Annotated in this window: 406 protein-coding genes, 3 pseudogenes and 1 other annotated feature; of the genes and pseudogenes, 329 read left to right on the top strand and 80 right to left on the bottom strand. The window is 43.6% G+C overall.

The window, feature by feature from the left end:
- Window positions 1-63 precede the first annotated feature (63 nt).
- From MHI25_RS19575 to MHI25_RS19455, 25 genes are all read left to right on the top strand, one after another.
- On the top strand, window positions 64-711 hold the full coding sequence (locus MHI25_RS19575; protein ID WP_036688678.1) for an elongation factor G-binding protein: 648 nt from the start codon (window positions 64-66) through the stop codon (window positions 709-711).
- 250 nt (window positions 712-961) lie between these two features.
- Window positions 962-2314, top strand: coding sequence for a sodium-dependent transporter (locus tag MHI25_RS19570; protein WP_340394014.1), 1353 nt, complete (start codon window positions 962-964; stop codon window positions 2312-2314).
- 261 nt (window positions 2315-2575) lie between these two features.
- Window positions 2576-3247: a GntR family transcriptional regulator gene (locus tag MHI25_RS19565; RefSeq protein WP_052097124.1), complete on the top strand. Its 672-nt coding sequence runs from the start codon at window positions 2576-2578 to the stop codon at window positions 3245-3247.
- A 21-nt stretch (window positions 3248-3268) separates the two neighbouring features.
- Window positions 3269-4429, top strand: coding sequence for an amidohydrolase (locus MHI25_RS19560; RefSeq protein WP_280753068.1), 1161 nt, complete (start codon window positions 3269-3271; stop codon window positions 4427-4429).
- A gap of 27 nt (window positions 4430-4456) precedes the next feature.
- On the top strand, window positions 4457-5500 hold the full coding sequence (locus MHI25_RS19555; protein WP_036688670.1) for a methionine ABC transporter ATP-binding protein: 1044 nt from the start codon (window positions 4457-4459) through the stop codon (window positions 5498-5500).
- A complete protein-coding gene (locus MHI25_RS19550; protein ID WP_036688669.1) occupies window positions 5475-6134 on the top strand; it encodes a methionine ABC transporter permease in 660 nt (219 codons plus the stop codon). The genes MHI25_RS19555 and MHI25_RS19550 overlap by 26 nt, the downstream gene beginning before the upstream one ends.
- A gap of 30 nt (window positions 6135-6164) precedes the next feature.
- Entirely contained in the window at window positions 6165-7184 is a 1020-nt protein-coding gene (locus MHI25_RS19545) for a uroporphyrinogen decarboxylase family protein (protein ID WP_076127146.1), read from the top strand.
- An 11-nt stretch (window positions 7185-7195) separates the two neighbouring features.
- On the top strand, window positions 7196-8023 hold the full coding sequence (locus MHI25_RS19540; RefSeq protein ID WP_076141012.1) for a MetQ/NlpA family ABC transporter substrate-binding protein: 828 nt from the start codon (window positions 7196-7198) through the stop codon (window positions 8021-8023).
- Window positions 8008-8847 (top strand): pyrroline-5-carboxylate reductase, encoded by an 840-nt coding sequence (gene proC / locus MHI25_RS19535; RefSeq protein ID WP_340394010.1) that lies wholly within the window; start codon window positions 8008-8010, stop codon window positions 8845-8847. Before MHI25_RS19540 ends, proC begins: the two co-directional genes overlap by 16 nt.
- A 2-nt stretch (window positions 8848-8849) precedes the next feature.
- On the top strand, window positions 8850-9614 hold the full coding sequence (locus tag MHI25_RS19530) for a VOC family protein (protein WP_339243969.1): 765 nt from the start codon (window positions 8850-8852) through the stop codon (window positions 9612-9614).
- A gap of 377 nt (window positions 9615-9991) precedes the next feature.
- Window positions 9992-10636: a Type 1 glutamine amidotransferase-like domain-containing protein gene (locus MHI25_RS19525; protein WP_340394008.1), complete on the top strand. Its 645-nt coding sequence runs from the start codon at window positions 9992-9994 to the stop codon at window positions 10634-10636.
- A 310-nt stretch (window positions 10637-10946) separates the two neighbouring features.
- Window positions 10947-12095, top strand: a complete 1149-nt coding sequence (locus MHI25_RS19520; RefSeq protein ID WP_076304581.1) for a DUF3626 domain-containing protein — start codon at window positions 10947-10949, stop codon at window positions 12093-12095.
- Window positions 12096-12856: 761 nt separating this feature from the next.
- Window positions 12857-13279 carry a recombinase family protein gene (locus MHI25_RS19515; RefSeq protein WP_340010554.1) on the top strand — a complete coding sequence of 141 codons (423 nt, stop codon included), beginning with the start codon at window positions 12857-12859 and terminating at the stop codon, window positions 13277-13279.
- 3 nt (window positions 13280-13282) lie between these two features.
- Window positions 13283-13465, top strand: coding sequence for a hypothetical protein (locus MHI25_RS19510; RefSeq protein ID WP_340033279.1), 183 nt, complete (start codon window positions 13283-13285; stop codon window positions 13463-13465).
- 152 nt (window positions 13466-13617) lie between these two features.
- Window positions 13618-13986, top strand: coding sequence for a hypothetical protein (locus MHI25_RS19505; RefSeq protein WP_340394007.1), 369 nt, complete (start codon window positions 13618-13620; stop codon window positions 13984-13986).
- Between the two features lie 3 nt (window positions 13987-13989).
- Complete coding sequence (locus MHI25_RS19500; RefSeq protein ID WP_340394005.1) at window positions 13990-14184, top strand: hypothetical protein; 195 nt, start codon at window positions 13990-13992, stop codon at window positions 14182-14184.
- A gap of 292 nt (window positions 14185-14476) precedes the next feature.
- Window positions 14477-14614, top strand: coding sequence for a hypothetical protein (locus MHI25_RS19495; RefSeq protein WP_340394003.1), 138 nt, complete (start codon window positions 14477-14479; stop codon window positions 14612-14614).
- Window positions 14615-15179: 565 nt separating this feature from the next.
- On the top strand, window positions 15180-16724 hold the full coding sequence (locus tag MHI25_RS19490) for a TIGR02677 family protein (protein WP_340394001.1): 1545 nt from the start codon (window positions 15180-15182) through the stop codon (window positions 16722-16724).
- Window positions 16696-17889 carry a TIGR02678 family protein gene (locus MHI25_RS19485; RefSeq protein ID WP_340393999.1) on the top strand — a complete coding sequence of 398 codons (1194 nt, stop codon included), beginning with the start codon at window positions 16696-16698 and terminating at the stop codon, window positions 17887-17889. The genes MHI25_RS19490 and MHI25_RS19485 overlap by 29 nt, the downstream gene beginning before the upstream one ends.
- Before the next feature lie 2 nt (window positions 17890-17891).
- The gene (locus tag MHI25_RS19480; RefSeq protein ID WP_340393997.1) at window positions 17892-22079 is read left to right on the top strand and encodes a TIGR02680 family protein; all 4188 of its coding nucleotides are present in this window, start codon (window positions 17892-17894) and stop codon (window positions 22077-22079) included.
- 200 nt (window positions 22080-22279) lie between these two features.
- Entirely contained in the window at window positions 22280-24415 is a 2136-nt protein-coding gene (locus MHI25_RS19475) for a protein kinase (RefSeq protein WP_340393995.1), read from the top strand.
- A gap of 435 nt (window positions 24416-24850) precedes the next feature.
- Complete coding sequence (locus tag MHI25_RS19470; protein ID WP_340393993.1) at window positions 24851-27427, top strand: glycosyl hydrolase; 2577 nt, start codon at window positions 24851-24853, stop codon at window positions 27425-27427.
- 404 nt (window positions 27428-27831) lie between these two features.
- On the top strand, window positions 27832-28881 hold the full coding sequence (locus tag MHI25_RS19465) for an iron-siderophore ABC transporter substrate-binding protein (protein ID WP_076275214.1): 1050 nt from the start codon (window positions 27832-27834) through the stop codon (window positions 28879-28881).
- A 1-nt stretch (window position 28882) separates the two neighbouring features.
- On the top strand, window positions 28883-29659 hold the full coding sequence (locus MHI25_RS19460; RefSeq protein WP_340393992.1) for an IucA/IucC family C-terminal-domain containing protein: 777 nt from the start codon (window positions 28883-28885) through the stop codon (window positions 29657-29659).
- Window positions 29660-29767: 108 nt separating this feature from the next.
- Complete coding sequence (locus MHI25_RS19455) at window positions 29768-31489, top strand: helix-turn-helix domain-containing protein (protein ID WP_339168477.1); 1722 nt, start codon at window positions 29768-29770, stop codon at window positions 31487-31489.
- 93 nt (window positions 31490-31582) lie between these two features.
- Here the strand turns inward: MHI25_RS19455 and MHI25_RS19450 are convergent, their stop codons facing one another.
- Both MHI25_RS19450 and MHI25_RS19445 read right to left on the bottom strand, forming a co-directional pair.
- On the bottom strand, window positions 31583-31804 hold the full coding sequence (locus tag MHI25_RS19450) for a helix-turn-helix transcriptional regulator (RefSeq protein WP_339168475.1): 222 nt from the start codon (window positions 31802-31804) through the stop codon (window positions 31583-31585).
- A 60-nt stretch (window positions 31805-31864) separates the two neighbouring features.
- Window positions 31865-32083: a helix-turn-helix transcriptional regulator gene (locus MHI25_RS19445; protein WP_076100339.1), complete on the bottom strand. Its 219-nt coding sequence runs from the start codon at window positions 32081-32083 to the stop codon at window positions 31865-31867.
- Between the two features lie 105 nt (window positions 32084-32188).
- On the opposite strand from MHI25_RS19445, the gene MHI25_RS19440 reads away from it, so the two are divergent.
- The 4 genes from MHI25_RS19440 to MHI25_RS19425 all read left to right on the top strand — a co-directional run bounded on the left by MHI25_RS19440 (window position 32189) and on the right by MHI25_RS19425 (window position 34770).
- Window positions 32189-32491 (top strand): DUF6809 family protein, encoded by a 303-nt coding sequence (locus MHI25_RS19440; RefSeq protein ID WP_076127124.1) that lies wholly within the window; start codon window positions 32189-32191, stop codon window positions 32489-32491.
- A gap of 77 nt (window positions 32492-32568) precedes the next feature.
- Complete coding sequence (locus MHI25_RS19435) at window positions 32569-32763, top strand: hypothetical protein (protein ID WP_076127122.1); 195 nt, start codon at window positions 32569-32571, stop codon at window positions 32761-32763.
- A 738-nt stretch (window positions 32764-33501) separates the two neighbouring features.
- Window positions 33502-34494, top strand: a complete 993-nt coding sequence (locus MHI25_RS19430) for a hypothetical protein (protein ID WP_339168474.1) — start codon at window positions 33502-33504, stop codon at window positions 34492-34494.
- Window positions 34495-34509: 15 nt separating this feature from the next.
- On the top strand, window positions 34510-34770 hold the full coding sequence (locus tag MHI25_RS19425; protein WP_036688642.1) for a helix-turn-helix domain-containing protein: 261 nt from the start codon (window positions 34510-34512) through the stop codon (window positions 34768-34770).
- A 31-nt stretch (window positions 34771-34801) separates the two neighbouring features.
- On the opposite strand, the gene MHI25_RS19420 is transcribed toward MHI25_RS19425, so the two are convergent.
- Window positions 34802-35635 carry a MurR/RpiR family transcriptional regulator gene (locus MHI25_RS19420; RefSeq protein WP_076127116.1) on the bottom strand — a complete coding sequence of 278 codons (834 nt, stop codon included), beginning with the start codon at window positions 35633-35635 and terminating at the stop codon, window positions 34802-34804.
- 181 nt (window positions 35636-35816) lie between these two features.
- Between MHI25_RS19420 and MHI25_RS19415 the strand changes: the two genes are divergently transcribed.
- Genes MHI25_RS19415 through MHI25_RS19400 form a run of 4 tightly spaced genes read left to right on the top strand, consistent with a single transcriptional unit; the run spans window position 35817 to window position 40079 of the window.
- Window positions 35817-36692 (top strand): cell division protein FtsQ, encoded by an 876-nt coding sequence (locus MHI25_RS19415; RefSeq protein ID WP_340393987.1) that lies wholly within the window; start codon window positions 35817-35819, stop codon window positions 36690-36692.
- Window positions 36685-38427 (top strand): energy-coupling factor transporter ATPase, encoded by a 1743-nt coding sequence (locus MHI25_RS19410; protein ID WP_339168471.1) that lies wholly within the window; start codon window positions 36685-36687, stop codon window positions 38425-38427. Before MHI25_RS19415 ends, MHI25_RS19410 begins: the two co-directional genes overlap by 8 nt.
- On the top strand, window positions 38414-39247 hold the full coding sequence (locus MHI25_RS19405; protein WP_076100351.1) for an energy-coupling factor transporter transmembrane component T: 834 nt from the start codon (window positions 38414-38416) through the stop codon (window positions 39245-39247). Before MHI25_RS19410 ends, MHI25_RS19405 begins: the two co-directional genes overlap by 14 nt.
- Before the next feature lie 34 nt (window positions 39248-39281).
- On the top strand, window positions 39282-40079 hold the full coding sequence (locus tag MHI25_RS19400; RefSeq protein WP_305953529.1) for a PHP domain-containing protein: 798 nt from the start codon (window positions 39282-39284) through the stop codon (window positions 40077-40079).
- Window positions 40080-40387: 308 nt separating this feature from the next.
- Here MHI25_RS19400 and MHI25_RS19395 read toward each other — a convergent pair whose 3' ends face one another.
- A complete protein-coding gene (locus MHI25_RS19395) occupies window positions 40388-40612 on the bottom strand; it encodes a hypothetical protein (protein ID WP_076127110.1) in 225 nt (74 codons plus the stop codon).
- 170 nt (window positions 40613-40782) lie between these two features.
- Between MHI25_RS19395 and MHI25_RS19390 the strand changes: the two genes are divergently transcribed.
- The 7 genes from MHI25_RS19390 (at window position 40783) to MHI25_RS19360 (ending at window position 47043) form a co-directional block, all read left to right on the top strand.
- On the top strand, window positions 40783-41622 hold the full coding sequence (locus MHI25_RS19390) for a DegV family protein (protein WP_036688632.1): 840 nt from the start codon (window positions 40783-40785) through the stop codon (window positions 41620-41622).
- Between the two features lie 155 nt (window positions 41623-41777).
- On the top strand, window positions 41778-42485 hold the full coding sequence (locus tag MHI25_RS19385) for a response regulator transcription factor (RefSeq protein ID WP_170914177.1): 708 nt from the start codon (window positions 41778-41780) through the stop codon (window positions 42483-42485).
- The gene (locus tag MHI25_RS19380) at window positions 42463-43881 is read left to right on the top strand and encodes a HAMP domain-containing sensor histidine kinase (protein ID WP_076182735.1); all 1419 of its coding nucleotides are present in this window, start codon (window positions 42463-42465) and stop codon (window positions 43879-43881) included. Before MHI25_RS19385 ends, MHI25_RS19380 begins: the two co-directional genes overlap by 23 nt.
- A gap of 41 nt (window positions 43882-43922) precedes the next feature.
- Window positions 43923-45029, top strand: a complete 1107-nt coding sequence (locus MHI25_RS19375) for an AI-2E family transporter (RefSeq protein ID WP_036688627.1) — start codon at window positions 43923-43925, stop codon at window positions 45027-45029.
- Between the two features lie 28 nt (window positions 45030-45057).
- Entirely contained in the window at window positions 45058-45408 is a 351-nt protein-coding gene (locus tag MHI25_RS19370) for an Asp23/Gls24 family envelope stress response protein (protein WP_076127105.1), read from the top strand.
- Window positions 45409-45488: 80 nt separating this feature from the next.
- Complete coding sequence (locus MHI25_RS19365) at window positions 45489-45866, top strand: hypothetical protein (protein ID WP_036688624.1); 378 nt, start codon at window positions 45489-45491, stop codon at window positions 45864-45866.
- A 160-nt stretch (window positions 45867-46026) separates the two neighbouring features.
- Window positions 46027-47043, top strand: a complete 1017-nt coding sequence (locus MHI25_RS19360) for a S66 peptidase family protein (RefSeq protein ID WP_340393982.1) — start codon at window positions 46027-46029, stop codon at window positions 47041-47043.
- A 48-nt stretch (window positions 47044-47091) separates the two neighbouring features.
- Here the strand turns inward: MHI25_RS19360 and MHI25_RS19355 are convergent, their stop codons facing one another.
- The 4 genes from MHI25_RS19355 to MHI25_RS19340 all read right to left on the bottom strand — a co-directional run bounded on the left by MHI25_RS19355 (window position 47092) and on the right by MHI25_RS19340 (window position 48907).
- Window positions 47092-47376: a YxcD family protein gene (locus MHI25_RS19355; protein ID WP_036689115.1), complete on the bottom strand. Its 285-nt coding sequence runs from the start codon at window positions 47374-47376 to the stop codon at window positions 47092-47094.
- 8 nt (window positions 47377-47384) lie between these two features.
- Window positions 47385-47825, bottom strand: coding sequence for a hypothetical protein (locus tag MHI25_RS19350; protein WP_076127101.1), 441 nt, complete (start codon window positions 47823-47825; stop codon window positions 47385-47387).
- 165 nt (window positions 47826-47990) lie between these two features.
- Window positions 47991-48551 carry a carbonic anhydrase gene (locus tag MHI25_RS19345; RefSeq protein WP_036688619.1) on the bottom strand — a complete coding sequence of 187 codons (561 nt, stop codon included), beginning with the start codon at window positions 48549-48551 and terminating at the stop codon, window positions 47991-47993.
- Between the two features lie 14 nt (window positions 48552-48565).
- Window positions 48566-48907, bottom strand: a complete 342-nt coding sequence (locus MHI25_RS19340; RefSeq protein WP_076127099.1) for an iron-sulfur cluster biosynthesis family protein — start codon at window positions 48905-48907, stop codon at window positions 48566-48568.
- A gap of 162 nt (window positions 48908-49069) precedes the next feature.
- Between MHI25_RS19340 and MHI25_RS19335 the strand changes: the two genes are divergently transcribed.
- From MHI25_RS19335 to trmD, 8 genes are all read left to right on the top strand, one after another.
- Window positions 49070-50587, top strand: coding sequence for a carboxypeptidase M32 (locus MHI25_RS19335; RefSeq protein WP_036688614.1), 1518 nt, complete (start codon window positions 49070-49072; stop codon window positions 50585-50587).
- Window positions 50588-50643: 56 nt separating this feature from the next.
- Complete coding sequence (locus MHI25_RS19330) at window positions 50644-51291, top strand: hemolysin III family protein (protein ID WP_036688612.1); 648 nt, start codon at window positions 50644-50646, stop codon at window positions 51289-51291.
- Window positions 51292-51440: 149 nt separating this feature from the next.
- Window positions 51441-51797, top strand: a complete 357-nt coding sequence (gene ylxM / locus MHI25_RS19325) for a YlxM family DNA-binding protein (protein WP_036688609.1) — start codon at window positions 51441-51443, stop codon at window positions 51795-51797.
- Window positions 51798-51818: 21 nt separating this feature from the next.
- The gene (gene ffh, locus MHI25_RS19320) at window positions 51819-53207 is read left to right on the top strand and encodes a signal recognition particle protein (protein WP_036688607.1); all 1389 of its coding nucleotides are present in this window, start codon (window positions 51819-51821) and stop codon (window positions 53205-53207) included.
- Between the two features lie 54 nt (window positions 53208-53261).
- Complete coding sequence (gene rpsP / locus MHI25_RS19315; protein WP_036688604.1) at window positions 53262-53534, top strand: 30S ribosomal protein S16; 273 nt, start codon at window positions 53262-53264, stop codon at window positions 53532-53534.
- A gap of 22 nt (window positions 53535-53556) precedes the next feature.
- Window positions 53557-53787, top strand: coding sequence for a KH domain-containing protein (locus MHI25_RS19310; RefSeq protein WP_036688600.1), 231 nt, complete (start codon window positions 53557-53559; stop codon window positions 53785-53787).
- Between the two features lie 89 nt (window positions 53788-53876).
- The gene (gene rimM, locus MHI25_RS19305) at window positions 53877-54401 is read left to right on the top strand and encodes a ribosome maturation factor RimM (protein ID WP_076190860.1); all 525 of its coding nucleotides are present in this window, start codon (window positions 53877-53879) and stop codon (window positions 54399-54401) included.
- A complete protein-coding gene (gene trmD, locus MHI25_RS19300) occupies window positions 54401-55192 on the top strand; it encodes a tRNA (guanosine(37)-N1)-methyltransferase TrmD (protein WP_339174549.1) in 792 nt (263 codons plus the stop codon). Before rimM ends, trmD begins: the two co-directional genes overlap by 1 nt.
- Before the next feature lie 603 nt (window positions 55193-55795).
- On the opposite strand, the gene MHI25_RS19295 is transcribed toward trmD, so the two are convergent.
- Window positions 55796-55972 (bottom strand): hypothetical protein, encoded by a 177-nt coding sequence (locus MHI25_RS19295; RefSeq protein WP_155288145.1) that lies wholly within the window; start codon window positions 55970-55972, stop codon window positions 55796-55798.
- Between the two features lie 205 nt (window positions 55973-56177).
- Here MHI25_RS19295 and MHI25_RS19290 point away from each other — a divergent pair, with 205 nt between their 5' ends.
- Window positions 56178-56408 carry a hypothetical protein gene (locus MHI25_RS19290; protein ID WP_036688596.1) on the top strand — a complete coding sequence of 77 codons (231 nt, stop codon included), beginning with the start codon at window positions 56178-56180 and terminating at the stop codon, window positions 56406-56408.
- A gap of 58 nt (window positions 56409-56466) precedes the next feature.
- Here the strand turns inward: MHI25_RS19290 and MHI25_RS19285 are convergent, their stop codons facing one another.
- Window positions 56467-57417, bottom strand: coding sequence for a hypothetical protein (locus MHI25_RS19285; RefSeq protein WP_076143833.1), 951 nt, complete (start codon window positions 57415-57417; stop codon window positions 56467-56469).
- A gap of 412 nt (window positions 57418-57829) precedes the next feature.
- Between MHI25_RS19285 and MHI25_RS19280 the strand changes: the two genes are divergently transcribed.
- From MHI25_RS19280 to MHI25_RS19230, 11 genes are all read left to right on the top strand, one after another.
- On the top strand, window positions 57830-58120 hold the full coding sequence (locus MHI25_RS19280; RefSeq protein WP_051491579.1) for a hypothetical protein: 291 nt from the start codon (window positions 57830-57832) through the stop codon (window positions 58118-58120).
- Window positions 58121-58267: 147 nt separating this feature from the next.
- Window positions 58268-58612, top strand: coding sequence for a 50S ribosomal protein L19 (gene rplS / locus MHI25_RS19275; protein WP_036688590.1), 345 nt, complete (start codon window positions 58268-58270; stop codon window positions 58610-58612).
- Between the two features lie 298 nt (window positions 58613-58910).
- A complete protein-coding gene (gene lepB / locus MHI25_RS19270; protein ID WP_036688589.1) occupies window positions 58911-59519 on the top strand; it encodes a signal peptidase I in 609 nt (202 codons plus the stop codon).
- 29 nt (window positions 59520-59548) lie between these two features.
- Window positions 59549-60409, top strand: coding sequence for a ribosome biogenesis GTPase YlqF (ylqF, locus tag MHI25_RS19265; protein ID WP_340393976.1), 861 nt, complete (start codon window positions 59549-59551; stop codon window positions 60407-60409).
- Between the two features lie 188 nt (window positions 60410-60597).
- Window positions 60598-61209: a ribonuclease HII gene (locus MHI25_RS19260; protein WP_076100429.1), complete on the top strand. Its 612-nt coding sequence runs from the start codon at window positions 60598-60600 to the stop codon at window positions 61207-61209.
- A gap of 118 nt (window positions 61210-61327) precedes the next feature.
- Entirely contained in the window at window positions 61328-63499 is a 2172-nt protein-coding gene (locus tag MHI25_RS19255; RefSeq protein WP_340393975.1) for a DNA ligase, read from the top strand.
- A complete protein-coding gene (locus MHI25_RS19250; protein ID WP_038571992.1) occupies window positions 63496-63798 on the top strand; it encodes an EscU/YscU/HrcU family type III secretion system export apparatus switch protein in 303 nt (100 codons plus the stop codon). Before MHI25_RS19255 ends, MHI25_RS19250 begins: the two co-directional genes overlap by 4 nt.
- Window positions 63795-64181: a YraN family protein gene (locus tag MHI25_RS19245; RefSeq protein ID WP_340393974.1), complete on the top strand. Its 387-nt coding sequence runs from the start codon at window positions 63795-63797 to the stop codon at window positions 64179-64181. The genes MHI25_RS19250 and MHI25_RS19245 overlap by 4 nt, the downstream gene beginning before the upstream one ends.
- Window positions 64182-64335: 154 nt before the next feature.
- Window positions 64336-64752 carry a hypothetical protein gene (locus tag MHI25_RS19240; protein ID WP_051491578.1) on the top strand — a complete coding sequence of 139 codons (417 nt, stop codon included), beginning with the start codon at window positions 64336-64338 and terminating at the stop codon, window positions 64750-64752.
- Between the two features lie 174 nt (window positions 64753-64926).
- Window positions 64927-65436: a metallophosphoesterase gene (locus MHI25_RS19235; RefSeq protein WP_076127089.1), complete on the top strand. Its 510-nt coding sequence runs from the start codon at window positions 64927-64929 to the stop codon at window positions 65434-65436.
- Window positions 65437-65643: 207 nt separating this feature from the next.
- Complete coding sequence (locus MHI25_RS19230) at window positions 65644-67323, top strand: YifB family Mg chelatase-like AAA ATPase (RefSeq protein ID WP_248548844.1); 1680 nt, start codon at window positions 65644-65646, stop codon at window positions 67321-67323.
- A gap of 369 nt (window positions 67324-67692) precedes the next feature.
- Here MHI25_RS19230 and MHI25_RS19225 read toward each other — a convergent pair whose 3' ends face one another.
- On the bottom strand, window positions 67693-68121 hold the full coding sequence (locus tag MHI25_RS19225; protein WP_036688575.1) for an organic hydroperoxide resistance protein: 429 nt from the start codon (window positions 68119-68121) through the stop codon (window positions 67693-67695).
- 142 nt (window positions 68122-68263) lie between these two features.
- On the opposite strand from MHI25_RS19225, the gene MHI25_RS19220 reads away from it, so the two are divergent.
- From MHI25_RS19220 to MHI25_RS18840, 77 genes are all read left to right on the top strand, one after another.
- The gene (locus MHI25_RS19220; protein WP_235219564.1) at window positions 68264-68752 is read left to right on the top strand and encodes a MarR family transcriptional regulator; all 489 of its coding nucleotides are present in this window, start codon (window positions 68264-68266) and stop codon (window positions 68750-68752) included.
- A 352-nt stretch (window positions 68753-69104) separates the two neighbouring features.
- On the top strand, window positions 69105-70265 hold the full coding sequence (gene sucC / locus MHI25_RS19215) for an ADP-forming succinate--CoA ligase subunit beta (RefSeq protein ID WP_038571984.1): 1161 nt from the start codon (window positions 69105-69107) through the stop codon (window positions 70263-70265).
- 62 nt (window positions 70266-70327) lie between these two features.
- The gene (gene sucD, locus MHI25_RS19210) at window positions 70328-71257 is read left to right on the top strand and encodes a succinate--CoA ligase subunit alpha (RefSeq protein WP_036688571.1); all 930 of its coding nucleotides are present in this window, start codon (window positions 70328-70330) and stop codon (window positions 71255-71257) included.
- 223 nt (window positions 71258-71480) lie between these two features.
- Entirely contained in the window at window positions 71481-72599 is a 1119-nt protein-coding gene (dprA, locus tag MHI25_RS19205) for a DNA-processing protein DprA (RefSeq protein ID WP_340393968.1), read from the top strand.
- Between the two features lie 36 nt (window positions 72600-72635).
- Complete coding sequence (topA, locus tag MHI25_RS19200; protein ID WP_076301628.1) at window positions 72636-74735, top strand: type I DNA topoisomerase; 2100 nt, start codon at window positions 72636-72638, stop codon at window positions 74733-74735.
- Window positions 74736-74743: 8 nt separating this feature from the next.
- A complete protein-coding gene (trmFO, locus tag MHI25_RS19195; protein WP_340393967.1) occupies window positions 74744-76126 on the top strand; it encodes an FADH(2)-oxidizing methylenetetrahydrofolate--tRNA-(uracil(54)-C(5))-methyltransferase TrmFO in 1383 nt (460 codons plus the stop codon).
- A 17-nt stretch (window positions 76127-76143) separates the two neighbouring features.
- The gene (hslV, locus tag MHI25_RS19190) at window positions 76144-76686 is read left to right on the top strand and encodes an ATP-dependent protease subunit HslV (protein WP_036688562.1); all 543 of its coding nucleotides are present in this window, start codon (window positions 76144-76146) and stop codon (window positions 76684-76686) included.
- 33 nt (window positions 76687-76719) lie between these two features.
- Window positions 76720-78120, top strand: a complete 1401-nt coding sequence (gene hslU / locus MHI25_RS19185; protein WP_340393965.1) for an ATP-dependent protease ATPase subunit HslU — start codon at window positions 76720-76722, stop codon at window positions 78118-78120.
- A gap of 388 nt (window positions 78121-78508) precedes the next feature.
- On the top strand, window positions 78509-78916 hold the full coding sequence (flgB, locus tag MHI25_RS19180) for a flagellar basal body rod protein FlgB (RefSeq protein WP_036688558.1): 408 nt from the start codon (window positions 78509-78511) through the stop codon (window positions 78914-78916).
- A 6-nt stretch (window positions 78917-78922) separates the two neighbouring features.
- On the top strand, window positions 78923-79369 hold the full coding sequence (gene flgC / locus MHI25_RS19175; protein WP_036688555.1) for a flagellar basal body rod protein FlgC: 447 nt from the start codon (window positions 78923-78925) through the stop codon (window positions 79367-79369).
- A gap of 33 nt (window positions 79370-79402) precedes the next feature.
- A complete protein-coding gene (gene fliE, locus MHI25_RS19170) occupies window positions 79403-79714 on the top strand; it encodes a flagellar hook-basal body complex protein FliE (protein ID WP_036688553.1) in 312 nt (103 codons plus the stop codon).
- A gap of 34 nt (window positions 79715-79748) precedes the next feature.
- Window positions 79749-81335 (top strand): flagellar basal-body MS-ring/collar protein FliF, encoded by a 1587-nt coding sequence (gene fliF, locus MHI25_RS19165; RefSeq protein WP_076182681.1) that lies wholly within the window; start codon window positions 79749-79751, stop codon window positions 81333-81335.
- 4 nt (window positions 81336-81339) lie between these two features.
- A complete protein-coding gene (fliG, locus tag MHI25_RS19160) occupies window positions 81340-82356 on the top strand; it encodes a flagellar motor switch protein FliG (RefSeq protein WP_036688550.1) in 1017 nt (338 codons plus the stop codon).
- Window positions 82349-83197, top strand: a complete 849-nt coding sequence (locus tag MHI25_RS19155; RefSeq protein WP_036688548.1) for a FliH/SctL family protein — start codon at window positions 82349-82351, stop codon at window positions 83195-83197. Before fliG ends, MHI25_RS19155 begins: the two co-directional genes overlap by 8 nt.
- On the top strand, window positions 83178-84503 hold the full coding sequence (gene fliI, locus MHI25_RS19150) for a flagellar protein export ATPase FliI (protein WP_235219563.1): 1326 nt from the start codon (window positions 83178-83180) through the stop codon (window positions 84501-84503). Before MHI25_RS19155 ends, fliI begins: the two co-directional genes overlap by 20 nt.
- A 9-nt stretch (window positions 84504-84512) precedes the next feature.
- The gene (fliJ, locus tag MHI25_RS19145) at window positions 84513-84956 is read left to right on the top strand and encodes a flagellar export protein FliJ (protein WP_036688544.1); all 444 of its coding nucleotides are present in this window, start codon (window positions 84513-84515) and stop codon (window positions 84954-84956) included.
- A gap of 39 nt (window positions 84957-84995) precedes the next feature.
- Window positions 84996-85913 (top strand): kinesin, encoded by a 918-nt coding sequence (locus tag MHI25_RS19140; RefSeq protein WP_076309800.1) that lies wholly within the window; start codon window positions 84996-84998, stop codon window positions 85911-85913.
- 24 nt (window positions 85914-85937) lie between these two features.
- Window positions 85938-87419 (top strand): flagellar hook-length control protein FliK, encoded by a 1482-nt coding sequence (locus MHI25_RS19135; protein ID WP_340393963.1) that lies wholly within the window; start codon window positions 85938-85940, stop codon window positions 87417-87419.
- A gap of 33 nt (window positions 87420-87452) precedes the next feature.
- Window positions 87453-87950 (top strand): flagellar hook capping FlgD N-terminal domain-containing protein, encoded by a 498-nt coding sequence (locus MHI25_RS19130; RefSeq protein WP_340393961.1) that lies wholly within the window; start codon window positions 87453-87455, stop codon window positions 87948-87950.
- Window positions 87947-88330 (top strand): TIGR02530 family flagellar biosynthesis protein, encoded by a 384-nt coding sequence (locus MHI25_RS19125; RefSeq protein ID WP_036688541.1) that lies wholly within the window; start codon window positions 87947-87949, stop codon window positions 88328-88330. Before MHI25_RS19130 ends, MHI25_RS19125 begins: the two co-directional genes overlap by 4 nt.
- A gap of 104 nt (window positions 88331-88434) precedes the next feature.
- Entirely contained in the window at window positions 88435-89253 is an 819-nt protein-coding gene (gene flgG / locus MHI25_RS19120) for a flagellar basal body rod protein FlgG (protein ID WP_036688538.1), read from the top strand.
- A gap of 89 nt (window positions 89254-89342) precedes the next feature.
- On the top strand, window positions 89343-89567 hold the full coding sequence (locus tag MHI25_RS19115) for a flagellar FlbD family protein (protein WP_036688535.1): 225 nt from the start codon (window positions 89343-89345) through the stop codon (window positions 89565-89567).
- Window positions 89564-90031, top strand: a complete 468-nt coding sequence (locus MHI25_RS19110; protein WP_076100380.1) for a flagellar basal body-associated FliL family protein — start codon at window positions 89564-89566, stop codon at window positions 90029-90031. Before MHI25_RS19115 ends, MHI25_RS19110 begins: the two co-directional genes overlap by 4 nt.
- Before the next feature lie 39 nt (window positions 90032-90070).
- Window positions 90071-91069 carry a flagellar motor switch protein FliM gene (gene fliM, locus MHI25_RS19105; protein WP_036688529.1) on the top strand — a complete coding sequence of 333 codons (999 nt, stop codon included), beginning with the start codon at window positions 90071-90073 and terminating at the stop codon, window positions 91067-91069.
- Window positions 91059-92363: a flagellar motor switch phosphatase FliY gene (gene fliY / locus MHI25_RS19100; RefSeq protein ID WP_076182668.1), complete on the top strand. Its 1305-nt coding sequence runs from the start codon at window positions 91059-91061 to the stop codon at window positions 92361-92363. The genes fliM and fliY overlap by 11 nt, the downstream gene beginning before the upstream one ends.
- Window positions 92364-92389: 26 nt before the next feature.
- Window positions 92390-92755 (top strand): response regulator, encoded by a 366-nt coding sequence (locus MHI25_RS19095; RefSeq protein ID WP_076127811.1) that lies wholly within the window; start codon window positions 92390-92392, stop codon window positions 92753-92755.
- A gap of 9 nt (window positions 92756-92764) precedes the next feature.
- Window positions 92765-93289, top strand: a complete 525-nt coding sequence (locus MHI25_RS19090; protein WP_036688521.1) for a flagellar biosynthetic protein FliO — start codon at window positions 92765-92767, stop codon at window positions 93287-93289.
- Window positions 93286-94047 (top strand): flagellar type III secretion system pore protein FliP, encoded by a 762-nt coding sequence (gene fliP / locus MHI25_RS19085; RefSeq protein WP_036688518.1) that lies wholly within the window; start codon window positions 93286-93288, stop codon window positions 94045-94047. The genes MHI25_RS19090 and fliP overlap by 4 nt, the downstream gene beginning before the upstream one ends.
- Window positions 94048-94068: 21 nt before the next feature.
- On the top strand, window positions 94069-94338 hold the full coding sequence (gene fliQ / locus MHI25_RS19080) for a flagellar biosynthesis protein FliQ (RefSeq protein ID WP_036688516.1): 270 nt from the start codon (window positions 94069-94071) through the stop codon (window positions 94336-94338).
- Window positions 94339-94347: 9 nt separating this feature from the next.
- Window positions 94348-95133, top strand: a complete 786-nt coding sequence (fliR, locus tag MHI25_RS19075; protein WP_036688514.1) for a flagellar biosynthetic protein FliR — start codon at window positions 94348-94350, stop codon at window positions 95131-95133.
- A 22-nt stretch (window positions 95134-95155) separates the two neighbouring features.
- Window positions 95156-96250 carry a flagellar biosynthesis protein FlhB gene (gene flhB, locus MHI25_RS19070; RefSeq protein ID WP_340393956.1) on the top strand — a complete coding sequence of 365 codons (1095 nt, stop codon included), beginning with the start codon at window positions 95156-95158 and terminating at the stop codon, window positions 96248-96250.
- A gap of 18 nt (window positions 96251-96268) precedes the next feature.
- Window positions 96269-98302: a flagellar biosynthesis protein FlhA gene (flhA, locus tag MHI25_RS19065; RefSeq protein WP_036688509.1), complete on the top strand. Its 2034-nt coding sequence runs from the start codon at window positions 96269-96271 to the stop codon at window positions 98300-98302.
- The gene (gene flhF, locus MHI25_RS19060; RefSeq protein WP_076306632.1) at window positions 98299-99684 is read left to right on the top strand and encodes a flagellar biosynthesis protein FlhF; all 1386 of its coding nucleotides are present in this window, start codon (window positions 98299-98301) and stop codon (window positions 99682-99684) included. Before flhA ends, flhF begins: the two co-directional genes overlap by 4 nt.
- Window positions 99681-100562 (top strand): MinD/ParA family protein, encoded by an 882-nt coding sequence (locus MHI25_RS19055; protein ID WP_076190887.1) that lies wholly within the window; start codon window positions 99681-99683, stop codon window positions 100560-100562. Before flhF ends, MHI25_RS19055 begins: the two co-directional genes overlap by 4 nt.
- Before the next feature lie 33 nt (window positions 100563-100595).
- Window positions 100596-101927: a chemotaxis response regulator protein-glutamate methylesterase gene (locus MHI25_RS19050; RefSeq protein WP_076190890.1), complete on the top strand. Its 1332-nt coding sequence runs from the start codon at window positions 100596-100598 to the stop codon at window positions 101925-101927.
- Between the two features lie 34 nt (window positions 101928-101961).
- Entirely contained in the window at window positions 101962-104034 is a 2073-nt protein-coding gene (locus MHI25_RS19045; RefSeq protein ID WP_076182652.1) for a chemotaxis protein CheA, read from the top strand.
- A 27-nt stretch (window positions 104035-104061) separates the two neighbouring features.
- Window positions 104062-104523, top strand: a complete 462-nt coding sequence (locus tag MHI25_RS19040; protein WP_036688501.1) for a chemotaxis protein CheW — start codon at window positions 104062-104064, stop codon at window positions 104521-104523.
- A gap of 3 nt (window positions 104524-104526) precedes the next feature.
- A complete protein-coding gene (locus MHI25_RS19035; RefSeq protein WP_076182646.1) occupies window positions 104527-105153 on the top strand; it encodes a chemotaxis protein CheC in 627 nt (208 codons plus the stop codon).
- Window positions 105146-105643, top strand: a complete 498-nt coding sequence (locus MHI25_RS19030) for a chemotaxis protein CheD (protein ID WP_036688499.1) — start codon at window positions 105146-105148, stop codon at window positions 105641-105643. The genes MHI25_RS19035 and MHI25_RS19030 overlap by 8 nt, the downstream gene beginning before the upstream one ends.
- Window positions 105644-105822: 179 nt before the next feature.
- Window positions 105823-106056, top strand: coding sequence for a hypothetical protein (locus tag MHI25_RS19025; RefSeq protein ID WP_339279333.1), 234 nt, complete (start codon window positions 105823-105825; stop codon window positions 106054-106056).
- A 90-nt stretch (window positions 106057-106146) separates the two neighbouring features.
- A complete protein-coding gene (locus tag MHI25_RS19020) occupies window positions 106147-106935 on the top strand; it encodes a FliA/WhiG family RNA polymerase sigma factor (RefSeq protein ID WP_076127824.1) in 789 nt (262 codons plus the stop codon).
- Between the two features lie 29 nt (window positions 106936-106964).
- A complete protein-coding gene (locus MHI25_RS19015) occupies window positions 106965-108368 on the top strand; it encodes a FapA family protein (RefSeq protein WP_036688497.1) in 1404 nt (467 codons plus the stop codon).
- Between the two features lie 51 nt (window positions 108369-108419).
- Complete coding sequence (locus tag MHI25_RS19010; RefSeq protein ID WP_076127826.1) at window positions 108420-108734, top strand: hypothetical protein; 315 nt, start codon at window positions 108420-108422, stop codon at window positions 108732-108734.
- Window positions 108735-108783: 49 nt separating this feature from the next.
- A complete protein-coding gene (locus MHI25_RS19005) occupies window positions 108784-109362 on the top strand; it encodes a hypothetical protein (RefSeq protein WP_076279614.1) in 579 nt (192 codons plus the stop codon).
- The gene (locus tag MHI25_RS19000) at window positions 109359-110015 is read left to right on the top strand and encodes an endolytic transglycosylase MltG (protein WP_076182641.1); all 657 of its coding nucleotides are present in this window, start codon (window positions 109359-109361) and stop codon (window positions 110013-110015) included. The genes MHI25_RS19005 and MHI25_RS19000 overlap by 4 nt, the downstream gene beginning before the upstream one ends.
- 161 nt (window positions 110016-110176) lie before the next feature.
- Window positions 110177-110878 (top strand): 30S ribosomal protein S2, encoded by a 702-nt coding sequence (gene rpsB, locus MHI25_RS18995; protein ID WP_036688493.1) that lies wholly within the window; start codon window positions 110177-110179, stop codon window positions 110876-110878.
- A 132-nt stretch (window positions 110879-111010) separates the two neighbouring features.
- A complete protein-coding gene (gene tsf, locus MHI25_RS18990) occupies window positions 111011-111661 on the top strand; it encodes a translation elongation factor Ts (RefSeq protein ID WP_036688492.1) in 651 nt (216 codons plus the stop codon).
- Between the two features lie 102 nt (window positions 111662-111763).
- Window positions 111764-112492, top strand: a complete 729-nt coding sequence (pyrH, locus tag MHI25_RS18985) for a UMP kinase (protein ID WP_036688491.1) — start codon at window positions 111764-111766, stop codon at window positions 112490-112492.
- Window positions 112492-113046 (top strand): ribosome recycling factor, encoded by a 555-nt coding sequence (frr, locus tag MHI25_RS18980; RefSeq protein ID WP_076127832.1) that lies wholly within the window; start codon window positions 112492-112494, stop codon window positions 113044-113046. Before pyrH ends, frr begins: the two co-directional genes overlap by 1 nt.
- A gap of 78 nt (window positions 113047-113124) precedes the next feature.
- Window positions 113125-113892 carry an isoprenyl transferase gene (locus MHI25_RS18975; protein WP_076127834.1) on the top strand — a complete coding sequence of 256 codons (768 nt, stop codon included), beginning with the start codon at window positions 113125-113127 and terminating at the stop codon, window positions 113890-113892.
- Between the two features lie 20 nt (window positions 113893-113912).
- Complete coding sequence (locus MHI25_RS18970; protein ID WP_076127836.1) at window positions 113913-114716, top strand: phosphatidate cytidylyltransferase; 804 nt, start codon at window positions 113913-113915, stop codon at window positions 114714-114716.
- Window positions 114717-114739: 23 nt separating this feature from the next.
- Window positions 114740-115879 (top strand): 1-deoxy-D-xylulose-5-phosphate reductoisomerase, encoded by a 1140-nt coding sequence (locus MHI25_RS18965; protein ID WP_340393952.1) that lies wholly within the window; start codon window positions 114740-114742, stop codon window positions 115877-115879.
- Window positions 115880-116126: 247 nt separating this feature from the next.
- Complete coding sequence (gene rseP / locus MHI25_RS18960) at window positions 116127-117401, top strand: RIP metalloprotease RseP (protein WP_076190904.1); 1275 nt, start codon at window positions 116127-116129, stop codon at window positions 117399-117401.
- A gap of 25 nt (window positions 117402-117426) precedes the next feature.
- Window positions 117427-118875: a proline--tRNA ligase gene (proS, locus tag MHI25_RS18955; protein ID WP_036688477.1), complete on the top strand. Its 1449-nt coding sequence runs from the start codon at window positions 117427-117429 to the stop codon at window positions 118873-118875.
- 266 nt (window positions 118876-119141) lie between these two features.
- Window positions 119142-123470 (top strand): PolC-type DNA polymerase III, encoded by a 4329-nt coding sequence (locus MHI25_RS18950; protein WP_340393949.1) that lies wholly within the window; start codon window positions 119142-119144, stop codon window positions 123468-123470.
- Between the two features lie 199 nt (window positions 123471-123669).
- Complete coding sequence (gene rimP / locus MHI25_RS18945; RefSeq protein WP_340393948.1) at window positions 123670-124137, top strand: ribosome maturation factor RimP; 468 nt, start codon at window positions 123670-123672, stop codon at window positions 124135-124137.
- A gap of 26 nt (window positions 124138-124163) precedes the next feature.
- The gene (nusA, locus tag MHI25_RS18940; protein ID WP_076182615.1) at window positions 124164-125261 is read left to right on the top strand and encodes a transcription termination factor NusA; all 1098 of its coding nucleotides are present in this window, start codon (window positions 124164-124166) and stop codon (window positions 125259-125261) included.
- A gap of 28 nt (window positions 125262-125289) precedes the next feature.
- Window positions 125290-125598, top strand: coding sequence for a YlxR family protein (locus tag MHI25_RS18935; RefSeq protein ID WP_036688467.1), 309 nt, complete (start codon window positions 125290-125292; stop codon window positions 125596-125598).
- A complete protein-coding gene (locus MHI25_RS18930; RefSeq protein ID WP_036688466.1) occupies window positions 125591-125914 on the top strand; it encodes a YlxQ family RNA-binding protein in 324 nt (107 codons plus the stop codon). Before MHI25_RS18935 ends, MHI25_RS18930 begins: the two co-directional genes overlap by 8 nt.
- Window positions 125907-128576 carry a translation initiation factor IF-2 gene (gene infB / locus MHI25_RS18925; protein WP_340393946.1) on the top strand — a complete coding sequence of 890 codons (2670 nt, stop codon included), beginning with the start codon at window positions 125907-125909 and terminating at the stop codon, window positions 128574-128576. The genes MHI25_RS18930 and infB overlap by 8 nt, the downstream gene beginning before the upstream one ends.
- Window positions 128577-128594: 18 nt before the next feature.
- Window positions 128595-128942, top strand: coding sequence for a 30S ribosome-binding factor RbfA (rbfA, locus tag MHI25_RS18920; protein WP_076127845.1), 348 nt, complete (start codon window positions 128595-128597; stop codon window positions 128940-128942).
- A 71-nt stretch (window positions 128943-129013) separates the two neighbouring features.
- Window positions 129014-129991 (top strand): bifunctional oligoribonuclease/PAP phosphatase NrnA, encoded by a 978-nt coding sequence (locus MHI25_RS18915; protein WP_076106341.1) that lies wholly within the window; start codon window positions 129014-129016, stop codon window positions 129989-129991.
- Entirely contained in the window at window positions 129988-130902 is a 915-nt protein-coding gene (gene truB / locus MHI25_RS18910) for a tRNA pseudouridine(55) synthase TruB (protein ID WP_076127847.1), read from the top strand. Before MHI25_RS18915 ends, truB begins: the two co-directional genes overlap by 4 nt.
- Before the next feature lie 37 nt (window positions 130903-130939).
- Complete coding sequence (locus MHI25_RS18905) at window positions 130940-131887, top strand: bifunctional riboflavin kinase/FAD synthetase (protein ID WP_076182610.1); 948 nt, start codon at window positions 130940-130942, stop codon at window positions 131885-131887.
- Window positions 131888-132035: 148 nt separating this feature from the next.
- Window positions 132036-132305 (top strand): 30S ribosomal protein S15, encoded by a 270-nt coding sequence (gene rpsO, locus MHI25_RS18900; RefSeq protein ID WP_036656390.1) that lies wholly within the window; start codon window positions 132036-132038, stop codon window positions 132303-132305.
- A 293-nt stretch (window positions 132306-132598) separates the two neighbouring features.
- Entirely contained in the window at window positions 132599-134701 is a 2103-nt protein-coding gene (gene pnp, locus MHI25_RS18895; protein ID WP_076127850.1) for a polyribonucleotide nucleotidyltransferase, read from the top strand.
- 234 nt (window positions 134702-134935) lie between these two features.
- Window positions 134936-135919: a polysaccharide deacetylase family protein gene (locus tag MHI25_RS18890; protein ID WP_340393944.1), complete on the top strand. Its 984-nt coding sequence runs from the start codon at window positions 134936-134938 to the stop codon at window positions 135917-135919.
- A gap of 78 nt (window positions 135920-135997) precedes the next feature.
- Entirely contained in the window at window positions 135998-137266 is a 1269-nt protein-coding gene (locus MHI25_RS18885; RefSeq protein ID WP_036688449.1) for a pitrilysin family protein, read from the top strand.
- Window positions 137241-137687, top strand: a complete 447-nt coding sequence (dut, locus tag MHI25_RS18880) for a dUTP diphosphatase (RefSeq protein WP_172628834.1) — start codon at window positions 137241-137243, stop codon at window positions 137685-137687. The genes MHI25_RS18885 and dut overlap by 26 nt, the downstream gene beginning before the upstream one ends.
- Window positions 137688-138224: 537 nt before the next feature.
- On the top strand, window positions 138225-139121 hold the full coding sequence (gene dpsA, locus MHI25_RS18875) for a dipicolinate synthase subunit DpsA (protein WP_076127855.1): 897 nt from the start codon (window positions 138225-138227) through the stop codon (window positions 139119-139121).
- A gap of 1 nt (window position 139122) precedes the next feature.
- Window positions 139123-139719, top strand: a complete 597-nt coding sequence (locus tag MHI25_RS18870; RefSeq protein WP_036688443.1) for a dipicolinate synthase subunit B — start codon at window positions 139123-139125, stop codon at window positions 139717-139719.
- A 260-nt stretch (window positions 139720-139979) separates the two neighbouring features.
- Window positions 139980-141203, top strand: a complete 1224-nt coding sequence (dapG, locus tag MHI25_RS18865; protein ID WP_036688442.1) for an aspartate kinase — start codon at window positions 139980-139982, stop codon at window positions 141201-141203.
- A 16-nt stretch (window positions 141204-141219) separates the two neighbouring features.
- Window positions 141220-142095, top strand: coding sequence for a 4-hydroxy-tetrahydrodipicolinate synthase (gene dapA, locus MHI25_RS18860; RefSeq protein WP_076127857.1), 876 nt, complete (start codon window positions 141220-141222; stop codon window positions 142093-142095).
- A 510-nt stretch (window positions 142096-142605) separates the two neighbouring features.
- Complete coding sequence (locus MHI25_RS18855) at window positions 142606-144285, top strand: ribonuclease J (protein WP_076127859.1); 1680 nt, start codon at window positions 142606-142608, stop codon at window positions 144283-144285.
- 202 nt (window positions 144286-144487) lie between these two features.
- Window positions 144488-145255 (top strand): ATP-dependent Clp protease proteolytic subunit, encoded by a 768-nt coding sequence (locus MHI25_RS18850; RefSeq protein WP_076136428.1) that lies wholly within the window; start codon window positions 144488-144490, stop codon window positions 145253-145255.
- Window positions 145252-145464 (top strand): YlzJ-like family protein, encoded by a 213-nt coding sequence (locus tag MHI25_RS18845; RefSeq protein WP_340393942.1) that lies wholly within the window; start codon window positions 145252-145254, stop codon window positions 145462-145464. The genes MHI25_RS18850 and MHI25_RS18845 overlap by 4 nt, the downstream gene beginning before the upstream one ends.
- Before the next feature lie 78 nt (window positions 145465-145542).
- Window positions 145543-148203 (top strand): DNA translocase FtsK, encoded by a 2661-nt coding sequence (locus tag MHI25_RS18840; RefSeq protein WP_076301620.1) that lies wholly within the window; start codon window positions 145543-145545, stop codon window positions 148201-148203.
- An 89-nt stretch (window positions 148204-148292) separates the two neighbouring features.
- On the opposite strand, the gene MHI25_RS18835 is transcribed toward MHI25_RS18840, so the two are convergent.
- Window positions 148293-150257 (bottom strand): AraC family transcriptional regulator, encoded by a 1965-nt coding sequence (locus MHI25_RS18835; protein ID WP_340393941.1) that lies wholly within the window; start codon window positions 150255-150257, stop codon window positions 148293-148295.
- A 172-nt stretch (window positions 150258-150429) separates the two neighbouring features.
- Between MHI25_RS18835 and sleB the strand changes: the two genes are divergently transcribed.
- The 19 genes from sleB (at window position 150430) to MHI25_RS18740 (ending at window position 169657) form a co-directional block, all read left to right on the top strand.
- Window positions 150430-151296: a spore cortex-lytic enzyme gene (gene sleB / locus MHI25_RS18830; RefSeq protein ID WP_036688421.1), complete on the top strand. Its 867-nt coding sequence runs from the start codon at window positions 150430-150432 to the stop codon at window positions 151294-151296.
- Window positions 151297-151472: 176 nt separating this feature from the next.
- Window positions 151473-152711, top strand: coding sequence for a pitrilysin family protein (locus MHI25_RS18825; protein WP_256720979.1), 1239 nt, complete (start codon window positions 151473-151475; stop codon window positions 152709-152711).
- 2 nt (window positions 152712-152713) lie between these two features.
- The gene (locus tag MHI25_RS18820) at window positions 152714-153994 is read left to right on the top strand and encodes a pitrilysin family protein (protein WP_076179904.1); all 1281 of its coding nucleotides are present in this window, start codon (window positions 152714-152716) and stop codon (window positions 153992-153994) included.
- Complete coding sequence (fabG, locus tag MHI25_RS18815; RefSeq protein ID WP_036688412.1) at window positions 153995-154762, top strand: 3-oxoacyl-ACP reductase FabG; 768 nt, start codon at window positions 153995-153997, stop codon at window positions 154760-154762.
- A gap of 137 nt (window positions 154763-154899) precedes the next feature.
- Entirely contained in the window at window positions 154900-155163 is a 264-nt protein-coding gene (locus MHI25_RS18810) for a DUF3243 domain-containing protein (protein WP_036688409.1), read from the top strand.
- A gap of 177 nt (window positions 155164-155340) precedes the next feature.
- Window positions 155341-156108: a DUF3388 domain-containing protein gene (locus MHI25_RS18805; RefSeq protein ID WP_036688406.1), complete on the top strand. Its 768-nt coding sequence runs from the start codon at window positions 155341-155343 to the stop codon at window positions 156106-156108.
- A gap of 94 nt (window positions 156109-156202) precedes the next feature.
- Window positions 156203-157129: a RodZ domain-containing protein gene (locus tag MHI25_RS18800; protein WP_340393939.1), complete on the top strand. Its 927-nt coding sequence runs from the start codon at window positions 156203-156205 to the stop codon at window positions 157127-157129.
- Window positions 157130-157208: 79 nt separating this feature from the next.
- The gene (locus MHI25_RS18795) at window positions 157209-157370 is read left to right on the top strand and encodes a hypothetical protein (protein ID WP_169744781.1); all 162 of its coding nucleotides are present in this window, start codon (window positions 157209-157211) and stop codon (window positions 157368-157370) included.
- 210 nt (window positions 157371-157580) lie between these two features.
- A complete protein-coding gene (locus tag MHI25_RS18790; RefSeq protein WP_076127877.1) occupies window positions 157581-158072 on the top strand; it encodes a YajQ family cyclic di-GMP-binding protein in 492 nt (163 codons plus the stop codon).
- 155 nt (window positions 158073-158227) lie between these two features.
- A complete protein-coding gene (gene pgsA / locus MHI25_RS18785) occupies window positions 158228-158815 on the top strand; it encodes a CDP-diacylglycerol--glycerol-3-phosphate 3-phosphatidyltransferase (protein ID WP_036688397.1) in 588 nt (195 codons plus the stop codon).
- Between the two features lie 108 nt (window positions 158816-158923).
- A complete protein-coding gene (locus MHI25_RS18780; RefSeq protein ID WP_036688393.1) occupies window positions 158924-160210 on the top strand; it encodes a competence/damage-inducible protein A in 1287 nt (428 codons plus the stop codon).
- A gap of 300 nt (window positions 160211-160510) precedes the next feature.
- Entirely contained in the window at window positions 160511-161575 is a 1065-nt protein-coding gene (recA, locus tag MHI25_RS18775; RefSeq protein WP_076127879.1) for a recombinase RecA, read from the top strand.
- Between the two features lie 110 nt (window positions 161576-161685).
- On the top strand, window positions 161686-162411 hold the full coding sequence (locus MHI25_RS18770) for a RecX family transcriptional regulator (RefSeq protein WP_076127881.1): 726 nt from the start codon (window positions 161686-161688) through the stop codon (window positions 162409-162411).
- A gap of 319 nt (window positions 162412-162730) precedes the next feature.
- Window positions 162731-164272: a ribonuclease Y gene (gene rny / locus MHI25_RS18765; RefSeq protein WP_036689085.1), complete on the top strand. Its 1542-nt coding sequence runs from the start codon at window positions 162731-162733 to the stop codon at window positions 164270-164272.
- A 211-nt stretch (window positions 164273-164483) separates the two neighbouring features.
- Complete coding sequence (locus MHI25_RS18760) at window positions 164484-165278, top strand: TIGR00282 family metallophosphoesterase (RefSeq protein ID WP_076276224.1); 795 nt, start codon at window positions 164484-164486, stop codon at window positions 165276-165278.
- Between the two features lie 199 nt (window positions 165279-165477).
- A complete protein-coding gene (locus MHI25_RS18755) occupies window positions 165478-165738 on the top strand; it encodes a stage V sporulation protein S (protein WP_019910496.1) in 261 nt (86 codons plus the stop codon).
- Window positions 165739-165859: 121 nt separating this feature from the next.
- Window positions 165860-166825: a dipeptidase gene (locus MHI25_RS18750; protein ID WP_339281130.1), complete on the top strand. Its 966-nt coding sequence runs from the start codon at window positions 165860-165862 to the stop codon at window positions 166823-166825.
- 138 nt (window positions 166826-166963) lie between these two features.
- Window positions 166964-167536: a phosphate propanoyltransferase gene (locus MHI25_RS18745; RefSeq protein WP_036688383.1), complete on the top strand. Its 573-nt coding sequence runs from the start codon at window positions 166964-166966 to the stop codon at window positions 167534-167536.
- A gap of 732 nt (window positions 167537-168268) precedes the next feature.
- A complete protein-coding gene (locus tag MHI25_RS18740) occupies window positions 168269-169657 on the top strand; it encodes a DEAD/DEAH box helicase (RefSeq protein WP_081383205.1) in 1389 nt (462 codons plus the stop codon).
- Window positions 169658-169806: 149 nt separating this feature from the next.
- Here MHI25_RS18740 and dapA (MHI25_RS18735) read toward each other — a convergent pair whose 3' ends face one another.
- The gene (gene dapA / locus MHI25_RS18735; protein WP_340393936.1) at window positions 169807-170703 is read right to left on the bottom strand and encodes a 4-hydroxy-tetrahydrodipicolinate synthase; all 897 of its coding nucleotides are present in this window, start codon (window positions 170701-170703) and stop codon (window positions 169807-169809) included.
- A 121-nt stretch (window positions 170704-170824) separates the two neighbouring features.
- Here dapA (MHI25_RS18735) and MHI25_RS18730 point away from each other — a divergent pair, with 121 nt between their 5' ends.
- Complete coding sequence (locus tag MHI25_RS18730; RefSeq protein ID WP_076127886.1) at window positions 170825-171700, top strand: LysR family transcriptional regulator; 876 nt, start codon at window positions 170825-170827, stop codon at window positions 171698-171700.
- On the opposite strand, the gene MHI25_RS18725 is transcribed toward MHI25_RS18730, so the two are convergent.
- Window positions 171671-172093 (bottom strand): VOC family protein, encoded by a 423-nt coding sequence (locus tag MHI25_RS18725; RefSeq protein WP_076279622.1) that lies wholly within the window; start codon window positions 172091-172093, stop codon window positions 171671-171673. The genes MHI25_RS18730 and MHI25_RS18725 overlap by 30 nt on opposite strands.
- A gap of 280 nt (window positions 172094-172373) precedes the next feature.
- Between MHI25_RS18725 and htpG the strand changes: the two genes are divergently transcribed.
- Window positions 172374-174254, top strand: a complete 1881-nt coding sequence (gene htpG, locus MHI25_RS18720; RefSeq protein ID WP_076127889.1) for a molecular chaperone HtpG — start codon at window positions 172374-172376, stop codon at window positions 174252-174254.
- A 66-nt stretch (window positions 174255-174320) separates the two neighbouring features.
- Here htpG and MHI25_RS18715 read toward each other — a convergent pair whose 3' ends face one another.
- Complete coding sequence (locus MHI25_RS18715) at window positions 174321-174785, bottom strand: DUF4362 domain-containing protein (RefSeq protein ID WP_340393933.1); 465 nt, start codon at window positions 174783-174785, stop codon at window positions 174321-174323.
- A 125-nt stretch (window positions 174786-174910) separates the two neighbouring features.
- Window positions 174911-175172 (top strand) — a binding site (T-box leader).
- Between the two features lie 44 nt (window positions 175173-175216).
- Here MHI25_RS18715 and metG point away from each other — a divergent pair.
- Window positions 175217-176863, top strand: a complete 1647-nt coding sequence (metG, locus tag MHI25_RS18710; protein WP_076190930.1) for a methionine--tRNA ligase — start codon at window positions 175217-175219, stop codon at window positions 176861-176863.
- A gap of 9 nt (window positions 176864-176872) precedes the next feature.
- Here the strand turns inward: metG and MHI25_RS18705 are convergent, their stop codons facing one another.
- Complete coding sequence (locus MHI25_RS18705) at window positions 176873-177742, bottom strand: LysR family transcriptional regulator (RefSeq protein ID WP_340393928.1); 870 nt, start codon at window positions 177740-177742, stop codon at window positions 176873-176875.
- A 150-nt stretch (window positions 177743-177892) separates the two neighbouring features.
- Here MHI25_RS18705 and MHI25_RS18700 point away from each other — a divergent pair, with 150 nt between their 5' ends.
- From MHI25_RS18700 to MHI25_RS18685, 4 genes are all read left to right on the top strand, one after another.
- Entirely contained in the window at window positions 177893-179638 is a 1746-nt protein-coding gene (locus MHI25_RS18700) for an ABC transporter ATP-binding protein (RefSeq protein WP_340395694.1), read from the top strand.
- Entirely contained in the window at window positions 179635-181374 is a 1740-nt protein-coding gene (locus MHI25_RS18695) for an ABC transporter ATP-binding protein (protein WP_340393926.1), read from the top strand. Before MHI25_RS18700 ends, MHI25_RS18695 begins: the two co-directional genes overlap by 4 nt.
- A gap of 1464 nt (window positions 181375-182838) precedes the next feature.
- Complete coding sequence (locus tag MHI25_RS18690) at window positions 182839-183552, top strand: ABC transporter ATP-binding protein (RefSeq protein ID WP_076217841.1); 714 nt, start codon at window positions 182839-182841, stop codon at window positions 183550-183552.
- Window positions 183545-185146 carry a hypothetical protein gene (locus MHI25_RS18685; protein ID WP_340393924.1) on the top strand — a complete coding sequence of 534 codons (1602 nt, stop codon included), beginning with the start codon at window positions 183545-183547 and terminating at the stop codon, window positions 185144-185146. Before MHI25_RS18690 ends, MHI25_RS18685 begins: the two co-directional genes overlap by 8 nt.
- Before the next feature lie 85 nt (window positions 185147-185231).
- Here MHI25_RS18685 and MHI25_RS18680 read toward each other — a convergent pair whose 3' ends face one another.
- Window positions 185232-185927, bottom strand: a complete 696-nt coding sequence (locus MHI25_RS18680) for a TetR/AcrR family transcriptional regulator C-terminal domain-containing protein (protein WP_340393921.1) — start codon at window positions 185925-185927, stop codon at window positions 185232-185234.
- A 230-nt stretch (window positions 185928-186157) separates the two neighbouring features.
- Here MHI25_RS18680 and MHI25_RS18675 point away from each other — a divergent pair, with 230 nt between their 5' ends.
- Window positions 186158-187591, top strand: coding sequence for an MDR family MFS transporter (locus MHI25_RS18675; protein ID WP_340393920.1), 1434 nt, complete (start codon window positions 186158-186160; stop codon window positions 187589-187591).
- Between the two features lie 94 nt (window positions 187592-187685).
- Window positions 187686-189296 carry an S-layer homology domain-containing protein gene (locus MHI25_RS18670; RefSeq protein WP_081387788.1) on the top strand — a complete coding sequence of 537 codons (1611 nt, stop codon included), beginning with the start codon at window positions 187686-187688 and terminating at the stop codon, window positions 189294-189296.
- 100 nt (window positions 189297-189396) lie between these two features.
- Here the strand turns inward: MHI25_RS18670 and MHI25_RS18665 are convergent, their stop codons facing one another.
- The 5 genes from MHI25_RS18665 to MHI25_RS18645 form a co-directional block, all read right to left on the bottom strand.
- On the bottom strand, window positions 189397-190053 hold the full coding sequence (locus MHI25_RS18665) for a glycosyltransferase family A protein (RefSeq protein WP_340393919.1): 657 nt from the start codon (window positions 190051-190053) through the stop codon (window positions 189397-189399).
- 56 nt (window positions 190054-190109) lie between these two features.
- Window positions 190110-190847 (bottom strand): glycosyltransferase, encoded by a 738-nt coding sequence (locus MHI25_RS18660; RefSeq protein WP_339168376.1) that lies wholly within the window; start codon window positions 190845-190847, stop codon window positions 190110-190112.
- A 187-nt stretch (window positions 190848-191034) separates the two neighbouring features.
- The gene (locus MHI25_RS18655) at window positions 191035-192021 is read right to left on the bottom strand and encodes a phosphotransferase (protein WP_340393917.1); all 987 of its coding nucleotides are present in this window, start codon (window positions 192019-192021) and stop codon (window positions 191035-191037) included.
- Between the two features lie 20 nt (window positions 192022-192041).
- Window positions 192042-192914 (bottom strand): glycoside hydrolase family 43 protein, encoded by an 873-nt coding sequence (locus MHI25_RS18650; RefSeq protein WP_340393915.1) that lies wholly within the window; start codon window positions 192912-192914, stop codon window positions 192042-192044.
- A 68-nt stretch (window positions 192915-192982) separates the two neighbouring features.
- Window positions 192983-193888 carry an AraC family transcriptional regulator gene (locus MHI25_RS18645; protein ID WP_254847677.1) on the bottom strand — a complete coding sequence of 302 codons (906 nt, stop codon included), beginning with the start codon at window positions 193886-193888 and terminating at the stop codon, window positions 192983-192985.
- 155 nt (window positions 193889-194043) lie between these two features.
- Between MHI25_RS18645 and MHI25_RS18640 the strand changes: the two genes are divergently transcribed.
- Window positions 194044-196119, top strand: coding sequence for a beta-galactosidase (locus tag MHI25_RS18640; protein ID WP_340393912.1), 2076 nt, complete (start codon window positions 194044-194046; stop codon window positions 196117-196119).
- 49 nt (window positions 196120-196168) lie between these two features.
- On the opposite strand, the gene MHI25_RS18635 is transcribed toward MHI25_RS18640, so the two are convergent.
- Together MHI25_RS18635 and MHI25_RS18630 are read right to left on the bottom strand one after the other, a co-directional pair.
- On the bottom strand, window positions 196169-196714 hold the full coding sequence (locus tag MHI25_RS18635) for a GNAT family N-acetyltransferase (protein WP_076182551.1): 546 nt from the start codon (window positions 196712-196714) through the stop codon (window positions 196169-196171).
- A complete protein-coding gene (locus MHI25_RS18630) occupies window positions 196711-197361 on the bottom strand; it encodes an NUDIX domain-containing protein (RefSeq protein ID WP_340393910.1) in 651 nt (216 codons plus the stop codon). Before MHI25_RS18630 ends, MHI25_RS18635 begins: the two co-directional genes overlap by 4 nt.
- A 142-nt stretch (window positions 197362-197503) precedes the next feature.
- Here MHI25_RS18630 and MHI25_RS18625 point away from each other — a divergent pair, with 142 nt between their 5' ends.
- The gene (locus MHI25_RS18625; protein ID WP_076217831.1) at window positions 197504-198028 is read left to right on the top strand and encodes a hypothetical protein; all 525 of its coding nucleotides are present in this window, start codon (window positions 197504-197506) and stop codon (window positions 198026-198028) included.
- 2 nt (window positions 198029-198030) lie between these two features.
- On the top strand, window positions 198031-198471 hold the full coding sequence (locus tag MHI25_RS18620) for a hypothetical protein (RefSeq protein ID WP_076182543.1): 441 nt from the start codon (window positions 198031-198033) through the stop codon (window positions 198469-198471).
- 311 nt (window positions 198472-198782) lie between these two features.
- Here the strand turns inward: MHI25_RS18620 and kduD are convergent, their stop codons facing one another.
- Genes kduD through kduI form a run of 3 tightly spaced genes read right to left on the bottom strand, consistent with a single transcriptional unit; the run spans window position 198783 to window position 201205 of the window.
- A complete protein-coding gene (gene kduD / locus MHI25_RS18615; RefSeq protein WP_036688326.1) occupies window positions 198783-199538 on the bottom strand; it encodes a 2-dehydro-3-deoxy-D-gluconate 5-dehydrogenase KduD in 756 nt (251 codons plus the stop codon).
- Window positions 199539-199581: 43 nt separating this feature from the next.
- The gene (locus MHI25_RS18610) at window positions 199582-200337 is read right to left on the bottom strand and encodes a DeoR/GlpR family DNA-binding transcription regulator (protein ID WP_076129821.1); all 756 of its coding nucleotides are present in this window, start codon (window positions 200335-200337) and stop codon (window positions 199582-199584) included.
- A gap of 34 nt (window positions 200338-200371) precedes the next feature.
- Window positions 200372-201205, bottom strand: coding sequence for a 5-dehydro-4-deoxy-D-glucuronate isomerase (gene kduI / locus MHI25_RS18605; RefSeq protein ID WP_036688322.1), 834 nt, complete (start codon window positions 201203-201205; stop codon window positions 200372-200374).
- A gap of 229 nt (window positions 201206-201434) precedes the next feature.
- Between kduI and MHI25_RS18600 the strand changes: the two genes are divergently transcribed.
- Window positions 201435-203111, top strand: coding sequence for a hypothetical protein (locus MHI25_RS18600; protein WP_340393907.1), 1677 nt, complete (start codon window positions 201435-201437; stop codon window positions 203109-203111).
- 393 nt (window positions 203112-203504) lie between these two features.
- Window positions 203505-204935 carry an aspartate ammonia-lyase gene (gene aspA, locus MHI25_RS18595; protein WP_094903409.1) on the top strand — a complete coding sequence of 477 codons (1431 nt, stop codon included), beginning with the start codon at window positions 203505-203507 and terminating at the stop codon, window positions 204933-204935.
- A 148-nt stretch (window positions 204936-205083) separates the two neighbouring features.
- Here the strand turns inward: aspA and MHI25_RS18590 are convergent, their stop codons facing one another.
- Both MHI25_RS18590 and MHI25_RS18585 read right to left on the bottom strand, forming a co-directional pair.
- Window positions 205084-205626 carry a MerR family transcriptional regulator gene (locus tag MHI25_RS18590; protein WP_076182537.1) on the bottom strand — a complete coding sequence of 181 codons (543 nt, stop codon included), beginning with the start codon at window positions 205624-205626 and terminating at the stop codon, window positions 205084-205086.
- 23 nt (window positions 205627-205649) lie between these two features.
- On the bottom strand, window positions 205650-205781 hold the full coding sequence (locus MHI25_RS18585) for a hypothetical protein (RefSeq protein ID WP_256716016.1): 132 nt from the start codon (window positions 205779-205781) through the stop codon (window positions 205650-205652).
- 58 nt (window positions 205782-205839) lie between these two features.
- On the opposite strand from MHI25_RS18585, the gene MHI25_RS18580 reads away from it, so the two are divergent.
- From MHI25_RS18580 to ybaK, 5 genes are all read left to right on the top strand, one after another.
- Window positions 205840-206460, top strand: coding sequence for a bifunctional transcriptional activator/DNA repair enzyme AdaA (locus MHI25_RS18580; RefSeq protein ID WP_076217828.1), 621 nt, complete (start codon window positions 205840-205842; stop codon window positions 206458-206460).
- Complete coding sequence (locus tag MHI25_RS18575) at window positions 206450-206983, top strand: methylated-DNA--[protein]-cysteine S-methyltransferase (RefSeq protein WP_340393904.1); 534 nt, start codon at window positions 206450-206452, stop codon at window positions 206981-206983. Before MHI25_RS18580 ends, MHI25_RS18575 begins: the two co-directional genes overlap by 11 nt.
- Complete coding sequence (locus MHI25_RS18570) at window positions 206980-207798, top strand: radical SAM protein (protein ID WP_339168361.1); 819 nt, start codon at window positions 206980-206982, stop codon at window positions 207796-207798. Before MHI25_RS18575 ends, MHI25_RS18570 begins: the two co-directional genes overlap by 4 nt.
- An 85-nt stretch (window positions 207799-207883) precedes the next feature.
- Complete coding sequence (locus tag MHI25_RS18565) at window positions 207884-208135, top strand: YolD-like family protein (protein WP_036688306.1); 252 nt, start codon at window positions 207884-207886, stop codon at window positions 208133-208135.
- Between the two features lie 100 nt (window positions 208136-208235).
- On the top strand, window positions 208236-208709 hold the full coding sequence (gene ybaK, locus MHI25_RS18560) for a Cys-tRNA(Pro) deacylase (protein ID WP_248548814.1): 474 nt from the start codon (window positions 208236-208238) through the stop codon (window positions 208707-208709).
- Here the strand turns inward: ybaK and MHI25_RS18555 are convergent.
- The 3 genes from MHI25_RS18555 to MHI25_RS18545 all read right to left on the bottom strand — a co-directional run bounded on the left by MHI25_RS18555 (window position 208698) and on the right by MHI25_RS18545 (window position 211386).
- Window positions 208698-209450, bottom strand: a complete 753-nt coding sequence (locus tag MHI25_RS18555) for a YdcF family protein (protein WP_340393900.1) — start codon at window positions 209448-209450, stop codon at window positions 208698-208700. The two genes, ybaK and MHI25_RS18555, sit on opposite strands and share 12 nt — an antisense overlap.
- 61 nt (window positions 209451-209511) lie before the next feature.
- Complete coding sequence (locus MHI25_RS18550; RefSeq protein ID WP_340393899.1) at window positions 209512-210747, bottom strand: MFS transporter; 1236 nt, start codon at window positions 210745-210747, stop codon at window positions 209512-209514.
- 156 nt (window positions 210748-210903) lie between these two features.
- A complete protein-coding gene (locus MHI25_RS18545; RefSeq protein WP_340393897.1) occupies window positions 210904-211386 on the bottom strand; it encodes a MarR family transcriptional regulator in 483 nt (160 codons plus the stop codon).
- A 279-nt stretch (window positions 211387-211665) separates the two neighbouring features.
- On the opposite strand from MHI25_RS18545, the gene MHI25_RS18540 reads away from it, so the two are divergent.
- From MHI25_RS18540 to MHI25_RS18520, 5 genes are all read left to right on the top strand, one after another.
- Window positions 211666-213267, top strand: coding sequence for a response regulator (locus MHI25_RS18540; protein WP_339168354.1), 1602 nt, complete (start codon window positions 211666-211668; stop codon window positions 213265-213267).
- A gap of 32 nt (window positions 213268-213299) precedes the next feature.
- Window positions 213300-215081, top strand: coding sequence for a sensor histidine kinase (locus MHI25_RS18535; protein ID WP_340393896.1), 1782 nt, complete (start codon window positions 213300-213302; stop codon window positions 215079-215081).
- Between the two features lie 202 nt (window positions 215082-215283).
- On the top strand, window positions 215284-216633 hold the full coding sequence (locus MHI25_RS18530) for an extracellular solute-binding protein (RefSeq protein ID WP_076190970.1): 1350 nt from the start codon (window positions 215284-215286) through the stop codon (window positions 216631-216633).
- A gap of 83 nt (window positions 216634-216716) precedes the next feature.
- Window positions 216717-217655: a sugar ABC transporter permease gene (locus MHI25_RS18525; RefSeq protein WP_076129834.1), complete on the top strand. Its 939-nt coding sequence runs from the start codon at window positions 216717-216719 to the stop codon at window positions 217653-217655.
- A gap of 1 nt (window position 217656) precedes the next feature.
- The gene (locus MHI25_RS18520; protein ID WP_170914270.1) at window positions 217657-218493 is read left to right on the top strand and encodes a carbohydrate ABC transporter permease; all 837 of its coding nucleotides are present in this window, start codon (window positions 217657-217659) and stop codon (window positions 218491-218493) included.
- A gap of 78 nt (window positions 218494-218571) precedes the next feature.
- Here the strand turns inward: MHI25_RS18520 and MHI25_RS18515 are convergent, their stop codons facing one another.
- The gene (locus MHI25_RS18515) at window positions 218572-219486 is read right to left on the bottom strand and encodes a helix-turn-helix transcriptional regulator (RefSeq protein WP_248548810.1); all 915 of its coding nucleotides are present in this window, start codon (window positions 219484-219486) and stop codon (window positions 218572-218574) included.
- 173 nt (window positions 219487-219659) lie between these two features.
- Here MHI25_RS18515 and MHI25_RS18510 point away from each other — a divergent pair, with 173 nt between their 5' ends.
- The 23 genes from MHI25_RS18510 to MHI25_RS18400 all read left to right on the top strand — a co-directional run bounded on the left by MHI25_RS18510 (window position 219660) and on the right by MHI25_RS18400 (window position 250177).
- Window positions 219660-221771, top strand: coding sequence for a glycoside hydrolase family 52 protein (locus MHI25_RS18510; RefSeq protein ID WP_340393892.1), 2112 nt, complete (start codon window positions 219660-219662; stop codon window positions 221769-221771).
- A 184-nt stretch (window positions 221772-221955) separates the two neighbouring features.
- Window positions 221956-222810 carry an AraC family transcriptional regulator gene (locus MHI25_RS18505; RefSeq protein ID WP_076190973.1) on the top strand — a complete coding sequence of 285 codons (855 nt, stop codon included), beginning with the start codon at window positions 221956-221958 and terminating at the stop codon, window positions 222808-222810.
- A 138-nt stretch (window positions 222811-222948) separates the two neighbouring features.
- Entirely contained in the window at window positions 222949-223836 is an 888-nt protein-coding gene (locus MHI25_RS18500) for a hypothetical protein (RefSeq protein ID WP_076182490.1), read from the top strand.
- Between the two features lie 33 nt (window positions 223837-223869).
- Window positions 223870-225246 (top strand): extracellular solute-binding protein, encoded by a 1377-nt coding sequence (locus MHI25_RS18495; RefSeq protein WP_340393890.1) that lies wholly within the window; start codon window positions 223870-223872, stop codon window positions 225244-225246.
- 104 nt (window positions 225247-225350) lie between these two features.
- Window positions 225351-226241 (top strand): sugar ABC transporter permease, encoded by an 891-nt coding sequence (locus tag MHI25_RS18490; RefSeq protein WP_076129840.1) that lies wholly within the window; start codon window positions 225351-225353, stop codon window positions 226239-226241.
- Window positions 226242-226253: 12 nt separating this feature from the next.
- A complete protein-coding gene (locus tag MHI25_RS18485) occupies window positions 226254-227162 on the top strand; it encodes a carbohydrate ABC transporter permease (RefSeq protein WP_256715843.1) in 909 nt (302 codons plus the stop codon).
- 12 nt (window positions 227163-227174) lie between these two features.
- Window positions 227175-228035: a metallophosphoesterase gene (locus MHI25_RS18480; protein ID WP_076190981.1), complete on the top strand. Its 861-nt coding sequence runs from the start codon at window positions 227175-227177 to the stop codon at window positions 228033-228035.
- A complete protein-coding gene (locus MHI25_RS18475; RefSeq protein WP_076190982.1) occupies window positions 228032-229234 on the top strand; it encodes a Gfo/Idh/MocA family oxidoreductase in 1203 nt (400 codons plus the stop codon). Before MHI25_RS18480 ends, MHI25_RS18475 begins: the two co-directional genes overlap by 4 nt.
- A gap of 2 nt (window positions 229235-229236) precedes the next feature.
- Window positions 229237-229752 carry a GNAT family N-acetyltransferase gene (locus MHI25_RS18470; protein WP_256716521.1) on the top strand — a complete coding sequence of 172 codons (516 nt, stop codon included), beginning with the start codon at window positions 229237-229239 and terminating at the stop codon, window positions 229750-229752.
- Window positions 229753-229938: 186 nt separating this feature from the next.
- A complete protein-coding gene (locus tag MHI25_RS18465) occupies window positions 229939-230976 on the top strand; it encodes an ROK family protein (RefSeq protein ID WP_076190984.1) in 1038 nt (345 codons plus the stop codon).
- 10 nt (window positions 230977-230986) lie between these two features.
- Entirely contained in the window at window positions 230987-232189 is a 1203-nt protein-coding gene (locus MHI25_RS18460; protein WP_340393888.1) for an MFS transporter, read from the top strand.
- Between the two features lie 65 nt (window positions 232190-232254).
- On the top strand, window positions 232255-233346 hold the full coding sequence (locus MHI25_RS18455) for a glycosyltransferase family 2 protein (protein WP_340393887.1): 1092 nt from the start codon (window positions 232255-232257) through the stop codon (window positions 233344-233346).
- A complete protein-coding gene (locus MHI25_RS18450) occupies window positions 233346-233963 on the top strand; it encodes a glycerol-3-phosphate acyltransferase (protein WP_340393886.1) in 618 nt (205 codons plus the stop codon). Before MHI25_RS18455 ends, MHI25_RS18450 begins: the two co-directional genes overlap by 1 nt.
- Before the next feature lie 223 nt (window positions 233964-234186).
- Window positions 234187-236418, top strand: coding sequence for a helix-turn-helix domain-containing protein (locus tag MHI25_RS18445; RefSeq protein WP_076304443.1), 2232 nt, complete (start codon window positions 234187-234189; stop codon window positions 236416-236418).
- 195 nt (window positions 236419-236613) lie between these two features.
- Entirely contained in the window at window positions 236614-237588 is a 975-nt protein-coding gene (locus MHI25_RS18440) for an ABC transporter permease subunit (protein WP_076129849.1), read from the top strand.
- 30 nt (window positions 237589-237618) lie between these two features.
- Window positions 237619-238482, top strand: a complete 864-nt coding sequence (locus tag MHI25_RS18435) for a carbohydrate ABC transporter permease (RefSeq protein ID WP_076129850.1) — start codon at window positions 237619-237621, stop codon at window positions 238480-238482.
- A gap of 87 nt (window positions 238483-238569) precedes the next feature.
- Window positions 238570-240156: an extracellular solute-binding protein gene (locus MHI25_RS18430; RefSeq protein WP_076129851.1), complete on the top strand. Its 1587-nt coding sequence runs from the start codon at window positions 238570-238572 to the stop codon at window positions 240154-240156.
- A 104-nt stretch (window positions 240157-240260) separates the two neighbouring features.
- On the top strand, window positions 240261-241697 hold the full coding sequence (locus MHI25_RS18425; RefSeq protein WP_340393885.1) for a glycosyl hydrolase family 28 protein: 1437 nt from the start codon (window positions 240261-240263) through the stop codon (window positions 241695-241697).
- A gap of 31 nt (window positions 241698-241728) precedes the next feature.
- Complete coding sequence (locus MHI25_RS18420; RefSeq protein WP_340393884.1) at window positions 241729-247248, top strand: discoidin domain-containing protein; 5520 nt, start codon at window positions 241729-241731, stop codon at window positions 247246-247248.
- 213 nt (window positions 247249-247461) lie between these two features.
- Window positions 247462-247884, top strand: coding sequence for an SRPBCC domain-containing protein (locus tag MHI25_RS18415; RefSeq protein ID WP_076129854.1), 423 nt, complete (start codon window positions 247462-247464; stop codon window positions 247882-247884).
- Window position 247885: 1 nt separating this feature from the next.
- Entirely contained in the window at window positions 247886-248218 is a 333-nt protein-coding gene (locus tag MHI25_RS18410; RefSeq protein ID WP_038571799.1) for a metalloregulator ArsR/SmtB family transcription factor, read from the top strand.
- Between the two features lie 109 nt (window positions 248219-248327).
- Window positions 248328-249359, top strand: a complete 1032-nt coding sequence (locus MHI25_RS18405; protein WP_340393882.1) for an ATP-binding cassette domain-containing protein — start codon at window positions 248328-248330, stop codon at window positions 249357-249359.
- A 2-nt stretch (window positions 249360-249361) separates the two neighbouring features.
- Complete coding sequence (locus MHI25_RS18400) at window positions 249362-250177, top strand: ABC transporter permease (RefSeq protein ID WP_076129863.1); 816 nt, start codon at window positions 249362-249364, stop codon at window positions 250175-250177.
- Between the two features lie 138 nt (window positions 250178-250315).
- Here the strand turns inward: MHI25_RS18400 and MHI25_RS18395 are convergent, their stop codons facing one another.
- Window positions 250316-250969, bottom strand: a complete 654-nt coding sequence (locus tag MHI25_RS18395; RefSeq protein ID WP_076129856.1) for a TetR/AcrR family transcriptional regulator — start codon at window positions 250967-250969, stop codon at window positions 250316-250318.
- Window positions 250970-251168: 199 nt separating this feature from the next.
- Here MHI25_RS18395 and MHI25_RS18390 point away from each other — a divergent pair, with 199 nt between their 5' ends.
- The gene (locus MHI25_RS18390) at window positions 251169-251954 is read left to right on the top strand and encodes an SDR family oxidoreductase (protein ID WP_076280118.1); all 786 of its coding nucleotides are present in this window, start codon (window positions 251169-251171) and stop codon (window positions 251952-251954) included.
- Between the two features lie 58 nt (window positions 251955-252012).
- Here MHI25_RS18390 and MHI25_RS18385 read toward each other — a convergent pair whose 3' ends face one another.
- On the bottom strand, window positions 252013-252216 hold the full coding sequence (locus tag MHI25_RS18385) for a hypothetical protein (protein WP_340393881.1): 204 nt from the start codon (window positions 252214-252216) through the stop codon (window positions 252013-252015).
- Between the two features lie 1793 nt (window positions 252217-254009).
- Here MHI25_RS18385 and MHI25_RS18380 point away from each other — a divergent pair.
- The 13 genes from MHI25_RS18380 to MHI25_RS18320 all read left to right on the top strand — a co-directional run bounded on the left by MHI25_RS18380 (window position 254010) and on the right by MHI25_RS18320 (window position 267621).
- A complete protein-coding gene (locus MHI25_RS18380; RefSeq protein ID WP_076129753.1) occupies window positions 254010-254336 on the top strand; it encodes a PadR family transcriptional regulator in 327 nt (108 codons plus the stop codon).
- A 6-nt stretch (window positions 254337-254342) separates the two neighbouring features.
- Window positions 254343-255305: a permease prefix domain 1-containing protein gene (locus tag MHI25_RS18375; protein ID WP_076129752.1), complete on the top strand. Its 963-nt coding sequence runs from the start codon at window positions 254343-254345 to the stop codon at window positions 255303-255305.
- Between the two features lie 251 nt (window positions 255306-255556).
- Window positions 255557-256315 carry a Wzz/FepE/Etk N-terminal domain-containing protein gene (locus MHI25_RS18370; RefSeq protein WP_076194867.1) on the top strand — a complete coding sequence of 253 codons (759 nt, stop codon included), beginning with the start codon at window positions 255557-255559 and terminating at the stop codon, window positions 256313-256315.
- Window positions 256263-256970, top strand: coding sequence for a CpsD/CapB family tyrosine-protein kinase (locus MHI25_RS18365; protein ID WP_076129750.1), 708 nt, complete (start codon window positions 256263-256265; stop codon window positions 256968-256970). Before MHI25_RS18370 ends, MHI25_RS18365 begins: the two co-directional genes overlap by 53 nt.
- A 5-nt stretch (window positions 256971-256975) precedes the next feature.
- Entirely contained in the window at window positions 256976-258211 is a 1236-nt protein-coding gene (locus MHI25_RS18360) for an oligosaccharide flippase family protein (protein ID WP_340393880.1), read from the top strand.
- Window positions 258212-258267: 56 nt separating this feature from the next.
- Window positions 258268-259530, top strand: coding sequence for an O-antigen ligase family protein (locus MHI25_RS18355; RefSeq protein WP_340393878.1), 1263 nt, complete (start codon window positions 258268-258270; stop codon window positions 259528-259530).
- Window positions 259478-260788, top strand: a complete 1311-nt coding sequence (locus MHI25_RS18350) for a glycosyltransferase family 4 protein (RefSeq protein WP_340393877.1) — start codon at window positions 259478-259480, stop codon at window positions 260786-260788. The genes MHI25_RS18355 and MHI25_RS18350 overlap by 53 nt, the downstream gene beginning before the upstream one ends.
- A gap of 66 nt (window positions 260789-260854) precedes the next feature.
- Window positions 260855-262765, top strand: coding sequence for a nucleoside-diphosphate sugar epimerase/dehydratase (locus MHI25_RS18345; protein WP_076280229.1), 1911 nt, complete (start codon window positions 260855-260857; stop codon window positions 262763-262765).
- 27 nt (window positions 262766-262792) lie between these two features.
- Entirely contained in the window at window positions 262793-263887 is a 1095-nt protein-coding gene (locus MHI25_RS18340) for an LCP family protein (RefSeq protein WP_340393875.1), read from the top strand.
- 24 nt (window positions 263888-263911) lie between these two features.
- The gene (locus MHI25_RS18335; RefSeq protein WP_076129746.1) at window positions 263912-264538 is read left to right on the top strand and encodes a sugar transferase; all 627 of its coding nucleotides are present in this window, start codon (window positions 263912-263914) and stop codon (window positions 264536-264538) included.
- Window positions 264535-265332 (top strand): GNAT family N-acetyltransferase, encoded by a 798-nt coding sequence (locus MHI25_RS18330; RefSeq protein ID WP_076214686.1) that lies wholly within the window; start codon window positions 264535-264537, stop codon window positions 265330-265332. The genes MHI25_RS18335 and MHI25_RS18330 overlap by 4 nt, the downstream gene beginning before the upstream one ends.
- The gene (locus MHI25_RS18325) at window positions 265325-266458 is read left to right on the top strand and encodes a GNAT family N-acetyltransferase (protein ID WP_076182393.1); all 1134 of its coding nucleotides are present in this window, start codon (window positions 265325-265327) and stop codon (window positions 266456-266458) included. The genes MHI25_RS18330 and MHI25_RS18325 overlap by 8 nt, the downstream gene beginning before the upstream one ends.
- A complete protein-coding gene (locus MHI25_RS18320; protein ID WP_076194882.1) occupies window positions 266455-267621 on the top strand; it encodes a DegT/DnrJ/EryC1/StrS family aminotransferase in 1167 nt (388 codons plus the stop codon). The genes MHI25_RS18325 and MHI25_RS18320 overlap by 4 nt, the downstream gene beginning before the upstream one ends.
- Window positions 267622-267627: 6 nt before the next feature.
- Here the strand turns inward: MHI25_RS18320 and MHI25_RS18315 are convergent, their stop codons facing one another.
- Window positions 267628-269274: a glycosyl hydrolase family 28-related protein gene (locus MHI25_RS18315; protein WP_339187445.1), complete on the bottom strand. Its 1647-nt coding sequence runs from the start codon at window positions 269272-269274 to the stop codon at window positions 267628-267630.
- A 101-nt stretch (window positions 269275-269375) separates the two neighbouring features.
- On the opposite strand from MHI25_RS18315, the gene MHI25_RS18310 reads away from it, so the two are divergent.
- The 6 genes from MHI25_RS18310 (at window position 269376) to MHI25_RS18285 (ending at window position 276757) form a co-directional block, all read left to right on the top strand.
- The gene (locus MHI25_RS18310) at window positions 269376-270320 is read left to right on the top strand and encodes an NAD-dependent epimerase/dehydratase family protein (RefSeq protein ID WP_340393872.1); all 945 of its coding nucleotides are present in this window, start codon (window positions 269376-269378) and stop codon (window positions 270318-270320) included.
- Window positions 270321-270347: 27 nt separating this feature from the next.
- Window positions 270348-271466: an acyltransferase family protein gene (locus MHI25_RS18305; protein WP_076182385.1), complete on the top strand. Its 1119-nt coding sequence runs from the start codon at window positions 270348-270350 to the stop codon at window positions 271464-271466.
- Between the two features lie 757 nt (window positions 271467-272223).
- Window positions 272224-273279, top strand: coding sequence for an LLM class flavin-dependent oxidoreductase (locus MHI25_RS18300; protein ID WP_038571758.1), 1056 nt, complete (start codon window positions 272224-272226; stop codon window positions 273277-273279).
- Window positions 273280-273361: 82 nt separating this feature from the next.
- Window positions 273362-274045 carry a Crp/Fnr family transcriptional regulator gene (locus tag MHI25_RS18295; RefSeq protein WP_340393868.1) on the top strand — a complete coding sequence of 228 codons (684 nt, stop codon included), beginning with the start codon at window positions 273362-273364 and terminating at the stop codon, window positions 274043-274045.
- A gap of 108 nt (window positions 274046-274153) precedes the next feature.
- Complete coding sequence (locus MHI25_RS18290) at window positions 274154-274966, top strand: DNA alkylation repair protein (protein ID WP_340393867.1); 813 nt, start codon at window positions 274154-274156, stop codon at window positions 274964-274966.
- 240 nt (window positions 274967-275206) lie between these two features.
- Window positions 275207-276757, top strand: coding sequence for an acetamidase/formamidase family protein (locus MHI25_RS18285; protein ID WP_340393865.1), 1551 nt, complete (start codon window positions 275207-275209; stop codon window positions 276755-276757).
- A 77-nt stretch (window positions 276758-276834) separates the two neighbouring features.
- On the opposite strand, the gene MHI25_RS18280 is transcribed toward MHI25_RS18285, so the two are convergent.
- A complete protein-coding gene (locus MHI25_RS18280; RefSeq protein ID WP_038571749.1) occupies window positions 276835-277281 on the bottom strand; it encodes an Lrp/AsnC family transcriptional regulator in 447 nt (148 codons plus the stop codon).
- Between the two features lie 570 nt (window positions 277282-277851).
- Between MHI25_RS18280 and tyrS the strand changes: the two genes are divergently transcribed.
- The 3 genes from tyrS to MHI25_RS18265 all read left to right on the top strand — a co-directional run bounded on the left by tyrS (window position 277852) and on the right by MHI25_RS18265 (window position 281069).
- Complete coding sequence (tyrS, locus tag MHI25_RS18275; protein ID WP_076129736.1) at window positions 277852-279111, top strand: tyrosine--tRNA ligase; 1260 nt, start codon at window positions 277852-277854, stop codon at window positions 279109-279111.
- Between the two features lie 205 nt (window positions 279112-279316).
- Window positions 279317-279604 (top strand): hypothetical protein, encoded by a 288-nt coding sequence (locus MHI25_RS18270; RefSeq protein ID WP_036688213.1) that lies wholly within the window; start codon window positions 279317-279319, stop codon window positions 279602-279604.
- Between the two features lie 220 nt (window positions 279605-279824).
- Window positions 279825-281069 (top strand): anaerobic sulfatase maturase, encoded by a 1245-nt coding sequence (locus MHI25_RS18265; protein WP_340393864.1) that lies wholly within the window; start codon window positions 279825-279827, stop codon window positions 281067-281069.
- 63 nt (window positions 281070-281132) lie between these two features.
- On the opposite strand, the gene MHI25_RS18260 is transcribed toward MHI25_RS18265, so the two are convergent.
- Window positions 281133-282332: an ROK family protein gene (locus MHI25_RS18260; RefSeq protein WP_076194894.1), complete on the bottom strand. Its 1200-nt coding sequence runs from the start codon at window positions 282330-282332 to the stop codon at window positions 281133-281135.
- Window positions 282333-282518: 186 nt separating this feature from the next.
- On the opposite strand from MHI25_RS18260, the gene MHI25_RS18255 reads away from it, so the two are divergent.
- From MHI25_RS18255 to MHI25_RS18235, 5 genes are all read left to right on the top strand, one after another.
- A complete protein-coding gene (locus MHI25_RS18255; protein ID WP_254857000.1) occupies window positions 282519-283181 on the top strand; it encodes a chromate transporter in 663 nt (220 codons plus the stop codon).
- 11 nt (window positions 283182-283192) lie between these two features.
- Window positions 283193-283726, top strand: coding sequence for a chromate transporter (locus MHI25_RS18250; protein ID WP_076214731.1), 534 nt, complete (start codon window positions 283193-283195; stop codon window positions 283724-283726).
- A gap of 35 nt (window positions 283727-283761) precedes the next feature.
- A complete protein-coding gene (locus MHI25_RS18245) occupies window positions 283762-284739 on the top strand; it encodes a formylglycine-generating enzyme family protein (protein ID WP_340393862.1) in 978 nt (325 codons plus the stop codon).
- A 39-nt stretch (window positions 284740-284778) separates the two neighbouring features.
- Window positions 284779-285612 (top strand): AraC family transcriptional regulator, encoded by an 834-nt coding sequence (locus MHI25_RS18240; protein ID WP_340393860.1) that lies wholly within the window; start codon window positions 284779-284781, stop codon window positions 285610-285612.
- A gap of 106 nt (window positions 285613-285718) precedes the next feature.
- Window positions 285719-287107, top strand: a complete 1389-nt coding sequence (locus MHI25_RS18235; protein ID WP_076129730.1) for a sulfatase — start codon at window positions 285719-285721, stop codon at window positions 287105-287107.
- A gap of 81 nt (window positions 287108-287188) precedes the next feature.
- Here the strand turns inward: MHI25_RS18235 and MHI25_RS18230 are convergent, their stop codons facing one another.
- The gene (locus MHI25_RS18230; RefSeq protein WP_036688197.1) at window positions 287189-288967 is read right to left on the bottom strand and encodes a histidine kinase; all 1779 of its coding nucleotides are present in this window, start codon (window positions 288965-288967) and stop codon (window positions 287189-287191) included.
- Entirely contained in the window at window positions 288954-290393 is a 1440-nt protein-coding gene (locus MHI25_RS18225; protein ID WP_339168283.1) for a response regulator, read from the bottom strand. The genes MHI25_RS18230 and MHI25_RS18225 overlap by 14 nt, the downstream gene beginning before the upstream one ends.
- A 249-nt stretch (window positions 290394-290642) precedes the next feature.
- Between MHI25_RS18225 and MHI25_RS18220 the strand changes: the two genes are divergently transcribed.
- From MHI25_RS18220 to MHI25_RS18200, 5 genes and pseudogenes are all read left to right on the top strand, one after another.
- Window positions 290643-291611, top strand: coding sequence for an ABC transporter permease subunit (locus tag MHI25_RS18220; protein WP_076277759.1), 969 nt, complete (start codon window positions 290643-290645; stop codon window positions 291609-291611).
- Between the two features lie 24 nt (window positions 291612-291635).
- Entirely contained in the window at window positions 291636-292535 is a 900-nt protein-coding gene (locus tag MHI25_RS18215) for a carbohydrate ABC transporter permease (RefSeq protein ID WP_076129726.1), read from the top strand.
- 57 nt (window positions 292536-292592) lie between these two features.
- The gene (locus MHI25_RS18210; protein ID WP_076129725.1) at window positions 292593-294224 is read left to right on the top strand and encodes an extracellular solute-binding protein; all 1632 of its coding nucleotides are present in this window, start codon (window positions 292593-292595) and stop codon (window positions 294222-294224) included.
- 121 nt (window positions 294225-294345) lie between these two features.
- Window positions 294346-296241: pseudogene (locus tag MHI25_RS18205) on the top strand (family 20 glycosylhydrolase).
- 15 nt (window positions 296242-296256) lie between these two features.
- Window positions 296257-297768: an arylsulfatase gene (locus MHI25_RS18200; RefSeq protein ID WP_340393858.1), complete on the top strand. Its 1512-nt coding sequence runs from the start codon at window positions 296257-296259 to the stop codon at window positions 297766-297768.
- 61 nt (window positions 297769-297829) lie between these two features.
- Here the strand turns inward: MHI25_RS18200 and MHI25_RS18195 are convergent, their stop codons facing one another.
- On the bottom strand, window positions 297830-299284 hold the full coding sequence (locus MHI25_RS18195; RefSeq protein WP_340393857.1) for a sulfatase-like hydrolase/transferase: 1455 nt from the start codon (window positions 299282-299284) through the stop codon (window positions 297830-297832).
- A 154-nt stretch (window positions 299285-299438) separates the two neighbouring features.
- On the opposite strand from MHI25_RS18195, the gene MHI25_RS18190 reads away from it, so the two are divergent.
- Window positions 299439-301184, top strand: coding sequence for a beta-galactosidase family protein (locus tag MHI25_RS18190; protein ID WP_076303310.1), 1746 nt, complete (start codon window positions 299439-299441; stop codon window positions 301182-301184).
- A gap of 131 nt (window positions 301185-301315) precedes the next feature.
- Window positions 301316-301720: a hypothetical protein gene (locus MHI25_RS18185; protein ID WP_340393856.1), complete on the top strand. Its 405-nt coding sequence runs from the start codon at window positions 301316-301318 to the stop codon at window positions 301718-301720.
- A 69-nt stretch (window positions 301721-301789) separates the two neighbouring features.
- On the opposite strand, the pseudogene MHI25_RS18180 reads toward MHI25_RS18185, so the two are convergent.
- A pseudogene (locus tag MHI25_RS18180) lies at window positions 301790-302814 on the bottom strand (serine hydrolase).
- Between the two features lie 13 nt (window positions 302815-302827).
- Complete coding sequence (locus tag MHI25_RS18175; RefSeq protein ID WP_339168269.1) at window positions 302828-303658, bottom strand: MerR family transcriptional regulator; 831 nt, start codon at window positions 303656-303658, stop codon at window positions 302828-302830.
- Window positions 303659-303831: 173 nt separating this feature from the next.
- Here MHI25_RS18175 and MHI25_RS18170 point away from each other — a divergent pair, with 173 nt between their 5' ends.
- Together MHI25_RS18170 and MHI25_RS18165 are read left to right on the top strand one after the other, a co-directional pair.
- Window positions 303832-304356 (top strand): sigma-70 family RNA polymerase sigma factor, encoded by a 525-nt coding sequence (locus MHI25_RS18170; RefSeq protein ID WP_081386240.1) that lies wholly within the window; start codon window positions 303832-303834, stop codon window positions 304354-304356.
- Complete coding sequence (locus MHI25_RS18165) at window positions 304353-305519, top strand: hypothetical protein (RefSeq protein WP_340393855.1); 1167 nt, start codon at window positions 304353-304355, stop codon at window positions 305517-305519. The genes MHI25_RS18170 and MHI25_RS18165 overlap by 4 nt, the downstream gene beginning before the upstream one ends.
- 247 nt (window positions 305520-305766) lie before the next feature.
- Here the strand turns inward: MHI25_RS18165 and MHI25_RS18160 are convergent, their stop codons facing one another.
- Window positions 305767-307683: a right-handed parallel beta-helix repeat-containing protein gene (locus MHI25_RS18160; RefSeq protein ID WP_340393854.1), complete on the bottom strand. Its 1917-nt coding sequence runs from the start codon at window positions 307681-307683 to the stop codon at window positions 305767-305769.
- Window positions 307684-307803: 120 nt separating this feature from the next.
- On the opposite strand from MHI25_RS18160, the gene MHI25_RS18155 reads away from it, so the two are divergent.
- Window positions 307804-308583, top strand: a complete 780-nt coding sequence (locus MHI25_RS18155; RefSeq protein ID WP_076281666.1) for a helix-turn-helix domain-containing protein — start codon at window positions 307804-307806, stop codon at window positions 308581-308583.
- A gap of 77 nt (window positions 308584-308660) precedes the next feature.
- Here MHI25_RS18155 and MHI25_RS18150 read toward each other — a convergent pair whose 3' ends face one another.
- The 5 genes from MHI25_RS18150 to MHI25_RS18130 all read right to left on the bottom strand — a co-directional run bounded on the left by MHI25_RS18150 (window position 308661) and on the right by MHI25_RS18130 (window position 319722).
- Window positions 308661-314558: a bacterial Ig-like domain-containing protein gene (locus MHI25_RS18150; RefSeq protein WP_340393852.1), complete on the bottom strand. Its 5898-nt coding sequence runs from the start codon at window positions 314556-314558 to the stop codon at window positions 308661-308663.
- A gap of 1586 nt (window positions 314559-316144) precedes the next feature.
- Window positions 316145-317152: an alpha/beta hydrolase gene (locus tag MHI25_RS18145; RefSeq protein ID WP_076195245.1), complete on the bottom strand. Its 1008-nt coding sequence runs from the start codon at window positions 317150-317152 to the stop codon at window positions 316145-316147.
- Window positions 317136-317813 (bottom strand): N-acetyltransferase, encoded by a 678-nt coding sequence (locus MHI25_RS18140; RefSeq protein ID WP_076309318.1) that lies wholly within the window; start codon window positions 317811-317813, stop codon window positions 317136-317138. Before MHI25_RS18140 ends, MHI25_RS18145 begins: the two co-directional genes overlap by 17 nt.
- On the bottom strand, window positions 317810-318598 hold the full coding sequence (locus MHI25_RS18135) for a MerR family transcriptional regulator (protein WP_340393850.1): 789 nt from the start codon (window positions 318596-318598) through the stop codon (window positions 317810-317812). The genes MHI25_RS18140 and MHI25_RS18135 overlap by 4 nt, the downstream gene beginning before the upstream one ends.
- A gap of 476 nt (window positions 318599-319074) precedes the next feature.
- A complete protein-coding gene (locus MHI25_RS18130; protein WP_339168256.1) occupies window positions 319075-319722 on the bottom strand; it encodes a transcriptional regulator in 648 nt (215 codons plus the stop codon).
- Between the two features lie 1090 nt (window positions 319723-320812).
- On the opposite strand from MHI25_RS18130, the gene MHI25_RS18125 reads away from it, so the two are divergent.
- The 5 genes from MHI25_RS18125 (at window position 320813) to MHI25_RS18105 (ending at window position 330723) form a co-directional block, all read left to right on the top strand.
- Complete coding sequence (locus MHI25_RS18125) at window positions 320813-323923, top strand: ATP-binding protein (protein WP_340393848.1); 3111 nt, start codon at window positions 320813-320815, stop codon at window positions 323921-323923.
- 3 nt (window positions 323924-323926) lie between these two features.
- Window positions 323927-325015: a response regulator gene (locus tag MHI25_RS18120; RefSeq protein ID WP_339809982.1), complete on the top strand. Its 1089-nt coding sequence runs from the start codon at window positions 323927-323929 to the stop codon at window positions 325013-325015.
- A gap of 133 nt (window positions 325016-325148) precedes the next feature.
- Window positions 325149-329555 (top strand): Ig-like domain-containing protein, encoded by a 4407-nt coding sequence (locus tag MHI25_RS18115; RefSeq protein ID WP_340393847.1) that lies wholly within the window; start codon window positions 325149-325151, stop codon window positions 329553-329555.
- A gap of 399 nt (window positions 329556-329954) precedes the next feature.
- The gene (locus tag MHI25_RS18110; RefSeq protein ID WP_076128242.1) at window positions 329955-330329 is read left to right on the top strand and encodes a DUF4180 domain-containing protein; all 375 of its coding nucleotides are present in this window, start codon (window positions 329955-329957) and stop codon (window positions 330327-330329) included.
- A 19-nt stretch (window positions 330330-330348) separates the two neighbouring features.
- Complete coding sequence (locus tag MHI25_RS18105; RefSeq protein ID WP_339809986.1) at window positions 330349-330723, top strand: DUF1801 domain-containing protein; 375 nt, start codon at window positions 330349-330351, stop codon at window positions 330721-330723.
- A gap of 127 nt (window positions 330724-330850) precedes the next feature.
- On the opposite strand, the gene MHI25_RS18100 is transcribed toward MHI25_RS18105, so the two are convergent.
- The gene (locus MHI25_RS18100; protein ID WP_254857042.1) at window positions 330851-331783 is read right to left on the bottom strand and encodes a helix-turn-helix domain-containing protein; all 933 of its coding nucleotides are present in this window, start codon (window positions 331781-331783) and stop codon (window positions 330851-330853) included.
- A 143-nt stretch (window positions 331784-331926) separates the two neighbouring features.
- Between MHI25_RS18100 and MHI25_RS18095 the strand changes: the two genes are divergently transcribed.
- Window positions 331927-334680 (top strand): glycoside hydrolase family 2, encoded by a 2754-nt coding sequence (locus MHI25_RS18095; protein WP_076304057.1) that lies wholly within the window; start codon window positions 331927-331929, stop codon window positions 334678-334680.
- Window positions 334681-334756: 76 nt separating this feature from the next.
- Here MHI25_RS18095 and MHI25_RS18090 read toward each other — a convergent pair whose 3' ends face one another.
- Window positions 334757-336451, bottom strand: a complete 1695-nt coding sequence (locus MHI25_RS18090; protein ID WP_076184489.1) for a M3 family oligoendopeptidase — start codon at window positions 336449-336451, stop codon at window positions 334757-334759.
- Between the two features lie 383 nt (window positions 336452-336834).
- Here MHI25_RS18090 and MHI25_RS18085 point away from each other — a divergent pair, with 383 nt between their 5' ends.
- The 7 genes from MHI25_RS18085 (at window position 336835) to MHI25_RS18055 (ending at window position 344915) form a co-directional block, all read left to right on the top strand.
- Window positions 336835-338019, top strand: a complete 1185-nt coding sequence (locus MHI25_RS18085) for a GntR family transcriptional regulator (RefSeq protein ID WP_340393845.1) — start codon at window positions 336835-336837, stop codon at window positions 338017-338019.
- A 246-nt stretch (window positions 338020-338265) separates the two neighbouring features.
- Window positions 338266-339531: a glycoside hydrolase family 125 protein gene (locus MHI25_RS18080; protein ID WP_340393844.1), complete on the top strand. Its 1266-nt coding sequence runs from the start codon at window positions 338266-338268 to the stop codon at window positions 339529-339531.
- A 44-nt stretch (window positions 339532-339575) separates the two neighbouring features.
- Window positions 339576-340880, top strand: a complete 1305-nt coding sequence (locus MHI25_RS18075; RefSeq protein ID WP_340393842.1) for an ABC transporter substrate-binding protein — start codon at window positions 339576-339578, stop codon at window positions 340878-340880.
- A gap of 63 nt (window positions 340881-340943) precedes the next feature.
- On the top strand, window positions 340944-341831 hold the full coding sequence (locus tag MHI25_RS18070; RefSeq protein ID WP_036688088.1) for a sugar ABC transporter permease: 888 nt from the start codon (window positions 340944-340946) through the stop codon (window positions 341829-341831).
- A 33-nt stretch (window positions 341832-341864) separates the two neighbouring features.
- Window positions 341865-342752, top strand: a complete 888-nt coding sequence (locus MHI25_RS18065; protein ID WP_076142466.1) for a carbohydrate ABC transporter permease — start codon at window positions 341865-341867, stop codon at window positions 342750-342752.
- Window positions 342753-342785: 33 nt separating this feature from the next.
- On the top strand, window positions 342786-343841 hold the full coding sequence (locus MHI25_RS18060; RefSeq protein WP_076304058.1) for a glycoside hydrolase family 76 protein: 1056 nt from the start codon (window positions 342786-342788) through the stop codon (window positions 343839-343841).
- A gap of 12 nt (window positions 343842-343853) precedes the next feature.
- Complete coding sequence (locus MHI25_RS18055; protein ID WP_339281107.1) at window positions 343854-344915, top strand: glycoside hydrolase family 76 protein; 1062 nt, start codon at window positions 343854-343856, stop codon at window positions 344913-344915.
- Between the two features lie 64 nt (window positions 344916-344979).
- On the opposite strand, the gene MHI25_RS18050 is transcribed toward MHI25_RS18055, so the two are convergent.
- On the bottom strand, window positions 344980-346086 hold the full coding sequence (locus MHI25_RS18050) for a glycoside hydrolase family 88 protein (RefSeq protein ID WP_339281106.1): 1107 nt from the start codon (window positions 346084-346086) through the stop codon (window positions 344980-344982).
- Window positions 346087-346298: 212 nt separating this feature from the next.
- Between MHI25_RS18050 and MHI25_RS18045 the strand changes: the two genes are divergently transcribed.
- Window positions 346299-347753, top strand: coding sequence for a glycosyl hydrolase family 28 protein (locus MHI25_RS18045; protein WP_340393841.1), 1455 nt, complete (start codon window positions 346299-346301; stop codon window positions 347751-347753).
- A gap of 7 nt (window positions 347754-347760) precedes the next feature.
- On the opposite strand, the gene MHI25_RS18040 is transcribed toward MHI25_RS18045, so the two are convergent.
- Window positions 347761-348618, bottom strand: a complete 858-nt coding sequence (locus MHI25_RS18040) for an AraC family transcriptional regulator (protein ID WP_076128265.1) — start codon at window positions 348616-348618, stop codon at window positions 347761-347763.
- A 121-nt stretch (window positions 348619-348739) separates the two neighbouring features.
- On the opposite strand from MHI25_RS18040, the gene MHI25_RS18035 reads away from it, so the two are divergent.
- The 3 genes from MHI25_RS18035 to MHI25_RS18025 all read left to right on the top strand — a co-directional run bounded on the left by MHI25_RS18035 (window position 348740) and on the right by MHI25_RS18025 (window position 351774).
- Window positions 348740-350323 (top strand): glycoside hydrolase family 43 protein, encoded by a 1584-nt coding sequence (locus tag MHI25_RS18035; protein ID WP_340393839.1) that lies wholly within the window; start codon window positions 348740-348742, stop codon window positions 350321-350323.
- A 92-nt stretch (window positions 350324-350415) separates the two neighbouring features.
- Window positions 350416-351249, top strand: coding sequence for a hypothetical protein (locus tag MHI25_RS18030; RefSeq protein ID WP_340393837.1), 834 nt, complete (start codon window positions 350416-350418; stop codon window positions 351247-351249).
- 162 nt (window positions 351250-351411) lie between these two features.
- Window positions 351412-351774: a DUF1304 domain-containing protein gene (locus tag MHI25_RS18025; protein WP_076128270.1), complete on the top strand. Its 363-nt coding sequence runs from the start codon at window positions 351412-351414 to the stop codon at window positions 351772-351774.
- Window positions 351775-352153: 379 nt separating this feature from the next.
- Here MHI25_RS18025 and MHI25_RS18020 read toward each other — a convergent pair whose 3' ends face one another.
- Window positions 352154-353041: a fructose bisphosphate aldolase gene (locus tag MHI25_RS18020; protein WP_076194668.1), complete on the bottom strand. Its 888-nt coding sequence runs from the start codon at window positions 353039-353041 to the stop codon at window positions 352154-352156.
- Between the two features lie 948 nt (window positions 353042-353989).
- On the opposite strand from MHI25_RS18020, the gene MHI25_RS18015 reads away from it, so the two are divergent.
- The 4 genes from MHI25_RS18015 to MHI25_RS18000 all read left to right on the top strand — a co-directional run bounded on the left by MHI25_RS18015 (window position 353990) and on the right by MHI25_RS18000 (window position 358648).
- Window positions 353990-354172, top strand: coding sequence for a hypothetical protein (locus MHI25_RS18015; RefSeq protein ID WP_340393835.1), 183 nt, complete (start codon window positions 353990-353992; stop codon window positions 354170-354172).
- 1150 nt (window positions 354173-355322) lie between these two features.
- Window positions 355323-356858, top strand: coding sequence for a glucose-6-phosphate dehydrogenase (zwf, locus tag MHI25_RS18010; RefSeq protein WP_339187351.1), 1536 nt, complete (start codon window positions 355323-355325; stop codon window positions 356856-356858).
- Window positions 356859-356929: 71 nt separating this feature from the next.
- Complete coding sequence (gene gnd, locus MHI25_RS18005; RefSeq protein WP_036688068.1) at window positions 356930-357823, top strand: phosphogluconate dehydrogenase (NAD(+)-dependent, decarboxylating); 894 nt, start codon at window positions 356930-356932, stop codon at window positions 357821-357823.
- A gap of 183 nt (window positions 357824-358006) precedes the next feature.
- Window positions 358007-358648, top strand: a complete 642-nt coding sequence (locus MHI25_RS18000) for a methyltransferase (protein ID WP_340393833.1) — start codon at window positions 358007-358009, stop codon at window positions 358646-358648.
- Between the two features lie 84 nt (window positions 358649-358732).
- On the opposite strand, the gene MHI25_RS17995 is transcribed toward MHI25_RS18000, so the two are convergent.
- Window positions 358733-359488, bottom strand: coding sequence for a DeoR/GlpR family DNA-binding transcription regulator (locus tag MHI25_RS17995; protein ID WP_076100077.1), 756 nt, complete (start codon window positions 359486-359488; stop codon window positions 358733-358735).
- Between the two features lie 358 nt (window positions 359489-359846).
- On the opposite strand from MHI25_RS17995, the gene MHI25_RS17990 reads away from it, so the two are divergent.
- The 10 genes from MHI25_RS17990 (at window position 359847) to MHI25_RS17945 (ending at window position 371337) form a co-directional block, all read left to right on the top strand.
- Window positions 359847-360998 carry an iron-containing alcohol dehydrogenase gene (locus tag MHI25_RS17990; protein ID WP_076194676.1) on the top strand — a complete coding sequence of 384 codons (1152 nt, stop codon included), beginning with the start codon at window positions 359847-359849 and terminating at the stop codon, window positions 360996-360998.
- Window positions 360999-361025: 27 nt separating this feature from the next.
- Window positions 361026-362492, top strand: a complete 1467-nt coding sequence (gene rhaB, locus MHI25_RS17985; protein WP_340393832.1) for a rhamnulokinase — start codon at window positions 361026-361028, stop codon at window positions 362490-362492.
- 38 nt (window positions 362493-362530) lie between these two features.
- Window positions 362531-363787, top strand: a complete 1257-nt coding sequence (gene rhaA, locus MHI25_RS17980) for an L-rhamnose isomerase (RefSeq protein ID WP_076194680.1) — start codon at window positions 362531-362533, stop codon at window positions 363785-363787.
- Between the two features lie 43 nt (window positions 363788-363830).
- Complete coding sequence (gene rhaD, locus MHI25_RS17975; protein WP_036688060.1) at window positions 363831-364676, top strand: rhamnulose-1-phosphate aldolase; 846 nt, start codon at window positions 363831-363833, stop codon at window positions 364674-364676.
- A 148-nt stretch (window positions 364677-364824) separates the two neighbouring features.
- Window positions 364825-365919: an NADH:flavin oxidoreductase gene (locus tag MHI25_RS17970; RefSeq protein WP_339243782.1), complete on the top strand. Its 1095-nt coding sequence runs from the start codon at window positions 364825-364827 to the stop codon at window positions 365917-365919.
- Between the two features lie 273 nt (window positions 365920-366192).
- Window positions 366193-367779 carry a tRNA (N6-isopentenyl adenosine(37)-C2)-methylthiotransferase MiaB gene (gene miaB, locus MHI25_RS17965; RefSeq protein WP_038571650.1) on the top strand — a complete coding sequence of 529 codons (1587 nt, stop codon included), beginning with the start codon at window positions 366193-366195 and terminating at the stop codon, window positions 367777-367779.
- 25 nt (window positions 367780-367804) lie between these two features.
- Window positions 367805-368254, top strand: coding sequence for a YlbF family regulator (locus tag MHI25_RS17960; RefSeq protein WP_076128288.1), 450 nt, complete (start codon window positions 367805-367807; stop codon window positions 368252-368254).
- A 240-nt stretch (window positions 368255-368494) separates the two neighbouring features.
- A complete protein-coding gene (locus tag MHI25_RS17955; RefSeq protein WP_036688055.1) occupies window positions 368495-369265 on the top strand; it encodes an NUDIX domain-containing protein in 771 nt (256 codons plus the stop codon).
- 29 nt (window positions 369266-369294) lie between these two features.
- Window positions 369295-369834: an isochorismatase family cysteine hydrolase gene (locus MHI25_RS17950; RefSeq protein ID WP_340393830.1), complete on the top strand. Its 540-nt coding sequence runs from the start codon at window positions 369295-369297 to the stop codon at window positions 369832-369834.
- Between the two features lie 51 nt (window positions 369835-369885).
- The gene (locus MHI25_RS17945) at window positions 369886-371337 is read left to right on the top strand and encodes a nicotinate phosphoribosyltransferase (RefSeq protein ID WP_076128292.1); all 1452 of its coding nucleotides are present in this window, start codon (window positions 369886-369888) and stop codon (window positions 371335-371337) included.
- Window positions 371338-371603: 266 nt separating this feature from the next.
- On the opposite strand, the gene MHI25_RS17940 is transcribed toward MHI25_RS17945, so the two are convergent.
- Together MHI25_RS17940 and MHI25_RS17935 are read right to left on the bottom strand one after the other, a co-directional pair.
- Window positions 371604-371942, bottom strand: coding sequence for a hypothetical protein (locus MHI25_RS17940; RefSeq protein WP_340393829.1), 339 nt, complete (start codon window positions 371940-371942; stop codon window positions 371604-371606).
- A gap of 197 nt (window positions 371943-372139) precedes the next feature.
- Window positions 372140-373483: an amino acid permease gene (locus MHI25_RS17935; protein ID WP_036688050.1), complete on the bottom strand. Its 1344-nt coding sequence runs from the start codon at window positions 373481-373483 to the stop codon at window positions 372140-372142.
- Window positions 373484-373805: 322 nt separating this feature from the next.
- Between MHI25_RS17935 and MHI25_RS17930 the strand changes: the two genes are divergently transcribed.
- Together MHI25_RS17930 and MHI25_RS17925 are read left to right on the top strand one after the other, a co-directional pair.
- Complete coding sequence (locus MHI25_RS17930) at window positions 373806-374816, top strand: 2-oxoacid:acceptor oxidoreductase family protein (RefSeq protein WP_038571642.1); 1011 nt, start codon at window positions 373806-373808, stop codon at window positions 374814-374816.
- 25 nt (window positions 374817-374841) lie between these two features.
- Entirely contained in the window at window positions 374842-377148 is a 2307-nt protein-coding gene (locus MHI25_RS17925; protein ID WP_076128294.1) for a thiamine pyrophosphate-dependent enzyme, read from the top strand.
- 304 nt (window positions 377149-377452) lie between these two features.
- Here the strand turns inward: MHI25_RS17925 and MHI25_RS17920 are convergent, their stop codons facing one another.
- The 6 genes from MHI25_RS17920 to MHI25_RS17895 form a co-directional block, all read right to left on the bottom strand.
- Complete coding sequence (locus MHI25_RS17920) at window positions 377453-378010, bottom strand: ABC transporter permease (RefSeq protein WP_340393828.1); 558 nt, start codon at window positions 378008-378010, stop codon at window positions 377453-377455.
- On the bottom strand, window positions 377968-378270 hold the full coding sequence (locus MHI25_RS17915; RefSeq protein ID WP_340393826.1) for a hypothetical protein: 303 nt from the start codon (window positions 378268-378270) through the stop codon (window positions 377968-377970). Before MHI25_RS17915 ends, MHI25_RS17920 begins: the two co-directional genes overlap by 43 nt.
- The gene (locus MHI25_RS17910; RefSeq protein WP_340395693.1) at window positions 378267-379277 is read right to left on the bottom strand and encodes an ABC transporter ATP-binding protein; all 1011 of its coding nucleotides are present in this window, start codon (window positions 379275-379277) and stop codon (window positions 378267-378269) included. Before MHI25_RS17910 ends, MHI25_RS17915 begins: the two co-directional genes overlap by 4 nt.
- A gap of 30 nt (window positions 379278-379307) precedes the next feature.
- Window positions 379308-380105, bottom strand: a complete 798-nt coding sequence (locus tag MHI25_RS17905; protein WP_340393825.1) for an ABC transporter permease — start codon at window positions 380103-380105, stop codon at window positions 379308-379310.
- A 24-nt stretch (window positions 380106-380129) separates the two neighbouring features.
- The gene (locus tag MHI25_RS17900) at window positions 380130-381167 is read right to left on the bottom strand and encodes a metalloregulator ArsR/SmtB family transcription factor (protein ID WP_340393824.1); all 1038 of its coding nucleotides are present in this window, start codon (window positions 381165-381167) and stop codon (window positions 380130-380132) included.
- A gap of 503 nt (window positions 381168-381670) precedes the next feature.
- A complete protein-coding gene (locus MHI25_RS17895; protein WP_076128304.1) occupies window positions 381671-382189 on the bottom strand; it encodes a molybdenum cofactor biosynthesis protein B in 519 nt (172 codons plus the stop codon).
- Window positions 382190-382354: 165 nt separating this feature from the next.
- Here MHI25_RS17895 and MHI25_RS17890 point away from each other — a divergent pair, with 165 nt between their 5' ends.
- From MHI25_RS17890 to MHI25_RS17840, 11 genes are all read left to right on the top strand, one after another.
- A complete protein-coding gene (locus tag MHI25_RS17890; protein ID WP_076184465.1) occupies window positions 382355-383374 on the top strand; it encodes a GTP-binding protein in 1020 nt (339 codons plus the stop codon).
- A 91-nt stretch (window positions 383375-383465) separates the two neighbouring features.
- The gene (locus MHI25_RS17885) at window positions 383466-383813 is read left to right on the top strand and encodes a four-helix bundle copper-binding protein (RefSeq protein WP_036688030.1); all 348 of its coding nucleotides are present in this window, start codon (window positions 383466-383468) and stop codon (window positions 383811-383813) included.
- 210 nt (window positions 383814-384023) lie between these two features.
- Window positions 384024-385574, top strand: a complete 1551-nt coding sequence (locus MHI25_RS17880; protein WP_340393821.1) for a response regulator — start codon at window positions 384024-384026, stop codon at window positions 385572-385574.
- A 200-nt stretch (window positions 385575-385774) separates the two neighbouring features.
- Complete coding sequence (locus tag MHI25_RS17875; RefSeq protein ID WP_076184463.1) at window positions 385775-386737, top strand: ABC transporter permease subunit; 963 nt, start codon at window positions 385775-385777, stop codon at window positions 386735-386737.
- 18 nt (window positions 386738-386755) lie between these two features.
- Complete coding sequence (locus MHI25_RS17870) at window positions 386756-387625, top strand: carbohydrate ABC transporter permease (protein WP_340393820.1); 870 nt, start codon at window positions 386756-386758, stop codon at window positions 387623-387625.
- 29 nt (window positions 387626-387654) lie between these two features.
- Entirely contained in the window at window positions 387655-389328 is a 1674-nt protein-coding gene (locus MHI25_RS17865; protein ID WP_076184461.1) for an extracellular solute-binding protein, read from the top strand.
- Between the two features lie 75 nt (window positions 389329-389403).
- A complete protein-coding gene (locus MHI25_RS17860) occupies window positions 389404-391146 on the top strand; it encodes a sensor histidine kinase (protein WP_076128319.1) in 1743 nt (580 codons plus the stop codon).
- A gap of 3 nt (window positions 391147-391149) precedes the next feature.
- Entirely contained in the window at window positions 391150-392445 is a 1296-nt protein-coding gene (locus tag MHI25_RS17855; protein ID WP_076128322.1) for an extracellular solute-binding protein, read from the top strand.
- A gap of 142 nt (window positions 392446-392587) precedes the next feature.
- A complete protein-coding gene (locus MHI25_RS17850) occupies window positions 392588-393532 on the top strand; it encodes an ABC transporter ATP-binding protein (RefSeq protein WP_076128324.1) in 945 nt (314 codons plus the stop codon).
- A gap of 14 nt (window positions 393533-393546) precedes the next feature.
- Complete coding sequence (locus tag MHI25_RS17845; protein ID WP_076128327.1) at window positions 393547-394260, top strand: hypothetical protein; 714 nt, start codon at window positions 393547-393549, stop codon at window positions 394258-394260.
- Window positions 394261-394304: 44 nt separating this feature from the next.
- Window positions 394305-394769 (top strand): hypothetical protein, encoded by a 465-nt coding sequence (locus tag MHI25_RS17840; protein WP_038571625.1) that lies wholly within the window; start codon window positions 394305-394307, stop codon window positions 394767-394769.
- On the opposite strand, the gene MHI25_RS17835 is transcribed toward MHI25_RS17840, so the two are convergent.
- From MHI25_RS17835 to MHI25_RS17825, 3 genes are all read right to left on the bottom strand, one after another.
- The gene (locus MHI25_RS17835) at window positions 394761-395999 is read right to left on the bottom strand and encodes a winged helix DNA-binding domain-containing protein (protein WP_076194710.1); all 1239 of its coding nucleotides are present in this window, start codon (window positions 395997-395999) and stop codon (window positions 394761-394763) included. The two genes, MHI25_RS17840 and MHI25_RS17835, sit on opposite strands and share 9 nt — an antisense overlap.
- 108 nt (window positions 396000-396107) lie before the next feature.
- Window positions 396108-398195, bottom strand: coding sequence for an ABC transporter ATP-binding protein (locus MHI25_RS17830; protein WP_076184457.1), 2088 nt, complete (start codon window positions 398193-398195; stop codon window positions 396108-396110).
- Window positions 398196-398253: 58 nt separating this feature from the next.
- Window positions 398254-400002 (bottom strand): ABC transporter transmembrane domain-containing protein, encoded by a 1749-nt coding sequence (locus MHI25_RS17825; RefSeq protein ID WP_076184456.1) that lies wholly within the window; start codon window positions 400000-400002, stop codon window positions 398254-398256.
- A 493-nt stretch (window positions 400003-400495) separates the two neighbouring features.
- On the opposite strand from MHI25_RS17825, the gene MHI25_RS17820 reads away from it, so the two are divergent.
- A complete protein-coding gene (locus tag MHI25_RS17820) occupies window positions 400496-400813 on the top strand; it encodes a HesB/YadR/YfhF family protein (RefSeq protein WP_036688019.1) in 318 nt (105 codons plus the stop codon).
- Between the two features lie 113 nt (window positions 400814-400926).
- On the opposite strand, the gene MHI25_RS17815 is transcribed toward MHI25_RS17820, so the two are convergent.
- Entirely contained in the window at window positions 400927-401442 is a 516-nt protein-coding gene (locus tag MHI25_RS17815) for a hypothetical protein (RefSeq protein WP_036688017.1), read from the bottom strand.
- A 122-nt stretch (window positions 401443-401564) separates the two neighbouring features.
- On the opposite strand from MHI25_RS17815, the gene MHI25_RS17810 reads away from it, so the two are divergent.
- The 3 genes from MHI25_RS17810 to MHI25_RS17800 all read left to right on the top strand — a co-directional run bounded on the left by MHI25_RS17810 (window position 401565) and on the right by MHI25_RS17800 (window position 404950).
- Complete coding sequence (locus MHI25_RS17810) at window positions 401565-403313, top strand: ABC transporter ATP-binding protein (protein WP_340393815.1); 1749 nt, start codon at window positions 401565-401567, stop codon at window positions 403311-403313.
- Window positions 403314-403503: 190 nt separating this feature from the next.
- On the top strand, window positions 403504-404022 hold the full coding sequence (locus tag MHI25_RS17805; protein WP_076128340.1) for a sigma-70 family RNA polymerase sigma factor: 519 nt from the start codon (window positions 403504-403506) through the stop codon (window positions 404020-404022).
- On the top strand, window positions 404015-404950 hold the full coding sequence (locus MHI25_RS17800) for a DUF4179 domain-containing protein (protein WP_076128342.1): 936 nt from the start codon (window positions 404015-404017) through the stop codon (window positions 404948-404950). The genes MHI25_RS17805 and MHI25_RS17800 overlap by 8 nt, the downstream gene beginning before the upstream one ends.
- 71 nt (window positions 404951-405021) lie before the next feature.
- On the opposite strand, the gene MHI25_RS17795 is transcribed toward MHI25_RS17800, so the two are convergent.
- Both MHI25_RS17795 and MHI25_RS17790 read right to left on the bottom strand, forming a co-directional pair.
- Complete coding sequence (locus tag MHI25_RS17795) at window positions 405022-405465, bottom strand: DUF441 domain-containing protein (RefSeq protein WP_036688009.1); 444 nt, start codon at window positions 405463-405465, stop codon at window positions 405022-405024.
- Between the two features lies 1 nt (window position 405466).
- A complete protein-coding gene (locus MHI25_RS17790; protein ID WP_036688007.1) occupies window positions 405467-406471 on the bottom strand; it encodes a YpdA family putative bacillithiol disulfide reductase in 1005 nt (334 codons plus the stop codon).
- Between the two features lie 179 nt (window positions 406472-406650).
- Here MHI25_RS17790 and MHI25_RS17785 point away from each other — a divergent pair, with 179 nt between their 5' ends.
- From MHI25_RS17785 to rsgA, 4 genes are all read left to right on the top strand, one after another.
- Window positions 406651-407247: a metalloregulator ArsR/SmtB family transcription factor gene (locus MHI25_RS17785; RefSeq protein ID WP_036688006.1), complete on the top strand. Its 597-nt coding sequence runs from the start codon at window positions 406651-406653 to the stop codon at window positions 407245-407247.
- A 120-nt stretch (window positions 407248-407367) separates the two neighbouring features.
- On the top strand, window positions 407368-407823 hold the full coding sequence (locus MHI25_RS17780; protein ID WP_036688004.1) for a DUF3939 domain-containing protein: 456 nt from the start codon (window positions 407368-407370) through the stop codon (window positions 407821-407823).
- Between the two features lie 160 nt (window positions 407824-407983).
- A complete protein-coding gene (locus tag MHI25_RS17775; protein ID WP_340393813.1) occupies window positions 407984-408655 on the top strand; it encodes an HAD family hydrolase in 672 nt (223 codons plus the stop codon).
- Between the two features lie 381 nt (window positions 408656-409036).
- Complete coding sequence (gene rsgA / locus MHI25_RS17770; RefSeq protein WP_339168192.1) at window positions 409037-410128, top strand: ribosome small subunit-dependent GTPase A; 1092 nt, start codon at window positions 409037-409039, stop codon at window positions 410126-410128.
- Window positions 410129-410231: 103 nt separating this feature from the next.
- Here the strand turns inward: rsgA and MHI25_RS17765 are convergent, their stop codons facing one another.
- Window positions 410232-410858, bottom strand: coding sequence for an FMN-dependent NADH-azoreductase (locus MHI25_RS17765; protein ID WP_076128352.1), 627 nt, complete (start codon window positions 410856-410858; stop codon window positions 410232-410234).
- A 122-nt stretch (window positions 410859-410980) separates the two neighbouring features.
- On the opposite strand from MHI25_RS17765, the gene MHI25_RS17760 reads away from it, so the two are divergent.
- The gene (locus tag MHI25_RS17760) at window positions 410981-411208 is read left to right on the top strand and encodes a hypothetical protein (protein WP_038571602.1); all 228 of its coding nucleotides are present in this window, start codon (window positions 410981-410983) and stop codon (window positions 411206-411208) included.
- A 1532-nt stretch (window positions 411209-412740) separates the two neighbouring features.
- Window positions 412741-412878 carry a hypothetical protein gene (locus MHI25_RS17755; RefSeq protein WP_340393812.1) on the top strand — a complete coding sequence of 46 codons (138 nt, stop codon included), beginning with the start codon at window positions 412741-412743 and terminating at the stop codon, window positions 412876-412878.
- Between the two features lie 515 nt (window positions 412879-413393).
- Here the strand turns inward: MHI25_RS17755 and MHI25_RS17750 are convergent.
- Window positions 413394-413633, bottom strand: a complete 240-nt coding sequence (locus MHI25_RS17750) for a hypothetical protein (RefSeq protein WP_036687997.1) — start codon at window positions 413631-413633, stop codon at window positions 413394-413396.
- 142 nt (window positions 413634-413775) lie between these two features.
- On the opposite strand from MHI25_RS17750, the gene MHI25_RS17745 reads away from it, so the two are divergent.
- Window positions 413776-414456 carry a hypothetical protein gene (locus MHI25_RS17745; protein ID WP_339168188.1) on the top strand — a complete coding sequence of 227 codons (681 nt, stop codon included), beginning with the start codon at window positions 413776-413778 and terminating at the stop codon, window positions 414454-414456.
- Here MHI25_RS17745 and MHI25_RS17740 read toward each other — a convergent pair.
- Window positions 414443-416146, bottom strand: coding sequence for an alpha-amylase family glycosyl hydrolase (locus MHI25_RS17740; RefSeq protein ID WP_339168186.1), 1704 nt, complete (start codon window positions 416144-416146; stop codon window positions 414443-414445). The two genes, MHI25_RS17745 and MHI25_RS17740, sit on opposite strands and share 14 nt — an antisense overlap.
- Before the next feature lie 271 nt (window positions 416147-416417).
- Here MHI25_RS17740 and MHI25_RS17735 point away from each other — a divergent pair, with 271 nt between their 5' ends.
- From MHI25_RS17735 to MHI25_RS17705, 7 genes are all read left to right on the top strand, one after another.
- Window positions 416418-417440: an ABC transporter substrate-binding protein gene (locus MHI25_RS17735; RefSeq protein WP_038571597.1), complete on the top strand. Its 1023-nt coding sequence runs from the start codon at window positions 416418-416420 to the stop codon at window positions 417438-417440.
- A gap of 50 nt (window positions 417441-417490) precedes the next feature.
- Entirely contained in the window at window positions 417491-418267 is a 777-nt protein-coding gene (locus MHI25_RS17730) for an ABC transporter ATP-binding protein (RefSeq protein WP_076142119.1), read from the top strand.
- Window positions 418267-419103 carry an ABC transporter permease gene (locus MHI25_RS17725; protein ID WP_076128364.1) on the top strand — a complete coding sequence of 279 codons (837 nt, stop codon included), beginning with the start codon at window positions 418267-418269 and terminating at the stop codon, window positions 419101-419103. The genes MHI25_RS17730 and MHI25_RS17725 overlap by 1 nt, the downstream gene beginning before the upstream one ends.
- A 93-nt stretch (window positions 419104-419196) precedes the next feature.
- Window positions 419197-420183, top strand: coding sequence for an aromatic acid exporter family protein (locus MHI25_RS17720; protein ID WP_076128366.1), 987 nt, complete (start codon window positions 419197-419199; stop codon window positions 420181-420183).
- Between the two features lie 164 nt (window positions 420184-420347).
- A complete protein-coding gene (locus MHI25_RS17715) occupies window positions 420348-421370 on the top strand; it encodes an HD-GYP domain-containing protein (RefSeq protein ID WP_051491532.1) in 1023 nt (340 codons plus the stop codon).
- 226 nt (window positions 421371-421596) lie between these two features.
- Window positions 421597-422154 (top strand): outer spore coat protein CotE, encoded by a 558-nt coding sequence (locus MHI25_RS17710; protein WP_036687755.1) that lies wholly within the window; start codon window positions 421597-421599, stop codon window positions 422152-422154.
- Between the two features lie 745 nt (window positions 422155-422899).
- Complete coding sequence (locus MHI25_RS17705) at window positions 422900-423613, top strand: hypothetical protein (protein WP_340395692.1); 714 nt, start codon at window positions 422900-422902, stop codon at window positions 423611-423613.
- 14 nt (window positions 423614-423627) lie between these two features.
- Here MHI25_RS17705 and MHI25_RS17700 read toward each other — a convergent pair whose 3' ends face one another.
- Window positions 423628-424425, bottom strand: a complete 798-nt coding sequence (locus MHI25_RS17700; RefSeq protein ID WP_076184449.1) for a GNAT family N-acetyltransferase — start codon at window positions 424423-424425, stop codon at window positions 423628-423630.
- A 207-nt stretch (window positions 424426-424632) separates the two neighbouring features.
- Between MHI25_RS17700 and mutS the strand changes: the two genes are divergently transcribed.
- The 13 genes from mutS (at window position 424633) to glnA (ending at window position 441620) form a co-directional block, all read left to right on the top strand.
- Window positions 424633-427362: a DNA mismatch repair protein MutS gene (mutS, locus tag MHI25_RS17695; protein ID WP_340393810.1), complete on the top strand. Its 2730-nt coding sequence runs from the start codon at window positions 424633-424635 to the stop codon at window positions 427360-427362.
- A 42-nt stretch (window positions 427363-427404) separates the two neighbouring features.
- Window positions 427405-429390 carry a DNA mismatch repair endonuclease MutL gene (gene mutL, locus MHI25_RS17690; RefSeq protein WP_340393808.1) on the top strand — a complete coding sequence of 662 codons (1986 nt, stop codon included), beginning with the start codon at window positions 427405-427407 and terminating at the stop codon, window positions 429388-429390.
- A 74-nt stretch (window positions 429391-429464) separates the two neighbouring features.
- The gene (locus MHI25_RS17685; protein WP_305954107.1) at window positions 429465-430214 is read left to right on the top strand and encodes a class I SAM-dependent methyltransferase; all 750 of its coding nucleotides are present in this window, start codon (window positions 429465-429467) and stop codon (window positions 430212-430214) included.
- The gene (miaA, locus tag MHI25_RS17680; RefSeq protein WP_175619957.1) at window positions 430204-431184 is read left to right on the top strand and encodes a tRNA (adenosine(37)-N6)-dimethylallyltransferase MiaA; all 981 of its coding nucleotides are present in this window, start codon (window positions 430204-430206) and stop codon (window positions 431182-431184) included. Before MHI25_RS17685 ends, miaA begins: the two co-directional genes overlap by 11 nt.
- Before the next feature lie 19 nt (window positions 431185-431203).
- Window positions 431204-431443, top strand: a complete 240-nt coding sequence (gene hfq / locus MHI25_RS17675) for an RNA chaperone Hfq (RefSeq protein ID WP_036687741.1) — start codon at window positions 431204-431206, stop codon at window positions 431441-431443.
- A gap of 139 nt (window positions 431444-431582) precedes the next feature.
- Window positions 431583-434141 (top strand): PBP1A family penicillin-binding protein, encoded by a 2559-nt coding sequence (locus MHI25_RS17670; RefSeq protein ID WP_076184445.1) that lies wholly within the window; start codon window positions 431583-431585, stop codon window positions 434139-434141.
- Between the two features lie 186 nt (window positions 434142-434327).
- Window positions 434328-434882, top strand: coding sequence for a DUF402 domain-containing protein (locus MHI25_RS17665; RefSeq protein WP_076190185.1), 555 nt, complete (start codon window positions 434328-434330; stop codon window positions 434880-434882).
- 2 nt (window positions 434883-434884) lie between these two features.
- Window positions 434885-435541, top strand: coding sequence for a YdcF family protein (locus MHI25_RS17660; protein WP_076218630.1), 657 nt, complete (start codon window positions 434885-434887; stop codon window positions 435539-435541).
- Window positions 435542-435858: 317 nt separating this feature from the next.
- Entirely contained in the window at window positions 435859-436833 is a 975-nt protein-coding gene (locus MHI25_RS17655; protein WP_076098759.1) for an AAA family ATPase, read from the top strand.
- A 254-nt stretch (window positions 436834-437087) separates the two neighbouring features.
- Window positions 437088-438377, top strand: coding sequence for a GTPase HflX (gene hflX / locus MHI25_RS17650; protein ID WP_340393804.1), 1290 nt, complete (start codon window positions 437088-437090; stop codon window positions 438375-438377).
- A 133-nt stretch (window positions 438378-438510) separates the two neighbouring features.
- Window positions 438511-439785 (top strand): methionine gamma-lyase family protein, encoded by a 1275-nt coding sequence (locus MHI25_RS17645; protein WP_036687732.1) that lies wholly within the window; start codon window positions 438511-438513, stop codon window positions 439783-439785.
- A 62-nt stretch (window positions 439786-439847) separates the two neighbouring features.
- Window positions 439848-440258 (top strand): MerR family transcriptional regulator, encoded by a 411-nt coding sequence (locus MHI25_RS17640; RefSeq protein WP_019910684.1) that lies wholly within the window; start codon window positions 439848-439850, stop codon window positions 440256-440258.
- Between the two features lie 33 nt (window positions 440259-440291).
- Window positions 440292-441620, top strand: a complete 1329-nt coding sequence (glnA, locus tag MHI25_RS17635) for a type I glutamate--ammonia ligase (RefSeq protein ID WP_036687730.1) — start codon at window positions 440292-440294, stop codon at window positions 441618-441620.
- A 114-nt stretch (window positions 441621-441734) separates the two neighbouring features.
- On the opposite strand, the gene MHI25_RS17630 is transcribed toward glnA, so the two are convergent.
- Window positions 441735-442118 carry a tyrosine-type recombinase/integrase gene (locus MHI25_RS17630; RefSeq protein ID WP_340393802.1) on the bottom strand — a complete coding sequence of 128 codons (384 nt, stop codon included), beginning with the start codon at window positions 442116-442118 and terminating at the stop codon, window positions 441735-441737.
- Window positions 442119-442201: 83 nt separating this feature from the next.
- Window positions 442202-442372: pseudogene (locus MHI25_RS17625) on the bottom strand (YHYH domain-containing protein); the annotation flags it as partial.
- Window positions 442373-442558: 186 nt separating this feature from the next.
- Between MHI25_RS17625 and MHI25_RS17620 the strand changes: the two are divergent.
- Entirely contained in the window at window positions 442559-443326 is a 768-nt protein-coding gene (locus tag MHI25_RS17620) for a nucleotidyltransferase (RefSeq protein ID WP_340393801.1), read from the top strand.
- Window positions 443327-443612: 286 nt separating this feature from the next.
- Entirely contained in the window at window positions 443613-444395 is a 783-nt protein-coding gene (locus MHI25_RS17615) for an SDR family oxidoreductase (protein WP_340393799.1), read from the top strand.
- Between the two features lie 2025 nt (window positions 444396-446420).
- Here the strand turns inward: MHI25_RS17615 and MHI25_RS17610 are convergent.
- On the bottom strand, window positions 446421-446897 hold the full coding sequence (locus MHI25_RS17610) for a ferritin-like domain-containing protein (RefSeq protein WP_076281709.1): 477 nt from the start codon (window positions 446895-446897) through the stop codon (window positions 446421-446423).
- 1425 nt (window positions 446898-448322) lie between these two features.
- On the opposite strand from MHI25_RS17610, the gene MHI25_RS17605 reads away from it, so the two are divergent.
- The 4 genes from MHI25_RS17605 (at window position 448323) to MHI25_RS17590 (ending at window position 450949) form a co-directional block, all read left to right on the top strand.
- A complete protein-coding gene (locus MHI25_RS17605) occupies window positions 448323-449012 on the top strand; it encodes a hypothetical protein (RefSeq protein ID WP_340391880.1) in 690 nt (229 codons plus the stop codon).
- A 426-nt stretch (window positions 449013-449438) separates the two neighbouring features.
- Window positions 449439-449642: a DUF5316 domain-containing protein gene (locus MHI25_RS17600; protein WP_076190187.1), complete on the top strand. Its 204-nt coding sequence runs from the start codon at window positions 449439-449441 to the stop codon at window positions 449640-449642.
- A 32-nt stretch (window positions 449643-449674) separates the two neighbouring features.
- Window positions 449675-450166, top strand: coding sequence for a cupin domain-containing protein (locus MHI25_RS17595; protein WP_076184439.1), 492 nt, complete (start codon window positions 449675-449677; stop codon window positions 450164-450166).
- Window positions 450167-450949, top strand: coding sequence for an MBL fold metallo-hydrolase (locus MHI25_RS17590; protein ID WP_340393795.1), 783 nt, complete (start codon window positions 450167-450169; stop codon window positions 450947-450949).
- A 105-nt stretch (window positions 450950-451054) separates the two neighbouring features.
- Here MHI25_RS17590 and MHI25_RS17585 read toward each other — a convergent pair whose 3' ends face one another.
- The 4 genes from MHI25_RS17585 to lexA form a co-directional block, all read right to left on the bottom strand.
- Complete coding sequence (locus MHI25_RS17585; protein WP_076128403.1) at window positions 451055-451633, bottom strand: hypothetical protein; 579 nt, start codon at window positions 451631-451633, stop codon at window positions 451055-451057.
- 222 nt (window positions 451634-451855) lie between these two features.
- Window positions 451856-452236 (bottom strand): hypothetical protein, encoded by a 381-nt coding sequence (locus tag MHI25_RS17580; RefSeq protein WP_139329870.1) that lies wholly within the window; start codon window positions 452234-452236, stop codon window positions 451856-451858.
- A gap of 150 nt (window positions 452237-452386) precedes the next feature.
- A complete protein-coding gene (locus tag MHI25_RS17575) occupies window positions 452387-452725 on the bottom strand; it encodes a L,D-transpeptidase (RefSeq protein ID WP_076128407.1) in 339 nt (112 codons plus the stop codon).
- Window positions 452726-452903: 178 nt separating this feature from the next.
- Window positions 452904-453530 (bottom strand): transcriptional repressor LexA, encoded by a 627-nt coding sequence (lexA, locus tag MHI25_RS17570; protein WP_036687720.1) that lies wholly within the window; start codon window positions 453528-453530, stop codon window positions 452904-452906.
- 251 nt (window positions 453531-453781) lie between these two features.
- Between lexA and MHI25_RS17565 the strand changes: the two genes are divergently transcribed.
- The 7 genes from MHI25_RS17565 to rnz all read left to right on the top strand — a co-directional run bounded on the left by MHI25_RS17565 (window position 453782) and on the right by rnz (window position 461232).
- Entirely contained in the window at window positions 453782-454195 is a 414-nt protein-coding gene (locus tag MHI25_RS17565) for a LysM peptidoglycan-binding domain-containing protein (protein ID WP_076128409.1), read from the top strand.
- A gap of 109 nt (window positions 454196-454304) precedes the next feature.
- Window positions 454305-454514, top strand: coding sequence for a DUF896 domain-containing protein (locus MHI25_RS17560; RefSeq protein ID WP_036687717.1), 210 nt, complete (start codon window positions 454305-454307; stop codon window positions 454512-454514).
- 49 nt (window positions 454515-454563) lie between these two features.
- Window positions 454564-455085: a hypothetical protein gene (locus MHI25_RS17555; RefSeq protein WP_076128411.1), complete on the top strand. Its 522-nt coding sequence runs from the start codon at window positions 454564-454566 to the stop codon at window positions 455083-455085.
- A 34-nt stretch (window positions 455086-455119) separates the two neighbouring features.
- Window positions 455120-455905: an HAD family hydrolase gene (locus MHI25_RS17550; RefSeq protein WP_076304086.1), complete on the top strand. Its 786-nt coding sequence runs from the start codon at window positions 455120-455122 to the stop codon at window positions 455903-455905.
- Between the two features lie 262 nt (window positions 455906-456167).
- Complete coding sequence (locus MHI25_RS17545; protein WP_340393793.1) at window positions 456168-456593, top strand: FixH family protein; 426 nt, start codon at window positions 456168-456170, stop codon at window positions 456591-456593.
- 119 nt (window positions 456594-456712) lie between these two features.
- Complete coding sequence (gene metH, locus MHI25_RS17540; protein ID WP_076128413.1) at window positions 456713-460150, top strand: methionine synthase; 3438 nt, start codon at window positions 456713-456715, stop codon at window positions 460148-460150.
- 143 nt (window positions 460151-460293) lie between these two features.
- Window positions 460294-461232: a ribonuclease Z gene (rnz, locus tag MHI25_RS17535; protein ID WP_340393791.1), complete on the top strand. Its 939-nt coding sequence runs from the start codon at window positions 460294-460296 to the stop codon at window positions 461230-461232.
- Window positions 461233-461373 lie beyond the last annotated feature (141 nt).

Genomic DNA, 461373 nt, shown 5'->3' with positions numbered 1-461373 from the left:
TCGTTTCTATAAATGGGCTTTGCACCTTATGAACTTTTAATATAAATAAGGGGCTGAAAAGCGATGTGTACACCATTTATTAGAAACCATCAATATAACTTAATTAAGAAACAAACGAAATTTGTTCTGCATACCCTGCGAACCGTTGCGGATCGTAGAGTCTTGGAGACTGTAAGATATAGTGCTGCTACGAACATTATTGAGGCATTTCCTTCTCTTACGGAGAATCACAAGCAGATGCTGGAACAAATATCGACCTTCGAAACTGCAGAAGATTTCCAGAGATATCTTAGTGAATTAGAACCATACCTAGAGTCATATCCGACGATTACGCTGAAGCAGATTCAGAAGCTATTCCCTAAGAATAAGAAACTGAAAGTACCTGATCTACAACTCATCGACTATCGCAACATAACGTATTTGAGTTGGATAGATATTGCCAGTAATAAATTATTCATTATCTATCCGTACGAAGGACAGTTCATTGGTATTGAGGGTAGAATCACACCAACGCACAAAAAAGGGTACTGCATGTTCTGCAATCGGCATCAAGAGCTTGCATTCTTTTATGTTAAGACCAAGAATGTGAACGTTTCGCCGGATAATATTTCTGCTGTGGGTCAATACGTATGTCTGGATAATCAGGAATGTAATCGGAGCATAACCGATACAGCTAAGCTTGAGAGGTTCATTCTCTCTGTCCGCAAATAATGTTTAGAAAAGGCTCCCTTAGTGGGAGCCTTTTTTGTTAAAAATATTGTCAGGATTTAGACAATCCGTTTCATTGAAGCAATGAGGCACGACATTAGTGGATATAATGAGATTCAAGAGCTGAATAAATAATATAAGCGTTTACAAACAGAGAATTCGAGTGGTTATAAAAATAGTCAGAAAATTTCCATATGACGTGCTTTGTTACTTAAGCTATAATGAGGTCTAAAAAAGAAAACGGGGCGTTATAATGAATCAAATGAAGGGTAACAAAAATCTTCTCTCGGAGAAGGAGGAACGCTTCTCTTCCGCGGGCTTTATTTTTGCCGCCATCGGCAGCTCGGTTGGGCTAGGGAATATGTGGAAGTTTCCTTATATTACAGGAGAAAATGGGGGGGCAGCTTTTTTCCTGCTTTTCATCGTCTGTTTAGTGCTGATAGGGTTACCGGTGCTGTTGGCAGAACTGGCTATCGGACGCAGCGGGCGTGGTAGCGCGGCGACCTCTTTTATGCGGGCTGGAGGCGGGAAGAGTTGGTTTGCAGCTGGAATGTTGCAGGTACTTGCGCCGTTTCTAATTCTCTCCTTTTATATTATTGTTGCTGGCTGGACGCTGAACTATTCGATGATTGCTTTTAATGGACAACTATTCAGCACTACTGATTATGCAGGCGAATTCAATTCGTTTGTCTCTGGATATATGCCGATCGTTTGGCAGGGGATAGCCATTCTGATTACGGCGGGTGTAGTCATCCTTGGCGTATCAGGCGGGATTGAGAAATTTAACAAAGTATTAATTCCTGGTATGGTCGTACTCCTTGTAGTGTTAATGATTCGCGCAGTAACCTTACCGGGTGCATCCGCAGGGGTATCTTTTTTCCTAAAACCGGACTTTTCAGTGTTGACAGCGGAATCTGCGCTAGTTGCATTGGGACATGCCTTCTTTTCATTATCGCTCGGGATGGGGATTCTCCTGACTTACGGATCTTATGTTGATAAAAAACAATCGCTGGGTACCGCTGCAATCGCAATCGGTGCAGGAGATTTGTTATATGCTTTTATCGCAGGCTTGATTATTTTTCCGACGACGTTCTCATTTGGTATTGCTCCTGATCAGGGGCCTTCGCTGATTTTTATCGCTTTGCCAGCCGCTTTCTCGGCTATGCCTTTTGGTGCGCTTTTCGGCGGTTTGTTCTTTATCTTGCTGGCGATTGCTGCTCTAACCTCAGCTGTATCGCTGCTTGAAGTGCCTGTATCCTTCACAATGGAGCGCTGGAATTGGAGCCGGAAACGTTCGGTTTGGATTTTGACGCTGATCTGTTTCCTTCTTAGTATTCCTTTAGCGATGTCACTGGGGATGTTCCCGGAGCTAACGATTGGTGGCAAATCTCTATTTGATGGGCTGGATTTTATCACCTCTAACATTATGCTGCCGCTTGGAGGTCTGCTGATTACCATCTTCGCCGGTTATTTCTGGAAAGGTGCAGCGGAAGCCGCTGGACTACAGGCGCGCTGGTTCCGTGTTTGGCTGTTTATGCTCCGTTATGTGGCGCCGATCCTAGTGTTCCTAGTGCTACTCCATACCTCGGGGATTATTTACTTCTAATTCTGAAATTTATTTATCCAAAAATAACTCTACAACCCCTGAGGGTTGTAGGGTTTTTTTGTGTTGAAAAGAGGGGATTAAATTGATTTTTAATTCCTACTTGACTAGGTGGAATAATTGGAATATAGTATAAAAAAGCTTGAACGGTATGGAAGGGAATGTAACTAACCAATCCATTCTTAACTAATAATTGTATACAATTATACAAATATATTATTGGGATTCGGACCCCACAGATTATCGATGAGGAGCAGTATAGAAATGGCGATACGATCACGAAGGTTATCAAAGGATAATACCTACTACGAATTAAAACAAAAAATTATTGATAGCGAGTTCGAACCGAATCAACCTGTAAATGAAGAAAATTTGGCGGCCTTGCTCGGGGTCAGCCGCACACCTCTAAGAGAGGCGATACAGAGACTGGAGAACGAGGATTTTCTGGTTCGACAGCCAAATGGAAGACTGCGGGTAGCTTCAGTAACCCTTAAAGAGGTTGAAGAAATATTTCTTATTCGCAGCATGCTTGAAGGCTATATTGCAAGAAGTGCAGCTAAGCATGCCACAGAGAAAGATATTGTGAATTTAACGACGATGATTACAAAAATGAAACACTCGTTCCAGCTTGGTGATAATCAGAATTTTGTTACATATGGATTTGAGTTCCATGATTATTTATCAGAAATCAGCGAACTAAAAACCTTCGAGAAGGTTCTGAATCAATTAAGAGATCATTCGCTTCGTTATTGTCGATTCGTCTCTATGCATGGAGATTGGAACACACAAGCGGATGAAGAACATGATCTTATTTTACAAATGATCGCTGCTAAAAATGAAGATGGTGCTGAAAAAGCCATGCAAGATCATATTTTAAGCAGTCTATCGACTGCGCTTGATCGCATCAAAGGGATTGAAGAAAAGCTGGAAGCATAACGAAAGGGGAGTACGTCACCTATGAAACCACTGACTGAAGTTGAGCAAGCTTTAGCTAATCAATTAATAGAGGTTCGCAGAAACCTGCATCGTGAGCCTGAATTAGCGTATGAAGAGTTTAAAACCACAACAAAATTACGGGAATGGCTGACCCAAGCCAATATTCACATCCTTGACTTGCCTTTACAAACCGGACTCATCGCAGAGATCGGGCAGGGTCACGGACCCATAGTGGCCATTCGTTGTGATATTGATGCACTTCCCATAGAGGAACAAACTGAATTGTCCTTTGCCTCAGAGATCCCAGGAAAGATGCATGCCTGTGGTCACGATTTTCACACGGCTACTATTTTAGGTGCTGCATTATTATTAAAGGCTCGTGAAAATGAACTACCTGGAAAGGTTAGAGTATTGTTTCAACCCGCGGAAGAAACAGGGCATGGGGCGGAAAGCGTCTTAGCCTCGGGAGGACTCCAGGATGTGGCGGCTATATTTGGTCTCCATAATTCACCTGACTTGCCTACGGGAGCTTTTGGAACAAGAACAGGAGCTTTAACAGCCGGTGTTGACCGGTTTGAAATTACAATAAAAGGTGTCGGCGCTCATGCTGCTTATCCTGAAAAAGGTGTGGATACGATTGTAACTGCGGCTCAAATCATTACCGCACTACAAACCATCGTAAGTCGCCAAAACAGCACCACTGAACCAGTAGTGTTAAGTGTTACCCGAATTAATGGAGGCTTCACATGGAATGTATTGCCGGAAAAAGTCGAATTAGAAGGTACAGTAAGAACTTACAATGAAGAGATTCGCCGCAATATTCCAATACAAATGACTCGTCTTATCGAAGGGATTGCTGCGGGAGCTGGGGCAGAGGCCCAGTTACACTGGCATCCAGGTCCACCCGCAACGATAAATCATGGGGAATGGGCGGACTTTACCAAAGAGATCGCCTCAGATTTCGGCTATGAAGTACATGATATTCCTCCACAGATGGGTGGAGAAGATTTCTCTTTTTATTTACAACAGATACCGGGTGCTTTTGTGAATATAGGATCGGGTCCAGCCTATCCCTTACATCACCCTCGTTTCGATGTTGATGAAGCTGCGATATTGCCAGCTGCTAAGTACTTCGCTTTATTGGCAGAACAAGCGCTGGTGAAGCTGCAAGAGGAAGCTTAATCCTAAAGATGATTGAGGGGAATGGAAATGATTGAATTAAAGAATGTTTACAAATCGTTCACTCGGAAAGGGACAACTATTGATGCTCTTAAAGGAATCGATTTAAAGGTCGAGAAAGGCGATATATTCGGGGTTATCGGCTATAGCGGTGCTGGGAAAAGTACATTAATTCGTTTAGTCAATTATTTGGAAAGACCCACCAAAGGACAAGTTATGGTCGCTGGACGTGATTTGGGAACATACAACGATAAAGAGTTGCGTACCGCTAAGAAAAATATCGGAATGATTTTTCAACATTTTAATCTATTAGAATCAAAAAAAGTATTTGATAATGTGGCGATCCCTCTAGTTCTCCTAAAAAAGAATAAAAATGAAATCCGCCAGCGGGTAATGGAGCTGCTAGAGTTTGTTGGATTAAGTGACAAAGCGGGGAGTTACCCGAGTGAGCTATCAGGTGGTCAGAAGCAACGTGTCGGGATTGCCAGAGCGCTTGCCTCGAATCCGTCTATCCTTTTATGTGACGAAGCGACCTCTGCCTTAGATCCACAGACCACACATTCTATCTTACAGCTATTAAAAAAAATCAATGCTGAATACAACATTACCGTGATGATCATTACACATGAAATGTCCGTGATTCAAGAAATTTGTAACAAGGTAGCGGTCATGGAAGAAGGCCGGATTATTGAGCAAGGAAGTGTTCTAGATGTATTCGGAAGTCCAAAACATCTGACCACGCAAAATTTCGTGAAGACGGTTATTCAAAATAGCATGACCTCTAGCGTGCGGAAATCTATCAAAACAGAACCCGGAAGTCAGCTGTACAAGCTTAATTTTGTGGGAGCAAGTGCCTCTGAGCCTATCCTGTTTGAAATGATTCGCTCCTGCGATATAAAGGTCAATATTTTATTTGCGAATACGACGGAGATTCAAGAAACAACACTGGGAACAGTGATCATTCAATTCGATGGTGAGGCAGCAGAGATTAACAATGCATTATCTTTCTTAACAAGAAATGGAGTCGGTGTAGAGGAGGTAGAATCTAATGTTTTCGACCACAGTAACAGGTGATCAATTTCTGCAGGCGATTATAGAAACAATTCAAATGGTAGGGTTCTCCTTGTTTGTTGGTTCCCTGATTGGGATCCCATTTGGGATATTGCTTGTCATCACTCGTCCGGGTGGGGTTTTGGAGAACAAAGCGCTTTACGCCGTACTAAATCCAATTATCAACATCATTCGCTCATTGCCTTTTATTATTTTACTGGTTGCGATTGTGCCTTTCACACGATTGATTGTTCATACTTCAATTGGGACAAGCGCAGCGATCGTACCCTTGATTATCTATATCGCACCTTATATAGGACGGTTGGTAGAGAACTCACTGCTTGAAGTGAATCCGGGAATCCTTGAAGCCGCTGAGGCGATGGGAGCCACTCCTTTTCAAGTCATTTGGTACTTTTTATTGCCAGAGGCGGTTGGATCCTTAATCCTGTCTCTTACTACAGCGACGATTGGTTTGATAGGTGCAACTGCAATGGCTGGAACGGTAGGGGGAGGCGGCGTGGGAGACTTGGCGATCGTATATGGATACCAACGCTTTGACACTGTTGTCGTAGTAGCCACCGTGATTATCCTGATTATTTTAGTGCAAGGTATTCAATCTTTAGGCAACACGCTAGCAAGAAAAATTCGCCGTTACTAGTTACTACATATTCTGGGAGGGACTCGACAGATGAGTGAATGGAGTAAGCAAGATCGTTTTAAAGCATTATTATCTGGAGAACGGGCGGATCGTCCAATCGGAAGTGGTTGGCGCCATTTTATCGACAAAGAACAAACTGCAGATGATTTAGCAGAAACTACGATTTCTTTTACGAAAAAATATGATTGGGATTGGGTCAAGATTAATCCAAGAGCGACTTATCTGGCGGAAGCTTGGGGGAATCAATACGATTTTACGGATTATCAGACCGTATTTCCGAGACAGCAAACGACGGCTATTCCAACAGCGGCTAGTCTGTGGGATATCGACGTCAAAAAGGCAGTCCAGTCAGCCCCTTTGGCAGAGCATTTAGATGCGGTTAGAAAAATTCGTCAAGGGTTACCAGACACCCCGCTAATCCAAACTGTATTTTCACCATTAACAGTATTGCTATTTATTGTAGGGCGTTCTGCTTACGTTACTAAAACGGTGTTTGGTATTGAGCACCCGGTAACTTTGGAATCCTTGTTTAAAGAACATCGAGCGGCAGCACATCATGCGCTACATGCGATTTCCTTAACCTTAGCCGATTATGTACAAGAGTTACAGCAAGCGGGTTCTGACGGTTTGTTCTACGCAGTGACGGGCACAGCTCACCCAGGATTATTTGATGAAGCTATGTTTGACGAACTGTCCAGACCTTATGATTCTATTGTTTTAGAAGCAGCGAGCTATGGAAAAAACATTCTTCATACTTGTGGAGCCTACGCCCAGCCTGAGAAGTTTAACGATTATCGGATTGACGGGATCAGTTGGGATACGATAGCCGAGGGGAATCCAGGGTTAGAGGCAAATCTCAAAGCTACTAAAGTGGGTGGAGTCGATCATGGGTTGTTTGCGGTAAACGATATTGCCCAAATCAAGCAGCAAGCTGAAGATGCATTAAAGTTAATGAAAGACCAGCCGTTTATTCTATCTCCAAATTGCGCAATCCCACTCAATGTGACGGATGAGGCGTTGGCACAATTTAAAAAATCTATATTGGAATAGGGGAAGTAAGCATGAAAAAGTTAATGTTAGTGATGATGATAGGTGTTCTTGCAGTGTTGACGGCTTGTGGCAATAAAGAGGCGGGGGATTCTGGAGATAAGAAAAAGCTTACCGTTGGATTTGGTGTCGGAACCTATGAGGAACAATTCCGCCAATCGATTCTACCGATTCTAGAGAAACAAGGGTATTCCGTTGACATTAAAACCTTCTCGCAAAACATGCAGGTCAATCCAGCAATGAAGGAAGGCTCCATTGACGCAAGCATATTCCAAAGTACAGCTTATATGGAGGCCATTAACGAAGAAATCAATGCAGATATGGTCGGAATTGCTTATGTTCCAGGTGCTCCACAAGGCCTTTATTCTGTAAATCATACCACGCTAGACGATGTTAAAGACGGTACAACCGTAGCTGTTCCGAACGATCCGGTAAACCAAGAGCGTGCACTGCGTATTCTGGAAGAATTGGGTTGGGTCAAAATTAAAGAAGGGGCAGGCGTAGCGGATTTTAATATTAATAGTATGGAACCGGATAAATATAATATTGATATCAAAATATTGGACCCCGCTCAAATCCTTGTCTCCCTTCAAGATGTTGATTATGGCGTTGTAAATGGTAATTATATTGCTAATTCGGACAGAAAGATTACGGATGCTTTGAAAATAGAAAACACACCTATGGAACACAGAATTATCGTATCGGTTAATAAAAAGGATGAAAATTCTCAGTGGGCTAAAGATTTGAAAGCTGCTTATGAATCCAAAGAGTTTGAAGAATATATTCTTGGATTAGAAAAATATGATGGTTTCATTCTACCTGAAGCTTGGGACAACAATTAATTAAGGAAGTGAACGAAGTGACCAAAGAAAAGATTCATTTTATTGGTGGCGGACAGATGGCGGAAGCGATCATCCGCGCATGTATAGCGAATAACACCTTGTCTGTAAATCAAATTAGTGTATCGGATATTAATGAAGCGCGTCTGCAGTTTTTAAATACCAAATACGGTGTAGATACGAAGAGTTCGCAAGAGCATAACCTGTCTACAGCAGATGTGATTGTAGTGGCAGTTCGCCCACAGGATGATTTAACTACCCTTGGTCAAAATGTACAACAATTCGCTACAGCTTCTGCCGCAATCGTATCGATTGTGGCGGGTGTGACGAATGATCAGTTAGCTGGTTATTTTGGAGCTGAACGGCCCATTATCCGGGTTATCCCCAATACTTTAACCGATACAGGATATGGCTATAGTGGTGTAGCGTTAAATGTTTATGCTACTCGTGATCAAGTGGAGCATTTCCTACTCGGCTTTGGAAAAGTACAATATCTGGATGAGGCGTTAATGGATGTTTTCACTGGATTTGGTGTGGCGGGTCCTAACTATATCTATTATTTCATTGAATCTCTCGTAGATGCAGGTGTACTTGCCGGACTGCCGCGTGACCAAGCCTGGAAGGTTGCACTGGAGAATATGATGGGCTCGGTAGCAATGCTGCAACAGACAGGGCTGCATCCACGACAGCTGCTGGATATTAATAATTCACCTGGCGGTGTCGGCATGCATGGCTTGTACGAATTAAACAACAGTGATTTCGCAGCGGGTCTGCAAAGAAGTGTTCTGGCAGCCGTAAAACGTACTACTGAGCTGGGAGTGAAGTAATCATGGCAACGATGAAATGGGATCATTTAGTTCACTATGTCAATGATTTGGCCAAACCGGTTGAGATCTTTGGAGCTCATGGATTGGTTGCTTTTAAGGGAGGCTCTCATAAAGATTGGGGAACCTATAATGCCTTAAGTTACTTTGGGCTAACCTATCTCGAGTTTCTGGGCATTGAGAATCTTGAGCTGGCAAAGGCAACTGAACATAATTTAGTGGTGAAAGATGCAGTAAAACTTCTACCAGAACATGAAGTTCTAAGTAGAGTAGTCATCCGGACGGATGATATTGAAGAAGTAGCGGCTTCCCTGAAAGCAGCAGGCTTATCATTATCTCCAATTATCGATGGTAAGCGTCTAGATAACGAGGGAAGATTAATAGAGTGGCGGATGATGACCATTGCTGGTGACTTTGGGGGACTGGTCTATCCGTTCATCATTCAATGGAGCGGAACGGATACAGAGCGAGTGGAAAGATTAACATCATCTGGAGTCATTAAGCCTCATCCTGCGGGAGAAGTCGAAATCGTGCGTGCTGTATTCCATGTCTCCGATCCTGAAGCTGCAGCCAACCATTGGGGAACCATATTCGGACTGCCTGTTACGAAGTCAGAGGATGATACCTTCAGCCTTAAGATTGGCGATAGATCATTTGCTTTCGTGCAAGGAGACGAGAACCAATTCAAGCAGGTGGTTTTTGAAACGGATTCGTTAGAGCTGAAAGGGAAGACGATTTCGATTGGTGATGGGGAGTATGTTTTCGTTTAAGGGACTAGTATCTTTATAACTTTAGAAATAAAGACTTACTTGAAGGGATCGATACCTCGAGTAAGTCTTTTTGCTATTCACCGAAGGTACTAATGATGCTGGCATTTTTTTGTTTTAATCAATTTGTAAGATTTATTGAATTTCATTATATGGTACGATGTCCATGATATAAAAGGAGGTGAAGATAATCGGTGCAGAACAAAAATACGTGGCCCATTTCCTCGCCGGATAGGCTTAATGTGGATCTAGCGCAGATAAAAAACCTTGATTATGCCTCTAAATTTATATTACTATAGACATTTTTCTCTTGCCTGGCGCTATGAATTTTGATAAACATAATGGATAAATTTAGATATTACATATGGAGGTAATTACGGATGAAAACTCACTATTACTTAGATTGGTTTTATGATAAGGGCTTTTCTGAGAAGCTAGTCAATGTGTTGCATGAGGATATAACAGACAGAAAATCGCTTGTTATGATTAGCGCTGAATCGTCTGATTTTAGTGATGAACAAGTTAATATTGATAGTGTTTTTGAAAGGACATGGTTTAATCAGGCTAACATTTTTTTTGATGAATATCATTTCATTGATGACCGCACGCAGAAGGAAGATGCCCAGCGATTAATTCAAAACGCCTCTGTCGTTTTTTTATGTGGTGGAACCGCTCGGGACCAAAAGCACCTTTTGACGGAATATGAATTATCGGATTTGATTAAAAAAAGCAATGCTGTTGTAATGGGAACAAGTGCTGGTGGGATGAACATGTCTGATGAATATGTGGATGAATGCACTGTTTGTGAAGGTATGGCTCTTAATCACTTTTCTTTTGAAGCTCATTTTGATCATGATAACACCGCGCTAATTGAGGGGCGTTTTCCTTTATCGAATAAAATGGATATTTATGTGGCGGCAGACAAAGATGGTGCTGTACGTGTGAAGGGCAGCAAAATCGACATTATAGGCAATGTATATTTAATTTCCCACTCAAAGATTCAGAAATTGGCTGAGACGCTCTAATTATGGTTGAGTGGTTGTGACACTGACGGTTAACTAAATGGTATTTGTTTTGAGTCCCTATTTGACAGCACCTTACGAGCAAATCGAGTTGATTACTCCTGCGAAAAAGGAAGATTACGCATAACGCGCATACGATGTTCAAGCCATCAACATTCGATCTTGAATTTATATCATTCGAGATCCATGTAAAGTTATCGGAATCTGCGATGGTAAGGATATGAAGTTTTAAGTGAAGAAGCGTTTGATACAGTGAGAGGAGAAATCAAGTCTCTTTTCTTATGTACTGGGTCTAGAAAGGAGTGAATAAGCAATGGAGTGGAAAGGCGATGCAAATGCCAATAAAAAAAGAGAGTCTCAGTTCACTGAGGAACTATCGGAGTCACAATTATCGGCTTTAGAATATGTTACGAATTACGCGCGAACTCGAAAAAGTGAAGCAGTTCAGACCATCCATGAAATTCTTCAAATGTCTAATGTGGATCGGGAAGAGTTTGAAGATGCTGTGGTCAAAATAAAGTCACATGCGAAGATTGCTCTACATTTCCATCCAGATCGACTAGATCCGGTAAAGAAAAGTGTTGCAGAGGCGCTATTGGAGCAAGGCGTGTACAAGAGCCAATTTGAGACCTTGTTATCCAGTGGTAGTGTATCAGCCTATTCTGGCGGTCCACGTGATTTGTGGGAGGAAAGACTATTTGGAGGGGCATACCAACAAGAGGGTGCTTCGAATAGCGAACGCCCTAAATATGGCGCTCTTGATTTGATGCGTCATTCGGATGGGCCAGCTCCGCGCTTTGGCTCCTGCTATTTCCTCCTATCCCCTGAGGTTTCTTATCGCAGTACATACACCTATATGGATTCGCATCAAAACCCTGTACAGAAAGGGACATATGCAGAATTTGATGATATGATGGCGGCATTACTAGAGGAGATTTTCTTAAGAGATTCCGCTCTAGGGGAAAAAAATCTTCGATCACAAAAATTAGTTGACCATCTTCGGGTCAACCTCACAATGCCGTTTACAGACCCTTCAAAGGGTGAAGCTAAACGTAATCTTAACCACTATATTGAGGCGCAAGTTCATGGAAACATCCGTCTAAAGGAAGATGTGGAAATTTTAGTTGCCGATCCTTCATTCAAGGGTACTCCAACAGGGCGAGTCCTGGAGCAAATATGTTTACAGTATGCCATCCAACTCTATTGGCACATGGGATTCGCGATGTGGGTAGACGAAGTGCCTTCAGATTTTAGAGGGCCTTCGATGCCCTCCTTGGCTAAGCGTATTGCTCATCACGGTTATATTGATGCGAGCATGATTGGATCTGCTGCTATGCACTTAAAGCATGATCCTTCAGCATGGCGGGACCGAGGAACCGAAAAAGAAGTACTTCAAGAATTAAAACTCTTATGGCATGTTTTGGTGCGGTACGGAAAGCCGCTCCGAAACTTTAAGTTGTAAGAAGAGTTGGTACGCTTGAAGTTATGGCATTTAAGTAAACAAACAAACAAATTAATAAGCGAATTTCCCTCCGTATGGGATATTTGACTTGTCATTGATGGGATGTTTGGGTGAATCAATTTTTCAAAGAAGCTTTTGCGGCTCAGTGTTGATTAGAAGTTTTTTGCGTTGAATCATGGAAATATCGCGCTACATCTTCTACCATGTTACAGTACAATGGGACTGTGGTTTATAAGACCTAGATTATAAAAATAAAACATTATGTTTAGTAAGATTCTGCACCCGGCCATTATGCAAGTGATTGCGGATGGCTCAGTCGAAAAGCTGAAGATGCTTTGCTCTATGTACCTGTATTCCTTCGAGAATTCGCTAAGGTATCTGAAAAAGTCGAAACGGGAATTCATTCAAAATAGCCTGAAATAGAACAAGTCGGAGCATGGATTTGTCATGTGCTCTGGCTTGTTTTTATTTTGTTAATTTTTCTGACTGTCTTGCGTAGAATGATGCACTTTGGGGAGAGGTATGTCTATCTCGGCCTCGGCTTGGACAGTTTGGCTCAATATCCGGGCCACATGTTCATGAAATTGCCGCAACGCTTTGTCGGATGGCTGATTACTTTCCTTGATTACATATTCACATTTCTTCATGAACTACGCCTCCGAAATTTTACAGTTGTCATATTCGATGATTTGTCATCAAAAATGCTCAACATTCTACTTGAAAGGCAGCAAAAATTTAACAGGTTTGGAGTAGAAACTATTATGGAAAGTAAAACAATTAAACACGTAGCCGTTTATTTAAGAAAATCACGGGATGATGGTGAGTTTGAAGACGTTCTCTCGAAGCATAGGGATACCCTTCTGACCTTGGTCGATAATCGAAATTGGACTTATAGGCTATATGAAAAAGTGGCCTCAGGTGAAAAGATCGAGTCCCGTAAGGAAATGCAGAAGTTTCTTCGACATGTTGAAGACCAGCTCTATGATGGGGTAGTAGTCATGGATATTGACCGTTTAGGGCGTGGAGAAAACAAGGATTGGGCACTCATTAAAGATACATTCTTAAACTCAGAAACGGTCATTATCACACCAAACAAGATATACGATCTAGAAATAGACAATGACGATGTATCCTTTGATTTCATGTCTATTTTTGCCCGAATAGAATACAAAACGATTAAGTGAAGAATGAAGCAGGGCAAGGAGGCCGGAGCGAAGAAAGGCATGTGGACAAACGGAAAGCCACCGTTTCCTTACTACTACGATAAGAACATAAGGTCGGTATTGGTGGATGAAACCAAGCGTCCGATTTATCGAGCGATTGTTGAAAAGTATTTGAATGGAACAAACCTTGGTCATATCGCCATTTGATTGACGGATAACAAGATACCTACGCCATACAACATTAAGCCCGATGGAAAGAACAAGGGATGGTCAAATATTACGGTTCAAAGATTGCTGGCAAGCGAAGTCTATTTGGGTTACATTACTTATGGAAAAAACGTTCCAAGCGTGGTTCACGAATGAGATTCCGAGTAGGTGAGAATAAGAAGCAAGGGCAGCACTGGAGTGCATTGTGCTATCACCAGTATAAAGATGGCAGTAAATGTGAGCAGCGCGGCAAGGTAATGGATGTTGATTTTTTCAATGCTCTCTATGATCGGATTATTCATGTAGACCCGAATATTTTACGGGAGATTGAATTGCATGGAAGTAGGTATAATGATACACAGGTCATTATCGAGGTCAAAGCGCAGGAATTGAAGAAGCAGAAGCGAGCGTTGGACAAGCTGCATGAATCTTATGAAGAGGACATGATAACGAAGCAGGTATTTTTAGAGCGTAAAGCTGTTCAGTCTAGGCAGATACAGAAGCTAGAGGAAGAGTTATAGGATTTGCGGAAAGTGGTAGTAGATGAAGGTAATTATCCGACTGTGGAGCAGATATATGAGCGGATAGGTGAGTTTAGGGAGTTGTGGAGCGCTTCCGTGACGAGTGAAGAGAAGAATCGGGTGTTGAAGAAGTTAGTGGAGCGAATTGTGTACGATCGGGAAGGGAGTCGGGTGGAGTTGACGGTTTGTTATAAGTGATTTGAAATAGGATAAGTCTTTGGATGCTTCTGGAATATATTCCAGAAGTATCTTTCAATATGGTACAATATACCTAAATTAGCTACTATCAGATTTATAATTTCATATAAAGAGGCAGTAAAAAGAGTAAAGAGCTTTATCGATATTAAGGAAAGTAATCTATTATCTCTTGATGTATTAGGACAAATCAGAAATAAAGTAACAATTTATAGAGAAATTGATTTTCATGAAGTTATTGGAACAATAAACAACACAATACAGCTTCTTATTGAAAGTTTATTTTCCTTCTTTCATGAATGATGGAACTGATTATTATAATTTGGATGAGCTATTTATGAAGATTAATGAAGCCATAGAATTGGTTAGGTATCAGGAGAACATATACTGGTCGGGTTATTTCGTAGAAGAGTTTCAGATCTATATAATCTAATTAACGAAGTCAGAAACGACAAGAGTTTCAGGAATTCTTAGAACAGCATAACATGGAGATTTATATTGAACTCGATTGGTATATTGATTCGAGTACGTTTATGATATTTTTCTTTGATGATTACGAGGATAAATCACTAGAGCCCAGCATTGTTGATTATCCTAGTTTTAACATAACTTTTTTTAAGAATAATTAAGAAAGGATAGTTGCTTACATAGACCATTATCATAATTTGCTAAATGACAATGTTAACGCAACATATGAATGCAGTAAAGTAGGTGGCATATCTAAGACAACTTTGATTTCTTGGGCTCGAAGAAGCAGTTTTAAAAAACAATATAGTTCCAATACTTTGAAATCTATCTTGAAAAAGAATCTTGAAAGTTAATCAGTCTGAACTTCAGTTAACCCCCGATTCAAATATCGGGACGTTCACCCCTCGGTTCGGCAAAGGTAATGGGAAGTGAAAGGATTCGGCCGATCTCCAATATTGGTATTGACAAATAAAAAAAGAAACTATATTTTCCTAATTATGTAAAAACTACTTAGAAAAGGGGTGTTTAATTTGGATTTGTCATTGATGCGTGCAATAAAAGAAGCAAGTTATTTGTCAACACAAAAGACGCACCGATATCGTCCAATATTAAGATACATGTATGAGCAACATCGTATATTTAATAATGAAGTTTTGCCAATAGAAATTTTTACGTATCTTAAACAATTTTCTGAATTTGGGGATTATACACTCGAAGAGCAAGATGCTGATTTATCGGTCTTAGTTGAAAACAATAACTTAGTGTTGAACCAAGATAATACAGATGCTGTTACATTGGAAGACCTTATTAGGAATCGAAAAACATATTCACTAACGGAATATACGATTGAATTTGAAAAAATGCTTATTTTTATGGAGAAAAAACTTTATCGTATACGTGGTGGTTCATTGGATAAAAAACTCACTGAGCACCTATATAATGCGCTTGTAAAATTAAACGGATTTTCCATGCAAACCGAGTTGGATTCGTCTTCGCTTGTTCAACTATATGAAGCGTGGGAGGAGCTGTTCGAACGTTTTACAAAGCTTGATAATGATGCTTCGGATTATTTGAATCATATCAGCGGTGATAAATTGGATAGCAAAATGGAAACCGATGCCTTCATTGTATTTAAAAATCAGTTCTGCTCTTATTTAACGGATTTTATGGTTGAACTTAACCGCAATTCGCCTGCGATAATTAATATTATTACACACATTTCGGAGAAGAAAATTCAGAACATCGTAATGCAACTCGTCCGTCATAAAAAAAATATGCCGACCACTACGGTTGTGTCGGATAAAGAGTATTCCGATACCTTTTTTGATGTATGGACAGGTATCCGAAACTGGTTTTTGGCAAGTGATACTAAATCGAGCAAAGCGTTTCAACTTGAAGTTCGTACTCGGGATGCCATCAGTAAAATGTCTAAGCTTGCGCATTTTTATGCAGAGCGACAATTTTTGAAAAAAAGTCGAGTAACAGAATTTTTACGACTTGCAGACATGATACATGAGTCCGGCAACTTGAAAGAAGCCCATCAAGTTTTTTCTTACCTATTCGGATTCGAAGGTATCCAGCATTTCAAAGTCGCACGGAAACCGTCGGAAAAGAATGATGGTACAGTATGGGATTTTGACCCGGATGAGCTAGATGTGACGTATCGTATTCGACCACCATCTGAGAGAACCATAAAACAGAATTTGAAGGTATCGAAAGTGAGCCAGGAGGCACTCGAGCAGCAACGGTTGCTCGCGGAGCGGCTGACATACGAAGAAAGTGTATTAATAGCGATCGTGGAGCAGCCTTACTTAATCTTGAAGGATTTGGAAACGAGAGTTGAGCCGTTTGTTCGAAAGGCATTATTAGTTTGGATAAGTTCGGCGCTGTTGAATCCAGTTGGCTACGGTATCTATGAGGGTACCACAGAATTGGGCGTGAAATTTAAACTTCATAAGGTTAGTAACGATATTATTGAATTGCATTGTTTAGATGGAATCCTCTTTTTGCCCGATTTCCAAATGACATTTACCGAGGTGAAAACGCGTGAAAAAGTTGTCTCAGGAGACTCTTAATTGCATTCATCAACTACTCGATAGTTTTTGGGTTGTGCGCAAGGAGAATCCAGAGCTTTTTTATGAAATTAAGCAAAACGAAGGGTTTCTGCGAGATTACTTTAAGGACTACTTCCGTTTTAAGCTGGTAGTTGGTACAGATTTTGCAAAAGTTGAGAAGTTTCAAGTAACGCCTCAACCGTCAACAGGCATATCAGATTTCAAAGAGGTGAAAGATTACGTCATTTTTTACTGTGTACTTGCGTTTTTGGATGGAAAAGCATCAAAGCAATTTACGTTGTCAGATGTTTGCCAAGCGGTCGTTTCGTACTACCCAAGAAGTTCCAAGAGATCGGTCAATGAAAACCCTCTACCATTAACATGGAAGGGTAACGAAGGCTATAGAAACCGACTATCACTTGTTCGTGTATTGAAAGAAGCTGTTCGACGGTGTCTGATAGAAGTGATTGATAAAAACATAGAAGACTTTCAAGACAGAGAAACGAATGATGCACTGCTGCGTTCAACCGGGCTTGTGAAATATTTTATGCGTAATATTGGTTTTAATATTGAAGGAGAATTGACGTTAAATGATATTATGTTGATTCAAGAAACTCAGGAACGGGAATTAGGTCTAGAAAGAAAGCATTTACTATACCGGAAACTGTTTTTAGAGCCAGCCTTGTATCGGCATGAAGTATCGACGTCAGATTTTGATTACTTAAGACAGTACAGTCGCCACTTAAATGAACATGCCGAAAAATACTACGATATGAATCTGGATGTTTACGGAAGCAATGCTTTTTTAGTAAAAGAAAACGTAAGCACGTTTCGACGGTTCTTTCCAGCAAGTAATGCTGAATCGAACCTACTTGTTCAGTTTGCAACATTGTTAAGACTTAAAATCATCGACGATGATGACAGTCTCGGTGAACAAAAAGATGGGACAGTCGTTTTAACAAATGTTGATTTGGATATTATGTGTCGACAGCTCATAGATGAAAATAGTCACAGATGGACGACGGGCCTAAAAAGTATGAGTAACACTGAAATTAAGAATATAATTAAAAATATGCTATTTGAATGGAAATTAGCGGAGACAACGCAAGAAGGTGATTTAAAACTATATGATGTAATCGGAAGATTTTTTGAAAAACCTAAAGAAGAAAATAATAAAGGAGTATGATGATGACTAATCATACACAGCGTTGGAAGCCTCATCGCTTCATCCTATTTAACTATTGGTATTTTAATTATGAAGAATATTACTTCAAGAACGGAAGACTGTTACTGCGTGGTCATAATGGTGCGGGAAAGTCGATTGCCATGAATACACTTTTTACATTCATGCTAGATGGAAACAAAGATCCTAAGCGGTTGGATCCATTTGAGTCAAGTGACCGCAAGTTTTATGACATCTTGCTTGGAGAAGAGTCGTTAAACAAGGACATTATTGAGCGCATTGGTTATGTTGTGATTGAATATAAGTTGACGAACACGGAGCAGTATATCACGACGGGATTTGGACTACATTCCAAACGGAAAAACAGAAGGTTGGAAGATGCCTGGGGGTTTGTGATTCATGACCGTCATAGGCGTATTGGGCGTGGACCAAATCCGATCTCACTCTATAAGGTAGAAGTACTAGATGATTCACCGGAGCAAATTCCCTTAGATAGAAAACAAATAACGACAGCAATTGGCGAGAGTGGTACTATCGTTGATAGTAAAGATTATGCGGAACTGATTAATAAGAATCTGTTCAAGTTTCCGGATGTAACAGGACTTAAGCTTTTTACCGATGTACTCGTACGGCTTAAGAGCCCTAAGTTAACCAAGGGAGGAGGGCCAGACGATTTAAAAGAAACTTTGAACGAATCATTACCGCCATTATCCGATCATGAATTGTCCGCTTTAACCACTACCGTGGAAGCACAAGACCAAACACAGCGGGAAATTCTAAAAACTCAAAATGACCTTGGTTTTGCAACGAAACTGGATAAAGGTTATGACGATTATGTTTCATACGTATTTGCGGAGAAGGCTAAGTATTATTTGGAAAGCAAAAATACGTGGGATACTATTGCTTTGGAACATCAGAGAGTACAAAGAGATATTGAGACCAAGAGCGTTGACTATGATGAGACAGAGCAAAAACTCCGAAACATTGAACGTGAAATTGAAGGGTTGAAGCAAGCAAGACAGGAATTGGGGCATGATAAAATAGTGGATTTGGATGATACTCTTCAATCTGCCAGACAAGAGCTAGCACGAATATTGAATGAGAAATCAGTCAAAAAGAATCGCTATGAGTTAAATGAAAAATCATTAATAGATGCTAATAGCGAACGGCGTAATATTGAAAATGAATTGTGGGCAATTGATAAAGAACTTAAAGTCGCGTTCGAGAGTCTGGAGGAACTGGGGATAGATTCGGCATTTGAAGACATCTATCTGGTATTTTCTGACCATTTCAAACGGAATGAAAACAATGGGGATTATCTTTTTATAAATTGGGAGTCTGAAATACGAATCAGACTTCAAAGACTTGGGGGACTTCTCAAACGAATTAAAGAGTTGGACCAAAAGAAGCGCGATCTAGATAGTATGAGACAACAAATTGAAGTGAAACAAGGCGCTCTTGAAAACGAAAGAGAAAGGCGCACTTCTCTTGCGAATATCTATGATATGGAACGAAACAACGCTTATATAGAGCTTGAAAACTGGATGAATGAATTAACAGCTCTTGTGCTTAGCGTTAATAGTAGTACGAGTGTGAAACGGATGTTTAATGGATATCTGGAAAGTGTGACTCAGGAGCAATTGATGTTGCCAATCTCGGGTGAGCGCGAAGAACAAGTGTCCCAATGCATTAAGGAGCAAGCATGGCTAGGAGCACAAATTCGATCAAAGGTTGAAGAAAGAGATCTTACTAAAGAAGAAGTCGTTGTTCTTGAGGGAGCTGATGAAATTGAACCTGAACTTCCGATAGCCAAGGAGAACCAGGTGCGGGAGTTCAAAGAAAAAGGGATACCGTACGTACCTTTTTACGCTATGGTTGATTTCAAAAAGAATCTTACTGAGGAGCAGAAGTCAAGTTTGGAATCGGTACTTACCGAAACTGGTATACTAACTTCGCTGATTGTACCCGCTAACCGTTATAACGAAGCGTTGTCTGGAACGGTTCTTAGTACTCATCAGGCTCAGGTACCAAACAATCTAACAAAGTATCTAGATGTTTCGGTTTCGGCTACTAGCGATGTGAGTCATGAGGATGTGCTAGCAGTTCTGAAGGGGATTTCGGTTTCTGATGAGGACGTCCATTTTGTAACGGCTGATGGATCATTTAAAGGTTCTTTTATAGCTGGAACTGCTTCTCAGTATGGTGTAGCCAAATATATTGGAAAGCATGCACGGGAACAAGAGCGGCTTCGTATAATTGCAATGTTAAAAGAAAAGATTGCTGCTCTTAAGCTTGAAATCGATAAGCTTGAAGTACTTTCTAATGAAAGTAAAACGCGACAAAACAAAATTGAAGTTGAGTACCGGTCATGCCCGAAATTTCCGGCTCTAATGGATGCCAAAGAAAAATTTGAAGTCGTTGCAAAACGCATTGCAGAATTGTTGGAGCCTGAGATCTCGTCGTTAAATGAAAAATTCAAGGAACTGAACATCAGAGTGGAGACACAAATCAGGAACCTAAATGTAGAGTTCGAAGATATCACTATCGAGAAAAATGAACAAGCCGTAAATGATGCGTGTGATGGCTTACGAAATTTTGAGCGAGCGTTATCAAATCTGAAGAGTTCTTATCGTTCCAGAGGGGATAAACAAAGTCTTCTAAAGAATCAAGATGACAAGATAAGTACTTTTAAAGATGTTGTGGATGTGGCAAGGGCCGACGTTCTGTCACTTGATGGGCGAATCAAAAGCATAGAAACACGGATAGAAAGCTATGAAAAGCGGTTACAAGATATTGGCGCGGATAATGTTCGTAAGCTTGCCCAAAGTATTAACGATAAACTGGAACAATTTCCAATAGACCAAAGGGCACTGGACAGGGAACTTAGTGAACTGAAAAACGATTTAAATAATCTTCGTGACCGTCTTTCGACTGGTGCTCAGAAAGAACTTTTTATGCAAGAGTTTGTTTTGGCATGGGAAATTGCTTTGTTTCAAGATGTAAAAGAATTCAGTGGAAAATTTGGGCTTGAATTCGAATCAGATACGGAATCACTTGCTCAGATTATCATGTCCAAGTTCGGGCAGCTCCTCTCGAAAAAGGATAGAGTAAAAAATAAAAGCGAGTTAGGCAATGTCTTTTCGGATGCGGACAAGGGTTTACCAGAATACAATTTAACAATGGAGCCGTTAGAATTTGAAGTCGATTTTTCTCATATGGCTATTGAAGATGAAAGTCGTGTGGAAATTCTTAAAATGATAGCCAGACGTGAAAAAATTACACTAGAGTATCAGTCGCGTCGTGTTTCGCCCTCATTTGCCAAAATCAAACTGACCGAGCAAGATAAAACGCTTGCAGAGGTAATGGCTGAAAAGGACCGTGAGATTTACGAAGACATCCTAATTAATCATTTGGGAGAAACCATAAAAAACAAAATTCAAAATTCAAAAGAATGGGTAGCACGTATCAATACAATAATGGAAAAGACGCAGAACTCCAGTGGACTGAAGTTTGATGTTGAGTGGTCACCGAAAAAGACTGACAGTGAACAAGAACTCGATACACTAGAATTAGTTCGATTTCTAGAGAAGGATCCTATGTGGCTTGCGGATCCCGATAGGAAAAGGATAGCCCAGCATTTTCGTTCCAAGGTATATGAGGCGAAACGTAAAGCTGAGTTGAGCGGTACATCGACCTTCATGGAAGATATTAAGTCAGTCTTGGATTATCGAGAATGGTATGAGTTCATTATTTACTACGAAAAAACAGGTGAAAAGCGTAAAGAAATGAAGAAAAGCAATTACAACACATTCTCTGGTGGTGAGCGAGCAATGGCGATGTATACGCCACTTCTAGCAGCTGTTGATGCACGTTTGCAAAATGCTCACTGTGAAGCTCCTCGTATATTTGCATTAGACGAAGCGTTTGCAGGCGTAGATGATAACAATATCAAAGAAGCATTCAAAGTTATTGAGATGTACGACTTTGATTACACATTAAACTCTCAATCTTTATGGGGATGTTTCGATGTAGTGCCTGATCTGTCGATTTATGTTCTGAATCGAATGGGGAATTCAAATCTTGTTAATTCAATTTCATACTCATGGAATGGTATTAAGAAGACACGTGTAGAAGAGCCTTATGAAACAATCGAGGATGTTCGATCTTCGCTTGCTCAGATTACATTGTTTTGAGTTATTTTGGCGTTCACCACTTGTAGCATTTGTGAATGAGATTCTTCATGAAGGCGGCAAATAGGACAAAGTTATGTGGAATAATGTGACAAGATGATGGGGTTTTCTATTACCACTACGTTTTCTTAAAAGACAAAAGAACTTAGCATAATATGCTTGCTAAAAGCTTATAGAAAAACATAACGGAGGAAACTGGATAGATGGAATCATCGTTACAGCAATTAGTCGAGATTTTCCGGAACATCGATGGCTTTAACAGAGTGTTCTTGCTTTTTCGTCAAAAATACAGAAGTTATGGAAGAATTACCAGAAGTACGAAAGTTAATCTTAAAGATCCAACATCTGATGAATTGCGGGTATTAAACGGTTTTTTTGGTGGAGCTTATGGAAATGAGAAGATAATCCCTATTGCCGCTGGCAAAATTGAAAAGGAAATTCGGAATAGTAAGTATCGAGAATTATTCGATGGATATGATCTAAATGATTTATTAAAAATGTACTACGGGGGGGAATTAACTTCAAAAAGTGAAGACAAGCAGCGTTATGATACGGAAAAGAAGAAATTTTTCCAAACACTTTTGAGTGATTATACGATGGAAAGTTCATTCTACCAATTTATTTTATTTATCAAGACTTATAAAAATGCACCATTTATTCATATTATGCACAAAAAGAGGCCGGACTTCTTAAAACATTTGCTCGAATTAATTAATAAAACATTTAATTACCTCCCTTTAAAGAGTAACATCTATTTACCAATGCTTGCTTATGAGCTAACTGGTGATTATGATTACTTCAGTCCTAAATCTGATGGCGGTAAAATGTTGTTGTTTGCATTACAAGTATTAAATCATTTGACATTAGGAACCGAGCTCATTCCAAACCCAAATGAAGAACAGATTGAAGATATTTTAAAAGGGAATAATATTTTATTCTGTGCAGATGCTACTAAAAAAACAAATCGTTTATGGATTTTAGATAATGAAGAGGAAAGAGATTATCAATTAATTCCCTTAAAAAAGATTGGTGAAGGATCCTTTGCAGAAGTATATAGAGTGTTTGATCCTATATTAAAAAAAGAATTAGCAGGTAAAGTTCTTTTCGAAAGATCCCGTATGTTTAAAAATAATGAAGTAGAAGGAGACGATCATTATCTCCGATTCAAAAGAGAAGTAAAGTTTCTAAAAGAGAAAGCTTCTCATAGAAATATAATTGAAATTAGCAAAATGCAACTAGTGAATGAGCCATTCCTTTTCACAATGCCTTTGGCAGAAGCTTCATTAGATGAATGGTTGGGACTGAATTCCAATATATCGGAAGATATAAGAATAAGTATTTTTAAAGATATTTTGAGTGGGATAGCTTATCTTCATGACCGAAAAATTAGCCATCGAGATTTAGCTCCTCATAATATCTTGTTATTTAAAGAGAGTGACGGGACTATAGTAGTAAAAGTTGCTGATTTTGGACTAGCAAAAGATAAGCGATCGCAATCGAAATCAACAGGACTCTTTGTTTATGGTTATGGAAGAGCAGGTTATACCGCACCAGAACAATTAAACAGTTTGAAGAGTGCTGATCATTTATCTGATATTTATTCATTAGGTGCAATGCTCTATTATTTATTAAGTGGGAATTCACCAGAAGAACGATACAGGAAGACAGTAAAATATCAGCTAATTGTTATGAAGGCTATGGAGGAGGAGCGTACTAAACGGTATCAGACAACTAAAGAACTTATTGACGACATTAATCTTATGGATAGAAAAAGTATGAGAAAAGAAAATTTTCCGTTTTATAGTTTGGAAAATTATGAATTTAGAGATTTCTCGGCCGATGTTAATTATGTTTTAAAGTGTATTGCATCAGTTCAAGTTGAGGATTCTGATAGGGTTATTGAAAAGTTTATAGTACCATTCAAATCAATTCCGATAAATGTATTTGTGGAGTGTGCCAAATATGACGCACTAATGATTCCTTTTGTACAGATGACTGAAGAAAATATATCTAATATATCCAATATATCAAATAATAATGAAGCGGACTGGGATCACGTATCTTTACTTATAGATTGTATTTACTATGAGACACAAAATATAGCATTACAAATAAATGTTACAAGGATATTAATGAATATTGCATTAAAATTTAATAATCTTATGGCGCAATCATTACTTGTTGGTGTCCTAGTGTCAATGAATAGTTTTACTTTAATAGCTCAACAAGTAGCATTTATAATTGAAACAAATTATTCGGATTATCGTGATTTGCTGAAATGTTTGTTACAGGAAATTGAATACCCTCATGAGATACAAGGAGTATTGAATGATTACTAGTTGAAAACTTCCAACTCAAGTCCTACCTCACCTTTTTAGCTAAACTGAGCTTAAGCAATACTTTACCCAATAGATTAGCCAAAGAAAAGTTGTCATATTTGCTGCAACATGTAAAAAAATTGGTGAACTGGTTGCCTTGATCCAATTAAGCTTTTGAAATCGCCAAGCGCAAAAACCAGGCCCGTCTTCGTATTATTGAGTATATCTACTTATTGACCCACACGTACCTCTCATTGATGGGATGTTTGTATGAATCAATGTTATTTAACTCCTCCTAATAAATATTGGTTGGAGTTTTTTTGCATGTGGATAATTTCTCGATTTGATAGATTTACAAAATATGGAATATATGCTATCTTATCTATGAAAGCGCATCCAAGAGATGGTATATTTAACTTTTATTTACCATATTTAACATAGGGAGGAAAGGTGGAAATGAAAAATTTGCTCAAGAAGGCAATCACAATGATGCTGGCATTTACTCTGCTACTTGGATTGATGACAGCGCCGCCCGTTCATGCAGACAACGCACTTTTCACAATTGAAAGCGAAAATGCTCAGCTCACCTCCGATCTTCAAGTGACGACCCAAATTTACGGACAGCCCAAACCCGGATACTCTGGAAGCGGATTTGTCTGGATGCAGAATTCCGGTACAATTACCTTCACAGTGACAGTTCCGGAAACCGGCATGTATACGATCTCCACACGTTATATGCAGGAGCTCAGTGCTGACGGCAGGCTTCAATCTTTGGCCGTTAACGGCGTTACGAAGGGGTCGTATATGCTGCCCTATACGACCACGTGGTCGAATTTCGATTTTGGCTATCACAAGCTGAATCAAGGCAGCAACACTATTCAACTGAAGGCTGGCTGGGGTTTCGCTTATTTTGATACCTTCACGGTGGATTATGCCGATCTTGATCCCCTGGATGTGCAACCTGTCCTCAGCGATACTCAAGCCACTCCGGAAACTCAGCTTCTGATGAATTATTTAACGGAGGTTTACGGCAATCATATGATCTCTGGTCAGCAGGAGATTTACGGAGGCGGAAATGACGGCAATTCCGAGCTGGAGTTTGATTGGATTCACAATTTAACGGGAAAGTATCCGGCGATCCGCGGATTTGATCTGATGAACTACAATCCGCTTTACGGCTGGGAGGATGGTACGACCGCCCGGATGATCGATTGGGTGAATAACCGGGGCGGGATCGCGACAAACAGCTGGCATATCACTGTACCCCGAGATTTCACCGCCTATCAGCTCGGGGAATTTGTAGATTGGAAGAAAGCCACCTACAAGCCGACAGAAACCAATTTTAATACAGCCAATGCGGTAGTTCCAGGTACGAAAGAATACCAATATGTACAACTGGCCATTGGGGATTTGGCGGAGCAACTGCAGATTCTGCAAAATAACAATGTGCCGGTTATCTTCAGACCCTTCCATGAGGCGGAGGGCAACGGTGGATTGAATGGAGAAGGTGCATGGTTCTGGTGGGCTTCGGCAGGCTCGGAGGTGTACAAGCAGTTGTGGGACCTGCTCTATACTGAACTTACAGAAACGTACGGTCTGCACAATTTGATCTGGACCTACAACAGCTATGTGTACAGCACTTCTCCCGCATGGTATCCCGGCGATGATCAGGTGGATATTGTAGGCTATGATAAATACAACACGATCTATAACCGCTATGACGGTTTGTCTGGTGTTCCCAATGAGGACGCGATTACCTCGATTTTCTATCAGCTTGTTGATTTAACCGGCGGTAAGAAAATGGTAGCCATGACGGAGAACGACACCGTTCCAAGCGTTCAGAATCTGACAGAGGAAAAATCGGGCTGGCTCTATTTCTTACCGTGGTATGGTGAGCATCTCATGAGTTCCGCCTTTAATTATCCGGCCACCTTAACAACGCTGTACCAAAGCAATTATGTAATCACGCTCGATGAGCTGCCTGATTTGAAGGCTAACAATCCAATTCCAAGTGCGTCTATCACACCTGCAAACGTCGAATTTGATAAAAATGCCTCCAATCAGAATGACAAAGCCATCACCGTGAATTCAAACGGCAATACGTTAACCGCTCTCCGGACAGGCGCCAATGCATTGACAGCGACTCAGGATTATACCTTGAGTGGAAATACGCTGCTGCTCAAAAAAGCATTTCTGGCGACACTGCCGGTTGGCGAGCATTCGATCATCTTTGATTTTAATAAAGGACAAGATCCCGTATTAAAAGTGAAAATTGTCGATTCCACGCCAAGCGCATCCATTGCGCCCGTGAGCGCTGCATTTGATAAAGCAGCGAATCTAGCCCAGGATATTTCCGTAGCCCTTACCTTAAATGGACACCAGCTTGCAAGTATCACAAATGGAAGTTCCACACTTCTATCGGGTCAGGATTATACGGCATCAAGCGCTGCTGTTGTTCTGAAAAAATCCTATCTTTCCACGCTGCCGCTGGGACAGAATACCCTAACCTTTCATTTTAATGGAGGAAATAATGCTGTTCTTACAGTGAACGTAACGGATAGCAGTGTTCCAGTACCCACTGGAGATTTGACGGTCCAAGCTTTTAATGGCAACACAAGTGCCTCCACCAACGGGATTTCACCCAAAATCAAAGTAGTCAATACCGGTGATTCAGCGATTCAACTAAGTGATGTGAAGGTCCGGTATTACTATACGATTGATGGCGAGAAAGATCAGAGTTTCTGGATCGACTGGGCCAGCATCGGAAATGCGAATGTAACCGGCAATTTCGTTAAGCTGGCGACTCCTGTTGCCAGTGCAGATTATGTTTTGGAAATTGGTTTCACGAGTTCGGCTGGAACACTTAATCCAGGTCAGAGCGCAGAAATTCAAACCCGTTTCTCCAAAACCGACTGGTCCAATTACAACCAGGCTAATGATTATTCGTTCAAGGCATCCAGCAGTCAGTTCATCAACAATGAACAGGTCACCGGGTATATGAATGGTCAGCTTGTGTGGGGGATTGAGCCGTAAGCTTTTAATGAAAAAAGGTATCTTTGTGTAATACAAAGATACCTTTTTTCATTTTGGGAAGAAGCAGGGAGTGCAATGGAAGAACCATTTCTGAAGTAGCCAGATTGCTCGATGATCAGTTTCTGGAGAAGGAAAAGCTTGAATTGAGCGAGATTACCATCGACTGTGTTGGCTATTTTCAGAACAGGAGCAAAGAAATTTTTGTTAAAATTAGGGATTTAGGTGCTTCTGTGGAATTTTTGTAGCCAGCCGTGGTTCTCCTGAGTCGTTCCTATGTTGTGCAATGTCGCATTAATCCGGCTGCAATGTCGCAAAAGTACATGGAAATAGAGTGTGAAGATAGATTATACTCGCTTTATTGATCTGATAATGAAAATCATTATCATACGTAAGGGGGAGACAGCATGAAAAGAACAAAGAAGAGGCAAGCAACCGTTAGAAAGGTAGAAGCTGCCCAAAAAGCAGGACTATTAATGATATGGATGATGGCGCTGGTACTTGTGCTAACGGCTTGCGGTACTGGAGGTGGAGCAAATGCGGGCACTGCCGCACTGCCATCTGCTTCAGCCGAGCCGTCACCTACATCTGAGACACAGGCTCAGACTGCAGCCTTCCCGGTTACCATCTCGCATATGAAGGGCGAATATACGCTGACTGAGAAGCCGAAGGTCATCGCCGCGCTTGATGTGAAATTCGTCGATCAATTGTTAGCGATAGGCGAGCATCCGGCAGGCAGCGTTGTGGCTGGAGCGAAAGATGCAAAGTTTCCAGAATATTTAAGTGAACAATTGGGTGATGTGAAGGTCCTGGGCACACGCGATGAGCCCAATCTTGAAGCTATTGTAGCGATGAATCCGGATCTTATATTGATGACGGACTTTCAGGAGCAGGTGTATGACAGCGTCAGTAAAATAGCGCCCACAATAGTACTCGACTTCTATGAAGATTGGCGGGATACATCGGCTACCATCGGTATGATAACGGGCAAGCAGGCGGAGGCGAAGGTAGTGCGTCAAGCCTACGAGGACAAAATCGTCGGACTGCGGGAACAGCTGTCGGCGAAGCTGGGTGACGAAACGGTAGCTCTGATTCGCCCAAGACCGGAAGGTATTCGCGTACACGGTCCCGAACATCGGACCGGAAGCATTCTTTATGAGGATTTGGGATTGAATATCCCTGCATTCGTTCAGGAGATCAAAGATGATACCTCCGTTGAAATTTCGATGGAGACCATCGCTGATATCGGAGCAGATCACTATTTCCTGTTATCGGATGAATTGTTTGCCAAAGAGGCAGAGGCAATGGCGAACAGTCCGGTCTGGAAATCTCATGATGCCGTTAAAAATAACCGCGTATACAATGTGAATTCAACGCTATGGATCGCTTATTATGGGCCAATTGCCCTCAATATTATTGTAGATCAAACCGCGGAAGCGCTGTTGGGATCGCATTAAAATGGACAACTATCTGTCGTCTGCCACCTGGAAGCAAATGGCGGAGGAATACCGTCTGTGGGTAGGTGAACCGCCTGAAGGAAACGTTCGGACAATTGCCCTTAGCCAGTTGCACGAAGAAGCTGCATGCCGCGAATATGTAAGCTGGCTTAAGGGTTATATCGGTGCGCCTGATATGCAGGTTGCCGCTTCCATGCTGGCCAAGCGGATCGGTTATCTGTGGATCGCGCCGATGCTGACCGCTATGACCCTTCATAACCGGGAAGTCTCCATCCCGCTGGAGAACTGCTTCCTCTATCATCCGGCTTCCTCAGCTTTTAAAGGGGATACGCGTTTTCCTTTCCTTGCGCTGAACGGGCTTCGAGCGACGGCGGCACCGGAAGACAGGGAAGCGTGGCGAGAAGAGATCGTAGAGGAAATTTTCGCGGTACGTCTTGCGCCGCTGCTGCATACGCTTGCTGCAATTGGTCCCGTCTCCATGGCAGTACTTTGGGAGAATATTATGGTACGTATTGCTCCGCTGTATTCTCCTAGAACAGGTGAATTAGGGCAAGAAAGGCAACGAATACAAGCAGATTTTGCCTTCCTGACCCGGATAGCTCCCGGACAATTGTTCGGCGCAAGACGCAATCCATTTACCCGGTTCACAGAGAACAATGACCTAGCTCCGGTTGCAAAAAAGAAACGTATCACCTGCTGTTTTTATTACAGGATGTCGGCGGAATATTGCGGGAAATGTCCGAAAATTGACAATGAGAATGAATCTCAATTAAAATGACAACAGCAACGCATTCACTTTTGTTGCGGACGCGCTTTCACTAAAGCATGTAATCCTATTCGAGTGCGCCCGTTTAACAGAGGATGCTATTGTCAGGAGATGAGAGAAATGCCGCTGAAAGAACAGGCAAGTTTATGGAGTGATACAACGATCAAGATGCTTGATGTGCGCAGCGGTACTTTGCCACCCGGCGGCGTTATGAGCGAAACCGGATTAACAGCCAATGTGTTGCTGCTGGCAGGCGGCGGGGAAGGTAGGCTTGTGATGAATGGCGAAATTTGCCATATCCAGGCCTATTTCGCTTGTCACGCAGTCAAGGGATCAGCATTTACTTTGACTGCTGGATCAGAAACCATTCATTATACCGTTATTATGTACAAGGCTTTTCCAATGTTGGGGGCTGCCCATGTTCTGTTTCCGCAGCGCAATCACCCGTTACGCACTTCATTTGTTCACCGTCCTGTGCTCCTGGCTGAACTGCATCAGACTGCGGAACAAATCGAAGCCAAATGGAGCCGGGGCGAAGGGCTGGAGCGTTTCCATGCGAATGCGCTACTGCAAGGAATGCTTTACGAGCTTATTATGGAGTATGAATGTGGTCAGAAAGGCACAGAGGCGGATATGGTGGATGTTGTCGCTGCCTATATAGCGGGGCATTATCGTCAGGAGCTGGAGCTTAAGGAGCTGGCAGCGCTTGCCGGATGCAGTACAAGACAGTTACAGCGGCGATTCAAACAGGAGAAGTTACTAGGACCGATGGAATATGTAATCCAGCTGCGGATGGAGAGTGCCGAGCGGATGTTGCGTCATACGGATGCTCCCATCGGCGAAATTGCAGAAAAAACGGGCTATCGCGACATGTATTACTTTAGCAGGGCATTTAAGAAATATCACGGAGTTCCCCCGCAGATCTACAGGCGCACTGCTGCTTCAGGGATCGGTGCTCTCTCAGCATATTCTGGGCTGCCGGATCGCCTGGCCTCATCGTACCAGTCGCTGCAAGGCCCGGTAATTTGTCATATGCGAGGCGAATATTGCGTCACCGCTTCTCCGAGGCGTATCGCCGTACTCGACGTTCAATATGCAGACCATTTGCTTGCGCTTGGGATATCTCCGGCAGGGAGTGTAGGAACGGGTAGTGCAGCGTTAAAATTCCCCCAATATATCAGGGAAAGGCTTAAGACAACGGAAATGCTCGGAACTTATGAGTACCCGGACCTGCAAGCTGTTGAACGGCTGCGGCCGGATTTGATTGTCTGTACTGAGGTGCATGCTCAGCATTATGAACGGTTAAGCCAGATTGCGCCAACCCTAATGTTTCAACGGAATGAGAGCTGGCAGACGATTCTGGGCCTGTTCGGTGAATTGACGGACAAGCGGACAGAGGTGGAGCGTATTATTGCGGATTACCTGCGCCGAACAGCATTGCTGTCTGAGCAGCTTGCAACGGCGCTGGCGGGTCAGAGCGTGGCCTTGATCCGTCCGCGTGAGTCGCTGGTACGGGTGCATACTGCCTCCCATCGCACAGGTGCCGTGCTGTACCGGGATCTTGGTCTGCCAGCTCCTCTATTTGTCGCAGACACTTCCGACACGGCTTATCATATTACAGTTGATAGACTGCCGGCTGTGCATGCCAGCCATTATTTTTTACTTAGTAACGAGATGATGCAGGAGGGGATATCTGCGACAGAGCAAAGCGTCCGAGGGATGTTGGATTCCGATGAGCGGCCGTATATATACCCGGTAGATGCCGCTACATGGATCGGCTGCTACGGACCGACAGGTATCAATTACATTGTGGATCAGGTAGCCCGTACCTTGCTGGCCTGAGCGTATCTAAGAGAATCCCCTAATTTCAGGCTATTTTTAGCCTAAACGTGAACAGCTCCTGTGATTATCACAGGAGCTTGTTTGTGCTGTGGATTATTTTTTGTTGGGATAGCATTTAGAATTATCTGTCTGACCTAAAATATAGTCGATGCTTACTTTATAGAAATTAGCTAGCGTAATTAAAACGGCGCTCGGAACATCCAAAATTCCATTTTCATAGCGGGAGTAGGTGGCTTGTGTAATATGTAAAAGCTCCTCTATTTGTTGCTGTGTCAGATCTTTGTCTTCGCGTAAATCACAGATTCCTGTGTACAATGCTCATCAGCATAAGAATGAAATCCTTTGAAAACTGCGATATCTACTCATTCTTTAAATTTAACTTTTAGAGTAAGGAGTTTTTTGGTTCGTTCTGTTTAGTAAATAGTCAGTACTCGTCTTATGATAATCTGCTAGCTTAATCAGAATGGCCGTGGGAATATCAACATCACCGCGTTCATAATTACTATAAATCCTCTGGCTGCATTGCAAATACTCTGCCATTTGGGTTTGAGTTAAATCTTTATCCTCGCGCAAATCTCGGATACGTTGATACATACTAAACACCTCCAAGGCAAGCATATCTTAGCGAATTATTCGCTATTGATTTTTAGCGATAAATTCGCTAAGATGATTGAAGAGATGATTTGGGAGGGATGACTGGTGAGTCTTTTGGAGGATTTATATTACGGGAAAATCTGTCCAAGTGAACTTTTGTGTTTACGCGATCCCGAGTATATACAGAACTCCAAGCTAATCTCAGAGTTTATGGACATCCTAAAAGCAAAGTTATCTATAGAAGACTTTACTATGATTGAACAAGCCTTGGATCTGAGTGGCATGCAGAACTCTATCTCATCCGCTTCCGCCTATACTCTCGGATTCAGAATGGGGGCTGCTATGATAATAGAAGTATTAGAACATAAGGATGAACTTATACACTCTAAGGGAGAAGCTATGTCTTGAAAAAATAAAGATAGAGCTATTAGAGGGTAGAAATCGAGAAGAGGAGAACAAAAATTGAACAATATTCCAAACCGCATATGTTGATAGACGAACTTCTTCAGGCAGAAAGTTGGGGCATTATTCAAGCGAAGTTGGTTCCTGCTATTAAGGAAGCTATCGCTATGGGAGAGGTTGAAAAACTCTCTAAACTTAGGACTAAGATTCCATATTCTTTCGAAAATTCATTAAAGCATTTGAAAAAAGCGGAGCGGGAATTCATTCGAAACGGATGACGGAAGTGGGGGAACCTCTTAACATGCGCTGGTTATATGAAAAAGATAATTTGACGATCAGTTTTACCGTAGTGAGAAACTAAGCCAGTCGGAGGCGTAGTTGATATACCGATTAGCTCTCTTTCTTCGCTTAGGACGGATAAAAATATCGGTATCAGAAGCAGTGAAAAGGATATCATTGCAGCTATCCCTGAGGCATCCCGCAGCGAAAAGAAAGTAGATGGTGTTGTTAACTATTGGGTGAACGTTATCAAGCTTGACGAAGGATTCTATCATCCTTCCCTTGCCTTTGTCGTCAAAGAAGACAAGGTTGAAAATCTAGAGTTAACCAAATTACTTATTGATCTGAGTGAATAAAGAAGGCAGGCTCACATGGCCAGCCTTCTTTATTTAGCTTTACAAGGCGACTTCTTTTTTGTGACCAGCTGGATGCTCCAATTGCTTCATTGGCTGCATAAATTCCCGTTAGAACTGATCCTCCTGTTTCTAAGATACCCTGGTTGATTACCGGAAGCAGCTTATAGCCTAGGGTCTTTTTTTTTGGTGCCTGTAAAATCGGGGCTTGACCATTAAGGGCAGGGCCTTCTTTACGTTATTCCAGACCATTGACAATTATTGTAAAGATGGTGTATTGTAAGTGATAAGTAGTAAGTAGTAAGTAGTAAGTTAATCAAACGCTCACCATACGGAATAAATATCATCCTGTAAATACGAATTAATGGATAGGGGTGGATGGTTATGATGGATCTTAAATTAGCACCAAGTTTTTCATTGATCGCGCTTAATGCACAGAGAAGTCTTCAGATGACTACTGTTAAGAAAGTGTCTTTGCGCTGCATGGCAGCAGCGGTTATATTGGAGCTTTACTTAGAGGGATGTTTTACACAATCTGAGAACAAGTTAACTTTGCACAAGGAAGCACTTGATCAATCTCATTCAACACTCTATAGAGAAACTGTTCTACAACCCTTACTTCAAAATAGTGCTGAGGTAACGGGTGACCTAAATTGGTGGTTAAAGAAGGCTTCGAGGAAGTCTAACCATCAATTAAAAAAGTTCGAAACCGCGATTTCAGATTATCTTCAAGCAATGAATTTGCTTGAAGATATACCAAGCCTGATAGGGAGCGACATGTATTTTGATTCTGCTGAAGTTGAAATTAGAGCCTATCGCAGTAATATGGAGGCGTACACGAGCATTACAGAGAATATGCGGGCAGAGATTTTGGAAGAGGGCCCAGTAACAGATCAGGTCATTTGTATGCTATGGCTACTTCGTGAATGTGGATGTATGCATGATTTCTTCTCGCTGAACGAATTAGAAGAGGTGAATATCAAATTACATGATCTATACCAAAGTAACTTATGGGCAAAGGCGCTGTTTCCTATACAAATTCGCCAGGGAGTTGAGTTAGGTATCAAACGTTTTTTAGCATTGAAGACAAAGTTTGCGAAGACTTTTATCGGCAGCAGTCTCAATCTTATCTTTCCTGCCCTTGAGCGATCACGAGCTGTCTTTATAGAAACAGAGTCCTGGTTTGATAATTCTAATCAAAGGTTAGACGCAGTTATTACAAGATTAATGTCCTATGGACATGAAGTTAAGGTGCTGGAGAGAGGATCGATTGCGACTCTTAAAATTGATAATTTGCTCTACGATGCGATCCCACATTTTGTAATGATGAAAGTGCCAATTCAAGGTGTGCGTCTTATTCCGAAGCGCCCGCTGTAAAGGAGTTGGTTATCAATGTCTAGACAACGATCCATGGAGAATATTATGGCGTCAGAATATGTATCGATAGGGGAATTAGTAAGAATCACAAATGCTCGTTATAGTACACTCAAACATTATACAGAAGAAGGCATGCTGCCCTTTGAACAGGCAGAGGAGAATTTAACACGCAGATATAAAAGAGAAGAAACCGTCGCGCGCATTCTTTGGATCAAAGAAATGAAAGCAAACGGTTTATCTATCCCACAAATTAAAGAAGCTTTAGGAATGAATTAAATTCCCCTTATCCTTGCAGTCAAATCTAAACCTAACTCCGCGGGAGCTTCCCCCCATACTGCGCGCGCAATTGCTGCAATTTATCCAGCTTGCTTAGACTACTGTCCCTATTCGCTAATCCCACTCCAAGGATCAGATTCTCAATAATATAGGTGGGGCCAACCATGGAATGGAACTCCCAAACCTCACCTCTCCCCGCATAAAGTACGATATCTGCATCTTGGGATCGCGGGTAGACAAGTCTATCTGTGATCAGGATAACCTGGTAATTTGCTTCACGTGCATGGTTCAGTATGACTTCAATCTCAGGCAGTATTTGTACAAACCCAAACACAAGCAAGACATCTTGTTTGTCAGCATGCATTAAGGTCTCTAGCAGCTCATGGCCGCTGGGGGCCATTTTTTTCATTTGAAGACCAAAACGCGCCATTCGATAGATCATTAGCTCTGCTAATCCGGCGCAAGGTCCAGGGCTGTATACATAAATAATCCGAGCTGTAGATATCGCATCTACTGCACGCTTTAGTACATCGTCGCTTAAATAGCGGCGTGTTTCTTGCAAATGATGTGAACAATTGTCCAGCAGCAGTTGAGGGAGTGAGGTATCGTCTGATCGCTGCATGGCATCACGCATTTTTACAGAAGGTGTGGATTCAAAGCGGAAACGGAGCCGGTTTTTAAAATCTTTGGCATGTTTGTATCCCGCAGCTTTCCAGAACCGTGAAACAGAGGCGATGCTCAAATGCAGCTCGTCTGCCATTTCTTGTTCGGTCATATAGACCACACGTTGCTCATTTTTTTGAATAAAGTCGGCAATTATCCGTTGATTAGGCGAAAAAGCGCGATGGTTCCAATCTTTATACAATCTCTCAATCCTCCTATGATGATGCGATAGATAGAATATAACGTGTGAATATGTTGTAAATATTTTTACAACGTTAAAAATATTGAAAAAAATATTACTCTCATTTAACAAATGAAAAAAGCTGTGATGACATGGCCTTCTTATAATGAAGATAAATTCTTATTGGGAGGCCAAATATTTCATGAGCACGATAAAAACGCGTTACACACTGACTCAGTCACAAAAAATGATGATTTTTGTACTGTCGATGTCGCTTTACGGGTTGTCCAATATGTTTACCGAGCTAGTGCCTGGGATCAAACTGGGCCCGATTGAATTATCCATTGAATATTTCGCCTTCATTCCTTTGACATTATGTATGTTGTTTCACCCCTTATATGCGGCGGTCGGAGCAGCTGTTGGTGAGGTAATCTTCGGGGAATTGATGTTAGGCCAATTTGGAGGTTTAGGGGAGCTAGAGAAATTCATTACCTTCTCACTGGCGATGTATACCGCAGGCCGAATGGTATCTGATCCGAAGAATCGTAGACAGGTTGGAGTGGCTGCGATTACCGGCGTGGCGATTCACCAGTTTTTTAGCTCCGTTATAGATATTGTGAAGGTATGGGTAGGGGTAGAAGAGCTAGAGGCTGTTAAAGGGCTGGCAGAAAGTATCGTTGTAATTGAGGGAGTAGGGTTCTTGAATGATGTCCTCTTCTCCGGTATTTTGTTCGCGCTAATTCCTACTATGTATCTGGTTCCGCGTTTATATGGAAAAATTGAACCATTGCTCGGCATGAAGCCACGTGAGCGGAATATGAAATATGCAACAGGAGCATGGCTATCTCCTAAGCTGGTCATTGCCGGAACCTTTCTAGTGATGGTAGCGGTGGGTTCGGAATTGTTATCGGAATCGGGCTGGAACTTCGGTGATTTTGAGCTTGCAGGCGCGGAATCGAATGAAAAGACCTTGATTTGGCTCAGTATGTTGGTAGCGGCTGTTGTAGCGGCAACGGCGATTATTGCACTGCTTCGGCGTTCGGCACGAAAAAGACAGGCGGGTCAAGCAGATGCGTAATACAATTCTTGAATTGAACAAAATTAACTTTACGTATCCGGGAGCTGAACAACCAGTACTGCAAGACGTAGACTTACGACTGGGAGAAGGGGATTTTATTGCGATCATCGGCAGTAATGGCTCCGGGAAATCTACTCTCTGCAAATGCTTTAACGGCTTAATTCCACATTATTACACTGGTGATTTCAGTGGAGAGGTGACAGTTTGCGGCCAATCTGCGGATGGAAAAAGTGTAGCAGAGCTGTCCAAACGTATCGGTTATGTTTATCAGGATTTCGAGAATCAATTGGTACGACCGACTGTGCTTGATGATGTGTCTTTTACACCTCTGAATTATGGATTTACGGATTACAAGGAACGGGGAGAGCGTGCGCTGGCGTTAACCGGACTTAGTGACTTGAGGCACGAATTTATTTGGCAGTTAAGTGGTGGGCAAAAACATCTGCTCGCTCTGGCCGGAGCACTAGCTATGGATCCGGAAATTCTGGTGATCGACGAACCCGTAGCCCAGCTGGATCCGCAGCATGCCCGTCATATCTATGATATTTTGCAGCGTTTGAATGAGGAGCATGGAAAGACCATTGTAGTGATTGAGCATCATGCGGAATTTATTGCGGATTATTGCAAAAATGTTGTCCTGATGGATCAGGGTAAAATGTGCTGGCAGAAGCCTGTGCGTGAAGCTTTGTCATCTGTACAAGAATTGCTAGAGCTGGGCATATACCCACCGGATGTGACCCGGGCGGCTTGGCTGCTACAGCCTGATGATCAGAAGCCAAAGCTGCTTCCCTTAAATGCTGAGGAAGGCAGTACCCGCATGACGCTTCGTCAGGATGCCAAGGAGACACTTCCAATCGGACGTATGCAAGAGCAGCTCCCCATAGCTGCAAAAGAAGAAAATTCTATCGTTCAGCTGGAGAATGTTCACCTCTCTTACCGTACGATTCATAAGGTGCTGCATCCTGTACTGAATGGAATTCAGCTAGAACTGGGGCAGGAAGAGTCCATTGCTCTTATTGGCAACAACGGAGCAGGTAAATCTTCATTAATGAAGCTGATTGCTGGTATTGTCAGACCTACAGCTGGAACCGTAAAGGTTAAAGAAATGACGGTGAACGGGCTACCGCCTGAACGTCTCTCCGGTACGGTAGCTTACGTATTCCAGAATCCGGAGGAAATGTTTATCGAGGATTCTGTGCGTAAGGAAATTGCTTATTATCTGAAGGCGCGGAAACTACCAGATACGGATGGAAGAGTGGATGAGATGCTAAAGGCATTTCGCTTAAGCGAGCTGGCTGAACGGGATGCCCGACTGTTAAGTGGAGGGCAGCAGCGCCGGGTATCCTTGGCGATTGGTGCCGCGGTTAAACCCGCCATCATGCTGCTTGATGAACCGACAGCTAATCTGGACATTTCGACCAAACAAGAAATGGTACATGTGCTGGAGACGCTTCGTAATCATGTGAAGACGGTCGTCATCGCAACTCATGATATGCAGCTTGTCTCTGAATGGGCCAGCAGAATAATTGTAATGCATCAAGGGCGGATAATTGCGGATGGGACGAAGGATGAAATTTTCGCTGACGGCCTTCTTTTACGGCGTGCGGGTCTGGCCCAGACTCAATTGATGGAGCTAAGTCGTATGCTCGGTCTCCCAAGAATTTGCAGTAGCTTAGAAGAGTTTGTGAGTTTAGTGGAAAAGAAGGAGGTAGCTGCAATCCATGGAAGCCGTTAAACGGGCACTTGACCGTATATCTGTAGAACAAATCAAATTGGAGTTACTCGGGACCGCATATAACAGCAGCAGCACTTTTCTGGGCAGGCTGGATCCGCGAACCCTGCTGCTCTGGTATCTCTTTTTTGCCATCGTGCCTTGGTTTGTACATAACCGGACAATCCTGTTAGGGATGTTCGTGCTTATGGTTTTAACGACCGTCCTCTCCCGGGTCAGCCCTTATATTATTTTTATATTATGTCTCGGCTTAATCAGCCAGATTGGCTGGATGTTTATATTGTCGCTTTTTTTCGGCGGGGGGATTGAATCCTTGCTGCCTATGCTGACACTGACACTTAAGCTTTCGGTGATTTCGCTGGCGAGTATAACGGTTTTCTCTAGTCTTGATCCGGAACGACTTAGTGACGGTTTACTGTCTTTAGGAATCCCTGATACTTTTGCATTCAGCTTATCTTATGGCTATCGTATCTTGCCTACTTTACTGGAGGAATTCCATCAGATCCTACTTTCCTTTAGATTGAGAGGGCAACGACCGCTTCAACATGGAATTTTCTATTGGCGAACAATAACGTATTATTTGCGAATCGTCATTCTGGCATTTTACCCGCTCATGTTGAACACAGCTAAACGTTCTCGAACTACGATTGAAGCACTTGAGACTCGGGGATTTAGCTACGGGCTTAATAATAAGAAAGTGAAGAAGATCAAGTTATCTTATTTGAAAATGAAGCGGTCCGACTGGTACTTTTTATCCGGATCCACTGCTTATGTCATCTTGATATTCTGTATTGGTTATCTCTACCCTGAACTGGTGTATTAACATAACTTATAAGCTCAAAGGAGACGAATTAGACATGATGAATATTGATCTGCATACCCATGGTAAATTATCTAAAAAATCTACGTTTTCCCCCGAATATTTTGCGGAGATGATGTTCGAAGCCAAGGCAAATGGATTACAGGCTGTAGCATTGACCGAGCATTTTAATACTTCTAATTTCTTTGCGATGTATGATGCGCTGGATCAGACTTATCCCTATAACGGGCATTATTACGATGTGAACGGACTTAAACTGTTTCCAGGCATGGAAGTGGATATCGCGGAGACAGGTCATATCCTGTTGATCGGACTGAAGGAGAATGTTCTAGCTGTCCGCGCTTTACTAGATGAGCATACGCAGGAGGGGAATTTCATACCGTTTAAGCAGTTGCTTGATATGGCCGATGAACATAATCTTTGGAAAATCGGAGCCCACCCCTTCCGAACTTCTACGCCTTTACATCAACTGGATCCGGCATTGCTTCAGCGATTAGACGCTTTTGATTTCAACGCTAAGGATATTTACATGCAGGGGGTGGAGACTTATAAGAACCTGATCACGCCCTTTGCTGAGAAGTTGGGTGTGCCTGTGATTGCTGGCAGTGACAGTCATCAGTGTTTGCAATATGGCAGTGTTGTGAATCGTCTGCAAGACTCCTGCTCAACTGTGGAAGAATTGAAGGAAGCTATCAAACAAGGGAACTATGAAATAGAGGTTTCTCCGTGTCTTCATACCAAAGTAAAGGCTTCGGTAATGATGAAAAAACTATTGAAGCAGTTAATTGGCGAAGCCCCCTCCAGAGATGAAGCGGAGTTAGGATATATGGCGTAGAAAATAGAAGAGGGTTGTTCCATAAGCCATGAAATGATGAAATGGCTACTGGGACAACCCTTTTTGTTGTTCGCTGGATTTTATTACTTTTGCATGTACAAAGATAACTATCGGACACAGATGACCTTAAACGCAGTTTTATTCCGCATTTGGGATGCTAACGGACCGTATAGCCACTAATGGCACTAAAGACACCATATATGAACCTCATTCTACGGAATAACGTCTCTGGAGTCCGAAACTCTGCTCAAAAGGCTGGAAATTTGCCAATAACGTCATCTGGGTCCTCAAATCTTAGAATGTATGAATTATCGTTTGTCTTTCGAATCTTTATTGCTGACTCGGGTGGGTCTGGTCACCCAATTCGTGCGATTCATCGGTTTTACGGTATCAATTCTTGAATTGGAAGGTTCATTCGAAGGTTCAGTGGATTCAGTTTCAGTAGAAGCTGCACCCTCTTGATCTCCGGTTTTTTTCCTTGATAGTCCTGTACCATCATGTTTGCCTCTGTTCCATACTCTACCCTTACTCATACATACACTCCATTTCTATACGCTTATTCATAAACCATATCATATAAGGACAAGTTAAGGAAGAAAGACATAACACAGATCGAAGAATTTTTCAAGTTATAAAGGTTACTGGAGATTTCATTTTATGGTGGCTATAATAGTACTGATATTGAAAGGAGAGTACTTATATTATGGCAATCAAGATCATAACAGACAGCGGTTCAGACCTACCCCTTGACTACATGGAGAAGTATAATGTTTCCGTGATCCACCTACCGGTTCATTTTGGGCATGAGTTAATGCCGGCTGATACGGACACGAAAAGCTTTTATGCTCAAATGCGCGAATCCAAGGAGCTGCCTACCACAGCTAGTCCAAGTCCCAACGAATTCCTTGAGAAGTTCAAGCAAGTGGAGGAGGGAACTGACATTATGGTCATTTGTATGTCCTCTAATATTAGTAGCACTTATCAGACGGCTATGATTGCTATGGAAATGTATAAGGATGAAGGACATACCAATGCAATAGAGGTTATAGATTCCAAAAACTTCTCAGGCGGGCTGTCATTGATTGTCGGACTGGCGGCGCAGTGGTCTTTAACTTGTTCAAGCTTGCAAGAGCTCAAGGAAAAGGTACTTCAGCAGATAGAGGAAGTTAACGCTTATTTTACGCTGGACACTCTGGAGAATGTAATGAAAGGCGGACGTCTAAGTCGGCTCTCGGGAGCCGTAGCGTCTGTACTCAATATAAAGTTGCTGCTCAAAATCAGCGAAGAAGGCACTGTCGAAGTAGTGGAGAAGACCCGGGGTCTTCCAAAAGCACTGAATCGTCTGCTAGCGCATTTGGATGAGAAGCAGCATGATTACGAGAAAGCGGTTATCGCTATTGTACACAGTAATTGTGAGAAGCTGGCACTCGAGATTAAAGAACGCATTTTACTAAAGCATCCCTTCAAAGAAGTCTTACTCTCAAGCATGGGTCCGGTTATGGGAACCTATGCTGGGGAAGGCGGAATTGGCGTAGCTTTTTAAAGTAGTGATCCTCACAATCCAGACAAATTACGATCGTACATGGGACGGTTTCCCGTGTGCGATTTTTATTTTATTCCTATGTGATAATTTAGCTATTCTTTAGATTGTGTTTAGGCTCTGTTAATAATCACAGAATATAGTTAGATGGGGGGATTATCATGTATACAATATTGATCGCTGATGATGAAGCAGAAATTGTGGAATTGCTAAGATTATATTTAGAGAAAGAGTACAACATTTTGGAAGCGAACAGTGGTACTGAAGCCTTAACGCAGGTACAGAACCATAAAGTTGATTTGGCAATTCTGGATATTATGATGCCGGGTCTGGATGGATTGCAATTATTGAAAAAGATCCGCGAGGTTCATCATTTTCCAGTGTTATTTTTATCCGCCAAAAGCGAACATCATGACAAAATTCTGGGTCTTGAACTAGGAGCCGACGATTATATTTCCAAACCGTTTAATCCATTAGAAATAGTAGCCCGTGTTGGAGCTTTGCTGCGGCGTGTACATCATTTCGATGCGCAAGTTGTTGAGGAAAAAGAAGCTGAGCAGATTGTATTAGGTGAATTAATGCTGGATCAAAGCCAGTGTCTGCTCTATCGTTCTGGTGAACCTGTGGTGCTTACTTCTACCGAGTACAAAATTTTGGAACTAATGATGAAGCAGCCTGGACGAGTCTTTACACGCAAAAAAATATATGAGGCTGTGTGGGAAGATTTCTATGTGTACGAAGATAATAGTATCATGGTACATATCAGCAATATCCGGGAAAAAATTGAGGAAGATTCCAAAAAGCCAGTATATTTAAAGACTATTAGAGGGCTGGGATACAAAATTGAAGCGCCTATGGAGCAATAGAGATCAACGACCTTTACAATCATCGCTGACGCTGGATTTTTTGTTGTTTATCTGTATTTTGTTTTTTCTCGTGATTGTATATTATTTGTTTATTAATCTTGATGTGACCCATATTTTTGAAAAAAATAAAATCGCTGATCCTGATTTGAAGGTGGAGGCTAGTGCTTATCGAGATAATCTGGAGCATGGGATAGAAACCAAACGTCTTCTGCGGAGCGGGGGATGGATCGAGGTCTTGGATCAAGACATGAAGGTCACCAAGGTTGTTGGAGAAAAAAAAGACGGTGTAACCCAATATACCAGTAACCAGCTTTTAAAAAGTTTGGAAAATGGAGAAGATCAAGCTTACTTTTATTCGTTGACCACGCTAAATGCTCAGAGCGAATCGGAGTGGCTGCTCTTGAAGCTGCCGCGGGAAGCTATCACCATCACCATTAATAGTGATCCCTTCGTGGCCTACTTTAATCATTCGCTTTCATACTACGTCTTTTTGGGTGTGGGAATGATTCTTTTGCTAATTATCGTGTACAGCTATTGGGTAGCGCGGCGAATCAGGAAACCACTGCGTATCATCACGCTTGGATTGAAGCAGATGATTCAGGGGAATTATGATACTCGAATCGCTTTATATGCAGAGAAGGAATTTTCGCAAATTGGAGAGACTTTTAATTATATGGCAGACGTAATTGAAAAGACGACCAAAGAAAAACGCCAGGCAGAGGAAAGTAAGAAACGGATGATGGTTGATCTATCTCATGATCTGAAGACGCCGATAACGAGTATACAGGGCTTTGCCCAGGCGCTTGTAGAGGGTAGAGGCGAGGATGAAGAACGCCAAAAAAGATATTTAAGCTATATTTATAATAAATCCTCACAGGTTACTAAGCTGATTCAGAACATGCTGGAGCTGTTAAAAATAGATTCACCGGATTTCTTGCTACGAATGGAGCATCAAGAACTGGGCGAATTTATTCGTGAAATCATTGCAGATACGTACGGAGAGATTGAACAAAAGAACTTTGTTTTGCATCTAAATGTTCCCGAAGAGGATGTGTTCTTGAACTTTGATGCGGAGCTGCTCTCGAGTGTGGTTCATAATTTGATCTCCAATGCACTGATCTATAATCCTCCAGGTACACATTTGCGTGTGGAGGTGATCCCTTTGGAGAAAGAAGTCACGATTGAAATCGCTGATACTGGTGTGGGTATTCCAGAAGAGCTGTGGTCCACAATGTTTGATCCGTTTGTTCGGGGAGATAAAGCGCGGACAGCTTCGGGAGGAACAGGGCTAGGTCTCTCGATAGCTATGAAAAATACAGAGAAAATGGGGGGGACGCTTCATCTCAGTCGCCGAAAGAAGGAACCTACGGTATTCACCATCCGGATTCCGAAATAACGAGCTGGAAGACATCCAAATCAGAAGACGGGAGAGAAACTATGGCTAAACTGAACAATTTCATCAGAGTTTGTCTAGCGATTCTTTTAGTGTTAGGCATTGTATTTTTAGGCTCACGCGTAGATTTTTTATTCACACCGATCCTGTCTTTGTTCAGTGTCATTATAGTGCCTTTAATGCTGGCGGGTTTCTTTTATTACCTGCTGCGGCCACTGATCGATACCTTGGAGAAATATAAGCTGAATCGTTCTTTGGCGATTATCATCGTATATGTAGTTATTTTAGTGCTTCTGTTTGCTTTTATTATCGGCGTTTGGCCTTCACTTCGCACACAATTAGTTAATTTCGTCGATAATATGCCGAATCTCATTGCCTCCTTGAATCAACAGCTATTGAAACTAGAAGATAATGAATTTCTGTCTGCGTTGATCCCTGCTGATGCGAATCCAGCCTCCACATTGACGGATTATTTGAATAAAGGGTTTACGCTATTAACGAATTACGTATCAGGATTGTTCTCTTTTGTTTCGAATTTCGCGATCATTTTATTCACCTTTCCGATTATGTTATTCTACATGCTTAAGGAAGGTGGGAAATTCGGACGTAAGATTGTAAGTTTCTTTCCAAAGAAGTATCGTGAAGAAGGAACTACAATGATGACTGAAATCGACAGTGCGCTTAGTGGCTTTATCGTGGGCCGGGTGCTTGTTAATTTAGCCTTAGGCGTTCTGATGTATATTGGTTTCCTTATTATCGGCCTGCAATATGCATTGCTGTTGACTGTAATCGCAGTTGTGATGAACTTCGTGCCTTTTATTGGTGCGATACTGTCTAGTATCCCTATTTTCATCATCGGATTCATTCAATCGCCGTCTATAGCCGTCTGGTCCATCATCATTGTTCTGGTAGCGCAGCAGATACAGGATAATTTAATCGCTCCCTACATCTTTGGGAAAAAGCTCGATATTCATCCACTGACAACGATTATCCTGGTATTAGTTGGCGGTGATTTAGGCGGGATCATTGCGATATTGCTGATTATTCCGCTGTATATGATTGTTAAAATCGTCTTGACCAAGGCCTATTATTTGTTTGTCAAGCAACGCCGGGTAGAGATAGAGGTAGAGGAGAGTCCTGATATCTCTTAAGTTAATAAAACACTATGGAGGGATTTCTATGAATGAAGGAACGGAGCAAGGACTAATTCATATTTCAGATGATGTGGTGACTTCGATCGTCGGGCAAGTGGTTCTGGACACACCGGGTATTGCCGGCATGTCAGGAAGCAGTATCTCGGACAACTGGGCTAAACGTCTAAGCGGTAAAAATGTAAAAAAAGGAATGTCCGTTGAAGTAAAAGAAGTGGATGTTGCCATCGATCTTCAGGTCATAGTTAATTACGGATGTGTGATTCAAGAGGTCTGCTATATACTGCAGCAAAATGTAAGAAATGCTGTTGAGAATATGATGGGACTGTCTCTAGTTTCCGTAAATGTTAAGGTTGAGAAGGTCGCTCTGCCATTCTAAGAATAGCCCATTTAATAGGCACCGTAATCTAGGCTTCTGCATAGAATGGAGCAAATCCATTTACGGAGGTCAGAACATCCATGTCGACATTTAACACTGGGCAGCAACAGAATGTGATTTATCAGGCCGATCCTGCTGTGATCCGGCACCTGCACGGTGTCCGCGATTCCCTACATCAATCTTGCAAGCCATACCTTAACCATAAGGTGAACGTACAGACAATAGATGGCTTTGTACATGAAGGCGTTATAGCCGGAGTAGATAATAAACACTTGTATCTGAACGTTGCAGCTAATGGGCAAATGCCCCGCGGGTTTTACAACCCTCATCAGCCGTATCATCCTCATCCGGGCCCGGGACCTGGCCCATATCCAGGACCTTATCCAGGTCCCCCATACAATAATAATGTGATTTTACCGCTTGTGTTGTTTGAACTGCTTGCTATCTCTTTAATCTAGTGCTTGGATTTAATTGAAGAAGGACATGTGCAGGATTTGCGGTCATACGTTGACGCATCCCGCCAGGTCCTTTTTTTGTAGGCGTAAAGTATGTGTTAGAAGAAGGTGTTCTCATTATCACTTTAGGGATATAATGGGTACAAACTCTGGGAGGTGGCATATGATTAGATACCCTTTTTTGAAAAAGAATGCGACGATAGGCGTTACAGCACCTTCATCTGGAGTAGGCATTCAAAATGCAGAACTACTAACACTGGCCTCCAGCCGTTTGAAGTCGCAAGGATTTAATGTCATTATCGGCGAAACGGCATGGAAGCAAGATAAGGCTAAATCTGCACCAGCCAATGTTCGTGGTCATGAGTTTAATGAGATGATCAAAGATGATGGAATCGATGCCCTTATTCCGCCTTGGGGCGGGGAATTGTTAATTGAAGCTCTGGAATTTATTGATTTTGATGCTTTGCAGGACAAATGGATCGTGGGATATTCAGATATAAGCGTCTTGCTGCTTGCGGTCACGCTGACAACCGGGTTGGCTACTGCCCACGGAGCGAATCTCATTGATTTACGGGGAGAGTATTCGGATGATACTACAGCCCTCTGGCAGGCGGTTCTAGAGACACCAGTGGGTGAGTCCATTGTGCAGCATTCATCTCTTAAATATCAGCGGGAATGGCAGCATGATGTGCCTTCGCCATGCGTTTTTCATTTGACAGAGGAGACTTATTGGAAGTCTCTAACTACAGATGCTGTAACGATGAAAGGACGTCTGTTGGGTGGTTGTATAGATGTAATTAGGCATTTGATCGGCACACCTTATGGAAAGCTCCAGCATTTTCAGCAAGAAATGATTCATGACGAACCTATTGTTTGGTATTTGGAAAATTGTGAATTGAACACAGCGGATTTACGCAGATCTTTAGTGCAGATGAAGCTGGCAGGGTGGTTTGAGAATTGTTCGGGGATTATGTTTGGCAGAAGTCCAGCTAATCGGCCTGTGGATAACTATACTGCCGAGGATATCTATGCTGAACTATTTGAAGAGCTTAAGGTACCGATCGTTTATGATATCGATTGTGGTCATGTCCCGCCGCAGGTTACTTTTATTAATGGAGCTTATGCAGAAATTGAAGTGGCAGACGGAGTAGGGACGGTAAAGCAATATTTCTATGAATAGCGTTATATCAAAAAAGGACAACCCCTCGGGTTGTCCCTTTTACTATCATTAGTTCCCTGTATTTACAATCGCTGTGATTTCCTCATCCAGGTCCAGTCTTACATCTTCACGATAGGCGCGAACACCATATTCGCTGAGCATGTAACGCAAGATCGCTTCAATCATATTGGACTCCACTAGAAATTGACTGCGGCCCTGTACCCAAACCTCTGCAGAGTAACCGGTATCTTCTTCCCAGCTCAGTTCTACCTGAACATCCTCTGGACGAACAGCTTTTCGTTCCGCCATGTGCAGACAGAGGGCATTGATGATCTCATCCATGCTTAGAACAATTGTAGACATTAGTAACGACCATCCTGTTCTTCTAAGCGGCGACGTTCTTTTCTACGACGGAAGAAGGACATCACGAGCATAACCAATACATAGATAGCTAGCATATTAACGGCAAAGCCTAGGAAGTCACCAAAAGCTCCCATTCCACCAAACATTCCACCGAATAATAATCCAGCCAAACCACCGATCATCATGCCTTTCATTAAGCTGCCGCCGCTGAAGAAGCCACGTTTTGTATTTGCAGCAGATCCTGCTGTGGAACTTTTAGTGCTGTCACTTTTTTTGATGTTATTTGTTGTTGTTGATTTTTTTGGAGTTGTTGAATAGCTGCGAGTGCCGGATTTGAATCCGCCGCCACCTCGACGTGCATCGGCAAAGTCTGGAGCAACCACTGCAAAAAACAGAGTGAAGGCCATTAGAATCATCATTACGCGTTTCATTGGTTTCATTTAGTACGAAAACCCTCCTGTGAGCATGAATTTTTGTGTATGGTCGGTAATACGCAGACATGTCCCACAAGGTTTCAATTTTATTTATCATAATTTATACTTTTATACACAAAAAAAGCGTGGATCCAGGATCCACGCAAACAGCAGTTAGAGAGTCGTCATTCGTTACTTATACCCATCAGCGACAAGCTCAAGCGCTCCGGTTGCCGGATCGATGATCATGCCATGGATAGGTACATTAGGAGGAAGCAGTGGATGACGTTTAATCAGGTCCACAGTCTGAATTACCCCTTCTTCGACATTGTCAAACCCACGCAGCCATTTTGTAAGTTTGATTCCGGAATTCTCCAGTGTAGACAGCACTTCTTCAGATACTCCACGTTCTTTAATGGAATTGATCATATGGTCCGCATTGAGGGAGGCCATACCGCATTCATAGTGTCCAACCACGATTACTTCTTCAGCATCTAGTTCATATAGAGCTACCATTACACTACGCATAACACTACCAAAAGGTTGAGAAATAACCGCACCAGCATTTTTGATGATTTTGACATCACCATTTTTGAAATTCATGGCTTTCGGCAATAATTCAACGAGTCTAGTGTCCATACAGGTGATGATCAGCATTTTTTTGTCAGGATAACGACTGGTTAAATAAGCTTCATAGTCCTTATTCTCTACAAAACTTTTATTAAAGTTAATAATTTCTGATACGTGGCTCATATTAGCTTCCTCCCTCAAATTCCTTGAATTGTACTTACGTTGCGCATATCTCTTACCATGATATTGTTGCCATAAATCTGAGAATCACTGACCAGCTTATAGGAAGAGAAACGTTCCTCTGCATCGAGTCGCATCTTGTCTTCATAAAAGATTTCCTGTTGCCGGCTTACGATAAAGGGAAGAGAATTCGTCTCTATCCTAGAATCGCCTTGCTCCACTTCTGAAACAATCAGTAACACATTAATTCCGTCACACCCGCAGCCTACCGTATCATAAAAGAGCTTGAAAAATCCTGGCTGATCTCCAAGCCTTTCCTTCAACTTCCTTTCTGCGAGAGGTGTAACTTGAATCATCATAGCCCTGTTCACGCTCCTTGATTTTTGTTCGAAGCATGGTCTGCTTCTTATGTAACTCATTAAATATTTAAAATTAGAGATGTATCTCTGAAGTTGATTATACTCATTCAAAAAAGTATCATCAAGAGGAGTCTGTAAAACAGAGAAAGCAGGTGGAGTAGAATGGAACAACAAGTAAAGGAACGATGGGAACAATTCAGCGAGTTATTAGCAAAAATTAGTGGATATTCAGAGGCCATAGAATTAATGCACTGGGATTTGCGCACAGGTGCACCACGTAAGGGAGTAGAAGTTCGTTCCGGTACGATTGGGATGCTGAGTGGAGAATTGTTCAGACTTGAGATTTCACAGGAGATGGGTGACTTTACAGCATTTTTCAGCCGTCCAGAAGTGTTGAGCCAGCTTACAGCTAATCAACAAAAGATCGTCAACGATTGCCGCAAAGAGTATGAGCGCAGTAAGAGTATTCCTTCCAAAAGATTTGAAGAGTACGCTGTCCTGTCTGCTCATTCCCAAACGATCTGGGAAGAAGCTAAGGAGAACAATGACTTTGCTACATTTGAACCTTATTTGAGTAAAATCGTAGCTCTGAAACAAGAGTTCATCGATTATTGGGGTGTAAATGGCACACGTTACGATACGCTACTAGATATGTATGAGCCTGATCTCACGGTAGAAAAGGTGGATGAAGTGTTCAGTCGCCTCCGCAGCCGCTTGGTTCCGTTAGTGGAAGCTATCGCTGCTTCACCTAATAAACCAGATACCAGCTTCTTGCAGCAGATTTTCCCTAAAGAGCAGCAACAAAAGTTTGGTAACTTTATTCTGAAGCAAATGGGCTATGACTTCGACGCAGGCCGCTTGGATGAGAGTGTGCATCCTTTTGCTACAGGGCTGAATCCAGGTGACGTTCGTATTACGACCGCTTATTTACTTGATAACGTGACTAGCGCCGTCTTCAGCTCACTGCATGAAGGTGGACATGCGCTTTACGAACAAAATATCAGCCAAGATTTAGTGGGAACACCACTGGCTCAAGGCGCTTCGATGGGGATTCATGAATCTCAGTCGAGACTATGGGAGAATATGATCGGCCGCAGCCGTGCGTTCTGGCAACGTTATTACGGTGATCTGCAGCAGCATTTCCCAGAGCAGCTTGCTAATGTAGATGTAGAGGATTTCTACCGGGCTATTAACAGTGTGGAAAATTCATTCATCCGAATTGAAGCAGATGAGCTTACATACAATCTGCACATTATTGTGCGTTACGAGATCGAAAAGCTTATTTTTAATGAAGGACTATCTGTCAAAGATCTGCCTCAGGTATGGAATGCTAAATATCAAGAATATTTAGGTATTACACCGCCTAATGATGCGCTTGGTGTATTGCAGGACGTGCACTGGTCCGGTGGAGACTTCGGATATTTTGCATCCTACTCTCTGGGAAATATGTATGCTGCCCAAATCTTGAATACACTCCGCAAGGAGCTGCCGAACTACGATGAATTGATTGCTGCGGGAAATCTTTTGCCAATTAAAGAATGGTTAACAGAAAAAATCTACCGTTTCGGAAAAAGCCTGACCCCTTCGCAAATTATCGAACAAGTAACAGGTGAGCCGCTCAGTCCAGATTATCTGGCTGATTATTTGGAGGAGAAATACACGGAGATTTACAAACTGTAATCCAGTGAGGTCCGCGTGGTATAATAGAAAGAAAGCTTAGACGGAAGGATATGGATATGGCAAATACTCACACCTACACTCGGAGAGAAGAAGTCGCGAATGCGATTACGCACGGGATCGGAGCTGTATTAAGCGTCGCTGCACTTGTCCTGCTTGTTGTTTTTGCAAGTCTGAAAGGAACGGCATGGCATGTAGTCAGCTTCTCCATTTATGGAACGACAATGCTGCTTCTGTATCTCAATTCAACACTTGTGCATAGTCTCAAAGAGGGCAAGGCGAAGGATTTGTTCGAATTTTTCGATCACTCCTCTATTTATCTGTTTATCGCAGGCACGTATACACCCTTTTTGCTAGTAGCTATTCGGGGAACACTTGGCTGGAGTTTATTTGGTGTTATATGGGGAATCGCAGTATTTGGCGTTTTCTTCAAAGCGTTTTTTGTTAAAAAGTTCTTGTTCATGTCTACGGTGTTCTACATTGCTATGGGTTGGCTGATTGTTATCGCCTGGAATCCTCTTTCAGCAGTGGTAGCGGATGGTGGCATGATTCTGTTGATGGCTGGAGGAGTGCTTTATACTCTAGGTACAGTTTTTTATGTATGGAGAGGGTTTCCGTTCCATCACGCGATCTGGCATGTTTTTGTTCTTGCGGGCAGTGTCACACATTTCTTCGCCATATTGATTTATGTACTGCCAATCCAATAATTTCAAGCGGATTTATCGCGGAAAATATGGATTTTTAATAAAGAAAGAGATGACAAGCAAAAGTGCTTGACATCTCTCTTTCTTTTAGGTATCATAAGGGACGTTGTGAAGGTGTAAAGTGTTTTTCCTTGACGAAGGGGTTGTCCTTAATGAGTCAGGAGAATAGGCTCGAGAAAACGAATCGTATCAATTTGCTTTTTGCCTTCTATGAACGACTGCTTACAGATAAGCAGCAAACGTTTCTTAAATATTATTTTCACGATGATTTTTCCTTGGGAGAGATTGCCGCTGAATTTGAAATCAGCCGCCAAGCTGTTTATGAGCATATTAAGCGCGCTGAGCAAGTCCTTGAGAATTATGAAGAAAAACTTGGACTATTAGTAAAACATGAGAGTCGTACTAAATATTTAGAAGAGCTGCGCAGACTGCCGGAGAATGGGATGCTGCCTGAGCAATATAAACTTCGGTTCGCGGAGATCGTGGATCGCTTGCAGAGGTTAGAGTAGCATGAAGGGAGAAATCTGCATATGGCGTTTGAAGGTTTAACCGGAAGATTGCAGAATGTGTTCAGCAAGCTACGCGGTAAAGGTAAAGTATCCGAAGAAGACGTAAACGAAGCTATGCGTGAAGTGCGGTTAGCCCTTCTGGAAGCCGATGTTAACTTCAAGGTAGTTAAAGAATTCGTGGCTAAGGTGAAAGAAAAGTCCATCGGCAAGGAAGTCATGGACAGCTTTACGCCTGGCATGGTAATTATCGACATCGTCAACAAGGAACTAACCGAGCTGATGGGCGGAAGCCAAGCGAAGCTGGCCAAGTCGAACAAGCCACCGACCGTCATTATGATGGCGGGTCTACAAGGGGCTGGTAAGACAACCACTTCGGGTAAGCTAGCTAAGCTGTTACAGAAGGGCAATCATCGTCCGCTCCTGGTTGCGGGAGATATTTACCGGCCTGCTGCTATCAAGCAGCTGCAAGTGCTGGGAGAACAGATTAAGGTTCCTGTATTCTCGCTTGGTGATCAGACTAGTCCGGTAGAAATTGCCAGACAAGCTGTACAACATGCGAAGGATAACGGACTTGATTATGTTATTATCGATACTGCAGGCCGCCTGCATATTGATGAAGAACTAATGGAAGAACTCAAGCAGATTCACAATGTTGTAAATCCTGATGAAGTACTTCTTGTAGTAGATGCTATGACGGGTCAAGACGCCGTGAATGTAGCCGAGAGCTTTAATAAGCAGCTTGAGCTTACAGGGGTCGTATTGACGAAACTCGACGGCGACAGCCGTGGTGGTGCTGCACTGTCAGTAAAAGCTGTTACCGGTTGCCCGATCAAATTCGCCGCTTTAGGGGAGAAGATCGACGCGCTGGAGCCGTTCCATCCGGAACGTATGGCTTCGCGGATTCTGGGTATGGGCGACATGCTGTCGCTGATTGAGAAAGCCCAGGCGAACATTGATACTGACAAGGCTAAAGAAATGGAACGTAAGATGCGTAATGCAGAGTTTACGTTCGATGATTTCCTTGAGCAAATGGATCAGGTGAAGAAGCTAGGCCCTATCGATCAAATTCTTGATATGCTTCCGGGTATGAACAAAGCCAAGGGCATTAAAGATTTAAAGGTCGACGATAAGCAAATGGGACGCGTTGAAGCCATAGTTCATTCTATGACTAAGGCGGAGAAGCAACAGCCTGAGATCATTAACCATAACCGCCGCAAGCGTATTGCAACCGGCAGCGGAACCTCAGTCGCTGAGGTCAACCGCCTCATCAAACAATTTGATGAGATGCGTAAGATGATGAAGCAATTCTCCGGCATGATGGGCGGAGGCGGCAAAGCCTCCAAGAAAAATGCCATGAAGCAGCTTAAAGGTCTTGGTGGTGGAAAAGGGCTGAAATTCCCTTTTAAATGATCTTGAATGTCTGACCAACTAATGTTGGAAACTATTATAAGGAGGTGATTTTTCGTGGCAGTACGTATTCGTCTAAAAAGAATGGGAGCGCATAAAGCGCCTTTCTATCGTGTAGTGGTTTCCGATTCCCGGTCCCCTCGTGACGGTCGTTTTATCGAGGAAATCGGTTATTATAATCCGATTGAACAACCGGCAGTAGTTAAGATCGATGAGGAAAAAGCTCTTAAATGGCTTCAAACAGGTGCGCAAGCATCTGATACCGTCCGCAACTTGCTTTCCAAAGCAGGCGTGATGAAGAAGTTTCATGAGCTTAAGCAACAGAAATAATGACTGATTGCGAGGGTCCTCTATGGAAGAATTAGTTGGAGTAATTGCTAAGGCTTTAGTGGATCATCCAGAAGATGTGACGGTACGGGCTGTGGAGAAAGAGCATTTGATTGTCTATGAGCTGTCCGTACATCCAGATGATGTAGGAAAGGTCATCGGCAAGCAAGGCAGGATCGCCAAGGCGCTCCGTACAGTAGTCACATCTGCAGCAGTCAAGAGCGATAAACGCGTAACTGTAGATATTTTATCTTAAATAATGCGTACAATGAGGGGCTAGGGATAGTATATCCCGGCTCCTTTTTGTTCAAATATATAGATGAAGCTTGTAGAGGAGAGGGTTATATGACGGAAGAATTAACCGTAGGCCGGCTTGTGAATACACATGGAATTCGCGGGGAGATTAAAGTATTATCCCATACCGATTTTCCTGAGGTTCGTTTCGCTAAAGACAAGAAGCTGTTCGTCATTCCTGCGGATGGCAGTGCAAAATTCGAAGTGACTGTAGAATCCGCTCGAGAGCATAAGGGTATGTTTATCGTTAAGCTTAAGGGATATACCAATATTAACGAAGTGGAAAAGTATAAGGGAAGTTTGCTTAAGGTGCCAAGTAATGATCTGGTTGAACTGCCAGAGAACGAATATTACTTCCACCAAATCGTTGGCTGTGAAGTTTATACGGATGATGCTGGAAGTGAACCGCTTGGCACAATTACGGAAATTTTACAGCCAGGTGCAAATGACGTGTGGGTTGTTAAGCCTGCTAAAGGTCAAGACATCCTTATCCCTGTAATTAACGATGTAGTGCTGAACGTGGACATTGAGGCCAAACGAATTACGGTTCACTTAATGGAAGGACTATTGCCATGATCAGAATTGATGTGCTAACGCTCTTTCCGGAGATGTGCGAAGGCGTATTTAGCACAAGTATTCTTGGTAAGGCACGCGAAAAAGGGATTGTATCTTTGAATGCTGTGAACTTTCGTGATTTCTCAGGAAATAAGCACAACAGTGTGGATGATACACCGTATGGCGGGGGCGGTGGTATGGTACTAAAGCCTGACCCGATCTTTGCAGCGGTAGAACATGTATTGGGGATCGAGGCTATTCCTTTGGAGAATGGATCTGAATCTGCAGTCCCGTCGCCTTCCTCTGTGAAGCCGCGCATCATTCTTATGTGTCCACAAGGAAAGACCTATAATCAGAAGATTGCTGAGGAACTGGCACAAGAGCAGCATCTAATCTTTATATGTGGTCATTATGAGGGCTACGATGAGCGGATACGGGAGCATCTGGTTACAGATGAACTGTCGATTGGCGATTACGTGTTAACGGGTGGAGAACTACCAGCACTGACGGTTATTGATTCAGTAGTTCGGCTACAGCCAGGGGCGCTTGGAAACGAAACCTCTGCGATCACCGATTCGTTCAGTACAGGGCTGTTGGAATATCCTCACTACACTCGACCCGCTGAATTTCGCGGCTGGAAGGTACCAGATATGTTGCTGAGTGGCCATCACGCCAACATCGAAGTATGGCGGAGAGAGCAAGCGTTACAGCGTACACTTGAACGTAGACCTGATTTGCTCGAAAGTGCAGAACTAACATTGAAAGACAAGAAAACACTGGAACGTCTGAAAAATGAAATCAAGCCGGAGTAAAATTTTAATAAAACAGGCATATTTTACGTCTTTTTAACGTATCTTACGTTAAGGAGGCGTTTTTGTTATGTTTACTTAAGTATAAGAAGGGCTATAATCTCGTGTTTTTTTTGCGTAATTTCCAAAACAAATTAGCATAGGTGCGTTGAACTCTTCTATTTGGGGTAATAGATAGAGGTGGCGTAATACTATATGCAGCTTACGATGCAGCAAGCTTAACTATTGAAAGGAATGAACTGAAGTGACTACGAAGACGCGTGAAGAATTCAAGCCTAGCGTGGACACGATCCACAAAGATGCGGAGCCGCTCCGCACCGTGAATGATATTATCGATTATTATACAAATCGCAAATCGTAATTCCCATTCGCCCTTTAAAGCTTGAACATATAAGATTAATAATTAAGTATGAATAAGCAAGTCCAATAAAACCATTAGAGTATAGCGAACGAAAGTTCACTACATCTAATGGTTTTATTGTGCTCTACTAAGAGGTCAAACCCTGTGATTCTGATCAGAATGTAAACGCCCACTCTTCAAGGAGAATTAAAAACTCTTTGGAAAGGGGGCGTTTGGTTAACTATAAAAATTCGTGGAGGCGCATTCTACTCTTTGCGAAAGAGGCGATATACTCCTGTAAGTAGAGCGTAAAGCGCAAAACATACGAGAACAGTAACTGCCCATGCATAGTTGCGAACGGTATAGGTAAGCGATGATAAAATAATAAAGATGGTAATACGCAGTACGCCTTCCTTAATAAACTGTTTACGTGCTACATTCATTCGATTGGCCTCCTTGAATGGATAGGATGGTACGGATAACAAGCCGAAAATATGTCTTTCCTTATATATAACCTTTGGGAATACAAAAAATGCAGAGAACGGAAAGTAAATATCGATCCAAACAAATGACCTATGTAACTTAGCCGTTACCGACCTGTACTCCTCACCATAGAGTATATCATTACGAATGAGGAGGAGTACACTAGTGGAGGCTTATTATAATTGCTTACGTTGTAAGAATAGAAGGGTACGTATCCTGACTACTGATGGCAGACAGCATGAAGGTGTGATTACAGATGTGGACAGATATAATGTTTACTTAAGAACAGGATCCAATGGACCTGTGCAGACTTCTGCATTTTTTGGTTACCCTTATGCTGCTGACAATATTTTAACTCTCAGCTTGTTCACACTGTTGGCTATTGCATTAATCTGATATGATGATGCAAAAACAGACCGTCCGCTAATCCGGACGGTCTGTTTTTAGTGGTTGGTTACTCTACTGTAATTGCACCTATATCAGAGCTTAAGGACAACAAAGGACCTCCTCCGTTAACATCACGTTTGCCACCCTCAACCCCGGTGATCTGGCCTAGATCACTTTTAGCCACCAAGCTACATTTCACGCCATCGGCTAGAACAGCATTGAGGCTACCTACATTTGTTGTCGCTTTAAGACGGCTATCACTCTTCATTCCGGCTATATCCATACGTATGCTTCCTGTATTAGACTCTAGAGTGGACTTACCGGTGATGTTAGCTCCTTCGATATCAATAGCTCCAACGTTGCTGACGATGCGATAATTTCCGTCCAGATTGCGGAGACGAATTTGCCCGACATTATTGGTGATTTGATATTCATCCATACGGGTGGGGATCTCAATGGTATAGTTAATGCTAAAATCTGAATAACCGTATTTGTCTTGAGCCCAAGTCCATAAATCCTTCTTCGGATTTGATTTGGAATTTGTAGATACTTTCAGAGTATCGCCACTAACGTCTATTGAAATCTCAGCGTCATCCAAAATTTTCTGGCGGTCAGCTTTATGAGCGGAGCCGTTATGGGCTAAGATTGTCGCACTCACATTAATTTGATCACCCGTAGTTGATGTAACCTCTATTTCTCCCACTGCATTGTTCATGCTAAGCACTGAAGCAGAGCCGATCTCTTTAGATAAGGATAGTTCTTTGCTAATGCTGTTTGCTTTAACTTCGTCGACCACCTTGGTAGCTGTATCCTGAACGGCCTGCTCCACGCTTGCAGCGGCTTTACCCAGCTCTTGCTTCACAGCCTCACCAATATTTTGCTGCACATCTTCAGTAATATTCTTTCCTAATTCATTATTAGCGGATTGCCTACCCGGTAATTCTGTGCATCCTGCCAGAAGTACGATGGACAAGACGGCTACAGCTGCCATTACGCTAGTTGTATTACTCTTTTTCATTGAATAAAATCCTCCTTATTTTTGGGTATATGTGTTCTTCCCTAAGCGCTACGTTATGTACGTACTTCTGTAAGTATAGCCTATGGGGATTTATTGTAAAAACGGCTGTAGGCGGGTTAATATACTGGACCAAAGACTAGGTATTTAAAAAGTGTTCACTACACTTCAAATTTCAATTGTGCTAAAATGAAATATAGTTCTTACGCTCACATTAAAATGGGTAAGGGTACATATAAAAAGAGCGAAGATGCTCTCATATATAATCTTCAGCAGCTACTGAAAAGCGCTTTTTATAGTGAGATGTGCTAAGGCTAGTTTGCGAATACGATATAGACCGTTGCCTTACTTGCATCACAGGGCGGTCTTTTTATTTTCTTACCTCAAGTAAATCATGAAGAGCGGAGGGAGCCAGATGAAATATGTAGTTATTTTGCTTGTCTTGCTAGCGCTGGGTGTTGGGTATTATATCGTTCAGAAAAAGAAAACAAGCAGCTCAAGCGATCCTTTGCGCACGACTAGCAGTAATGTGATCTCAATGGATAGTCATCGCAAAGCCAAACAGAGTCCAGGGGAGCAACCTTGCTCTTCTTGCAAGAAGAAGAATGGGAAGTTGATCTTCTACGCTCAAGACAATGGAACCGTGGTCGGCTTGTGTAAAGACTGCCAGTCTAAGGCAAAAAAAAGAGATATGTTACCGTTATAAAATAGAAAAATAAGTTGTATTAGCCCGTCCTTTATGATATTATTAACTCTGTTGTGTGGAATACGGTGGTCCGCTGCGGATAATGAGGGAGAGCTCAGATCTCTCCGGAAGAGGCAAGAACACCTGTACGGAAGGAGGAAGTCCTTAATGAATATCCTACAAGCTATTACGCAAGAGCAACTTCGTAAAGATATCCCTAGTTTTCGTCCGGGTGACACTTTGAAGGTGCATGTAAAAGTTATCGAGGGAACTCGTGAGCGTATCCAGTTGTTCGAAGGCGTTGTAATCAAACGTCGTGGCGGTGGAATCAGTGAGACTTTTACGGTTCGTAAAATTTCTTACGGTGTTGGTGTGGAAAGAACATTCCCAATCAACTCGCCTAAACTCGAAAAAATCGAAGTGGCTCGTCGTGGTAAAGTGCGTCGTGCTAAGCTTTATTACCTTCGTGAACTACGTGGTAAAGCAGCGAGAATTAAAGAAATTCGTCGCTAGAATAGTGACAGAGGAGAGGGGCTTGAGTTCAAGCCCCTTTCGCTTTATTTTTTTTTGAAAATATAAGAAAAGCATAAGTTTTACGTTATACATTATTCTTATATTTCTCGCATAAACGCATACCGTCCTTAAAAGGACGCTGAGGGCGTTTTAGCTTGGTATACAATGCGTGTGACATATACGCTTGGGGATAAGCTTCTCCGAAAAGGCCTCCTGAAGGAGTATCTGTGGAGGGGTTTTTGGCAGGAGTTTTTTTGTGTTGTATAGTAAGAGTAGTATTAAGAGAGGACGGTGAACTATGCAGCAGGAACAAAGCGAAACTTTGGAATCAAGCGAGCAGAACCCACGTAAACAGAAAAATGAAGTGCTGGAATGGGTCAAGGCCATTGCGATTGCTTTAGTTCTGGTTATACTGATTCGCTGGCTTTTATTCAAGCCTTTTATTGTAGATGGACCTTCCATGCAGCCTAATTTCCATACGGGAGAACGTGTTATCGTTAATGAAATTTTATACGATATAAGATCTCCGCAGCGGGGTGAGGTTATTGTATTCCACGTGCCATCTGAAGGCAGAGATTTTATTAAACGTGTAATTGGTGTGGCTGGAGATACTGTGAAAGTAGAAGGAGATGTAGTTACAGTTAACGGTGAGGTTGTTAACGAGACTTACATCCAAGGCGCTATTGATGCTGCGCATAGTAACAACGCTCTGTATAATAATAAAGATTTCCCAAATGAAAAATTCACGGATGGTACTGTGCCAGAAGGACATATTTTCGTTATGGGGGATAATCGCTCGGATAGTACAGACAGCCGGATGATTGGCTATGTGCCGCTGGGTGATATTGTGGGTCGTGCAGATTTAATCTTCTGGCCGATAAAAGATATTACACTGATTAACCATTAAGTTGACAGAAGTCAAAGGAGGTGACGGCAATGGCCATTCATTGGTTTCCTGGTCATATGACGAAGGCTAGGCGGCAAATCGAGGATAAGCTGAAGCTGATTGATGTTGTTATAGAGTTGCTCGATTCCCGTCTGCCGCTTTCCAGCCGCAATCCGATGATTGACGATATTTTGCGGGACAAGCCGAGATTAATTATTTTGAACAAAGCGGATCTGGCGGATCCGGAAATTACTCGGAAGTGGCTGGCGTACTTTAAGGAACAAGGGCATGTTGCCCATCCTGTGGACGCATCTACTGGAACAGGCGTTAAGGAGATTCCGGAGCAGGTCAAGCTGCTGTTGAAGGAAAAAATTGATCGGCAGATCGCAAGGGGAATGAACCCACGGGCTATGCGCGCATTGATCGTCGGTATTCCTAACGTCGGTAAATCAACGCTGATTAATCGAATGGCTGGTAAGAGTATCGCTGCTACGGGTGATCGCCCGGGGGTTACTAAGGGCCAGCAGTGGATTAAAACAGGAGGTAATCTGGAGCTTCTGGATACTCCTGGTATCTTATGGCCGAAGTTTGAGGATCAAGACGTGGGTTACCGCTTGGCCGTGACGGGTGCGATCAAAGAAGAAATCCTGAACATTGAGGACATTGCTTTTTATGCAGTGAAGTATTTGGTCAAGGATTATGGTTCCAGATTTCAAGAACGCTTTGGTATTGAGAAGCTTCCTGAGGATCTTGAGAACCCTGATGAGATCGTTGCAGTTATGGAAGCCGTGGGCCGCAAACGCGGTTGTCTGATTAGCGGTGGACATGTTGATCTGGAAAAAGCTTCACGTGCTTTGCTGCATGAGCTGCGGGCAGGTAAGCTTGGTCGTTTTACGCTGGAAACACCTTAAAGGCGTTTAAATGAATGGGTATGGAAGAGCCATCCGGAAATTTTCGGGGGCTCTTTTTTTTGCCGATTTGGATCAAATTGGAGTGGTTATTTGTACATGACCATGTGGGCTTTACTATGGTAAGCTGACTTATGTAGTTTATAGAATAATTTATAATTGGCGGTGACAGATTCGTGAGTACGATAGATATGTTGAGTTATGAAAAAGAGGGCTGGGAACAGTCTTATCGCCGTATAGCCGGCGTAGATGAAGTAGGCAGAGGTTGTTTGTTTGGGGATGTTGTTGCAGCAGCGGTGATTTTGCCGGAAGGGCTTATTATTGATGGCGTCAACGACTCTAAAAAGCTTACAGCGAAAAAAAGAGATGCCTTATTCGAGATTATTATGGAGCAGGCGATAGCTATTGGTGTAGGTTATGTGGATTCCCGCATGATTGATGAAATTAATATTAAACAGGCTTCTCGTCTGGCGATGAAAAAAGCGGTAGAAGGTCTTAGTCATACCCCGGACTATATGTTAATCGATGCTGAAAAAGTTGATCTTCCGTTGCCGCAGCAGGCGATCATAAAAGGGGATGCTAACAGCCAGTCTATTGCGGCAGCTTCGATTATAGCTAAAGTAACAAGAGATAGACTGTGTGAAGGGGTGTGGGAGGAATTATACCCTGATTATGGGATTGCGATACATAAAGGTTATGCGACCAAGCTTCACAGGGAACAAATTACGGCGTTAGGTCCGACACCTATGCATCGGCGCAGCTTTATTGGGAAGATTCTTGCTGAACAGCAAACCCTTTTTTAGAAATATCAGAATATAAAAGACGCCAAAGGCGTTTAAGCTTGGATAAATTCACCGCTCAAAAAAGTCGGATTAATACCGATATAGTAAGAAGAGAGAAAATGGAGGGAGGAGAAACGGTATGAATATCGGAACATTGATCCGTGGATTGCTCGGGGATAATAAACCGGGAGCAGCCAAGTCTTTGGAATTGAAGGAAGGGCAGGTTGTACGTGGTGTTGTATTGTCTGTATCGGATTCGGGAAAAGAAGCCGTTGTGCAGATTCAAGGCACACCTGTTCGTGCGGAGTTGGAAACACCACTACTGCCAGGAGAGACCCTGAACTTACAGGTTGGAGCACCCGGAGAAGGCGGATTGCCCGTATTGAAGCCGGTCTCCCTCGGCGAAACGGTGTTAGCCACCCCGCAAAACATGGGCGAGGCATTGGAATCGCTTGGGCTTACTGACTCCAAAGCGGGTCGGGAAATTGTGTTGGCGATGCAGTCGGGTGGTATTCCGCTTACCAAAGAGACAGCGGCGATTCTGGATGCTGTAATGAGTGCGAAACCTGCGGGCGTGCCGACCTCAGAATGGCTTGATGCAGCTGTCATTTCTGTAAAGCGGGGCTTGCCGGTTACCCCTGAAAGTGTGAAAGGATTGCAGCAGGCGGTTTTTGGTCCGCAGCTTCATCAGCTTTTGTCAGCGCTCGAAGAACAGATTACGATTTGGGCAGGTCAAGTCGCCGGTGAAGAAACAACAACAGCCGAAGCTAAACCTGGAATGGGTACCCCAACCGGAAAGCTGAATGCTCCTGTAACGACAGGTACGGGCGCTGTGATTAACGGGGAAGTGGTATCAGCAGGTGATGCTGATGCGGAAATGGACCAGGTGGCGGTTAAAGGAACTGGACAACCTGTAAGTAAACCTGCTGAAGGTAGTGGTGGTGTTACTACTACAAGCGGAAGTGCTGCTGCAACAGGAGGGGCAACGGGAGTCGGAGTTATTTCTGATGAACCAATAATTCCTTTGAATTCAGTGAAATCAGAAATATCAGGAAGTGTAGCTGCAAGTACAGCTGAAACTCCTGAGAATGAAACCGGTATTGTAACTGCCAAGCCAGTGGTCCCCGAAGAGGCTGGTGAGGTAGTTCAGCTCTCGAAGAGTGGAAATACTGGTGAACCTTTGACTGGGAAAATAACTTCTACGCTTGCTTCAGGAACTCAGAGTAGTGCTGCTAACACGCAAGGGGACGGAATTGTAAGCAATCAAAATAGTTCTAATCAGAGCGAAACTCATGGCAATGAAATGAGTCTAAATAAAGATAGAGCGCAGGGTAGTGTCAGTGGCGCGATTACAAGCGCCACTGGATCAGCAGGTGCAGATAGCCAGGCTGCTGCGGGAAGCCAAGCTGCTGCGCCTAGCGGGGCTGCCCTGCTCGCGAAGCTGCAGGGCGTGCTCACCGAGTTGCGCGGCAGCATGCCGCAGCTCGCGAACGTCCCGCCCGCTGACGCGGCGGGACAAGAACCTGCCCCCGCGCCGGCAGCGCCGCGCGGGGAGACCACGGCTGCTGCGGCTTCGCCGGTGCAGCCAGACACCGCCCCACCCGCGGATGCGGAGTCGTGGGTGGGGCGGGTGTTGAAGCTGCTCGGTGCGGAGCACGAGCAGCAGGCCGTGCGCGGCGGCGCTTTGCCGGCCGCGGAGACGGCGCGAGCGGCAGCGGGGACAGCTGCAGCCGCGCTAGGCAGTGTCGGCGGGGAGCAAGCTGCCGACACGTTGAAGGGCGTGCTGCTGCAGCTTATGAGCAGCAGCGAGGTGCCGCCCGCGGTAAAAGATGCCGCGAGCGGGCTAGTGCAGCAGCTGACAGGCCAACAGCTGCTGCTGAATACAGATCGGACTGCTCCCTTCGCACAGGTTACATTGTTCTTGCCGCTGCAAGGTCCAGATGGGCAGGAAACTGCATCGGTTCATATCCAGTCCAGGCGGGGCCGCAAAGGGGAGTTGGATGCAGCTAACTGTCGATTATGGTTCGATTTGGACATGAAGCAGCTAGGGCAGACATTGGTAGATGTGCAGGTTGTCGATCGAATCGTTAGTCTTAAGCTTCATAATGATCATCCGTGGGTGCTTGAGCTGCTGGAGACGCGGCGTGAAGAAATAAAAACTGCAGTAGAATCCATCGGTTATCAATTATCAGGTTTAAGAACCGAACCCTTGCCAGAATTGAATTTGCCTAAAGAGCTTGCTGGCTCCAATACTAATAAGTTTGTTGATTATGTTCCTGAGGCTTACAAAGGAGTGGATTACCGTATATGAATGAGCCTGTACAGCCAATTTCACAAGGGCTCAAAAAAGCGGTCGCTCTCAAATATAGTCCCGGACAAAACGAGGCTCCTGTCGTAGTAGCCAAGGGACAAGGCGCGATAGCAGACCTTATTCTGCAAAAGGCTAAGGAGAGCGGGGTTGCTGTTCAGGAAGATGCAGCCCTCGTGGAGGTTCTTTCAAAGCTTGATCTGGACCAACAGATTCCGTCTGAGCTCTATCAGCTGGTGGCGGAAATCCTCAGCTTTGTGTATCAGAGCGATCGTTCCGCTGGTGAACGGGGACAAGAATGAAAGAGCCCTATGTAAGAAAGCACTATAACCGCAAAGAGAAAGGAGCTGCTGCAGAGAACGGAGCTGTGCAGTACCTATCTTCTAGCGGGTATATGATATTGGAACGGAATTGGCGTTGTCGTACTGGAGAGCTTGATATCATTGCGGAGCGTGAATACTGTATTGTTGTTGTCGAAGTTCGTAGCCGCAGTGGAGAGCTGCTTCAGGGAACTCCAGAAGAATCGGTGAATGCTCGCAAAATAAACCAGGTTCGGAGTACAACACAGGTTTATTTGCATATGAAGGGTTATGAGGAACGGCGGGTTTCTTTTGATGTAATTAGCGTCTTGTTAAATGACGATCTTAGCCTAGCTTCACTTAGTCATATTCGCGAGGCGTTTTAAGAGTAACTCTATTTTCTCATGCGATTCTTTATGAATTTGCTGCTGTTCTGATAAAAAAGTCTTTACATACCTTCCGCACTGTGGGTCATTTCTCAAAAGAAATGGGTAAACATTAGGAGTAACTTTTTAATGTCATCATGAGGAGGGCTGTCTAGTGAAGAATAAACCTTCTGAAATGCAGGTTAGTTTTACATGCCAATATTGCCAGCAGAAGATTGAAGTGAAATTTAAAGCAGAGCCAATATCTGTCGTCTGTTGCGATAATTGCAATAAGACCTTCACGGTAATGCGGCCCACTATAGCGGAGGAAATATTAATAGATTGGGAAAATGAAGCGTTATTTCAAAAAATCCGGGCTGAAAAGTCGCAAAACAGCAATAGCAGTCTCTTAGCGCTTGTAATTAGAGTTATTGAACTGCTTACATGGCGTGACAAAGGCAATGGACAGGTGGAAGCGATCAAGGAGATGCGTGGCTGGCTCATTGACAATGAGGAGGCGCCTCCTTTAGCTGAACTGATTCAGAGTGATGTTAATAAACGTTCGAGTAAGCGGCGCGACTGGGAAAAGTAACATTAATAATAAAGAGGTATTCCGTCATCGCCTCATGACATAGAATGATACGTATAATTTCGTGAGAAATTAGGCGGAAAAGTCCTCGGGGCTCCGAATTTCCTAGGGTTTATGGGTAGTCGGAGCTTTTTTCATACATACTGTCATTAGAATAGGAACAAAAGGAGGGTGCACATGGCTAAGGTTTTTTTCACATCAGATCATCATTTTGGGCATAAGTTGATCATTGATTTTGAATCCAGACCCTTCAACGATGTAGAGCAAATGAATGAAGTTATGATTGAAAGTTGGAATTCGGTAGTGAATCCGGAAGACAAAGTATTTCATTTGGGAGACTTTTCTTTTCTGAATAAGGAGGCAACTCGTGCGATTGTGGCCAGGCTGCATGGATACAAAATCCTGATTCTTGGCAATCATGATCGCGGCCGCAGCCGAAGTTGGTGGCTTGATGCAGGTTTTGATGAGGTTAGTGAATATCCTTTGATTTATAAGGATTTCTTTTTCCTCTCACATGAGCCTATGTACATGAATAAACATATGCCTTACGTAAATGTGCACGGCCATATTCATGGGCAAAAATATGAGGGAAACAATCATTTTAACATTTGTGTAGAACATTGGAACTATAAACCGTTGACTTTTGAGCAGATTAGGGACTCGGTCGTAGTTAAAGAAGGAGATTGATGTAGGTCTTTAGAGATGTGCTTTCGCTTTTATGTAAAACTTGAATTTCTTATTCTAAAGATAAATTGCTCACAGATTGCGTTAGGACACAACTTCTATAATGTACTTAACAGCTAATATATATTTGGAAAATAAGGAAGCACCTTTTTTCTTGAAGCTATGACACCCCAAATTAGGGTGTAATTCAGGAGATGAGGTGTTTTTATTATGTATGGGAAAATGTTTAGCGCGTGTCTGTATGGGATTGAAGGGGTAATGATTGGTGTGGAAATCGATCTTGCAAATGGACTGCCGCAGACGAATATCATTGGCTTACCAGATTCAGCGATTCGCGAGGCTGTTGAACGAGTTAGGGCTGCCGTTAAAAATTGCGGTTACCGCTATCCACAGCAGCGTATTACGATCAATCTTGCTCCAGCTGACCTGCGTAAAGAAGGTTCCGCTTTTGATCTAGCGATTGCTTTAGGGATACTGATAACTAGTGGCCAGTTGATTATGCCTTCAGCTCAAGAGATGCTTTTGATTGGAGAGCTTGCGCTCGACGGCAGTCTGCGTCCGGTTTCGGGTGTGTTGCCGATGGTTGAAGCAGCGCGTAAAAGCGGGTTTAAAGCCGTTCTGCTCCCGCAAGGCAATGCGGCAGAAGCCGCTTTAATCAGTGGCATAAATGTTTATACCATCGACCATTTGCAAGCGTTAGCGAATGCTGCTGAATCTGTGGCTAGCTTTGGTCCGATTATAGATAAGCTAGTTCCTCTAGAAGAATCTGAAGGATCACTACTTCCTTTTCCTGTATCCGTGAGTATGGGGATGGGGGCAAAAGAACAACCTCCGGTGCTTGTTCTTTCTGTTGAGCATCTCAAATATAACCCTAAATATTCTGATTCTGAGGCTGCTTCTTCCGAAGCGAATGAAATAATGGATGATTACAGTGATGTGCTTGGACAGCAACATGTGAAAAGAGCACTAACTATCGCGGCTGCAGGGATGCATAATATTATGCTCATCGGTCCACCTGGCACAGGCAAAACGATGCTGATCAAACGCCTTCCCAGTATCCTTCCGCAATTGTCGGACAGTGAGGCACTTGAGGTAACCAAAATTTTTAGTGCGGCTGGAAATTTGAAGGATGCACACAACGGTTTGCTGCGAAGTCGTCCATTTCGTTCTCCACACCACACGATATCTTCTGCCGGATTAATTGGAGGGGGCGGTATTCCCAAGCCAGGTGAGGTAAGTCTTGCGCATCGAGGTATTCTGTTTCTGGATGAATTGCCTGAATTCTCCCGGAATGTGCTTGAAGTGTTGCGACAGCCCCTCGAAGATGGGGTGGTTACTATAAGTCGTGCCCGGGCTTCCTTTACTTTTCCTGCCAAATTCATGCTCGCTGCATCGATGAATCCGTGCAGCTGCGGCTTTTTTGGAAGCGGTATCTCCCAGCAAAATTGTACCTGTAGTCCATCAAGGATTGCCCAATATCGAGCCAAAATATCCGGTCCATTATTGGATCGGATCGACTTACAGGTTGATGTTCCCCGCCCGAAGGAATGGAATCGGCAGGGGCATGTTTTATCGTCAGCAGAGATGCGTGCGGAGGTGTTGGCTGCTCAGGCCATCCAAGCTAAACGTTACAAACGACTGGCGATTTCATGGAACAGCGAACTTTCCGGTGCTTCCCTTCGGAAATATGCAAGCCTAAACCGTGAGAGTGCTCAAATACTGTATGACATATTGGAGAATTTAGGTCTAAGCATGCGAGCGCATGATCGGATTATTAAGCTATCCCGTACCATAGCTGATCTGGAGGGTGCACAGGATATTTCTTCTGCACATCTCGCGGAAGCTGTGCAATACCGTAATCTGGATCGACAGGTATTAGTGGAGGAATAAAGATAAAAGAGCAGCGATTCCCGTTAATGAGAATCGCTGCTCTATACAATGGACCGGTAGTGACGAGCACCGCCGAACCATTATTATGCTCTGATGCTTACGGAACGGACCTTGAGGACGTTGTTTGCAAGTTTTTAGCCCTTGGAGCGTAGATTCGGACTCTGGAGACGCTATTCCTTCGGAAGAAGGTTATATTGAGTGGTTTTCATTCCAATAGCTGCTATGAGGTCCGATAGCATCCCAAATATGGGATTAAGTTGCGTTTAAGATCAACTGTGTCCGTTAGCGACTTCGAATGTGAAATGCCACGTATTCAAACGAAGGTTAGATCGTTTAGCAAATTTCACATACATTTTTCTCTATAATTTCTTACAGTACATTCAGTTCTACTTCGATATTGCCACGAGTGGCACGGGAGTAAGGACATGCGCCATGGGCAGCTTCTACCAAAGATGCTGCGGTTTCTCTGTCAACGCCTTTAACCAGCACGTCAAGCTTAACCGCAATGCCGAATCCGCCATCTTCAACTTTACCAAAGCTTACAGTAGCCGTAACTTCACTGCCTTCAATCTTCACTTTTCCAAGACGAGCAACCATGTTCAGAGCACTGTCAAAACAAGCGGAGTAGCCAGCTGCGAATAATTGTTCAGGATTAGTGCCTTCACCACCGGCACCACCCATTTCGCGTGGTGTACTGATCGTAAGGTTGAGTTTAGGGCTTTCTGATTCTATATAACCGTTTCTTCCCCCAACGGCTTTAACTGTGGTTTCATACATCTTTTGTTGAATTGTCATCATAATAAATCTCTCCTATTCACTAATTAGTTTGTGTACAATCTAATTTATCACAATTAATATAAAAGTCAAATTAATTTTTTGCTATTATTATGATATATGAGGGAATTATGATAAAATAAAGAGATAAGGCGGGTGAATAAATATGAAAATGAGTGAAGAAGATATGCAGAAAATGACTACAACCCCAGAGCTGCTGATCGAGAATCAGCTCTGTTTTACCATTTATGCTTGCTCGCGTGAGATTACAAAGCTGTACCAACCGTATTTGGATAAGATCGGTTTAACTTACTCCCAATACTTAGTAATGCTTGTGTTATGGGAACGGCAGCAATGTACAGTGAAAGAGATTGGTGAGGCGTTATTTTTGGATTCAGGAACGCTGACTCCGTTATTGAAACGCTTGCAAGCTGCAGGCCTAATTATACGTGAACGCTCGATGCAGGATGAGCGAAAAGTATTAATCTCACTAACGAAACAAGGCTGGGCACTCCAAAGTGATGCCGTGTGTATTCCCGGCAAAATGATGGAAGAAACGACACTGACAAATAATGAATCCATAGAGCTACTTGATCAGTTTAAAGACTTACTGAATCGTGTTCACGAAGCTAATATCCAAGATAGTAAAAAGTAAGCGTAGTAAGGAGTCAATGCGATCGTTCGCATTCCGGCATGAAATCAAGCGAAAAAATGTGTACAAATCATGAATATATTTAAGGTAAGCGTTTTAAAAACATGTTACACTATTCTGGGTTCCTTTGTATGGCATATAGGTAAATATAAGCTTAGTCTTATAGATTTACACAATGTCTCTTGCAGAAATAATGCCATTCTTTTTACGAGTGGTAGATCAGTTTCTGCTGGTTCCGGAATAGTGCTGCATGTATAACATCAGCCTATCCCTAACCCCGCGGCAATCAAAACGGAAAGCGAGATGACAACAGGCTGCCTGTTTAGTCACCACGCTACTTTAGGAGGCTACCGCTATGAATATCCACGAGTATCAGGGAAAAGAAGTGCTTAAGAAGTACGGTGTAGCCGTACCGAATGGAAAAGTAGCTTATACAGTGGAGGAAGCGGTAGAAGCCGCAGAGTCACTGAGCACACCAGTTGTTGTAGTTAAAGCTCAGATTCACGCAGGTGGACGCGGTAAAGCTGGAGGAGTAAAGGTTGCTAAGAATATCGATGAGGTGCGTAGTTACGCAACTGAGATTCTGGGCAAGACTCTAGTAACTCACCAGACTGGACCGGAGGGTAAGGTAGTAAAAAGACTGCTCATTGAAGAGGGTTGTCAAATTGTTAAGGAGTATTACATTGGTATCGTAGTTGACAGAGGTACTGGCCGAGTGGTCATGATGGCTTCTGAAGAAGGCGGTACTGAGATTGAAGAAGTAGCTGCAACACATCCGGAGAAAATTTTTAAAGAGATCATTGATCCGGCAGTGGGTTTGCAGACTTTCCAGGCGCGTAAGCTGGCTTATAGTATCTCTATTCCTAATGAGCTGGTAGGCAAAACTGTGAAATTCATGCAAGCGCTATATTTAGCTTTCGTGGATAAAGATTGCTCTATTGCCGAAATTAACCCATTGGTAGTGACTGCGGATGGGAATGTGATGGCACTGGATGCCAAACTGAATTTTGATTCCAACGCCTTGTTCCGTCATAAGGATATTCTAGAGCTGCGGGATTTGGATGAAGAGGATTTAAAGGAAATCGAAGCCTCGAAGTATGACCTTAGTTACATTGCACTTGATGGCAATATTGGGTGCATGGTAAACGGTGCAGGTCTCGCGATGGCGACTATGGATATTATTAAGTATTATGGGGGCGAACCCGCCAACTTCCTGGATGTAGGGGGCGGTGCAACGACCGAGAAGGTAACAGAAGCCTTTAAAATCATTTTATCCGATGAAAAGGTGAACGGAATTTTTGTTAACATTTTCGGTGGTATTATGCGCTGTGATGTTATCGCTAACGGTGTTGTAGAAGCGGCTAGTCAACTGGGTTTGACCAAACCGCTGGTTGTGCGTCTTGAGGGAACAAATGTTGGATTGGGCAAGCAGATTTTGGCCGGATCGGGACTTAATATTGTTGCTGCTGATTCTATGGCGGACGGTGCCCGTAAGATTGTGTCTCTTGTGCAATAATGGCCTGATTTAGGAAGCCAGTTATCGTATTTGACAATATAAGTAGGGATGTGACTTAAGGCATGAGCATTCTTGTAGATAAAAATACGAAAGTTATCACGCAGGGAATTACAGGATCAACGGGTTTGTTCCATACTAAAGGTGCGCTGGATTATGGAACACAGATGGTTGGAGGGGTAACACCGGGTAAAGGTGGAACATCTGTCAACATCACGCTTGAAAATGGCAGTGAGGTTAGCCTTCCGGTATTCGATACTGTTGTAGCTGCTAAGGCGGCTACAGGCGCAACCGCTAGTGTAATCTATGTACCGCCAGCATTTGCAGCAGACTCCATAATGGAAGCCGTGGACGCAGAACTCGACCTGGTGATTTGTATTACCGAAGGGATTCCAGTGCTTGATATGGTAAAAGTGTCCCGTTATATGGAGGGGCGCTCTACTGTATTGATCGGACCCAACTGTCCGGGAGTTATCACTCCTGGTGAGTGCAAAATAGGAATTATGCCGGGTTATATTCATATGCCAGGGTATGTAGGTGTTGTCTCGCGCAGCGGAACTCTAACCTATGAGGCTGTTCATCAGCTGACCACGCGTGGAATCGGGCAATCTTCAGCTGTAGGTATTGGCGGAGACCCTGTTAAAGGCTCAGAGTTTATTGATATTCTGAAGCTTTTTAATGAGGATCCGGGTACAAAGGCAGTCATCATGATTGGTGAAATTGGCGGAACCGCAGAGGAAGAAGCAGCAGAGTGGATTCGTGAGCATATGACTAAGCCTGTTGTAGGGTTTATTGGCGGTGCTACTGCCCCTCCTGGCAAACGTATGGGGCATGCGGGTGCTATTATTTCCGGAGGCAAGGGCACAGCGAGTGAGAAAATTGCCGTACTTGAATCGTGCGGAATCAAGGTTGCTCCTACACCTGCCGAAATGGGCTCAACGCTAGTAAGTGTGCTCGAAGAACGCGGTATTCTTAGCGCTTTTACAACGCATTAATTATTTTATTTAATTGAAGGAATTCACTCTACGCGAGTGGGCTTCTTTCGTGTATAATTATTTCAGAGGTAAGCAACCTTTTGTTCCTATCCAAGGGATAAAAGGTTGCTTTTTTGTTTTTTAACATAGAAAAATATTGAATTAAAAGAAAATATTGCATTCCTCTAATTCATGTTACAAAATAGGGAAGGCTAACCCTTCCATTAAAGGAGAGTAAGCTTATATGGAAGAAAAAGATCTGCTGTTTGGTTTTAATGAAGTGGAGGGGATTGGCTGGAAGAGTATCGACAAGATTCGCAGAGCCGGCTTAATGTCAGAACGAGCATTTTCCTGTAGTGCAAAAGATTGGGAAACGATCGGATTGAACGGAAAGCTGTCGAATTATCTTGCTTCCATATATACATTAGAATGGATCGCCAAAAGGCGCTTATTAATGGAAGAATGTGCAGTGAAGATGGTCAGTGTGTTTGATGCGGCTTATCCTGTTTTGTTGAAAGAGACGGCACAGCCACCGTGGATCCTTTATTATCGAGGTCGTTTGGAACTGTTATCAACTCCTAGTGTGGCGATGGTTGGCACTCGTGTGCCAACAGCATATGGACGAAAGGTAGGGGAGATTCTCGCGGAGGAGCTTAGTGCAGCAGGTCTAACGGTGGTTAGCGGACTTGCGAGGGGGATCGATAGCATTTGTCATGAAGCGGCGCTAAGAAGCGGTGGAGGGACCATAGCGGTAGTGGCAACAGGGTTGGACAAAGTCTATCCAACTGAGAATATTGAACTGGAGCGGCGTATTTCTCAGGAAGGGCTTGTCATTACAGAGTATCCTCTTGGAACTAAAAGTCATCCTGGATTATTTCCACAGCGTAATCGGATCATAGCAGGTTTATCACGGGGGACAGTGGTCGTGGAGGCTGACAGTCGCAGTGGATCACTTATTACAGCCGATGCTGCCTTGGAAGCTGGGAGGGATGTCTTCGCCGTTCCCGGACCTATTACATCACCTAAGAGCAGAGGGGCGTTAGAGCTTATCAAGCAGGGGGCAAAGCTGGTAACCAGTGGATTAGATATTATAGAAGAATATACTTCTTATTTGCCGACAAACGTAATAAAAACAGGGAATAATAGCACTACCGAACAGACAGCAGACGACTTTATGATTGAAAAGAAATTGACAAATGAGGAGTCTCACCTATACCATATACTGCATCAAGGCCCTTTTATATTGGACGATCTGCTTGTAAGAACAGGATGGGATTTTGGACATTTGCATTCAGTTCTGTTATCTTTAATCATAAAAAAAGCGGTAACACAATTACCAGGAGCTATTTATAAGGTAATTTAATATAGAGGTGCGAGTGTTAACGAGGAGGAAGAGTCTATGGCAGATGCATTAGTTATTGTCGAGTCGCCTGCAAAAGCGAAGACAATTGGCAAATATCTAGGTAGTAAATATATTGTAAAGGCATCAATGGGACATATTAGAGATCTACCGAAGAGTCAAATTGGTGTTGAGGTGGAGAATGATTTCAGTCCCAAATATATTACTATCCGCGGTAAGGGATCTATATTGAAGGAATTGAAAGACGCTAGTAAAAAAGTTAAAAAAGTTTATCTCGCAGCTGACCCCGACCGCGAAGGGGAAGCAATTGCTTGGCATTTGGCGCATGCGCTGGATTTAGATAATACACAAGAATGCAGAGTTGTTTTTAATGAGATCACCAAACAAGCGGTAAAAGATGCTTTTAAGACACCGCGTAAGATTAATATGGATCTCGTGAATGCACAGCAGGCTAGACGTATTTTGGATCGACTGGTAGGGTACAAGATTAGCCCTCTATTATGGAAGAAAGTCAAAAAAGGTTTATCTGCTGGACGTGTACAATCCGTTGCCGTGAAGATCATTATGGATCGTGAGAATGAAATCTCCGCTTTTGTACCCACCGAATATTGGAGCATAACGGCGAAGCTTGGAATCCGGGATTCCGTCTTTGAAGCTAAGTTTCATAAGCTGAATGGTGTGAAAAAAGAACTGAACCAGGAAAGTGATGTTCAGGAGGTTCTTGAAGCCATTAACAACGCATCTTTTAAGGTGAGTGATGTGAAGGAGAAGGAAAGACAACGTCATCCTTCAGCTCCTTTTACCACCAGCTCCCTACAACAGGAAGCAGCTCGTAAGCTTGGATTCCGTGCCGCTAAGACAATGTCTGTTGCACAGCAGCTATACGAAGGTGTGGAACTCGGTAAAGAAGGTACCGTAGGTTTGATCACTTATATGCGTACTGACTCCACGCGTCTCTCTGTCACCGCTCAGGATGAAGCTAAAGAGCTTATAACAGCTAAGTATGGTGAGAAGTTCTTGCCCGAATCCCCACGGCAGTATTCTAAAAAGGCAGCTGGAGCACAGGAAGCGCATGAAGCGATTCGTCCTACCTCGGCATTACGCGAACCTGAAATGGTCAAAGAGTTCTTGAGCCGTGATCAATTCCGTCTCTACAAGCTAGTGTGGGAGCGGTTCGTATCAAGTCAGATGTCTTCTGCCCTGCTGGATACGCTTTCGGTCGATATTGCTGCAGGTACTGCTACATTCAGAGCTGTTGGTTCGAAGGTTTCATTCCCCGGGTTCATGAAGGTTTACGTAGAAGGCAACGATGACGGAACTACAGATGAAGACAAGTATTTGCCGCCGCTTCAAGCGGGAGATGCTTTAAATAAGCAGGAGATCGAGCCTAAGCAGCACTTTACACAACCGCCTCCACGATATACGGAAGCAAGACTTGTAAAGACGCTTGAGGAGCTGGGTATAGGCCGTCCAAGTACATATGCCCCAACGCTGGAAACCATCCAGAAGCGTGGTTATGTGGCTATTGAAGAGAAAAAATTCATGCCAACCGAACTTGGCGAGCTTGTAATAGAGCAGATGGAGCAATTTTTCCCCGAAATCCTAAACGTTGAATTCACCGCGAACATGGAAGGGGATCTTGACCATGTGGAAGAGGGCTCAGAAGACTGGGTAAAGGTTCTTGCAGAGTTTTACGAATCGTTTGAGAAGCGTTTGGTGTTTGCGGAAGAAGAGATGAAAGAAATTGAGATTGAAGATGAAGTCTCTGATGAGATCTGTGAGAAATGCGGCAAACCTCTCGTGTATAAGCTGGGTCGCTTTGGGAAATTCCTAGCATGCTCTGGCTTTCCGGATTGCCGAAACACGAAACCGATTATCAAGGATATTGGCGTAACTTGCCCTAAATGTCATGAAGGTAAGGTTGTGGAGCGACGCAGTAAAAAAGGGCGTGTTTTCTATGGCTGCGACCAGTACCCTGGTTGTGATTTCGTTTCATGGGATAGACCTTCTATAAAACCATGTCCATCATGTGGATCTTGGATGATTGAGAAACGTAATAAGCAAGGAACCAAGCTACAATGTACGTCTTGTGATCATACAGAGGCGGTTCTAGACAACGAAGAAGAATTAGCAGATTAATAGTCTCTATGGGAGGAAAAAAGACAGTGTCAGATACAGCAAAAGTAACAGTAATTGGAGCGGGTCTCGCAGGAAGCGAAGCCGCTTGGCAAATAGCATCACTAGGAGTTCCGGTAAGATTATATGAGATGAGACCTGTAGTAAAGACGCCAGCCCATCACACGAATCAATTTGCTGAACTGGTATGCAGCAACTCCTTGCGTGCGAATGGATTAGGAAATGCTGTAGGTGTATTGAAGGAAGAAATGCGACGTTTGAACTCTCTTGTATTAGGTGCTGCTGACCGACACGCGGTACCCGCAGGAGGAGCACTTGCCGTAGATCGGGACGGATTCTCAGGTGAGATCACCCATACTTTGCATAATCATCCGCTCGTGGAAGTCATAAATGAAGAACTTACGCATATACCGGAGGAAGGGATTGTTGTTATTGCAACGGGCCCACTAACTTCACCGGCATTATCTGCTGAAATAAAAGGGCTGCTGGGTGAAGAGTATTTCTACTTCTATGATGCAGCAGCACCGATTGTTGAGAAAGACACCATTGATATGAACAAGGTGTATTTGGCTTCCCGTTATGATAAAGGTGAAGCGGCTTATCTGAACTGTCCGATGACAGAAGAGGAGTTCGACGTGTTTTATGATGCGTTGATTTCTGCTGAGACAGCAGCACTCAAAGATTTTGAGAAAGAAATATACTTTGAGGGCTGTATGCCTATCGAAATCATGATGAAACGCGGCAAGCAAACAGCGTTATTTGGCCCAATGAAGCCAGTAGGACTTATCAATCCGCATACAGGTAAACTTCCTTACGCGGTTGTGCAACTCCGTCAGGATAACGCTGCCGGCACACTTTACAATCTTGTTGGTTTTCAGACCCATTTGAAATGGGGCGAGCAAAAGCGTGTATTCTCGCTGATCCCAGGTCTTGAGAATGCTGAATATGTTCGTTATGGTGTGATGCACAGAAATACATTTATTAATTCTCCTAAGCTTTTGCACCCTACCTATCAGATGAAAGGCAAGGAAAGACTCTTTTTTGCTGGACAGATGACAGGTGTAGAAGGTTATGTGGAATCAGCTGCTTCCGGGCTCATAGCTGGTATTAATGCTGCACGGGCAGCACTCGGTCAGGAAGGACTGATCTTCCCGCAGGATACTGTTCTAGGCAGCATGCCAGCTTATATTACTTCTGCCGATCCAGAGCATTTTCAGCCTATGAATGCCAATTTCGGTCTGTTGCCGAAGGTAGAGAAGAAGATCCGCAATAAGAAGGAAAAGAATGAAATGTTAGCTCATCGCGCTCTGGACAGTCTTGCCGAGTATGCCAACCTTACAGGACTCGCTTATTCGGAGCCGGAGGTTGTCGATAGCGAACAAAGCCCATCTTAAGGAGGTAACTTACAATCATGGTACCCAGCTTTCATGCGACTACAATTTGTGCTGTAAGACATAACGGACAGGCAGCTATAGCAGGTGATGGACAGGTTACATTCGGAGAGAGTGTTATTATGAAGACGACGGCCAGAAAAGTCCGTCGCCTGTACAGAGGACAAGTAATAGCAGGCTTTGCGGGATCCGTTGCAGATGCTATTACCCTATTCGAAAAATTCGAGGGCAAGCTGGAGGAGCATCATGGGAACCTGCAGCGGGCTGCAGTTGAATTAGCGAAGGACTGGCGTCAAGATCGTATTCTTCGGAAGCTTGAAGCTTTGATGATTGTTATGGATAAGGAAGGAATGCTCCTGATCTCCGGAAATGGTGAAATTATCGAACCGGATGATGACGTTCTTGCGATTGGTTCCGGTGGTAATTTTGCGCTGGCTTCAGGTCGAGCACTCAAACGTCATGCACCCAATCTTTCCGCTGCGGATATTGCTAGAGAATCGCTTCAGGTAGCTTCTGAAATTTGTGTGTACACTAATTCCAACATTATTGTTGAACAATTATAGACTCAGTGCCATAGAGACAAGGAGGAATTCACGATGGTGAATCAATCGCTTACACCCCGTCAAATTGTAGCCGAATTGGATAAATATATCGTAGGTCAGAAGCAAGCCAAGAAATCGGTAGCCGTTGCGCTTCGTAATCGGTATCGGCGCAGTCTGCTAGCAGAGGAACTGCGTGATGAAGTCGTTCCTAAGAACATCTTGATGATCGGACCTACAGGTGTGGGAAAGACAGAAATCGCCCGGCGTCTAGCAAAGCTTGTTAATGCACCGTTCATCAAAGTGGAGGCCACTAAATTTACTGAAGTCGGTTATGTAGGTCGAGATGTGGAATCTATGGTTCGTGATCTGGTAGAGACTTCTATTCGTATGGTGAAGCTTGAGCGTACGGAGAAGGTTAAGGATCGTGCGGAAGAACTGGCTAATGAGCGGATTGTTTCTATATTAGTCCCTTCCTCTTCCAAAAATAAATCACAAAAGAATCCTTTCGAGATGATTTTTGGAGGGAATTCTGCCCAAGAGGACTCTAAAGAAGACGCTGAGCAGGATGGAAGCCTAAGTGAACGCCGCCGTGGGGTTAGATTTAAGCTGTTAGCTGGTCAGCTGGAAGATGACATCATTGAAATTGATGTTGAGGATACAGCGCCAACTATGCTGGATATGTTTGCAGGTCAAGGAAATGACCAGATGGGTATGAATATGCAAGAGATGTTCGGCAGTTTGCTGCCTAAGCGGACGAAGAAACGTAAGCTTCCTATTCGGGAAGCGCGCAAGGTACTCATTCAGGATGAGGCGGCCAAGCTGATAGATATGGATGATGTGATCCAGGAATCCGTGACTCGGGCTGAACAATCAGGTATTATTTTTATTGATGAAATCGATAAAGTAGCGAGTCAGGGAAAAGGGTCTGGACCGGATGTGTCGCGTGAAGGCGTGCAACGGGATATTTTGCCGATTGTAGAGGGCTCGACCATTATGACGAAATACGGTCCTGTGAAGACAGACTATGTACTCTTTATGGCTGCCGGAGCTTTCCATATTGCTAAGCCTTCAGATTTGATTCCAGAACTTCAAGGTCGTTTTCCGATTCGCGTAGAGCTGAGTAGTCTAACGTTAGAGGATTTCGTTTCTATTTTGACGGAACCAGAGAATGCTTTAACTAAACAATATGTGAATCTGCTTAAAACAGAAAATTTAGAAGTGGAATTCCAGAAGGATGCTATACATGAGATCGCCAAAATAGCGGCTTCAGTGAATCAAAATATGGAGAATATAGGTGCCCGGCGTCTTCATACTATTTTGGAGAAGCTGTTAGAGGATCTTTCTTTTGAAGCACCTGAGCTGACTTTAGAAAAAATGGTTATTACCCCGGAGTATGTGCGCGAGAAATTGGCAAGTATAGCTCAGGATCGTGATTTAAGTCAGTATATTCTTTAAAGCGACAAAAAAACAAAAAATCTATGTATTTTGAATTTGGGCATAACGGATTAGATAAATTACAAATTGGTGTCGTGAAAACGTAAAATTATGTCAAAACATGCAATTAAAAAGAAAAAAATGAGTTGAAAATGTAAATAAATAGTAATAAAGTGCTAAAAGCCCTGTCTTTTCTAAAAAGATAGGGCTTATTTCTTATTGTAATAATATACAAATTAAATGAAAATCAATGTATGTGAAAATGCTAAGTGTTATTCATTGCGACAGCGTTCGACGGAATACCGTAAATTTAGAGTATTTTTTTCTTTATTTGTCGAAAGCAAGCAGGTTTTTTGATGGAAGTTGTGGAATTCTTTTCATTATGATAGCTTTGAAAGGAGGAATTGTCTTGGGATTGCTGAATAGTGTCAGTTTTCAACGATTGCAGGGAGGCATTGATGCTGCCTATAAACGACAAAATGCTCTAGCAAATAATGTGGCTAATCAAGATACGCCCAATTTCAAACGTTCTGATGTTTCATTCGAAAGTATCCTGCAACAACAGGAAAGTGGAATCCAATCTACACTTAGAGCGAAAGTTTCGGATACCCGGCATTATCAATTTGGCAGCAACACAATTGTTCCCGCTGCTGTTGAAAATACTGATGAAACTACCTCTATGAACAATAACGACAACAATGTGGATGTAGATCGCGAAATGGCGTTAAGCGCAGAGAATCAGCTTAGGTATAGTTCTTATGTTGAACAGATTAACAGTCAGATTTCGATGATGCGAGCCGTAATTCAAGGAGGATAAGAGAGTATGAACTTTGGAAGTAGTTTTGGGATCAGCGCATCTGCATTAACGGCTCAACGGTTGCGGATGGATGTAATTTCTTCCAACGTAGCCAATGCTGAAACTACAAGAGCATCCGTGGTGGATGGCAAGGCTGTTCCTTACCGACGTAAGTTGGTTGTTTTGGAAACGAACGAAAGTAATAAATTCTCGAATATACTAAATTCGAAAATGAATAATAGCAATGAAGGGGTTAAGGTGCAGTCGATCATAGAAGACACTTCACCATTGAAGCCGGTATACAATCCGAGCCATCCCGATGCGGATGCTGAAGGATATGTCTATATGCCAAACGTAGACATTACCAAAGAAATGGTTGATATGTTATCTGCATCTCGCTCTTATGATGCCAATGTTACGATGCTTAATGCATCCAAAGCTATGGTAAGCAAGGCACTCGAAATTGGTAGATAAATGAATGTTAATTAACTTAAGGGGGGGAAACAGTTGATACAGAATATATCTAATGGGGTTCAGGCTGTACAGCAGCTTGCAATGAAACCGACATCTTCCGAAGTTTCATCCACTCCTGCTAATTCGATGGAGAGCTTTGGCTCTTATCTTGAGGATGCGCTCAATAAAGTGGCTGATCAGGAACAACAAGCTAAGGATATGAGTAATAAATTTGTATTGGGAGAAGTGAACATTGACGAAGTGATGATTTCTTCCCAACAGGCTCTACTGAGTTTACAGTTGACTACACAAGTCCGGAACAAAGTGATTGAAGCCTATCAAGAAATTATGAGAACTCAAATATAATAAATCCTAGCTTAGTTTCGGATGGGGTGACACTGTGAATGAAAGATTTGCCCAATATCGGGAGAAGGTTCTCTTGTATTGGAACAGATTTAGTGGTAAACAGAAGATTTTATTCTTTTCAACATTGTTTATCATTCTAATAATAATCGTAGTTATGACCATGCAGCTTTCAAAAACAGAATATGAAGTAGCATTTCAAGATTTGGACAGTACGGATTCGGCTGGAGTAATGAAAGCCTTAGATTCAGCAGGTGTTTCATACCGATTAAGTCAAGATGGAAAGAGTATTTCTGTACCAAGTACAGAAGCAGCTCGGGTCAAGGTGGATATCGGTTCTCAGGGGATTGTTCAAGGTGGCTCTATCGGATATAAAGTCTTTGACGAAAATTCGTCAATGATAGGTACAACAGATAGCGAGTTTAACGTGAAGTACAATAATGCATTAAACGGTGAAGTTGAACAGTTAATGAGACGTATGCAAGGGATTAAAGATGCAAAAGTGCTGATTAATTTGCCTAAAGAGACAGTTTTTGCCTCACAGGCTGATCAGGAGCAGGCGTCTGCATCCGTTGTGCTTTCATTTGATCCAGGATTTAGACCTACCCAAGACAATATTGACGGGTATTTCAATCTTGTGAAAACTGCTGTGCCTAATTTACCAATTGACAACATTACCATTGCAAATAATGAAATTGAATTAATGCCAACAGCTAAAGGTGGACAGGCTGGTGTCACAAACCAAGTTGAAGAAAACTTCGCTCTTCAGAAGAAATTCGAAGAAGAAGTAAAGAAAAATGTGAAACAATTCCTTAGCACTCTTACCGGTCCTGATAAAGTGGATGTTCTTGTGTTCTCAAAGTTGAACTTTGACAAGGAAAACCGGAAGGAAGATCTTGTTACCCCTGTGGATACAGAGAACATGAGGGGGATTGAGATCAGTTCACAAATAATTAGTAATTCGTATTCGGGTCAAGGTAACACGACTGGCGGAGTGGCTGGCACTGGTTCTCAAGATGTTACGGGCTATCCTTCTAATGCGGGTGCGGATACTTCTACCTCGGAGGAATCTTCGGAAACGAGGAACTTCGAAGTTAACCGAATTACTAAAGATGTTATTGCTAGTCCGTATACTGTTAAAGACTTAACCATAAATGTTGCAGTTGAACCACCTTCAGGAGAAAAAAGTTTAGATGATGCAACATCAGCTGCAATTCAAAATATTTTGGTGAATATTGTTCGCGCTTCTCTTGCAGATTCAGGTACTACATATACAGACGCTGATTTGACCAAAAAGGTTTCGGTCTACTCGCAACAATTTGGTGGCACCGATGCCAACACCGTTAAAGGTGGTCTCGCTTCTTGGATGATATGGGCTATCGGAGCAGCAGCATTGCTGGTTGGAGCAGGTGGAGGATATCTAATCTACCGGAGTCGTAAACAGACTGTGGAAGAGGAAGATGAAGACATTCCATTGCAGGTTCCTACTGAATTTCCTTCTATTAACTTGGAGAGCGTGACGAATGAAAGTCAAGTTCGTAAGCAATTGGAAAGTTTGGCCAAGAAGAAGCCAGACGAATTCGTAAATCTGCTGCGTACATGGCTTGCAGACGAACAGAGGTGAACTAATGGCAAAGGCTAGCCAGCAGGGACTTAGTGGCCGTCAAAAAGCTGCGATCCTGCTTATCACACTAGGGCCCGAGGTATCGGCGCAAATTTTCAAACATTTAAGAGACGAGGAGATTGAACAGCTGACTCTTGAAATTGCTAATGTTCGCAAAGTGGACAGCGGTGAAAAAGAGTCGATCATGTCTGAATTCCATCAGATATGCCTCGCCCAGGAATATATATCACAAGGCGGTATTAACTACGCTAAAGAAATTCTGGAGAAAGCGCTTGGGTCAACAAAAGCAATGGAGGTCATTAATCGTCTGACTGCAACATTGCAAGTAAGACCTTTCGATTTTGCACGAAAAGCGGATCCTAATCAGATTCTCAACTTTATCCAGAATGAAAATGTACAGACTATTGCACTTGTATTGTCTTATCTGCAATTTGAACAAGCTGCTGCAATCCTTTCCTCGCTTCCTCAAGAGAAGCAGGCAGAGGTGGCTAGAAGAATTGCTGTGATGGACAGTACCTCTCCAGAGGTAATTACGCAAATTGAACGTGTGCTGGAGCAGAAGCTTTCCGCTACAGTAACCCAGGATTATACAAATGCTGGTGGTATCGAATCAATTGTACAAATCTTGAATGGGGTTGACCGGGGGACAGAACGTACGATTCTGGATTCTCTCGAAATTCAAGATCCAGAGCTTGCCGAAGAGATCAAAAAACGGATGTTCGTATTCGAAGATATTGTTAATGTGGACAATCGTTCAATACAGCGCATTGTTCGTGATATCGATAATGCGGATTTACAGCTTGCACTCAAGGTTGCCAGCGAAGAAGTACGGGATGTTATTTTCAGAAATATGTCCAAGCGTATGGCAGAAACGTTCCGAGAAGAAATGGAATACATGGGTCCTGTGCGGCTGCGTGATGTTGAAGAAGCACAGACTCGTATTGTAGGCACGATCCGCAGACTCGAAGAGTCTGGTGAAATTATCATCGCTCGTGGCGGAGGAGATGACATCATTGTCTAAGCTGATCAAACACTCCCAGTATGTTCCGGTTGATGTCTTTAAGAGACTGGAACAGGCCCGGCAATATGCGGGCCTAACTGAGGAGCCCGTTCCCGAGGAGACTTTAAGCGAGACTGACTATCATGATCCCGCACGTGAAGAGGCAGAAGAGACGCGTAAGCAAATGCTTAAGGACGCTCAGGATTTTGCTGAAGAGCAGGTTCGGAATGCATCTCTTGAAGCGGAACAGATTGTAGAGTCCTCGAAAGCGGAGGCTGAAGAGTGGTGGAAACAACGGCGTGAGCAGGATGAACATCTGATCGAAGCTATCAAAGCTGAAGCTCATCAGCAAGGTTATGAGGAAGGTGTTTCTCAGGCTGAGGAAGAGATGAAGCATAAGATCGCAGAGATGATGGAAGAAGCGCGTGCTGTTTTGACTGAGGCGTATAAAGCAAGAGAAGTGATTATTCAGGAAGCAGAGCCTTTTTTAGTAGAGTTAAGCTGTGATATTGCAGAGAAAATTGTGGACAAGCAGTTAACGGTAGAACCACAATTCGCAATGGACTTAATTCGCAAAAATCTGGCTCGTAAGCGAGAACAGGGTTTGATCTCACTTTGTGTATCCCCAGCGCAGTTCGCTTTTGTGAATGCTGCTCGGGAAGAATTATCACTAGCTGTTGATTCACAGGCTGAACTGCAAATCTTGCCCGACTCAACGGTAAAAGACCAAGGATGTGTTATCCGCTCTTCCTTTGGCAGCATTGATGCTCGAATCGACACTCAGCTCGCAGAGATCAAGAAAGAGCTGGTAAGAATTGCGCTGGACACCGATGAGCAGAGAAATGGGGAAGACGATGCTTAATAGCAACCGTTATAAGGAGCAACTTCGTAATCTCGATCCGGTGAGGATCAATGGGAAAGTGACGCAGGTAATCGGTCTAATGGTTGAATCGGAAGGTCCTGACGCAAGTATAGGTGATGTATGCTACATCTACCCTTCTAAAGGAAACAAACCGCTGCAAGCTGAGGTCGTTGGTTTCCGTGATAACAAGGTACTATTGATGCCACTTGGTGAACTGCAGGCGATTGGACCTGGTTGTGATGTAGTGGGCACTGGTAAGCCGCTTAGCGTGCAAGTAGGTTCTGAATTGTTAGGAAAAGTACTGGATGGTCTGGGGCAGCCGCTTGATGGCTCTCTCATTCCAGCACGAATGCCACATAGCTCTACCTTTAATATTCCTTCCAATCCACTTAATAGACCGCGGGTGCAGGAACCCATCAGTATTGGTGTGAGAGCGATTGACGGTTTGCTAACGATTGGCAAGGGACAACGGGTCGGTATTTTTGCTGGCTCGGGGGTCGGCAAGAGTACTTTGATGGGGATGATTGCCCGGAATACATCGGCCGACGTAAATGTTATTGCTCTGATTGGTGAGCGTGGCAGAGAAGTATTGGATTTCATCGAACGTGATTTGGGACCAGAGGGCTTGCAGCGATCCGTAGTAATTGTTGCTACCTCTGACCAACCTGCATTGATTCGCATAAAAGGTGCGCTTATCGCTACAACGATTGCCGAGTATTTCCGCGATCGTGGCCTTAATGTAATGCTGATGATGGATTCGGTCACCCGTTATGCCATGGCCCAACGTGAAGTTGGACTTGCAGTTGGAGAACCGCCAGCCATGCGGGGATATACACCTTCGGTGTTTGCCAGCTTACCCAAACTGCTGGAACGCGCCGGTACAGGTCCTACAGGCTCTATAACAGCCTTCTATACGGTACTGGTTGATGGTGATGACATGAACGAGCCAATCGCAGATGCAGTCCGAGGGATACTTGACGGACATATTGTACTCAATCGAAATATTGCTAACAAAGGACACTTTCCAGCAATAGATGTTCTTTCCAGCATAAGTCGAGTAATGAAGGATATTGCTCCAGAAGAACAGATTGCAGCAGCGGAGAATGTGAAACGCCTTATGGCCGTTTATAAGGATTCAGAGGATTTGATTAATATTGGAGCTTATCAAAGAGGCTCTAATGCTCAAATTGACGAGTCGATGGAATTTATCGACAGTATATGGGATTTCACCAAACAAAAGGTGAATGAAAAAGTTACGCTGGCTGAAGTTCAACAGTCTTTAATTTCACAGTTCTCAAGGAGTTGATTCGGTATTATGAGGTTTCATTATACTTTTCAAAAAGTCGTTGACTTGAAGGGCAATGAGAAGACACAGGCAGAATGGATGCTCTCAAGCGCGCTTGGAGAATTGCAGGCACAGGAAAGAAGCCTGGATGAACTCATCTTTCAGCGGAGTGCTATCATGCTATCCTTACAAAATGCCGCAGAGCAAAAGACACCTATGATTAAGATTCGTGAAATGCAGGAGTATGTGGAATATCTGGATAAATGCATTGCCCGTAAGCATACGGACATTAGCCGTGCACATCAAGAAGTCCAGAAGAAACAAGATCAGTTAAGCACTAAGGTTTTAGATGAAAAAGTATGGTTGAAGGCAAAAGACAAGGCTGAGACACTGTTTCAGCAAAGTATGATTTTACGGGAACAAAACGAACTGGATGAGATGGCAACCGTCCGCTTCGCGATGAAATCCCTCTAACCCGGGAGGTTTCCGCTAGTGGCTAATATTGATAATGATATGGAACTTGAAAACGAAGGGTCAGCGGGGAAATTTGAGCGGTTCTTATTCTTAATGATACCGATTATCTTCACGCTAGTACTGCTTGGAGTACTGTTGACGCTTTTTAATATGGACATTCGTAATAATGTGCTTGAAGTTGCGAATAAAATTCCTATCCTGGAAAAATGGGTTCCTGATCCGCCTGCAGATCCTTCTAAACCGAAGGAAGAAAGCAAAAAGCAGGAAGTGAGCTCAGCGACAACGATAAAGGAGCTTAAAGCTCAGCTCGCCCAGCAGGAAGAAAACCTGAAGAAGGTTACAGATGAAAAAACAGCCCAGGATACCAAGGTTCAGGCGCTAGAGTCACAGATTGAGGGTATGAAGAAGGAAGCTGAAACCGCAGAGGCAAGCACAGAAGAAACTGAAGATCCTTATCAGAAACAGGTTTCTGATTTGGCTAAGCTGTATGCGGGCATGAAAGCTTCGAAGGCTGCACCGATCATGGAGAATTTAACTACAGAAGAAATGGTACAGATCTTCAGTGTCATGAATAAAGCGAGTAAAACTGCGATTTTGGAAAAAATGGATCCGCAAAAGGCTGCAGATGTAACGATTAAGTTAAAAGAAACCACATCTTCGAGTGACATGGCGATCGCAGCCCTTCAATCTAGATTGAAGAAAGATGCCGGCACAACAGCATCAACAACAACCAGTAAGAATTTGGATAAGGAAAAGTTGAATCAGACCTTCAGCTCAATGACTCCTGCTAATGCGGCATCGTTACTAGGAGAAATGTACAAGATTAGCCCTGATAAGGTCGTGACGATTATGAATACCGTAAGTGATAGTGTTCGTTCATCTATTTTGGGAGAAATGACTAAAAATGATAGCGCGCAAACTGCGAAAATTGTTAATCGTCTGATGGGTGCTAAATAGATAGGGAAAGGAGGTGAAAAATAAATGAGTTTAGTCGTTCAATCGCTTGTCAGTGCAAACGCAACTGCAGTAAACGGGAGTTCATCGACTACAACGGGCACAACAACGACGGCTGCACCATTTGCTCAAACCCTGGTACAAACCATGGGAGGCAATACCAACACCCCGTCGACTCCAGCTGAACCCCTATTGGGAAATCTAGCTTCTTTGCTGCAAGGCCTGTTAAAGGAAGTGCAGCCGACTGGAGAAGAGCAAGCAGGGCAAGACACTCAGAAGGGTGAGCTCCTTGAAAAACTTGCTGCTGATGTTGAGAAGCTGGATGAAAGTATCAGTAGTGATCCAGCTCTGTTGGTAGCCTTGCAAGCTTGGATTCTTCAGGTATCTGCACTTCTATCTGGAAGCCATGCTGCAGAGAATGGTACTACTACAACGGAAGCAGAAGTGGCTGGAAGCTTGTCACCATTGGCACAGAATGCTGATACATTAAGATTTGCAGTTCAAGATGACTTGCAAAGTTTAGTTTCTATGATTCAAGAAGCTGCAGTAAGTGGCAATGAGGAAGTTGCAACTAAGGGAATCAGTTTATTGAATAATTTCACATCGCTTTTAGAAGAGTCCTCCTCTAACACTAATAAGGGGAAGGGAAAGACCAGCAATGTGAGTATTAATTCTGATTCTTCCTTACAACAGCCCGTTATTACTGAAAGCAAAAATAACCAAACGGATAAAACAATTCAGAATGTGAGCAGTCGTTCCGGAGAAGCTGTTGTAGTGAAAAATGATACGGTTGTAAGCTCGCCTGTGACATCAGGAACTGTGCAAGAAGCTGAAGCAGAGACTGCGAACACACCGTTAATCAAGACAGGCGTAACCGGGGAAACGAAGACAACAGAATCTGCTCAAGATTCCCCGCTAGGAATTACAGCTAACGAAGGGGATCATGAGGTTGTTACTGCGGGGCAGTTATCTCTGCGCGGAGGAATTACAGCACCGCTGAAGGCTGAAGTGCTAGCAGCGCCTGTTCCGGTTCAGCAATTTGCTCAAGAAATGACAGGTTTCATTACAGGCAAATTAGAGATTGTGCAAAAAGGTGGGATCGCTGAAGCGACTATATCCCTTTTTCCAGAAAATCTCGGACAAGTTGATGTTAAGATCACCATGCAAAATGGTCATTTAGTTGCCCAGTTCATGACTGAACATACCGGCGCTAAAGATATGCTGGAACAACAAATGAACCAGCTTCGCGCTGCATTGCAATCTCAAGGTCTTCAAGTGGAGAAGCTGGAAGTTACGCAAAATAATACCCCACTCAATTCGCAATGGGGGCAGGAAGGACGCCAACCTAATTCCGGAAGTGGACAGCAGGGTAGACGTTCCAAAGAAAGCAGAGAGGAAGCCAGTGATGCTGTTCTAGCCGCAGAGCTGAATGGTGAATGGAAGGACTGGGTTTCAAACGCGGGACAAGAAGATCAGTCCCAAGGTGGATCTTTTTCTGCTAAGGCTTAACTTTAATAACAAAGGAAAGAGAGGTGAGTGGTTATGGCGACAACAGTTCCGGTCTCTACTAAAGATCAGTGGAATTATACAACTCCCAACTCTAGTGCACGCACAACGGGTAATTCTACTTTAGGTAAGGATCAGTTTTTGAAGATTTTGATTACTCAGCTGCAAAATCAAGATCCGATGCAACCGATGGAAGATAAAGAATTTATTGCGCAAATGGCCCAGTTTACATCCGTGGAGCAATTGATGAATATCTCTACTCAGCTTAATGCTATGAATCAGTCCCTTGGATCTGTATCCGGGTTGATTGGTAAAGATATTACTTGGACAGACACCGCCACAAAGCTGCCTAAGACAGGTAATGTTGAATCTATCGTTGTTAGCAATGGTATTCAATATGCGGTTGTGGGAAAAGACAGAATTGCTTTAACCGATATTACACAAATTCAGAATGCCGCAGCAACACCAGAAAGCGGTTCTGGTACAGATAGTAATACTCCGGAGAATAGCGGAGGAAGCGGGGCGAGCATATGAGTGACAGGCTTACTATAGGCCAACTGTATCCTGCGTCCCTGCATTCTACAACGTTACAACGATCTTCGCTGCCTAAGCAGTCTGTGGCGGGGGAAGCTTCTTTTGAGAGTTTACTGCAACAGAAACTATTAAAATTCAGCAATCATGCTGCTAAGCGCCTAGAACAAAGAGGGATAGAGCTTGGAAGCGGTCAGCTGGATCAAATTTCATCTGCTGTGGACAAAGCTGCTGCTAAGGGAAGTAAAGAATCCTTGATATTAATGAAGGATTTAGCGTTTATCGTTAGCGTTCCTAATCGCACAGTAGTTACTGCTATGGATGGTAACTCGATCAAAGATAATGTATTTACACAAATCGATAGTGCAATAGTGATTTCATAATAGGCTGGTCCTAACGGAAAGCCGAGGCGGCCGCTGACCGACTGACGCGGTCCCAATTCACTTGGAAAGTTATTAGGACTCTATAATCTGGGAGGACATTAAACATGTTAAGATCAATGTATTCAGGGGTTTCAGGAATGAGAGGCTTTCAAACTAAGCTTGATGTAATCGGTAATAATATTGCTAACGTAAACACTATCGGGTTTAAATCCGGACGTGTTATGTTCAAGGATATTATGAGCCAAACCGTTTCTGGTGTTACTGCACCGGGTGAGGATGGTCAAGGTGGGGTAAATGCGAAACAAGTTGGACTAGGTGTTAGTATTGCTTCTATAGATACCCTACATTTAGCTGGTAGTGCTCAAACCACCAACAACCCAACAGATTTACGTATCGATGGAGATGGTTTTTTCCTGGTTAAGCTTACTGAGGATCAAGATACTGCATTTTTGACCCGCGCCGGAGATTTCCACATTGACGCTGCGCGTAATCTGGTTACCGCTGACGGACTTCATGTTTTAGATTCCGACGGTGGGATCATTCAATTAGGTGACGATGTAACGGCGTTTTCTATCTCTAATGATGGAACAATTGTTCAGACCATGGAAGATGGAACGACTGGAGCTGGGGTGAAGATTGGTGTAGCCAAGGTTACTAACCCATCTGGTCTGGAGAAAATCGGAGGCAATCTGTATCGTATGACACTTAATGCGAATGCAGAAGGCGAACTAGTTCCGACTACAGCGAACAATACAGAAGATGGCACCGGGGCAATCATCTCTGGACAGCTGGAAATGTCCAATGTGGATCTTACCAATGAATTTACAGAAATGATCGTATCACAGCGTGGATTCCAGGCGAATTCCCGTATCATCACAACTTCTGATGAAGTGCTGCAGGAAGTAGTAAACCTGAAGCGTTAATTTAATCAATAAATTCTATATTTTCTTAAATGGTTCATGCGGAGTCGTGGGGGAGTTACTCCTCCCCCTATTTTGTTAGGAGGCCTGTTATGATATCGGTAACAAGATTAAATGGAACACCGATGTGGATCAATGCCCTACTGGTCGAAATGGTAGAAGAAAGCCCGGATACATATATTACGCTCGTAACCGGAAAAAGACTGATCGTTCTCGAAAAAGCCGATGAGGTTATTACGAAGATCCGGGATTATAACAGGGACATAGGCACATATGCTGCCACCATTAAAATCCAGTCAATGGAGGAGCTAACATGAAAAAGATGATGCCGTGGCTCATCACGATATTACTAGCGATTACTCTGATCGTGGTCGCCGCATTTTTACTAATGGACAGGATCTTTCCGAAAGATACGAACGAGGTAAGTGCTGCTGTTCAAAATGTGGAAACAAAACATTTAACTGCAGATGAAATCGTCGAATTGACGGCAGAGATCATTGATATCAAAACAAATCTTGCTGATCCCGATTTTATCCTTCAAGTAGATTTCGCCTTCCAACTGAGTTCTGCGAAATCAAAGGAAGAATTCGAAAAAATAAAAGAGATCAAAATCAAACCAATAATTATCAAGACGCTTGCAGATACCAAACCTGAGGACCTTAATGGAGCGAATGGAAAAGATCAGCTTAGCAGTAAGCTTATTAATCTGATCAATAAGACATTGACTGAGGGCCAAATTACTCAGATCGAAATCACCAAATTCCTTTTGGCTTCTGTGTAGCTTTATTCCTGATAATTCTTTGATGGGGGGGTGATTGAATTGGTTGATGTACTATCACAAAACGAAATTGATGCTCTACTTGCTGCACTTTCTTCAGGTGAGATGGACGCCGATGAACTTAAAAAGGAAGAAACTCAGAAGAAAATCCGCTCTTATGACTTTAAACGGGCTGTCCGCTTTTCCAAAGATCATATCCGCAGTCTTACACGGATACATGACAATTTCGCCCGTTATCTTACAACGTATTTTTCAGCCCAATTGCGCACCTTCGTTCAGATTAATGTCGTTCAAGTAGAGCAGCTCCCTTATGATGAATTTATTCGCTCCATACCGAAAATGACGATATTGAACATTTTTGAAGCAGAACCTTTAGAGGGCCGCATGGTAATGGAAGTTCATCCTAACATTGCTTTTGCTATGCTGGACAGGTTGCTTGGAGGCTTTGGAACTGCACCTTCTAAGATTAATGCTCTTACTGAGATCGAAACAACAATTATGGAGCGCATCTTTAGTAGATGTTTTGAGAGTCTGCAGGAGGCTTGGAAAACGGTGCTGGATATTCATCCGCGGATGGAAGCTCTTGAGACGAATCCGCAGTTCATGCAGATTGTATCGCCCAATGAGACCATTGCATTAATCTCTCTAAGTACCAAAATTGGAGACACAACAGGCATGATCAATCTTTGTATACCGCATGTCGTTCTAGAGCCTATCATGTCCAGACTTTCTGTTCACCAATGGTTTGTGACAGAGAAGAAGACGCGGGATGAAGATGAGCTTCTGGCCATTAGAGCTAGAGTTCATAAAGCGAAGCTGCCGATTGTTGCTGAACTTGGAGAATCGAGCTTATCCATATCTGAATTCCTAGGGCTTAGCGTCGGTGACGTGATTTCTCTCAATAGAAACGTAGATTCTGGACTGTCGATTAAGGTAGGGGAGAAGCTTAAGTTCATCGGAAGTCCCGGAATGGTTAAAGATCGGGTAGCCGTGCAAATAGACGAAATTGTCAATGAAGGAGTTGAAGAATTTGACGAGTAAAGATTATTTATCCCAAGAAGAAATCGACGCCCTTCTGAGACAATCTGCGGAGGGCTCATTAGCTCCTACGGAGAAAACGGTAGATGACTATCTAACACCGTTTGAACAGGATGCTTTGGGCGAAATTGGTAATATAACGTTTGGCAGTGCAGCAACAGCACTTTCCACTTTACTAGGGAAAAAAGTAGATATTACAACCCCTCAAGTTTCGATCATTACACGCGGGGAGTTTGAAATCGCTTTTCCTAAACCGCATGTAGCTGTTCACGTTCAATATGTGGATGGGTTTCAAGGGATTAACTCACTTGTTATTAAGATTAGGGATGCGCAGGTTATTGCCGATCTGATGCTTGGCGGTGCTGGCGAACCTAAGGATGAAGAGTTGAATGAAATTCATATTAGCGCTGTGCAAGAAGCTATGAATCAAATGATGGGTTCTTCTGCTACATCGATGTCTACGATTTTTAATCGGTTTGTTAATATCTCACCTCCGGGTATCGACATTTTAAATATGTCCAGCGGAGAAGGAGTAGGCAGTCTGCCAGACGATGAGACCCTAATTCGTATTTCGTTCCGGCTTAAAATTGGTGATTTGATAGATTCTACTATTATGCAGCTCTTGCCTGTTCAGTTCGCAAAAGATATGGTATCCATGCTTCTTGGTGATGTTAGTCCTGCAGAGGAGGAGGCAGCGGTCACAATGGCTGAAACACCTGCCGTGACTAATTCTGCTGAGACACCACCTCCAGCACCTCCGGTGCAACAGGCGCCCTCACAGCCCGCAGGAGGAACGCAACCACCATATCCACCGCAGGGTATGCCACCGTATCCAGGGATGCCAGAAGGCGGGTATTATTATCCTCCAGCGGGTATGCCAGCATACGGAATGCCTGGGATGCCACCATACGGTATGCCACCGCAAGGGATGCCATATGGACAGACACCACCGCTTAATTCTGAGGCAAATCGCAATGTAAATGTACAGCCTGTGCAATTTGCAAATCTGAATGGTGGGGCCTTTGGTCATATTGATGAAAATAATTTAAATTTATTGATGGACATACCGCTTAGAGTAACCGTAGAATTAGGAAGGACCCAGAAGCAGATCAAAGATATTTTAGAAATGTCACAAGGCTCAATTATTGAGCTGGACAAGCTCGCAGGTGAGCCTGTAGATATTTTGGTTAACAACAAGCTTATTGCCAAAGGTGAAGTCGTTGTTATCGACGAAAACTTTGGCGTACGCGTTACGGATATCGTCAGCCAGTGGGACCGAATTCAGAAATTACAATAAGCATACTTAGGGAGGATTTTGTAAAAATGGCTAACCGAATTCTAATCGTGGACGATGCAGCATTTATGAGAATGATGATCCGTGACATTTTGTCGAAAAACGGATTTGAAGTAGTGGGCGAAGCTCAGGACGGTTCTCAAGCGATAGAAAAATTCAAGGAACTGCGTCCGGACCTCATCACGATGGATATTACTATGCCTGAGATGGACGGAATCGCCGCCCTGAAAGAAATCAAAAAAGTAGATCCGGCTGCAAAGGTTATTATGTGTTCAGCCATGGGCCAGCAGGCTATGGTTATCGATGCAATCCAAGCAGGAGCTAAAGACTTTATTGTGAAGCCTTTCCAAGCTGACCGGGTTATCGAAGCTATTAACAAAACGTTGGGCGCGTAGGATAAAGTCATGTTATATTCCGAAACGCTCGGAAGCAGTAACACCCTGCTGAATTTGTTTAAAGTTATTATTGTCCTGGCGATAATCATTGTACTTATAGTGGTACTAATTCGTTTTCTTGGACGACGTAATCAGACCTTTATGAGCAACCGTTCCATAAGAACGCTTGGTGCAATAGGGCTTGGACCTAATAAGTCGATGCAGGTTATCGAACTGGGAAGCAGTCTTTACTTAATCGGGATTGGTGAGAATATATCCATTTTGGATAAAGTCACCGATCCGGATGAGGTAGCATTGATCATTGCGGCATTTGAGGATCAGTCCTCTAACCAGAATAATTTCCTCGCACCGCTTATTGCCAAGGTAAAGGTAAAGCTGCGTGGGGAGGTTCCATCTCAGGAAATTGAACTTAGTGAAACATCATCTTTTTACGAGACTCTGCAATCCAAGCTTCGTTCTGCACCAGAGCGTAAAGAGAAAATGGAAGAGCTGCTTCGGGATGATGTTACTAAGGATGAGTCGAGGAATATATGAAAAAGAAGCTAATTCTTGCTATTCTGCTGTTCGGTATTATCAGTGTGGTTATGATGACGCCGATACATGCTGATCCTATACCTAATGTTAATATTCAGGTCGGTAATGAAGGTTCAAGCAGTGGTACCAGTTCCATATCAATTCTTCTTCTTGTTACGGTTCTGAGTATTGCTCCGGCGTTTCTGGTTCTTATGACTAGCTTTACTAGAATTGTAATCGTATTAGGTTTTGTGAGAACCTCGCTGGGTACTCAGGCAATGCCTCCGAATCAGGTGCTGGTAGGACTTGCTCTGTTTTTGACCCTGTTCATTATGTCACCAACGCTGGCCACAGTGAATGAAAATGCGTTGCAGCCGTATATGAAGGGGACAATCACTCAAACTGAGGCTTTTGATAAAGCTGCTGATCCGATGAAAGAATTTATGTTTAAACAGACGAACACCAAAGATCTTCTGTTATTTATGAAATACACCGGTTATACCGGATCTACTAAACCGGCTACATACAGTGATATTCCACTGACGGTGATGGTGCCAGCTTTTGCAATTGGCGAATTGAAAAAAGCTTTTACAATGGGCTTCTTAATTTTCATACCATTCCTGATTATTGATATTGTTGTGGCGAGCACACTGATGGCCATGGGAATGATGATGCTTCCCCCGGTTATGATTTCATTACCTTTTAAAATAATGCTCTTTGTACTGGTAGACGGCTGGTACTTAGTCATTAAATCACTACTTCTTAGTTTTAACACCTGACCTAAAGAGGAGGCATGAGGGATGAGTACGGAGTTTATAATCGGGCTAGCAAGCCAAGCCGTATATTTAGTGCTGGAAGTCAGCGCACCCATGCTGATTCTTGGTCTGGTGGTAGGGCTAATAATCAGTATTTTTCAGGCTACGACACAGATTCAGGAACAGACGCTAGCGTTTGTTCCCAAAATCGTCGCAGTGCTACTGGCTTTATTGCTATTTGGTCCGTGGATCATCACGAAGCTGATTGACTTTACAAGCCAAATTTTGGGTAATCTCTATATGTATATTGGTTAATCAATGAACATGGAGACCATACTGCAAAGTTTACCCGTCTTTTTGCTTATTTTTTGTCGAATAACCGCTTTTTTTGTTGTCGTTCCTGTATTTTCTTCACAAGGGGTCCCGACAACCTTTAAGATTGGCATTTCTTTTTTTGTAGCATTGGTTGTCTTTAGTGCTAACGGAACAGGGCTTACGATCCCGCAGGATTTCAGTTATATTTTGCTGATTGCCAGAGAGGTATTAATAGGATTATTGCTAGGTTTCGTTGGATATTTGATGTTTATGGCGATTCAGACAGCAGGTTCATTTATTGATATTCAGATTGGCTTCGGTATTGCTAATGTTATCGATCCTATGACTGGAACGTCTGCACCAATTCTTGGTAATTTCAAATATATGATAGCCCTGCTAATGTTTCTGAGCATGAATGGTCATCACCATCTGCTAGATGCTATTGTGTACAGTTATAAATGGGTTCCTATGAATAATGATTTATTTCTAGGCATGATTGACGGTAGTTTGTCAGAGTTTCTGGTTCGAACATTTGCTCAGTCCTTTGTACTCGCTTTTCAAATGTCGGCTCCTTTAGTAACTGCGCTGTTTCTGACTGATGTTGGCCTTGCTTTCTTGGCGAGAACGGCTCCGCAATATAATGTATTTGTTATTGGGGTTCCGCTCAAAATCATTATAGGTCTTGCACTGCTTTTAGTGCTGATGCCTGGTCTGGCTGTGCTGTTTCAGAATCTCTTTGATATCATGTTCGAATCCATGGAGAATTTATTGAATCTCATGGGGAAGAGTCCGTAGGTGACCGTAAGGGGAGCGTATTATGCCTAAGACGAAGCGGTATAGACTGGATCTTCAACAATTCGCCGGTGAAAAGACGGAAAAAGCAACCCCGAAGAAACGGCAAGATGCTCGTAAAAAGGGTCAAGTAGCCAAAAGTGCTGAGCTATCCGGTGCAGTTGTATTGTTATCAGCAGTAGTTAGCTTGATGATGTTTGGTGGTTTTATGAAAGAACGCTTCATGAAGCTATATATGGATGTATTTCAGAATCAAATGACACTGGAGGTAACTCCTGAGAATATAACGCTGCTATTTAATAAATATGGACTACAAATACTGATTTTGCTAGCTCCATTACTTGGAATAGTTTTTGTTATGGCGCTGGTAAGCAATCTGGCGCAGGTGGGCTTTATGACCACTGGAGAGGGGATCACCCCTAAATTCAGCAAGCTTAATCCGATAAAAGGGTTCAAAAATATTTTCTCCATGCGTTCGTTTGTCGAGTTCCTGAAATCCATATTTAAGCTTCTAATTATCGCTTATCTGGTATATAGCACTTTATGGGGAGAAAAGAAGAACTTTGCATCCCTGTCGCATATCAGTGCGGAGGGGATTTTTAAATTTGCGGCCAAGCTGACGATGAGTCTTGGCTTGAAAATCGGGGCTGCCCTATTGGCTATGGCTTTTCTGGACTACATGTATCAGAAGTACGAGCATGAAAAAAGCCTGAAAATGTCCAAGCAGGATATCAAGGATGAATACAAAAAAATGGAGGGTGACCCTCTAATCAAAGGTAAGATCAGGGAACGCCAACGTAGAATGGCCATGCAGCGTATGATGCAGGAAGTTCCAAATGCGGATGTAATCATTACGAATCCTACGCACTTTGCTGTTGCGCTTAAATATGACGGTACCAAGATGGAAGCGCCGCAGATTATAGCAAAAGGGCAGGATTATGTAGCACTTCGCATCCGGGAGCTGGCTAAAGAGCACGGCGTCGTGACTATGGAAAACAAACCGCTGGCACGGGCATTATTCCAAAGGGCAGAGATTGGAGATGTCGTTCCAAATGATCTGTTCCAGGCTGTGGCTGAAGTGCTGGCATATGTATATAAGCTTAAAGGTAAGAGGAGATAAGGCGGGGGGGTTAGGACATTGAAAGCTAAAGATTTAACAGTTTTGCTAGGCATCATCGGGATCGTGCTTATGATGATTCTGCCTATCCCGTCCTGGCTATTGGACGTTTTGCTTGTTATTAACATCTCAATCGCATTAATTATCATTCTGGTTGCTATGAATACGAAAAATGCACTCGAATTTTCAATTTTCCCTTCATTGCTCCTAGTAACCACACTGTTTCGTCTGTCACTTAACATCTCGACTACAAAACTGATCCTGACTTATGGAGATGCCGGTTCAGTGGTATCTACTTTCGGTAGCTGGATCGCTGGCGGACAAATTGCTGTTGGATTTATCGTGTTTCTGATCTTGGTAGTAGTTCAGTTTATTGTTATCACCAAAGGTTCAGAGCGCGTAGCTGAGGTAGGCGCTAGATTTACCTTGGATGCGATGCCCGGTAAGCAAATGAGTATTGATGCCGATCTTAACGCAGGCATGATTAACGAAACCCAGGCACGTGAGCGTCGTCGTAACGTAGAACGCGAAGCGGATTTTTTCGGAGCCATGGACGGTGCGAGTAAATTCGTTAAAGGAGACGCGATTGCGAGTATTATCATCTTGCTGATCAATCTCATCGGTGGATTTATCATCGGTATGATGGTTCACGGGATGGACTTTGCTACTGCGTTATCCACTTATTCTGTATTGACCATCGGGGACGGTCTCGTCAGTCAAATTCCAGCTTTGCTGATTTCGACAGCAGCCGGCTTGATTGTTACTAGAGCTTCTTCGGAAGGTAATCTTGCAGAAGAGCTGACAGGACAGTTATTGTCCTATCCGAAATTGTTGTATATTGTCGCAGTTACGGTAGCTTTTCTTGGACTCTTTACACCCATACATATGATTACAACGCTCCCATTGGCCGGTTTGCTGGCTTTTGCAGCCTACCGTATGGGACAAAATTTAAATAAGAAACAGATTGCCGAAGAGCAACTTGTTGAAGAGAAGCAGATTGAAGAGGTACGAAGTCCGGAAAGTGTCATTAATTTGCTGTCAGTTGATCCCATTGAATTCGAGTTTGGTTATGGTCTTATTCCTTTGGCGGATACAGGTCAGGGAGGCGATCTGTTAGATCGTATCATCATGATTCGACGGCAATGTGCCCTGGAAATGGGTCTTGTAGTACCTGTTATTCGCATTCGCGACAATATTCAACTAAAACCGAATGAATATGTCATAAAAATTAAAGGAAATACAGTCGGCGGTGGTGAATTATTACTTAATCATTACCTTGCAATGAGTCCAGGATATGATGATGAATCTATAAACGGTATTGAGACCATCGAACCATCCTTTGGGCTTCCAGCATTATGGATTGATGAATCGGTTAAAGAGCGGGCTGAATTGTCCGGCTATACTGTAGTAGACCCTCCATCTGTTGTCGCAACACATCTGACGGAGTTAATCAAACGTCATGGACATGAGCTGATAGGAAGACAGGAAACTAAGATGCTGGTGGACAACCTTAGGGATAATTATCCAGTGCTCGTCGACGATCTTATTCCTTCTGTATTGGCGATTGGGGATGTGCAGAAGGTGCTTGCTAAGCTGCTTCGTGAAAAGATATCGATCAGAGATTTGGTTACGATTTTTGAAACATTGGCGGATTATGGGACATACACCAAGGATCCGGATATTCTCACTGAATATGTTCGTCAGTCCTTGTCCAGACAGATTACTCAGCAATTCTCACAAGTAGGAGAGACACTGAAAGTCATCACGGTTGGACCTAATCTTGAAAAGAAAATTTCCGAGAGTGTGCAACAATCTGAACAGGGAAGTTATTTGGCCCTTGATCCAACTTCGACACAAACGATCTATCAGCGGTTAAGTGAACAGATCAATCGATTGCTGCAGACAGGGCAACAGCCAATAGTGCTCACATCACCAACCATTCGTATGTATTTGCGGCAGGTGATTGAACGAACGATGCAGGACATTCCTGTACTGTCTTATAGCGAGCTAGAGCCTAACATTGAAATACAAAGCGTCGGAGTGGTGAATTTATGAGAGTGAAGCGTTACGTGGTCGATTCGATGCCTGACGCCATGCTTTCCATTCGCAACGAGCTTGGGAGCGAGGCCGTCATTTTAAGTACAAAGGAAATCAAAATCGGCGGATTTTTAGGGTTATTTAAGAAGAAAAAAATAGAAGTTGTAGCAGCAGTAGAAAAGGCAGAGAAGAATAATGTTCCAAAAAAGCCGGCTGCGCCAGCGATGAACATTCCACGGAGTGCAGTACCACAGGCTTATCAAAAAGCGTCATCTGCTTCAACTACACCTTCTATACCTTCCGTACCTTCTTTTTCATTAGAAAAGCCAGAAGAGTCACGGACGTTTGCGGAGATTGCCGCAGCCTTATCGGAAGCTATCAATGTACAAGAATCGATAGCCAAGCATCCGGAGCCAGTACCTGAGCAAAAACTTCCTGAATTAAATCTGGAAGATGCACCTTCTGTATCAGCGTTGTATGAATCATTAGGATTAGAACAATCGCCAGAGGTTGCCACTGCTCTCGAAAATGATGTTCTACGTGAGATTAGAGATATGAAGCTCTGGATGGAGCGAATTGCCAGACAATCCTCAGGTGGAAGAGAACTGCCAGACAGTCTGCAGGAGCTACGGGATCTTTTATTAGAGCAAGAAATGGATGCTGTGCTTGTTGAGGAATGGATCAGTAACATCTCGGAACGTTGGGTAGATGAAGGGCGTACTTGGGGACCTGAGAAATTTATGGGATCTCTTAAAGAACAGATTGATGGTTTCCTGACGGGACGAATTGCTGATGGAATTGCCCGGGATACTCAAATTGTATATATTGCCGGACCCACTGGAGTTGGAAAGACCACAACCATAGCTAAGCTTGCGGCAGAACAGCTATTTAAGCACGGACGCAAGGTAGGTTTTATCACCTCCGATACGTATAGAATCTCAGCTGTTGAACAGTTGCGAACCTATGCTGCTATCCTCAATGTTCCACTGGAGGTTGTCCAATCGCCAGGAGATTTGCAAAGAGCACTCTTTCGCTTGGAGAGTTGTGATCTAGTATTAATGGATACAGCTGGCCGAAATTATCGCAATGATATGCTAGTAGCAGAACTGCAAAGCTTGCTTGCGAAGGAATTGAGAAGTGAAACCTATCTTGTGCTTAGCCTGACCTCCAAAAGCCGTGATATGAAACTTATTGCAGAGCATTTCGGCAGATATAGACTGGATAAGGTTATTTTCACAAAGCTGGATGAGACGGGGAGTTACGGCCCGCTCTTTAATGTCCTGAATGACTTCCCACTTACCTTGTCTTATATGACTGATGGTCAAAATGTACCTGATGATCTGCTTATGGCTACCAAAGGACAGCTTAGTGAGTTGCTTCTTGGAACAGGTGAAACATGATGGATCAGGCACAATCCTTAAGACAGCTTGTATCCAGTCAGGATTCTAAAGTAGCTGTAAGAGGGGGATCATCCGCCAGGATCATTACGGTGTGTAGTGGTAAAGGGGGCGTTGGTAAGTCGAATTTTACACTTAACTTCGCTCTAACTTTAAAGGCTATGGGCAAACGGGTTTTGCTGTTCGATGCAGATATCGGCATGGCTAATATAGATGTGTTGATGGGCGTATCGGCGAGATATAATCTTTATCATTTGTTAAAAAGAGAAGCGGATATCGAGCAGATTATTCAATACGGTCCGAATTCGCTCCCTTTTATAGCTGGTGGCTCTGGAATGGATGAGCTATTTACTCTTTCAGAGTCTGATCTTGATTATTTCACAAATCAGATAGCACTTATCGCGGACAGCATGGATTATATTTTGTTCGATACAGGTGCTGGATTATCTAAGGAAACGATGAAGTTTATAACTTCTGCCGACGATTGCTTAGTCGTTACTACACCAGAACCAACAGCTATCACAGATGCATACGCATTAATGAAGGTTGTGAATCGTACCTATCCTGAGACTTCCTTTAAATTGATTGTGAACCAGGCAGGTGATGAAAGGGAAGCTATATCGACAAGCGACAAGATCCGAATGGCCGCCAGTCGTTTTTTGCAATTAGATATTTCTTATCTTGGTCATATAAGCTCAGATGCCCATGTAGTGCAGGCTGTCAAAAGGCAAACGCCTTTCACATTGGCTTTTCCAAACAGTATTGCTGCAAAGGATATACATCGGCTTGCCCTAAGTTATTTGACCATTGATTCTAAAAAGACCACAAAAGTCCAAGGGATTAAAGGCTTTATCCATAAATGGTTAAAGCGAAGTAAATAGTTGTTCTGAATTTGGGACAGAGGTGGAAATGATATGAAGCCATATAAAGTATTGGTTGTTGATGATTCGGCATTTATGCGCAAGATCATTTCCGATTTAATTGAAAATGACGCTGACTTTCAGGTGACGGCAACAGCAAAAAACGGTCGTGAGGCTATCGAAAAAATTAATGAGCTTCGTCCAGATCTGGTTACTATGGATGTAGAAATGCCAGAAATGAACGGCCTGGAAGCGCTGAAAATAATAATGGCCTCAGACCCTCTGCCAGTGATTATGCTGTCAGGGATCAATGAAGAGGGCATGAAGGAAACCATTCTTGCACTGGAATGGGGCGCTTTTGACTTTATTCGTAAACCTTCGATTACCAACTCTCAGGATATCATGGGAGTGGGAGAATCCTTAAGGGAACAAATGAAAGAGGCTATGATGGCCCGGGAGCAGCGCGAAGCACGTGCTTCTGCATTTAAGTTGCCAGACATACCGCCAGTAGAAGTCGCACCGCCAACTGTACCGAGAGTGATGCCCGGCAAACCCAAGGTAGAACCTAAAGCTTCACTCAAAAATGAAGTGACCAAAAAACCGCGGGTGAAGCAACCGTTAGATCATACTGTTCCTAAAAGAGCAGCAAAACCATTAATCTCTACTCCACCACCTTTATCAGAAAAGAGTAATGCAAGGTCAAGAGTAGAGAATAACGCTACCCCACCAAAACCGTTGCCTAAACCTAAAGTGGAAGTGTCTTATGACGCTCCTGCAAATCCTCAGGTCCGGAAGTATGGGAGTAATGATCTGCAAAAGTTGGTTGCCGTGGGGTGCTCTACAGGTGGACCACGTGCTCTAAAGGTATTTCTGGAGAAGATTCCTGCAGATTTTCCAGCGCCTATTGTTATTGTGCAGCATATGCCGCCTAACTTTACCAAATCACTAGCCCAGCGACTGAATACCTTCAGCCCGCTAGAAGTGATTGAAGCTGAGCAGGGGATGATATTGCAAAAAGGAACTGCTTATATAGCACCTGGAGGCTATCATTTACAAGTTGTCCCATCCTCTAGAGGGCAATATGCGGTTGTACTCACAAAGGAGGAGGCACGTAATGGCCATCGACCTTCTGTGGATGTTTTATTTGAATCATTGCTGCCGCTCACATCGTTAGAACGTCATTTGTTACTAATGACAGGGATGGGTAGTGATGGGGCAAGAATGATGAAATCCTTATACGACTCTGGGGTAACCTCAACCTTTGCTGAAAGCGAAGAAACTTGTGTCGTATATGGAATGCCGCGATCTGCGGTGGAATTACAGTGCGTCCAGCACGTACTGCCTTTGCAAGAAATTGCTCCAAGGCTGGTGCAAGCTGTTAAATAACAGAAAAGCGAACTCAAAGGGGAGGTGCTCACTGATGGACATGAACCAATATTTATCCATGTTTATTGATGAGTCGAACGATCATCTGCAGTCATTGAACGAGAGCATGATGGGGCTGGAAGCGAATCCTGAGGACATTAGTATTGTACAGGTAATATTCCGCTCTGCGCATACCTTAAAAGGTATGGCAGCAACTATGGGCTTTGAAGATTTGGCTTCACTCACACACCAAATGGAAAATGTTCTTGATTTGGTACGCAACAACAAACTGCGCATGCAGGATTTCATTTTTGATACGTTGTTCAAAAGTTTGGATGCCTTGGAGTCTATGGTTGAGGATATTACGGGAGGAGGCGAGGGTAAAGCGGATGTTTCGTCTATCGTCTCCTCCTTACAGGCTATAGTCCGGGGAGAGATTCCTGTTGCGGGTGGTGAGGCAGCTTCTGTCTCAGGACCTGCTGCACAAGCGGTTGAAACCCCGATTCATTTAGATGAGTTTCAATTTTCTGTTCTAGAACAGTCGATTCAAGAAGGACATCAAGTATTATATGTGGACGTAACCATTCGCAAGGATTGTCAGCTTAAGGCAGTACGTGCATATATGGTGTTTGATCTTTTGGAGCGTTCAGGTGAAGTGGTTAAATCCTTCCCATCCGTTCAGGATATTGAACAAGAGAAATTTGATCAAAGCTTCTCTCTCTATTACATAACTCAAAAAAGTGCTGATCAAATTCAGGCTATGATACTAAATCTGTCTGAGATTGATAAGGTATCGGCAGTAGCATTGGATCAAGACTCTCTGCAACAGCTGGGTCAAGAAACAGCAGCAGCAGCCTCTGAAGTGGCTGCCACGACTACTGAGGCTCCAGCAGCTACACCTGCGGCTTCTGCCGCTAAACCCCTGCCAACCAAAGAAGAAGGGAACAAACCGGCAGCTCACAAAACAGGTGGGGCACCATCACGTACCATTCGTGTAGATATTGAACGTTTGGACGTGTTGATGAATTTATTCAGTGAACTTCTTATCGACCGTGTCCGATTGGAACAGCTGGCTTCTGAGGTTCAAAATGGTGATCTTACAGAAACGGTTGAGCATATGGGCCGGGTAAGCGGAGATCTCCAGAATATTGTAATGAAGCTGCGGATGGTTCCAGTAGATACAGTATTTAACCGATTCCCACGTATGATTCGTGATCTAGCCAAGTCACTAGACAAAAAAGTAGATCTTATCATCACAGGAGCAGAAACTGAGCTAGACCGAACGGTCATTGACGAAATCGGGGATCCGCTGGTGCATTTATTGCGTAATGCAGTTGACCATGGTATCGAATCCATTGCGGATCGTGTTGCTGCTGGTAAGCCTGAGACCGGAACGGTCTATTTGCGGGCTTTCCACAGTGGTAATCACGTCTTCATTGAGATCGAAGAAGATGGAACAGGGATTTATCCAGAGAAGGTTCTGAAATCTGCTGTGAAGAAGGGTGTTATAACACAAGAGCAGGCAGCCAGTATGTCGGACGATGAAGCTTTTCAGTTGTTATTTGCCCCAGGCTTCAGTACAGCAGAGGTCATTTCTGATGTTTCAGGCCGCGGGGTAGGGCTGGATGTAGTGAAATCTAAGATTTCTTCTTTAGGCGGCAATGTAACGATTTATTCTGCTCCAGGTAAAGGAACAAATTTCTCAGTGCAGCTGCCTTTAACTCTATCAATCATTGCTGCAATGCTTATCCGATTAGGTTCCGAGAAGTATGCCATTCCTTTGACCTCTATAGTGGAAACCGGAATCGTGAAGCAATCTCAGATCCGTACAATCCATGGCAATAAAATGGTAGAATTCCGTGATTCGCACATTCCTCTGGTTTCGCTAAGTCGTCTCTTTTCAGTACCAGATTATGATGAGAGTACCGAAGAAGAAACAGAAATCGTAGTGGTGCGCAAGGGAGAAAGATTAGTTGCCTTAGCAGTACAGGATTTTATTGGCCAGAACGAGGTTGTGATTAAGAATCTGGGTAAATATTTGCCTGATGTACAAGGAATATCTGGCGCAACCATTCTTGGTGATGGTCAAGTAGCACTTATTATTGATCCGAACGCTTTTATTAAATAACTAGGATAGAACAGGGAGGTTCATTCCATGGCTGAAGATATTAAAGTGATAGTGTTTAAATTAGGCGTAGAGGAATATGGAATTGAAGTTGAAAAGGTACAAACTATTGAGCGCATGATGCCCATTACTCGTGTACCTAAGACCTATTCATTTATCAAAGGTGTAATTAATTTACGTGGGGTTGTTATTCCTGTAATTGATCTACGGGGCCGTTTCGGCATCGAAGAGGCTGAACACACCGATCAGACAAGAATCATCATCGTGTCTGTTAATGAAATGGAAGTAGGCTTCATTGTAGACTCTGCAAATGATGTTATAGATTTGAACAGAGATTCTATTGATACACCTCCTGATGTTGTTGGCGGCATCAAGGCAAAGTATTTGGATGGGGTGGCCAAGATTGGAGACGAGCGCTTACTGATTATGCTTAACTTGTCAGAAGTGCTTAACAAAAGCGAGATCGTTCAATTAGAAAGCCTAGAGGGCTAACCTGTGGAACTATTTAAGCACTATAAGGATTTCAAAATGGATGTGCTTAAGGAAGTTGGGAACATTGGAGCTGGAAATGCAGCCACCGCATTATCACAGCTCTTGAATAAGCCGATAGATATGGCTGTTCCTAAGGTACAGCTCCTTAACTTTGAAGAAATAACAGATAAAGTTGGCGGAGCCGAAGAACTTGTATATGCGGTGTTTCTACGTGTGGAGGGTGAAGCTCCAGGTAACCTGTTTTTCATTCTGTCACCAGAAGCGGCTATGAACTTGCTTAGTCGTATTGCGGGCATTGAGCTATCGAGTAATGAAGAGCTTGGAGAAATGGAGCTCTCTGCACTAAGCGAAATTGGCAATATTTTGGCAGGATCGTATCTTTCTTCTCTAGCAGATTTCACCGCACTTTCTATGTATCCAACGGTGCCGGCCCTTGCTATGGACATGGCTGGCGCTATCCTTAGCTACGGTCTGCTGCAATTCGGGCAGATGGGGGACGATGCATTGTTGATCGACACTACCTTCTTCGAAGGGAAAAACGAAATTGAAGGGCAATTTTTCCTTATTCCCGATCCGGAATCATTCCCGAAAATCTTCAAATCGCTAGGAGTTCCTTTTGAAAATGATTGAAGAACAAAGCATTATTAAAGTAGGGATGGCGGATCTTAACGTGGGTAGCCAAGACAGTTTAATTCGTACCACAGGTCTTGGCTCCTGCGTGGGATTAACATTGTTTGACCCTGGAAAAAAGCTTGCAGGGATGGCGCATGTAATGCTCCCATCATCTGAGATTGCTAGGGAAGGGCAGTTAAACATCGCTAAGTTTGCAGATACTGCAGTGCCGGAGCTCTTATCCCGTCTGCTAGAGCTTGGGGCGGTTCGGAGCCGGATCGTAGCCAAGATGGCCGGAGGTTCACAAATGTTTGCCTTTGCCGGGGGGAGCGACACCATGAGGATCGGGCCTCGTAATGTTGAATCTTGTAAACTAGCACTTGAAAATTTAAAAATTCCGTTAATCGCAGAAGACACAGGCGGCAATTATGGCCGTACGATAGAAATAGCCTGCAACACTGGTATATTGTTTATTCGCAGTGTGCAAAAAGGCGCTAAGGAACTATAATTATGAATATGATTGGAAACATTTTGATAAACTTGGTGTCGGGTTTGGTAGGTTTCATATTTACCTTTTTTGTAACCTACAGTAACAATGTATTGGGTACTAGTTTATTAAGAAGCCTAATTGCATTTATCATCTGGTTTCTGCTTGCTTTCCTCGTAAGATGGGTATTGGGTTTTATTATGATTCAAACATCGCCTCCGGATGAAGTGGATACTGGTGGTGAAGAACTTGGGGCGAAGCTGGATATCAGCACGCCTAATGAGGATGAAGAATTAATCAATCTACTAAAACCGAAGCCAGGACAAGGAAACGAAAATAGCGAGGGATTTAAGCCTCTTACACCTCCTAAGCTAGTTTCGATGAAGGATCCTGAAGAATTGGCCAAGGCCGTTCGTCACCTGAAAGAAGAATAAGTGAGGGCTGAGGCGGAATCGGTGATCTTATTGGAAGGTACATTTCGCCGCGAATGCTCGCTGACTAAACTTTGGGAAGGGTGAAAGCTATTGAACGAGCGTAAAGCTTCTCAATTGGAAACTGACGAGCTATGGGAACAGTGGAAAGAACACAGAGACCCTGATGCCAAAAAGAAGCTGATAGAGAGTTATCTCCATATTGTTGATTATGTATCCAGTCGTTTGGCTGTGGGATTACCCAAAAATGTATCCAAAGATGATTTAGCCAGTAATGGGGTTATGGGACTAATTGATGCGATTGAGAAATTCGACTACAAACGAGGATTGCAGTTTCAGACCTATGCGTCCTGGCGTGTGCGTGGTGCGATATTAGATTCATTACGCCAAAGTGATTGGGTACCTAGATCCGTTAGGGAAAAAGCTAAAAAAATTGAGGACGCTTATCAGCAGCTGGAGCAGAAGCACTTAAGGTCAGTTAGTGACGAGGAAATGAGCCAATACCTTAATATTAGTGAACTGGAATTTCAAAATATGTTGCAGGATGTGGCTGTGATGTCACTTTGTTCACTGGAAGACCCGATTCGTGAAGAGGAATCAGAGACCCGAATGTCCATACTGGTGGACGATAAAGCTAAGAATCCGGATAGCAAGGTAAATGAATTCTACTTGCGCGAAGCGCTCACCAAAGGTATTGAGAAATTAACGGTGAAAGAAAGGACCGTTGTGTCCCTTTTATATTATGAAGATTTATCTTTAAGTGAGATTGCTGAGGTCATGTCGTTATCTCCTTCAAGAATTTCGCAGTTGCATTCCAAAGCTATTTTGCGGCTGAGGGGAACGCTCGAGAAGAACCGTGATCTCCTTATGCAGAACGATTAACCGTTAGCGGTGACAAGGGGGAGCAAAATTTGATCGGTCAATATGCTTTGAATCAGTACTTGAGTATAACTTTTTCGGAGGACAAAGGAATCGCGTATTTGCAGTTCTCCAAAAAGGATGAGAATTTTTCCTGCTCATCTACAGAACTGGAAGCCTTCCTGCACAGTCACAATATTCGCTACGGTATCAAGAGTGATGTTGTCGAACGTATTAGTAGTCATCCTGAGGAGTTTTTTTGGAGTAAAGTTCCGATTGCTGCAGGTTATCCTGCTGTGCATGGCACAGATGGACGAGTTATGCTTACAGTTGATCTGGAAGAGGACCGCAAACCGCTTGAGAAAGCGGATGGTAAGGTCGACTACAAGGACTTGGTCCGGCTTCGTAATGTGCTTAAAGGAAAGTTAATAGCTAAAATTATCCCTGCCCAGCCTGGAAAGTTAGGGATGACTGTAACTGGTGATGAGCTTGCTTTCAAGGCTGGAAAGGAAGCTCATTTTAAAATCGGGAAAAATGTACTCATTGATAACGATGGCACTTCGATGTACGCAGCGATTGATGGACTGGTCACGTTAACTGATAACGGGAAAATCAATGTGTTTCCTGTATATGAAGTGAATGGTGATGTCGATTACGGCACTGGAAATATTGATTTTGTAGGTACAGTCGTCATACGTGGGAATGTCCTTTCAGGCTTTACGGTAAAGTCTGCCGGTGATATTCGGGTTGTAGGCGGCGTTGAAGGTGCAGAGTTAATCTCTGGGGGCTCCATTGAAATTACTGGTGGAATTATCGGATATAACAAAGGCCAAGTTACCGCTGGAAAAAGTGTGAAGGTTTCTTTCATTCAAGATGGAAACGTAACCGCTGGGGAAGATGTAATTGTCTCTCAGAGTATTATGCACTCCAATATACGTGCTGGTAGAGATGTTATCTGTAACGGCTCTAAAGGTTTAATTGTGGGTGGAATCGTTCAGTCTGGAGAAAGAGTTGTAGCAAGAACTATAGGTAACACCATGTCCACTGCGACTGTGATTGAGGTAGGCGTGGTTCCAGAGCTTAGAAATGAGATTAACGAACTTCGTCAAGAGCTGCGGCAGCTGCTGGAGAACGAGGATAAAACCTCTAAAGCTTTGTATCTATTAAATCAATTGGCTACTAACGGTCAGCTCCCTGCGGATAAAGTGGCGCTTCGCGTCAAATTAAATGCTACTAAACAATCCCATCAACGTGAAGAAAAAAGAATTAAAGAACGAGTGCTAGAGATAGAAAGAATGTTAGAAGATACAGGTAGAGCGAGAGTTGAGGTTATCAAAACCATTTATGGCGGTTCAAAGATCATGATCGGCAGATATACCCGATTTGTTAAGGATGCTACGGAGCGGGTTGTGTTTATTTACAGTGATGGGGATATATCTTTAACGCCGTACAATTAATCGGGCGGGCAGCATTTGCGGCCGGCCATTACTTGTGAGAGAAGGGTTAAGATGAGCCTAAAACCGGTGGAACTGCAAATTGCTTTGCCTCGCACCACGGAGGCGGGCAAGCTTCAGAATGAATCTCAGCAACGTCCTGCTATCGACCAACATCAATTGGCTGGGCAAAATGTAAAACAAAGTCAGGAATTGGCCATGCGGAGCACTGAAGTGGATGAGTCTTCTGAATCAGCTTTACGGGATGGCGGTGGAAAAGGCAATCAGCATTCAGGTGGCAATTCTTCGTCAGATAAACATTCGAACCCGCCTGCAACCCGTGATGCTGAGCATCCTTACAAAGGCCAACGCATTGATCTAAGTCTTTAATAAGAATCTACACGAATCTACATCTGATATGTAAAAGGAGATAAGGCACTTGCAACCATGGGTTTATATTGTGCTAGTAGGTGTCGCCGCTATTCTTTATGCCCTTTTACTTCCCGCACGTGTAAAGGAAGGAAAAGCTAATCAGCAAAGCCTCAAAGAAACAGAGGCTGCGCTTGAGCTATATATGGCAGACATAGAGCGCGAGAATGAGGAACTGGTACAATTAGTTAGTAGTATTAAACAACAATCGCAAACTAATCATAATGTACTGCAGGGACAGGTTAATGAATTACAGAGTCAAGTGGTAGAGTTGCAGAACAGCTCTTTAAAGCTAGAAGCACGAGTGGCCGAGGAAGAGAAGAGTTTGAAAGAACTTGCAGTGTCGGTTGAACAAGGTTCGAAGGTTAAAGTTGGTGTAAACGAAGATCCGTCTCTCCCAGCAGAGATGAGTTCAGTGTCGCCAGATGTGAAAGCGAAACCTATTAGTTCGATAAAATTACGTTACCCAAGATTGTTTGAACTGCATGAGCAGGGCAAATCGATAGACTCCATTGCCAAGACAGCTGGACTTCAGCGAGGGGAAGTGCAACTGATTCTGCAACTTGCCAAACAGGAGGAATCGGTATGATTAAGAACCGTTCATTCTTGTTCGGGCTAGGCACAGGACTAATTACTGGCGCTTTATTACTTCAACTAATGATCTCCGGTGGAGCGGCTCCACTTACCAAAGAACAAGTTCTACAGGGTGCGGAGAAATTGAATATGAAAGTCATCGATGAAGCTGCAGAACCTTCCTCGGGGGAAGCTGAGAATGATAATAAAGAGGAAGTCACAGAGACCGGGGGGGCGACAGCAGAAAGCAAGGAGAACGTCAGCCCCTCTGCGCCGGCGGCTGCAGCCTCCCCCACGCCGGCAGTGTCACCTACAACGCCTGAGAGCTCTGATAAAGCCATTGCGCCGAACAAGCCATCTACGCCTACTAACGGCAAGGTTGAGCAGCCAAAGGTCACTCCAAAGGCCAGTGCCGCTCCAACCGCTGTAGCTCCTGTAACGCCTAAAGTCACAGCAAATGCTAGTGTTTCTGTTCGAATTCCATCTGGCAGCACATTGACCGCAACAACAGATATTTTAGCGAAGGCTGGCGTCATTAAAGATAAGTCTACTTTTCTAGAGGCTGCAAACAAACGTAAGATTAATACCAAAATTCAATCCGGTTCTTATAGCTTTAATAAGGGAGAAAGTATTGACTCGATAATAGAGAAATTAATAACTTTAAAGTGATCGTTGCATACACTGAGATAATATGGTATAGTAATTGACGGTGTTAAAACACACGCCGGTTGATTTCGACAAGGGGTGCTTTCTTCTGAAGAAAGTCTTGCTGAAAGATGACGCATGGCGGAGGAGACACACAATAAACCAAACTTAGGAGGTGTGTGAAGATGGCAGTAATCTCCATGAAACAGCTTCTAGAAGCTGGGGTACACTTCGGTCACCAGACTCGTCGTTGGAACCCAAAGATGGATCGTTATATCTTCACTGAAAGAAACGGAATTTACATTATTGACTTGCAAAAAACAGTCAAAAAGGTAGAGGAAGCTTACAACTTTGTAAAAAGCGTCGCTGGTGACAACGGCACAATCCTATTCGTAGGAACAAAGAAACAAGCTCAAGATTCCGTAAAAGAAGAAGCAGAACGTTCCGGTATGTTCTTCATTAACCAACGTTGGTTGGGCGGAACTCTTACTAACTTCCAAACTATCCAAAAGCGTATTGATCGCTTGAAGAAATTGGAATCTTGGGAAGAAGACGGTACTTTTGAAGTGCTACCTAAGAAAGAAGTTATCCTTCTTCGCAAAGAGAAAGATCGTCTTGAAAAATTCTTGGGCGGTATCAAGAACATGAAAGGTCTTCCAAGCGCGCTGTTCATCATTGACCCGCGTAAAGAGCGTATTGCAGTTGCAGAAGCTCGCAAATTGGGTATTCCAATCGTAGCTATCGTTGATACTAACTGTGATCCAGACGAAATCGACTACGTAATTCCAGGTAACGACGACGCTATCCGCGCTGTTAAATTGTTGACTGGTAAAATGGCAGACGCTGTTGTTGAAGCTCACCAAGGCGAAGACACAACTACTGCTTAAGTAGCGACTAACACATACAAGAACTTAAATGAAAAGGGTGGTTGGCAGGTGGATAACCTCTCACTGCCCTTTTTTTAGGATAAAGGCCTTGAATAATGTAAGAAAACGACAATTACCTGGAGGGAATAAACAATGGCAGTTGATGCAAAAGCAGTAAAAGAACTTCGTGAAAGAACAGGCGCTGGTATGCTTGATTGTAAAAAAGCGCTTGAAGAAGCTAATAACGATATCACTAAAGCAGCAGAATTGCTTCGTGAAAAAGGTCTGTCTGCAGCAGCGAACAAAGCAGGACGTATTGCTACTGAAGGCGTTGTAGAATCTTACATCCACGCTGGCGGCCGTATTGGTGTACTTGTAGAAATCAACTGCGAAACTGACTTTGTTGGTAAAACAGATTCCTTCAAGGAATTTGCTCGCGATATCGCTATGCAAATCGCTGCAGCAAACCCACGTTATGTTCGTCGTGAAGAAGTTCCACAAGAAGATGTTGAGAAAGAAAAAGAAATCCTGAAAGCTCAAGCTTTGAACGAAGGTAAGCCTGAGAAAATCATTGAAAAAATGGTTGAAGGACGTATTGGTAAATATTACGAAGAATATTGCTTGCTTGAGCAAACTTTCGTTAAAGACCCTGACAAAACAATCTCCCAATTGTTGAATGAAAAAATCAGCACCATCGGAGAAAACATCTCGATCCGTCGTTTTGCTCGTTTTGAACTTGGCGAAGGTTTGGAAAAGAAAGTGGATAACTTTGTTGAAGAAGTTATGGCACAAGTTAATCAATAATAGTTTCATCATAAATGTGAAGAATTGAATAAAGGCAAGCATCAGAAGAGCGGAACACGTACACGTAGTGTTCCGTCTTTTGCAGAAAGTGAGGGTATACATTTGGAACAGCCGGTATTTAAGAGAGTAGTCCTTAAGGTAAGTGGAGAGTCTTTGGCAGGACAAAACGGATATGGTATTGATGCCGACATGATTATTTCCATCGCTGAACAGATCAAGGAAGTTGTAGAACTTGGCGTTCAGGTTGCGATTGTTTGTGGCGGGGGGAACATTTGGCGCGGGATCGCGGGCAGCGCAAGCGGCATAGATCGCGCTACTGCAGATTATATGGGCATGCTGGCAACAGTAATGAACTCACTTGCACTGCAGGATGCATTGGAGCAAATCGATGTGCCAACAAGAGTACAGACTTCGATCTCGATGCAGCAAATTGCTGAACCATACATTCGTCGTCGTGCGATTCGCCACTTGGAGAAGGGCCGTGTTGTTATTTTTGCAGCAGGCACAGGTAACCCATTCTTCTCAACAGATACTACTGCAGCACTTAGAGCGGCAGAGATCGAAGCAGAAGTTATTCTGATGGCGAAAAATAAGGTTGATGGAGTATATTCTGCTGATCCGTTCAAAGATAGTACCGCTGAGAAATTCGAACAGCTTACTTATATGGATGTTCTGAACAAAAACCTCGGTGTTATGGATTCAACAGCTTCATCTTTATGCATGGATAACAATATACCGCTCATTGTATTTGCCATTACAGAACAAGGCAATATCAAACGTGTCGTTCTCGGTGAGAAGATCGGAACGATTGTTAAAGGGAGTGTAGATTAATGCCACAATCGGTCAAAAAAAATGCTGAAGAGCGTATGGAAAAAGCGATTTCATCGCTGAAACGTGACTTGGCGACATTACGTGCAGGACGTGCAACAACATCGCTTCTCGATCGTATTCAAGTTGAATATTACGGGGCACCTACTCCAATTAATCAGCTGGCCAACATTAGTACTCCGGATTCCCGGACACTGTTGATTCAGCCGTGGGACAAAACATCGATGTCTGATATTGAACGGGCGATCATGAAATCCGATATCGGATTGACACCTGCCAATGACGGCACCATTATTCGTCTTTCTATCCCTCCGCTGACTGAAGAGCGTCGGACGGACTTGGTTAAGCTGACTAAGAAATTTGGTGAAGAAGCGAAAGTAGCGATCCGCAACATTCGCCGTGATGCCAACGATGATATTAAAAAGATGGAGAAAAACGGTATCTCTGAAGATGAGTCCCGTGGCCATCAGGAAGACATTCAAAAAACAACGGATAAGTTCATAGCCGAAGTTGACAAAGTGCTTGTTTCCAAAGAAAAAGAGATTATGGAAGTTTAATGATATTCAAGAGACTTAAGGCCCCTCCGTTAATGGTGGGGTTTGTCTCTTTCTGATAAGAGCTTGGAGGAAACGGAAATGATCAAACGGATTCAAGCGTGGCTGAGCCGTAAAGACAGGCAACAGTCAGTCGAGATTTCACCGGATAACATTCCCCGGCATGTGGCTGTGATAATGGATGGTAATGGACGCTGGGCTAAACGGCGCGGCTTACCGCGCGTTATGGGTCATCAGAACGGCATGAAGGCTGTCAAACGTGCTACGATCGCTGCAGACGAATTAGGTATTAAATACTTAACGATGTATGCGTTCTCGACAGAAAACTGGATACGCCCGAAAGAAGAAGTCGATTACTTGATGCGTTTGCCTGGGGAGTTTCTGGCGATTGAGCTTGATGAGCTAATCGAGAAGAATGTTCAAGTACGCATGATGGGTGACGCTGACGCTTTACCTTCATATACCCGTAAGGCTATGGAAGAGGCGGTAGCTAGAACAAAAGAGAATACTGGATTGATCTTAAATTTTGCTCTTAACTATGGTGGACGCAATGAAATAGAAGGCTGTATGCGCAGCTTAGGGAAAGATATCCAAGCTGGTATATTGTCGCCAGAAGAAATTACATCAGAGTTGATTAACAACAGACTATTAACTGCTGGTTTACCCGATCCTGATTTGCTGATACGTACAAGCGGAGAAATTCGGCTTAGCAATTTTATGTTATGGCAGGTTGCCTATAGTGAACTGTGGTTTACTGATGTGTACTGGCCTGAGTTCGACAAAGAGCATTTGCATCAGGCCGTTGCTGAATATCAACGACGAACACGCCGTTATGGTGGACTGAAGTAGCTTGTTAGGAGATGGAACCTTTGAAGCAGCGATTGATTACCGGAATTGTTGCCGGAGTATTATTTTTAGGGTTATGTGTACTGGGAAACTGGCCGTATCAGGTTCTGCTTATTGCTATGGCTCTTATAGGTTTTTATGAATTTGTCAAAATGATAGGTATTCCTACGCTTTCCGGTACTACTGTTCTGGGTTACGCAGCTATTCTAAGCTTCATGATCCCATGGAATTTGCTTGGTGTTAATGAGCCGTTGTCCTGGGAGCAAGGGATTTGGATTCTGCTGTTATTGTTCCTTCTGGTCACCGTTTTTACTAAAAATAAATTAGATATTCGAGTAACAGCCTTGCTGTTTACTGGTATTGTATACATTGGAATGGGCTTCTCTTATATGGCCGTGGCTCGTGCATCGGATGACGGACATGGTTTGTTCTGGACTTTTTTGCTCCTGTTCTGCATTTGGGGCAGTGATGCGGGGGCATATTTTGTAGGCAGAAGCTTTGGCAAGAACAAGCTCTGGCCGGCCATCAGTCCTAACAAAACGGTGGAAGGTGCTGTTGGCGGGGTACTGATCTCGATGCTTATTTCTATCGTGTTTGCGCTGCTTGCTCCTGAACACTTGACGATAGGACGAGCATTGCTTATTGGGCTTTCTTGTGCGATATTAGGACAGCTTGGAGATCTTGTGCAGTCAGCTTATAAACGTGCGTATGGCATTAAAGACTCAGGTACACTTTTGCCAGGGCATGGCGGTATTCTTGATCGATGTGACAGCTGGATTATCGTATTTCCATTCGTACATATTGTAATGCTTATGCCTTACTATTAAACGAAGGGAGAGAGAGTATAACTATGAAAAAAATAAGTGTTCTAGGTTCGACGGGTTCGATCGGCACTCAGACTCTAGATGTCATCGCAATGCACCCAGACTCTTTTGAAGTAGATGGCTTGGCGGCCGGAACAAATACAGCATTATTACTGGAGCAAGTTCGTCGTTTTAACCCGCGTAGAGTCTCTGTGGCAACGAAAGAGCTGGCAGATGAGATTAGATCCAGCCTACCTTCTGGTATAGAGCTTTACAGCGGGAATGAAGGGCTTGTTGAAGTGGCGGCTGGCGGCGATGCCGAAATGGTCGTAACGGCTGTTATGGGAAGCGTAGGGCTTCAATCAACACTAGCGGCAATTGAAGCTGGCAAACATATTGGACTCGCCAATAAGGAGACATTAGTAACGGCCGGACATTTGGTCACTGATCTCGCTAATCGTAAGGGAGTTAAGCTGTTGCCGATTGATAGTGAGCATTCAGCTATTTATCAATGTCTCAATGGCGAGAACATCTCAGATATTGCCTACATCACTTTAACAGCATCCGGCGGCTCATTCCGTGACTTTACGCGTGATCAGCTTAAGGATGTGACGGTAGAAGATGCGCTTCGTCATCCGAATTGGAGCATGGGCGCGAAAATAACGATAGATTCTGCTACAATGGTGAACAAGGGCCTAGAGGTTATTGAAGCACATTGGTTATTCGGTCTTCCGTATGAACAAGTGAATGTGCTGCTGCACCCGGAGAGCATCATTCACTCTTATGTTGAATTCCGTGACAGCAGTATTATTGCCCAGCTTGGCAATCCCGATATGCGTGTCCCGATTCAATATGCACTTACTTATCCAGCTCGTTGGGAATCTCCGGCACAGCGGTTGTCGTTAGCTGAGATAGGACGTTTGACCTTCCGTGAAATGGACTTTGAACGTTACCCTGCACTGAAGCTAGCGATAGATTGTGGAAAAGCTGGTGGAACGGCGACTACAGCTTTTAATGCTGCGAACGAAATAGCTGTTGCTCGATTCTTGAGTCATGAGATCTCGTTCCTGCGTATTGAGGAGATTATCGGAGAATTGCTAGATCGTCATAATAACGAGCATAATCCGAATCTGGAACAAATTGAATCCTGTGATAGACGTGTTCGAGAACTGGCAGCTACGCTGTAGAACGTAGAAAGATATCCTTTTCAAAATATAAGAAAGTATAAGTTTCACTTTATACATTATCCTTATATTTCTCGCGTAAACGCGTACCGTCTCCTTAAGGGACACCGATGGCGTTATTGCTTGAATGGAAATACTTACTTTGCCCTAAAAATAGGTTGGGACAGTTGATTCTCTTGTGCCTGATCGGAGAATAATGATAAATTAAGAGGACATACTTCGGTCTTACACCTAAAGGGGGATGATACGTTTGGAAATGGTTCAGGTCGTTTTTTTAACGGTGCTCATGTTTTTTGTACTTGTGACTGTACACGAATGGGGTCACTATTATTTTGCCAAACGCGCCGGTATTCTCGTGAGGGAATTTGCTATCGGTTTCGGTCCGAAACTGTTTTCTTATAAACGGAATGAGACTCAGTTCACTCTTCGCTTACTGCCTTTTGGCGGTTATGCCCGCATGGCTGGTGAAGATCCTGAGATTGTCGAGATAGGTTCTGGACAGACCATTGCGGTAAGGCTCGGACAAGACAATAAAGTTAAAAACATTTATCTGGATGCACTAGACACCCGTAGAAATGTTATCCGTGGTGAGGCGCTGAATACCGATCTCGAGGATAAATTGCAGATTACCTTAGATGTGGACGGAGAAGTTACAACTTATGATGTTCATCCGCAAGCGATGATGATTAAAGGAACGCAACAGACACAAATTGCACCTAAAGATCGTCAATTCGGCAGCAAGACCGTGGGTCAGCGTGCGTTGGCTATCGTTGCGGGTCCTGTGATGAACTTTCTGTTAGCCTTTGTACTCTTTGCCATCCATTTGCAAATGGTCGGTATTCAAGTTGAAAATCCTACTTTTGTTAAGATTGGTGACGTCTCCGAAGGAATGCCTGCGCAAGAAGCAGGACTCCAAAAGGGTGACATCATTGTCTCTATCAATGGTGAGAAAATCGGTGCTGATTACAAAAAAATGATTAGCTTGACCTCGGAGTCCAAAGGGAAAGAAATGAACTGGACGCTGCAGCGGGGAGAGGAAACCCTTAACGTTACGCTAGTTCCTCGCAGTATGGAAGGACAAGAAGGCGGTAAAATAGGCATCACTCCTGAGCTGCCTACTCGTAAAGCTGGTTTTGGCGAGACGATAACGGGTTCAGGAAAAGCTATGGTCGATACGACAGAAGCTATCTTTTTGGGCTTTAAACAATTGATCAATAAATTCAATATGGATGATATTGGAGGTCCGGTTCGTACGTTTGAGGTAACCGGTCAAATTGCTCAACAAGGTATTCAGTATCTTACATACTGGGCCGCTATTTTGAGTCTATATCTGGGGATATTTAACCTCTTGCCGATTCCGGCACTCGATGGAAGCCGTCTGGCATTCCTAGGTGTAGAGGCACTGCGTGGCAAACCTGTGGATCCGGGTCATGAAGGCATGGTTCACTTTGTAGGTTTTGCACTGCTATTTTTATTAATGATTGCTGTTACGTATAATGATATTTTACGTTTGATCAGCGGCTAATTTTCTTCGGGAGGCATTCCATTACATGGCAAAAGATAAACAATTCGTTACGGAAATCACGCCGCAAAGCGAGGATTTCTCACGCTGGTATATTGATGTTATTAAAAAAGGAGACTTGATGGATTACTCTCCTGTTCGTGGCTGTATTGTATTTAAGCCAGAAGGCTATGAAATATGGGAGCATATTCAGGAGGAAATGAACCGTCGACTCAAGGAAACTGGGCATCGAAACGCTTATTTTCCAGTGTTCATTCCAGAGAGTTTCTTTCAGAAGGAAAAGGATCACATTGAAGGCTTTAATCCAGAGCTGCCATGGGTAACAGAAGCGGGTGGTGACGTACTTGAGGAACGTCTCGCAGTTCGTCCTACTTCAGAGACCATGTTTGGCCACATGTACTCCAAATGGATTCAATCTTATCGTGACCTTCCTGTACTTATCAATCAATGGGCGAACGTGGTTCGTTGGGAGAAACGTACATTGCCATTTATCCGCACTACTGAGTTTCTTTGGCAAGAAGGGCATACCGCGCATGAGAATGAAGCGGAAGCTCGTGAAGAAACTATGCGGATGCTGGATAACTACCGTGATTTTGTCGAGACCTATCTTGCCATTCCGGTTATTACCGGACAAAAGACACCTTCCGAGCGTTTTGCCGGTGCGGTAGATACGTATTCTATTGAAGCGATGATGAAGGATGGACGCGCTGTTCAGGCTGCTACTTCACATTACCTTGGCACCAAGTTTGCCACAGCTTTTGAGATTCAATATTTAAGCCGTGACAATAATTTGGAGTATGTACACACTACTTCATGGGGCTCAACCACTCGCTTGATTGGCTCCTTGATTATGGTACATGGAGATGACCGCGGTCTTGTTCTGCCGCCTAAGGTAGCTCCAACGCAAGTTATTATGATTCCTATCGGACCTCCTAAGACCCGCGAAGCTGTGATTGGGCGGACGGACGAGCTGTTCAAGGAATTGAAGAATGCTGGCGTACGTGTACGTGTAGATGATCGTTCAGATGTTACCCCAGGCTGGAAGTTTAATGAATATGAAATGCGTGGAGTGCCAGTACGTTTGGAGCTTGGACCACGCGATATGGAGAATGGCGTCTGCGTTCTCGTCTCACGTGTCACCGGAGAGAAGAAGGTTATTCAACAGGAAAACCTCGTAGAAGAGGTTCAAACAATGCTTGAACAGGTTCACAATGAAATGTTCGAACGTGCGCTGAAATTCCGTGAGGACCATTTCTATTCTGTAGATTCCTTGGAGGAAATGAAAGCTTCGATGGACGAAAAACGTGGATTTGCTCTAGCGGGATGGTGTGGTTCCGAAGAATGCGAGTCCAAAGTTAAGGAAGAGACAGGTGCGGGTAGCCGCAATATTCCTTTTGATCCAGCGGAGACTAAGCAAGTCTGCATTTGCTGTGGCCAACCAGCCAAGCATACTGTGGTTTTTGCAAAGGCGTATTAATCATTAGGCACCGATCAACAGTCTTGTAGTATTTTAATTTAGCTTCTGGCGAGAGGAGTCGGCGGGCCGTAAGAACCCAATGCTTTTTGAAACCAGAAGCTTTTTAAAATATAAGAATTTATAGGTTTTCGCTATAAATTCTTATATTTTTACGAGAAACAGTTGTCGTCTTTAAAAGTCGACTACATCGTTTCTTCTTATCATATTGTACTTTCACTGTATATCATGGATAGTTTTAACTGGGTTATTAAAGGTGGGAGGAAAGCATGGAACAAAACCAGGAGAGAAGAAAAAGGTTCGAGCTCTTGATGAAGCAGGGTGAAATTCCGCCTGCAATCATGGACCCCTACTTTTTGGATGGGTATATAGAACGTGTTGAGATCAGTCGCGGTAATCGGGACTGGCAAATCATTATTGCGAAAGAAAGTCTGGTTCCAGCACAGGTATATCGGACATTTTGCCTTAGAATGCGTGAGAAGCTACAGCATATAGCTAAAGTAAGCTTTTTGTTCCTATATGATGAGAAGGTTAGCAGAGCGGAGCTTGTCCAGGAATATTGGGGACTGTTTCTGGAGTGGGTACATCGGGAGATCCCATCGGTAAACGGCTGGCTGACCCGCTCCTCACAGGAGCTTAAAGAGGATACTTTAATGTTAACGATGAGTGATTCCACTTCGATGGAGTTGGCTCGCAAAAAAGGCATCGATGGAGCAATTATTAAATTTTATGATAAGTATTTCGGTCTCTCCTTAAAAGTTAAATTACTAATGGCGGAGAACGAAAATAATAATGTTGAAGCATTCGAAGAATTTCAGCAAAAGCTTCAGCAAGAACAACGCGAGATCGTTGAGCAGATGATGACTGCTGTGGAAACAGAAGCTCCTGCTGATGATAGCGATCCTAATGAAGTAATTAAGCTTCAAGTGGGGTATGAAATTAAGGAACAGGCCGTGCCGATTCTTGAAATTCAAGATGAAGAGAAGAAAATTACAATTCAGGGTACCATTTTTGGTCTGGATCGTAAGGAGCTTCGCAATGGCAGTACCTTGTTCACTTTCAGTCTGACCGATTTTACGGATTCTCTACAAATGAAGATGTTCGCGAAGACTAAAGATGATCTGAAGGTTATGAGTCAGCTAGCTAATGGCAAATGGGTAAGAGCACGCGGGAAAGTAGAATATGACCGTTTTATGCAGATTCCTGAGCTCGTGATGATCCCTTCAGATTTAACGGAAGTTAAGGCACCGCCTGCGCGTAAAGATACAGCTCCTAAGAAACGGGTGGAATTCCACCTTCACACTACGATGAGTACGATGGATGCGGTCACTCCGATCACTACCTATGTCAAAACAGCTGCCCAGTGGGGTCATCCTGCGATTGCGATTTCTGATCATGGCGGCGTTCAGGCTTTTCCTGATGCAAACCATGCAGCTCATAAGCATAAGATAAAAATGATTTATGGTGTGGAAGCTAATGTTGTGAATGACTCTGTGAATATTGTCGAGAACGCTCAGCCTTTGGACTTGAAGACAGCTACCTATGTAGTGTTTGATATAGAAACCACGGGTTTATCGATTACCCGCAATAATATTACGGAGCTGGCGGCCATTAAAATGTGCGAAGGCAAAGAAGTAGACCGTTATTCTACTTTTGTTAATCCGCATGAGAAAATCCCTTATCATATTCAGCAATTGACCAATATTACGGATGAAATGGTTAAGGATGCTCCGGATCTTGAACCAGTGCTGCGTAAGTTTGTTGAATTTGTGGGTGATAGTATCCTTGTAGCTCATAACGCCAGATTTGATATGGGTTTTATTCAGGCCTCGTTACGTAAAATAGGTGAACCTGTGCTTCTGAATCCATCTCTTGATACGCTTGAGCTCGCGCGGTTACTATATCCAAGCATGAAGAATCACAGGCTGAACACATTAGCCGATAAATATAAAGTTCTTCTGGAAAGCCATCACCGTGCGATTGATGATACCATAGCACTCGGCGGTATATTAACAGGATTGCTCGCAGATGCTGAAAAGATGAAGGGCATGACCCGCCTTGATCGACTAAACGATTATGTGGGTAATGATCTTTCGAACACACGACCGTTCCACTGTAATATTTATGCACTAAATCAAATAGGGAAAAAGAATCTCTATAAGCTCATTTCCATGTCACATACGGAATATTTCAAACGTGTACCTTGTATTCCAAAATCCAAGCTGGAAGAGCATAGAGATGGACTGCTAGTGATTTCCGGTTGTGAACGTGGAGAGTTTTTTGAAGCAGTACTCAACAAAACGACTGAGGAAGCCATGGAGGTTGCTCATTTTTATGATGTGCTGGAGATTCAGCCATTGACCATGTACATGCACTTGGTGGACAAGGGCTTTGTAGCAGGCCCTGATGAGCTTCGCGATGTAGTCCGGAAGGTTTGCGAAATAGGGGAACAGTTGAATAAACCTGTTATCGCAACGGGGAATGTACATTATCTTGAACCCCGGGACAAGCTGTATCGTGATATTACGATTAATGGGATCACGGGCTTTAGTCCGCTTAAAGACCAACGCAAACCGGATGCACACTTCCGCACAACAGATGAAATGCTGTCTGAATTCGAATTTCTTGGTGCTGAAAAAGCGATGGAAGTCGTTGTCACAAATACAGTTGAGCTGGCGGAGCGTTTTGAAGAACTGGAGCTATTTCCAGATAAGCTATTTACACCAATTATTGACGGGGCGGACGAAGAAATTCGCGAGACCTGCTACAATACTGCCAAATCCATTTACGGTGAAGAGCTGCCTGAGGTAGTTATTGCCCGTTTGGAGAAAGAGCTTGCACCGATTATTAAATACGGGTTCTCTGCCAACTATTTGATTTCTGAACGTCTCGTTAAAAAGTCAAATCAGGATGGGTATCTCGTAGGCTCCCGGGGTTCCGTAGGTTCATCTGTAGTAGCTACATTTCTAGGAATTTCAGAAGTTAATCCTTTGCCTGCGCATTATATTTGCCTAAACCCCGAGTGTCGCCATAATGAATGGTTCCTGGACGGTAGTGTGCGGAGCGGATTCGATTTACCAGATAAAGTCTGCCCGGATTGCGGTCAGAAGCTCAAAGGTGAAGGCCAGGATATTCCGTTCGAGACCTTCCTTGGATTTAAGGGGGATAAAGTCCCCGATATCGATTTGAACTTCTCAGGGGAATATCAGCCGAATGCACATAACTTTACCAAAGAAATGTTTGGTGAGAAAAATGTATTCCGTGCCGGAACGATTGGTACCGTAGCTGAGAAGACAGCCTTCGGATTTGCAAAAAAATACGAAGAACTTCACCAGAAACGTTGGCGTGGAGCTGAAGTTGGCCGTCTGGCGGCTGGCTGTACAGGCGTTAAACGTAGTACGGGACAGCATCCGGGTGGTATAGTCGTTGTTCCAGACTATATGGAGGTAGAAGATATTACGCCAGTACAATTCCCGGCGGATGATGTCAATGCTGAATGGAAGACCACACACTTTGATTATCACGCTTTTGACGCGAATTTGCTGAAGCTTGATATTCTGGGTCATGATGATCCGACGATGATGCGGATGCTTCAGGATTTGACAGGTGTTGATCCAACTTCTATCCCGATGAATGATCCGAAAGTAATGAGCATGTTTAACTCTACAGATGCACTTGGAGTAAGACCTGACGAAATCAGATCACCGGTTGCGACCTATGGTGTGCCCGAAATGGGTACCAAGTTCGTACGTCAAATGCTTATTGAGTCGAAGCCGTCCAGCTTTGCTGACTTACTGCAAATATCAGGTTTGTCTCATGGTACTGGAGTTTGGCTTGGTAACGCTCAAGAGCTTATAAAGAATAACACTTGTAACATTAAGACCGTTATCGGTTGTCGTGATGACATCATGCTCTTCTTAATTTATAAAGCGGGAATGGATGCGAGCTTGGCCTTTAAAATTACCGAGAGTGTTCGTAAAGGTAAAGGTTTGTCTGACGAATGGATCGAGGAAATGAAAAAGTGCAAGGTCCCACAATGGTATATTGATTCTTGTCTAAAGATTCAATACATGTTCCCGAAGGCGCATGCTGCTGCATACGTAATTTCTGCAGTACGTACCGCCTACTTCAAGCTGTATCATCCTATTGAATATTATGCGACTTATTTCTCTGTACGTGCAGCAGATTTTGATATTGAATTGTGCTGTAAGGGGTATGAAGCCATCAGCCGTCAGATCGTAGAAATTGAGCAAAAAGGATTTCAAGCTTTGCCTAAGGAAAAGGCTATGTTGCCTGTCCTTGAGATGGCTTTGGAGATGACGGCACGTGGGTTTACATTCAAAAACATTGATCTTTACCGCTCAGAAGCGAATAAGTTTATTGTTGATGACAAGAGTTTGATTCCTCCGTTTTCTGCTTTAGCGGGAATTGGTGAGAATGCTGCTATCAACATAGCTGCTGCGAAAGATGCTGGCGAGTTCCTGTCTATTGAAGATTTCCAGCAGAAATCAAAGGCAAGTAAGACGGTTATTGAGCTGCTGACCGGCATGGGCTGCTTCCGCGGCTTACCGGAAAGCAATCAACTTTCCCTATTTTAAAGGCTTTAACAACACTTATTTCATGGCTAGAAAAGAGTGCTCCAAAGGGGGAGTCAAGGGCTAGCACTTGTCAGTCCAGTTTCCCTATGGTATAATTTCTTTGGTAATAATGAGATAAGTCCGTTGTGTAAAGAGTGGGGAAACCCACTCTTTATCTTTGGTATATAGCAAAAGACAAGTTCGTGGAGGTAATTTTCTTTTGAGCACACCCAAATCTAAAATTAAACAAACGGTAGAGCAGATGCTCGGGCCCTATCTCGACGACAATGGTTTCGAACTGGTGGACGTTGAATACGTGAAGGAAGGCTCCAATTGGTTTCTGCGTATATTCGTAGATAAAGAAGGCGGCATTGATATTGATGACTGCGGGATCATTAGCGAATATTTCAGTCAGAAGTTAGATAAGAATGATCCTATTCCTGAGGCATATTTCCTTGAGGTTTCCTCGCCGGGAGCAGAGCGTCCTCTCAAAAAAGCTTCGGATGTAGCTAAAGCGGTAGGTAAGGACGTGTATGTGACTGTTTATGAGCCGATTCAAGGACTCAAAGAATTTGAAGGTCGTTTGCTCTCGTTCGAGAACGAGGAACTGCTCATCTCCGCGGGCAAAAAAGAACATGTAGTACCGTACGCCAAGGTCGCAAGTGCGAGATTGGCCATTATTTTTTAACGTCTTGAAAGGGGGGCCGGAAATTCATGAGTATGGAGTTTATTGAAGCAATGAATGAGCTGGAGAGGGAGAGAGGCATCAGTAAAGATGTGCTGTTTGAAGCGATTGAAGCGGCGCTGATCTCTAGTTATAAACGTAATTTCAATGCAGCACAGAACGTGCGTGTTGACATGAATCGCAATACAGGTGTCATTAAAGTGTTTGCCCGCAAGTTAATTGTTGAGGAGGTCCTGGATACAAGGACTGAAATCTCGTTGCCGGCAGCCAGAGAAATTAACCCGCATTTCCAGCTGGAAGATATCGCTGAGCTTGAAGTGACACCGCGTGATTTTGGACGTATTGCCGCACAGACTGCTAAGCAGGTTGTAACTCAACGAATTCGCGAGGCAGAGCGTGGACTTATCTATAATGCTTTTATCGACAAAGAAGATGATATCGTTACTGGACTAGTTCAACGTCAAGATATGCGGAACATTTACATTGATCTTGGTAAAATCGAAGCGGTTCTTCCGCTTAGCGAATTGATGCCAGGTGAAAAGTTCAAACAAAGCGAACGCATCAAGGCTTATATCACAAAAGTTGAGAATACAACAAAAGGTCCGCAGATTATGCTCTCCCGCAGTCATCCTGGATTACTGAAGCGTCTGTTCGAGCTTGAAGTTCCTGAAATATTTGACGGTGTAGTTGAGATTCGTTCTGTAGCCCGTGAAGCTGGCTTCCGCTCGAAGATTGCTGTGTATTCCCGCAATCCAGAAGTAGATCCCGTTGGTTCTTGCGTAGGTCCAAGAGGCACACGCGTTCAGACCATCGTTACTGAGCTTCGCGGTGAGAAGATCGATATCGTCCGTTATTCTGATCTGGTGCAGGAATATGTTGCGAATGCACTTAGCCCTTCAAAGGTTCTTGAAGTTCAAGTCTTTGAAACGGAGAAGATGGCGAGAGTTATCGTTCCTGACTATCAATTGTCACTGGCTATCGGTATTAAAGGGCAAAATGCACGTCTTGCCGCTAAACTTACCGGCTGGAAGATTGATATCAAGAGTGAAACTCAAGCGGAGCAGGAATACGGCAGACCGAAATCTTCTATTGATGAAATGCATCAGGATTCCGTCTCCATAGATTAATTAACCTGCTTGACGGGAGGCGTTTGTAATGAAACAAAAAAAGGTGCCGCTGCGTAAATGCGTTGCTACCCAAGAGATGATGCCTAAAAAAGAGCTGATTCGTGTGGTAAGAACGCCTGAAGGTGAAGTGCTGATTGATCTGACGGGCAAGAAGTCAGGCCGTGGTGCTTACATATGCGGCAAGCTTGAATGCTTTCAGCTGGCACAAAAGAACAAAGCACTTGACCGTGCATTGAAATGTCAAGTGAGTCCTGAAATCTACGCCCAGCTAGCCCGGGAGTTTACTTCCGTGGAAGAGCAGTTTCTAGCAGCAAAGGATAGTGAGGATAATGAGTAAGGCGCTTTCTTATTTAGGGCTTGCCATGAGAGCAGGCAAGATAGTCACCGGTGACGAGGCTGTACTCAAAGCTGTACGGTCTTCAGAGGCGAAGCTGGTCGTTCTGGCAGGTGACGCTTCAGATAATACCCAAAAAAAGTTCCGTGATAAATGCGGAACTTACGATATTCCACTAGTAATCGCATTTCACCGGGATGAACTCGGTGCAAGTATTGGTAAAGACCAGCGCGTAGTACTGGCCATTACGGATAAAGGATTCGCGGAAATGATCTCCAAGCAACTCGGAGATACTGTCGGAGGTGGATTTATTGACTAAAGAAGAGAACAAAGATAAATTGCGCGTGTACGAATACGCCAAGTCACTAAACATGAGCAGTAAAGAAATTATTACTATTCTGAAGCGTTTGAATGTCCCTGTGAATAATCATATGAGTGTCATGGAGAATGGATCCGTGAACAAAGTTGAACAGTTCTTTAAGGATATCAAATCAAATGCTGCAGCCAAGCGGGATACCGGCACCAGCAGCCGGCCGGTAACAACCGGTGCGGTAACAGCCGAACCTCAAAGTGCTCAGAATGCCAACAAAAATCAACAGGAAAAGCAGGTAGGTATGAACAGTAACCAAAACAACAACCAATCGACGACGTCCCCAAGGCCCCAAAGCGGACAAGATTCCCGCAGAACACAAACAGGTTCAACGCAGAATGCACGTCCGCAACAAAGCGGTGCTCCACGTACTAACAGTACTAACAGTACTAGCAGTACTAGTAGCAGCCGCCCGCAAGGCAGCAGTACTGGCGGCAATCGCCCACAAGGTAGCAATACCGGTGGCAGCCGTCCGCAAAGCAGTAATACTGGCGGCAACCGTCCACAAGGTAGCAATACCGGTGGCAGCCGTCCGCAAGGCAGCAATACTGGTGGTAGCCGCCCACAAGGCAGCAACACTGGTGGAAGCCGTCCACAAGGTAGCAATACAAGTGGCAGCCGTCCGCAAGGACAAAGCAGTGCACCACGCACTGACAGCCGTCCACAAGGTCAATCTGGCACAGGCGGAGGTTTCACACGCGGTGATGACAGAGGTCCTAAAAAGAACACAACTGGTGGCAGACCGAATAATAATCAAAGACGTTTCGATGATGGTAAAGGTGGTAACTACCGCGGTCGTGGTGGTAAGAATGGCCGTGGCAAGAACCAGCCAATGGTACACCGCGAGAAGATCGATAACACACCTAAGAAAATCATCGTTCGTGGCAGCATGACCGTTGGTGAAACAGCGAAATTGCTTCACAAGGATGCTTCTGAAGTAATCAAAAAGCTGATTTCGATGGGTGTTATGGCTACCATCAACCAAGAACTTGATATCGACACCATTTTGCTACTCGCTGCTGAATTTGGCGTAGAAGTAGAAGTGAAGATTCCTGTTGACGAGGACAGCTTCGAAACAGTGGAAGAGAATGACAATGAAGAGGATCTTCAGACTCGTCCTCCAGTAGTTACTATTATGGGTCACGTTGACCATGGTAAAACTACACTACTTGATGCTATTCGTTCGACCAATGTGACGCTAGGCGAAGCCGGCGGAATCACTCAGCACATCGGTGCTTATCAAGTCGAAATCAACCAAAAGAAAATCACGTTCCTTGATACACCTGGTCACGAAGCATTTACTGCTATGCGTGCTCGTGGTGCACAGGTTACGGATATGACAATTATCGTAGTAGCTGCTGATGACGGTGTTATGCCTCAGACCGTTGAAGCTATTGCACACGCTAAGGCTGCTGGACTTCCGATTATTGTCGCTGTTAATAAAATCGACAAACCGGGTGCAGATCCTGATAAGGTGAAGCAAGAGCTTACAAGTTATGAACTTGTTCCTGAAGAGTGGGGCGGAGATACCATCTTCGTTAACCTCTCTGCGAAACAACGTATTAACTTGGAAGAACTGCTGGAAATGATCCTGCTCGTAGCTGAAGTTAATGAGTACAAAGCGAACCCTGACAAACGGGCACGCGGTACTGTTATAGAAGCTGAGCTTGATAAATCCCGTGGACCAGTTGCTCGTATACTCGTTCAGAACGGTACGTTGAAAGTCGGCGATGCCTTTGTAGCAGGTAACTGCTTCGGACGTGTACGTGCGATGGTCAATGATAAAGGTCGTAAGATCAAAGAAGCTGGACCATCTACTCCAGTAGAAATTACTGGTTTGACTGAGGTGCCACAAGCTGGCGATCCGTTTATGGCTTTCGAAGATGAGCGTAAAGCGCGTGCGATTGCTGATAGACGTTCTACTTCCCAACGTCAATCTGAGCTGAATACGAACACCCGTGTAACTTTGGATGATCTGTTCCAGCACATTAAAGATGGCGAGATCAAAGACCTTAACGTGATTATCAAAGCTGACGTACAAGGTTCAGTCGAGGCGCTTAAAGGATCCTTGGCTAAGATCGAAGTGGAAGGCGTGCGCGTGAAGATCATTCACAGCGGTGCTGGTGCGATTACTGAATCCGATATTACGCTTGCAGCAGCATCGAATGCTATCGTTATCGGCTTTAACGTTCGTCCAGACGCACAGACCAAAGCAGCTGCTGAGCAAGAAAAAGTAGATGTTCGTCTGCACAACATTATCTACAATGTAATTGAAGAAATCGAAAGTGCCATGAAAGGTATGCTCGATCCTATCTATAAAGAGAATGTTATCGGTCACGCCGAAGTTCGCAGCGTGTTCAAAATCAGCAAAGTGGGTACCATTGCAGGATGTATGGTTACTTCCGGTAAAATTACCCGTAATGCTGAAATGCGCTTGATCCGTAGCGGAATCGTAGTGTTCACAGGTAAGGTTGATACTTTGAAACGTTTCAAAGATGATGCCAAAGAAGTGGCGCAAGGTTATGAATGTGGCATAACTTTGGAACGCTATAATGACGTCCAAGAGGGCGACATTATCGAAGCGTTTCTTATGGAAACTGTAGAGCGCTAAGCGAAGAGGTGAATATAGATGTCTAAAATTAGAGCAGGACGAGTGGGCGAGCAGATCAAGAAAGAGCTTAGTCAACTTATCCAAAGCGGTCTGAAAGACCCTCGAATCGGTTTTGTAACTGTAACTGGCGTAGACGTGACTAACGATCTATCGCAAGCCAAGGTATACCTAAGCGTGTTCGGGGATGAAGAGCAGAAGTCAGACTCGCTTAAAGCGATTGAGAAAGCCAATGGTTTTCTTCGCTCAGAGCTTGGCAAGGCCATTCGCCTTCGGCATACACCGGAGCTGATCTTCAAGTTCGACGAATCTGTCGCTTATGGCAGTCATATTGAGAAGCTTCTTGGAGAGCTTCATAAGAACGATTAGAAATAAGTGATTAAAGTGGGTTCAAAATAGCGTTATGCTATTTTGAACAACCTTTAAAAAGGAGACGGCGAATGCAGAGCTATGAACAAAGTCTCCAGCAGACCCGTGAGTTTCTGCTGGAACACGACGATTACCTTGTAGTGTCGCATGTTCAGCCGGACGGAGATGCAGTCAGCTCCACCCTTGCGGTGGGCTGGCTTCTCTCATGTCTGGGCAAAAAATACACTATGCTGAATGAAGGACCAATCCCGAAGCGAATGGAATACCTATGGCATTCGGATGAAATCATCAATATGGCCTCTAGTGAACCGCCCCGTCAATACAGCAACGTCATCTGTGTGGATTGTGCGGATTTTCAGCGAGTAGGGCTGACAAATCGCTATTTTGCGAATGAGGCTCTTATCCTGAACATTGATCACCATCCAACAAATAACGGTTATGGATTCGTTAATTTAATCAAACCGGATGCAGCTGCGACAGCGGAAATTTTGTTCGACCTGCTGAAGACATTCGAGATCGAATGGGATATTGATATCGCCACAGCTATATATACGGGTCTGTTAACAGATACCGGTGGTTTTCGTTATACCAACACATCACCAAAAGTAATGGCAGCTGTATCTGAGCTATTATCCCTTGGGGTTAACGGTCCTGAACTCGCTGAGACATTGCTTGAAGAAATGACGCTGCCACAGGTTAAAATATTAAATAAAGCCTTAAATACGCTGGAATTATCTCCTGAAGGAGATATTGCCTGGCTATATGTTACACCCGAGCATATGATCGAATGTGCTGCTGCTAATGAAGATTTGGAAGGAATCGTAAACTACCCTCGTAATATTCGGGGCGTGGAAGTAGGCATTCTTTTTAAAGTTATTCACGAACATGCGGTCAAGGTTAGCCTGCGTTCTGCCGGTAAAGTAGACGTGGCTGCATTGGCGCAAACGTTTGGAGGCGGCGGTCATACCCGTGCTGCAGGTGCGCGTATAGAAGCTACGCTTGAAGAGGCAATAGCTCAGGTGCTTGAGGAGGTAAGACGTCATTTATGAGTGAATTAGAAGGTGTTCTGGCGGTTTATAAACCGGCAGGCTTCACTTCACATGATGTTGTAGCCAAGGCACGTCGGATTCTCGGCATGAAACGAATTGGTCATACGGGGACACTAGATCCCCAAGTGACTGGTGTATTGCCGCTTTGTCTGGGACGTGCGACTCGCGTTGTGGAGTATATTCAGGAGCTGCCCAAAGAATATGTGGCAACACTGAGACTGGGGATGTCCAGTGATACTGAAGACTTAACTGGAACCATTACGGAAACTGTTGATGAGGTTCATGTAACTGAGGAAGAGATTCTTGCAGTGCTTGCCTCTTTCAAAGGCGTAATTTCTCAGGTTCCTCCCATGTACTCTGCGGTGAAAGTTGACGGCAAACGTCTTTATGAATTGGCTAGAGAAGGCAAAACCGTTGAACGGAAAAGTCGCGAAGTAGAGATTTATGAAATCGAAATGACGGATATGACTTGGGAAGGTAATCATCCCGACATCACTTTCCGGGTATTATGCTCCAAAGGCACGTATATTCGTACACTTTGTGTAGATATCGGTCGTGCGCTTGGACTGCCGGGTGTAATGGTGAAGCTGGAGAGAACAATGTCGGCAGGAATTTCTGCCAGCCATTGTTTATCCCTTGAGGATATTGCCGCGCACAAGGAAGCCGGAACATTGGAAGATCATTTAATCGCTGCTGATGAGGCAATTTCGCATTTGCCTAAGCATACCGTTATGGATGAGAAGAAGAAGGCAGCACTGCAGGGTCAACGTTTGTCTTCGCGGTTCATTGCTCCAGAAGTGAAGACAACAGGTCAAATTCGGCTATACGATCTTCAGGGATTGTTTCTTGGCATTTATGAGCTGGAAGAGACAGGTGCTATTGCCCCAGTAAAGGTGTTTGCACAAGCTTAAATCAATTTTACCAAGTGAATTGTAGGTGAGAAACAGCGTGAGAACCGTAACGTTAACCTATCCGATGTCGCCGGAGACTGCTGCCGAATGGGCACAACCTCAAGTGGCTGCTCTAGGGCAGTTTGACGGCCTGCATCGTGGACATGCCAGCGTCATTACATCCGCTGTAGCCTTAGCCCGTAAACAAGGTGTGCCGGCTGCAGTCCTTACATTTCATCCTCATCCCAAAGATGTTATGGGTAAGGGAGATTATGAAGGGTACTTGACGCCACCCTTTGAAAAGCAAGAGATTCTTGCCAGCATGGGTGTCGATATCCTGTATGTTGTTGAATTTAATGAGCAGCTTTCCCGGGTTAGTCCACAGAATTTTGTCTCTGTTATGCTTTTGCCGCTACATATTGTAACTGCAGTTGTTGGCTTTGACTTTCGCTTTGGCTACCAAGGTGAAGGCGATGTTGAGATGCTTCGCAAACTGGGTGAAGGTGTTATGAATGTGGAAGTTGCTCCTCCTTTTCTGCTTGAAGGTGAAAAGGTTAGCAGCTCCGGCATTCGTAAAAGTCTCCAAAATGGAGATCTGGGGCTGGCAAACTCCTGGTTCGGACGTTGCTATCATCTGCGTGGTGAAGTGGGGCATGGTGAGAAGAGAGGCCGCACAATTGGTTTTCCAACTGCCAATTTGAAGCTCAGTGATCATTTTGTCATTCCGACCAAAGGTGTATATGCGGTCCGAGTCTTTTATAAGGATAAAGTTCTGTACGGGGTTATGAATGTGGGTGTTAAACCAACCTTTCATGAGGGTGTGTTAACTCCGAGCTTTGAGGTTCATCTTTTTGACTTCGAGGGTGACCTGTATGATCAAGAGCTTAAGGTAGAATTGGTATCTTACATTCGTCCAGAACGGAAGTTTGACTCCATTGGAGCATTGATTACTCAGATTGGCGAGGATGCAGAAACCGCGAAGAAGATTCTGGAGTATAATTTATAGTCATCCCGGACAAGCCGTTTACTTTTGTTAATGGAGATGCTATACTAAGTAACGTTGCTGGCTTACAGCATCATAACCTTAGCTTGGTTGCACGTTCTCACCGACGGTGACGAGGCTAGTGGCGATTATATTGAAGGAGGTGAACAGGATGGCATTAACTCAAGAACGTAAACATCAATTGATCGACGAGCACAAAACTCACGAATCCGATACTGGATCCCCTGAGGTGCAAGTTGCTATCCTAACGGAGAACATCGTTAATTTGACTGACCACTTGCGTACGCACAAGAAAGATCATCACTCCCGTCGTGGATTGTTGAAAATGGTTGGACAACGTCGTAAACTTCTGGCGTATTTGAAAAACAAAGACATCAGACGTTACAGCGCCCTGATCGAAAGACTGGGATTGCGTCGTTAATTTTCCATAAGATTACTCTTAAAGCAGCCTGGTTGTATACCGTATGTCCTTCTCGGAGCGACAGCGGGACAGCTGGGTTGCTTTTTGAAAATTTAGGGAAAACTTAATATTAGGATCGATGAGATTATTCGCAAAAACGGCGACTTTACTTTTCAGTAAGGCCCAGCCGTTTCTTCTTATATGCATACAGAATAGGCAGCCTCCCTTTGGGACAAGCCTTTCCAATTCATTTAGATCGATATGTGAACCTGCTATTTTAGACTGCGGGTCTACTACTATTCAAGGAGGTATTTATGGAAAAACGTGTAGAAATGCAGCTGGGTGGAAGACGCCTTGTGCTGGAAACGGGCCGCCTGGCTAAACAAGCAAACGCAGCCGTTATGGTGCGTTACGGGGATACTTCGGTATTATGTACCGTTACGGCTTCAAAAGAGCCTAAGGATCTGGATTTTTTCCCGCTTACAGTTAACTATGAGGAAAGATTATATGCGGTAGGTAAAATTCCTGGCGGATTTATTAAACGGGAAGGTAGACCGAGTGAGAAAGCGATTCTGTCCAGCCGTTTGACTGACCGTCCAATCAGACCACTGTTCCCTGAAGGTTTCCGTAACGATGTTCAGGTATTGAACATGGTAATGAGTGTGGATCAGGACTGCGCACCAGATATTGCTGCTATGATCGGTACTTCAGCAGCACTTAGTATTTCCGATGTGCCTTTTGATGGACCCATCGGCGGCGTTGCTGTAGGTCGGATTAATGGAGAGTTTGTGATCAATCCGGATATGTCTCAGCAAGCAATCAGTGATGTTTATGTGGTGGTTGCTGGAACGAAGGATGCAATCATGATGGTTGAAGCAGAAGCGAACGAAGTGACGGAAGATGTGATGCTCGAAGCGATTATGTTCGGTCATGATGAAATCCGCAAGATCGTTGCAACCATTGAAGAACTGGTTAAAGTGGCTGGTAAAGAAAAAATGGCTGTGAAGCTGCATACAGTGAATGCTGACGTGAATACTGAGGTCCGTGCATTTGCTGAGGCTCGTCTGGTGGAAGCCGTTAAAATAGCTGAAAAACATGCGCGTCAGGAAGCGATTGATGTCGTTAATGATGAAGCGGTTGCGTATTTCGTAGAGAAGTACATAGAAGCACCGGAGCTTCTGAAAGATGTTAAAGAAGTCCTACATGATATCGTGAAGGATGAAGTAAGACGTCTAATCACACATGATAAGGTTCGTCCAGATGGACGTAAACTTGATGAAATCCGTCCGATTGAATGTGATACAAGTCTGTTACCGCGTACACACGGTTCCGGTCTGTTTACACGTGGACAAACACAAATCCTTAGCGTTTGTACTCTTGGAGCACTAGGTGATGTGCAAATTCTTGACGGAATCGATCCTACTGAAACGAAACGTTTCATGCACCATTACAACTTCCCGCCGTTCAGCGTAGGGGAAGCTCGTCCGCTTAGAGCACCAGGACGCCGTGAAATCGGTCATGGAGCACTTGGAGAACGTGCATTATCCAAGGTTATTCCTAGTGAAACTGAATTCCCGTACACGATTCGTCTAGTATCAGAAGCGATTGAATCTAACGGTTCTACTTCCCAGGCAAGTATCTGTGCCAGCATTCTGGCTATGATGGACGCTGGTGTGCCAATCAAAGCACCTGTAGCCGGAGTAGCAATGGGTCTGATCAAAGACGGAGAGCATGTCTCCATCCTGACGGATATTCAAGGTATGGAAGATCATCTCGGAGATATGGACTTCAAGGTAGCTGGTACAGCAGAAGGTGTTACAGCTATTCAAATGGACATTAAGATTGCCGGTATCGACCGCAAAATTCTTCAGGATGCACTTCAGCAGGCTAAAGAAGGCCGTCTGTTCATCTTGGACAAAATGAATGAAGCGATCTCTGCGCCAAGACCTAATCTGTCCAAATATGCTCCAAAAATCATTATTATCAACATCAATCCGGACAAAATCCGTGATGTTATCGGTGCTGGTGGTAAGATTATCAATAAAATTATTGAAGAAACCGGCGTAAAAATCGACATCGAACAAGATGGCCGTGTCTTTATCGGTTCTTCAGATGAAGAAATGATCCAAAAGGCGCGTTCGATTATCGAAGGACTTGTGCGTGAAGTACAAGTTGGAGAAATCTATGTGGGTACAGTTAGACGTATTGAGAAATTTGGAGCATTTGTTGAACTAATTCCGGGTAAAGACGGATTGGTACACATTTCCCAATTGTCTACTGAGCGCGTAGCTAAGGTTGAAGATGTTGTAGCTGTCGGGGATACAATTACCGTTAAAGTTACCGAAATCGACCAACAAGGCCGGGTTAACCTGTCGCGTAAAGCGGTATTGACTTCGGAAACTGGAGCTAAAGCTTAAGTTTCGATTGTAGAGGTACCTTTTCTAAAGTACCTAATAGCATAATAAAAGGAGACAGAAGCGATTGCGTTCTGGCTCTTTTTTTATATGAAATAAAGTAAAGTGCATCATATCACGCCTCTGGCCTCTGTTCTTATGACATAAATTCCTCTCTTGTCTCATAGATTGGGACAAAGTGTCTTTGTATTCGTGTGGAACGGACTACAAGTCGTTTCTACCGGGGAGGAAGTCGTCATGAAGACGGAAAAAGTGGGTTTAGTGGTTGCTTGTATTGCGATCGTGATAGGAATTGGCAGCACTCAGGGACCCGTAAAGGACATGCTTGCGCAATTGAAGCCGCAGGATGACCTAGCTGTGTGGAAGGATATTTCTAAGGCGGAGAACAATGATCTTCGGACACGGATTGAGACCGCCGCAGCCAAGCTTAATGCCCCTCCAGTGAATGCTGTGGTTGATCGGGTATGGAAGGCGATTCCGGGTTATAACGGGCTTGAAATTGATGTAGAGAGTACATATCGGAATGCTCTTTTGGCACCAAAAGAACCTATAAAATTTGTGTATCGGCAGATCGAACCACAGATATCCCTGAATCAACTGGGAGCTGAACCTATATATCGTGGGAATCCGGCTAAGCCGATGGTATCGCTGATGATTAATGTGGCGTGGGGAAATGAGTACATTGTGCCAATGTTGGATGTTTTGGATGAAGAAAACGTTAAAGTTACGTTTTTTCTGGATGGGAGCTGGCTGAGTAAAAACCCGGAGCTGGCTAAAGAAATGCTAAAACGCGGTCATGAGATGGAGAATCACGCTTATACCCACCCTAATATGAGTACTTTAAGTCGTGCACGAGCTACTGTAGAAATTGAGAAGACACAAAAGCTGTTAAAGGAATCGCTTGGAGTCACTAATAAATGGTTCGCCCCCCCTTCTGGTGATTTCGATCAGGAGACCGTAGAAATTGCAGGCAGTTTAGGGCTCAAAACCGTACTTTGGACCGTGGATACCGTAGATTGGCGTAATCCGTCTCCTGAATCTGTGGTTGCCAAAATCACAAGCAAAGCGGAACCGGGCACTTTAGTCCTAATGCATCCCACAGCCGCATCCTCCAAAGCTCTGAAGGCCATGATACGTGGAATCAAAGCAAAAGGGTTACAGCTAGGCACAGTAAGTCAAACGCTCTCAGCAGAGCGGCTAATCCCCTCTAATGTTGAGTGAGAGCTGTATTTCTGGTAGGATTATAGGCACGTGTAATTAAATTAGATAGAACATGGCTATTAGCCAGGAGGACTTGAAGTGGAAAAAATAGTGTTATCCAATGGTTTACGAGTGGTAATGGAGAAAATCCCGACCGGCCGGTCCGTTTCTTTCGGAATCTGGGTAAAGACAGGCTCTCGGAATGAACATCCTGGAAACAACGGGATATCCCATTTTGTAGAACATATGCTTTTTAAAGGTACGGATCGGTACAGCGCCAAGGATATTGCTGAGCAGTTTGACGCCATCGGCGGCAATGTAAATGCGTTTACCTCAAAAGAATATACATGTTATTATGCTAAAGTATTGGATGAGCATCTGCCCATCGCTGTAGATGTGTTAGCGGATATGTTCTTCCGTTCACGGATGGATGCTGAAGAGCTGGAGAAAGAAAAGAATGTCATCCTTGAGGAAATTTCCATGTGCGAGGACACGCCGGATGATCTTGTGCATGATTTGATGTGTGCTGCTGCCTACAAGGACCATCCGCTTGCGTATTCCATCCTTGGCTTGAAGGAACGGCTAATGGAGATGAAGCCGGATGATCTTCGGGCGTATATGAAGGAACAATACACGATTGAGAATACGGTTATAAGCGTTGCCGGCAACATCAGTGATGGATTGATTGAACTGCTGGAACAGCATTTTGGTTCTTTTGATAATCATGGTACAAGTGCGCCGCTGACTCCACCAGATTACTATGGAGAGCTCTTATTTCACCGCAAGAAAACAGAGCAGAATCACATCTGTCTTTCCTTACCAGGTGTCCGTTCTGGCGATCCCCTGCAGTATGCTATGGTGCTGATTAATAATGCCGTAGGCGGAGGGATGAGCTCCCGCATGTTCCAGGAAATTCGTGAAAAGCGCGGATTAGCTTATTCGGTGTATTCCTATCACAGCTCCCAGGCAGATTCTGGTCTGTTTACGGTCTATGCTGGAACAGCGCCCAAGCAAACAAAGGATGTCATGGAGTTAATCAAGGAAATGATGTACGAACTTGCTACCAACGGCCTCAGTGAAGATGAGCTGAGAAAAGGTAAGGAGCAGCTTAAAGGCAGCCTCATTCTTAGTCTCGAAAGCACTAGCAGCCGAATGAACCGTATCGGAAAAAATGAACTTATGCTCGGAAGACATAATACATTGGACGATATGATCGCCAAAATTCAGCTAGTGACGATGGACAATATCAACAGTGTGCTGGACCATATGTTCGCGGAGCCGCTTTCTTTAGCGATGGTAGGCTCATCAGATAAAGCTATTGCAAATGTTAGGAGAGATGATCTTGTCTTATTACGTACAAATCAATAAACTTGCTGGAAACGAGGATGTAAATCTTCCTTGTAAAATGTCGGAGCAAGCTTCCGGTTATGATCTTTATGCTGCCGTTGCGGGTGAAATTGTACTTGCACCAGGAGAGCGGGCATTAATTCCAACAGGGATTTCACTGGCTATGCCAGAGGGGCTTGAAGCGCAGATCCGTCCGCGTAGTGGACTGGCCTTGAAGCACGGGATTACCTGCTTGAATACACCTGGAACTATAGACGCTGATTACCGCGGAGAGATCAAAGTACTCTTGATCAATCTGGGGCAGGAGCCTTTTGCTATCGCTCGCAATGAGCGGATTGCCCAAATGGTATTTCAAGCCGTTCCAGTGGTTAATTTGGTGGAAGTGGAAGAATTGTCCGAAACACAACGCGGAGCCGGAGGCTTTGGTCATACTGGCAAGTAAGATTGTTGTTACAATTCATTTAAAAAGCTTACGAATTCATGCCCAAGGCATGATTCGTGAGCTTTTTTTGATATGCAGAGTTAATTATCCAAAGTTTTAATTCTTCGATTGTTATACAACTAACCCCGACTTCCCCCATCGAATAAACTCAGCATTTTCATTGGCGCTCTGCCACTACTCTAACCCTACCGTCAAAGTAAAGACGAAGCCCCTATCGGACCGCAGTGCTCTTATTTATAACAATTCTGCTTAATTCGGCTGTTTTCGGACCCCAGTGTCACTATTTGATCAATAACACCTGTTATCGAACCTATTTACATCGAATAAGAGCTCTCCAGTCCGAAACTCCTCCTAAAAGGCAAAAAATACACAAATAGTTGCATCTCGGTCCTTAACTCATCAGCCGTAACCCGTAACCCATTAGTTCATCATCAGCCTTGCGTGCCGGGGATTTCATTTCCGCTCTTCACCCATTAACTATGCCCAGCATAAGATGCTTTATAGTCGATAGTGTATGTTGAAAGGAGCGTCATCCCTATGCTTACTGGCGTCAGGATCGTGTTCCTGGGCGGGGACGCGAGACAGCTTGAAGTGATTCGGAAATGTGTGGAATTGGATGCGACGGTAAGCGCTGCCGGGTTCGATAAGTGGGAGACCCCTAGCCCAGGGGTGAGCCTGGAACAATTGACGGTAGAGCTGCTGAGTAATGCAGATGTATTAGTGTTGCCTACGGTAGGCTGTGATGATGAAGGAAATATTAGTGCTCTATTTTCTTCTGAGCGTTTAACGATTCTGGAGGAGCATTTCACTGCGCTGCCATCCGATTGTTTAGTGTATACCGGTATGGCTAAAAGTTACTTGCGCGGGATGTGTACCAAGCACTCACTGAAGTTAATCGAACTGCTTAATCGTGATGATGTGGCTATTTACAACTCTATCCCGACAGCGGAGGGAGCGCTGGTAATGGCCATTCAGAACACGGATTTTACGATTCACAGCTCGAAATCAATGGTGCTTGGTTTAGGTAGAACTGGATTTACAATGGCTCGAAGTCTACAGGGACTGGGGGCCAGTGTAAAGGTTGGTGTCAGAAAACAAGAACATTATGCACGTGCTGAGGAAATGGGCTGGAAGCCTTTTATGACCAATGAGCTGCTGCTTCACGTACCGGATGTGGATCTTATATTTAACACGATACCAAGTATGATCATCACCGCGCAGGTGCTCTCGCGGCTTGCGCCGCATTGCGTAATTATTGATTTGGCATCTGCACCAGGCGGCTGTGACTTTCGTTATGCTGAGAAACGTGGGATTAAGGCGATGCTGGCTCCAGGACTCCCTGGCATTGTAGCTCCAAAAAGCGCTGGGATTATTATGGCAAATGCGCTGGTACAGTCGATTTCGGACGAGGCTTTAATCAAGGGGGACGAATAAAATGGATTGGCACGGAAAAACAGTAGGGTATGCGATCACTGGATCTCATTGCACTTTTGCTGAGGTAATGCCACAAATTCAGCGCTTCGTAGACGGGGGAGCAAACGTAGTACCTATAGTTTCTGCCTCTGTACTAGGAACAGACACCCGCTTTGGGACATCGCAAAATTGGTTAAAACAGTTGAAAGATATAACAGGGAATGATATCATTTCTACAATTGTTGAAGCGGAGCCGCTGGGTCCTTCCAAGCTGCTGGATGTGCTGACAATAGCACCTTGCACAGGAAATACAACGAGTAAACTGGCTAATGCCATGACGGATAGTCCCGTGCTAATGGCAGCTAAATCACAGATGCGCAACGGACGTCCACTAGTTCTAGCGATATCTACAAATGATGGATTGGGCCTAAATGCCGCGAATATTGCTAAGCTTCTGGTGGCTAAACATATTTATTTTGTACCATTCGGTCAAGATAACCCTGAGGGTAAACCTAACTCGCTCGTGGCACGCATGGATCTTATCCCGGAAGCTTGCTATGCCGCTTTGCAAGGTAAACAACTACAGCCGATGATCATCGAACGGTTTCATTCAGCATAGAAAATTGACAGAGCTCGGCTGATTTTGTTGTGGACAATAAAAGGGGAGATGCACCAAATGAGCAATGAGAAATGCCAAGATAACGTAGTGGAACCAGCTAAGTTCATTGCTATCAAAAAAATATAAGCAGTATTGCTACCGTCCTCAGGTTCGAGGGCGGTACAGCCATTTAACAACTTACTTAACGAATAAGCTCACGTACCGTAATCTTTTCACGAATGATTAGTGTGTTTGCTTTGATAATAATGGGGGAATTATACATGGGTATTCTGGTACAAAAATTCGGAGGAACATCGCTATCCACACCGCAAGCTAGAGAACACGTAATCCGCAATGTCAAAAGGGAGCTGGCTAGTGGCTATAGCCTTGTAATTGTTGTATCGGCTATGGGCCGTCGTGGAGAGCCTTACGCAACTGACACTTTGCTGGATTGGGCCGTGCAGAACGGAGATGCACTTCCAGACCGGGAAAAAGATCTCTTGATGTGCTGTGGTGAAATTATTTCAGCTACTACTCTATGTGGGCTACTGGAGAATGAAGGCATCGCTTCTACAGTATTAACGGGAGCTCAGGCAGGATTTCTGACAGACAGCAACTACGGTAATGCCAGAATTCTGGATGTACGTCCGGAACGCATTCTCCGTGAGCTGCGTGAGGATAAGGTGGTTATTGTTACCGGGTTCCAGGGCCAGACTGAAGCGGGTGATTTGACAACTTTAGGCCGTGGCGGCAGTGATACCTCTGCTACAGCACTGGGTGCTGCTCTTCATGCTGATATGGTGGATATTTATACGGATGTTAACGGGATTCTTACAGCAGATCCACGGATCGTTGAAGATGCTAAGCCATTAACTTACGTTAGTTATACTGAAATTTGCAATATGGCTCATCAGGGAGCAAAAGTCATTCATCCACGTGCGGTTGAGATTGCTATGCAGGCACAGATCCCAGTTCGTGTTCGTTCAACCTTTTCAGAAGCTGAAGGTACGTTGGTTACGAATCCAGAAGGATTTAACGATATCCAAGCAGGGGGAATTGTGGATCGATTCGTTACAGGGATTGCTTATGTCAGCAATGTTACACAGATTTCTGTGGAATGCCCGGACGGTAACGGAACCGGAGTGCAACTGCAAATCTTTAAGAGTATGGCAGATAACGGGATAAGCGTTGATTTTATTAATGTAACACCTACGGAAGCTCTTTATACGGTTTTTGATGACAAATCAGAGAAGGCTATTTCTGCTCTACAGCAGCTGGGTTTGCGACCTAAGAGTTTGTCGGGTTGTGCCAAAGTTTCTGTTATCGGGGGCGGAATTAATGGTGTGCCTGGTATTATGGCGCGCATTGTTGAGGCGCTTAGCTCGCAAAACATTCAAATTCTACAATCCGCGGATTCGAATACAACGATATGGGTGCTTGTGAAAAAAGAAGATATGGTGCAGTCCCTGCGTTCGCTGCATGCTATGTTTGAATTGCACCGCTGACAAGGAGGAATTCAAAGTGGATTTCGGAAGATTAATAACAGCCATGGTAACCCCTTTTGATGGGGATGGAGAAATCAACTGGGATGTAACTTCACAGCTTGTCGATTATTTAATTGAGGTACAGAAATCAGAGGCTTTGGTTGTCTGCGGAACGACAGGGGAATCGCCTACGTTAAGCGATGAGGAAAAGCTGCAGCTGTTTTCTTTTGTGCTGGAAAAGGCGAATGGACGTTGTAAAGTTATTGCTGGAACTGGCAGCAATAACACGAAACATTCCATTCAGCTGACGAAGGAAGCGGAGAAAATAGGCGTAGATGGAGTGCTTTTGGTCGTTCCTTATTATAATAAACCGAATCAAGAAGGTCTGTATCAGCATTTTTCCACGATTGCTTCAGAGACTTCATTACCAGTGATTCTATATAATGTTCCAGGTAGAACAGGTGTAAGTATGAGCGTGGCCACTACCCTGCGGCTTGCTGAGATTCCGAACATCGTTGCTACGAAAGAATGCGCGTCTGTAGATCAGGTAACACTTATTGCCTCTGCTTGTTCAGATGATTTCCGTGTATATACGGGTGATGATGCCTCAGGTCTTGCCAGTCTGGCTGTCGGTGGATACGGAATTATAAGTGTATCTAGCCATGTGGTTGGTGCGCAGATGTCAGAAATGATTTACGCTTATACCTCCGGCAATGTTCAGCTTGCTGGAGAGATTCATCGCCAGCTGTTCCCGATTTTTAAAGGAATGTTTGAATGCCCACAACCGCTGCCCAATCCTTCAGCTGTAAAATATGCTTTAGGACTCAAGGGGATCCCTGTGGGCGGAGTCAGATTGCCGCTTATTTCGCCAACGGAAGCGGAAGCGGCTTTTATTGAAGCACTTTTTCACTAAGAATTAATCATTGCTGATGTACGTTCTAAACCGGCTACTCTATTGAGGGAGCCGGTTTTTGCATTTATATTTTTTTTCTGAAATATTGAGGCGAATTTAAGGAAAGAATTTGGATACGAGGCGGATGACTTGTCTTTTGCCAAAAAAATCATGTATAATGATCTTAAGTGACTGGGTGCGGTTAAAATTAAATATGCGGTAATCTTCCGTCAATGTAATACATTGTGAGACAGGATAGGTCCCAAGATGAGTCTGTTTAAATAAATGACATGTCTTCGCGCGAGGGGCGCGACGGTGAATTTTGACGGCGTTTGTCCGCTTCAATATGAACTTTACTGCCCGGAATCGGGAGCTTTCGCATTGCGCATTTTACAGATTTCAGGAATTTCCTCGTCGATTGGAAGTTATTGGCTGTTTGAAAGAAATGTGTTCAGCGCCGCTGAAATAATCGAAGTTCGATATTTACCAATAAAAGTATGACGTCCAACATCATAGGAGGGTTAGATTCATTTGTCCAAAAAAAACAACAACGATAAATTGACGATTTTCGCATTGGGCGGAGTCGGAGAAATCGGGAAAAACATGTATGTTATTCAATACGGAGCTGACATTGTAGTCGTGGATTCGGGACTCAAGTTTCCGGAAGAGGATATGCTCGGTATTGACATCGTAATTCCTGATATCTCGTATTTGACAGAGAACCGTGACAAGGTAAGAGGTATTGTGCTTACTCACGGACACGAGGATCACATCGGTGGTCTACCTTATGTCCTGAAGAATTTGAATGTTCCAGTCTATGGAACAAGATTGACTTTAGGTCTTGTAGAGAACAAATTGAAGGAAGCGAACCTGCTGGGTGACACCAAACGGATTCTGATCAACGAAGATTCAGAAATTCAATTGGGGAACTCACTTAAGGTAACTTTCTTTAGAACCAACCACAGTATTCCTGATTCCGTGGGTGTATGCATTGAGACTCCGGAAGGAAATGTTGTTCATACGGGCGATTTCAAATTTGACCACACCCCAGTCAACGGTCAATTTGCAAATCTGCATCGGATGGCAGAGATTGGCCAAAAGGGCGTACTTGCTCTTTTGTCGGATAGTACGAATGCTGAGAAACCAGGCTTTACCCCATCTGAGAAGAATGTCGGTATTGTGCTAGAAGATATTTTCCGCAAGGCTGAGCAACGTGTCGTTGTAGCAACTTTTGCTTCCAATGTGCACCGTATTCAACAAGTGGTTAATGCAGCAGAATCTACGGGTCGTAAGATTACAGTAATTGGCCGTAGTATGGTCAACGTTGTATCCATCGCTTCAGAGCTTGGATATTTGAACGTACCTGACGGAATGCTGATCGAACCGGAAGAAATGAATAGAATGGCAGCAAATCGTGTAGTTGTTCTTTGCACAGGCAGCCAAGGCGAGCCAATGTCTGCATTGACACGTATGGCACGTTCTAGTCATCGCAAAGTAGATATCCTGCCAGGCGATACCGTTATTATTGCAGCAACACCTGTACCAGGTAATGAGAAGTATGTAGGCCGTACTATTGATGAATTGTTCCGTCTTGGAGCTAATGTGATTTACAGCGGCTCCAACTCCGGCGTTCACGTATCCGGTCACGGTAGTCAAGAAGAACTTAAGCTTATGCTTAACCTGATGAAACCGAAATTCTTCATTCCGATCCACGGTGAATACCGCATGCAGCGCAAACATGCTTTGCTGGCAGAATCGGTTGGCGTAGAGCCACAGAACATTTTCATCACTGAAATCGGTGAAATTGTTGAAATCCAAGGCGGTGCCGCTCGTAAGGCTGGTAAAGTAACAGCTGGTAACGTATTGATTGACGGACTAGGTGTAGGCGATGTTGGTAACATTGTATTGCGTGACCGTAAGTTGCTGTCTCAAGATGGTATTTTGGTTGTCGTGGTTACACTTAGTAAGCAGAATGGTGCAATTGTTTCTGGACCTGACATCATTTCACGTGGTTTCGTTTATGTTCGGGAGTCCGAAGGGCTGCTCGACGAGGCTAACCGAATTGTATCCAGTACATTGCAACGCCTGATGAGTGAAAAAGTAAATGAGTGGGCTTCCCTTAAAACAAGCGTAAAAGATTCGCTGGGCCGTTTCTTATATGAACAAACGCGCCGCAGACCGATGATTTTGCCAATTATCATGGAAGTGTAAGGAGAGTTTCTCCTTCAATGAATATATAGCTAGGGCTGAGCCCCTTTTCCCCGGAAATATTGGACGGTTTCCACGGGAGAAGGGGTTTTTGTATGTTCATAAGCTGAAATTGCATAATGCAGCACCCTGAAACGTCATACTAAGGATTGTTAGTAAGGCAACAGCAGACTAGAGCTGCATATAACAAGGGAGAGCTGCGAAGATGAACTACATCGAAGGATCAAATGGAGCAAAAAATGAGGAAGTTGTCCCAGGAGAAACTAATCCGAATCCTAATGAAAATATGCCGCCCACTACAATGGGAGCGATTAAGGAGCTTGGACAAACAGTAGTCCCAAGTGGAGAGCCTGATATTTTTTGCTTAACGATTATTGGTCAGATTGAAGGACATATTGTTATGCCTCCACAGAACAAAACAACAAAGTATGAGCATATCATTCCGCAGCTGGTGGCAGCTGAGCAGAATAAAAACATCAAAGGCCTGCTTATCATTTTAAACACGGTAGGTGGAGATGTAGAAGCGGGATTAGCAATTGCGGAAATGATTGCATCCCTCTCCAAGCCAACGGTAACCGTAGTCATTGGAGGCGGGCACAGCATCGGGGTGCCGATTGCAGTTTCCTCCACTTATTCGATTATTGCTGAAAGTGCAACGATGACGATTCATCCGATTCGAATGAATGGTTTAGTGATCGGAGTGCCGCAAACTTTCGAGTATATGGAGAAAATGCAGGAACGTGTCGTTAAATTTGTGACTTCCCATTCGCGTATTTCTGAAGAACAGTTCCGTGATCTCATGTTTAAGACAGGTGAGCTCAATCGTGATATCGGGACGGCTGTGGGGGGCTTGGATGCCGTTAAATATGGTCTGATGGATGAGGTCGGCGGGATCGGAGCGGCACTTGCGCATCTTAACCGAATGATCGGCGGGGATTTCTCAGCATCGACTCCAGGAGGGATTACGCAATGACACTGTACACAGTAGTTGCAATGGAACAGGTGTGGGAGGGGGCATTTAACAATTATGCCGCAACCCGAGAAATTAGTGTGCAGGGCATGCTGATGCAGGTTGAACCGATGGAGGAAGGACGTGCGCGGATTGTGAGATTATTGGATTGTCCGCTGAACCGTTATCTAGATCCGGCGTTCTCTCCAGGTTCGATAATTACATTAACATAAAGATTCATTTTCTGACAAAAGAGAACATAGGTACGCCACGCCATTATATGGTATAATGTTGTTCCGGGGGTGGCTGGCGTGGCTAAACGAAAAAAGAAGAAGAAAAAAGCGCTGCTCGGCAGCGTTTTAAAATATGAAATATATGGAATTTTATTAATAACTATTTCCGTCATTGCACTGTCTGGTGAAGCAGCCGTAGGGCGCTCACTTTCAAGTATGGCGGGTTACTTATTAGGGAGATTTTATTTTGTGTTGCCGCTTATCGGCATTTTTTATGGACTTATGGTGATGATCCATCGAAGATGGCCTTCCTCGTGGAACAGCAGGCATACTGGCGTGCTTCTGCTTCTATTGTCTATGTGCCTTATGAGCACAATATCTGCAATGGAGCAGAAGCTTGGCCCGTTGTCTTTGTTACATCCTGGCAATGTAATGACACAAATACATAATGATCTTTCGGGATCACTTTCACCTGGCTCGAACGAAAGCAATGTCTATATGCTGGGTAAGGATATAAGCGGAGGGTACATCGGCGGGTTGGAGTATGCAGCGCTGTTATGGCTTTTTGGTAGTCTGGGCGCTAAGCTGCTTATGATCGTCATGCTGGCGATCAGCTTTATGCTAATTACCAACTTGTCCTATGTGGAGATTTTTACGCTTTTGCGAGTGCGCTTGGTTAAGTTTGTGGAGGGGATTCGTCTCCATGCTGCAAACCGTCCTAAGGCGGTTCCCGTAGCGGCCAGACCTTCTAGAGCCGCTGCCCCAGCTAAAGCTCGGCAGGTGAAGCAGCCTGTCTATGATGACGAGGAGGAAGAAGACGAAGACGATCGGTATTTGCCTAATCGCAAACAACCTGTCCTTTTGAAAAAAATATCTGGCTGGTTCTCAGGGTCCACGCGTTCACAGGTGGAAGCAGATTCTGAGGATGACGATCAGGGTCCAATTGTGACAAGTGCTTCAACCGGTCCGATTATTTCGGGATTAACTCCAGATAGTCATGTAATTCCATTAGACGATATCGATCATGATTTTGATGATGCGGATCTGGATATTGAACCTGTGACGCCTATTATTCGTGACTTCTTTGAACATATCCGTTCAGAAGGGTTAAACGAAGAAGACCGGGAAGAGTGGAGTGAATTCTCACCCGCAGCTCGTGGTGAAGCAGCTAAACCTGCTGTAGCCGGACCTAATGCCGTTAAGCAGCAGCCTACGGATGAGTCTGAGGAGAATGTAAGCATAGACTTGGAAGGCCTGCTAGGTGCTTCTCCAGATGGAGAGATTATTCCTGCTCCTCCAGCACCACCGCCACCGAAGCCATATAAGCTGCCATCGTTCCGTCTTCTAGCCAAACCTAACAATGGTGGCAAAGCTGGAGATCAGAATGATTATATGCAGACTGCCCGTAAGTTAGAAGCAACACTTGAAAGCTTTGGGGTACGGGCTAAGGTGCTGGAGGTAGTAAGAGGCCCAGCGGTTACGAGGTATGAGATACAACCGGATATTGGGGTTAAGGTTAGCCGTATTGTAAATCTGACGGATGACATTGCCCTTGCACTTGCGGCCAAAGACATTCGGATGGAAGCGCCGATTCCGGGTAAATCTGCAATAGGAATAGAAGTTCCGAACTCTGAGGTGTCTATTGTTACCATGCGCGAAGTTATGGAAACACAGATTTTTCAGGAGGCTGAATCCAGATTATCGATTGCTTTTGGCCGTGATATTTCCGGCCAGACCATTATTGGCAATCTGGCTAAGATGCCCCATTTATTGGTGGCCGGTGCAACTGGCTCCGGTAAATCTGTCTGCATCAACGGGATTATAACAAGCATCTTATACAAAGCTAAACCTGATGAAGTTAAATTCCTCATGGTCGATCCTAAGATGGTAGAGCTGAATGTGTACAATGGAATTCCCCATCTTTTGGCTCCGGTTGTCACAGATCCAAAGCGGGCTAGCCTAGCTTTGAAGAAGATTGTTGTGGAAATGGAGAAGCGTTATGAGCTATTCTCCAAATCGGGAACACGGAATATGGAAGGTTATAATAAGCTAATGGCTGAGAATCCAGCGGCAATTCTCCCGTATATCGTTGTTATTGTGGACGAGCTTGCGGATTTGATGATGGTTGCAGCCAATGATGTCGAGGATGCAATTTGCCGACTTGCACAAATGGCGCGGGCGGCTGGAATTCATTTAATTATCGCTACACAACGCCCTTCAGTAGATGTAATCACAGGTTTAATTAAAGCTAATATTCCATCCCGGATCGCTTTTGGCGTATCGTCCAATGTGGATTCACGTACCATTTTGGATATGCCCGGTGCAGAGAAGCTGTTAGGCCGAGGTGATATGTTGTTCTTGCCAATGGGCGCATCTAAACCTATTCGTGTACAGGGAGCTTTTATGAGCGACCAAGAAGTAGAGACTATTGTTCAATATGTCAGCAGTCAAGGTGAAGCCGAATACGATGAGTCCATCGTTCCTGAAGTGGATGATACAATCACTGAGGATCAGGAGCCACAGGATGAATTATACGAGCAGGCCGTACAAATTGTGCTGGAGGCTAAGCAGGCTTCAGTGTCGCTGCTACAGCGTCGTATGCGTGTCGGTTATACCCGTGCAGCCCGGTTGATTGACTCTATGGAGGCTCGTGGAGTCATCGGTCCTTACGAGGGCAGCAAGCCGCGTGAGGTGCTTGTGTCACTTGAGCAATATCAGCATAACAAGATCAGCTCCTAAGCTGGACAAGCCCGTCGAAACCTTCAATAGACAGTAAAAGAGATGGCCACTTTATGAAGTGGACCATCTCTTTTTTGTATCCTGAGTACTTATTTGACTCTTGGTGCAGCAAGCAAAGCCTCAACAATATAATCCAGTTGCACATTTAGAGAATAGATATCACTGTAATAACCTAATCCAAAATCAATTTCCATCAAACGGCCTTCTTTCACGGCAGGGATATTGTTCCAAATTGGGTTTTGGGTCAGATCAGCCATACCATCATAAGAGGAGCGGAAGATATAGTCACCGCTGTATTTGCCAAGGACTTCAAAGGATACGGATTCGCCATCCGCACCAGTCGCCGTATCTATTTTCTGTTGAATGATTTCCGGCGCCTTCATGCCTAAATATTCATAAATGATTTGCGAACCACGTCCGAATTGTTTGCTTGCCACAACAGCCATACTGTTGTCTTTTCCACCTTCCATGATGGATATTGTGTGATCCAGAATACCAGCTTCTTGCAGCTTTTGTTTGCTGTCTTCAACTTTTTTATGGAAATCAGTAAATAATTCTTTTGCTTGATCTTCTTTGCCTACGACTTGTCCAATAAAGGACACCCGTTCTTCTGTTGACATTTTTTCATACGGAACTAACACTGTTGGTGCAATTTGGTGGAGGGCTTCATAAGTTTCCTCTGACGGCACGATGATAAGATCAGGATTTAGAGCAAGGATTGCTTCAGGGTTAGCCTCAAACCAGGTGCCAAGCTTTTGCACATCTTTTAGCTCATCTTCAAATGCAGCACCCTCGGACACATCGGATACACCTATAGGTTTAATGCCTAGAGCCAGTACATCACCGAGTAAATAAAGAACTACGACTCTTTGTGGACTAGTGGGAACGGCAATGTCTCCTTTAACTGTGGAAATTATCCGGGTTTGTTGTTCGACAGCAGCTTTGTCTGTATTTGCTCCTGTACTTGTTTCTGCTGAGGGGGTTGGTGTCCCATTGCTTGACGCATTTGAATTTGTGGTTCCCGTGGAACAAGCGCTTAACACTATGGTAAAGCATAATAACAGGGTGAGCAGTAAGGATGGTTTGGCATTTCTAAACATTGGTAATTCCCCTTCTCCGTTATAATGATAATGATTATCATAATCAATATAACGGAGAGGTTGTGTTCGGGCAATGTCAGTTTGCGCACCTTGGGATGGCATATCACGCCAACTGGGTTGGGTGATCAATTTATTTTTGTATCGGACAGGGGAGGTTCCGTAATATTTTTTGAACATTTTTCCTAGATAATAGCCATCAGGATAACCTACTGCAATTGCGATGTCATGCAAGCTCGCCTCAGTGTTCAGGAGCAGTATTTTCGATTTTTCCATGCGGATGCTGATTAAGTACTGAGCAGGGCTAGTCTGCAGTCGTGTTCTGAATAATCTGGATAATGTTCTAGGGCTGCTGTTTACCGCTTTAGCTAATTTTTCAAGAGAGAAGGTTTCCTTATAATAAGTCTGCATATAGCGAATTGCTTGATTTAGCGGATCAGGTTGGATTAACTGTGTTTCCAGCGTATGCAGCTGCCTAAGCAGCTCATAAATCCATTGATAAAACAGTGTTTTAACATGCAGCCGATCCAAAAGACCTGTTTTGCCCCAATCAGTAAACATGTTCTCCATCTTATCAAATAAGGGCAGTGGACTAGTAGGCGTAAATCCATATTGGAGATTGAAGGGATTATTGTGTTCCATAATTGCTTTTAGATTGTTGCGTGAGGCGAGTGAAAGGTTAGCTTTATATAAAATTAAGTAATACTCCAGTAGTTCCTCCGTGCGTAAAAATTGAATGTTCATTCCTTTTCCACCATGAAGGATATGAAAGTTGCCGATCTCATGCGGGATCTCGTCAATCAGTATTTCGGCTTTGCCGTTTATGATCAACAAGAATGCGCTTGAGGGCAGCTGATAATGTGAATTCAGATCACTAGATCGTTGAAAAGTATGGCGTATATCAATAATTTCTATTAATGCGTGGTTCCACAATAAAATGTGGTCCTTTAAATTCATGATTAATATCAACTCCAACGTTTTCTTATTTCGATTATAGTTGATAATTATTCTCAATTACAATGAAATGCTATTACTTCTTTTTTAGTAATGCATAGGATGTCCTGACAGTCGTCATAATAACTTTAGCCATCCATGCAGAACTCACAAAAGAAAGGTAGAGCGAACCCCTATGAAGAAACATAAGTTGTGGATCTTTGCTTCTTTAACCCTTGCACTTGCTGCCGCGCCGTTTGCAGGAATGCTGCTCCAGGGTAATGGCATAGTACAGACCAAGCAAAGTGCTGCTGCGTCATTTGTCCATGAACTAAATCATCCTGAAGAAGAGGCCTTGCCTGCCTTCAGCACGACTCCGATTAAACTCGGTTCTTCTGGTCAGGATGTTTATGAGTTGCAAGGACGTTTAAAACATCTGGGCTTTTATGAAGGGAAAATAGACAGTCAGTTTGGTCCGAAAACGAAAAATTCAGTAACGTGGTTTCAATGGAAGTTTGGAATGAAGTCTGATGGCATCGTAGGCGCTAAGACTAAGCTGAAATTGTATAACGCAACTAAGAACTGGAAGCCAACAGAGTCGGCTTCAGCAACCGGAAATAATACAGCAAACAACAACACCGGTAACAAAACAAATACAACCAATAATTCGGATTCAGCGTCTCTGTCTTCAGGGAATACGATGGGATTATCAGAAAATGATCTCAAAATTATGGCTAATGCCGTCTATGGTGAGTCAAGAGGTGAACCTTTCGAAGGACAAGTTGCTGTTGCTGCAGTAATCTTGAACCGGGTAAAATCTCCGAGCTTTCCAAATACGCCGTCTGGCGTTATTTTTCAGCCGGGAGCTTTTACAGCTGTAGCTGACGGGCAGATTTATTTGGAACCAAATGAGCAGGCACGAAAAGCAGTGCAGCAAGCGCTGAATGGCTGGGATCCTTCGGGTGGATGTTTGTATTATTTCAACCCTAAAACGGCGACCTCCAAATGGATTTGGACTCGTCCACAGGTCAAGACTATCGGCCAGCATATTTTCTGTATGTAGATAAGTAAAGAAGTAAATCCAGAGAGCAACCGGGAAGAGGCATCCGGTTGCTTCCTTACTTTGGAATGGTTTAGAATGGTTATTAATTCATAAACATGTTAATGAGCAACTATCCACGCGGTAAAGGAGTTTTGGACTTGACTAATAATGTATTTCAGCATGGCAACGTTGCAGGTATGCGTATTCACGTGATGCCTACCAAGGCGTTCAAGACCTACGCCATCTCACTTTATGCCGGCGTCCCACTTAATGAGGATACGGTAACCCCTACAGCACTTGCCCCATTTGTGCTCCGCAGAGGTACCGCTTCTTATCCAGAGACTACTCAATTTCGCGAGCGTTTGGAGGAGCTGTATGGCGCTGGATTTGGTTTTGATATTTATAAAAGAGGCGATTATCAGATTGTTCAGTTTCGCATGGACACCATTAATGACTCCTTCGTGCAGAGTCAGGAGAGCTTACTTGAACAATCCTTTGCTTTCCTAGGAGAAGTCCTGACCCGTCCGTTGGTGGAGGAGGGAAGCTTCCGTCCTTCCTATGTTGCAACAGAGCGTGAAACAGTGCGCAAGAAGCTGGAATCTATCGTAAATGATAAGATTCGTTATGCTGCGGAACGCTGTATCGAAGAAATGTGCCGTAACGAGCCCTATCGTCTTCATCCACTGGGTCAAAGAGCAGATTTGGATCGGATTACCCCAAAAAGTTTGTACGAATCTTATAACTCATGGCTGGATGGAGCTATTTTGGATCTCTATGTTGTGGGAGATACGACTACTGAGGAAGTTGAAAAGCTTGTGCAGCAGCACTTCGGACGCATTCAGTCGGAGGTGGGCTTATATAGCTCCAAGTTTGTCCCAGTATCCGTCAGCGAGGTGCGGACGGTAGAGGAGAAGCTGGATGTCAGTCAGGGCAAGTTGAACATGGGTCTGCGCACATCGATTACGTATAAGGACGATACATATGCGTCCGCACTTATGTACAACGGAATATTAGGAGGGTATCCACACTCCAAACTCTTCGTCAATGTACGGGAGAAGGCCAGTCTTGCATACTATGCTTCTTCACGCTATGACGGTCACAAGGGGATTGGAACGATACAATCAGGTATTGAAACGCAAAATTACAACAAAGCTGTTGAAATTATAGAGAAACAACTGGAAGAGATGAAAGCTGGCAATATCAGTGATCTGGAGTTAAGCCAGACCAAAGCCATGATCCGCAATCAGCTTTCCGAGATTCCGGATTCTGCTTTTGAGATGATCTCTTACGACTTCAACCGCCAGTTGTCAGGAAAAGAACGGACAGCGGATCAGCTGCTAGAAGAGGTGGAACAAATCGGTGCAGGGGAAGTAAAAGCTGCAGCGGAGACCTTTCAGCTGGATACGATTTATTTCTTGACAGGGAAGGAGGAATAGAGATGGAACAGATTCAATACGACAGACTTCAAGAGACCCTTTATCATGAGGTGATGGAGAATGGGCTTCAGGTTTATGTATTGCCAAAACCAACATTCAAAAAAACTTACGCCACATTTGCAACTAAATATGGTTCTGTAGATAACCATTTTCATGTCGCAGGTGGAGAAGAGACCACTGTTCCTGATGGTATAGCTCACTTTTTGGAGCACAAAATGTTTGAAGAGCCAGAAGGCGATATTTTTGCCACTTTTGCCTCAAATGGAGCTTCAGCTAACGCCTTTACAAGTTTTGATCAGACGGTTTATCTTTTCTCGGCAACAGAGAACATAGAGACCAACCTTAGTACACTCGTTGATTTTGTACAACGACCTTATTTTACGGATGAAAATGTAGAAAAGGAAAAAGGGATCATTGGTCAAGAAATCAATATGTATGCAGATAATCCAGACTGGCGCGTGTACTTTGGCCTTATTGAGGCGATGTATTCGAAACATCCGGTTCGGATTGATATTGCCGGAACTATAGAGTCGATTAGTACGATTACGAAAGAAACACTGTACACTTGTTACAACTCTTTTTATCATCCCAGCAATATGCTGTTGTTCGTAGTGGGTGGTGTGGATCCGGAGAAGGTATTCTCCTTGATTCGCAGCAATCAGCAGGGGAAATCTTATGGTAAACAAGGTGAGATTAAGCGTATTTTTGAAGAGGAGCCGGAACAAGTCGCTACGAAGCGCTTAGAAAGCAAACTCGCTGTTTCGATGCCTAAGATTATGTTTGGATTTAAGGAAAAAGTTGATGGTCTTACAGGCGAAGCTGCGCTTAAGCGTGATCTCGCCACAAAGCTTATGCTTGATTTGCTGGTTGGCAGCAGCACAGCGTTGTACCAAAAACTCTATGATGAAGAACTGATCTCAGACAGCTTTGGCCATGAATTTAATAGTTCAGAACAATATGCTTTTTCAGCTATGGGTGGAGATACCAAGGACCCGGATTTGCTGCTAAAACGAATTAAAGAAGAAGTGGATCAGATCTTAAAGTCTGGCTTTGCTGAGAAGGACTTCGAGCGGGCACGGAAAAAGAAAATAGGCGGATATTTGCGCATGCTGAACTCCCCTGAAAGTATCGCACATGAATTTACACGTTACCAATTCCGTGGTGGTGACCTGTTTGAAGTTCTGCCTATTTACGAATCGATTACTTTAGCTGAAGTGAATGAGCGTTTACATGCCCATGTAAATTGGGAGCAGCTCGCTGTTTCACTAGTGGTGAGTCCTTAAATGGCGCTTTTGGGAGAGAGCAACAAACCATTAGGAGAAATGACAGTTCTGGTGACAGGGGGCAGCGGGGGAATCGGTGGCGCCATTGCAGAACGGTTTGCCTCTGTAGGCATGAATATTGTTATTCACTACAAGCACTCACATGAAGCTGCTAATGATGTCGCTCGGCGTTGTATGGCACTTGGAGCAAAGGTAATGACTGTAAATGCGGATATGAAGGATCGCAGTCAGATTGTACGAATGGCGGAGAAGCTTGAAAGTAATGGAATGCAGCCGGATATTCTTGTCAACAATGCCGGTAAATCTCATTATGGGATGCTGGCTGATGTGAGTGAAGAGGAATGGGACGATATTATGGCCATTAACTTGAAAGGTACCTTTATGTGCAGCCAGATTTTTATGCCGTACATGGTATCCCAGCGTTATGGTCGAATCATCAACGTTTCTTCCGTGTGGGGAATATCGGGAGCCTCTTGCGAGGTCGCTTATTCAGCCAGTAAAGGCGGAGTAAATGCGTTTACTAAGGCGTTAGCCAAGGAACTAGCACCTTCTGGCGTAACTGTGAACGCGGTAGCTCCAGGAGCGGTTAATACGAATATGTTGTCTAACCTACAGGAGGATGAGGTCCGGATGCTGGAGGATGAGATTCCGGCGGGACGTTTGGCTACACCGAACGAGATCTCCTCACTGATTTACTTTTTAGCATTGCCTGAATCCGGGTATATTACTGGGCAGATCATTAGCCCTAACGGTGGCTGGATTACGTAATGCTTAACTTGGAGAAAAGCTCCAGCATAAGAATCTATCGTCTGAGACATATTATAAGTGTTGTTTTTTAATCTCTCGTAAGGCGGCTTACAGCCTGTATGCAGGTGTTTGACCGTAAACATGAAGGAGGATTTAAGATGACACAAGACGATAGCGTAATCAAAAATTTTGACACCTGGAAGAAATTCCTAGGTAAACGGGTTGTACAGGCAGAGAAACTTGGGATGAGTCAAGATACAATCTCAAAGCTGGCTTTTGAAATCGGGGAATTCCTTGATGAAAAAGTGGATCCAGCAAACACTCAAAACCGTGCGATCAAAGAGCTATGGGATGTCGGCAACGATGAAGAAAAGCAAACGATTGCTAAACTCATGGTCAAGTTGGCGAAAGACAACGCCTAAGCTTGCGGAAAAGCTCCCCCTGTGGGAGCTTTTCTGCAATTATTACAGGACTGACCTTGCCTTTCATTTTTATTTTATATATCATTAACATGACCCGTGTAAAAGACCGCTTTGCCGGGGCAGCTTTTTTTGCTGTATTGGCAAAGGGTAGGGAAAAGGAATCTATGAGGTGTACAAGTGGAATATAAACAGTGGTATATGGAATACAAGATTCACAAGAACAGACCCGGTCTGCTTGGTGATATCGCTTCAATGTTAGGGATGCTGGAAGTTAACATTCTGACGATTAATGGAGTTGAAGGAAAAACTCGCGGAATGTTGCTGGAGACCAATGATGATGAGAAAATTATGCTGATGGGCGAAATGCTCAAAAAAGTTGATAATATTACAGTTTCAGCTCTGCGGTCTCCAAGGCTCGTGGACAAGCTGGCTGTGCGCCATGGGCGATATATTGAACGGGATTCAGATGATCGGAAGACGTTTCGTTTCACCCGCGATGAGCTAGGTCTATTGGTTGATTTTCTCGGTGAGCTGTTTAAAAAAGATGGGAATCAGGTTATAGGACTTCGTGGTATGCCCCGTGTAGGAAAGACGGAATCCATTATAGCTGGCAGTGTCTGTGCTATGAAACGCTGGACATTTGTCTCGTCCACACTATTGCGGCAGACGGTGCGCAGTCAATTGGCTGAAGATGAGATGAACCCACATAATGTATTTATAATTGATGGTATAGTCAGTACGATTCGCTCTAATGAGAAACATTATAATTTATTGCAAAATGTTATGAGCATGCCAAGCACAAAGGTTATTGAGCATCCAGATATTTTCGTACGCGAATCTGAGTATAGTTATGATGACTTTGATATTATTATTGAGCTGCGGAATAATCCAACTGAAGAAATCTTGTACGAGTCATTTACGACGAGCTACAGTGATGATTTATAGAACACAAACGATGAAGAATACACTTCCGAGCATGTTTTTTTTATAAAGCTGGTTAAGGAAGTTTACATTCATAGAACTTACAGGAGGTGATGGTATGTCGGAACTGGGCCGGCAATTGAAAGAGGCACGTCTGCAAAAAGGGATGAGTCTTGACGATGTCCAGGAAGTAACAAAAATTCGCAAAAAGTATTTGGAAGCCATCGAGTCTGGAGACTACAAGGTGCTTCCAGGAAGTTTTTATGTGAGGGCGTTTATCAAAACGTATGCAGAAGCAGTAGGCATGAGTCCTGACGAACTGCTCGAGGAGCATGGGAACGTACCTGCACCACCCGCAGACACGACCATGGAGACGGTGATTCAAAAGCGCAGCCGTAGACCCGAAACCGAACGGAATGCAAAATGGCTGCCAACGGTGCTGATGTGGACATTCCCTATATTGATTATTGTGGTGATTTACATTTATGCTTCTAGTTTAAACAAAGCAGACCCTGATCAAGTTGATCAAACAAATATCACCAATAATGTGCAGGATCCTAATACAGCACAAACATCTCCACCCGCATCAGGAGGCGGTGTAGTAGCGCCTACTTCCTCGGCAGGTGCAGAAGCAACTACTGAGCCAACTACGGAGCCAACACCGACACCAACGCCGTCTCCTCAATCGATCACAGTTACACCAGATGGGAAGTCAGGCAAAACAACGAAATTTAAGGTTACAGCTCCTGCCGGAAGCGAAGTTAAGGTTGAGATTGTTGCATCCGGAGTAAGCTGGCTTGAAGTTTACAAAGGCGAGAACTCTAAAGGTGAAAAACTCTCCTTCGGAAATACAGCAGCAGGAGAAACTATGAACTTCGTTCTGGGCAGTGAAGGCATGTATATTAAGTCTGGGTATTCCCCAGCAACTGAGATTACCGTAAATGGTCAAGTAATCACGGATGAGAAGACGTCCTCACGTCTCCTGCTTAATCTTGACGACGGTTCTGGAAGTGAAGGTACCCAAAGTGAAGGGACAGGCGAATAACAAATAGGATGTATAGACTTTGGCTTTAGGGAGAACATAAGAATGTTTTCAGTTTTAGCCAAAGTGAGGTGTACATCTTATGACAGTTAGCTGGATTGTAGCTGGCCTTGGGGTTGTTGTCAGTCTCATCGGATACTATTTGACACCAGGTGCTTGGGGATACGGAATTCTCGGATTCGGTATTGCACATATTGTGCTAGGAATTCTGGATATGTTTCGTAATCCGGTCCGAAGCAGATAGAAGCTGTAGAAATGAACGTCTCCAACGGCGTACTTCCGGTGGAGACGTGTTTCTACCCTTTGAACCAAACTCACTCGAAGGAAAAGCTCCACTTAGTGGGGCTGTTTTCTATGTCGGGTGAGCTACATAATGATTTATCCAAAATTAGACTTAATAGTACCATTCTCTTATAATAGTAGCAGACTAATTGTATAAAGGACGTGGAGTTTAATGAGTTCAGAATGTTCATTTGATATTGTATCCAAAATGGATATGCAGGAGTTAACGAATGCTATTCACCAAACAGAGAAAGAGATCGACAACCGCTTTGATTTTAAGAACAGCAAAAGCAGTCTGAAGCTGGAGAAAGACGCACTTATTATCGCCTCTGAAGACGAATATAAGCTCAACGCTGTTATTGATATTTTACAATCAAAGATGGTGAAAAGAGGCATTACCCTAAAGAATCTGGATTTCGGTAAAGTAGAACCGGCCTCCCTGGGATCTGTACGTCAACGTTTAGGGCTTAAGCAAGGCATTGATCAGGAGAATGCGAAAAAGATTAATATTCTGATCCGTGATTCAAAATTAAAGGTGAAGAGCCAGATCCAAGGGGATCAAATTCGTGTGACCGGTAAGAGCCGCGACGATTTGCAGCAGATTATTCAGATCTTGCGTAAAGCTGATTTGCCGCTGGATCTACAATTCATGAACATGAAATAGAATTTTGTGCCCCGCAGTGCTTATTAGCACTAACAACGCGGGGTGCTTTCTGTTTTTTTGACACCTATTTATTGCTATAATATACTTGCTTAAGTAGAAATGGATTAGCCTGATTTAGGCAATTTGTATGAACGATTTAGGGGAGGAAAACTTCAGTGAATTTGCCCAACCGCATCACGCTAGCTCGTATTTGCCTGATCCCGATTATGATGTTTTTTTTACTGGTGGATTTCAGTTTTTATCCAGAACCGATACATTGGGGCTCGTTTCAGCTATCTGTTAATCATTTGGTAGCAGCTGTAATCTTTTTGCTTGCGGCCAGCACGGATGGAATAGACGGCTACATTGCTAGGAAATATAATATGGTCACCAATCTCGGTAAACTCCTTGATCCACTTGCGGACAAACTGCTGGTATCTGCAGTTCTGATTTCACTTGTGGAGCTGGGCAGATGCGATTCATGGATTGCTATTGTAATCATCAGTCGTGAGTTTGCAGTCACCGGACTTCGCCAGATTGCATTGCTAGAGGGAAAAGTGGTTGCCGCCAGCAAATGGGGCAAGATAAAGACGGTTGTACAAATTGTTGCGATCTCACTGCTGTTGTTGAATAATTTCCCATTTCAATTTGTCAGTATTCCTGTAGACGATATTGCTATTTGGGCCGCAGCGCTGATCACTATTTATTCTGGAATTGATTATTTTGTGAAGAATAAGGATCTGCTACAGCTGCATAATGCGTAAGCATGTAAGCTGGATATACAAGGAAAGGTAATAGGTGAAGCACCTATTACCTTTTTTGAAATCCAAAAGCAGTGTACCTACATTATAACGAGGAGGCGAAAGCCAGGTATGAAAGCGGAGATTATTGCAGTAGGGACAGAGCTTTTGCTCGGTCAAATCGTGAATAGTAATGCCCAGTTTTTGTCTATAGAGCTAGCTGCCATCGGGATCGATGTATACTTTCAAACCGTTGTCGGTGATAACAGCAGCCGCCTGCAGCAAGCCATCGAGATCGCTCAGAGTCGGGCCGACGTTATTATCTTTACGGGCGGAATTGGCCCCACTGAGGATGATCTGACTAAAGACGCACTGGCTGCATCGCTAGGTAGAACGCTCCATATTGATCGTTTGGCGATGGATCATGTACAACGCTTCTTTGATGATCGTAAGATCGTTATGACCGAAAATAACCGCAAACAGGCACTTATAATTGAAGGAACTACACCGTTGCCGAATGAAATCGGTCTTGCGGTTGGGATTGCTTTTGAGCATGAGAAGAAATATTATATTGTGCTTCCAGGTCCACCTCGTGAGATGAAACCGATGTTCGTAGATAAAGCAGTACCGTGGCTACAGCAGCACGCCTTGACGAACGAAACACCGCTTTATTCAAAAATGCTCAAATTTGCCGGCATCGGAGAATCGTTGCTGGAGGACAAGCTCATTGAACTGATTCGCAGTCAGACTGATCCAACGATTGCTCCGTATGCCAAAGAGGGAGAGGTAACTGTTCGTATTTCGACAAAGGCCCCTTCTGAGCATGAAGCTACAAAGAAGCTGGAGATACTGGAACAACAAATCAAGGAGATTTTGCCGGAACATTTGTATGCGAACATTGATGTGCCGCTGGAGCAATTGATTGTGGATTGGATGGCGGATGCCGGCCTGACCTTAAGTGCGGCAGAGAGCTGCACCGGAGGTTTGCTGATGGAGAGCATAACAAATATTCCAGGCAGTGCTTCGATGTTTGCCGGCGGTATCGTCTGCTATTCGAATGACCTAAAGAAAAAGCTACTGAATGTGCCAAGTGCTTATTTGGAGGGACCCAATGCTCCTGGAGCCGTAAGTCGAGAAGTTGCCGAGGTGTTGGCTGACCAAGTGAGAATGATTGCAGACAGTGATTTCGGCTTATCTGTTACAGGTGTAGCCGGACCGGGTTATTCTGAACGCAAGCCTGTTGGACTTGTATTTATCGGCTTGGCTGAACGGGGACGTAAGACAGAGGTCTATGAGCTTAATCTTAAAGGTACACGGGAAAATATCCGGTTGCGTACTGTAAAGGCTCTGCTGTATCGTCTGTGGCGGAGACTTGAGGAACGCAAGGTGGAGACACCTCTTGAGGGTTCAGACTTGTAATGGGAGATTAGCCCAGTTATAATAAACACATACGGAAGAACCGTGGCACTGAGATTTCTTTGCTGCGGTTTTTTGTATATTTGCAGAGATTTTGATCACGATGGCTACTCATGATCATAAGTCGTTGATGTCCGGTGAAGTGGGGAATTTAATTAACTTCTATCTCCGGAGGGAGGCTTACAATAAAAGGGATAAATAACGCCCAAGACAAAAAAAACGAATGTATGTTCGAAAAAAAGCTTGGCAAGACCTTAAAAACACGTTATTATATTACTATAAACAGTGAAGGAAGTGGTCTGATTGTCAGATCGTCGTGCAGCGCTTGATATGGCGCTTCGTCAAATAGAAAAACAATTTGGTAAAGGTTCGGTAATGAAACTGGGAGAATCCACGCATATGCAAGTGGAAGTTGTACCTAGCGGATCTTTGGCACTTGATATTGCGTTAGGTATAGGCGGACTTCCAAAGGGACGTATTATTGAAGTATATGGACCGGAATCTTCAGGTAAAACAACAGTTGCTCTTCATGCTATTGCAGAAGTGCAAAGACAAGGCGGACAAGCTGCATTTATCGATGCCGAGCATGCGCTTGATCCGAAATATGCACGTAACTTGGGCGTAAATATCGATGAGTTGCTGCTTTCTCAGCCAGACACGGGTGAACAAGCGCTGGAAATCGCCGAAGCACTCGTTCGTAGTGGAGCCGTTGATATTATTGTCGTTGACTCCGTTGCTGCTTTGGTACCTAAGGCTGAAATTGAAGGCGATATGGGTGATTCCCACGTCGGATTGCAGGCTCGCTTGATGTCTCAAGCACTTCGTAAGCTTTCTGGTGCCATTAGCAAATCCAATACGATCGCTATCTTTATCAACCAGCTTCGTGAGAAGATCGGTGTTATGTTCGGTAACCCTGAGACAACTCCGGGTGGTCGTGCATTGAAATTCTACTCTTCTGTACGTTTAGATGTACGTCGCGTAGAGAGCATCAAGATGGGGAACGATGTGGTTGGTAACCGTACTAAGATCAAGATTGTGAAGAATAAAGTAGCCCCTCCTTTTAAACAGGCTGATGTTGATATTATGTACGGTGAAGGGATTTCCAAAGAGGGAAGTCTTGTAGATATCGGTACTGAAATGGATATCGTGAATAAGAGTGGTGCATGGTATTCCTACGAAGGCGAGCGTCTCGGTCAAGGCCGTGAGAATGCTAAACAGTTTTTGAAGGAACATCAGGATATTGCCCTTATTATTGAGAATAAGATCCGTGAAGCAAGTAATTTATCCACTATTGTTGCTGCGCCGAAGAATGAAGATATTATTGCAGAGCAAGAAGAAGAAGAGAAATTGCTTCTCGAAATCGAATAGTATATTAAGCAATAGGACGCCCTGTGATTGATTGTTGCAGGGTGTCTTTTCTTAACAAGTAACGAAAGTAAGACGATAACCGATCTATTGCTACGAGGTGACAAACAACTATGGTAATACAACTGGATTTTGAAGCAGAAGAACAAGATGAGCAGGTGTTATCTGATTTTCCTGAAGGAGAACTCTTAGAGATCACTAAAGTAGAACGTCAAAAGAAATCTGACCACCGTTATATCATACATTTCGGAGCATATAACATGACTGTGCACGAGGACGTCATGATTAAATATCGAATGATTACTGGTAATTCTTTTATGAAGGCTGATTTGGTGGAAATTGTTGTAGCTGATGAGCGTCAACGAGCTTATGTAGAAGGCCTCCGTTATCTAGAACGTAAACCACGCACCGCTATGGAAATGACTCGCCGTTTACGCCAGAAGGAAATAGGAGAGACTATTATTGCGGAAGTGGTGCAGCGGCTGCAGGAGGAAAGACTTCTTGATGACCCTTTATATGCTAAGCAATGGGCAGAGCAACGAATAGCGAACCAGCGGAAAGGGAAGATGTGGATTCGACAAGAGCTACGTGAGAAAGGGATAGACAAAACCCTTATATCGGAAGCTTTGGAGAATATTACTCCTGAACAAGAGCTGGAGAGCGCACTCGAAACTGGGCGCAAGAAATGGAATCTCATCCGTGGAGAAGCTTCAGATAAGCGAAGAAAGACTGGAGCCTTCCTTATGCGCCGTGGATTTTCGGGCGATATGGTTCGCCAAGTGATCAATACTTTACTTGCGGAAGACAATTATGAAGGTGAAGATGAGGAGTTTTACTAGAATCACTGATTCTCTTGACATTAATGCGTATATCGACTCTCTTGACAATGTCTTTTTATAAATAATAAAATATAACATGAATCGGCATAAAATTAGAATCCTTTTTCCTTCCCAAAAAGGAGACTGTTTTAAACGGTTCACGTACAACTCATATGAAATGTAATCGCCGGATAAGGCGGGCAGTGTGCATGTGCAGCATGTGCAGTATGGCAATCGGTTGTTTACCGGTTTTTTGTATGGTGATGAACGGATAGTTAAACAACTGCACAATTCCCAGGGATATACCTTGGAGAGGAACCAACGAGGAGGTGAACAGATGCTGGAATCATGGATCTGGGTCATTATCGTTCTCGTTGTAGCTGCAATATTCTTTGGGTTCGGTTATTTTATTCGTAAATCCCTTGCAGAAGCTAAAATCCAAAGCGCAGAAAGAGAAGCCGTTGTCATCGTTGAGAATGCGAAGAAGGACGCTGAGGCGCTGAAGAAAGAAACAGTATTGGAAGCTAAGGACGAAGTCCATAGAATCCGTACTGAAGCTGAGAAAGAAACTCGTGAACGTCGGAATGAAATCCAACGGCAAGAGAGACGTTTGCTGCAAAAGGAAGAATCTCTGGATAAAAAAATGGAATCGCTTGAAAGAAAAGAAGAACAAGTAGCTAACAAAGAGAAACGAATTGATGAAACCCAACAGCAAATTGATGTTATTTACAAAAACCAAGTCACTGAATTGGAACGTATCTCCAATTTAAGCATCGAAGATGCAAGAAGTATCATTCTTAGCAATGTTGAGCAAGAAGTTCGCCATGAAACGGCACAAATGATCAAAGAAATTGAACAGCAGGCGAAAGAAGAAGCGGATAAGAAATCCCGTGAAATCATCACACTCGCTATCCAACGCTGTGCAGCTGATCACGTAGCGGAAACAACGGTTTCAGTTGTTACGTTGCCGAATGAAGAGATGAAAGGTCGGATTATCGGTCGTGAAGGCCGTAATATTCGTGCTTTGGAAACTCTTACAGGTATCGACCTCATTATTGATGATACGCCGGAAGCAGTTATTTTGTCAGGATTTGATCCAATCCGCCGTGAAGTGGCCCGTACGGCACTTGAGAAATTGGTGGCTGATGGACGTATTCACCCCGCTCGTATTGAAGAGATGGTGGAGAAATCCCGCAAAGAAGTGGACGAACGGATTCGGGAATATGGTGAACAAGCTACTTTCGAAGTGGGCGTTCACGGTTTGCATCCAGATTTGATCAAGATTCTGGGGCGTCTGAAATTCCGTACAAGCTATGGTCAAAATGTATTGAAGCACTCCATGGAGGTTGCTTATTTAACAGGACTGATGGCCGGTGAGCTTGGGGAAGACATCGTGCTTGCAAAACGTGCAGGATTACTCCATGATATCGGCAAAGCGCTGGATCATGAAGTGGAAGGTTCGCATGTTGAGATCGGCGTTGAACTAGCGAAGAAATATAAAGAACATCCGGTTGTTATCAACAGTATCGCATCTCATCATGGAGACTGCGAAGCTACCTCGGTTATTGCTATGTTGGTTGGTGCCGCTGACGCATTGTCGGCTGCTAGACCTGGTGCTCGCCGTGAAACACTGGAAACGTATATTAAACGTCTAGAGAAACTGGAAGAAATCTCAGAGTCATTCGAAGGCGTAGAGAAATCATTTGCTATTCAAGCGGGCCGTGAGGTGCGCGTGATGGTACAGCCAGAGAAGATTGACGATGCAGAGGCATTCCGTCTTGCTCGCGATATTACGAAGATGATTGAAAGTGAACTGGATTATCCAGGACATATCAAGGTTACCGTTATTCGTGAGACACGGGCTGTTGAATACGCTAAATAGGCAATAAGTAGATAACATACTCTTGGGAAATAACGATATTTATGATCGTTTCCTGGTATATGTTTCTGCTAGGAATATAAGGTTAAAGGATAAGATATAACTTATACTTTCTTATATTTGATGAAAATTGGCCCCTAAGCGGGGCCTTTTTTCTTTTAAATATGAAGACTTATCCGTTAGATGCAGAGGTTAAGATTAGGAGGAGAGAAACATTAAAGTACTATTCATTGGAGATATCGTAGGTAGTGTAGGTAGGAAGGCACTTCGGGAGATGTTGCCCTCATTAAAAAGCAAATATCAACCACATATAATCATAGTTAACGGTGAGAATTCTGCTGCCGGTAGAGGTATTACTAAAGCGATCGCAAATGAATTTTTTAACTGGGGCGTTCACGGAATCACCATGGGTAATCACACATGGGACAACAAGGATATCTTCGAGTTTATCGACGATGAGGCCCGGATTATCCGTCCTGCTAATTTTCCTCCAGGAACACCGGGAAGAGGATATACAGTTGTTAAAGGTAACGGCAAAGAGCTAGCTATAGTTAACCTGCAAGGCCGTACATTTTTGCCTGCGATTGATTGTCCTTTCCGTGTGGGTGAAGAAATTGTGGAAGAGCTACGTAGAGATCATAAATGCATTCTCGTTGATTTCCATGCAGAGGTTACCTCTGAGAAAATCGCCATGGGCTATTTCATGGATGGTCGCGCATCAATTGTAGTAGGGACCCATACTCACGTTCAGACGAATGATGATGTGATTTTGCCGGGTGGAACGGCTTACTTGACCGATGCGGGCATGGTTGGTTCAAGCGAAGGGATTCTGGGTATGGAAAGAGATGCAGTACTTTATAAGTTCACTACACAGCTTCCAGCACGATTTGTTGTTGATGAAGGCAAGTGGCAGCTTCATGGTTTATTTGCAGAGTTAGACGAGAGTACTGGCGCGGCTACCCGTCTGGAGAAAATACGGCTACGTGAAGATGAATGGGTAATGAGCTAGTAGTAGGATAAGATAAGTGATTTTCCGGGTAATTTCGCCGAATAAGGGTAAAGTGTGATATTTATTATATCGAAAAAGAGTATCTATTGTACCATTTTCTCCAGAGTAGTCCGCAAAAAGAAGGAATTATTTCTTCTCTCGCGAATAACATCTAAAGTAGTGGAAGAACACCATTATTTTCCCAGGGGAGGTACTTACTATGGATGTATTAAAAGTATCAGCTAAATCCAATCCAAATTCCGTCGCCGGCGCTTTAGCAGGTGTTCTTCGTGAACGTGGATCGGCCGAATTACAAGCTATTGGAGCTGGAGCACTGAATCAAGCAGTCAAAGCAGTTGCCATTGCCCGGGGATTTGTTGCACCAAGCGGAGTAGATTTGATCTGCATTCCGGCATTTACAGACATTGTGATTGACGGAGAGGATCGAACCGCGATTAAATTGATTGTAGAACCCAGATAATAGAAGCATAGAACGGATGAACCTGTTTACTTATGTAAACAGGTTTTTTGCTTTTGGTATATAGTCTGGCGTTTTTAAGCATAGAATCTGGAATAGGGCTGCATGAAAGCGAGGGCTTGGGATGAGAACCGATAAGCTACAGGTTGCGGATTTTCATTGTGATGTGCTGAGTAAAATGCAAGCATCACCAGATATGGATTTTAAGAATGATCCTCGGCTGGATGTTACCGGAGAGCGGCTGGTAGCGGGCGGTGTGGAATTGCAGATTTTTGCAATATACCTTTCGGCAAGTAGAGGAAGACCTAGCTTTGAGAATGCTTTAGGACAAATTGATTTGTTCCGGCAAAAAATAATAGGCGCAGAGAGCCTTCAGTGGCTGCGTTGGAAGGAGGAGGTAGGAAAACGAACAGCTGGAGCATCCCCATGGGGAATGCTCTCTCTGGAGGGTGTAGACGGTCTAGAAGGGAACTTGTTTTATGCACAGCTCTGCTTTGAGCTTGGCGTGCGGTTTTTGGGAATCACTTGGAATTATGCCAATTGGGCAGCGGACGGTGTTCTGGAGCAGCGCAACGGCGGATTTACGGAAAAAGGGCGAATGCTGATCGAATGGTGCAACGACAGTGGAATGCTGCTTGATGTGTCGCATTTGTCTCAGGCAGGTTTTTGGGAGCTAGCCGACTTAAGCACACGTCCGTTTATAGCTTCCCATTCGAACGCCGCAGCAATCTGTGGGCATGTTAGAAATTTAAATGATGAACAGATTAAAGCTTTGATTGCAATGGACGGAAGAATGGGCCTGACCTTTTATCCGTGGTTTGTATGTGATGATGGAAAAGCTCGTATGGATGATTTATTAAAGCATATTGATCATGTATGTAGTCTAGGTGGCGAGAAACATATGATGTTTGGTTCGGATTTTGACGGCATTGACACTTGGGTAGAGAACATGGAGCATCCGGGAAAATACCCTGAGCTCGCGGAGCACCTGCTTCGTTACTATCCAGAAGCTTCCGTAAAAGGTTGGTTATATGAGAATGCGGTCTCCTACCTGCGCACAAACTTACCTTCTCAGGTGTCTAAATCATGACAATCCTGCTCTAAAAGTATGAATTGTCGAAAAAAAGGCCCTCGTTATGATGTGGGGCTTTTTATTTTTGGTTAAGAAGATGTATAATGGTTAATGGCTTGTACAGATACTAGAGAAAATACAAGGAGTGACTTTACTATGAGTAAGACTGTACCCGTAGGTGTGTCGGCTAGACATATTCACCTTACGCAAGAGCATGTGGAGGCTTTGTTTGGCCCAGGATATCAACTAACGGAGTTCAAACCCCTTTCTCAACCAGGACAGTTTGCAGCAAATGAGCAAGTAGCAGTTATCGGCAGCAAAGGTAAATTTGACAAAGTAAGAATTTTGGGACCTGCTCGTCCGGCTTCCCAATTAGAAATTTCCCGTACTGACTCCTTCGCACTTGGCGTGAAAGCTCCAGTTCGCGAATCTGGAAATATTGATGGAACACCTGGCATTACGCTTAAAGGACCTGCTGGCGAAGTAGAATTGGAACAAGGCGTTATCATCGCCGCTCGTCACATTCATTTCCATACTTCTGAAGCTGAAGCTTGGGGCATTGCTGATAAGCAATTGCTTAAAGTTCGCCTCGGAGGCGACCGTGGTCTCGTATTGGAGAACGTAATTGCACGCGTATCAGACAGCTTTAAACTGGATATGCATATTGACACTGACGAAGCTAACGCTGCAGGTGCCAACAACGGCGATACTGCTGAAATCGTAGAATAGTCATCATAGTTATAGCAAAGATAAGAAGCGGGGGAGAAATCCTCCGCTTTTTTTGCGTGTCTGATCTGCGTGCTGTAAGGATTGTGTGTCTGATCGGCGTGCTGTAAGAATTGCGTGGCTGATCGGCGTGCTGTAAGGATTGTGTGTCTGATCGGCGTGCTGTAAGGATTGTGTGTCTGATCTGTGTGCTATAAGGAATGTGTGTCTGATCGGCGTGCTGTAAGGATTGCGTGGTTTACCCGACGGCTTGTACTTATCGGACTGTATTGCAGCTATTTCAGCATTTTGATCTATTTTGCCAAGGTTTCGGACTGCATAGCTCTTATTGCCTTATATTTGTACTGAATTGGGCTTCGAAGGTGTGAATAACTGCATCTGAGTCCGATAGCATGTCCAAAATCCACGAATTTTCGAAATAAGGGCGTCTGAGTCCGATGGCTCAGCAGTCTCAGCAGTCTCAGCAGGTTCAGCAGTCTCAGCAGTCTCAGCAGTCTCAACACGATCAACAAAAGATACGCCGCAGGATAAATTGAGGAGGAGTATTTTACGGTTAGTAAAAATATTTTTGTAAGAGCAGAACGGATAGTATCCTGAAATGGATTATTAATGAAAATTGGTGTGATGATAAAGAAAATCTATTATTATGTAACTTATTGTGTTATGATTATGGTTTATGACGTGACAAAAGGATTTATTGTTAAGAATATATGTATTAGAAATTAAGGAGACCCAATGACATTTAATGAACTGAATATTGTGCCTGCAATTTTGAAGGCTTTAAGCAAAGAAAACTATACATCACCTACACCAATACAGGAGCAGTCGATTCCAGCTGTATTAGCGGGTAGAGATTTACTTGGATGCGCGCAAACGGGAACAGGAAAAACAGCTGCATTTTCCGTGCCTATTATTCAATTGCTAAGCGAACAATCGAGCCCAAACAAATCCAATAATGTGCGACGCATTCGCTCGTTGATTTTAACACCGACAAGAGAACTAGCGATTCAAATTGCTGATAACATAAAAGCGTATAGCCAATATACAGATATCCGCTCTGCTGCCATTGTTGGCGGTGTGTCACAGAAAGTGCAAGAGCGTGCACTGAATCAAGGTGCCGATATTCTTATTGCTACCCCCGGTAGACTTATCGACCTGATCAATCAGAAACGTGTAGATCTGCAATATGTACAAATTTTAGTTCTGGATGAAGCTGACCGGATGCTGGATATGGGCTTTATTCATGATGTGAAACGAATCATCGCCAAAATGCCTACGAAGAAGCAGACTCTGTTTTTCTCGGCAACGATGCCAACTGAAATTTCTAAATTGATCAAAACATTGCTTGTGAATCCAGTCAAGGTGGAAATCACACCTGTGTCATCTACTGCGGATAGAATCAATCAATCGATCTATTTATTAGAGAACGGAAATAAGCAAAACCAATTGAACCTGCTGTTACAGGATAAATCCATCGTCTCAGCTTTGGTGTTTACTCGTACCAAACGTGGTGCAGACCGTGTTACCCGCGATCTGGCTAAAGTGAACATTGCTGCTCAAGCCATACACGGCAATAAATCACAAAATGATCGCCAAAACGCTTTGCGGAATTTTAAAAGCGGTGCGACTCGTGTTCTCGTAGCTACGGATATAGCTGCCCGGGGAATTGATATTGATGAGCTGTCTCACGTAATCAACTTCAATTTACCGAACATTCCGGAAACCTATGTGCACCGGATCGGTCGTACAGGCAGAGCGGGATTGAGCGGAACGGCAATTTCTTTTTGCGAAGCTGAAGAGCTTCCTTTCCTTAAAGATATTGAAAAATTGATTGGAAAATCGATTCCGGAAGTTAAGGACCATCCTTATCCGATGTCTCGTAAAACGCAAATGAAGACAGATCGTTCGGCGAAACCGTCAGGTTCGAAAGCAGCAGCTTCGAGACCATCGTCTTCCAGACCGTCGAATTCCAAACCAGCAACTGCTAAACCTGCGGCAACAAAACCGGCAGCAACAAAATCAGCGGCATCTAAACCAGCTAAAGCAAAACCTAAGTCTAACCCTCCATTGAAGCCAAAGTCCGAGTGGTTCACAAAAGGAAGACAAAAAACGAGCAGCAGATAAGTTAGTTTGAATGCGTATCGTTTCTATAGCAAAATAAAAAAACCGTCAGAGTAAATCTGATGGTTTTTTATGTTTTATTTCCTGATAATTTACAACAAAAAACAGCCGCTAAACAGTTCCTCACTGTACAACGGCTGTTGTTATTTCATTTATGCGGTTGCTTCAATTGTATTCTCCTGAACATAGGGGCTCAGTTCTTGCTGAAGTCCTGCGCTGATGGAAGTCATAGGGAGGCGAAGCGTATCCGAGGACAGTAGGCCGTTTTGGCTAAGCATCCATTTAATTGGAGCGGGATTCGATTCCTTGAATAATAGGCGGATGATCGGCAGTAGTTGTTCAAAGATTTCTTTAGCGAAGTCCACTTGACCAGATGTAAAGGCTTCAAAGATACGAAGGCATTCTGCCGGGAAAACGTTGGCAGTAGCAAGCATACCCCCAGCTGCTCCGCAGCTAAGCATTTCATAAAAGAGGGAATCATCGCCGCCAAGCACAGGTTTAGCACCTGTACGGACTAACTCTGTAACCATTTTTGTACTGCCTGAGCAGTCTTTTAAACCGACAACATTATTCATTTCTAGGATGGTACGTGCAGTATCTACCGTCATGGCCGTACCTGTACGACTTGGAATATCATAAGCCATGATTGGTATGCCTACTTCTGCTGCTTTGCGGAAATGGGCAATGATACCCTCTTGTGAGGGACGACTATAATAAGGTACGACTACTAGTGCACAATCAGCACCAAGGTTTGCAGCAATTTCCGTGCGTGCAACCGTAGAGGCTGTATCATTGGTACCTGTACCAACTACTAAGGGGATTGATGTGGATTGTAGAAGCTCACGGGAAGTGTTTACTAGAAGCTGCATTTCATTTACGGTTACAGTGGGCGATTCTCCGGTGGTTCCATTAACGACCAGACCTTGTATGCTGTTGTTAATAATGTTCTTTACATAACGCTGATACGAATCCAAATCAACTTCACCAGCAGCATTGAACGGGGTGACCACGGGGACATAAACTCCATAAATCTGTTGTTCTGTAAGCATAAATTATCGGCCTCCAAAATATTTTAATTCCTCTACATACACTTTACCATGGAAAGTAGCATCGTCGTTAGCTATAATAAATGATATGGATCATCAAAAATATTGATGTTAGGGTGAGGTAATGGATTTAACCTATTTACGAACCTTCCGCGAGGTGGCTAAACGTCAGAGCTTTACGCGAGCTGCTGAAGAATTGGGATATGCACAATCAAGTGTGACGATGCAGATACAGAAGATAGAGAAGGAATATGGAGTACCTTTAATAGAGAGGCATGGCCGTCAGCTGCGGCTTACCCCGCCAGGAGAAGAGTTATTGAAGCTGTTCGTGGAGATTTTGGATTTATATGATCGTTCAAAAGAAACCATCGCCCAGCAAATCGGAGGTACGTTAACTATTGGGACGATAGATTCTTTAGCGGCCTTTTATTTACCTCCTTACCTGCAGCAGCTAAGGACTAAATTTCCGAAGCTGGATATTCATCTGCAAACGATGCAGGAAGCTAATCTTCTTGCCAAAATAAAAGATGGCGAAGTAGATCTAGGCTTAATGTTGGATCGCACCACTGCGGATTCCATCCTTGAGCGTACGATCGTCAGAGATGAGCCGCTTGTTTTGATAGCTCCCATTCATCATCCGCTTGCCCAGATGGATACGGTAACCCTACAGGATCTGAATAACTGTGAGCTAATAGTCTCGGAGGAAAGCTGTATTTACCGGAGTTTGTTCGAGAATTTGTTAAAAGAGCACGGGATCATATTCCGCATAGGTTTTGAGCTTTCGAATCTGGAGGCCATTAAACGTTGTGTAATGAATGGTCTTGGCATTGCTTTGTTACCCAAAATCGTGGCAGAGGAAGAAATTGAACGGGGAAGCTTGGCTGAGCTGTCCTTTGTTCATCCCGAAATTCATTTTGATCTGCAGCTTCTCATGCACCCTAAGAAGTGGAAATCACAACCACTGCAATTTTTAATCCAAATGCTGTTTGCAAATCATTAGTTTATTCCCATCAGGGTCTTTTACTACAAACCATTTTTGATCTTGAATTTCGGTTACTATATCTACACCGAGCTCCTTTATATAGTTGAAAGAGGCTTGCAGATCATCGGTTATAAGCATAAGAGCAGGTGTTGTAATTGGAGGAGCCCCTTCAGGCTCTAAACCTCCCCACATGGGCATGGTGTCCAGAATGATCCCAGTGCTTCCTTGCATAGTTAACGGACATAAATGACCGTTTATAATCGAATGATCTGCTTCTTGGAGTCCTAGGACTTGGCAATACCAGTTACGGGCTTTTTCAATATCGTGTACGGGGATAAATACACTGCCAATCAAATTCTTAATGGGACTTGTTGCTGAAGAATTTACAATGGACTGTACTTGTTCATGCATTTGAATCCCTCCAGAGAAGATGCTAGACCTTTATTTGTAATTTATGTATCTAATCTATTTAAAACATAGAATCATCCTATGTGCAAGTTGAATGTTATTTATCGATCAAATCCTAAATTTGTATGCAAAATTCAGCTTTATTTAATGAAAGTCGCTGTAAATATTGACATTGAAAATGAGTTTATGTTATATAAAAAGAAGAATTAGCACTCATCTAAGAAGAGTGCTAATCACGATGTGCTGGATAAGAAGGTTATTTTGAAAGGAGATTTATTTATTCATGGCCAAAAAAGAGTTTAAAGCCGAATCGAAAAGATTGCTGGAAATGATGATTAACTCCATTTATACACAACGGGAAATATTCCTGCGTGAGCTGATTTCCAATGCAAGTGATGCGATTGATAAGATCTATTACAAAGCATTAGCTGATGAAGGCCTGGTCTTCAATAAAGAGGATTATTATATTAAAGTGACCGCCGATAAGGCGAACAGAACCTTGACGATTTCCGATACAGGTATCGGGATGACACAAGAGGAGCTGGAGAATAACTTAGGTACAATCGCGAAGAGTGGATCTCTTGCTTTTAAGAAAGAGAACGAAGCTAAAGATGGCCACAACATCATCGGGCAGTTCGGGGTGGGCTTCTACGCTGCGTTTATGGTGGCTGATGACGTTATAGTGATCAGTAAGGCATTAGGCAGTGACGAGGCCTTTAAATGGGAGTCTAAGGGCGCTGACGGCTATACCATCGAGACTGTCGAGAAGGATTCTGTCGGCACTGATGTGATTTTGAAGATTAAAGAGAATACGGAAGAAGATCAATATGATGAATATTTGGAAGAATATCGCCTGAAATCTATCATTAAAAAATACTCCGACTTCATCCGTTTCCCAATTAAAATGGACGTGAAGGAGCAAAAGCCAAAAGAAGGCACGGAGAACGAGTTCGAAGAAGTTATTCAAGAACAAACCGTAAACAGCATGGTGCCTATCTGGCGCAAGAACAAAAGCGAGCTGACTACAGAAGATTATGATAACTTCTATGCAGAGAAACGTTACGGCTTCGATAAGCCGCTTAAACATATTCATATCAGTGCCGATGGTGCTGTAGTGTACAATGCAATCCTGTTCATTCCAGAAAATACGCCGTTTGACTATTACACAAAGGAATATGAAAAAGGTCTTGAGCTCTATTCCAATGGTGTGCTGATCATGAACAAGTGTGCGGATCTGCTGCCTGATTACTTCAGCTTTGTAAAAGGTATGGTGGACTCAGAGGATCTGTCCTTGAACATTTCCAGAGAGATGCTCCAGCATGACCGTCAGCTGACTCTGATCGCTAAGAACATTAAGAACAAGGTGAAAAGCCAACTGCAAAGCCTGCTGAAGGATGAAAGAGAGAAATATGAGCAGTTCTATAATGCTTTTGGTAGACAGCTTAAGTTTGGTGTCTATAACGATTATGGGATGCACAAAGACACCCTTCAAGATTTGTTGATGTTCTATTCCTCTAAGGAGAAGAAGCTGGTTACGCTGGACGAATACGTCTCAAGAATGCCAGAAGATCAGAAGTATATCTACTATGCTTCCGGAGAGTCGATCGACAGAATCGAGAAGCTCCCGCAAACCGAGCTTGTATCGGATAAAGGGTATGAAATTCTCTACTTCACTGATGATATTGATGAATTTGCGATCAAGATGATTCAGTCTTATAAGGAAAAAGAATTTAAATCCGTATCCAGCGGAGATCTGGGGATCGAAGCCGACGAAGCGGACAAGCCAACGGAAGCGGAAGAGAACGAAAACAAGGAGCTTTTTGAAGCGATGAAGGACATCCTGTCCGGCAAAGTGAAAAATGTTAAAGCTTCCAAACGTTTAAAGACTCATCCGGTATGTCTCTCTGCCGAAGGTGAACTGACAATCGAGATGGAGAAAATCCTGAAATCGATGCCGAATGGCCAAGAGGTGCAAGCGGATAAGGTACTCGAAATCAACATCCATCACGAAGTGTTCCAGTCCTTGAAGGCGGCAGCAGAGAACGACAAAGAAAAGCTCGGTTTATACACGAACCTGCTGTACAACCAAGCCCTGTTGATCGAAGGTCTACAGGTTAGTGATCCTGTTCAATTCACCAATGATATTTGCAAAATCATGAAATAATATGAAGTACAGAGACCATCCAATTGTATTATGATTTGATTGGGTGGTCTTTTTTATTTCAGTATTTCATTTTGTTGTGCGAAAAAGGTAGTAATCAATTTCAGAGTCATTATTTGTACAACCGCTGATCGAATAGATAATTTCACCTTGTGTGCTTTTTTTACTCGTCACTTCGGAGCAGGTATCGGTTCTGACTCCTGTGTTGCTTCCACCGAATGCATCATTAGAAGCATCATAGCTGTAATTAATCACGTTACCGTCAAATTTTAAATCCTTAAATATGGGATCGCCTTCATCTGTGTAACTTGTAACGCGTATATTGTCTGCTTTTTTGCTGGAGAGATTAGTTATAAATTTCTCGAATTTATCGAGGTTGTACACTTTTTCAAAAGAAACAATATCCCCTCTACTGATGGCTTCTTTGGAAGTATAGGGTTCACTTTTGGGAACAGAATTAACTTTATGATCGGAACAACCCCATACTCCTGCTAGTAAAAGAACAGAGAGTGTAAGCAAATTTACTTTTTTCACTGAGGGACCTCCTTGTAACGTATTTATATAAAAGACGGAGATTAACTGGAAAAGTTACAGAGAGCTTGATGTTTCACATTGACAATAAACAACAAATTGAGTATTATTTTCTCTTACTTGAATATGTAAAAGCAAAGAAGAGAAAGAGTACCACGGCAATTCTTTCAACAGAGAGCTCCGGTCGCTGAAAAGGAGTAAAGAAAACCCTTGGGAATATGGTCTCAGAGCTGCGCATCGAAACCTTATGGGTTGTAGGCTGCGCCGGAACCTGCATCCGTTACAGTGCTAGGGTATAAACGTTAATTAACGTCGTACCTGAAGAGGTAAATGTTATGAGGCATTTATAAAATTAGGTGGTAACACGTGAGTAGAACTCTCGTCCTTTGTGGATGGGAGTTTTTTTGTTGTCTAAAAAAAGGAGGAGAAGGTTAATGAGTAATGTGTTTATAGGTGGCGCTTGGCCGTATGCGAATGGATCTTTACATCTGGGGAGATTATCAAGTGTGTTGCCTGGGGATGTGCTGGCACGATATTTTCGCTCCAAAGGGGATAACGTATTATATGTATCAGGCAGTGATTGCCATGGCACACCCGTAGCAGTTCAGGCTGCGAATGAAGGGATTACGCCGGGAGCTTTTGCAAGCAGATATCATGAAGAGTTTCTGAAGTGTTTTGAACAGCTGGGATTTAGTTATGATCTATATACTCGAACGGATCAACAGCAGCATCATAAGGTTGTGCAAGCGTTGTTTACAAAGCTGCTAGAGAATGGTCATTTATATAAAAAAACCATTGCTCAATGCTACTGCGAGGTGGATCAGCGCTTTTTGCCAGACAGATATGTGGAAGGGACTTGTCCGGTATGTGGTGAGCGGGCGCGAGGGGATCAATGTGATTATTGTTCTACGATTCTAGATCCTGCCGATTTGTTAGACAGAGTCTGCAAATTATGTGGGAATACACCAACAGAAAGGCCGACAGAACATTATTATCTTAGCTTATCTAATTTTCAGTCTGAATTAACGGAATATGTAGAGGAAGCACAATTTTGGAGAGAAAACGCTATAAAACTGACCAAACGTTATTTACAAGAAGAGCTGCAGGACCGCGCGGTAACAAGAGACTTGTCTTGGGGTGTAGATGTTCCTGTGGCTGGATTTGAAGATAAAAAAATTTATGTTTGGATTGAGGCGGTAAGTGGTTATTTATCAGCCAGTAAGCAGTGGGCTGCACAGTCCGGAGGAAGCTGGGAGGATTTTTGGTTAGAGGAAAAAGGGGCGATTACCGCTTATTATGTGCATGGTAAAGACAATATTCCTTTTCACACCTTAATATGGCCGGCTGTGTTATTAGGAGCAGGAGGTCTGCATTTACCGGACAGGATTATATCTAGCGAATATTTAACCCTTGAAGGGCAGAAATTCTCCACTAGCCGAAATTGGGCGGTCTGGGTACCTGATATTTTAGAGCGGTATCAGCCAGATTCTATTCGTTATTTCTTAATTGCCAATGGACCTGAGAAGCGGGACACGGATTTTTCCTGGAGAGAGTTTATTTATAGCCATAATGGAGAGCTGCTTGGAGCATTTGGTAACTTTGTGAACCGTTCTTTGGCTTTTGTAGATAAGTTTTATGAAGGGAAAGTGCCAAATGGGCAATTAGATAAGGGGTGGAAGGACAATATCGACCTCTTGTATCTGGAATCAGGACGACTTATTGAGGCTGGGAATCTAAAAGATGCGCTGGAGTTTATTTTTTCTTATGTGCGCAAGGCAAACCAGTATTTCGATCTGCAAAAACCATGGATACAGATAAAAGAGGATCAGGTTTCTTGTGATTCTGCAATATACACATGTGTGCAGATTATTGCGAACTTAGCGAATTTGTTGCATCCGTTTCTACCGTTCTCTTGTGACAAGATCAGGGGGTTCCTGTCGTTAGAACTACCGAATTGGCAGCCTTGCTCGGTGCCCCCTTACCAACAGGTTACTGATTTACAATTATTGTTTGAACGAATTGATATTAGCCGTATTAAAGAAGAAGAGGATAGGCTAGATCAACAGCAAGTGAATAAATAGAGCTGGTATTTATCCATTCTTGAAGCTTTCAATAAACTTGGAAGCCAATGATGATAAGTATTTATCCTTAATCCAGACGGCGGCGACCCGCGTGCGTAGTGATTCACTACTGATTTCTTTATAGACCAAATTACGGTTACTCGTTAATTCGAAAGCGGATTTGGGGATGATTCCAATGCCAAGACCAGCGTTTGCCCAGAGCAATGTTGTTCTAGCATCATCATTCATACAGAAAATCAGCGGATCAAAGCCGTTCTCAAGACATGTTTCCCGGATAAGCTGCTCAAAACGGCGGTAGATAATAAGCGGCTTATCCTTTAGCTCACCGATCTCAATAAAGGTTTCATCCGTTTTCCAGTCATACTCAGGTGTCATTACGGCAATCATAGGTTCAGCTTGTGTGTAAAGACATTCTAAATTTGTGCCATTAAAGGGTGTCCTAACAATCCCGACTTCGACAATACCTTTATTCAAGAGGTCAATGATTCTAAAGGTATTTCCTTCATGAATCTCAAACTTCACACCTTTATACGTTTTGTGGAACTCACATAGCCGATCTTGAAGCAACGTAGCTCCAGAGGAGGAAACTGTACCAATGGATAGGGTTCCTTTTAAACCTTTGACAAAATCAGTGAGCTCACGGGCAGTGGAATCTGCCAGCTCCAGGATTTGTTGGGCACGGTCCCGCAATATGGCTCCAGCTTCAGTGAGCTGCACGCTGCGTGGACCTCGTTCCACTAGCTTTACACCGAGTTCTTCCTCTAGGAGCTTTAGCTGCTGGCTCAGCGGAGGCTGGGCCATTTGCAGTTTTTTGGCTGCAGATGTAATCTGTCCTTCCTCAGCTATCGCCATAAAATATTTAAGTTGTCTAATATCCATATAAAAATCCTCCGAACTTGAGATATGCTAATCGTATGGGAGCGATACGAATCCAATATTATTAATATGTGAGTAGATATGCCATAATCATAACTGTTCTTATACATATTTCAAGTGGTTAAATACTTCTTATGTTGGGTGTGGATGAATTTGTTCAAAATTGCAGTATATTTAAAGCCGTACAAAAAAGAAGCGATCATTGGACCGATCTTCAAACTGATGGAAGCGATTCTGGAGCTGATTTTGCCTACCATTGTCGCATTGATCATCAACAACGGGGTTGGTAATCATGACAGCGCCTATGTTTACCGCATGGGTGGCCTAATGGTGCTGATGTCACTGCTTGGCTTCGGCTGCTCCATGGTATGCCAATACTATGCAGCCCGGGCTTCACAGGGATTCGGTACGACACTACGCAATAAGATGTTTAGACATATCACATCTTTGTCGTATGCTGAGCTGGATACCTTAGGTACGCCTACACTGATTAATCGGATTACCAATGACGTAAACCAGCTGCAAATTGCTGTGGCTATGCTAATTCGTCTAGTTATTCGTGCACCGTTTATCTGTATCGGGGCTATCCTAATGTCCATGATTTTGGATTTTAGATTATCGCTGATTCTAATTGCGGCAACACCGGTTTTTGGCATTATTTTATATTTTATTATCACCCGCAGTGCTCCTTTGTACCGAAAATACCAGCAGAAGCTGGATGCCCTTGCGCTCGTACTGAGTGAGAATTTGTCGGGGATTCGAGTAATTCGTGCTTTTGCCAAAAGACGTACAGAAAAAGAACGTTTTGATGCTTCGTCCGATGATTTGACTACTACAGCGATCCGGGTTTCGCGGATATCTGCTTTGCTTGGGCCGATGACTACACTTGTAGTAAATGCGGCAATCATTGCTATTTTGTGGGTAGGCGGAATTCATATCGATGGGGGCCGATTGTCTCAAGGGGAGATCATTGCCTTCATCAATTACATCACTCAAATCTTGCTGGCGCTGATAGTGGTCTCCAACTTGGTTATTATTTTTACAAAAGCCTCATCCTCAGCTAATCGTGTGAATGAAGTGCTGGGTGTTAAGGTCTCCGTGTCTGAGGAAGGAAATGCTGTGATTGCTGAACCTGCCCCTGCTGCCCCTGCTGCCCCTGCTATACAATTCGATCACGTATCCTTTGGGTATAATACGACAGGTGAATCGGCATTAGAGGATATATCTCTAGTAATTAATCGCGGAGAGACCGTGGGCCTGATTGGCAGTACGGGTTCAGGTAAGTCTACTTTTGTGAATTTGATCCCTCGTTTTTATGATGCGGTGCAAGGTGAAGTGAAAGTGGATGGTGTGAATGTCCGAGATTATAAGCTGCATCAGCTTCGTGAGAAGATCGGGATTGTACCGCAGAAAGCTGTGCTGTTTACAGGAACGATCGCTGAGAATATACGTTGGGGCAAGGAAGATGCAACTGAGGAAGAAATCATGCAGGCAGCCTCTATTGCTCAAGCGGAGGAGTTTATACGTAAATTACCCGAAGGGTTGAATACGCAAGTATCTCGTGGGGGATTAAATTTATCCGGTGGACAAAAGCAGCGCTTAACCATAGCTCGTGCAGTAGTAGGAAAGCCATCGATTCTTATTTTGGATGACTCCTCCAGTGCGCTGGATTTCTCCACAGATGCGGCACTTCGAAAGGCTCTCAAAGAGAGCAGCCAGGAAATGACCGTACTCCTTGTCTCGCAGAGGGTAAGCACTGTAAGACAAGCGGATAAAATAATGGTATTTGAGGAAGGGCGGATCGCCGGTGTCGGAACCCATGAGGAACTGATGCGTGGTTGTGAAGAGTATAAAGAAATCTGCCTGTCCCAGCTATCAAGTGAGGAGTCGGGCCAATGAACAAAAACAACATTTGGAAAAGACTAATTGTATACACAGGGCATTATAAAAAAATAGCTATAGGTGCAGTAATCTGCGCAATACTCAGTGTGATTGCCAGTCTAATTGGCCCGCTGCTCATCGGCAGCGCCATCGATTTTATGATCGGGCCGGGAGAGGTTGATTTTGACGCCGTACTTAGACTGCTTTTGATTCTGGCAGGGGTGTATATTGTCGGCAGCTTTTTCGGATGGCTTCTTACCTACCTGACTAATCGAATTGCCTACCGGACTGTATATGACTTACGGCGGGAGCTTTTTGATAAATTAAATGTTTTGCCGCTAAAATTTCATGATAACCACCCGCAAGGGGACAGCATCAGCCGGTTTGTTAATGACATGGATGCGGTCTCTGATGGACTGCTGCAAGGCTTCTCAACACTGCTCACGGGGATCATCACTATCGTGGGGGCAATTGTACTTATGTTGTACATTAGTCCTTTAATGACCCTAGTTGTTCTTCTGTCAGCACCCGTTACATTTTTTGTGGCAAGATTCATTACGATGCGCTCCCAGAAGATGTTTAAGGAGCAGGCTAAAATTCTGGGCGGTCTCAACGGATACGTGGAGGAAATGATTGGCGGACAAAAAGTGGTCACAGCTTATCATTATGAAGACCGTGCACTGACCCAGTTTGAAGAACGAAACGAGACTTTGTACCAGACTGGTGTGAAATCACAATTTTACGGTTCCTTGTCCAATCCGACAACACGGTTAGTAAATAATATTACCTTCTCTGTTATCGCGATGATCGGTAGTGTTATGGTGATTCGCGGGCTTGTGACGGTAGGGGATTTGTCCAGCTTTTTGATCTTCTCCAACTTGTTCGCTAAGCCGTTTAATGAAATTACAGGTGTGATTACGCAGCTTCAATCGGCAACGGCATCAGCGCAGCGGATCTTCGCCATTCTAGACCTCTCGCCTGAACCAGCGGATGCAACAGACGCCAAAATTATGAATACAAGCCAAGGGACGATTACCTTTGAAAAAGTATCCTTTGCTTATAATAATGAACGTCCTCTGATTAATGATTTCAGTCTGGAAGTGAAACCAGGTACCCGGGTTGCAATTGTAGGGCAGACGGGAGCGGGGAAGACCACACTGGTTAATCTGCTTATGCGTTTTTATGATGTGGATAAGGGTTCCATCAAGATTGACGGTGTGGATATCAAGACGATTACCCGTGACAGTCTGCGGCGTAATTTCGGGATGGTGTTGCAGGACACCTGGCTTTTTGGCGGCACAATTAGAGAAAACATTGCCTACGGCAAACCTGAGGCTACCGAAGAAGAGGTCATCGCTGCTGCTAAGGCTGCAAATGCTCATAGCTTCATTAAACGCCTGCCTGAGGGATATGATACAAAGATCAGTGGCTCAGGAGATAATTTGTCGCAAGGACAAAAGCAACTGCTTACCATAGCACGAGTGATGCTCGTAGATCCGCCTATGCTCATTTTGGATGAAGCCACCAGCAGTATTGATACGCTGACTGAGGTACGGATTCAGAAGGCCTTTCTAAAAATGATCGCAGGTCGGACCAGCTTTGTAATTGCTCACCGTTTGTCAACGATTCGAGAATCGGATCTCATTCTTTTCATGAAGGACGGAGACATTGTCGAAAGTGGCACGCATGACCAACTCCTAGCCAGCGGTGGATATTACGCCAGATTATATAACAGTCAGTTCGCATCAGCGTAGACTTTACATTTAGAAAAAGAGCATTCAATCCCTAATTTGGGGGTGAATGCTTTTTTTTGGTTGGCTCGGCTTACCCTTACGGACTGTATTGCAGCTAAATTGTGTTTTTGGTGCCTTTTCCCAAAGTAACGGACTGCATAGCACTTATTCGCCTGATTTTGCAGCAAAAAGGAGCGGATATGGCACAATAGCTGCATCAGAGTCCGAAATGGGTGGAAAAGAGCGTGATTTTACGAAATAAGAACGCCTCGGTCCGATACGTAGCAATGGCTGCCACCACCAAAGGTAGATTGCTTCTGATTCGGAGTAGAACGCTTAGAAAGTAGTTTGCTCAGCGTTCCAATGTAGTTGGCTCATCGTCAGTTTGCTCAGCGTTCCAATGTAGCTGGCTCATCGTCAGTTTGTTTAGCGTTCCAAAGTAGCTAACTCACCGTCAACAAAGTAGTTTGTTTAGCGTTCCAAAGTTAGCAATCTCATCGTCACCAAAGATTTGCTTAGCGTTCGAAAGTAGTTAGCTCCTCGTCACCAAAGTCAGTCTGCTTAATGTTCCAAAGTAGCTATCTCATCGTCACTAAAGTAATTTGTTTACCGTTCCAAAGTAATTGTTTACCCTTACGGACCGTATTGCAGCTAAATTGTGTTTTTGGCGCCTTTTTTCGAGGTAACGGACTGCATAGCGCTTATCTAGCTGAAATTGCAGGAAAAAGGAGTGGATATGGCAAAATAGCTGCATCTGAGTCCGAACGGAGTGGAAAAAGGCATGAATTTGCGAAATAAGGGCGCCTCGGTCCGATACGTTGCAATGGCAGCCACCACCAAAGGTAGATTGCTTCTGTTCTGGAGTAGAATGCTTAAAAAGTCGTTTGCTTAGCGTTCCAAAGTAGTTAGCTCATCGTCACTAAAGTAATTTGTTTACCGTTCCAAAGTAGTTTGTTTAGCCTTGCGGACCGTATTGCAGCTAAATTGTGTTTTTGGCGCCTTTTCCCAAAGTAACGGACTGCATAGCACTTATCTAGCTGAAATTGCAGGAAAAAGGAGCGGATATGGCACAATAGCTGCATCTGAGTCCGAACGGAGTGGAAAAAGGCATGATTTTGCGAAATAAGGGCGCCTCGGTCCGATACGTAGCAATGGCTGCCACTACCAAAGGTAGATTGCTTCTGATCCGGAGTAGAATGATTAGAAAGTAGTTAGTTCAGCGTTCCAAAGTCAGCTATCTCATCGTCACCCAAGTAGTTATCTCACCGTCCCCAAAGTGGTTTGTTTGCCCTTACGGACCGTGTTGCACTTAATCGTAATTTTATCCCACCCGTTAGAGGTGAAAATCTCAAAATAAAATATTTGCAAACGAATGAACTATCTGGACGGGCTAAACGTATTATAAGAAACGTATATTGAAGACGACGAAGCTACAGTAAATATGGCATATTGAGAGTGTTATGAGATTGGAAGGGGAGTGGCAAGATGTTGACAATCAAACATTTTACCAAAAGCTATAAGGGTGGCAAGAAGGCGGTAAATGATCTAAATTTAGTGGTCGAAAAAGGTGACATCTATGGCTTTATCGGTCATAACGGTGCAGGGAAAACAACGACTATCCGAGCAGTGGTCGGAGTTTTAGATTTTGAGGAGGGGGATATCGAGATTGGTGGGTACTCCATTAAAAAAGATCCCTTAGCCTGCAAAGCGATTACTGCGTATATTCCAGATAATCCGGATTTATACGATCATCTGACGGGCATTCAGTACTTGAATTTTATTGGTGATCTTTTTAGCGTATCGAAAGCGGATCGGGAGTTACTGATAAAGAAATATAGCGATGAATTTGAGATTACCTCTAATCTGGGGGATTTGATCTCCGCGTATTCTCATGGTATGAAACAGAAACTCGCGATTATCTCTGCGCTTATTCATAAACCGAAACTGCTGGTTCTGGATGAACCCTTTGTGGGACTTGATCCAAAAGCGGCACACACGCTCAAGAGAATTATGGCGGATATTTGCAGCCAGGGCAGTGCGATCTTTTTTTCGACGCATGTACTGGACGTGGCCGAGAAGCTCTGCAATAAGATCGCCATTATCAAAGCGGGTGAATTGATCACTCATGGGAAAACAGAAGAGGTGAAGGGTGACAGCAGCCTTGAAGATGTGTTTTTGGAGTTGATAAAACATGATTAATATCTGGAGATTGACGAAAATTCAGCTAATCTCATCCTTTGGGTTAAATAAAGCTTTGCATACACGAGATATGAAAGAAAGACGAAAAATGCTTTTGCTGAGCATCGGTATCTTAATAGGGATTGTCATGATGGCAGTGGTTTCGTTTGGATATAGCTTCATGATAGCAGAGACCCTTGAACAGATAGGCCGGCCAGAGCTGCTGCTTGCGATTATGATGGCTGTTACTTGCTTGATTGGATTTTTTACAACGATCTATAAGGCGAGTGGGGTATTATTTGGCTCCAAAGATTACGATCTCGTAATGTCGCTGCCTATCAAAACGAGCCATATCGTAGCAAGCCGTGTAGTTCAGCTCTACGTGCTGAATATACTGTTCTCATTGATGGTGATGGTGCCAGCAGGTGTAGTTTATGCTATAAAGGTAAATCCGGCAGTAGTATATTATTTATTTTTCATGATAACGCTGCTATTTATCCCATTAGTGCCGATCATTGCTGCAACGATTATAGGGGCATTGATTAGTTGGATTTCCTCACGTTTTAAAGGAAGTCGTTTAATAAGTCTCATTCTGACTTTTGCCGTAATCATTGTTATTATTTTGGGTTCAGGCCAAATGAATGGGAATGACCCGCAGTTACTTGCGGATATGAGCACACAAATTGCCGATCAAATCTTCAACTTATATCCTTTGACGGTCATGTATGTAGATGCTGTCTGCTCGTATCAGGTTGCTCCTTTATTATTATTTATAGGGATTTCGTTACTTTCTTTTATGTTGTTTACCCTTATTCTTGGCAGCAAATATAAAGCAATACACACAGGCCTTACGACTTCTTACTCAAAGAATAAGTATCAAATGAGGTCACTTGCAGTCTCTTCACCGCTTTACACATTGTATAAAAAAGAGCTGCGCCGCTATTTCAGTTCTTCTATATATGTGCTAAATACGAGTATTGGTATGGTCATGTTACTTGTCATGGCGATTACCCTACTGTTTGTTAGCTCAGAGCAATTAGGAAAAATTATGGAAATACCAGAACTTTCTAACTATCTAAGCAGATTGGCGCCATTATTTGTTTCCCTCTTTGTTGCATTAAGCTGTACGACCTCGAGTTCGATTTCGCTTGAAGGTAACCATATTTGGATTTTAAAAAGCGCCCCCGTTCCGACAAAAACCATATTATTAAGTAAAATCGCAGTGAATCTCACCGTTACTGTACCGATTGTGATCGTGAGTAGTGTGCTTCTAATGATTTCTTTGGGCACAGGCTGGATGGAGAGCTTGTTATTGCTAATAATCCCCGTCCTATACGCTTGTCTTACCGCAATGGTAGGTGTGATCGTAAACTTGAAGCTTCCTAAACTGGAGTGGACCAATGAAGTCTCTGTAATTAAACAAAGTGCTTCGGTCCTTGTAGCGATGATTATAGGATTTATCAGCTTGCTGATTCCATTTGGTTTGAGTTTTCTTTTATCTGATCTAAATGGTAATCTCGTTATGTTAGGTATTGGTGTGGTGATATTAGTAGCGTGTGGAGTGATGTATAGATACATCCAGTCCAAAGGAGAATTTTTATTTCGGGCTCTTTAAAAAAAGGGCATTCCAAAAGCCGAAATTGGCTGCTGGGATGCCCTTTTTTTGTGCAAGATTTATTTTCGTGAAAAATCCCTAAGTTCTACCGTCGCTCTTGTTGTTCTTGTCGCTCATTAGCTAACTGTTCAATTCCGCCCACCAATATTTTTAGACCTGTATAGAACATCTTATCAGAGCCAATTTCATTAAAAATATTGTTTTCGTACATTCGTTTTATAACATTAGGTCCATCCCCGGATAAGTGCTCAAGCGATTGTTTAAAAACCACTCTAGCATCTCCATTAGGTTCATTTTTCATGGCTAAGTCAATTCGATCCTGCTCATATTTGTCCAATTCGAAAGAGATCACATAGTTTAACACGCATGCAATTAAGGAGAATTTATCACTATCGCTTAAAGGAAGATGATCCACGATCTGAAGCAAAGTATTCAGTAAAGATAGATAATTAGGTTCAGAAGGCAAGGTTCTCATCATCAGCTGAGCCGAGCAAGGATACTTATGTAAAACCCCACGAATTCGGTCTGCAAAATTAAATAACTGTTCTTGCCAAGCACCTTCGAGATTCGCAGTTTCGAGGGCTTCTTTGGCGACCTCATTAGCAAGCGTCTGGAAAATGCTCTGTTTACTCTTAAAATGCCAATACAGAGAGGCGGCTTGTATTTTTAGTAGTTCTGCTAATTTACGCATACTAAATGCCTCTATGCCGATATCATCCAACAGCACCCAAGAAGCTTTTATTATATCTTGTTCAGTGATTTGCAGATTTTTGATTCTCATCGAAACGACCTCCTGTTACTGTCTTTCTTTATCATAAGCGAAGATGAATGGCTGGTCTACCATCGTTAGATTACTGCTTTATCTTACAGTGTTAGATATTTTTATTTACAAGCAAATAAACGGGTGCTATATTAATCTTACACTGTTAGTTTAAAGGTGCGATTTTTAAAAAAAGGAGGCAGCAGTTAGCAATTTTATTAGTAAAAATTAAAAAGGATGTGTATAGACCCATGAGTAATCTTCAAGTGGAACAATCCCAACCAGTCACCAAAGAATTTTCTATAAAAACAATACTTCCCGTAATACTGGCACTTATAACAGGAATGCTGCTGGTTATGCTCGACAGTACAATTATGAATGTAGCGATCCCGCAGCTTGAAAAAACCTTTGATACCAGCCTAAAAACAATACAGTGGGCCATTACGGGTTATACGCTGGCTTTATCCGTAATTATCCCATTGGCCGGTTGGTTCTCGGATAAGTTTACTGCCAAACGTGTTTTTTTAGCTTCGATCGTATTGTTTACCATAGGTTCTTTATTATGCTCTATGGCACAATCCACAACAGAGCTGATAATCTTTCGTATTTTGCAGGGATTAGGCGGAGGGATGATTGCTCCAATTGGTATGGCTATGTCATTCAAAATCGCACCTCCCGATAAAAGAGGTTCAATCATGGGATTGCTTGGACTACCGATGTTAATTGCGCCTGTTCTTGGCCCTGTACTGTCAGGATGGCTGTTGAAATATGCCAGCTGGCATTGGATTTTTCTGATTAATGTTCCCATTGGCATTATTGCAATGATTGTTGGAGTGAAATTTCTTCCGGTAATAGAGAAGGGGAATAAAGCTAAATTGGATATTTGGGGTGTGATTTTATCACCGCTCGCCTTCTCCAGCTTGGTATTTGGGGTGCATAGAGGGGGAGTAGATGGCTGGGGGGATCGTATAACGATTATATCTCTTGCGTTCAGCTTCATTGCTTTAGCCTTGTTTATTTTCGTGGAATTGCGCCAAAAAGAACCGTTATTGGAACTTCGCTCTTTTCGATCTCTAGAATTTAGTAAAGGTATGATTTTGACCTGGATTAATCAGTTCGCCTTATTTGGTTCGATTCTGTTAATTCCAATTTTTTTGCAGCAGGTCAGAGGTTTTTCTTCCTTTGAATCGGGGCTTTTAGTTATTCCCCAAGCATTAATATCCTTTGCTGGCATGATTATTGGAGGAAAGTTATTTGATAAGTTTGGAGCTCGGCCCGTTGTGTTCTCTGGACTTGTGCTGCTGTCCACCGGACTCTTTCTCTTGTCACGTTTACAAAATGATACAAGTGTATACGTTATGATCAGTTATTTTGCCATTATGGGACTTGGCCAAGGATTAACTACTATGCAGCTCGGTACACATGTGCTTAAGGCCGCTCCGAAGGATCTGATCAGCCGTGTTACCCCACTTACTGCCTCTGCGCAACAAATTGTGGGTTCCTTTGCTGTCGCTATAATGTCGGGCTTATTGACTTCCAATATAGCTACACATATGAGTCAAGGGAATCAGAAACTACCCTCAGCGGCTATGGTTGCAGGATTCCACGATACGTTCCTAGTTTCATTGGTCTTGGCGCTGTGTGGTGTGGTTCTTAGTCTCTTTTTGCGTAATCCGAAGAGCTGATCCTATCGTACTCTACCAATATTTTAGCGATGTTTATTGATTGTATCCTTGGTATAATTCAAAGATTGATAACCAAGGGGGAATCTCTTAACCCGTGAAAAATATATTTGCTAGATTTACTATAATAACCCTCGCTGTCGTGCTAGCCGCCGGAGTATTTATTCAGCATATATCGGCCGATAACGGGGTTCCTTTTGAGGATATAAACACTAGTTATGCAAAAAAAGAAATCATAGATTTATATAACCGGAATATATTAACTGGCACCTCGAATACTAAATTTTCACCTACTCAATCGATTACTAGAGCTGAATTTATAACAGTACTTGATCGACTGTTGAAGCTTGATCCAGCGTTGAGTCCGGTATCTCCTTATACCGACGTAGCCAAAAGCGCTTGGTATTACGGCTGGATTCAGGCTGCGGTTCAGCTTGAACTGGCGAACGGCACTTCGGCAACTACTTTTGCACCCGCAAAAGCAGTCACTCGGCAGGAAGCGGCTGTGTGGATAGCCAAAGCTCTAAAGCAAACAAACACTGCAACTGCCGCACAAACTAATTTTAAGGATCGGCAACAAATTGCTAGCTGGGCAAGTGCTGCTGTAGCTAAGGTTAATGATCGCGGATTAATGAAAGGCGATAATAGCGGAAATTTTCGGCCCACGGACCCGATAACAAGGCAAGAGACGGCAGTGCTGATGGATCGGGTGCTGCAACATACAAGCTGGGCGGCAGAGCTGGAAAGTAATCCGGACAAACGTATTGTTATAGGCTGGCAGTATGGTCTCACGACGGCACAATTTGAGAATCATGTTCTGCAATCGAACGTCAACACATTATCACCACGTTGGTATTATGTTGGGAAAACAGGGGCAGTAACGGATTCGACAGACGCCTCGCTGGTGACTTGGGCAAAAAATAATAAGAAGCAAGTCTGGGCGATGGTTGGCAATCGATCGGATCAAGAAGCGACGCATCAGATGCTGTTGAGTACAACCGCAAGGAATACGGCAGTTAATCAGTTAGCTGCTTTAGTGAGTAAATATGGATTAGATGGACTAAATATAGATTTTGAAAATGTAGCGGCCGAAGATCGTGTGTATTTGACTTCGTTTATTACTTTATTAGCCGAGAAAATGCATTCGCTCGATGTTATCCTGTCGATGGATGTATCTCCTGATCTTGGAACGGATTGGACAGAAGCTTTTGACTATGCTGCCCTAGGCAAGCAAGTGAATTATATGGTGATGATGGGTTATGATGAGCATTATGACGGGAGTCAAGTTCCGGGGTCCAATGCCTCGCTTTCTTATGATCAAAAGGCTGTGAATACAATCCTAAAAGTTGTACCTAGTCAAAAAGTTATATTGGCATTGCCCTTATATAATCGGGATTGGACATTGAACCAGAAGGGGACGGTTTTATCCTCTCAATATATTACGCTTCCGGAGCAAAATCAGATTATCAGCAGCTATGCATCGAGACCCGTGTGGAATCCTTCGCTGGGACAATATGTCGCGGGCTACTCGAAACAAGCTATAAAACATACGATCTGGATTGAGGATGGGCGTTCATTAATAACAAAATACAACTTAGCGGTTACTAAAAAACTTGCTGGAGTAGCTTATTGGTATATAGGCGGAGAAAGCTCTGATGTATGGTCCAGCTTAAGGAATGCAGAGAAATTTTACGATTATACTTTTTAAAAATATGAAAGACTGGATGCGAATAGCCGCTTAGCTATATTGCTGTCCAGTCTTTTTATTGGGTTATTAATGCATAGCTGGTAGAATTAGATTGATTAAATCAGCCTCGCGTTACGTATTTTTTGAAGTTTTTCACGTTTAGAACTTTAACATTTTGAGCTAGAAGTTTCTTGTCGCTAACGACCCAAGTGTGATCTTTGGAGTTTTTTCTACGAATCGCAGCGAAGTTATACTTATTTCCTGCATAGATCTTAAAGCCCTGTGCAGCACAATCCGCACAAAACTTAACGCATTCACCTTTATTCCAATCTGGAAAGGAAATCTGCTGGAAGACATTTCGTTTTACGAGTAGGGTCGCACCCTGAACATTGGTTACCTGTTTATTTTCCATATGAAGATAACGAAGCAAAAGTAGCTTCTTATCAGTTAAATACATATAGTGAGCTCGTTTTCCAACGATATCAGCTTTAGTTTTATGGAGGATGTTCATACTATCCGTTAAATAGTTGGCAGAGTAATAATCGTCGTCATCAAATTTAGCGATACAGCTATAATTCGCTAAGTGCACACCAAAATTCAGACAAAACCCCAGTGAACGATATTCTGGTAGTTTATAGATCCGTACGTTTTTATGTTTTTTTGCAGCATGTATATAGTCTTCTATTTTCAAGCTATCATTATTAATGATCACGATAAGCTCTTTAGATTTGAAATTCTGTCGTTGATAGTTATCAAATATTGTTTTAATACAATCCATTCGTTTTGTACAAGTTAGAATAGACACAGCAGATGAAGTAGATTCAGCAGTTAATTTCATAACGAAATCTTTGGACGGCGTCCAACAAAATTCCTATAGTTTTTAATATTCCGGATGATCTTATGGTTAGCTATTAGTGTACTATCACTGATGATCCATGTATGTTTTGAAGAGTTTTTTCTACGTATGGCAACGAAGTTATTTTTACTTGCAGAATAAACCTTATAACCTTTCTTTTTGCTTCTGCTGCAAAAGAGATCATCTTCACCTACGTTTTTATTAGGAAATTTCACATGATCGAATACTTTTCGTTTGAAGACGAGCGTAGCGCCAGGGAGATGGGTAACCATTCGGTGTTCATCATTTGCGAAACGAAGAATCAAAGTCTTTGAACCTAGTAAATACATATAGTGAGCCCGTTTTCCAAGGATATCAGCTTTAGTTCTTTTTAAGGTCAGAATACTTTCCGTCAAATAATAAGGGGCATAATAATCGTCGTCATCAAATTTGGCAATGGTATGATATTTGCATTTTGTTACGGCATAGTTTAAGCATGAACCGAGAGATTGCTGTTCAGGTTTACGATATATCTTAATATTTTTGTGTTTTTTAGCTAAGGTTTGGTAGGGGGATAGTGGAATTTTATTATTATTGATAATAATGATAAGTTCTTTATTGGCATATTTTTGTCTGCTGTAATTTTGAAATAGGTTGTTTAAATAATTATGGCGATTGGTACAGGTAATAATAGAAATACCTTGTTGGTTCGCCTTGTTGTGAGGTACAGCACTCATTTAACCAACCCCTCATATGCATTTTTGGGAAAAGTCTCATAATACGATATGTCCAAGTTAGGATAGAGTAACGGCATATCAACCTCTTAAAAGCAAAAATGGACTTGTTTAAAAAACACAAAACCCACAGTGATAGCTGTGGGTTTTGTAAGAGAGACACATCATATGAAACACTTTGGATGTTTGTTCAGAAATAAGATTCAATGATGGATACGCCATTCTCGATTCTCGCCTTACTCTGCGTTAAATAATCCTTGGTCCAATCATCTAGGTTAGACATATCAAAACTCCGGTACATCCCCGTATAAACAATAATCTCTCTTAATCGAAGAAAAAGAGGAATTAACTTCAGCTCATTTTCTGAAATCCTGTTCTCTTTAACGTAGCCTTTCAGAAAATGCTCCATAAAACGCTGACATTGAAGCTGCCTGTCCTCCATACTATCATCCCCGTAAACGTAGACTAGATAATACAGTTGAATGGCGATATCTTCTACAAACCAGCTGTACTGAGCTTCATCAAAATCAAACAAAGTCAGCTTACCATTGTCGACCAAAAAGTTGCCTACATTGATATCCCCATGGATGAGACCATAGGTATTTATTTCAGCGTCGAGATGCTTTAGCCGATTCATAAGCGCCTTACAGCTTTCCAAAACGCCACTTTGGGATGGAGGAATAAACCTGGTTACATTCTGTAGGTAGTAGTTCTGATGCCACGCATGTCTTTTGGACTGTGGTTTATAAGATTTTGCTAATCTGTGCATTTGTCCAGTGATCATGCCACACTGCTCATAGAGGTCTAGATCCTTCAGGCAGTCTGGGTAACCTATTCGTTTCCCTTGTGCTTTTTCAAAGGAAGATACCATAAAGCATGAATCACCAATCTCTATTTGCTCAACTAGATTACCCAGAAGAGAACCTACGGGTCTTGATACGGAAACGCCATGATCTGCCAGGTATAGAATCCATTCAAGTTCAGCCGTTAACAATTCCATACTGCGCAGCGAGCTATGAGTAAATCTTAGAATATATTGATGATTGCTAAGTTGATATTCATAAACAAAATTTTGAAATCCGCCAATGAAGCTTAGCTCATCTATGGGGATACCGTATTTCGTGCAGGCAGCACTTACAATCTGGTCATTAAATAAGGACTTAATCTTTTGTTCCAAGGGTTCTACTCCGTTCTACACTACAATGATTTTATCGAAATCGTTCTGGAGCTTTCCTGGACCTCAATAAGCAGCGGCCGTTCTTGTGGGTTGAGATTTGGGGCATGAATGGCCAGCATAAGTCTGCCCGTCAAATCACGAAACAACATTCCATGTCCGCCATCTTTGGCATAAAGAGGCTCAGGATCATGTTGCCAAGGTCCACTAATGTCACCGCTGACGGATCGGGTTATACCCATGGCATAACCACTAGCTCCACTGCTAGACCACAACATAAGCAGCTCACCACTGCTAGTCTGATGCATAAAAGGACCGTCAGTTACGTATTGCCCTTCTTTGCCGCCTACCGTCCAAGGAGCTTGTGAAGCCTGGAAAAGCAGCATAGGTTCGCCAATAGTAGCACTTAAATCCTCCTTCAGCCGAACGGCATACATTTCTCCATCCGTCACTTCAATCCATTCACGGCAAAAGATCATCCAAGGTTTGTCTTCTTTATCTACATATAACGTTCCGTCAAGGCACTCCCAAGAAGCAGGGGTAATCGGATGATTGCTGATAGGGAGATAAGGACCCTCAGGTGTTTCCGCGCTTAATATTTGTGTCCCCCGTGGAACGCCATGTCTTTTAAAAGAAGCGAACATATAATATTTTCCGTTGTAGCGGTGAACCTCTGGTGCCCAGAAATGATGATCAGCCCAAAAATCAGTATCTGGACGAAAAGCAGCAATGGGCCCGGACCATTCCTGAAGATCTGAGCTGATATATACATCGAAGCCGTGAGGTGCGCCACTCCAAGCTGTTAGGCCATCTGTGCCAAATAAATAATATTGACCAAGTTCAGGAACAGATAGGATATAGGGATCTCTAAAGTTAATATCAGATAATGTTTTCATTAAGGTGCCCCCAATTTACAAGCTATCATCTGCTTAATTTTACAATATCTTCTTTAGGCTTGGAAGCGTTACTTCATTTGCTCGTCTTGTAGCAAACGTATTTTCATTACTCCGGGTGTACAGCCGTAGTTTTTTCGGAAGACACGTATAAAATAATTAGTCTCCATGCCCAGCTGAAGCGCTATATCTTGAACGGGAATCTCCACATCCTCCGTCATTAATTGCAGCGCCCGCTCCAGCCGCAGATTCTGCAAATACTTATGCGGAGTGACCCCATATTCCTGCACAAATAAACGCTGGAAATGCTGCACAGAGTACCCGACTGCTGCTGCAAGATTGGAGATCAGAAGCGGTTCTGTGTAATGTTCGTTGATCAGCCCGACGGCTGTAGTTAGGGCTTCATTTCGGACCGACTCGAAGGCTAGACGATTACCGGAGACTTCTGAACTCTTGGCAGGGCGCAGCATCAAGAGCAGTCTATAGAGTGTGATAGACAACTCTTGCATCCACATCTCGTCCTGCCGATTGGGGGCAGGAGAATTCACCGTATGCCAGATTTGGCCGATTTCTTCCCAGCATTGTTCAAAACGATCCGTTCGATAAGGAACAGAAGGGAGCAGTTCAAGCGCTTCCAGCAATCCATGAGCTTGACTGCCTTGAAAGCCGATAAAGCCAACATGCCACGGTTCATGAGAGGTAGGATAATATTCATGACCACGATCGGGCGGGAAGGCAAAAGCCATCCCCGGTTCCAGTATGATTTCTGTGCCACTTTCCAGATCACGAAATAACCCGGTTCCGGTCCGGATTAAAAAGATTTGATACACAGGAAATCCTGCTGGGCGCACATGATGGAATTGGATATGGCGACCTACAGAGTAGGGGGATAGGGGCAACGTTCCAGAGTCGCGCGGTAATTCAATCAGAGAAAAAGGCAGCAGGTTTATCACCTCATCTTCATTTTGTGCTATCACTTCGAGACTATATTCCTACTGATTGAAATGAATTTTCTTATATTATAAATAGTATAAATGATGATTCCTGAATAAGATAGCTTACGCTTCTAGCCTATCATCAGAGAATAGTCCCATTCTATAAATGGGCAGAATTGAGAGGATGATCGTACACAATGAATAAAAAACATTCCCCGATAAGCAGAAAAGCTGGTGTTATGCTGCACGGTGCTGATTATAATCCTGAACAATGGCTGAAATATCCGGAAGTATTGCGTGAGGATATCCGATTAATGAAGCTGGCGGGCTGCAATGTCATGTCCGTAGGCATTTTTTCGTGGGTATCTCTTGAACCTGAAGAGGGTGTGTTCACTTTCGAATGGTTGGATGGTGTACTTGATTCTTTTGCAGAGAATGGGATTTACGCTATCTTGGCAACGCCAAGTGGTGCCCGCCCAGCATGGATGTCGCAAAAATATCCAGAAGTCTTAAGAGTGGAGCGTAACCGTGTTCACAATTTGCATGGCTTCCGTCATAACCATTGCTTTACCTCACCAGTGTACCGGGAGAAAACTGCAATTCTGAATGCAAAGTTAGCGGAACGGTACAGCCAGCATCCAGCCATTATCGGTTGGCATATTTCGAATGAGTTCGGTGGGGAGTGTCACTGCGAGCTCTGCCAGGATGCTTTTAGAGAATGGCTGAAAGTGAAATATAATAACAGTTTGGATGAGGTGAATCATGCTTGGTGGGCTACTTTTTGGAGCCATACCTACACTTCATGGTCACAGATTGAATCCCCAGCTCCACATGGTGAGACACAAGTACACGGCTTGAATCTTGACTGGCGGCGTTTTGTTAGTGAACGGACAATTGATTTCTGCCAGCACGAGATCAATACGGTTCGTCCTTACAATCCAGAGCTGCCTATCACGACGAATATGCATATGATCGATGGCATTGATTACCGCGAGCTGGCCAAAATCCTGGATGTGGTCTCATGGGACGCTTATCCAGACTGGCATTATACCGAAGACGGTGACGATACTAGATTGGCAGCATGGACGGCGATGCACTACGACTTAATGCGCTCTTTTAAAAAGAAACCGTTCCTGCTGATGGAAAGCACGCCATCCCTTACGAACTGGCAATCGGTCAGTAAGCTGAAACGTCCCGGAATGCACAAGCTGTCTTCCTTGCAAGCGGTAGCGCATGGTTCGGATTCTGTGCAGTATTTTCAATGGCGCAAAAGCCGCGGATCAAGTGAGAAGTTCCACGGCGCAGTTGTAGACCACAGTGGCCACTCCGAGACTCGAGTATTCCAAGATGTAGCGGAAGTAGGAAAGACGCTGGCGGGAATGACGGAAGTAGTGGGTACGTCCACTCCGGCGCAGACGGCGATTATTTTCGATTGGGACAACCGCTGGGCGATAAAGGATGCGCAAGGCATCCGTAATTCCGGATTACGTTATGAGGAGACGGTGCTACAGCATTATCGTGCACTTTGGGAGCTGGGCATTCCAGTTGATATTGTAGGCTCTGGAGATGATCTGTCTGCCTACAAGCTGGTTGTTGCCCCTATGTTATACCTGATTAGTGAAGAGAATGGAAAGCGCATTGAGAAATATGTGGAGCAAGGCGGCACTTTCCTCGCAACCTATTGGTCAGGAGTAGTTAACGAAACGGATTTATGTCATCTGGGAGGATTCCCTGGTCCACTGCGCAGAACACTGGGGATTTGGGCAGAGGAGACAGAAGGGCTGCACAGCCGTGATCTGAACGGGTTAGTAATGGAGGTAGGTAATAAACTTAAGCTAAGCGGTGACTACGATGCGCATGAGATAGCCGAGCTGATTCATTTGGAAGGTGCAGAGGCTTTGGGGCATTATCGCAACGATTTCTATGCGGGCCGTCCAGCGCTTACAGTCAATCGTTTTGGTGAAGGAAATGCGTACCATCTTGCTACCCGTGTGAAAGACACTTCGTTCTATGTTGAGCTATACGCAGCGATCACATCTAAGGCAGGAATTACCCGTGCGATGGATAGTGAGCTTCCAGCAGGTGTGACTGCACAACTTCGCACAGATGGCGAAAGTGATTATGTTTTTGTGCAAAATTTCAGCGGCAGTCCGCAAACGGTAGAGCTGGATGGAGCGGAATACACAGACTTGGAAACAGGTCTTTCAGCTCCGGCCCTATTGAATCTAGCGGTGAATGGACTTGCGATGTTGAAGCGTAAAGCATTAGTATAATAAAAAGGCAGGACCTGAGTTTCAGGTTCTGCCTTTTTTTTGAATAGAATCAGTTCTTAACTCTTCCCATCATAATGGTGTTATACAATTTGCCGTCCGATAGAAGTTTATCTTTCTTTAAAATCCCTTCAATTTCAAAGCCAAGCTTTTGATATAGCTTAATAGCGTTGGTGTTCGTTTCCAGCACATTTAGGGTGATCTTTTGAATACCATTAGTGTCAGCCCAGGCAATCGATTCGGCGAGAAGATTTTTTCCAATACCATATCCCCAATAATCCTGCAGCACACATACTCCAAATTCTACTTTATGAGCAAATCTTTTTAAGGGATAACCTTCGCATCTGGAGAACGCAACGATTTGATTATCAACTACTGCGACTAGAAAAAGGTTATTATTTTTCTCAGAATCGGCTTGAATAAGCTGTTCAAATCCTTTTTCGTCAATAAAGGCTTCGCCTGGTTCCCGATCTAAATTCTCGGTTTCTCCATCGATCCGCACCCTTAATTCAGATAACACTTTAGCGTCTTTAGAGGCAGCAGATCTAATGCTGTATTGGATTCCATTCACTGTAAATGTTTGAGGATTAATGATCATATGTCCTCCGTGACGATGGGTGATGTTAGAATTATTGCTTCGATGCCCTCAATGATCCGAGTGAAATAAGCTGCTTCATGAGGCACAAAATGAGTCCGATCCACACTTTGTTGAATGTTGATTTTTTGTCCGTTTGAATCCACTTTGAAACCATTGATTTGTAGACTATGTATTTCTCCCTGCCAAAAGCTTCGGAAGTCCGCAAACCTTGTGATAACTATTCCTGCAACCTCTTCTTCTTGCAGCTTAAAATCGTCCAGAGGATAAGGATTGTTATAAACAAAAACATGCGCTCGTTCTTTATCGATAAGATTTTCTTTGATCATACTGTAAGGAATTGTAGCTAAGGGAATCAGCTCATCAAAAGCTAGCTCCAAACCGAGTTCTTCTTGGACCTCGCGAATCCCGTCCTCTACCGTTTCGTGTGTCAGCAAATGTCCAGCGGCCGTGATGTCCAGCAATCCTGCATAATCTTGTTTCTGCTCACTACGAAGCTGTAAATAAATATAGGGGATTTCTTGGGTTTTGCTTATAAACCAGCAGTGGAAGGTCTCGTGCCAATGTCCTAACCGATGTACTTCTGCCCGTGGAGCTGTACCGATTCGGTGACCCGCTTCATCAAATATAGTAAGTATCTCATTATGCATAGAAAAGCTCCTTTGTGAAAATATCTACTGCTTAAAGCCTATCATAAAAACGATCGAATTACTTAATGTCCCCAAGTGATTTTTATTGACATCGTTAAGAAATATATGTATATTTTTGGATGTTAATCAAAGGAGGAGTTAAATGAATTTAGTAGCCATGAAGCGGGAAGACTTGGACACTTTAAGTGATGAAAGGTTAGGATGGGCCTGTATGGAGCCTACCTTTCAGCTGATTCGCGGAAAATCGCCATCGACCAAATCAGAAGTGATCTCGAAGCTCACAGAGGGGCAACAAGCCTTATGCATGTTCAGAGTGCTATATGGTCACAGCTGTAATTCCGAAGGGGAATATTATGCTTGGATTTCCTACATGCAAGACCTGCCAGGGTATTGGACAGGGGTGATAGGAGGCATACGATTTTTTGACGATTCACCCATGATTCTTTTGCTTCAGGAAACAAAGACATTTCTCGAGGAAAGAAATCATCGACTGGGTAAAGAGTGGGCGGATGCGGCCATCACGGATTTGGATCGAGACCCTCAGCTGTTAGAAGTAATTAGTGAGTTATTCGAACGATATAAGAACCTGACACCAAATACGCATAGAATTATCGGCAATTATATTCGCACTCATCCAGAGGAGTTTGTAGAAATAGGGTGTTCATAATTATGAATATGAAGAAACGTTATGTATTTCTCGTACTCATTTTTTTATTAATCGAAATCCCTGTAATCATTAATCTCTACCATAGTTATAATTCATTTGAGAATTTAGTGTTGGATCAAATCGATGAAACTGAAATCACCTCAATCGAGATTGAGAAATCTTTAGTGGATGAAAAGGTAGTGATTGAAGATCCGAAGGAAATTGAAAAGATCATTTATGCTTTTTCAGATGTAAAATTGAGAAGAAGTAGTGCTTTGGACAAATCTACGGAGACCTACTGGATAAGTATTATTGTAAATAACAGCTTGAGGTTTGGCATGAATCTTACGGATACTAACTTCCTGTATGTGACGGATCTTGATAAGAAGGATAAATACAATTCGGGAAACTTTAGAATGACTAGTGATTTTGATGTGAATTCCATTGCAAGCTTATTTAAATGATGCAGAACGATCCACAACCACTGATACTGAGATTTTCGGACCCAGATGCCCCTATTTGCGAATTTATCGCCTTTTGAGCAGGTTTTCGGACTCCAACGTCGCTATTGCTCATGAAAGAGCTTATAATTGGTGTTTTTTGCGCCAATAGCGGCTATGAGGTCCGATAGCTATCCAAATAGCGGATAAAACGGTGTATAAGGTCAGCTGAGTCCTTTAGCTACTGCGTGTGCAGATTGTTCAGTTGAGTCCGATAGTGCTTCATATCCACACAAAAAATGGGAGCCCCTATGGGACCCCCTTTTTTGTATGGATTATCTAGCCATCCATCCGCCATCCACATTAAGAACGTGACCGTTCAAGTAGTCAGATGCTGCGGAAGCCAAGAATACAGCAGGGCCTTTAACGTCATCAGGCGTTCCCCAACGTGCTGCAGGGATACGGTCTAAGATAGAGTCCGAACGACTTTGGTCGGCACGGATTGGAGCGGTATTTTCAGTAGCCATATAGCCTGGTGCAATTGCATTGATGTTCAGACCGGAGCCTGCCCATTCATTGGCAAAAGCTTTAGTAAGACCCGCAACCCCGTGTTTACTCGCAGTGTAACCAGGGACATTGATTCCGCCTTGATAGGAGAGCATGGAGGCGATGTTAATGATTTTGCCGGATCCTCTTTCCAGGAAGTGGCGGCCTGCGATTTGCGACAGAAGGAAAACTGTGTTCAGGTTCAAATTGATGACATCAAACCAGTCTTTTTCACTATGATCTTTTGCCGGTGCACGGCGGATCATTCCTGCGCAGTTTACGAGAATGTCAACATGTCCGGTCAGCTCTAGCGCTTGGTCAAAAGTGCTTTGCAGCTTGCTGTGATCACTTAAGTCAGATTCGATACTAACTGCTTTTACTCCAAAAGCTTTTGCTGCATTTACAGTTTCTTCACTCGAATTAAGGGAGACAGATGCAACGTCTGCACCGGCTTCTGCAAATGCAAGCGCGATTCCTTGTCCAAGACCTTGAGCTGCGCCTGTTACAATAGCTGTTTTACCTGCCAAGCTGAATAATGATGACATATAAATTACGCCCCTTTATTGTAAATGGATTGTTATTCCGGGTTTACCCGCATTCAATGGTAACGCCTGCACTGCGGAACTGATCTGCCGTTTCGGGGGAGAGCCCTTTGTCCGTCAGAATCACGTCAACTTCTTGTAGGGAAGCAAAGGTACGCAGTGCAGTATGGCCGAATTTATGATGATCTACAACCGCGAATACCTTACGGGCTGTAGATACAAGGGCTTGCTTGAACTCAATTAAATCTCCGGTATAAATGGAGAGCCCATGCTCTATATGAATAGCAGTCGATGAAAGGAATGCTTTTTGAATATTAAGCTTTTGTACATAGGAGACGGCTTCAGGACCAGCCAACATATTACGGACACGATAACCACCGGGAACGACCAGACGGATGTTATCTTTGGGAACCAGTTCGCTGATGATGTATACATCATTGGTGACTACCGTTAGTGGCATATTGTCCAGACGCCGAGCAATTTCAAGCGTAGTGCTACCGCCGTCAAGAGCGATAATATCGTCCGGTTCAATATGAGCAAGCGCACGCAAGGCAATCTCCGTCTTCTCGTCAGAGTATTTATCCAGCGGATCCTTGGAGGGCAAAATACCAAACTGGTCGCTTTGTGCCAGCACAGCTCCGCCATGTACACGTACGATCAGCCCTTGTTCCTCCAGCCTGCTTAAATCCTCGCGTATTGTTTTTCCAGTAACCTGAAGCTTATCGCTCAGTTCATTCACCGTTACATCTTTTTGGTTCAGCATAACTTCCATAATCATCTCGTGTCGTCGTATCGGGTTCATCCGCCTGCCTCATCTTTCCGTAGTTGATTTATCTCTATTGTAATTCTTTCATGGATACGGGGTCCATATCATCATATCTTTTATTATCGCCAGCCATACTCCAGATAAAAGTATAGTTATGAGTGCCGACACCACTGTGGATGGACCAGCTTGGAGAAATAACAGCTTGTTCGTTATGCATTACGATATGGCGGGTTTCGTCAGGTTCTCCCATCAGGTGGAACACAACGGAATCGTCCGGAAGATCAAAATAGAAATAGGCTTCCATCCGGCGTGGATGGGTATGTGCTGGCATGGTGTTCCACATGCTGCCTGGTTTCAGTTGGGTCATACCCATAACCAGTTGGGCACTTTGCACACCATTTGTGTGAATGAAGCGGTGGATTGTCCGCTCGTTAGAGTTCTCCAGACCACCCATCGCACCGGATTCAGAATCGGCCAGTGTGGTTTTGGTAGTAGGGTAGGACTGATGGGCAGGAGCAGAATTCAAATAGAATTTAGCAGGCTTGGAAGCGTCTGCACTTTTGAAGACTACATCTTTAGAGCCTTGACCTACATAAAGACATTCTTTGAAATCCACTTCATATTCTGTGCCATCTACAACCACGGAGCCTTTACCACCGACATTGATGATGCCCAGTTCACGGCGTTCCAAGAAATAAGTAACCCCAAGTTCTTTAAGGTCAGTAGTTAGCGCAACCTCTTCTTTTACAGGATTAGCTCCACCAACGATCATACGATCTTCATGGGTTAGGACAAGCTTTAGCTCATCAGGAGCAAAAATAACGGGAATGTGGAATTCCTTACGGAGGCGCTCAGTGTCAAATTGTTTTACTTCATTAGGATGGGATGCGAAACGTCTTTCCATTGAATGTTCAATCTCCTTTGTGTACATATTATCGTTCGTATAGGTACACTTTAGTCCATTTATGTTCATTTTACAAGTACTAATCTTTTTTATTTCGTTTATTTATGTTTATTTATTGGTTTTTCCAATTGCAAAATGAACGGAAAGTGTGCACAATAGAGCTATTATGCTCGATTTTCATGAATGACGGAAGATGATATAAAACTGAAATGATGGAGGTTGAAAAGTAATGCCGGGGTTGAAAAATATCCAGAGTACTTTTAAGGAACGTCAGCAAGAAATTATTTTTAATATAGCACTGGAAGCAGAGCAACGCCCTTTATTGGAAAGTGGACTCTGGTTCCATGATGATGTGCGAAATAACTTTTATTATGCTTCGTATCTTTTTGCAGCGGCTGTTGATGATTCTTTTGAGCTGCCTTTTGATCGTGAGCAAGCGAAACAGAAAGCACAGGATGTACTGCTGGAGATCTTAATGCTTCAGAACCGGCAGCCCGGCACAGAGTTATACGGTCATTGGCCGCTCGGTTTGAATCCGGTTCCGCGAGATGCGTCACCGCATGAGTTACCAGTGGAGCTTATGGGCAACCTGATGGCGTATTTTTGCAAAAGATACGGAGGAGCATTAAATGCTCAACTTCGCATAGTTCTGAATACAGCGTTTGGACATATTTATCGCAGTGATTTCTACCGTAAGCCGGTGGTTACTTTTGGGCATCATGAAGCTAAATATACAGCTGCTAAGCTGATTTTTGGCACCCTGTTTGCGGATGAAATATTGCTTGAGGATGGCCGGCAGAGTCTGAAGGATACGCTGGCTTATATTCGTACTAAAGGGATGCCGGAATACGGCAGTCTACCGTGGTTTTGGCATTGGGTGCAGGCATTCACCTGCGCGTTGGAACTTGTCCCGCCTGAGGATACGGAGCTTACTACGAGCCTTAAAGAAATGCTTGACCATTTATGGAATGTACGAGCTGAATTCTATCTGCGTGGCGCTTGGGTTGGTGCGCATTCTAGAGGCTGGCCGCATGATGTTCCCGGCGATGCTAATGTACTTCATGATTATGTTCAGTTTGGAGATTTCCAGCTGCCTGAGAGGATGCCGCGCACTGAGTATGCCGGTTTATTATTCTATCAAGCATCCGATGAAATATTAGCCGCAGCCATGAATCGCCAGACACCAGTGGAAGTAAGGAAGATTACTCAGAAGGTTGTCCCAACGGATCCACAGCCGCAGCCTTTGCTTCATTCCTATGCTTATATTACAGAGGAGTTTGCAGCAGGCGGGATGTGGGAGCGGGTTGAGGAATTCGATAATGAGCAGCTTCGCTGGGCTTTTTCGTTACCTGTGAGTGGAGAGGGAAGCGCAAATCAGCTGTATTTCTTCCACCCGGGACAAGGCTACAATGAGGGAGATCCCCGCCATCAAAGCCGTTATATGGAGGTTCTCTATCACAAGAATGTCATCATTTCTTTATTCCCAATCCCCCAGGGTGAGAAGAATACGATCATAGGTGTACTTCCCCAAGGGGAATGGAAACAAGAGCCGTATACATTGTACGGGCAAGTTGGTGAGACGTATTTTGTTATTTATTTATCTCACCCTTACCAGCTGCAGGAACGGTCCAGATTCATAGAGGTATCCGTCGCAGGGACGCCGGGCGGTGTGATCGTTGAAGCATTGGGCATTAAGAAAGCTGCCGAATGTGGTATTATTGGTTTAGAGGCTTTTGCCGCAGCTATGGCTCATAAAGAAAGGAATTTCGAAGTGGGAGAGGTATTAGCAGCGAATTATACCAACATGGATGGTGAAAGCTTAGTTTTGAGTATTAGTAGGGAGTTAGAATTACCGCAAGCTCAGCTTAATGGAATTCAGATCTCATTAGATCATTATTCAGTATAAAAAAACACAATTACTGTGATAAATAGTAATCCGAGTCGGCCTTTTTGGCCGGCTTCTTTAATAAGGAGCTACATGAAAGGATGAGATGCCCCATTGCACAGCCCGCAATAGATACCTAAGTATCCGTAAACGTGATTTTGTCAAAAATACTTATAATTGGGGTGAGCGACGATTTATCTGGATAAACTAGACCTAACGATTTGGTAATTCAATCCTCCCTAAGCACATTTCCCTTTAGAATAGCGGTGTCAGGTTACTAAATAGTAATTAATTACATTAAACCCTATTTTTCTGAGAGACATTTGTCACAATAAAGGTTAATATCTAAGTGAGATAGAAATGATTGCGCTTACTTATTTTCTAATAAACCTAATCATAATGAATGCGAGGGATATAACAGTGATTGAAACTGAATTTCGTGTAGAAAATGACTTTCTAGGCAGTAAACAGGTAGATAAGAACGCTTATTATGGGATTCAGACACTACGCGCAGTCGAGAACTTTCCTATTACGGGCTATCGGGTTCACAAAGAGTTAATCAAAGCGATGGGGATTGTAAAAAAAGCCGCTGCGCTTGCAAATATGGAAGTTGGCCGTCTCTATAGAGGGCTTGGAGAAGTTGTAGTGAAAGCAGCAGAAGAAATCATCGAGGGTCAGTGGCATGAGCAATTTATTGTAGATCCTATTCAGGGTGGTGCGGGTACCTCGTTAAATATGAATGCGAATGAGGTTATTGCTAACCGTGCCTTAGAACTGCTTGGCCATGAAAAGGGAGACTATCGTCACTTAAGTCCCAATTCACATGTAAATATGGCGCAGTCTACAAATGATGCGTTTCCGACGGCAATTCATATTGCCACACTTTCACTGCTGGAGCAGCTACTTGTAACGATGCACAGAATGCATGATGTGTTTGCGGTAAAAGCGGATGAATTCGATCCTGTGATAAAAATGGGCCGGACACATCTTCAAGATGCAGTGCCGATTCGTCTGGGTCAAGAATTCGAGGCTTATCGCAGAGTGCTTGAAAGAGATATCAAACGTATTGAGCATACACGCCATCATTTGTATGAAGTCAATATGGGAGCAACAGCAGTGGGTACAGGATTAAATGCTGATCCTCGTTATATTGAATTGGTGGTAGAGCACTTAGCTGAGATCAGTGAATTGCCGCTCGTAACGGCAGATCATCTCGTCGATGCCACCCAAAATACGGATGCCTATACAGAAGTGTCTGCTGCTCTAAAAGTGTGCATGATGAACATGTCCAAGATCGCTAATGATCTGCGGTTGATGGCCTCCGGTCCGCGGACTGGGTTTAATGAGATTTCATTGCCTGCACGCCAGCCTGGATCTTCAATTATGCCGGGCAAAGTTAATCCGGTTATGGCAGAGGTCATTAATCAGGTGGCTTTTCAAGTTATAGGGAACGATCATACGATCTGTCTGGCTTCCCAAGCGGGTCAACTGGAGCTGAATGTTATGGAGCCAGTGCTTGTGTTCAATCTTATTCAGTCCATCAGCATCATGAACAATTCCTTCCAAGTCTTCACAGACTTCTGTCTGGCTGGGATTGAAGCCAATAAGGAGAAGCTTGAGCGGGATGTGGAGCGGAGTGTCGGAATCATTACGGCTGTGAACCCGCATCTGGGGTATGAAGTGGTATCGCGGATCGCTAGAGAGGCGATTTTGACTGGGGAATCTGTACGGGAATTGTGCATTAAATATAATGTGCTGACCGAAGAAGAGCTTAATCTGATTCTGGACCCATACGAAATGACACACCCGGGAATTGCAGGAGCAGCTTTATTGCATAAAGAGTAGGATGTTCCGGAGGAGTGAGCTTTTTGCTTGGAAAAAGAAAACCCCCGCCACCGTTTAGGGTGACAGGGGGAGAGCTTAAATATGTTTTTAATTTATATGAATCTACTTCGCGATTGTCTGAAGTAGGTTCTTTTTTTACATTTCAGGCTTAAAAGAAAAATAAAGAACGTAACAGGCCGCGTTTTCTTGGCGGAGCCGTTAGTCTGGTAGTGGCAGTGGACTGGGAATTTTCATAAGAGGTGAGCGGTTTGCCGTTAGACACTTGCAACGGTTCTATTGATGCCGCGATTTGCTTGATCATTATTCGTAGGTCCTCAAGCTCCTCACGCTGCTGGAGCAGTTGGATTAATACTACTTCATCGGCTTTTTGATCGAGTGCACGTTCAACATTGTTGATGCGAGACAAGATATCCTTCATAGGCTCAGCATCTGTGTGCTGTAGTGGATTTTCCTGTTGTGATGTGGAAATTTGCTGCTCATTCGTGAGTGTGAGTTGTATACATTCCAAGGCCTCTCCGTGATTAATACGGTCTTTAATATGATTGAGCAGGTCGATTTGCTGCTCCGAGAAAACATAATGGCCAAATCGGTCTTTTGGAAAAAAATCAGGGAACATGGCAGCCCAACGTTTAATTGTGGTTAGACTAACTGACAGCAGCTCTGCGGCATCTTTTGTTTTTAGAATATCCATTTCGATTCCTCCAGTTCACGTAGTCATGTTATGAGTAATATTCGTTGTCCAGCAGCGGCTCCCTGCACGGTTGACAAAGGTAGTGCGTATTCGCTAAACAAAGTGTAATTACGAGCAATCTCACCCTTTTGGATTTCACTATCTTGCTTTTCCATTCCAAATTGAGTACAGATGAGCCTGCTCAGGGGTATAATTGCATTAGAGGTGAAGGCGATGAACAGGATTGAAGATGAGGAACAAATGACTGAGGAGCAATGGCAGGCTATTTTGCAAAACGATGTTGCTTATAACGACATATTTTTTTATGCGGTGAAGACTACAGGAATTTTTTGTCGACCCTCCTGCAAATCCAAAGCACCCAATCGGGAGAATGCTTGTGTTTTTCAGAATGCTGAACAAGCGCTGGCAGCCGGATTTCGTCCTTGCAAAAGATGTAAACCGACAGGTGAGCGTCTTCCTGATAAGGAATGGGTAGCTGTGATGACGGAGTACATTGATCATAATTATATGGCCCCCCTCACCCTTGAAACGTTAGCTGAGGTATGTCATGGCAGTCCTTATCATTTACATCGAACCTTTAAGAAAGTAACAGGAATCACTCCCGTGGATTATATACAGCAAAAGAGAATCGCTAAGGCATCTGAGTATTTGCTTACTACAGAGCAGGCAGTTGCTGAGATTGCATTGCGCGTGGGTCTGCCCAATACATCGTATTTTATTACTTTATATAAGAAAAAAACAGGGTATACGCCCACACAGTTTCGTCAGCTTAACAAACAGAAAGTAACGTTGGCTTCTGATTTTAATTTGGAGGGACCGAATCATGGAGAATAAAACAAATGCTATTCTATACTGGACATTATTAACCGATAAGGACTGGAGTTTTTATATTGCAGCCACAGAGAAGGGTTTAAGTTATGTGGGTTCGCAGCAGCAACCCTTTGAGGAATTAAGCGAATGGGTTAGACGTCGTTTTCCGGGGAGTGAACTGGTGCAGAACGATGAGAAGATGGCGCCTTATGTGAGGGAGCTTAGTGAATATTTGCAAGGGAACCGGCAGAGCTTCGGCATTCCTTTTGATTATCAGGGAACTCCATTTCAGCTTGCGGTGTGGAAAGCGTTATGTGAAATTCCATATGGACAAACCTGGTCCTATTCGGATATTGCCACACATATTCAAAAACCAGCTGCGGTGCGCGCGGTAGGGACTGCCATTGGCGCGAATCCGATTCTGATTACGGTGCCCTGCCACCGGGTTATTGGTAAGAATGGGACATTAACAGGATACCGGGGTGGTTTGGATATGAAGACCAAGCTACTTCAGTTGGAGAGAGGAGAGTATACAGCAGATATATGAAAATAGAGTCCAATTACACCTCCCCAAAAACCTTGCTGAATAAAGGAACAGGTTATCTGTCAGGCTACAGTCATTCCTTAAATCCATATACGGGCTGCACTTATGGCTGTTCCTATTGTTATGTACGCCAGATGCCTGTCTCGCTGTTCCGCAAAGAGGAGTGGGGGACGTGGGTAGATGTTAAACAAGAAGCGGCTGCAATATTACAAAAAGAACTGCACAAAGCGAAGGCGAAAGGTCCCGTCTCTATTTTTATGTCGTCAAGCACAGATCCCTATCAACCGGTAGAGCACAAGGAAGAGGTGACGAGATCTTTACTGGAGGTTATGGTTCAAGATCCGCCCGATTTCCTATTCGTGCAGACGCGTAGTCCGCTGGTTCGCAGAGATATAGATTTATTATTACGTTTAGAGGATAAGGTTCGTGTAAGTATAACTGTAGAAACAGACTGTGAAGATATTCGCCAAAAATTCACACCAAGCGCTCCTCCCATTGCTGCAAGACTGAAGACGTTACAGCTTCTACGTGAAGCTGGCATCCCCATTCAAGCTACTATAGCGCCAGTACTGCCAAGCAGTCCAACTTTTCCAGCAACCTTAAGGGCTTTGGTGGATAGAGTCTGTGTGGATGACTATTTTATGGGCGACGGCAGCGGCGGCAAACGCACACGGAGATTAGGGATTTATTCCCTATATGAAGAGCTGCAACTGGAAGATTGGTATGATCCTGCAGCATATCGCAGAGTGTATGAAGGACTTCAGCAAGTTTTTTCCGAAGAGGAGCTATTCTTGAGCCAGAAGGGGTTCGAGCCTTAATCTGAAACATGGTATAATAAATGAGAGCATTCATACTTAGTATTTAATATACTTAATATCCGTAATAGCTTATTGGAGGATTAGTGTGGCAAAAGCAAAGGTGGCCAAGCGGCCCACAAGAGATGAATTTGTGCTTGAGGAGTTAGGTAATCAGTTAGTTGAAGCTAAGCAAGAAGGTTCTGAGATTTTATTGACCGTATGGGGAAAAGAAGAAGAGGTACGCGGCATGATCGTGGAAATGGATTCGCGAACCGGGAAAGTACACCTTAGTAACCATGAAGAAATCATAAAAGTTCCTTTTATGGATATCATGCAGGTTAATTATCCCAGAGATTAATGGGCACGGCAGCAACAGGAGGTCCTGAAAGCTATCATAGCTTTGGGGCCTCTTTGATCATAAAGATAAGGAATAGAGGATATAGAAAGGGAGGTCAACAATGCAAGTAACCAAAACCAACGCGATGCGAATGCTGGATGCCAAAAAAGTTGGCTATGAAGTGTTCGCTTATGACAATGAAGATGGACTAATCCATGGCACGGCTGTGGCTGAGAAGATTGGAAAGGCGGCAGAGACGGTTTTTAAAACGTTGGTCGCTCATAGCGGCGCAAATCTTTATGTATTTGTTATCCCAGTTGCCGAAGAGCTGGATCTCAAAAAGGCGGCCAAAGCCGCCGGAGAGAAAAAAATTGAGATGCTGCCAGTGAAGGATCTGCAGAAATGGACAGGGTATATCCGCGGTGGTTGTTCACCTGTTGGAATGAAAAAGCTGTACCCCACGTTCATTGATAGCAGTGCAGAAGGGCTGAACACGATGGCTGTCAGCGCTGGGAAGATTGGCCAGCAAATGGACGTAGCCCCTCAGTTACTCGCTGAGGTTGTGCATGCGAAGTTTACAGAACTAATCAAATAGCCGAGCAGCAAGCTGGCCTAAATATTCCTTCAATGCTAACCCTGTTGTAGAGATCGCTCCTGGGGAGGGACTTAACTTGGCGGGCTGCAGTGCAATATCAGCGCTGGCGATATAATCCGTAGGATAGGCTTGCGCTGTTAGCCCCGCATTCTTAAAGTGCAACATCGCACGGGACATATGAAAACCTGAAGTAACTAATATAGGTTTTTTTAGTCCGGTTTGTTGAAGGATGGCTGCGGTATTTACAGCATTTTGCTCCGTGTTGAGGGATTGATTTTCGATCAGGATGTCCTCTTCGGGTATGCCGAGACCCAGTAGTTGTCTTTGCGCGATATCCGCTTCATTACCACTGTCGGAGAATACTTGTCCGCCAGAAAATAAGATTGGCAGACCTGTCTGCCGATGGAGGCGAACAGCAGTAAGCAGGCGATTTGCTGCTGATCCGTATAAATTGCCTTCGCCATCTATATCCGGTGTGCCAGAGCTGGCGCCCCCGCCGAGTACGACGATGACATCTCCTTGCAAAGTATCCGGCTGCGGATATTTCCGTTCTAGACTGCCGATCAGCGCATCGCTGACTAAGGGTGTCATGGAGAAATACATTAATAGTGTAACCCCGAGTAGAACTAGTGCTGGCCGGCGGTTTTTTTTCCATAACCAAATGACTAAACCTAGCAGAAGCACGATAAACAGGCCGGGAGGAAGCACAAAGCTGTATACAAATTTGATGATGTAAACCAACAGTATCAACCGCCTTCTAAAAATATAAGTTCAGGTTGTATTGTAACATGAGATTGCAAGATTACATATTTACATGCGTATCCTTATACAAAACGGATATTGCCGCAGCTATCAGAATCATCCCCATAAAAGCGGGTGCAGTATGGCCAAGTGATACATATATTTGACCTCCAATCACAGGCCCGATCATTCTTGCTAAAGCCTGAATAGATTGGCTACCTCCTTGAATCCTCCCTTGTTCACTAGAATCGACAGACTTGGAAAGCATCCCATTGAATGAAGGCCCAAAGATCGAATCCCCAAAACCAAATATAAACATTCCAGCGATAAAAAGCGGATAGTATGAGAACAAAGCAGATAATGCAATAAGGCTGTAGCCTATAATCTCCGAAACCATTCCAAGAATTGCGATCTGTTTATCCCTAAATTTCAGCAAAAGCTTAGGCATGATGAAACCCTGTGAAATGATGTCTTGGAAGCCCATAATTGAAAACATCAGTCCGATTAGTGCAGGCTTCCAGCTGAAAGTATCCATTGTGAATTGTGAAAAAACAGCCTGTAAAGATCCGTTGGGTATCCAAAGTAAGAATGCTGAGACCAGTAGCCTTTTTAAGTTTTTTATGGACAATATGCTTGCAAGCTGGGTAAATGGATTCAGTCTTACCAAGGTAATTTCTTTTAGTCTGTTGTTCTTGTCAAGGCTCTCAGGCATAAAAAAGAATCCGTAAACAACATTTAATAAGGTTATTATTGCTCCGAAATACATAGGTACAGAATAACCAAACTTGGCAAGTAAACCGCCTAGCGTTGGACCAATGACGGTGCCTACACCTACAACCGCACTCACCCAGCCAAAGTATTTGGTTCTCTGTTCTGGTGGAATGATGTCAGCAAAATAGGCGAAGATAGTACCTATGCTTCCGCCCGTTATACCTTCTATTAAACGTCCAACAAAGAGAACCCATAACGCTCCTCCTATCCCAAAAACTAAGTATCCAATCGCGGAACCCAAAAGGCATACCAAAAGTAATGGACGACGCCCGTATTTGTCACTCAAAGCTCCAAGTGCAGGGGCTGCAAAAAATACGCAGACTGCATAAACAGACGTCAGCAGCGTGACAACTATAGCCTGTTCACCCGGATTGCTTATATAAGGCTGCACTAAAAATGGGACAACGGGCATGATGATACTGAAGCCTATTCCGCACAGAAACACAGAGATCAAACCGAAGATTAGAGCGTGTTTATCTACGCTTTGCTCTGTGTTCTGTTCATTATGTGATCTGAATTTGAACATTAAATTCTCTCCTCAAAAGTTGTTTTTTTGATTCCTTGGAAACAAATTTGGCACATCACCATTTTTATCACGGTTTTGTTTCCGTGTCAACAAAATAATGACCATAAAAATGCAGCCTTTCTCATAAGAGCCCGGCTGCATGGAGTTTCATTTTCATTATTCTAATTTATTCGGATTAAAATCTATACCCTGTTTCTTTATTTCTGCATCCAAATGCCTACTATACTTTTCTACGAAGCTAAGCATACTGTCAAATTGCTCCTCAGTTACCTGCTCAAATACGGCTTTATCCCGCTCTTGGAACTCTTTGTGCAGGTCCTCATGGATTTTATAAATTACTTTCCCTTGCTCAGTAAGCTTAAAATAGATTTCTTTTTTGTTATCCGATTTTTGGTAGCTTTCGATGAGGCCCTTTTGGATGAGCTTCTTAGTTAATTTACTTATGGCACCGCGAGTCATATAAAAGGACTCTGCAAGTTTTGTGACGTTGGAATCTGCATTTTTTTCAATGTATTCGATGCAATGTACTTCAGAAGGTTTATAACCCTTAAGACTGTCTTCCATCTTATCCTTATTAAGCCAAACCATCTTGTTATATACGTCCCTGAAACCCATCATGACCTGATCTTCTTTGTTCATGGCCTGTCCTCCCAGCGCTCTTACATTAACAAATTATATTGATTTTTTGTTTCTATTTCAACAATATTAAAGTTGAGGATAGTTTGTTTCATTGAACTTTAGATAAAAATAACAGGTGAGTAGTAACAAGCGTAGATATAATATTCTTAAGAAACTGCGGTTTCTTCTTAAGAAAGTTCATCCGCTTGAAGCTGCACCAAAGATTGTTTGTCTGTTATCATAAGATTAAGATGATTGGACAGCTGTGGGATGATTTCTCTAAGGTAGGAGGACTGCATAGTGAAGAGTATTCGGGTACTGCTCGCAGATGATGAACCGGTGATTTTGCGAGGCCTAAAAAAACTGATTTCATGGGAGAAGCTTGGACTAACCATTGTTGGAGAGGCCAGTGATGGAATTGAGCTGAAACAACAGATCGAGGATTGTGATCCTGATCTGATTATTAGTGATATAAGCATGCCAGGATATACAGGGATTGATATCATCCGCGAAATTCATGAAGCTGGCAGAGCGGTGAAGGTTATTTTTATAAGCGCTTATCAGGAGTTTACGTATGCCCGTCAAGCACTGCAATATGGTGCGCTGGATTATTTGGTGAAGCCCGTGAACAAAAATCAGCTGGAACAGGTTGTGAGCAAAGCCGTCTCCCTTATTCGTCAAGAAACAGAAGGCGAGCGCAACAAAGAGAAGCTGAACCATTATGAACAGAGAAACCGCAGATTAACGATCGAAGAATTGCTCGACAAGCTGACGGACGGCAATAAGGGAACAGCAGACACCTTACTTGATATGGGGATTATTGCGCTAAGTCGCTACGTCAGTATTTGTTTGGTAGAGACGGACGAGTCGTCGGGGCAGCCTTCCAGATGGGAAGAACGCGAACGTAAGCTAATTGATTTTGCACTGTCTAACATTATTAAAGAAACCGTGGAGCAAAGCGATAATAGCTATATGTTCCGTAAAGGGGAACGTTTTTGTATCCTGCTCCAGCATGAATATGCTGAGGAACCAGCGGGAATTGCCTTAGACCTCCATGACAAAATTACAAGTTTTCTGAAATTAAAGGTGACTCTTGGGGTAGGCAATCCTGTTGACGGTATGGATGATGCTGATGAATCTTATCGCCAAGCTTTGAAAGCGCTAAATTATAAATATTTTACAGGGCCTAATCGTGTGATTCCTGTTAAAGAGAGCAGGTATGAGAGTGAATCATTGATTCAAGCTCCGCTGCATGAAATCCAGTCCGCCCTTGGGATTGCCATGAAATTACAACACAAAGAACAAATTGAGCAAGAGTGCCTGCGATTATTTCAGACGATCCGGCAGACGGCAGGCGGGAATAGAAACCAAGCCGTTTCTACCGTATACAATACATTCTTGCAGCTTGAACAAGAGCTTATTCAATTCGGTGTGGAGGCAGGTCCATCACTTCAGGATACAAATCCGATTCTTGAACGATTGGCTAATTATTCTACCTTCCAAGAGGTGGAGGAAGATTTCCGTGTGCTTTTGAGCAAAATGTCCGGGCAAATTGGCAGTCGCATGGGCAGTAAGGAACTGAAGCAGCTATCCCAGGTGAAGGCTTATATTGAGGAGCATTATCCAGAAAATATTACACTGGAATCTATGGCAGGGATGATGTTTATGAATTCCTATTATTTCAGCAGCTTTTTCAAAAAACATACCGGACAGAACTTTAAGAATTATGTCACTGAGGTGAGGATGAATCATGCCCTTCGTTTATTGCTGCAAAGCGATATGATGGTTTATGAGATTGCCGATAGTGTAGGCTACAACAATGCCCGGCATTTTAGCGATATGTTTAAGAAGAAATATGGCAAGCTGCCACAAGAATATAAGCAATCCTTCAAAAGCCAATAGTCAGATGGATAGCAAAGGGGATGCCTTCATTCATGTTTATCTGGGGCCGAAGATCCAAAAGTATATTTGTTAAATTCTCCGCTTCCTTTTTATTAGTCGGCCTAATTCCGCTTTTTGCACTTAGCTACATTTCTGTGCAGACGTTTTCCGGATATGTCGAGCGTTACACAACAAGCAATTTGCAGCAAATGGTGCTATATATGAGCTATAACCTGAATTCAGCCTTTAATCAGTACAATGAGGTCTCTAAGCTGATGTATACGGGACGATATGAAGGTTTTATCGAGAGTTATTCGCAGAATCAAACCTATAATGTAAATGAGCTGGAGCAGATCAATACGATTCCTATTGAAACCTTTCTAAAAACAGTTCTCTACAGTGATTCCTACATCACCAGTGTTTATTTTCATAGGGAGTCAGACGATAAGCTCTACTATCAGGAAAAAGAAAACAGAGGGGTCAATTTTGATTTGCTGCCTTATCAAGAGTGGTTAACTAAAATGGCTCCAAATCCTTCACAAGTGGCAATTTTCCCTACCCATTCCGAAGAATATTATACAGGTTCAAAGCGCAGTGTGTTCACCATCGGCCGTACTTTAATTGATATTTCCGGGCGTGTCACCAAAGATCCCAAGATAGTAGGGACCTTGTTTATGGATGTGGATGTTTCGTTATTTAATCAGTTCTTCAGAGAATTAAATCTGGGGGGACAGGATGAATTATTCCTGCTGGATGGCGACGGAAATGTATATTTCACGAATGAGACAAGGTCGGCGAATGGAGAGGCTTTTCGGGCTAAAAAGGACGAGGAGATGATCGTTCTCAGTGAAGAGATTCCTTTTCTTAAAGGCACGGTGACTGCCAGAATTCATCGAGCAAATTTATTCGATCAGCTTTTTTCAGCTCGTACGACGGTGTTTATAGCGATGTTTATTTGTGCGATTGCAATGATCATCATGGGCGTCTGGTTCTCTAGGCGGCTGGCTGCTCCGATTGGGAACTTAATTAAGCAAATGGCTATCGTAGAATCCGGTAATTTGGATACCCAGATGGTCGTGAACAGCAATGATGAAATGGGTAGACTTAGCCATGGTTTTAACCGAATGGTCGAGCGTTTACAAGCCTATATCGATGAAGCTTACGTTGCCCAGATCAAGCAGAAGCAGACGGAGTTAAATGCTCTGAAGAGTCAGATTCGTCCGCATTATTTATACAACACCCTGGAAGTCATTCGAATGAATGCGGTGGATAAAGATAATGATGAGGTCGCAGATATGATTTTATCGCTCTCTAACCAGTTGAAATATGTAATCGACTATGGAGAGGACAGGGTAAGCATACGACAGGAGCTGGAGCATCTACGGGATTATTTCTATATTATCTCTGTGCGGTATGAGAATAAATTTGAGCTTGTAGTCGATCTCTCACCCGAAGTGGATCTGAACTGGTACATTCTGAAATTGTCACTTCAGCCGATAGTTGAAAATGCTATCCAGCATGGCTTACGCAGTCAAGGCAGAGGGACAGTTGGATTGACGATCGAAAAGAAAGATGAAATGCTGTTGGTTACGATCTATGATGATGGAATCGGTATGAGCAAGGAAAAGGTACAGCAGTTGGCTGAAACCTTGGAAGAGCCTAGTTCGCCTAGCAAAAATGTTGGACTAAAAAATGTACATGAACGAATTCGTACAGTGTACGGTGCAGAATACGGGGTATCTATCAGCAGCCGGGAGCATATTGGGACATCAATTCTATTGTTGCTTCCGATTGTAGAGGATCCGTATAAAATCTCGGATTCGGAGAATGCGTAAAGGATAGACGATGAACGGAAGACTGCGGTCTTTCGTTCTTTTTTTACTTATTCTTAAATTCACCGCATATCCCGCTTAAAAAAGTTCATTCTAACTATTTATAAGGAATGCTATTCTATTAGCAACGGAAACGCTTTCGAGAGATGATGCGCACATCTTGCTTCAGTTTCCACGGTTCACTAAAAGGGGAGGCTATTATGATATGTACAAAAAAACAATGATGAAACTATCCGTATTGTTACTTGCCACAACAACAGTTTTGACTGCTTGCGGTGGAAATAATAATAATGCAGGAAGTAAGGCAACTAATACGCCAGCATCCGAGACGCCTTCAAATACACCGCAAGAGACCAAAAAAGAGGTTAGCTTTACGATAGGTTACGCCTCCGGAGATCCGGCCACCAAAAAAGCTATCTCAGATACGGTCAAAAAGTTTACTGCAGCTAATCCGAATGTCACTATTAAAGATTTGAGCGAAACTTCATCCGCTGCCTATCTTGACTGGCTGAAAACCAAGGATGCTGTGGGTGAATTCCCGGACCTGGTGGAAATGCGGGATACAGAAGTTTTTGCCGATGCGGGTAAGATTGTAGAGCTGCCTTCCGATCTGCTAGATTTGTTCGAAGCCCCTCCACAAGTGGATGGTAAGGTGTGGAACGCACCGCTGCAAGTGAACGCTCCCCAAGGGATTATCTACAGCAAAAAAGCATATGCGGATGCAGGGATCACCGAGCTTCCAAAAACCTATGACGAATTCATCGCCATCCAAGAAAAATTGAAAACATCAGGCATTACTCCGATTGTAGTAGGCGGAAAAGATATTTTCCATATGGGCTTTTGGGTTAACAAATTCCTGATTGATGAGGTCTACTCGAAAGATGCAGATTGGAACTCCAAACGTACCGCTAAAACGGTCAGCTTCACGGATGCTAATGTAGTTCAAGGCATAACGGACTTCAAAGAATTGTTCAAGAATTATGTAGATAAAGGTTGGCTCAGCACGGGCGACAATCAGACCGCTTCGATTCTTGTTTCTGGCAAAGCAGCACAATTGTACTCCGGTACGTGGATGTTTACACAAATCGCTGAAGCAGACCCGAACTTTGAATTTGGCTTCTATGCTCTTCCTGACCGTGAAGGGAAAATCAATGTCATAGGTCTTCCGTCACCTGCAGGCTGGTCTTTATCGGCTGAAGCCGCTAAGGATGCAGACAAAACAGAAGCCATCAAAGACTTTATCCGTTTCTTCTTCGCCCCAGAACAGTATTCGAACTATTTAGCAACGATAAATGCGATTCCTTCAACAAAAGAGAAAGTAACCTATGACACAAGTGAACAAATGCAGGTGGCTTTGGATCTTATTGCTGACCCGAATGTAGTGAAATCGTTGGCGATCAATAACTGGTGGGGAGACAATCTAATCCCTCCACAATTCCGTAACTGGTACTACAAGCTGTTGCAGGATCTCGTGGTAAAAGATGGAGATGTAGCGAAGTACATGAAAGATGCGGATACAGAGTATGACAACCAAGTGAAAGCTAATCAGATGTAAGAGCAGCGCCTGATCGAGCAACCTCTGCTGCTGCAGAGGTTCTCTTTTTAACAAGCGCGGTCTTTAAGGGAGGGAGAGTAGCCATGGCTACATCCGCAGTAAATGCTGACAAGTCATTGATAGGCACTGTGCAGCACAAAAAGAAAAAGAAAAAATGGCAGTCCTACGCTCTGCTGTTCATATTACCATCATTTATTTTGTACACCTTGTTCGTTATCGTCCCTACGGTAGGCAGTGTCTATTTAAGCTTCACCTCATGGGATGGCATTAGCGACAACGTAAGGTATATCGGCTTCGCTAACTTTGTGGAAATTTGGAATAGTCCAAGGGTGCATAACGCACTGAAAAATACGATGATCATGACCATTTCACTTGTTGTTCTAGAGAATATTGCAGCAATTGCAATGGCTATGATGGTCGATAAGGTACGCTGGTTCCGGAATTTATTCAGAAGTGTATTTTATTTCCCTACGTTGCTTAGTGGAATCGTAATGGGTTTCGTCTGGGCGATGATCCTGAATTACAACTTTGGTGTATTTAATCAGATTCTGGAGTCTGTTGGGCTTGGAACCTGGATTGTGGATTGGTTGGGCAATCCTAAATATGCGATGCTGTCGATTATTTTGTCTACCGTTTGGAAAGGCGCGGGGTATTATATGATCATTTATCTCGCTGGATTGCAAGGTATTCCGCAGGAATTGAATGAGGCGGCTAGTATTGATGGAGCAGGGGGCTGGCAACAGTTCCGGCATATTACCTTTCCGCTGCTTGCGGGCTCAATGACTGTATGTATGGTATTATCGATGATCAGCGCCTTGAAGATTTTTGATCAGATTGCCGTCATGACTGATGGTGGTCCGGGCTTTGAGACGGAGACATTAACTTATATTATTTATAAGGTTGGGTTTGGTGAATTAAGACAAGGTTTTGGTACTGCGCTGGCGATGGTCTTGTTCTTAATCATACTTATCATTACAGTCTTCCAAGTGAAGGTTCTCCAGAAGCGGGAGGTGCAGCTCTAAGATGACGATGCAGACACGCAAAAGAGTTGGACAAATCGCACTTTTCATTGTTACATTATTAGTGGCTATTATCTTTTTCTTTCCTATTTTCTTTAATTTGATGTCAGCCTTCAAGAGTAATGCAGAGATTATGAAGGATGCCATTGCTTTTCCGAAAACTCTTTATCTGGACAGCTTTAAATATCTGTTAACCGAAACAGAGTTTCCACGGGCTATCCTGAATAGTCTGATTTTGACAGCAGTTTCTATTGCGGCACAGGTCTTAATTATTCCGATGGCGGGCTACGCAATTGAACGCAGAAATGCCAGATGGACTCGGTTCATGTTCGTTTACTTTTTAGCAGGAATGATGATCCCTTTTCAGGCGTATATGATTCCTCTGTTTAAAGAGCTTAGAATGCTGGGGTTATACGGCAGCCTTGCCGGTCCAATTCTAATTTATGTAGCCGGTGCGGTGGGTTTTGGATGCCTGCTGTATACAAGCTTCGTCAAAGGCATTCCTAGAGAAATTGAAGAAGCGGCGGAGATCGACGGATGTTCTCGTTATGCGATATTTTGGAAAATTGTTTTCCCGCTGCTAGGACCCGTCACAGCCAGTATGGTGGTCTTAAACGGACTTGGAATCTGGAATGATTTCCTGATGCCGATGCTGGTATTGCCTTCAGGACAGGCTAAAACTATGGTCGTGGAAATTTACCGTTATATCGGAGAATTCTCCTCACGTTGGGATATGATTTTTGCAGGAACAGCAATGTCGGTTGTGCCTGTGCTGATTGTGTTTATCGCCTTGCAGAAGTATTTTGTTAAGGGGATTGCGTCTGGTGCAACGAAGGGTTAATTCATAAAAAGGGATATATCCTGTGACCACTTTGTGGGCTGCGGGGTACATCCCTTTTTTTTGTATGGAAAACAATCACTAAAGTGTATTTGGATTCGCGGTTAAACGGCGGTAGCCCATTGGCGGGAGACCTGTCCAGCGTTTGAATTGCTTGCTGAAATGGGACACATCCCGGTATCCTAGCCGGTGGGCAACCGATTCGACAGATAGACTATTATCCATTAGCAGCAGTTTGGCGTGACGAATGATCAAGCGGGATAAATATTGTCTTGGCGACATGCCATAAATTTGGTGGAAAACACGATTGCAGTGAGTTGTACTGTATCCGAGTTTTGCCGCAATGTGCTCAATACCGCCGCCTCTTTCGCCTGTGCTTGCAGCGGAGGAGACAGATGCTTGCAGCAATCCTTCGATGGCGTTAGCTAAGGCGACGGTATTTTCCGTAGCTTCTGTATCTGCCAGGCGGGGCATCTCCGAAAGTACCCAGCCGCTGAGTGCGGTTAGAAGTTGCAGCGAAGCATGCAATGTAATCAGGCGATTTCTGTGAGTGTCCTTTGACTCTGACAGGATGGAAGAATTTATGATTACATCTAGAGCGGAACGAATGGCTCGCAGCTCCGGGGTATTCCCACTTAGACTAACAGCGTCTGCTGTTAGTAAAGCTCGCCGTAAAATCAGATCATCAATATCAAAATGCAGGCAGTAATAAGTCATGTCACGACTAGCATTCGAACCGAGGCTGCTATGTTCTACACCGGGACGAATGAACAAAATATCACCGCTTTGCTGGATAAAAGATTTATTGCCGACCGTCATATGTTGCTCACCCTGCAGTACAACGTTAATCTCAAACATAGGATGAGTGTGTACGGGATATTGCCAATCCGGATTTACTTTTCTCCAATGCGCGGCGAAGATATGGAAAGCCGCTTGGATATCTGGAGACATCTGACCATCAATAGAATTATGAAAAGCGGGATCATTCGAGATCATTTCAATCCTCTTTTACTGTAAAGTTTGGCTTCATTATAACATAGGTTTTTATCGATGTTTGATTTGCCCAAATAAAAGAAGGCTTTAACCCTGTTGTACTTCCGGAAAGATCGATAACATGGAGATATAGCCCGGAGGTATCCGGGACCATGCTGGAAGGAGTGTTATTATTTATGGCGCATAATCAATTTTTTAATGCCCATCATTCACCGATTGGTGCATTTGCGAGTTTCACTTTAGGATTCAAAGGAGCTAGTGGAGGTTTCGATCTGGAGATTGGAAAACCACCTAGACAAAATATATTCATAGGATTAGAACGTGCTGACGGAAAGGGATATGATACACTGCCATTTCATGAAATCGGGGGAGAGGACGAAAGTAAACGTTATGATATTGAGAATCCGGATCCTAATCCTGACAAGGAGAATATTCTGTTCCCTTTTCAAGAGCGTGAGATTTCCAGAGATTTTCATGTAGCCACAGACAGCTGGAGTGCGGGTGATTTGACCTTCCGGATTCTGTCCCCCGTTCGTTCTGTACCGGATCCAGAAACTGCCTCTATAGAAGAAATGAAGGATGTGCTGCTGCCTGCTGTGCTGGTTGAACTCGAAGTGGACAACTCCTCATCCGCAACCTCGCGCCGTGCATTCTTTGGTTTTCAGGGAACAGATGTGTATAGCGGAATGAGAAGACTGGATGATGTATCATCGGAGATTACAGGCGTTGGCCAAGGAAGATTTATTGCGATTGCTGCGGAAAAAGGAACTGCAAAGTCCGCACTGCATTTCACGATGGAGGATATTCTAACGGAGGAGCTGCAGGAGAATTGGACCTTTGGACTGGGACGAGTCGGCGCTTTGATCATGGATGTTCCAGCCGGAGTAAAAGAAACTTACCGTTTTGCTATTTGTTTTCACCGTTCAGGTTATGTCACCTCAGGAATGGATGCTTCTTATTACTACAATCATTATTTCAACAATATAGAGGCAGTGGCTGAATATGCATTAGCTAGATTTGATATCCTTAAGCAAGAAGCGGAGCAAGCTAACGATAGATTTACTCATGATGACCTATCCGCAGATCAAACCTTTATGTTAGCGCATGCGATTCGTAGTTATTATGGCTCCACGCAATTGCTGGACTACAAGAATAAGCCATTTTGGATCGTCAACGAAGGCGAATACCGGATGATGAATACCTTTGATCTTACCGTCGATCAGTTATTTTATGAGCTGCGTTTGAATCCTTGGACTGTACGTAATGAACTAGATATGTTCGTGGAAAGATTCAGCTACGAAGATACGGTGCGTTTCCCGGGTGATGATACAGAGTATCCAGGTGGAATTAGCTTCACACATGATATGGGTGTAGCCAACGTAGTTTCACGTCCGGGATATTCTGCTTATGAGGTCTATGGCATTGATGGTTGTTTCTCACATATGACACATGAACAATTGGTTAACTGGGTGCTGAGTGCAGCAACTTATGTAGAGCATACAGGCGACCGCGGCTGGATGGAACGTAATCTGAGTATTATGGAGAAATGCCTGGATAGCATGGTAAATCGCGATCATCCAGATCCTGAACAAAGAAATGGTGTCATGGGGCTTGATAGCTCACGTACGATGGGCGGAGCAGAAATTACTACGTATGACAGTCTGGATGTGTCTTTAGGTCAGGCTCGTAACAATATTTATCTGGCAGGAAAATGCTGGGCTGCTTACTTGGCTATGGAGAAAATATTTGCAGAGCATGGGCGTGCGGAACAGTCCAAAACAGCAGGGGATCAGGCTGAAAAATGCGCCGCAACAATGGTAGCAAGTGTTACAGCAGACGGATATATTCCGGCTGTCATTGGAGAAGGAAATGACTCCAAGATCATTCCAGCTATCGAAGGCCTTGTGTTCCCTTACTTTACAGGCTGCAAAGAAGCTCTTGATCGTAATGGACGGTTCGCCGCCTATATTGGCGCACTCGACAAGCATCTGCATGCGGTGTTACAGCCGGGAGTATGCTTATTCGAAGACGGAGGCTGGAAAATCTCTTCAACCAGCAATAATAGCTGGCTCAGTAAAATCTATCTCTCCCAATTCATCGCCCGCAGCATTCTGGGACTGGAATGGGAGGAACGGGGAGCGGCAGCGGATCGTGCTCACGTAGCTTGGCTCACCCATCCGGAGCTTTCCATCTGGAGCTGGAGCGATCAGATTATTTCCGGTGAGATCACGGGCAGTAAATATTATCCGCGTGGCGTTACAGCGATTTTGTGGTTGGATGAGAAATAAGAGTAGATAGTTTCAATAAGTAGAAACGGAATATGCAAAAATACTAAGAGGGGGCTACCCCTCTTTTTTGCTGTTTCGAAGTATACACCTTTCGAATCTGAGAGGAAATTAATATAGCTTTTACAGCTCATTGACGCGGAGCGTATATAGGCTTGTTATATTGAGGGGAAAAGGGGGATGAAATATGAGAGAAATGGAAGAATCGTCCTTTACCACTACCCAGCCTGTTCTTGCAAGCGATACTTATGGTTGGGATAAGCTTCAGGTTTCACAATGGTATAGCCCGCAGCAAGCTTTCACCCCATCCTCGGAGTCAAAATATTTAATTGGGATTCACTGCACAGCCTACTACGAAAACTATTACACCATTCATATTACCCCTTGTAATGAGAGCCTTCTTTGTCCTTGGGGCAGAACCTCGCTCTATTTTTTGAAAATTGAAATTACACCAGCGGTCATCGAAGAGATTGCTCGTGAATCAGGTTATCTGAAGGAAGGCCATATCCAATTGGACCGCAAATTTCATGTCAAGGATTCCAAGCTGCTGCAATTAGGGCTTTGGATGCTGGAGGAATTGCAGAATGGCGGTGCCAAAGGGAAAATATACAGCGACTCTTTATCAAATATGTTAATTATTCATTTGTTACAACACTATTCTTCTGTGATCCCCCAGCACTCAAACAGTAAAACGCCCGCCAACCAAGAGATATTTCAGGTCATTCAATTTATGCGTGAGCGGTTGGAAGATGAGATTCAACTGACTGATCTCGCAACCATGGCTAATATGAGCCAATCACATTTTATTCGGATTTTTAAACAACAGACAGGATATACCCCCCATAACTATTTAATCCGGCTGCGAATCGAACGTTCTAAATTTCTTATTCGTTCCGGGAAAATTGGGTTGAAGGAAATTGCGTCTCAGGTGGGTTTCGCCGATCAAGGACATTTTACTAGATTGTTCAAACGAGAAACCGGCCTAACCCCAAAGCTGTATGCGAATCAAAGCGCCTCCAAGCCTAATCATATGGTTTATTAATTTTATTCTTGTAAATGAGAGTTTTATTCAAGGAATGAAGTGTTTTGTTCAATTAGAGAGCTGCAGCCAGCTCCTATAATAAGGTTGAAGTAAGGCGTACAAATGCCGAACTACAACCTTATTAGGAGGAGAGAAAACATGAGATTAAAAAGATTATTCAGTCTGATTTGCGCGGGGGTACTTACGACCAGTTCTTTATCTTTAGTAGCATCTGCCACACCTGTCGGACCGGATAACCTAGTAAACACCGTGGTAGAGTCCAGCGCAGAGTCAACTTCAGATTCAATGATCACTGCTGGATGGCATGAAGTATCCAAGCAAACCTTTTGGTTACTAGATGCTCTTGAAAGAGGACAAGGGGTGGCTACAGACGGGAATTCATGGATCTTTAATTCCTCGTATGGGCTCTTACGGACTGGACTTGATGGAAAATCCGTAAAAGCAAGGAATGAATTGGCTATTCCACTGGAGATTGCCTCTCAAGGTGGAGACCATATCGGTGATATTTCCTACTATAACGGTAAAATATACGCTCCTATTGAAGACGGTAAAAACTATCAGCATCCTTACATCGCCCTTTATGATGTGAACACTTTGAAATATACAGGCACATCCTATGCTTTGCCGCTGAATTTGCATATTGGCGGTGTACCATGGGTAGCGGTGGATGCCGCTCGCGGTCAGGTTTATACAGCTCAGTGGAGTAATGCAAGCGTCTTGAATGTCCTTAGCCTCGACGATATGCATGTAATCACAACCGTTCCACTTTCCCAAAGCATTGATCGAATTCAAGGTGCCGAAGTGTACAACGGTATTCTATATGCCTCTACGGATAACGCGACCCAAACGGTTTACCAGATTGATCCGGAGACTGGAAACGTATCTGTGGCCTTTGATCGCAATCTGCCTAGTGGTACAGAGGCTCAAGGAATTGCTGTATTGCCCACCGCTGATGGTGCCCAGCTTCATATTCTTGATGTAGGCTCAAATCGTATTAGTGTGAACTTTCGCCATTATGCATTCTAATTCAAATCCAAGCGAAAAAAGGGGCTAACAGAAATGCTAAAGCAATCCAAAACCATTCTAACGCTATTATCCATTTCCATGCTAGCAGTAGCGGGCTGCGGTCAAGCCAATAACAGTACAGTTGAAGCCAAAGCGAAAACTAATAACGCTCAGCCTACAGCAATCGCAGCAACTCCTGAATCCACAGAGACTCCAGCTACTAAGCCGGTGGAGATTACCTTTTATTATCCGGTTAATGTGGGGGGGCCTCTTACTAAAGTAATCGATGGGATGGCTAATGCATTCATGGAACAGCACCCGGAAATTAAGGTTAATCCCGTGTACACAGGCAATTACGGTGATAATACCGTAAAAATCCAAGCGGGTGTACAAGCCAAACAGCCACCGGATGTCGCGGTCATGATGTCAACAGAGCTGTACAGTATGCTCGATATGAATGCAATCATTCCGCTGGATGATTTTATTGCAAAGGACACGAATATTCAAATGGAAGACTTTTATCCCGCCTTTGTGGAAGATACTCAGTCTGAAGGTAAAACGTACAGCCTGCCCTTTCAGCGAAGCACGATTGTTATGTATTACAACAAAGAAATTTTCAAAGCCGCAGGACTTGATCCAGAGAAGCCACCCACTACATGGGATGAGCTTGTAACTTATGCTGAGAAGCTGAACAAAAACGGTCACGTTGGGCTGGAAATTCCGGGCAATGATGATTCATATTGGATGTTTCAAATGCTTGCTCGGCAAAATGCTTCTGATCCGAAGCAAAACATAATGTCTTCTGATGGCAAAAAAGCGATGTTTGATACACCGGAGAATGTGGAGGCATTGCAATTCTGGTTGGATTTATCCCATAAATATAAGGCGATGCCGGAAGGTGTTATTGATTGGGCTACGGTTCCAACGGATTTCATTCAAGGTAAAGCAGCCATGATGATGCACACAAGTGGCAATTTAACCAATGTAAAAAATAATGCGAAATTCGAATTCGGTGTAGCGTTCCCACCTGCACAAAAACAATTTGGATCACCCACTGGTGGCGGCAATCTGTATATTTTCAAGGACAGCTCTCCTGAAAAACAAGCTGCAGCTTGGGAATTCGCCAAATACATGACGGCTTCGGAACAGGCGGCCCTCTTCAGCAGCTCATCCGGTTATGTTGGCGTAAGAAAATCCGCTTATGATACAGATGCAATGAAGAAATATACGGCGGATTTCCCGCAAGCATTGGTTGCAAGAGACCAGCTGGAATATGCGTTCCGGGAATTATCCACTCATAATCATGGTAAAGTATCGACGGTAATAACGAATCAGATTCAAGCGGCATTGGCAGGAGAGATTGATGCCGCAGGTGCGCTCAAAAAAGCGCAAGCAGAAGCAGATCAGGCACTAGCTCCCTTCAATAAGTAATTATTAAGGTATGGGGTACGCCAGGACAGCCTTGGTAGCATGTTCTGGCGTCATTCCATTATTCAATAATCGTAGAAACCTTTAACAGGGAAGGATTGAATGGTATGAATGCCGGATGGAGTGAGAGGCTTAGACGAAACGGATTCGGCTGGGGACTTGTGTTGCCGTCGCTGCTTTTTCTTTGCTTGTTTACTTATTACCCTATGTTTAAATCGCTTTGGCTCAGCTTTTATGAGAAAAACTTAGCAACTCCTGAGCCTTTGTTCGTAGGATTTGAGAATTACGCTAATCTATTGCATGACCATGTTTTTTTGAAGGTGTTCAGTAACAATATATGGTTCGCTCTTGGCACAGTACCAACCTCAATAGTTTTGGCTTTCTTGATGGCACTGTTTGCCGACAAGGCGATAAAAGGGCGGGGACTGGCACGTCTTTCTTTTTTCTATCCGAATATGATCCCAATGATCGCGGTGGCGAACATTTGGTTGTTTCTGTATACCCCTCATTTTGGGCTTTTCGCCAGATTGGCTTCTTGGATCGCGGATCAGCCTATGAATTTGCTGGGAACCCCTGATACAGTGATGGGCGCATTAGTCATCATGATGATTTGGAAAGAAGCCGGATATTTTATGATTTTTTATTTAGCAGGAATGCAGCAGATTCCTAAGGATTTATATGAAGCGGCTGCAGTAAGCGGAGTTGGTACGTTCACCTCCATCCGTAGAATTACAATTCCGCTTACGATGCCAACTACGCTGTTCGTGGCTGTTGTGGCGATAACGAATTCCTTTAAGCTGGTTGACCATCTCTGGATTATGACAAAAGGCGGCCCGAACAATGCAAGCAACTTGCTGCTTTATTATATCTACGAGTCCACTTTTAATTTCTACGATCAAGGAATGGCCGCATCGATGACGGTGGTCATGATCGTGTTGCTGCTCCTGATTTCCTCTTTGCAGTTTTTTGGCTGGGATCGGAAAATTCATTATGAATAGGAGGTGGAATCCGTGGAGGATAATCCATTAAAGCTGCCCTTAGTATTAAGGCAGAATACACGTAAAGCTTTAGAAGAGGAGCGTATGTTGAACTCAGAAAAAACGAAGCGCCGAATCCAGCAGATACTGTGGCATGTGGTTGGATTTACTTTTGCCGCGGTCTGGATCATTCCCTTCCTATGGGTGGTCAGAACGGCTTTTTTACCTAAAGACGTCGCTATCGATTCGGGCTGGTCTTGGGGCTTTACGTTCGAGAATTTGATTCATGTCTGGAATGGAGCGCCTTTTGGACGATTTTTAATGAATACATTGCTGGTGTGCGGTGTTGTGCTAGCTGTGCAACTCGTTACGATGACAATGGCTGCTTATGCGTTCGCACGAGTACGTTTCTTTGGAAAAGAGCTGCTATTCCTGTTATTTTTAGTGCAAATTATGGTGCCGCCAGATGTTCTTATCTTTTCCAACTATCAGGTGTTGAACGAAATGGGTCTGCTGGATACCAAGCTGGGGATTATGCTGCCTTACTTTGCCTCCTCCTTTGGAGTGTTTCTCTTAAGACAATCCTTTAAGCAATTACCCTATGAGCTCGATGAAGCTGCCCGGGTGGAAGGCGCCTCACGGCTGCGTATTCTTTCCAGAATCTATGTTCCACTGTCACGCCCGATTTATGTGTCCTTTGCCATCGTGTCGGTCAGCTTTCATTGGAATGATTTCTTGTGGCCGTTAATTGTAACCAATTCAGAGGAAAATCGCTTGTTAACTGTAGGATTGGCGATGTTCGCAAAAGCCACGGAATCAGGCGCACAGTGGTCTGATGTATGCGCGGCTACGCTGATTGTCTCGGCACCCTTAATGATTGGATTTTTATTGTTCCAACGGCAAGTGATAGGTAGTTTTATGAGCTCTGGCATTAAAGGTTAGGAGGAGGCATTTATGAGGCTGGCGATTATCGGAGACTTACATTATCCGGACGAATTGTTAAACAACAAGGTTTTGATTAAAGAGGCACGAGATGCTTTTTACGAGCAATTTATGAATCTATTTTTGTCTATCCCAGCCGATTATCATATTTCTGTGGGAGATATGGTGCATGCAGGAGAATTTAGCGAATTTAATTATATCATGGGTAAGATTAAGGACAGCAAGCATTCCAGGCGTTTTCTACATGTTCTTGGCAATCATGATACGTACACTTATCCTAAGCAAGAAATCCTTTCCGTCACCCGGCAGCAGCGATACAGTGTGATTGAAGAGACCCATGCGATCATTATATTGCTGGATACCGCACGGGAAAATCGTGACGATTGGAGCGGAACGCTTGATGATGAACAGTTAGCCTGGCTCGAAGCACAAATGAAGCGGACTACAGATAAGCCACTATTCGTCTTTGGCCATCATCCCTTGTATAATACGACGGCTAGATCAACTGAGCCAATGATGTCACTGGATCCCAGCTTGGATATTTGGCCGATATTGAAGCAATGGCAAGGTGTGGGTTTCTATTTCAACGGGCATAATCATGTGCATTCTATCGTTAGACAAGAAAACTGGCATTTCATTCAAACGGCCTCCATTCTGGATATTCCTGCTGCTCGAATTCTCACTGTGCTTGAAGATGAGATTCGGTTAGAGATGGTGAGTCTGGCGAGCGAGCAATTAAGTAAATGGTCTTCATTATTTACCCTCAGCATTTTTGATTATGAAAAATATCCGCAGGCTGAAGGGAAGGCGAGAGATCAGGAACTAATCATCAATCGACTTCAAAGGGACAGAAAGCAGGTGGACCAGCAATGAATCGCCAGCCAGTAAGATTAGCCATAGTAGGCGGGAATCGCGGGGCCAGTTTTATGAATGCACTATACTCTCTATCGGATCGGATACATCTGACCGCTACTTGTGACTTGAATGAGTGGGTTCTTAATCAATGGAAAGAGAAATTTCCGGACATCCGAACCTATCGGGATTATCATGAAATGTTAAAAGATTCGGCAATTGATGCGGTGTTTATCTTAAGCCCCATGCATTTGCATGCCAGACAATCTATTGATGCTTTAAAAGCGGGTAAGCATGTCCTAAGCGAAGTGATTTCGATCCAATCTTTAGAGGAAGCTTGGGAGCTTATCGAAACTGTTGAACAAACTGGACTTAAATATATGATGTCTGAAAATTACTGCTTCTCGCGCTCCAATCTGACGATTAAACATATGGCGGATCAAGGCATGTTCGGTGAAATTACTTATCTGGAAGGCGGATACATCCATGATTTGCGTCACTTGACTCATCATCCGGATGGATCTCTGACTTGGCGGGGGCAATTACATCAGCAGTATAACGGGATCAATTATCCGACGCATTCTATAGGTCCAGTTGCCCAATGGATTAATCTCAATAAGCCTGATGGAGATCGATTAAAAAGCATCTCGACTTTTGTTTCAAAATCAAGATCCTTACAATATTATTTTGGAGAGCATTATGGAAAAGATCATCCGGCAGCGCGTGAAGGTTTCTGGCGGCAAGGCGACAGTGCGGTTGCGGTCATCCAAACGGAAAAGGGTGTACTGATTGAGCTGCGTGTAGATTGGAGCTCTGTACGACCACATAATAAAACTCATTATTTGCTGCAAGGAACTGAAGGGGCGTATATTACGGGCCGCCATCAGCAAGAGGAAGATTTGATCTGGTTCAGGAATCTTTCGCCCAAAAATATAGCGGATGGAGAGGAATTGTGGGAGCCGTTAAGCAGCTATCAGCCACTTTATGATCATCCAACATGGAAAAAATGGGGCGAATACGCTGCTGGGACGAAACATGGCGGAGGTGATTTTATGGTGCTTGAGGAATTCATTTCCGCGATTCAGGAGGATCGCACCCCTTCGGTGGACGTATATGATGCCGTTACTTGGAGCTCTGTGTTTACATTATCTATGGAATCTGTAGAGATGGGTGGGAAAGTTATAGCTTTTCCTGATTTTAGATCGAAGGTGAGAATTTGACGGTGGAACAGGCGCTTTCCAAACTTGTAATGAAAAAAGAAATGCTGTCCGACTTGCCTGCTTTTCATTGCCCCGCTGGGTATCGGCTTACGTCCTTCCAGCCGGAGGACGAACGAAATTGGGAGGATCTTATCCGTCATTCTTTTACGAGAGAAGTTAAATTCGTAGATAAAATCAGTGATCATGTACCCTTGTATTCGGATCGCTTGTTGTTCATTTGCCGCGGGGATCAGCCTGTAGCGACAGCTACGGCCTGGGAATTAGGCAGTGGAGACCCTAAGAGTTGGTACTTGCATATGGTTGGAGTGCTTCCGGAATATTCTGGCAAAGGCCTCGGTTATGCTGTAAGTCTTGCTGGTTTGCACAAAATAAGAGAATCAGGTGGAGCGGCAACCTCTTTAGAAACCGATGATTTCAGATTGCCCGCCATCCGTATTTATTTGAAATTAGGATTTCAGCCGGTGTACTTAGACGATAGTCATCCTGGAAGGTGGGAACGAATCCTGCAAAGGCTTTGATTTTGATAATGATAAATGCGAGGGATTAGGGGGGCTATACGCCTCCTTATTTCATTCCTGCACCTACTGAAGGAGCTTGATTCAATAATTAACTTGTCGTTAGATCGTATTGCTGCTATAGTCATACTGACTTATTAAACGCGTTTAATAAGTCAGTATGACTATAGGTGAGAGGATGGGAGAGCCATGGCGAGTGAGAAACGACTTCCTTCACAGCAAATGAAATCTGAAATTATCCGAAATATTCGAACAGCATTATTAGAACTAGGAAAAGCAACGAAGGCAGAGTTAAGCCATAAATTGCAATACAGTTTCCCAACGATAAGCAAATTTCTAATGCAGATGGAAGAGGCAGGGGAAATAACGGTCAGCGGTCTGGATGAGTCAAGTGGGGGAAGAAGGGCAATAAGATACACCTATAATCCGAATTATCGGTTAGGGATGGCTGTTTTTTTGGAAAAAAATGAAACCAATTATACCATCTATAATTGCATTGGTGAGGTAATCAAAGAAGGGAGTTTGCCCAGTATTCTTGAGGAAGATGTTAGTAAACTGGTCATGCTTATTGAAGATGAAAAAAAGGCCAATCCTAAAATCCAATCTGTGGCTATTGGAGTTCCAGGTGCGGTGAATCATGGGCAGATTTTTCTGATTCCGGGTTATGAGAAATATCAGAATTTAGATTTGAAAAGACACATAGAAGATCAACTATCTATTCCGACAATCGTGGAAAATGATATGAATGCCGCTGTAATCGGCTATATGACGCAACGAAATTTGAAAGAGAATATATCTCTAATGTATCTGTATTTAGGGAAAAATGGTCCGGGGGCTGGGATCGCGGTCAATGGTGAAATCGTGCGAGGAAAGACGTTTTTTTCAGGAGAAGTTCAATTTTTGCCACAGTATGATCATAAAAATTTCATAGAGGCATTAACTGGAGATCCTGGTGGATCAAATATGCAATCGAATCATAGTGTGGATGCGATTAGTCGATTAGTGGCTACTATGACTTCTATTTTGAATCCGCATTATATTATTTTTTGTGAGGATGAATTAGCTCCAGCCATGCTTAATCAAATCTATGAACGGAGTGCAACATACGTTCCGAAGGAGCATCTTCCAGCGTTAGCGGTAAGTAACTTGAAACGTGATTATCTGAATGGATTACAAAGTCTTGGATTAGGCTTATTAGTTTCACAACAAATAGATGAGAACAATTAAGGAGATAACTATGGCAACTTTTTTTCTTATTATTATTTATTTAGCATTTATTAGTTTAGGCTTGCCGGATTCATTGCTTGGCTCCGCTTGGCCAGTGATGAGAATGGACTTAAATGCTTCATTAGGTACTGCTGGAATTCTTTCGATGGTTATTGCAGTAGGGACAATTGTGTCCAGTTTAATGAGTGGTGTTATCCTTAAACGTTTTGGTACAGGGAAAGTAACTCTTATTAGCTGTATCATGACTGCTGTAGCGTTGCTTGGTTTTGCAGGGTCACCTTCGTTAGTCTGGTTAATTATTGCTGCAATTCCACTTGGTTTAGGTGCGGGATCTGTAGATGCCGGATTAAATAGTTATGTGGCTACGCATTATAAAGCCCATCATATGAGTTGGTTACACTGTTTCTGGGGAGTGGGCGCCACGCTGGGTCCTATTATTATGGGCTCTTTTATTTCTGGAGAAGGTCTATGGCGGCAAGGTTATCTTACGGTTGCTTACATACAATTGAGCTTAGTCATTATTCTATTCGTTACACTGCCTTTATGGGATAGAGTGGCTGGGAGCAATAACCACCCGAATGCTGAAAGTGATCCTGAGTTCAATCATCCGGAGCTAGAGCATGCCGCAGAGAACACAAAACCATGGAAATTAAGAGGGGTAAAGCTAGCAATGTTAACCTTTTTATTTTATTCTGCCATCGAAACGAGTATGGGCTTATGGGGGAGCAGCTTTCTTGTAAACATTAAAGACATTCCTGCATCAACTGCAGCGACATGGGTATCATTTTTTTATCTAGGGATTACCTTTGGTAGAATGGTGACGGGTTTCATTACTTTTAAAATGAGTAATAAACAGCTAATTCGATATGGCCAGCTCATTGCTTTAATCGGTACGGTGCTGTTAGTATTGCCGCTTCCAACTACAGTTTCACTTGTAGGATTTATGATTATAGGTTTAGGGTTAGCCCCTATTTTTCCGTGTATGCTACATGAAACCCCTGTACGATTCGGGAAGAAACATGCTCAGTCGATTATGGGCTTTCAGATGGCAACAGCTTATACCGGCACCACGCTGATGCCGCCTTTTATCGGCTTATTAGCTTCGAAATTCACGCTGGGTATTTTTCCTGCGATGATCGTTTTTTTCGCCATCGTTATGCTCTTGTGTACAGAAAAGCTTAATCAATACTCAGCAAAAGTAAATGTCGGTTAAATTTGAATTGAATATATTACGGACTAACCCTTCATATATATAGCTATAGGAGGGGGGAGCTGTAAATGTGGTTGTTAATTATTATAGGTGTTGGATGTCTCTCCGGTTTTATATTGTTTAGAAAGAATATATTGGCCGCCGATCACGAACATGTTCAAGGACCGGAGAAATTGTCTATCATTATCCCCGCAAGAAATGAAGAATACAATTTGCGTTTTCTGCTCGACTCACTCCAGCTCCAAACCATTACCCCCTATGAAATTATTGTTGTGGATGATTTCTCGGAGGATCGGACCAAGGAAATTGCCGAAAGCTATGGAGTTAAGGTTATTGCCAACAGCAGTCTCCCTGAGGGATGGACGGGCAAGAGCTGGGCAATCTGGAATGGGTATTTACAAGCCTCGGGCGATATTTTTGCTTTCTTGGATGCAGATATCCGGTTAAAGCCTAACGCTCTGGCCTCATTATTAAAAGCAAGGGAGCTATCGAAAGGTGTCATTTCGGTAGTTCCTTTTCATCATACAGAAAAGCTGTTTGAGAAACTTGCCTTAATCATGAATATGCTGGGGATCTTCACATTCACCTCTGTTTTTGAAAAGAATAACGCTAAAAAAGGATTATACGGTTCGTGTATTCTAGCTTTAAGGCAGGATTATGAAAAAGTTAATGGCCATCAAAGCATTAGATCTGAAGTGCTGGATGATTTGTCTTTAGGAGAGAAGTTTATCGCTGCAGGTGTTCCCATTAGAAATTTTATCGGTTATGGCTTAGTATCTTTTCGTATGTATCCGAAGGGGATAAAAAGTGAGATTGAAGGCTTCAGTAAAGGGGCTGTCTTAAGCACCTCAACGATAAGTCCGCGGACAATTATTCCAATCGCGCTTTGGGTGATCGGACTCATCATCTCAGAAACTGTGTTTATTTTTGCGAATACTACCTGGTTTATGCCTTTATTGATCGGTTATCTCCTTTATATGTTCCAGCTCTTTTATTTTATAAAATATGTAGGTGTATTTGGCATCGTTATTCCTGTATTTCACGTGGTGGCAACTGTTTTCTTTATCTTGATCATGCTGTATTCGATTTATCAGGTTGTTTTTCTGAGGCATGTAAGCTGGAAAGGAAGGCATATCCAGGTGGGAGGCCCTAGGGACTAATGATCATATTGTGGGTCGCGGGTTTATTTTTGTCGGGATCTCTTATGTTTTCCTATTGGCTTGGTCTTGCGCGTAAAAAGAACTTGAAAGACATTGGCGACGGTAATCCGGGGGCTTTGAATCTATGGAAGTCATCTGGCTATAAATTCGGAATTTTTGGGGTATTGTTGGATTTTTTAAAAGGATATTTGCCTCTTTTATGGGTAATGGAAAGTCATTATAGTCAGGGTTATTTCATTATTCCGCTAGCCTTAGCTCCTATTGCCGGTCATGCCTTCTCTCCATTTCTTAAAGGAAAAGGAGGGAAGGCGATTGCCGTAACCTTTGGGGTATGGAGCGCGTTGACAGGATTCAAGGCCTCTTTAACATTAGCAGTTATCCTGGCAGTGTTGAAAGTGCTCGGCAGCGGGTACAAAAGCAGAGGGAATTCACCTGTCTCGGATGGTGTGCAAGTGGTTAGCGGAATGCTGCTCCTTTTTGTTTATTTGTGCATCAGTAAGTGGTCTGCTCCTATCCTGTGGGTATGGTTTGGGAGCTTTGTGATCCTTATGTATACGCACAGGTTAGAATGGATTGCATGGGTGAAGGAATATTCAAAAAGGGAGCGGGGGCATTGAAGTTACTTTCTTTGTCGCGATAGATGTTTTGTATAGGTTAATAAACAGGTTTCCAGCGATTAATTTCGGGGAAGCCTGTTTTTTTCGGTTTTATAAGATGCGTTATCTTTAAATAGAAGATTTTATAATGGCTAAAGTTGGTGCATTTTAGTATCTTTAATTATAAATGCTTTCAATTTAGAAAGTTACAGAGATAGGGTTATGAACTAAAGGGGGGCTTGTGATGAAGATCGGCGGCAGAGTAAGAAATGGAGGCACATGGTTTACCCATCTGATTTTTTCATTCACATTATTAGCCGTTGTTTTAATCGGACTTGTGGGCAGTTATCTGTATGTTCAGGCTAATCGCTTAATGGTGGATGAGATTGCCAGAGACAGTAAGCAACGACTGATGACTTCAAGTGATTTTGTGGAGAATACGCTGCTGCAAAAATACGAAAACAGTATCCGCAACCGAGCAGTGTCTACCTTGTCGTTAGAAAATCAGTCTATGCTGAATTATTTACTGGACAGTGAATGGGAAGGCAATACGAGCAGAATATTAGCTTTTCGCAAGGATCTCGAAATTTTCAAGCTTACTAATGAAGGCGTTTACAAAATATCCACATACTTCGAGAAAGGAAATTATATCATCGATAACAGCCAATTTTATTCGAAGCTGGACAATTCTCCAGATGCTTCCTTCTTGAAAACTTCAGTGACACCAGCCTTAAACCGCTGGACATATAGAACGTTATCGGATGAAGAAGAGGTGTTGACTTACGCAATCGCCCTTCCCTATGGTGCTTTATCAAAAACATCAACAGGCACCATGTACATTGACGTTAGCTTAGAATACATCAATAAAATGATTTCCAGCACGATGAGCTCGCCGATGGAAAAGCTATATGCTTTTGATGAAAAGGGCAGCCCTATTATCCATACGGGCTCGAACGTCGAAGAGGGGCTTAAGACTGCTAAGCAATGGATGAAGTCAGCAGGGAATAATAAGGAAATTCATTATAATAAACGCGACAAATATGTGTTGTCTTTTAAAAATGACCAAACCTCGAATAATCAATGGAAATACGTATTAATACGGCCTATGAATTCATTTGTATCCTCATCAAAGCAGCTGAAGAGCCAAATATTTGTCAGCTGTATCCTGGTATTGTTAATTGGGCTTCTATTCGCTTATTTGATTTCCAAACGTGTATATGTTCCGATGAAGAAGCTTGTTAACAATGTTCGCAGCTTTTATCATCCAGGCACCGTAAACTATTCGCAAAATGAATTCGCTATTATTGGTAGTACAATCTCAAAGCTAGGTCAAAAAATCGAAACCTTAGAATCTAAAGCTAAAGTGAATGAACTAAAAAATCTGGTATTAGGTGCAGGCGTTGGCTCGGATTACTACGATTATTTACCTTTGCAATGTCATTACATGACTAGCTATATTCGTATAACTAAGGGAGATTGCGAGGAATTCAGGGCTTTTTATGAACAGCATGCTGCCTATAGCTTTTATAAATTCGTCAGCTTAAATACCCAGGAAGCGGCGCTTATCTATTTCAGTGAGTTGAATAAGGATCACGAAGAGCTGGAGCTTTTATTATTGAAGGAACTGGAGCTTATAAAAAATGTGTTGCCTGAGCAACTACACTTTGGAGCAGCGCTTGGATCGAAGGTTCAGGCACCTGAAGAAATCCCCTTTTCGTATCAAAATGCCTTACATGCCTATCGATATCGGTTTATCTATGGTTCGGAAGCTATTGCGCGGTATTCACATATCCCGCTTAACGATGTTACGCCACACTTATTCTCTTTTGATCTTTATAAAAATGCCTTAAAGGCGGGCAATGACGTTACGATGAACAGGTTTATGGACGATTTCCAAAGGGTCATGGAGAAAGGTGATGTCCAATTGGAGACGGTTGAGTTAGGCCTGCTTCAGTTGGTTACGGTCCTGTATCAGACCATTATTGAGCTTGATCTGCAACAAATCGTTTCGCCTTCCAGTCTGTTCGATGAGTTCAAAAAGGAGACGTTGTCCGAAACCCTTGATTCCATTCGTGATTTATCGGCACAAATTACAGCTTATATTCAAGAGTCAGGAAATCACGCACATACAGAGATCATTCATAAATTAAAAATCTTTATCGATGATAATATTCAAGAGGATTTATCGCTAAATAAATTATCTGAGGTTGCTTCGTTGGCGCCATCGTATATTTCTACCTTGTTCGGAACCGTTATGAATGAATCGTTCACTGAATATGTAACCCGAGTGCGGTTGGAGAAGGCGGCTGATTTATTAAGAGAAAAAAAGCAGCTGTCCGTGGCTGAGATTTCTGCTCAGGTGGGTTATCGTAACCCGCAATATTTTCACAACAAATTCAAAACACGTTACGGAGTTACACCGGTCCAGTATAGGAACGCAGGCAATGCAAACCATTCGAACCATTCAAGTGCATAATTCTCCAATCCATGTGGAAAAGGCAATCGTCTCGCGATTGTCTTTTCTTTTGTTCGAAAAATTATAGCCCCAATACGAAGATAATTTACTGATTTTAATGAATTTACAATATAAAAAGCGCTTACAATGCCCTAACGTAAGGGGTGTTCAGACACAGTCTTAACGCAAAATCGTATTCGGAAGGAGAAAACAACTATGAACCCGGCAAGCACTGCTGGCATTCAAAAACAGGGAGAGAATCTTAAGCCGAAAGTCTCGAGGTGGACACATACTTGGCGCCAATACAAAAAAAACAAATATTTATTCTTATTACTAGCTCCCGTGATCATCTGGTATACCGTATTTGCTTATGGCCCGATGTATGGCATTCAACTGGCCTTTAAAGATTATTTTATTCGTGATGGAATTTGGGGAAGTCCTTGGGTCGGCTTAAAGCATTTCGAATACTTGTTCACAGCTTCACCCGACTTTTGGAAAATCATTAAGAACACGCTTATTATCAGTTTTTACCATATTATTTTTGGTTTTCCTGCACCGATCATATTGGCGCTGTTATTTAACGAACTTAGGTTTTCCTTCTTCAAGAAGGTTGCACAGACGATATCCTATTTACCCCATTTCTTATCCTGGATCGTTATAGGGGGGATATTGATCACTTTGTTATCTCCGAATTCCGGTGTGGTCAATTATATTATTCAGTGGCTCGGCTTTGATCCCATTTACTTTTTAGGCAGCGAGAAATATTTCCGCTTTACGCTCGTTATGTCAGGAATATGGAAGGAAATCGGCTGGGGAACGATTATATACTTAGCTGCATTAGCAAGCATCGATTCCCAAATGTACGAAGCTGCAGTTCTGGACGGAGCCAATCGCTGGAAACAAACGTTATTTATCACCATTCCTTCGATCCTGCCGGTGATTGCTATTCTGCTTATTCTTCGGGTAGGGAGTGTGCTGGATGCTGGCTTCGATCAAGTCTTAACACTTTATTCACCAGCTGTATATGGGGTGGCGGATACGTTAGATACTTATGTGTACCGGATAGGTCTGCAAAACTTTCAGTTCAGTCTAACGACGGCTGTTGGATTATTTAAAAATGTGGTGGGTCTTATCCTGGTGTTATTTGCTAACTTCATAACGAAAAAAATGGGGCAGGAAGGTCTTTATTAATGAATGAATGTAAGGAAGGAGTAACTACAATTGAAGCTATCCACTGGTGAAAAAGTATTCCAAGTCTTTCTAATCCTATTTGTAATCATTCTTTGTATTACGATGATTTATCCCTTCTTGCATGTGCTCTCTATATCGTTTAGCACCCCTGCGGAAGCCCTTCGGCCGGGAATTCATTTCTATCCCAAAGAAGTTTCCTTCTTTGCTTGGAAGCGTGTACTGACAACAGATACGGTCTGGCAAACGATGGGGAATACGGTTTTCCGCACAGTTGTAGGAACAGTTCTGACACTCGTGTTTCTGTCACTGGGAGCATATCCGCTATCTCGTAAATATTTGCCGCACCGGGGATTTTATACAATGTTCATTGTCGTAACGATGTTTTTTGGCGGCGGGCTTATCCCTACCTATCTGCTAATCAAAAGTCTGGGACTTATAAATTCGTTATGGGTTTATATTGTCCCCGGCCTGCTCAGCACGTTTAATCTTCTGCTCCTGCGAAATTTCTTTATGGGTATACCGGAGGAACTGGAGGATTCAGCTAAAATAGATGGGGCTAATGATATGCGGATCTTATTTACGATTGTTATTCCGCTGTCGAAGCCTGTTCTAGCAACATTAGCCCTATGGACTGCAGTAGGGCACTGGAACGCTTGGTTTGATGCAATGTTGTATATGCAGGATCAATCAAAGATTGTACTGCAGCTTTTCTTAAGACGGCTTGTTATTTCAGCCGAAGGAGATCCGATGTTACCACTTCCTACCAATGAGCAGGCTCCTGAAATGGTCAAAGCGGCGATTATTATGTTTACAGCGCTGCCTATATTAATGATCTATCCATTCCTGCAACGTTTCTTCGTCAAAGGAATTATGGTTGGATCACTTAAGGGTTAGAAGGCTCAGAACGGTTTAAACAGTCCGCTATATCCGCGGGTTGTCTAAATATATAGATGAACAAAAAAAGGGAGGAAATAAAAGAATATGAGGCATACATCCAAGAAATGGTTGGAAATTGCTGCGATAGCCCTATCGGCTTCACTTGTCATGAGTGGTTGCGGCGGGAATGCGGCGAATAATAACACTAACGAAACGAAGCCGACGAATCAAGGTCAAGGGGGGGCATCAGCAGCTGAAGCTCCGATTGAAATTATTTGGGCGAACAACTTTAATACGCCAGAAGAAGACGGTAACTATGTGCAAACCGAGCTCGAGAAGAAATTTAATGTGAAAATCAAAAATATTAAATTGGAACGTGGAACTTGGAAAGAACAATTTTCAGTGCTTCTAGCTTCTGGAGATATTCCTGATATCTTCCCGGTCGATGCAAACGAAACGGATATGGTGCAATGGGCAGATCAAGGGATTATTGCGACGATTGATAAGGCTGAAATTGAATCCCTGATGCCGAAATATGCAGCAGCATTGGATTCGGTTGATTCCGGGGCATGGGGCGTAGGCTTATACAACGAAAAAAACTGGGGGATCCCGAAAATTTGGCCAGGTGGTCTTGATGGATTTATTCCGGGCTATAATGAAGCCTGGCTGAAAAATATTGGCTACTCAGAACCACCCAAGACATTGGAAGAGCTTGAGGATGTACTCACCAAATTTGTTAATGAAGATCCGGACAAAAATGGGAAGAAGGATACTTACGGTTTAATCGGCCGCGGCAAGCTTCCAGAGCAATTGTTCACAAGTGTCTTCTCAGCATTTGCTGTTTCCCCTTATCAGTTCAAAAAGGATGCTTCCGGGAACGTAGTTTATGGAGGCATTACAGAAGAGACGCGATCAGCATTGGCGTTATTGAGCAAATGGTACAAAGCAGGTCTGATTGATCCTGAATTCATAACTAGTGATAATAACGAAATCAATATTAAATTTGCTGACCAAAAAGTGGGTATGGTGGATAACGGGAAGTGGGGCAATTTTTATAAAGAATCTGGGTTTGTCGCAAAACCTGGTCTAGAGAAAGGTCAAATATTCGTGCCTGGCAAGCCGTTTACAGCTCCAGATGGCGTTGCTTATTCTTTCGCGTATGGTGCAAGACAGGCGCCAGTATTGTTCGGTGTTCAACTCGAAAAGGATGAGAAGAAACGTCATAAGATTATGGAAATTCTCGAATATGTGTCTACGGATTCCGAAGGTTTTCTGCTGACAGGTTTCGGTCAATTGGGTGTGAGCTATGATATGGAAGGGGACCTTGCCATTCCAAAAGCGGATGAAGAGGTTAGTGCTCCGAAGATGGGAGCAGGTAATTTCTATAATCCACTTAGCTCCACAGACACTTCAATGGAAAAACATACGGTAAAACAAGAATTGCTAGATTTGAGAGACAAGATCACTCCAGGTGTTACACCATTGCTAGATGTACTGGGACCAGCGGTATTAACAAGCAAACCCAAGTATTGGGGCAATCTGAAGACGTTGCAAGATACGTTTGTTATCAAAGCAATTACAGGAGAAGCGAACACGGGTAAAGATTTTGATAATTTCAAGGATAGCTGGCTAAAGGCCGGAGGTCAGGAAGTAACGGATGAGGTAAATAAAGTGCTGGCAGATCGTAAATAGCAGCGTTCGCTGATTAGTACTGGATGATAGGCTGGAGCAAAAGCTTGCTCCAGCCTATTTATTAAACCCTTAAGTGAGTTGATTCTAAGATAACGGAGGTAGAAATGAGCGAATTAATTATTTATGAGCAGCCGAATGAAGCCCTGGGGAAAGACGATTTTACAGTGAGTGTACGAGAGCCTGGTGGGTTATGGCAAGCACTGTTTGTTTTTGAAGCAAAGGTGGATATGCATCAGGTTCGATCGACATCGATGGTTTATTTTGATATGGAAGGCACGGTGGAGGTCTCTGTTCATTGTAATAACCGGCAGATTGAACAAGCGGTTATTCGCCCTTTGGCAACCCATATTCCCTTTCAAATCGAAGAGAATACCCTTTTGTTCACATTGGAGCACCCGTGTAAGCTTTCCATTGAAATCAATCGAGAACGTTTTAGTAACTTGCATCTTTTTGCCAACCCCTTGGAGACAGCCCCACCTAAACTTGACGATGATAATGTAGTGCTTGTCCAACCAGGAATACATCAATTTGCGGCTATCGCAGAACAAGCTCAGCATTTGTCAGAAAGGGCTAATGGGGAGCGTCAGACGATATATTTTATGCCCGGGCTTCATCAATTCGAGAATCCAATGCTGCATATCCCTTCTGGGACCACAGTTTATATTGCCGGAGGCGCGCTCCTTTGCGGATCCATAATGATTGACCATGCTGAGAATGTTGTTGTTCGCGGCAGAGGTGTTCTGTATTTGGCGGATATGGAGAAAACCACTTATTTAAGAGGCGTTCAAATCCAGCATTCTGAACAGGTTGAGATCGAAGGGATCATCACGCTTGATCCTCCGCATTACAGTATATATATCGGAGCGTCTAAGCATATCCGCATTCATAACTTCAAAGCTTTCAGTACACGCGGCTGGTGTGATGGAATTGATATGATGGCTAGCTCAAATGTGGATATTAAAGATGTGTTCTTGAGAACTTCTGATGATTGCATTGCCATATACGGCAGCCGTGGAGAGTATTATGGAGACTCACGCCATATCACGGTTAAAGATTCCATACTCTGGGCGGACGTTGCTCATGCCATGCATGTCGGTATTCATGGTGATCACCAACATAATGGCGATATTATAGAAAATATTTGGTTTGAAAATATCGATGTGCTTGAGCATCACGAGCCGCAGGAAAATTATTGGGGGGTTATGGCAATCTGTGCAGGGGACAACAATACCGTTCGTAAGGTTACTTTCAAAAATATCCGGGTGGAGGATTTTGAACTGGGGCAGCTGTTTGATGTCCGCGTGGTGTGGAATAAAACCTATAATCCGGTGCCAGGACGATGTATCGAAAATATAGAGTTTAGCGATATCACCTACAATGGGAAGAATATCAATCCTTCCCGGATATTCGGCTATGACGAGGAAAGAGGTGTGAAGGATATTTATTTTTATAATCTTCAGATTAATGGAGAGGTTATTGTCGACCTGAATAACAAACATTTTGTAGTGAATGAATTTGCCAGCGGTTTTTATTTGCATTAAATCAGAGGATGTAAATGAATGGAGGAGAACAATGAATTCATTTAAAGAGCTACTCTTTGGAAAATCGCTTAAACGTATTGTTAGGATCACAGTTTCCTTAAGTTTGTTGGTAACGCTAGTGCCTTTATCGGCAGAAGGAGCCGCAGTAGAATCGACAGAGCTGTCGATAATTACGGATTACCAACCTACCATTAATGAGGTTATAGATGAAAGCGGATTCAAACATCCGGGTGTTGGCCTGACTAAGGAAATTCTTGAGAATATTAGGACACAGGTACGGGCGCAAAAAGAACCCTGGATCACTTACTATAATCAGATGCTTCTCTCTCCGGCAGCTTCAAGGACGGTCACTTCCAACAATCAAAGTGGTGCGGATCCGTTGAAACCAGCGAGCGATGCTTTTAATAGCCAGGGCTTTAATTCAAGATTTATAGCGGATGGTTTGAAGGCTTATACACAAGCTCTATTGTATGTAATATCGGGTGATGAGGTTTACAGAGCCAATGCCATGCATATTATCCGGATTTGGTCACAGATGGACCCTGAGAAATACGTGTATTTTAATGATGCACATATTCATACAGGAATTCCACTTAATCGAATGGTTACTGCGGCGGAAATCTTAAGGTACACAAGTGCTCAAACTGAAGAGCTGAAATGGACGGAAAAAGATGTCGCTGATTTTACGAATAATCTTATTAATCCGGTTATTGAAACGTTCCAACACACAAATGATCGTTTTATGAACCAGCATCTTTATCCGCTGCTTGGAGCTATGTCAGGTTATATTTTTACAGGAAATACAGAGAGGTACAATGAGGGAGTTGAATGGTTTACCGTCAATAAAACCGCTGTCGATCAGGGGCAAAATGGCGCGATAAAAGCTTTATTCAGATGGGTTGATAGAAATATTGTAACAGGGGAAAAAGTTAATCCACCCGTAGTTCAGCATGTTGAAATGGGCAGAGATCAGGCGCATGGCGCTGGGGATATAACGAATGTAGAGATTTTATCACGTTTATTATTGGCTCAGGAAACAAAGGTAGATCCGGTAGAGGGGACTGTTTCTAGTGCGCCAAATGCGGTGGGTCCGTATGAATTTCTAGATCAACGGATTTTAAAAGCTGCCGACTACTTTGCTCAGTATATGATTGGCCATGATACACCCTGGATTCCAGTGGCGGCACATACAGATGTAAATGGAAATCCAACGATTATCTATAAACACTTGGCTGGCGGTTACAGGGGGAGAATTGGCGGTAATGTCTATGACCTTTATTATTATTATAAATATACAGCTGGAATAAATATGGAGGTTGAAGCTCCTTATTTTAGCGAGATGTTTGCTAAGCGATTGCCTTTCTATTGGGAGTCTCCGGATGGAGGCGGGGATTATTGGCTGTACATTCCTAAAGAAGCAGAGGGCGAGGGTATGCTCAATTTGCCAAAGGTGATAACGAATCCAGATTTGAGAGAACTAGAAGACCGGTACACGAAGCTTGATGGTCACTCCACCACAAAACAAGAAGGAGACACTACTTACGTTGAAATTACCGCTACAGATGAGGGCAGTAAAATTGCTTTTGTGGGTGCAAGCAGTGGCGAACGAATCATTGCTTTTAAGATTCGGACTAAAGGCATAGCAACCATGGAGGTGTTTGGCGATACCGTTACGCTGCCTGATACAAAGGGGCAATGGAGGTATATTCAGTATGAGTTCAATGAGTTCCAAGGCTTCAGCGATCTTGTCTATTTTAATGTAAAAGGAAATGGAACAACAGTCGATATTGACCATATTAATTTAAAAGCTGGGGCACAGCTTACCCCTCCAGTATTTACATCAGGAAAGGCACCAGTATCTTTATTTACCTATGAGGGATCTACAGCTGCAATTCAATTTGATTTCTCTGCGACAGACGCAGGTGCAACGGATGTTGTTACCTATCAAGCGGATCAGTTACCTGAGGGTGCAGTGTTCAATGAGACTTCAGGTGTTTTCTCTTGGTCTGGAGCACATGCGGGAACCTACTCCTTTGTAGTGAGTGCCGCAGATGGAACTTCGGTTACAGCCAAGGATGTTAGTGTTGTAGTAGCGAATGATCGGCAATCTGCCGTCAACGCCGTCATTTCTCCTTATCATGTTGATGTGCCTTACATTTCGGCAACGTTAGCTTACTATAAGCAAGTGCACGCTGAGGTAATGGATGTAATTACTACTGCCACTGACGAGGTCTTCTATCAGAAGTTATTTGACCTGAATCTCGCAGTGCAAAGTCTTAAAGAATTGACGCCATTAATGAAAGATGGAAGTGTTAATTTTACGAATTTGTTTGTTAGCTCAACCTTTGGTAACGCTGTCCCGAACCTGCTGGACAACACAAATGATAGTTTTGTGGGGTATTATACAGCGCAGGATCGGGCGCATTACATGGATTTAGGACCGGATTTTCAAATATCAGCAGAAAGCTTTGAGCTTCAGGTAAGAGCTAGTTTTCCGGAGAGAATTGGTGGCGTTGCAATGTTCGGATCGAATGACAAAGAAAATTGGACCCGCTTAACCCCCGGCTTGACAACAGTTACTGAAGAGATGCAGAGACTTGAGGTTCAAGCAGGCCTGGAGCATGAAAAATTCCGATTTTTGAAAATGGAAATGATAAAGCCTTCGAGTACTATGCTGGAAATTGCTGAATTTAGAATCTTTGGCCAGCGGTATGAGACAGTAAATCAATTAGAGTCCGTGTCCATTCACTCGGATCAAAGCTTAAGAAATCGAATTATACCAGGGGATACGATTCAAGTATCCTTTAAGTCTACAGAAATGATCCATAATGCCACGGCCCATATACAGGGTCAATCTGTTGCAGTCAGTTCTGTGGACAATATCAACTGGACAGCTAAGCTTGTGGTGAATGAATATGTTCCATCAGGTATTGTGAAATTTAAGATCAATTATAAAACGGCAGCTGGAGCGGATGCAGTAGAGACTATTTTTACAACAGATGGTTCTACTTTATTCATTGCAGATCAGACGGGACTTGTCGCTAATGTGCTTGAGATAGCAAACCTAATCGATTCCAGTGGAAGAAATCCGGCTGATCTTTTGGCAACAGCAAAAGTTTTATTTGATAATCATTTAGGTTCCATCACTGATTTTCGTTTAAATGGCAGTGGTTATGGTGCATATCTAACCTTTGACTTTAAAGAAGGCGGCCAGGCATTGCTGTCTAGGGTAGAAGTAATCGGAAGGCAAGATAATTATGCGGGCAGAATTAATGGAACAGTGGTGCAAGGCTCCAACGACAATGTGACGTGGATTACGATCTCTAATGTAGCAGGAAATACGCCGGAATGGCAGACGTTGACGATTAACAGCACAGAACCCTATCGTTATATCCGCATCACCAATGGAAACAACTGGTATGGAAACATGGCTGAACTACGTTTGTATGGTGATGTTACAATCAATTCAAAGCTTGATGCGGTGTCCATTAGCTCCGACCAAAGTATCCAGAAACGAATTGTGCCTGGGGACACGGTGAAATTGTCTTTTAAAGCAAGCGATGCAATTAACCAAGTGAATGTCATTATTCAGGATCAAGTCGCAACCGTTGCTACTGTCGATAAGATCAATTGGACGGCTGAAGCGGTCATGGGCAATAAGGCACAACCTGGACTTGTGAACTTTAGTATTAAATACAAGTCAAAGGAGGGAATCGAGGGGCCGGAAAAAACATCAACTACAGATGGTTCCTCTCTGTACATTCCCGATGAGACTGAGTTGATTAGTAATGTGCTTGCGATTACTAATTTTAGTGATTCCAGTGGGAGAACACCCACCGATCTCAGGAATGTTGTGGGATCATTATTCGATGGAAATGCAGGCACAATTACGGATTTTCGGGTAAATGGCAGTGGATATGGAGGATTTATAACGTTTGATTTTAAAGAAGGGAATAGGGTCCAGCTGTCCAAGGCAGAGGTGCTTTCCAGGCAAGATAATTATTTTACACGAATTAATGGGACTGTGGTTCAGGGTTCGAATGATCATACAAGCTGGACGACAATCTCCTCTCCTGCAGGAAAAACGATGGATTGGCAGACCTTAAGTATTAGTAACGCAGAAGCCTATCGTTATATCCGGATCTATAATAGTAGTAATTGGTTTGGTAACATGGCGGAATTACGCTTTTATGGCGTAGTGAAAGGGGCGGACCCAACAGCTCCGGTGACAACGGATGATGCGCCACAAGGTTGGACCAACAAGGATACGTTGGTAACCTTCACAGCTACAGATGCGGGCTCTGGTGTTGCGGCAACCTATTTCACAGTAAACGATGGCGAGCAGCAAACCGGGAATTCAGTTATTTTGTCCAATGAAGGAACACATAAGTTAGTTTATTGGAGCGTTGATAGAGAGGGTAATGTGGAACAGCCGCAGAAGACTGCTGTGGTGAAGATTGATCGGACCGCACCACAGGTAGTAATTAAAGGAGAGAGTTCCTATACCATAGAGCAGACATTAAACATCACCTGTAGTGCAGCTGATACTGTATCAGGCATTACTTATTCGCCATGTGATTCAACGCTCGCAGATGTTAAAGCGTATACGCTGGAAGCGGGAACTCATAGTGTAACTGCGAAAGCCGAGGATGCGGCGGGCAATGTCGGGCTGGCAGAGCATTCGTATAGTGTATATGCGACATTTGACAGCTTGTCGGCATTATCCGAAAATTTTGCAGCTGAGACGGGTGCTCCAGATTTAGAAAACGTAACCAACTCACTTAAGCAGCAGCTGGCGATCGCCAAAGAAAAAGCTCAGCAGCATGCTGGCGCAGAAGTTCACAGCTTGCTGGAAGCTTTTAATAGTGAAGTGAATCTCCAGAGCAATCAGGTGTTCACTTCTGAGCAGGCAGAGGTTCTAGTCCGTTGGTCACAATGGCTCCAGAGTACAACTCCGCTTGCTGGTGGAGCCCCTGGAAAGCCAGTGTTATCTGACAATAATGGGCACGACACCGGGCTTCGAGATGGCAGCTATGCCGTCACGATGAATCTTTGGTGGGGGAACAACGGTACCGAGTTTAAGCTCTATGAAAACGATGTACTGATCAGTACCCAGATGCTGACGGACAGCTCACCGAATGCACAAGCCATGAGTACGGATATTGTGGGCAAATCAAATGGAACCTACACGTACACGTGCGAGCTAGTCAACAGCTTCGGTTCGACTGCCTGCGATCCGCTAATCCTTACTGTTACAGATGCAGCGCCGGGCAAGCCTATAGTATCCCACGACAACTGGAGTGGGGATGGAACTTACGACGTTGTGATGAATATGTGGTGGGGAACCAATGGTACTGAGTACCGTTTGTATGAGAATGGAGAAGTAGTCGACACACAGACACTAAGCACGGCTACCCCTGCGGCTCAGATGACAGTTACGAAACTTAAAGATAAGACACCAGGTGTATATGAATACTACGCGGTATTAGTCAATGCATCAGGCGAGACATCTAGCGAGAAAATCACAGTAACTGTCAAGCCAAGAAACTGACCATAGAGCTGATGTAATAGAAGGCCCCTTCTTCGGGATGAACGAGGGAGGGTTTTTTTTATAGCAGTTAAAGGATACTATTGAGGGATTGAGACGTTGAATAACGAACGGAGAATTAGGGAAATCTGTAAATTGACATAACACCTATAGGTGTTATAATGAAAAGCGAACCCAAAAGGTGTTATATTAAATGAATGCTGGAGGCTATTTATTATGCAAACTCAAGAACCCTTACAAGAAATTCGTCAAACGATTTTACTAAATGCGCCAATAGAAAAGGTTTGGAAAGCTGTTGCCACGGCAGAAGGAATGGCAGCCTGGTGGATGCCTAGTACATTTGAGCCTGTTGTTGGGCATGAATTCATCCTGCATGCTGGACAATTCGGAGATTCTCCTTGTAAAGTAACTGAAGTTGATCCTCCGAATCGTGTTGGTTTTAATTGGGGGAAGGATTGGCATCTTGCTTTTGAACTGAAAGAAATCGAAGGGAAAACGGAATTTACCTTGATTCATTCTGGATGGGACCCTGAAAAAGTTACTGAATTTGGACAACCACATCCAATCGTACGCGGCTTTATGAATAGCGGCTGGGAAAAAATCGTCCAAGAAAAACTTCCTGCTTATATCGAGGCTTAATATGCCGGTTGCTGAAGCAGGACATGATGTATTTCAAGCGATAGCAGATCCTACCCGACGCAGTCTGCTAAAGCTGCTCGCTAATAAGGAAATGTCTATAGCATCTATTACGGATTGCTACCCGATCAGCCGAACCGCTGTTAATAAGCATTTACAGGTATTGTCCGATGCGCAGCTTGTTAGCAGTCAGAAAGTCGGACGGGAGACCCGGTATAAGCTTCAGCCAGAACCTTTGCTGGAGCTGCAAGATTGGCTTGCCTTTTTTGAAGGTTACTGGGCTAATAAATTGTTTGCGCTTAAAGAATATGTTGAGGCTGACTCAGATGAGAAGTGATAAACCGGGTGGCGTGAGATCGCGCTCCCCGGTTTTTTGTGTTGTTTAAATTCAGTTTATAAAAGGGAGTTACCATCACAATACAAACTAAAACGTTGGAGGAATTGTAATGGTAAATGAACGCAAAAAAATAATTGAGCCCAACCCTGGAGATTGGGCCGTCGAAGCGCGTGGGCTCGTCAAAACGTTTGGTGACAATCGCGCAGTTGATGGAGTAAATCTGAACGTTAAGGCAGGCACGATTTTCGGCGTTCTCGGTCCCAATGGGGCAGGAAAGACGACGGTAATTCGGATGCTGGCTACGTTACTTCGTCCGGATGCGGGGTCGGCGCGAATCTTCGGGCATGATGTGGTAAAGGAGTCGCAGATTGTCCGGCAATTGATAGGGGTTACGGGACAATATGCTTCTGTGGATGAGTCACTTAGTGCTACAGAGAATCTGATTATCTTTTCACGTCTTTTAGGGTTAGGGCGGGCAGAGGCGCGGCAAAAGGCAGCGGAGTTGTTAGAAGAGTTTGGTCTGACGGAGGCGGCGAAACGGCCGCTTCGAAATTTCTCTGGCGGTATGCGCCGACGTCTGGATCTTGCAGCGAGTCTGATTGCCCAGCCCCCGCTTATCTTTTTGGATGAACCAACAACAGGTCTGGACCCACGGACACGTTCGCAAATGTGGGATACCATTCGTCGGTTGGTGAACACAGGATCAACAGTGCTGTTAACTACACAGTATCTTGAGGAAGCCGATCAGCTGGCAGATCGCATTGCAGTTATTGATCATGGCCATGTCGTTGCAGAAGGCACCGTGGATGAGCTAAAAGCTTCAGTGGGCACCACCTCGCTGCACTTAAAAGTCCAAAATCTTAAAGATATCGCTCAAGCGCGCCGGATTGTGGAACATGTGCTGCATATCCAGTCTATTGTGCCGAATGAGGCTGGAAAAATTACTGCACCGATGGCGAATGCTGATTTAGTCACTGATTTGCTTATTGCACTCCGCGAAGCGGGGATTCCACTCGCAGAGATGAGTGTGCAGAAACCGACGCTTGATGAAGTGTTTTTGACGATCACTGGCCATGGAGTTACGGATGAGGCGTCCCAAGCGTCACAAGAATCAATGAATAAGGAGGCAGCAAGAGCATGAGTATGAGAACTTCTACTATTAGTCCAGGTGCGACCCGACAATTGAAAAACCATACGAGCTTCAAGCAATCTGTTCGTAACTCGTTAACGATGGCTTATCGCGGGATATTGAAAATCCGTCGCACACCCGAGCAATTGTTCGACGTAACGCTGCAGCCAATTATTTTCACATTAATGTTTACTTATATTTTTGGTGGAGCCATATCAGGAGATGTAGTGAGCTATTTGCCCGTTATTATTCCTGGTATTCTAGTGCAGACTGTAATTACGACCTCCATCGTCACTGGTGTCCAACTGCGGGAAGACATGGATAAAGGGGTGTTTGACCGCTTTAAGTCATTGCCGATTGCCCGTATAGCCCCATTAGCCGGAGCTTTGTTGGCAGATACGATTCGATATACGATCGCTACTGTGCTTACTTTTGTCATGGGCTATATTATGGGTTACCGACCTGATGGCGGTCTGGAGCATGTCGCAATTGCTGCGCTTTTGGTTATTGTCTGCTCCTGGTCGATTAGCTGGATTTTCGCTTTCTTTGGTGTGATTGCGCGAACCGCTTCCAGCGTACAAGGGATATCAATGATTGTGTTGTTCCCACTCACGTTTCTATCCAACGCCTTCGTGCCTGTAGATACGATGCCTAACTGGCTGCAATGGTTTGTCAAAGTCAATCCAATCTCGCATCTTGTGTCAGCTGTCCGTGAGCTTGCTAACTCTGGAACCGTAGGTTGGGATTTCGCTATTTCACTTATCGGAGCCGCTGTGATTGTTGCGGTTTTTGCACCTATCACTGTGCGTGCATATATGCGCCGGACATAATTAGAGAGATGAAGAAGCGGCAGAAATGCCGTTTTTTTTGTGTTTTTTTAGCATGTTAAAAAAGCCGTGATCTAAGGATATCCCAAGATTACGGCTTGAATTTGTTGAGTAGGGACTTGCAAAGAGGCCTTTTTAGAATTAATAATCTTTTTTAAAGAAAGTATGAATTAAATTGGAAACCGATCTATCATACAATATTTTAGCCGTTTCCTCGTTTTGAATATGTCCCCCTAAATGCAGATGAATGACGCCATGCAATGACGCCCACACCAGGTTCACAACAAGCAGAGGGTCTTTTTCGTTAATAAATCCTTGTTCGATGGCTTCTGTAATAAGGGCTATCACTTGTTGTAGTGCCGTAAAGATAGCATGTAAGCTTTCCTCCTCCGGTTTGAATTCGCTAAAGGCTCCTCCGAACATAACCATATAATAGCTAGTATGATTCCGTGAGAAATCCCAATAAGCTTGTCCAAGCTCGCGAAGATATAAATTTAGATTGTCTTGTTTTGGAACCGCTTGAAAGGCAGCAGCCAACAATTTACACCCTTGCAGAAAAAGCTCCTTCGCTAAACCTTCCTTGTTTCCAAACAAGTTATAAATGATTTTTGTGGGACATTCCATTTTTTCAGCAACCTTACGGATGGTTACACCTTCGGGTCCGGATTCATGCATAATGGCCGCAGCGGCTTCGATAATGTTCAGTCTTAATATTTCCGCATGCCGTTGCTTTGCTTTTGGGTAGGTTGTAACGGATTCAGCATCTATAGAAGATATTTTGGACGATTTTTGCATGTAGTTTCACTTCCTTAGAACTTTACTTTAGCTTTTTTTAGATAGCCGTTATTTCTAACCCTTATTTTACTGATGTAGAAGAGAAATAGCCAATAATTAAATGTGTAGAACTTTATTTGACAACACAACCTCACTTGGATACAATGATTCTTATTGAAACACTGTTTCTAAATGGTCGTTAAAGGGAGAGAGGATAGCAATGATTACAATTCAAAATAAATGGACGTTGATTACCGGAGCTTCTTCGGGTATAGGTGAAGCGTTTGCTCGAGAACTTGCAGCCAAAGGAAGTCACTTAATTTTAGTCGCCCGTTCTGAAGATAAACTGATTGCTTTAGCGGAAAAATTAAAACGAGAATTTCAAATTCAAGCGGAGGTTCTAGTTGCTGATTTATCTCAAGAAGGTTCCCCTGACAGGCTCTATCAACAATGTGTAGAACGTGGCTTGAACGTTGATATTCTTATTAATAATGCAGGTTTTGCTACGCATGGGCTTTTTGAACAACTATCTGGTTCGAGACAACATGAAGAAGTGATGCTAAATGTTTTGGCGGTTGTAGATCTGACCCATTTGTTTTTGCCAGAGATGTTAAATAGAAAAAGTGGAGTGATTATAAACGTTGCATCAACAGCTGCATTTCAACCTCTCCCTAATATGGCTGTATATGGAGCGACAAAAGCTTTTGTATTATCATTTACTCAAGCGCTATGGGAGGAAAATCGGAAACGGGGCGTACAATTTCTTGCGTTATGTCCGGGGTCTACGGAAACAGAATTTTTTAATGTCGTGGGAGCAGATGAGGCTTCGGTAGGCAAACGAGACACGCCAGAAAATGTCGTTCAAGTGGCTCTTCGGTCGCTTCAGGCTAAAAAAGTATTTGCTGTCCCAGGATTTACAAACTATATTTCTGCTCAAATGTCACGTTTTTTTACACGTAAACAAATGCTTTATTTTGTTGGACGTATGCTCCGTACACGACATTAATAGGTCAACGTATTCAAGTTGGTGTATTCCTTAGCAATGATTAACTATTTATTAATTATCAAAAAAACAACAAGGCAGCGGTTTTCCTCATAATTGGAGAACCGCTGTTTTGTGTTTTGACTTGCTGACTTTGACTCCGTTCGCTTGAATTTACATCAACAACATCAACATCAACAAAATCAACATCAACATCAACATCAACATCAACATCAACATCAACATCAACATCATCCAACATCACTATCAACATCAACATCAACATCGTCAACATCACCAACATCATCAACATCAACATTCGACATCTAAATCTCAATCACACCGCCGACTCATAATCATACATTGTGGTACGGACCCAGATGATGTTATTAGCATGTTTTTCGCAGTTCTAGCGTAGTTTCGGACTCCAGTGCAGCTATTCCCTAGAAGTGGGCTCGAATATGGTGATTTGTGCGCCAATAGGTGCATTGGGGTCCGATAGGATCAGAAAAGTGGGGAATTTCTGCGAATAAGGTCAACTGAGTCCGATAGTATCTCGTCCAGGGTAATTAACTAACTAATGTATTAAGGTTCAATAAAAAGGAAAACAAACCAGCGTTGGTTTGTTGCTTCAATAGATAATGGGGCAAGCAAGGCTAACGGACCCCAATGACACTATTAGTATGTTTTTCGCAGTTCTAGCGTAGTTTCGGACTCCAGTGCAGCTATTCCCTAGAAAGGGCCCTAAATATGATGTTTTGTGCGCCAATAGGTGCATTGGGGTCCGATAGGATCAGCAAAATGGGGAATTTCTGCGAATAAGGTCAACTGAGTCCGATAGTAGCTCGTCCGGCAAAGTAAGGGGAAGTAAACACCTATGTTCTTGCAGTCAGCCTTATTGTATTAAGGTTCAATAAAAAGGAAAACAAACCAGCGTTGGTTTGTTGCTTCAATAGATAATGGGGCAAGGAAGGCTAACGGACCCCAATGACACTATTAGTATGTTTTTCGCAGTTCCAGCGCAGTTTCGGACTCCAGTGCAGCTATTCCCTAGAAAGGGCCCTAAATATGATGTTTTGTGCGCCAATAGGTGCATTGGGGTCCGATAGGATCAGCAAAATGGGGAATTTCTGCGAATAAGGTCAACTGAGTCCGATAGTAGCTCGTCCGGCAAAGTAAGGGGAAGTAAACACCTATGTTCTTGCAGTCAACCTTATTGTATTAAGGTTCAATAAAAAGGAAAACAAACCAGCGTTGGTTTGTTGCTTCAATAGATAATGGGGCAAGTAAGGCTAACGGACCCCAATGACACTATTAGTATGTTTTTCGCAGTTCTAGCGTAGTTTCGGACTCCAGTGCAGCTATTCCCTAGAAAGGGCCCTAAATATGATGTTTTGTGCGCCAATAGGTGCATTGGAGTCCGATAGGATCAGCAAAATGGGGAATTTCTGCGAATAAGGTCAACTGAGTCCGATAGTATCTCGTCCAGGGTAATTAACTAACTAATGTATTAAGGTTCAATAAAAAGGAAAACAAACCAGCGTTGGTTTGTTGCTTCAATAGATAATGGGGCAAGCAAGTCTAACGGACCCCAATGACGTTATTAGTATGTTTTTCGCAGTTCTAGCGTAGTTTCGGACTCCAGTGCAGCTATTCCCTAGAAAGGGCCCTAAATATGATGTTTTGTGCGCCAATAGGTGCATTGGGGTCCGATAGAACCTGAAAAGTAGTAAAATGCCTCGAATAACGCCAACTGAGTCCGATAGTACCTCATCCGCCAAACTAAGAGTAGGTAAACGTCACCGTCTATGCAAACAGCCTACTAGTAAACACCCCGCCCTCGCAAACAGCCTACTAGTAAACACCATCGTCCCCGCAAACACTACTGGCCTGCACCTTCGTATACCTAACCTCATATTGGAAGCTACGTCATGCGCAGACAGCAATTGTGATTTAATCAAGGAAGGTTCGGTCCTCAAATTATGTTAGCCTATTTTTCCATTAACTACTTCATCTGTCGTAGTAATTATGTTATACTGCAACTACTACGACAGATGAAGTAATCATGGGGGGATATTTTTGATCAGCAGTGATGTTATACGCGGCTACAATGATACGATGATCCTCTACATGCTGCTGGACGGGGAATCTTACGGGTACGAGATTTCCAAAAATATCAGGCAGTTAACACAGGAGAAATATGTTATGAAAGAGACAACATTATATTCTGCCTTCACCCGACTGGAGAAAAACGGGTACATAGAATCCTTTTATCTGGATGAGAGTCTTGGCAAGCGGCGTACGTATTACCGGATTACCCCTTTGGGTCTCGCCTATTACCGAGAAAAATGTGAGGAATGGAAGGTTACACAGCAAGTTGTAAACCAATTTATCAAGGAGTGGTGATAGAGCATGGAGACGATCATAGTATATCTGGATAATATGTTTGCGGGTCTGCCAAAGACTCCGGAACTGGAACATCTGAAGCAAGAGCTGCTATCAGGGATGGAGGAGAAGTACCTGGAGCTGAAGCTTGCTGGCAAGTCGGAGAATGAGGCGATTGGTATCGTCATATCGGAATTCGGCAATATTGAAGAGCTGACAGCGGAGCTTGGCATCGATCCAGTTGCGCCAGAACAGGCTATTCCGGTGCTGACGGAAGAAGAGGTTTACGCTTATGCGGCGGCCAGACGAAGCGCTGGATTATGGACGGGGATCGGCGTTTTTCTCTGCGCATGCGGAGTGGCGTTTTTGATCACCCTGGATACAATATTTGAAAATAAGGCTGTTATGAGTGATAAAGGTTCGATGCTGGGGCTGGTCGGAATGTTCGTGCTGGTCGCTATCGCGGTCGGGATGTTTATACACAGCGGAATGAAGCTGGATCGCTTTAAGAGTCTGGAGCAAGGCTTTCAGCTGCCTTATGCTCTAAAAATGGCGCTTCAACGCAGCCAAAGTCTTTATGCTCCGACTTACCGTCTTTCTCTGATTACAGGAGTCTGCCTATGCGTGCTGTCGCCGGCTTTTATCTTTACCACTAGCTATGTCAACGATGACTATGCTCCCTATGGAGTCGCTGCTTTTCTGTTTATTGCAGCTGTGGCGGTGTTTTTGTTCATCTATTACGGGAATATCCAGGGTACTTATACGAAGTTGCTGGAGGAGCCGAATATCACTGCAGAGAAGCAGGAAGAGAACCGATTTGTTGGAGTTGTTGGGGCTGTATTATGGCCTTTGGCGACGGCGATTTTTCTGTTCACGGGTTTTGTCTATGGGCGCTGGGACGTCAATTGGGCAGTATTCCCAATTGCTGGAGTTCTATCCGGCATGTTAAGCAATGTTCATCATGTTCTGAAACGTAAAGATATCTCCTGATGGTGTTAACTGCACTTGTACATTCCTGAACTAGATAGATTATATGTAAGGTATTCTACCAGTTGATTTTGCTGGAAGAATGCCTTTTTTTGTTGGATTTTAACAGGTGAGCTAAATGAGCCCTTTAATAGTTTGACATTTAAATTTTAAGTACGGACTTGGACATATGTTGAGAGAAAGAGAATATGAATATACAACAATAATCTTGTTAAAGAGGCGACAATACATTAACTAGTTAGGAGAAATGATCGATGGAATTCGAACTGGGCAGCATTTTGAAACTAGTAAAACGTAGGCTGCTGTTCATTATTGTATTATGTATCGCTGCAGTCGGGCTCGCTGGTAGTGTTAGCTATTATGTTTTACAGCCGAAATACGAGGCGACAGCTTCTATACTTATTCAAGGAGACAGGCAGCAGAAAGCAATTAATGACATTATGGCCGGACAAAAACTGGTAACCACTTACGGGGAGATCATTCGAAGCAGCAGGATAGCGGAAGAGGTTGTCAGAAAGCTGCAGCTAAAAATGACAGCGGAAGAGTTACTCAAAAATGTGAAGACAAGAACCAATAGTGAATCACTCGTAACAACGGTAATTGTGACCAATTCAAAAGCTCAACGGGCAACAGATATCGCGAATGGCTTCGGAGAAGCCTTTAATGCGAATATTCAATCGATTATGGGAGTGGAGAATGTTGTATTTCTCGACCGTGCCAAGGTTCCTTCTGATCCTGTCTCACCTAAGCCGGTCTTCAATATGGCTGTTGCCTTCGGATTGGCGCTGATTACCGGGATCGCAATCTCTATCCTCCGGGAAATGATGGAGAAACCCGTGAGAAGTGCCAAAGATATTCAGCTTGATTTGCAGCTTCCGCTTCTGGGAACCGTGGGCAAATTGAAGCCACGTAAACGGCGGAATAAAGCGAAAACCAAATCAGCAGAAGGAGCCACAAGTTATGAAGAAGAAAACGCCAAAATTATATTGCCTGGAACAACCGAAGTCATCTAACGGAGATCAATTCCGAAGCATACGCTCCAATATTCGTTATACCCGCGTTGGTGGAGAGATCCGCTCTTTATTAGTCACAAGCTCGCTTCCGGATGAAGGGAAATCAACGGTAGCGATAAACCTGGCGATTGCCATGGCAGAAGCTGGTAAGACAGTTCTACTCATTGATGGGGATCTACGTACGCCAACGGTGCATAAGGCATTTGATCTGCCTAATTGGATCGGGCTTAGCAGTATCTTAGTGGATCATACCCGCTTAGAGGATTGCATTATTTCTATTGAGGAAGCAGAAGGTTTGTCTGTATTGACCTCTGGTCCGATTTCACCAAATCCCGCTGAATTACTAGGCTCTGAAGGAATGAAGCGATTATTTACAGAGCTGAGCGTGCGTTTTGATACGATTGTCATCGACTCATCCTCTGTATTAATGCCATTTTCGGATGCCCTTATTTTGGCAACGATGACTGAGGGGGTATTGCTAGTTGTGAAATCCGGAAAAGTACTCTTAAAGCACACGAGTTCTGCCAAGCACTTGCTAGAGCAGCAGGGAGCACATTTGCTGGGAGCCGTATTGAATTATCGGAAAAAGAGCAGGCGTTCCAAGATTCGCGGTGAAGATTTTGCCGAGTGGGCCTCTTCTTCAGGAATGGTCTGACGTCTATGTCATTTGCTTCTCTTCGTTATTTGCTCGGGAATATCACTTACGCTGGTGCTCAGTTTGTGATTGTGATCCTGCTGAATAAATTCGGGTCATCGGCAATCGTGGGGCAATATTCGCTAGGGCTTGCAGTTACTGCTCCGATCTTTATGCTGTCGCATCTACATCTTCGTTCCGTATTAATCGTTGATTCATCGGGGAAATACAGTTTTGGAGACTTTCTGGGCTTACGGCTGATAACAACCGCCCTTGCGTTTACGATTACCGCAGGTTTTTGCATAATGAGTGGTTTGGATTGGAATACAGCATTGGTTATTTTCTTCATCGGTCTGTATAGAATCGTTGAATCAATCAGTGATATTTTATTAGGCATCGTTCAAAAGGAGGAGAGATTAGATCAAATCTCAATCTCCAGAATGGCAAAAGGGTTATTCTCCATTCTAATCTTCATCCTCGTATTTATCCCTACACAGAGCCTTATTCTTGCCTTGTTAGTCATGATTATCGGATGGTTAGCGATAACGATTGGATATGATGCTCGTAAAGCGAGAATATACACTTCTCTCAGGCCACTCTTCAACAAAAGAAGCCTATGGAGTTTACTGATCGTCAGTTCACCGCTAGGCGTGGTGTTGGCGTTGATGTCGTTAAATACGAATATCCCATTATACGCGATTTCCTATTTTAAAGGGGAGCATGACTTAGGTATTTATGCTTCACTCTCATATATGATTGTTGCCTGTAATGTTGTCGTCACCGCACTTGGTGAAGCCATAACACCACGTCTTGCCAGGTGGCATTCAGCCGGGAGACACAAGGAGTTTGTCACTTTACTCAGCCGAATGATAGCGATGGGTTTGGGTTTTAGTTCGGTCGCTTGTTTGATAGGGTGGTTGTTTGGACACAAGCTGTTAACCTTATTATTCAGTTCAGACGTGGCAGGAGAGTTAGGGTTGTTTCAATGGCTGCTGGCGTCCACCATGCTGGTATTTATTTCATCCTACCTGTGGTACGCCATAACGGCTACCGGAAGGTACAAAGCCCAGATTCCATTGTTTCTATGCACAGCATTCACTAATGGCTTATGTTGTCTGATCTTCGTACCTCATTACGGGGTAGTAGGTGCTGCGATGGGAGCTAGTTCGTCGTTATTTGTACAGATGATTGGCAGTGTAGTTGTGCTGTATCGTGTCATCGGAAAGGTAAGAAATCGGGAACAGTCGGAAGCGGCAGCATAAGTTCTTTGTTTTATAGGAAAGTAGGAAAGTAGGAAAGTAGGAAAGTAGGAACTTGTATGACATCTGTATCTGTTGTAGGGAAGCCCTACACCATGCATAATTTATTTCTGTTTGCGGTCATGGGGTATATCATATGCCTTCCGGCACAGTTTGATTTTGGTGGAGCCTTCCGTATCGCCCCGTCGGATCTCTTCTTAATGTTAGGTTTGTTTGCCGCTGGATTCCATCTCAAATTGGACCGGAGGATATTCAGTTCATGGCATTGGGGCATGTTGTTCATTTTTGTTCTAGCTTCCTTTGTATCCATTTGGCGCAACGGCTTCATAACCCAATACGCCTTACTGCAAAAAGATATTGGATTCATACTCCTATTGTTGACCTACATCATGCTTGTGCAAGCCGTAGATAGCTGGGAACGGTTATATAAGATGCTCCGATTTTTCCTGATCAGTGTGCTGCTCTTAAATGGTGTTGCCCTATTCGCTTTTTTCAGCGGAGTAAAGGTTCCGTTTATGGTGCAAGACGGGCGGTTGTCCGGCATGTTAATTGATCCCAATGCATACGGGGGATTGCTGGTGACGGCTTTTGCCATTCATATCATGACGAGTGGGGAGAAGATAAAGCTGCTGCGGGGATGGGTCAGCATACTAGCGACGATAAGCTTAGCCGGGGGCATTATGATGACTTTCTCGCGCTCGTCTTGGATTGGTCTCTTCCTTGTATTACTTACACTTTTGATTACCAAACCTTCCAGACTGATCAAGATCGGTATGGGGTTTGGTGTGGCTTTTATAGCTCTGCTGCTGTATAAAGGCACCGCTTATCTAAATGTGCTGGAGTCTATGTCCAGCAGACCTTCCCAGATCCAGTCGCGTCTTGACATCATTGACAAAGCGGTGGATTGGATCGCACAAAGTCCATTATTAGGCATTGGGCTTGGTTCCTATAATTACGAACTGCGCATTATTATCCACAACACGCCAATATGGTTTTTGACTGAATTCGGCTTATTGGGCTTGATTGTATATGGAGGATTTATGATTTGGTTCTTCATTGTGGGTATCCGTTCTTATCGTGCAGCAGATTCCATTCATAGGCCAATTATTATGGCATTGCTGTTGTCCCATGCGGCGATGATTGGGTTATCGATGGGTATTGAGGCGTTATTCCAGCGGTATTGGTGGTTCATGATGGCGATGAACGGAGCTTGCATCCGGTTAACAGACAAAAACCTGAAAGGAGAGATGCCCTATCGAACCCAACACGTTGAACGGTCAACTGGGCGCAAGCTTCGACAACGAGCAGAGCAACCTCAATAAAAGCTCAAGTAAGGACATCGGGAGTATTCCAGCTGAGGGTGGCTTACAAGCAAAGGTTGCTTTTGTAGCCTCCATATATGGGCATTTCGAGAGTTTTCATTTACCTTACATGGTGTTATTGCTGCAAAAAGGGTGTGAAGTCCATGCTTACGCTCAGCCGGGCGAAGCCAGACAGCGCTTGGAACAGCGGGGAATTGTATGTCACGACGTACCTATACAACGAAGTCCTTTACAGTTGAAGAATTGGACGGCTCTGCGGATCTTAACGAAAAGCTTCCAAGCGGAAAAATTTCAGTTCGTCCATGTACATACACCAGTGGCTTCGATTCTCGGACGGATTGCAGCCCATAGAGCAGGTGTCCCTAGCGTATTGTATACAGCTCATGGTTTTCATTTTTTTAAAGGTGCTCCTTTTCTGAACTGGATGCTTTATTATCCGTTGGAGTATTTGATGGCACGTTGGACGGATGTACTGATCACCATTAATAGTGAAGATTATGAGCGTGCTCAGAAATTCCCTGTCCGAAAAAAAGTAACTTATGTGAGCGGAGTCGGGCTTGATCTTCAGGTATACGGTAGCGGTGAGGGGGATAATGAAATTGCAAAAATGATGGGGGAAAGTCGTTACCAGCTATTTGATTTACCTAAGAGTGACAATGATAATCCTTCATTCGTTGTTCTCTGCGTCGCTGAGTTAAATGCTAACAAGAACCAAAAACAGTTGATCGAAGCACTACATCATTTGGGTGATCAAGCAAGCGATATTCATCTAGCATTCGCAGGTACAGGTCCTTTCGAGCAAACCTTTATAGAACTTGCTACACGGTTAGGGGTTAGGGAACAGGTACATTTTCTGGGGTTTCGAAGAGATATACCGGATTTGCTACAAGCGTGTGATGTTGCGGCACTCGTGTCCTATCGTGAGGGGTTACCCCGGGCGATTATGGAGGCGATGGCAGCAGGCAAACCCGTGATCGGCACACATATTCGGGGCATTCGCGATTTGATTGAGCATGAGTCAACGGGCATGTTGGTTCCAGTAGATGATATTGCCGCTACGGCAAAAGCACTGGTTCAACTGAGAGCGGACGCAGCTTTGACCGCAGCAATGGGTAAGGCGAACAAGGACAGGATTATTCGCTATGGATTGCCAGCGGTGCTTCGTGAAATGGACTCGATTTATATAGAAGCGCTGAAAGAACCAGGGATAAAGCCATTTCCGTCTGAATTACAAACGGGTCTGACAGCAGATAGATAATTCATTCTCACATATACGACAACAAACGAATAAACGAATAATTAGTTAATTAGGGAGAAAGAAGTGATGAAAATGCGGATCGTACGTTTAGTCATGTTGGATGCGGGAATTATAGCGGCTTCAGTGTGGCTTGTGTTTTTACTTCGGTTTGATTTTCAAATCCCTGAGCAGTACATGTGGATGCTTCCGTGGGCGATACTCATTCACATTATGGTGTACGCAGCGTTCTCATTTGGATTCAAGGTGTATAACAATATTTGGCGATACACCGGTATAGGTGAGTTATTGCAGCTGCTAAAAGTGAGTGCTTTAACACTCTGCGGAGTGGTCGCTGTCAATGTATCTGCGCATGTATTCGTCCCTTCCTATCGATTGCCGATTTCGATTTATTTTGCAGCGGGTTACGTATTTCTCGGCATTGCCGGCTTACGTTTAGTTAACCGCCTCATCAACGATAGATTCGAAACACTGGGAACAAAGGGTTCATCCGAAGGCAATCTGCTAATTGTTGGGGCGGGAAAAGCAGGCATCCTCGTTACCAAAGATATCAAGCATTCAAGATTTAAATTCATGAACCCAGTTGCCTTCATAGATGATGATATCTCAAAGCGCAAGCTGGAGCTTATGGGGTTGCCGATAGTCGGTAACCGTAACTTCATTCCCCAGGCAGTCGAGGAGCTGGACATTTCGTTCATTATCATCGCTTTGCCTACGGCTCCTCAAAAGGAATTACTGGAGATCATCGAAATCTGCAAATCTACCAAAGCTCAGATCAAGTTAATGCCTAGTATGACCGATATTTTGGACGGGAAAATGGCCATTAACATGATCCGTGAAGTATCCGTAAATGATTTGCTGGGGAGAAGCCCCGTAGAAATTAATACGGAAGAGATTCGTGAGAATCTGGGAAGCGAGTGTATTCTCATCACGGGTGCAGGCGGTTCAATTGGTTCGGAATTATGCCGGCAATTGGCTGCGTATCGTCCGAAGGAAATGCTGCTTTTGGGGCATGGAGAAAATAGCATTTATCTTATTGAACAAGAGTTGCGGCAGTTATATCCCGATCAGATCATTCATCCCATTATAGCGGACATTCAGGATGTATCGCGGATCGATAACGTTTTTCAAAAGTTCCGCCCCTCCATTGTGTATCATGCCGCTGCTCACAAGCATGTTCCTCTTATGGAGATGAATCCAGTAGAGGCAGTTAAAAATAATGTGATCGGCACAAGGAATGTAGCGGAAGCGAGTGCTAAATATGGCGCTAAACGGTTCATCCTCATCTCATCGGATAAGGCGGTTAATCCTACCAGTGTTATGGGGGCCACGAAACGAGCTGCGGAAATGATCATTAATGATCAGAATTCCTTAAGTAAGACGGTTTTTGCCGCTGTACGTTTTGGTAATGTGCTGGGCAGTCGGGGCAGTGTCATTCCGTTATTCAAAAGACAAATCGAAAACGGCGGCCCGGTGACGGTTACACATATGGATATGGTGCGTTACTTCATGACGATACCCGAAGCGGTACAGTTGGTTATTCAAGCAAGTGTGCTGGCACAAGGGGGAGAAGTGTTTGTGCTGGATATGGGTAAGCCAGTTCGTATATACGATCTAGCGAGGGATTTAATCCGCTTGTCGGGTCTCGAGCCTGACAAAGATATTCCCATTGTGGTCACTGGCATTCGTCCTGGAGAAAAATTGTTTGAGGAGCTTTTGACTGAAGAAGAAGGGTTATTGGTCACTAACAACTACCGTATTATGATTAGCCGCCCGCAAAGTGTCTCCAGATCTGAACTGAATTTGGTGTTGGGGGTTCTGGAGAACCTGTGCAAACGGTATGAACTGATGCCAAGCAGTCATCAGATCAAAAAACTGCTAAAGCAGCTAATTCCAAGCTATTCGGGTTTTCAGGAAGAACCGCAGGTGGGCACACATGATCTTGAACGCATTAAATCCGAAGTTCATGCGGGAATCTGACCTATGAAGTCGACTAAGCATTCATGGATGACAAGATTATGGGGCAAGCGCGACAAGGCAATTACAGGTAAACGTTCATGCATGCGGCGGGTGGGACGATACAGCCTGATTGTTATTCTTGTTGTGGTTGTAGTTGGGGGGATCTGGATTGGAGGGATATTGAATCCAGAGCATCGTTTTAATAAGGCGATTCTTAACCCCTTGACGATCCCTAGCTCTAATGTGGTTACGGACAATGAAGCGATGGTGCAATCGCTCAGCACACCAGCCCCACAAGCTCAAACGGATGAGCTTACCCTTACAACGTCTACACAGACTCCAACTGCGGCGATATCCCCAGCAGATAAGAAAAGCTCATCCTTTAATGTAGTGCTAATTGGAACAGACACTTGGGGGGGAGAAAGCTCGCGGGCAGATACGATCATGGTTGCCCATGTGATGCCGGATCAACGGAAGGTGAATATCGTATCTGTGCCGCGGGACACGCGGGTTTATGTGCAGAATGTCGGTTATACCAAGATCAATCATGCACATATCGTTGGTGAAACAAAGGGTGGGAATCAGCAGGGTACGCTGACACTGATTCAAGCCGTTAGTGATTTTATGAATATTCCTATTCATTACTACATCAAGACGAACTTCTCCGGTGTTCGTGATTTCATCGATTCGATCGGCGGGATCGATATGCTAATTGATCAGGATGTGACCATCACTCCGGAGATCACCATCAAGAAAGGTGAGCAGCATCTGGATGGTGCCCACACGCTTTATTTAGCAAGGGAGCGCTACTCGACTCCGGAGGGTGACTTTAGCCGCCAACGGGAGCAATTCAATATCGTTCGGGCTGTAGCCAAAAAGCTATTAAGTCCGGAGCATATTCCTGATCTAGCTGGACTGCTACTGCGTGAAAAGAAAGACATTATTGATACGAGTTTTAGTGACAGTGATTTGATGAGCTTAGCTTGGCTATTCAAGGGAATGGATTCCGCGGATTTTGCTTACGAACAGATTCCTGGCCATAACAGCTCTGCTCTAGATCCGCTCGTCCGAACCAAAGTGTATTATTGGAGTGCAAATCCGGAAGAGGTAAAGTCACTTACAGAACGTCTTTTTACGGAATAAGAGAAAGGCGGGGGAAAGACTACCATGTATCGCCATATGAAGCGGGGCTTCGATTTGGTGGGAGCGATCGTTATGTTAGGTGTGTTTAGTCCGGTCATGGCTGTGGTGGCGTTGCTGCTTCGGATAAAGCTGGGAAGTCCTATTTTGTTCAAGCAGCAGCGGCCGGGAATGGGAGAAAGACCCTTCTACATCTACAAGTTCCGAACCATGGCTGAAATGTATGATGCGCAGGGCCAGCCGTTATCGGATGCTCGGCGTTATATCAAATTCGGCGGATTGATTCGAAAGCTGAGTCTGGATGAGCTCCCGCAATTAGTAAATGTTGTGAAGGGAGAAATGAGTCTGATCGGACCAAGACCTTTGCTCATCCGTTACAGCCCGCATTACTCTGAACGGGAGCGGCTGCGATTTACTGTAAGACCCGGAATAACGGGATTGGCGCAGGTATCTGGACGTAATACTTCGGAGTGGAAACAGCGGCTCTCCTATGACGTTACCTATGTTGAGAAGCTAAGCTTTAGATTAGATGCGTTGATCTTATGCAAAACTGTGCTGAAGGTGATCCGCCAAGATGACGTTGTGGCCAATCCGGGTGAGCATAGTCTGCCGCTCGATGAGTACAGAATGAACCAAAAGGAGGGGTCGGCATGAATTTGCGGTTTAGTCCGCTTCAGGAAGATGATATTCACCTTGCATGCCGGCTCTTACAGAGCAACTTGCCAGAGTCGGTCTACAATCAAACCATATTCGCCTGTGGCGGTTATCCCGAATATTTGAAAGCAGCATGTAAATGCGGAAGCCATTCAGCAACACTGCTGATTGGTGCCTATTCTGAAGAGCTTCTTATTGGATTCGCTGAATGGCGAAGAATGGAGCAGATGCTGGTTCTGAATAACTTGAATGTGGACGCAGCTTATCGAAAAGATGGCATCGGCGGCAAGCTTATGGCGTACGGGGAGACATTAGCCCAAAAGGATGGCATTTCGAAGCTGGCACTTGATGTATTTTCGTGGAATGAGCAAGCTCATGCTTGGTATTTGCGGCTTGGTTTTGCAGAGGAAGGCCGGACTTACTGGTATGTAAGAGATTTGGCTCCATCGATTGATAGGGATAGAGAAGCATTGGCGTACATCATAGATGATTATCCGATGGCAGAGGCACATCATCAAAAGTATGGATTCTCTTCTCTTAAGATTAGAACGAAGGAAGAGACTTCAGTTGTGGGCCGGTTAGGTGAACAGTATTATCGTATCCAACTGCAAAGTGGAGGGTGGAGTGGCTGCAATCTTTTGACAGACGTATTAATGGATTTAGACCGGGAGAAAAGGCTGCTGTTGCTTTCTTCAGATGCTTATTTGCGTGAGCGAGACCCCGGGCTAATCTTAAGCACTGAAAGTATACGTATGATCAAACTATTGGAGAATCAAGAGGTGTTGTATGAGTAACTTCATCGTGTTAGGCAGCTCTAGTTCAGCGGAATGGGATGCCTATTTGAACCAGCTAGAGACGAAGGATATCTATTTCTCCTCAGCGTTTTTTCGGCTGTTTGAGGATGGAGAGCATCAGCAGGCAGAGCTGTTTGTTTTTAAGCAGGGAGACCAGCTCATAGTTTATCCTTACTTACTTCGTTCCATAAGCCATCTTCCTGCCGTAATCCAACTGGGGCTTGAAGGCGATTGGTACGACATTAGTACACCCTATGGATACGGGGGACCGATATCGAATCTCCCTCCGGGAGCCGAACGAAGTGAGCTGTACCGGCAATTCAGTGAAACGTTCACGGATTACTGTAGAGAGAAAAAGATCATGACCGAGTTTGTAAGATTTCATCCCTTAATTGGCAACGCTACGGAATATCAAAGTGGTCTGACCACCGAATGGAATAGGAATACAATTTATATTGATTTGACTGTGGGTTCGGAGTCAGAGCTCATCCGGCATTATGGCAGCAATCATAAACGGAATATTCATAAATTAAAGTCCGCACCCTTTACGATTCGAAACTCGAATCTGAAGGATCGTATTGAGTCCTTCAGTGAATTGTATTACGGAACACTAAACGATTTACAGGCGGATTCTTTTTATTATTTTCCCAAAAAATTTATAGAAGATACTAGTCATCTACTTGAGGGGAGAGTAGAGCTATTCGAAGCTATGGATGGGGAGAAAACGGTGGCGACCAGCATCGTGTTACATGAACGACCGTGGATGCATTATCACCTATGTGGTTGGGATCGCGCCTATCTGCAGTGGTCACCTACCAAATTGCTAATACACGCAGCAGCCAAGTGGGGGATGGAAAATGGCTTTGAATGTTTTCATCTTGGCGGGGGATATAAGGGGAATGACGACTTATTTCAATTCAAGCATAGATTCGCGACACAACTGGAACCCCTTGACTATTACTTAGGTAAACGAATTTTTTTCCCAGAGTTGTATGAGCGGATCATATCCTTTTGTGACACCAGAATATCAGGAAATTACTTTCCGCTCTATCGGCATCCAGATCTCGATATGATATGTATTCCATCTGAAGAAATCGGGCCAAATGGAGAAAGGAGCTTCGCATGAGCATTCGTCAAACGAGCATTCTGCCACGAATCTTGTTATCCCCGCCGCATATTAGTGGACGTGAGCAGGTCTACATGGAGGAGGCGATACACTCTGGTTGGATTGCTCCTATTGGTCCGCAAGTTGATGCGTTCGAGCGGGAGATGGCCGCCTACACAGGATCAAAGGGTGCACTAGCGTTAAGCTCTGGCACGGCGGCGATTCATCTCGCACTTCGTCTAGCCGGTGTCACACAAGGAGATTACGTGATCTGTTCTACGCTCACGTTCGTTGCTAGCGCCAATCCTATTTTATATTTGGGGGCCACCCCCGTATTTGTCGATTCAGAGCCTGAGACCTGGAACATGTGTCCGCTAGCTTTTCAGCGGGCCTGCCAAGCTTTGAATGACAAAGGACTGCTGCCAAAAGCGGCTGTTGTCGTCAATTTATACGGACAAAGTGCAGACATGGCGCCCATTGTAGAAATAGCTGACCGATATGGAATTACCTTGATTGAAGATGCTGCCGAATCACTAGGTGCTTTCTATCAAGGCAAGGCCAGCGGAACCTGGGGCCGATTCGGAATCTATTCTTTCAACGGAAATAAGATTATTACGACGTCAGGTGGGGGCATGCTCGTATCCGACGATACCGAAGCCTTAGATCAAGCGCGCTTCTGGTCTACGCAAGCCCGAGACACTGCCCCTCATTATCAACATTCCGAAATGGGATACAACTATCGGTTAAGCAACCTGTTGGCAGCCATAGGACGCGGTCAATTAGAACTGCTTGAAGAGCGAGTAGAGCGTCGCAGATCTATTGGCCGGCGATATAGGGAACGGTTAGGTTCCATACCGGGTCTTCATTTTATGCCGGAAGCGCGCAATTGTCGCAGCACGCACTGGTTGAGTGCGCTGACCATCGATGAAGAAGTGGCGGGGTTCTCTTCACAACAACTCCTGTCATGTCTGGAACAGCACAATATCGAAGCTAGACCTGTATGGAAACCGCTGCATTTACAACCCTTGTTCGAGAGCAATTACTACTATCCTTACAGTGAGGAATACAGTGTATCGGATAAATTATTTTCAACAGGTGTCTGCCTGCCTTCTGGAAGCTCTTTATCGGATGAGGATTTGGAACGTGTCGTTTATGCGATAGAGACATGTAACCAATACCGTTGATTCATCTTATTTAGCCTTCCATCCGCTGGCAGCTGATCCGCTTTCCTTCACATACAAAGTGGCTTGTGCCGTGCCATCCGTTCGCATGGCCAGACTGCCAACTGGGGCGGTTACGACTCCCTCGGGCGAACCCTCTACTATGAACACCGCGGGCAACACTGCCCCGCCAGTGAGGCGAATGGCCCGTTTGAAGTTACCGTAGGTCGAGAACCATTCAGGGAGCGAATATGGATTATACAAGGTTCCTAGTGATGTGCCTTGCATGCCGATTAGTGTTTCGAATTCTAGAATTCGCTTTACCTTCACTGCTCGGGTATCAAACACCGCTACATTATTGAGGCGCAGAGACGGTTTGGCTGCACCGTAAGAAGAGACTAGCACTACCTGATTGGTTCCGCTATTGCGGACGATCATATTGTCGACAGTAGCCATCGCGTCAGACTCCGTTGTGAATAAATGCAAGGTATTGCCCGTTAAATCCTGTGCATCTATCGTCCCCACATAAAGATCTCCTCCGTCGATTCGGACACCACTTGCTAAGGTGGAACCCGAACCGTACATTCCTAACGAACCGATATGCAATCTTGGTTTACCTCCGGCAGCATTAAACGCTGCATAGATCGCAGGGCCCCCGATGCCATCGAACTTGGCGCTAGCGATATCAATAAATTGTGAATAGATCGTCTGTAGACCGAAGTTAGCTTTATGATCGGTGGAACGGATAGCCAAATGATTGATTTTCAGCGTCAGTCCATAGGACAGTAAGGCTGGACTTACCGATCCGCTTACACGCATATCTAGTGAACCGATGTCGAGTGTCCAGAGTCTAGCGATAGCATCTGTAAGCCCAGCTGATAGGTCGTTACCGAAACCTATGGTAGTCAAGGAGTCGAATCGCTGATAAAAGCTGCGCGTTCCTTTAAAGACATCGGGTTCAAGATCGAGAGAGTTAGCACCAGTAAAACCAGGCGCGCCACCGCGGCTATTATTCAGAACCGCTCTGTTGACATGAAGCTGGTCTACAAAATGGACCACAAAGTTCTTTCGTCCAGCAGTCTCACAGCGTGCATATCCGATGTGCACATTAACGGAGGGGATTTCTTCTGTCCCCCCAATGAAGATATTATCCCCATAGCAATCGTGAGAGTACACTGACTCTATCGTTATATTTTGCGAAGAAGAAATGAACAAGCCGTGAAGCTGATCGTTGACGGCTGTTTTAACAGTCGATGCACTTCCATCAATTTCAAGGGTGCCCGCGATTGTGATATTTGAGGCATTTAAGATTACTAGAACCCTAGTGTCTGAGGGTGGGTTCGGGGCAAGCACAAGTTTGGAGCCGGCTTCAAAGCTTAAATTCGTTTTGGACGGAATTCGAAGACACCACCAGTCGAGGACGGAGGGGTTACGCATGCGTCCCGAAGATACCTTATATACACCTGGAGGAAAGATTACTACTTTGTTTTTGGCGTTTCCCGCATTGATAGCATTTTGAATCGCTACTGTATCGTCCTTGATACCGTTTCCTACAGCGCCGTACGATCGGACGTTCACATAACCGTTAGTCTCAGGGTCTAATTTAATAGATGTGACCGCACCATCAGAAAGGATGGACGTAGTCACCGAGCTGTCTGGAATAGGGGCAGTAGCCATATACTTCACTCCTTTATCCTTTGATTTTGTATTTTATGTGAATTTTTCGGGGAATGCACGGTACAAAGATCACTCTTAGCGGGCGAAAGGAGTTTTTTATTTTGAAGGTATTGGTAACTGGGGGGTTAGGCTTTATTGGATCCCATGTGGTTGATCGGCTAATAAAAAAGGGCATAGAAACTGTGATTGTAGATAATGTATCCGGAGCCTCCGGTCTGACTTATATGAATCCTGCTGCGGTTCTGTATAAGTACGATATTCGGGATGAGACTTTGCATGAGGTGTTTAACCTTGAAAAGCCAAATGCAGTCATTCATCTGGCTGCACAGATCGACGTCAGAGAATCACAGCGGAACCCGTTATTTGATGCGAATGTGAATATTGTTGGCACGCTGAATGTACTGCGCATGTGCGAGATCCATCAGGTTCAAAAGCTAGTTTATGCCTCGTCGGCAGCGGTTTATGGGAACCCGGAATATTTGAGCATTGATGAGCAGCATCCCTTAAATCCCGAGTCCTGCTATGGTGTATCCAAAAGTGTACCAGAGTCATATATTCGGATGTTTGCCAGCTTACATGGGCTGAAATATACGATTCTGCGTCTCGCTAATGTATATGGGCCAAGGCAAAGTTCGCATGGAGAAGCTGGCGTTGTCTCCGTTTTTCTGGATCGTATAAAGCAAGGGAAGGATCTCGTTATCTATGGGGACGGTGAGCAGACTAGAGATTTCGTCTATGTGGAGGATGTGGCGCAAGCGTTTGTTGACGCGGTTCAGACCGAAGGCAGGGTGAATAATGAGACGATGAATATTAGCTGCGGAATACCAACCTCGATAAATACGATGGTTCGGATGTTAAGCGACATCACGGGTGGTGATTTCCTGACAACCTATGCGGAGCCCCGTCCGGGGGATATTCTCCATAGCTACTTAAACAATCAAAAAGCCCAGGAATTATTGTCTTGGTTCCCTAACCATAACTTTCATACCGGGCTGGAAAAAACAATTACTGACCGCTTAAGTGTAGGAAGCGCAGTAGATCATTAAAAGCACCCATTGAAAGGGGCACTCCGCATGGAACGCAAAATGAACTCGGAAATGTTCGTTCTTCGTAGTGTAGCCTGCTTAAGTATAGCCCTGCTGCATGCTCTTTATCGGGTTTATGACGATGGAAATACACCTTGGGTAGAGTCGGTGGGTTTACTGCTAACGTTTGGCACACCTGTATTCGTATTTATCTCCCAATTCGTGTTGTCATTTGCCTATCCCAATGAAATTCCAGCGAGATTTTGGGAGAAAAGAATCAAGTATATTTTATTGCCTTACTTTTTTTTCGGGACCTTGTACGCAGGACTAAAAGGATTGGAGCTGTCGAGTAGTGACGGCATTCCTTTGCTGCAGGCTTTTTGGTATTACCTCTGGCGTCATTTGCTGATTGGAGATTTCCATGGCTATTTTATACTGATTATCTTTCAGTTTTATGCTTTATTCCTCTGGTTTCAGACGTATGCGAAGCGGCTTAACCCCCGCAATATTCTAATCGTATCGTTCCTTATTAACGTTATCTATTTGGGTTTCTTCAACTTTACTACGCCCGCAGATACGGCTGCCGCCCATTATTTCTGGGATAAAATGTACTGGATTTTCGCACCTGGTTGGATTTTTTACTTTACAGTAGCCTATTACCTGGGACGAAATGAGCTGTGGTTCCGGGAAAAATTAAAAAAGTTCCGCATAGCCGTATACACGCTCCCGGTTCTGACAGGTGCGCTAGTGCTGTTCGTGAATAGTCAAGGCTGGATAACGGCGCATAGCTCCAAAAGAATTGATATGCTTCTATTCGCCTTAAGCATGATTTTGCTGCTCTTCTCCGTGGCATCGAAAATGAAGAAAGTGCCACGTGTGCTGGAATGGAGCAGCAGATATTCTTTTGGCATATACTTGCTTCATCCTTTGCTATTGGCTATATTCGTTAAGCTTCCAGCTTCATTTGGGTTGCAAAACCTTGGACTATTTAGTGTTCTGCTACAATTTGTCGGTTGTGTGGTAGGCTCGGCACTTATAATGAATTTAGCGAATCGAATTCCTGGCGGAGCGTATGTATTCGGTCGGATCGGCGTTGGGATAAACCCAAGCAAACCACCGAAATCGCTGGATAAGCCGATAACTCCGAATATTGGGAATGCAAACTAGCTTGGATTTGACCGGCCGCTAATCGTCTGTGTTTAGGTGATTAGTGGTCTTTTTTGTTTTTGTATTATTGCGATTACTTCGCTATTACATCGCGATTACATCTCACTAGCAGCATCCTCTCAATTCTCATTAAAAAAGCAAAATAGTTGTAAAAAGTACAATTAAGCTCTTATGCTCGCAGCTTTGGGGCAGTTTAATTGCATATTTTACAACTATTATTCTAGAATCCCGCCATATTGAGGCAAGTGCTCGTATTTAAGTGTACAGAGTGCAACTAAATCCACAAAGGCTACCTTCAAAGCGTATATAGTTGCACAAAATGCAATTAAACAAACTTCGTCGTTACCACGCCTTAGCTGTACTCTGGCACATAGGCGGTAAAGTCCCAGTATAATTGTTGTATTGTGGTCAGTTCACACGAGGTCTTGTTTGTTCGGACCGTACTGCAGCTATTTTCACTTTTTAGTTCATTTTGCGATAGTTTCGGACTGTATTGCGCTTATTTCCATAAAAACACACATTATGGAAGCTACTTTGCATGAATAGCTGCATCTAAGTCCGATAATTTAGCAATATGAATGAAATTATTAAAATAACGGCTCCTCAGTCCGATCTATAGTGAGGGGGATCTAATTAGATGAACTTCGATTATAGTCGAAGGGACCTAAATTAGTTAGTCTATAATTAGGTAGTCCCTTTATGGTTTTTTACATCCAGAGAATAATGCATCGTGCAGAATATTAGGAGGAAATGAATAGTGGAACTTGGAGTAAGCACATTTGTCGAGACCACACCTGATGTCCAAACGGGTGAGACAATAAGTCATGCAGAACGACTACGTGAAGTAGTGGAGGAAATTGTACTTGCCGAAGAGGTGGGATTAGATGTATACGGAGTAGGTGAGCATCATCGGCATGATTATGCGGCGTCTTCACCTGCGGTTGTACTGGCTGCGGCTGCTTCGTTGACTACTAAGATCCGGTTGAGCAGTGCTGTAATGATTCTGTCTTCAGCCGATCCGGTGCGTGTGTTTCAGGACTTTGCAACGCTGGACGGAATTTCGAACGGACGTGCGGAGATTATGATCGGCCGGGGTTCGTTTACAGAGTCTTTTCCTCTATTCGGATATGATCTGAAGGATTACGAAGAACTGTTTAATGAGAAGCTGGAATTGTTATTAGCCATCCAAAAGTCAGAAAAAGTGACCTGGAAAGGCAAACACCGAGCAGCTATAGAAAATTTGGGGATTTACCCGCGTCCGGTTCAAGATCCTTTACCGATTTGGATCGGGAGTGCAGGAAGTCCAGAGTCTGCGATCCGCACAGGATCACTAGGTTTGCCTTTTGTTTTAGCGATTATAGGGAATGTTCTACCACTGGATTATGCGTCACATGTACAGCTTTACAAAAAAGCAGCAGCTGAAGCCGGGCATGATATTTCAAAATTTCCAATCGCTTCGCATTCACACGGGTTCATAGCGGAGACTAATCAGTTAGCGCTGGAGAAATTTTTTCCTTCAACGCATGCCCGGACCAATGTGCGGGCGAAGGAAAAAGGAACACCTCCGTACCATCGTGCAGATTATGATGCAGCGTGCAGCTTAGATGGCGCCCTTTACGTAGGTGATCCAGAAACTGTCGCTAATAAAATCATTCATCTGCGCAAGCATGTGGGAATTACGCGATTCTTTTTACATGTGCCGCACGGTACTATGCCTCATGAGGATGTTATGCAGGCGATTAGACTGCTGGGCACCGAAGTGGCCCCACGTGTGCGGGAAGAAGTAGCGCGCTGGGAAGCAAGTAACCGGTAATTTAGTAAGCTGCGTCCTTAGGACGTGGCTTTTTTTGTAAGGTATACTGAAGAAATGAATAGCGTTTTATACAGGAGGGGCAATGGAAAAAAATCATTATTTATCTCAATTCAATTTGCTTCAATCGTTAGGACTGGAAGATCTAATTGAAATGGAAGAATTAACGCGAATAACAGTAGTCCCCAAAAATACATATATCCAAACACCGTCAACCTTTTCTGAAGGACTGTTTTTTGTGAAAAAAGGAAAGGTTCGCTTATACCAATTAAACGCAAACGGTAAGCAATTTACATCGGATATCCTCAGTGAGGGTAATGTTTTTGGTGAAATGGGTATGATTTCTTTTGGAACGAAGGAACATTATATTGAAACGATTGAGGAAAGCCATATCTGCACAATTGATCCTGCAAGGTTTGAAGAATTCATCTCTCACCGGCCTAGGTTTATGATGTCATTATTGCAAGTATTGAGCGACCGCATAAAAAGTATGAGTCAGTTAACTCAGAATCTAGCCATCGGAAATCTGCATGATAAAATATTGTGCGTTCTTTTAAAGCTAGCGGATCAGCATGGGGTTGAGCATGAGGATAATTGTTACAAAATTAATGTTCCTCTATCGCATCAAGAAATCGCTAATTTAATTGGAGCCAGCAGAGAAGCTGTAACAGTGGCATTGCAAGAATTGGTGAAAGCGGAGGTTATTCAGACAGGGTTCAGAACTATCTATATCCAGCGAGACAAGATTTTGGAAAGAAATATAACATAGCTATCGAGTTGTAAACGAGATTACAGCTTCATTTTTAGAAACAACGGTATCCTAGCTATGACATGAAGGTGATTTAAGCTTTCAAATCATAGTGAAGGGACGATTTCCATGGAACACAGGAAGGGCGCTCGAAAGGTTACTGAAATTCCCGTTGAGATTGTAGAACTGCTGAATAAAGGATATTTACAGACCGTGAATTTAACGGAATGGCTTGCTGTGGATCATCTTACATTGCTGGAAAATGTACTGAATGAGCTAGGTTTTGAACAGGAAGCTAAACCAATTTTACAAAGGCTGAATGCGTTATCGGAAAAGAAAATCATGAAGCTCATCCCGGTGATTTCACGTGAGTGGCAGCTTCTATTTGACTGTAAATCAGAGCTGGAACGTTCCCGATTATTTGCTGTGTTAGCTCATCATAAATCCGATAGTGTTCGCTGCTGGGCTGCTTATATCGTGGGCCAGAATCATCAATGGAGTCTAGTTCAAAAACTAACAGCAATCCGTCCTTTTGCAGCGGATGGTCATTTTGGGGTGCGTGAGATTTCATGGATGGCTTTAAGGGAATCAGTCATTGCCGAGCTGGATGCTTCCATTGAATTATTAAAGGCTTGGGTTCATGATCAGGACGCAAATATTAGGAGATTTGCGATCGAATTGACGCGTCCACATGGGGTATGGGCAAAGCATATTACAGCACTCAAAGAAAATCCAGCGATTGCCCTTCCGCTATTAAAACCTCTTAACTCTGATCCGGCAAAATACGTTCAGGATTCTGTAAGTAATTGGTTAAATGATGCTAGTAAAAGCCATCCGGCATGGGTACAGCAAATTTGTGACGATTGGTTGTACCTATCAGGTACCAAGGAAACAAAGCGGATTGTAATCCGGGCTACAAGAAGTATTACTGATCAAAAATAAAATAAGTGCATCACTTTAGACTGGATAATCAAACGTCAAACACTATGGGCTAATAAGTGTTGGCGTTTTTTTGTTGTGGAGTTAACTTGGATAATTCAAGAGAAAGACTCCTTCGTGTTTATTATTTAAACCAAAATTCATGAAAATATTTATATTGTTAATCCTCAGGTCATCTGTTATACTCAGAAACACCAAATGTTATAAAAACTAACACTAATTATAGGGATGGAGGATTTTCGTATGAAAAAACAAATAATTCGTAATGTAGGTGTCACGTTATCCCTGTTTTTAGGGGTGAACTCGTTATCGAGTGTTATGTATGCTAACACATCGAACGATGCGTATAAACCCAAAACCCATGTACTGAAGGCGAATTCGGAAACTGTTCGATGGGGGAATATAGGTAAGGGAGATCCAGCTCTAACTGTGCATTCGGGAGACATCGTAACGGTTGAGGCCATTACACATCACTCAGGGGATGATTACGAGCGGATGATTAAAGGAGATGCGGGAGTAGAGGATATTTTCCACTGGATTGAAGGGGAGAAGAACGAAGCGCTCCGCGGGCCAGGCGTACACATTATGACAGGTCCTATCGCTGTTGAAGGTGCTGAACCAGGAGATGTGCTGGAAGTTAAGATTCTGGACATGAAGCTGAGACCAAATGGGAATGACCAATACGCTGGCAAAACATATGGCGTGAATGCCGCAGCGAACTGGGGCTATCTATACGGAGATATGGTAGAGGAGCCGAAAAAGCGTGAGGTAGTAACTATCTACGAGATGGATACGGAGGGTGGAACAGATTATGCAACAGCTGTATATAACTACAAATGGTCTGTGCAAACCGATCCAGATGGTCAAGTGCACCCGACAATTGACTACCCGGGTGTTATCGTTGACCATAATACGATTGATAAGAACTTCGATGTGCTAAAAGGCGTGAAAATTCCGGTACGTCTCCACTTTGGTACAATGGGTGTGGCGCCGAAAGAAGCGGATGTTGTTGACTCCGTTCCACCTTCTTACAACGGCGGTAACGTAGATGATTGGCGGATTACCGAAGGTGCAACTATGTATTATCCAGTATCCGTAGCTGGTGCACTTCTGTCGATCGGTGACCCGCATGCCGGTCAAGGTGATTCGGAGATTAACGGAACTGCGATCGAGACATCGGTCACTGGGGATATACAAGTCATTCTTCATAAAAAAGCATCGCTTAACAACAAGCTGAAAGGTTTAAACTTCCCATTACTTGAAAATGAGAACGAGTGGGTTGTACATGGATTCAGCTACGCCAATTATTTGGAGGAGCTGGGGGCTAGTGCTCAGGCGGATATCTTCAAAAACTCGTCCATCGACAAAGCCATGAAGGATGCCGCTCATAAAACAAAAGATTTTTTAATGGCTGGAATGGAATTGAGCGAAGATGAAGCGTACTCTCTGATGTCTGTGTCAGCTGATTTTGGAATTACACAAGTGGTGGATGGAAACTGGGGCGTACACGCCTTAATTGATAAAGGTCAATTCGGCGATTCCGAGCGCAAGCCCGTGGTTTTACGGAGCAGCTTTGAGAACTTTGGAGCAAAGGTTGGCTGGCAGCCAGCCACTAAGACAGTTACGCTAAGCTACAATGGCAATGTTCTGGAGATGAAGGTTGGAGCGACAACGGGGATTTACAACGGAGAGACAGTGAAGCTTGTAGCCCCAATAAGTGTTGTGAACGGGAAGATCGTGGTCAGCGAATATTTCGTGAACTTTTATAAAGCTAAGCTGGCTAAGACAGAGTAGGACGAAATAGCAATTATTCGATAATCCTAAAAAAATCCATATGAGAAAAGAACCGTCTTTATAGGCGGTTCTTTTTCTTATATATTCAATCCGTCCTGATTTTTGTGGCGTTTTAATAAGATTTGGTTTTCTACACGTACCAGTCCATCCAGACAGTAGATTGATTCATGCATAAACCGTTCCATCTCTTCAAGATTCTCTACCAAGATGTGAATATGCAGAATACATGGTCCCGTCATTTCGTATAATACAGCTACGCGTTCGTTTTCCTTTAATACATCGACGATATGATTTAAATGAGCAGGTTCTACTTCAAGTTCCAGGTAGGCGGAGATTTTCTTTCCTAGCTTTTCAGCACTGATGACAATCGAGAACTGTTCAATAATCCCTTGATTGACTAGCCGATCAATACGATCTTTCACCGCGACACTTGATAAACTGACTTCTTTAGCTAGATCAGTATAGGAAATTCTGCTGTTTTGGGCCAGACGCATCAAAATATGGTTATCGATAGGATCTAGCATGCGGATTCGTTCACCTCTTTTTTCGTAATTGTATCAGAAAAAAAGTGGAAATGCCTAGTAGCGCTTTACAGTAGAAGTGTGTGACGGCATTCTCTGCTGAAGATAGTTGACATAAAAGAATTATTTCACTATACTGGCTGTAATCTTATATACGATATACGTTGAAGGAGCCCAGTAGTAACTTAGTCCCTGTTCCAGAAAGCCGGGGGTTGATGAAACCCGGTACACACTAAGCTTGCGAATTACACTTTGGAGTATCTCGGGTAACACCGAGCGGAATGGCGAACGATATCTCGTCAAGAGTGGTATCAATGGTATGCTTGAGCATAAGCGTTTCATGGATGCAATCTGGGTGGTAACACGGTTATTCAATCGTCCCTATGTCTACAATAGACAAGGGGACGATTTTTTTTGTTTTTAAATATAAGGATTTATAGGGTTCACTTCATCAATACTCCTTATATTTCTCGCTGAAACGGTCCCGTCCTAATCAGGAGGGCGAACCGTTTCCGCTTGGCGGACTGATGTTTCATTTATAGGATAACTACTAATTTTGAGGGGTGTAAGGCAATGAATATTATCGACGAACTAGAATGGCGCGATGCCATCAATCAACAAACAGATGCCGAAGGGCTTAGAGAACTGACCAATCAAAAATCGGTATCCCTGTACTGCGGTGTAGATCCAACAGGTGACAGTATGCATATTGGCCACTTGATTCCATTCATGGTGCTCAAAAGATTTCAACTGGCAGGACATCGTCCGGTGATTCTTATTGGTGGGGCTACGGGAACGATTGGTGATCCAAGTGGGCGTCAATCTGAACGCTCTTTGCAAACGCTGGAGCAAATCCAAGCCAACGTTGACGCACTTACAGCACAGATGAAAAAACTGTTCGTGACTGATGGCGACAATCAAATCCGCATGGTGAACAACTACGATTGGACGCATAAAATCAATGTTATCGAATTTTTGCGTGACTATGGTAAAAACTTCAGCATCAATTCGATGCTTGCCAAGGATGTTGTAGCGAGCAGATTGGACAGCGGAATTTCCTTTACGGAATTCTCCTACCAAATCCTGCAATCCCTGGACTACCTGCACCTGTTCCAGCATGAAGATGTGCAGCTGCAAATCGGTGGTTCTGACCAATGGGGGAACATCACAAGTGGCTTAGATCTGATTCGTAAAAAAGAAGGTTCTGAGGCGGTAGCATTCGGACTTACCATCCCGCTTATGCTGAAAGCCGATGGTACAAAATTCGGTAAAACAGCTGGCGGAGCCATTTGGCTGGATCCGAACAAAACGACAGCTTTTGAATTCTACCAGTTCTGGGCGAATACAGATGACCGTGATGTTGTGAAATACCTGAAGTACTTTACATTCCTCTCTAAAGAACAAATTGATGCACTTGCAGAAAAGGTGCAGACCGAACCGCATAAACGTGAAGCGCAAATAACACTGGCTGAAGAAATGACCAGATTCGTGCATGGTGAGGAATTGCTGGAGCAGGCTAAACGTATTACTGCCGCTCTGTTCAGTGGAGATATTAAATCTCTGACCGCTGACGAGATCGAGCAAGGCTTCAAGGAAATGCCGACCTACGAAACGACATTGGAGTCCAAAAATATCGTGGAGTGGCTGGTAGATCTAGGAATTGAGCCATCCAAACGTCAAGCGCGTGAAGACATCACCAAAGGCGCAATTTCCATGAACGGTGAAAAAGTTAGCGATGTAGCATTTGAAGTTACAGCCAGCGAAGCCATCGGCGGACGTTTTATCATTATCCGTAAGGGTAAGAAAAACTACAGCCTGGTGAAATTGTCCTAATAATAAGAAGCCTTCCTTATGAATAAGGAAGGTTTTTTGTTGTATTTTAAGTATAGAGGCCGACTATTTGCATATTAAGTGAAATTTGAAAGGTGAAATCGTCAAAATTATGGTAAGCTTAGGATTCGTGTGATTTATGGATTAACATGATATTCTACAACTATAACAGAAAATTAGGAGTGGTAATTTGAGAAGACAAAAACCAATGACCATGGAAGAATTAATGAATGAGTTACAAGGACAGAAAACGTATCAAGAAGATCCCAATCACATCTCTTTCGAGAAATTGTTTAATGAAGCGTTTATGAGTAAGTATTCCAATTACAAAAGTTTCGATGAGTTTGTAACCAAAGGGAACTTTCAAGTAAAGACAGAAGAAGATGTTGCTGACATACCTGATGAACTGTTTGATCGTCATGTTGTTAGGGAGACGAAGTTTGCGGATTGGAAATCCATGTTGGAAACAGCAAATAGAGAATACGTCCGTAATTAATAAGACTAGTCTCTAACTACCGTTAGACTCATCCACAAAGAAACTGCACACCCTTATTGCTTTGTCCCAACGGACAATGGGGAGTGCAGTTTTTTTTTTGCCCAGTTATTTGACCAGCTATGATGTTTTACTCATTGTTGACTTGCAGATCTATGATTTAATTGAACAAATAGGAATTAGGTTCTACAAAGATAGTATTACATAGGAGGGGCAGAATCGTATGACTGCATGTATACAAACCTCTAAGCAGGAGACCCTTCATGTCATGTGGAAAACCGTCTCAGAGGATTGTAATCTAGCCTGTGATTATTGCTATTACAGTACTGCCGGGGGACATCCTCAGCAACCGATCCGGGTGATGGATACGGAGCTTCTGGAGCGGTTTATCGCTCAGTACATGAAAAGATCATCAGGGATAGCGACTTTCTCTTGGCAGGGTGGGGAGCCATTATTGGCCGGACTTCCGTATTTTGAACAAGTGATTTCATTTCAAGCTAAGTACGCTCCGCCTCATACGATGATCAGTAATGCACTGCAGACCAATGGAACGCTTATCCATGAGAAATGGGCGAAATTTTTTAAACGGTATAACTTTTTGGTCGGGATTAGTCTGGATGGCCCAGAGCCTATTCATGATGCTCATCGTGTAACGGGTTCGGGGAAAGGCAGTTATGATCTAGTTATGCGTGGGATTCGTCATTTACAGAATGAGGGTGTGGAGTATAGTATTCTGACGGTGATTCATGAAGATAACGTGACGAAACCAGATGAGTTGATGGCATTATATCTAGAACACGAATTTCCTAATATTCAGTTTATCCCCTGCATGGATTTTGTTTCTCAGAAAAGTGAAGTAGCGGGACGTTTCCGAATTACACCTGAACAATACGGAGTCTTTTTATGCCGTACATTTGACCTTTGGTACAACGGTGGGTACCCAGAGCTTCCTATTCGTATTTTTGAGAATATGCTTCTTGTATTCATGCATCGTGAGGCAGAGTTATGCGTTCACAACTCATGTTGCCCGAAGATGATGGTGCTTGAAACGAACGGGGATGCCTACCCTTGCGATTTCTTTATTGATGAAGAGAATAGGCTAGGAAATATCGGCCAAACTGACTTGGAAGCACTGCTAAGCAGCCCAGTATATGATGATTTTTTGTTAATGAAGCCCAATATGAATGAATCATGCTATAAGTGTGAGTACCTTAGCTTTTGCAATGGGGGATGTCCGCGCAACCGGAATTGGCTTGATGTTAATGATCGGACTGAGGTTGATTATTTCTGCCATAGCTACAAAATGTTCTACTCATACGCCTATGAACGCATGTTATTACTGGCGAACCGACTTAGATCGGAGCGGATGCTGGAGTACAGGAAAAGTGCAAAACCACTTCCGGGTCGAAATGATCCATGTTTCTGCGGAAGCGGGAAGAAATTCAAAAATTGCTGTCAGGCATTATAGCTTTGACTAGATAAGGTTGTCCCAACAGTCATGCAAAGGATTGGGAACAACCTTTTTGTTATGTTATAGAACCATATGATTTCTCGCCATTATTGCCGCACCCGTCACCACAGCTTCTTCTTTTAATATACCTAGGGAGAAGTGAGGTTGGTATTCAGGATAACGGTAAGTGTTTCTCTGTGCCACCTCCACCGCTGTTTGGAAAAACAACTCGTGAGAGTGAATGAGTGCACCGCCTAGAATGATGGTCTCTGGATGAAACAGGTTGATAACGTTGGCGAGTCCGATCCCGAAGTGGCTGGCAGCTTGGGTAAATAATTCACGCGCGTGTGGATTACCGTCTCTAAAGGCTTGTACCAATACATCATAAGTCAGCTTCTCAGGCGCCACTTTATATCTTTGGAGGATCAGATCGTTGTCCATTTTCGCCTCTGAGCGCGCACTTTGTTCTAGTGCCTGCACAGATACGAATGCTTCCAGAGCCCCGTAGTTCCCGTCATGATTTAATCGGGGTCCATCTGTCTGGATGATCATTTGACCAATTGCATCTTCCATATCCATTGTGCCATGAACAATACTTCCATGCGACATCATCGCATAGCGGAGTCCTGCTCCAGCATGTACATAAAGCATATGCTGAATGTTTGCGTGACGGATAGACCATCGTTCCCCAAGCAGTGCAGAATTGGCACCGTTGTCCAACCATGCCTTGAACCCCGTCCGTTCCTCTACCAGTTTGCAAATCGGCAGATTGTTCCAGCCTGAAGAAGGGAAGTGCAGCGGTTTTAGGATCAAGCCTTGTTCCCGATCAAGTGGCCCCACAGCCCCTATTCCTATCCCGATGATTTGACTGTCCACTAACTGATGGTCCCTAAGGAAAGCCCGTATTTGAATACTGATATGATCTATAAATCTTTCAGGTGTGAATGCCTGATCCATTCGCCAGTGAACTATTGATTTTGGGTTCATTTGCATATCAAATAAACCAAGGGAAGAATACACCCTGGAAATCTCTAAACCGATTATATAACCGTACGAAGGATTGATCTGGTATAAAATAGGTCTTCTGCCTCCGCTAGATTCTCCAAATCCGCTTTCTATCAGCAAGCCTTCTTCCGTCATCTCATCTAATATCCGGGTCATTGTGCTTTTGGTAAGCGAAAATGTCTGTAAAAGATCCAACTTGGAAACAGTGCCTTGTTCGGCGATTCGGTCGTATAGGAGTTTTTTTGGTGACGGAATATGTGTCGAGCGCTTTTCCACGATATACCTCCAAGCTATATATAGGATGAACTTGTAAGATCGTTTTTTATATAGTTTGTATTTATTAACATGAATATAGTATAACTCATAAACCCTTGGTTGTATTTTACCGTTCAAAAAACTTAATTCCATTTTGGGAAAAAGTGATATAATGAAATTACGACAGATTATATAAGGGTGGATTCCATGAGAACAACTATGAAAACAAATATGATACCGAATACAGACCTGAGGATAAGTCTATTGTTTCAGTTGTTTTGGGTATTTGTTCGAATTGGTCCTGTAACCTTCGGGGGAGGTTATGCGATGATCCCTATGATCGAACGGGAAATTTCCGCTAAACGAAAATGGCTGGGTGAAGAGGAGATGGATGAAATTCTATCTTTAGCTGGTGCTGCACCTGGGGGTGTAGGTGTAAATGCAGCAGCATTCATTGGTTATCGTCTTGCTGGTGTGAAGGGTGCGATTGCTGCAATCGCAGGGATAACGATTCCGACCTTTATCATTGTTTGTTTGCTTAGCGCCGTATACTCCCAACTGGCAGACCAGCCAAAAGTCATTGCCGCTATGAAAGGGATAAATGGTGCTGTTATTGCCTTGATCCTAGTAGCTGCATATCGAATGGCCAAGAACGCTATAATTGACAAGACTACCGCTGTTACGGCGTTAGTTATACCGGTTGTTTTACTGGTTTTCGGAATTAATCCCATTTACGTGATTGCAATTGGTTTATGTATTGGGTTTGTATATCTGCAAATTAAACAGCTCTTAGGGCTCCAAGTTCGAACGGAGAAGGAGTCCTTGAAAGCTTCTGATGAAGAATCGAATTATCCGGAGTATTACATCTAGGGGGAAGCGATGTGATTTGGAGTTTGTTTTTCACTTTTATAAAAATTGGCCTTCTCTCGTTTGGAGGAGGGTACGCCATCATTCCGATGATTCAGCATGAAGCCATGGCTGGGGGTTGGTTATCCGAAGGGGAATTCCAAGAGGTAGTTTCCATCGCAGGGATGTCACCCGGGCCTGTTGCAACGAACAGTGCAACCTTGATCGGATATCGTATAGCCGGAATCGAAGGAGGGATTGTGTCAACATTAGGCATGGTTCTGCCCTCATTTTTAATCATCATCGTTATTTCCGTCTTCTTTTATCGGGTGAGGGACAGTCAATGGATTAAAACGTTATTTTATGGTTTGCGGCCAGTGATTACAGGCTTGATTGCCTATGCTGCGATTCGTTTTGGCTTAAATAGCGTGCAACATGCTTTTATTACTTGGCAGACCCTTGGCATGTTGATCATTGTATTCGCTGCACTTTATGGTTTAATGAAATATAAGCTGCATCCGCTCACCATTATCGTTGCTTCTGGCATTCTTGGGGTAGCTTTTTTTTAGACAGAGCCGGGACGATCCCAGATTGGAGGTAAATCATGTCAGAGAATATACGGGCTTGTTGTTCAGCTAGTCGAAATCAAGTCGCGAAACAAGAATCTATTGATGTTTGTAAGGAGAACACAACGGTTCAAGGAGTAACAGGGGTGAAAGATTTCTCGGACATGATCCTTATCCCTAGAGGCACTTTTCTTATGGGGACGGATGATAAGGAAGGGTTCCCCGCAGATGGAGAAGGTCCGACTAGGAAGGTTACCTTATCTTCCTTTTTGATGGATGCAACGGCGGTTACGAACAAGCAGTTTGCTGCTTTTATCAAGGAAACAAACTATGCTACAGATGCGGAACGTTTTGGATGGTCTTACGTGTTTCATTCTTTTGTTTCCATGGAGACTGGGAAAAAGGTGACCCAAGTAGCCACACAAACCCCTTGGTGGTGGGTGGTGGAGGGAGCGGATTGGTGTCATCCTGAAGGTCCGGATTCCAAAGTAGATGAACGACTTGATCACCCGGCTATTCACCTATCATGGCATGATGCGGATGCATATTGTCGTTGGGCTGGTAAACGTCTGCCTACGGAAGCGGAGTGGGAGTATGCCGCACGAGGAGGACTGGTTCAGAAACGGTATCCTTGGGGGGACGAATTAAAACCAGACGGAGAACATCGTTGTAATATATGGCAGGGAAAGTTTCCCGATAAAAATCATGCCAGCGATGGTTTTGCAGGTACCGCACCTGTAAGGTCCTATCTGCCTAACGGCTATGGTCTTTATAATATGTCAGGAAACGTGTGGGAATGGTGCGCGGATTGGTTTACTAAGGACTATCATTTATCTTCCGAAGCCGTGAATCCGAAAGGTCCAGTAAGTGGTGTCGCAAGATCGATGCGTGGAGGATCATATTTGTGCCATAAATCTTACTGCAACCGTTATCGGGTGGCGGCTAGAAGCAAAAATACTCCAGACAGCTCTGCCGGAAATATTGGCTTTCGATGTGCGGCTGATTATACAAGTTAGAGCACTTTTACGACTACTACATAAGAAGGAGGAACTTCCTTGTCCTCTATCATCCATAGTCAGTTTGACATCAGCGTGCTGGACGTCCTAAAGATTCAATATCAGAAGCGGATCCTGTTCGATTACGTCCAGTCTTGTTATACCGTCTCTTATATCCAAAAAGGTGAGGTATTGACGACATCCTTCGAAGGAGAATATGTTGCTTCTGCCGGAGACGTGATGATCCACCGTCCTAACGAGCCTTTCAATGTGATCTCCAAAACGGATGGGATACATTATCTGTTTAATATTAACGCTAAAGTTAAAGACGGAGATGACTTTTTTAAGTTATTCCCTTTAGGCAAGGTGATTCGGGTCCGGGATCGAAGCGAATATGAGCGAAGGTTTGACGAGTTGCGAAGCCTGTGGTTGCAGGAGGAAGATGATTTCAGGAATGTTCAGGTCGGTTCATTGGCATTTTTTCTTCTTTATGAAATTATGGAGAGTACCAAGCTTGGCGGGCGCCGCTCTTCACGAGATCCCTTTATCACGGACCGCTTTAACGAAGCGTTGCAATATATGGAGGAGAGGCTTGATCAGGAGATTAGTAGAGAGGAACTTTCCAAGCTCTATCATATGAATCCTGTTTATTTTAGCCGGGCATTTCAGAAAATATATAAACTGACACCCATGCAAATGCTGCGAAAATTGCGGCTGCAGCAAGCTAAACAAATGCTGGAATATACGGATTATACAATCGAGCATATCTCCCAGAGATGTGGTTATTATGATGCTTCACACTTCAGCAAGGTATTTCGTGGCGAATACGGCAAGGGGCCGGCAGAGTACCGGAAAAGTATCGAATTTACAAAAACAAACATCGCTGCTCCATAGCGGAGTTTTCCATATTCATTTACTCTTATAAGCATGAGCAGATCATTCTAAGCTCCCCGAATCGAGCGTAACCATTTCGATGAAAAGGAAAGGCAGGGAATAACTCATGAGAATCTTGTATTTGGATTTGGATTCGCTTCGCCCGGACCATCTGGGATGTTATGGCTATCATCGGAATACCTCCCCGAATATCGATTCAATCGCTAAAGAAGGTGTCACCTTTACCAACTACTATTGTTCAGATGCTCCTTGCCTGCCGTCTCGTTCCGCCTTAATGTCGGGGCGATTTGGCATTCATAATGGGATTGTAGGGCATGGCGGAACCGCTGCTGATATGCGTAGAGAAGGAGCCAAACGTGAATTCAATGACCGTCTGGGGATGGAGAGCCTTCCGGCTATATTAAGGCAAGCGGCGATGAAAACCGCATCGATCAGCACCTTCTCCGAACGACACTCGGCGTGGACCTTTAACGCCGGGTTCCAAGAAGTGTTTAATGTTGGTGGCAGAGGGCATGAGACGGCAGAGCAGGTGCTTCCAGTGGCACTTAAATGGATTGAGGATAACGGGGAGTCCGAAAATTGGTTTCTGCACCTGAATTTCTGGGATCCGCATACACCTTATCGTACACCCGAGAGCTACGGTAATCCGTTCGAGAAGGAGCCTTTACCCGATTGGATCACGGAAGAAGTGTTTGAGCTTCACCGAAATAAGAAGGGGCAGCATAGTATTGAAGATATGAATGCGCTCGCGAAATCGCATTATCAGCAGCATTTCAGGCATCAGCAGGAGATAGAGAACCGTGATGACCTGCGTGTTATCTTTGACAACTATGATGCTGGAGTTAAGTATCTGGACGAGCATCTCGGGAAAGTTTTTTCTAAGCTGAGAGAACTTGGCGTGATGGAAGATACGGCTATCTTGATCTCTGCGGATCATGGAGAGAGTCTGGGTGAACTAGGAATTTACTCCGAACATGGCACAGCAGACGAGGCGACTTGCCGTATTCCGATGATTGTTCGCTGGCCAGGGGGCAAGAAGGGAATCGTGGAGGAGGGGCTACATTATCACCTTGATCTAGGACCTACATTAGCGAGCCTTTTGAATTTGAAAGCGGCTGCTTCTTGGGATGGTGAAAGTTATGCAGGTGCTATTTTGGAGGGGAATTTGGGAGGGCGTGAGTATCTCGTAATCTCACAATGCGCGCATGTGTGTCAACGCAGCGTCCGGTTTGCGGATTGGTTATATATACGTACCTATCATGACGGACACCATGGATTCCCGCAAGAAATGCTGTTTGATTTGAAGCATGATCCTTATGAACAACATAATCTCGCCGAAGTGCGTAAAGACGTTTGTATGGAGGCTGTCTATCTGTTGAATGAATGGCATGATCATATGATGGGCTCCATGGATTGTGATATCGATCCATTATGGACGGTACTTATGGAAGGTGGACCCTACCATGCCAAAGAGTATCTGAGCTCATCCTTATAGGATGCTTAATAATATCCTAGTAAATGCGGTGAATGAAAGACATATGAAAGGGAGGTTGCCCTGAATGGGCAACCTCCCTATTTATGTTCTCGCTTTTTGTGGATCTATTAAAGATCCGGGAAGCCTCAAAACGGTCTTCGTCCCGCTACCCTCCTTACTGTACAGCAGAACGCCGCAAGGATCGCCATACTTAAGATTTAGACGATTATTGACATTTAGGAGACCGATATGATCTCCTGATTCTATATTCTTACCAGCCAGCAACTCCGTAAGTTGTTCCAGTCTTGTTGTATCGATACCTACACCATTATCTTCAACCACGATTTCAAGCAGCCCCGCTTCGTTTTTCTCTACGGAGATCAGCAAAATTCCTTGTCCTTGTGCCTCAAGCCCATGACCAAGCGCATTTTCAACAATAGGTTGAAGGATCATTTTAGGCACGGGAATGTGTAGCCATTCCTGTGGACACAACAGCTTGTAAGTAAATTTGTCCGGGAAACGGCCTTGGTAAATCCTCACACAAGATTCCGCGATTTTCAGCTCTTCCCCAAGAGTTACCTCCTCTTTGCCTTTGATGCTGTACTTGAGCATTGTGCTTAAGGCGGTAGTCATCTCGAAGATATCCCGATTTCCTTTTACGATCGCAACGCCCTTGATTGTATCTAAAGTATTGCTTAAGAAATGCGGATTAATTTGACTTTGTAAATACGAATATTCCGCCCGCTGCTTTTCCAGATCGGTCAGATAAAGTTGAGTTGAAGCATCGATTAATTGGTCCGTCAAATCGTGGATCCGTGTGGTCATATCGTTGAACTGTCGAGAGATGATTTCAATCTCAGCATAGCCCTTTAAATCGACCTTGTTGTTCAATATCCCCAGACTTCCACCCTTTAATTGATTCATATAGCGCATAAGCCTAGACAACGGTCTTAAGAGATTCATCATAAGTACAGAATAGGGAATAGAGACGACCAGCAAGATTAAGGCTAGAAGAGCATAGCTGACCTTCTTCAATTTCTCCAGTTCTTTCATTAAATTATGGACAGGAACAGCAGTTATGATTTTTCCAGAGATCTCCGGTAAGCTAAAGGACTGAATTGCATATTTCTTTCCATGAACCGTCTCGACGATGGACTCTCCATCCCTTCCAGTTGCCCGAGTTTGAAACTGCTGGAGCATATCCTCCGGCTCATTGCTATTAGAGTAGATCATGCCTTTATCATCCATCATAAAAAAGCTGGTTCCGACCAATCGGGGATACTCAGAAATTTCAGTTTGAATGGCTTTCATATCTACAATAACTGCGAGATAGCCAATTTTTTCACCATATAGGGACGTGTCACCTGAAGCGAAGATGTTCATCCCGAAAAGCAGTTTTCTCTTGTCGATGACTTTGTCTGGAGGACTGTATCCGCGATAATGAACGATTCCATCCTCCTCAGCTGTTTTCATAAGATCGATAGCATATTTTGTTCTTCCTGCTAAGGAAATACGTGTGTTTGAGCTACCGATAACAATAATATCTAAGATATCCGTGTTCATATTTCGGGCGATGCTCAACAATCCTTCAACTTTTTGGGATAGATCGTAGACTCGAAGCTTATCATTCTCGACTAGGAACTTTTGGACGGTCGAATCGTAACCCACATTCATCATCATGGAAGAGACGTTGGCATAGTTGTCAGAAATCCGTTGTTTGAGGAGGGAGACCAGCTCCGTATTGTATTGCGTATTTTGATTAATGATAGTCTCGCTTGATAGTTGGTAGACTCGTGAAACGATGATTGGGATAATGGCAACAATAAATAACCCGAATAGCAAAACCTGAGTACGGATGGATAGTCTCTTAAATGTCTTCATTGTTTTGTTCCCTATATTGTGTAGGTGTCATTTTGAGATGCCGCTTAAAAATTCGTGTGAAATAGAAATAATCCTGAAAACCGCATTTCTCACCGATTTGGTAAATGGAAAGGTTGGTTTCGATCAGCGTTTTACAAGCGTATTCAATTCGTAAACGACTGATATGTTCGATGATGGTCTCGCCGACCTCTTTTTTGAATAATTGGCATAAGTAATTTGGGCTTAAAAAAAACTGATTGGCTAATTGCTGGATCGAAATTTCTTGATTGAAATGGTTGCGGATGTATAACATGATTTCTTTGACTTTGTGGTTTGAGATTCGTGAAATATCAGATTCGTTTCTGTTCATAAAAATATCAAGTGTCATAAGAATCAGATCATCGATCATAGCTTCAGCCGTGCCGTACCGATAATAGAGCTGTTCATATCCTTCAAAAAAACGGCCGCTAACCCGAGTCCCTTCCCGAGGAAATAAGTAGAGGATCGATGTATAGAGCAAATAGGCTTCTTTAATGGTGAACGTTCCCTCTTTGAATAATTTCTTTATCGATTCCATGGCTGCTATGAAACCGAGACGGTCTTTATTATGAAGAATCCGGGAAATCTCTTTGAGCTTCTCGTCGATCGGTATTTCCTGTTGTGGATTCACCCGGTAACATCCGGGCATCCCCGTTGTGAACATACTGAAAGCAGCATGAGAGGCGGACTCTAAAGACGCATCCAATTGGTGTATATCCGAAATAGGAGGACCGATCCCGACTCCGCACTCTTGTACAACTTCTGTTTGTTTAAGACCCTGGAGGAAGACTTCGTATTGGCACTCTTCCAATAAGTAACCATACCGACGGCGGCTCATTGGGAAGACCAGGGAAGAGAACTGCCTGACATCTACAGGTGAACTTAACCCTTGGATAACAATGGGGATATGAGGGGTATCTTTCGACAAGGGTATTTTCTTCTCATCCAACCATAAGTTAATTCGTTCAAGATCTCCGGAACAAACCGCTTCATAAAGTTCGAAGTCGTGGATAGGTTGTTCTTTAACTGTCTTGGAATCGTGTTGCTGGGCTATTCGGTTGAGCATTCCTTCAATTTCTTCGATTTCAAAGGGTTTGAGACAATATCCGAAAGTACCATAATTCATTGCTTTTTGTGCATAAGCGAACTCGGCATGTCCGCTGAGTACGATAAAGATCGTATCAGGCGCGATGGCCTTGCCACGTTGAATGAGCTCTAGTCCATTCATAACAGGCATCTTGATATCTGTTAGAACAAGGGTGGGGCGAAGCGATTGAATTAATTGAAGGGCTTCTTGCCCATTTTCGGCATCGTCGATCACTTCAAAGCCGTATTTCTTCCAATTCACTCCTGCTTTAATTCCTTCTACAATCCACTTCTCATCATCTGCAATAATTACTGAACGCATAAGTGAATCCCCCTCTCTTTATAGAGCTCTTAGATTTATCCTAGCGATTGTGGACCAAGGGGGGTATGGACGATCTTACGCTCACTATGTCCGATATTACGTGCCACAGGAAGGTCTCCCGCAAAGGTGTGAAAAATCCACATGATCGGAGTTGTATTCTCTATACAAGAGAATTTACACTCCCGATATAATTTACCATATAAATCGCTTACAAGCATAACAAACTCATACAGAAAGGTGGGGAGAAGATTGGCTGATTCTGTAACCGCTCGTACACCTAAACGAAGCTTAAAAACTCGTGCTCCAAAGCAAAGTTTAGGAAAAACGATTTTACAGTACAAGTATTTTTACCTCATGGTTCTACCGGTGTTAATCTGGTATGCCCTCTTCAGCTATGCTCCCATGTACGGTGTAACGCTAGCGTTCAAAACATTTAATTACAGTGAGGGGATTCTGGGAAGTCCTTGGGTTGGCTTGGAGAATTTTCAAACACTGCTGACCGACCCCGATTTTCGCAAGGCGTTTTGGAATACGGTCATTATCAGCTTGATGAAGCTGGTCACTCATTTCCCGATGCCCATTATCCTGGCGATTGTTTTATATGAGTTTTCCAGGACAAAAATGAAGCGGTTTTTTCAGACGATCCTGACGTTCCCGCATTTTATATCGTGGGTTGTACTGTCGGGGATTATTATCAATATTTTAAGCAAGGACGGGATTTATAACCAGATCATCATGCTGTTTGGTGGAGATCCGAATTCTCCTCTTGTCGATGAAAATGCATTCAGACCCGTTCTGTATATCACGCATGTGTGGCGAGAGATCGGTTGGGATTCAATCATTTACCTGGCGGCTCTGGCAGGGATCAATCCTGAGCTGTTTGAAGCGGCTGAAGTGGACGGAGCGAACCGGTTTCGCCGTTTGCTAAACATCGCATGGCCGGGTTTGAAGAGTACAGTCGCAGTTCTGTTAATCCTTCAAGTTGGACAACTACTAACCCAAGGTTCGAGCTTCGAGCAAATTTTCAACCTGTATAGTTCGCCGGTATATTCGGTTGCCGACACGATCGATACTTACATTTATCGGACTTCCTTCACGATTGGAGGAGACTTTGGATATATGACCGCCGTGGGTGTCGTCAAGTCCATTATCAGCCTAATCCTTTTATGGGCGGCCAATACGTTCGCTAAGAAGATGGGCGAGGAAGGGCTGTATTAATCTGCAGGAAAAGGGGAGAAGCAAGTGACCGACACAACGGTTAAAAAGAGAAAAAAGTGGAGTGTCTTCGATATCGTCGCATTCGTGGTTCTGGGGCTCCTAGCAATAGTAACATTTTTTCCTTTCTATAATGTTCTTATTATCTCTGTGGCAAAGTTCGAAGCGATTAGTAAAAGTGACTTTTATATTTTTCCGCTTTCGTTTGACCTGTCCGCTTACAAGCTTTTGCTTCAGGATATGAAGTTTTGGACTTCCATCTTTAATTCTGTCATCGTAACTGTGGTTGGCGTGTTGTTCAGTATGACAATCTCTGTGGCGGGAGCTTACGCATTATCCAAGCGGGGTATGCCCGGCAGAAACATAATGCTCAGCTTGATCTTGTTCACTATGTTTTTCAATGGCGGTTTAATTCCTTTTTACTTAGTCGTTAAGGATCTAGGATTCGTAAACAATATACTCGTCATGATCATCCCCGCGGGTCTCAATACGTTTTATCTAATCATTATGAAAAACTATTTCAATACCATTCCAGAAAGCTTGGAAGAATCGGCTAAGCTGGACGGGGCGAATGATCTGTACATTCTTTTCAAAATCATTATTCCGATCTCTGCTCCATTCATGGCGACTTTTGCTTTGTTCTATGCAGTGGAAAGATGGAATGAATGGTGGTATGCGCTGATTTTTATCAGTGACGCTGCAAAAGCACCACTTCAGATTTATCTGCGGGAGACACTTATTACTTCGAATTCCTTGCTAAGCCAAATGGCACAAACGATGGCCGAGCAGGAGCAGACGGGGAAGGTCTACACACCTGCACTTCAAATGGCAGCGATTGTAGTTTCGAGTATTCCGATTATTGTTGTTTATCCGTTCCTGCAGAAGCATTTTAATAAAGGGATTATGGTGGGTTCAATAAAAGGATAAGAAAGATTTTAAATAGATTGATTCTATCCTAAAATAGTATAAAGGGAGGTTTCAAGCATGCATAGAAAGAAAATAATGACATTGGCATTATGTATAACTTTGTTGGCTTCAGTACTCACGGCTTGCGGTGGAGGCAATAACGGCAAAGGGCAGGCTGGTTCAAACGGTGAAACATCTCCGAATTCTTCTAACTCCACGGATAATCCTTACAAGGATCCAATGACCATTTCTCTTGGGTTTTGGGATGCGGATGCCGAGATTGCTAACATCGAAAAGGACCCGATCGCTAAACAAGTATTGGAGAAATTCAACATCACACTAAAACCTGTCAATTTGTCTTGGGATGACTATACCCAGAAGATTCAAATGTGGGCCGCTTCCGGCCAATTGCCAGACATTTTCGCGATCGACGCCGTCGGCACGCAATATCAGCGCAAATGGGTGAATCAAGGCGTTGTCAAAGCGCTCCCGGATCTTTCAAAGTATCCAAACCTTGCAAAATACTTCGAATCGCCAGATATTAAAGGATTAGGAGTAGATGGAAAGTATTATACTGTGCCTCGCCGGATGTTCCCGAGTGTTGATTGGAGCGCACTGGATCGTATGGTCTTCTATCGTTGGGATCTTGCTCAAAAGGCCGGGATCACCAAAGAGCCAGAGACATGGGAAGAGTTTGAAGCCATGCTTGATGCAATCGTAAAGTCGGATCCGGAAGGCAAGCATGTTACTGGTCTTACGACGACAACTACCAAGATGCTGGGCGGATTCTTCTGGTTGTATGGCAACCCGGTTGCTACTAGTGATGGAAGCGGCAGTGATTTTAAATGGATCAAAGAGGATGGAAAGTTTATCCCTGCTGTATTCTCTAAAAATGCGCTGCCAGCGCTGCAAAACATGAAGAATATGTACGAAAAAGGATTGATCGATCCAGACATCGCGCTCGTCAAACCAGCAGAGTCCTATGACAATTTCGTAGCAGGCAAAGCAGCTGCTCTTCTAAGCGGTGGAGGTTTCATAAATTTAAATAGCGATATGTATGAAAAACGCTGGAAAACAGCTTATCCGGATAAGGATATGACGGAGAGCGTGAAGGCGCTCAAGCCGCTTATCGGTCCTGATGGTGAACGCTCACATGCCATCTTTAAAACATACTGGTCAGAAAGCTATTTCAGCAATAAGATTGACGATAAAAAGATGGATCGCATCATGGCACTCTATGATTATGTGTTGTCTCCTGAAGGCAAGGATCTGTTGACTTATGGCATCGAAGGTGTAGATTATAAGCTCGAAAATGGGCAGAAGGTTGTCATTGAAAAGGGTTCATTAAATGAGAAGTATCCAGCTAGCAGATTTCTGAAGAATTTGGTGGCTTATGAAACTTCAGATAGCTATAACATGGATAACCCGACGATTGCTAATGAAGGAATCCGCAAAGAAGCTGTCGATTACATCGACTGGATTCAGAACAATACAAAGGTGCCAGAATACGACATTCGGTTAACTTATATGTCCACCCCAACAAAGGATAAATTTACTGTGCTTGACCATGATGATTTACTTAAGATCATGCTTTCCAAAGAACCCGTTGAGAGTTACTGGAATAGCATTGTGAACGATTATAAGGCTAAAGGTCTTGATAAAATGATAGAGGAAGTAAATGAGAAGGCCAAGGAACAAGGTATTGAATAATGGATGAATAGAGAAGATCCGGGCGGAAGTAGCCCGGATCTTCCGTTTAATTATTTGAAGTATGGCTTAGACTGTGCGGCGCTACTGACCGCATACTTATAAGATTGGGAGGGTAAAGTCTATGAACCTTAGCATTCACTTGACAGGGTTAACCGAGAAACAGTTAGCAGCTGTTTCAGAAGTAGCGGGAATATTGAGTATTCGAATGGAACGCTCAGGGATACCAGTGATTTGTAAGAAGCAAGGGAAGGGCATTCAAATATCTTACGATGAGGCTCAGGTCACCATTGCGTATGAACAGGAGCATCAATTGTTCCGGGCACTCAGCCGATTTCTTGAGAACGTACGCCGTGGAGAACGAGTTGAAATTAATGAACGGCCGGTTTATGAACAGTTAGGCTTCATGGTAGACTGTTCGCGAAATGCGGTTCTTAACTATGAAGGATATAAGGAATTGATCCGGCGTTTAGCGCTTATGGGATATTCAACGGTTCAGTTGTATACAGAAGACACCTACGAACTGGAGGGATACCCTTATTTCGGCTATTTGCGAGGCCGATATACAGGAGATCAAATTCGGGAGCTGGATCAGTATGCCGCGTTATTTGGCATAGAACTGGTTCCTTGTATTCAGACCCTGGCCCATCTCGGCCAAGCGTTGAAATGGCAGGCACATGCACCGCTTGTGGATTTCCAGGATATTCTCCTTATTGATGATCCCAGAACTTATGAGTTAATTGATCGAATGTTTGCTTTTATGTCGGCTCATGTAAGCAGTCGCCGCATAAATATCGGGATGGACGAAGCTCATATGATGGGACTTGGTAAATACCTGGATAAGCATGGGTATCAGGATCGAACCTCATTAATGTTAAAACACTTTAGCACTGTTATAGAGATCGCCAGAAAATATGGTTTCCAGACGATGATGTGGAGCGACATGTTTTTCCGTCTGGCCAGTTCCGGAGAATATTACGATGCTGAAAGTCCAATTAGCCCTGATATTGTAAAGCTGATTCCTGAAGATGTTACCTTGATCTACTGGGATTATTATTCGGAAACGCAGGAGAAATACGACGGGATGTTAAGCAAACATAAGCAGTTGAATGATCATATTGGATTTGCAGGTGGTGCTTGGAAATGGATGGGCTTCGCTCCAAACAATGAATTCAGTCGCCATGTCAGTCTGCTGGCTCATGATAGCTGTGTTAAGTATGGAATTCAAGAAGTGTTGATTACCGCATGGGGAGATAATGGCGCTGAAGCTTCCGTTTTCTCGGTTCTTCCTACCCTTCAACTTTGGGCGGAGCTCTGCTACACGAGATGTTTCGTGGAGAACCATGTCAAAGAAAGATTCAGTAGCTGCGTGCAAGGCAATTATGATGACTTTATGGCACTCGATGCGGCCAACTTGGTTCCGGGTAATTCGGCACCGGGGGGATGTTCTATCAATCCGGCTAAATACTTGCTTTATCAAGATATTTTATGTGGTTTGTTCGATCGACATGTTATTCCTAGCGCGTATTCGAAGCATTATCAGCAAAGTGCAGAAAAGCTCGAACAGGCGATCACTCGCAATTCGCCTTGGCAATCCTTATTCTCTGTACAAGCCAGCTTGTGTCGCTTGCTCGAAATAAAGAGCGAAATCGGGATTTCTATACGCTAAGCTTATCATCGTGGAGATTTAGAGGAATTGGCTCACTTTGCCAAGGTGACTTTGCCACAATTATCTGATTTGGCCAGACAATTCATGGACGACTATCGAGTGCAATGGTAGCAGGAAAATAAGGTGTTTGGTCTTGATGTCTTTGATCTTCGTATGGGAGGATTGCTTCAGAGAATCAGAACGGCGATTCATCGAATCAATCGCTATGTCGAAGGGAACGTGGAACAGATTGCTGAATTAGAAGAGGAGCTTCTGACGTTCGACGGCCTTGTTGACGAGGGCAACCCCAGGGCGATAAGTGCGAATTTATGGCACACGATTGCAACACCATCCGTGATCGCTGGGGTTTAAGAAGGGGGTGAGGTTATGATTGATACTAATCTGGACAATCAAAAGGACACAAAGCAGCCTAACCTTCTGCTTATCACCGTAGATCAGATGCGTTTTGATTGCCTGAGCATTATGGGACATCCCGTCGTTGAGACACCCAACCTGGACGCTCTGGCATCAAGGGGGATCTTATTTGAGCACGCGTATTCGGCTACCCCCAGTTGTATTCCCGCCAGGGCTGCTATCATGACAGGAATGGGGCAAAGATCACATGGCCGGGTTGGTTATCAGGATAAGGTTGAATGGAATTACGCCCATACGATTGCCGGAGAGCTTGCTCAAGCTGGTTATCATACGCAGTGTGTTGGCAAGATGCATGTGTATCCTGCACGTAATCTATGTGGATTCCATAATGTGGTGCTTCATGATGGATATCTTCACTACAATCGGGATAAGAACCAAACGTTCCATGGTGAACACTATGATCAAGTGGACGATTATTTGCAGTGGCTGCGAAGACAAACTGATACCAATTCGGATATCACTGACTTAGGCCTCGATTGCAACGCCTCAACGGTTGCCCGCCCCTGGCACTTGCCGGAAGCGATGCATCCAACGAATTGGTGCGTAACCGAGTCGCTAGACTTTTTGCGAAGAAGAGATCCTGGGAAACCATTTTTCCTATGGTCTTCCTTCGTTCGCCCGCATTCCCCCTTGGATCCGCCACAATGTTATCTAGATATGTACAAGGACTTGGAATTTCCTGATCCTCCAATCGGAGACTGGGTGGACGAGAGTGCGGCCTTAAACGCAGCTAAGGATCCAACTTCTTCGTTCACTAATTTGCCAAAGCGCAGATTGGATCGTGCCCGTGCCGCGTATTACGCGCTAATTACGCATCTTGACGACCAAATTGGGAGGTTGATCAATGGGCTGCAGGAGTATGGAGTTTTAAATGAAACTTTGATTCTATTTACTTCTGATCATGGTGAAATGATGGGGGATCACCATTACTTCCGCAAATCTCTTCCTTATGAAGGAAGTGCTAAGATTCCTTTCATAGTGTTTGATCCGGGAGAAACGCTTGGACTTCTTGCCGGCTCCCGGCTTGATTCCATTGTAGAGCTTCGCGATATTATGCCCACATTTCTTGAAGCTGCTGGCGTCCAAATACCATTTACAGTAGAAGGGCAAAGTGTGTTGCCGCTGTGCAGGGGAGATCAGACATTGTGGCGATCTTATATTCATGGGGAACAAGCCTATGGAGAAAAGTCCCACCACTTCTTAACGGATGGAAGAGAGAAATTTATTTGGTATTCTCAGACAGGGGAAGAGCAGTATTTTGATTTAGCGGCAGACCCCTCAGAGAAGATTAATGCGATAGGCTGTATTGATAAATTCGAGCGCATAAAAGAATGGAGAGAGCGTCTTATTCACGAGCTGGAGGGACGAGAGGAAGGGTTTGTAAACAACGGCGAATGGATTGCCGGACGCCCAATTTCTCATATTCTAAAGGCATCCCAATTGGGGGGGATAATCATAACTTAGGGCAACCTGAACTTTCAGGTTGCCCTAAGTCTGTTAAGGATAGAAAGAAAGGTTAGTGAATTTACCAGCTACTCCGGCGTTCAGGCAAAGGGTCCTGATCTTGAATCATTCGATGGACGAGCAATTCAACCATCGAATGGCGAATATCACTATAATCGGGATCTTCAAAACGATTGGAGTTCTCATGAGGATCCTCTTTCAAATCATACAATTCACCGTAGGTCTCACCTGCGAAGATCACCAGCTTATAGCGTGTTGTACGCAAACACTTAGCGTTAATGCCGCGATCATGAGCAATATAAGCGGTTAGGGCAGAATTGCGCACATGGGACTCTCTTCCAGCCAGCACCTCCATCTGTGACACACCTTGAATTCCGTAGGGAGTTTTGAGACCTGCGGCTGCAAGCAGTGTGGGGACAATATCAACATGTTCCATCAAAGCAGGGACCCGTTGCCCGGAAGCAATCCCAGGACCGCGTACGATCATCGGGATTCGTGTTAACCCTTCATAAAACCACGGCCCTTTGTAAATCAGCCCATGGTCACCGAGCAATTCTCCGTGGTCGCTGGTGAAGAGGATGACTACATCATCGTACATATCTTTTTGACGCCAAGCTTTTATAATACGTCCGATCTGCTCGTCAATGAAGGTAATCATCGCATAATAATTTCGGGTGAGCCGTTTCATATGCGCTTCATCAAGAGAATGCTCCTCACCGCCACCAGGCCAATATCCTCCCTGACTCTGACGCAGCAGATGTGGAGGACGAAGATGCACGTCGTCTGCTTCGCTGGCTGGAGATGGAATGTCAGTGTCAGCGTACATATCCGCGTAAGCTTTTGGAGGGTCAAAGGGGTGATGTGGATCGACGAAACTGGTCCATAAAAATAGCGGTTGTTCGGTTTTGTGAGAGAGGATCACATCGATGCTCCGTTCAGCAATCCAGTATGACTGGTGTAGCTCTGGAGGGATTTCGCTCTCCCACACATCGTTTTGAGCATTAGAAGCTCTGTAACGGTCCTTGCTGAAACGTTCTGCCGCTTCAGGGTTGCGCTCTCTAAGCCACTCCATATATTCCCCGATACAATTATCTTCCGTAATATGATGTTCATCAAATCCGTAGTACGTTCCATCGGAAGCTCTTCCGCGGTCACGATAAGCAGGCTCTTCATATTCTTGTGAAAAGTCCCCCTTCATCTGAGGGCGGAAATGCATCTTTCCTATACCGATGGTTTTATAATCCGCTTTCTTTAAATGATCGCATAAGGTAAGTTCGTCTTCTCTGAGTGTGGTACCGATGTTCCAGGCACCGTGAACATGCGGATACCTGCCTGTAAAAATGGAAGAACGTGAAGGCGTGCAAACAGGACTAGCGCAGTAAGCACCAGTGAAGAGTGTGCCTTCCGAAGCAAGCTTGTCAAGCTCAGGTGTCAGTACGGAAGCGTTTTCGATACCTAGTGCGTCCGCACGCATTTGATCTGTGGTAATTAACCAAATATGAGTTCTTTTTGACATCCGTAACAACCCCCTATGAATATAGTGTATAGCATCACAAAAGCCTCTAGCAACCAATGAATTCTCCATATATTTCATTAGAATCGTCCATATGGGTTGATATTTTTATTACCTATAATTAAATAGTCTATCTCAATGTTGGAGGAGAAATTATATGCGAAAGTTATCCATATCAGGGGATCATTTTACATTAGAGGAACAACCCATCCGGTTGCTTTCTGGTGCGCTTCATTATTTCCGGATCGTTCCGGAATATTGGCAGGATCGTTTGCTGAAGCTGAAGGCTTGTGGATTGAATACTGTTGAAACCTATATTCCTTGGAATTTACACGAACCAGAGGAGGGGAGCTTCAATTTTGCTGGATTTGCTGACATCGAGGCTTTCGTTAGACTTGCTGGAGAGCTTGGTTTGCACGTGATTTTGCGGCCAAGTCCTTATATTTGTGCGGAATGGGAATTCGGTGGATTGCCAGCTTGGTTACTTGCGGACAATAACATACAGCTGCGTTGTAATGATAACGTCTATTTATCTAAGTTGGATGCCTATTTCGATGAGTTGCTTCCACGTCTGCGGCCTTTGTTAAGCACTAACGGTGGGCCTGTGCTTGCTCTTCAGGTAGAGAACGAATATGGAAGCTTTGGTAGTGATAAGACTTACCTGAATGATCTAAAAGCAGGAATGATCGCCCGCGGCATGGACGTTCTGCTGTTTACTTCAGATGGAGCTGAAGATCATATGCTCCAAGGGGGCATGATTGACGGAGTGTTCGCCACGGTGAATTTCGGTTCACGGGCAAAGGAAGCCTTTGCTAAACTACGTGAATATCAGCCTACGGGACCGTTGATGTGTATGGAATTCTGGAATGGATGGTTTGACCACTGGATGAAACCGCATAATACACGCCCCGAATCTGAAGTAGCGGAGACTTTGGATGAAATGCTGGCTTTAGGAGCCTCTGTTAACTTCTATATGTTCCATGGGGGGACGAATTTTGGATTTATGAATGGGGCAAATCTTTTTGACAAATATGAGCCCATCGTAACCAGCTACGATTATGATACGCTGCTGGACGAATCCGGTAAGCCAACTGCAAAATTCTATGCAGCTCGGACAATAATTGAGAAATACGTAACGTTGCCGCCCCTGGAATTACCGCCGTTAATAAAGTCACAAGCTTATGGTAAAGTGTTGATGACAGAAGCAGCACCACTGTTCACTCAGTTAGACGTTTTGTCTCACCCAGTACATAGAGCATGTCCCGAGCCAATGGAGAAACTGAATCAGAATTATGGGTTCATTTTGTATTCGACGAAGATCAGTGGACCCCGCAGCAGTACGGAGCTCGTCCTTCAAGAAGTACGTGATCGTGCGCTTGTATTCGCGAATGGGGCCTTTGTCGGTACAGTTGAACGCTGGGATCCGCGAGGAATTCCATTAGAGGTTCCAACGGAGGGACTGCAGATCGACATCCTTGTGGAGAATATGGGGCGTGTAAATTATGGCCCGCTGCTTCGTGATCCAAAAGGCATAACCTGTGGCGTTAGACTCGGCTATCAATTCCTGCATGATTGGACGATTCGTTCTTTGCCTTTAACCCATCTTAAGGGATTATCATTCACACCGATAGATTGCGAGCAACGTCAGCAGCCCACTTTTTACCGGGGGAGCTTTCAAGTCAGTAAGCCTGAGGATACTTTTTTGCAGCTGGATGGATGGAGTAAAGGTCAGGTTTTTATAAACGGCTTTAATTTAGGGCGCTACTGGGAGAAGGGTCCAACTAAAACACTGTACTTACCAGCGCCGCTTCTGCGTCAAGGTGATAACGAGCTAATCTTATTCGAACTACATGGCGTAATGGAGCCAGTGGTTACTTTTGTGGATACACCGGAGCTCACATGATATTTAACGGGTGAGGAAGTATCATGATTCTATAGTATGGGTCTGATGATTTTTAATATATAATCAAAACAGCCCAACAATTTATAGGAACTGAAAATGCACGATTAGGGTGGGTTAGAGGAGGATTTTAAGTGAGCTATGATTTGATGGCATTCGAGACGTCTAAAGCACCGCAAGAGAGAGCAGCGTTTATGGAGTGGTATGAACAGCAAGTGCAGTGGTCGGAAGACCATGCCTATAATGATCCATCAGTTTTATCGGAGGCGTTGCAACGCTTTTATAGTGAGTTGTCTGAGCAATTTCCTAATATGAATGTAGAGGACGAGATTTTTGAAGCGATGAAGGAAGCCGGAACGGATAACCGGTTGACTGACTACTCGCTTGGCTCATCCGTCATCTATGCGGCTTTCGCTTATTCTGTAGCTGAGGAAGCTTATACGGCGATGCGGGAGTTGGCTATAAAACACAAAGTAGGATTTTTTGATGTAAGCAGCAACGAAGGCGATATTATTTTTCCTCGAAGCAAAACGATTTAGAGTGTAGACAGCTGGTTGCTCTCCTAGTTGTTAATGAAGTAGTGGCAACCAGCATGTTTTCTATCTTCTTTACTCTACAACAGACGGAATAATACAATCCTTAATCAGAGGCCACCGGTCACGAGGCTGAAGTGTGAATTCTGAGGCGATGGCTACGACAAGTTTTTTTCTGGAATGCAGCAAATGACATTACCACCATCACCTAACGCTGAGTAGGTGTAAACCCCGTCTTCTTCGCGTAGCCACCAGAAGTAACCGTAATGATTAGGGTTCATCGCTGTTGATTTCTCAATCCATGTCTCCGAAATGATCTGATTATTCTCCCATTGTCCATGGTTCAAATATAATAAACCAAAACGCGCCATATCGCGTGGAGACAACATAAGTCCCCATCCTCCTGTGGTGATACGATTGGGGTCTTCCACCCACCCCTTCACCTTAACCCCAAACAAATCATCGAACCCAAATGAGCTCATCTCATAATCCGGGATTTCATTCATTCCGATAGGTTTAAATAAACGTTCGTTGGCGAACTCACGGGCACTTTGTCTAGTGCTGCGCGTGATGATGGCAGAAAGCAGATGTGCTCCAGCGGTAGAATATTTGAAATCCCCAATTGTTCCTTGTTGGCCTAGCATATCCAGCGTATATTTTACCCAGTCAGGCTGCATACACATTTGCTCCAGCGGTTCGTGCCAATCTGCAAAAGCATAAGGTGCGGTCATCGTCAGGAGATGGCGTAAGGTGATTTCTTGTTTTTGCGGATCTTGAGCAGCGTTTGGAACATAGTCCGGGAAAAACTCCAGTACCTTTTGATCTGCATTGTTAATAAAGCCAGCCTCTATGGCAATGCCTATGAGCGCGGATATGATACTTTTTGTTACAGAGGCCACATGATGTGTGTCATTCGGGCTAGCGTCATTATAATATTTTTCATAAGCAATAGTTCCATTTCTTACCACAACAATCCCGTTGATATTGCTATACTCGGATTTGATCCTTGATTCTAGCTCTGAAAGCATATTAGCATCCATTCCTAAGTTTGCGGGGGCTGAGATTTGCCAATCTGAAGTTGGATAATTGTTTTTGAGCATGAAAGGTACTCCTTTATGAATTTTTTTTCTTTACTGGAAAATAGACCTCGGTAACCAGATCCTCAGGCACAGCAACCTGTGTCGGGTCCGTTAAGTAGATTTCATAAGGTGAGTTCACCCATTCATAACCTTCATTTTCTATCCATTCTCTCAGCTGAGCATAGACCGAGGTCAATTCTGAATAGGCGCCTTTAAGAACAGATCTCGCACAAAGAGCATCAGGCAAATCTCTTGTACCTTTTACACCCTCTTTTATGGGGAGAGCAAACTCTGTATCATTTCCGGCTGGATTATATTCATGGCTGTGATATATCGTTATTGGCGTACCGAGCAAAGTGAGTTTTTCCGTGGCGATTTTTTCATATAGCCTGCTAAAATAATGTTCATAACCTAGCGCATAGTCATTACTACTCAACATCTGACGCATAAAAAGAATATTCATAGGCTGAGTTTCAACAAGCTCTACTTTTATCTCATTCAGGTAGGACATCATGGGAATACCTTTCTCCAAATTTAAAACATCACTATTGATTTGTTGTAAGGTGTATTCATAAGCGCTTATTTTCTCCTGTATTTCTTTTTTCTTGAGATTAAGGGCTGAGTAGAGCTTCTCTTCTGAATGATTCTGTTCCCATTGTAAAATGTCTTTGATTTCTTCCAGCGAGAAACAATAACCTTTCAGACGATTGATAAAAAGCATTTTTTTAAGTTGTTTAATGGAGTAATACCTATAACCGTTCTCAGGGTTAATCTCATCGGGATGAATTAATCCGATCTCATCATAATATCGAAGCGTCTTCGTAGAAACTTCGCATATCTTCGAGAATTCTCCAATCGACAGCAAAAAGTCATCTCCTTTTTTCGTTTTAATTAAGCTTCCAAGCCAAAACATCGATGTTTGGTTCTAGCTCTACTTAACACCTTACCCTAAGGTCAAAGTCAACAGCAAAATAGTGAACCGATTCTAAGGTTACGACAATATATAGGTGAATGGCCATTCAGAAAGGAGTAGCCTACTTGGAAATTGAAGAGTTGAGTGACCTAATAAAATTACATGGCAAAGCAATTTACGCATTTTGTTTTACGCTTGCGGGGAATAGGGTGGATACTGACGATCTCTATCAGGAGACTTTTTTAAAAGCTATGGAAATGCGGCATAAAATGGACCTGAACCAAAATCCGAAAGCGTTCCTTATCTCGATTGCTATCTCATTACGCAAAAACAAACGCAGAAAATGGGCATGGCGGCAAAGAATTGCACCTACAGCAGATTATAATGAAGCGGTCGATCTGGCGTGTACTTCCGATGGAGAGGTTATGCCAGAGGATGCATTGCTATCCCAGGAGCTTCGGCACATGATTCATGCTGCCGCAGACCGGCTGAATGAGAAACTGAAAATACCGCTCTATCTGTACTATACCGCAGAAATGACCGTTGATGAGATTGCTTCAGCGCTAAGGATTCCACCGGGCACAGTTAAAAGCAGACTTTTCCAAGCCCGCAAGGCGATGAAAAAGATTTTGGAGGTTGAATCCCAATGAATGACTCCGAAAAGTTGGATCAACTGCTAAAGCAAGCGCTAGCTTCTACAGCAGAGCCGACAGAGGAATTAAACGAAAGAATCATCCAACAGTTTAAGGAGACTAAACCAATGAAACCAGCCTATAAAAAAAGAGTTTCGATTGGACTAATGGTTGCTATATTCACGCTTGTAATGTCTTTAACGGCTTATGCAGCTACACAGCTATTTAGCCCCAAGCAGGTTGCTGAGCATCTGGGCCAGCAACTGCTGGCAAAAGCATTCGAAAGCAGGGATGCTGTTGAAATCAACCAATCGGTTATATCTGGTGATTATAACGTGACGTTGAATGGAATAGTCTCGGGGGAAGGTCTTTCAGAACTGAGTAAGTCTGATCAGAATATTAACCCAAACAGATCCTATGCCGTTGTATCCATCGCCAGAATAGACGGTGGCCCCATGCCTGCTACAAGTGAACCGGAGTATGGCCAGGATCCATTCTTTGTGTCACCGCTTATAAAGGGACTAAAACCATGGCAGGTTAATATCACAACAATGAATGGTGGCTATAGCGAGGCTGTTATAGATGGAATTATGTACCGGCTGATTGAATGTGATGGAGTGGAGATGTTCGCTGACCGAGGGGTATATCTAGCTGTCAGTAATGGTAGTTCTTTTTTCAGCAAAGATGCGTTTGCTTATAATGAAAGTACAGGGGAAATTAGCGCTAATAACGATTACAAGGGAACCGCTATTCTATTTGAACTTCCGCTGGATCCAACCAAAGCTGACCCTGTCAAAGCTGAGAGCTATTTACAGGAGCTGTTGAAAGAACCCTCTGCCGACAGCAAAGTTGATTCAGCGGTTTCAACAGATGCAGCTGCCTCTATTGATGATGATGAGAAGGAACTAATTAAAAAAATAGAGGATATGAAGAAAAAAATCTCCACCGGCACGATTATCCCTGAATCTGTAAAGGAAGTGCGTGTTGATGAACAAGGGGCTTTCAATTATGAATACGATAACTGGAGTGTTAAGCTTTTTGTCCAAAATATGTTTGAGGAAGGGCAAATCGGTTACTCGGATTCCGTAAGCTTCAGTGCGGACGATAAAGAAACTAGGGTACTTCAATTTTCCAGAGATGAAAAGGGTGTAATCACGGGCAGGATTATTATTTTGAATTAGAGTATCATTCAGATAACTTTTCACAAGACTTATCTATATTCGTTTTATTTATCGTCCATGACCTTCAGATCAATTCTTTGATCGGTCAGTAAAGAATTTAACGAAGAATTTAAAGCAGGAGAGATTGTTGAATATCAAATCATAATAGAACAAAACGAAGTATCTATTCAAAAGATTAAGGCCAATAAGTAGCAGACTCAATGATTGCAATGAAAAAAGCAGGTGGACTAGCCACCTGCTTTACCGATCACCACACTTTAATATAATTTTTGCCCTTATTCAAAAGTGTTAGAGGTCCTAAAGTGCTTTTATTCTCTTTCTTGTTATCCAGAAAATCTGTATCCAGGATTATATTGCTGCCATCCGGATTCTCAAACTCGGCATCCACGATGCGCACCCGCGGCAAAGTTTCAGTTGAATGTGCTTCACCTAAGAAGTTAACGAAGCTTTCAGGCAGAGCAATGGAAAGGAATCCCTCATCTCCTTGATCTACAATAAAGAAGTCTGGATCAAAGCTTTCCTCAACCAGCTTTACATTCTCTTTTTCGAAAGGCTCTGCACTGTTTAAGTAAGCGTTGTTATTAATGAACATAGGCTGTTCAACGAGTTCAAACTCCTCAAGATCACCGTGTAACTTATGGACATTCTCGATATACTCCGCCAAAGAGGTGGTGTAGTTATTGAAATGTGATGTGCCCACGCCTGTCCATCCGTCTTTTCCAACAATGATATTGTTATAGAACCGATCGTCCCCACCATAAATAAGTGAGAAACCGGCAATTTTTGTACTATGCGGAAGATGATATTGCGTGGACCGGTTTAGTACCTTTCGATGAACCATCCTGCCGCCGATCAGATTGTTGATATAGGCTCCACCTTGGGCTACATTCTCTAAAGCATGTTTAGCTGTCAAGATATTATGGTCAACAATGTAAGGGCCATGGCTTACTTCTATAAACAAATCCCGATGATTTTGATAGAACAGATTTTTGCTGATTCTTGTCCCTTGGGTCTGCCAATCCAGCCATAAACCTAAAGTACAATCGTGAATCCGGTTATGGTGGATGTGAGTATCGATCGGTGCGTGAAGCTTGATCCCGGCAATTTCGTGGCCCCAGAATTCCCGTTTTGTCGCAATGTTGTAAATATGGTTATGATGAATTTCGCTGAAAATACAACCTAAGTGGCCGACGATGGCATTTTGGCCGCAATCATAAATGGTATTATGGCGGATAAGATGTGAACCGATCGATTCTTTGCTCCAGCCCTGACGCTCAGCAGTAAAGACGGATTCAAGCTGATATTGATATCCGGGTTTGTCTTTTCGAAGGGTGCGGTAATTATGGCCTGTGGAAGCTTCTTTGCCGATACTGATAGCGCTGCATTTGGCATCGTGAATGATATTATTTTCAATAATCCAGCCTTTGCTCCAGTTAGTGCCCAGCAGTCCGGGCTGGTCTGCCGTTGGAGGTGCCCAAGGTGTTGCCGCATGCGCCATTTCAAAACCTTTTACAGTAATATAATCAATTCCGGTTTCTTCAGGGTAGAAACAAGATCTGCGTACATTGATTTCTACCAGTTCTTTGTTCGGGTTGGCACCTTGGAAATTAGCGTAAATCGTGGTGTGGTCAGGGCTTACTTCGGCAAACCAAACGTAGGTCGTCTGTTTTGGATTTTGGACCGGAACCATCTCTTGTGTCCAGAGATCCTTGAACTCCAGCTTTTCGACAGGAGCTGCCAGTTGATCATACTGACTGACCTCATAAAAAGACATGCCATTTAGATATACATCCCCTAGGTGTCTTGTCTCCTCTATAGTGACGAGCCAATCGCCAGACACTTCCTCAACAAACGGATTAAAGCTGCCAAAAAACGTGTTCGGCAAGATCACTTTCCATATTTGGTTCTCAACCAGCTGCCAATCTTGTATATGCTCAGAGCCTTTTATGACAACCTGTTCGTCTTCAGCGGCTTGATAAATAATTCTTCTTTGTTCGCTTAATCCTTTGTATCTCGGTTTTACCCACTCGCGATATATCCCTTCATGAACGATAACCTTATCCCCAGCCACAGCTACTGAAGCCGCTTTATTGATGGTTAAAAAGGGATCCACCTGAGTGCCTTGACCTTGATCTGAACCGGTTTTTGATATGTGATATTCCATTGTCCTATAACCTCCGCTTGGTTGACTTTATCCAATATTATAGGAAATAACGTTGTTAGTTCTATACTTTATATAGTACACTTTAAGACAAAATTAGTGTTTTCGTGAAGGAGAATCTACTTGTGGCCCTTTTTTGAAAAACATGGTGTCAGCGAAAAAGATTACTTTAAACTCATTCCATTGAAAAACTATCATTTTCCACTTCATTTTCATCGGGCATTTGAGATTATTTATGTCAAAGACGGGCAGTTATCTATCACCATTGATGGGAAAAGCTATCAGGTACAGAAAAATGATCTGGTTTTTATTTTTCCTAATCAGATGCATGAATTTGAGACGATTGATTTTTCGGAGATTATGGTAATCCTCTTCTCCACAGAATTGATAGGTGATTTTCACATGAATTATAAAAGCTTTATACCAAATGATAATGTTCTCCATGCTGTGAATGAACCTGATTGTACAAAGCTGGATTCAATTTATAGCCAGAAAAGTTTCCTGTATGGTGTATGCGCGCAGTTGATCTGTCAGACATCATTTGCTCCGGTCAAACAGTCCCCGCAAACAAAGGTGCTCTATAAAATCCTGCTTTTTGTAGAACAAAATTATTCTGCCGATTGCACATTAAAAGCTGTAGCAAAACATCTGCAATATGATTACCCGTATTTATCAAAGCTATTTGTCCAGCTGATGAAAATGCCCTTCACAGATTACTTGAATCACTATCGGATCTCACAAGCATGTTATATATTAAAAAACTCGAATCTGACTATTGGTGAAGTTGCCAACCTTTGCGGCTATAGTAACTTACGGTCATTTCATCGGAATTTCCAGAAAATCACCCATCAATCGCCGAAAGGGTATCGGGTTTCCAATCCTCCTGATAAGGAAATGAACTAGAAGACTTAAAGGGGGGAGGGAAGAGGATAAAAAAGAACTCCAAAACCACGAGTATAGTGGTCTTGGAGTTCTTTTTTTTATTTTTGCATCATAATTCTGTAAATCAGCATGGCGGCTTCGGCACGTGTGGAATGGGCAGTTGGTGTAAGCTGCTGCTGAGAGTCTCCTTTAATGAGACCTGCTGATACCAGCGCCGCAATATCATTTGCCGCATAATTAGAAATTTGATTATAGTCAGTGTAGCTGTCTAATGCAGAGGGGGAGGAAGCGGTCGTATTCGATTCCCATACCTCAGCAGCCTTCAATGCCCTAGCTGCCATAACAAACATTTCTTGTCTGGAGATGGAGTCATGAGGGTGGTAAAGGCCGTCGGTTTGGCCCGTAACGACCCCTAATTTCTGAGCTGTCATAAGTCCCTCATAAAAATAATCGTTAGGTGACACATCAGCAAAGCTATTTCCTTCTGCTGCAGATAGACCTAAAGCTCTAACCAATAAAAGTGCGAAATCTGCACGTGTAACAGTCTGGTCGGGCCTAAACTCTGTTTCTGTTACACCATTAATGACACCTTTTGATGTTAGTACTTCTACAATAAACTTCGCCCAATGAGAATCAGATATGTCCCTGAACGTTTTGTGATTGTAGACGGCGGCGTATTGTCCAGATGAATTTGTTGTTGAGAAAATAGCTTGCTTCTTATCTGAATCATAATTCCCGCCTACTACCGGTTGGATGACTCCGTGCTCATTGACGTTCCACACTACAATAAAGGCGTTGTTCAATGGAACTACAGCAGCTGGATAAGGAAGCCCAATTTGTATGGCCGAATTTAAACTCTCTAATTGAACTGTTGTACCATCTAAAAGTAACTCGTAATCAATAAGCAAACCTTCACCCAATCGCTTCTTTAAACTTCCTGTTGTTTCGACAGGTTTGAGGAGCAAGGTAACCATCTTCACATTGTCCAGTGTCTTCGCCGGGAATAGATTATCCGGAAGTACAAAGGTAGCTAGTGATGTATTGATCTCCAGCTGCAGTGTGGAAATTCCAACAAGAAATACTGCGGCAGGGAGAGTGACTTCAAATGAGCTAACATTTGACGATTGTTCCTCTGCGAGCTGAATTCTTAGGATTTTGTGGCCTGCGGAATTAGGTTTGGCTAAAGCAATAATCTTTTGTAAGGAAGATTCAGTCAATATTGCGCTAGCTTTTTCTCCATTCATAGTAGTAGGTATCTCAATCCTTACGCTACCGTCCAAATGGAGTATAGTAGTGGCCGAATCTCCAACCGATGTTCCGGAACTGCCTGCACTCACGGCAGCCGTCGGACTTGGAGAAGCGGTCGGACTCGGAGAAACAGTCGGACTCGGTGAGGCCGTCGGACTTGGAGAAGCCGTTGGGCTCGGAGAAACAGTCGGACTCGGAGAAGCCGTCGGACTTGGAGAAGCCGTCGGACTCGGAGAAGCCGTCGGACTTGGAGAAGCCGTCGGACTCGGAGAAGCCGTCGGACTTGGAGAAGCCGTTGGACTCGGAGAAGCCGTCGGACTTGGTTCCGGCCCATCCAAAGGAATGAACTTCAAGAAATCGCCCCAGATTATATTCCCGTCAGCATCCCGAGAGTAATTGACTACAGGATTTAAGCTGACAAAGTTAGAATCACTCAGTTCTAAACCTGATTTATTCGCCGATCGCGTACCGTCAAACATGAAATTATTGTCCGCAGCTAAAGAAGCTGGATATTGGTCTTTTGCAATGTTGGCAGTTCGGTAAGATAAGAAACCGTCAATCGTAAAGTCTGCAGTAATGTGATCATAAGTGGTGAAGCTTATATTACCACGCGTATTGTTAAATCCGATGTTGTTGATGGCGATCACACCTGGATTACTATTACTTGTAAAACCATAAGCGCCATTACCAAAAGCGATGGAATCGCGGATGGTATGTGTGACATGAATGCCTTCGCCACCAAGCTTGAAGCCATTTTTATCACCGGCACCTACGGTTCCGTCTGTTAAGAACCCATTGTTGAAGGCGGCGCTGTGCTCAATCAACACTGAACCTATTGCACCTGAGCCTGCTTTCGTATATAAGTCCCAGCCATCGTCGATATTGTTATGCGCCAGACAACCTCTGAAAATATTACCAACACCCGCAGTCAATTTTGCCGCGAAGCCATCGGCATTATTGTCAGATGGATCACGGTTGTCGAAGGAGGTACTGTTGAGAATTAAGTTGTAGGAAGGCCATTCACTGATTTCTATCGCGGTACCATCTGTTCGGCTGATTTGTAGACCAGTGTCACCATTCGCATAGAAACGGCTATTTTCAACGATGTTATAATTGCCTCCCACTGTAAAGCCCTTGGTATTCCCAGCTGAGCGAGTGAAATCAAGTCCCTTCACATGCCAATAGTTTCCGCTCAAGAGAACGCCTTCTGTTTTTTTGTCAAAATCAAAGATAGGTCTTGCTCCTGGTGCTGCTTCTATATACTTTTTGGCGGAGGCTTTGCCATCATTGTACTTTTTAATCTCAAGTGGTGATTTCCGCACATAACGACCCTCAAGCACAATAATATGCTGACCTGGTTTAACGAAATCAATCGCAGTATCGATATCAAGTGGGAGATTGATTGTTCCATCTCCGGAGCTTGATCCGGTGGGGGATACGTAGATATCATCATCTTCGTTATAACTTTTTAGGGTGACGGTAAAGTTGCTGATGATCTTCTCATAAGAGGTCAAATACTGAGTATCATCTGGTAAAAAAGTAATGCTGAAGTTCGTATCTCCTTGATCAAGAAGTCTCGTGGGAATAGAAAGACGTTTACCAGCTATTGCCTCGATATCCTGAGCGATGATCGTAGAACCTTGCTTCAACGTCACCGTTCCGTTGACATTAGAGCGCACAATCATTTGGTAAGCTGGATCTGAGGTTTTACTTAGTGAAAGTATATTTAAGCTAGGTGTGACGGGAGTCGCAGGTGGTTCTATTTTAGGAGAATCTGTAGCTGCTGAAGTGACTGTTAATTGAATATTGCTTACATTAATTGTGGCTAAACGAGCAGCATAGAATCCGACATACATTTTTGAATCCTGTACGCTTAGAATGTCTGGTGTGAAATGAATAGCTTGTTGGCCATTATTGAGCTGTCCTGTAAAACCACTATTCGTCTTTGCTAAGGTTAAATGGTAAGGTGCTGCTGGAACAGTATTGGCAGGTGCCGGACGTTCTTTTTGAAGCATGATGGTTTGAATCCCTTTACTGCCAGTCCCATCCGTTTTTTCAACTCCCGTACGGACAAAAAGCTGTGTGCCCAGATCGCTTTTCGTCCCGCCGCTATAACCACCGATGGCAGCTATATTGGATGCAAAGACGCTAGAATTTCCTTGTGTGCCGATGACGTCACGTGCCATAATGCCAAAAGATTCTTGCCCGTCATATGGATTTTTTGCAAAAGCCAACACTTGGATATCCGCAGACAGCACGAAATTATCTTCCGCAGCATCTAGCTCGGTGTAATAGAAGGTAATGCCGTCATGATCTTCGGTGACTTTACCGCCGCCTTCCAAAGCGATCAGTTGGGCGGATCCATCCTCGTTGACAATCGTCTGATTGTTAGCAGCTGAAGTGGACTGACCGAATTGAATGCTTTTCCAAACGGGATCCATCTTTTCTTTTACTGTAACGGAATACGTAATGGGCATAATAGAAGAATCGGTAGGGAGTATGCCAATTTCATACACTCCAGCTGCCTGATTGTTGAACTTGGAAGTGTCGAGCGTATAGCTGTTTAGCTTCTCTCTATCTGAATTATCATACACTTTGGATACGAAGAGATCTTTGCTGTCAAAGTTTTCGTTAATAAAAAAGGTAGTTTTAGGATAGCTGGTGACTTCGATGCCTACTAGTTTTTTAACGTTGACCTTAACTTGAAAAGAGGTTGTTAAGCCTTTATGCGTAATTGTGATTTTTTTATCCCCAGATGTCGTGGTGTCGAGAGGAGAGACTTTGTATTCATTGTTCAACAGCCGAATCTGTGTACCATCACTGTAATGAGCATAAACCACAAGTCCTTCTAGTTTGAGGGAGTCCCCGATATAGTAGAGTGTTTGTTTAGGTTCATTTCGAATTTCTAAAGCGGATAACGTCGCTGCTTTTACTTCCACGTTAAAGGTCGTTGTGATTGCCGGCGCCTCTGTTGAAGTAACGGATACCGCTGTGGAGCCTGATTGCGTAAATAGATACGGTAATAAATCGCTGACCGGTTGTCCGTTAATGGAGAGGGAATAAAGATCACTGGTCAGTTCTTTGGTCAGGAAGCCGTCGTTATAATTGGCAACAAGAACAAGACCTTCTGGATCGAAGGTATCCCCTGGGTAATATACGGTTTTAGCTGGATAATACTTCACTGATAATGAGGTCATAGATAATGGAACGATTTGCAAAGGAATGCTCACGAAAGCACCGTTGTAGTTAATGGTTATGATATTTTCTCCAACCTTGCTGCTATCAAAGCCTGTAACAATATAATCCGTAGAAGATAAAACTGCCTCGCTCTCATCAGAAAAAATAGCCTTAACGACTAATCCAGTCAAATCAAGGGGTTCACCAACCAGATAAGTGGTTTTCGTCATTGCGCTCGTATCAGCGGTTAAGCTGGTTACGATTTTGGATTCAAGCTGGATGTCTATGTCACTGAAAGTAACAGTTGCATCTCTAGCTACATAAATTCCGGCAAAAAGAGTATCTGTGAACGTATCGTCCAGTGTTATGATTTCGGTCTGATCACCCACACTTAATCGATAAGTATCTCCTGATTTTTTAATACTTAGCGAATATACAGCTCCTGCGGACGGAGCCTGGATATCGCTAAAAGGATTTAACTTCACTTGGGTGTCTTTTTTATAAAAACCTTTCATTACCTGATCCAAAGCACCCACCGCCGCATAGTTAGAAGTGGTTGTGCTTGTATCTCCGTTCGTCCCAATACTGTCGCGGAGCATAAGACCGAAGGATTTCTGGTTAGGTGTGCTGACAGTGCTATTGCTATTAAAAGCAATCACTGAAGCGGTCGCTTTCAGTTCAAAGTTCGCTTCCACAGGAATCTCTTTCGAATAAAAAGATAATCCCTCATCGCTGCTGGAGATTTTGCCGCCGTAAGTCGTCATCGTTACAGAGGTTGGACTTTCAATAATAGGTTCGGGGTTCTTTGCTGGACTAGTATTGCCTCCGAAGGCGCTGAAGCCCCAAGGTCCTAGCTCGATTTGACCTTCTTGACTGAATTGAATATTTCGGAACGTAACCGTAGTATTTCTAGCGGTATAAAGGCCCGCAAATTGAATGGAGCCGTCAAAGCTTTCGATCGTTTTGGTTTCATTGCCGATGCGGACAATATACAGATTTCCGGTCTTTTTGATGCTTAATTCGTAATTCTCTCCTTGGGCAGGGCGATTAGTGTTATCAAACACGTACCCAAGTTTCTGTAGGCTTGTATTTTGCAATTTGTGAAACGCTTTCATTTCTTGATCCAAAGCACCCACGGCGACATAATCACCAGAGTAGGCTCCGAATTGGTTATGCCACACATTGCCGCGCAGCATTATTCCGAAGGAAACTTGGTTATTGGCTGTCCAAGCATCCACGTGAGCCGTTGCCTTTAACTCAAAATTAACACTTGGATCAACTTCTTTAAAGTAATAAGCGATACCTTCCGTGCTGCCCGATACTTTACCTCTATCGTTCGAGCTTCGCAGTGTTGCTGATCCATCCGTGTTCTCCGTAATGCCAAAGTTGGCCGCAGTAATCTTGTCTTGCCCCCCAACATCACCAAATACGCTGCCTTGCCATTCACTTTGAATGTTAATCATTCCTTCATAAGAATCAGGTGCTTCCTCTGCAAACATCGATAACGGAAAAGAGGAACACAAAAGCAGGAAGGTTACGAGCATGGCTAACAAACGTTGTTGTTTTCTCAATGATTAAAACCTCTCCTTATATGATCGATTTTGACCAAAGCTAAGCTTGATCATCCGAAATTATACGTTATCACTAAAGCGTACAGCTATAATCAATACGCCATATAACGCTGTTTATGCAGCAGGAGAGGGAGAATCTGAGTTAATGACACCCGGTTTATGCCTTTGCTTCTGCTATTTACGTGGAGTTTTCGGAGTCTGTTGCTGGTGGTTAGTACGCTGCGTGGTGGTTACGGGCGCCGAAACTGCCGGTAAGTATGCTCGCAGTAGAAGTCCGCGACCGTTTGAGTCAAAATTACATACTCGGTTGTCGTTAGTGAACCTAAGCTGCCGATAAGTACGTTCGCAGTGGAAGTCCGCGACAGTTTGAGTAAAAATTACATACTCGGTTGTCGTTAGTGAACCTAAGCTGCCGGTAAGAACGCTTGCAGTGGAAGTCCGCGACCGTTTGAGCCAAAATTACGCCCGCGGTTGTCGTTACGGACCGTAGTGCAGCTATTTCAGCTAATTCGCTCATTTTCCCTGAGTTTCGGACTGCATAGCTCTTAATGAGCAGAAAAAGTGGAACTGAGGAGTGTTTTTGAGTAAATAGCTGCGTATGAGTCCGATAAGGTGGCGAAAACGAGGAAATTCAGCAAATAAGGACTATATAGTCCGAACGTAGGGAGTGCATTGGTGATAGTCGTAGATGTTCTGTAAAATGCGTAGATTCTGGGGAGATTAAAGCCAACATATGGGTTTGAGCTGTTGTTAAGTACTTTCCGCATGGTGGTTACGGACCGTAACGCAGCTATTTCAGCTAATTCGCTCATTTTCCCTGAGTTTCGGACTGCATAGCTCTTAATGAGCAGAAAAAGTGGATCAGAGCAGTGTTTTTGAGTAAATAGCTGCAACTGAGTCCGATAAGGTGGCGAAAACGAGGAAATTCAGCAAATAAGGGCTGTACGGTCCGAACGTAGGGAGTGCATTGGTGATAGACCTAGGTATTCTATAAGATACGTAGATTCTGGGGAAATCATAGCCAATACACGGGCTTGGGCAGTCATTACTTCCGCGGTTGTCGTTACGGACCGTAACGCAGCTATTTCAGCTAATTCGCTCATTTTCCCTGAGTTTCGGACTGCATAGCTCTTAATGAGCTGAAAAAGTGGATCAGAGCAGTGTTTTTGAGTAAATAGCTGCAACTGAGTCCGATAAGGTGGCGAAAACGAGGAAATTCAGCAAATAAGGGCTGTACGGTCCGAAAGTAGGGAGTGCATTGGTGATAGTCGTAGGTATTCTATAAAATGCGTAGTTTCTGGGGAAATCATAGCCAATACGCGGGCTTGTGCTGTTGTTAAGTACTTTCCGTGTGGTGGTTACGGACCGTAACGCAGCTATTTCAGCTAATTCGCTCATTTTCCCTGAGTTTCGCACTGCATAGCTCTTAATGAGCTGAAAAAGTGGATCAGAGCAGTGTTTTTGAGAAAATAGCTGCGTCTGAGTCCGATAGCGTGGTGAAATCGAAGATAATTGGAAAATAAGAGCTATACAGTCCGAACGTAGGGAGTTCAGCTGGCGAGAGTGCATAATGGATGGCAAACAGATTAAAACTGGCTTACAAAGTGAACCAAATCATCTAAATATGGCTCAACAACAATATGTCGTGGAAAAAAGACAGCGGTCAAATATGTTCTTAATGGTGATGAGGCATTCTTTTTTGAGAGCATGGAGTGATCAGCATCAGGAATATAGAAGACGGAGAGTAGGTTTTCAGGAATTTTTTCACGGTAAACACGTTCGGTTTCCTCAACATCTACATTTATATCTTGCCCGCCAAGAACTAAATGGACAGGCGTAGTGAAGTTTTTTAAATCCCCGCTCGCATCTGACTGATAATTTTTAGCGAAAAAACCCCATTTTTCTTTGGAAATTAAATCGTCCGATTGTGCAATTCGCAAGTACTTTTCATACGACGCCTGTTCTTTAAGTAGCAGTAGGATTTGCGCGTTATAATCTTCTCTCTTTTTTATCTCCTGTTCTGAAAAACCTTCTAAAATCATCTCTTGTCTGGTATTGTATTGTCCTTGAGAAATCCATTGAATGGCGGGGGATACAAGAATACTGAAGGCGAGATCAGGCACTTTTTTAACAATCTTAGGAATCACCCAGCCCGCCTGACTTGCTCCCCACAAACCAATAGCTTGAGCATCAATCATAGGTAAGGCTTTAGCCCAGTTAATCGCATAAATAGTTTCTTGCGCTCTATCCTCCATGCTTTGTTCTAGCCAGTTCCCTGAGGAACCCCCAATACCCGGTTTGTTAAGAGATAAGGAAGCATATCCGGCAGAGGCGAGCTTTTCCCACAAAGGTTTATATCCATCATCGTAAGTATCATTAACTGGGCCATCCCCATGAACAAAAACTACCAGTCCGACGGTTCCAGAGTAACTTTCGGGCAGAACTAAGGTTCCTGTTAGTTGACCTTGAGGTGTATCTATTTCAATTTTTTGCTCAGTCATTGAAAAAGAATGTTGCTGTAGTACGAACAGGACCGCTGCAATCAACAACGAAATGGTAATCATCCAGACAGTTAGCTTAATTTTCTTTTTCATTCATTGCTCCCCCAGATTGTAGCGATGTTTTTCTTATCATGTAATGCCAAACAGGCTCTTTAAAAAGTAAATGTCTTACCGCGCTATAGTCAGATTTATGGATCTCAAAGTTCAACTGCTGGTACATATTAATGGCTCGTTTATTATTGTTAGCAACATGTAGCGTTAATCTTTCAACCTCAGAATGACTGTTGACAAAATCCGCCGCCCAAACCAGCAACTCTTTGCCAATTCCCTTATTACGGTGACTGGACCGAACAGCCAAATGAGCCACATAACACTCTTTTGCTCTAGGTTGATAATCCAAAAAATATAACCCAAGGATTAACTTACAAACATTTAAGTATCCAAATTTCTTGAATAGCTGCAAAAAGGGAGCCCGATTCAGTGGTTTAATTGATCCTTTTTTAAGGGAGAGCGTATCCTGCCATTTTAAGTAGATAGTGCCAACCACTTCTCCGTTTTCATAAGCGATTATTTGTTTAGATGATAAGGAAGAAGAATCTTGTTCCCAAAGTCTTATAAGTAGATCAGCAATTTCATTGTCCTCGAGAGAGAGAAGAGAGTGGAATTTCCCGTGAAATGCATCTACCAAAAGCCTGCTTACAGCCTCACGATCTTGTTCCTGGTAATGGGCGATGATAACCTCGTTTGTACTCATTTAGTGGTATCATCTAAGGCATGCTCGATTTGAATTTGAAGCTCATAATGAAGCTTGTCGTTGTTAAACATGGATAGGTACGATTTCTCCAAAATGATGATTGGTCCCAATACCATGTAGTGATGCCCATTTAAAAAGTGTTCCAGCTTGGCAATCTCATGATCTACATCCTGATCGTCTGTTACAAAAAATGCTTTATAGAGATAACACCCTTTTTCTAAAACAATGTCAGGGGCGGGAGTGGTTTCAATGGTTTCAAAGCATAAGGTTACTTGTTCAGAATCGTATACATAATGCAAATCTGTTTCAAATAAATGATGGTAATGCGGTCTTTTTTCATATAAACTTCGTGCAGTTAGTGTTTCGTTATCCTCTAGCACCAACCACTTTTTCAGATAACGATTGTCCACATGTTTAATTTGATAATCCCCCTTCATGTTGCCATAATCTGCATGCTCTTTTAGTACCTTTTGTATAAATTGTTGCAGCATTATTAATTGGTTTATTTCTGAGTTGATTTTGTTTAACGATTTCTCTAACAGCAGTTGGTAGTCATTCGTTGCGGATTTATTCATACTTTGGTTAATGGTGCTGACAGGGATGTTTAATTTGCGGAGCAACAGGATATGTGCCAATTGATAGATCTCATCGATGCCGTACATCCGGTACTGATTATTGTCTATATAGGATGGAAACAGGATTTCTTTTTCTTCAAAATATCGAATCTGGTGGATAGATACATTCATAAGTTTTGATAGTTCGCCAATTGTAAGGTACGGATTCAAGGGCGGTGCTCCTAACTGTAAGTTATTTGATAAAATAACTATAAACCTTAGGTCAGACCTAAGGTCAAGTGTTGATTAAAATACGGACTAAGCAGAGCACTTTTTTTCTAAATAATGATTAGTAATAGTAATGGGTGGTATTGAAAAAGACTTAGATTTTGGAAGGACAATGCGGGGGTGCAACGGATTAGATTCAGGATCATTTTTTTGTATGAGCCTTGCTGGTATGACCCTAGAGTTGCCATTACGGACCGTAATGCAGCTATTTTAGCTAATTCGCTCATTTTCCGTGAGTTTCGGACTGCATAGCTCTTAATGAGCTGAAGAATTGGGTCAGAGCAGGGTTTTTGAGTAAATAGCTGCAACTGAGTCCGATAGCGTGGCGAAAACGAAGATAATTGGGAAATAAGAGCTATACGGTCCGAACGTAACTTTGTTAATCAAACCATACTAATCAAAACAAACTAATCAAGTCATCACATTCTAAGCTGATGGGTTCGATTGCGTACTTTTCCACCGACGATCTCTAGTAGCTGCTGTTCAACTAACTCATGTAAAACACGTCGGGCATGGCGATTAGTGACTCTAAGATGGTGGGTGAGCTCTACAGGTGTGAACGGACGCAGAAGACGTCTTGCGAAACGAAGTGTTTCAGCTTCTAACCAAGTTAATGAAGAGGGCGCGTCTGAAGCCATGAATTTGCCGATGAATGCGAGTACTAGTTGTTGACATAGCTGAGGCTCGTCCGTGATTGAAGGATAGGCGATGGATAGGAAGGTCCAACCGTCTAGCGATAATAAGGAATGGCGTCTACATAAATCTTTGAATCGTCGTACATCAAGATCTCTAGCATGCGGACCGTAGCCTTGAATCTCAATTCCACCCTTTGCTCCACCTGGCATATAGGCCAGATCAAGATAACGATAACCATTGTTGAAATCGCGCACTTCCCATTCGGGGAACAAGTAGTTGAAGTTTCCTACAGCAGGAAACCATACGGCACGCAGAAATTCGACTGTTCCATAGCCCAACCCTTTTGCAAGAAGCTCCTGTCTGCGGGGATTGTTCTCCTTATCCAAGTTGATCTGTAACCATTCCTCTAGTTGCTGTTCGAATCTGGACATTTTGTATATCCTCCTTAAGTAATTTTTTGAAAAAAGAAAAAGCCGCTCCCATACAATTCCTCCTGAGCTTAACCCAGGATAGAGATTGTATAAAAGCGGCGTGTTCTTCACGTCCTATAGTTGCTATTATAACGAGTGCTGGGGATTTCTTCAATGAGTTACTGTGTATAAAGATGACGAATTCTAGTAGGTTTTAAAGGAAGGAAGCTAGCAGGGTGAACGAGCTGAATTTGCTGAAGTTAATAGTTACTCTAAAAGCGGATTCTTCCCCCGCGCGGCCGCATGGCTTTTCTAGGACGATCATCATATGCTTACTGATCCGCAAAAATGGATTACGTGCTCTGCGCAATATCATTATTCATTTTCGAACGTTGCGGACCGTATTGCAGCTATTCGTACATTTTCGCTCGTATTCCAAAAGTTACGGACTGCATAGCTCTTATTAGCTGCAAATCGACTCAAAATGGGGTAGTTATGTGCAAATAGTTGCAACTGAGTCCGATAGCGTGTCAAAACCCTCGTTTTTCAACAAATAAGGTCTTTTGAGTCCGCAAACGCGCGGTGTAAGTATTCAGAGTTCCCAACGACGTCAGAATTGTCTATCTAGTCCAAGATGTCAGATATCATTGTTTTCATGTCTTCCATGTCACCAAAGTCATGTAACTCCGGGATGAACGGACAGTATTGCAGCTATTCGTACATTTTCGCTCGTATTCCAAAAGTTACGGACTGCATAGCTCTTATTAGCTGCAAATCGACTCAAAAAAGGGTGGTTATGAGCATATAGTTGCAACTGAGTCCGATAGCGTGTCAAAACCCTCGTTTTCAGCAAATAAGGTCTCCTGAGTCCGCAAACGCGCGGTGTAAGCATTCAGAGCCGCAAGAATTCTCAGACCCTCTTTTCATACAAGTCCCGCTTTTTCCGAAAAAAATCCTAATAAAGGCCTATTACTTTGTCGAATTGTGAAGGAAATTAGAAAATTTTATAGAATTATCTATGTTCATCTAAACTTTTTACTCTACATCACGTGTTGCAGGATGGCCCTGGTGATTGCTGCAGCTTTACTCTTCCATAAAAGGGGCCGATACGATGCTCAAAAGGACATTACTTATCTATCTGATTGGTTTAATTTTATTATCTGCGATTCCTCTATCCATTCTTATGGGTCACGATAAACAAGGAAGTCACCTGCAAGTGCAGCATGGAGTCATGGATCTCGCGGCTTGGGATTACGAACAGGATAAGATTATCAAGTTAGATGGTGAATGGGAGTTTTATTGGAACCAGCTATTAACTTCTGAGCATTTTAGGGCGGGTAGCGCAGATATACCTGATTCTACAGCTTGGATGGAGGTGCCCTCCCGGTGGAACGGCAACATCGTTAATGGAAGCCCTTTACCCGCCTTCGGTTCCGCCACCTATCGGATGGTTCTAAAAAACCTGCCTGTAAGCGGGGTATTCGCCTTGAAAAAAACTAATATCCGCTTTTCAAGCAGGATTTTTGTTAATGGACAGTCAGTTATTGAGGATGGTAATCCTGCTGCTAATGAAGCTGATTATCGGTCAGGGAATATCCCGCTGATTGGGCTTTTTTCGTCTGATAAGGGAGATGTAGAAATCATAATTCAAGTCTCCAACTTCGATTATGTAAATGGGGGCATTCCGGTTTCTTTATCCTTTGGTGAGGAAGCAGCAATGATGGAGGTTCAGCAGAAGAGTACGGCCCGTGAATTTAGCACCGTTGCTATTTTAGGCACACTTGCCCTTATCTTTTTTATCTGCTTTGGGGCAGCGTCCTTATACCGTAAGCAGGATTACTCTTTACTTGTATTTGCTACTATTTGTTTGCTGTTTGCGATATATCATGGGTTGATCGGCGAGCGTTCACTCTTACTCTTTTTCCCTAAACTTTCGTTCATAGTGCTCTACAAAGTAAAGGATATAAGCTCCATCTCCTGCTTTATTGTGCTCGCAATATTTTTTTACCAAATGCACAAAAGCATAATATCTTTAAAATTTACTCAAGCCATAACGATTGTTTTAGGCAGCTTTATAATTCTGGTCGCCATCCTGCCGATTCGTTCTTACACGGTCATTTATCCGTATGTGATTATTTTATATGAGCTGATGTTAATTTGGATGTTATGTAGAGTGGCCACCCTGTATATCAGAAGCGCAGAAGTAAATAGAATCAAATTGCTGCTGATGTTTATGGCGATTCTAGCTATTAATCTATATTCCATAGACATTATTTTGTTTGCTCTTTCTATAAAAGAGAACCTTTGGCTCGGGCAGTTTTACATTGTGGCTTTTAATATCATCATGATCGTGCTGATTGTTCTACGTTTTTTTGAAGCCTACCATACCATAGACGAGATGAAAAACCAGCTGATCGGGCTGGATAAAATTAAAGATGAATTCCTTTCCAACACCTCACATGAACTAAAAACACCTCTAAATGCCATAGTGAACATTACAGCTACGCTGCTGGATGGGGTTGAGGGTCCAGTTAATGAAAAACAAGCGCAGAATCTAGCGATCGTAATAGGGAGCGGCAGAAGATTAACACATATGGTAAATGAACTACTTGATTATTCCAAAATGAAGTATGGAGACATCACATTATACAAAAGCAACCTGGATTTGAAAGCCGTTGTTGATTCCGTCATGGGTATTCATTCTTTTTTGCTCGGAGAAAAGTCGATCCTGCTCGTTAACAGAGTCGCTTCGAATTTTCCTATGGTGAATGCAGATGGCAATCGTCTGATTCAAATTTTCCACAACTTGGTTGATAATGCGATTAAATTTACGGAACAGGGTGAAATAGAGATTAGTGCCAGAGTTATTCAGGAGTGGGTGGAAGTACGTGTGGCAGACACAGGTTTGGGAATCTCACCGGATATGCAGGAGCGTATTTTCAAAGCTTTTGAGCAGGTGGATGAGGCGGAGATTCATAGTCATGGTGGAACAGGGCTCGGATTAAGTATTACTAAGAAGCTAGTAGAACTGCATGGTGGGAACATAGCTGTGGAATCTACAGTGGAAAAAGGTTCGGTGTTTATTTTTACACTTCCACGGTGGGATAAAGCGGTTAAGCCAATCTCGAGGCCAACCCTTAAGGCGGCACATTCTTATAAAGAATTAAGTTTCTCCCATGGTAGTTATCCCCTTTATATCAAAGGCGAGATCAATGAGCCCATTTTAGTAGTGGACGATGATTTTGCCAATCTGCAATCTATGATCAATCTGTTTAAGCTAGAGAAATATTCTATTGTGGTTGTCAATCGCGGGCAGATGGCACTTGAGGAGCTAGCGAAAAACACAGACTTTTTTCTGGTGGTACTGGATATTACCATGCCGGACATTTCGGGTTACGAGGTTCTGCAAAAGATTAGAGAGAGATTTACTCCTTTTGAGCTGCCTGTGTTAATGCTGACGGCAAAGAACAGGGTGAGCGATATGAAGATGTCCATGGATAACGGTGCGAATGACTATGTGGGAAAACCTTTTGAAGCTGAAGAGCTAATGGCACGTGTTAAAAGTCTGACCCGATTGAGAGCTTCCGTGAAGACTGCCAAAGACGCCGAAATTGCTTTTTTACGATCCCAGATCAAACCTCATTTCTTATACAATGCTCTGAATTCAATTGCTGAACTATGTGTGGAAGAACCTGAGAAGGCCGAAGAGTTGACACTGCAGCTGTCCCAGTATTTGCGAAGCAGCTTTGATTTCAAACAACTGGATTCACTAACGAGTCTGGAGAGTGAGCTTGAGCTGGTAGAGGCTTATATCAATATTGAAAAAGCACGCTTCGGTGCCAGATTAAATGTGGAATATGATGTGAGAGTGAATACGGATTACCGGATTCCTCCGCTGATTCTACAGCCTTTGGTCGAAAATGCAATAAGGCATGGCCTAATGTCCAATTTGCGGGGTGGCACGGTAATTATATCTGTAAAAGAATTAGAGAATTCTGTGATTAGCTTTATTGTGGAGGATAATGGATCTGGAATGAGTGAGCATAAATTGAAAGAAGTAATGCAGTCAGATGTAGATAAAAGAGGGGTGGGGCTGTGGAATATCAGTCAGCGCATCAAGCTCTTATATGGAAAAAATATTCATATTCAAAGTGCTGAAGGATTAGGCACAACGGTATCTTTTGAAATTCCAATACAGCAGCTTAAGCGGATGGGAGGTTGAGGCATGCTGCGAGCGATTATTGTAGATGATGAGGAGTTATCGGTAAAACGCCTGAAGCGGATCTTATCGCAGAGCGGAGAGATTGATGTCTATGAGACGTTTTTGAATCCTGCGGAAGCTTATGCTTTTGCGAAGGCCAATCCGATAGATGTAGCTTTTTTGGATATTTCTATGCCTGAGACGAATGGGATGAAGCTTTCTAGCCTTTTGCATGAATTGGATGAATCGATAGATGTGGTTTTTGTAACCGGATTTGATGAGTATGCGCTGCAGGCTTTTGACCTGAGTGCAGTGGATTATCTTTTGAAGCCTGTAACTGCGGAGCGGTTGTCTAAGACGTTAGAGAAACTCAAAAAAATAAATCGAAATACAACGGCTGAGCCTACGTTAGAAGTTTTTTTATTTAATGGTTTAAAAGTGTACCGCAGAACGCAGAACAGAGAGCTAATCAAGCTGAGAAGTCCAAAAACAGAAGAATTATTTGCTTTTCTGGTTAGTAAAGGGACGGTTAGCCGGGAGGAAATTATCGACACGTTGTGGAGCGGATTGGAGCCTGAAAAAGCGTGGAAGAATCTGAACTCGACGCTGTATTATATTCGAAAAGCAATCGGCGCCAATTATATAAAAGCTAGCAGGAATGAAATTCATGTAGTAGAAAGCAGCATTTATTGTGATCTGTATGAATTTGAGCGATTGTTAAAGCAAATCAGGCAAACCTCTGAAAGACATGTTGAATGGATGATTCAAGCAGAAGTTTTATACACAGGAGCATTACTCAAAGGAAAAGCCTATGAATGGGCCAGTGGCAGGACGCGCAGACTCGAGCATGAATATATAGGATTGCTGGAGCTGGCTGCAAGATTTCATTTGGAGCAGAATCAGCAGCAAGCACTGCACTATTTTGGAGAAATATTAAAATTAGATTCCTTGCGAGAGGACATCTATCATGAAATCATCAACTTATTAATTGAATTAGGGCGAATGAATGAAGCACAGCGGAAATTTGGTCAATTGGAAGAGATGCTGCAGCAAGAGCTTGGAACAACACCCGATCCTAAACTTAAAGCGTTAATGAAACAGAAGTTATTGTAATGGAAGGAACCTTCGAAAGGATGGCTATCGAGGGTTCTTTTTTTGTTTATTTTTTGTTTATCTTAATTTTGTATAATACTCTCGATTATTGTCGAATTAAGGACATGATTTATGCTAGAGGGGGAAATAGAGTTTGAAGCCATCATTTATGAAAATAGGCATTAGTATTTCGTTATGTACTGGACTTGTGGTGCAGGGGGTAGGTCCTATGCAAACTCCAATCATAAGTGCAAAAGCTAGTTTCGGTTGGATCGAGAATAGCCCAGCTATAATAACGTCCATCAATGAAGATGACTATTCCAACGCAGGAGTTGAGGTAGCCAGCTTTTTGACAGGAAAAGTATCGGATCCAGCGTCAACAGGGATTGCTGTAGTAGCTTTAGATAATACCAAAGGGGCCTGGCAGTATTACAACACGGTGGGACGAATTTGGTATAATATCGAGCCGGTGTCGAACAGTAATGCTTTTCTGCTGCTGAAATCGGAGAAAATCCGTTTTGTCCCGGCGAAAGACTGGAACGGAACGGCATCCATTAGCTTTAAGCTATGGGATACAACAGCATCCGGTTATCAAAATTATCAAAAAAATGCGAATACCACAGTATCTGCCGCGTTCAGCTCAGATCCGGGTATAGCCGTAATTACTGTAAATCCAGTGAACGATGCACCTTATCTGACAGAACTAAATGGTGGGGACTATCTTAGTTTTGACGGTAACGGGGATTATGTGACCTTCCCGGATCAACGGATTTATGGGAATTCTTTTACAGTTGAAGGATTTTTGAAGGTAGATGCTTTTCAGACATGGATGAGATTTTTTGAATCATCGATCGCAGAGCAGAACCACAATATTTTTGTAGGTTTTAACGGTAAACGGATGAATTTCACTGCCTACACTAATAAGGGAGATATTAATGTCACTGAGGATTTCCCGATTTCTAAATGGGTTCATGTCGCAATTGTTTATGATCACAGTCAGAAAAAGGGACGGATTTATTGGGATGGTGTACTTAAGGCAGAAGGGGCCATGGATTTAAGTACAGTAGGAAACGTTGCACGTCCGAATAACTGGCTTGGAAAAAGCACGTGGAGACAGGACGGAGATTATAACGGCGGAATGAGAGACGTTAGGTTCTGGAGTAAAGCCAAGACCCAAAGTGATATTGTTCGAGAAATGAATGTCGACTTGACAGGCTCGGAGCCTAATCTGGCTTTAAACTATAAATTAGCGAATAGCAATGATGGGAATGTCGCTATTAATACCTCTGGTCTTCCCCTTAAGAACGGTACAATTACTGGGGCAACCTGGAAGCAGGACACAGGTTTTATGGGGAATACTACAACCGATAAAAACAAGTCGGTCTCACGATCCTTTAAGGTCCTCGATGTGGATGGAGATGACCTACAAGTATCAGCTACTTCCTCGAATACGCTCTTAATTCCGAATAATGGACTGAAAATAAGTGGAAGTGGTGAGTTACGAACTTTAGAAATAACACCCGCAGCGAATGCTTTTGGCACCAGTGTGATTTCTGTTAAGGTAAGTGATGGAGCATTAAGCAACACCTACACTTTTAATGTGACCGTGAACAATACGGGGGATGTAATCGTAACCGGAGTGACCCTGGATAAACCATCACTCAGTTTAACGGAAGGAGAAGCAGGAGACACGCTTAGTGCCGTAATAGCACCTATTAATGCCACGAACAAAACAGTAAATTGGAGCTCTAGTGATGAGACTGTTGCAACCGTTGTAAACGGGGTGGTAACTCCAGTTGGCGTTGGAACAGCGATCATCACGGTAACGACTACTGAGGGAAGTTTTACAGCTTCGTCTGTAGTAAATGTGAGTGCCCCAATCCCGCCCGTTGTGGACGTAACTGGAGTGAAGCTAGATCAGGAGACACTGAATTTAACAGCTGGTGAAGCTGATGGACTCCTCAAAGCAACAATAGAGCCTGCCAATGCAACGGATAAAGACGTGATCTGGAGCTCGAGCGATGAAACAGTCGCGACCGTTGTGAACGGAGTAGTAACTCCGGTTGGAGAGGGGACAGCAGTTATTACGGTAACGACGAAAGATGGAAGTTTTACAGCTTCGTCTGTAGTAAATGTGAGTGCCCCAATCCCGCCCGTTGTGGATGTAACTGGAGTGAAGCTAGATCAGGAGACACTGAATTTAACAGCTGGTGAAGCTGATGGACTCCTCAAAGCAACAATAGAGCCTGCCAATGCAACGGATAAAGACGTGATCTGGAGCTCGAGCGATGAAACAGTCGCGACCGTTGTGAACGGAGTAGTAACTCCGGTTGGAGAGGGGACAGCAGTTATTACGGTAACGACCAAAGATGGAAGTTTTACAGCTTCGTCTGTAGTAAATGTGAGTGCTCCAATCCCGCCGGTTGTGGATGTAACTGGAGTGAAGCTAGATCAGGAGACACTGAATTTAACAGCTGGTGAAGCTGATGGACTCCTAAAAGCAACAATAGAGCCTGCGAATGCAACAGATAAAGACGTGATCTGGAGCTCGAGCGATGAAACTGTAGCGACCGTTGTGAACGGAGTAGTAACTCCGGTTGGAGAGGGGACAGCAGTTATCAAGGTAACGACCAAAGATGGAAGTTTTACAGCTACAACCACAGTTAATGTAGCCGCTCCTAAGCCACCTGACGTTATCGTAACTGGGGTGACTTTAGACCAGACAGAACTTAACTTAACGGTGGGTGAAGGCGAGGGAACTCTACAAGCGACAGTAGCACCTGCTAATGCAACAAATAAAGGTATGATCTGGAGCTCGAGCGATGAGACAGTAGCTAAGGTTGTTTATGGAGTAGTAACGCCGATTGGTGAAGGAACAGCCATCATAACGGTAACGACGAAAGATGGAAGTTATACGGCTTCTACAACCGTTACTGTGAAGGCACCTGTTAAACCAGTTACAGCACCTGGAATTCCAACATCCGTAACTGCAACTGCAGAGAATGGTCAAGCAATCATCACCTTTATCCCGCCGGTGAACGATGGAGGCAGCGAAATCACAGGATATATTGTAACTGCTAATCCGGGAGGTTTGACGGTTACAGGAACTGGAAGTCCTCTGACAATCAGTGGTTTGACGAATGTAACAAGCTATACCTTCACGGTACAGGCAATCAATAAAGCTGGCATCAGCGAATTCTCTGCTGAGTCCAATGCAGTTGTTCCTAGCACTCCATCTGGTGGTGATGTTGTTGTTCCGTCGCAACCAACCCCATCACCAACCCCATCACCAACTCCGGCACCTGTGGTAAATGCTGCTTCCATTCTAATCAATGGTAAAGCTGAAACAGTGGGAACGGCAACGAATGGTAAACGGAATGAGCAAACGTTAATCACTATTGTGTTAGATCAGAAGAAGCTAGAGGACAAGCTCGCCACTGAAGGTAAAGGTACAGTAGTTTCTATCGGTGCAAATAGTAAATCTGATGTTATAGTTGGCGAATTAAATGGACAAATGGTTAAAAATATGCAGGGTAATCAAGCGATTCTTGAGATTAAAGCGGGAAATGCGACATTTACACTGCCTGCTCAACAAATTAATATTGACGCTTTGAACGAGCAAATCGGCAAGTCGGTAGCTTTGCAAGATATTAAGATACAGATTGAAATTAGTGCTCCTACAGCCGATAAAGTTAAAGCTTTAGAAGCAGCTGCGCAAAAAGGATCCTTCTCATTAGTTTCCGCGCCAGTTAATTTTACGGCTAGAGGTATCTACGGAGATAAGAGTATTGAACTTTCCCAATTCAATACGTATGTTAAACGTACCATAGCCATTCCTGAAGGGATGGACCCGAACAAGATTACAACTGGAGTGTACGTTGATTCCGAAGGTTCGGTACACCATGTTCCTACTAAAGTGGTTGTAATTGATGGCAAATATTTTGCTACTATCAATAGCTTAAGCGGAGGTACTTACTCCGTAATCTGGCATCCGCTTGAATTTAGTGATGTAGCTAATCACTGGGCAAAAGAGGCAGTGAACGATATGGGCTCCCGATTAGTCATTGAGGGAACAGGTAGTGGTCAATTTACTCCGGATCAAGCCATTACCCGTGCAGAGTTTGCGGCGATTGTTGTACGCGGTCTGGGACTTGAGATGGAACAAGCTGCAACACCATTCTCAGATGTAAAGACCACGGATTGGTATAACAGTGCGATCAACACGGCATTTACTTATCAATTAATCAATGGTTTTGAAGATGGCATGTTCCGCCCTGATGAACATATTACCCGTGAACAAGCGATGTTAATTATTGCTAAAGCGATGAAAATTACAGCGCTACAGACTAAGCTTTCTGTTCAATCGGCTGACGTTTTGTTAGCTCCATTTACAGATAGTAGTAAGGTTTCTAACTGGGCAATCAGTGGAGTTACTGACACTTTGCAGGCAGGCATTATCATGGGAAGAAGCAGTAAAGGGCTTGCTCCGAAAGATGATATGACCAGAGCTGAGGTTGCAGAGATCGTGAAGCGGCTACTTGAAAAGTCGGATTTAATCTAATCTACTGAGCTCCAGAATTGTGATCATTAGAGGATTCGTTCAAAGAACATTGAACGAGTCCTCTTTTCTTTTTATGGCTTAGCTCGTTTATACGATAATTAATCATTAATGATGTATTTCAGACAGCATAATCAGGCTATGCAGAACGGCTGAAAGAAATCCTGAAAGCTCATCCGCACCTTGCGAATATGGAGAATAATATATTCGATAGTGATGGTTATACTTCCTTACATTCTGCTGCTTTTCATACGGATAATGTAGAACTAATAGAGTTGTAAATCGAACATGGCGCCGACATTTCTGCTAAAATAAAAAGTGGTGAATCTGCATGGTCGGTTGCGATTAAGCAGAGTAATCATAATGTTGCAGAAATTCTTCGCGGAAAAGGAGTAGTCTTGAATGAAAATCACAGTGGATGATAAGAATGATTCAACGGTAGCTATAATCTCTGGTGAGGAGATCATAATCAATAATGTAAGGGATGCCTTAGACTTAATGATGAATGTGAAATACCAAGGATGCGATAAAATGCTTCTGAGGAAGGAACAGATTACGGATGATTTTTTCGAGCTAAAGTCTGGAGTTGCTGGTGAGATTGCACAAAAATATACAAACTATCAGATGAGAGTTGCTATCGTAGGAGAATTTACAAGCTATAACAGCAAAAGTCTGAATGATTTTATTTACGAATGCAATCAAGGCGATAAAATGTTGTTCAAAAGTACTGAAGCTGAGGCTTTAGCGGCCCTACATTTATGCAAATCGTGGAGATGATCCAGAGAGGAGTTATATCATGGATGAAAGTAAAATCACATATGAATCGATCAATGCCTATATTTCCGGGTTTTCGCTTGAGGTTCAGGAAATCCTTAATACGTTAAGAAAGGTGATAAAAGAGGCGGCACCGGAAGCAGAGGAAAAAATAAGCTATCAGATGCCTACTTTTGCATTACACGGAAATTTGGTGCATTTCGCTGCTTATCCCAAGCATATTGGATTCTATCCAACTCCAAGTGGAATTAATGCTTTTAAAGATGAATTATCAGGCTATAAAGGTGCTAAAGGTTCCGTTCAATTCCCTATTGATAAGCCTATGCCTTATGAATTAATTAGCAAGATTGTAACCTTCAGAGTCGCTGAGAATCTAAAAAAAGTTGAAGCAAAATAAGGTCTCTACTGGTATGAAATAGAGAGGTCCATCTGGTCAGGGCTGGAAGTGTGCATCCATTGTTGATGTTCTTCTTGATGCTGGTGAACATTGGATCCACTTCCGAGGCACTCCTGCCTCTTTTTCCTCATTTCGGACGTCGTACAAACGCCAGTATGATATCCTGGGCATAGTCCCCGAACCCACTTCCGAACAGATTTAGTCCTCGTTTATTGAGTGCATCCTCCCGAATTTCAAAACGTACACGAATAGGTTCATTAAACGCCAGCTTTAAAGAGCTGATTGTAGTGGAAGATGAGAAAGAACCATTACAGCTGCTGCCCGATTCCGAGACACTCCATGTAGTAAGAGCTCCATATTCAGTTCCACTTCTCCAACGTTCAGGGGTCAGTTTCCCTTTGCGGTTCCCGAAATCGGAGGGACAGGTCCAAGTTCCGACTAACTGGTCATTGATGGATAAGCTGATATCACTGGCCCAATCCTCTCGAAATGAAGGGGCTTCTGAGCATACTTCTGCCGAAATGCGTATTTCGTCCAACTCGACGCCTGGAGGCAGGGGGTTGGCAAAATAGTATTCGACATAACCGGCTTCTGCGAACCATAAGAGAGAGGCATCGACTCGTTCAGGCATGTAGAATGCTCTTGGATCATCCTGGGAGCCAATGACGCCACCATCTTTTCCGGCCATCCCGCAGGACGGTTGTATGGAGCAGTGGGAGAACATTCCGATGGGCATATGTATTTCCTCAGTTTGATGCAGCCCATCCCCTAGCTTTGAAGGGAGATCGAGTTGAATAGAGCGACAGGTGACCGCACAGATTTTTTCGCGATTTGCACCTTGTGTAGACGAGATAAGATTAACCTGTTCTAACGTCTGGACATTGATAGATATCGTTGGCTGAGCTACACCTAACGTCTCAGCTAATTGACTGACACTCATAGGCTTCTCTCCAAGGGCTTCAAGAATGCGGACGCGAACGTCACCAGACAGTGCTTTAGCTACATCTAAAATGCGTGACGCGGGATAACGTATCGTTTCTTGTGAAATATCATTCATCATATTTGTTCCTTTTCGTATAGGATGGGTTGAGGTTATTGTACAATGAAGAACGAGTATTGTAAAATCATAATAAACATTGCGAAAAACATATACTGGTGCTAAAATGGGCTCAACTTCTTATTTTGAAAGGCTGTGCTCGCCATATGACAACTTCTATATTAGCTTCTGAGACACTTGCGATTCCTCGTTCTGAACACCCTCATCCACATTGGCAACGTCATGAATGGATGAATTTGAATGGGCAATGGTCATTTAAGTTTGATCCGAACAATGAAGGTATGAAGGCGTTATGGTACTCCAATCCTGAAATCGCTTACGACTCAATGATCACTGTACCTTTTTCTTGGGTAAGTCCCTTATCCGGAATTGGCTGCGATCAACAAGGAATAGGCTGGTATCGCCGCACCGTGAATGGGCAGGCTGTTGACCAACAAACACGATTGTTTTTACGTTTTGGGGCAGTAGATTATTCATGTGATGTGTGGATAAATGGAGAACATGTAGGTTCACATCAAGGTGGATATGGTTCATTTGAATTTGATATTACACCTTACTGGGCAGCTAATTGTGAGAATAATATTGTCGTAAGAGCTGAGGATTTCGATCATGCTTATCAAGCGCGGGGCAAACAAGGATATGGAGAAATCCGTGGAATTTGGCAGCCTGTATGGCTTGAAGCACGTCCCGAAACTTATATGAAAGATGCAAAGTTTGTGACCCGTATAGATGGACAGGTGAAGGTAACTACAAGAATAATTGCGCATGAAACGGGTTCGGCAGAGTTTACGCTGCAATTCGCTGATCATTCTGTTGTTCATACAGAGAAGCTGCAGCTTATAGCAGGGGTGAACGAATGTAAGCTGTCTATCGATATTCCCAATCCGCATTTGTGGAGTCCAGAAAATCCTTATTTATACGAAGGTGAATTGCAGCTTAGTGGATCGTTTGGTACAGATACAGTCAGCACTTATTTCGGAATTCGCGAAATTCAGACTGCCCGCTTTGAAGATCGTGATTATCGGTGGATCACCTTAAATGGTAAACCGATATATTTGAACGGTACTCTTGATCAGTCCTATCACAAGACAGGGTTTTTCACCTATCCAACGGATGAAGACATGCGGGATGAAATATATCTAATGAAACGTTTAGGGCTAAACATGGTGCGAATTCATATCAAGCCCGAAGAACCCCGTAAGCTGTATTGGGCGGATAAGCTTGGCATTCTTGTTATGGAAGATATGCCTTGTTTCTGGGGTAATCCGGATGACAAGGCCAGAGCCTCCTATGAGAGAGAAGCCCTTGAGGTGATTGAACGAGATTATAATCATCCATCTATTTTTTCGTGGGTTATGTTCAACGAGACCTGGGGTTTGAAGACAGATGCTCAGGAGGCTAGCCTCACAAGTGATGTACAGCAGCAGAGTAGTTATCTTAAAGAGACACAGGAATGGGTGCGGGAGAAATATCGCTGGGCGAAGCAGCTTGATCCGACTAGAATTGTTGAGGATAACTCGCCGTGTAATTATGATCATGTGGAATCGGATATTAATACATGGCACTTTTACATTAATGGTTACGAGCAGCTGCAAGCCCACTTAAATGAGGTTGTAGATAAAACATTCCCGGGATCGGAGTTTAACTGTATTGGCGGCAACGTACAGTCTGATGCCCCTCTAATGAACAGCGAATGCGGTAACGTGTGGGGGATAGAAGGTGGTGCAGGGGACAGTGATTTGGCATGGCATTACCGCTATATGATGAATGAATTCCGGCGGCATGATAAGCTATGTGGATTCGTATTTACTGAATTCCGTGATGTTACGAATGAGTTCAATGGTTATTACCGGCTAGACGGGAGCGATAAGGATTTTGGATATGGGGATTTTGTTCCCGGGATGACGATTGCGGATCTGCATTCCCCAGATTTTATCGTGTTAGATGCTCCTCCATGCCAGACAGTAGAAGCAGGGCAGAGTGTTAAAGTACCTTTGCTAGGTTCCAGCTTCGCGGACAGCTATCACGGTCATAATTTGAAGCTGAAATGGGAACTGTGGTACGACAATTTGGGGACTCGGGTCACTGCGCAAAGTGGACATATGTCTGTGAAATGGGATAACTTTGGAAACACTATACTTCCTTCTTTGAACATTACAATGCCTGGTCAGGAGGCGGCTGCAATACTTGCTGTTTCTCTGATTAATGAGAAGGGTGAAGCGATCACGCGGAATTTCATTACTTTTGATGTAAGAGGCGGTAATAACACTGTATTGTTTAAAGGTGAAGGAGAATTTATTCAAATTCCAGTGGGAGCTTATACCGATCATAACTTTAAGCATCAATGGGATGCTATCCAAGGATTTAAGATCAATGGTGCTGGGCAAGGTCAGTATGTATACGAGGTTACACTGCCAGATGCAGCAGATAAATCAATGATTGGTGAGATCGAAATCATGTTCGAAGCAAGTGCTAAACGATTGCTGGCGCGGCATGTTGAAGGTACGAAGCTTAATGATATGGGCCTTGATCTTATGCATGGGGCAGATGCGAGGGTGGAATATAATCCGAATACGTATTATATGACGGATGAAGAGCGTCATCCTTCCCGAGTGAACGTTCTGGTGGATGGGCAGCGGATTGGTTCTTTCTATTTACCGGATGATCCGGCTGATAGCAGAGGGATTTTGTCTTGGCATTATCAGCCAATAGCGAATAAGCTGGATGAGGCTGGATCTTATGGCTACCTATGCAAGGCAAGTGTACCGGGGCAGTTAGCAGCGAAGCTGGATCGCAATCGTGTTTTCCGTTTGGAGCTGCAAGCAGAGGACGGCGGGCTAGCTTTGTATGGCCGTAATGCAGGTCGTTATCCACTGGACTTGTTGATTCGTTATCGCTAAATAACCTTAATATGAAAATAAAGCAATCCCAGCTAAGAAGCAGGGATTGCTTTTTTATCGGTACTGCAAGGTATTATTAAAGTTCTTTATCATTAATGCTGTTTAACCAGCTTTCAATCTCCCCAATGACCGAACTAATGCAGCCATCTTCAAAAGGTGAAGTCAGGCCCGCAAGTTCAACCAGCTTGATAAAGGATTTGCTTCCTCCAGCTTGACATAACTCCAAATAATCACTCCAAGCGGATTTAAAATCTTCATTTGAACGTTTCCAGAACTGGAAGGCACATAGCTGTGCTAGTGTATAGTCAATGTAATAGAACGGGGAGGCGAAGATATGGCCTTGCTTATGCCAAAATCCACCCTGTTCCAGATAAGCATTACCTTCATAATTGCGGTGCGGCAAATATTTTTTCTCGATTTCTCGCCATGCTTGCTTACGTTCAGCAGGGGTTGCTTCAGGATTGCTGTAAACAAAATGCTGGAATTCATCTACAGTAACTCCGTAAGGAATAAACTGAAGGCTATCTGCCAAATGATTGAAACGGTATTTGTCTGCATCCTCTTCAAAGAACAATTCCATCCATGGCCAAGCAAAAAACTCCATGCTCATGGAATGGATCTCACAGGCTTCATAAGTAGGAAAAGCATATTCAGGTACATTAATATTTCGGCTTTCATACACTTGGAAGGCATGCCCCACTTCATGGGTCAAGACATCAATATCCCCTGAGGTTCCATTGAAATTTGAGAAGATAAAAGGTGCTTGGTATTGGCTGAAGTAAGTACAATAGCCACCGCCTTGCTTACCTTTTTTACTTACTAAATCCACTAGATTGTTATCCAACATAAAAGTAAAAAATTCATCAGTTTCCGGAGAGAGCTCTTTGTACATCTTGGATCCGTTAGCTACAATCCAGTCAGGATCTCCTTTAGGAGTGGCATTGCCAGTCTTGAAGCTGAAGTTCTCGTCATAAAACTTCAAGGCATCCAGACCTAGGCGTTCAGTCTGCCGTTTCTTAAGCTGTTGGGAGACGGGTACGATATGCTCCAGAACTTGTTTCCGGAAGTTGGCTACCATGTCGGCGTTATAATCGGTACGCATCATCCGGTCATAACCTAGCTCAACAAAGTTGCTGTAACCAAGCTTTTTAGCAATGCGGTCACGGACTTTAACTAGCTCGTCATAGATTCGATCAAAGTCACTCTCATGTTCAGACATAAAATCATATCTGGCTTGTGAAGCACGTTTGCGCATATCGCGGTCCGTGGACAATTCAAATGGAGTAAGCTGAGTCAGTGTCCGTTCTTCGCCTTCGAATGGAATCTTGGCGGACGCGATAAGCTGAGCGTATTCTGTAGAGAGTTTGTTCTCCAATTGTAAATCTTCGATGATTTCTGGACTAAAAGTACGCAGAGCTACTTCTGCAAGCTGAAGCAGCTGCGTGCCCCATTCTTGTTCGAATTCGGCTCTGTATTTGGAATTGACGAGTGCTTTGTAGTAGTCCGTTATGTATTCCTGAACGATAGGGCCAATCTCGTCCATGAATTCCTGTTCAGCCTTGTAGAATTCATCTGTTGTATTGATCGAATGGCGAACGCTAACCAATGTCTGCAGGGTGTCAAACTCATTGCGAAGCTTGTTAATAGCGGTAACGGAAGCCTTTTGCACTTCTAATGGCTCGGTGTCATTGAGATCTTTAAGCAGGTTGTTAAAATCCTGTTTGAACTTCTCTACATCCGGGCGCTCATAGCGATAATCATTAAATTTCATTAACTATTCAACTTCCTTTCTATACCAGATAGTCTCTATTATATATTCTGAACAGCAATTTACGATAGACCTGTGTTAGCTGTTTTTGAATAAAAAAAGAACAAATGGACAAAAGTGTAAAAACTTGTTAGATGAAATACGGTTTGATATTATCTAAGAATATAGTAGAAATGATATTTATAGCGATTACTTAGCCTTTATTTAACCAGCATTCACTGAATACGGGTTATCTCTGTTTATATACGAAGTTTTGTATTTTTCCACTTTACATCCTTCCTCCCTCTTTTTTTGCTGTAGCCGCACAACTGTCGACAAACTTAATATATCATGATATATTATTATGTATAAGATGAAAAAATTAGAGTCAGGAGATAACGAAAGTCATGAGTGAGACAACATCATCCAAACCGATGTATGAAAAAATATTTGATGAAGTGAAGCAGCTTATCGTTAATAAATCCTATGGACAAGGGGAACGGGTTCCCTCAGAGAAAGAACTGGCTGAAGCCTATAATGTTAGTCGGATTACGAGTAAAAAAGCTCTGGAAATGCTCGCCGCGGAACAATTAATTGTGAGAAAACCGGGGAGAGGTTCATTTGTGGCAGATCCAGCAGTCGATTACATGGAATCAGCGATACCTCCGGGGACGGTCTCCGACGGAACTGTTTTCAATTCCTTTAACCATGAGGAAAAGACGATCGGTCTGGTTATTACCGACTTTGGCAACAGCTATGGCACAGGCTTAATTTATGGCATGGAGCAGGCTTCACGTGATAATGATTGTTTTCTGGTTTTAAGAAGAACGTTTGGGGTGCCGGAGAACGAAGAGAAATCTATTCAGAAGTTGCTCAGCTTAGGTGTAGATGGCCTGATCATTTTTCCGGCTCAAGGCGAATTTTTTAATGCGGAGATTCTAAAATTGGTGATAGGGCGGTTCCCGCTAGTTCTGGTAGATCGCCATTTAAAAGGAGTGGCAGCAGCATCGATCAGTACTGATAATATGCAGGCTGCACTCAAAGGTACGGAGTATTTATTTGATCTCGGGCATACTCATATCTCCTTTCTCTCTCCACCTCCAGCGGATACCACAGCTCTTGAAGAGCGGGTAGAGGGATTTATTCAAGCGCATGCGGAACGGGGAATAGCTGTAGACAAGGGATTGTGGGTCAGCGATTTGACCTCAACACTACCGGATTCCTTCAACGATGAGAATATTGAACATGACATTTCGCGGCTAATTTCTCATTTGCAAAAGAATCCAACAATAACGGCGCTTTTTGCTGTGGAATATAATATTGCGCTGCTGGCTAGAACTGCGGTCCAACGACTTGGGCTACGAATTCCAGAAGATATTTCGATCATTTGCTTTGATAGTCCGCCAACTCCACTTGGTTCGGGTTATGCATTTACCCATTTACGGCAAAATGAAGAAGAGATGGGGCGGCTTGCAGTAGAAAATGTATTGCGAATTATGAACGGGCAGAGTGTGTCCAATAAGATAATGCTGGAAGCTGAGTTAATTTCTGGTGAATCCACAAGCTCCGCTAAACAATCTATCTCTAAATAGAATTTTGGCTTATTCTCCAAATTAAACATATATTAGTTGTTATAAAAACCTATCTTTTTGGATGGGTTTTTTTATTTGTTTTAGATATGTATTTATCATTATAGATGTATTGATATATCATTATAATAAAATAAACATATTGACATACTAATCACATGACAATATACTAATCAATGAAAGCGCTTCAAATTTAAAAAGAAAAAGGGGGTATTATAACTGAAAGCAGCTAGAGAAATACCCGAGTCAATGCATAAACTGGCATCTAGCGTAAAAGCACAGCTGAGTGATCGCCCGAAATTTGCCGAAATGTTCGAGAAATGTATGGCCAACACCTGGAACACAACCTTAAAACGAATGCCAAACGGAAGCACTTTTGTTATTACCGGAGATATTCCAGCGATGTGGCTACGGGATTCCGCCGCACAGGTCAGACCTTTCCTAATCCTTGCCTCCGAAGATGAAGAAATTGCAGACATGATTGAGGGACTTGTACGTAGACAATTTACTTACATCCAGCTTGATCCGTATGCTAACGCATTCAATGAAGAAGAAAGTGGGCATGGCCACCAAGAGGATCTGACGGAGATGAGCCCGGGAGTCTGGGAAAGAAAATATGAAATTGATTCGTTATGTTATCCAATCCAACTGAGTTATCTGCTCTGGAAGAATTCGGGCCGTACTAGTCAGTTTAATGAGTCGTTTGTAACAGGCGTAGAAAGAATCATAACATTATGGACTACCGAACAGAACCATGAGCGCGATTCAAAATATCTTTTTCAACGGATGAACTGTCCGCCCACGGATACGTTAGCTCGAGAAGGCAAAGGGACGTTGACGGCTTACACCGGAATGACTTGGTCTGGATTTCGTCCTAGTGACGATGCCTGTGAATATGGGTATTTGGTTCCGGCCAATATGTTCGCGGTGGTTGTTTTACGATATGTGTGTGAAATTGCCCGTGAGATTTTAGGTGATCAGGAGCTGGAAAAGAAAGCTAGAAAACTATCTGACCAGCTTAATAAGGGAATAAGTGAGTATGGAATTGTAGAACATCCAGAGTTTGGAGCGGTCTATGCTTATGAAGTAGATGGTCTGGGACAGGTGAATTTTATGGATGATGCAAATGTACCTAGTCTACTCTCTATCCCTTATTTGGGTTATGTGACTGCTGATGATCCTATTTATAAAAATACCCGTGAACTTATTTTAAGTAGCACTAATCCTTATTTTTTCGCAGGAAAAGCGGCTGCTGGCATTGGAAGTCCGCATACGCCAAATCGGTATATCTGGCCCATAGCTTTAGCGATGCAGGGAATGACATCTACCCGCTTTGAGGAACAGGAAGCCTTACTTCATCTGCTGGAGAAGACGGATGCAGGAACTGGATTTATGCATGAAGGGTTTCATGTGGATAATTCTGATGAATTTACACGTCCATGGTTCTCTTGGGCAAATATGATGTTCTGTGAGCTTGTACTCATGCGCTGTGGTAAGCAGATTAAGCGCGGTTGAGACCAACGAGGTTTGAATAATCGACTCTAAAGGGGATAGAGAACATGAAAAAATGGCTGGTTACCTCAATTGTTTTGGTAATGACTACTGCACTTGCTGCGGGCTGCGGTGGCAATAACGGATCTGCGGACAAAGAGACCGGAAACACAAGCAAAGCTGGGAGCAGTACCGGGAAAAAGACAGAGCTTACCTTCTGGGGAGATTGGGGCGGTGAGGGGCAGAAGCAATTCGAGACCATGGTGGATGCTTTTAATAAATCGCAGGATAAAATTCACGTAAAATATGTGCTGCAACAGGATATGATCACGAAATTCCTAACTTCTGCGACCAATGGCGGCACTCCTGATGTACTGTTTTGGGACCGTTGGAGAACTTCGCTGTATGCCCCGAAAAATGTACTGCATCCGGTGGATGAATACTTAACGCGTGACGGTATTTCCGAAGATGATTTCTACAGTGAATCCCTACGGGAGCTTTCATACGATGACAAATTATATGGGCTGCCGCTTACAGTAGATGCCCGTGCTCTTTTCTATAACAAGAAGCTGCTCGCAGAGGCAGGACTTCAGCCTCCAACAACTTGGGATGAGCTAGAGGCAGCGGCTACGAAGCTAACGAAATGGAATGGAAATAAATTGGAGACTGCAGGTTTTTCTATGGGAGATTTGGGACTTTTTAATATGTATCTCCAACAGGCTGGCGGCACCATGCTTACGGAGGATGGAAAGACCAATTTTAATAATGAGCAGGGCAAGCAGGTGCTTGAGTTCTGGAATCGCCTAATGAACAAGGACAAAGTGTATAAAGTAGGGTTCGAACTTGGACTTGGTGAAGGGCAAGATGCTTTTGTCACAGGTAAAGTGGCTATGCTGTATTCCGGTCCGTGGATGCTCAGCACCTATAACAAATATGGTAAAGACCTGGATTATGGAATCGTTCCTCCTCCAGCCGGACCAAATGGTGATAAAGGTAGTGTCATGGGTGGATTTGGGCTAGTGATTCCAGAAGGCTCCAAACATAAGGAAGAAGCATGGGAGTTCATCAAATGGTGGACAGCGAACAAGGATAACGCGTTGCTCTGGGCAAAGACGAGTCTAAACCTGCCGGGTTATAAGCCATCGATGGAAGATCCATTTTTCAAGGATGATCCAAAGTGGCAGCCGTTTCTGGAAACGTTGGAGTTCGCCAAGGTTCGTCCGAACCACCCTGGATATTCGGTAATGGAGACTGATGCTTTGGCCCCTAATTTGCAGCTTAACCAGCAAAACAAGATGAGCATTGATGAGACCTTGAAGAAATCGCAAGAAGAGGGCGACAAAATGCTGAAGGATAATGAAGGAGTGAAATAATAAGTAAGACATTTGAAGTGAAGGGAGGTTTCGCCTCCCTTTTGCTTAGGAGGGGGTAGCTGAATGGCTTCCATCAGAAAGCTAGAGAAACATCAGGCGCGGACGGCTTATCTGTTTATTACACCCACGGTATTGCTGTTTACAGTATTCACAGTCATCCCTGTGGTAATGGCGCTATATTTAAGCTTTACCAACTACGATGTACTTAGTAGAAACGATTGGATCGGTTTTGATAACTATCGCCGTTTGATAGAGGACAGTTTGTTATGGAAAACATTCCGAAATGTATTTCTGTATTCCATCATTTTCGTTCCATTTAATATTCTGATTTCGCTTCTCCTCGGGATTCTGCTTAGTCGATCCTGGCGTGGGGTAAAGTTGTTCCGCACATTGAATTATCTGCCTACCCTTACATCCGCCGTTGCTGCTGCTACCGTTTGGATCTGGCTTTTGCATCCTGAATTTGGTTTGGTTAACGGATTGTTGTCTTATGTTGGGATTACGGGTCCAGCTTGGTTATCCGAGACCCGAACGGCGATGTTGTCCATTATTATGCTTACCCTCTGGCAATCGGTAGGTTCTAATATGATTATCTACTTGGCAGGTCTGCAAGGCGTGCCTGACTATTTGTATGAATCTGCACGGTTGGACGGTGCTAATAAGCTGGCTTGTTTCCGGTTTATTACTTGGCCGCAGCTGCGACCAACAACCTTTCTTGTCAGTACGATGTCAATCATTGGTGCGTTGCAGTTGTTCGACCAAGCTTTTGTGCTGACGCAGGGTGGTCCGGCGAATATGACAAAGACCCCAGTTTATCTGATCTATCAGCAGGGCTTTAATCAATTGCAAATGGGGTATGCGTCTGCACAAGCATTTGTGCTTGCTGTGGCGATTCTCATTTTCTCACTAATAAACATGCGGATCACAAAGGCGGAGGAGTCCATTGTATAAGCCGGGCTTGCCATGCAGAAGGGGGATAGAGGTATGGATACTAGCGGAAGTTCGTTATTAAAAAGAAGCTTAAGCAAATCTATCTATTATATAGTGTGCATAGTTATAGCTATCGTAATGTTTCTACCTTTTTATTGGAGTGTTCTTACATCCTTGAAGCCTGACGAAGAGATCTTCGCCATGCCCATCCGGTGGTTTCCTTCACATTTGACCTTAGAACACTATCGTAAGGCATTTACTACGGTTCCGTTTGCGCTCTATTTCTGGAATTCGCTTGTACTTGCAGTAGCGGGTGTATTGGCGAATCTGTTCTTTGGTTCTATCAGTGGTTATGCGTTCGCAAAATTGAATTTTAAGCTCAATAAGCCGATATTCCGCGTGCTGCTTGCGGCGATGATGATACCAGGCATTGTGACGATGATCCCCACGGTTTATGTCATGCGCCATATTCCTCTTTTTGGAGGAAATGATATTTTTGGTAGCGGGGGTAACGGGCTGATGAACTCATTCTGGGGGATTATTCTTCCGGGCGCTTCTGGAACCTTTGCTGTGTTCTTCATGCGGCAATTCTTTCTCACCTTACCTAGTGACATGATGGAAATGGCCCGGATCGAAGGCTGTGGAGAGTTTAAAATTTTTTGGCGGATATATTTGCCGTTGACTAAACCAGCGCTGGCTACTTTAAGTATCTTTACCTTCCAAGCGGGCTGGAACAGTTTCTTATGGCCAATGATTGTGCTGAATGATCCCGACAAAGCAACGATTCAAATGGGACTTCAAGCTTTTTCCTATAATTTTCAAACAGACTACGGTCCAATGATGGCTGGAGCGCTAGTAGCAATCTTGCCGATATTGGTGTTGTTTTTAGCGCTTCAGCGTTATTTTGTACAAGGGATAGCCTTCAGTGGTATTAAGGGCTAATGCAATAAAAATCGAACCAGGGAGAGAGTCTATATGAATCAATTGGAGATAGGGATTTGGGAGGAACGGGCGAATCAAGCACAAGCTGCATTGGATTCATTCTTCTGGAATGAAGCGATCAAAATGTACAATATAGAAACACCTTGTCCAAATGGAGAATGCAACACGATTTTTCATTATTGGTGGATGGCCCATGCTGTGGATGTATTGGTAGATGGACTACAGCGGACTGGAGAGAACTGGTATGCCAAAAGGCTTTCCGCATTTCATGAAGGTCTGCTACAACGAAATGGTGGTATGTGGCCAAATGAGTTGTATGATGATATGGAATGGATGGCTCTCGCGTGGCTTCGTGCTTATCAAGCAACAGGAGTGGAAGGTTATAAAGATACAGCCCTTCTTTTATGGAACGACATTCAGACAGGTTGGAACGAGCATATGGGCGGTGGGATTGCTTGGCAGAAATCACAGTTGGATTATAAAAATACACCAGCCAACGCACCGGCAGCTATACTTGCGGCACGCTTGTATCAAGCTTTTGGTGAAGCTAGCAATCTTGAATGGGCGTTAAAAATATACAGATGGCAAAAAGAGCATCTAGTAGATCCGGCAACGGGTTTTGTATGGGATGGCATGAATCGCACTGGCGATGGAAAGATCGATAAAGATTGGAAATACTCCTACAACCAAGGTGTTTTCATTGGCGCAGCAGTTGAACTGTACCGTATCACTAAAGAGCAGGAATATTTAGAGGATGCTCGTCTAACCTTTGCTGCCGCAGCCCATGAACTTGCTGACTCTGAGGGAGGTGTGCTGCCAGATGAAGGAAATGGTGATGCGGGACTGTTTAAAGGAATCCTGATTCGCTATACAGCTGAATGGGTCAAAGCTGATTCCGCAGCAGTTAAAGCTGTAGATTTCCTGCGAGCGAATGCAGAATGTCTCTGGGAACAAGGAAAGTCAGAGGATAAAGTGTTGTTTGGCACAGATTGGACTTCGACTTCCGCTGGTGTGATTCAGCTCAGCTCCCAGCTTAGTGCGATCAAGCTGCTTGAGAAGATGGCTGAATTAACTAAAGAACAGGGTTGAGGTGAGTTCTTAATGACACAAGCAAAGGAAGCCATAGAAGCAGTCAGTTGGCAGGAAAAGTCCGAGTGGTTCCAACAATGTCTACTACGTAATTATTATAATGCTGAGACGGGGATCATGAACCAATGGTATCCCAGAGCGTACAACGTTGCGGGGGAAAACTTTTATTATTGGTGGCAGGCTCATGTCATTGATATTTTAGTAGATGGTTATGAGCGTAGTGGAGATCCTGTGTATTCCTTGAAAATTAAGGAGCTAAGTCAGAGTCTGCAAGCTTATAACGGGGGGACTTTCAGGCATAATTACTATGATGATATGGAATGGACAGCATTGGCGTTGCTGCGTGCTTATCGGGTTACAGGACATGAAGCCTATTTAAGTGCTGTGCTTGATCTATGGGAGGATATTAAGACGGCTTGGAATGAACAGTTGGGTGGAGGTATGGCGTGGAAGAAGGATCAGCTAGATTATAAAAACACACCTGCCAATGCACCTGCCGTCATCCTTGCAGCCCGGTTATATGAACTTTTTCATAAGCAAGAGGATCTGGAGTGGGCGCTCCGTATCTATGAATGGAACAAGACATATTTGATGGATTCTACGACTGGTTTTGTGTGGGATGGGATGAATAGACTTGGGGATGGCCAGATCGATTACGACTGGGAGTTTACTTACTGTCAGGGAGTGTTTCTAGGCGCTGGCTTAGAGCTTTACAAGAATACGGGTGATGTTCATTACTTAGAAGATGCGAATCGAACGGCTAATACATGTATTGATCGGTTATGCGATCCAATTAATCTGATGTTGCCTGATGAAGGCGTTGATGATACTGGATTGTTCAAGGGCATTCTGATTCGTTATTTGGTTCAGCTCTGTAAAATATCTCCTGTAAATATCCGTATTCGTGAGGTTATATTGGCCAATGCAATGCACTTGTGGGAAAAAGGTCTGGATAAACAACTGGGTCTATGCAGTTCATCGTGGGAAGTGAAACCGGAGCTTCCGGTTCAGCTGAGTATTCAGCTCAGCGGCTTGATGCTGCTGGAGGGTGCTGCGGCACTGGTGAACGAATAGCCTGAAATATATAAAGACACCTCAAGAGAGGTGTCTTTTTGTTGTTTAAATTAACTATCTGAAATTAGAAAATCCGATGTTTCCAGCCATTTAATTTAGCGATAGCTTCAATATAATAGTAGTCTCCATAGATCAGGGATACATCAATGAAGGAATTGCCACTGCCAGTTCCGTGCAATAAAATCGCTTCATGCTCTGGTTGCTCCCAGGTTGCGTAATTTTCGGTCAGTGAGCGCAGAATTCGTTCCGCTGCATTTGCATATAGACTTTTTTCGCCTAAGGGTACGATATCTGCAAGCTCTAATAATCCTGAAGCGGCTATAGAGGCTGCGGAGCTATCTCGGAACATCCGGGTATCATCCTCTAGGCGGAAATCCCAATAAGGGACTTGATCCTCAGGCAAAGCAGAGATAAAATAATGTGCGATCCGCTTAGCGGTGTTCAGGAAACGTTCATCTCCAGTGTAGCGATAAGTATTGATAAAGCCGTACAATCCCCAAGCTGTTCCTCGGCTCCAAGAGGATTCAGCCGAGTAGCCTTGACCGCCAAAATTCTCAAGATAAGCACCTGTCTCTGCGTCAAAAGAAATAATATGTTTGGTGGATCCATCCTCACGTATGCCATATTGCATTGTCGTTTCGGCGTGGCTAATTGCAATATGCTTATAGCGGGGATCACCTGTCACTTTGCTGGCCCAAAACAGCAGGGAGATATTTAACATACAGTCGATAATTACCCAGCCGTATTTATCTTCATTCCATGCGCGGATGAATTTGCCTACAGGATTATAGCGGGCAGCGAGGAAATTCGCTGCTTCAATCCCTCTGCGCAGGGCATCTTCGTCACCTGTAATTGTATGTTTGATTACAGCTGTCGGAAGGAATTGGAATCCCACATCGTGATGCATCTCAACCGTTGGTTTAACAAACCATTCCTCCAAGGTACCGTCCCAATGCCAAGCAGCCTCCTTGTAAAGATCTTTTCCGGTCATATCATGCATGATCCAGAGGAGTCCAGGCCAGAAACCTGTGGTCCACCAGTCTGAACCGATATCATCAAATTTGCCATCTTTTCCGGCGAAATGCGGGCACTTATCACCGATTTGCTCTATCATACGTTCTACTTTTGTATCGAGTCTCCCCATGATCTCCTGCCAATAAAGGTTTTTCATTATTACTGCCTCCAGTGAAATTAGGATGTTATGAGTATAGCTTTCTAAAGCTCAGGAAAGTTGTGTTTTGATATAAGGAAATGTTTGATTATTGTCATGTTGAAGTTGGCTTATAATCTAAAACTGACAAAATACAAACATTTCTGCATAACACATTAAAACTTTATCGGTGTTGGAAACGATACAATCGAAATGAACAGGAGGATGGTAAAGTGGATGATTTACAAGTATATAAAGCATCTAAAGATATCCCGGGACGTGAGGATTATAAGGTTAGAGTACGGCAGCCTGAAGGAGAATGGCATAGCTTGTTTATTTACGAGGTTAAGGTAGATATGCATGAGGTGCGTCTTGCATCCATGGCTTATTTTGATCTGGAAGGTACAGTAGAAGTTGAAGTCACCTGTCTTTATACGGAGATTGATTGTGTGAACATTGCTCCGGCTTCGCGAGGGATCTCTTACGAATATCATGGAAATACCATTTTGTTTAAGCTAACAGGTCCGCAAAAGTTATCGATTGAGATCAACGGTGATATTTTTCGAAATCTGCATTTATTTGCTAACCCTAAGGAGAAGGATGCCCCTCAACCAGAGGATGCTAATGTTCTAGTAGTCCAACCGGGTATACACCGGAAACCTGATCTTTTACGGCTGCTGGATAATGCCGCTGCTGATCCTCGTGAAAAAAGGAAGGTGCTTTATTTCGCTCCAGGCACACATTATATAGAAGAAACAGTATTGCCGGTCCCTTCGGAAACCACGGTGTATCTTGCCGGAGGTTCAGTGCTTGTAGGTTCCTTGGTATGCGAGGGAGTTCATGATGTATCCATTCGTGGTCGCGGTATAATTTATCTTGCGGATTTTCATCGATTCTCGGCCTTTCGAGGGATACGAATTGTTTTTTCACGATCTATAAATGTGGAAGGTATTACCGTGATTGATCCGCCACATTACAGCATTTTCATCGGGCAGTCTGAGCAGATTGTGATTGATAATTTCAAATCGTTTAGCACTCGGGGGTGGTCTGATGGCATTGATATTATGTCTAGTTCCGAGGTTAGAATCCGGGATGTTTTTATGCGTAATTCGGATGATTGTATTGCTATTTACGGCTCGAGATGGGATTTTTATGGGGATACCCGTAATATTAGCGTTCGTGATTCCATTCTGTGGGCGGATGTCGCTCATCCATTGATGATTGGTACACATGGGGATCATGAACGGAACGGAGACACCATCGAGTCTATTGTTTTTGCAAATATTGATATCTTGAATCATCACGAACCGCAAGAGAACTATTGGGGGGCACTGGCGATTAATGCCGGGGATCGAAATAGGGTATGTAATGTTCTATATGAAAATATACGTGTAGAGCGTATTGAGCGGGGGCAGCTAATTGATGTGCGGGTGGTCTATAACAAGGATTACAATCCAGAGCCGGGGACAAGCATCCGGAACATTACATTTCGCGACATCAGCTATAGCGGGACGGCCAACCCTTCACGAATTTATGGATATGACGAAGAGAGAGCTGTTGAAAATGTGACCTTTGTCAATTTAAGGATCAATGGTGAACTGGTGGACGCCCCCCGCCCAGAGCTGATAGATATTAATCATTTTGCTAAAAATATACTCTTCGTTACTGAAAAAAATACGGTTGTGTAGATTGGATCTAATTACTTTTTCTATATTTTAATGGCGTCGTCCCTAGGACTCTTTTGAACAGTTGATTGAAATAAGAGGCATTTGGAAAACCAACAGTGATTCCGATTTGCTCCACAGGCAGGTCTGTCGTTCCTAACAAGCGGCAGGCCTGTTTGATCCGGCGGGCAGTCAGATAATCAACAAGCCTTCCTCCGGTTTCCTGATGAAAGATTCTGGAGATATAGGATTTGGACAAGTGAATCTCCTCAGCTAACTGATCCAGATTAACCTCCTCATGATAATGCTCTTCGATAAAACTCATGATTTTCTCAGAATAACGCAAGGTTCGCCGTTCTCCGGATTGGAATACATGCTGATCTTCAGTTCCTATATTGCTCAATAATTGAAGAATTAACAGTGAAATGTCTTCGGTATCCTCAGTCAGACTGACTTTTTTATTGTGATTATATTGCTCCAGAATCCACTCCACAGACTCAACGTGATCCTTAAGATCAAAGGCACAATGTGTATTTTTCCCTTGCCAAAGCGCTGTGAATAAAGCCTTTCTTTTCGCAAAACCCTCCAGCAGGTGTTCAGCAACATGTGGATCAATGTAGAAGATGGTTCGTTCAAAAGGACATTCGGGAGAAACCTCAGAATAGATCCGGTGCAGCTGATAGGGCTGGAAAAAGAATAACATTCCCCTGCGGATATCGTACATCTGCTGATTCACAACAACGTTTCCCTGTCCGCCATACACGAACATGACTTCACAGCATTGATGCCAGTGATAATAACCTTTGTAATAGTCGTCGGTATATATTTTATAATCCCAAATCAAGGTCTTATGTTCTTCAAAAACAACAGGTTCGAACAGCTGCTTCATAGGCCCTCCAAGATGACAAAATACAAACATTTTCTTATATCTCATTATAACTTTTATCGTTATGAAAGCGATACAATAAATACGTTAAACTATGAAAAATCCGGTAGTGGAGGGTAACATTATGACGCAAAAAATTGTTAATCCGGTGTTGGCAGGTTTTCATCCAGATCCGTCTTTTATTAGAGTAGGGGATGATTATTATATCGCAACCTCTACTTTTGAATGGTTTCCAGGTGTAGAAATCCATCATTCCAAGGATCTAGTTCATTGGCATTCCATTTCACGTGTGCTGACAGAAGCCTCACAAGTAGATCTGCGTGGTAATGTAAGCTCTGGTTCCATTTGGGCACCCGCGCTTTCTTATGATCAAGGCGTATTTTATCTGCTATTTACAGATGTGAAATCTCGCAAAAGTGTATATAAAGATCTGCATAATTATTTAATTACAGCGACGGATATCATGGGCCCGTGGAGTGAGCCGGTTAGACTAAATGGCAGCGGATTTGATCCATTTTTGTTCCATGATCTGGAAGGGACCAAATGGCTGCTTAATATGCGTTGGGATTTCCGTAAAAATCACAATAACTTCTCTGGCATCATTATGCAGCAATATGACCCGGAGACTGGCAAATTAACGGGACCTATCCATGAAATTTATAAAGGGACACCTATCGGAGTGACCGAAGGTCCGCAATTGTACCAGAAGGATGGGTACTATTATTTGCTGACAGCAGAAGGGGGCACCGGCATCAACCATATGGTCACCTTAGCTAGAAGCCGAAGCCTCACAGGTCCTTATGAGACTGATCCGGATTTCCCGATTATGACCACGGCGCATGATCTGACCTACCCGTTTCAGCAAGCAGGGCACGGATCGCTCGTAGAGACTCAGAATGGGGACTGGTACATGGCACATTTATGCACACGTCCGATTCCGGGAACGGCAACGATGAATCCGTTAGGCCGGGAAACTGCTATTCAACGCTGTGAATGGACAGAGGATGGCTGGTTGCGATTGGCCCACGGAGGGAAGTTGCCTGCATTGGAGACCATGGCTCCTGACCTGCCGATATTCACTTTTGAGGAGCTGCCAAACAGAGATGAATTTGATGGAGAGGTTCTTGGATTTCCATACCAAAGCTTGCGTGTGCCTTTTGATGAATCTTGGGTTAGCTTGAAGGAACGTCCGGGTTTTCTTCGTCTGCGCGGCAGAGAGTCGTTAGCTTCACTGCATGATCAGAGTTTAATTGCCCGGCCGATTCAACATTTTGAATGCTCAGCTACAACCTGTCTGGAATTCGAGCCGAATAGCTTCCTGCAAATGGCTGGGTTAGTCCTCTATTATGATGACAGTGATTACTATTATTTGCGTGTTACCGCAGATGAGATTCGTGGAACTAGTTTGGGCGTTGTGCTGTGTAGAGGTGGCAAATACGATGAGATTTCCTCTATGCAGCTATCTGTGAAAGATTGGGATCGTTATTATCTAAAGGCGGAAATTCATGGACGTGATCTGTTGTTTTATGCTTCATCAGACGGGGTGAATTGGACAGCTGTCTGTACTCCCTTAGATTTTGGTACGCTTTCGGATGAATATGGCGGCAAGCTTGGCTTTACCGGTTCCTATGTCGGGGTATGTGCTCAGGATTTGGATCAGCAAGCGAAGCCGGCTTATTTTGACTATTTTGAATATAAAGCTTTATAGGTGTTCGGAAAAACCATAACATTCTTCATATTCTATTTTAGGATAAAATGTTAATTTTTACTTACCTTACATAGAAAGGGATGTTTGTGATTTTGAAAAAGACTTATAAAGTCGCAATAACCTGCACGCTCTTACTGAATCTGGCCCTGTCCTCTGCTGCAATGGCCGCACCCATCGACGTCGACGTGAGTAATTTGAAAGAAGTCCAAACTTCTGGACCGGAAAAGGCTTGGGTTGGAGAATGGAAGGGCGACGATACGATTATTGTGGACACACAAGGAAATGTTACTACAGTTGGAGAACTCAAAGAGTCATCAAGCTTTGTACCCCCGGCAGATGACAATCTTATTAATAATGAATTGTTAGCACCGGAGCTAATAACACCTACTTTTGAACCTGATTCTCCGCAAGCAACTCTAGCTTCCGCTTATGGTCATGCGTGGCCGTATACAGCCGAAAATAGTTATGGGATTAACTGTTATGGTTATGCCTTAAGATTTCCAGGGGCAATCAACCCTGGTGATGGAGACGGGGTCTCAAATGTCAGAGATCCTGCCTATTTTACTAACGTGTATTATACTGCTGGTCTTGTGGTTCAAGATGGCAATACGAATCCTTTATACTTTAAGCCGGGTTGGCGGATACTTCCGGGCCGAACTGCAGCGATTAATTCCGATGAACATCGAATTGCACTAAGAGTGGGATGGATCGACTCAAATGGTAATGGTAAAGTCGATATTCCTGAGGATAACGTTGATTACCACTTCATGCTTCAAAATAGCTCAGGTCTATGGTCAGAGAAACATGGACATCAAGCGTCTCAAAATACGGGAATTTCAGATCCTAGCAATTTCGTCTGGAGCAATGGCTCTCTTTATGGTTTTTACAATAGCGTAACCGTTTATATTGCTGCAAAAGTATTTTAGAATTTCATAAAACATTACGTATGGAATAGCGATAGTCTTTTTTTTGAAGATTATGGCTATTCTTTTTTAGTGTCGAATTGTTTATGAGATGTTGTATACACTTTTGAGTTTTAATGTGATACAATTAAATTGTACACAAATTAAATTAAGGTGGTTATTTTGATGGTATGGGTAGCTAATATTATGGTCGGTGTTGTTGCGTTAATACATATCTATATTGTTTATTTAGAAATGTTCGCTTGGTCAAAGCCAAAAGGGCTTCGAGTCTTTGGAATGACACAGGAAGTTGCGGATGCTTCTAAAACACTGGCAGCGAACCAAGGGTTATACAATGGATTTTTGGCGGCAGGTTTAATTTGGGGATTGGTTCATCCGAATGTAAATTTCGGCCATCAAATTGAAATCTTCTTCTTATCAACTGTTATAGTGGCAGCGTTATATGGAGGACTGACGGTGAAAAAGTCTATTTTATTTATGCAAGGACTGCCAGCTTTAATTGCATTAATCCTCGTGGTTTCGATTTAAGATAACATAGAAGTAATCGATTAGGTTTCTATCTCGCCTACATGCGTGGTGGAAGCCTGTTTTGCGTAAGATCAAGAAATTATTGGGTAAAGAAATGCACTGGATTAAAAACAGGAATTATGGATGGTGTACCAAGAAACAACAGAGAAGTGGTTGATTAATGTGTTTTAGCTACAGGTGTGGTCCTTAGATAAGATGTAAGGGACTTTAACAAACCCATTGCATGCTTGTGTGGGCTGAATGAGTAGACAGAATGGCGTTTAATCTGAAAGTTCTAGACTTTTAAAGTAAATTCTCATCATAAAAAAAGAGCTGCTACCCAGCAGGGAACACCTGTCAGGGAAACAGCTCTTTTTATGTGATGGTTTAAATGAGGATCTTATTTAATAGAGGCTGCATAAATCGCTTCTACAGATTTGGAGAGGAGCGCGTTAAACTCTTCTTCTGACTGCCCAGCACTTAGTCCCTGCGATAACGCACGTGAGAAGCTGGCGATCAGTCCTTGATTATGGGCGAGCTTATCGTTGGCCTCCGCTTGTGTGTAACCGCCGGACAAAGCGACAATTCGCAAAACATGAGGATTCTCCATTAATTCACGGTAGAAATTATTCTCCGTTGGGATGGAGAGCTTAAGCATGACCTTCACGTCTTTGCCCAGCGTAGACAATTGGGCTGATAGTTCTTCTTTTAGCAGCTTCTCTGAAGCCGTTTTATCAGCACTGTGGATATCAACTTCCGGTTCGATAATAGGAACGAGTCCCGCTGCTAAAATCTGCTTGCCGATTTCAAACTGCTGTTCAACCACCTTTTTGATACCGGAAGGATTAGCCTCTTTAATCACCGAGCGCATTTTTGTACCGAAGATGTTACGTTCGTTGGCCCGCTTCAGAAGATCACTCAAGCCGGGAATAGGCTTCATTAGTTGTACTCCGTCTTCAGGGTCGGCAAGACCTTTATCGATTTTCAGGAAAGGCACAATCCCTTTTTTCTCCCATAGAAAATCGGCAGTATATTGCCCGTCTATGGAACGATCCATTGTGTTCTCAAATAAGATTGCACCCAGTATATGCTTTGAATCAAATGCAGGGCTCTTGATAATGCGCGTTCTCATCTCGTGAACCAACCCATACATTTGATCTTCATTAGAGTAACTGTCCTCTGCAACACCATATTGCAGCAGCGCTTTTGGTGTACTGCCACCACTTTGATCCAAGGCAGCTATAAATCCCTGTCCCGTCCGAATTCGTTCCCATTGCTCCATATTCATGAAAATTCTCCTTCCTTTCGTGAACTGAATGAAAATTTATATGTTCATTAACTATAACACTTAATGTACCGGCTCTAAACAAATGGTATTGTAAACTTGGCAGGTAACTAGTCTAATGTGAGTGGTTTGAATCTGCGATATAAGGACTTCCGAATCTGATTGATCCATGGGGATGACGAGGTATCTACGTGTAAGGTCTCCTGAGTCCGATCTCAAGATGGTGCAGACTTGCAATCTTAGCATACGAGAACGAATCGACGTTTGAGGTCACTTTTTGGTCGAGTAGCTGCATCTGAGTCCGATAGCATGGCGAAATGGGCTAACTCTGCGAAATAGCGTCTCCTGAGTCCGGACTAGCAAGATTGAAGATACTAGATCACCGTTCGGACTGTATTGCAGCTATTTGGTGTTTTTGGAGCATTATTCAGAAGTATCGGACCGCATAGCTCTTATTACCAAGTTTTTGCTCCAAAGAAGAGTGAATTTGGTGCAATAGCTACATCTGAGTCCGATAGCATGGCGAAATGACCAAAATCTGTGAAATAGCGTCTCCTGAGTCCGGACCGTCGATGGCGAGGACTCGAAGCCTCCGCAGACGAGTAAGTATCGAAGTAGAATGTCACCTGAGTCCAAACCCATAGTTAGTGAAAACATGTAGCCTCAACTGACGAGAACGAATTGACGTCTGAGGTCATCTGAGTCCGGACTAGCAAGATTGAAGATACTACATTACCGTTCGGACTGTATTGCAGCTATTTGGTGTTTTTGGAGCATTTTTCAGAATTATCGGACTGCATAGCTCTTATAGCCAAGTTTTTGCTCCAGAGAGGAGCGAATTAGGTTTAATAGCTGCATCTGGGTCCGATAGCATGGCGAAATGGGCTAAATCTGCGAAATAGCATCTCCTGAGTCCGGACCATCGATGGCAAGAACATGTAGCCTCCGCAGATGAGTAAGTATCGACGTATAATGTCACCTGAGTCCGGACTAGCCAAGATTGACGATAATACATCATCGTTCGGACTGTATTGCAGCTATTTAGTGTTTTTGGAGCATTATTCAGAAGTATCGGACCGCACAGCTCTTATTGCCAAGTTTTTGCTCCAAAGAGGAGTATATTTGGTCGAATAGTTGCATCTGAGTCCGTTAGCAGGGCGAAATGACCAAAATCTGTGAAATAGCGTCTCCTGAGTCCGGACCATACATGGTGTGGACATAAAGCCTCGGCAGACGAGTAAGTATCGAAGTAGAATGTCACCTGAGTCCGAACCGATAGTTAGTGTGGACATAAGGCCACGGCAGACGAGAACGAATCGACGTTTGAGGGCACCTGAGTCCGTTTCCTCCATGGTGTGGACATAAAACCACCGCAGATGAGTAAGAATCGACGTCTAAGGTCTCCAAGGTCTGATCTCGCCGCAGCCGGAGATGCGGGTAAACATAAATGTTACTCCAAACTGGATCTAAAGACGCTCTATGCGAACTTTTAAGTGATCCCCCAAAGCGCACACTTAGCAAACTACACTCACAGGGTACTCTTAGCAAACTTCAGGACATTCCCAATGGTTCACCTAGCAAACTCAAGACATCCACAGGGTTCACTTGGCAAACTTCAAGACATCCACACGGTTCACCTAGCAAACTTCAGGACAATCCTAATGGTTCCACTTCATTTCACAAGGTTCGCTTAACCTATCCCCAATGGTACTCTCTGCAAACGTTATCTCATCCCCAATCGTTCTCTTCACAGACTCCAAATCACTCCAATGTGCTCAGCGAAAATTCCTTCGAAGTTTTCTCAAGTAATATTCCTCGAAGCAGTCACTTTTTATGCTTAATTCCCAAACTTGGTATCAAATCGCATAGTCTTCTTCGAGGCGCGCGAGACCAAACCACTCCATTACTAAAAGTTAGTTTGAAACACAGTGGAAGGATGAGCTTATTTAAGCGACTGGGAATTTTGTTTATGTTGTAAACAGCTTTGGATGAAGAATTTTAAATCAGAGTGTGTAAATTCAGAACGCCAAAAGCCATGCTGGGAGCGGATTGTTATCTTATTTGCGGATTATTTCCTAGTAAATTAATACGAATAATCCAATAAGATAATTGGTGTGACATTAATCATAATTACCAATTCGAAGCTTTGTGAAAATAATAACTTTTCGTAAATGTCGAAATGAGGTTGACGAATAAAAATATCAGTCGTATGATTGATTCTACTGAGTATGCTAGTAATTAAAAGTAAGTTAATAAATAATATATAATAGCGGGAGGAATGAAAGTGGAATCATCAACATTTGTGCTTTTTGGCGCTACAGGAGATTTAGCAAAACGTAAAATCTATCCTGCACTATATAACCTCTTTTTAGATGGTCAAATTTCAGGTCCTCTCTCAGTGATTGGATTAGGAAGAAGAGAAGTTTCAACTGAAGCTTTCCGTAAGCAAGTCCTGCAATCTTTGCAGACATTTTCTAGACAGCCGGCAGTAGAATCTCCACAGTTGCAGGTTTTCTTGGAAGCTTTTGAATATAGCGTTCTAGATGTAGGTAATACAGAGGATTATTTGAAGCTCCTGGAGCATGTTAAACGTCGTGAGCAATTTTTTAACATTCCGGAGAATCGGATGTTCTATTTATCGGTGGGTCCTGAGTTTTTCAAGGAAATTGCCGCCAATATTCACTCCAGTGGTCTGGGATCTACGAAGGGCTGGAAGCGTCTGATTATTGAGAAGCCTTTTGGTACAGACTTGCAAACAGCAAGAGAGTTAAATGACAGCTTGAATGCCGTATTTACTGAAGAGGAGATTTTCCGAATTGACCACTTCTTGGGTAAACCGATGGTTCAGAATCTGGAAGTTCTAAAATATTCAAATCCTGTGCTTAGAGCACTGTGGAAAAATCGGTATATCGCAAATGTGCAAATTACGGCGAGTGAGATTGTTGGCGTTGAAGAACGGGCAGGCTATTATGATAAAGCTGGGGCACTTCGTGATATGTTCCAGAACCATATGCTTCAATTGCTCATGATGATGGCGATGCAGCTTCCAAAAGGCAGTACACCTGAAGAGATCCGTGGGAAGAAAAGATATGTCATGGAGCGCCTCATTCCGCTAAGTAAAGACGAAGTTAATCAATATGTTGTCCGCGGACAATATGCTGAAGGTGAAATTAAAGGTAAATCTGTTGCAGGCTACTTGGATGAACCCGGAATTAGCCAATCCTCACAAAATGAGACGTTTATTGCAGCGCGTTTGTTTATAGATGATCCATTGTGGAATGAAGTTCCGTTCTATATCCGTACTGGCAAGAGAATGAAAGAGAAATCAACAAGAATCGTTATAGAATTTAAAGAACCGTTTAATGATAACAATAACAAAAATAAAGGGAATGACGTTCCAAATCTGCTCATCATCGAGATCGGTCCAACTGAAGCCATTACGCTTCAGTTGAATACGAAGGATCAGCTGCAAAAAGGGAAACTTGAACCTGTCCTCGCTACTTATGAAGCCGGAACTTCAGACGTACCAGAAGCTTACGAAAATCTGATCTTTGATGCACTTCGTGGTGACGCCACTTTCTTCGCTCATTGGAAAGAAGTCGAGCTGTCATGGCAATGGGTTACACCAATCCAGGAAGCTATGGAAGAGGGGCTAATGCCACTTCATACCTATGCTTCAGGTTCTTATGGTCCAGATGCGGCTATGGAGCTTTTGGGTGAAGACCGCTGGTGGTTTGATGATACAGATCAGGAGTCAGATCTTCTCGACGCTCAAGCAGAAGTTGCAGCAGCGCAGGAATCTATACGGCCAGGGGCTTAAGCCCCTGCCTGTTTTTTTTGCCAATTTAGCTAAAATACATCACAAGAATCTATAAATCGGAGGGAATTTACATGAAAGTAGGATTAGTTGGGTTAGGAAAAATGGGTTTTAATTTGGGTCAAAATTTGCTGGATCATGGACATGAGGTTGTTGCTTTTGATCTGAATGCACCTGCTGTAGAAGAAATGAAAGCTAAAGGCGCTAGTGGAGCAGTAACGCTTCCAGAATTGGTACAGCAATTGGAAACACCAAGAATCATTTGGATCATGGTTCCGCATCAGGTCGTTGATTCTGTAATCGCTGAACTTACTCCACAGTTGTCTAAAGGTGATATCGTTATTGAAGCAGGAAACTCGCATTATAAGGAATCGATTCGTCGGTATGAGGAATTGAAGGAGCACGGAATTCACTTTATGGATGCAGGTACCTCTGGCGGTATGGAAGGGGCGCGTAATGGCGCTTGTTACATGGTTGGCGGAGATCCCGAAGCTTGGGAAGTTGTGGAGCCTATTTTCCGTGATACAGCTGTAGAAAGCGGCTTTTTATATGCTGGTAAAGCAGGTAGCGGCCATTTTCTAAAAATGGTGCATAACGGTATCGAATACGGCATGATGGCTGCTATCGGTGAAGGTTTTGAGGTTCTGGAAAAGAGTGAATTTGACTACAACTTTGAGGAAGTAGCTCGGGTGTGGAATCACGGCTCTGTAATCCGTTCGTGGCTGATGGAACTTGTGGAACGCGCCTTCTCGAAGGACGCTAAACTAGATGAGATTAAGGGCATTATGCATTCGTCTGGTGAAGGCAGATGGACGCTTGAAACCGCCTTTGATTTACAAGCGGCGACTCCGGTCATCGCTATGGCGTTATTGATGCGTTACCGTTCCCTTGAGACCGACACATTCACTGGAAAAGTAGTTGCTGCACTGCGGAACGAGTTCGGCGGACACGCTGTGGAAACTAAATAAGATTGGCCGACTCTGAATTGAGTGTTTACAAGCTCGAATTTCCCGCAATTTATGTTGCGGAGAAATTTGGGCTTTTTATTTTAAGGGGAATAGATAATGGGAAGTATAGATGGAGTACGAATTTAATGCAGTTTACATATTTTAGGGGTAGAAGGGTAAGTTAGGAAGCAAGGGGGAGATTTCATGCAAAGTGGAATTCGTGAGCGACTTCATTTTCTAAATAAATTTCTGCATGCGCCCCGACAATATGGTAGTGTGACTCCCAGTTCACATTGGCTGGCCCAGACGTTGCTTGATCCAGTGCCTTGGAACCAAGTGCATTCTATGGCTGAGTTGGGTGCGGGGACTGGTGCAATCACAAGGTTTATTCCGCGTGGAGAAAAGACCGGTATGAATGTTCTTTTATTTGAAATAGATCCTGATTTTCGCAGTCAATTAAGAGAGGAATTCCCCGGATGTTTCTGCAACAATGATTGTCTCCGGCTGCGTCTTGCGCTTCATAACAGCAGTCTGGAGAAGCTGGATTGTATCGTGAGTAGTTTGTCTTTGATGAATTTCTCGAAGCCAGACCGCACTAAGTTTATGGAACAGATCATTTCTTCTTTAAAAGAAGGAGGGTGGTTTATAACCTATGAATATTTTCCGCGGATGAAAACAGAGTTGAGCCAGCATTTTGAGATCCTACACACGAAGTGGGTGATGTTGAATTTTCCACCAGCGCTTGTATATATTTGCAGGAAAAAAACCACAACGCAAGTGAAACGCGAAAATTCCAAATCAACCGTCGACGTAGTCCCAATCTCTCAGGTTTATACAAAAAGATAATCATCTCCATACAACAAATGCCGTCACCCATTACTCATTGGGGAACGGCATTTTTAATTGGGCACCGAAGGCGTTTGAGTCCGATTAATAGAGAAGCTCAATATTCTCTTTGTTCAGGCGCTTCAACCAAACCTCAGAAGGCTGGCGGTCTGTGATCAAAAAGTCGATTTGGCCAAGCTCGATCAGCTTCGTAAAGGCGGTCTTATCGAATTTGGTGTGATCGGCCAGGAGTATGACCTTGTTAGCTTGACGTAGCATATATTTCTTGAGCTCACACTCCGGTTCATTAGAATCTGTGATGCCTCGCTCCATATCTATTCCTTTACAACTGATAACCGCAGTGTCCACATTGTATCTTTGAATGGTGTCATGTGCTACAGGACCCACGAGTGACATGGATCGGTAACGTAAAGAACCTCCGGTAGAGATGATATCCATCCCAGAATTCGAGAACTCATGCAAAATATTAATCGAGTTCGTGATAATGGTCAGATTGTTTTTATTGCCAAGCAGTTTTAGAAACTCAAAGGCTGTGGAGCTAGGATCCACCATTAACGTATCTCCATCATTGATTAAATCTAGCGCCTTAAGGGCGATTCCCCGTTTGATATCTGTATTCAGCGCATTGCGTGTAACAAAAGGCAAATCCTCGTTCGTGTGACGATTCAGCATGGCCCCGCCATAGGTTCGGCTTAGAATTCCATCCTTCTCCAGCTTCTCCAAGTCTCTGCGTATCGTCTCTTCTGTAACTTCAAACATCCGGCTTAGATCAGAGACTAATACTCGTTTATCCTGATGAACAAGATCTATTATTTTTTTTCGTCTTTCAGCTGCAAGCATAGGGATCACCTTTCCGAAATCTGTATATTCCTTAATCATAGCTCCAAATATCTGTGTTTTGCAATAAAATCAACGTAGAATCATGTTTGTTTTCCAATAAATATTCACAAAACGGATATAAAACAAATAAAAACAACATAAATAATATTTAAAATGTTGACAACAAAGATTTGCGGGCATACGATGAAGGAGAAAAGAAGTCCTGTAGTGGTAATTAGATTTGAAAGATACCAGAGCCGGCCCAGTTGCGATTTAGAGGCCAGCCTGAGGCGCTGCAGCCGGAATACTACGCTCTAGCTTGCAGAGTTGTGTGTAAAACTTTGGTGTTGATAAATTAACTTTAGGAGGCTGGTCAAGCATGAGCACGCATGTGTATTATGTTCCATCGATCAATATTATGGGCAAGGGATGCTTGCAGGAGATTGGTCCATACATCCAAGAGCTTAAATTAAAAAAGGCGCTTGTTGTTACGGACAAATTCCTTATGAAAAGTGGCATTGCTGGTAAATTGCTGACGGTATTGGACGAAGCGGAGATTGAATATGCCATCTATGATGAAGTGAAACCCAATCCGACCTGTAAAAATGTCCACGATGGCGTTGATTATCTCAAAGCGCAGAATTGTGATTATCTGATTTCCATTGGCGGTGGATCACCACAGGATACTGCCAAAGCCATTGGTATCATTGCCACAAATGGCGGTCATATCAAAGAATATGAAGGTGTACACAAGTCTAAGCATAAATCACTGCCGATTGTCGCCGTGAATACCACTGCTGGTACTTCGGCTGAAGTGACCATTAACTATGTAATCACAGACGAAGAACGCAAAGTGAAGATGGTTATGGTAGATAAGAACAGCCTTGCGACGATTTCAGTCAACGATCCTGAGCTTATGGTTGATAAACCCGCTGCACTTACCGCGGCCACGGGTATGGATGCATTGACTCATGCGATTGAAGCGCTGGTGACGCCGGGAGCATATCCGGTAACCGATGCTACGGCACTAGCCGCAGTGGAGCTTATTTTTGCTAATCTGGCTCGTACTGTGAAGAATGGCCATGATATCGAAGCGCGTGAACAGATGGTATACGCGATATTCCTTGGCGGATTGGCTTTCAATAATGCGGGGCTTGGTTATGTGCATGCGATGGCGCATCAGCTGGGCGGCGTATACGATCTGCCGCACGGCGTATGTAACGCGATGCTGCTGCCTTTTGTGGAAGAAGAAAATGCCAAATATGTGCCTGAGAAATTCAGATCCATTGCTAAAGCGATTGGACTTAATGTAGAGAACCAAACGGATAAACAATGCGCAGATTTCGTAATTGAGTCGATCAAGGCGTTGTCTAAAGAAGTAGGGATTCCAGCCAAATTATCCGAGCTTGGTGTAGAAGAAGTAGATCTTGATCTTCTGGCTGAAAATTCGATGAAGGATGCTTGTGCACCAGGGAACCCTTTTATTCCTACTAAAGAAGAAGTTATTACACTGTTCAAAAAAATATTATAAATCACCCCTTATCATAGGAGATTGTTTATGAATAACCACATCGCCGTTGACATCGGCGCCTCAAGTGGGCGGCTGGTGCGCGGAATATTGCAAGAAGGTATTCTTTCCTTAGAAGAGCTTCATCGCTTTAGCAATAGCTTTACGGAACAAGAGGGTTCCTGTTTCTGGGACATTGATTATTTAGTAGAGCAGATTATGATCGGGCTTCAGAAGGCTAAAACCGATGGAATTATTACCTGTACGCTCGGTATTGATACATGGGGTGTGGATTATGTGCTGGTAGATGCGGACGGGAATCGTGTTCATGAAGTATACGCCTACCGGGACCGCAGAACGGATCTGGCTGTGGATCAGGTGGCACAGCAGCTTTCACCACAAACCGTCTATGAAAAGACAGGAATCCAGCAGTTATCCATCAATACCTTGAATCAGTTATATGTTCATAAAGAAGAAGAGCTAGCGCAAGCGGATCAGATTTTACTTGTACCAGATTATCTATATTACCGACTGACTGGCCGTAAAATCAACGAGGTTACGATTGCATCTACAACACAGCTGTTGAATCTGGAAAGCCGGGATTTTGACGATGACCTATTAGAATTTTTGAATATCAGGAAAGATCAATTTGCAAAATTAACTGAGCCTGGTGTAGTGGTTGGTCCTCTTGACGAAGCTTTAATCCAACAATATGACCTGCCTGAATGCCAGCTGATCTGTGTGGCTTCCCATGATACGGCCTCAGCAGTGCTAGGTGCTCCACTTCAAGAAGGCTCAGCTTATATCAGCAGTGGAACTTGGTCTTTACTCGGTGTAGAAAGAACGGAGCCTCTAAATTCTCTAAAAGCCATGCAGGCTAACTACACCAATGAGTGGGGAGCCTACGGAACTTATAGATTCCTCAAAAATGTAATGGGCTTATGGCTTATTCAAGAGGTTCGCAGATTACTGAACAATTGTTATAGTTTTGCGGAGCTTGCAGAGCTTGCACAGGGAGAAGAGGGGTTTCGCAGCCTGATCCCTTGTAATGCACCAAGGTTTCTTAATCCATCGAACATGATAGAAGAAATCCGCAGTGCCTGTATGGAGAGTGGGCAGCCCGTTCCGGAGACACCTGGACAGTTAGCACGTTGTGTTTTTGACAGCTTGGCGTTATCCTATCTAACTTATTTGGAAGAGTTGGAGGAGCTGACAGAACGTCGGATCGAGGGATTGCAAATTGTCGGCGGCGGGGCGAACAATCGGCTTTTATGCCAACTAACCGCTGACGTTATCGGCAGGATAGTAAAGGCTGGACCAACGGAAGCGACTGCTCTAGGAAATATAGTAGTGCAGATGATTAGCACAGATTCCATTGCAGACATAACTGAGGCAAGAGCTATTATCGAACAATCTTTTGAAATAACATCATACATTCCGCAGCCGATCAAGCATTTTAATAACATTCTAAATCGTTGGAGAAGCCTTCATCTGTCCAAGGTGAATGAGCTTATCTAAGCGAAACAGACTTGCACTAATTTAGGAGGATAAACAGCATGGATCAGAGCATTATCACTAGTTATAACGAAGCCAAAAAACTATACGCAGCCCACGGTATTGATGTGGATAAAGTGCTGGAGCGACTCGCGCAAATTAAAATTTCCATACATTGCTGGCAGGGTGATGATGTAAAAGGTTTTCTTTTTAAGGAAAAAGAACTAAGCGGGGGCATTGCGGTAACGGGAAGTTATCCGGGCCGGGCGGGTACACCAGATGAACTACGTCAAGATTTAGAAAAGGCGTTATCTCTTATTCCTGGTAAACATAAGGTTAACCTGCATGCTATTTACGCAGATACAGATGAACCTGTAGATTTGGATGAACTAGAGCCACGACATTTTCAATCCTGGGTGGATTGGGCGAAGGAGCAGGGCTTAGGGCTTGATTTTAACCCTACTTGTTTCTCACATCCGAAAGCAGCCGATGGATTCACTCTCAGTCATTCGGACGCGGAGATTCGGAATTTCTGGATCAGACACTGTAAAGCTTCGCGTACGATCGCTGAGCATTTTGGGCGGGAGCTGGGTCAGCCTTGTGTGACGAACTTTTGGATTCCAGACGGATATAAGGATACGCCAGTAGATCGGCTAGCTCCGAGAGTACGTTTAAAAGAGTCGCTGGATGAGATTTTTAGTCAGGAAATAGATCCGCTTTATAATATGGATGCCTTGGAAAGTAAACTGTTTGGAATTGGTTCTGAAAGTTATGTGGTTGGCTCTCATGAATTCTATATGGGTTATGGTTTAACAAATGGAAAAGCGATCTGTTTGGATGCGGGACATTTTCATCCTACAGAAGTGATTTCGAATAAACTATCTTCGATTCTGATGTTCAGTGAGCAGCTGCTGCTGCATGTCAGCAGACCTGTCCGCTGGGACAGTGACCATGTGGTAACAATGGATGATGAGCTGCTGGAAATCGCCCGTGAATTGGTTCGCGGGGATTTACTTCCTCGTACGAATATTGGATTGGATTTCTTTGATGGCAGTATCAATCATCTCGCGGCATGGGTCATTGGCACCCGCAACACTATTAAGGCGTTGCTGCGTGCGATGCTGGAACCAGTGGAAGAACTTAAGCAAATCGAGCGGTCCGGGGATTATACTTCACGTCTTGCTCTGGTAGAAGAGTTCAAATCGTATCCGTTTGGAGCGGTCTGGGATTACTACTGTGCATTACAAGGTACACCGGTGCGTGAGCAATGGCTTACTGAAGTGAAAAATTATGAACAAGACGTTTTGTCTTTAAGATAGAAGTGGATACGGAGAGCAGCAAATACAAAGGAGAGAATAGACTATGAGTACATCCTTGTTAGAATCAAAAGGTTATATTGCCAGCAGTGAAGCTCCATTTATTCAGGAAATGTCAGAGATCACCCGTCATATGTGGGAGCTTGGCTGGGATGAACTGAATGGTGGGAATGTCAGCTATTTACTGGATGAGAATGAGGTGGCTAAGTATATTAATGTACTGGAGCCGTTGCGCACGATCAAACTCACCTTTCCGGTAAAAGAATTAGCAGGCAAGTATTTTATCGTAACAGGTTCGGGCAAATATTTCAGAAATGTGATTAAAGACCCTGAAGCGAATCTGGGTGTGTTAAGGGTTAGCGGCAATGGCGAAAGTGTGGAAGTATTGTGGGGATTGCGGAATGGTGCAGTTCCTACGAGTGAGCTCGCTTCGCATTTTATGAGTCATATTGAACGTCTGAAAGTAGATCCCACACACCGTATCGTGCTGCATACACATGCTACAAATGTTATCGCGATGACCTTCACGCATGATCTGGATGAACTGAAGTTTACCAAAACGTTATGGGAAATGTGCACAGAGTGCCTTGTTGTTTTCCCTGATGGCGTCAGTGTTATTCCGTGGATTGTTCCGGGCAGCAGTGAAATCGGCCGTGAGACTGCCAAAAAAATGAAGGATCACCGTTTAGTCATCTGGCCGCAGCATGGGATTTTTGGCACTGGCTCCACCATGGATGCTACCTTTGGTCTAGTAGAAACGGTTGAAAAGGCTGCGACGATCTACAACTTGATTGGCGGTAGAGAAATCAAACAAAAGATCACAGACCAACAGCTATGGGATTTAGCTAAAGCATTTGGAGTTACACCTAAAGCGGGGATTCTTGAAGTCTAGAGAGTCATTATAATTTGGTGAAACCGGGCAATCGTAGATTCTGCGAGGTCCGGTTTTTGTTGTCTTTTTCTTAAAATTTGCATTTCCCATCTTTTGGGTAGATAATAAGCTTACTTAAAGTAATCAATTAATAAATTGGAGGTAACATATGAATACAGAGCAACTATTTTTACCTTTTCAAGTGGGGAATCTTTCGCTGTCGAACCGATTTGTAATGGCGCCGATGACACGCGCGCAGTCTCCGAAGGGTGTGCCGGGAAGCAATGTTGCCGCTTATTATCGTAGACGTGCAGAGGGTGGAGTGGGATTAATTGTTACTGAGGGTACTGCGATAAATCATCCAGCGGCTGTCAGTCACCAAGATATTCCTAATATACATGAAGAAGCATCTTTAGAAGGCTGGAAGAAGGTTGTGGAAGAGGTTCACGCAGCTGGCGGCAAGATCATCCCGCAGCTTTGGCATGTGGGGATGGCGCGTACAATCGGCGAGTATCCTAACGTTGAAGCCCTTCCTGTAGGCCCTTCGGGTCTGAATTTAGCAGGTGAGCCGGTGACAGAGCCGCTGACCACAGAAGAGGTTGAAAGCTTAGTAACAGCCTTCGCTCAAGCGGCGGCAAATGCCAAAAGCGTTGGCTTTGATGGCATTGAGCTGCATGGCGCACATGGGTATCTGATAGACCAGTTCTTCTGGGATAGAACGAATAAACGTACCGATCGTTACGGTGGCGATTTGGTAGGAAGAACAACATTCGCTGTCGAGATCATTAAAGCATGCCGTCAAGCGGTTGGACCAGACTTCCCAATCGTGCTGCGCTTTTCCCAGTGGAAGCTGGGGGCGTATGATGAGAAGCTGGCGAAGACTCCAGAAGAACTTGCAAGTTTCCTGGCACCGCTTAGCGAAGCGGGTGTAGATATCTTTCATTGCTCGACCCGACGCTTCAGTCAAGCTGAATTTGCTGGCTCTGATCTTAATTTAGCTGGGTGGACTAAGAAGCTTACCGGGAAGCCGTGTATTACAGTAGGCTCTATTGGCCTGCAAAGCGATTTCTTCGAGGAAGATAAAGCTCAGAAGCCTGAGGATAATATTGACGAGTTAACTGAAAGGTTCGATCGGGAGGAGTTTGATTTGGTTGCAGTGGGCAGAGCGCTTATTAGCGATCCTGCTTGGCCTGCCAAAGTACAAAGTGGAGCGATAGACGAAATCATCCCATTTACTCCTGAAGCGACGAATACGCTTTACTAAAACTAGCAGAATATACAATGACTATTTTTTTAGGTAAGAGGTTGTGTAACTGTTTCAAGAGTAGTGTATCTGCTTATAATAGTAGCATACCCCCCTTAATATGATAGAACTTGACCCTGCCAAACGTTGGCGGGGTATTTTTTTGTCGATATGCAACGCTTCATTACATCATTAATAGACCGGGCACTTCTATGTTAGGCCAGCATTATGTTATAATTTTAAATTAGCAAAGTATAAAAATAATTGTTGAACAATAGAGGACGTGAAAACAGCATGACAAAGGGGAACCATAACTCACCGGACTTAAAATCCGGCAAGGGTTCTAAGGATTATTCGAAATATTTTGATTTTAGTGATGCAAAGGTAATTAGTGAAGAGGAAGGTAAGGTTACTTACCGGATTAAAGGAAGAAATGTGCAAATTAATAGCCAGCCTGACTATAAAGAAGGAAAACGGCGCGGCAAGGAAGAAATAGAAGTGCATTATGATTTCGAGATTCCTGAAGAGATGCAGAATTTCGGAGTGGGCAAATATTATCATATAACGACTTATGGCTGCCAAATGAATGAGCATGACACGGAAACGATGAAGGGCCTATTGGAACAGATGGGCTACCGCAGTGTCGCTGACCGGAATGACGCGGATCTCATTTTGCTGAATACTTGTGCGATTCGGGAGAACGCCGAGGATAAGGTATTTGGAGAGCTAGGACATCTTAAGAACCTGAAGATCGAGAAGCCGGGTCTGTTGTTAGGGGTATGCGGTTGCATGTCCCAAGAGGAAGGCGTAGTCAACCGGATTATGTCAAAGCATGGCTTCGTGGATATGATCTTCGGTACGCATAATATTCACAGGTTGCCACACCTCATTAAAGAAGCGGTATTTAGTAAGGAGCTTGTGGTTGAGGTATGGTCCAAAGAAGGCGACATTATTGAGAACTTGCCGAAGAAGCGGGAAGGCATGCGCGCTTGGGTGAACATTATGTATGGCTGTGATAAGTTCTGCACGTATTGCATCGTACCGTTTACACGCGGTAAAGAACGCAGTCGTCGTCCAGAGGACGTTATCGCTGAGGTGAGAGAGCTTGCGCGCCAAGGCTTCAAGGAAGTAACGCTATTGGGGCAGAACGTAAATGCTTACGGTAAAGATTTTACGGATATTGATTACACCTTCGGGAACCTGATGGATGATATGCGTCTGATTGATATTCCGCGCATTCGCTTCATGACATCGCATCCACGAGATTTTGACGATAAATTGATTGAGGTTTTAGGCAAAGGCGGCAACTTGGTGGAGCATATCCATCTGCCGGTTCAATCGGGAAGTACTGCCGTTCTTAAGAAAATGAGCCGTAAATATACCCGGGAAGCTTATCTGGAATTAGTACGCAAGATTAAGATAAGTGTGCCGAATGCTGTATTAAGTACCGATATTATCGTTGGTTTCCCTGGGGAGACTGATGAGCAATTTGAAGATACCCTATCGCTTGTGCGTGAGGTTGGGTATGATATGGCATATACGTTCATTTATTCTCCACGTGAGGGCACACCAGCAGCGGCGATGGAAGATAATGTACCGATGTCGGTGAAGAGTGAACGTCTGCAAAGATTAAATGATCTCATCAAAGAGAACAGCCGGATCATTAATGACCGGATGCTGGGTGAAGTTGTAGAGGTGCTGGTTGAAGGGGAGAGTAAGAATAACTCCGAAGTCCTTTCCGGCCGTTCCCGCGCTAACAAGCTGGTCCATTTTGAAGGTCCTAAGGAGCTTATCGGCACATTTGTAAACGTGAGAATTACAGATACCAAAACATGGTACATTAAAGGGGATATTGTGGTCGAGGCCGCAGCTGTTCATTAATCACATACGAATGGGGAGATGACTAATGAGTACAGAAGAACAACAGTTGAATAAATATGGAATGAAAACTTATAATACCCGTGATCTGATCGTTCGCGAGGATATTATGGGCAAAGCTAAAGAACTAGCATCATTAATCTCAACCAGTGAAGAGGTACGCCATTTTCAGCAGGCTGAGCAAAAAATTCTTAATCACGAGCGTGTGCAAGGACTGATTGCAACCATTAAGAAAAAACAAAAAGAAATCGTGGCCTTCGAAAGCTTCAATAATAAAGATATGGTCGCCAAAATTGAACGTGAAATTGAAGTGCTGCAAGATGAGATCGACGGTATTCCAGTCGTGAACGAATTTCAGCAAAGCCAGAGCGACATTAATTATTTGCTCCAGCTGGTAATTTCCGTGATTAGAGATACCGTTTCGGAAAAAATAAATGTGGAAGCCGGCACTGAAGCGCCTCCGACCACATGCGGATAACCCACACTCAGTTCAGGGGGCGGATGCAGATCCGTCCCTTTATTTCAATATAAGAGGTAGAAGTAAAGTACATGAACATACATAATCCTTATAATTCAACGACAACGTCGTTTCTCATATAGTCTTTTTGTAGGATAATGTAAAATAATGGAATTCGGTGTTGATTTATGAAGAACATGTTTGGTACATTTAAAGATACGAATAAGTAAAACTACAGCTTCGGAAAAGGATGGGGCAATTATGAGCGACAATGGGGAATTAACCTATAACGCCAAAAAATATCGTACACCGGATGGTGTTCCGGCCGACATTGTAATGTTTACACTGACCAAACGCGAACGGAAGACGGTCACCAAGACGCTGCCTTTACGTGAGTTGAAGGTAATGTTAATTAGACGGAAAAAATGGCCATGTGCAGGCATGTGGGCTCTACCAGGCGGATTCTGTCAGGAAGATGAGTCTATATATGATGCTGCAACTCGTGAGCTGAAAGAAGAGACTGGTGTCGATGGAGGTCACTTAGAATATCTTGGGGTTTATAGTACACCTGGCCGCGACCCTCGGGGATGGATTATCAGCCATGCCTTTTTCGCTTTAGTAGAAGAGTGGATGCTGGAGCAAAGACAAGCTTCCGACGATGCGGGTGAAGTGGGTTTATTTACGTTACAGGAAGCGTTAGAAGAACTGGAGCTCGCTTTTGACCACCATGAAATCATCAAGGATGCATACGTACGTATCCAACAGCAAATGCTGCAGACAACGATAGCAAGACAGTTTTTGCCTAGGCATTTTACGCTAAGTGAGCTTTATCAGGTGATTCAGACAGTAGTGCCGGAATTTAAAGAGCCAAATTTTATTCGTAAAATCACGTCAACACGCAGCCGTCAGGGTATATTAAAAGAAGTGAGAGATGAAGAGGGCAATGCACTCAGCTCCAATCAATACTCACAACGCCCGGCTCAGCTGTATATGTTTACAGATCACGAGCCATTGTTGTCTATTTATACGTAGTGTCTTAAATCAGGGGAGGGACGATTCTCATGAGAGCACTAATAGTAATTGACTTTACCAATGATTTTGTCGATGGGAATTTACCGGTTGGGCAGCCTGCAATCGATATCGAGCCAAGAATCAGCCAATTAACGTCTGAGTTTGTCCAAAATGGCGATTATGTTGTAATGGCTGTTGATTTACATGAAGACAATGATCCTTATCATCCCGAGAGTAAACTGTTTCCACCTCACAATGTACGAGGGACTAAAGGGCGGGAGCTTTATGGAAGTTTGAAAACTGTTTATGAAGCTGACCAGGATTCCATCTATTGGATGGACAAAACTCGATATAGCGCTTTTAGTGGAACTGATCTGGAGATTAAGCTGCGGGAACGTGGCATTACTGACCTTCATTTGATTGGCGTATGTACAGATATATGTGTTTTGCACACTGCGGTGGATGCATATAACAAAGGTTTTACTATTACTGTGCACGAAGATGCGGTCGCCAGCTTCAACGCGGATGGACATAAATGGGCACTAAATCATTTCCGGGGAAGTTTAGGAGCAGACGTTGTTAAGGCATAATACTATAAAAAACATACACATACAGCAACGTGGATATTAGGAGATGAGGACTTGAAGAGAGAACTTGCGCTACATACAGATAAATATCAGATCAATATGATGTATGCCCACTGGGTGAATGGAAGCCATAAGCGAAAAGCTGTATTTGAAGCTTATTTCCGCAAATTGCCTTTCGGAAACGGCTATGCCGTGTTCGCAGGATTAGAGCGTATCGTTGGATACATCGGCGGCTTGCGTTTCACCGAAGATGATATCCGTTACTTGTCGGAGCAAGAAGAAAATTACGCTCCTGCTTTTTTGGAAGAATTGCTGCAATTTCATTTTCAGGGCAACGTTTATTCGATGAAAGAAGGGGCGTTGATTTTCCCGGATGAACCGCTAATCCGTGTGGAAGGGACGATCATGGAAGCGCAGCTGGTGGAGACCGCTATTCTGAACTTCATGAACTACCAGACGCTGATCGCTACAAAGGCTTCCCGAATCAAGCAGGTAGCTCCGAATGATATTCTGCTGGAGTTTGGTACCCGTCGGGCACAAGAAGCGGATGCGGCGGTCTGGGGCGCTAGAGCGGCCTATATCGGCGGCTTTGATGCAACCTCCAACATGCTGGCAGGTAAAATGTTTGGCATCCCTACCAAAGGTACACATGCTCATTCTTGGGTTCAGAGCTTCAGCAGTGAGCAGGAAGCTTTTGATGCGTATGCCAAGGTGATGCCGGATGAAGTTACACTATTAGTTGATACCTTCGATACGTTGCGCAGTGGTGTGCCGAATGCGATTAGAACCGCTAAAAAGCTTGAAGCTCAAGGTAAAAAGATGATCGGTATCCGCTTAGACAGCGGTGACTTGGCCTATCTATCCCGGCAGGCACGGAATATGCTGGATGAAGCGGGGCTCGATTATGTGAAGATTGTGGCGTCCAACGATCTGGATGAGAATACAATCATGGATCTGAAGCTGCAAGGTGCAGCCATCGACACATGGGGTGTAGGCACACAATTGATTACGGCTTCGGATCAACCCTCTTTGGGTGGAGTTTATAAGCTGGTAGAAATTGAGTCCGCAACTGGAGAAATGGTACCGACAATCAAGATTTCTTCTAACCCTGAAAAAGTATCCACACCAGGCAGCAAGGACGTATTCCGGATTATCGGGAAAAATGGTAAAGCGCTAGCAGATTATATCTGCTTCCCGGAAGAGGAAGCTCCACGAAACGGCGGTCGGGTGAAGCTGTTTAATCCGCTGCATCCATACATGCACAAGTATGTGGAGCGTTATGAAGCGCTGCCTATGCTTGAGCCGATTTACGTGAACGGCTTCCAGGTCTATACTTTGCCGGATCTGAATGAAGTTCGCCGTTACCATCGGGAGCAGAAGGATCTGTTCTGGCCGGAATATCTGCGTAAGCTCAATCCAGAGGTGTACCGGGTGAATCTGAGTGAGAAGGTCTGGACCAGCAAGCAACAATTGATCGCGGAGCATATTCAGCCGGAGATCGAGTAGATTTTGTAGTTTCGATGGAAAGAAGCACGGGAAGATTAGATTCCCGTGCTTTTTTGCGTTTGGGTGAAGCCGACGTTTGGGTGAAGCCGACGTTGGGTGAAGCTTTCGTTTGTTAACTTCGAACGCCGTGAGTTTATTTTCTGAAAGTATATTAAGCTAGTTTGTCCGCGTATATCTGATTTGGCTTTTGTTGCATTTTGTGCAACAGAACACTAGTTAAAGTATATCGACAAATTATCATACCCCCAAAAGAATAAGTACATCCCTTAGAATGAGGCGAATCCGGTGCGATTAGGTAAATCAACGGTATAAATCCCGTAGAATGAGGCGAATCCGGTGCGAGTGAGCAAATCAACGCTATAAATCCCGTAGAATGAGGCGAATCCAGTACGAGGAGGTAAATCAACGGTATAAATCCCGTAGAATGAGGCGAATCCGGTACGAGTGGGCAAATCAACGGTATAAATCCCGTAGAATGAGGCGCATCCGGTGTGAGTAGGTAAATCAACGGTATAAATCCTGAAGAATGAGGCGCATCCGGTGTGAGTAGGTAAATCAACGGTATATATACCGCAGAATGAGGCGAATCCGGTGCGAGTAGGCAAATCAACGGTATAAATCCCGTAGAATGAGGCGAATCCGGTGTGAGTAGGTAAATCAACGGTATATATACTGCAGAATGAGGCATATCCGGTGCGAGTGGGCGAATCAACGGTCCCTTAAGAAAAGGTGTATCCCCGTTCTACGCGATCGCGAAGAACAATGGATACACCTTTTTTCATGTAAGTGCGAGATATATATTTTAGTTCTTCTTCCGGAATTTAGCGAATGACCAGATGGTAAGCATCAGCAGGAAGCCCAGACATGTGCCTATGCTGATCCGGTTCTGAGTGTCGAAAAGGAAGGAAATCGTGATAACCGACAAACAGATAAGCGTCAAAATCGTAATATAAGGGAACCCCCACACTTTAAAGCTTGGCTCTTTAGGATAGGTTTTCCGCAGCTTCAGCTGTGATAGACAGATGCTGATCCATACCAAGCTTACTACGAAGCCGGGAACAGCCATCAGCAGCCGGAAAAGTCCATCCTGTGCGAAGTACGCTAACATAGAACCAACAAAAAGAACTATAGCGCAAAGTTTAAGACTGTTGATCGGCACACCTTTTGCTGAGGTCTTTGCTAAGCTACGTGGAGCTTCACCCTGTGAAGCCAAAGAGTGCAACATCCGTGTGGCGCCGTAGATACCAGAGTTAGCAGCAGAGAGCACAGCCGTAATCAGTATGAAGTTCATAACATGGTCAGCACCCTTAAGTCCTGTAGCTGCTAATACCTGCACAAAGGGGCTGGTATGCTCGTTAAGCTGATTCCAAGGAATTAACCCACAGATGATCAGAATTGGAATGGTGTAGAACAGAATAACACGTAAAATGAAGCTTTTGACAACTCTAGGCAACACTTTTTCTGCATCTTGAGTTTCTGTTAAAGTTAGTCCAATCAGCTCAGATCCGCCGTAGGAGAACATGACGACCAGAAGGGCAGAGAAGATAGGTGTCCAGCCTTGTGGGAATAATCCGCCATAATCCGTAAAATTACTTAAATAGGGAGTCCCTTCAGACATAGGCAATAGCCCAAACAATAATGCAGCTCCCAGAATAATAAAGATGATAATCATAGCTATTTTGATTCCTGCTAACCAAAACTCCGTCTCTCCATAACCGCTTACACTCATCATATTGATGCCAATAATTAAAGCACCACTTGCTAGACTCAGTAGCCATAACGGAACATCCGGTAACCAGTATTGCAAGAAGCTTCCTGCCGCCAGCACTTCGATCACGCAGACAGTCAACCACATGAAGCAATATAGCCAACCCACGATAAAGGAGAGCCGTTCTCCAAAAGCCTCGCGGATGAATTCCTTCATATTTTTGTTCGGGTATACCGTGGCCATTTCGGCAATTGCACCCATAACGACTAGTAGCAGCAAGCCTGCCAATACATAGGAGAGAACAACCCCAGGTCCAGCAATGCTTATCGTCTCAGAGCTTCCTTTAAAAATCCCCGTACCGATTACGCCGCCCATCGCCATAAAGCTGATATGCCGTGGAAGCAATTTTTTCTGTAATGATGCTTCGTTTGACTTCACATTTAATGCCTCCTAAGTAGGTTCAAAAAATTACACCAAGAATCAGTTTATCCTGAAATGGACTAGTTGAAAAGTATAAATGATACACATTTGTAGAAATAGAGGTGATTTTTCATCGGTGTGTGATATTTATCATGAAGAATGTGATGAATTTAACATCTTAATTTTTAATTTTATTGCTAAATGAAAGTAGATAAATAAGCTTAGGCAACACTTGGAAAATGCAAGATTTGTCACTTCGCGTCTTGCAAAATCAAGTTACAATCGTTGAAAAAGTCAAAAGGATATTATACTAGATGACATTCTGAAAGGGGCTATGTCGGTGGTACAGTTACCAAAAGTGAACGAGCTCGGATTTTTTGAGATTCGTCTGGAGTCAATTGGAGGGTTGGGTGCGAACCTGGCTGGTAAAATGCTTGCAGAAGCAGGTGTTGTCGGTGCTGGAATGAATGGGGTCAGCTTTTCGTCATATGGTTCGGAGAAGAAGGGATCAGCGGTAAAAGCGCATATCCGGTTTTGTGATTTGAATACGCCTATTCGTGACACGTCTCCGGTTGAGCGTCCGCATGTTGTTGGGGTATTTCACGAAGCACTAGCAAAGACAGTTAACGTAATTAGCGGAATTTATGAACATAGCACAGTATTGGTGAACTCAGCAAAATCGCCGGAGGAATTGAAATCCTCCCTGAATATGATGGCAGGAACTATTGCAGTCGTAGATGCTACAACGATCGCCTTAGATGAGAAAAACCGCGTTAATATGGCGATGCTAGGCGCGTTGTTCCGGATGTGTGATTTCTTGGACCCTGAAATTATGAAAGGCGTTATAGAGAAATCACTAGGCAAAAAATATCCACAGGCAGTACAGTCAGCGCTGACCACTTTCGACCGTGGATTTAATGAAGTTAAGTTTATGCATTTCCCACTGCCTGCAGGCGTGACAATGCCTGAGTTCGTGCGGTCTGATATTTCCGCATTGGGTTATGAAACACAGCCAATCGGCGGTACCATTACGAATCCTGGCAGCAGCTTTTTAAAGAACTTGAGCATTTCTCGCTCCGGTTTGCTGCCTCATTTTAAGCAGGAGGATTGTATTCATTGTGCGCAGTGCGATACGGTGTGTCCTGATCTGTGTTTTGTTTGGGATGAGCAGCCTGATAAGAAGGGGCGTCCACAAATGTTCCTGCAAGGTATTGATTATCAATACTGCAAAGGCTGTTTAAAATGTGTAGAAGCTTGTCCTACAACTGCCTTGTCTGGCGAACGTGAGGAAGAGGGCTACGCAGAGAGTCATACGGTCCGGCATATTTTTGATCTCGTTACTGAGGCCTAATTAACGGAGGAAAGGTGGAATACACGTGGCTATAGATTATGAAAAAGAAGTAGGCTCTGCTAAAGTAGAGCAGAAATTCCTATATGAATCCGGCAATGAAATGGCGGCTTATGCTGCTCATCAGATAAATTATCATGTAATGGGGTATTTTCCGATTTCTCCATCGACAGAAGTAGCACAATTTCTTGATACGATGAAAGCGAATGGCCAGCATGATATTATGCTGATTCCGTCAGATGGCGAGCATAGCTCTGCTGGTATCTGTTATGGCGCTTCAACGGCTGGCGGACGTGTATTTAATGCTACCAGTGCCCAAGGTTATATGTTCATGCTTGAGCAATTGCCTGTACAAGCTGGTACGCGTATGCCTATGGTTATGAATCTAATCTGCCGTTCGATCTCTGGACCGCTGAATATTCACGGGGACCATTCAGATTTGTATTTTGCTTTGAATACAGGTTGGCCTATTTTAATGTGCCGGGATCCACAATCTGTTTATGATATGAACCTAATGGCATTGAAGCTTGCGGAACATGCTAAAGTTCGTCTTCCGGTAATGGTGGCTTCAGATGGATATTTCACCTCCCACCAGAAACGCCGCGTTCAAGCTTTTACTCATCGGGAGGATGTTCATAAATTTGTTGGACCACAACCTCCAACAGGCTTTACCGATACTTTAGACCGCAATAATCCGGTAACGGTTGGTCCTTATATGAACGAACCTGACTATATTAACAACCGCTATCAGCAGTCCGTAGCTATGTACAATGCGGGTGAAGTTTTTGAAGAAATTGCGAAGGAATTTGCTGAGTTAACCGGACGTCATTATCCAATGATCGAGGAATATCGGATGGAAGATGCTGAAGTAGCCGTATTCTTGATGAATTCTGCCTCTGAGATTATTAAGGATGTTGTGGATCAGCTTCGGTTGCAAGGGATCAAAGCCGGTGCAATCTCGCCGAATATGATCCGTCCTTTCCCGCAGAAGCAAATTGCTGAAGCACTGAAAAATGTTAAAGCAATCACCGTTGGTGACCGCGCAGATTCTGTAGGCGGACATGGTGGTAACATGGTCAATGAAATCAAGGCAGCGCTGTTCACATATGGCAACACTACGACTAAAGTAATTAGCCGTATCTATGGTTTGGGTGGTAAGGACTTCTACGCAGAAGATGGTCATGCCTTTTTCCAATTAGCAATAGATGCTGTTGCTGCAGATCGAGTAGACATACCATTTGATTATTATGGCCACAATCCGGGTACACCAGATAAAGCTCCGCAACGTCTTCTGAAGCCAATGGACTTTGACTCACTGAAGACAGGCTTAATCACTGTGAAACAGGATGAAGCAACAGGCAAATTAAGCGTACGGATTCCGCCGCTGCGCAGCTTGACGAAGAAACCTAAACGGCTCTCCCCAGGGCATGGTGCGTGTCCAGGTTGTGGAATTTTCTCAGGACTGGAGACTTTCTTCAAAGGAATTGAAGGGGATATCGTCGCACTTTATCATACAGGCTGTGCCATGGTAACGACTACGGGGTATCCGTATTCCTCCCATAAATCAACGTTTATCCATAATCTTTTCCAAAATGGAGCAGCTACCTTGTCCGGTGTCGTAGAGATGTTCTGGGAACGCAAACGTCGCGGTGAGCTGGATGGACTAGGGCTTAAAGAGGACTTTACGTTTGTTATGGTAACCGGAGATGGCGGTATGGACATCGGGATGGGACCGGCAATTGGAGCTGCACTGCGTGGTCACAAAATGATTATTGTAGAGTACGATAACGAGGGTTACATGAATACTGGAGCACAGCAGTCCTATTCGACACCACTGGGTCACCGTACTTCAACCTCCAGTATCGGCAAGCAGCAGCAAGGTAAAGTTACTCAGCATAAAGATACAGCACAAATTATGGCGGCTACTAACATTCCTTATGTCTTCACGGGTTCGGAGGCTTATCCGCAGGATCTGGTGAAAAAAGCGGCAAAAGCACAGTGGTACGCACAAAACGAAGGTTTGGTGTATGGTAAAATCCTGATCGCATGTCCGCTAAACTGGATGTCTGATGATAAGGAAGGCACGAACATCGTATCATTAGCTGTTGAGTCTTGCTTCTTCCCGTTATATGAAGTAGAGCATGGTTCTACGAATATCACATATAATCCTGAAGATAAGGGCAAACGTGTTGAGCTCTCAGCATGGCTGAAGACAATGGGTAAAACTCGTCATTTGTTGAAACCTGAGAATGAGCCAGCTTTACACAGCTTCGAAGAAGAAGTTGAGCGCCGTTGGAATCGTCTCAAGGCAAAACACGAACATCCTGACTTATAAGCTGTGTTTATCTCCAGTATATAAAATATGAAATAACCCGGCAGATTTGTCTGCCGGGTTATTTTGTGGTTAGGGAGCATTTGCGCGTAAGAAGCAGTTTTCGGACCCCACTGACCTTAAACAAAGCTTTCTCTCCCGTTTGAAATTCTAACGGACTCCAAAGCAGTTATCGGCCCTAAAACTCCCAAAATGAACCCTTTTTGAAGGAATAGTGTCACTGGAGTCCGCGAAACTTCTGAAAAAGCTAAAAACCAGCAAATAACGTCTCTTAGGTCCTATGTGTTAAAGACTTGGTCATTTACAGTTAGAATAAAGTCCAGTTTCCTTTTACTCTTGCATGTTGTTCTGCTCTAACCAGAAGATAGCGGGTACAAATGACAAGACAAGCACTACCTACGATTAAAGCGCCGAGAGCCCACCACCAGCTAGTACCGATATTATCGTATAACGCCCCGCGCACAAGAACCAGACTATATGTGAGTGGAAACAGAAGGGATAAACCCGTTGCCCATGCTGGGAATACTGCTGGTGGAATACGAACCCCGCCAAACAGCTCCATTGGTGCTTGAAAGATGTAATAGAGTAGCCCTGAATCCCTTGAGAATAGAGATATCGCACACAGCAAAGCTCCCCATATAACCGCTGATATCATGATAAGTATTAATACAGGTAATAAGGCGCCCCAGTTAACAGTCGTTACGTCCGCAAGAAAAATGAAAGTCAGAATGGAGAAGCAAGCGAACATCCATATTCCGTGAAATAGTGAATATACGGAACGTCCATACAGGAAGGCCATTTTTGACGCTGGCGTTAGGAACACTACCTCAAGTGTGCCCCTTTGCGTTCTTGTTCGAATAACCATGCGGCTTGCACAACCGTCCAGTATAACTGAAAGACGAGATATCCGCTCAGCAGAAAAAGGGGAATCCGTCCATCTGGTATTACTTTTGAGAGTGCTGATCCTGCTCCGGTTCTAAAGGGCTGCATAGTAAAGTAGGTGGTTAAAAAGGTGAGCGCCGGCCAGAGTAGAAGTGAAAAAAACACTGCGCGTCCCTTAACTCTATTTCGATGCTGCTTAGTGATCTCCGCGCTAAGGGTAAACCATAAGCTATGTAAGTTCATGATACCCTTCCTTCCGAAAGGAGGATAATCGCATCCTCCAAAGTAGGTTTTTCGGATGCGAAGCTTTTAATGCTAAGCCCCTGCTCAGTAGTCCATGGCAGCAGCTCTGTAATGATTCTATCAGCCGAAGGTGTTTTTACAGAAATGCGCTGCAGTTCATCACTTCGAAGTTCAAGTTTTTCTGTTGCGCAGACACCCATTAATTCCGCAGGCTGAGTAAATGTTCGTAGATGCTCCAGTAGCTTGGGACGAAGTGATTCATGCCAGCCTGTAACCTCTAAATGAGCAGTTTGCGAGCCTGCAACCTGATGGACAATCCGCTCAGGTTTGTCACAGAGCAGAAGCTCGCCTCGATTCAGTACATAAACTCGGTCACAAAGTTCTTCGACCTCCTGTAAATAATGACTGGTCAGAAGGATACCCTTTCCACTGTCCAGTGCAAGCTTTCTTATCGTACTGCGAAGCTGCCTGGCAATAGGGGCATCAAGGCCAAGTGTGGGCTCATCTAGAAATAAGTATTGTGGATCGTTGATAAGTCCGCGGGCGATTTGCAGCCGTTGCTTCATCCCTTTAGAATATTGTTCAACGGGTTGGTCAGCAGCTTGGGTCAAACCTACTTCCTCCAGAAGACGTTCTGCTTCTCTAGCGATGTGAGGGCTGTTCATTCCATAGAGTTTACCGAAGTATTCAAGATTCTCTCTACCAGTGAGTCGCCAGTACAACATTCGTTCTCCTCCGGCAATCATATTTACTTTTTGCTGAATGGCCTGTCGATTCTTGTGTAGTGACATTCCATCGACTTCAATACTGCCGGAGGTTGGCTCTAGGAGAGTAGAAAGCATACGTATTGTTGTGGTTTTTCCAGCGCCATTTAGACCGAGAAGACCTACGATTTCCCCTGCAGCGATATCTAAAGACAGTGATTTCACTGCTGTCACTGATCTTTTTTCCGAACGGAACCAGCTCAGTTTATGTTTGCTCTCGTAAATCTTAGTAACTTCATGCATATTAATCAATGGTTTCACCCCTCCAAGGTTTTAGAATCGTTCGAACAACCCGCGCTCTATGCGCCGGTTTGTCCATTGACCAACCGTTATGTATACAACACTAAGCAGTATGATTGGCCATATGTCAGGTAATCGTATTGCTTCTCCAGTTAGCAGCGAGCCTCGAAGGAGTTGTAGCGCATAGGTCAATGGGAAAATCTCACCTATAGCCTGCAAGTAGTCAGGCAAGTATTGCCTTGGAAACTGAAATCCACACAGTAGAGCAGTTAGCGTAAATAGAGTATTTTGCACAATGAAGGTGTCCCTTGTATAAAGCATAATGCTTCCTAGCACCAGCGCCATCGCATAACACGATAGTAAAAATAGCAAAATTCCCATGAAGACAGATAGGAAGTCAACGGAGGGGAGTCGAAGTCCTGCTAAAAGGCCAAAGAAGAGAACTACCAGCAATTCCGCCCCACTTCGATACAACTGCTGGACAGCGTTTCCTAGAAAATAACCGCTCCGGCTTGAAGGGGAGAGCAACAGTGCCTCAAGTGTACCTTCCCTCCATTCGGTAATAAGTGCCCTGGATACATTCATCATCATACTGACGGAAAATATACTGAGCATACCTCCAATAATTACATAGGTCAGATAGTCCTCACTGCCACTATAGATAGCAAATTTTGAATCTATATCCCCTTTGATTAGATACACATAAGAAAAATAAGAGATGATGACTAGATAAACTCCATCAATAATGTGCCCGAATGTAAAGGTCCAGGGAAAGGCTCTAAGATTAGATTTTTGGTTTCTTTTTAGGGTTGCGATAGCGATATGCCACATATGTACTCACACCTTTCATTAACCTCATTGTTCAAGGTACTGCCTTTGCAGGATGAGCAGATTATCAAAGACTTCTTTGTTCACTGAATAAAATAAATAATTCCCTTTTCGCTGTGATTGGGTAAATCCTGCTTCACTTAGTTGTTTTAGCTGTTTAGAGACCGCAGCTTCAGAAATACCCAATATTGGCGCAAGCTGCTTGGTACAATGCGGCCCTTTCCACAGCAGTTTCAGAATTCGCATCCGCGTATCATCACTTAAAGCTTTGAGTTGGCGCAACAGGTCACTCGGCGGTCCCTCACTAAAGGCAAGACCGGGAACATCCACCGTGAGAGGCAAAAATAAAGTGTCTTCGAACCAGCCAACAAGCAGATGCGGAAATATGAATGTAGAAGGAAAAACGTACACTTGTCCAAGCTGGTCATAAGGAAAGTAATACGTTACAGCCTTTTGTACTGTCAGAGTCCCGTTCTCTGAGAGGAGGCGTGGGTGGAGCGTATTTAATGCCTTTTCCGGGAAACGACTGGCTAAGTCTTGAAACTGAGCGGCTGAGATGTTCATAAATGGTTCGATATAGTCCCATTCCTGCCCGAAATAATCATGTTCGTATGTAATTAATGTTGAGATTAACAGCTTGCGAACACTAGCCAGATTGTTTATCAGGTACTTCACGTTTCCACTCAACTTCATCAGCGAACGTTTGCTTTCAGATTCATTCAGCCATTCGACTATGGTACTTAGTGCAATTTCTTGATTCATAAATAGATACACTAGCTCTGCATCCGGAAGTTTTTTGAGTAGGGTGATTCCTTGATTGCAAGAAATAGGGACACCCATACGGTCCGGTAAATCTAGCAGAGCGATCCAACGTTCTGACAACTGCCCAAGTGTGTGGATGTTCTCCTGTAGAGCAAGAGGCATTCTTTTCTTGAGCTCCAAAGCCCATGGTAATCTTGTTGGATGGTGTTCTGGTTGATGGAAGACATGCAGACTGCATAATAACTCATGAAAAGGACTGACGACCGTTTTGATCTTTCGATTTAAAGTTTGGAGTGAGCTCATCTCTTTCCTTTCCGATTAACTGTTTGGTTAATCAAAAACCACTTTCGCGTAAAGTGTTCAAAATTATAGGGGGAATGGTCAGGATTGTCAAATCTTTTATGCAGAAAAAAGCGAGAGCACATCTCCATGTGTTGGACATGGATGTTTCTCTCACTTATAGGATTCTTTTAATAGAGTTATGAAGTAGAGTTTTATCTTCTGCCTCTAGGCATCATGGAGTTATCGCACATGATATCTTTAACAGAATAGGTGTAGCAATGGCGAGGAACTGGGACACAGTGATGGCGTCTAACGATTTCTACCGGGTGAATAACATTCACAACTTGAGGGTGGTAATAATCTTGATAAACCACCTTAGGTGGGTCAGTGACAGTTTGGGCCGGACATTTTGGACATTCTTCTGACATTTCCTTCAGCTCCTTTGTGTGTGAACTTACCGTATTATACGCACAGAACAAAGGTATGCTTGGTTATTTGTCTAGTTTATAAAAAAATGGGTGGGATTATTGTTTGTATATCTCTCGCATTACATGACGAAGCTCCGGGATAATTAGCCGTTCCATAGCCAATTTAACGGCTCCAGTGGAGCCGGGCATAGAAAAAATAGCTGTGTTGCCAATCGTACCTGCAATTGCTCGACTAAGGATTGCCGCCGAACCTATATCTTCTGTGTAGCTTAACATTCGAAAAATCTCACCGAAGCCCGGCAGCGTTTTATCCAGCAAGGATGAAACTGCTTCGTAGGTGGTATCACGGGGAGAAATTCCTGTTCCACCCGTGAGCAGTACGGCTTCAACTCCAGTGTGATCAGCGTTTTTATAGAGTAGTTCACGAATGTCTTGATAGTTGTCTTTGATAATGGTACGGCCTATAACTTCATATCCGGCAGCCTCAAGCATGGATTGGATTAAAGCTCCACCGGTATCGGTTTCGGTAGTTCTGGTGTCGGAGACGGTAATGATATAGCAGGATACGGATTGTGGTGCTTCCTTCCGATGTTCTTCAACGGATGACAATGAGATCAGCTCCTAAATTAGAGATGTTCTCATGATAGGGTATGGAGGAAGCAAAGACAAGTTTCGTTATCCAGCGCTAATCTTTTGAGGTTATAGGGATGCCGCTTGCGTGCTTTGGCATCATGTAGTAAACTCGCTACCATACCCGTAATTTGCAAGGAGCGATGAATCATGGAACAGGTTGTACCTGTGTATATATTGTCAGGATTTCTGGGAAGCGGCAAAACTACCCTGCTGCAGCGCCTGCTGGAACATTGGAAAGATCAGGGCTTACGCCCGGCAGTAGTGATGAATGAGCTGGGTGAAGTGAATCTGGATGGGCTGCTGGTTGAGCAAACCGTTCCTATGGCTGAGCTGCTCGGCGGCTGTATCTGCTGTTCTATCCGAGGAGATCTCAGTACAGAGCTAACTACTCTTATCAAGAAGGAATCACCGGATGTTGTTGTTATTGAGGCCACAGGTGCGGCGAACCCGCTGGAAATTGTAGATGGCGTAACCGAAACTTCACTGTATCAAAAAGTAGAGCTGAAAAGCTTGATCACTGTCGTTGACGCCGCGCATTTGCTCGAATTGTACCGTGCGCAGCAAGGCGCAACCTATCGACTGATGCAGGAGCAAATTCGCTGCGCCTCTGTTTTGATTCTGAATAAAACTGACCGTGTCTCAGCAGATGAAGCAGAAGAGATCACAACCGTTCTGCGAAAATGGAATTCTTATGCACCGATTATGCCAGCGGAGCGTTGTGAGATCGACACAGAGGAGCTCCTGCGTAGCGCAGGTGGAGTTCTTACGGATTCACAGCTTGAAGAGGGCGACAGTGAAAGCCATGTGCATGAGGAAGCTCTGCAACCTTCTGGAGGCACCCATGCTTCCCACGATCACGTGATGGCATACACACATTACTTCAAACGACCTGTCAACAGCGAGACCTTTGAGCAGTTCGTCAAGGAGCTTCCGCGGGATGTTTATAGGGCTAAAGGCATTGTGACCTTTAATGACACCTCCAGTCGTTTTCTTTTTCAATATGCTTACCGTGAAGCTGATTTTATGAAAATCACACCTCAAGGCGAAGTGCCAGACGTAGCTGTATTTATCGGGGAACATTTCTCATCCAGTGAGTTACGCACGAAGCTGCTGGAGATGGAAGGACGTATTTTAGTTCGGCCTGGAACGATCAAAAGAAGCCTGTAATCCGTTCTGCTTCAGAAGAAGCTGTGGTTCATTCCTAATCTTGTAGGTTAATAGTAAGGCATACCATTAAAAATGCAGGAGGTTGAAGGCTATGACCCGAATTCAATATCAGGAGTGCATTGACGCTTGTCTCGAAAGTATGAATGCCTGTAACTACAGCTATGTCTCAAGCCTAAAAGAATATGATCTTGCATCTCTTCGTGAGAGCATGCGGCTCGATCGTGAATGTGCGGATATTTGTTCTTATGCCATTCAAGCAATGACCCGTCAAAGTCCGTTTGTATCTGGAATTCTAAAACTATGTGCAGAAATATGTGAAGCATGCGCGGATGAGAGCAGCAAGCATATACATAATCACTGCCAAGAATGTATTAATGCCTGCCGTAAAGCTGCAGAGGCATGCCGTTTGATTAGCGATGCTGTTGAGGTATATGCGTAAATCGTATAACTTAACTCTCATATATGAACTAATAGCCAGACTGTTGCTGTAGAGATATAGCAATAGTCTGGTTTTTTATATCCAGGTCTGTTTGATTCATGCTATTGGTAGAAAAAAAGGAAACAAGCATGTAGAATGCTAAATACATACAGATTTAACCTTTTACATATTATTGATAGCGCTTACAAAAAAGATTGGAGGAGCAGTATCATGCAAAAGGTCCTTTTAGTTGATGATGAATTTATTATCCTGGATGGCATCTCATCGGTAATGAACTGGGAAGCATTGGGCACAGAACTTATTGGAACCGCGCAAAATGGCTTGGAGGCATTAGAATTAATCAAGCAAGCTACACCTGATATTATTATTACCGATATTCGTATGCCGGGAATGGACGGGCTGGAGCTGGTGGCGACGGTTACAGCACTTCATCCTGAGACCTCTTTTATTATGCTGACAGGCTTCTCAGAATTCGATTATGCTAAGATGGCGATGCAGTATGGGGTTAAACATTATTTACTGAAGCCGTGCAGCGAAGAGAGCCTGAATGAAGCGCTAAGCGAGGTAGTTCAGAAGCGAGAGGAACGGCAGTACGAGGAGAACTTTATCCTATCGATAAAATATGGACTGGAACGTGTACTTCCACATGCCAAAGAACAATTCCTGAAGGAGCTTGTGACGAACAAGACCTATGGTGTGGAGGAATGGAAATATTTTGGTGAGCTGTTTGGACTGAATTTTCAGAGTCAACGTGTTAGGCTACTGCTGGTAGAGATTGAAGGAGAACATGAATATGAGCATTTGTTCGCGGTCAGTAATATTGCGGGAGATATTTTTCAACATCATATTTTAAGCTCCACTGTAGGGCGGCGTGTTCTGTTATTAATGGAAGATGACCTGTCTGAAGCTGCTTTATTTGAGAAAATAGACAGCATCCGCGCTACCTTTATGAAATATTATCATATTGATCTGACGGCCGCATTAAGTGAACCTGGAGAGCTGACGCAAGTAAGGCGTTTATTCAAGCAGACGATCGAATGTCTTAGCCATAGATTTTATCTGGGGGAAGGGAGCTTAATTACAGAAAAAGATATCAGCATTCCAGAGGATGAGGAAGGTCTAGAGCTGCAAGTGGATCTCGAACACCTCGTTATGCTCATTAAAGCGGGGCACTGGGCAGATGCTGAATGCGAGCTGCTGTCACTTTTGCATCAACTTCTGAATCTTAGATATGACATTGCCAAGACCAAATCCTATCTGATCCAGATCTTCATGGAGATTATACGTTTGAGTGATCAAAACAAGATGCAAACATATATTGATAAGCTGCCCCGAATGATGGAGACTAGCACGCTCCAGTCTTTTCAGCAGTTTGTAATGAGTATTGCAGAAGAGATTACCCTTGATCGTTATAGCCGCAACCGCAGTAAGCAATCGCAAATGGTGGCAGAGGTAAAGCGTATCGTGGATAGGCGTTATTGTGAAGAGACATTAACTTTGCAGACTGTTGCACAGGAGATTTATATGAATCCTGATTATGTTAGTAAGATGTTCAAGAAAGAAACGGGGGAAAAGTTTACGAATTATGTTATGAAATGCCGGATGCAAAAAGCGCTCGAAATCATCGAAGGATGTGCACATTTTACGATTGGACCTCTAGCTGAAGAAGTCGGTTTTGGAGATAATGTATCCTACTTTAGCAAAGCCTTCAAGAAATTCACGGGTTTTTCTCCTTCCGAATATAAAAAAACGGCTCCATAATTGTTTCATTTAAAGATAGCCCATATACCCTACGTACTTGATCGATAAGTACTGTGGGGTATTTTTGTGTGCGAGGACAAAGAGGGTTCCACGGTTTTGAACAAATAATTACCGGATATGAACATGGGGAAAGGACAGCTTTACCTGTAAAGTTATGTGCATAAGGAAGCTAGTCATATTACATACGGGGAGGCCAACCAATGGAGCTTAAGCATCAGCTGCTGACCAAGAAGTCCGGTATGAAACCCGGCAAATGGTCTTATGTGAAAAAAGAACTGCAGCGGAATAAATATGTGTATATCATGTTAATTCCCGTGGTGCTCTTTTATCTGATTTTCAGCTATGGGCCGATGTACGGTCTGCTAATGGCTTTTCAGAAATCCTATAGTCCTATAAAAGGGATTATGGCGGGGCAGTGGATCGGGTTTGATAATTTTAAAATGTTTTTTGAAAGCTACTACTTTTGGCGGATTATTAAGAACACACTGATTCTTAGCTTTTACAGTATTATTTTCGGATTTCCGGCACCCATTATATTGGCTTTACTGTTAAATGAGGTCCGGAATAAGTGGTTCAAAAGCACGATTCAAACCGTTAGCTATATGCCGCATTTCATTTCAGTCGTGGTTGTTGTCGGTATGTTAAAAACATTCTCAGCACTTGATGGCGGGTTGTTTAACGTAGTTCGTAGCTTTTTTGATCTACAGCCTGTGATGTTTCTGGCAGAGAAGGATATGTTCCGGCCACTTTATATTCTCTCCAACATCTGGCAAGGTGCGGGCTGGGCTTCCATCATCTTTTTGGCGGCGCTTAGCGGAATTGATCCCCAATTATATGAGGCTGCCAAAATAGATGGCGCAGGTCGCTGGAAACAGCTTCTGAACATTACCCTGCCGGGAATTATGCCTACTGTCGTCGTTATGCTGATTCTGCGTCTGGGCGCGGTTATGAATTCCGATTTTCAAAAAATATTACTGATGCAGACCGCTCCAACCTATGAAACCTCGGATGTTATCTCAACCTTTGTATACCGTTCTGGGGTGCTGGAAGGCAATTATACGTATTCCACAGCCATTGGATTAATTAACGGGGTTATAAATTTCTCACTGCTTTTGCTTGCCAACTCTATTAGTAAAAAAGTGAACTCCACCAGTCTTTGGTGAGGAACAGGAGGTGAACCTATGCGACGTTCGGCAGGTGAACGTATCTTTGACTGTATTAATGTGTTGCTGTTGTTAGGCATCATGGCTGTATCGATTTATCCGCTCCTGTATGTGCTGAATTCCTCTGTGAGTGATCCGAACGAACTGCTGCGTTCCAGGTCATTAATGCTGCTGCCTGAAGGCTTTCAGCTCGAAGCTTACAAAGCGGTATTTCATAATTCGAAAATCTATAGTGGATATTTAAATACACTTTTTTATGTAACTGTTGGGACAATCGTTAATTTATTGATGACATCAATCGCAGCGTATTCCTTGTCCAGATCAGATCTTTTCGGTAGAAAAACACTGATGAAGTTAATCACCTTCACGATGTTTTTTGGCGGTGGGATGATCCCGACTTTTCTGCTCATTCAGAACCTCGGGCTGGTCGATACCCGCTGGGCGATGATTATACCTGGAGCGATTAGTACTTTTTATTTTTTGATAATGAAAACTAGCTTTGAGGGAATACCGATCAGCTTGATCGAGTCGGCGAAGCTTGACGGAGCTAATGATATCTTGATTTTATTCCGAATTGTACTGCCACTGTCCAAATCTATTCTCGCGGTTATGACTCTTTATTATGCGGTTGACCATTGGAATGATTATGTAGCCCCGATGCTGTATTTGCGCAGTCAGGATCTCTATCCGATTCAAATTGTAATGCGGGATATTCTGATTAGCAGCAGTACAGAGTCAATGGGAGCTGGGGTAGATACAGGCTTCGCTATCGGTGAGAACATCAAATACGCCACTATCATAATCTCAACGTTACCAATCATGCTGGTGTATCCGTTTATCCAGAAATATTTTGTTCAAGGTGCTTTAATCGGTGCCGTGAAACAATAAATAACATTTATTTATGGAGGCGATTTTGGGTGAAAAGAAAAATAGGGGCCATGATGTTAAGTTCCGTCCTTCTTTCTACAATGCTGGCTGGCTGTTCAGGCAATAATGATGGAACTAGTGCGGGTAATAAGGCGGGAGATCATAAGGGGAATACTACCGCAACTAATACGCCGGTGGAGAAGCTGACAGAAATTCCACTGCCAATTACAAAAGACGGAATGACGATTAATTACTGGCGTGCCAATGATGGTAAGCTTACCGCTTCTTTGGAGAGTTTTGGTGATATGGCCAGCTATAAAAAGAAAGAAGAGTTGACTGGCATCAAAGTGAAGTTTACGCACCCACCACTTGGACAGCAGAAGGATCAGTTCAACCTGTTGATTTCTACGAAAGAGCTTCCAGATGTCATTTATTATAATTGGGCGGATGCGGTTGGTGGGCCGGAGAAATTAATTGAGGATGGCCGAATTATCCGTTTAAATGAGCTGATAGAACAATATGCACCGAATCTTCGCAAAATCATTGAATCCGACCCGGATGTAAAAAAACAAATCACACTGGATGATGGAACGATCTATATGTTCCCTCTTCTGAAGCTGGATGCGCTGAAGCTGAATGCCACTTCAGGGTTGATTATGCGCAAGGATTGGCTCGATAAGCTGGGACTGAAGCCGCCGACCACCATTGAGGAATGGCATACTGTTTTGAAAGCGTTTAAAGAAAAAGATCCTAATGGCAACGGGAAGGCCGATGAGCTGCCGTTCACTGGAAACTGGGGTCCTGGTGACCTGACGAAGCTGCACGATTTCTCACCAGGGTTTGGGGTAATCGGCGGTTTTCAGATGAATGGGGATAAGGTCGAATACGGGCCGATTCAGCCAGGTTATTCAAGCTTCTTGGAAACGATGGCCACATGGTATAAGGAAGGGCTTATTGATCCGGAAATTATGACCAACGATGGCAAAGCCTTTGATTATAAAGTGACGAATAATTTAGCCGGTTCTTATGGCGGTGGTGTCTTTAGCGGTATGGGCAAATTCTTCAACCTGATGCGCGATACCGATCCGAACTTTAATCTTACAGGTGTACCTTGGCCGGTTTCTCCTAACGGAACAGCTTATGCTACTTTTAATATGAACAATAAAGTATTGACGTATGGTGAAGCAATCACTACCGGAGCGGATAAGGATAAACTGAAGGATATTGTCCAATGGATGGATTTCAATTACAGCCCACAAGGACATGAATTGTTCAACTTCGGAATTGAAGGTGAGAGCTATGTGAAGGAAGGAGAAGGAATAAAATTCACAGATGTCATTACCAACAATCCTAAAGGTTTGACTTACGATCAAGCGTTAGCCTCATATGCGCTTTCGATTATGGATGGACCCATCAATCAGGATAGCCGTTATTTGGATGCTTTATTGTTCGATGAGGGGCAACGAGAGGCTAATGCTTCTTGGATGAAGGCTAGCTCTGATTTGACGCTTCCTCCGTTTCGTTTGAGCGTTGACGAAGCCAGCAAAAGCACTTCCATTATGAGTCAGGTCAACACGTATCTGAATGAAACGATGACAGCAATCATTAATGGCCAGAAACCAATCTCAGAATTTGAAAAAATGGTGGATACGATCAAAGGAATGGGCATTGAAGAAGCTATAAAAATCCATCAGGCTGCGTATGACCGTTACATGGCTAAATAAGCGGATTAAGAAGACTATCCGGGTTATCCATAATGTGGTATACAAGTTATATTACAGTGACAAAGGAGAGCCCGGATGAAAGTTTATCGGAATTTGAGTATTAAAATGAAGGTGTTCCTGATGATTGTTCTGATACTGATTCTGATTATATCCATGGCGTTCGGTTCTTTATATTATGCCTACTCTATTTATGACAAGCAGCTTTATGACAAGTCGTATCGGCTGCTTAATTTGTCTTCGACTACGATTGATATGGAGCTTAAAAAGCTGGAATCCATGACTTTGACGATGATTGCTGATCGGCAAATTCAAGAAGGCCTTAAGGAATTGCGCAAAGATGATTCCGATTTTACTGGATATGTTACACGGCAGATGATTGCTGATCGGTTATGGACGCATATCAGTATGGACGAACGTTACATTCAGTCTGTACATTTGATCGATTCCCAAGGGAAGGTCAGCAGATACGGAGAGACGATTCTGTTCACAGAGGAGAAATCGGCACGAATGACCCGAGAGGCAGAAGCGGGGAATGGTGCTGTACGTTGGTTGTATCCTGACGATTCAGATCCGATGCTGGTCATGGTCCGAGAAGTGAGAGCTTATGATCCAATGACGCTAGATAAGCTGGGCACGCTCTATTTACGCATTAATATAGGGAGGTTAGCCCAAGATTACGCTGGTGTGGCCGCAGAAGACAGCGATATTATTTTGAAAGCAGGTCAGGAACTGGTTTATCCTTATCGGAAAGTGGCGGACGGTGTAACAGCGGTTTTACAGCCTTTAAAATCAGGGGCTGGATACGAAATCAAAGAGATGAATGGAGAAGTTGCCTTTGTATCACAGAAGCAATCTTCCTACTCTGGATGGACTTACTACAACTATGTTTCTTATAATGATATTTTTGAAAAAACCATTTGGCTGAAGAATACAATGATCATTGTATTTGGAATTGCGATTGTGATTATAATTGCGCTAGGGATGAGCTTTGCCCGTAATCTGACACAACCGATTCGCTCGCTGATCAGTCAAATGAAAGAGGTTCAATATGGAGATCTGGACAGTATGGATACTAAGCTGATGGCTCCTCCACTTCAGCAAATGGATGAGGTGGGGTTATTACAACGGACATTTCGTCAGATGATAACACAGATTAACACATTGATCAAAGAGAACTATGCCAACCAGCTGATTATAAAAGAGACAGAATTTAAGGCTTTGCAAGCGCAGATTAATCCTCATTTCCTCTATAACTCACTGGATTCGATCCACTGGTTAGCTAAAAAAAGTGAACATGCACAGATTTCGAGCATGGTTGTCTCGCTTGCTTTTCTTCTTCGGTCATCGATCAGCTTGAAACAAAATGTAATCACAGTCGCGCAAGAGCTAGAAATTGTGAAGCATTATATCACTATTCAGAATTATCGGTTTCAGAAACGTTTGGATTTTCATATGGAGATTCCAGAGGTCTTTAATACTGTCTCTATTCCAAAGCTAACCCTGCAACCGCTGTTGGAGAATGCTATTCAATATGGTGTTGAGACGATGATTGAACCTTGTCAAATTCTATTATATGCTGAACCATTTGATGGCAAGCTAGCGATTGTAGTTGAGGATCGTGGCCCCGGAATGGAAGCAGATTTCCTCAAACGATTACTAAATGGGGAAGTAGAGACTAGAGGCACAGGTATTGGCTTGCTTAACATCCGTGACCGGGTCAGACTTGCCTTCGGTGAGGAATATGGCATTTATGTTGAGAGTACGGTTGGGTTTGGAACAAAAGTCAGTGTTCTTTTGCCGTTCCCGCAGGAGGTGTAGGTGATGCGCAGATTCATACTTAGCTTGGCACTGCTATGCATGATTACAACTCTCGGAAGCTGCGGGCAACAAACGGACCTTCCACCAGAGAATGCAGTAGAAAAAATTAACCTCCGGATTGCCTGGTGGGGAAGTGACTTCCGGAATAACGCTACAATTCAGGTTATCCAAATGTATGAACAACAGAATCCTCTGGTGAAAATTGAATATGATTACAGCGCCTTTAATGAGTATTGGAAAAAGCTTGCACCTAGTGCAGCAGGCAATGTTCTTCCAGACATTATCCAAATGGATATCTCTTACCTTTCGCAATATGGAACTTTGAATTTATTGCAAGACTTGTCACCTTATATTAAGAGCGGACTTATAGATACGAGCAGCATCAGCGACAACAATCTTGCCGGAGGTAAACTAGGCGAGCAGCTATATGGTTTTAATCTAGGGATTAATGCTTTGTACAGTGTGTATGATCCAGAAGTTTTTAAGGAGCAGGGAATTGAGCCTCCAGGGACGGATTGGAGCTGGGAGGATTTTGAGCAGATCGGCGTTACTTTAAAGGAACAGGGGAAAGGAATTTATCTGGGAACTTATCTGACGCCAGAACAGTTTTTTGCTTATTATTTACGGCAGAATGGAGCGTCATTGTTCTCGGAAGATGGAATAACCCTTGGCTATAGCGATGATCGCTTGTTTGTAGAGTATTTCGGACGTATGCAGCGTCTGATGCAGGAAAAACTGATTTTCGAACCTGATATCTGGACGTTAGATGTTAACAAACCGGATCAAGACCCTTTTTACAAAGGGGAAGCATTGCTGGGTTGGGGATATTCTAATCAGTTTATTAGCACTGTTCAGCGTTACGGAAAACCGCTGGCTTTAGCCACCATGCCAGGCCCGCACAATGATCGCGGCTTATTCTTGAAACCAGGGATGTTTTTTTCGATTTCAAAAAGCTCTAAGCAAAAGGAGGAAGCAGCAAAATTCATTAATTTCTTTGTCAATAATCTGGAAGCTAATAAAGTGCTTAAGGGAGAACGTGGCGTCCCGGTGTCCTCAGCTATTAAAGAGCAGATGAAGCCATTTCTAGAGCCAGAGCTTGCACAGGTTTTTGAATATATTGACTGGGTGGAGCAGAATAGCAGTCCGATGGATCCACCGGATCCGGTGGGTGCTTCAGAAGTAACTAGCGTATTACGTCAATTATATGATCTGCTTATGTTCAGCAAAATCACTCCTGAAAAAGCTGCCGAACAGTTCCGCCTTCAAGCCGATGAGATTTTATCTCAGAATATAAAATAAACAAAAAAAGGGGAGAAATACTGGATTGAAAGTAAATTTTAGAAAGGGCTGCTATGGCAGTTCTTTCTTTTTTTTGATTCCTAGAAGAGGAAATTCGTAGGGAACCGGAGAATTAACAGTAGATATGAAGGGAGAATGTTAAGTGGCGAACTTAGTAGATCGTAACTTTGCCGGCGGTAGTATAGGTGTTGCTACTTCCCTAATTGAATTAGAGCAGATCAGTAAACAGTATGGACGCCGACCCGTATTGGAGGATGTATCGTTCACTATTGAAAAGGGAACTGTAACTGCTCTGATCGGACGAAACGGATCCGGCAAAAGTACCCTGTTGTCAATCTTAGCTGGACTTGTCCACATTTCCTCAGGAAAGCTGAGTTGTAAGGATCCAAATCTGAGAATTGGTTATGCACCTGAGATGTTTCCAGGGTTGAAGCTGACCCCAGAACAGTACTTACGAAGTATGGGTCAGATTAGCGGCCTTGCGCCAGTCCTGATCGAACAGGAGCTAACAACGTTATTTCAACTTTTTAAACTGGAGCACTTTCGCAAGCAGTCGATGCTAAATTTCTCCAAAGGAATGCTGCAAAAAATTAATTTGATTCAAAGCTTGTTGGGAAGTCCCTCGTTGCTGCTTCTTGATGAACCTATGTCGGGCCTTGATCTCCCCTCAATGAATAAGTTAGCTGATCTTCTCATCGTTTTGAGAAATAAGGGGACTGCTATAGTCTTCTCTGTACATGAACCCCAATGGATTGAATTGCTTGCGGATCAGGTTCATGTGATACATGAAGGGAAAATTGTAAAGTCAATTCAGGGGTCAGAGAAGCTAAACATAAAACCCTCTACATACATACTATTGTCTAATCTGTCGATTCAGAAACTGCAGCAATTGAAGGAAATGGCAGGTTTCATTTCAATAAATACGTTTAAGGATAGTTGTAACATAGAACGTACGGCGTTGACAGTAACAAGTTCAGAATCAGATACTTTTTTGCGGGTTATCTTGGAGTCGGGTGGTTCAATACAATCGGTAGAACCTCGCGGAGGATCGCATGACTTAGAAAAATGGATGAATCCTAGGAGTTGAACAGGGGGTCTTACGTGTATCCGTTTATCGTTTACATGCTGCGAAGTTATACTCGATCTCAGCGTTATTTCGGCCCGTTAGCAGGGATTGTGATTGCAGTCTTGATATTGTATTCTTATAAGCCCAATCCAGTTATGAATAGCTATGCCGCTACAGCAGTAATGCTCTTTATAAGCTGCGCTTGGATGAGTCTTAGTTTTTTGAATCATGAGCACGCTGTTCATCGGCAGATTGCAGTTGTTCACATGCGAAGTGCGGCTAAACATAGTGCAGGTGGTATCTTAACGCTTGCATTTCTAACGCTGCTGCTAGATCTATTGATTGTCCTTTATCCTTGGGTAACGGGTCATTTTGCAGAATCACCCGGGGGATATCGGTTAATTCTCGCGCTCATAGGACATGGATTATTGGGTATGCTTGGTGTGGCTATTGCCCTATTCTTTCAATCTTCTTGGGTTCAAAAAGGCAGTCATGCGACAGGTATGTTGTTAGCTATCGTTATACTATCACTGGGCGGAGCACAAATCAGCGAAAGTTTGCCTGGTATATTTCATTTTTTGATCTGGTTGTTGCCGCCAGTAACTCCTGTAATGGAGGCCATGATGAAAGCTGATACTTTGTCATTAGCGGAGTTGTTAGGTTCCTTTGCACAAGCATTAGTATATATAACACTGCTTATCGGTTTTTATTTGTACAGATCAAGACAGAGGGATTACAACAAAACATAACTTGTATAGATAAAAGGAACAAGGATACAGAAGTGGGGGAAAAGATGAAGGATACATATGTACCTGAGAGTGAACAATCAAAAGAGTTATTCGCCTATTTTGGACTGGCAGTTTATTATGGACAGGCCCTCGAGCAGCAGCTTACCAACTTGCTATTGCTTACTAAGCTATCACAAGGAAAAACGCCAACAGAAGCAGATCTGACAGACCTTTATCAGCGAAAACTCAGCAATTCACTCGGCCAACTCATCAAAGAAATCCAACATCATTTTCCTTTCTCGGAGCAAGAAACCGCTCAGTTGGAGGAAGTATGGAAACAACGTAATTACATCGTTCATGATTACTTTAAAGAGCGTATACAGGAAACCTTTACGCCTGCCGGAAGGGCTAAAATGATTCGGGAGCTGAAACGTTTTAAAAATAAAGCAAGTAGACTTGAAGTTAAACTGCAAGGCTACTGCACAGAAATGTTCACGAAACTTGGATTAGAGGAGGAAAACTTATTGTAATAATCCTTCTAATCCGCAAGCTGTTACAACCTCTGGTCTAAAATGAACCGAAGAAGCTCTAACACAGCGAGAGAGTGCAGTTAAAGCTTCGCCTAATGCCGGAATCATCTCCGGTGTTAGGCTTTCTCCAGGTTCCCACCACCAATTGTTAATATTCAATGTTTGGCTCTTCTTATCCATCACCGGTTCAAATCTGCCAACAAAACGATCATTATATAATATAGGCAGTACATAGTAACCATATTCTCGTTCTATTGCCGGCTTATAGACCTCCCAGCGGTAATGAAATCCGAATAATTGCCGAACCAGCTCACGTTCCCACAACAAATTATCCAGCGGAGCCAAAACGGCCGCAAATGAATCACGTGGTTGAAGCCCAATCTCTTCAGATTCTTGCAGTATCACAGACTCCAAGGTTGGAGCATCTATACTGCGGATATAAAGCGGAACCTTAATCCCCTCGACCCAAACTTTTCTGAGACTATCCTTCTCCAGCAATCTCTGAATCGCCGCCGCACGCTCTTTGCTCTTCAGTCCGGATATGCCCAGCCATCCGTCTCCAGATTTATTCCATAACAAGCCGATACTTCCTATTCTACGTAACACATACCAATCATGAAATTGTTCTTCCGTGACATTTGGATCGGCTGAACTCAGCAGCTCTGAGGGTAACAAACGTTCAGCGAAATCATAATATCGCCGGGTATGTACACGATGGTGGACAACAATCTCTCCCCAAAAGTACATGCTTTCCATTGCAGCTCGTGATAATCTTGTCGGAGCCCAAGCCCAATCTACTTTTTCCTTTCCGTCTAAATCCAGAGAGGAGAGGGGGCCACGCTTCTGAAGCTCTTCACGAACCTGTGCTACAGCGACCATTACAGGCTCATTAGCCTGATGGTGGGAGGCAGCAGCTGTTCTTCTCCGCTTAAAATAAGGCCAATCCTCTGTACAATAAATTGACATGTTCTTGTCCCAGCCATCAACGAGCAGTCTGTCTTCATACAGAAGCTCTTGGACCAGTTCTGGCGTAAATCCCGGAATCCGTGCCTGGAGGACCAGCTCATGATTATGGCCAGCGATATTAAGGGGGTCATATTGGATGCAGCCTACGTGACGAACATAGTCATAAATACTAAGTTTTCCAGAAGGGATAGCTCCAGCAGTTAACTTTTGATGAGATAGCAGAAAAAGCCTGGCTTGTTTCTTAGTCAAATTATAAGTAAGCATCGTTTGCTCCTCCAAGGTTATGTATTAATTTCCATAATACAGAACATCTGTTCTAAGATCAAGCAGGAAAAAACCCTGAATCACAATGAAGTGACTCAGGGTTGTAAATTACATTTTCTCAAGAGAGGGTTGCAAGTTTCCGAGTGCTGGACGGTTGCTTGCGCCAGCGTTATCGTCAGAGCTGTTAGCAGCAGCACCTACTTGCAGCTGGTACATACGGAAGTATCTTCCGCCAAGCGCCATCAGTTCATCATGGCTGCCGCGTTCTACGATCTCTCCGTGATGCAGGACTAGAATCTGATCTGCACTGCGAATCGTGGATAAGCGGTGAGCGATGATGAAAGTGGTGCGTCCTTTTTTGAGAACTTCCAGCGCATCCTGAATGACGCTTTCCGTTTCTGTATCGATGTTGGAGGTAGCTTCATCTAGAATGAGAATAGCTGGGTCAAAGGAGAGAGCTCTCGCAAAAGAAATCAATTGCCGCTGACCCGCAGATAAAGTACTTCCTTTTTCGATGACAGGTTCATCAAATCCTTGTGGAAGATGAGCGAGTAACTTATCCGCACCAACCTCACGCAAAGCACGTTCTACCCGTTCACGGGAAATTCGTTCATCCCCTAGGCTGACGTTCGAAGCAATGGTGCCCGTGAAGAGGTACGGATCCTGCAGCACGATGCCCATGTGATTCCGCAGCCACTGCTTCGGAATATCCGTAACCTTTTGACCGTCAATCGTAATATCGCCTTTTTGTGGATCATAGAACCGGAACAGCAGATTGATGATTGAGCTTTTGCCGGAACCCGTATGACCTACAAGAGCGACAGTTTCACCCGGGCGTGCTTCAAAGGAGATATCGCGCAGGACGTAGTCTTTTTTATAAGCAAAAGATACATTCTTAAATTCCACTTTCCCTTTGTAGCGTGGCATGGAGCCGTCCGTAACATTCTCTCCAGGTTCATCCATAAGCGTAAACACACGTCCTGCAGATACCATAGAAGTATCCAGGTTCGCCAACTGGTTCACCATGCCTGTGATAGGCTGGAACAAACGTCCGAGCACATCGACAAAGGCATACAGAACGCCTAAGGATACAAAGGTTGAACCAGTAATACTGCCATGTCCGAAATACCAAAGCACCATCACAAAAGAGAGACTGCGAAGTGAGTTCACCAGATTGTGGGACGTGAAAGCATTCAGATTTAACATTTTATTCTGATATTTCAAGTAATCATCGTTCAGGTTCTCAAATTCTGCACTAAGCTGCTTCTGACGGCGGAATATCCGGACGATTGACATCCCCTGAATCGATTCATTAATAATGGCGTTAATTTCACTTAGACGTGAGCGAATGATCGTATTGTATTTGGTCGCAATTTTGCGATAGAGCACGATCCATAACACAAGAATAGGTACAATGAACAAGCTGATCAGACCCAGACGGACATCAAGTAAGAACAGAGCGATATATACGCCAGTTATATTGATAATACCGGTGCTGAAATTGGAGAGGACGGCAATGAATAGATCCTTAATCGCCTCGGTATCATTTGTAACCCGCGACACTACCTTACCAGCAGGCAAATTGTCAAAAAAATGAACGGGTAGTCGCTGGATATGCGCGTATACATCTGTCCGCAGCTTCCGGATTACCTGATTCGCCGAAGATTGCAGCCAATAGGTTTTTCCGAATTCAGCAAAGATGGAGATTACAAGAAAAATAGCATACATTCCGACCAACTGATAGATTCCAGGAAGCTCGGGTTTGTAAAAAGCGAACAGCTCATCGGCCGACAGCTTAACCGCGGGATAGATAACTTCGTTATCACCACGGGTGATATGCATCTCTCCATCGATGAACTTTCGTTCACCGTCAGGCTGTGTTACAGCTTCGTTAATAAAATAGAAACTTCTCCCTGCTTGAAGAACACGAATTTCTTGGCCTTTAGTTTCACCAGGCTCAAAGCGATCGCCGCGTTTGTATAAATTATTGTTATATTCAGCCGCCTTATCGGGAGACGTGGTGCTGAAATAGGGCTTCTCGATGGCCAGCATGTGATTGTCGATCATGCTTTTGGCTATAAATGGACCTGCCAGCTCTGCCGCTACCCCGATTGAAAGCAGCAGAAGGGCTGCGATAAAGGTTTTCTTTGCGGTCAATGCATATTCCAGCAGGCGTTTGCCTGTACTTTGTGTCAACCGTGACACCTCCTAAAATGTTTTGCGTAGTCGTAGCTCGTTTATTTATGGTTATAGTTTAATCATTTGATAAGTTATTTTCGACTTGCTGCCGATCATATTGTTCACGGTACCAGCCATTCAAATCCAATAGTTCCTGATGTGTACCTCGCTCAACGATTTGTCCGTTATCCAGTACAACAATCATGTCGGCATGTTGGACGGCAGAAAGACGGTGAGTAGAGATTAATGTGGTTTTTCCGGCACGTTCATTCCGGATATTGTCGATAATCTGAGCTTCCGTACGAGCGTCAACGGCTGATAAGGCATCGTCCAGAATAAGAATATCAGGATTAGCGATAAAAGCTCTGGACAGAGAGACACGTTGCTTTTGTCCACCGGAGAGAGATACACCACGTTCACCCACTAGAGTATCCAGACCATCGGACAATGTGCCCAGGTCGTTCTGGAAAGCGGCAGCTGTAATGGCTTGCATAATCGTATCGTCATCGGCGTTGTCTAGACCAAACTGAATGTTTTGCCGAACGGATTTGGAGAAAAGGATTTGCTCTTGTGGAACATAACCCATCCAGCTATGCAGCTGATCCAGGGAAATCTGTTGAATAGGCACGCCAGAGATAAGGATTTCTCCATTACCTGTCGGATATTCGCGGAGCAATTGTTTGAGCAGTGTAGATTTCCCGCTTCCTGTACGCCCGACTACACCTAATGTCTGCCCTTGGTTCAGGGTTAGGTTGACATGGGTTAGATTGTCTATCGTCGAAGAAGGATAACGGAAAGTCACATCGTTAAGCTCGATTCGAGTAGGGTGGGGAACTTGAACGGGATGGGCAGCATTTTGAACATCGGGTTTGGAGTTTAACGTCTCGTCGATACGTTCGAGGGAAGCTCCACCACGCTGCATAATGTTGATCAATTCTCCAATAGCGAACATCGGCCATACAATCATACCGAGGTACATATTAAAGGAGACTAGATCACCCAGTGTGATCTGATTGCGGAATACAAGGTATATCCCATAAGTAAGACCAATAATGTAGCTGAGTCCGACGCAGAAGCGGATGGTTGGTTCGAAGAAAGCATCGACACGAGCTACGGCCATATTTTTGTTGTAAACATCTTCAGTAATATCCGAGAAACGTTTTTCATCAAGACGCTCTTGGACATAAGCACGGATTACGCGCACACCAGAGACAGATTCGAGCACTTGGTCATTCATATCTCCGAATGCATCCTGCGCTAAGCTGTACCGATCATGAATAGCTTTACCATAAAAAATCATAGCTATTGCAATTAGGGGTAATGGTAATACTGCTGCAAGGGTCAATTTCCAACTCACGAGAAAGCCCATCGCAAACAGCACAACCGTGAGGTAGATTGTAGAATCCACCAGTGTAAGCATCCCGAATCCTACGGTAGCTGAGACGGCTCTGATATCATTGGTTGCCCGGGCCATGAGGTCACCAGTTCTATTTTTTTCGAAGAACGAAGGTGTCATAGTCATAAGATGATTCATAAATCGGGAGCGCAGCAGGCGCTCAACAAGGTTGGAACCTCCGAAAAGTTTGTGCATCCATATGTAGGTAATCCAATAAATAACTAGCAGCAAAATGAATATCATGCCGATATATTTGGCAAGCGAAGCTGTAGTAATCGAACCGCGTACTATGTCGTCAATGGCATTGCCTAGCAGACGTGGAGGGAGTAATTCAAGAACGCCCACACCTATGAGTAATATGAGTCCAATCAGGTAACGCCTTTTTTCTCGGCGAAAAAACCAGCCGAGATCGCGAAGAACAGAGAACAAGTAAATCCCTTCCTTTCAGGTTGTAATGATTGCTTGTGATGCTGATAAAAGCGCAAGTGATTATCTCTTCAGCAAACAAAAAAGGCATATCATCCGAAAACGGACGATATGCCTGTAATTTACAGCTATCATGCGCACGGTGCGTTACAGCACCAAGCATGTGAGAGACCTTCAAGAACTAAAGTTATACGGTCCATAAGACTCGCAAAAACTTCAGGATGGCTTAATCACTTGGGCTGCTTCGGTATTCGGTTGAGTAAAAATTCCAACAATAGTAAAATAATATGGCTGTAACTTCGTAAACACCGCGCTCACCCCTTTCATTAATTTGGTAATAACTAGAAGACGTTTAGTTATGTTCAGAGTTTATCATCCGGTTCGCGAATTTGTCAAACTTAATTTTAAATGGATTGGGAAATCATTAATTGCATAAAGTTGTTTGAATATCGACTTATTTTCGTTATGATTAGAATATACAAAGGAGCTGAGAGAAATGAACATGGAAATTAGTCAAGCAGCGGCAGCTTGGTTTAAGAGAGAATTGGACCTTAAGAATGGAGACTATATTCGTTTATTTCCCCGTTATAGCTCGGGAGGTGGACTTCACCCCGGTTTTTCGCTGGGCATTGCTACAGAAGCACCTGGGCGTCCAGCTATTCAGGTCAAACAGGATGATATTGTGTTCTATATGGAGGAGCAGGACTTATGGTATATGGAAGGTTATGACCTATCTATCGTATACTCTGAGTCAGAGGATGACATTGAATATAAGTACGAACCAAAGCCGGTATCCGGCGAAGTGCAGGTATAGTTGTCTTAATGATTGTTTATTTTAATCAGGAAAAGCCCTTGCCAAAAGGCAGGGGCTTTTCAAATGCTGTCTTTAAAAATGAGGGTATTCCAGTTGGAAATACATAGGTGTTATCAGTGCAAATTGCGAGAGGTTTCTTCCTCCAGAGCGAAGTCGAAGTCGTCAATATCGTACACCTGAACTGGAACTCCACCCTCGATGATCCGTTGAATCAATTCAAATTGATCCGTTAGGATAGGTACTTTCTCACGTTGTGAGGACAGCAGAAGCTCTGTTTCGATGGGATCGAACATCTCACCGTAGGCAGCGGTATCCATACTGTTAATGATGGTGATTTTGGATTGCCCGCCAAGGAGAATACCTGAGCTTTTCGCCCAAGGCACAGCTAAACAGCGGTTGATCTTCTTCGCGTTGAGCGGTTCTTCAAAATAAGCAATGAGCTCACTAATCTTCAACTTAACATGCTTGTCGTCGTCCGGACGGTTCATCAACGGATCATCGCTGTCTCGCAGTTCGTATAGTTCCATCACGGTAGTATAAGGCACTATATATTCTACAGGGCTGCTCGATACGAGAAGCTGGCCGTAAATCGCCATCATGACGGCTTCCGTCACAAATTGTCTAGACATCGTTATCCTCCTGAAGTTCGGTACTGCAATTGTACTTATGATCTAAAATTATAAAAACACTGTAGAGAGCAAAAGTCAACTGTACTTAGCAACTCACTAAAGAGAAGGGACAGAATATTCCTGTGAAGCAATGGAAATCATATTTTACTTTTGTACGACCTTATATGAAATTGATTGTGTTTACGCTGTTTATCGGCATGATCAAATTCAGTATTCCGCTAACACTGCCAATGATTCTGAAATACGTGGTCGATGACCTCCTAATGAACCCGAGCATGGGGATTGAGGAACGGGTATCACATTTGATGCTTATTTTGGGTGGTGCCTTAATTTTATTTGTTATCGTAAGAGGGCCCGTAGAGTATTATCGCCAATACTTTGCTCAGCTTATCACAAGTAAAGTGTTGTTCGATATGCGAAATAAGCTTTACAGTCATTTACAGCGGCTGTCACTGCGGTATTATCAGAATACCAAGGTGGGAGAAGCCATCTCCAGATTTATTAACGATGTTGAGCAGACCAAAAATTTGGTCGAAGTCGGCATGATGAATGTATGGCTCGACACGTTCACACTAGTTTTTGCTTTGGGATTTATGTTTTATTTAAATCCGGTGCTGGCGCTCGTGTCTATCTCGGTATTACCTTTTTACGCAATTGCAGTTAACAAATTGTATAAGCGGCTTAAGCTGTTAACGAAAGATCGTTCCCAAGCTCTGGCTGGCATTCAAGGTTATCTCCATGAACGGATTCAAGGGATATCAATCATCCGCAGCTTTACGATGGAAAAAGTGGATCAGAAGCAGTTTGAGGACATCAACGGTAACTTTCTTAAAAAAGCGATGGCGCAAACCCGCTGGAATGCTATGACCTTCGCAATTATTAATACATTAACGGATATAGCACCTCTTTTGGTCATCGGATATGGTGGTTATCAGGTCATTCATGGCAATTTGACAGTAGGTACCTTTGTAGCTTTCTTTGGCTATCTGGACCGGATGTATTCCCCGCTGCGGAGATTGATTAATTCCTCGACGGTGCTTACGCAAGCCTCTGCTTCTCTTGAACGGGTGCTTGAGCTGCTGAATGAGCCTTATGATATTGTAGACAAGCCGGGAGCAAAAGTGCTAAAGGATTCACGTGGTGAGATTGCTTTTGAGAATGTATGGTTTAAATATAACGAAGAGAATGATTGGGTCTTAAAAGATATTAATCTGAGTATTCAGCCCGGACAGACCATTGCGTTCGTCGGAATGAGCGGTGGAGGAAAGTCCTCCCTTATAAGCTTGATCCCGAGATTCTATGACATCAGTAAAGGCAGCCTCCAAATGGATGGTTATGATATACAGGAATTAACACAGGAAAGCTTGCGTAGGTCTGTCGGCATGGTCCTGCAAGATAATTTCTTATTCAGCGGATCTGTGCGTGAGAATATTTTGTTCGGTAATCCTAATGCCACGGAAGAAGAGGTCATTTCAGCAGCAAAAGCTGCCAATGCGCATGATTTTATTGAGCAGCTGCCACTGGGTTATGAGACAGAAGTGGGAGAACGTGGTGTTAAGCTATCCGGAGGACAGAAGCAGCGGGTTGCTATCGCAAGGGTATTTCTCAAGAATCCGAAGGTTCTTATATTAGACGAAGCTACTTCGGCGCTGGATCTGGAATCGGAGCATTTAATTCAACAAGCGCTGCAGTCTCTTTCTTCGGAACGTACTACACTAATTGTAGCGCATAGACTGTCAACGATTACACATGCGGATCAGATTGTCGTACTTGAGAATGGTGAAATTACTGAACGGGGTACGCATGAACAGCTGATGGCGATAGAGGGTAGTTATGCGCGATTATTTAACGTACAGCATTTAGACGCTTAATATTTTTTTGGAAAAATACTTGAACACCTTAGTGGTCCTCTCGAAAGAGAAGGCCACTTTTTTTGAATTCCAATCAGGGTGGCGGCACACAGTAACTTATACTATGGCAAAAATTCTAAACGGAATCTGAGTCTTTTCGGAGATCATGTGCGTCTAAAGCTTATAAACATCATGAAAGGAAGTGAGGAACGTGAATAAAACCACACTTGAGGAAAAGGCGATAGCAGGTGATGAAGACAGCTTTACTGCGCTTATTGACGGCATGCAGGAGCGTTTATACCGAATGGCCTACTCCTACGTGCGGAATCAAGAGGATGCGCTGGAGATTGTGCAGGAGACCGTCTTCAAAGCCTATATCTCCATTCATAAATTGAAGCAACCGCAATATTTTAAAACTTGGCTCACCAAGATCGCTGTCAACTGTGCGCTGGACTTTATCCGTAAATCTAAAAAAATCGTGTATATAGATCAAGAGCTGGGAGGCAGCTATGCTCCGAAATCTAGGGAAGAAGTTATGGACTTGCATGAAGCGCTCAGCGGCCTTGATGAAAAATCAAGAATGGTGATTGTGATGAGATATTTGGAGGACTTGCCCATAAAGGAAATTGCAGAAGTTCTCGATATGCCCCTGAGCAGTGTCAAAACCGTTATTTATAGAGGTTTGGAAAAATTAAAAATAAGTATGGAGGAGAGTGAGTACTTTGGATAAGCAACTAGAACGTCTACAGCAAGCCTATAATGAGATTGAAATTCCTAAAGAACTATCATTCGCTTCTCGTAAAGGAATTGAAAGAGGGAAAATCTATAAACAGAAAAATAGTTCTTCAAAACGTGCCTTGAAATGGACAGGATCAGTAGCTGCGGCTGTATTGATTTCTTTTACGGTGGGTGTAAATACGGTTCCTGCTTTTGCGAGTAGTATGGATCAAATACCGGTTCTAGGTAAGCTGGTCAGTGTTCTGCAATTTACGGAAGGAAGTGCAGGCGGTGGAACCATTCAGGATGGAGTAGATGTGAACTTTATTTCGGTGAAACAATTGAAGAATAGCGATCAATTGATTTTGAATTTTGCAAATCCAGATGAAACACAACAGTTAGCAAGCTCATATAACGTAAAGTTTACGGAAAATCCGGCAACAATGACGATTACAGTAAGTGGGGCCAGAAAATTCTCAGCAGTCAAAGATCTGGAGACATTAAAACAAAGCCGATATGTTCAGGATGCTTATCCACTAATTACACTAGATGATTCGGCTATTCGGTTCAATGTCACGCTTACGGACTCGGTTGCTTATGAGGTAAAGGAATATAAAGAGCCAGCACAGGTAGTGATTACGTTAAAAGAGAAAGGAGACGAAGTAAAAGGGGGCTCTGTATATTCGTTAAGAACGGTCTCACAGCCTTCTGGTGAGGCGCTGGGTATGGCTGAAGAAATGTTATATGGGTTAGAGGATGTGCGGATGTTAAAGGATGAGAAAGGCTTATATCTCGTGGAAGCAGGATATTTTAATACAGAAGAAGAGGCTTTGAAGCAGTTGCAGAAAATTAAGACAGAGTATGGCGTTGAAGATTTATTAGTCGTTGAAAAAAGAGCGGTGCAGCAAATTCCGCAGTCCATTTCTCAGGTGGAGGAATAGTGATGTAGTGGCTTCTATAAAAGGCACACAAAAAAGACCGCCAAAAGCGGTCTTTTTTGTGTGCTGTTCTATTACATTTTGCCGATCATAAGTGATAAAATGCCGGCTGCGATCAGCGGACCGACCGGAACGCCTTTAAATAACGCAACCCCGATCACCGTGCCAATCAGTAGACCTGCAACAACTGTGGGTTGGTTGGTCATGAGCGTAGCACCGCGGCCTCCAAGAAAAGCGACAAGAATGCCGATAGCGATAGCAAGCAAGGACTTCCAGTGCAAGAAGGATTGACCGACTGTCTGCAGCGATATTTTGCCGCTGGCTAATGGGGTCATGACCCCGATGGTCAGGATGATAATCCCGATGGTTAAACCGTATTTTTCTAGCCAAGGAAAAGTTTGCTGTAAGCCAAGTACTCTTAGCAATAATAGGACGACCATTGCTATTGTTACAGGGGAATTGCTGCTGATAATTCCAAGCGCTGCAAGTCCAAGCAAAAGCAAAGAGGTCATGTCCATCTTAATGTTTCAACTCCTTAGGATTAGAACTTTCTTTTGACACAATGTGATCTGCAATAAGCTTACCATGCCCTCTTCCGGTCTCAATAAACACTTCGTTAGCATTGCGGCCGGAGGCGATTACTCCAGCAACATACAACCCTGGAACATTACTTTCCATGGTAGAGGTGTTAAAAGCAGGCTTATCCATGTCGTCATCCATGATCACACCCGCTGAAGTGAGGAGGGTACGGCTCGGACGGAAGCCAGTCAAGGCAAGAACGAAATCATTATCCAATGCTTTCTTGTCCCCCTTATGATCCGTAACAATTACTGAGCTTGCAGTAATTTCAGTGACACGCGAGCCTAAGTGCAGAGTGATTTTCCCTTTTTGCACCATGCCTTCAAAGATTGGCCGAACCCAAGGTTTAATATTCTCTGAGATGCTTTCACCACGATATACCATATCTACCGTAGCTCCTACACGCATAAGCTCCAGTGCTGCATCTACTGCGGAATTACTGCCGCCAATTACAGTTACCTTCATTCCCGTGTAAGGATGGGCTTCACCGAAATAATGAGTAACTTTAGGTAGTTCTTCACCTGGAATGCCAATCATATTAGGCTGATCAAAATAACCTGTTGCTATAACTACATTTGCAGTGATACGTTTCTGATGCTCACCACGCATATTTGACGTATGTACGGCAAAGGTTCCATCTTCAAGCGGCTCAATGGATAAAGCTTCTTCATAAGCGGCGATCTCTAGACCATATTGCTCGGCGGCTCGGCGATAATAGACAAGCGCTTCATGACGGTAAGGCTTGTCGTTCGTCGAAGTGAAAGGAACATCCCCGATTTCTAATAACTGAGCCGTACTGAAAAATTGCATATTTGTTGGATACAAATAAATGGAGTGCACAATAAAGCTTTTTTCAATGATAAGGCTGGACAGGCCTTGGCGTTGGCATTCGATAGCTGCCGAGAGGCCGCAAGGACCTGCACCGATAATAATGACATCTTTCATAAAGCGGGTTACCTCCTGATTGTTACTATCTTTTCTTTAAATCCTACCCTAAATTCATGAATTTTTCCATAAGAGCAGATTGAGTATAATAACCATTGCAAGAACAACGTTGATTATTATATAATTAGATATATATCTAATGTATCAATTTATTGTGAAATTCTAGGAGCGTGAACCCAGTGCAGTTGGAGAAAATCGTGAGTTATCATAAAGCTTTAGCTGATCCAACGCGTCTTCGCTTATTGTTGCTTTTGTCCCAAGGAGAAATGCACGGGCAAGCGCTGGCTGAAAAGTTGAATTTATCGCAGCCTACAGTCACTCATCATGCGGCTAAATTACGTGAAGCGGCTCTAATAAAGGAAAGACGCGACAAAAATACAGTTTACTTTAAACTGAATCCGGAGTTTATCAATAATGGGGCTGAAGCTTCACTGCAATTTATTTTTTCGAAAGGAGCTGAGAATATGGAAGAGCAATTGCCTGAGAATAGTCTTCAGGATACTGTAATCCGTAATTTTTTCTCTAAAGATGGACGGCTGCGGCAAATTCCCGCACAATACAAGAAGAAATTGATAGCGCTTCAATACATGGTTGAGAAGCTGGAGCCAGGTGTTGTTTATACGGAAAAGGAAATCAATGAGTTTATTAAGCAGTTTCATGAAGATTTTGCCACTATTCGTCGTGAATTCATCATGCATCAGTTTATGTATCGTGAGAAGGACAAGTATGAACTAAATCCTCGAGAAGTATGGACTCGGTGGGAATATGTCAAATAATGATCTTTTAAATATTAACATTCTGTGTCGATTTGAAATGTACTGATTAATTATTCGAATTTCGAATAAAATGGAATTGTAAGCGTTATCTGAGACATATTTAGAAAGGAGACTTTCGTTATGTTATTTAAACGCACAAAAAAGCAACCCAAATCAGATCATGTAACCGTCACATTACCTCAAGTGAAACAGGCGATTCGAAAGTTCGAAGAAGATATGCCTGGACCTATTAATAGAACAGCATTAATCTTAGAGGACAAAAGAATCGATATGAGTCGTCTGAAACGTTATTTAGGTGGAATACCCGAACGGAATTTCTATATGTCTCGAGAGACCTATGAAATTTTCGAGGAAGAAGACAAGTTAGTGCCGTATTATCTGGATTTAGTTCAGGCTGCTGTAGACAGTTATATTAGTGATACAGGCAAGCTACCGCTGCTTGAAGACACCTGGTTGCCAGAGGTTCATTATCGGTTGTTATCTACAGAAAGTTATCTGAAAGAAACACCTCCTTTTCCGCTGTATATTACGGATGAAGAAATGATGCTGACCCATCGGGCAGAGCATTTCGAGTAAAGGAATGACGCAGATACGAATCTTCACAAAGACTGTTCAGTAAAAGGGAAGCCACAAATCCTTTTTGTTGAATAGTCTTTTCTTTGTCTCTTAAGGCATAGTACAATTACATTCTGTAGGTTAGGTTTGAAAATTAACAGCATGTAAGGGGAATTGCTTGATGAAGGAAGTACAAGCTATTTTATTTGATCTGGACAATACTTTAATGGATCGCGACTATACATTTCGCAGCTTTAGCACTCAGTTCGTGCAGGATTTTCTTGGGCATCTTGAACCTGCGGAAGCGCAGGCCGTGATCGAGGATATGATCCACAGAGACGCTGATGGCTACCGTGATAAAGACGGATTTTTCTTAGAACTTAGTGAGATCCTGCCTTGGGAAAAGCCTGTGACGGCTGAACATATCCGAGCGTATTATGATGCGAGCTACATCAATCATGGTGCAGCCATGGAGCATGCTTTGGAGATTCTGGAGTATTGCGTGGAGCGTGGATATACTTTGGGGCTGGTCACCAACGGTAAAAAAGAAATCCAGAACACCAAAATTGATATTCTCGGCCTGCGAGAGTACTTCAAGGCTATTGTTATATCTGGAGAAGTTGGCATTGCGAAGCCTGATCCTGCGATTTATCAATTGGCACTAGACAGGCTGGGTGCCTCCGCGGATCAAACCTTGTTTATAGGGGATCATCCGGTAAATGATATCTGGGGTGCAGGTAAGGCTGGACTTGAAGGGATATGGCTGCAAAGGAAACATCCTTGGGACGATCAGCTGGACATCCAACCTTGGAAAATGATCCGTGAGCTGAAAGAATTAAAGGCTATTTTGTAATCTGGAAAATTTGGGGTTGACATTTTACTGCTGCACCAATTATGATAACAGCATCTTAAATTTCGGAAGGAGACGATGTTTTATGACAGTTTTAAATGTAATGAACTCAACTGTTGTGGATACGTGTCTTCCGGGAACAGCTGCTGCCGAATAATTGATTCGGGCAGTTTAGCAGGTAAGCTCAATTACGCTTATTAGAGCCACCGGGAACCGTATAGGGTCCGGTGGCTTTTTTGCGTGTGTAGAAAGATTGGATTTGGTGTAATAAATCCACATGTCTATATACCGCCGCCGGAGTCTTTATTTCCGGCGGCTTTTTGTGTTCTCGGAAAACGCCAAGGGGCAAGAAAAAACATAAACATATCTTTTAGGAGGAAATGAATGAATAGCATAAAGCAATATGGTTGGAATGAAAACTGGAGTACAAAATGGAATGAAAAGTGGAGTCATGCAGAGGATAAACAATTTATTCCCGGGAGAATCGTTGGTGACTTTGGCAGTAAGTACAAGGTGTTAACTGATGTAGGAGAGACGTGGGGAGAGCTTGCCGGGAAGCTGAGACACACATTTGTAGCCTCGGGTGATTTTCCTGCCATTGGAGACTGGGTAGCATTGGCGATGCAAGATGGCGGCGAGCATGGAATCATACATGGCGTATTGCCTCGGCAGAGTGTGATCTCACGCAAGGTCGCAGGAAATACACAAGATGAGCAAATTGTTGCCTCCAATGTAGACACGTTATTTCTGGTTAGCGCGTTGAATGATGACTTTAATGTTCGCCGGATGGAGAGATATCTGATCATGGCTTGGAATAGTGGGGCAAATCCAGTTATTCTACTCACTAAAGCGGATCTTTGTCCGGATGCAGACAGTAAAATCGCTGAAATGGGGAGCGCGGCTCCCGGAGTATCAGTACATGCTGTTAGTGCAATACAAGATGAAGGACGCGAGAAGCTGCTGCCTTACATTGGTGAGGGTCAAACAGTAGCTCTTACGGGCTCTTCCGGTTGTGGGAAGTCGACAATGGTCAACTGGCTATGCGGGAAGAACCTTCAGATTACGCAGGATGTTAGAGAAGGGGATAGCCGCGGACGTCATACTACTACCCACCGTGAACTGTTTGTTTTGCCGGATGGGGGGATTATCGTAGATACACCGGGGATGCGGGAGCTGCAGCTCTGGGAAGATGAAGGTGGTCTTGATCTAGCGTTTAGTGATATCAGCGGTCTAGCTTCTAAGTGCCGGTTTAGTAACTGTAGACATGAACGCGAAGAGGGCTGTGCTGTACTGGAAGCAGTCCAAACAGGTGAACTGGAAGAGAAGAGACTATTCAACTACCGAAAAACACAACGAGAAGTATTGTACCAAAATAATAAAGAAGCCAAGCTTAAGAGAAAAAGCGCAGCTTCCACTAAAGTGAGTTCATCCAGAACGAGAGGATACGGATGGCGTAAAGAGCTGGATGAATATTAAAAAGAATTGATATAACGGCATAGACATTGAAAAAGGGCGCCCCTTAGCTTTTGACAGCTAAGGGGCGCCCTTCATTATTGAATTGAATCTAAACGGTTATGGTTTAGAAGGATGCAGCAGTTTCCTTAGCCAGTTGCAATCCGTTTTCAATGATTTCAGCGGATTGTGCTGGAAGTTGGTTGTGGCCTTCGATGATTACTTGTGTAATATCTTTAATTCCCCACAGGTTAAGGTTACCAACGATGAAGTTTACTGCCATTTCAGCACTTGCAGCAGGACCTTCAGAGTAGATACCGCCTCTTGCATTCAGAACGATTGCTTTTTTACCTGTCAAAAGACCAACTGGACCTTCAGCAGTGTAAGAGAATGTTTTACCAGCTTGGCAAAGGTAATCTACATAAGTGTGCAATACAGCAGGTACAGTCATGTTCCACAGTGGGAAACCGAATACTACCTTATCTGCAGCGATGAACTGATTAAGATATTTATTAACGATAGCGGCACCAGCTGCTTCCTCAGGTGTTGCTTCGTATCCTTGAGCGGCTTTATACATACCAGTGATCAGGGTATTGTCGTAGTATGGAAGTTGCTCTGCGAACAGATCAAGCTCAGTGATTTCATCTTCTGGGTGGTTGAGTTTGTAGCTCTCCAAGAATTCATTGTACAGCTTAACACTTACGGATTGTTCTGCTGGACGGTTGTTTGCTTTAATAAATAGAACTTTAGACATTATGATTTCTCCCTTGCATGTGTGTATTTAATATTAACTATATTTAATATAGCATGTAATCTTTTGTTTGTAAATTATTTTTTTGTTCTTGAAATTTGTTTGCGCTTAAGGAGTTTGAAAAAATGAAAACAAGGTTAATAGGTGATACAAGAGAACAGGAAATAATTTCCTGTCTCTATAAGTTCCAGAATGATCTAAAAGGAGCGATTGACATGTCCATCGATCGGTTTATCATTAAAAAATTGGACAGCTGTCACGAAGAGCATACGCGTCAGAATTTAGTGAAGCTATTTAGACTTCGAATCCAGAAAGCTGAAAAAGCAGAGCAGAAGAATTACAAGATCAGCTGATAATTGCTGAGTTCTTCTTAATAGTAGATTTTTCGCTGAATGAGACAGAGTCCTTGGGTTAAAAAAGTCCGTAAATATAGCAGAGCAGTGATCCTCCCGTTAAGGGGGGATCACTGCTCTGCGTTTTTTAGTTCTGGCAGATTGCTTCAGCATAAAGGGGCAGCAAATGAAAGCCAACCTACGACAAACGTCACTTTTGGCAGGTGACATAGTAGGGTCAGGCCACCCGCTACATCTAATCTGATGACCCATGCAAAGTCATTTGTTGAGTTACACACTAAGTCAACTGCTAAGTTACACACTGAGTCAGTCACACGCCAAGTTAACGGCTAAGTTACTAACTGAGTCACATAACTAGTAACGTGTAGGTCACTAACTGAGTCACACATTAAGTCAACCGCTAAACGACTTACTAAGTCACACAACAAATCTCCCGCTGAGTTACCCACTGAGTCACACACCAAGTTAACGGCTAAGTCACCTCACTGACTAACACAACTAATCACCCGCCGGGTAACTCACTGAGCTACACACCAAGTAACACCAAGTCACCCGCTGATTAACTCACTGAGCTACACACCAAGTAAACGGCTAAGTCAGACAACAAATCACTCGCTAAGTGACCTTCCAAGTATCCTCAGCGGCCAACGGACTCAGATGACGCTATATGCGGATTTTTAGTCATTCGAGCAGAGTTTCGGAATCCAGCGCAGCTATTCAGCTTTTTGAGGTCGATAATTAGTGCTTTTTCGCTCCAATAGTGACTCTGGGGTCCGATAGGATTCCAAATGAGCCCAAAAGTTACGATTAAGGTCATCTGAGTCCGAAAGCAGTGGCTATGAGTTCAAAAGCAGCGACTAAAGCTCCGACAGTAACAACTATGTACACGATAGTAGCAACTATGCACGCGACAGTAGCAACTATGTACACGATAATAGCAACTATGTACGCGACAATAGCAACTAAAGCAAACTGAGTTTCGAATTTAGATTACTGCGGACTCAGATGACGCATTTGCGAATTTATGAGCATTAGAGCAGAGTTTCGGACTCCAGCGCAGCTATTTAGCCTTTTGAGGTAGATAATTAGTGTTTTTCGAGCCAATAGTGACCCTGGGGTCCGTTAGAATTCCAAATGAGCCCAAAAGTTACGATTAAGGTCATCTGAGTCCGAAAGCAGTGGCTATGAGTTCAAAAGCAGCGACTAAAACTACAACAGTAGCAACTATGTACACGACAGTAGCAACTATGTACACGACAGTAGCAACTATGTACACGACAGTAGCAACTATGTACACGATAATAGCAATTAAAGCAAACTGAGTTTCGAATTTAGATTACTGCGGACTCAGATGACGCTATATGCGAATTTATGAGCATTAGAGCAGAGTTTCGGACTCCAGCGCAGCTATTCAGCTTTTTGAGGTAGATAATTAGTGCTTTTCGCGCCAATAGCGACTCTGGGGTCCGATAGGATTCCAAATGAGCCCAAAAGTTACGATTAAGGTCATCTGAGTCCGAAAGCATCCAACTATGAGTCCGAAAGCAGTGGCTATGAGTTCAAAAGCAGCGACTAAAGCTACAACAGTAGTAACTATGTACACGATAGTAACAACTATGTACGCGACAGTAGCAACTATGTACACGACAATAGCAACTAAAGCAAACTGAGTTTCGAATTTAGATTACCGCGGACTCAGATGACGCTATGTGCGAATTTATGAGCATTAGAGCAGAGTTTCGGACTCCAGCGCAGCTATTCAGCTTTTTGAGGTAGATAATTAGTGTTTTTCGAGCCAATAGTGACCCTGGGGTCCGTTAGAATTCCAAATGAGCCCAAAAGTTACGATTAAGGTCATCTGAGTCCGATAGCAGCCGGCTATGGGGATGGCCGGCAAGCAGAAATCCAAACGTGCCATGAAATAGCACAAATCAGTACAAAGTGGCATCAAGCAGAACCAAGTAGAACCAAGCAGAACCAGCGAACCAAGGTCCCTGACTTTGAGAGTTGAAGCTATGTATGCCTATGTATGCGCAAATAGTATCTAAATCAAACGGAGTGTCATTTTGGATCAAGTTTAGCTTCAAAAAGACAACGAGTCCAAGCAGCACCACTTGGATACTTAGGACGTTCCTTATTAGAAAGCTGAGGACAGCAATGTTGTGACAAAAAAACTACCCCTCCATTAATAGAGGGATAGCGCCAATGAATCATTTTCACTGTAACTGTGCAATATAGCTTCAGAGCCTTTAATTTCGATACTAATCAGAGAATTGAGGCATTTCTGGAGGGCACTTTTGCCCTTTTGAATTTTGAGCTCCAGCGTACTGTTAAGTAATCTAAGTACTTTTTGAGTGGGCTGTTTATTTTCTGTTGTGAAATACACAGGTACAAGTTTGTTCTGAAATGTGATGAGCATTCTCATTTTGAAATCACCTCGCTACAAGTATTTCATGTTAATGATCATACCCCTTGTTTCTTAATTTTACCTTAAAATTAGCTTATGATAACATAAAGATTGCTAGTTTAATATACATTTATATGTAATACAGGAAGGATACAATAATGTGAATGAAAAAGAACGAACGGATTTAACGGATTTAACGGAATTTTTATTTCCAGATCGGGTAACCGACCAAGTAGTATTAAATGAATTGTTAAATACTGCGTCTACAGCAGAAAGGATAGGTAGATTCAAATATAGAGAGAAGGAGAAAACTAAAGATCTGTGTTTACAAATACATAAGGATAAAATACTAGCCTACTGCAATAATACACCGGACTCTCCCCCGTGTGTGCTGAAGAACAGAGATGAAACAGAGAGCTTTTGTCTCGAGTTGTTCGAATGTGAGAGAGCGATGGAGCCCTTTGCTCACGGGATTCCGGCGTTACTAATGTCAAAAAAAAGGTTCGAGGAGCTGAAAAAAGGCTCTGATTCCTCTACGGTTCACAGACTCTCAGAGTGTTTAGCTGCAGAGACAGGAGATGATGTCCATTCCAACCATCTTGCACGAGTGATGAAATGCTTCGACGCAGAGGGAGAATTGCGACTCTGTATTTCTAGTGAAAATGGCTGGAAGTTTCAGTATGCTAGCTTCATAAGTGATCATTCAAGTGGCTGGTTGCTGCGAATGAGCAGCGATCCTTCCCAAGACTGGATTGTAGCTCTTCCTATATCGAAAGCACAATTATGTGGTTCTGTGGCAGAGTGGGTGTTTCATTCCTCCGCTTTTCCTAGTCCACAATAACCGTTGAATAGGGAGGAAGAGTAAGCTGATCTGAATTTAAGGTCACTTTGTCAGCAGTTGTCTTTTGGATCTTGGTGTAAGAGATACCCTCAACATTTGGATGAAGCGTAATGATTTGTTCATCTCCAGTTAGGTTATGAACAACGAGGAGTTGATCCTCTGTTGTTATACGTTCGTAGGCCATTACCCCTGCATTGCCAGAAGTGTAGTCTCGAATTCCGCCATCACGGAGCGCTGGGACTTCGTTTCTTAACGCAATGAGTTCGCGGTATCTTTTAAGCAGTGAGCTGCTGTCGTTAGACTGGCTTTCGACATTAATGCTAACATCATCAGCGTTATTGCTGCCGACCTCCCAAGTAGTCTGCCCCTCACCCTGATCCGCTGTCATCCATCTCATGGGCTCACGAATTCTTTCATCTGGTTTTACACCAAGCATTCCTATTTCTTCACCATAATAAATAAAAGGATTTCCAGGTAAGGTTAACAGCAGGGCTGCTGCCATTTTTGCATGATCCAGATTGCCGTCTAATTGACTCATGACTCTGTTTTGATCATGATTTGTCAAAAAAATTGCATCGGTAAAATGGCTATCAGATATTTTGGAGTACAAATTATACGTACGTTCCAGCGTAAAGGCAGTCCCGCTGTCTTTTTCAGTTTTCACGGAATTAATAAGGGTCTCGGCTAACCCAAAGTTAAAGCTAGAGTCGAAAGCTTGATCCAAATAAGCCCCTACGGTGACTGCAGAATTCTCCCATACTTCGCCGACAATATAAGCTTGAGGATTCACTTCATTCATCGCTTTGCGGAAATCCTGCCACCAAGATACATTTTTATTGGTTGTGGCTTGGCTTTTGTCGCTTAGAAGGTCTTCGTATATATGTTTAGCAGCGTCTAAACGGAATCCATCAACCCCTTGTTCCAGCCAAAACTTGCCGATATCTTTCATTTCATTACGAACTTCCGTTTGATCAAAATTTAGATCAGGCATGCCTTCCCAAAAGCCACCTAGATAATGACTACCCAGTAAAGAGTGCCATGCACTGCCACTACCAGCGGCACTAGCTCCATTGGCAGGGCGTCCTTGATCTTCAGCCCATATGTACCAGTCGCGATATTTGCTGTCTTTATTTTTAGCGGAATCTACGAACCAAGGATGTTCTTTGGAGGTATGATTCACGACCAAATCCATAATTACTTTAATCCCACGTTTATGCGCCTCCGTAACGAGCTCTTGTAAATCCTCCATCGTCCCATAATCTGGATTGATTGCACGATAATCTGTCACATCGTAACCATGATAGCTTGGTGAAGGGTTAATAGGCATAAGCCAAATCCCACCGATCCCCAGATCGTCTGTGGTGTCAGGATTTCCGTCATTTAAGTAATCTAATTTCTTGGTAATCCCTTTGAGGTCACCGATGCCATCCCCGTCAGAGTCATAGAATGAACGAACAAAAATCTCATAATAAACCGTTGAGGGCTGTTCGTCAGTGGTAATCGTTTTTGCAGCGGGAGGTGTTGTAGTATTCTGAGCAGTATTTGCTTTTGGCGATGGAGAAGGGGAGGCAGAGGAAGGAATATTGTTATTATTTCCTGAACAACCGGATAGCAGAACGGCAGTTAAGCTAAGAGTCAAAAGTCCGTTTATTGTGTGTTTTTTGGCGATAGATGTTGCTAGTTTATCCATATAAAATAACCCCTTCTGCTGCAATTTTCCTATAAAGGAAATGGTAAGCGCTTTAATTCTTATAGTACTGTAATCAAATCCTCAGGTAAAACGTTTGCACAGATATAAAAACAGCAAATCCAATGATATTTATCCATAAAATCAATAAAAACCGCTGATATCATGGATATTCTTTTAATTCCCCACGATATTCGGGATTTTAACCTTTCAGTAGGCATGTGCATATGCTTTAAGCAAGGGCGAAGGACCCGGTAAGAAAGGAGAATGAAGAATGAAGATTCGGAAAAAGCTGTCATTGTCGCTCATGATCATTACTTTATGCTTTTCAGTACTTGCCGGTTGCGGCGGAAAGTCAGAGACGGTAAAGGTGAAGATTGGGGAGGTTACCCGCTCTGTCTTTTATGCACCCGAGTATGTTGCCTTGACTCAAGGTTTCTTCAAAGATGAAGGGCTGGATGTAGAACTGCAGACGATTCCCGGTGGAGATAAAACCATGACTGCATTGCTTTCAGGAGCTATTGATGTGGCGTTGGTTGGTTCAGAAACCTCCATTTACGTGTATCAGCAGGGCTCGGATGATCCGGTCATTAATTTTGCACAGCTGACTCAAAGGGATGGAACATTCCTGTTCGCCCGGAAGGCTGATGGAGATTTTAATTGGGATAAAGTGAAGGGCTCTACCTTCCTTGGTCAAAGAAAAGGCGGAATGCCACAAATGGCAGGCGCGTTTACTTTATCTAAAAAGGGAATTGATCCTGCGAAGGATATTACCTTGATCCAAAATATCGATTTTGCTAATATTGCCGGTGCATTTGCTTCAGGTACTGGGGATTATGTGCAGCTGTTTGAGCCGCAGGCCTCTATCTTCGAACGAGAAGACCGGGGAGCTGTAGTGGCATCGTTTGGGGTGGAGAGCGGTTATTTACCTTATACGGTATTCATGTCAAAAAACAGCTACATTAGCAAAAATGGAGATACCGTGCAAAAGTTCACTAATGCCATCCAGCGTGCCCAGCTTTGGGTGAAGGAACATAGTCCTGAAGAAATTACGGATGCCATAATAACTTATTTTGATAAAACGGATCGTGACATTGTGATTTCTGCTGTAAAACGTTACAAGGAGCAGGACACCTACGCCATTAATCCGGTTGTTGATAATGAGGAATGGAATAATCTACTAGATGTTATGGACAACGCAGGTGAACTTAAAGAACGTGTTCCAGCAGAAAAAATCGTGAACAATACTTTTGCTGAAAAAGCTGAAAAGACCATAAAGAGCAGTGGCTCTAAATAAGAGAGATAAGATCCTAAATGGATTTTGTTAACTATAAGGAGGGGATGACCTTGCTTCCAGTAGTGCAATTAAAGGGAGTAACGCATGCCTATCTCGGCGATCGGGAAGCTTCACTGGCCGTTGAGGATCTAAATCTTAATGTCGAGCAAGGAGAGTTCGTCAGCTTAGTAGGCCCAAGTGGCTGTGGCAAGACGACTCTCCTATCGATTATTGCCGGACTGCTGCAGCCCTCTGAGGGAGAAGTATTCGTAAATGGCCAACCCATTCTAGGCCCTTCACCTGAGGTTGGATATATGCTGCAGCAGGATTATCTTTTTCCTTGGCGGAGTATTCTTGACAATGCCGTGCTTGGACTGGAGCTTACCGGAAGCTTAAACGAAGAAAGTCATAAACGGACTTTGGAGCTGCTGCGCGAGATGGGATTAGAAGGGAAAGAACAGGCCTATCCTTCTCAGCTATCCGGAGGGATGCGGCAACGGGTGGCTCTTGTACGAACATTAGCTACCAATCCAGGACTGCTGCTGTTAGACGAGCCGTTCTCGGCACTTGATTATCAGATCAAACTTCAGCTGGAAGATTTAGTCTCAGAGACCTTACGCAGCCGGGGAACCACGGCTATTTTGGTCACGCATGATCTGTCAGAAGCGATTGCGGTCAGCAGTAGGGTTATTTTATTGCAGCGAAATCCAGGGAAGATTCGTAAAGTTTTTCCTGTTCCGGAGCTAATCCGCTCAGCCCCACCGCTGTATGCGCGTGATCAGCCAGGGTTTGCGGAGCTTTTTCATGAAGTATGGACAGAGATGGAGATCGCAGGGAGGGAAAGCTAATGAAACGAACAGAGCAAGCGGGAGTCTTAGCTTCCCGTGAACTGTGGCTGCAGCAAATGCATGTAGATTTCAAAAAAACTAAACAGCGCCGGCGTAATCAGGTTATTGCTGTAAGAAGCAGTCTGTTGCTGCTGTTCTTTGTGTTGTGGGAAGCGGGAGCAAGAATGGGCTGGATTGATGAGTTATTGTTCAGCTACCCGACAAAAATCTTCAAACAGATTTGGCAGGATATGATCAGTGGAAGCTTGTGGCCTCATTTGGGGATGACGGTAGGAGAGACTGCGGTAGGCTTTGTTCTGGGAACCTTGTTAGGAACGCTGCTGGCAGTGATTATTTGGTGGTCTCCGTTTTTATCAGCGGTGCTTGATCCGTTTATGGTTGTCTTTAACAGTATGCCGAAGGTGGCCTTGGGGCCGATTTTTATCGTAATGTTCGGGGCGGGTTTCACCGCTATCGTTGTGACAACCTTATCGATTACGGTGATTATTACTACACTTGTTGTTTACAATAGCTTTTGCAGTGTGGATCCTAATCTGGTGAAGGTGGTCCGCTCTTTTGGAGCTTCTAAAGTTCAGGTGTTTTTTAAAGTGATTCTTCCGGCATCTTTTCCAACGGTGGTCTCTACCCTAAAGGTGAATGTGGGAATGTCATGGGTCGGGGTAATCGTAGGAGAGTTTCTAGTAGCAAAATCCGGTCTTGGGTACCTGATCATATATGGATTCCAGGTGTTTAATTTCACGCTTGTAATGTCCAGTCTGCTGATTATTGCAGCCGTAGCAACGGCAATGTATCAACTGGTAGTGTATCTGGAGAAGCGCTTGTTATACCGGCGGTAAGTCTAATGTAACGTTGTGTCCATTCACAAAATCTTGTAACATGTCTATATCTTTACCTATTAACGGTTAGTGCTTTTAAGGAGAGATAGGGTTATGGGATTTCGTGTGATTAAAACAGCTGCTGCGACGTTAATGTCCGTTCTTCTCGCGTCTGCAGTAGGCATACCCAATGCACAAAGTGCAGGGCTTTTAGCCATTCTGGGTGTGGAGGTTACCTTGAAAAGGAGTTTCCGGACGATAACGGCGCGTTTTTTGGCCTCGCTCGTGGGACTCTTTTTTGGGTGTATTTTATTTTGGATATTAGGGTTTCATTACTGGGTACTTGGACTGTACGTTCTTGTTGGCTTTCCGATGATTGTGAAGTCTGGCTACAAGGAAGGGATTGTCACTAGCTCTGTTATTGTGTTTCGTGTGTTTGGACAAGCTGAGTTATCGCTACATGTGTTGTTGCAGCAAGTAGAGCTACTGGCCATAGGTCTCGGTTCAGCGGGGGTGGTCAACTTAATTTACATGCCACAGACTGGGGGAGTTATTTATGGAATCCGCAAGGAAGTGGATCGATACTTTTCAGTTATTTTTACTCAAATGGCCCGTACTTTGCGTGAGCCTGCGTATATGTGGGATGGCAAAGAATTAATTGATGCGGATAATGCAGTGCAGCGGGGACTGACAGCAGCTACTCGCGAGATGGAGAATCATGTAATTCATCCTGATGAAGCTTGGAATGTCTATTTCTATATGCGTAAGGAGCAGCTGGAATCGATACAAAGCATGATGCAGCTGATTTCTCAAGTATATCGCCATTTACCGCATGGAGAGATGGTAGCTGAATTGTTCGACCAGCTTAGCGGAGATGTTTTGGCTGAAGAATATACAGGCCGCACGGAACATTTGCTGGAAGAGCTTGAACATGAGTTTGAAAGCATGGATTTGCCAGAGACACGTGAGGAATTTGAAGTGCGATCAGCGATTCTGCAGCTTTGCAGAGAATTGGCACTGTATTTAAAAATTGCGAAACGCCATAAAATACCGGTCAGCTATAAGCCTGAGAAACGTTTGCTCACCCGGAAAAAAGCTTAAAATTAGGCTTTAATAAAGTGAAGTATTAACATTCGCCCCTGAAATCACGATAAAATATGTATGAACTAAAAGTTGATCTTCGAAAGGGATTAACAATTATAGGGTGAGTTCAAATTCAAGCAGGGAATTCATATACGAATTTTCCGCATTGGCAGGTGAGGCGTATGGACAAAGATATGGAATCATTTATCGGAAAACAACTTGTAGCTAACCTCTTTAATGACAAAGGAGTATTTGTTTTACCCGCATTGACTTTATTGAGTGCTGAACATATTAGATTAATTCGTCAACATAAGATCACTCTGGAATCTCATGACGTCGTCCAGCTGGATAGCGCGGAATTTTTCCAGCTTGCAATTGATGATTGTACAGCTGCGATTGAGAATATTTTTGAACAGATTCGTCATAACAAAAATAAAAGAATTCCTATGCTGGAAGTTAGAAATGAAGTGATTCCGTTTATCCAGCAGGTAAGCGAAAAGAATGACTTCTACGGAGTATTGGCTGCTTTGCAGACCAAAGATGATTATACATACAGACATAATGTAGCTGTGGGCATAATATCTACCCTGCTAGGCAAATGGCTGAAGCTAAAGTCTGAGGATTTGAGCATGTTGACCATTGCAGCAACTCTTCACGATATCGGCAAAATGAGAATCCCGGATGACATATTAACCAAGCCCGGTCCATTATCCGACGAAGAGTTTCAGCTGATGAAAAAGCATACGACCTTTGGGTATGAGATGATCAGGGATACGGTAGGCACAAACCATACTCAAGCGCTAGTAGCCTTACAGCATCATGAAAGAATGGACGGCAGTGGTTATCCATTTGGTGTGCTTGGAAACCGGATTACTGATTTCAGTAAAATCGTTGCTGTGGCTGATGTGTTTCACGCGATGACCTCCGACCGTTTTTATCGCAAAGCGGCTCCTTTATACGAAGTATTACTGCAAATGGAGGAGAGTGTGTTCGGTAAGCTCGACCCTTATATTTGCAGAGTGTTTATTAATAAGTTAATGCAGTCAATGCTAGGGAACGAAGTGGAATTGACAGATGGGCGAAAAGGAAAAATTGTTATGATTCTTGCTACAGACCCTTTGCGGCCACTGGTGAATATTGATGAGGATTTTATTGACTTAAGCAAACACAGATCGCTTGGAATTGTGCGGGTAATCCCGCAATAGCTGGTGTTTTAAGGTTTTTTGAGGGGGTAGGAATGGCTCCGGAACAGGTTGGACCATTTTTGGAATCTACTCATATATGTACAAAATTTGAAATAAAATGAACTATGAGTCTCCTGAAAAAGCCTTCTTGAGGGCTTACTCAAATTTATTTATAGTCTAACAATCAACAAATGCCTAGAACCTGCATACACTTGATAGTGAATGATTGTATGGAGGAGGTTCAAAGATGTCATTAAGCCATAAACGTCAAACAAGGGAGATCATTACGAAGGCAATTTGCGGCAAAGGTCGTAAGTTCTCTACAGCAACCCATACCGTGACTCCGCCACATCATCCGACTAGTATTTTGGGGGCTTGGATTATCAACCACCAATACGAAGCGGTTGCCGCCGGGAACGGAATCGAAGTAATTGGTACTTATGATGTAAACATCTGGTACTCGTACGACAAGAACAAGCAGACCGAGGTAGCAAAGGAAACAGTCTCTTATGTGGAGCTCATTCCGCTTTCCTACCTGGACACGAGACACCGCACTTCAACAGTTGAGGTCTCTGCGGAGGCAACGCAGGAACCCAACTGTGTAGAAGCGGGCGTATCGCCAGGCGGAGGCAGTGTGACACTTCGCGTAGAGCGCGAATTCGAAGTGGAGTTGGTGGCTGAGACCAAAGTCCGTGTGTATGTCACTGAGCAAAGTGATGATCCAGAAGACAAGGATTATGATTTTGAAGGTGATAGCTTCGATTACGATGATCTGGACCCTGACAATCTGGATGATGAGCTGTAAGGAAGGATACGCCGCCGTTAACTGAGTATCAATGGGTTATGGTCCATTATATGTAGGGAGTGCGGCGGCGTAGAGGGCGAATGCCCTCCTTTTTTTTATTTATTTTTAGGATGAAAAAAGGTTCACGCTCGGATGGAGGCGCTAAAGAGTATGAATGAAGGTCTTAAGGTGTATTCAGAATTGTCTGTGGCAGAGAGAGAGTCTAGATTGCTTAGAAGCGGGGTTGAAGCAACGCTGACGCCCTCTGGAAAACGGTTTGTCGATACATATGCTTCACATGCTACTGAGAAGGGCCACAGGCAGTGTTATAAGATATTGGTTTATCATTTGACTGTCCTCCACATCTCTTTGCTTGGAGCAGGTCTTGGAATGCGTGCGGCCGCCGATAATTACAGCGAAGCTGTGAGGATTGCTAATGCCGAGAGCAATACCACGGGAGGCCGAGTGCGGGGAGAGCTTCGCGGGGTGATGAAATTGCTCCAGCGGATTGCTGTCCGCACGCTGTACAGCTTGGGGCTGGATAGCGGTGAGGTCCTGCTGAGGGCAATGGGGAACCGGAGGTATGTGGTGGAGGGAGTCACTTCACTAGTAAAGACCTCCGGGCAACGATTGCCCGAGCCTTATCGGTCCGCAGCGCTAGCGCTGGAACGAAAGCTGGCTCTGGAGCAGCCGGGCCGCAGCGGACTGCTGATGGGCATGGACCCGGAGTTTATCATCCTCCGGGAATCCACCGGCCGCGTCGTGCCTGCGTCGCGGTACCTGCCCACGGACGGCGTCGCTGGCTGCGACGCCGGACCTCCGAACGCGCGGCGCGTTCCCGGTCGCCGAGCTGCGCCCTCAGCCGCGCGGGGAACCGCGCGCACTGCTGGCGCAGCTGATGTCCGCCGCGGCGCTGGCGGACCGGCTCATCGCCGACCGCTCGCTGCGCTGGCGGGCGGGAGGCATGCCGCTGACGGGCTGGGCCCTCGGCGGCCATCTGCACTTCAGCGGCGTGACGCTGACGGCGCCGCTGCTGCGCGCGCTCGATAACTATCTCGCGCTGCCCATGCTTCTGCTCGAAGACGTCCGCGCAGGGGCGCGTCGTCCCCGATACGGTGTGCTCGGCGATTTCCGGACTCAGCCGCATGGCGGCTTCGAGTACCGGACCTTACCGAGCTTCCTGGTATCCCCGGTCATCGCTAAAGGCGCGGTCTATCTGGCTCACCTAATCGTGAGCCATTATGAGGACCTGACGCAACGCCCGCTCGACCGGGAAGACCTGCATATCGCCTACTACAGCGGCGATAAATCTCCGCTGCGCGCCGCAATCCCCCCATTGCTGGCGCAGCTGCGTTCCCTAGGCGGCTACGAGATTGCCGCCCCCTATATCGAGCCTTTATTCGACTATATTGCCGCTGAACGGACGTGGGATGAATCACGGGATATACGTGAGTTATGGTGCAGCAAAGTAAAAGTGTGATTTTACTATTTGGTCTACATGTTAACAATGGTCCATGAACCGATATCTTGAAAACCAAGTCGTTTATAAATAACTCCGGCATGTGGGTTGTCATAAAAGAGGCACAATGACTTTCCTTCATAGAGCAGGTCTGCACATAGCTGTGCCATTACGCGCGAAGCAAGGCCTTGCTCTCTGAATGCTTGATGTGTGGCAACCCCTACAATCATCGCTGACATGGAATTTTCCGCTGAAGTTGAAGCGGTGACAATGACCTTATCTTCCCGTTCCATATAATACGTGCGGCCGGTGTTGCTTTCCAGCGTTTTACGCAGGCTGGTTCTAGAACCATTCCGGCTGCTTTCAAATTCTTCAATGGTATCCGTAAGTGCGCAAATCGCTTCTACATCCTGAACCGTAGCTTTTTTAATAGGCTCAGCTGAAGAGAAGGACTCACTTATTTTATTGTTCATTTCTTTTAATTCAGCAAAATACAGCTGTTTTACTTGTTTGAAATTAATTTCCCCGTCAAAAGCCTTCACCACCTCTGAGGCTCCGGAGATCATATGTATGTCATTATCCTTTCGGATAATCTCAGCGAACCCCTCGACATCAAAAGGGCCATCTGCATAAGGAAGGTAACTTCTATAGAAGCGCAGCAGAACGGCTTTTATCCGCCCGTCGGCTGGGTCAATCTCTCCCCATAAATCCATGAAATCCTGCTCAAACCCAAAATTCTCCACATCGCCAATGATAAATAAATTAAGCGCCGGCTCTTTCCGCAGCAATGCCATCAGCAGCTCTTGATCATCCTTCGTTAGCTTTCGTATCATATTGTATTCTCCTTTGATTTTTATATGGGCTGACGCTCTGTGTTAAGATTTTACAATATTTAAAAGCAGAAGAATATACCTCAAGTAAGTGTTTGTCTGATAAGTATTCTAGTCTTTCGTTGTACTAATGTGAGGTTTCAGGGTAACTTTGTCCATCAATTTTCTGGTATAATGGGGGACAGCATTAAATAGGCATGGAGGTTGACCATGGCACAATATACGCCGATGATAGAGCAATATTTAAAGGTAAAGGAAGGGGCTAAGGATGCCTTCCTATTTTTTAGACTGGGCGATTTCTATGAAATGTTCTTTGAAGATGCCATATTGGCTTCCAAGGAGCTTGAGATTACGTTAACAGGCCGCGAAGGCGGGGGCGAGGAGAAAATCCCTATGTGTGGAGTGCCTTACCACGCCGCCGAGGGATATATTCAACGCTTGATAGAAAAAGGATATAAAGTCGCCATTTGTGAGCAGTTAGAGGATGCTTCAGTCACTAAAGGCATGGTGAAGCGGGATATTGTACGCGTCGTGACACCAGGAACCGTGATGGATGGAAAAATCATTGCTGACAAGAGCAATAACTACCTCGTTTGCGTCACCGAAAGTGACGGAATGATGGCATTAGCTGCCTGCGATTTAACAACTGGTGAGCTGTATGTTACTTCGGTATTATCTGGAGCCGAATGGCTGCGTGATGAGATTGGCATTTATGAACCGGCTGAGATCATCGGAGACGCTGCACTTTTGGAGATCCTGCGAAGCGAAACGCCGCTGTTAGCCAAACCTGTAGTTTACACCCCTTGGGAGAAACGCGAGGAGGAGCTGGCACGTCGTCAGTTCGGTGAAGCGGCATGGGTACGTCTAGAGAAGGAACGTGGACAATGTCTGGCGCTTCTGATCTCTTATCTGAATGAGACCCAGCGGCGTTCGTTAGGGCAGCTTAGTCAGATTTCTCCTTATGAACCAGGCAATTATATGATTCTAGATCCATTTACACGCCGGAATCTTGAACTAACCGAGACGGTTCGCGAACGCTCCAAAAAAGGATCCCTGCTCTGGCTGCTGGATCGAACGGAAACGTCGATGGGCGCCCGTCTGTTGCGCCGCAGAATTGATAAGCCGCTATTGCAGCGAGCTCCGATCGAACGGCGCCTAGAGGCTGTCGATTATTTGTACAATCAGTTTATCGTTCGCGAGGACCTGCGTTTAGCGCTTAAAGAAATTTATGATTTGGAGCGTTTGGTGGGTCGTATTGCTTTTGGCAGCGCCAATGGCCGTGATATGAATGCTCTGAAATTATCGCTGGCGCAAATTCCTGCATTGAAGGATTTATGTATGACCTCCGGTTCAGCTACTTTACGAGAGATCGGTGCAAGTATGGATGAATGCGCTGAGCTGCGAGAGGATATTGACCGCGCAATCGTCGAGGATGCCCCGGTGTCTGTGCGCGACGGTGGCATTATCCGTTCCGGTTATCATGAACGTTTGGACGAGCTTAGGGAAGCTAGCAGTAACGGTAAACGTTGGATCGCTGAACTGGAAGCTAAGGAAAGACAGGCCACTGGCATTAAGTCACTGAAGATCGGCTATAACAAAATCTTCGGGTATTTCATAGAGATCACCAAATCCAATCTGGCTGCACTGCCGGAAGGAAGATATGAACGTAAGCAGACGCTTGCCAACGCAGAGCGTTTTGTCACTCCTGAGCTTAAGGAGAAGGAAGCACTCATCCTTGAAGCTCAGGATAAAATGACGGATTTGGAATACAGCCTCTTTACCGAACTGCGTGATCGCATCAGCGGGCAAATTCCCCGCCTGCAAAATCTTGCGGAAAAGGTTGCCGAGATTGATGTGTATCAATGCTTGGCGGCAGTTAGTGCCGAACATCGTTTTGTGAAGCCAGTCCTTTCGGATGGTTATGATCTTCGGCTTGAAGGGGGCCGTCATCCCGTTGTGGAGGCGGTGCTTAAAGATTCTGCTTTTATTGCAAATGGAAGCACGCTGAGTAAGGGAGAAGGTAATATTCTTCTAATTACAGGTCCTAATATGGCGGGGAAAAGTACTTACATGCGTCAGGTGGCGCTGATCTGCATCATGGCTCAGATTGGATGTTTTGTACCAGCAAACAGTGCTGAAGTTCCGCTTATAGACCGGATCTTTACTCGTATTGGAGCAGCTGATGATTTGATCGGTGGACAAAGTACATTTATGGTGGAAATGGCTGATATCCAGGTTATGACAGAGAAAGCAACAGCTCGTAGCTTGATTATTATTGATGAGCTGGGAAGAGGTACCTCGACCAGTGAAGGTATGGCCATCGCTCAGGCGGTTATTGAATATGTACATGATGTTATTTCTTGCAAAGCTCTAGTTTCGACGCATTTTCATGAATTGGCTCATTTGGAAGGGAGTCTTAAAGGACTGCGGAATTACTCTATGGCTGTTCAAGAGAGCGGTGATAAAGTTAACTTCCTGCGCAAGCTAGTTCCTGGAGCGGCTGACAGCAGCTATGGGATCTATTGTGCACGTCTTGCGGGTCTTCCTGAAGGGATTATTGACCGAGCTTATGGTCTCTTGCAGAGCATTGAGCAGGCAGCCCATCCTGGTGGTTCTGAACTTCATTACGGGGGAAGCCTCGAAAGACAGGCGGCTGTAAGAGAGGTTGCTAGCGCATCCTCGATAGCGCAAGCCGTAAGTGTCATCACTGAGGCACCTGTAGAAAATGAGGTTGTTCAGTTGTCTATCTTTGGTGAGGAAGAACCACGCAAGAATCGCAAAGGTAGTGCACATCAAGTTGCGGTAACTGAAATCCAAGAGAATCCTGCGCTAAAAGAGTTCATTTCTTCTGTGCGTGACGCTGATCTTATGAATATGACGCCGCTGCAGGCGATGAGTCTGTTGAACGAGCTGAAGATGAAGGTTAAGGATCTGCAATAAAGATTTTATAATAATTGATTGCCTAAATAAGAGGTGAATGAAATGGCCAAAATTCATATATTGGACGAGCATATTGCCAACCAGATAGCTGCGGGTGAAGTAGTAGAGCGGCCAGCTTCAGTTGTAAAGGAGCTTGTCGAGAATGCAATTGACGCTGGCAGTACAAGAATTGAGGTATCGGTAGAAGAGGGGGGCTTGCAGAGCATCCGCGTTAAAGATAATGGCTCCGGGATTGATCCTGAAGATTGCGAGACCGCCTTTTACCGGCATGCTACAAGTAAAATTCTGAATGGCCGCGATCTATTTCAAATCACAAGCTTAGGCTTCCGCGGAGAGGCACTTCCCAGTATTGCCGCGGTCTCCAAGGTATCGCTTCTAACTGCAACTGCCGATGACGGCAAAGGGCGCCTAGTAGACATTGAGGGTGGCAATCTCATACGAAATGAGGACGCTCCTTCCGGCCGGGGAAGTGATCTTGCCGTTCGTGAATTGTTTTTTAATACGCCGGCAAGGCTGAAATATATGAAGAGTATTCAGACGGAGCTGGGCCATATCTCAGATGCCATGTACCGCATGGCGCTGGCTCATCCGGGGATCTCTTTTACCTTGCATCATAATGGCAATCAACTGCTGCATACGCTCGGAAATGGTGATCTGCTGCAGGTCATCGCAGCTGTTTACGGAACCAATGCCGCCAAAGCAATGCTGCCGATTACGGCAGAAGACTTGGATTACCGGATTTCCGGATATATTAGTCGTCCAGAATGGACACGTTCCAATCGAAATGCAATCACTACTATTGTCGGTGGACGTTATATTCGCAGTAATGGACTGAACGCAGCAATCATGCGTGCTTATCACACCTTGCTTCCGATTAACCGTTATCCGTTATTAGTTCTTGAACTGGATATGCACCCCTCTTTGGTAGATGTCAATGTACATCCAGCAAAACTCGAGGTTAGATTCAGTAAGGAGAATGAGCTTTACACCTTTGTTGAGCAGGAGATCCGCAAAATACTGCTGGGGCAAAGTCTGATTCCACGTCCAAGCAAGGAAACAATCGGACCCAAGGGCAGCAGCTCCTTTATCCAGGAGCAATTTGCTTTTTCCAAAGGAGCTGTTCCGCCGTCATCTTCGAATGGTGATGAGAAGGATACAGCCCCTACGGGATCTGCCAGCTTCTTAAGTGGACTACAGTCATCGAACCCTGACCGTAATTCCCGTGATTTTAGCAAGGAAGGTCAGGCAGATCATCAGGTAGCTCGCGAGGTAGCTCCAGCTTACGGATCAGGCTATCCGTCTTCATCTTCGCAGGGGCGCCAAACTAATGCGAATACTAGTTATTCCAATAGCTATCGCCCGCAAGAAACGTCAATGGCGCAGAAGCAGCTCCCTTCGGTTGAGAAGCTATGGGCTCCACCACAACAAGAAGAGCCTGGACTTCCGGCCTTTCCTGAGCTTAATTATATAGGCCAGCATCATGGGACCTATATTATTGCCCAGAATGATGGAGGACTCTATTTAATCGATCAGCATGCGGCACATGAACGTATTAATTACGAATACTTCTATGAGAAATTTGGTCGGCCGGAGGATGCCTCACAGGAGCTGCTACTGCCGATTACACTGGAGTTCACGCCTTCTGAAAGTCGTCAGCTTAGTGAACGTCTACATTGGTTTCAGCAGGCCGGGGTATACCTTGAGCACTTTGGCGGACAGACCTTTCTTGTTCGTTCTTTGCCCTATTGGTTTCCTGAAGGGGATGAGAAGGCGGTCGTTGAAGAAATGGCGGAGTGGGTCTTAAGCGAGCGTATGATTGATCTTGCGAAGCTACGAGAAAAGTCATCGATTCTGTGTTCATGTAAAGCCTCGATTAAGGCCAACCATAAACTAACAGAACAGGAAGTGGAGGCTCTGTTGTCCCGACTGGCAGAGTGCAAACAACCGTATACTTGCCCACATGGACGGCCGATTGTGATCTCTTTTTCATCCTATGATTTAGAGAAATTGTTCAAGCGGGTTATGTAATTATACATTTTTTGAAATTTGTTAAGAGCAAGACTGGAGGCACCATGATTATAACTACGGGGTATAGCCCGATAATGGAAATAGTAGAACGCGCGCAAAGCCTTGCGGAGAGAACGGGTTGTAGTTATGCTCCACGTGAGAAACTCTCCATTACAAGGATGGTTGAACATTACGGAGATGAGGATATTCTGATTCTATCTCAGGACGCTGTTCGACTACACCGCTTAGGAATGGAGCCTATGGAGTTTCATCCGAGCATGGGCTTCGTTCGCGCTAAACGAATTCTAAAGGGTGAGATCGAGCCGATGCTTGTTGCGGCTCGAATGCTTCCCGGAGATAGTGTATTGGATTGTACAGCTGGATTAGGAGCTGACTCCTTACTGTTTGCTGTACATGGTGGTGAGTCCTCAGAGGTTACCGCTTTGGAGAGCTCATTACCGCTGTACGCACTGCTCAGTGAAGGGATGTCTCATTACACCTCTGGGCAAGTAAAGGTCAATGAGGCTTTACGCAGAGTTAATGTCGTGCATAGTGAACATTTGGATTATTTACGGTCTCAACCAGATCGAAGTGTGGATATTGTTTACTTTGATCCTATGTTTCGCGTGCCTCTGACGGGTTCTGCCTCGATTTCCCCGCTGCGGCAATTCGCTAACCGTGCAGCCTTATCGACAGAGAGTGTAGCCGAAGCGGTTAGGGTCGCCCGTAAGACTGTTCTTTTAAAAGAAAAGGCTTTGAGTGGGGAATTTGAACGCCTAGGGTTTACTGAGCTGCTCCGAAGCAACTCCAAAACATCGTACGGGGTGATACACATTGACAACTAAAGAAAGGCATAAGGTTCTAGTGCTGTTAGGACCAACTGCCGTAGGCAAAACCCGGTTAAGTCTGGAGCTGGCAGCGGCTTATAACGCTGAGATTATTTCCGGCGATTCGATGCAGGTTTATCGTGGTATGGATATTGGTACAGCTAAGATTACACCCGCCGAAATGAACGGCATTCCCCATCACCTGATCGATATTCATGATCCGCAGGATGCGTATTCTGCCGCTGAATTTCAAGAGCAGGGCACTAGACTCATCGAGGAGATAAGCGCTAGAGGGAAGCTTCCCTTTATCGTAGGGGGGACTGGACTGTATATTGAGTCTTTATGTTACGGCTTTCAGTTCTCGGAAGCAGTGGCTGATGAAGCTTTCCGTAAAGAGCAGGATCAATTTGCGGAAGAACATGGAGCGCTTGCACTGCATGCCAGACTCGAGGCGGTTGATCCAGTCAGCGCAGCCAAACTTCATCCTAACGACCGTCGCAGAATTATCCGTGCACTGGAAATTCAACACCAGACAAACACTACACTTTCCGCTTCTCATGCTGCTCAAAAGAAGGAATCTCCCTATGACTTATGTCTCATAGGTTTGACAATGGACCGGAAAATACTATATAAACGTATTGAGGACCGAATTGATAGCATGCTGGCGGATGGTCTCGTTGCTGAGGTGAAGGGACTGCTGGATAACGGTTACAGCAGAAGCCTTGTGTCCATGCAGGGATTGGGTTACAAGGAAATTGCCGCTTACCTGGCGGGAGAGCTGACGCTGGAAGAAGCTGTGATACTGCTTAAACGCGATACTCGCCGATTCGCCAAAAGACAGTTGTCATGGTTTCGCCACATGAAGGAAATCGAGTGGATCGATGTCGAAGGTGAACAAAACTTTTCTGAGAATTTCTCAAAAATACGTGGTATAATAGCAGGAAAGTTTCTCTCAGGTCTTGAATATACTTCTGAACAATCTAATTGAACCATTGGGGGTACGTCATATGAACAAGTCCATTAACATCCAAGATACATTCTTGAACCAACTACGCAAAGAAAATATCCCTGCTACGGTATATCTGACCAACGGTTTTCAAATCCGGGGAATAATTAAAGCATTCGACAATTTTACAATCGTCATTGACAGTGATGGACGCCAGCAAATGGTGTATAAACACGCAATTTCCACGTTCACACCACAACGTAGTGTATCACTGATGCAAGACAGCAGTAGTGAAGAATAACATTTATCAAAAATGAATTGAAACCTTTCTTGTTTATAAATCGTTTGAATAGAGTGTGAGAGAGCAACCTGTGAAGGTTGTTCTTTTCATTCATGGCAGACCATTTATGTTTATTTCCGAAAGGGAGTCAGGAGGCATTATGTCTAGAGACGATACATCCAGGACGAATCACAATAGAGATAGAGGATCGTCCAGTTCCAAATCAAAACCAAAATCAAAACCAAAAAAGAAAAAGAGATTTTTGACGAAGAAGCGTGTGCTGTGGAGCTTGTTCTTCGCTACGGCATTGGCCATTTTCTGTGCACTAGGTGGATATCTGTTCATTATGCTAAATGGTCAAAAGCTTCTGCTTGAGAACCAGGATAAGCTAACAGTGAATGAAACGACTAAGGTATATGACCGCAATGCTAATTTAATCGGCGAATTATCACTGGAGAAAAGTGATCCAGTAGAGTATGAAGAAATTCCACCGTTATTGGTTAACGCTTTTGTAGCCACAGAGGATAAACGTTTCTTCGAACATTCTGGTGTGGATTTATGGTCGATTGGCCGGGCAGCAGTAAAGGATATAGCCGCACGAAGTATGGTAGAGGGCGGTAGTACCATTACTCAACAGCTCGCCAAAAACATCTTCCTGACACGGGACAAGACGTTTTTCCGTAAAGCTACTGAGGTGTCGATTGCCGTAGCCCTGGAGAATCAGAAATCTAAAGAAGAGATTATTACCATGTATCTGAACCGGATTAACTTCGGGGGTACAATTTACGGAATTAAAGCAGCATCAGTAAGATATTTTGGTAAAAGTGATTTGAGTCAGCTTAAGGTTTGGGAAATCGCGACATTGGCGGCTATGCCAAAAGGCCCGTCTCGTTACAACCCGCTGCGTAACCCTGATCTTTCGAAGGAACGCCGGGCAGTAGTGCTTCAGCTTATGTATGAGCAAGGGTACATTACGGAGCAGGAAAGAGACGAAGCAAAAGCCGTAGATTATAACTATAAGCCGCCAGAAAAGAAACAGCGTTATCAAGCATTTATTGATTTTGCAGTAGATGAGGCGGAAGAAAAATTTGGATTGTCAGAAGATGATCTGAATATCGGCGGATACAAAATTTACACTACCATGGATAAGCATGCTCAAGAAACGGTTGAAGATGCTTTTGCAGATAGTGATAATTTTGAAAAGAGTGTAGATGAAGAGCTGGTACAAGGCTCAATGACGATTGTGAATCAGGAGAATGGCAGCATTGTCGCACTCCTTGGCGGACGGAATTATGAGAAAAAAGGCTACAGTCGTGTAACTGGCAGCCGTCGTTCTCCAGGTTCTGCTTTCAAACCAATTGTCTCTTATGCTCCAGCGCTGGAAACTGGGAAATTCACCATGAATTCAACGCTAAGCAACGAGAAGCAATGTTTCGCGAACTATTGTCCAACCAACCTGCACGGATATTCTAAGAGCATCAACATGAGTGATGCCATTCAGAAATCAGAGAATATTCCGGCTGTTTGGCTGCTCAATGAAATTGGTGTGAATACCGGATTTAAATTTGCCAAGAAACTAGGCATTGGATTGGAAGATGAGGATAAGAACCTATCGCTGGCTCTTGGAGGCATGAGCAAAGGGACCAATACGCTGGAAATGGCGCAAGCCTACAGCGCTTTTGCAAATGGCGGCGAACTAAGAGAGGCTTATTCCATTAAATCCATCTCTGATAGCAGTGGTGAGACGGTCTACAAAGCGAATACAACGCCTGAGCGAGTGATGAGTAAGGAAACAGCTTATCAAATGACTGAGATGATGCAGAAGGTCGTGGAGAGCGGTACGGGTAGAAAAGCTAGGATTGACCGTCCTGTTGCCGGTAAGACCGGTACGACGCAAAGTGGATATTCTGGAATCAGCTCGAACCGTGATGTATGGTTTGTAGGCTATACGCCAGAATGGACTGCAGCAGTCTGGATGGGTTACGACAAGCCAAGTAAAAAGCATCTGCTTAAGAACAGCAGTCCGCTTGCCGCTGCTTTCTGGGGTAAGGTCATGGAGGAAGCGCTGAAGGATGTTCCTAAGAAATCCTTCCCGCACCTCGATAACGAGATTGCCCCTGAGCCTACTGAAACACCAGAAACAGCTCAGACTGTTACTGGACTATCAGCAGCATATGATCCTTCTACGATGACTGTAAATCTCAATTGGGAGGCAGTTCCTGTTGCCGGCGTTGAGTATCGTATTTATCGTAGAGAGACATCGGAAGCTGAATTTGGCTCACTGTTAAATACAGTGACTACCAGCGCAGGCGATTTTAGTGCACTGCCTGGTTTGGTTTACGAGTATTATGTAACTTCTTATGACCCTGCGCTAAAAGTGGAGAGCGAACCCTCCAATGTGGTTAGTGTATCCGTGCAGGATGAAATGCCGACCCCTGAACCCACCATAGATCCTAATCTTCCGACCCCGACCCCAGAGGACGGTGGCAACAACGGAGAGAATGGAAATGGTGGCAATAACGGAGGCGGCAATGAGGGTGGCGGAAATGACGGTGGTACTACAATCCCTGAAATCACCCCGCCACCGCCAACACCAATGCCGACCCCAACTCCAGAACCCACTATCGGTGGAGAGGGTTCCGGCGATGAGAGTGGGAATGTATCCACAAACCCTGATCCAGAGACAGGTTTTGTGAACGGGGATTCTTCCACTCAATAAAACGAATTTGAATTTCAAACAATGGCTTTTTCCATGGCAGTCCAGCTTTGCTTTATTTATAGAGCGAAGCTGGACTGCCGTTTTTATTAGGTTTAGAAGAAAAATTTCTTGTATTTTGCGGGATATTTTGAGTGTATCCTCTAAATGTGTTAAGCTGAATAGACCATACTGGAGAGGGTAATTTCTATGAAACGTAAATTCGGAGACCGGGCCAACTGGCGCCGGATTACGCGTCGCCATTTTGCCTGCCGCTATGTGGAGAGCCGGGAATTCAGCGGATATATTACGCTTTATACCATCTACGGGCTGAAAGAACCACTGTGGAAGAGCTATGGACGACATACATATCGTATTGCAGATAAAGGTTATTCCTGGCTGCAATATTTTCCGAAAGATAGTCACTATATTGTGACGGCTATGTTTGACGAAAAACAAAATATTGTTCAATGGTACATAGACACCTGTAAAGTGCAAGGCGTTACTGACCAAGGTGTGCCTTGGTTTGACGATTTGTATCTGGACGTGGTAGTACTTTGGAACGGCGAGGTGTTTTTGCTCGATGAGGATGAACTGGAGGAAGCACTGGAGAGGCAAGACATCTCAGAAAACGATTATAAGCTAGCCTGGGAGACTGCCCATACTATTTTACGTGGCATCGATGCTCATGCTTTCCCTTATTTCTCACTCTCTTTGAAACATCGTGCCGAATTATTTCATCATGGAGAATTCAGGAGGAAATAAAGATGGAATGGTACGTTTATGGAAGAGACTCTTCCCCGATTCGGATTGTTCGCAAAAAACGCCGAATTTGGTCTAAACGAACGTTGCTTATTGCTTTAATGGTTATTGTTGTAGTTGGTTTGTTGTGGTGTGCGTACGCATTGAGGAATATCAATAAAGCCGCAACGACAGATCCTATGCTCAAAGCCGATACAGGGATCATTCTTGGCATGTCGATGTGGGGAGAAGAACCTAGCCCGGGATTGAAGGAACGATTGGATTACGGGCTTAAGCTTTATCAAGAGGGGATGTTCCCGCATATCATAGTTTCTGGAGGTTTGGATAAACCTGATCTGAAATATACCGAAGGTCAAGGTATGCGCAATTATTTAGTAGCTCATGGAGTTCCGGATAGCGCCATTTCTGTTGAAAATAAAGCTACCAGCACTTACGAGAATCTTCTGTATAGCAAAGCAATTATGACAAGTGAGGGATTGTCCTCAGCAATTATTATTACGCATACATATCATGGATGGCGTTCACACGAAATCGCGGACGAGCTCGGTTATGTGAATCCTGAACTGGGACTTACAGAATCCACTGTTCTGTCGATGACAAGGCATAAGTCGCGTGAAATTCTAGCCTATACGAAATGGAAAATCCAGCAGTTGTTCCTGTAATTGTTCTCAATTATCAGAATCTTCTAATAATGCTTCCTATTCCGGAAGAGACTTGATTAGAAAAGCCAGCCCCCAAATGGACTAAACTCTAAAGGGGGGCTATTTGTTATTTGTATATCAAAAATAATGGGGTTGTGAAATGATAAAAAAATAAAGTTCTGCTTATGACTTTTATGCATTTCGGTCATTCTATCCTCGTGTACCATCGTAGAAGATGCGAGAGATAGCAGGGAATCCAATGTCGAAACCCCATTCTTTAAAACAAGTGCATGATGTCATTCAGTTATTGCATATAATGCTCTAACGAGGTGATTACAATGGGTGAAGAAAATTTAAGAAAGATAACCATTAATGATTCCAGAATGAATATAACTTTCAAAAATCAAGACCCAACAAATATTACGAATGAAACATTGGAGAGCGCGCTGGCTCAAAATAATCATTTAGAATCTACAAAAGAAATCCTGCAAGAGCTTCATGAGCTTATCGGTCTTGAAAAGGTGAAGGATCTCATATATGAAATTCATGCGCTTATCCAAGTGGAAAAAATGAGACAAGAACTGGGGTTAAATGTAGTTAATCAGGTTTATCATATGTTGTTTAAAGGCAACCCCGGGACTGGAAAAACAACTGTAGCAAGAATCGTTGCCAAGCTGTTAAAGAATATGGGCATATTAAGTAAAGGTCAATTAATCGAAGTAGAGAGAGCGGATTTAGTGGGGGAATACATAGGGCATACAGCTCAAAAGACCAGAGACCTTGTTAAGAAGGCTATGGGTGGCGTATTATTCATTGACGAGGCTTATAGCTTAGCTAGAGGCGGAGATAAAGATTTTGGAAAAGAGGCAATCGACTGTCTTGTAAAGGTTATGGAGGACAGGAATGATGATCTCATCATTATCTTAGCGGGTTATCCAAATGAAATGGAGATGTTCATGGAGGCTAATACCGGGCTTCCCTCACGTTTTCCAATTCAACTCGATTTTCAGGACTACACAACAGATGAACTGATATTGATTGCACATAAAATGGCTGCTGAAAGAGACTATATAATTACTCCAGAAACAAACGGGAAACTAAAAGAGTTAATCCTTAATGAGAAAATTATTGAAGAAAACTTTAGTAATGCCCGTTATGTACGCAATATCCTCGAACAGGCAATCCGCCATCAAGCGGTTAGATTAATAAGCAGGCATGTCAAAATATCTAAACAATCTTTGATGGAGATCTTACCGAGAGACCTTGTTCTTCCGGTCGATGATTATTCAAAAGGGGAGAGTATAATCTCTTAAATAAATTGACACCAGCTAAGTTTATACGTGCTTAGTCGGTTTATCTTTTATAAAAGATTGAAGATTATCATAATGTAAATGCTGACAGAATGGTGAGCCGTTCCATTATCAGCCTATATTACCAATGAAACTTATGATAAAATGTTTTGAAGCGCTGTGAATGAACAGGTTCATCTGTATAACATCAGCAAGAAGTGAAAAACTGATTAAATGGTACACAAAGATTCTATTACCGTCATAAGGAGCATGAATAAATGGCAATAACTACGCATGATACAGAAACGGATATTCAAGATCGGGCGATATTGGTCACTCTCGTCACAGATAAAATTAAACGTACCGGTATTGACCCAGAGCTTTCTCTGCAGGAATTAGTACAATTAGCAGAAACAGCAGGTGTTGAAGTCCTGGATGTGTTGCGTCAGAATAAGGAAACACCGGATTCAAAATGGTTTATCGGGAAAGGTAAGGTAGAAGAGCTCCGCATGGCCGCTGATGGTCTTGGAGCTAATACGGCTATTTTTGATCAGGAATTATCTGGAGCGCAGGTACGGAACCTTGAAGAGTCTCTGGATCTGAAGATTATTGATCGGACGCAGCTCATTTTGGATATTTTTGCTGGGCGGGCCAAAACGCGAGAGGGTATTATTCAAGTAGAGCTGGCACAGCTGTCCTATCTTTTGCCGCGGTTATCCGGTCAAGGCAAAAACTTATCCAGATTAGGCGGAGGTATAGGAACCAGAGGACCAGGTGAAAGTAAGCTTGAGACCGATCGCCGTCATATTCGCGGTCGGATTACGGAGTTGAAACGCCAGTTGGATGAGGTAGTTAAAACCCGTGAATTGCACCGTGAACGCCGCCGTAAAGCAGGGGCAGTGCAGGTTGCTCTAGTCGGCTACACGAATGCTGGTAAATCGACGCTGCTTAAGCAGCTTACGGATGCGGATGTTTATATTGAGAATCAATTGTTTGCTACGCTTGACCCTACTTCACGCGTGCTTCAACTAACGGGTGGCAAAGAGGTAGTGCTTACGGATACTGTAGGCTTCATTCAGAATCTTCCGCATGATCTTGTGGCATCTTTCCGCGCAACGCTGGAGGAAGTCAATGAGGCCAATCTGGTGTTGCATGTAGTGGATGCCTCATCTCCAATGCGTGAGGAGCAGATGGAGATTGTGCAAACTATTTTGCAAGATTTAGGGGCAGCCAGCAAACCGCAAATAGTGCTTTTTAATAAAATCGATCTATGTGAGCCTGAGCAACTGGAAATGCTGCCAACAGGCACAGGTTTTTTGAAGATCAGTGCATTTAACCCGGAGGATTTAACCCGGATTATTGAAATTATCTCTGATGAATTGGCTGGAGATACGCTGAATTTTCGCATTCCTGGAGACCGAGGCGATATTTCTTCCCTGCTTTACAGAGTGGGTGAGGTTCTGGAAACTACCTATGACGAGAACGATGTTATCTATAACGTCCGTCTTAATAAAGAGGATTATGATAAATGGAGTTACATGCTTGCTGATTTTGTGGACCAGCCGTAATCTTCTTTGTTCCCCTAAAGTGGAAATGCTTGTTGTATAGGTATAAAATAATAGCTAATGACAAAAAGCGTCAGGCAACTGTCGCTTTCTGTCATTATGATGGCAAGTAAATGTAAGGAGCGAATAAGAACTAATGGCAGTTTTTGCAGAAGATATTTTAGGAGCGGCAGAGTCCGCAGAAGTTGAAATCGAAGGTGCAGTCAAAGCTCTTGATCGAATTGTCGATAAGAATCAATGGAAGGTTATTGAAGCGTTTCAACGTCATCAGGTCAGTGATTATCATTTTGCGGGTTCAACGGGGTATGCTTACAACGACCGTGGACGCGAAGTGCTGGATCTTGTCTATGCTGACGTTTTTGGTGCGGAATCAGCTTTGGTGCGCCCGCATTTTGCTTCAGGAACACATACCATTTCAACAGCCCTCTTTGGTGTGCTGCGACCAGGAGACGAGCTTTTATACATCACAGGTCGTCCGTACGATACCTTACACAAGGTGATTGGCCAAGCAGGAGATGGGACAGGCTCACTCGCAGACTTCGGAATTACATATCGGGAAGTTGCCCTTACAGCAGAGGGTAAGATTGATTGGGAAGAGGTAACTCTCTCTATCAATGAGAAAACTAAAGTAATTGGAATCCAAAGATCGCGTGGTTATGATTGGCGCGCTTCCTTCACAGTAGCCGAAATAGGTGACATGACAGCGAGAGTGAAGTCATTGAAACCGGATGTTATTGTGTTCGTTGATAATTGCTATGGTGAGTTTACTGAAGAGCTTGAGCCTCCGCAGGTTGGAGTGGATCTAGTAGCGGGTTCATTAATTAAAAATCCTGGTGGTGGAATTGCTGAGACGGGTGGATACATCTGTGGGCGCAGAGATCTAGTAGAGCTTACAGCGTACCGTCTTACAGCTCCTGGTATCGGTGGCGAGGTAGGCGCAATGTTAGGAACTACCCGCGGGTTATACCAAGGTCTGTTCATGGCTCCGCATACAGTTGGACAAGCCCTTAAAGGCAGTATTTTTGCGGCAGCTGTATTTCAGCGCTGCGGGTTTGAGACGAAACCAGCGTGGAATGAACCTCGTACAGATTTGATTCAGGCGGTTTCCTTTGATGGACCGGATCACTTGATTGCCTTCGTGCAGGGAATTCAACGTGCTGCGGCGGTAGACAGCCATGTAGTTCCAGAACCATGGGATATGCCGGGATATGAACATCCTGTCATCATGGCGGCAGGTACGTTTATACAAGGTGGTAGCTTAGAGTTATCGGCAGATGCGCCTATCCGTGCGCCTTATATTGGCTATATGCAAGGGGGATTAACCTACTCCCATGTCAAATATGGCGTTTTGATGGCACTCCAAAGTATGCGTGATCGAAAATTACTGTCAGAAAATCTTACACACCATTGACACGCTGTATTAGGAAATGTACAATGAGATCAGAAAAAGATCATTGGAAGGTTGGATGAGTCATGGGTGATGAAATCCGCAGAAATATGGCATTATTTCCTATTGGAATTGTAATGAAGTTAACTGATTTATCTGCAAGACAAATTCGTTATTATGAACAGCATAGTCTAATCGTACCTGCACGTACCTCTGGGAATCAACGTTTGTTCTCTTTTAATGATGTTGAGCGCCTATTAGAAATTAAGGCCTTGATTGAAAAGGGTGTTAACATTGCTGGCATCAAGCAAGTAATGAACCCAGTCTCGAAGGAATCCGAAGAAGCTACTGTGATTACCCCTGACACAGAGGTTAGACGTAGAGAGCTATCAGATTCGCAGCTTCACCGTTTGCTGAAGCAAGAACTAGTTTCCGGTAAAAGACCGGGACAGGTATCGCTTATTCAAGGTGAGTTATCCCGGTTTTTTAATAAATAATAATATACAGAGTTTTGAAAGGGAGAGGATCACGTGAGCTTTTCTAAAGAGGATATTTTACGCATTGCCAAGGAAGAGAATGTTCGTTTCATTCGTCTGCAATTTACAGATTTGTTAGGTACTATCAAAAATGTAGAGATTCCGGTTAGCCAATTGGAAAAAGCACTCGACAACAAAATGATGTTTGATGGTTCCTCCATCGAAGGTTATGTACGGATTGAAGAATCCGATATGTATCTCTTCCCAGACCTTGATACTTGGGTAATCTTCCCTTGGGTGACTGATAGCCGTGTTGCACGTCTGATTTGTGACGTGTATATGCCGGATGGTACTCCATTTGCTGGAGACCCACGTGGTATCCTGAAGCGTTGTCTGAAGGAAGCCGAAGAAATGGGCTTTACAGCGATGAATGTTGGACCTGAACCTGAATTCTTCTTGTTCAAAACAGACGAAAGAGGTAACCCAACTACAGAATTGAATGACCAAGGTGGTTATTTCGACTTAGCTCCTACAGACTTAGGGGAAAACTGCCGTCGTGAAATCGTATTGACCCTTGAAGAAATGGGCTTTGAAATCGAAGCTTCTCACCATGAAGTGGCTTCCGGCCAGCATGAAATTGATTTCAAATATGCTGACGCGATCACTTCTGCTGACCAAATTCAAACCTTTAAGCTCGTTGTGAAGACGGTTGCCCGTCAACATGGCTTGCATGCAACTTTTATGCCTAAACCATTGTTTGGTATTAACGGATCTGGTATGCACGCTCACCAATCCTTGTTTAATGGCAAAGAAAACATGTTCTACGATGAAAGTGACAAGCTAGGTCTGAGCAAAACTGCACGTTATTATATGGCTGGTATTTTGAAGCATGCTCGTGCTTTTGCAGCGATTACTAACCCAACAGTGAACTCTTACAAACGCCTTGTTCCTGGCTATGAAGCACCTTGTTACGTAGCTTGGTCTGCAAGTAACCGTAGCCCGATGATTCGTATCCCAGCTTCGAGAGGGCTTAGCACACGTGTTGAAGTTCGTAACCCGGACCCGGCAGCTAACCCATACCTCGCACTTGCTGTTATGTTGAAAGCAGGGCTAGACGGAATTAAGCGTAAGCTTGATCTTCCAGCTCCAATTGACCGTAACATCTATGTGATGTCTGAGGAAGAGCGTATTGAAGAAGGCATCCCAAGCTTGCCATCCGATTTGAAAGAAGCGCTAAGCGAAATGATCCGCAGCCATGTAATTACCGAAGCTCTCGGCGAACATGCGCTGGCTCACTTCTACGAACTGAAAGAAATCGAATGGGATATCTATCGTACACAAGTTCATGAGTGGGAAAGAAACCAATACATGACACTTTACTAGTTACATCAACCCTTGGCGCTCTAAGCGTTGAGGGTTTTTTTCTGTAGGGGTAAGGATAGGAGATATTGTAGAGGTTTATGAACGCCCCCGTAATGCCCCCAAAAAATGTAGTGATCATTCGAGGATACTTCTCATATGAGCTTCAAATTTATCCATGCTGCTTTCATTTATTTTCTTTGAAATATGTGTGTATATGTTCGCTGTGATTCTCATACTACCGTGACCTAAACGTTCTAGTACATACTTCATATCGTTACCAGCCTCAAGTATAAGAACAGCATGAGTGTGACGAAAAGAATGAATCGGCATCGCCGGGAGACCAATACGTTTCAAAATTCGCGAAAAAGAATTGAATAAAGAAGACTTTGGCATGAAGTTTCCATCATCTCTATAGGAACCCTTCCAAGCTAATTTATTTTGGTTCTGATATTTAATGTGTTGCTTTAGATCGCTAATGATAGATTGACTAATTTTTATCGTTCGTTGCGAATTAAACATTTTTGTATCTCCGAATAGAGTTGCTTCATCCTCAGCTGAAAAATCTAACGTCTTACAAATGTGGCAGCCGGTTTAGAATCTGAACCTCCACCGTTGTGGTAATGGTATTCTCCGTTTTCCAGTCCCCACTTTGCGCAATTTGTGCGGCAATAATGACCCCCATTTGCATCTGTGCGTCCTGGATGTGCCTCAGCAAGTACAGGCATCAATAATAAGAAAAGTGACATGAAGCTTGAAACAAAAATTCTTTTCATAAAAAATAAATACCCCAATGTTTGATTCTTGGAGTAGTCTATCAGAATACATTTTCACTTATCCCTTATTAAGCTAACGGGGCAGGATAGTTGAATGATTTCGCGAATAACTTAAGTCATGACGAATTTACGAAGTTCCCAAAAAGGCGTTAGCCGAAAGAAGTTCTTAGTTTAGGAGGAGTCTATATGATATTAGAAAAAGTTATAAATAGAATTGAAATACAAAGTGAATATAAGGATTTTGTTGATAAGTATATAGATAATATACTTACCGAATTCAAAGGTAAGATTCATAGCATTTATATGTGTGGCTCGATTCCAAAAGGAATTGCTAAACCTTTTACGTCAGATGCAGACTTTACTATTGTATGTGTAAATCCCAAAGATATTGATTACGAAAGATTGTCAAATATTAAAGACAGGCTTTTGGAAGAATATCCAATAGTAACTAAGATTGATACGATAATTTGCTCGATTGACGATGTATTAAGTAAACCAAATGAGTGGGGTTTTTGGGTAAAGATAATTTGTGTTTGCATATATGGTCATGACTTTGGTGAAAAAGTACCACCGATAATTATTTCTCCAGAGTTCATTTTAGACTTAAATACAGAGACCAAGGAGGAAGTAGATCGTATACATAGTTTACTTTCTAATGCTAGTGATAACACAATGAAAATTAGATATATTAAAGGTTACTCTAAGAGATTAATTCGTGCATTATACTCTTTGGTTTTAGAAGATACAGGTGTATGGCAAGATGACATTATTAAGATGAAGAATGCCATATTAAACTATTGTGAGATTGACTCCGCTTTAGTTGATTATCTGTATGCTTGTTACTTGGATAGTAATGTACTTGTTGAAGAGTTTCTGGGAATTGCAGATGAAGTATATAGCTATTTTGAGAACGCCTTAAATACAATGGCTGCTTCCAGAACTTCCTTCGACTAACACCATATTGACGCTCCGGGTCACTCTGAGAAGCGAGTGACCACATCCAGCCCCCTAAGCCCGTCGGGACGTCACTGCGTTAGGTGTTCGGCAAGCCTCACAACTATAAGCAGCGACTCTAATTAAAACATAAGACTATTGAGCTAACGGGAACTTTAGTTGAATAATACACATTAATGAGCAGGCGCTACGGTAGCCTGCTGTTTTCATTGAAGTAACGGGCAGATTTGCACAATAGTCACCGCAGTTTAATGCGACTTCAAAATAAAAAGGAGAGAAAAGACCCATGAATACTACACTTGGCAGATTAACAGGTCGAATCGCAATAGTAACAGGTGCAAGTCGCAGCACAGGAATCGGTGCTGCAGTGTGCAAAGAGTTGGCCTATCTAGGCGCTGATGTATTTTTTACACACTGGGTTAGTTACGATCAACAGATGCCCTGGGGTAGCAATAACGAGGAGCAAAAGCAACTTTGTGAGGAAATACGTTCCATGGGCGTTCGTTGCGAACACCTAATGATGGATCTTTCTGTACCTGAAAGCTTTATGGATTTATTAAATAACGTTGAGCAGAAGCTAGGAGAACCTTCCATTCTTGTTAACAATGCTTGTTATTCGGTTAACGATGACTTAACCACGATTACCCCAGAGTCTTTGGATGCACACTACGCAATTAATGTTAGGGCGGTAACTATGCTTAGTGTGGAATTCGCTAGACGGTTTACGCAATCGGCAGGTGGTCGAGTTATTAATATGACATCGGGCCAATCACTAGGCCCCATGGCTGGTGAAATCTCTTATGCCACAACGAAAGGGGCAATAGATGCTTTCACACGAACTTTTGCAGCAGAGGTGGGTCCGAAAGGCATCACCGTAAATGCGATAAATCCTGGACCCACAGACACCGGCTGGATGACTCCTGACCTACGACAGCAGTTATCTAAGCAATTTGTAACAGGTAGAGTAGGATTGCCTAAGGATGCAGCTCGTCTGGTTGCATTCATAGCCACCGATGATGGGGAGTGGATTACTGGCCAAGTTTTACATTCCACGGGTGGATTCAACTAACGGAGAACGATAGCTCAATGAGACACCTAGCTAATACGATGTGAAAATCGCCTCGTCAGTGATAATGCTGACGAGGCATTATAATTTGATGGGTCTTATATCAAATTCAGCCAGTCCTGGTGGCAGTGATTAGAAGTCGACTTCTTCGAGGGCTTCTGGTTAAATAATTATTAGTAACGGTTCATATATGTCAATCAACGCACCTATACGTTCGCTGATACCAATAAAAGTACCAATAGCTACAATACTTCCGCACCTTCCACCAAATCCGCTATCGTGATTGTCACAGATATGCACGGACTGTCCCGGCTTTAAATCTTCCCATCTCATAATTTAGAGGGTGCTCCTTGTTCTTCAAAAGTTCTCTGGGACATTCCAAAGTAAGCAGCCCTGTCATTTGAGTAATGGTTCTGTCGTTGTATCGGTAGCATCAGTGGCGTCTCCGGGAAACTATTTTCGTTTGCCGCGCGGGCGACGTTTTATGGTTCCTTTTTTCTTGTCCTTTAGTAGTAGATAAGCTGTGTAACATTGTATTGCTGCTGTTAGGAGTTGTACCATGTAGAAGAGTCATCACAGGGATAACCTGAACTGCTCTTTTATTGCTAAAAAAATTTTGTTTTATCTGTAATCAACTCTACGAGTAAGCGTCATAATAAAACCTTGCTGACCATGATGGTAGCAGGGTTTTTGTTCATACATTAAATTTCTTCCCTCACGGAGGCAATGGATCCTATGATACATCCACCAATGATTCCGGAACGAAGCCAATTAGCGATGGTTATCCGATATCTAAAGTTAATTTTAACGGCGATGATTCTCCCAATACGATTTTCAAGCCACTTTTAAGATAGCGATATTCTGGATTCTATTCCCTAGATTGAAATCTTCAATTGCATTTGTAGTACCTCTTCTGATTGAAAATTGGGCTATATTTCCTGCACACATAAACGCCCACAAAATGCTCACAAATAATAGAAGGAAGACAATGAAATCCGTAATCGTTTTCTCAGAGAACCCTTTATTTTAACGGAATTAGGTACTATTCAGACCATTATAAAAAGGCAAACTGTAAACCGGACTCGGTTCACGAGTGGGAAAGTAACCAATATATGACGCTTTACTAGAACCTTTAAACCCTTAACGCCTTTGGTGTTGAGTTTTTTTTGTGTGTGGGGGTAAGGATAGGAGATATTGTAGAGGTTTATGGACGCCCCCGTAATGCCCCCAAAAAATGTAGTGATCATTCGAGGATACTTCTCATATGAGCTTCAAATTTCTCCATACTGCTTTCATTTATTTTCTTTGAAATATGTGTGTATGTGCGCTGTGATTCTTATGCTACCATGACCTAAACGTGTTATTCCAAAGCTTGAAAGGGGTAATAAGCTGGCTAAACGATTTTATGAATTGGACTATAAGAATGCTCTCCAACTTGGGACAAGCCATTTTCGCGACAGGTAAAACTTCTTAGCCTCTTATAAGGAGAATGCTATGACTCAGTCAAATGATTGAATTTTTGAATTGCGAGCTCGGCCTTTTGATAAATTTCACTCGTATGTTTCGTTATCGATAATCAATTCAAAGGCGAATCCAAAGCATGCGTTACCTTTGAATTCGTTCTTGACTAAAATGTAAAAAAGCCAGAAGGCTTAACACCATCTAGCTTAGCTGCATAGCGAAAAGTGGATTATTAAGATGAGGGCAAAGAATATGGTTTTTGAGGAATTGTGCTGCAGACCATAGTTCGACAGTTGGAAAGTAAACGTTCGATCATATACGAAGTATCAGAAAGAAATGCGGGGAATAATGGTGGTATGGATAGAGCTGACGCATCGTTCACACACATCGTGGGCGGGACATTTGATTGGATCGAGAATGTGGATGAGTTCAACGTGTTAGGGAAGGCGCCGTCATGACACAGGTACAAGATAAGACTTACATTTGCACTCGAGAGAAGGCAGAGGGGACACGCTTAATATTATGAAAGTAAAGTTGTGTATTTCTGAAGGGCAGTCGATACAATGACTACTGATTTGCAGCTGAATTTAGTAGCAATAAATTATTATACTTCGCTGCATGCTTTTGCTCATCGAGAATAATGCCATATAAAGTATCCTTATAAACGCCATACGGAAGACCGAACCATATCTTTCGATACTTTTCAACCGCTGACAATTCACCTTGAAAGGCTTTTTGCAAACCATTGTTATACGAATTAACTTGTTCAGGGACTTCGTCGCTAACTCCTGTCACTTCATGTCCTGTCAATTCTCTGTACATTTGTCGAAACATAAGATTATGCCCACGTTCATCATTCCGAATAGAAGTAATAACTTCAGCTTGTTCTTTATTCGGAGCAAGTTGAATGAGTTGGTCATAAAAAAGTTCGTCATTTCGTTCACCTTGGACTGAAGTCCTCATTAATTCAAGAGCCTCTTGAGTTGAAGTTGCCCAAATGGGGACAAATTGAGATCTGAACCAATAAGGATACACCATATACATTAGCAAAACCTCCAATAATTTATAAGTATTCTATCAACAATCATATGCTCGCTAACTGATTGTATGAGCATGATCTCACTTCTTACTTTTTCTTAATTAGACCAAAGTCAAAAAAGTGGACGGTAAGAAATAGATTTTCTAGTAAATTGCTCAGCAAAACGAGCTGGTGAAAGATACCTTATCGATCCATACATTCGTTTGCGCACAATTGGTTTTCCTTATGATTTTCCAGTCGCCATCCAATGATTTCACGTGTTCACAGATTCATTACGCTAGCCAGATACAACCGACATCCCCGGCAAGGAATATATATAATGACAATGACCCAAACCCTGTTGGGTTTGAGAATCTTAAATTGTTGGTTTAAAGTGTTTGTAGCGATGGGATTATCATGCTTTTACGAGCTCCTCCGGTTGTGGAATCAACAAAGTCAACGGGCTATGTGGGAGCTGCAGCTCAGGGAAGATGAACGTGGATTTAATCTAGCTTTTAGTGATATCAGCAGCTTAGTGACTAAGTGCCGCTTTAGTAACTGTAATCTAACTGTAATCTTAAACTGATAAAACTTTAACGCCTTTGCCATTGAGGGTTTACTTTGTTTTTGTATAGGCAGCCTGCTGGCCTTTTGAGTATCATTTATGATATACCTATAAAACGCCTACAAACAGTTTGTTAATCGAGGATATTATACAGGCTAATAATTTTGATGTGTAAGAAGTTGTTCATTTATCATAAATAATGGGATATCATGGGAGATAGATGAATTAAATGCAGAGACGGAGGAGTGAATTTGGATATAGTTTGGTCAAACTTAATATTAACTTTGATAATTTTCGGGATATTAGTGGTTTTGATTTTTAAAGGTATTAGTTTATTAGTAAGAAGTTATAAATCAAAAAAATAACTCTATAGACGATTATACATAGTCATGGTCAGTCATTGGTTATATTCCCGCATCGTGACTATAAAAGAATTTATCAAAGAGTATTGACACAAGACCTGAGTTACAGACCATTAAGAATGGCGATTTACAGACCCCCCCCGCGGTTGGCTGTGAGTCGCTATTTTATTATTTTTGTATATTCTAAAAGTGTTAAAGTAAAAGTGATTGTAAATTTTTTTTCACTTTAATTGTTTTATCGTCTACCTTGCTCTTGCTCAGTCCAATTAACCTTATGAAACCGAGAAGAACTAAGATCTCATGGGTCACTTTATGGAATCTGGTGGCATTAATTAAGATAGTTGGTGCCCGAATCGTCCGGGAACAATTTGAATTTCGAGCACAACTCCATAGCTGTAAATAAGAACGAGTCGATTGTTTGAAATTTTTCAATCCGTAGCAATAAAATTGAGAAAAGGTTTGAAGAATAAGAGGACACGTCACTCATGTGGGTAATAACTAATATAGTAATAAGGAGGTGCGTAATGAAAAAAATATTATTAACTACAGTTATTAGTATTCTTCTGTCTTCCTCAATTCTCGGTGCATGTAGTAACAATAAAACAACAGACGAGGCAAAACCTACAGCGTCAAGTGCAGCGACAATGCCAGTTGTTGAAGCTACAAGCACTCCTGAACCTTCTGCTACTCCTTCTATGGAGGCGCAGGAGTCCGCCAGTCCGGAGGCCACTGATCCTCTAACATCCGATCGGCCAAAGACCAAAGCATTTGGTGAACAGGAGGGAGGGGTCTCAGGGCAAGAAGGTACACTTGGGAAAGGTGATGGATATTCCCTGTATGTTTTTCAGGGTTTCACACTAGACTCACAGTCTGGTCGTTTATCATTAACTGAGGATCCAACCTATTATGCCGAAATTAAACACTTACCTGCCGATTACGATCTCACAGCTTTGAAGCAGCAGGGACAAACCGAGCTTTCTGCAATTGGCAAAGCCAACGACCATAGCGGGGAACTAATTGAACATCCTCTAGGTTTTGCTGAACTATATCTGCAGGCAACCGGTGATAAAGGGATAGAAGATTATATGGTCTGGAAGAATCAGGCGGGGGAAGCTTTTCTTTTTCGGATACACAATCCTAAGGGGGATTCGTCGAATAAGTTTGCACCTTGGGTGATGGTTTCACTGGCAACACTTGAACTTGAAAGGAATTAAGTGTGATCAGAGCCGAAGGAGTTGTGCGGAGTAGAAGGGGTGTGCCATAACCATAATCAAAAAAATGGTTGTTGGCACACTTCTTCTTCTTTTTGGTACCTTACTTCATTCGAACGCCAATTTTCGTTTGCTGAGGTTGCAAATTTCGCGTATGAGCCTGCTATAGGATCCAGCAGACCTTATACGAAGCTTTACCCTACATTTGGGATAATAAAGGACTCCATAGTCGCAATTGGCAATAAAAAGACCTAATATGAGCTTCTTTTTTAGGAATAACGTCACTGGAGTCCGAAACCATGCTCCAAAGGCTGAAAATTAGCAAATAGCGTCATCTGGGTCCGAAAGTCAGGGCACGTAGTAGAGGGATTTAATGTTAAAATATCTTATATATAGATAACTAATTCTTTCCTGGGAAGGAGTAAGTTCATGCAAATTTTTATTTACATAGGATTGGGCTTCTTTATAATTTCAGGTATATGTGTTGGAGCCTTCACGACAGGTACACAACAAAGAGGTAACTTTTATTCGGAATCTAAGCAAGACCGTAAAGCTAAAAAAAAAGTAGCGAATTGGTCCGCTTTAGGTGGTCTTATTTCATTAGCTGTAGCTGGGATTCTTTATTTGTTGTAAATGAACGCACAACATAAGGAGGAGTGTTGCAGATGGTGAAGATTTTTAATGAAAATACGGTCTCTTTTACACAAAAACAGTCCCCGATCCCAGAGTTTGCTTGGCATACGAGTGAAAGGTTAGCTGAAATGGTGGGCTCCAAGCATTTAGTTTTTGATATCAGATCTTTAGATCCTGATAAATATTCTTTTCCTTATCATTTTCATAGAAATGCTGAAGAAATATTTGTGATTTTAGCGGGAAAAGCGATGTTAAGAACACCCGAGGGTTTTACGGAGGTTACTGAAGGGGATGTAATATTTTTTGAAATGGGACCGGAAGGGGCGCACCAGCTTTATAATCATTCCGATGCACCATGCAGGTATCTGGATCTCCGAACGAATCAGGGAATAGATGTTTGCGAATATCCAGACTCAGGCAAAATCAACATTTTGCCCTATCAAGAAATCTATCAAGCAGATGAACAGGCGGATTATTGTAAGGGAGAAGAGCATGTAAGGGAAAAATGGAATGGGGGAGTGTAATTGATTAAAGATCGTTGGTTTACAGTAACTGAAATTGATCCGACCACCTATGCAATCAGTGAATATGGACATTGGGAAAAGGTGCATTCTTTTTTACTCTTGGGGCAAAAACAAGCCGCGTTAATTGATACGGGATTAGGTATTGATAATATAAAAAGAATAACGGACCAGTTAACGGATTTACCTATCGCTGTCATAACTACGCATGTGCATGCAGATCATATTGGCAGTCATGGGCAATTCGAGACAATCTATGTTCATAAAGCGGATGAGGATTGGCTGATTAACGGAATAAAAGGCTTGTCCCTTGCCCAGATTCGAAAAGATATGAGCCGGGACATCACCCTTCCTGTTCCTGAAACCTTTGATCCTAACACCTACATACCTTTTCAAGGGAAACCAACAGCTCTTTTACAAGAAGGGGATGTGCTCGACATAGGCGGGCGCAAAATAGAAATTTACCACACACCAGGTCATTCGCCAGGTCATATCAGCCTTTTTGATCATGCCAACGGATATCTGTTTACAGGTGATTTATTGTATGACGTTACGCCAATCTATGCCTTTTACCCTTCGACTAGTCCGGTTGATTTAGTGGCATCCTTAGAAAAGATTACGGAAATTCCAGGAGTTACCCAAGTATTCGGTTCTCATAATACACTGGGTTTAGATCCATCTATTTTACAAGAGGTCGAAAAGGCAGTTCGTGAGTTACGTGAGCAAAAGGTAGTGGAACATGGTACGGGCATTCACCAGTTTGATGGGTTTAGTGTGCAATTTTAGATTTTTCTATGTCGAAAACAAATGGGGGTATGGCGATATGGTGTCTACATCAAAGGCTTTTGCGAAAAATAATTCACACATCTTATTGCGCAAAAAACAACTTAATTATTCAGATACGATTGACCTGAACAGTGCATGCAATTGTTGTACTTGGGAGTAAGCTTCCTTGTACTGGTTGTCGGATTGTTGAATAGGCAATAAACCCGGCAAGAAGGAGATACAATACACAGGCGTTTCTTTGCTGTTCATATATATTTTAAGCGTAAGCTCTTCTATCACATTAGCTTCTTCATCGGTGTCCTTAAGGACATTAATATCTGCACTTGTTGCAGTAGTTTTGCTGTTTTGATGTCTTTTGGAGACTTTTGAAAGGGTGAGTGCGTTAACCACAATCTCGGATCCCATTACATTATCAAAAGAGTATAGCTTTGCTACTGCTTTTTTGTTACTCTTCGGATTTTTGGTGCCAATTGCTAATTTTTTATTAGGCTCGTTAAGTGCGATCAAGTGAGATTGATTGGGGGGAATGAATGTTTTGGTGAAGCTGATGTTAAAAGATGAGGTCGCATTAACTAGCTTAGAAATTTCAGATGAAGCAGATAGCGTTTTCAATTTTATAATGGCGGCACTTAGAATTAAAACAACTCCTAAAATAGCAAATAAGTACATCAGGATAATCAGCATATAATCACACCTCCTAGTTATCTCATTAGACTCAAATTGTTGCTTATTGAAAGATATGCCTGAATGATCTCCACTAGTATCTTTTAAAAGGGAAATTCGTGGAATTATAGGATCGACTTCACGATTAACCCAAAAAAAGCACCCAGAGAAACCTTCCGATTCTGCAAATGATGCAAAATTGGGGGTTGCTGCAAGAGTGCTTTTTAAGGTGATTATGTAAACCTATAGAAAATTGAAGGCAGTGATATGATCGGTATAAACAATCAGCTGTTTGTATTCGATCGGAGTCCCATAACTAGCATAAGGTCTTACAGTAACGTCATTGAGGACAACAAAGTTATAGCTGAAATTTTTATCAGGGTGTTCTGCTCCCAAATAAGATATGTATTCGTCTACAATTACATCATCCATCAACGATTTTAAATCAAATACATCCTCTTTGTTGGAGACGGTTGGAGAGACGATTCCCTGAATGCTGCCAAAAGAGGTGAGCAAATTCACTTTTTTTCCACTAGCTTGTTCATCATTTAAAAGTAAACCGGACAGCTTACCCAGTGCATCGACTTTAAAATCGACGAGGGTTCTAATTTTTGAATTATTCAAACTAAACACATCCTTTTCAATTTGCAATCCTGTTAACAATATTCGACATATAATCATCAAACTCCTAGTATGCTAATGAAAAAATACTTACTTATGTAATGACCCCCATTTTTTAATGTGATTTGGGGGTTGCCGAGCCTCCATTCGAATTTAATTTCTTATCGTTACTCGTGTGCCTATAGGGACAATAGCAGCGAGTGCTAACACATCCTCGTTGTACATCCGGATGCAGCCGTGGGACACCTCTTTCCCAATGGAGGAAGGGTCATTGTTTCCATGAATTCCGTAGTGTGGTTTAGACAGTCCCATCCAAAAAACACCGAAGGGACCCCCTGGGTCGGGTTGTTTGTTAATAATAGTGAATTCACCCACTGGGGATTGGGTTAACATCTTACCGATGCCGACAGGGAAACCTCTAATCACAATATCATTGTCCAGAAGATATAACATTCGTTGGGTCAGATCTACAATAATTCGGTAGTTGGGCATTATACGCAACACTCCTTTCTAATTAGGATATGAGCAGAACGCCTAAAGGGTTATTCATAGAAAATGGCCATTTTAGCCATTGGGAACAAGTGTTCGTAAGTGGTTGGAAAAGCAAAAAAACGTAGAAAAAAGGCTGGTCCGCATATGCGGACCAGCCTTTTATGTTAGAAGTGCATACTTAGTGAATATCTCGAAACAATCCGATGACTCTTCCGAGAATAGTTACGCGATTAAGGCGAAGCGGCTCATAAGCTGGATTCTCCGGCTGAAGCCGTATATGATCACGTTCCTTGTAAAAGGTCTTAACGGTTGCTTCATCTTCTTCCGTCATGGCTACAACGATATCTCCGTTGTCCGCTGTTTGTTGTTGGCGAACAATCACATAGTCACCATTCATAATGCCTGCGTCCACCATACTATCACCCATGACAGACAGCATAAATACTTTGTTGTCACCTACATAGTGAGTAGGAAGTGGGAAGTAGTCTTCGATATTCTCTGTAGCAGTGATAGGTACCCCGGCGGTAACTTTACCTACAACAGGAATCCGTGAGATGGTCTGCGCGAATTGGTGAACATTCTCTGAATCCTCTTGGCCTAGTAATTCTATTGCACGTGGCTTCGTTGGATCTCGACGAATAAGTCCCTTCTTCTCAAGCCGGTCCAAATGACCGTGAACTGTGGAGCTGGAAGCAAGGCCAACAGCTTCTCCAATTTCCCGGACGGAAGGTGGATAACCCTTGCTGCGGACTTCGCTTCGTATAAATTCCAGGATCGCCAGCTGGCGACTTGAAATCTTTGACATTGGAATCAACCCCATATAGTAATGTTTGGGAAAATTATAACATAGAACTACCGTTCGCACAAACATAAGTTCTAACTATTATAAATATTAATCTGCTAGAGTTAAAAAATGGTAGACAAATGATAATAAAATGAACCGCTTGAGTCTCTCGAAAAAAAGAGAACAATTGTTCTGAAATAGTATTGAACAAAACACATGTTCGTGTTATTATAAATTCGAAAGTAAGAACAAGTGTTTGGAGGATGATGATTATGCTAAAATACAGTACATACCGCAGCATCTACGACAAGGCCCCTGTGGTTGAATCTATAGGACATAATGACGTTGCCCGTAATTCCGCTAAGGTGAAAGAGATAACGGAACGTTTGCTTGGAGGGATGATTTCGTTGTTCCGTCAAGATTTCTTTATTAAGTTAATATTGATTTTCGTGCTAGTATTATCTGGCCTAACAGTAGTGGGAAATGTGTTTGCAGGATCGACGACTATAATGAAGGAAGAGAAGCGGATTGTGGTTGAACGTGGAGATACACTATGGAGTATTGCTCTTAAGAATAAACCAGCTGATATGAAGACAGTTGTTTATATAGAAGGAATTAAACGTTCAAGTGGGATTAAGAGTAGTCAAATTAACGCTGGAGACATACTTACTTTACCTATTTATTAATTTTCTGAGAACATAATAGAATGACCAGTAGAGCTTGCAGGGAGTAGACCTTGACAAGCTCTTTTTCTCATGGCAGAGTTAGAATTAATTTATAGGGGGAGGGAAAGTATTGAATATTGATGAGTTGGTCGCGCGAATTAACGAATTGGCACGCAAACAGAAGAGCGTAGGCCTTAATCAAGAGGAAGTGGCGGAACGCGCCAAGCTTCGTGAAATTTACCTGGGGAATATCCGCAATAACTTCCGAGCACAATTAAATACTATTGAAGTAGTAGATAACGATGAGCATGAACAAGGTAACAAGGGGCTTAAACATTAGCTCGCTGTTCCTTTTCATAGATATTTCAGGATGACTAGGGGGAACGCACATGGCCCGTTCTTGGGAAAGAATGGTTCAACGCAACACACAGCAAATCAACAAGCAAAGAAAGAAACAAGGCAAGGATACGATTTATGCCTCTAAATCTCCTACCCAGAATGCCGAAGTCTTTAAAGGTCGCAACATTGCATTTCCGGTAGTGTTAGTGATACTTGGTACTATGTTTTGGGTAGTTGGTTCTATTGATCAGGCCAAAGGCAATGGCATGCTGGCTAATTGGCTGGGAGTAGTACTGTACTATTTGCTGGCAGCGCTATTGTTCTTCCGTCGTCCGTACTTGAAGGTGGAAAAAGCAAGACTGTCCACTATTAAATTCAATCGCGAACGCGGACTTCCAGCTGCAGATATTGAGAAAATCACCCTTTCGCGTGGAGCTGTAGTCATTAAGCACAAAGGGAAACGTACGAAATGGATTTTCACAAAACTTATGAATCGCTATGATACTAATGCGATGAGTACACGATTAGAAGCATTTGCTAAAGCTCACAACATTGAAGTAGTTCACGAATAGAACTAGACCAGTTAAAGGGAGAGGGAGACCTGTAATGCCAATTTCTGCTGTACTATTTGACCTTGATGATACATTGCTGTGGGATGATCGGAGCGTCGAAGAAGCATTTCGTTCTGCTTGTGAAGCCGCCGGGGATACGATCGATCCACAAGAACTAGAAGTTGCAGTTCGTAAGGAAGCAAGTAGCTTGTATGAATCTTATGAGACGTTCCCATTTACAAAGATGATCGGAATTAATCCTTATGAAGCACTCTGGGCTAACTTTACGGCAGGTGAACAGCCAGAATTCCGTCAATTGGAGCAGCTTGCACCGGTATATCGTAAAGAGTCTTGGCGTCGCGGACTTGCAGTGTTAGGGGTGGAAGACGAAGCACTAGCTGAGACCTTGGCAACTAAATTCGCAGCAGAGCGCAGAAAACGTCCATACATCTATGAAGAAACAATGCATGTACTGGAACAGTTACGGGGTCAAGTGAAGCTTTTGCTACTTACGAACGGCTGTCCTGCACTGCAACAAGAGAAACTAGATGGTGTGCCCGAGTTAATTCCTTTCTTTGATCATATTGTGATTTCCGGAAGCTTTGGTAAAGGCAAACCGGATAAGGAAATTTTCCTGCATGCTTTAGAGCTTCTTGATGTAACGCCTGAGCAAGCGGTTATGGTCGGCGATAAGCTGACAACGGATATCCGTGGGGGGCTGGCAGCAGGGTTGACCACGGTCTGGATTAATAGAAAAGATAGAGCACCTAGTCTTGATATTCATCCGGATCATGAAATCAATCACCTTGAGGAACTTCTTCCACTAGTTCAATCCTTGTAAGATATATAGAGCTATTAGCTCCAACATAAAGACTTTATAAAAGCAGCGAGCTTCTGAGATCCTAAGAAACTCGCTGCTTTTCTGTACATACATACTAACATAAGGATTTCATTAGATTTTTAAGTAAATGATTTAAGTCACAAGACTAATGCGGAATTGATGCAAAATACTGAAAAACCAATAATAATGTGTATAATAGATGGAGATGTATAACATGAATTGGTAGATTTTTATTATTCGATAATGATTGGGAGGGCTCCGAATGATGAGATCGAAGAAATTAGTCGCTGTATTATTAGGTGCAACACTTCTAGTACTAGGTGGATGTTCTTCAAATGGAACCAAGCATTCAGAAATACATAACATGAATATGAACATGTCTATGGAACCTATCAAAGTCGAACTACAATGGAGTCCTGAAGAAGTTGTTGTAAATCAAAAGGTAACCTTTGAAGCTGTGGTGACCCAAGATAACGAGGCAGTAGATGATGCAAAAGAGGTTCTGTTCGAAATTGTGAATAAAGATGATGAGGGACAGAAAGTAGAGCTTAAGGGAAAGCTAATTGGTAAAGGAGTCTATCAAGCAGAAGGGACCCTTGAAAAGGAAGGACAATATAATGTCACTTCACATGTGACAGCCCGGACACAGCACTCTATGCCTAGCAAAGAGCTGTCTGTGAAACCATGATTCAAAGGTTCGCAAAGGTTACTGAACAATAACAGATAAAGCAGAGTGGAAAGGAAGGCTTTTCGAAATTCCTTTATTCTGCTAAACTTACTCTAATGTTTTACTGGGGGGACTATTAGTTGGCTAAATATACACTTGAGGAAAGCTTACAACAAAGGATTTTGATCCTTGATGGCGCAATGGGCACGATGATCCAACAGGTGCCTCTTACTGGAGAAGATTTTGGAGGCGATGAGCTGGACGGCTGTAATGAAATGCTGGTATTAACACGTCCAGAAGTCATTCAGACGATTCATGAGCAGTACCTCGAAGCAGGGGCTGATCTCATTGAGACTAACACATTTGGTGCAACCTCTGTTGTGCTAGCTGAATATGATATTCCTCAGCGGGCACGTGAGATCAATCTAGCGGCAGCAGAGTTGGCTCGCAGAGCAGTAGACAAATATGACACACCTGACCGTCCGCGATACGTCGTGGGGGCTATGGGTCCAACAACAAAAACGCTCTCAGTAACTGGAGGCGTTACTTTCCAAGAGTTAGTTGATAGCTATGAGGAACAAGCAGTGGCATTGATCGACGGTAAAGTAGATGTTTTGCTGCTGGAGACCTCTCAAGATACACTTAACGTTAAAGCTGGAAGTATTGGTATTCGTAATGCTTTTGAAAAGACTGGCATCACATTGCCGGTTATGATTTCCGGAACAATTGAACCAATGGGTACTACATTGGCGGGTCAGAATATTGAAGCATTTTATATCTCATTAGAACATCTGAAGCCTATCTCTATGGGCCTCAACTGTGCGACTGGTCCTGAGTTCATGCGGGATCACATTCGTTCGCTTTCGGAGATCTCCTCCGCAGCCGTGAGCTGTTATCCAAACGCAGGATTGCCGGATGAGAACGGACATTATCATGAATCTCCAGATTCTTTAGCTCGCAAGATTGCAGCCTTTGCCGAAAAAGGCTGGCTGAACATTGCGGGGGGGTGCTGTGGAACGACACCAGAGCATATCCGTGCGATGAAGGAAGCACTTTCTGAATATCCTCCACGCCCGCTGACAGGTAATCATCCGCCTGCACTTTCAGGCATCGAGCCTATCTATATTGAGAACGACAACCGCCCATACATGGTTGGTGAACGTACGAATGTACTTGGCTCTCGTAAATTTAAACGTCTTATCGTCGAAGGTAAATATGAGGAAGCCTCAGAAATTGCCCGTGCTCAGGTGAAGAGTGGGGCACAGGTTATTGACGTGTGTGTACAAGACCCTGACCGTGATGAGATTGAAGATATTAAGCTTTTCTTAGAACTGGTTGTGAAAAAGGTTAAAGTACCCCTGATGATCGATACTACCGATCCTAAGGTTATCGATTTGGCTTTGCAGTACTGTCAAGGTAAGGCGATAATTAACTCCATTAACCTTGAAGATGGTGAAGAAAAATTCGAGCTGGTGACGCCGATCATTCATAAATATGGTGCAGCTATTGTTGTGGGTACCATCGATGAGACGGGACAAGCCATTAAGGCGACAGATAAACTGGAAGTGGCTAAACGCTCCTATGACTTGCTAGTAAATAAGTACGGTTTAGCAGGAGAAGATCTTATTTTTGACACGTTGGTGTTCCCTGTAGGAACCGGAGATGAACAATATATCGGTTCAGCAAAAGAAACGATTGACGGCATTCGTTTGATCAAGGAAGCACTTCCAGGCGTTCATACGATCTTGGGCATTAGCAACGTCTCCTTTGGATTGCCGGAAGCGGGTCGTGAAGTGTTGAACTCCGTATTCCTTTATGAATGTACAAAAGCTGGATTAGATTATGCGATCGTAAATACAGAAAAAGTGGAGCGGTATGCTTCCATTCCTGCTGAAGAACGTCATCTTGCTGAGGAACTGATTTATAATACGAATGATGAGACGCTTTCTGCTTTTGTAGCTGCTTTCCGTGGTAAAAAAGTAGAGAAAAAAGAGAAGATTTCCAACCTGTCACTTGAAGAACGTTTAGCTTCCTATGTGGTTGAAGGTACGAAGGAAGGACTCATTCCTGACCTTAATGAAGCATTGACTAAATCTGGTCCGCTGGAGATCATCAATGGACCGCTGATGGCAGGGATGTCGGAAGTCGGCCGGTTATTTAATAATAATGAATTGATCGTTGCTGAGGTGCTGCAAAGCGCTGAAGTGATGAAGGCTTCTGTCAATCATCTAGAGCAGTTTATGCAGAAGGATGAGACAGCGGTTAAAGGAAAAATTATGCTGGCAACCGTAAAAGGGGACGTGCATGATATTGGTAAGAATCTAGTGGAGATCATCCTCTCCAATAATGGTTATCAGATCATTAATTTGGGTATAAAAGTACCACCAGAGACCATTATCGAAGCCTTCCGTCGAGAAAAAGCTGATGCGATAGGATTGTCCGGGTTGCTTGTGAAATCTGCTCAGCAGATGGTCCTCACCGCTCAGGATCTACGTACAGCAGGGATCGATGTTCCGATTATGGTTGGCGGCGCAGCTTTGACCCGTAAATTTACGAAGACCCGTATTCGTCCAGAATATGACGGTCTAGTATTGTATGCTAAGGACGCTATGGACGGGCTGGATATTGCCAATCGGCTTATGAACCCTGAAGAACGGGAGAAGATTGCCGAGGAAATTCGTGTGGAGGCAGAAGCAGCGGTTGCGGTGGCGCCTAAGCAAGAACTGCCGAAACTAACCAGAGCAGTGCGTTCCAAAATATCTCCAGATGCACCTGTATTTGTTCCACCGGATTTAGAACGCCACGTACTGCGTAACTATCCATTGGGGCATATTATCCCCTATGTGAATATGCAAATGCTGCTGGGTCATCATTTGGGGTTACGGGGTTCTGTAGAAGCCCAATTAGCTGCTGGAGATCAGCGGACTGTTGAACTGAAGGGTACCGTAGACGATATTCTCCATCAAGCGATGCTAGAGGGTACCATTACTCCACATGCTATGTATCAATTCTTCCCTGCACAATCGCAAGGGAATGATATTATAGTGTATAATCCACAGAATACGTCCGAGATCCTGCATACCTTTACTTTCCCGAGACAAGGGGTAGAGCCTCATCTGTGCTTGGCGGACTTCTTGAAACCTGTTGACAGTGGTATTATGGACTATGTTGGATTCCTAGTTGTAACAGCAGGTCACGGTGTACGTGAATTGTCTACTCAGCTGAAAGAAAGCGGAGATTATCTGCGTTCACACGCCTTGCAGTCGGTTGCACTTGAAGTGGCAGAAGGACTGGCGGAACGCGTCCATCATATGATGCGCGATACTTGGGGTTTCCCGGATCCGGCGGATATGACGATGAAGCAAAGACATGGGGCAAGATACCAAGGAATCCGTGTTTCATTTGGTTATCCTGCTTGCCCGGATTTAGAAGATCAAGGTCCACTGTTTAAGTTGTTATCTCCGGAGGATATCGGTGTTCACCTTACAGAAGGCTTTATGATGGAGCCCGAAGCTTCCGTTTCGGCTATGGTATTTGCCCATCCAGAAGCGCAGTATTTTAATGTAGAGAAGCTGTAATTCTTTCATTTATATACCTGGTCTGTAGGGGATTGTATCCCTTTCAGCGGAACCTCCCGTAACTGGGGGGTTTTTTGCTGGAAGAAGGTCGTTTAGAATTGAAAAGAGATGGTTGAGCCAATAAGCAGAAGGGAGGAAAAAGAATGGATTTATATTTTTTAGGTACTAATGCAGGTGTGCCAACGCTACAACGCAATGTAACATCCGTTACATTAAGACTGCTGGAAGAACGTCGCAGTATTTGGATGTTCGATTGTGGGGAAGGTACACAACATCAGGTTCTTCGTTCACCGATACGGCTAGGAAAGCTGGAAAAGCTATTCATTACCCACTTGCATGGTGATCACCTATTTGGTCTTCCAGGTCTATTATCAAGTCGTGGTTATCAGGGAGGGACAGCGCCGTTAACGGTGTACGGACCCCCTGGATTAAAAGCTTACTTAGAGATCTCCTTAGCTGTGAGCCAATCCCGAATTCCTTATAAGATTGAGATTGTTGAGCATACAGGAGGAATTATATTCGAGGATGATAGCTTTAAAGTTGAGGCTGCATTACTTGAGCACCGCATTGACAGCTATGGCTACCGGGTAACGGAAAAGGATAGTCCCGGAAGCCTCAATACGGAATTGCTTAAGAGTTATGGTTTAAAACCGGGACCGATTTATGGAAAATTAAAAAAAGGTGAAGATGTTGTTACGGATGAAGGTGTGCGAATCTGTGCTGCTAATGTTGTCAGGGAACCCAAACGAGGACGTATTGTTACTATCCTTGGAGATACAAGACCTTGTTCGGGAGCCTTAGAACTCTCTCTTAATGCAGACCTTATCGTTCATGAAGCAACCTTCGCCCATGATCTGGCTGACATGGCGTATCAATATCATCATAGTACAGCCCGTCAGGCTGCAGAGTTAGCAAAAGAAGCCAAAGCAGGACAGCTGTTGCTGACTCATTTCAGTTCTCGTTACAGCTCGCATGAAGAGTTAATTCCTTTGCTTGAGGAAGCTGAACTCCTATTCCCAGAGACATTATTAGCTGAGGAATTTAATGCATATCCGGTACCTCGCAGACTAAATGGGCAATAGGGGGAATGATTATTTTCCGGGAAAGCGCAGGAAATGACAGTGCTATGCTAAAAAATGCTGGATGGGACGGTTGTTCGATTTCATTCGACGAAGTGTGTTAGATTTAAAGTAATCACGGAGTAAAAGACGAACGAATGGCTG

This window comes from Paenibacillus sp. FSL E2-0177, assembly GCF_037992975.1.
Lineage (GTDB): Bacteria > Bacillota > Bacilli > Paenibacillales > Paenibacillaceae > Paenibacillus_AQ > Paenibacillus_AQ odorifer.
Note: the sequence above shows the minus strand (reverse complement) of the source record. Positions and strands in the feature narration are given on the sequence as shown.

What these genes read in the sequence shown, in the direction of transcription:
- MHI25_RS18415 (WP_076129854.1), top strand. Translation starts at nt 247,462, where the DNA reads ATGCAAACTCAAGAACCCTTACAAGAAATTCGTCAAACGATTTTACTA.
- MHI25_RS17835 (WP_076194710.1), bottom strand. Translation starts at nt 395,999, where the DNA reads ATGCTTACTTATAATTTGACTAAGAAACAAGCCAGGCTTTTTCTGCTA.
- hslV (WP_036688562.1), top strand. Translation starts at nt 76,144, where the DNA reads ATGGTACCCAGCTTTCATGCGACTACAATTTGTGCTGTAAGACATAAC.
- MHI25_RS19430 (WP_339168474.1), top strand. Translation starts at nt 33,502, where the DNA reads ATGATGGATCTTAAATTAGCACCAAGTTTTTCATTGATCGCGCTTAAT.
- fliG (WP_036688550.1), top strand. Translation starts at nt 81,340, where the DNA reads ATGGCAAAGGCTAGCCAGCAGGGACTTAGTGGCCGTCAAAAAGCTGCG.
- fliJ (WP_036688544.1), top strand. Translation starts at nt 84,513, where the DNA reads ATGAGGTTTCATTATACTTTTCAAAAAGTCGTTGACTTGAAGGGCAAT.
- rhaD (WP_036688060.1), top strand. Translation starts at nt 363,831, where the DNA reads ATGAGTACATCCTTGTTAGAATCAAAAGGTTATATTGCCAGCAGTGAA.
- MHI25_RS19560 (WP_280753068.1), top strand. Translation starts at nt 3,269, where the DNA reads ATGAAACCACTGACTGAAGTTGAGCAAGCTTTAGCTAATCAATTAATA.
- MHI25_RS19525 (WP_340394008.1), top strand. Translation starts at nt 9,992, where the DNA reads ATGAAAACTCACTATTACTTAGATTGGTTTTATGATAAGGGCTTTTCT.
- MHI25_RS18325 (WP_076182393.1), top strand. Translation starts at nt 265,325, where the DNA reads ATGAGTAACTTCATCGTGTTAGGCAGCTCTAGTTCAGCGGAATGGGAT.
- MHI25_RS18810 (WP_036688409.1), top strand. Translation starts at nt 154,900, where the DNA reads ATGACACAAGACGATAGCGTAATCAAAAATTTTGACACCTGGAAGAAA.
- MHI25_RS18850 (WP_076136428.1), top strand. Translation starts at nt 144,488, where the DNA reads ATGAACTACATCGAAGGATCAAATGGAGCAAAAAATGAGGAAGTTGTC.
- MHI25_RS19250 (WP_038571992.1), top strand. Translation starts at nt 63,496, where the DNA reads ATGAATGAGCCTGTACAGCCAATTTCACAAGGGCTCAAAAAAGCGGTC.
- MHI25_RS18835 (WP_340393941.1), bottom strand. Translation starts at nt 150,257, where the DNA reads ATGAATTTAAAGGACCACATTTTATTGTGGAACCACGCATTAATAGAA.
- MHI25_RS18585 (WP_256716016.1), bottom strand. Translation starts at nt 205,781, where the DNA reads ATGGAAAAGCAAGATAGTGAAATCCAAAAGGGTGAGATTGCTCGTAAT.
- MHI25_RS18505 (WP_076190973.1), top strand. Translation starts at nt 221,956, where the DNA reads ATGAGAGAAATGGAAGAATCGTCCTTTACCACTACCCAGCCTGTTCTT.
- MHI25_RS18065 (WP_076142466.1), top strand. Translation starts at nt 341,865, where the DNA reads ATGGATACTAGCGGAAGTTCGTTATTAAAAAGAAGCTTAAGCAAATCT.
- MHI25_RS18295 (WP_340393868.1), top strand. Translation starts at nt 273,362, where the DNA reads ATGGAAAAAAATCATTATTTATCTCAATTCAATTTGCTTCAATCGTTA.
- MHI25_RS18225 (WP_339168283.1), bottom strand. Translation starts at nt 290,393, where the DNA reads ATGCGTTCAGTAATTATTGCAGATGATGAGAAGTGGATTGTAGAAGGA.
- sucD (WP_036688571.1), top strand. Translation starts at nt 70,328, where the DNA reads ATGAGCATTCTTGTAGATAAAAATACGAAAGTTATCACGCAGGGAATT.
- MHI25_RS17875 (WP_076184463.1), top strand. Translation starts at nt 385,775, where the DNA reads ATGGAGCTTAAGCATCAGCTGCTGACCAAGAAGTCCGGTATGAAACCC.
- MHI25_RS19350 (WP_076127101.1), bottom strand. Translation starts at nt 47,825, where the DNA reads ATGAAACCAATGAAACGCGTAATGATGATTCTAATGGCCTTCACTCTG.
- MHI25_RS17960 (WP_076128288.1), top strand. Translation starts at nt 367,805, where the DNA reads ATGAGTACAGAAGAACAACAGTTGAATAAATATGGAATGAAAACTTAT.
- MHI25_RS18060 (WP_076304058.1), top strand. Translation starts at nt 342,786, where the DNA reads ATGAATCAATTGGAGATAGGGATTTGGGAGGAACGGGCGAATCAAGCA.
- MHI25_RS18455 (WP_340393887.1), top strand. Translation starts at nt 232,255, where the DNA reads ATGTGGTTGTTAATTATTATAGGTGTTGGATGTCTCTCCGGTTTTATA.
- MHI25_RS17710 (WP_036687755.1), top strand. Translation starts at nt 421,597, where the DNA reads ATGTCATTAAGCCATAAACGTCAAACAAGGGAGATCATTACGAAGGCA.
- MHI25_RS19330 (WP_036688612.1), top strand. Translation starts at nt 50,644, where the DNA reads ATGGCAAATACTCACACCTACACTCGGAGAGAAGAAGTCGCGAATGCG.
- dpsA (WP_076127855.1), top strand. Translation starts at nt 138,225, where the DNA reads ATGCTTACTGGCGTCAGGATCGTGTTCCTGGGCGGGGACGCGAGACAG.
- MHI25_RS18255 (WP_254857000.1), top strand. Translation starts at nt 282,519, where the DNA reads ATGAGAACAACTATGAAAACAAATATGATACCGAATACAGACCTGAGG.
- lepB (WP_036688589.1), top strand. Translation starts at nt 58,911, where the DNA reads ATGCAGCAGGAACAAAGCGAAACTTTGGAATCAAGCGAGCAGAACCCA.
- MHI25_RS17885 (WP_036688030.1), top strand. Translation starts at nt 383,466, where the DNA reads ATGACCCGAATTCAATATCAGGAGTGCATTGACGCTTGTCTCGAAAGT.
- fliR (WP_036688514.1), top strand. Translation starts at nt 94,348, where the DNA reads ATGGAGACCATACTGCAAAGTTTACCCGTCTTTTTGCTTATTTTTTGT.
- MHI25_RS18345 (WP_076280229.1), top strand. Translation starts at nt 260,855, where the DNA reads ATGAAAATGCGGATCGTACGTTTAGTCATGTTGGATGCGGGAATTATA.
- MHI25_RS19090 (WP_036688521.1), top strand. Translation starts at nt 92,765, where the DNA reads ATGTTATATTCCGAAACGCTCGGAAGCAGTAACACCCTGCTGAATTTG.
- MHI25_RS18095 (WP_076304057.1), top strand. Translation starts at nt 331,927, where the DNA reads ATGACAACTTCTATATTAGCTTCTGAGACACTTGCGATTCCTCGTTCT.
- MHI25_RS17920 (WP_340393828.1), bottom strand. Translation starts at nt 378,010, where the DNA reads ATGGTTATTCGAACAAGAACGCAAAGGGGCACACTTGAGGTAGTGTTC.
- htpG (WP_076127889.1), top strand. Translation starts at nt 172,374, where the DNA reads ATGGCCAAAAAAGAGTTTAAAGCCGAATCGAAAAGATTGCTGGAAATG.
- MHI25_RS17910 (WP_340395693.1), bottom strand. Translation starts at nt 379,277, where the DNA reads ATGCATGAAGTTACTAAGATTTACGAGAGCAAACATAAACTGAGCTGG.
- MHI25_RS18935 (WP_036688467.1), top strand. Translation starts at nt 125,290, where the DNA reads ATGAAACAAAAAAAGGTGCCGCTGCGTAAATGCGTTGCTACCCAAGAG.
- MHI25_RS18580 (WP_076217828.1), top strand. Translation starts at nt 205,840, where the DNA reads ATGAACAGGATTGAAGATGAGGAACAAATGACTGAGGAGCAATGGCAG.
- MHI25_RS19285 (WP_076143833.1), bottom strand. Translation starts at nt 57,417, where the DNA reads ATGAAAAAGAGTAATACAACTAGCGTAATGGCAGCTGTAGCCGTCTTG.
- trmFO (WP_340393967.1), top strand. Translation starts at nt 74,744, where the DNA reads ATGGGAGGAAAAAAGACAGTGTCAGATACAGCAAAAGTAACAGTAATT.
- MHI25_RS18780 (WP_036688393.1), top strand. Translation starts at nt 158,924, where the DNA reads ATGAAAGCGGAGATTATTGCAGTAGGGACAGAGCTTTTGCTCGGTCAA.
- MHI25_RS17550 (WP_076304086.1), top strand. Translation starts at nt 455,120, where the DNA reads ATGCCAATTTCTGCTGTACTATTTGACCTTGATGATACATTGCTGTGG.
- MHI25_RS18460 (WP_340393888.1), top strand. Translation starts at nt 230,987, where the DNA reads ATGGCAACTTTTTTTCTTATTATTATTTATTTAGCATTTATTAGTTTA.
- MHI25_RS17755 (WP_340393812.1), top strand. Translation starts at nt 412,741, where the DNA reads ATGAGTCCGAAAGCAGTGGCTATGAGTTCAAAAGCAGCGACTAAAGCT.
- MHI25_RS17725 (WP_076128364.1), top strand. Translation starts at nt 418,267, where the DNA reads ATGAAACGAACAGAGCAAGCGGGAGTCTTAGCTTCCCGTGAACTGTGG.
- MHI25_RS18535 (WP_340393896.1), top strand. Translation starts at nt 213,300, where the DNA reads ATGTTTATCTGGGGCCGAAGATCCAAAAGTATATTTGTTAAATTCTCC.
- MHI25_RS19230 (WP_248548844.1), top strand. Translation starts at nt 65,644, where the DNA reads ATGTATGGGAAAATGTTTAGCGCGTGTCTGTATGGGATTGAAGGGGTA.
- MHI25_RS18085 (WP_340393845.1), top strand. Translation starts at nt 336,835, where the DNA reads ATGAGTGAGACAACATCATCCAAACCGATGTATGAAAAAATATTTGAT.
- MHI25_RS19520 (WP_076304581.1), top strand. Translation starts at nt 10,947, where the DNA reads ATGGAGTGGAAAGGCGATGCAAATGCCAATAAAAAAAGAGAGTCTCAG.
- MHI25_RS18600 (WP_340393907.1), top strand. Translation starts at nt 201,435, where the DNA reads ATGCCGGGGTTGAAAAATATCCAGAGTACTTTTAAGGAACGTCAGCAA.
- MHI25_RS17765 (WP_076128352.1), bottom strand. Translation starts at nt 410,858, where the DNA reads ATGTCTAAAGTTCTATTTATTAAAGCAAACAACCGTCCAGCAGAACAA.
- MHI25_RS19050 (WP_076190890.1), top strand. Translation starts at nt 100,596, where the DNA reads ATGAAGCCATATAAAGTATTGGTTGTTGATGATTCGGCATTTATGCGC.
- MHI25_RS18620 (WP_076182543.1), top strand. Translation starts at nt 198,031, where the DNA reads ATGAATATGAAGAAACGTTATGTATTTCTCGTACTCATTTTTTTATTA.
- MHI25_RS18040 (WP_076128265.1), bottom strand. Translation starts at nt 348,618, where the DNA reads ATGAAGCAGCTGTTCGAACCTGTTGTTTTTGAAGAACATAAGACCTTG.
- MHI25_RS19405 (WP_076100351.1), top strand. Translation starts at nt 38,414, where the DNA reads ATGGAAGCCGTTAAACGGGCACTTGACCGTATATCTGTAGAACAAATC.
- MHI25_RS17645 (WP_036687732.1), top strand. Translation starts at nt 438,511, where the DNA reads ATGGCAGTTTTTGCAGAAGATATTTTAGGAGCGGCAGAGTCCGCAGAA.
- MHI25_RS18690 (WP_076217841.1), top strand. Translation starts at nt 182,839, where the DNA reads ATGTTGACAATCAAACATTTTACCAAAAGCTATAAGGGTGGCAAGAAG.
- MHI25_RS17750 (WP_036687997.1), bottom strand. Translation starts at nt 413,633, where the DNA reads ATGAGAATGCTCATCACATTTCAGAACAAACTTGTACCTGTGTATTTC.
- MHI25_RS18165 (WP_340393855.1), top strand. Translation starts at nt 304,353, where the DNA reads ATGAATGACTCCGAAAAGTTGGATCAACTGCTAAAGCAAGCGCTAGCT.
- MHI25_RS18050 (WP_339281106.1), bottom strand. Translation starts at nt 346,086, where the DNA reads ATGAAAAACCTTTATTGGCAGGAGATCATGGGGAGACTCGATACAAAA.
- MHI25_RS18420 (WP_340393884.1), top strand. Translation starts at nt 241,729, where the DNA reads ATGAATTCATTTAAAGAGCTACTCTTTGGAAAATCGCTTAAACGTATT.
- MHI25_RS18365 (WP_076129750.1), top strand. Translation starts at nt 256,263, where the DNA reads ATGAAGAAGAAAACGCCAAAATTATATTGCCTGGAACAACCGAAGTCA.
- MHI25_RS18305 (WP_076182385.1), top strand. Translation starts at nt 270,348, where the DNA reads ATGGAACGCAAAATGAACTCGGAAATGTTCGTTCTTCGTAGTGTAGCC.
- MHI25_RS19375 (WP_036688627.1), top strand. Translation starts at nt 43,923, where the DNA reads ATGGCTAAACTGAACAATTTCATCAGAGTTTGTCTAGCGATTCTTTTA.
- rnz (WP_340393791.1), top strand. Translation starts at nt 460,294, where the DNA reads ATGGATTTATATTTTTTAGGTACTAATGCAGGTGTGCCAACGCTACAA.
- MHI25_RS19435 (WP_076127122.1), top strand. Translation starts at nt 32,569, where the DNA reads ATGTTGATAGACGAACTTCTTCAGGCAGAAAGTTGGGGCATTATTCAA.
- MHI25_RS18195 (WP_340393857.1), bottom strand. Translation starts at nt 299,284, where the DNA reads ATGTCAAAAAGAACTCATATTTGGTTAATTACCACAGATCAAATGCGT.
- MHI25_RS18695 (WP_340393926.1), top strand. Translation starts at nt 179,635, where the DNA reads ATGAACAAAAACAACATTTGGAAAAGACTAATTGTATACACAGGGCAT.
- hfq (WP_036687741.1), top strand. Translation starts at nt 431,204, where the DNA reads ATGAACAAGTCCATTAACATCCAAGATACATTCTTGAACCAACTACGC.
- proS (WP_036688477.1), top strand. Translation starts at nt 117,427, where the DNA reads ATGGCAAAAGATAAACAATTCGTTACGGAAATCACGCCGCAAAGCGAG.
- fliP (WP_036688518.1), top strand. Translation starts at nt 93,286, where the DNA reads ATGAAAAAGAAGCTAATTCTTGCTATTCTGCTGTTCGGTATTATCAGT.
- rhaB (WP_340393832.1), top strand. Translation starts at nt 361,026, where the DNA reads ATGAATAACCACATCGCCGTTGACATCGGCGCCTCAAGTGGGCGGCTG.
- MHI25_RS18320 (WP_076194882.1), top strand. Translation starts at nt 266,455, where the DNA reads ATGAGCATTCGTCAAACGAGCATTCTGCCACGAATCTTGTTATCCCCG.
- MHI25_RS19000 (WP_076182641.1), top strand. Translation starts at nt 109,359, where the DNA reads ATGATTAAGAACCGTTCATTCTTGTTCGGGCTAGGCACAGGACTAATT.
- MHI25_RS17575 (WP_076128407.1), bottom strand. Translation starts at nt 452,725, where the DNA reads ATGCCCAACTACCGAATTATTGTAGATCTGACCCAACGAATGTTATAT.
- MHI25_RS18625 (WP_076217831.1), top strand. Translation starts at nt 197,504, where the DNA reads ATGAATTTAGTAGCCATGAAGCGGGAAGACTTGGACACTTTAAGTGAT.
- MHI25_RS19550 (WP_036688669.1), top strand. Translation starts at nt 5,475, where the DNA reads ATGTTTTCGACCACAGTAACAGGTGATCAATTTCTGCAGGCGATTATA.
- MHI25_RS17720 (WP_076128366.1), top strand. Translation starts at nt 419,197, where the DNA reads ATGGGATTTCGTGTGATTAAAACAGCTGCTGCGACGTTAATGTCCGTT.
- MHI25_RS17665 (WP_076190185.1), top strand. Translation starts at nt 434,328, where the DNA reads ATGAAACGTAAATTCGGAGACCGGGCCAACTGGCGCCGGATTACGCGT.
- MHI25_RS18400 (WP_076129863.1), top strand. Translation starts at nt 249,362, where the DNA reads ATGAGAACTTCTACTATTAGTCCAGGTGCGACCCGACAATTGAAAAAC.
- MHI25_RS19570 (WP_340394014.1), top strand. Translation starts at nt 962, where the DNA reads ATGAATCAAATGAAGGGTAACAAAAATCTTCTCTCGGAGAAGGAGGAA.
- MHI25_RS18445 (WP_076304443.1), top strand. Translation starts at nt 234,187, where the DNA reads ATGAAGATCGGCGGCAGAGTAAGAAATGGAGGCACATGGTTTACCCAT.
- MHI25_RS17700 (WP_076184449.1), bottom strand. Translation starts at nt 424,425, where the DNA reads ATGATACGAAAGCTAACGAAGGATGATCAAGAGCTGCTGATGGCATTG.
- topA (WP_076301628.1), top strand. Translation starts at nt 72,636, where the DNA reads ATGGCAGATGCATTAGTTATTGTCGAGTCGCCTGCAAAAGCGAAGACA.
- dapA (WP_340393936.1), bottom strand. Translation starts at nt 170,703, where the DNA reads ATGCTTACAGAACAACAGATTTATGGAGTTTATGTCCCCGTGGTCACC.
- MHI25_RS18160 (WP_340393854.1), bottom strand. Translation starts at nt 307,683, where the DNA reads ATGGAATATCACATATCAAAAACCGGTTCAGATCAAGGTCAAGGCACT.
- MHI25_RS17610 (WP_076281709.1), bottom strand. Translation starts at nt 446,897, where the DNA reads ATGTATATGGTGTATCCTTATTGGTTCAGATCTCAATTTGTCCCCATT.
- MHI25_RS17630 (WP_340393802.1), bottom strand. Translation starts at nt 442,118, where the DNA reads ATGTTTAATTCGCAACGAACGATAAAAATTAGTCAATCTATCATTAGC.
- MHI25_RS17740 (WP_339168186.1), bottom strand. Translation starts at nt 416,146, where the DNA reads ATGGATAAACTAGCAACATCTATCGCCAAAAAACACACAATAAACGGA.
- MHI25_RS17735 (WP_038571597.1), top strand. Translation starts at nt 416,418, where the DNA reads ATGAAGATTCGGAAAAAGCTGTCATTGTCGCTCATGATCATTACTTTA.
- MHI25_RS19530 (WP_339243969.1), top strand. Translation starts at nt 8,850, where the DNA reads ATGGCAACGATGAAATGGGATCATTTAGTTCACTATGTCAATGATTTG.
- MHI25_RS18750 (WP_339281130.1), top strand. Translation starts at nt 165,860, where the DNA reads ATGAGAACCGATAAGCTACAGGTTGCGGATTTTCATTGTGATGTGCTG.
- MHI25_RS18575 (WP_340393904.1), top strand. Translation starts at nt 206,450, where the DNA reads ATGGAGAATAAAACAAATGCTATTCTATACTGGACATTATTAACCGAT.
- MHI25_RS18590 (WP_076182537.1), bottom strand. Translation starts at nt 205,626, where the DNA reads ATGGATATTCTAAAAACAAAAGATGCCGCAGAGCTGCTGTCAGTTAGT.
- MHI25_RS18845 (WP_340393942.1), top strand. Translation starts at nt 145,252, where the DNA reads ATGACACTGTACACAGTAGTTGCAATGGAACAGGTGTGGGAGGGGGCA.
- MHI25_RS19540 (WP_076141012.1), top strand. Translation starts at nt 7,196, where the DNA reads ATGAAAAAGTTAATGTTAGTGATGATGATAGGTGTTCTTGCAGTGTTG.
- MHI25_RS18100 (WP_254857042.1), bottom strand. Translation starts at nt 331,783, where the DNA reads ATGATGAATGATATTTCACAAGAAACGATACGTTATCCCGCGTCACGC.
- MHI25_RS18425 (WP_340393885.1), top strand. Translation starts at nt 240,261, where the DNA reads ATGAGCGAATTAATTATTTATGAGCAGCCGAATGAAGCCCTGGGGAAA.
- MHI25_RS18965 (WP_340393952.1), top strand. Translation starts at nt 114,740, where the DNA reads ATGAAAAAAATAAGTGTTCTAGGTTCGACGGGTTCGATCGGCACTCAG.
- fliI (WP_235219563.1), top strand. Translation starts at nt 83,178, where the DNA reads ATGGGGAAGACGATGCTTAATAGCAACCGTTATAAGGAGCAACTTCGT.
- MHI25_RS17565 (WP_076128409.1), top strand. Translation starts at nt 453,782, where the DNA reads ATGCTAAAATACAGTACATACCGCAGCATCTACGACAAGGCCCCTGTG.
- MHI25_RS18890 (WP_340393944.1), top strand. Translation starts at nt 134,936, where the DNA reads ATGAAGACGGAAAAAGTGGGTTTAGTGGTTGCTTGTATTGCGATCGTG.
- MHI25_RS19260 (WP_076100429.1), top strand. Translation starts at nt 60,598, where the DNA reads ATGTTGAGTTATGAAAAAGAGGGCTGGGAACAGTCTTATCGCCGTATA.
- frr (WP_076127832.1), top strand. Translation starts at nt 112,492, where the DNA reads ATGCCACAATCGGTCAAAAAAAATGCTGAAGAGCGTATGGAAAAAGCG.
- tsf (WP_036688492.1), top strand. Translation starts at nt 111,011, where the DNA reads ATGGCAGTTGATGCAAAAGCAGTAAAAGAACTTCGTGAAAGAACAGGC.
- MHI25_RS18795 (WP_169744781.1), top strand. Translation starts at nt 157,209, where the DNA reads ATGACAGTTAGCTGGATTGTAGCTGGCCTTGGGGTTGTTGTCAGTCTC.
- MHI25_RS18285 (WP_340393865.1), top strand. Translation starts at nt 275,207, where the DNA reads ATGAAAAAACAAATAATTCGTAATGTAGGTGTCACGTTATCCCTGTTT.
- hflX (WP_340393804.1), top strand. Translation starts at nt 437,088, where the DNA reads ATGGCAATAACTACGCATGATACAGAAACGGATATTCAAGATCGGGCG.
- MHI25_RS18355 (WP_340393878.1), top strand. Translation starts at nt 258,268, where the DNA reads ATGACATCTGTATCTGTTGTAGGGAAGCCCTACACCATGCATAATTTA.
- MHI25_RS19045 (WP_076182652.1), top strand. Translation starts at nt 101,962, where the DNA reads ATGGACATGAACCAATATTTATCCATGTTTATTGATGAGTCGAACGAT.
- MHI25_RS17900 (WP_340393824.1), bottom strand. Translation starts at nt 381,167, where the DNA reads ATGAGCTCACTCCAAACTTTAAATCGAAAGATCAAAACGGTCGTCAGT.
- MHI25_RS18015 (WP_340393835.1), top strand. Translation starts at nt 353,990, where the DNA reads ATGAGTAAGTATCGACGTATAATGTCACCTGAGTCCGGACTAGCCAAG.
- MHI25_RS18525 (WP_076129834.1), top strand. Translation starts at nt 216,717, where the DNA reads ATGGCTACATCCGCAGTAAATGCTGACAAGTCATTGATAGGCACTGTG.
- MHI25_RS18075 (WP_340393842.1), top strand. Translation starts at nt 339,576, where the DNA reads ATGAAAAAATGGCTGGTTACCTCAATTGTTTTGGTAATGACTACTGCA.
- MHI25_RS18465 (WP_076190984.1), top strand. Translation starts at nt 229,939, where the DNA reads ATGGCGAGTGAGAAACGACTTCCTTCACAGCAAATGAAATCTGAAATT.
- MHI25_RS19055 (WP_076190887.1), top strand. Translation starts at nt 99,681, where the DNA reads ATGATGGATCAGGCACAATCCTTAAGACAGCTTGTATCCAGTCAGGAT.
- MHI25_RS18125 (WP_340393848.1), top strand. Translation starts at nt 320,813, where the DNA reads ATGCTCAAAAGGACATTACTTATCTATCTGATTGGTTTAATTTTATTA.
- MHI25_RS19365 (WP_036688624.1), top strand. Translation starts at nt 45,489, where the DNA reads ATGTCGACATTTAACACTGGGCAGCAACAGAATGTGATTTATCAGGCC.
- MHI25_RS19545 (WP_076127146.1), top strand. Translation starts at nt 6,165, where the DNA reads ATGAGTGAATGGAGTAAGCAAGATCGTTTTAAAGCATTATTATCTGGA.
- MHI25_RS19370 (WP_076127105.1), top strand. Translation starts at nt 45,058, where the DNA reads ATGAATGAAGGAACGGAGCAAGGACTAATTCATATTTCAGATGATGTG.
- MHI25_RS19030 (WP_036688499.1), top strand. Translation starts at nt 105,146, where the DNA reads ATGATTGAAGAACAAAGCATTATTAAAGTAGGGATGGCGGATCTTAAC.
- MHI25_RS18825 (WP_256720979.1), top strand. Translation starts at nt 151,473, where the DNA reads ATGCGTATTCACGTGATGCCTACCAAGGCGTTCAAGACCTACGCCATC.
- MHI25_RS19255 (WP_340393975.1), top strand. Translation starts at nt 61,328, where the DNA reads ATGAATATCGGAACATTGATCCGTGGATTGCTCGGGGATAATAAACCG.
- MHI25_RS19345 (WP_036688619.1), bottom strand. Translation starts at nt 48,551, where the DNA reads ATGAGCCACGTATCAGAAATTATTAACTTTAATAAAAGTTTTGTAGAG.
- MHI25_RS18515 (WP_248548810.1), bottom strand. Translation starts at nt 219,486, where the DNA reads ATGATCTCGAATGATCCCGCTTTTCATAATTCTATTGATGGTCAGATG.
- kduD (WP_036688326.1), bottom strand. Translation starts at nt 199,538, where the DNA reads ATGTCATCATTATTCAGCTTGGCAGGTAAAACAGCTATTGTAACAGGC.
- MHI25_RS17620 (WP_340393801.1), top strand. Translation starts at nt 442,559, where the DNA reads ATGATATTAGAAAAAGTTATAAATAGAATTGAAATACAAAGTGAATAT.
- MHI25_RS19225 (WP_036688575.1), bottom strand. Translation starts at nt 68,121, where the DNA reads ATGATGACAATTCAACAAAAGATGTATGAAACCACAGTTAAAGCCGTT.
- MHI25_RS19390 (WP_036688632.1), top strand. Translation starts at nt 40,783, where the DNA reads ATGGCAATCAAGATCATAACAGACAGCGGTTCAGACCTACCCCTTGAC.
- MHI25_RS18035 (WP_340393839.1), top strand. Translation starts at nt 348,740, where the DNA reads ATGACGCAAAAAATTGTTAATCCGGTGTTGGCAGGTTTTCATCCAGAT.
- MHI25_RS18635 (WP_076182551.1), bottom strand. Translation starts at nt 196,714, where the DNA reads ATGATCATTAATCCTCAAACATTTACAGTGAATGGAATCCAATACAGC.
- MHI25_RS19010 (WP_076127826.1), top strand. Translation starts at nt 108,420, where the DNA reads ATGAGCCTAAAACCGGTGGAACTGCAAATTGCTTTGCCTCGCACCACG.
- MHI25_RS18395 (WP_076129856.1), bottom strand. Translation starts at nt 250,969, where the DNA reads ATGCAAAAATCGTCCAAAATATCTTCTATAGATGCTGAATCCGTTACA.
- MHI25_RS18790 (WP_076127877.1), top strand. Translation starts at nt 157,581, where the DNA reads ATGAGTTCAGAATGTTCATTTGATATTGTATCCAAAATGGATATGCAG.
- MHI25_RS17585 (WP_076128403.1), bottom strand. Translation starts at nt 451,633, where the DNA reads ATGCTGATTATCCTGATGTACTTATTTGCTATTTTAGGAGTTGTTTTA.
- MHI25_RS18915 (WP_076106341.1), top strand. Translation starts at nt 129,014, where the DNA reads ATGCAGAGCTATGAACAAAGTCTCCAGCAGACCCGTGAGTTTCTGCTG.
- MHI25_RS18315 (WP_339187445.1), bottom strand. Translation starts at nt 269,274, where the DNA reads ATGGCTACTGCCCCTATTCCAGACAGCTCGGTGACTACGTCCATCCTT.
- MHI25_RS17715 (WP_051491532.1), top strand. Translation starts at nt 420,348, where the DNA reads ATGGACAAAGATATGGAATCATTTATCGGAAAACAACTTGTAGCTAAC.
- MHI25_RS18360 (WP_340393880.1), top strand. Translation starts at nt 256,976, where the DNA reads ATGTCATTTGCTTCTCTTCGTTATTTGCTCGGGAATATCACTTACGCT.
- MHI25_RS17955 (WP_036688055.1), top strand. Translation starts at nt 368,495, where the DNA reads ATGAGCGACAATGGGGAATTAACCTATAACGCCAAAAAATATCGTACA.
- ybaK (WP_248548814.1), top strand. Translation starts at nt 208,236, where the DNA reads ATGCAAGTAACCAAAACCAACGCGATGCGAATGCTGGATGCCAAAAAA.
- MHI25_RS19280 (WP_051491579.1), top strand. Translation starts at nt 57,830, where the DNA reads ATGAAATATGTAGTTATTTTGCTTGTCTTGCTAGCGCTGGGTGTTGGG.
- nusA (WP_076182615.1), top strand. Translation starts at nt 124,164, where the DNA reads ATGAGTATGGAGTTTATTGAAGCAATGAATGAGCTGGAGAGGGAGAGA.
- MHI25_RS18385 (WP_340393881.1), bottom strand. Translation starts at nt 252,216, where the DNA reads ATGTTGATGTTGATGTTGATAGTGATGTTGGATGATGTTGATGTTGAT.
- ffh (WP_036688607.1), top strand. Translation starts at nt 51,819, where the DNA reads ATGGCGTTTGAAGGTTTAACCGGAAGATTGCAGAATGTGTTCAGCAAG.
- MHI25_RS17640 (WP_019910684.1), top strand. Translation starts at nt 439,848, where the DNA reads ATGGGTGATGAAATCCGCAGAAATATGGCATTATTTCCTATTGGAATT.
- metG (WP_076190930.1), top strand. Translation starts at nt 175,217, where the DNA reads ATGAGTAATGTGTTTATAGGTGGCGCTTGGCCGTATGCGAATGGATCT.
- flgG (WP_036688538.1), top strand. Translation starts at nt 88,435, where the DNA reads ATGTTAAGATCAATGTATTCAGGGGTTTCAGGAATGAGAGGCTTTCAA.
- MHI25_RS18290 (WP_340393867.1), top strand. Translation starts at nt 274,154, where the DNA reads ATGGAACACAGGAAGGGCGCTCGAAAGGTTACTGAAATTCCCGTTGAG.
- MHI25_RS19235 (WP_076127089.1), top strand. Translation starts at nt 64,927, where the DNA reads ATGGCTAAGGTTTTTTTCACATCAGATCATCATTTTGGGCATAAGTTG.
- MHI25_RS18140 (WP_076309318.1), bottom strand. Translation starts at nt 317,813, where the DNA reads ATGAGTACAAACGAGGTTATCATCGCCCATTACCAGGAACAAGATCGT.
- MHI25_RS18370 (WP_076194867.1), top strand. Translation starts at nt 255,557, where the DNA reads ATGGAATTCGAACTGGGCAGCATTTTGAAACTAGTAAAACGTAGGCTG.
- MHI25_RS17915 (WP_340393826.1), bottom strand. Translation starts at nt 378,270, where the DNA reads ATGAACTTACATAGCTTATGGTTTACCCTTAGCGCGGAGATCACTAAG.
- MHI25_RS17545 (WP_340393793.1), top strand. Translation starts at nt 456,168, where the DNA reads ATGATGAGATCGAAGAAATTAGTCGCTGTATTATTAGGTGCAACACTT.
- MHI25_RS19465 (WP_076275214.1), top strand. Translation starts at nt 27,832, where the DNA reads ATGAAAAGAACAAAGAAGAGGCAAGCAACCGTTAGAAAGGTAGAAGCT.
- MHI25_RS17670 (WP_076184445.1), top strand. Translation starts at nt 431,583, where the DNA reads ATGTCTAGAGACGATACATCCAGGACGAATCACAATAGAGATAGAGGA.
- MHI25_RS18440 (WP_076129849.1), top strand. Translation starts at nt 236,614, where the DNA reads ATGAACCCGGCAAGCACTGCTGGCATTCAAAAACAGGGAGAGAATCTT.
- MHI25_RS18000 (WP_340393833.1), top strand. Translation starts at nt 358,007, where the DNA reads ATGCAAAGTGGAATTCGTGAGCGACTTCATTTTCTAAATAAATTTCTG.
- MHI25_RS18930 (WP_036688466.1), top strand. Translation starts at nt 125,591, where the DNA reads ATGAGTAAGGCGCTTTCTTATTTAGGGCTTGCCATGAGAGCAGGCAAG.
- MHI25_RS19130 (WP_340393961.1), top strand. Translation starts at nt 87,453, where the DNA reads ATGGCGACAACAGTTCCGGTCTCTACTAAAGATCAGTGGAATTATACA.
- MHI25_RS18975 (WP_076127834.1), top strand. Translation starts at nt 113,125, where the DNA reads ATGATCAAACGGATTCAAGCGTGGCTGAGCCGTAAAGACAGGCAACAG.
- MHI25_RS18545 (WP_340393897.1), bottom strand. Translation starts at nt 211,386, where the DNA reads ATGAACAAAGAAGATCAGGTCATGATGGGTTTCAGGGACGTATATAAC.
- MHI25_RS18510 (WP_340393892.1), top strand. Translation starts at nt 219,660, where the DNA reads ATGGCGCATAATCAATTTTTTAATGCCCATCATTCACCGATTGGTGCA.
- MHI25_RS19470 (WP_340393993.1), top strand. Translation starts at nt 24,851, where the DNA reads ATGAAAAATTTGCTCAAGAAGGCAATCACAATGATGCTGGCATTTACT.
- lexA (WP_036687720.1), bottom strand. Translation starts at nt 453,530, where the DNA reads ATGTCAAAGATTTCAAGTCGCCAGCTGGCGATCCTGGAATTTATACGA.
- MHI25_RS19505 (WP_340394007.1), top strand. Translation starts at nt 13,618, where the DNA reads ATGAGATTCCGAGTAGGTGAGAATAAGAAGCAAGGGCAGCACTGGAGT.
- MHI25_RS19460 (WP_340393992.1), top strand. Translation starts at nt 28,883, where the DNA reads ATGGACAACTATCTGTCGTCTGCCACCTGGAAGCAAATGGCGGAGGAA.
- miaB (WP_038571650.1), top strand. Translation starts at nt 366,193, where the DNA reads ATGACAAAGGGGAACCATAACTCACCGGACTTAAAATCCGGCAAGGGT.
- MHI25_RS18270 (WP_036688213.1), top strand. Translation starts at nt 279,317, where the DNA reads ATGACCATGGAAGAATTAATGAATGAGTTACAAGGACAGAAAACGTAT.
- MHI25_RS19110 (WP_076100380.1), top strand. Translation starts at nt 89,564, where the DNA reads ATGAAAAAGATGATGCCGTGGCTCATCACGATATTACTAGCGATTACT.
- rpsB (WP_036688493.1), top strand. Translation starts at nt 110,177, where the DNA reads ATGGCAGTAATCTCCATGAAACAGCTTCTAGAAGCTGGGGTACACTTC.
- MHI25_RS18405 (WP_340393882.1), top strand. Translation starts at nt 248,328, where the DNA reads ATGGTAAATGAACGCAAAAAAATAATTGAGCCCAACCCTGGAGATTGG.
- pnp (WP_076127850.1), top strand. Translation starts at nt 132,599, where the DNA reads ATGGAAAAACGTGTAGAAATGCAGCTGGGTGGAAGACGCCTTGTGCTG.
- MHI25_RS18730 (WP_076127886.1), top strand. Translation starts at nt 170,825, where the DNA reads ATGGATTTAACCTATTTACGAACCTTCCGCGAGGTGGCTAAACGTCAG.
- MHI25_RS19510 (WP_340033279.1), top strand. Translation starts at nt 13,283, where the DNA reads ATGAAGCAGGGCAAGGAGGCCGGAGCGAAGAAAGGCATGTGGACAAAC.
- MHI25_RS17880 (WP_340393821.1), top strand. Translation starts at nt 384,024, where the DNA reads ATGCAAAAGGTCCTTTTAGTTGATGATGAATTTATTATCCTGGATGGC.
- MHI25_RS18500 (WP_076182490.1), top strand. Translation starts at nt 222,949, where the DNA reads ATGAGATTAAAAAGATTATTCAGTCTGATTTGCGCGGGGGTACTTACG.
- MHI25_RS18390 (WP_076280118.1), top strand. Translation starts at nt 251,169, where the DNA reads ATGATTACAATTCAAAATAAATGGACGTTGATTACCGGAGCTTCTTCG.
- MHI25_RS19515 (WP_340010554.1), top strand. Translation starts at nt 12,857, where the DNA reads ATGGAAAGTAAAACAATTAAACACGTAGCCGTTTATTTAAGAAAATCA.
- MHI25_RS17795 (WP_036688009.1), bottom strand. Translation starts at nt 405,465, where the DNA reads ATGGACATGACCTCTTTGCTTTTGCTTGGACTTGCAGCGCTTGGAATT.
- MHI25_RS17605 (WP_340391880.1), top strand. Translation starts at nt 448,323, where the DNA reads ATGAAAAAAATATTATTAACTACAGTTATTAGTATTCTTCTGTCTTCC.
- sleB (WP_036688421.1), top strand. Translation starts at nt 150,430, where the DNA reads ATGAAGAAACATAAGTTGTGGATCTTTGCTTCTTTAACCCTTGCACTT.
- flgC (WP_036688555.1), top strand. Translation starts at nt 78,923, where the DNA reads ATGAACTTTGGAAGTAGTTTTGGGATCAGCGCATCTGCATTAACGGCT.
- rpsO (WP_036656390.1), top strand. Translation starts at nt 132,036, where the DNA reads ATGGCATTAACTCAAGAACGTAAACATCAATTGATCGACGAGCACAAA.
- MHI25_RS18490 (WP_076129840.1), top strand. Translation starts at nt 225,351, where the DNA reads ATGAATGCCGGATGGAGTGAGAGGCTTAGACGAAACGGATTCGGCTGG.
- MHI25_RS18080 (WP_340393844.1), top strand. Translation starts at nt 338,266, where the DNA reads ATGCATAAACTGGCATCTAGCGTAAAAGCACAGCTGAGTGATCGCCCG.
- MHI25_RS18870 (WP_036688443.1), top strand. Translation starts at nt 139,123, where the DNA reads ATGGATTGGCACGGAAAAACAGTAGGGTATGCGATCACTGGATCTCAT.
- MHI25_RS18650 (WP_340393915.1), bottom strand. Translation starts at nt 192,914, where the DNA reads ATGAAAACATTATCTGATATTAACTTTAGAGATCCCTATATCCTATCT.
- rbfA (WP_076127845.1), top strand. Translation starts at nt 128,595, where the DNA reads ATGTCTAAAATTAGAGCAGGACGAGTGGGCGAGCAGATCAAGAAAGAG.
- MHI25_RS19400 (WP_305953529.1), top strand. Translation starts at nt 39,282, where the DNA reads ATGATGAATATTGATCTGCATACCCATGGTAAATTATCTAAAAAATCT.
- MHI25_RS18950 (WP_340393949.1), top strand. Translation starts at nt 119,142, where the DNA reads ATGGAACAAAACCAGGAGAGAAGAAAAAGGTTCGAGCTCTTGATGAAG.
- MHI25_RS17685 (WP_305954107.1), top strand. Translation starts at nt 429,465, where the DNA reads ATGGAAATAGTAGAACGCGCGCAAAGCCTTGCGGAGAGAACGGGTTGT.
- MHI25_RS18200 (WP_340393858.1), top strand. Translation starts at nt 296,257, where the DNA reads ATGATTGATACTAATCTGGACAATCAAAAGGACACAAAGCAGCCTAAC.
- MHI25_RS18495 (WP_340393890.1), top strand. Translation starts at nt 223,870, where the DNA reads ATGCTAAAGCAATCCAAAACCATTCTAACGCTATTATCCATTTCCATG.
- MHI25_RS18530 (WP_076190970.1), top strand. Translation starts at nt 215,284, where the DNA reads ATGTACAAAAAAACAATGATGAAACTATCCGTATTGTTACTTGCCACA.
- ylqF (WP_340393976.1), top strand. Translation starts at nt 59,549, where the DNA reads ATGGCCATTCATTGGTTTCCTGGTCATATGACGAAGGCTAGGCGGCAA.
- MHI25_RS19115 (WP_036688535.1), top strand. Translation starts at nt 89,343, where the DNA reads ATGATATCGGTAACAAGATTAAATGGAACACCGATGTGGATCAATGCC.
- MHI25_RS19140 (WP_076309800.1), top strand. Translation starts at nt 84,996, where the DNA reads ATGGAACTTGAAAACGAAGGGTCAGCGGGGAAATTTGAGCGGTTCTTA.
- MHI25_RS18280 (WP_038571749.1), bottom strand. Translation starts at nt 277,281, where the DNA reads ATGCTAGATCCTATCGATAACCATATTTTGATGCGTCTGGCCCAAAAC.
- MHI25_RS18630 (WP_340393910.1), bottom strand. Translation starts at nt 197,361, where the DNA reads ATGCATAATGAGATACTTACTATATTTGATGAAGCGGGTCACCGAATC.
- MHI25_RS19295 (WP_155288145.1), bottom strand. Translation starts at nt 55,972, where the DNA reads ATGAATGTAGCACGTAAACAGTTTATTAAGGAAGGCGTACTGCGTATT.
- MHI25_RS18665 (WP_340393919.1), bottom strand. Translation starts at nt 190,053, where the DNA reads ATGGATTGTATTAAAACAATATTTGATAACTATCAACGACAGAATTTC.
- MHI25_RS19410 (WP_339168471.1), top strand. Translation starts at nt 36,685, where the DNA reads ATGCGTAATACAATTCTTGAATTGAACAAAATTAACTTTACGTATCCG.
- MHI25_RS18550 (WP_340393899.1), bottom strand. Translation starts at nt 210,747, where the DNA reads ATGTTCAAATTCAGATCACATAATGAACAGAACACAGAGCAAAGCGTA.
- MHI25_RS17815 (WP_036688017.1), bottom strand. Translation starts at nt 401,442, where the DNA reads ATGTCTAGACAATTTGTGACGGAAGCCGTCATGATGGCGATTTACGGC.
- MHI25_RS18230 (WP_036688197.1), bottom strand. Translation starts at nt 288,967, where the DNA reads ATGAAGACATTTAAGAGACTATCCATCCGTACTCAGGTTTTGCTATTC.
- MHI25_RS17615 (WP_340393799.1), top strand. Translation starts at nt 443,613, where the DNA reads ATGAATACTACACTTGGCAGATTAACAGGTCGAATCGCAATAGTAACA.
- MHI25_RS17555 (WP_076128411.1), top strand. Translation starts at nt 454,564, where the DNA reads ATGGCCCGTTCTTGGGAAAGAATGGTTCAACGCAACACACAGCAAATC.
- MHI25_RS18475 (WP_076190982.1), top strand. Translation starts at nt 228,032, where the DNA reads ATGAATCGCCAGCCAGTAAGATTAGCCATAGTAGGCGGGAATCGCGGG.
- MHI25_RS17890 (WP_076184465.1), top strand. Translation starts at nt 382,355, where the DNA reads ATGGAACAGGTTGTACCTGTGTATATATTGTCAGGATTTCTGGGAAGC.
- MHI25_RS17950 (WP_340393830.1), top strand. Translation starts at nt 369,295, where the DNA reads ATGAGAGCACTAATAGTAATTGACTTTACCAATGATTTTGTCGATGGG.
- MHI25_RS17660 (WP_076218630.1), top strand. Translation starts at nt 434,885, where the DNA reads ATGGAATGGTACGTTTATGGAAGAGACTCTTCCCCGATTCGGATTGTT.
- MHI25_RS18770 (WP_076127881.1), top strand. Translation starts at nt 161,686, where the DNA reads ATGGTAATACAACTGGATTTTGAAGCAGAAGAACAAGATGAGCAGGTG.
- MHI25_RS18190 (WP_076303310.1), top strand. Translation starts at nt 299,439, where the DNA reads ATGCGAAAGTTATCCATATCAGGGGATCATTTTACATTAGAGGAACAA.
- MHI25_RS19555 (WP_036688670.1), top strand. Translation starts at nt 4,457, where the DNA reads ATGATTGAATTAAAGAATGTTTACAAATCGTTCACTCGGAAAGGGACA.
- MHI25_RS18610 (WP_076129821.1), bottom strand. Translation starts at nt 200,337, where the DNA reads ATGAACCCGATACGACGACACGAGATGATTATGGAAGTTATGCTGAAC.
- fabG (WP_036688412.1), top strand. Translation starts at nt 153,995, where the DNA reads ATGGCGCTTTTGGGAGAGAGCAACAAACCATTAGGAGAAATGACAGTT.
- MHI25_RS19310 (WP_036688600.1), top strand. Translation starts at nt 53,557, where the DNA reads ATGGAAGAATTAGTTGGAGTAATTGCTAAGGCTTTAGTGGATCATCCA.
- MHI25_RS18235 (WP_076129730.1), top strand. Translation starts at nt 285,719, where the DNA reads ATGAGAATCTTGTATTTGGATTTGGATTCGCTTCGCCCGGACCATCTG.
- MHI25_RS19475 (WP_340393995.1), top strand. Translation starts at nt 22,280, where the DNA reads ATGGAATCATCGTTACAGCAATTAGTCGAGATTTTCCGGAACATCGAT.
- MHI25_RS19335 (WP_036688614.1), top strand. Translation starts at nt 49,070, where the DNA reads ATGGAACAACAAGTAAAGGAACGATGGGAACAATTCAGCGAGTTATTA.
- MHI25_RS18110 (WP_076128242.1), top strand. Translation starts at nt 329,955, where the DNA reads ATGAAAATCACAGTGGATGATAAGAATGATTCAACGGTAGCTATAATC.
- MHI25_RS18210 (WP_076129725.1), top strand. Translation starts at nt 292,593, where the DNA reads ATGCATAGAAAGAAAATAATGACATTGGCATTATGTATAACTTTGTTG.
- MHI25_RS18020 (WP_076194668.1), bottom strand. Translation starts at nt 353,041, where the DNA reads ATGAATATGGAGCAATGGGAACGAATTCGGACGGGACAGGGATTTATA.
- MHI25_RS17970 (WP_339243782.1), top strand. Translation starts at nt 364,825, where the DNA reads ATGAATACAGAGCAACTATTTTTACCTTTTCAAGTGGGGAATCTTTCG.
- MHI25_RS19565 (WP_052097124.1), top strand. Translation starts at nt 2,576, where the DNA reads ATGGCGATACGATCACGAAGGTTATCAAAGGATAATACCTACTACGAA.
- MHI25_RS17780 (WP_036688004.1), top strand. Translation starts at nt 407,368, where the DNA reads ATGTTATTTAAACGCACAAAAAAGCAACCCAAATCAGATCATGTAACC.
- MHI25_RS18800 (WP_340393939.1), top strand. Translation starts at nt 156,203, where the DNA reads ATGTCGGAACTGGGCCGGCAATTGAAAGAGGCACGTCTGCAAAAAGGG.
- rsgA (WP_339168192.1), top strand. Translation starts at nt 409,037, where the DNA reads ATGAATAGCATAAAGCAATATGGTTGGAATGAAAACTGGAGTACAAAA.
- mutS (WP_340393810.1), top strand. Translation starts at nt 424,633, where the DNA reads ATGGCACAATATACGCCGATGATAGAGCAATATTTAAAGGTAAAGGAA.
- MHI25_RS18335 (WP_076129746.1), top strand. Translation starts at nt 263,912, where the DNA reads ATGTATCGCCATATGAAGCGGGGCTTCGATTTGGTGGGAGCGATCGTT.
- dapG (WP_036688442.1), top strand. Translation starts at nt 139,980, where the DNA reads ATGGGTATTCTGGTACAAAAATTCGGAGGAACATCGCTATCCACACCG.
- MHI25_RS19340 (WP_076127099.1), bottom strand. Translation starts at nt 48,907, where the DNA reads ATGATGATTCAAGTTACACCTCTCGCAGAAAGGAAGTTGAAGGAAAGG.
- MHI25_RS18245 (WP_340393862.1), top strand. Translation starts at nt 283,762, where the DNA reads ATGTCAGAGAATATACGGGCTTGTTGTTCAGCTAGTCGAAATCAAGTC.
- MHI25_RS18480 (WP_076190981.1), top strand. Translation starts at nt 227,175, where the DNA reads ATGAGGCTGGCGATTATCGGAGACTTACATTATCCGGACGAATTGTTA.
- MHI25_RS19415 (WP_340393987.1), top strand. Translation starts at nt 35,817, where the DNA reads ATGAGCACGATAAAAACGCGTTACACACTGACTCAGTCACAAAAAATG.
- MHI25_RS19495 (WP_340394003.1), top strand. Translation starts at nt 14,477, where the DNA reads ATGAATGATGGAACTGATTATTATAATTTGGATGAGCTATTTATGAAG.
- dprA (WP_340393968.1), top strand. Translation starts at nt 71,481, where the DNA reads ATGGAAGAAAAAGATCTGCTGTTTGGTTTTAATGAAGTGGAGGGGATT.
- MHI25_RS17595 (WP_076184439.1), top strand. Translation starts at nt 449,675, where the DNA reads ATGGTGAAGATTTTTAATGAAAATACGGTCTCTTTTACACAAAAACAG.
- tyrS (WP_076129736.1), top strand. Translation starts at nt 277,852, where the DNA reads ATGAATATTATCGACGAACTAGAATGGCGCGATGCCATCAATCAACAA.
- flhB (WP_340393956.1), top strand. Translation starts at nt 95,156, where the DNA reads ATGCCTAAGACGAAGCGGTATAGACTGGATCTTCAACAATTCGCCGGT.
- rhaA (WP_076194680.1), top strand. Translation starts at nt 362,531, where the DNA reads ATGGATCAGAGCATTATCACTAGTTATAACGAAGCCAAAAAACTATAC.
- MHI25_RS18330 (WP_076214686.1), top strand. Translation starts at nt 264,535, where the DNA reads ATGAATTTGCGGTTTAGTCCGCTTCAGGAAGATGATATTCACCTTGCA.
- MHI25_RS18055 (WP_339281107.1), top strand. Translation starts at nt 343,854, where the DNA reads ATGACACAAGCAAAGGAAGCCATAGAAGCAGTCAGTTGGCAGGAAAAG.
- MHI25_RS17790 (WP_036688007.1), bottom strand. Translation starts at nt 406,471, where the DNA reads ATGAAAGATGTCATTATTATCGGTGCAGGTCCTTGCGGCCTCTCGGCA.
- MHI25_RS19445 (WP_076100339.1), bottom strand. Translation starts at nt 32,083, where the DNA reads ATGTATCAACGTATCCGAGATTTGCGCGAGGATAAAGATTTAACTCAA.
- MHI25_RS18755 (WP_019910496.1), top strand. Translation starts at nt 165,478, where the DNA reads ATGGATGTATTAAAAGTATCAGCTAAATCCAATCCAAATTCCGTCGCC.
- MHI25_RS18090 (WP_076184489.1), bottom strand. Translation starts at nt 336,451, where the DNA reads ATGAAATTTAATGATTATCGCTATGAGCGCCCGGATGTAGAGAAGTTC.
- MHI25_RS18130 (WP_339168256.1), bottom strand. Translation starts at nt 319,722, where the DNA reads ATGTCCAGATTCGAACAGCAACTAGAGGAATGGTTACAGATCAACTTG.
- MHI25_RS18340 (WP_340393875.1), top strand. Translation starts at nt 262,793, where the DNA reads ATGACAAGATTATGGGGCAAGCGCGACAAGGCAATTACAGGTAAACGT.
- MHI25_RS19360 (WP_340393982.1), top strand. Translation starts at nt 46,027, where the DNA reads ATGATTAGATACCCTTTTTTGAAAAAGAATGCGACGATAGGCGTTACA.
- MHI25_RS19040 (WP_036688501.1), top strand. Translation starts at nt 104,062, where the DNA reads ATGGCTGAAGATATTAAAGTGATAGTGTTTAAATTAGGCGTAGAGGAA.
- MHI25_RS18660 (WP_339168376.1), bottom strand. Translation starts at nt 190,847, where the DNA reads ATGAGTGCTGTACCTCACAACAAGGCGAACCAACAAGGTATTTCTATT.
- hslU (WP_340393965.1), top strand. Translation starts at nt 76,720, where the DNA reads ATGGTGAATCAATCGCTTACACCCCGTCAAATTGTAGCCGAATTGGAT.
- MHI25_RS17840 (WP_038571625.1), top strand. Translation starts at nt 394,305, where the DNA reads ATGAAGGATACATATGTACCTGAGAGTGAACAATCAAAAGAGTTATTC.
- MHI25_RS18725 (WP_076279622.1), bottom strand. Translation starts at nt 172,093, where the DNA reads ATGCATGAACAAGTACAGTCCATTGTAAATTCTTCAGCAACAAGTCCC.
- MHI25_RS18820 (WP_076179904.1), top strand. Translation starts at nt 152,714, where the DNA reads ATGGAACAGATTCAATACGACAGACTTCAAGAGACCCTTTATCATGAG.
- rimM (WP_076190860.1), top strand. Translation starts at nt 53,877, where the DNA reads ATGACGGAAGAATTAACCGTAGGCCGGCTTGTGAATACACATGGAATT.
- MHI25_RS19135 (WP_340393963.1), top strand. Translation starts at nt 85,938, where the DNA reads ATGAGTTTAGTCGTTCAATCGCTTGTCAGTGCAAACGCAACTGCAGTA.
- MHI25_RS18375 (WP_076129752.1), top strand. Translation starts at nt 254,343, where the DNA reads ATGGAGACGATCATAGTATATCTGGATAATATGTTTGCGGGTCTGCCA.
- MHI25_RS17760 (WP_038571602.1), top strand. Translation starts at nt 410,981, where the DNA reads ATGAAAACAAGGTTAATAGGTGATACAAGAGAACAGGAAATAATTTCC.
- MHI25_RS18685 (WP_340393924.1), top strand. Translation starts at nt 183,545, where the DNA reads ATGATTAATATCTGGAGATTGACGAAAATTCAGCTAATCTCATCCTTT.
- MHI25_RS18570 (WP_339168361.1), top strand. Translation starts at nt 206,980, where the DNA reads ATGAAAATAGAGTCCAATTACACCTCCCCAAAAACCTTGCTGAATAAA.
- truB (WP_076127847.1), top strand. Translation starts at nt 129,988, where the DNA reads ATGAGTGAATTAGAAGGTGTTCTGGCGGTTTATAAACCGGCAGGCTTC.
- MHI25_RS17600 (WP_076190187.1), top strand. Translation starts at nt 449,439, where the DNA reads ATGCAAATTTTTATTTACATAGGATTGGGCTTCTTTATAATTTCAGGT.
- MHI25_RS19095 (WP_076127811.1), top strand. Translation starts at nt 92,390, where the DNA reads ATGGCTAACCGAATTCTAATCGTGGACGATGCAGCATTTATGAGAATG.
- MHI25_RS17820 (WP_036688019.1), top strand. Translation starts at nt 400,496, where the DNA reads ATGAACATGGAAATTAGTCAAGCAGCGGCAGCTTGGTTTAAGAGAGAA.
- MHI25_RS18025 (WP_076128270.1), top strand. Translation starts at nt 351,412, where the DNA reads ATGGTATGGGTAGCTAATATTATGGTCGGTGTTGTTGCGTTAATACAT.
- ylxM (WP_036688609.1), top strand. Translation starts at nt 51,441, where the DNA reads ATGAGTCAGGAGAATAGGCTCGAGAAAACGAATCGTATCAATTTGCTT.
- MHI25_RS18430 (WP_076129851.1), top strand. Translation starts at nt 238,570, where the DNA reads ATGAGGCATACATCCAAGAAATGGTTGGAAATTGCTGCGATAGCCCTA.
- MHI25_RS17995 (WP_076100077.1), bottom strand. Translation starts at nt 359,488, where the DNA reads ATGCTTGCAGCTGAAAGACGAAAAAAAATAATAGATCTTGTTCATCAG.
- MHI25_RS19395 (WP_076127110.1), bottom strand. Translation starts at nt 40,612, where the DNA reads ATGAGTAAGGGTAGAGTATGGAACAGAGGCAAACATGATGGTACAGGA.
- MHI25_RS18745 (WP_036688383.1), top strand. Translation starts at nt 166,964, where the DNA reads ATGAGTAAGACTGTACCCGTAGGTGTGTCGGCTAGACATATTCACCTT.
- MHI25_RS18680 (WP_340393921.1), bottom strand. Translation starts at nt 185,927, where the DNA reads ATGAGAATCAAAAATCTGCAAATCACTGAACAAGATATAATAAAAGCT.
- fliQ (WP_036688516.1), top strand. Translation starts at nt 94,069, where the DNA reads ATGAGTACGGAGTTTATAATCGGGCTAGCAAGCCAAGCCGTATATTTA.
- MHI25_RS18675 (WP_340393920.1), top strand. Translation starts at nt 186,158, where the DNA reads ATGAGTAATCTTCAAGTGGAACAATCCCAACCAGTCACCAAAGAATTT.
- flhF (WP_076306632.1), top strand. Translation starts at nt 98,299, where the DNA reads ATGAGAGTGAAGCGTTACGTGGTCGATTCGATGCCTGACGCCATGCTT.
- MHI25_RS19025 (WP_339279333.1), top strand. Translation starts at nt 105,823, where the DNA reads ATGATTCAAACATCGCCTCCGGATGAAGTGGATACTGGTGGTGAAGAA.
- MHI25_RS19455 (WP_339168477.1), top strand. Translation starts at nt 29,768, where the DNA reads ATGCCGCTGAAAGAACAGGCAAGTTTATGGAGTGATACAACGATCAAG.
- MHI25_RS18265 (WP_340393864.1), top strand. Translation starts at nt 279,825, where the DNA reads ATGACTGCATGTATACAAACCTCTAAGCAGGAGACCCTTCATGTCATG.
- MHI25_RS17870 (WP_340393820.1), top strand. Translation starts at nt 386,756, where the DNA reads ATGCGACGTTCGGCAGGTGAACGTATCTTTGACTGTATTAATGTGTTG.
- MHI25_RS18740 (WP_081383205.1), top strand. Translation starts at nt 168,269, where the DNA reads ATGACATTTAATGAACTGAATATTGTGCCTGCAATTTTGAAGGCTTTA.
- MHI25_RS17655 (WP_076098759.1), top strand. Translation starts at nt 435,859, where the DNA reads ATGGGTGAAGAAAATTTAAGAAAGATAACCATTAATGATTCCAGAATG.
- MHI25_RS18105 (WP_339809986.1), top strand. Translation starts at nt 330,349, where the DNA reads ATGGATGAAAGTAAAATCACATATGAATCGATCAATGCCTATATTTCC.
- MHI25_RS19125 (WP_036688541.1), top strand. Translation starts at nt 87,947, where the DNA reads ATGAGTGACAGGCTTACTATAGGCCAACTGTATCCTGCGTCCCTGCAT.
- gnd (WP_036688068.1), top strand. Translation starts at nt 356,930, where the DNA reads ATGAAAGTAGGATTAGTTGGGTTAGGAAAAATGGGTTTTAATTTGGGT.
- mutL (WP_340393808.1), top strand. Translation starts at nt 427,405, where the DNA reads ATGGCCAAAATTCATATATTGGACGAGCATATTGCCAACCAGATAGCT.
- MHI25_RS18070 (WP_036688088.1), top strand. Translation starts at nt 340,944, where the DNA reads ATGGCTTCCATCAGAAAGCTAGAGAAACATCAGGCGCGGACGGCTTAT.
- MHI25_RS19220 (WP_235219564.1), top strand. Translation starts at nt 68,264, where the DNA reads ATGAAAATGAGTGAAGAAGATATGCAGAAAATGACTACAACCCCAGAG.
- MHI25_RS18705 (WP_340393928.1), bottom strand. Translation starts at nt 177,742, where the DNA reads ATGGATATTAGACAACTTAAATATTTTATGGCGATAGCTGAGGAAGGA.
- MHI25_RS17990 (WP_076194676.1), top strand. Translation starts at nt 359,847, where the DNA reads ATGAGCACGCATGTGTATTATGTTCCATCGATCAATATTATGGGCAAG.
- MHI25_RS17860 (WP_076128319.1), top strand. Translation starts at nt 389,404, where the DNA reads ATGAAAGTTTATCGGAATTTGAGTATTAAAATGAAGGTGTTCCTGATG.
- MHI25_RS17775 (WP_340393813.1), top strand. Translation starts at nt 407,984, where the DNA reads ATGAAGGAAGTACAAGCTATTTTATTTGATCTGGACAATACTTTAATG.
- MHI25_RS19480 (WP_340393997.1), top strand. Translation starts at nt 17,892, where the DNA reads ATGACTAATCATACACAGCGTTGGAAGCCTCATCGCTTCATCCTATTT.
- rplS (WP_036688590.1), top strand. Translation starts at nt 58,268, where the DNA reads ATGAATATCCTACAAGCTATTACGCAAGAGCAACTTCGTAAAGATATC.
- MHI25_RS18410 (WP_038571799.1), top strand. Translation starts at nt 247,886, where the DNA reads ATGCCGGTTGCTGAAGCAGGACATGATGTATTTCAAGCGATAGCAGAT.
- MHI25_RS19575 (WP_036688678.1), top strand. Translation starts at nt 64, where the DNA reads ATGTGTACACCATTTATTAGAAACCATCAATATAACTTAATTAAGAAA.
- MHI25_RS18520 (WP_170914270.1), top strand. Translation starts at nt 217,657, where the DNA reads ATGACGATGCAGACACGCAAAAGAGTTGGACAAATCGCACTTTTCATT.
- MHI25_RS18120 (WP_339809982.1), top strand. Translation starts at nt 323,927, where the DNA reads ATGCTGCGAGCGATTATTGTAGATGATGAGGAGTTATCGGTAAAACGC.
- sucC (WP_038571984.1), top strand. Translation starts at nt 69,105, where the DNA reads ATGAATATCCACGAGTATCAGGGAAAAGAAGTGCTTAAGAAGTACGGT.
- MHI25_RS18145 (WP_076195245.1), bottom strand. Translation starts at nt 317,152, where the DNA reads ATGAAAAAGAAAATTAAGCTAACTGTCTGGATGATTACCATTTCGTTG.
- MHI25_RS18640 (WP_340393912.1), top strand. Translation starts at nt 194,044, where the DNA reads ATGAATAAAAAACATTCCCCGATAAGCAGAAAAGCTGGTGTTATGCTG.
- MHI25_RS19245 (WP_340393974.1), top strand. Translation starts at nt 63,795, where the DNA reads ATGAAAGAGCCCTATGTAAGAAAGCACTATAACCGCAAAGAGAAAGGA.
- MHI25_RS19425 (WP_036688642.1), top strand. Translation starts at nt 34,510, where the DNA reads ATGTCTAGACAACGATCCATGGAGAATATTATGGCGTCAGAATATGTA.
- kduI (WP_036688322.1), bottom strand. Translation starts at nt 201,205, where the DNA reads ATGGAAAGACGTTTCGCATCCCATCCTAATGAAGTAAAACAATTTGAC.
- MHI25_RS17855 (WP_076128322.1), top strand. Translation starts at nt 391,150, where the DNA reads ATGCGCAGATTCATACTTAGCTTGGCACTGCTATGCATGATTACAACT.
- MHI25_RS17905 (WP_340393825.1), bottom strand. Translation starts at nt 380,105, where the DNA reads ATGTGGCATATCGCTATCGCAACCCTAAAAAGAAACCAAAAATCTAAT.
- MHI25_RS18450 (WP_340393886.1), top strand. Translation starts at nt 233,346, where the DNA reads ATGATCATATTGTGGGTCGCGGGTTTATTTTTGTCGGGATCTCTTATG.